327 protein-coding genes, 1 tRNA gene and 9 pseudogenes (2 of these 337 only partly in view) are annotated in these 461,373 nt (G+C 72.5%); 188 read left to right on the top strand and 149 right to left on the bottom strand.

What is annotated here, in order from left to right; all coding sequences use genetic code 11:
• Positions 1-1,529, bottom strand: partial view of an aminotransferase class I/II-fold pyridoxal phosphate-dependent enzyme gene (locus WMF31_RS23945; protein ID WP_436604157.1) — the 5' portion only. The gene continues 112 nt to the left of window position 1, outside the view; the window shows 1,529 of its 1,641 coding nt (coding positions 1-1,529); the start codon lies at positions 1,527-1,529; its stop codon lies beyond the left edge, outside the window.
• A gap of 399 nt (positions 1,530-1,928) precedes the next feature.
• On the opposite strand from WMF31_RS23945, the gene WMF31_RS23940 reads away from it, so the two are divergent.
• A complete protein-coding gene (locus WMF31_RS23940) occupies positions 1,929-3,290 on the top strand; it encodes a sigma-54-dependent transcriptional regulator (RefSeq protein WP_436604156.1) in 1,362 nt (453 codons plus the stop codon).
• 107 nt (positions 3,291-3,397) lie between these two features.
• Here WMF31_RS23940 and WMF31_RS23935 read toward each other — a convergent pair whose 3' ends face one another.
• Together WMF31_RS23935 and WMF31_RS23930 are read right to left on the bottom strand one after the other, a co-directional pair.
• Positions 3,398-4,918, bottom strand: a complete 1,521-nt coding sequence (locus WMF31_RS23935) for a serine/threonine-protein kinase (protein ID WP_436604155.1) — start codon at positions 4,916-4,918, stop codon at positions 3,398-3,400.
• 24 nt (positions 4,919-4,942) lie between these two features.
• Positions 4,943-5,542, bottom strand: a complete 600-nt coding sequence (locus tag WMF31_RS23930; RefSeq protein ID WP_436604154.1) for an RNA polymerase sigma factor — start codon at positions 5,540-5,542, stop codon at positions 4,943-4,945.
• A gap of 358 nt (positions 5,543-5,900) precedes the next feature.
• Here WMF31_RS23930 and WMF31_RS23925 point away from each other — a divergent pair, with 358 nt between their 5' ends.
• From WMF31_RS23925 to WMF31_RS23905, 5 genes are all read left to right on the top strand, one after another.
• Complete coding sequence (locus WMF31_RS23925; RefSeq protein ID WP_129347297.1) at positions 5,901-6,500, top strand: hypothetical protein; 600 nt, start codon at positions 5,901-5,903, stop codon at positions 6,498-6,500.
• Between the two features lie 48 nt (positions 6,501-6,548).
• Complete coding sequence (locus WMF31_RS23920; protein WP_436604153.1) at positions 6,549-6,971, top strand: hypothetical protein; 423 nt, start codon at positions 6,549-6,551, stop codon at positions 6,969-6,971.
• A 289-nt stretch (positions 6,972-7,260) separates the two neighbouring features.
• A complete protein-coding gene (locus tag WMF31_RS23915) occupies positions 7,261-8,580 on the top strand; it encodes a PhoH family protein (RefSeq protein ID WP_129347299.1) in 1,320 nt (439 codons plus the stop codon).
• A gap of 57 nt (positions 8,581-8,637) precedes the next feature.
• Positions 8,638-9,747 (top strand): tyrosine/phenylalanine carboxypeptidase domain-containing protein, encoded by a 1,110-nt coding sequence (locus WMF31_RS23910; RefSeq protein ID WP_436604152.1) that lies wholly within the window; start codon positions 8,638-8,640, stop codon positions 9,745-9,747.
• 204 nt (positions 9,748-9,951) lie between these two features.
• Complete coding sequence (locus WMF31_RS23905) at positions 9,952-10,164, top strand: hypothetical protein (protein ID WP_436604151.1); 213 nt, start codon at positions 9,952-9,954, stop codon at positions 10,162-10,164.
• An 88-nt stretch (positions 10,165-10,252) separates the two neighbouring features.
• Here WMF31_RS23905 and WMF31_RS23900 read toward each other — a convergent pair whose 3' ends face one another.
• The 4 genes from WMF31_RS23900 to WMF31_RS23885 all read right to left on the bottom strand — a co-directional run bounded on the left by WMF31_RS23900 (position 10,253) and on the right by WMF31_RS23885 (position 15,343).
• On the bottom strand, positions 10,253-12,409 hold the full coding sequence (locus tag WMF31_RS23900) for a RecQ family ATP-dependent DNA helicase (protein WP_436606590.1): 2,157 nt from the start codon (positions 12,407-12,409) through the stop codon (positions 10,253-10,255).
• Positions 12,410-12,667: 258 nt separating this feature from the next.
• Positions 12,668-13,351 carry an oxidoreductase gene (locus tag WMF31_RS23895; RefSeq protein WP_436604150.1) on the bottom strand — a complete coding sequence of 228 codons (684 nt, stop codon included), beginning with the start codon at positions 13,349-13,351 and terminating at the stop codon, positions 12,668-12,670.
• Positions 13,352-13,713: 362 nt separating this feature from the next.
• A complete protein-coding gene (locus WMF31_RS23890) occupies positions 13,714-14,229 on the bottom strand; it encodes an NUDIX domain-containing protein (RefSeq protein WP_436604149.1) in 516 nt (171 codons plus the stop codon).
• 520 nt (positions 14,230-14,749) lie between these two features.
• On the bottom strand, positions 14,750-15,343 hold the full coding sequence (locus WMF31_RS23885) for an FxsA family protein (RefSeq protein WP_436604148.1): 594 nt from the start codon (positions 15,341-15,343) through the stop codon (positions 14,750-14,752).
• 229 nt (positions 15,344-15,572) lie between these two features.
• On the opposite strand from WMF31_RS23885, the gene WMF31_RS23880 reads away from it, so the two are divergent.
• Positions 15,573-17,117 (top strand): lysine 5,6-aminomutase subunit alpha, encoded by a 1,545-nt coding sequence (locus tag WMF31_RS23880; protein WP_436604147.1) that lies wholly within the window; start codon positions 15,573-15,575, stop codon positions 17,115-17,117.
• Positions 17,118-17,432: 315 nt separating this feature from the next.
• Here the strand turns inward: WMF31_RS23880 and WMF31_RS23875 are convergent.
• Both WMF31_RS23875 and WMF31_RS23870 read right to left on the bottom strand, forming a co-directional pair.
• A pseudogene (locus tag WMF31_RS23875) lies at positions 17,433-17,693 on the bottom strand (DUF6968 family protein); the annotation flags it as partial.
• Between the two features lie 233 nt (positions 17,694-17,926).
• On the bottom strand, positions 17,927-18,217 hold the full coding sequence (locus WMF31_RS23870) for a hypothetical protein (RefSeq protein WP_436601510.1): 291 nt from the start codon (positions 18,215-18,217) through the stop codon (positions 17,927-17,929).
• A 225-nt stretch (positions 18,218-18,442) separates the two neighbouring features.
• Here WMF31_RS23870 and istA point away from each other — a divergent pair, with 225 nt between their 5' ends.
• From istA to WMF31_RS23855, 3 genes are all read left to right on the top strand, one after another.
• Entirely contained in the window at positions 18,443-19,930 is a 1,488-nt protein-coding gene (istA, locus tag WMF31_RS23865) for an IS21 family transposase (protein WP_436602187.1), read from the top strand.
• Entirely contained in the window at positions 19,927-20,688 is a 762-nt protein-coding gene (locus WMF31_RS23860) for an ATP-binding protein (RefSeq protein WP_436602188.1), read from the top strand. The genes istA and WMF31_RS23860 overlap by 4 nt, the downstream gene beginning before the upstream one ends.
• A gap of 918 nt (positions 20,689-21,606) precedes the next feature.
• The gene (locus WMF31_RS23855) at positions 21,607-21,915 is read left to right on the top strand and encodes a DUF6968 family protein (RefSeq protein ID WP_129347312.1); all 309 of its coding nucleotides are present in this window, start codon (positions 21,607-21,609) and stop codon (positions 21,913-21,915) included.
• 378 nt (positions 21,916-22,293) lie between these two features.
• On the opposite strand, the gene WMF31_RS23850 is transcribed toward WMF31_RS23855, so the two are convergent.
• The 5 genes from WMF31_RS23850 to WMF31_RS23830 form a co-directional block, all read right to left on the bottom strand.
• Positions 22,294-23,010 carry a M48 family metallopeptidase gene (locus tag WMF31_RS23850; protein ID WP_129347313.1) on the bottom strand — a complete coding sequence of 239 codons (717 nt, stop codon included), beginning with the start codon at positions 23,008-23,010 and terminating at the stop codon, positions 22,294-22,296.
• Positions 23,007-26,258 (bottom strand): type I restriction endonuclease subunit R, encoded by a 3,252-nt coding sequence (locus WMF31_RS23845; protein WP_129347314.1) that lies wholly within the window; start codon positions 26,256-26,258, stop codon positions 23,007-23,009. The genes WMF31_RS23850 and WMF31_RS23845 overlap by 4 nt, the downstream gene beginning before the upstream one ends.
• Before the next feature lie 8 nt (positions 26,259-26,266).
• A complete protein-coding gene (locus WMF31_RS23840; RefSeq protein WP_436604146.1) occupies positions 26,267-27,391 on the bottom strand; it encodes a virulence RhuM family protein in 1,125 nt (374 codons plus the stop codon).
• Positions 27,388-28,596, bottom strand: a complete 1,209-nt coding sequence (locus WMF31_RS23835; RefSeq protein ID WP_436604145.1) for a restriction endonuclease subunit S — start codon at positions 28,594-28,596, stop codon at positions 27,388-27,390. Before WMF31_RS23835 ends, WMF31_RS23840 begins: the two co-directional genes overlap by 4 nt.
• 94 nt (positions 28,597-28,690) lie before the next feature.
• Positions 28,691-31,090, bottom strand: a complete 2,400-nt coding sequence (locus WMF31_RS23830; protein ID WP_436604144.1) for an N-6 DNA methylase — start codon at positions 31,088-31,090, stop codon at positions 28,691-28,693.
• A 357-nt stretch (positions 31,091-31,447) separates the two neighbouring features.
• Between WMF31_RS23830 and WMF31_RS23825 the strand changes: the two genes are divergently transcribed.
• Complete coding sequence (locus WMF31_RS23825) at positions 31,448-32,404, top strand: hypothetical protein (protein WP_436604143.1); 957 nt, start codon at positions 31,448-31,450, stop codon at positions 32,402-32,404.
• A 424-nt stretch (positions 32,405-32,828) separates the two neighbouring features.
• On the opposite strand, the gene WMF31_RS23820 is transcribed toward WMF31_RS23825, so the two are convergent.
• A complete protein-coding gene (locus tag WMF31_RS23820) occupies positions 32,829-33,992 on the bottom strand; it encodes an IS481 family transposase (RefSeq protein WP_129346352.1) in 1,164 nt (387 codons plus the stop codon).
• Between the two features lie 860 nt (positions 33,993-34,852).
• On the opposite strand from WMF31_RS23820, the gene WMF31_RS23815 reads away from it, so the two are divergent.
• Positions 34,853-35,587 (top strand): OAM dimerization domain-containing protein, encoded by a 735-nt coding sequence (locus WMF31_RS23815; RefSeq protein ID WP_436604142.1) that lies wholly within the window; start codon positions 34,853-34,855, stop codon positions 35,585-35,587.
• A gap of 3 nt (positions 35,588-35,590) precedes the next feature.
• Here WMF31_RS23815 and WMF31_RS23810 read toward each other — a convergent pair whose 3' ends face one another.
• Entirely contained in the window at positions 35,591-36,412 is an 822-nt protein-coding gene (locus tag WMF31_RS23810) for a J domain-containing protein (protein ID WP_436604141.1), read from the bottom strand.
• A 286-nt stretch (positions 36,413-36,698) separates the two neighbouring features.
• On the opposite strand from WMF31_RS23810, the gene WMF31_RS23805 reads away from it, so the two are divergent.
• The 6 genes from WMF31_RS23805 to WMF31_RS23780 all read left to right on the top strand — a co-directional run bounded on the left by WMF31_RS23805 (position 36,699) and on the right by WMF31_RS23780 (position 43,815).
• A complete protein-coding gene (locus WMF31_RS23805; RefSeq protein WP_436604140.1) occupies positions 36,699-37,544 on the top strand; it encodes an SDR family NAD(P)-dependent oxidoreductase in 846 nt (281 codons plus the stop codon).
• Between the two features lie 352 nt (positions 37,545-37,896).
• Positions 37,897-39,609 (top strand): hypothetical protein, encoded by a 1,713-nt coding sequence (locus tag WMF31_RS23800; protein ID WP_436604139.1) that lies wholly within the window; start codon positions 37,897-37,899, stop codon positions 39,607-39,609.
• A 44-nt stretch (positions 39,610-39,653) separates the two neighbouring features.
• Positions 39,654-40,157, top strand: a complete 504-nt coding sequence (locus tag WMF31_RS23795) for a T3SS (YopN, CesT) and YbjN peptide-binding chaperone 1 (protein ID WP_436604138.1) — start codon at positions 39,654-39,656, stop codon at positions 40,155-40,157.
• A gap of 17 nt (positions 40,158-40,174) precedes the next feature.
• Positions 40,175-41,416, top strand: coding sequence for a hypothetical protein (locus WMF31_RS23790; RefSeq protein WP_436604137.1), 1,242 nt, complete (start codon positions 40,175-40,177; stop codon positions 41,414-41,416).
• Between the two features lie 636 nt (positions 41,417-42,052).
• Positions 42,053-43,051: a heme o synthase gene (cyoE, locus tag WMF31_RS23785; RefSeq protein WP_436606589.1), complete on the top strand. Its 999-nt coding sequence runs from the start codon at positions 42,053-42,055 to the stop codon at positions 43,049-43,051.
• Between the two features lie 110 nt (positions 43,052-43,161).
• Positions 43,162-43,815 carry an SCO family protein gene (locus tag WMF31_RS23780; protein WP_436604136.1) on the top strand — a complete coding sequence of 218 codons (654 nt, stop codon included), beginning with the start codon at positions 43,162-43,164 and terminating at the stop codon, positions 43,813-43,815.
• 105 nt (positions 43,816-43,920) lie between these two features.
• Here WMF31_RS23780 and WMF31_RS23775 read toward each other — a convergent pair whose 3' ends face one another.
• Positions 43,921-48,390: a sigma 54-interacting transcriptional regulator gene (locus tag WMF31_RS23775; RefSeq protein WP_436604135.1), complete on the bottom strand. Its 4,470-nt coding sequence runs from the start codon at positions 48,388-48,390 to the stop codon at positions 43,921-43,923.
• A gap of 41 nt (positions 48,391-48,431) precedes the next feature.
• Complete coding sequence (locus tag WMF31_RS23770) at positions 48,432-49,190, bottom strand: DUF3105 domain-containing protein (protein WP_436604134.1); 759 nt, start codon at positions 49,188-49,190, stop codon at positions 48,432-48,434.
• Between the two features lie 77 nt (positions 49,191-49,267).
• Between WMF31_RS23770 and WMF31_RS23765 the strand changes: the two genes are divergently transcribed.
• A complete protein-coding gene (locus WMF31_RS23765) occupies positions 49,268-50,164 on the top strand; it encodes a diguanylate cyclase (protein WP_436604133.1) in 897 nt (298 codons plus the stop codon).
• A gap of 27 nt (positions 50,165-50,191) precedes the next feature.
• On the opposite strand, the gene WMF31_RS23760 is transcribed toward WMF31_RS23765, so the two are convergent.
• The 9 genes from WMF31_RS23760 to WMF31_RS23720 all read right to left on the bottom strand — a co-directional run bounded on the left by WMF31_RS23760 (position 50,192) and on the right by WMF31_RS23720 (position 61,714).
• Positions 50,192-51,304, bottom strand: coding sequence for a hypothetical protein (locus WMF31_RS23760; protein ID WP_436604132.1), 1,113 nt, complete (start codon positions 51,302-51,304; stop codon positions 50,192-50,194).
• Positions 51,305-51,381: 77 nt separating this feature from the next.
• A complete protein-coding gene (locus WMF31_RS23755) occupies positions 51,382-51,636 on the bottom strand; it encodes a hypothetical protein (protein ID WP_129347329.1) in 255 nt (84 codons plus the stop codon).
• 108 nt (positions 51,637-51,744) lie between these two features.
• Positions 51,745-53,226 carry a cytochrome c3 family protein gene (locus WMF31_RS23750; protein WP_436604131.1) on the bottom strand — a complete coding sequence of 494 codons (1,482 nt, stop codon included), beginning with the start codon at positions 53,224-53,226 and terminating at the stop codon, positions 51,745-51,747.
• Between the two features lie 11 nt (positions 53,227-53,237).
• Positions 53,238-54,839: a hypothetical protein gene (locus WMF31_RS23745; RefSeq protein WP_436604130.1), complete on the bottom strand. Its 1,602-nt coding sequence runs from the start codon at positions 54,837-54,839 to the stop codon at positions 53,238-53,240.
• Between the two features lie 318 nt (positions 54,840-55,157).
• Positions 55,158-55,919, bottom strand: a complete 762-nt coding sequence (locus tag WMF31_RS23740; RefSeq protein ID WP_436604129.1) for a HEAT repeat domain-containing protein — start codon at positions 55,917-55,919, stop codon at positions 55,158-55,160.
• Between the two features lie 162 nt (positions 55,920-56,081).
• Positions 56,082-56,882 (bottom strand): hypothetical protein, encoded by an 801-nt coding sequence (locus tag WMF31_RS23735; protein ID WP_436604128.1) that lies wholly within the window; start codon positions 56,880-56,882, stop codon positions 56,082-56,084.
• A gap of 139 nt (positions 56,883-57,021) precedes the next feature.
• Positions 57,022-57,930 carry an outer membrane beta-barrel domain-containing protein gene (locus WMF31_RS23730; protein WP_436604127.1) on the bottom strand — a complete coding sequence of 303 codons (909 nt, stop codon included), beginning with the start codon at positions 57,928-57,930 and terminating at the stop codon, positions 57,022-57,024.
• A 482-nt stretch (positions 57,931-58,412) separates the two neighbouring features.
• Positions 58,413-59,771, bottom strand: a complete 1,359-nt coding sequence (gene ftsY / locus WMF31_RS23725) for a signal recognition particle-docking protein FtsY (RefSeq protein WP_436604126.1) — start codon at positions 59,769-59,771, stop codon at positions 58,413-58,415.
• Between the two features lie 161 nt (positions 59,772-59,932).
• Positions 59,933-61,714, bottom strand: coding sequence for a carboxypeptidase regulatory-like domain-containing protein (locus WMF31_RS23720; RefSeq protein ID WP_436604125.1), 1,782 nt, complete (start codon positions 61,712-61,714; stop codon positions 59,933-59,935).
• Between the two features lie 338 nt (positions 61,715-62,052).
• Here WMF31_RS23720 and WMF31_RS23715 point away from each other — a divergent pair, with 338 nt between their 5' ends.
• From WMF31_RS23715 to WMF31_RS23705, 3 genes are all read left to right on the top strand, one after another.
• Positions 62,053-62,865: a HEAT repeat domain-containing protein gene (locus WMF31_RS23715; RefSeq protein WP_436604124.1), complete on the top strand. Its 813-nt coding sequence runs from the start codon at positions 62,053-62,055 to the stop codon at positions 62,863-62,865.
• Positions 62,866-62,941: 76 nt separating this feature from the next.
• The gene (locus tag WMF31_RS23710; protein ID WP_436604123.1) at positions 62,942-63,223 is read left to right on the top strand and encodes a hypothetical protein; all 282 of its coding nucleotides are present in this window, start codon (positions 62,942-62,944) and stop codon (positions 63,221-63,223) included.
• Positions 63,224-63,250: 27 nt separating this feature from the next.
• Entirely contained in the window at positions 63,251-63,805 is a 555-nt protein-coding gene (locus WMF31_RS23705; protein ID WP_436604122.1) for a hypothetical protein, read from the top strand.
• Between the two features lie 78 nt (positions 63,806-63,883).
• Here WMF31_RS23705 and WMF31_RS23700 read toward each other — a convergent pair whose 3' ends face one another.
• The gene (locus tag WMF31_RS23700) at positions 63,884-64,300 is read right to left on the bottom strand and encodes a YraN family protein (protein ID WP_436604121.1); all 417 of its coding nucleotides are present in this window, start codon (positions 64,298-64,300) and stop codon (positions 63,884-63,886) included.
• Between the two features lie 223 nt (positions 64,301-64,523).
• On the bottom strand, positions 64,524-65,381 hold the full coding sequence (locus tag WMF31_RS23695) for a hypothetical protein (protein ID WP_436604120.1): 858 nt from the start codon (positions 65,379-65,381) through the stop codon (positions 64,524-64,526).
• Between the two features lie 643 nt (positions 65,382-66,024).
• Here WMF31_RS23695 and WMF31_RS23690 point away from each other — a divergent pair.
• From WMF31_RS23690 to WMF31_RS23655, 8 genes are all read left to right on the top strand, one after another.
• Positions 66,025-67,686 (top strand): tetratricopeptide repeat protein, encoded by a 1,662-nt coding sequence (locus WMF31_RS23690; protein WP_436604119.1) that lies wholly within the window; start codon positions 66,025-66,027, stop codon positions 67,684-67,686.
• 91 nt (positions 67,687-67,777) lie between these two features.
• Positions 67,778-71,614, top strand: coding sequence for a hypothetical protein (locus tag WMF31_RS23685; RefSeq protein ID WP_436604118.1), 3,837 nt, complete (start codon positions 67,778-67,780; stop codon positions 71,612-71,614).
• Positions 71,615-71,643: 29 nt separating this feature from the next.
• Entirely contained in the window at positions 71,644-73,077 is a 1,434-nt protein-coding gene (locus WMF31_RS23680) for a tetratricopeptide repeat protein (RefSeq protein ID WP_436604117.1), read from the top strand.
• A gap of 243 nt (positions 73,078-73,320) precedes the next feature.
• Positions 73,321-73,593, top strand: coding sequence for a hypothetical protein (locus tag WMF31_RS23675; protein ID WP_129347341.1), 273 nt, complete (start codon positions 73,321-73,323; stop codon positions 73,591-73,593).
• Between the two features lie 89 nt (positions 73,594-73,682).
• Positions 73,683-75,719 (top strand): AgmX/PglI C-terminal domain-containing protein, encoded by a 2,037-nt coding sequence (locus WMF31_RS23670; RefSeq protein ID WP_436604116.1) that lies wholly within the window; start codon positions 73,683-73,685, stop codon positions 75,717-75,719.
• A gap of 554 nt (positions 75,720-76,273) precedes the next feature.
• Positions 76,274-77,188, top strand: coding sequence for a tetratricopeptide repeat protein (locus tag WMF31_RS23665; protein WP_436604115.1), 915 nt, complete (start codon positions 76,274-76,276; stop codon positions 77,186-77,188).
• A 71-nt stretch (positions 77,189-77,259) separates the two neighbouring features.
• Positions 77,260-88,818, top strand: a complete 11,559-nt coding sequence (locus WMF31_RS23660) for a tetratricopeptide repeat protein (RefSeq protein WP_436604114.1) — start codon at positions 77,260-77,262, stop codon at positions 88,816-88,818.
• A 264-nt stretch (positions 88,819-89,082) separates the two neighbouring features.
• Positions 89,083-90,636: a serine/threonine protein kinase gene (locus tag WMF31_RS23655; RefSeq protein WP_436604113.1), complete on the top strand. Its 1,554-nt coding sequence runs from the start codon at positions 89,083-89,085 to the stop codon at positions 90,634-90,636.
• A gap of 57 nt (positions 90,637-90,693) precedes the next feature.
• On the opposite strand, the gene WMF31_RS23650 is transcribed toward WMF31_RS23655, so the two are convergent.
• Positions 90,694-94,578, bottom strand: coding sequence for a serine/threonine-protein kinase (locus WMF31_RS23650; RefSeq protein ID WP_436604112.1), 3,885 nt, complete (start codon positions 94,576-94,578; stop codon positions 90,694-90,696).
• 375 nt (positions 94,579-94,953) lie between these two features.
• Between WMF31_RS23650 and WMF31_RS23645 the strand changes: the two genes are divergently transcribed.
• The 4 genes from WMF31_RS23645 (at position 94,954) to WMF31_RS23630 (ending at position 99,297) form a co-directional block, all read left to right on the top strand.
• A complete protein-coding gene (locus tag WMF31_RS23645; RefSeq protein ID WP_436604111.1) occupies positions 94,954-95,082 on the top strand; it encodes a hypothetical protein in 129 nt (42 codons plus the stop codon).
• 64 nt (positions 95,083-95,146) lie between these two features.
• Positions 95,147-96,709: a hypothetical protein gene (locus WMF31_RS23640; RefSeq protein ID WP_436604110.1), complete on the top strand. Its 1,563-nt coding sequence runs from the start codon at positions 95,147-95,149 to the stop codon at positions 96,707-96,709.
• The gene (locus tag WMF31_RS23635; RefSeq protein ID WP_436604109.1) at positions 96,706-97,614 is read left to right on the top strand and encodes a hypothetical protein; all 909 of its coding nucleotides are present in this window, start codon (positions 96,706-96,708) and stop codon (positions 97,612-97,614) included. Before WMF31_RS23640 ends, WMF31_RS23635 begins: the two co-directional genes overlap by 4 nt.
• A gap of 153 nt (positions 97,615-97,767) precedes the next feature.
• The gene (locus WMF31_RS23630; protein ID WP_436604108.1) at positions 97,768-99,297 is read left to right on the top strand and encodes a hypothetical protein; all 1,530 of its coding nucleotides are present in this window, start codon (positions 97,768-97,770) and stop codon (positions 99,295-99,297) included.
• 59 nt (positions 99,298-99,356) lie between these two features.
• Here the strand turns inward: WMF31_RS23630 and WMF31_RS23625 are convergent, their stop codons facing one another.
• A complete protein-coding gene (locus WMF31_RS23625; protein ID WP_436604107.1) occupies positions 99,357-100,352 on the bottom strand; it encodes a hypothetical protein in 996 nt (331 codons plus the stop codon).
• A gap of 12 nt (positions 100,353-100,364) precedes the next feature.
• Between WMF31_RS23625 and WMF31_RS23620 the strand changes: the two genes are divergently transcribed.
• Complete coding sequence (locus tag WMF31_RS23620) at positions 100,365-100,649, top strand: hypothetical protein (protein WP_436604106.1); 285 nt, start codon at positions 100,365-100,367, stop codon at positions 100,647-100,649.
• On the opposite strand, the gene WMF31_RS23615 is transcribed toward WMF31_RS23620, so the two are convergent.
• Both WMF31_RS23615 and WMF31_RS23610 read right to left on the bottom strand, forming a co-directional pair.
• Complete coding sequence (locus WMF31_RS23615; protein ID WP_436606588.1) at positions 100,633-100,974, bottom strand: hypothetical protein; 342 nt, start codon at positions 100,972-100,974, stop codon at positions 100,633-100,635. The genes WMF31_RS23620 and WMF31_RS23615 overlap by 17 nt on opposite strands.
• 4 nt (positions 100,975-100,978) lie before the next feature.
• On the bottom strand, positions 100,979-101,197 hold the full coding sequence (locus WMF31_RS23610; protein WP_436604105.1) for a hypothetical protein: 219 nt from the start codon (positions 101,195-101,197) through the stop codon (positions 100,979-100,981).
• Between the two features lie 131 nt (positions 101,198-101,328).
• On the opposite strand from WMF31_RS23610, the gene WMF31_RS23605 reads away from it, so the two are divergent.
• Positions 101,329-102,891 (top strand): tetratricopeptide repeat protein, encoded by a 1,563-nt coding sequence (locus WMF31_RS23605; protein WP_436604104.1) that lies wholly within the window; start codon positions 101,329-101,331, stop codon positions 102,889-102,891.
• 5 nt (positions 102,892-102,896) lie between these two features.
• Here WMF31_RS23605 and WMF31_RS23600 read toward each other — a convergent pair whose 3' ends face one another.
• The 3 genes from WMF31_RS23600 to WMF31_RS23590 all read right to left on the bottom strand — a co-directional run bounded on the left by WMF31_RS23600 (position 102,897) and on the right by WMF31_RS23590 (position 107,572).
• Positions 102,897-105,398: a hypothetical protein gene (locus WMF31_RS23600; RefSeq protein WP_436604103.1), complete on the bottom strand. Its 2,502-nt coding sequence runs from the start codon at positions 105,396-105,398 to the stop codon at positions 102,897-102,899.
• Positions 105,399-105,492: 94 nt separating this feature from the next.
• A complete protein-coding gene (locus tag WMF31_RS23595) occupies positions 105,493-106,113 on the bottom strand; it encodes a hypothetical protein (protein WP_436604102.1) in 621 nt (206 codons plus the stop codon).
• Between the two features lie 16 nt (positions 106,114-106,129).
• Complete coding sequence (locus WMF31_RS23590; protein WP_436604101.1) at positions 106,130-107,572, bottom strand: hypothetical protein; 1,443 nt, start codon at positions 107,570-107,572, stop codon at positions 106,130-106,132.
• A 504-nt stretch (positions 107,573-108,076) separates the two neighbouring features.
• Here WMF31_RS23590 and WMF31_RS23585 point away from each other — a divergent pair.
• Positions 108,077-109,963, top strand: coding sequence for a L,D-transpeptidase (locus tag WMF31_RS23585; RefSeq protein ID WP_436604100.1), 1,887 nt, complete (start codon positions 108,077-108,079; stop codon positions 109,961-109,963).
• Positions 109,964-109,972: 9 nt separating this feature from the next.
• Here the strand turns inward: WMF31_RS23585 and WMF31_RS23580 are convergent, their stop codons facing one another.
• Positions 109,973-110,713 (bottom strand): hypothetical protein, encoded by a 741-nt coding sequence (locus WMF31_RS23580; protein WP_436604099.1) that lies wholly within the window; start codon positions 110,711-110,713, stop codon positions 109,973-109,975.
• On the opposite strand from WMF31_RS23580, the gene WMF31_RS23575 reads away from it, so the two are divergent.
• From WMF31_RS23575 to WMF31_RS23535, 9 genes are all read left to right on the top strand, one after another.
• On the top strand, positions 110,696-111,568 hold the full coding sequence (locus tag WMF31_RS23575) for a class I SAM-dependent methyltransferase (RefSeq protein WP_436604098.1): 873 nt from the start codon (positions 110,696-110,698) through the stop codon (positions 111,566-111,568). The two genes, WMF31_RS23580 and WMF31_RS23575, sit on opposite strands and share 18 nt — an antisense overlap.
• 702 nt (positions 111,569-112,270) lie before the next feature.
• Positions 112,271-113,866, top strand: coding sequence for a pyridoxal-dependent decarboxylase (locus WMF31_RS23570; protein WP_436604097.1), 1,596 nt, complete (start codon positions 112,271-112,273; stop codon positions 113,864-113,866).
• A 158-nt stretch (positions 113,867-114,024) separates the two neighbouring features.
• On the top strand, positions 114,025-114,849 hold the full coding sequence (locus WMF31_RS23565) for a hypothetical protein (RefSeq protein ID WP_436604096.1): 825 nt from the start codon (positions 114,025-114,027) through the stop codon (positions 114,847-114,849).
• A gap of 533 nt (positions 114,850-115,382) precedes the next feature.
• Complete coding sequence (locus WMF31_RS23560) at positions 115,383-116,801, top strand: hypothetical protein (protein ID WP_436604095.1); 1,419 nt, start codon at positions 115,383-115,385, stop codon at positions 116,799-116,801.
• On the top strand, positions 116,798-118,921 hold the full coding sequence (locus WMF31_RS23555) for a hypothetical protein (RefSeq protein WP_436604094.1): 2,124 nt from the start codon (positions 116,798-116,800) through the stop codon (positions 118,919-118,921). Before WMF31_RS23560 ends, WMF31_RS23555 begins: the two co-directional genes overlap by 4 nt.
• A 573-nt stretch (positions 118,922-119,494) precedes the next feature.
• Positions 119,495-120,007, top strand: a complete 513-nt coding sequence (locus tag WMF31_RS23550; protein ID WP_436604093.1) for a hypothetical protein — start codon at positions 119,495-119,497, stop codon at positions 120,005-120,007.
• A 246-nt stretch (positions 120,008-120,253) separates the two neighbouring features.
• On the top strand, positions 120,254-121,327 hold the full coding sequence (locus tag WMF31_RS23545) for a hypothetical protein (protein WP_436604092.1): 1,074 nt from the start codon (positions 120,254-120,256) through the stop codon (positions 121,325-121,327).
• Between the two features lie 265 nt (positions 121,328-121,592).
• Positions 121,593-125,198 (top strand): protein kinase domain-containing protein, encoded by a 3,606-nt coding sequence (locus WMF31_RS23540; RefSeq protein ID WP_436604091.1) that lies wholly within the window; start codon positions 121,593-121,595, stop codon positions 125,196-125,198.
• Between the two features lie 163 nt (positions 125,199-125,361).
• Positions 125,362-126,054 carry a hypothetical protein gene (locus WMF31_RS23535; RefSeq protein ID WP_436604090.1) on the top strand — a complete coding sequence of 231 codons (693 nt, stop codon included), beginning with the start codon at positions 125,362-125,364 and terminating at the stop codon, positions 126,052-126,054.
• 27 nt (positions 126,055-126,081) lie between these two features.
• Here WMF31_RS23535 and WMF31_RS23530 read toward each other — a convergent pair whose 3' ends face one another.
• Positions 126,082-129,627 carry a protein kinase domain-containing protein gene (locus WMF31_RS23530; RefSeq protein ID WP_436604089.1) on the bottom strand — a complete coding sequence of 1,182 codons (3,546 nt, stop codon included), beginning with the start codon at positions 129,625-129,627 and terminating at the stop codon, positions 126,082-126,084.
• 126 nt (positions 129,628-129,753) lie between these two features.
• Between WMF31_RS23530 and WMF31_RS23525 the strand changes: the two genes are divergently transcribed.
• The 4 genes from WMF31_RS23525 to WMF31_RS23510 all read left to right on the top strand — a co-directional run bounded on the left by WMF31_RS23525 (position 129,754) and on the right by WMF31_RS23510 (position 132,248).
• Positions 129,754-130,005 (top strand): MoaD/ThiS family protein, encoded by a 252-nt coding sequence (locus WMF31_RS23525; RefSeq protein WP_129347360.1) that lies wholly within the window; start codon positions 129,754-129,756, stop codon positions 130,003-130,005.
• A gap of 20 nt (positions 130,006-130,025) precedes the next feature.
• Positions 130,026-131,138: a GTP 3',8-cyclase MoaA gene (moaA, locus tag WMF31_RS23520; protein WP_436604088.1), complete on the top strand. Its 1,113-nt coding sequence runs from the start codon at positions 130,026-130,028 to the stop codon at positions 131,136-131,138.
• Positions 131,139-131,214: 76 nt separating this feature from the next.
• Entirely contained in the window at positions 131,215-131,730 is a 516-nt protein-coding gene (moaC, locus tag WMF31_RS23515) for a cyclic pyranopterin monophosphate synthase MoaC (RefSeq protein ID WP_436604087.1), read from the top strand.
• Positions 131,727-132,248: a molybdenum cofactor biosynthesis protein MoaE gene (locus tag WMF31_RS23510; RefSeq protein ID WP_436604086.1), complete on the top strand. Its 522-nt coding sequence runs from the start codon at positions 131,727-131,729 to the stop codon at positions 132,246-132,248. Before moaC ends, WMF31_RS23510 begins: the two co-directional genes overlap by 4 nt.
• On the opposite strand, the gene phoU is transcribed toward WMF31_RS23510, so the two are convergent.
• From phoU to WMF31_RS23475, 7 genes are all read right to left on the bottom strand, one after another.
• Positions 132,245-132,982, bottom strand: coding sequence for a phosphate signaling complex protein PhoU (gene phoU / locus WMF31_RS23505; protein ID WP_436604085.1), 738 nt, complete (start codon positions 132,980-132,982; stop codon positions 132,245-132,247). The two genes, WMF31_RS23510 and phoU, sit on opposite strands and share 4 nt — an antisense overlap.
• Before the next feature lie 20 nt (positions 132,983-133,002).
• Positions 133,003-133,878: a phosphate ABC transporter ATP-binding protein PstB gene (pstB, locus tag WMF31_RS23500; RefSeq protein ID WP_436604084.1), complete on the bottom strand. Its 876-nt coding sequence runs from the start codon at positions 133,876-133,878 to the stop codon at positions 133,003-133,005.
• 10 nt (positions 133,879-133,888) lie between these two features.
• On the bottom strand, positions 133,889-134,800 hold the full coding sequence (pstA, locus tag WMF31_RS23495; RefSeq protein ID WP_436604083.1) for a phosphate ABC transporter permease PstA: 912 nt from the start codon (positions 134,798-134,800) through the stop codon (positions 133,889-133,891).
• Positions 134,797-135,780 (bottom strand): phosphate ABC transporter permease subunit PstC, encoded by a 984-nt coding sequence (gene pstC, locus WMF31_RS23490; protein WP_436604082.1) that lies wholly within the window; start codon positions 135,778-135,780, stop codon positions 134,797-134,799. Before pstC ends, pstA begins: the two co-directional genes overlap by 4 nt.
• A 78-nt stretch (positions 135,781-135,858) precedes the next feature.
• Complete coding sequence (pstS, locus tag WMF31_RS23485; protein WP_436604081.1) at positions 135,859-136,965, bottom strand: phosphate ABC transporter substrate-binding protein PstS; 1,107 nt, start codon at positions 136,963-136,965, stop codon at positions 135,859-135,861.
• A gap of 89 nt (positions 136,966-137,054) precedes the next feature.
• Positions 137,055-138,518 carry an ATP-binding protein gene (locus tag WMF31_RS23480; RefSeq protein WP_436604080.1) on the bottom strand — a complete coding sequence of 488 codons (1,464 nt, stop codon included), beginning with the start codon at positions 138,516-138,518 and terminating at the stop codon, positions 137,055-137,057.
• A 33-nt stretch (positions 138,519-138,551) separates the two neighbouring features.
• On the bottom strand, positions 138,552-139,247 hold the full coding sequence (locus tag WMF31_RS23475; RefSeq protein WP_129347369.1) for a response regulator: 696 nt from the start codon (positions 139,245-139,247) through the stop codon (positions 138,552-138,554).
• A gap of 368 nt (positions 139,248-139,615) precedes the next feature.
• Here WMF31_RS23475 and ndk point away from each other — a divergent pair, with 368 nt between their 5' ends.
• Genes ndk through dapE form a run of 4 tightly spaced genes read left to right on the top strand, consistent with a single transcriptional unit; the run spans position 139,616 to position 142,938 of the window.
• A complete protein-coding gene (gene ndk / locus WMF31_RS23470) occupies positions 139,616-140,050 on the top strand; it encodes a nucleoside-diphosphate kinase (RefSeq protein WP_436604079.1) in 435 nt (144 codons plus the stop codon).
• Entirely contained in the window at positions 140,050-140,925 is an 876-nt protein-coding gene (locus WMF31_RS23465) for a hypothetical protein (protein WP_436604078.1), read from the top strand. The genes ndk and WMF31_RS23465 overlap by 1 nt, the downstream gene beginning before the upstream one ends.
• Before the next feature lie 37 nt (positions 140,926-140,962).
• Positions 140,963-141,838 (top strand): 2,3,4,5-tetrahydropyridine-2,6-dicarboxylate N-succinyltransferase, encoded by an 876-nt coding sequence (locus WMF31_RS23460; RefSeq protein WP_436604077.1) that lies wholly within the window; start codon positions 140,963-140,965, stop codon positions 141,836-141,838.
• Complete coding sequence (gene dapE, locus WMF31_RS23455; RefSeq protein WP_436604076.1) at positions 141,835-142,938, top strand: succinyl-diaminopimelate desuccinylase; 1,104 nt, start codon at positions 141,835-141,837, stop codon at positions 142,936-142,938. The genes WMF31_RS23460 and dapE overlap by 4 nt, the downstream gene beginning before the upstream one ends.
• A 25-nt stretch (positions 142,939-142,963) precedes the next feature.
• Here dapE and WMF31_RS23450 read toward each other — a convergent pair whose 3' ends face one another.
• The 3 genes from WMF31_RS23450 to WMF31_RS23440 all read right to left on the bottom strand — a co-directional run bounded on the left by WMF31_RS23450 (position 142,964) and on the right by WMF31_RS23440 (position 145,280).
• A complete protein-coding gene (locus WMF31_RS23450) occupies positions 142,964-143,773 on the bottom strand; it encodes a sensor histidine kinase (protein ID WP_436604075.1) in 810 nt (269 codons plus the stop codon).
• Between the two features lie 386 nt (positions 143,774-144,159).
• Positions 144,160-144,603 (bottom strand): response regulator, encoded by a 444-nt coding sequence (locus tag WMF31_RS23445; protein WP_129347373.1) that lies wholly within the window; start codon positions 144,601-144,603, stop codon positions 144,160-144,162.
• Positions 144,604-144,818: 215 nt separating this feature from the next.
• Entirely contained in the window at positions 144,819-145,280 is a 462-nt protein-coding gene (locus tag WMF31_RS23440) for a response regulator (protein WP_436604074.1), read from the bottom strand.
• A gap of 322 nt (positions 145,281-145,602) precedes the next feature.
• Between WMF31_RS23440 and WMF31_RS23435 the strand changes: the two genes are divergently transcribed.
• Entirely contained in the window at positions 145,603-146,373 is a 771-nt protein-coding gene (locus WMF31_RS23435; protein WP_436604073.1) for a sensor histidine kinase, read from the top strand.
• Between the two features lie 153 nt (positions 146,374-146,526).
• Positions 146,527-150,252: a hypothetical protein gene (locus WMF31_RS23430; protein ID WP_436604072.1), complete on the top strand. Its 3,726-nt coding sequence runs from the start codon at positions 146,527-146,529 to the stop codon at positions 150,250-150,252.
• Positions 150,253-150,387: 135 nt separating this feature from the next.
• Here the strand turns inward: WMF31_RS23430 and WMF31_RS23425 are convergent, their stop codons facing one another.
• Both WMF31_RS23425 and WMF31_RS23420 read right to left on the bottom strand, forming a co-directional pair.
• On the bottom strand, positions 150,388-152,433 hold the full coding sequence (locus WMF31_RS23425; RefSeq protein WP_436604071.1) for a DsbA family protein: 2,046 nt from the start codon (positions 152,431-152,433) through the stop codon (positions 150,388-150,390).
• Between the two features lie 417 nt (positions 152,434-152,850).
• Positions 152,851-153,345 (bottom strand): hypothetical protein, encoded by a 495-nt coding sequence (locus tag WMF31_RS23420; RefSeq protein WP_436604070.1) that lies wholly within the window; start codon positions 153,343-153,345, stop codon positions 152,851-152,853.
• A 292-nt stretch (positions 153,346-153,637) separates the two neighbouring features.
• On the opposite strand from WMF31_RS23420, the gene WMF31_RS23415 reads away from it, so the two are divergent.
• Positions 153,638-156,505 (top strand): serine/threonine-protein kinase, encoded by a 2,868-nt coding sequence (locus WMF31_RS23415; RefSeq protein ID WP_436604069.1) that lies wholly within the window; start codon positions 153,638-153,640, stop codon positions 156,503-156,505.
• Between the two features lie 66 nt (positions 156,506-156,571).
• On the top strand, positions 156,572-158,086 hold the full coding sequence (locus WMF31_RS23410; protein WP_436604068.1) for an MATE family efflux transporter: 1,515 nt from the start codon (positions 156,572-156,574) through the stop codon (positions 158,084-158,086).
• Positions 158,087-158,128: 42 nt separating this feature from the next.
• On the opposite strand, the gene WMF31_RS23405 is transcribed toward WMF31_RS23410, so the two are convergent.
• From WMF31_RS23405 to WMF31_RS23385, 5 genes are all read right to left on the bottom strand, one after another.
• Positions 158,129-160,201, bottom strand: a complete 2,073-nt coding sequence (locus tag WMF31_RS23405) for a bifunctional aldolase/short-chain dehydrogenase (protein WP_436604067.1) — start codon at positions 160,199-160,201, stop codon at positions 158,129-158,131.
• A 58-nt stretch (positions 160,202-160,259) separates the two neighbouring features.
• A complete protein-coding gene (gene ahcY / locus WMF31_RS23400) occupies positions 160,260-161,573 on the bottom strand; it encodes an adenosylhomocysteinase (RefSeq protein WP_436604066.1) in 1,314 nt (437 codons plus the stop codon).
• The gene (locus tag WMF31_RS23395; protein ID WP_436604065.1) at positions 161,570-162,688 is read right to left on the bottom strand and encodes an ArsR/SmtB family transcription factor; all 1,119 of its coding nucleotides are present in this window, start codon (positions 162,686-162,688) and stop codon (positions 161,570-161,572) included. The genes ahcY and WMF31_RS23395 overlap by 4 nt, the downstream gene beginning before the upstream one ends.
• Positions 162,689-162,959: 271 nt before the next feature.
• Complete coding sequence (locus WMF31_RS23390; protein WP_129347383.1) at positions 162,960-164,255, bottom strand: M16 family metallopeptidase; 1,296 nt, start codon at positions 164,253-164,255, stop codon at positions 162,960-162,962.
• Positions 164,252-166,021 (bottom strand): peptidylprolyl isomerase, encoded by a 1,770-nt coding sequence (locus WMF31_RS23385; RefSeq protein WP_436604064.1) that lies wholly within the window; start codon positions 166,019-166,021, stop codon positions 164,252-164,254. Before WMF31_RS23385 ends, WMF31_RS23390 begins: the two co-directional genes overlap by 4 nt.
• A gap of 129 nt (positions 166,022-166,150) precedes the next feature.
• Between WMF31_RS23385 and WMF31_RS23380 the strand changes: the two genes are divergently transcribed.
• The 9 genes from WMF31_RS23380 (at position 166,151) to WMF31_RS23340 (ending at position 179,246) form a co-directional block, all read left to right on the top strand.
• A complete protein-coding gene (locus WMF31_RS23380; protein ID WP_129347385.1) occupies positions 166,151-166,660 on the top strand; it encodes a hypothetical protein in 510 nt (169 codons plus the stop codon).
• 89 nt (positions 166,661-166,749) lie between these two features.
• Complete coding sequence (locus WMF31_RS23375; RefSeq protein WP_129347386.1) at positions 166,750-167,088, top strand: PilZ domain-containing protein; 339 nt, start codon at positions 166,750-166,752, stop codon at positions 167,086-167,088.
• Positions 167,089-167,200: 112 nt separating this feature from the next.
• Positions 167,201-167,626: a hypothetical protein gene (locus WMF31_RS23370; protein WP_436604063.1), complete on the top strand. Its 426-nt coding sequence runs from the start codon at positions 167,201-167,203 to the stop codon at positions 167,624-167,626.
• A gap of 10 nt (positions 167,627-167,636) precedes the next feature.
• Positions 167,637-169,754, top strand: coding sequence for an ATP-dependent DNA helicase (locus tag WMF31_RS23365; RefSeq protein ID WP_436604062.1), 2,118 nt, complete (start codon positions 167,637-167,639; stop codon positions 169,752-169,754).
• A gap of 341 nt (positions 169,755-170,095) precedes the next feature.
• Positions 170,096-170,683 (top strand): gluconate 2-dehydrogenase subunit 3 family protein, encoded by a 588-nt coding sequence (locus WMF31_RS23360; RefSeq protein ID WP_436604061.1) that lies wholly within the window; start codon positions 170,096-170,098, stop codon positions 170,681-170,683.
• A complete protein-coding gene (locus WMF31_RS23355) occupies positions 170,680-172,335 on the top strand; it encodes a GMC family oxidoreductase N-terminal domain-containing protein (protein WP_436604060.1) in 1,656 nt (551 codons plus the stop codon). Before WMF31_RS23360 ends, WMF31_RS23355 begins: the two co-directional genes overlap by 4 nt.
• A 288-nt stretch (positions 172,336-172,623) precedes the next feature.
• Complete coding sequence (locus WMF31_RS23350; RefSeq protein ID WP_436604059.1) at positions 172,624-174,399, top strand: sigma 54-interacting transcriptional regulator; 1,776 nt, start codon at positions 172,624-172,626, stop codon at positions 174,397-174,399.
• Positions 174,400-174,688: 289 nt separating this feature from the next.
• On the top strand, positions 174,689-176,017 hold the full coding sequence (locus WMF31_RS23345; RefSeq protein ID WP_436604058.1) for a zinc-ribbon domain-containing protein: 1,329 nt from the start codon (positions 174,689-174,691) through the stop codon (positions 176,015-176,017).
• Positions 176,018-176,162: 145 nt separating this feature from the next.
• On the top strand, positions 176,163-179,246 hold the full coding sequence (locus tag WMF31_RS23340) for a hypothetical protein (RefSeq protein WP_436604057.1): 3,084 nt from the start codon (positions 176,163-176,165) through the stop codon (positions 179,244-179,246).
• 62 nt (positions 179,247-179,308) lie between these two features.
• Here WMF31_RS23340 and WMF31_RS23335 read toward each other — a convergent pair whose 3' ends face one another.
• Together WMF31_RS23335 and WMF31_RS23330 are read right to left on the bottom strand one after the other, a co-directional pair.
• On the bottom strand, positions 179,309-180,757 hold the full coding sequence (locus tag WMF31_RS23335) for a hypothetical protein (RefSeq protein WP_436604056.1): 1,449 nt from the start codon (positions 180,755-180,757) through the stop codon (positions 179,309-179,311).
• A gap of 229 nt (positions 180,758-180,986) precedes the next feature.
• The gene (locus WMF31_RS23330; RefSeq protein WP_129347393.1) at positions 180,987-181,670 is read right to left on the bottom strand and encodes a hypothetical protein; all 684 of its coding nucleotides are present in this window, start codon (positions 181,668-181,670) and stop codon (positions 180,987-180,989) included.
• Positions 181,671-182,407: 737 nt separating this feature from the next.
• Here WMF31_RS23330 and grxD point away from each other — a divergent pair.
• The gene (grxD, locus tag WMF31_RS23325; protein ID WP_436604055.1) at positions 182,408-182,722 is read left to right on the top strand and encodes a Grx4 family monothiol glutaredoxin; all 315 of its coding nucleotides are present in this window, start codon (positions 182,408-182,410) and stop codon (positions 182,720-182,722) included.
• Between the two features lie 30 nt (positions 182,723-182,752).
• On the opposite strand, the gene WMF31_RS23320 is transcribed toward grxD, so the two are convergent.
• A complete protein-coding gene (locus tag WMF31_RS23320) occupies positions 182,753-183,532 on the bottom strand; it encodes a uracil-DNA glycosylase (protein WP_436604054.1) in 780 nt (259 codons plus the stop codon).
• Positions 183,532-184,779 carry an esterase/lipase family protein gene (locus WMF31_RS23315; RefSeq protein ID WP_436604053.1) on the bottom strand — a complete coding sequence of 416 codons (1,248 nt, stop codon included), beginning with the start codon at positions 184,777-184,779 and terminating at the stop codon, positions 183,532-183,534. Before WMF31_RS23315 ends, WMF31_RS23320 begins: the two co-directional genes overlap by 1 nt.
• 139 nt (positions 184,780-184,918) lie before the next feature.
• Between WMF31_RS23315 and WMF31_RS23310 the strand changes: the two genes are divergently transcribed.
• Entirely contained in the window at positions 184,919-186,133 is a 1,215-nt protein-coding gene (locus WMF31_RS23310) for a hypothetical protein (RefSeq protein ID WP_436604052.1), read from the top strand.
• Positions 186,134-186,137: 4 nt separating this feature from the next.
• Here WMF31_RS23310 and WMF31_RS23305 read toward each other — a convergent pair whose 3' ends face one another.
• From WMF31_RS23305 to WMF31_RS23285, 5 genes are all read right to left on the bottom strand, one after another.
• Positions 186,138-186,716 carry an adenine phosphoribosyltransferase gene (locus WMF31_RS23305; protein WP_436604051.1) on the bottom strand — a complete coding sequence of 193 codons (579 nt, stop codon included), beginning with the start codon at positions 186,714-186,716 and terminating at the stop codon, positions 186,138-186,140.
• A 54-nt stretch (positions 186,717-186,770) separates the two neighbouring features.
• Complete coding sequence (surE, locus tag WMF31_RS23300) at positions 186,771-187,547, bottom strand: 5'/3'-nucleotidase SurE (RefSeq protein ID WP_436604050.1); 777 nt, start codon at positions 187,545-187,547, stop codon at positions 186,771-186,773.
• 24 nt (positions 187,548-187,571) lie between these two features.
• A complete protein-coding gene (locus WMF31_RS23295; RefSeq protein WP_436604049.1) occupies positions 187,572-189,188 on the bottom strand; it encodes an aldehyde dehydrogenase family protein in 1,617 nt (538 codons plus the stop codon).
• Between the two features lie 99 nt (positions 189,189-189,287).
• Positions 189,288-191,507 carry a hypothetical protein gene (locus WMF31_RS23290; protein ID WP_436604048.1) on the bottom strand — a complete coding sequence of 740 codons (2,220 nt, stop codon included), beginning with the start codon at positions 191,505-191,507 and terminating at the stop codon, positions 189,288-189,290.
• A gap of 111 nt (positions 191,508-191,618) precedes the next feature.
• Entirely contained in the window at positions 191,619-193,424 is a 1,806-nt protein-coding gene (locus tag WMF31_RS23285) for a c-type cytochrome (RefSeq protein WP_436604047.1), read from the bottom strand.
• A 424-nt stretch (positions 193,425-193,848) separates the two neighbouring features.
• Here WMF31_RS23285 and WMF31_RS23280 point away from each other — a divergent pair, with 424 nt between their 5' ends.
• The 3 genes from WMF31_RS23280 to WMF31_RS23270 all read left to right on the top strand — a co-directional run bounded on the left by WMF31_RS23280 (position 193,849) and on the right by WMF31_RS23270 (position 201,312).
• The gene (locus WMF31_RS23280; protein ID WP_436604046.1) at positions 193,849-195,492 is read left to right on the top strand and encodes a TolC family protein; all 1,644 of its coding nucleotides are present in this window, start codon (positions 193,849-193,851) and stop codon (positions 195,490-195,492) included.
• A 178-nt stretch (positions 195,493-195,670) separates the two neighbouring features.
• Positions 195,671-197,887, top strand: a complete 2,217-nt coding sequence (locus WMF31_RS23275; protein WP_436604045.1) for a sodium-translocating pyrophosphatase — start codon at positions 195,671-195,673, stop codon at positions 197,885-197,887.
• Between the two features lie 95 nt (positions 197,888-197,982).
• Complete coding sequence (locus WMF31_RS23270; protein WP_436604044.1) at positions 197,983-201,312, top strand: SNF2-related protein; 3,330 nt, start codon at positions 197,983-197,985, stop codon at positions 201,310-201,312.
• A gap of 182 nt (positions 201,313-201,494) precedes the next feature.
• On the opposite strand, the gene WMF31_RS23265 is transcribed toward WMF31_RS23270, so the two are convergent.
• From WMF31_RS23265 to WMF31_RS23255, 3 genes are read right to left on the bottom strand one after another with little or no spacing between them, the layout of a single operon-like run.
• The gene (locus tag WMF31_RS23265) at positions 201,495-202,103 is read right to left on the bottom strand and encodes an ExbD/TolR family protein (RefSeq protein ID WP_129347403.1); all 609 of its coding nucleotides are present in this window, start codon (positions 202,101-202,103) and stop codon (positions 201,495-201,497) included.
• Positions 202,100-202,663, bottom strand: a complete 564-nt coding sequence (locus tag WMF31_RS23260) for an ExbD/TolR family protein (RefSeq protein WP_129347404.1) — start codon at positions 202,661-202,663, stop codon at positions 202,100-202,102. Before WMF31_RS23260 ends, WMF31_RS23265 begins: the two co-directional genes overlap by 4 nt.
• A 3-nt stretch (positions 202,664-202,666) precedes the next feature.
• Complete coding sequence (locus tag WMF31_RS23255; RefSeq protein ID WP_129347405.1) at positions 202,667-203,344, bottom strand: MotA/TolQ/ExbB proton channel family protein; 678 nt, start codon at positions 203,342-203,344, stop codon at positions 202,667-202,669.
• 1,010 nt (positions 203,345-204,354) lie between these two features.
• Between WMF31_RS23255 and WMF31_RS23250 the strand changes: the two genes are divergently transcribed.
• The 4 genes from WMF31_RS23250 to WMF31_RS23235 all read left to right on the top strand — a co-directional run bounded on the left by WMF31_RS23250 (position 204,355) and on the right by WMF31_RS23235 (position 207,557).
• Entirely contained in the window at positions 204,355-204,972 is a 618-nt protein-coding gene (locus tag WMF31_RS23250; RefSeq protein ID WP_242516182.1) for a MotA/TolQ/ExbB proton channel family protein, read from the top strand.
• A gap of 222 nt (positions 204,973-205,194) precedes the next feature.
• The gene (locus tag WMF31_RS23245) at positions 205,195-205,761 is read left to right on the top strand and encodes a biopolymer transporter ExbD (RefSeq protein WP_436604043.1); all 567 of its coding nucleotides are present in this window, start codon (positions 205,195-205,197) and stop codon (positions 205,759-205,761) included.
• Positions 205,762-205,776: 15 nt separating this feature from the next.
• Positions 205,777-206,361, top strand: coding sequence for an ExbD/TolR family protein (locus WMF31_RS23240; RefSeq protein ID WP_242516183.1), 585 nt, complete (start codon positions 205,777-205,779; stop codon positions 206,359-206,361).
• Positions 206,362-206,624: 263 nt separating this feature from the next.
• Complete coding sequence (locus WMF31_RS23235; RefSeq protein WP_436604042.1) at positions 206,625-207,557, top strand: hypothetical protein; 933 nt, start codon at positions 206,625-206,627, stop codon at positions 207,555-207,557.
• A gap of 77 nt (positions 207,558-207,634) precedes the next feature.
• On the opposite strand, the gene WMF31_RS23230 is transcribed toward WMF31_RS23235, so the two are convergent.
• From WMF31_RS23230 to WMF31_RS23220, 3 genes are read right to left on the bottom strand one after another with little or no spacing between them, the layout of a single operon-like run.
• Complete coding sequence (locus WMF31_RS23230; RefSeq protein ID WP_436604041.1) at positions 207,635-208,933, bottom strand: DUF4147 domain-containing protein; 1,299 nt, start codon at positions 208,931-208,933, stop codon at positions 207,635-207,637.
• On the bottom strand, positions 208,930-209,679 hold the full coding sequence (locus tag WMF31_RS23225) for a hypothetical protein (RefSeq protein WP_436604040.1): 750 nt from the start codon (positions 209,677-209,679) through the stop codon (positions 208,930-208,932). The genes WMF31_RS23230 and WMF31_RS23225 overlap by 4 nt, the downstream gene beginning before the upstream one ends.
• Positions 209,679-211,010, bottom strand: a complete 1,332-nt coding sequence (locus tag WMF31_RS23220) for an HD domain-containing protein (protein WP_436604039.1) — start codon at positions 211,008-211,010, stop codon at positions 209,679-209,681. Before WMF31_RS23220 ends, WMF31_RS23225 begins: the two co-directional genes overlap by 1 nt.
• Positions 211,011-211,796: 786 nt before the next feature.
• On the opposite strand from WMF31_RS23220, the gene WMF31_RS23215 reads away from it, so the two are divergent.
• The gene (locus tag WMF31_RS23215) at positions 211,797-213,914 is read left to right on the top strand and encodes a hypothetical protein (protein WP_436604038.1); all 2,118 of its coding nucleotides are present in this window, start codon (positions 211,797-211,799) and stop codon (positions 213,912-213,914) included.
• Positions 213,915-214,181: 267 nt separating this feature from the next.
• On the top strand, positions 214,182-215,951 hold the full coding sequence (locus WMF31_RS23210; protein ID WP_436604037.1) for a serine/threonine-protein kinase: 1,770 nt from the start codon (positions 214,182-214,184) through the stop codon (positions 215,949-215,951).
• A 27-nt stretch (positions 215,952-215,978) separates the two neighbouring features.
• On the opposite strand, the gene mutH is transcribed toward WMF31_RS23210, so the two are convergent.
• The gene (mutH, locus tag WMF31_RS23205) at positions 215,979-216,662 is read right to left on the bottom strand and encodes a DNA mismatch repair endonuclease MutH (protein WP_436604036.1); all 684 of its coding nucleotides are present in this window, start codon (positions 216,660-216,662) and stop codon (positions 215,979-215,981) included.
• A 490-nt stretch (positions 216,663-217,152) separates the two neighbouring features.
• A complete protein-coding gene (locus tag WMF31_RS23200) occupies positions 217,153-220,716 on the bottom strand; it encodes a protein kinase domain-containing protein (protein ID WP_436604035.1) in 3,564 nt (1,187 codons plus the stop codon).
• Between the two features lie 532 nt (positions 220,717-221,248).
• Here WMF31_RS23200 and WMF31_RS23195 point away from each other — a divergent pair.
• A complete protein-coding gene (locus tag WMF31_RS23195) occupies positions 221,249-222,448 on the top strand; it encodes an aminotransferase class V-fold PLP-dependent enzyme (RefSeq protein WP_436604034.1) in 1,200 nt (399 codons plus the stop codon).
• Positions 222,449-222,469: 21 nt separating this feature from the next.
• Here WMF31_RS23195 and WMF31_RS23190 read toward each other — a convergent pair whose 3' ends face one another.
• On the bottom strand, positions 222,470-223,327 hold the full coding sequence (locus WMF31_RS23190) for a metallophosphoesterase (RefSeq protein WP_436604033.1): 858 nt from the start codon (positions 223,325-223,327) through the stop codon (positions 222,470-222,472).
• A gap of 177 nt (positions 223,328-223,504) precedes the next feature.
• On the opposite strand from WMF31_RS23190, the gene WMF31_RS23185 reads away from it, so the two are divergent.
• From WMF31_RS23185 to WMF31_RS23145, 9 genes are all read left to right on the top strand, one after another.
• Positions 223,505-225,253: a phosphoenolpyruvate carboxykinase (GTP) gene (locus WMF31_RS23185; RefSeq protein ID WP_436604032.1), complete on the top strand. Its 1,749-nt coding sequence runs from the start codon at positions 223,505-223,507 to the stop codon at positions 225,251-225,253.
• Positions 225,254-225,671: 418 nt separating this feature from the next.
• A complete protein-coding gene (locus tag WMF31_RS23180; protein ID WP_129347418.1) occupies positions 225,672-226,229 on the top strand; it encodes a GbsR/MarR family transcriptional regulator in 558 nt (185 codons plus the stop codon).
• Between the two features lie 92 nt (positions 226,230-226,321).
• Complete coding sequence (locus WMF31_RS23175) at positions 226,322-227,398, top strand: polyprenyl synthetase family protein (RefSeq protein ID WP_436604031.1); 1,077 nt, start codon at positions 226,322-226,324, stop codon at positions 227,396-227,398.
• A 101-nt stretch (positions 227,399-227,499) separates the two neighbouring features.
• Positions 227,500-228,768 (top strand): hydroxymethylglutaryl-CoA reductase, degradative, encoded by a 1,269-nt coding sequence (locus WMF31_RS23170; protein WP_436604030.1) that lies wholly within the window; start codon positions 227,500-227,502, stop codon positions 228,766-228,768.
• Positions 228,765-229,496, top strand: a complete 732-nt coding sequence (gene ubiE, locus WMF31_RS23165; protein ID WP_436604029.1) for a bifunctional demethylmenaquinone methyltransferase/2-methoxy-6-polyprenyl-1,4-benzoquinol methylase UbiE — start codon at positions 228,765-228,767, stop codon at positions 229,494-229,496. Before WMF31_RS23170 ends, ubiE begins: the two co-directional genes overlap by 4 nt.
• Before the next feature lie 33 nt (positions 229,497-229,529).
• A complete protein-coding gene (gene menD / locus WMF31_RS23160; RefSeq protein WP_436604028.1) occupies positions 229,530-231,371 on the top strand; it encodes a 2-succinyl-5-enolpyruvyl-6-hydroxy-3-cyclohexene-1-carboxylic-acid synthase in 1,842 nt (613 codons plus the stop codon).
• Between the two features lie 186 nt (positions 231,372-231,557).
• Complete coding sequence (locus WMF31_RS23155; protein WP_436604027.1) at positions 231,558-232,499, top strand: 1,4-dihydroxy-2-naphthoate polyprenyltransferase; 942 nt, start codon at positions 231,558-231,560, stop codon at positions 232,497-232,499.
• A gap of 5 nt (positions 232,500-232,504) precedes the next feature.
• Entirely contained in the window at positions 232,505-233,590 is a 1,086-nt protein-coding gene (locus tag WMF31_RS23150; protein WP_436604026.1) for a mandelate racemase/muconate lactonizing enzyme family protein, read from the top strand.
• Positions 233,578-235,122: a class I adenylate-forming enzyme family protein gene (locus WMF31_RS23145; RefSeq protein ID WP_436604025.1), complete on the top strand. Its 1,545-nt coding sequence runs from the start codon at positions 233,578-233,580 to the stop codon at positions 235,120-235,122. The genes WMF31_RS23150 and WMF31_RS23145 overlap by 13 nt, the downstream gene beginning before the upstream one ends.
• Positions 235,123-235,165: 43 nt before the next feature.
• On the opposite strand, the gene WMF31_RS23140 is transcribed toward WMF31_RS23145, so the two are convergent.
• The gene (locus WMF31_RS23140; RefSeq protein ID WP_129347426.1) at positions 235,166-235,603 is read right to left on the bottom strand and encodes an acyl-CoA thioesterase; all 438 of its coding nucleotides are present in this window, start codon (positions 235,601-235,603) and stop codon (positions 235,166-235,168) included.
• A 320-nt stretch (positions 235,604-235,923) separates the two neighbouring features.
• Here WMF31_RS23140 and WMF31_RS23135 point away from each other — a divergent pair, with 320 nt between their 5' ends.
• Together WMF31_RS23135 and WMF31_RS23130 are read left to right on the top strand one after the other, a co-directional pair.
• Positions 235,924-236,850, top strand: a complete 927-nt coding sequence (locus tag WMF31_RS23135; protein WP_436604024.1) for a hypothetical protein — start codon at positions 235,924-235,926, stop codon at positions 236,848-236,850.
• A gap of 100 nt (positions 236,851-236,950) precedes the next feature.
• Entirely contained in the window at positions 236,951-237,748 is a 798-nt protein-coding gene (locus WMF31_RS23130) for a lysophospholipid acyltransferase family protein (protein ID WP_436604023.1), read from the top strand.
• A gap of 87 nt (positions 237,749-237,835) precedes the next feature.
• On the opposite strand, the gene WMF31_RS23125 is transcribed toward WMF31_RS23130, so the two are convergent.
• On the bottom strand, positions 237,836-239,041 hold the full coding sequence (locus tag WMF31_RS23125; RefSeq protein WP_436604022.1) for a lipin/Ned1/Smp2 family protein: 1,206 nt from the start codon (positions 239,039-239,041) through the stop codon (positions 237,836-237,838).
• A 127-nt stretch (positions 239,042-239,168) separates the two neighbouring features.
• Between WMF31_RS23125 and WMF31_RS23120 the strand changes: the two genes are divergently transcribed.
• The 3 genes from WMF31_RS23120 to WMF31_RS23110 all read left to right on the top strand — a co-directional run bounded on the left by WMF31_RS23120 (position 239,169) and on the right by WMF31_RS23110 (position 243,563).
• Positions 239,169-239,825: a hypothetical protein gene (locus WMF31_RS23120; protein ID WP_436604021.1), complete on the top strand. Its 657-nt coding sequence runs from the start codon at positions 239,169-239,171 to the stop codon at positions 239,823-239,825.
• A 44-nt stretch (positions 239,826-239,869) separates the two neighbouring features.
• Positions 239,870-241,951: a protein kinase domain-containing protein gene (locus WMF31_RS23115; RefSeq protein ID WP_436604020.1), complete on the top strand. Its 2,082-nt coding sequence runs from the start codon at positions 239,870-239,872 to the stop codon at positions 241,949-241,951.
• A gap of 130 nt (positions 241,952-242,081) precedes the next feature.
• The gene (locus WMF31_RS23110) at positions 242,082-243,563 is read left to right on the top strand and encodes a tetratricopeptide repeat protein (RefSeq protein WP_436604019.1); all 1,482 of its coding nucleotides are present in this window, start codon (positions 242,082-242,084) and stop codon (positions 243,561-243,563) included.
• Between the two features lie 28 nt (positions 243,564-243,591).
• On the opposite strand, the gene WMF31_RS23105 is transcribed toward WMF31_RS23110, so the two are convergent.
• From WMF31_RS23105 to WMF31_RS23095, 3 genes are all read right to left on the bottom strand, one after another.
• The gene (locus tag WMF31_RS23105) at positions 243,592-244,323 is read right to left on the bottom strand and encodes a hypothetical protein (protein WP_436604018.1); all 732 of its coding nucleotides are present in this window, start codon (positions 244,321-244,323) and stop codon (positions 243,592-243,594) included.
• A gap of 78 nt (positions 244,324-244,401) precedes the next feature.
• The gene (locus WMF31_RS23100) at positions 244,402-245,739 is read right to left on the bottom strand and encodes an NAD(P)/FAD-dependent oxidoreductase (RefSeq protein ID WP_436604017.1); all 1,338 of its coding nucleotides are present in this window, start codon (positions 245,737-245,739) and stop codon (positions 244,402-244,404) included.
• Between the two features lie 288 nt (positions 245,740-246,027).
• A complete protein-coding gene (locus tag WMF31_RS23095; protein WP_436604016.1) occupies positions 246,028-246,534 on the bottom strand; it encodes a DUF2505 domain-containing protein in 507 nt (168 codons plus the stop codon).
• 292 nt (positions 246,535-246,826) lie between these two features.
• On the opposite strand from WMF31_RS23095, the gene WMF31_RS23090 reads away from it, so the two are divergent.
• Positions 246,827-247,279 (top strand): response regulator, encoded by a 453-nt coding sequence (locus tag WMF31_RS23090; RefSeq protein WP_436604015.1) that lies wholly within the window; start codon positions 246,827-246,829, stop codon positions 247,277-247,279.
• Positions 247,280-247,370: 91 nt separating this feature from the next.
• Here WMF31_RS23090 and WMF31_RS23085 read toward each other — a convergent pair whose 3' ends face one another.
• From WMF31_RS23085 to WMF31_RS23075, 3 genes are all read right to left on the bottom strand, one after another.
• Positions 247,371-249,512: a protein kinase domain-containing protein gene (locus WMF31_RS23085; protein WP_436604014.1), complete on the bottom strand. Its 2,142-nt coding sequence runs from the start codon at positions 249,510-249,512 to the stop codon at positions 247,371-247,373.
• A gap of 90 nt (positions 249,513-249,602) precedes the next feature.
• Positions 249,603-250,991, bottom strand: a complete 1,389-nt coding sequence (locus WMF31_RS23080) for a pyridoxal phosphate-dependent aminotransferase (RefSeq protein ID WP_436604013.1) — start codon at positions 250,989-250,991, stop codon at positions 249,603-249,605.
• 66 nt (positions 250,992-251,057) lie between these two features.
• A complete protein-coding gene (locus WMF31_RS23075; RefSeq protein ID WP_436604012.1) occupies positions 251,058-252,878 on the bottom strand; it encodes a hypothetical protein in 1,821 nt (606 codons plus the stop codon).
• Positions 252,879-253,268: 390 nt separating this feature from the next.
• Between WMF31_RS23075 and WMF31_RS23070 the strand changes: the two genes are divergently transcribed.
• The 4 genes from WMF31_RS23070 to WMF31_RS23055 all read left to right on the top strand — a co-directional run bounded on the left by WMF31_RS23070 (position 253,269) and on the right by WMF31_RS23055 (position 257,768).
• Positions 253,269-253,769 carry a hypothetical protein gene (locus WMF31_RS23070; protein WP_129347439.1) on the top strand — a complete coding sequence of 167 codons (501 nt, stop codon included), beginning with the start codon at positions 253,269-253,271 and terminating at the stop codon, positions 253,767-253,769.
• 761 nt (positions 253,770-254,530) lie between these two features.
• Positions 254,531-255,106, top strand: coding sequence for a hypothetical protein (locus WMF31_RS23065; RefSeq protein WP_436604011.1), 576 nt, complete (start codon positions 254,531-254,533; stop codon positions 255,104-255,106).
• 74 nt (positions 255,107-255,180) lie between these two features.
• Positions 255,181-256,095, top strand: a complete 915-nt coding sequence (locus WMF31_RS23060; protein ID WP_436604010.1) for an isoaspartyl peptidase/L-asparaginase — start codon at positions 255,181-255,183, stop codon at positions 256,093-256,095.
• Between the two features lie 239 nt (positions 256,096-256,334).
• Positions 256,335-257,768, top strand: a complete 1,434-nt coding sequence (locus tag WMF31_RS23055) for a glycosyl hydrolase family 8 (RefSeq protein WP_436604009.1) — start codon at positions 256,335-256,337, stop codon at positions 257,766-257,768.
• A gap of 107 nt (positions 257,769-257,875) precedes the next feature.
• Here the strand turns inward: WMF31_RS23055 and WMF31_RS23050 are convergent, their stop codons facing one another.
• Both WMF31_RS23050 and WMF31_RS23045 read right to left on the bottom strand, forming a co-directional pair.
• The gene (locus WMF31_RS23050) at positions 257,876-261,076 is read right to left on the bottom strand and encodes a kelch repeat-containing protein (RefSeq protein ID WP_436604008.1); all 3,201 of its coding nucleotides are present in this window, start codon (positions 261,074-261,076) and stop codon (positions 257,876-257,878) included.
• 67 nt (positions 261,077-261,143) lie between these two features.
• Complete coding sequence (locus tag WMF31_RS23045) at positions 261,144-262,904, bottom strand: PEGA domain-containing protein (RefSeq protein WP_436604007.1); 1,761 nt, start codon at positions 262,902-262,904, stop codon at positions 261,144-261,146.
• 345 nt (positions 262,905-263,249) lie between these two features.
• On the opposite strand from WMF31_RS23045, the gene aroA reads away from it, so the two are divergent.
• Entirely contained in the window at positions 263,250-264,548 is a 1,299-nt protein-coding gene (gene aroA / locus WMF31_RS23040) for a 3-phosphoshikimate 1-carboxyvinyltransferase (protein ID WP_436604006.1), read from the top strand.
• Between the two features lie 80 nt (positions 264,549-264,628).
• Here the strand turns inward: aroA and WMF31_RS23035 are convergent, their stop codons facing one another.
• A complete protein-coding gene (locus WMF31_RS23035; RefSeq protein WP_436604005.1) occupies positions 264,629-266,047 on the bottom strand; it encodes a hypothetical protein in 1,419 nt (472 codons plus the stop codon).
• Positions 266,041-266,772, bottom strand: coding sequence for a hypothetical protein (locus tag WMF31_RS23030; RefSeq protein ID WP_436604004.1), 732 nt, complete (start codon positions 266,770-266,772; stop codon positions 266,041-266,043). The genes WMF31_RS23035 and WMF31_RS23030 overlap by 7 nt, the downstream gene beginning before the upstream one ends.
• Before the next feature lie 507 nt (positions 266,773-267,279).
• On the opposite strand from WMF31_RS23030, the gene WMF31_RS23025 reads away from it, so the two are divergent.
• Complete coding sequence (locus tag WMF31_RS23025; protein ID WP_436604003.1) at positions 267,280-268,926, top strand: mechanosensitive ion channel family protein; 1,647 nt, start codon at positions 267,280-267,282, stop codon at positions 268,924-268,926.
• Between the two features lie 982 nt (positions 268,927-269,908).
• Positions 269,909-271,042 carry an RCC1 domain-containing protein gene (locus WMF31_RS23020; protein ID WP_165373185.1) on the top strand — a complete coding sequence of 378 codons (1,134 nt, stop codon included), beginning with the start codon at positions 269,909-269,911 and terminating at the stop codon, positions 271,040-271,042.
• Positions 271,043-271,478: 436 nt separating this feature from the next.
• Here the strand turns inward: WMF31_RS23020 and WMF31_RS23015 are convergent, their stop codons facing one another.
• The 3 genes from WMF31_RS23015 to WMF31_RS23005 form a co-directional block, all read right to left on the bottom strand.
• Complete coding sequence (locus tag WMF31_RS23015; RefSeq protein WP_436604002.1) at positions 271,479-272,435, bottom strand: hypothetical protein; 957 nt, start codon at positions 272,433-272,435, stop codon at positions 271,479-271,481.
• Positions 272,436-272,577: 142 nt separating this feature from the next.
• Positions 272,578-273,159, bottom strand: a complete 582-nt coding sequence (locus WMF31_RS23010; protein ID WP_129347449.1) for a DoxX family protein — start codon at positions 273,157-273,159, stop codon at positions 272,578-272,580.
• A gap of 127 nt (positions 273,160-273,286) precedes the next feature.
• The gene (locus tag WMF31_RS23005) at positions 273,287-274,846 is read right to left on the bottom strand and encodes a dipeptidase (protein WP_436604001.1); all 1,560 of its coding nucleotides are present in this window, start codon (positions 274,844-274,846) and stop codon (positions 273,287-273,289) included.
• Between the two features lie 280 nt (positions 274,847-275,126).
• Here WMF31_RS23005 and WMF31_RS23000 point away from each other — a divergent pair, with 280 nt between their 5' ends.
• The 3 genes from WMF31_RS23000 (at position 275,127) to WMF31_RS22990 (ending at position 279,252) form a co-directional block, all read left to right on the top strand.
• Entirely contained in the window at positions 275,127-277,187 is a 2,061-nt protein-coding gene (locus WMF31_RS23000) for a rhamnogalacturonan lyase (protein ID WP_436604000.1), read from the top strand.
• Positions 277,188-277,441: 254 nt separating this feature from the next.
• Entirely contained in the window at positions 277,442-278,014 is a 573-nt protein-coding gene (locus WMF31_RS22995; RefSeq protein ID WP_436603999.1) for a c-type cytochrome, read from the top strand.
• A gap of 395 nt (positions 278,015-278,409) precedes the next feature.
• On the top strand, positions 278,410-279,252 hold the full coding sequence (locus WMF31_RS22990; protein WP_436603998.1) for a hypothetical protein: 843 nt from the start codon (positions 278,410-278,412) through the stop codon (positions 279,250-279,252).
• A 61-nt stretch (positions 279,253-279,313) separates the two neighbouring features.
• Here the strand turns inward: WMF31_RS22990 and WMF31_RS22985 are convergent, their stop codons facing one another.
• The 5 genes from WMF31_RS22985 to WMF31_RS22965 all read right to left on the bottom strand — a co-directional run bounded on the left by WMF31_RS22985 (position 279,314) and on the right by WMF31_RS22965 (position 284,637).
• Positions 279,314-280,642: a sigma-70 family RNA polymerase sigma factor gene (locus tag WMF31_RS22985; RefSeq protein ID WP_436603997.1), complete on the bottom strand. Its 1,329-nt coding sequence runs from the start codon at positions 280,640-280,642 to the stop codon at positions 279,314-279,316.
• 645 nt (positions 280,643-281,287) lie between these two features.
• Positions 281,288-281,866 (bottom strand): hypothetical protein, encoded by a 579-nt coding sequence (locus WMF31_RS22980; protein WP_436603996.1) that lies wholly within the window; start codon positions 281,864-281,866, stop codon positions 281,288-281,290.
• 97 nt (positions 281,867-281,963) lie between these two features.
• Positions 281,964-282,509: a hypothetical protein gene (locus WMF31_RS22975; RefSeq protein WP_436603995.1), complete on the bottom strand. Its 546-nt coding sequence runs from the start codon at positions 282,507-282,509 to the stop codon at positions 281,964-281,966.
• Positions 282,506-284,014 carry a FecR domain-containing protein gene (locus tag WMF31_RS22970; RefSeq protein ID WP_436603994.1) on the bottom strand — a complete coding sequence of 503 codons (1,509 nt, stop codon included), beginning with the start codon at positions 284,012-284,014 and terminating at the stop codon, positions 282,506-282,508. The genes WMF31_RS22975 and WMF31_RS22970 overlap by 4 nt, the downstream gene beginning before the upstream one ends.
• Positions 283,990-284,637, bottom strand: coding sequence for an RNA polymerase sigma factor (locus tag WMF31_RS22965; RefSeq protein ID WP_436603993.1), 648 nt, complete (start codon positions 284,635-284,637; stop codon positions 283,990-283,992). The genes WMF31_RS22970 and WMF31_RS22965 overlap by 25 nt, the downstream gene beginning before the upstream one ends.
• Before the next feature lie 393 nt (positions 284,638-285,030).
• Here WMF31_RS22965 and WMF31_RS22960 point away from each other — a divergent pair, with 393 nt between their 5' ends.
• The 4 genes from WMF31_RS22960 to WMF31_RS22945 all read left to right on the top strand — a co-directional run bounded on the left by WMF31_RS22960 (position 285,031) and on the right by WMF31_RS22945 (position 289,361).
• The gene (locus WMF31_RS22960) at positions 285,031-285,963 is read left to right on the top strand and encodes a fibro-slime domain-containing protein (protein WP_436603992.1); all 933 of its coding nucleotides are present in this window, start codon (positions 285,031-285,033) and stop codon (positions 285,961-285,963) included.
• A gap of 223 nt (positions 285,964-286,186) precedes the next feature.
• Positions 286,187-286,726, top strand: a complete 540-nt coding sequence (locus WMF31_RS22955) for a VOC family protein (protein WP_436603991.1) — start codon at positions 286,187-286,189, stop codon at positions 286,724-286,726.
• A complete protein-coding gene (locus WMF31_RS22950; protein ID WP_436603990.1) occupies positions 286,723-287,937 on the top strand; it encodes an alpha/beta hydrolase in 1,215 nt (404 codons plus the stop codon). Before WMF31_RS22955 ends, WMF31_RS22950 begins: the two co-directional genes overlap by 4 nt.
• 428 nt (positions 287,938-288,365) lie before the next feature.
• The gene (locus WMF31_RS22945) at positions 288,366-289,361 is read left to right on the top strand and encodes a metal-dependent hydrolase (RefSeq protein ID WP_436603989.1); all 996 of its coding nucleotides are present in this window, start codon (positions 288,366-288,368) and stop codon (positions 289,359-289,361) included.
• A gap of 21 nt (positions 289,362-289,382) precedes the next feature.
• Here the strand turns inward: WMF31_RS22945 and WMF31_RS22940 are convergent, their stop codons facing one another.
• Positions 289,383-289,988, bottom strand: coding sequence for a polysaccharide biosynthesis/export family protein (locus tag WMF31_RS22940; protein ID WP_436603988.1), 606 nt, complete (start codon positions 289,986-289,988; stop codon positions 289,383-289,385).
• Between the two features lie 378 nt (positions 289,989-290,366).
• On the opposite strand from WMF31_RS22940, the gene WMF31_RS22935 reads away from it, so the two are divergent.
• Positions 290,367-291,836 carry an O-antigen ligase family protein gene (locus WMF31_RS22935; RefSeq protein ID WP_436603987.1) on the top strand — a complete coding sequence of 490 codons (1,470 nt, stop codon included), beginning with the start codon at positions 290,367-290,369 and terminating at the stop codon, positions 291,834-291,836.
• 141 nt (positions 291,837-291,977) lie between these two features.
• Here WMF31_RS22935 and WMF31_RS22930 read toward each other — a convergent pair whose 3' ends face one another.
• Genes WMF31_RS22930 through WMF31_RS22910 form a run of 5 tightly spaced genes read right to left on the bottom strand, consistent with a single transcriptional unit; the run spans position 291,978 to position 307,333 of the window.
• Positions 291,978-293,966: a hypothetical protein gene (locus tag WMF31_RS22930; RefSeq protein WP_436603986.1), complete on the bottom strand. Its 1,989-nt coding sequence runs from the start codon at positions 293,964-293,966 to the stop codon at positions 291,978-291,980.
• Between the two features lie 2 nt (positions 293,967-293,968).
• Positions 293,969-298,522: a hypothetical protein gene (locus tag WMF31_RS22925; RefSeq protein ID WP_436603985.1), complete on the bottom strand. Its 4,554-nt coding sequence runs from the start codon at positions 298,520-298,522 to the stop codon at positions 293,969-293,971.
• A gap of 17 nt (positions 298,523-298,539) precedes the next feature.
• Positions 298,540-301,389 carry a hypothetical protein gene (locus tag WMF31_RS22920; protein ID WP_436603984.1) on the bottom strand — a complete coding sequence of 950 codons (2,850 nt, stop codon included), beginning with the start codon at positions 301,387-301,389 and terminating at the stop codon, positions 298,540-298,542.
• Positions 301,389-304,826 (bottom strand): DUF6603 domain-containing protein, encoded by a 3,438-nt coding sequence (locus WMF31_RS22915; RefSeq protein WP_436603983.1) that lies wholly within the window; start codon positions 304,824-304,826, stop codon positions 301,389-301,391. The genes WMF31_RS22920 and WMF31_RS22915 overlap by 1 nt, the downstream gene beginning before the upstream one ends.
• Positions 304,823-307,333, bottom strand: coding sequence for a hypothetical protein (locus tag WMF31_RS22910; protein WP_436603982.1), 2,511 nt, complete (start codon positions 307,331-307,333; stop codon positions 304,823-304,825). The genes WMF31_RS22915 and WMF31_RS22910 overlap by 4 nt, the downstream gene beginning before the upstream one ends.
• A gap of 625 nt (positions 307,334-307,958) precedes the next feature.
• Between WMF31_RS22910 and WMF31_RS22905 the strand changes: the two genes are divergently transcribed.
• Positions 307,959-308,105 (top strand): hypothetical protein, encoded by a 147-nt coding sequence (locus WMF31_RS22905; RefSeq protein WP_436603981.1) that lies wholly within the window; start codon positions 307,959-307,961, stop codon positions 308,103-308,105.
• 28 nt (positions 308,106-308,133) lie between these two features.
• On the opposite strand, the pseudogene WMF31_RS22900 reads toward WMF31_RS22905, so the two are convergent.
• A pseudogene (locus WMF31_RS22900) lies at positions 308,134-308,684 on the bottom strand (LysR family transcriptional regulator).
• A gap of 474 nt (positions 308,685-309,158) precedes the next feature.
• Entirely contained in the window at positions 309,159-309,686 is a 528-nt protein-coding gene (locus tag WMF31_RS22895; protein ID WP_436603980.1) for a nuclear transport factor 2 family protein, read from the bottom strand.
• Positions 309,687-309,776: 90 nt separating this feature from the next.
• On the opposite strand from WMF31_RS22895, the pseudogene WMF31_RS22890 reads away from it, so the two are divergent.
• From WMF31_RS22890 to WMF31_RS22875, 4 genes and pseudogenes are all read left to right on the top strand, one after another.
• A pseudogene (locus WMF31_RS22890) lies at positions 309,777-310,010 on the top strand (DUF2403 domain-containing lipoprotein); the annotation flags it as partial.
• 625 nt (positions 310,011-310,635) lie between these two features.
• Positions 310,636-311,487 (top strand): SDR family NAD(P)-dependent oxidoreductase, encoded by an 852-nt coding sequence (locus WMF31_RS22885; RefSeq protein WP_436603979.1) that lies wholly within the window; start codon positions 310,636-310,638, stop codon positions 311,485-311,487.
• Positions 311,484-312,119, top strand: coding sequence for an NAD-dependent epimerase/dehydratase family protein (locus tag WMF31_RS22880; protein WP_436603978.1), 636 nt, complete (start codon positions 311,484-311,486; stop codon positions 312,117-312,119). Before WMF31_RS22885 ends, WMF31_RS22880 begins: the two co-directional genes overlap by 4 nt.
• Positions 312,119-312,688: a peroxiredoxin-like family protein gene (locus WMF31_RS22875; RefSeq protein WP_436603977.1), complete on the top strand. Its 570-nt coding sequence runs from the start codon at positions 312,119-312,121 to the stop codon at positions 312,686-312,688. The genes WMF31_RS22880 and WMF31_RS22875 overlap by 1 nt, the downstream gene beginning before the upstream one ends.
• Here WMF31_RS22875 and WMF31_RS22870 read toward each other — a convergent pair.
• From WMF31_RS22870 to WMF31_RS22860, 3 genes and pseudogenes are all read right to left on the bottom strand, one after another.
• Entirely contained in the window at positions 312,654-313,226 is a 573-nt protein-coding gene (locus WMF31_RS22870; RefSeq protein WP_436603976.1) for a TetR/AcrR family transcriptional regulator, read from the bottom strand. The two genes, WMF31_RS22875 and WMF31_RS22870, sit on opposite strands and share 35 nt — an antisense overlap.
• A gap of 275 nt (positions 313,227-313,501) precedes the next feature.
• A complete protein-coding gene (locus tag WMF31_RS22865; RefSeq protein ID WP_436606650.1) occupies positions 313,502-313,657 on the bottom strand; it encodes a hypothetical protein in 156 nt (51 codons plus the stop codon).
• Between the two features lie 186 nt (positions 313,658-313,843).
• Positions 313,844-314,056, bottom strand: a pseudogene (locus tag WMF31_RS22860) (transposase); the annotation flags it as partial.
• A gap of 6 nt (positions 314,057-314,062) precedes the next feature.
• On the opposite strand from WMF31_RS22860, the gene WMF31_RS22855 reads away from it, so the two are divergent.
• The gene (locus WMF31_RS22855) at positions 314,063-314,506 is read left to right on the top strand and encodes a hypothetical protein (RefSeq protein ID WP_436603975.1); all 444 of its coding nucleotides are present in this window, start codon (positions 314,063-314,065) and stop codon (positions 314,504-314,506) included.
• A 305-nt stretch (positions 314,507-314,811) separates the two neighbouring features.
• Entirely contained in the window at positions 314,812-315,702 is an 891-nt protein-coding gene (locus WMF31_RS22850; protein ID WP_436603974.1) for an eCIS core domain-containing protein, read from the top strand.
• 83 nt (positions 315,703-315,785) lie between these two features.
• Here WMF31_RS22850 and WMF31_RS22845 read toward each other — a convergent pair whose 3' ends face one another.
• Both WMF31_RS22845 and WMF31_RS22840 read right to left on the bottom strand, forming a co-directional pair.
• Positions 315,786-316,037 carry a hypothetical protein gene (locus tag WMF31_RS22845; protein ID WP_436603973.1) on the bottom strand — a complete coding sequence of 84 codons (252 nt, stop codon included), beginning with the start codon at positions 316,035-316,037 and terminating at the stop codon, positions 315,786-315,788.
• A 279-nt stretch (positions 316,038-316,316) separates the two neighbouring features.
• Positions 316,317-316,515 (bottom strand): annotated as a pseudogene (locus WMF31_RS22840) (transposase zinc-binding domain-containing protein); the annotation flags it as partial.
• Between the two features lie 224 nt (positions 316,516-316,739).
• Here WMF31_RS22840 and WMF31_RS22835 point away from each other — a divergent pair.
• The 3 genes from WMF31_RS22835 to WMF31_RS22825 all read left to right on the top strand — a co-directional run bounded on the left by WMF31_RS22835 (position 316,740) and on the right by WMF31_RS22825 (position 318,750).
• A complete protein-coding gene (locus WMF31_RS22835) occupies positions 316,740-317,351 on the top strand; it encodes a Crp/Fnr family transcriptional regulator (protein WP_436603972.1) in 612 nt (203 codons plus the stop codon).
• 46 nt (positions 317,352-317,397) lie between these two features.
• On the top strand, positions 317,398-318,360 hold the full coding sequence (locus WMF31_RS22830) for a type 1 glutamine amidotransferase domain-containing protein (protein WP_436603971.1): 963 nt from the start codon (positions 317,398-317,400) through the stop codon (positions 318,358-318,360).
• A gap of 90 nt (positions 318,361-318,450) precedes the next feature.
• Positions 318,451-318,750 (top strand): hypothetical protein, encoded by a 300-nt coding sequence (locus WMF31_RS22825; RefSeq protein ID WP_436603970.1) that lies wholly within the window; start codon positions 318,451-318,453, stop codon positions 318,748-318,750.
• 44 nt (positions 318,751-318,794) lie between these two features.
• Here the strand turns inward: WMF31_RS22825 and WMF31_RS22820 are convergent, their stop codons facing one another.
• Positions 318,795-320,780, bottom strand: a complete 1,986-nt coding sequence (locus WMF31_RS22820) for a RecQ family ATP-dependent DNA helicase (RefSeq protein WP_436603969.1) — start codon at positions 320,778-320,780, stop codon at positions 318,795-318,797.
• 195 nt (positions 320,781-320,975) lie between these two features.
• Positions 320,976-321,086 (bottom strand): annotated as a pseudogene (locus WMF31_RS22815) (LysR family transcriptional regulator); the annotation flags it as partial.
• 257 nt (positions 321,087-321,343) lie between these two features.
• On the opposite strand from WMF31_RS22815, the pseudogene WMF31_RS22810 reads away from it, so the two are divergent.
• Positions 321,344-321,553 (top strand): annotated as a pseudogene (locus tag WMF31_RS22810) (helix-turn-helix domain-containing protein); the annotation flags it as partial.
• 80 nt (positions 321,554-321,633) lie between these two features.
• On the opposite strand, the pseudogene WMF31_RS22805 reads toward WMF31_RS22810, so the two are convergent.
• Positions 321,634-321,807 (bottom strand): annotated as a pseudogene (locus WMF31_RS22805) (helix-turn-helix domain-containing protein); the annotation flags it as partial.
• A gap of 92 nt (positions 321,808-321,899) precedes the next feature.
• On the opposite strand from WMF31_RS22805, the gene WMF31_RS22800 reads away from it, so the two are divergent.
• Both WMF31_RS22800 and WMF31_RS22795 read left to right on the top strand, forming a co-directional pair.
• The gene (locus WMF31_RS22800; RefSeq protein ID WP_436603968.1) at positions 321,900-322,523 is read left to right on the top strand and encodes a glutathione S-transferase family protein; all 624 of its coding nucleotides are present in this window, start codon (positions 321,900-321,902) and stop codon (positions 322,521-322,523) included.
• 380 nt (positions 322,524-322,903) lie between these two features.
• Positions 322,904-323,266: a glycosyltransferase gene (locus WMF31_RS22795; RefSeq protein WP_436603967.1), complete on the top strand. Its 363-nt coding sequence runs from the start codon at positions 322,904-322,906 to the stop codon at positions 323,264-323,266.
• Here the strand turns inward: WMF31_RS22795 and WMF31_RS22790 are convergent.
• Together WMF31_RS22790 and WMF31_RS22785 are read right to left on the bottom strand one after the other, a co-directional pair.
• The gene (locus tag WMF31_RS22790; protein WP_436603966.1) at positions 323,251-323,736 is read right to left on the bottom strand and encodes a DUF4405 domain-containing protein; all 486 of its coding nucleotides are present in this window, start codon (positions 323,734-323,736) and stop codon (positions 323,251-323,253) included. The genes WMF31_RS22795 and WMF31_RS22790 overlap by 16 nt on opposite strands.
• Positions 323,737-323,764: 28 nt before the next feature.
• A complete protein-coding gene (locus WMF31_RS22785; protein WP_436603965.1) occupies positions 323,765-324,802 on the bottom strand; it encodes a lipocalin family protein in 1,038 nt (345 codons plus the stop codon).
• 1,034 nt (positions 324,803-325,836) lie between these two features.
• Between WMF31_RS22785 and WMF31_RS22780 the strand changes: the two genes are divergently transcribed.
• The 3 genes from WMF31_RS22780 (at position 325,837) to WMF31_RS22770 (ending at position 329,639) form a co-directional block, all read left to right on the top strand.
• The gene (locus WMF31_RS22780; RefSeq protein WP_436603964.1) at positions 325,837-327,663 is read left to right on the top strand and encodes a discoidin domain-containing protein; all 1,827 of its coding nucleotides are present in this window, start codon (positions 325,837-325,839) and stop codon (positions 327,661-327,663) included.
• Positions 327,664-328,037: 374 nt separating this feature from the next.
• Positions 328,038-328,622 (top strand): Uma2 family endonuclease, encoded by a 585-nt coding sequence (locus WMF31_RS22775; protein ID WP_436603963.1) that lies wholly within the window; start codon positions 328,038-328,040, stop codon positions 328,620-328,622.
• A gap of 456 nt (positions 328,623-329,078) precedes the next feature.
• On the top strand, positions 329,079-329,639 hold the full coding sequence (locus WMF31_RS22770; RefSeq protein WP_436603962.1) for a hypothetical protein: 561 nt from the start codon (positions 329,079-329,081) through the stop codon (positions 329,637-329,639).
• A 124-nt stretch (positions 329,640-329,763) separates the two neighbouring features.
• On the opposite strand, the gene WMF31_RS22765 is transcribed toward WMF31_RS22770, so the two are convergent.
• Complete coding sequence (locus tag WMF31_RS22765) at positions 329,764-330,585, bottom strand: CAP domain-containing protein (RefSeq protein WP_436603961.1); 822 nt, start codon at positions 330,583-330,585, stop codon at positions 329,764-329,766.
• Between the two features lie 816 nt (positions 330,586-331,401).
• Between WMF31_RS22765 and WMF31_RS22760 the strand changes: the two genes are divergently transcribed.
• Positions 331,402-332,694 carry a hypothetical protein gene (locus tag WMF31_RS22760; RefSeq protein ID WP_436603960.1) on the top strand — a complete coding sequence of 431 codons (1,293 nt, stop codon included), beginning with the start codon at positions 331,402-331,404 and terminating at the stop codon, positions 332,692-332,694.
• Here the strand turns inward: WMF31_RS22760 and WMF31_RS22755 are convergent.
• Complete coding sequence (locus tag WMF31_RS22755) at positions 332,625-333,125, bottom strand: hypothetical protein (RefSeq protein WP_436603959.1); 501 nt, start codon at positions 333,123-333,125, stop codon at positions 332,625-332,627. The two genes, WMF31_RS22760 and WMF31_RS22755, sit on opposite strands and share 70 nt — an antisense overlap.
• Before the next feature lie 243 nt (positions 333,126-333,368).
• Positions 333,369-333,869 carry a VOC family protein gene (locus tag WMF31_RS22750; protein ID WP_436603958.1) on the bottom strand — a complete coding sequence of 167 codons (501 nt, stop codon included), beginning with the start codon at positions 333,867-333,869 and terminating at the stop codon, positions 333,369-333,371.
• A gap of 332 nt (positions 333,870-334,201) precedes the next feature.
• Here WMF31_RS22750 and WMF31_RS22745 point away from each other — a divergent pair, with 332 nt between their 5' ends.
• Positions 334,202-335,131: a Uma2 family endonuclease gene (locus tag WMF31_RS22745; protein WP_436603957.1), complete on the top strand. Its 930-nt coding sequence runs from the start codon at positions 334,202-334,204 to the stop codon at positions 335,129-335,131.
• Positions 335,132-335,168: 37 nt separating this feature from the next.
• On the opposite strand, the gene WMF31_RS22740 is transcribed toward WMF31_RS22745, so the two are convergent.
• Positions 335,169-337,139: a WD40 repeat domain-containing serine/threonine protein kinase gene (locus WMF31_RS22740; protein WP_436603956.1), complete on the bottom strand. Its 1,971-nt coding sequence runs from the start codon at positions 337,137-337,139 to the stop codon at positions 335,169-335,171.
• A gap of 274 nt (positions 337,140-337,413) precedes the next feature.
• Here WMF31_RS22740 and WMF31_RS22735 point away from each other — a divergent pair, with 274 nt between their 5' ends.
• Positions 337,414-340,215, top strand: coding sequence for an AAA family ATPase (locus WMF31_RS22735; RefSeq protein ID WP_436603955.1), 2,802 nt, complete (start codon positions 337,414-337,416; stop codon positions 340,213-340,215).
• Between the two features lie 114 nt (positions 340,216-340,329).
• On the opposite strand, the gene WMF31_RS22730 is transcribed toward WMF31_RS22735, so the two are convergent.
• The 3 genes from WMF31_RS22730 to WMF31_RS22720 form a co-directional block, all read right to left on the bottom strand.
• Positions 340,330-340,902: a hypothetical protein gene (locus WMF31_RS22730; protein ID WP_436603954.1), complete on the bottom strand. Its 573-nt coding sequence runs from the start codon at positions 340,900-340,902 to the stop codon at positions 340,330-340,332.
• Positions 340,903-341,175: 273 nt separating this feature from the next.
• Positions 341,176-341,604 carry a VOC family protein gene (locus tag WMF31_RS22725; protein ID WP_436603953.1) on the bottom strand — a complete coding sequence of 143 codons (429 nt, stop codon included), beginning with the start codon at positions 341,602-341,604 and terminating at the stop codon, positions 341,176-341,178.
• Between the two features lie 72 nt (positions 341,605-341,676).
• Positions 341,677-343,062 carry an aldehyde dehydrogenase family protein gene (locus WMF31_RS22720; protein WP_129347488.1) on the bottom strand — a complete coding sequence of 462 codons (1,386 nt, stop codon included), beginning with the start codon at positions 343,060-343,062 and terminating at the stop codon, positions 341,677-341,679.
• A gap of 58 nt (positions 343,063-343,120) precedes the next feature.
• On the opposite strand from WMF31_RS22720, the gene WMF31_RS22715 reads away from it, so the two are divergent.
• Together WMF31_RS22715 and WMF31_RS22710 are read left to right on the top strand one after the other, a co-directional pair.
• Positions 343,121-343,912 carry a Stp1/IreP family PP2C-type Ser/Thr phosphatase gene (locus WMF31_RS22715; protein ID WP_436603952.1) on the top strand — a complete coding sequence of 264 codons (792 nt, stop codon included), beginning with the start codon at positions 343,121-343,123 and terminating at the stop codon, positions 343,910-343,912.
• Between the two features lie 16 nt (positions 343,913-343,928).
• Positions 343,929-344,189, top strand: coding sequence for a hypothetical protein (locus WMF31_RS22710; RefSeq protein WP_436603951.1), 261 nt, complete (start codon positions 343,929-343,931; stop codon positions 344,187-344,189).
• 73 nt (positions 344,190-344,262) lie between these two features.
• Here the strand turns inward: WMF31_RS22710 and WMF31_RS22705 are convergent, their stop codons facing one another.
• Positions 344,263-345,339, bottom strand: coding sequence for an MJ1255/VC2487 family glycosyltransferase (locus WMF31_RS22705; protein ID WP_436603950.1), 1,077 nt, complete (start codon positions 345,337-345,339; stop codon positions 344,263-344,265).
• 72 nt (positions 345,340-345,411) lie between these two features.
• On the opposite strand from WMF31_RS22705, the gene WMF31_RS22700 reads away from it, so the two are divergent.
• The 11 genes from WMF31_RS22700 (at position 345,412) to WMF31_RS22650 (ending at position 363,263) form a co-directional block, all read left to right on the top strand.
• Positions 345,412-346,443: a hypothetical protein gene (locus tag WMF31_RS22700; protein ID WP_436603949.1), complete on the top strand. Its 1,032-nt coding sequence runs from the start codon at positions 345,412-345,414 to the stop codon at positions 346,441-346,443.
• A 9-nt stretch (positions 346,444-346,452) separates the two neighbouring features.
• Entirely contained in the window at positions 346,453-347,892 is a 1,440-nt protein-coding gene (locus tag WMF31_RS22695) for a YkgJ family cysteine cluster protein (RefSeq protein WP_436603948.1), read from the top strand.
• Positions 347,893-347,945: 53 nt separating this feature from the next.
• Positions 347,946-348,977 (top strand): DUF2169 family type VI secretion system accessory protein, encoded by a 1,032-nt coding sequence (locus tag WMF31_RS22690; protein WP_436603947.1) that lies wholly within the window; start codon positions 347,946-347,948, stop codon positions 348,975-348,977.
• A complete protein-coding gene (locus WMF31_RS22685) occupies positions 348,974-350,029 on the top strand; it encodes a beta-ketoacyl synthase N-terminal-like domain-containing protein (protein WP_436603946.1) in 1,056 nt (351 codons plus the stop codon). Before WMF31_RS22690 ends, WMF31_RS22685 begins: the two co-directional genes overlap by 4 nt.
• Before the next feature lie 299 nt (positions 350,030-350,328).
• Complete coding sequence (locus WMF31_RS22680; protein ID WP_436603945.1) at positions 350,329-352,092, top strand: DUF6531 domain-containing protein; 1,764 nt, start codon at positions 350,329-350,331, stop codon at positions 352,090-352,092.
• The gene (locus WMF31_RS22675; protein WP_436606587.1) at positions 352,040-354,232 is read left to right on the top strand and encodes an RHS repeat-associated core domain-containing protein; all 2,193 of its coding nucleotides are present in this window, start codon (positions 352,040-352,042) and stop codon (positions 354,230-354,232) included. The genes WMF31_RS22680 and WMF31_RS22675 overlap by 53 nt, the downstream gene beginning before the upstream one ends.
• A 14-nt stretch (positions 354,233-354,246) precedes the next feature.
• Positions 354,247-355,140 (top strand): hypothetical protein, encoded by an 894-nt coding sequence (locus WMF31_RS22670; protein ID WP_436603944.1) that lies wholly within the window; start codon positions 354,247-354,249, stop codon positions 355,138-355,140.
• Positions 355,141-355,360: 220 nt separating this feature from the next.
• On the top strand, positions 355,361-357,586 hold the full coding sequence (locus WMF31_RS22665) for a type VI secretion system Vgr family protein (protein ID WP_436603943.1): 2,226 nt from the start codon (positions 355,361-355,363) through the stop codon (positions 357,584-357,586).
• Positions 357,587-357,614: 28 nt separating this feature from the next.
• On the top strand, positions 357,615-359,885 hold the full coding sequence (locus WMF31_RS22660; RefSeq protein WP_436603942.1) for a type VI secretion system Vgr family protein: 2,271 nt from the start codon (positions 357,615-357,617) through the stop codon (positions 359,883-359,885).
• A 16-nt stretch (positions 359,886-359,901) separates the two neighbouring features.
• Entirely contained in the window at positions 359,902-362,682 is a 2,781-nt protein-coding gene (locus WMF31_RS22655) for a type VI secretion system Vgr family protein (protein WP_436603941.1), read from the top strand.
• Entirely contained in the window at positions 362,682-363,263 is a 582-nt protein-coding gene (locus tag WMF31_RS22650; protein ID WP_436603940.1) for a hypothetical protein, read from the top strand. The genes WMF31_RS22655 and WMF31_RS22650 overlap by 1 nt, the downstream gene beginning before the upstream one ends.
• Positions 363,264-363,328: 65 nt before the next feature.
• On the opposite strand, the gene WMF31_RS22645 is transcribed toward WMF31_RS22650, so the two are convergent.
• Both WMF31_RS22645 and WMF31_RS22640 read right to left on the bottom strand, forming a co-directional pair.
• Positions 363,329-364,600 carry a hypothetical protein gene (locus tag WMF31_RS22645; RefSeq protein ID WP_436603939.1) on the bottom strand — a complete coding sequence of 424 codons (1,272 nt, stop codon included), beginning with the start codon at positions 364,598-364,600 and terminating at the stop codon, positions 363,329-363,331.
• Between the two features lie 81 nt (positions 364,601-364,681).
• Positions 364,682-365,116: a hypothetical protein gene (locus WMF31_RS22640; RefSeq protein ID WP_436603938.1), complete on the bottom strand. Its 435-nt coding sequence runs from the start codon at positions 365,114-365,116 to the stop codon at positions 364,682-364,684.
• Between the two features lie 62 nt (positions 365,117-365,178).
• Here WMF31_RS22640 and WMF31_RS22635 point away from each other — a divergent pair, with 62 nt between their 5' ends.
• On the top strand, positions 365,179-367,278 hold the full coding sequence (locus WMF31_RS22635) for a hypothetical protein (protein ID WP_436603937.1): 2,100 nt from the start codon (positions 365,179-365,181) through the stop codon (positions 367,276-367,278).
• A gap of 55 nt (positions 367,279-367,333) precedes the next feature.
• Positions 367,334-368,425, top strand: a complete 1,092-nt coding sequence (locus tag WMF31_RS22630; RefSeq protein WP_436603936.1) for a hypothetical protein — start codon at positions 367,334-367,336, stop codon at positions 368,423-368,425.
• Positions 368,426-368,509: 84 nt separating this feature from the next.
• Here WMF31_RS22630 and WMF31_RS22625 read toward each other — a convergent pair whose 3' ends face one another.
• The 5 genes from WMF31_RS22625 to WMF31_RS22605 all read right to left on the bottom strand — a co-directional run bounded on the left by WMF31_RS22625 (position 368,510) and on the right by WMF31_RS22605 (position 378,174).
• Positions 368,510-369,766: a hypothetical protein gene (locus tag WMF31_RS22625; protein WP_436603935.1), complete on the bottom strand. Its 1,257-nt coding sequence runs from the start codon at positions 369,764-369,766 to the stop codon at positions 368,510-368,512.
• 492 nt (positions 369,767-370,258) lie between these two features.
• Positions 370,259-370,993 (bottom strand): OmpH family outer membrane protein, encoded by a 735-nt coding sequence (locus WMF31_RS22620; RefSeq protein WP_436603934.1) that lies wholly within the window; start codon positions 370,991-370,993, stop codon positions 370,259-370,261.
• Between the two features lie 33 nt (positions 370,994-371,026).
• Positions 371,027-375,034 (bottom strand): serine/threonine-protein kinase, encoded by a 4,008-nt coding sequence (locus tag WMF31_RS22615; protein WP_436603933.1) that lies wholly within the window; start codon positions 375,032-375,034, stop codon positions 371,027-371,029.
• Positions 375,035-375,222: 188 nt separating this feature from the next.
• Positions 375,223-376,377: a hypothetical protein gene (locus WMF31_RS22610; RefSeq protein ID WP_436603932.1), complete on the bottom strand. Its 1,155-nt coding sequence runs from the start codon at positions 376,375-376,377 to the stop codon at positions 375,223-375,225.
• A 486-nt stretch (positions 376,378-376,863) separates the two neighbouring features.
• Complete coding sequence (locus WMF31_RS22605; protein WP_436603931.1) at positions 376,864-378,174, bottom strand: PP2C family protein-serine/threonine phosphatase; 1,311 nt, start codon at positions 378,172-378,174, stop codon at positions 376,864-376,866.
• A 598-nt stretch (positions 378,175-378,772) separates the two neighbouring features.
• On the opposite strand from WMF31_RS22605, the gene WMF31_RS22600 reads away from it, so the two are divergent.
• From WMF31_RS22600 to WMF31_RS22555, 10 genes are all read left to right on the top strand, one after another.
• Entirely contained in the window at positions 378,773-380,494 is a 1,722-nt protein-coding gene (locus tag WMF31_RS22600) for a hypothetical protein (RefSeq protein WP_436603930.1), read from the top strand.
• Positions 380,491-383,526 carry a hypothetical protein gene (locus tag WMF31_RS22595; protein WP_436603929.1) on the top strand — a complete coding sequence of 1,012 codons (3,036 nt, stop codon included), beginning with the start codon at positions 380,491-380,493 and terminating at the stop codon, positions 383,524-383,526. Before WMF31_RS22600 ends, WMF31_RS22595 begins: the two co-directional genes overlap by 4 nt.
• A gap of 117 nt (positions 383,527-383,643) precedes the next feature.
• The gene (gene mutS, locus WMF31_RS22590) at positions 383,644-386,370 is read left to right on the top strand and encodes a DNA mismatch repair protein MutS (protein WP_436603928.1); all 2,727 of its coding nucleotides are present in this window, start codon (positions 383,644-383,646) and stop codon (positions 386,368-386,370) included.
• Between the two features lie 293 nt (positions 386,371-386,663).
• Positions 386,664-387,494: a 30S ribosomal protein S2 gene (gene rpsB, locus WMF31_RS22585; protein WP_436606586.1), complete on the top strand. Its 831-nt coding sequence runs from the start codon at positions 386,664-386,666 to the stop codon at positions 387,492-387,494.
• Positions 387,495-387,766: 272 nt separating this feature from the next.
• Positions 387,767-388,714: a translation elongation factor Ts gene (gene tsf, locus WMF31_RS22580; RefSeq protein WP_436603927.1), complete on the top strand. Its 948-nt coding sequence runs from the start codon at positions 387,767-387,769 to the stop codon at positions 388,712-388,714.
• A 9-nt stretch (positions 388,715-388,723) separates the two neighbouring features.
• Positions 388,724-389,668, top strand: coding sequence for a polysaccharide deacetylase family protein (locus WMF31_RS22575; protein ID WP_436603926.1), 945 nt, complete (start codon positions 388,724-388,726; stop codon positions 389,666-389,668).
• 66 nt (positions 389,669-389,734) lie between these two features.
• Positions 389,735-390,613: a hypothetical protein gene (locus WMF31_RS22570; protein WP_436603925.1), complete on the top strand. Its 879-nt coding sequence runs from the start codon at positions 389,735-389,737 to the stop codon at positions 390,611-390,613.
• Positions 390,610-391,071, top strand: a complete 462-nt coding sequence (locus WMF31_RS22565) for a hypothetical protein (RefSeq protein ID WP_436603924.1) — start codon at positions 390,610-390,612, stop codon at positions 391,069-391,071. Before WMF31_RS22570 ends, WMF31_RS22565 begins: the two co-directional genes overlap by 4 nt.
• The gene (locus WMF31_RS22560; RefSeq protein WP_436603923.1) at positions 391,068-393,089 is read left to right on the top strand and encodes a hypothetical protein; all 2,022 of its coding nucleotides are present in this window, start codon (positions 391,068-391,070) and stop codon (positions 393,087-393,089) included. Before WMF31_RS22565 ends, WMF31_RS22560 begins: the two co-directional genes overlap by 4 nt.
• Before the next feature lie 672 nt (positions 393,090-393,761).
• Entirely contained in the window at positions 393,762-394,892 is a 1,131-nt protein-coding gene (locus tag WMF31_RS22555) for a hypothetical protein (RefSeq protein ID WP_436603922.1), read from the top strand.
• A gap of 189 nt (positions 394,893-395,081) precedes the next feature.
• On the opposite strand, the gene crcB is transcribed toward WMF31_RS22555, so the two are convergent.
• Positions 395,082-395,465, bottom strand: a complete 384-nt coding sequence (gene crcB, locus WMF31_RS22550; protein ID WP_436603921.1) for a fluoride efflux transporter CrcB — start codon at positions 395,463-395,465, stop codon at positions 395,082-395,084.
• Between the two features lie 86 nt (positions 395,466-395,551).
• Between crcB and WMF31_RS22545 the strand changes: the two are divergent.
• Positions 395,552-397,175, top strand: a pseudogene (locus WMF31_RS22545) (ATP-binding protein).
• Here WMF31_RS22545 and WMF31_RS22540 read toward each other — a convergent pair.
• A complete protein-coding gene (locus tag WMF31_RS22540) occupies positions 397,156-398,076 on the bottom strand; it encodes an ABC transporter ATP-binding protein (protein ID WP_436603920.1) in 921 nt (306 codons plus the stop codon). The pseudogene WMF31_RS22545 and the gene WMF31_RS22540 sit on opposite strands and share 20 nt — an antisense overlap.
• Before the next feature lie 110 nt (positions 398,077-398,186).
• On the opposite strand from WMF31_RS22540, the gene WMF31_RS22535 reads away from it, so the two are divergent.
• Genes WMF31_RS22535 through WMF31_RS22520 form a run of 4 tightly spaced genes read left to right on the top strand, consistent with a single transcriptional unit; the run spans position 398,187 to position 403,248 of the window.
• Positions 398,187-398,474, top strand: a complete 288-nt coding sequence (locus tag WMF31_RS22535) for a hypothetical protein (protein ID WP_129347518.1) — start codon at positions 398,187-398,189, stop codon at positions 398,472-398,474.
• Positions 398,475-398,489: 15 nt separating this feature from the next.
• Positions 398,490-399,341 (top strand): CheR family methyltransferase, encoded by an 852-nt coding sequence (locus WMF31_RS22530; RefSeq protein ID WP_436603919.1) that lies wholly within the window; start codon positions 398,490-398,492, stop codon positions 399,339-399,341.
• Entirely contained in the window at positions 399,338-402,211 is a 2,874-nt protein-coding gene (gene glnD / locus WMF31_RS22525; protein ID WP_436603918.1) for a [protein-PII] uridylyltransferase, read from the top strand. The genes WMF31_RS22530 and glnD overlap by 4 nt, the downstream gene beginning before the upstream one ends.
• A complete protein-coding gene (locus WMF31_RS22520; protein WP_436603917.1) occupies positions 402,208-403,248 on the top strand; it encodes a tetratricopeptide repeat protein in 1,041 nt (346 codons plus the stop codon). Before glnD ends, WMF31_RS22520 begins: the two co-directional genes overlap by 4 nt.
• A gap of 24 nt (positions 403,249-403,272) precedes the next feature.
• On the opposite strand, the gene WMF31_RS22515 is transcribed toward WMF31_RS22520, so the two are convergent.
• Both WMF31_RS22515 and WMF31_RS22510 read right to left on the bottom strand, forming a co-directional pair.
• A complete protein-coding gene (locus tag WMF31_RS22515; RefSeq protein ID WP_436603916.1) occupies positions 403,273-404,178 on the bottom strand; it encodes a ParB/RepB/Spo0J family partition protein in 906 nt (301 codons plus the stop codon).
• The gene (locus WMF31_RS22510) at positions 404,175-405,110 is read right to left on the bottom strand and encodes a ParA family protein (protein ID WP_436603915.1); all 936 of its coding nucleotides are present in this window, start codon (positions 405,108-405,110) and stop codon (positions 404,175-404,177) included. Before WMF31_RS22510 ends, WMF31_RS22515 begins: the two co-directional genes overlap by 4 nt.
• Positions 405,111-405,692: 582 nt before the next feature.
• On the opposite strand from WMF31_RS22510, the gene WMF31_RS22505 reads away from it, so the two are divergent.
• The 9 genes from WMF31_RS22505 (at position 405,693) to WMF31_RS22465 (ending at position 417,442) form a co-directional block, all read left to right on the top strand.
• On the top strand, positions 405,693-405,857 hold the full coding sequence (locus WMF31_RS22505; RefSeq protein WP_129347524.1) for a transcriptional regulator: 165 nt from the start codon (positions 405,693-405,695) through the stop codon (positions 405,855-405,857).
• A gap of 232 nt (positions 405,858-406,089) precedes the next feature.
• Positions 406,090-407,358: a trigger factor gene (tig, locus tag WMF31_RS22500; protein WP_436603914.1), complete on the top strand. Its 1,269-nt coding sequence runs from the start codon at positions 406,090-406,092 to the stop codon at positions 407,356-407,358.
• A gap of 279 nt (positions 407,359-407,637) precedes the next feature.
• The gene (locus WMF31_RS22495; RefSeq protein ID WP_129347526.1) at positions 407,638-408,282 is read left to right on the top strand and encodes an ATP-dependent Clp protease proteolytic subunit; all 645 of its coding nucleotides are present in this window, start codon (positions 407,638-407,640) and stop codon (positions 408,280-408,282) included.
• A 394-nt stretch (positions 408,283-408,676) separates the two neighbouring features.
• Entirely contained in the window at positions 408,677-409,933 is a 1,257-nt protein-coding gene (gene clpX, locus WMF31_RS22490) for an ATP-dependent Clp protease ATP-binding subunit ClpX (RefSeq protein WP_129347527.1), read from the top strand.
• A 233-nt stretch (positions 409,934-410,166) separates the two neighbouring features.
• The gene (lon, locus tag WMF31_RS22485; RefSeq protein ID WP_436603913.1) at positions 410,167-412,668 is read left to right on the top strand and encodes an endopeptidase La; all 2,502 of its coding nucleotides are present in this window, start codon (positions 410,167-410,169) and stop codon (positions 412,666-412,668) included.
• Positions 412,669-412,783: 115 nt separating this feature from the next.
• A complete protein-coding gene (purH, locus tag WMF31_RS22480) occupies positions 412,784-414,352 on the top strand; it encodes a bifunctional phosphoribosylaminoimidazolecarboxamide formyltransferase/IMP cyclohydrolase (protein WP_436603912.1) in 1,569 nt (522 codons plus the stop codon).
• A gap of 164 nt (positions 414,353-414,516) precedes the next feature.
• The gene (locus WMF31_RS22475; protein WP_436603911.1) at positions 414,517-415,977 is read left to right on the top strand and encodes a ParA family protein; all 1,461 of its coding nucleotides are present in this window, start codon (positions 414,517-414,519) and stop codon (positions 415,975-415,977) included.
• Between the two features lie 193 nt (positions 415,978-416,170).
• Entirely contained in the window at positions 416,171-416,515 is a 345-nt protein-coding gene (locus tag WMF31_RS22470; RefSeq protein ID WP_436603910.1) for a hypothetical protein, read from the top strand.
• Positions 416,516-416,737: 222 nt separating this feature from the next.
• Positions 416,738-417,442 (top strand): Bax inhibitor-1/YccA family protein, encoded by a 705-nt coding sequence (locus tag WMF31_RS22465; protein WP_436603909.1) that lies wholly within the window; start codon positions 416,738-416,740, stop codon positions 417,440-417,442.
• 229 nt (positions 417,443-417,671) lie between these two features.
• On the opposite strand, the gene WMF31_RS22460 is transcribed toward WMF31_RS22465, so the two are convergent.
• The 6 genes from WMF31_RS22460 to WMF31_RS22435 form a co-directional block, all read right to left on the bottom strand.
• Complete coding sequence (locus WMF31_RS22460; RefSeq protein WP_436603908.1) at positions 417,672-418,178, bottom strand: DUF4112 domain-containing protein; 507 nt, start codon at positions 418,176-418,178, stop codon at positions 417,672-417,674.
• A 159-nt stretch (positions 418,179-418,337) separates the two neighbouring features.
• Positions 418,338-419,063: an ATP-binding cassette domain-containing protein gene (locus WMF31_RS22455; protein WP_436603907.1), complete on the bottom strand. Its 726-nt coding sequence runs from the start codon at positions 419,061-419,063 to the stop codon at positions 418,338-418,340.
• 36 nt (positions 419,064-419,099) lie between these two features.
• Positions 419,100-419,963: an ABC transporter permease gene (locus WMF31_RS22450; RefSeq protein ID WP_436603906.1), complete on the bottom strand. Its 864-nt coding sequence runs from the start codon at positions 419,961-419,963 to the stop codon at positions 419,100-419,102.
• Positions 419,964-419,971: 8 nt separating this feature from the next.
• Entirely contained in the window at positions 419,972-420,883 is a 912-nt protein-coding gene (gene modA, locus WMF31_RS22445) for a molybdate ABC transporter substrate-binding protein (RefSeq protein WP_436603905.1), read from the bottom strand.
• Between the two features lie 194 nt (positions 420,884-421,077).
• Entirely contained in the window at positions 421,078-421,863 is a 786-nt protein-coding gene (locus tag WMF31_RS22440) for a Uma2 family endonuclease (protein WP_436603904.1), read from the bottom strand.
• 122 nt (positions 421,864-421,985) lie between these two features.
• Entirely contained in the window at positions 421,986-423,950 is a 1,965-nt protein-coding gene (locus WMF31_RS22435) for a molybdopterin-dependent oxidoreductase (RefSeq protein WP_436603903.1), read from the bottom strand.
• Positions 423,951-424,187: 237 nt separating this feature from the next.
• On the opposite strand from WMF31_RS22435, the gene WMF31_RS22430 reads away from it, so the two are divergent.
• Entirely contained in the window at positions 424,188-425,357 is a 1,170-nt protein-coding gene (locus WMF31_RS22430) for an SMP-30/gluconolactonase/LRE family protein (RefSeq protein WP_436603902.1), read from the top strand.
• Between the two features lie 94 nt (positions 425,358-425,451).
• Here WMF31_RS22430 and WMF31_RS22425 read toward each other — a convergent pair whose 3' ends face one another.
• The 4 genes from WMF31_RS22425 to WMF31_RS22410 all read right to left on the bottom strand — a co-directional run bounded on the left by WMF31_RS22425 (position 425,452) and on the right by WMF31_RS22410 (position 430,194).
• Positions 425,452-426,375: a hypothetical protein gene (locus WMF31_RS22425; protein WP_436603901.1), complete on the bottom strand. Its 924-nt coding sequence runs from the start codon at positions 426,373-426,375 to the stop codon at positions 425,452-425,454.
• 123 nt (positions 426,376-426,498) lie between these two features.
• Positions 426,499-427,551 (bottom strand): RluA family pseudouridine synthase, encoded by a 1,053-nt coding sequence (locus tag WMF31_RS22420; protein WP_436603900.1) that lies wholly within the window; start codon positions 427,549-427,551, stop codon positions 426,499-426,501.
• Positions 427,552-427,737: 186 nt separating this feature from the next.
• Positions 427,738-428,937, bottom strand: a complete 1,200-nt coding sequence (locus WMF31_RS22415; protein WP_436603899.1) for a vWA domain-containing protein — start codon at positions 428,935-428,937, stop codon at positions 427,738-427,740.
• A 153-nt stretch (positions 428,938-429,090) separates the two neighbouring features.
• Positions 429,091-430,194 carry a Gfo/Idh/MocA family protein gene (locus WMF31_RS22410; protein ID WP_436603898.1) on the bottom strand — a complete coding sequence of 368 codons (1,104 nt, stop codon included), beginning with the start codon at positions 430,192-430,194 and terminating at the stop codon, positions 429,091-429,093.
• 217 nt (positions 430,195-430,411) lie between these two features.
• Between WMF31_RS22410 and WMF31_RS22405 the strand changes: the two genes are divergently transcribed.
• Complete coding sequence (locus WMF31_RS22405) at positions 430,412-431,440, top strand: AraC family transcriptional regulator (RefSeq protein ID WP_436603897.1); 1,029 nt, start codon at positions 430,412-430,414, stop codon at positions 431,438-431,440.
• Positions 431,441-431,485: 45 nt separating this feature from the next.
• Here WMF31_RS22405 and WMF31_RS22400 read toward each other — a convergent pair whose 3' ends face one another.
• On the bottom strand, positions 431,486-432,253 hold the full coding sequence (locus WMF31_RS22400; RefSeq protein ID WP_436603896.1) for an AAA family ATPase: 768 nt from the start codon (positions 432,251-432,253) through the stop codon (positions 431,486-431,488).
• Between the two features lie 350 nt (positions 432,254-432,603).
• On the opposite strand from WMF31_RS22400, the gene WMF31_RS22395 reads away from it, so the two are divergent.
• From WMF31_RS22395 to WMF31_RS22380, 4 genes are all read left to right on the top strand, one after another.
• Positions 432,604-433,569, top strand: coding sequence for a hypothetical protein (locus WMF31_RS22395; RefSeq protein ID WP_436603895.1), 966 nt, complete (start codon positions 432,604-432,606; stop codon positions 433,567-433,569).
• A 174-nt stretch (positions 433,570-433,743) separates the two neighbouring features.
• The gene (locus WMF31_RS22390) at positions 433,744-434,829 is read left to right on the top strand and encodes an ATP-binding protein (RefSeq protein ID WP_436603894.1); all 1,086 of its coding nucleotides are present in this window, start codon (positions 433,744-433,746) and stop codon (positions 434,827-434,829) included.
• Between the two features lie 117 nt (positions 434,830-434,946).
• Positions 434,947-435,165, top strand: coding sequence for a type I restriction endonuclease (locus tag WMF31_RS22385; protein ID WP_436606585.1), 219 nt, complete (start codon positions 434,947-434,949; stop codon positions 435,163-435,165).
• A gap of 960 nt (positions 435,166-436,125) precedes the next feature.
• Complete coding sequence (locus tag WMF31_RS22380; protein ID WP_436603893.1) at positions 436,126-436,497, top strand: hypothetical protein; 372 nt, start codon at positions 436,126-436,128, stop codon at positions 436,495-436,497.
• Positions 436,498-436,656: 159 nt separating this feature from the next.
• Here WMF31_RS22380 and WMF31_RS22375 read toward each other — a convergent pair whose 3' ends face one another.
• Positions 436,657-436,956, bottom strand: coding sequence for a hypothetical protein (locus tag WMF31_RS22375; protein ID WP_436603892.1), 300 nt, complete (start codon positions 436,954-436,956; stop codon positions 436,657-436,659).
• 209 nt (positions 436,957-437,165) lie between these two features.
• Here WMF31_RS22375 and glgA point away from each other — a divergent pair, with 209 nt between their 5' ends.
• The 8 genes from glgA (at position 437,166) to WMF31_RS22335 (ending at position 446,438) form a co-directional block, all read left to right on the top strand.
• Complete coding sequence (gene glgA, locus WMF31_RS22370; RefSeq protein ID WP_436603891.1) at positions 437,166-438,620, top strand: glycogen synthase GlgA; 1,455 nt, start codon at positions 437,166-437,168, stop codon at positions 438,618-438,620.
• A gap of 182 nt (positions 438,621-438,802) precedes the next feature.
• Positions 438,803-439,732, top strand: coding sequence for a hypothetical protein (locus WMF31_RS22365; RefSeq protein WP_436603890.1), 930 nt, complete (start codon positions 438,803-438,805; stop codon positions 439,730-439,732).
• Positions 439,725-440,219, top strand: a complete 495-nt coding sequence (locus WMF31_RS22360) for a FixH family protein (RefSeq protein WP_436603889.1) — start codon at positions 439,725-439,727, stop codon at positions 440,217-440,219. The genes WMF31_RS22365 and WMF31_RS22360 overlap by 8 nt, the downstream gene beginning before the upstream one ends.
• Positions 440,220-440,231: 12 nt before the next feature.
• On the top strand, positions 440,232-441,683 hold the full coding sequence (locus WMF31_RS22355; protein ID WP_436603888.1) for a WD40/YVTN/BNR-like repeat-containing protein: 1,452 nt from the start codon (positions 440,232-440,234) through the stop codon (positions 441,681-441,683).
• Positions 441,684-441,712: 29 nt separating this feature from the next.
• A complete protein-coding gene (locus tag WMF31_RS22350) occupies positions 441,713-443,653 on the top strand; it encodes a GAF domain-containing protein (protein WP_129347549.1) in 1,941 nt (646 codons plus the stop codon).
• Positions 443,654-443,705: 52 nt separating this feature from the next.
• On the top strand, positions 443,706-445,127 hold the full coding sequence (gene hflX / locus WMF31_RS22345; RefSeq protein WP_129347550.1) for a GTPase HflX: 1,422 nt from the start codon (positions 443,706-443,708) through the stop codon (positions 445,125-445,127).
• Positions 445,128-445,416: 289 nt separating this feature from the next.
• Positions 445,417-445,845 (top strand): DUF309 domain-containing protein, encoded by a 429-nt coding sequence (locus WMF31_RS22340; protein ID WP_436603887.1) that lies wholly within the window; start codon positions 445,417-445,419, stop codon positions 445,843-445,845.
• A gap of 206 nt (positions 445,846-446,051) precedes the next feature.
• A complete protein-coding gene (locus WMF31_RS22335) occupies positions 446,052-446,438 on the top strand; it encodes a response regulator (RefSeq protein WP_436603886.1) in 387 nt (128 codons plus the stop codon).
• Between the two features lie 117 nt (positions 446,439-446,555).
• Here the strand turns inward: WMF31_RS22335 and WMF31_RS22330 are convergent, their stop codons facing one another.
• Complete coding sequence (locus WMF31_RS22330; RefSeq protein ID WP_436603885.1) at positions 446,556-447,512, bottom strand: hypothetical protein; 957 nt, start codon at positions 447,510-447,512, stop codon at positions 446,556-446,558.
• Between the two features lie 476 nt (positions 447,513-447,988).
• Between WMF31_RS22330 and WMF31_RS22325 the strand changes: the two genes are divergently transcribed.
• Positions 447,989-448,426: an acyltransferase gene (locus WMF31_RS22325; protein ID WP_242516202.1), complete on the top strand. Its 438-nt coding sequence runs from the start codon at positions 447,989-447,991 to the stop codon at positions 448,424-448,426.
• Positions 448,427-448,604: 178 nt separating this feature from the next.
• Here the strand turns inward: WMF31_RS22325 and WMF31_RS22320 are convergent, their stop codons facing one another.
• Both WMF31_RS22320 and WMF31_RS22315 read right to left on the bottom strand, forming a co-directional pair.
• Positions 448,605-450,527: a L,D-transpeptidase gene (locus WMF31_RS22320; protein ID WP_436603884.1), complete on the bottom strand. Its 1,923-nt coding sequence runs from the start codon at positions 450,525-450,527 to the stop codon at positions 448,605-448,607.
• A gap of 257 nt (positions 450,528-450,784) precedes the next feature.
• On the bottom strand, positions 450,785-451,537 hold the full coding sequence (locus WMF31_RS22315; RefSeq protein WP_436603883.1) for a S1 RNA-binding domain-containing protein: 753 nt from the start codon (positions 451,535-451,537) through the stop codon (positions 450,785-450,787).
• A 678-nt stretch (positions 451,538-452,215) separates the two neighbouring features.
• Here WMF31_RS22315 and WMF31_RS22310 point away from each other — a divergent pair.
• Complete coding sequence (locus WMF31_RS22310; protein ID WP_436603882.1) at positions 452,216-453,175, top strand: hypothetical protein; 960 nt, start codon at positions 452,216-452,218, stop codon at positions 453,173-453,175.
• A 123-nt stretch (positions 453,176-453,298) separates the two neighbouring features.
• On the opposite strand, the gene WMF31_RS22305 is transcribed toward WMF31_RS22310, so the two are convergent.
• A complete protein-coding gene (locus WMF31_RS22305; protein ID WP_436603881.1) occupies positions 453,299-453,499 on the bottom strand; it encodes a hypothetical protein in 201 nt (66 codons plus the stop codon).
• 236 nt (positions 453,500-453,735) lie between these two features.
• Between WMF31_RS22305 and WMF31_RS22300 the strand changes: the two genes are divergently transcribed.
• On the top strand, positions 453,736-454,671 hold the full coding sequence (locus tag WMF31_RS22300; RefSeq protein ID WP_436603880.1) for a hypothetical protein: 936 nt from the start codon (positions 453,736-453,738) through the stop codon (positions 454,669-454,671).
• Positions 454,672-454,704: 33 nt separating this feature from the next.
• On the opposite strand, the gene WMF31_RS22295 is transcribed toward WMF31_RS22300, so the two are convergent.
• Positions 454,705-456,192, bottom strand: coding sequence for a PLP-dependent aminotransferase family protein (locus tag WMF31_RS22295; RefSeq protein WP_436603879.1), 1,488 nt, complete (start codon positions 456,190-456,192; stop codon positions 454,705-454,707).
• A 64-nt stretch (positions 456,193-456,256) separates the two neighbouring features.
• Between WMF31_RS22295 and WMF31_RS22290 the strand changes: the two genes are divergently transcribed.
• A complete protein-coding gene (locus WMF31_RS22290; protein ID WP_436603878.1) occupies positions 456,257-456,754 on the top strand; it encodes a cupin domain-containing protein in 498 nt (165 codons plus the stop codon).
• Entirely contained in the window at positions 456,751-457,644 is an 894-nt protein-coding gene (locus WMF31_RS22285; RefSeq protein ID WP_436603877.1) for a dihydrodipicolinate synthase family protein, read from the top strand. Before WMF31_RS22290 ends, WMF31_RS22285 begins: the two co-directional genes overlap by 4 nt.
• A gap of 476 nt (positions 457,645-458,120) precedes the next feature.
• Here WMF31_RS22285 and WMF31_RS22280 read toward each other — a convergent pair whose 3' ends face one another.
• Together WMF31_RS22280 and WMF31_RS22275 are read right to left on the bottom strand one after the other, a co-directional pair.
• The gene (locus WMF31_RS22280) at positions 458,121-459,086 is read right to left on the bottom strand and encodes a hypothetical protein (RefSeq protein WP_436603876.1); all 966 of its coding nucleotides are present in this window, start codon (positions 459,084-459,086) and stop codon (positions 458,121-458,123) included.
• Between the two features lie 605 nt (positions 459,087-459,691).
• Positions 459,692-459,767 (bottom strand) — tRNA-Lys (locus WMF31_RS22275).
• Between the two features lie 333 nt (positions 459,768-460,100).
• On the opposite strand from WMF31_RS22275, the gene WMF31_RS22270 reads away from it, so the two are divergent.
• Both WMF31_RS22270 and WMF31_RS22265 read left to right on the top strand, forming a co-directional pair.
• Positions 460,101-460,457 carry an antibiotic biosynthesis monooxygenase family protein gene (locus WMF31_RS22270; protein ID WP_436603875.1) on the top strand — a complete coding sequence of 119 codons (357 nt, stop codon included), beginning with the start codon at positions 460,101-460,103 and terminating at the stop codon, positions 460,455-460,457.
• A gap of 476 nt (positions 460,458-460,933) precedes the next feature.
• On the top strand, positions 460,934-461,373 hold the start of the coding sequence (locus WMF31_RS22265; RefSeq protein WP_436603874.1) for a DUF3427 domain-containing protein. It continues 2,653 nt past the right edge of the window; 440 of the gene's 3,093 nt are visible here — the first part of the coding sequence; its start codon is at positions 460,934-460,936; its stop codon lies off the right edge, out of view.

Genomic DNA, 461,373 nt, shown 5'->3' with positions numbered 1-461,373 from the left:
GGCACGCCCGGGGTGATGAACGGGTTCACGTACACGGCGTAGTCGTCGAGGAGCGACTTCCACATCATGACGGTCTTGAGATCGTCGCGGATGTAGATGGGGATCACCGCCGTCTCGGTCTTGCCGAGCTCGAAGCCGAGCCGCTGCAGCTCGGTGCGCATGTAGGTGAAGTTCTCGCGGAGCTTCTCCTGGCGCCAGGGCTCCTCCTGCATGACCTCGAGCGCGGCCATGGCCGCGGCCACGCAGGGCGGCGCCGCGCTCGCCGCGAAGAGGAAGCTGTAGGCGAAATGCTGAATGTAATCGAGCACCTTGCGCTCGCCGACGAGCCAGCCGCCGATCGAGGCGAGCGACTTCGAGAAGGTGCCGCCGATGAGGTCGACGTCCTTCGAGAGGCCGAAGTGCGCCGCGGTGCCGCGCCCGCCCGGGCCGATGACGCCGAGGGCGTGCGCGTCGTCGACCAGGAGCCGCGCCTTGTGCTTCTTCACGACCTCGACGATGCCGGGCAGGCTCGCGATCTCGCCCTGGGCGCTGAACACGCCGTCCGTGATCACCAGCGCGCCCTCGGTGTCGGCGAGCTCGGAGAGCGCGCCGTCGAGCGCCGCCGGGTCGCTGTGCTTGTAGCGGACCATCCGCGCGCCGGCGGCCTGCGCGAGCCGCACGCCGTCGTAGATCGACGCGTGATCGTCCTTGTCGATGATCGCGACGCTCCGCTTGTTGCTGAGCAGCGCCGAGATGGTCGCGATGTTGACCTGGTAGCCCGTCGTGAACACGAGCCCCGCCTCCTTGCCGTGGTAGGCGGCGAGCTTCTCCTCGAGCTCGTTGTGGAGGCGCATCGACCCGTTCACGAGCCGCGAGCCCGTCATGCTCGTGCCGTACTTGTCGATCGCGCTCCGCGCGGCTTCCCGCACCTTCGGGTGGGTCGTCAGCCCGAGGTAGTTGTTCGAGCCGAGCATGATCACGCTCCGCCCCTCGAGCTGCGCCTCGGGCCCGTTGTTGAAGTCGAGCGGGCGGAAGAACGGGTAGACCCCCATGGCGCGGGCGTTGTCCGCGGTCATGAACTTGAACGCCTTCTCGAACACGTCGCGCCCGCCGATGCGCGACAGCGACGTCCGCGCGGCCATCTGGGTCGCGAGCTGCTGCTCGGCCGCCGCCGCGACGTAGGTGCCGGCCCCGTTCGCGGCCGCGCCGTTCGTGCGCGGGCGGGCGGCGGCCCGGTCGGTCGTCGCCTCCTCCACCGTGGAGAGCGCCCCGCCGTTCGCGGCGGCCCGGGGCGCCGCCGCGCGGGCGGGCGCTGCCCCGTGGACGCCGGCCTCGTCGTCCAGCGCCGGATCGATGTTCGGGAGCGCGTGCCCGTTGAGCAGGATGTCCCACGCCTCGGCGGCCCGCTCCCGGGCGGCGCGCAGGCGGTTCTTCGCGTCCATCACCCCGGTGGCGAGCCGCATCACGCGATCGTTGCTGACGACCCGGACGACCGTGCTCGACGAGGCGAGCTTCTTGGCTTGGTCGACCAGACGATCCTTCATGCTCATGCCCTGGCTCCTCACGCAATCTTGCTGGTTAAGGGACGCGGTCCTGCCCGCGAAAGCCGCTCCGGAGCGGCGCGCGGGGCCGCGCGGCCCTGCTCGAGTCCGGTGCGCGTCGCCGCTAAAGCAGCCTGCGCGACCTGCGTCAACTGGCACGGCGCTGCGCGGAGCCCACGAGGAGCGCTCGACGCAAAGCACGATCGCGGCGCCCCCGGCGTCGCGCCGGGTAGCGCAGCGCCGTCGCGCTCGCCCGCCAGCGCGGCGAGGCCGCCCGCGCTCGACCCTCCGCGCGCAGCGGGGCGCGGGGCGCCGACCCACGCGCCCGATGGGCGCGCCGCGGCATCGGCGCCGGGCGCAACTCGTTGCGGAGTGGTGCGCGCCGGTGTAGAAAAGTTTTCAGGGTCTATGCGCCGTGTCCTGGTCGTCGACGATGAAGAAAACCTGCGCCTCGTGGTGCGTACCATCCTCAAGCGGGACGGGTACGAGGTCGAGGCGGTCTCGAGCGGCGAGGAGGCGCTCGCCATGGTCGAGACGTTCGGGCCCGACGTGATCCTCACGGACGTCCGGATGCCCCGGATGGGCGGGCTCGACCTGCTCGCGACGCTCAAGGCCAAGGGGAACGAGGCCACGGTCATCGTGATGAGCGCCTACGGCAACATCGACCTGGCGATCGAGGCGATGAAGGCCGGCGCCTACGACTACATCCAGAAGCCGTTCAAGGCCGAGGAGGTGCTGCTCACGCTCCGCAAGGCCGAGGAGCGGGAGGCGCTCCGCCGCGAGAACCGCGCCCTCCGGCAGGAGATCCGGCGGGAGAACCTGTTCGAGGACATCCTCGCGAAGAGCCCGCCGATGCAGGTGATCTTCAAGACCATCGCGAAGATCGCCGACTACAAGACCACGGCGCTCATCACGGGCGAGAGCGGCGTCGGCAAGGAGCTCGTGGCCCGCGCGATCCACCGCAGGTCGAGCCGGCGCGGCGGGCCGTTCGTGGCGGTCAACTGCGGCGCCATCCCGGAGAACCTCCTGGAGAGCGAGCTGTTCGGGTACCGGCGGGGCGCGTTCACCGACGCGGTGAACGACCGAGCAGGGCTGTTCGAGCAGGCGAACCACGGCACGCTGCTGCTCGACGAGATCGGCGAGCTGCCGCTCCCTCTCCAGGTGAAGCTCCTGCGCGTGCTCCAGGAGGAGACGATCCGCCGCCTGGGGGACAGCAAGGACGTCAAGGTCGACGTCCGCATCCTCGCGGCGACCCACAGGGACCTCGCGGCCGAGACGCAGGCCGGCAGGTTCCGCGAGGACCTGTTCTACCGGATCAACGTGCTCCCGATCGCCATCCCGCCGCTCCGGGAGCGGCGCGAGGACATCCCGATCCTCATGGACCACTTCCTCGCGCGGAACAACGCGCGGTTCGGGATGAACATCCGCGGCTTCGAGCCCGAGGCGCGCCGGCTGCTCCTGGAGTACCGGTGGCCCGGGAACGTGCGGGAGCTGGAGAACACCATCGAGCGCGCCATGGTGCTCTGCGAGGGCGAGCGGATCGGCGAGGCCGACCTGCCCGAGCGGATCCGCGAGGCGCGCGACCCGATCCAGATGCAGCTCACGAGCGGCGAGCTGTCGATCAAGAAGACGTCGCGCGTCATCGAGGAGATCCTCATCCGGCGCGCGCTCCAGAAGACCAAGGGCAACCGGACCAAGGCGGCCGAGGTGCTGGAGATCAGCCACCGCGCGCTGCTGTACAAGATCAAGGACTACCGGATCGATCTCTGAGGCGGCGCTCGCCCGGGAGGCCCCGCGGCGCGGGCGAGCGCCTGCCCATGGTGAGCGCGCGAGGCGCGCGGGCGCTGGACGAGCACGGACCGGGGCGCGTCGTCCCTTCAGTCCGGCGCGACACGCTGTACGACCACAGGGCCGCTCGTCCTGAAGGCGAGCCACGCGCCCTCGCTCGAGCCGATCCAGAACCGCTTCTCCTCGCCCACCGTCCATTCGCCATCATAAGGCTTGACGCTCATGTTGATGGTCTGCACGGTGTTACCTGGGACGATGTCCGCCGTGGCCTTCACGATGTTGTGCGGCTTGCGCGCGCACGTGGGTCCGTCGCCCACGAAGAGCGTGAGCTTGCCTGGCGCGAGCCATGGCCGCTCGTCATCTCTCGTGACGAAGAAGCGCAGCGACGGGGAAGACGGCGTCGGCATGTACGCCGCCGCCCTCAGCGTGACCGCCTCGTCGGCGGCGCATCCGGGGCCGCTCTTCCCAGGGACGTGCACGTAGGCGGCGGTGGTGTCGTCCCCGGAGGCCGAGACGCGCGCGGCGAAGGCGACGACGACCCCGGCGACCAGGGCAGCGGCGCCTCCGAGCGCCATGGCGCGGCGTGCGCTGTTGCGGTCACGCGTGATCGGCCGGAGCGCCGCCGCGAGGGCCGAGCCATCGGCGAACCTATTCCTCGGATCCCGCCGCGTGCAGCGCTCGATCACCCTCTCGAGCGCCGCGCGCCGACGTTGATCCCTGTGTCGACGGGGGCACCTCGCCGTCATCTCCCGGAGGAGAATGCCGAACGAGTAGACGTCGGATCTGGCATCGACGGGCTCGTTGGCCTCCTGCTCCGGCGACATGTATCCCGGGGTGCCGCCGCGCCCGACGGTCGCCGCGCCGGCGGCGACGCTCGCCGGCGCGCTCGCGAGCGCCGCGGCGTCCGCCACGGTCCTGGCGCCAGGCAGGAGCGTCGATAGACCGAAGTCGAGGATCTTTGCGCTTCGGTCCGTCGTGATCATGACGTTGTTCGGGCTCAGATCTCGGTGAATGACGCCTGCGGCGTGCGCGGCGGCCAGCCCCTCGGCGATCTGCAGGGCATACCGGGCCACCTCGTGGAGATCGACGCGGCTGCTCTGCAGGAAGTGGCCCAGGGGCTTCCCCTCGACGTACTCCATGACCACGAATGTCACGCCGTCCCACTCGGCGATATCGAAGATGCGGGCGACGTTCGGATGGGAGACGGCATCGGCGTTCTGCGCCTCGCGTTCGAGCAGCTGGCCGCGGTGGGCGCTGCAACCGGGTCTCTCCTTCATGACCTTCAACGCCACGGTCTGGCGGCGTAGCTTGCAGTGCTGCGCCTTGTAGATGATCCCCATGCCGCCCGCGCCGATTCGCTCCAGGACCTCGAACTGCGCGAGCCGCCGGCCGACCAACGGATCCGCGCCGCCCTGCTGCTCGCCCGAGAGCGGCAGGGAGCCGCCGGCGCTGACGCGCGCGATCCGGCCGAGGACGAGCGCCGCCGGCCCGTCCTCCGCGGACTGGAGCGAGCCCTCCTCGGCGCCGAGCGCTGCGCCCCCGCGCTCGCCCGCGTCGTCCCTCGACTCGCCCGAGGAACATCGTCCTGTGTCGAGAAAAGGATCGTACATCGGCATCCTCACCGCCCTGTCGTCTCAATCAGCGCCCAGCAAGCCGGCCTGGCGCGCCTGCTGGAGGATCTCCTCTTTGATCCTGCGATACCGCTGGCGGAGCCTCGCCGCTGCTTGCCTGTCGGGCCTGGGAGAGTCGAGCATGATGCTCGCCACCTCGTGCCACGGGAGGCCCCGGTCGACGCGAAGTGCGAGCAGCATCCTGGCTTCGGGGTCCAGACCATCACGAATGCGGGCCACCTCGTCTCGCACCTTGGATCGCAGGTAGGGGAGCGTCTCTGTTCGCACCCGGGCCTCCAGCGCTTGCAGCTCGGGTGACTGCGACAGCGGCTGCTGACGTCGCTGGCGGCGGCGAGCTTCGAAGAAGCGATTGCACGTCCTTCGCGCGATGGCGTAGATCCACGTCCGGAAGCTGGAAGACCACCGAAAACGCGCGACGCCGGCCAGGACCGCTTCCCAGAGCTCCGAGCTCGCGTCGGCCGCGTCCTGCTCGCCCAGGATGCCGTGGAAAAAGGCGAACATCTCGCGCCCGAAGGCGAGGATCGCGACGCCTACGGCTTCCTTGAAATCTCCCAGCTCGTGGTGGAGACGTATCGCCCGTTCGGGATCGCTCCCAGCAGCCACGACATCGGCCCGTGCACGCGATGTGCCCGCTGTCCTCGAAGACGACTGCGCCTGTCTCACGGTGCGAATATACACGTTCCATCAGACATCGTCACTGCTGCGAGAGAGCGCGCGGCGGGCTGCGCGCGAGGTGTGAAGGGGTAAATTACGTCCTGTCTGAATGGCACGCGACGCTGCAGATTTTTCTGTCACATGGGGCGCGTCGTCCCACCATCCCCTCAGAGCCTCGATCGAGATCGCGCGCCTCTGAGGCTGCGCCGCATCGACGCCCACGGACGTCCTGCGGCCGCTACTGGGGAGCGCCCCCGTAAGGGCTCGAAAGGACAATGTCATGCATCCATGGATATTTGGATTCTTGATGAGCGCCATCGTCGCGCTCGGGTGCTCTGCCGCGCCGGCCAGCTCGGCGCTCGACCCGACCGACGGCTTCACGCACGCGGAGCTTCGCTCGGTGATCGAGCTGGCCGAGGTGGGGGACGCCGAGAGCGTCGCGGAGCTTTATGAGCTGGAGCAGGCCATGAGCGTGGAAGAGAAGCGGCGGCTCGTCGCGATGGTCGACGAGCTCGATCTCGATCTCGATCCGCCGATGACTGCGCAAGCGTACTGGCAGGGCCTGAAGCTGCCGGTCAGCTGGTCCGACTGGCCGACAGGAAAATATCCATACGTTGCTACCAGCGCGATCGGCGCCTGCGGCTCGGACGAGGACCTCATCGCGAAGTACCGGGACATCTCGTTCCATCACTGGTCCGAGCTCTACCTGACGACGAACAACGCCGCCACGTTCCTGTTGGCCAAGCTCAACGGTGGTGGGTTGACCGAGTATTATGCCGACACCACGACCAGGCGTGTCGAGATCTGCGCCGGAGCTTGGATATTCGCCGGGCTGCCCATCGTCCGTGACCAGCTCAGCTCGATGACGCTGAACGTGTCGTCGTCCGGCGGCGTCAGCAGCTGGTGAACGGTTGGACGCCCATCGGGTACGTGACCATGAATGGAGGTTTGTGTGATGAGACGGAAATTGGGATCGTTGCTGTTTCTGGCAGCTCACCTGTCGGGCTGCGCGCTCGCCGCAGACGACAGCGGAGATCCATCGGAGGAGGTCGCCGGAGTCGAGCAGCTGCTCACGAGGGTGTATTATGTCTCCAACCCAACGAGCAGATGCTCCAGCGCCCTCCGGCTGACGGCCACTGGAGCCAATCTCACGAGCATCCAGCCGTCCAGTCCCAACGAGCCCATGGATTCGCTGTTCTCTCCAGGGACCGGCTACCTCGTCGACACCTGGTACGTCGGAGGGTGGGGTGCCAGCAAAGACTACAGCTATGCGACCGCCTGCGCTGACCTCGGGACGGTCACGGTCCACGTGACCGGGGGCGCGGTGGATCGGCTGAGGTACTGGTTCACCGACTGCCCCTGTGAAGGGTACGATTGACGCCCAGCGACGATGCCGGTCGCGCGCTCGTTGCCCGTCGACGACGACCTCCGAGGCGTTGAGGAGAGGCGAGGGGCCGCGTCCGCGCGGGGCAAGACCGGTCTCTGTCGCTGCCGCGCGCTGCGCTGCCCCAGATCGGTCCTCGAGTGGGGGCGATGACGTGGGCGCGCGGAGCGTCGCGGCGGCCGACCTGGACGATGCACCTGAGGGACGCCGCCGCCAGTTCGTCGCCCTCGTCGGTGCTCTCTTGCGCCCGTCGCCGCAGGGCGGTACGTCGTCGCGCCCCCCCATGAGAAAGAATTACGTTCTCGACGCGAACGTCCTGCTCCACGATCCCCACGCGATCTTCAAGTTCGAGGACAACGACGTCATCATCCCGATCTACGCGATCGAGGAGATCGACCAGTTCAAGCGGGAGGGCTCCGAGCGCGGGCGCAACGCGAGGACCATCGCCCGGCTGCTCGACGAGGTGCGCGGCGCCGGGACGCTCGCGACCGGCGTGCCCCTCGAGAACGGCGGCAGCCTGCGGATCGCGATCCCGGAGCGGCGGCCGGAGCTGCTCGTGGGGCTGGAGTCGGGGTCGCAGGACAGCGCCATCCTGCAGACGGCGATCGACATCCGCGACCGGCACAAGGACCGGCCGACCATCTTCGTGACGATGGACACGAACCTGCGGATCCGCGCCGACGCGCTCCGGGTACCGGCGGAGACGTACGAGCACACGCGCGTGCACGACCCGGAGATCGAGCAGTCGGTGGTGGAGCTCGAGGTGCCCGGCGCCGAGATCGACGCGTTCTTCCAGAGCGGCACCCTGGCCAGCGACAACCTCGCGGATTTATTGCCGAACGCGGCAGTGCTCCTCCGCGATGCGGCGGCGCCGACCCACACGGCGCTCGGCCGCTACGACGCCGCGCGCGGGCAGATCGTCGCGCTCCGCGTCGGGCGGGAGGGGGTCATGGGCGTCCGGCCGCGCAACAAGGAGCAGGCCTTCGCGCTCGACCTCCTGCTCGACGACTCGGTGCGGCTGATCACGCTGGTGGGCAAGGCGGGGACGGGCAAGACGCTCCTGGCGCTCGCCGCGGGGCTCAAGCGCATCACGGAGGACAACGCCTACAGCCGCCTGCTCGTGAGCCGCCCGATCATGCCGCTCGGGCGCGATCTGGGCTTCCTCCCGGGCGACGTCGACGAGAAGCTGAACCCGTGGATGCAGCCGATCTTCGACAACCTCGAGTTCCTGTTCTCGAACGGCGGCACGAAGCCGGGGCGCGACGCGCGCGGCTTCGTGGAGCTCCTGGAGAGCGGCCAGATCCAGGTCGAGCCGCTGACGTACATCCGCGGGCGCAGCCTGCCCCACCAGTACCTCATCGTGGACGAGGCCCAGAACCTCACCCCGCACGAGGTGAAGACGATCATCACGCGGTGCGGCGAGGGGACGAAGATCGTGCTGACCGGCGACCCGCAGCAGATCGACCACCCGTACGTGGACCACGCCTCGAACGGCCTGCTCGTGGTGGCGGAGCGGTTCAAGCGGGAGCGCATCGCCGGGCACGTGGTGCTCGCCAAGGGCGAGCGCAGCGAGCTCGCGGAGCTCGCGGCGAACCTGCTCTGAGGCGGGCGGGGGCGCCGCGCTGCGTTCGTGGTAAGGCGGGGGAGGGAGGCGAGCGGCGTGGCGCGGCGATCTCGGGGTAGTGCGGCGGCGCCCGCGGCGCCGGCGTGGGTGCCGGACGCGGATCGGCTGCTCGGCGCCGCCGCGCGGCGGGTCCGCGTCGTCGGCGCGAACACGCCCGTGAACCTCGGCGAGGAGCTCGCGCGGCTCGCCGACGCGTGGGGGCGGCGCTCCGCGGAGCCCCCGCGGTTCACCTACGCGCCCGCGCAGGACCACGGCGAGCTCAGGCGGGCCATGGAGACGGCCGCCGAGCGGCTCGAGCGGCAGGGGGAGCTCGGCGCGGTCTACGCCGGCCGCGCCCGCGAGATCGCCGCGGAGGCCGCGATCTGCGAGGCCGCGGGCGGGCCGGGGTGCTGGGCCGCGGCGCGCCGCCGCTACGTCGCGCGCGACGCGTTCGACGCGCAGGCGGACGCGCTGGCCGCGGCCTGGGTCGACGCGCCGGCGGACGAGCCCGCCGGCGACGGCGAGCGCGTGCGGAGCGACGACGAGCGCTCGCCCTCCTCGCTCGTGTCGCGGATGCGGCGCGAGATCGGGGCGCAGCGCCTGCCGCTCCGGGTGGTGGTCACCGAGATCGCGCCGCTCGCCGCGACGGGCGACGGCGTGATCCAGGTCGCGAAGGGGCGGATGATCACGCGCGAGGACGTGGAGCGCACCGTGCTCCACGAGATCGAGGGGCACGCGGCGCCCAGCGTGCGCGCCGCGGCGCTGCCGCTCGGGATCTTCGCGATCGGGACGGCGCACGGGGGCGACGACCAGGAGGGCTGGGCGCTCGCGCGCGAGCGCGCGGCGGGGTACCTGGTCGGCGCCCGCCGGCGGGAGCTCGGGCTGCGCCACCTGGCCGCGCGGAGCGTCGAGCGGGGCGCCGGCTTCGTCGAGACGGCGCGGCTGCTCGAGGCGCGCGGCGCGCGGGCTCCGGGGGACGCCCTGCGGATCGCGGCGCGCGTGCACCGGGGGGGCGGCCTGGCGCGGGAGGTCGTCTACCTGCCGGCGCTGCTGCGGGTCGAGGCGCTGCTCGCGGCCCAGCCGGCGCTCGGCAAGGTGCTCTCGTCGGGGCGCATCGCCGTGAACGCCGCGATGTCGCTTTCGTCCTGGGCTTGTGCGATCACCTGATCGGGCGGGCTGCGTGACAGGGAGGGCTGCGTGAAAGGAAGGATCACTTCAGCCGTGCGAGCGCGGCACGGAATGCGCTTGTCGTGTCGGCGGGAAACAAGGGCGCCCTGGGCTCGGCCCGGCCGGCCGTGCGTCGCGTGGAGGCGGCTGTGGGAGAGCACGGCGCGGAGGGGCGGCGCGGAGGGGGCCGAGGGTGGAGGGGCCATGCGATCGAAGAAGGCGATGGAGAGGGGTCCCGGGCCGAGGCGGAGGGCGGGCGCAGCCCCCGCGGCGGCCCTCAAGGAGGATCTTCATGTCGTCGAGCTCGGCGCCGGCGTGATGCTCGACGTGTTCATCAACGTCGAGGGCCGGCTCACGACGTTCGTGAGCCTGGACGGGCAGCTCATCGCGGAGCTCCGCGTCGCGGGCCACGCCTGAGCGCGCGCCGCGGAGGCGCCCGCGGGCGCCGGGAGACGCCGGACGGTCCTTGCCGCCCAGGCGCTCCTGGCGGCTCGATCGATCCCGGCTAGCGGCCGGAGAACTCGCGGACGACGCGGAGGATGCCCTCCCCGTAGCTCGAGATCTTCGCCTGCCCCATGCCGCGCGCGAGCGCGAGGTCCTCGAGCGATACGGGCCGGATCAGGGCGATCTCGCGGAGCGTCCGGTCGTGCGCGATGACGTAGGCGGGGAGCGACTTCTCCTTGGCGAGCGCCGCGCGATGGGCGCGGAGCGCCTCGAACAGCGGGATGTCCCGCTCCTCGAGCGGGGCGTCGGGCGCGGCGCCGGGCGCGGCCTGCGCGCGCGCGCGGGCGACGGGAGCGGCGTCCGGCCCGGAGCGCGCCGCGTCCTCGCGGCCCCGGGGGGCGGGGGACGGCTCCGCGGCGGATCGCGGCCGCGCATCGTGCGCGCGCGCGGCGGGCGAGGCGCCCGGCGCCGCGCGCCGCGGCGGCTTCCGGCGCGTGATGGGGGGCGGCAGCCGCACCCGGGACGGCACCTCGCCGCGCATCACACGCCAGCCCGCCGGCGTGATGAGGGGGACGGGGAACTCGCCGGTCGTCAGGTCGATCCAGGCGTTGGCGAGCAGCACGCGCAGGATCGACATCGCCTCCGCGTGGCTCTTCCGCTCGAGGACGCCGAAGGTGGAGAGCCGGTCGAGGCCCATGCGGCGGACGCGCTCGTTCGACTCGCCGATGAGCATCGACGCCACGGCCTGCATCCCGGCGCCGCCCTTCACCCGGGCGACGCCGGCGAGCGCGCGGCGCACGAGGTCGTTGTCGCGGGCGAGCGCGGCCGGGTCGCTCGCCTCGAGGGCGTCGACCTCGAGGCAGACGTCGCAGTGGCCGCAGCCGCCGAGCGACTCGGCCTCGTCGCCGAAGTAGCGGAGGATGAAGTCGTGCCGGCACGTCGCGGCGTCGATGTAGCGGAGCAGCTCGCGGAAGAGCCGCCACGCGCGCGCCGCGTCCTCGGCGCTCGCCTCGGCGCCGCCCTCGCCGAGCTGGCACAGCCGGCGGCGCAGCGCGATGTCCGCGGGCGCGAAGAGCAGGAGGCCGCGGGCCGGGGCGCCGTCGCGGCCCGCGCGGCCGACCTCCTGGTAATAGGCCTCGATCGACGACGGCGGCTGGGCGTGCACGACGAGGCGGACGTCGGGCCGATCGATGCCCATGCCGAAGGCGTTCGTCGCCACGACCACGGAGAGGCTGCGGTCGGCGAAGCCGGCCGAGAGGCGGGCGCGCGACTCGGGGGCGAGGCCGGCGTGGTACGCCTCCGCGTTCCAGCCCTCGTCCCGGAGCGCCTCGGCGAGGCGCTCCGCCCCCTTGCGGGTCGCGGCGTAGACGATGCCCGCGCCGCGGGGCCGCCCGGGATCGCCGAGCGCCTCCGCGAGCGCCCGCGCCGTGCGGCGCCCGGCCTCGCGCGGTCCATCCACGGCGCTGACCTGCAGGTGGAGGTTGGGCCGCGCGAAGCCGCGCAGGATCACCGTGGGCGGGGGCCCCTCGGGCCCGCCGTCGCCCGCGCGGTCGCCGTCGCCGTCGTGCGACGGCAGCGGCCAGCCGAGGCGGCGGATGATCTCGTCGCGGGCGTCGGGGGTCGCCGTCGCGGTGCAGGCGAGGACCCTGGGCGGCCGGAGCCGCGCGAGCGCGTCGCCGATGCGCAGGTAGTCGGGCCGGAAGTCGTGCCCCCACTGGACGATGCAGTGCGCCTCGTCGACGGCGGCGAGGGCGAGCTGGCTCGCGGCGAGCGCGTCGAGGAAGCCGTCGAACGCGAGGCGCTCGGGCGCGGCGTAGACGAGCTTGTACGCGCCGCGGCGGAGCGCGGCGAGGCGGCGGGCGTTCTCCTCGCGCGGGAGGCTGGAGGCGACGAAGGTGGCGGGGATGCCCCGCGCCTCGAGCGCCCGCACCTGGTCTTCCATCAGCGAGATGAGCGGGCTCAGGACCAGGGTCGTTCCGGGCAGGGCGACGGCCGGGAGCTGGTAGCAGAGCGACTTGCCGCCGCCGGTCGGCGCGACGACGAGGACGCGGCCCGCGCCCCCGAGCAGGGCGTCGATCGCCTCGCGCTGCCACGGCCGGAACGCGGCGATCCCGAAGCGCTCGGCGAGCACGGCGTCGATCGACGGGGGGAGGCGCTCCGGCGACGGGGGGAGGCTCTCCGGGGGGCGCGGCAGGGAGGGGGCGAGGCGCTCGGTCACGATGGACAAGGGGGGCTCCGCGAAGACCATGGCCGCGGCGTCGAGCGAGCGGCGTGCCCGCGGCGAGCCCTAGCATTTCCGCGCGCTTGCGTCGCGGCGTCGCTGGCGGCGCCATGGCGGCGCGCTCGGGGGGTGCGGCCCTTCGGGGGCTCACCGGAGGGGCTGAAGTGCAGGCGAGCCACAAACGGGGCTCGCCGGAACGCAAGCCCCGGAGGTGAGCCCCCGAAGGGCCGCATCCCCCGAGCGCGCGGGGCCGGCTCAGGCCTGGAGGACGCCGATGCCCTTGGCGAGCGCTTCCATGTCGTCGAAGTGGTACACGTGGCGGCCGGGGGTGCCCTTGAGCGCGGCCGCGACCATCGCGCCGGCGACGGTCCTCGCGTCGATCGGGCGGTACCTGCGCAGGCCGCCCTTCATCGTGAACCGGAGCGTCTGCGCCGCGGCGACGCCGATGGCCTCGCCCTTCCTGACCTCGCCCCGCTCCCCGAGCAGGAGGCTCGGGCGCAGGACATGGACCGACGCGAAGCTCGCGGCGGAGAGCTCCTGCTCGAGCTCGCCCTTCACGCGGAGATAGAAGCTGGTCGAGCGCGGATCGGCGCCCACGGAGGAGACGAGGACGAACTGCTTCACCCCCGCCTTCTCCGCGAGCCTGGCGATGGTGATCGGATACCCATAGTCGATGTGGTGAAAGGCCTCCTCGGAGCCGGCCTTGGCGATCGTGGTCCCGAGCGCACAGAACACGTCGGTCGCGCCGGCGAACTCCGCGCCGTCCAGGTTGTCGAAGTCGACGATGCGCTGGGAGAGCCGCTGATCCTCGATCGGCGCGGGGCGACGCAGCAGGGCGACCACCCGCGTGTACGCGGGCTGCTGCACGAGGAGGCGCAAGCAGTGGCCGCCGACGAGGCCTGTTCCGCCCACGATGAGAGCTGTCTTGTCGACCGTCATGGATTCCATGTCCCTGCGGAATCACCCGCGGAGAGCGCCGCCGCGGTGCTCCACAGCCGTGCCGGGCAGCGTAGCCCAACCCGCGGGCGATCGATAGCGGCCGGCTGCACGCGGCAGGGGCGGGCGGCTGCGCGGAGGGGCGGCGGCTGCACGGCGGGCGCGACGGCTGCACGGCGGGCGCGACGGTTGCCAGGGGGCCCACGCCTTCGCCCTTCATGCGCGCGGGATCCACATGCTGGTAGGTCGGTGAGCGCTGGTGAGCGTCGCGCGCCGTGCTCGCCGGGGGCGCGACGGCCGGGGGCGGCGCGGCGGCCGGGGCGCGGGGCCCGCACGCGCCGCGGCGGGGCCCCGCGGCGCGCCGATCAGAGGGCCGGCGCGCTCGCCTGGCGCGAGCGCTTCGCGCGCTGGGCGTGGAACGCCTTGACCGCCGTCGGGATGACCTGCTCCCGGTGCTTGGGGACCGTGTTGCTCGGCAGCTCTTCGACCGGCCACCAGGCGCCTGTGGCCGGGACCTCGGCGAGCTTCGCCTGATGGACCCGGGAGAGCATCCAGCCTCGCGCGGCGGCCGAGAAATGGTCGCCGAGGAACGTGAAGTCGGACATCGTCACCCCGAGCCGATCGAGGACGCGCTCGGGCTGCTCGCCCGGCGAGAGGACGCCGCCGGGGCAGCACCACTCCCCCGCGTCCGACTCCGACCCTCCGCGCTGGGTCAGGAGCACCTCGAGGGCGCCGGAGTCCGTGTTCCTCCGGAGGCACACGGCGTCTGCCGCGAGGTGGATCGGGAGCCGCGAAATCGCGTTGATGAGCGAGCTGCCGAGCGGCTCCCCGGGATCGGCGATCCCGCGCAGCCAGCCGGCGAGGGCCTTGACCAGCGTCATCGGGGTGCCCTCCAGCGAGGCGTGAGGTGGGGCGGCTGCGTCCTCGCCGCCCGCCGCGCGCAAAGGCCAGCGCGCCGGCGCTGCTCAGGGCCTGACGCCGCGCCAGGGCCGTTCCGTTGTATCGATGGGATCGGGTATCGAGCTGGTTCTAGCATAGGGTGTTGCGTCTGCGTGTTGTGCGTTGTCGCGTCGTGATGCTCAGAGATTCAGATCTTCATCTCGCTTCTCCGGTTCTGTCGGATCGCTCCGACGACGCGAGAGAGCGTACAATGGGCATTGTTTCTTTGTCGTTTCATTCGTGCTGCTCGAGCGTGAAAGTGCAAATCGCACTGTTGCTCTCGCGTTTCGGACAGGCGCCTGACGGCGATCTCAGGCGTCGTGTGCGAGCGTGCGAGCGTGCGAGCGTGCGAGTGGGTGAGCGTCGTTGATGCCCGGGCGGCTGCCCTCGACCGCGGATGGTGCGGCCCTCTGGGGGCTCACCACCCGACCGCGCCCTTCGGGCGATCGACGTCGTCGCCCGTCAGCCGGGCAGTCGTCGCTGCACCGGCACGTCGCGCTCGTCGCCCTCGGTCACCTCCGCCTCGACGTCGATGACCTCCACCCGCCCGGGCTGCGTCGCGCCGGCGCGGGGGCGCCACGAGGCGCGCTCGCCGAACGGCCCGCCGCCCAACGGCCCGCCGCCGAAGTGGACGACGTTCACGCTGAAGAACGAGCCGCCCGGGCCCTCGCCGCCGAGGCCGGAGGCGCTCGCCGCGGCGATGCGCCGCTCGAACCGCTCGCGCACGGCGGCGGCGATCTTGCGGCGCGCGGGCGGGATCAGCAGCACGAGCCCCGCCACGTCGGTCAGCACCCCCGGCGTGACGAGCAGCGCCGCGCCGAGGAGCACGAGCAGCCCTCCGGTGAGCCCCTCGTCCGGGACACGGCCTTCGGCCATCGCGCCCTGCCAGGAGGCGAGCACCCGGAGCCCCTCGCGCTTCGCGAGCGCCGCGCCGAGGATCGCCGTCCCGAGCGCCATCGCCACGGTCGGCCAGAAGCCGATCTGCTTGCCGATCGCGAGGAGCAGCCAGAGCTCGACGATCGGGACCGTCAGGAACAGCAGGATCAGCTTGCCCATGCTCCCCCTCTAGCGCCGCGCGCCGCGCCGCGCATCCCCCCCGGGCGGTCCACCCCGGGCACGCCTGGCAGCCCCTTCGGTGAGCCCCCGAAGGGCCGCACCACCCGGCGCCGAGCCCCGGGCGGCCGGCCGCTACGCCCCGGGGCGGCCGGCCGCTACGCCCCGGAGCCCGCGGCGGAGTACCGGCCGCGGGGAGAGTGCGCTAAGACCGCCTGCCCCGGAGAAATTCATGACCACCGTCCCCGTGGAGCAGGAAAAGGTGGACGCGTGCCGCGCGTTCGCCGCCGACATCGCCGACGAGGTGCAGCGCTTCATCGACCGCCACACCACGGTCGGCGTCGAGCGCACCGTGGCCCGCGCCTACGGCGTGGTCGGCGCCGACGCCGAGGGGACGCCGCTCGCGAACGCGCTGGTCGACCGCATCCACCGGGCGGGGCAGATCGGCCGCGGCGTCGCGTACCACCTCGGTCGGGCGCTCTGCGAGGGCGCCGGCTCGGTGCAGGAGGCCGCGGAGATGCTGGCGTTCAGCGAGGCTGCCGACCTCGGCGCCGGCCCGTCGACGGGCGAGGCGCGCGGGGCGCTGGAGGCCGCCACCCGCGAGGCGATCGACCGGATCGACCGGGCCCGCGACCAGCGCGACGCCTTCAAGGCGGCGCACCGGGTCGGCGCCGCGCCGCTCAAGTACGTGATCGTCGCGACCGGCAACATCTACGACGACGCCGTCCAGGCCAAGGCCGCCGGCTTCGCCGGCGCCGACATCGTCGCCGTGATCCGCGCGACCGCCCAGTCGCTGCTCGACTACGTCCCCGAGGGGCCGACCACCGAGGGCTACGGCGGCACGTACGCGACGCAGGAGAACTTCAGGATCATCCGCCGCGCCGCCGACGAGGCGACCCGCGACACCGGCACCTACCTCGCGCAGACGAACTACTCGTCCGGCCTGTGCATGAGCGAGATCGCCTGGATGGGGGCCGTGGAGCGGCTCGACATGCTGCTCAACGACGCGATGTACGGGATCCTGTTCCGCGACATCAACATGCAGCGGACGTTCATCGACCAGTATTTCTCCCGCCGGATCATCGCGAGGAGCGGGATCGTCATCAACACGGGAGAGGACAACTACCTCACGACCGCGGACGCGGTGGAGAAGGCCCACACGGTCCTCGCGTCGCAGTTCATCAACGAGGCGTTCGCCCTGCGCGCGGGCCTCCGCGAGGAGCAGATGGGCCTCGGCCACGCCTTCGAGATCGACCCCTGGCTCGAGGACAGCCTCCTCTTCGAGCTCGCCCAGGCGCAGCTCGTCCGGCAGATCTTCGATCGGCACCCCATCAAGTGGATGCCGCCCACGAAGTTCAAGACGGGGGACATCTTCCACAGCCACGTCCACGACGCGATGTTCAACCTGGTCGGGATCACGACCGGCCAGTCGATCGAGCTGCTCGGGATGTTCAGCGAGGCGATCCACACACCGCTCCTCATGGATCGGTACCTGTCGTTGAAGAGCGCCCGCTACATCTTCACGGCCGCGCGGCACCTCGGCGACGAGATCCAGTGGAAGCCGGGCGGCATCGTCGAGACGCGCGCGCGCGACGTCCTCGACAAGGCGCACGCGCTCCTGCGCGAGGTCGCGCGGGACACCCTCTGGGACGCGATCGGGCGCGGCGCGTTCGGCGACGTCAAGCGCACGCGCACGGGCGGGAAGGGGTACTCGGGCGTCGTGGCGCGGCACCCGGAGTACCTGAATCCGATCCTGGACGCGCTGGAGCGGCCGTAGCGCGCTGGGGGGGCGGTGGCTCGCCCGTGAGCGCCCGCTCCGCGAGGAGAGCTTCAGCGCCTTCGTCAGCCGCTCCAGAGTCCAGACCTGCTCGAACGGGACCTCGTGCTCATCGGGACGGCTGCAGGCCAGCTTGACGACGGACGCGCCATCGAAGGATTTACTCCCTCCCTCCCTCCAGATGGCTCAGCCTCGCTGAGTACGTGCTCGTTCAATGGTCTCCCGCACTCTTGGATCTCTGCGTTGGAGTTGAACAGCGACGTGCCCCACCGCTTCAATCGCAAGGTCGTATCCATATTCTATAAGGCGCTGGAATCACAGGCCGTAATCGGCGAGGATTGGGCGATACAGGCCGAGATGGCCCGGCTCGCCATCTCCCCAGGTGATCGGCCGTTTAGAAGCTTCTAGCTCACTCCGGGCGAAGGTCTGAGCGAGCTGGAGCGTTTGCAGTGCATCCACTCCTTCCACAAAGTTGAAAATCTCCTCGCCGAGTCCAGCGATGAGCACGGGGCAGCACCAGTCCCCCTCGGGAGTCCCTGGAGGTATCGGCTTGCCGATGATGAGCACGATCTCGCGATCGCTCTCACCTTGTACCCCTGTCGGTGATCATCGCGTCCCGCGTCCGATCGGTGAAGACCGCGGCCGCGTGATCGCCAGCGTTCACCGTTCACCGCCCGCACCACCTGCGCCGATCTGGGCCCCGCTCGCCTCCGCAGCGTAGACGTTGGGCCCGCCGAAAAGTCGAAGGCCCGAGGGCTGCCACCCTCGGGCCTTCTGGAGCTCCGCCTTGTCGGAGTCCCCCACCCTCATCACAAGCCGGGCTCCAGGTCCAGAAATCGGCGGCATGGAGCTCGTTGCCTTCGTCCACCTACCGCCTCGCCCTCTGCGCCTGCTGCCGCGTCCAGCTTCGCCTCTGCCGTCGCTGCGATCGCGGCCAGCGCCTCTGCCTCGACTGCCGCCCGCTCCGGCGTCGTGAGTCGCTCCGCCGCGCCGGCGCCGCCTATCGGACCCGGCTTCGCGCTCGCCGCCTCCATGCCGCTCGCCAGGCCCGGTACCGCGAGCGGCAGCGGGACAAGTTCTCGGCGCAGAAAGTGACGCATCACAGGGTGACGGAAGCCGCGGCCGCGTCGATGTCCCAGGTCGCGCCGGAGATCACCCCCGGCCGAAAGGACAACGATGACGATCGGATCCGAGATGTCGGCCGCTGCTCGCTCTGCGGAGCGCGGCTTCCACACTGGGCCATGCGCGAGCGGCGCGCTCGGCCAGCTCTCCACCGACGCGCTCCCCGCGTCCCACGAGGGCCACCGCGGTGACGGGAGGTGGCGGTGATCGCCAAGGAGAAGGAGGCCGAGATCCTGCGCCTCTACCACGGCGAGAAGTGGCCCGTTGGCACCATCGCCGGCCAGCTCGGGCTGCACCACACCACCGTGCAGCGCGTGCTCGGGCAAGCGGGCGTCGACCCGAAGGTCGTCGCGCCGCGCCCGTCCATGGTCGACCCGTTCGTGCCGTTCATCGTCGAGCAGCTCGGCAAGTATCCCTCGCTGCGCTCGAGTCGCCTCTTCGTCATGCTCAAGGAGCGCGGTTATCCGGGCGGTCCGGATCATCTGCGCCGGGTGATCTGCCGCCTCCGCCCCAAGAAGCCGGCCGAGGCATTCCAGCGGCTCCGCACGCTGCCCGGCGAGCAAGCGCAGGTCGACTGGGCGCACTTCGGCAAGCTGGCTATCGGCCGGGCTCGGCGACCGCTCTGGGCCTTCGTCATGGTGCTCAGTTACTCGCGGCGGATCTTCCTGCGCTTCTTCCCGGGCGCGGCGATGCCCTTCTTCGTGCGCGGGCACGTCGAGGCGTTCGCCGAGTTCGACGGTGTTCCACGCGTGCTGCTCTACGACAACCTCAAGAGTGCCGTCGTGGAGCGCCACGGCGACGCGATCCGGTTCCACCCCATGCTGCTGGATCTCTCGGCGCATTACCGCTTCGAGCCGCGCCCCGTCGCCGTCGCCCGCGGTAACGAGAAGGGCCGCGTCGAGCGCGCCATCCGCTATGTCCGTGAGGCGTTCTTCGAGGCCCGGGCCTACGCCGACCTCGACGATCTCAACCGGCAAGCGGCCGAGTGGACAAGCTCCGCGGCGCTCGATCGCTCCTGGGTCGAGGACCGCAGCCGCACCGTACGCCAGGCCTTCGACGACGAGCGCAGCGTGCTCTTGCAACACCCCGACACGCCGTTCCCGGCCCACGAGCGCGTCGAGGTCGAGATCGGAAAGACCCCCTACGCGCGCTTCGATCTCAACGACTACTCCGTCCCCCACGACCGCACGCGCCGCACGCTGGTCGTCTTCGCCGACCTCGATCAGGTGCGCATCGTCGACGGCAACGAGATCGTCGCGACCCACGCCCGCTCGTGGGACCGTGGCCAGCAGATCGAGCAGCCCGAGCACATCCAGCGCCTCGTCGACGAAAAGCGCCGCGCCCGCGAGCACCGCGGCCTCGATCGCCTCGCCCGTGCCGCCCGCAGCAGCCAGGCCTTCCTGCGCATCGTCGCCGAGCGCGGCGGCAACGTCGGCAGCGCGATCGCTCGGCTTCTGCAGATGCTCGACGCCGTCGGCGCCGCCGAGCTCGAAGAGGCCCTCGTCGAGGTGCTCGAGCGCGACACGATCCACGTCGGAGCCGTCCGCCAGGTGATCGACCGCCGCCGCTCCGAGCGCCGTCTGCCGCCTCCGGTCTCGATCCCCGTCACGCGCGGCCAGCACGCCAACGTCGTCGTCACGCCGCATTCACTCGCCACCTACGACGCCCTGAAGAAGGACTCGACGCCATGACCGACTTGACGCCCACCGAGACCAAGTCCCGTCTCAAGAGACTCGGTCTCTTCGGCCTGCTCGCCTGCTTGGATGAGCTCGCCGACAAGCCCTGGCTTCACGAGGTGCTCGCCATCGAGGAGCGCGAGCGCCACAAGCGCAGCCTCGAACGCCGCCTCAAGAACTCCCGCGTCGCCACCTTCAAGCCCATGAGCGACTTCGACTGGTCCTGGCCCAAGAAGATCGACCGCGAGGCCGTCGACGACCTGTTCACCCCCGGTTTCGTCGCCACCGGCCACAACGCCGTGCTCGTCGGCCCCAACGGCGTCGGCAAGACCATGATCCTCAAGAACGTCGCTCACCAGGCTGTCGTCCGGGGCCACACGGTCCGCTTCTCGACCGCGAGCGACATGCTCGCCGACCTCGCCGCGCAGGAATCCTCCGCCGCGCTCGCGCGAAGGCTGCGCCGCTACACGGTCCCCGCGCTCCTCTGCATCGATGAGGTTGGCTACCTCTCCTACGATAGCCGCTACGCCGACCTGCTCTTCGAGGTCGTCACCCGTCGCTACGAGGCGCGGAGGCCGATCCTGCTCAGCACGAACAAGGCCTTCGCCGACTGGGGCCAGGTCTTCCCGCACGCCGCGTGCGTCGTCACGCTCGTCGACCGGCTCGTGCACCGCGCCGAGGTGATCGAGATCGAGGCCGAGAGCTACCGGCTCAAGGAAGCCAAGGAGCTGAGCGCCCTCCGCACCAAGCAGCGCCGCGCCAAGAAGCGCTGAGCCGCCTCTTTCCCGGGATACCTCACCGGCATCGGACGTGGATTTCACCGGTGAACTTCACCGGCAGCCGACACGATCTTCACCGGCATCGACTGCGGATTTCACCGGTGAACTTCACCGAATTCCCGCGGGTTGCCGGGATCATCAACAACCCCGTAGCGGCGGACGGCGATCGGTTCTCCGATGCGCTTCTTCATGGGGTTAGAATCTACCCCGGAAACACCGTGGCCAAGCAGTAAATCTCCCACTTTTGTGCGGAGCCGCTGTTTGCGGTTGCCCAGCACGCTTCCTTGTGGAATCTGTCCAGTCTCCACGGAGATCGACAGAAGGCTTCCTTCGCCCGCTGGCTTGCGTTCTTCAAGAGCAGGCAGATCAGCTTGGCATCGGTGCGTGGTTCCCCAGGTAATTCATAATTATCCGTGTGCGTGGCCGTCTCCGACGGGGACGCGACCGTCTCGAAATCTATGGTCGTGTCTGTCTCGCTGCTATCCTCCTCTACGGTGCACGAGAAACCAGCAAACGCGAAAAACATCCCGGCGAACAGCTTGTGTGTGAGTGCTTCCATGGGCCTACAACTGTTGCCGTTTGTAGGCCAACGTTGAGCGCGCACGGCCGGCGCACTTGATCGATCGAGCGGCGTCGCCGGCGGACCGACGTTGCTCGCACGGTGGAAGTCGTTGCTTCCAGCCGAGGCCGCAGAGCCCGCGGAGGAGGTCGAATGGCACGCCTGGGTGGCGGTTGGGTTCGTCGCAGCGTTCGGACGCGTGTCGCGCCGTGGGGCTCTTCGGCGGCCATTTCCTTTGAGTAGTGAAGTGGCGAGTCACGTGAACGACCTGCCGCCACCCATCCAACCGTGGTTGCTGGCGGCGAGGAGCTAGGACGCTTGACATCGCTGAAGAGCGCGCTAGCTGGTGGGGCATGCCGGACGTGATCGCGGAACGTACCCTTGAGCTGACACTTGCGAGTGGGACGCAAGAGGGCATCCGAGTTCGAGTGTGGGCACCCGAGTACAGTCCAGCATTGCGGAGCTGGGTCGCTGACGTGGAGGTCGCTGGAGCGGGGCACAACCATAAAACCCACGGAACCGGCATCGATGCGTTCCAGGCGCTGTACAGCGCGCTCTTCTTGATTCCGGTCATGCTCGCCCACTATGCGGAAGATGGCCGGCTCTCGTGGTTCAATGAGGAGTGGCTCGGGTTCCCAGAGATCAAACTCACTGAGCCGTGACTCCGGCGCGCTGATGCGCGAACGCGCGGCCGGCCGCGGAGGCGGAAGGGGCGACTCGCGCCTGCATTGGCCCCAAGTCTGCCGCAAGGCGGGCATCCCGCTGCTTCTGGCGCCCAGCATCAAGGCTGGGCTCGACCTCGACTGGAGCAACCCGAAACAGAAGGCGGCAGCGATTCAGATCCTGGAGCGGCAGGTCTCGTCGCTGCAGCAGTGGGTGGACCGCCACCTGGACGATGTCATCGAGCAGCCAATTCGCCCCTATCTCGATGCGGTCACGCAGGTTCGAGACCAGGACCTGGAATTAGAGATTGTTTTCAATAGGTTCGGCACTCTAGACGTCGAGCCTGCGGGCAGCGTCGGAGGCGTGAGCGCCTGGGCTCACCAGATCATCCGCCCCGCGTCGCGCAGCGCTCCCCGGCGCTCCGCCCAGTCCGGGAGGACCCGCTCGACACGCTGCCAGAACATCGCGCCGTGGTGCGGCTCGCGCAGGTGCACCAGCTCGTGAACGACCACGTACTCGATCAGCCGTGGCGGCAGCAGGATCGTCTTCCAGTGGAAATACAGCCGCCCGCCCTTCCCGCACGACCCCCACCGATACCCGAGATCCCGCACGGTGAGCCCGCCCGGCGTCACCCTGATCCTGCCGGCGTACCGCTCCACCCGCGCCGCCAACCACGGCCGCGCGTGCGCGCTGTACCACCGGATCATGTGCGCCTCCGCCGTCTCCGCCGCTCCTCCCACCCCCCTGCGCTCCGCGTCGGCGCGGCGCATCCGAAAGCGGCCGTCGAGGAGCTTGACGGGCACGTCCTGGTCCGGCACGAGCAGCAGCCGGTACGACCGTCCCAGGTAGGGGAACCCCGCCCCATCCACGAATTGCCGCGGCGGCGGCGCCGGGGGCAGCGCTTCGCGGGCGGCGAGCTGCTGGTAGATCCGGAATCGCCTGGCTTGCACGAAGCGGGTCAGCGCCTCCGGCGACGCGGCCGCGGGGGCCGCGAGCGTCAGACGCCCGTCGCGCTCCACGGTGACTTCCGGCGACCGGCGCCGCTCGCTGCGCCGCAGCTCCAGCTCGAGGTCGCCCACCACGAGCGCCGTCACGCCTTGACCAGCCTCGCGTGATTCGCCTTGGCCAGCTCCAGGATCCGGTCGGCGACCGCGTCCGCGTGCTCGAACGGCACGATCTCGTGATCGTCGAGGAAGGTGAACACCGCCCCGCGGAGCACCTCCCGCGCGTGCGTGTTCTTCCAGAAGTCGACCACGCGGATCTCCGCGCGGATGTGGGCCACGAGCTGCGCCGCGAGCCCCGCCAGCCAGCGCGCGTCGGCCGGGGGCACGGGGCGGTCCTTGGCCCGCTCCTCCTTCAGCACCGCGAAGAACGGCGCCTCGGTCTGCGGGTCGAGGCCGGTGTCGTCCTTCTGCCGCCCCCTCTCGGCTTCCTCGGCGAGGCTCCTGAGCGCCAGCGCGAGCTGCTCCCAGTCCTCCCCGTGCGCCTTCAGGATCTCCTCCAGCCGCTCCGACAGCCGCTGGTAGTGGACCGGATCGGCGTCCCGGTTCTGCCGGATGTGGTGCCGCAGCGCGTGCTCCATCTCCGACGCCTTGGCCCGCGGCGACACGTGCTTCCCCACGTGGGCGGCGAAGCCCGCGTCGGTGATGGCGATCGGCGCGATCTTCGGATCCACGCCGAGCGAGATCACGTGGTCGTCGATCAGCCGCCGCACCTTCGCGCCGGTCGACTTCGCGAGCTCGGGCAGCTCGCCGCGGAGCAGCTTGCGCGCCTCCGTGTAGATCAGGCCGAGCTGCTTCGCGTCCTTCAGGTAGGGCAGCCCCTCGGGGCGCGGCAGCACCAGGTCGAGCGTGTCGAGGAACTGCTTCAGCTTCACCGTGAACTCGGCCCGCAGCCGCTCGTTCGTCAGGAGCTGCACGCAGGCCTCGGTGTCGGAGATGTCGGCGACGCCGTGGCCCTTGAAGAAATCGAGCAGCCGCTGGTGGCGGTCGCGCAGCTTCGGGATCTCGTCGCGGAGGTTGCGGAGCGCGCCCTCCACGTCCTCGGCGCTGTAGGTCGCGAGCGCGTCGGCCAGGTGCTGGGCCACCCCGTAGTAGTCGACGATGATCCCGGCCTGCTTCCCGTGCCCGGTGCGGTTCACCCGCGCGATGGCCTGGAGCAGCTCGGCCTCGCGGATGGGGCGGTCGAGGTACATCACGCCCTCGATGGGCGCGTCGAAGCCCGTGAGGAGCATCGACTTCACGACCAGGAACGCCAGCGGATCGGCCTTCTCCGGGTCCTCGTGGACGAGCGGCTTCACGAAGCGGGCGATGCGCGCCTCGATCTTCCCCTCGTCGGTCCACTCCCGGAACATCGGGTCCTCGTTGTGGACGCCGGAGATCACCGCCGCGAACTCCAGCCGCTCGAGGTCGGCCAGGTTCTGGTAGGCCCGCACGGCGGCGCGGAGCTTCCGCGGCCTGGTCGCGAGCGCCTCCGCGTCGAGGTCGCGGAGCGCGGGGTCGAGCGCCCTGGCCTCCTTCACCAGCTCGTCGCGGGCCGCGGGGAGCGCCTTCGCGTAGCGCACGGCCGCGAGCCGGCTGTAGGCCGCGATCTGCGCCTTCAGCCCGCTGGGCAGGATGTGCTCCACGTAATGCCGCAGCATGTCCCGCGCCTTGGCCTCGATCATCTTCTCGGCCTCGAGCACGTTCCCCTTGGTCGCGTACTTTCGCCTGATCGCCTCCAGCTCCTCGGGCGTCCGCTCGACGAACATGTCCTCGAAGAGCTGGTCGAGGTCGCGCCCGTCGCTGACCGCGCCCGACGCCGTGCGGCCCTCGTAGAGGATCGGCACGGTCGCGCCGTCGGCCTCGGACTCCCGCAGCCGGTAGCGGTCGATGAACGGCCCGAAGATCTCGTGGGTGCGCTTCTTCGCGCCCATCAGGATGGGCGTCCCGGTGAAGCCGATGCGCGCGGCATTCGGCAGCGCCTTCTGCAGGTTCGCGTGCATCGTGCTCGTGTGCGAGCGGTGCGCCTCGTCCACGAGCACCAGGATCGACTCGTCCGCGTTCAGCTCCTCGAACTCCTCCGCGGCCGCGGCCTGGGCGGCGGGGTTGTCGTCGTCGCGGCCCGCGTACTTCTGGATCATCGCGAACACGATCCCCGGCCCCTTCTTGCCGAGGAGCTTCTTCAGGTCGGCGACCTTGCGGGCTACCTTCACCGTCTCGCCGGTGAGCGCGGCCGTCCCGGCGAGCTGGCGCTGCAGGTCCTTCCGGTCGGTGATGACCACGACCTTGAAGCGGCGGAGCGCCGGGAGCGAGCGCAGCTTCCGCACGAGGAAGACCATGGTCAGGCTCTTCCCCGAGCCCTGGGTGTGCCAGATGATCCCGCCGCGCTGGTCGTGTTCGCCGTCCTGCTTGCGGGTCTTGCCGTGGAGCAACCGGTGGATGGCGCCGTGCACCGCGCGGAACTGCTGGTAACGGCAGACGACCTTCACGGTCCGGCCCGACACCTCCTGGTACAGCGTGAAGTGCCGGAGGATGTCGAGCAGGTGGTCCGGGCGGAGCATGCCGGCGATGAGCTTCTGCTGGAGCGAGAGCTTCGCGGGGTCGGCCGTGTGGAGGGCCCTGGCCACGTCGGCGAGCGGGATGGGCGCGGTGTCCTTCCAGGCGAGGTAGTGCTCCAGGTCGGCGCAGAGGGTGCCGGCGCGGGCGTCGTCGAAGCAGGTCGCGACGAGGATCTGGTTGGTGAAGAAGAGCCGCTCGTTGCCCTCGTTCTCCTGCACCTGACCGGCGGCCCTGCGCTCGTTCTGGTAGCGCCGGAGATGGTCGACGGCCGCGGGGATGGCCTCCGGGGCGGTGGGGCTCTTGCACTCGACGACGACGACGGGGATGCCGTTGATGAAGAGGACGAGGTCGGGGATGATGTACGGGACGGCCTGGCCGCGGGGGCAATCGACGCGGAATTGGTTGATGACGGTGAAGGTGTTGTTCTTCGGCTCGTGCCAGTCGATGTAGTGGATCGTCTGCTGGCGGCCGCCGTCCCAGTCGGGCAAGCCGTCGACGGGGAGGCCTTCGAGGAGGAGGGCGGTGGCTGCCTGGTTGGCCTCGATCAGGCGGGGGGCGGCGATGCGGGTGAGGGCGCCGATGGCCTGGGCGATGCGGGCGTCGTCGAGCCAGGGCTTGTTGTTCCTGAGGTTGATGCGGCGGAGGGCGTTGCGGAGGTCGTGCTCGAGGAGGATGTCGCGGAAGGAGGGGCGGCCCGTGACGGTGGGGTGATCGACGCTGCCGCTGATGTACTGCCAGCCGAGGGAGATGAGCTGGTCGATGAAGGGGAGCTCGACCTGGTTGTACTCGGGACCACCGCTCATGGGCGTGCTCAGCTCCTCTTTTTCGATGTGGGGCGGGACGCAGCGTTCGCCCTGCTCTTCGACGTGGGTCCGGCAGCCGCGTCCGCGGTTCCCTTCGGCAACCGTCGGGCGACCTCCTCGAGCTGCTTCAGCGCCTCGGTCTCGGCCTCTTGCTCGAGGACCGCACGCCTCCGGGCGGCGAAGCGCTCGTACTCGCGCTCGGCGTGAGCGTCCGCGTCCTCGCGCTTCCACTTGCCCGGGCCGGGCAAGACGCTCCGCTCATTGAAGGCCAGGAAGGCGTCGAGCTTCTTCGGCCACTCGTGCATGTAGATCTGCTTCCGCCGCCTGGTCTGGTCCTCGGCGTAGTCCAGGAACATGACCACGATGCGGTTCAGCTCGGTGATCTCGTCCTCGTTCAGGTAGTTCTTGGCAACGGTCACGTCGCCCTTGCGCACGCCCTGCCCCTTCCACGTGCGGAGGCCCATGTTCGGCTGGGTAGAGTCGGCCCGCGCCTGGATGAGCTCGGGCGCGGTCTTGCCGGTGGCGGCGAAGTGCAGCTTGTTCTGCATGGTCTGGAAGAACGCGACGGTCTCCGGCGTGCCCGGCCGGTAGTCGGCCGCCAAGGCAAAGATCTCCCGCACGCGCAGGTACACGCGCCGCTCGCTCGCCCGGATGTCTCGGATGCGCTCGAGCAGCTCGTCGAAGTGATCGGGCACGCCGGGGCCGGGCGGGTTCTTGAGCCGCTCGTCGTCCATGGTGAACCCCTTCACCAGGTACTCGCGGAGGCGCTCGGTCGCCCACTGGCGAAACTGGGTGCCGCGGGCCGAGCGGACGCGGTAGCCGACGGCGATCACGGCGTCGAGGTGGTAGTGACCGACCTGGTAAGTCTTGCCGTCGAGACCAGTTGTTGCGAAATACGCAACAACTGCTTTCTCATCCAGCTCTCCCTCCGCGAAGATCGCGCGGAGGTGACGCGACACGTTGGATTTGTCGATCTGGTAGAGGGCGATCATCGCGCCCTGGGAGAGCCACAGGGTGCCCCCCTCGAAGCGACACTCGACCCGGCTCCGGCCGTCCTCGGTGGGGTACAGGATGATCTCGCCTCGGGCGGAGACGATGTCATCGGCGGGATCGTCGGGCTCGCGGTCGCTCATGGGGTGGACTCCGCGAGGAGGGGGGTGACGCGGACGCGGCCGGTGAGGAGGTCGTCCATGAGGCCTTGCTTGAGGAGGCGGAGTTTGGTCAATTCGCGCACTTCGGCAGCAACTGTTGCCTCGTGCGCTACCAACGCTTCCACTATGGCAACCTGCTCAGAAATCGACGATGGTAGCGCGATCATCGTTTTCCGCAGGTTGGTCGGGTTGATGTTGACTTGGTGCACCCCGGGGGTGGCATATCGGCGGATGCGCATCTGTGTGCATGGCCAATTGAGCCAGCGATTGAGGAATTCATTGTTCAATCGCGCCGGTTCCGGATCCAATCGAACGAGGTAAGAAGCGAACGACGCCAGCTCGAGCTGTCCTCGCCAGATGCCCGTACGCCCAACGTGCTCAATGCTGTTGGTGCGATTGAATAACACATCTCCGGGCCGCAGAAGCAGCCTGCGCGTCGTGGCACTCGCAGAATACTTGAGGTCCGACACGTCAGTCTCGCCGTCCTTTAAGTTGTTCATTCGGAGAACAGGAATGCCGGTCGAGTGAAAGCCCAATGGAACAGAGACGCCGTATGCGACGTGCGGCACGACGTCGCCCAATGGGAGCACGCTCCACATCTTGGGAATCATGCCTAGCGGCGAGTCCTTGAAATGCTCTGGATATTGCTCGGGATCACGCAAGCCACCGTTCTCGTCGATCCCGCGAGTCAGCAGGTCGTGCAGGAGCCCTTGCTTCATCCGATTCAACTTGGCGACGAGCCGCTCGGTAGTCAGAATGGATTTGTCGAGCGCATCGAGAATCTCGGCGATCAGTCGCTGCTGCGGGAGCGACGGCATGCAGATGTCGATGCTAAGGTAGTCCTGGAATTTGAGGTTAATAATTCCAGTCGTCTGCTGCTGTAGGCCCCAGATCGTTGGGCTTCGATACAGGTGGTGGAGCCGCCATGATAGAAACGATGGATCTACAACGGAACGATTGGGGCGGAGTGTTCTAAAAAAATTCGAGCAGACATGCCGCGTGGAAGAACGCTCGTTGAATATGGCTGTACGGCCGACGGGCTTTTCCGGGCTGCCGCCCGAGGCTTCAAGCAGGATGTCACCCGGCTCAAGCCTCTTCACTGACAGCTTCGCGGTCGCGATCGTTCGTTGTGCTCCCCTAGAGACATCAACGTGCCCCTCGTCATCGAGATCCGTTGATCGGATCACCGTTGCATTGCCACCTCGATGGCCCGGATCGCTTCCCCACTCACCACTGAACTGCCCAGCCAGGCACTCCCGAATGGTCCTGTGGCTCCAGCCATCAGGTCTCATATCCGAGTCCTCCGAGAAATTGTCGCAGCCTGCTGCTCAATGCGTCTCGCTCCTGTTCGACTGCGATGAGTGTCACCGAATATTTCTCCCACCACCCCTCGAATGCCGCGACAACCGTCCGCTGGTGCTCTCCCACGTACCGCTCGAAGATGTCATCGAGGCTCTCCCTCAAGACGCCCGCCACCAGCGTCTCGGCCCCCTCGTCGTCCAGCTTCGCGACCCCCTCCTCCAGCCGCTGCACAAGCTCCCCTTCCAGCGCCTTCCGCTGCTTCTTCACCGCGCCGAGCTCCTTCTTCAGCGCCTTCACCTCCTCCTCCGACCGCCGCTCCTCGGCCTCGCCTTCCTCCTCGTCCTCCCCCGGCTGCGCCGCCTTGATCTCCGCGTCCAGCTCCGCCCGCTTCGCCTCCAGCTCGCCGAGCTCGGCCATGTATTCAGGCAGCAGCTTCTTGAGCAGCGGATGCTCCAGCGGGTTCTCCGTCGCCTCGTCGTCCTCCAGCGCCGCCCGGATGCTCGACGCCCATGCCTCCACCAGCCCCGTGTACTCGTGCGCCGCCAGCGTCTTCAGGTCGTTCTGCGCCGCCCCCCACCACGTCGCGATCACCCCCGTCACCTTGAACGCATCCAGGAGCCCCACCGGCCGCACCGCTTTCTCGAAGCTCGCCAGCAAGCGCGCCCGGAGCGGCATGATTGCCCCCGACACCGGGAGCTGCCGCAGCTCCCGCCGCGCCTTCTTCCACCACCCCTCCACGGCCTCCGCGAGCTGCCGCTCCCGCGCCGCCATCCCGGGATCCTCGTCCAGCCGCTTCTTCAGCGCCGCCTTGTCCCCGATCCCGTCCACGAAATCGAGATACCGCTCGTCCCGCTCCCGGAGCAGCCGCCGCGGGTCGAGCCCGTGCGCCTCGAACAGCGCCGCCTTCGCCTTCACCTCGGCCTTCGGGATGCCCCCGTGCAGGTGCGCGCGCACGTCGTGCGGCTCCGGCGGCGGCGCGTTGTCAGCGTAGCGCCGGATGTTGAGGTTGTCGTCGTTCTCGCGCAGCACCTCGCGCCCGACCACGCTCGCGAAGCCGGGCACGTCGCGGAACGCCTGCCACGTGCTCACGATCTTCTCGATGTGCTCGGGGAGGAGCTGGTTCTGCGCCCGCCCCTCGGCATACTCGCGGTCGGCGTTGATGAAGAGCACCTTCCCGCGCCGCTCCTTCGGCTTCGCCCCCTTCGCGCGCAGCACGAGCAGGCAGGCGGGGATGCCCGTTCCGTAAAAGAGGTTCGGGGCCAGGCCGATCACGGCGTCGAGCAAGTCGTCGTCCAGGATGCTGGTGCGGATCTGCTTCTCGGCCCCGCCGCGGAACAGCACCCCGTGCGGCATCACCGTGACCACCATCCCGCCCGGTCGCAGCACCGCGAGCATGTGCTGCACGAACATCAGGTCGGCCTTCTTCCCGCTCTCCGGGCAGAAGCCGTGGCGGAAGCGCTCCTTGAAAGGCAGATCCTTCAGCACGTAGTTCTGCGAGAACGGCGGATTGGAGATCACGCGGTTGAAGCGCATCAGCTCGCCGTCCTCCCTATGGCGCGGGTTGGCGAGGGTGTCATCGTTGCGGATATCGGCGTCGGCGATGCCGTGGAGGAGCATGTTCATCTTGGAGATCGCCCACACGCCGCCGTTCGACTCCTGGCCGTAGAGGCGCAGGTTCCTCACGTTCTTCTGGCGCTCGTCGAGGTACTCGTGCGAGAGCACCAGCATGCCGCCCGAGCCCGAGCAGGGGTCGTAGACGTGCATGCCCTCGTCCGGCGCGGCGATGCGGACCATCATCCGGACCACGGCGCGCGGGGTGTAGAACTCGCCGCCCTTCTTCCCGGCCGAGTCGGCGAAGTCGCGGATCAGGTACTCGTACGCGGCGCCGAGGAGGTCGGGGTACTCGAAGTCTTCATTCCGCAGGCGATGCTGGGAGAAGTGGTCGATGAGGTCGCGGAGGTTCTTGTCCGGGATCTTCGACTGGCCGACCTTGCGCGTGAAGTCGATGTGCGCGAGCACGCCATCGAGGCTCGTGTTCTGCCCCTCGATCGCGGCGAGCGCCTTGTTGAGCGTGTCGCCGATGTTCCTGTGGGCCTCATCGCGCAGGTAGCCCCAGCGCGCCTCCTCGGGGACGTAGAAGGTGTCGGTGTAGAAGCTCGGGTGCCCGGCGCGCTTCCGCGCCTCGGCCTCGCGCTTGCCGCGGGCGAGGTCCTTCGCGACGAGCTCCTCGAAGCGGGCGTCGAAGACGTCGGAGCACCGCTTCAGGAACAGCATGCCGAAGATGTATTCCTTGAACTCCGACGCATCCATCTTGCCGCGGAGGATGTCGGCGGCCTTGAACAGGTGCCGTTCGAGCTGAGGGAGGGTGAGCCTTGCCATGGAGCGCTCCCCTTCTACCACCGGCGCGCGCGGGCGCGGCGCGGCATGTGGCCGCGAGGGCGCGGCGTGCCTCCCGATCGGGATCGAGACGTGGCTCGGCCGCCGAGGCGCGGGCACGCGCGCGATCGGAGGGGCATCTCGGCCGGCGAGGCCGGTCCCCGATCGCGATCCCCGCGGCCCCGGCTGCGTTCCCGGCGGGGTCGAGACAGGCCGTCCCGATACGGCGGGCCAGCGTCGGCGGGCGCCTGCTCGCCCTTCCGGCGCCACCGGCAGCCCGCGCAGATGACCGGCGCCCGCCCGCGCCGGGGGATGACATGAGCCCGCTCGCCCGTGTAGCCTCCCACACTGGAGGATCTCATGAGCAAACCCAGGACATCGAAATCCCCAAAATCCCCGAAGTCCCCGAAGTCCGAGCGCGCCGAGGCCGCGGCGCTCGCGCCGATCGACGAAGCGCCGGTGGAAGCCACGCCGACGGAGCTCGACGCCGAGACGACGGCCTTCCTCGCCCGCGTCCACACCGTGCTCTTCAACATCCCGCGCTACCTCGGGCGGGCGAGGCGCCACGGGTACACGCAGAAGGAGCACGATCTGGGCTGGGAGCTGTACGCCACGGCTTCCGGCAAGAACCGCCGCTTCGAGCACTGGCTGGCGGAGGGCGATCACCGCGAGGTCGCGGCCGGGCTCTCCGTGGAGCGGATGCGCCTGCTCCAGGAGATCGATGACTTCGAGAACCTCTGGTTCCCGCGGATGCGGGTGATCATCCCCCGGGTGATCCCGCGCGAGAGCGCCGCCCGGTTCAGCGCCGCGTTCTTCAAGAACCTCTCGCAGCAGCCGCTCGGCCCCGCCGTGGTGGACTCGGTGAAGACGTTCCTGAACCGGGTCGACGAGCTGGCGACGAGCGCCGAGCCCGGCGCGCGGGAGCTCTACCGGACGCTCGGCGAGCGCGGGCTCACGCCGAAGAAGATCGAGTCGATGCGCCGGCTGATCGCCGCCGCGGAGGAGCACCGGAGCTCGGACAGGACCGCGCCCGCGGTGAGCGCGGCGGAGATCGCGAAGGCCAAGGAGGCGCAGCTCGCCGCGCTCCAGTCGCTCCGCCTCTGGTTCAACGACTGGGCCACGACGTTCCGCGGCATCTTCAACACGCGCGAGCAGATCACGCTCGGCCTGACCACCCTCAAGCGACGGAAGAAGGACGCCGAGGCCGAGGCCGCGGAGCCCGAGGACGAGGAAGACGACGAGGCCGAGGACGACGACGAAGACGACGAAGACGACGAAGACGACGAAGACGACGACGACGGAGCCGCCGACCCGTAGGTCTCCGCGACGGTCCGGAGGGGTCTCGAGCACAGTCCGGAGGGGTCCCGAGCACGGTCCGGAGGGGTCTCGACTACAGTCCGGAGGGGTCTCGAGCACAGTCCGGAGGGGTCTCGACTACAGTCCGGAGGGGTCTCGAGCACAGTCCGGAGGGGTCTCGAGCACAGTCCGGAGGGGTCTCGAGCACAGTCCGGAGGCGTCTGTACGAGCGGAGCCCTGGTAACAGTTCTGACCGGGAGCAGCGGTGACACTTCCTTGAGCTACGCGCCCCTGCTCCGGGAGGACTGGGAACAGGGGCCGGATCCTCGTCGACGCGACACGCTCACCGCGCTCTCTCGGACCGCCAGGATCTATACACGAACCGCTTCCCGCGGTCTCGGTACACGCGAGCCTCTCCTCACGTTCCGGCGTGAGTGCGCGCAGGTCACCGTGCCTTGGCGAGCTGCAGCTCCTTGTTCTTCAAGGTGACCTGCGCGAGCAGAACCGGCCCGTAGTACAGCTCCCAGACGTCGTCGGCGATCGGAAGCAGCCCCACGGGTTCGTTGGCGATCAGCTTGGAGACGAAGGTGTTCGCGCCACCGAACTGAAGCCGACCCATGTCCCCCACGCGTCGCACGGCCATCGTGTCCGGATACTCCGGCGAGGAGGGCTTGCTCGGCATCGTCCGCCGCGACGGCGTGTAGCGCGAAGCCGGCGTCCTCTGGCCGAGCGCCTCGTGAGGCCGCTGGTCATTGTACTCGTGCCGGAAGCGGTCGAAGACGCGCTGCTGCGCCGCGAGCGTGGCTTCGGGCGGCGATGTCGCCTCCGCCTTCAGCGTCTTGTGCATGCGCTCGTGCCGGCCGTTCTGCTGCGGTTTGCCGGGCTCAATGCGCTCGGGAACCACGCCGAGCTTGATCCAGCTCACCGACAGCGCCGAGAGCCCTCCAATGCCCTGCGTGGCGAACGGCGGGCCGTTATCGGAGCGGATACGATTCGGCAGCCCAAACTCGCGGAACGCGCGCTCGAAGTGCGGCCGCACCGAGGCCTCGTCCGGCTTCGCTACGCCCTCGCATTTGAGCAAGTACCGCGACGCCTGGTCCGTCAACGTCAGCGGGTGGCACCGGGTCTTGTCGCCAAGCGCGAAATGCCCCTTGAAATCGGCGCACCATGTGTCATTAGGCTGCTCCGCTGGAGCCAGCGTCGACGGCATCGCTGACGTCGGCATCACCACGCGGCGCCGCCGGGGCCGGATCAGCCCGTGTTTCTTGAGCAGCTCGCCGATGGTGCTCGTCGCCGGCAGCCCCTCAAGGCCCATGCTCTCCAGCCGGGCGCGCAGCTTCTTCGGACCCCAGGTGGGTCGCTCCTTCCGCAGCTCGACCAGCGCGTTGACGATCGCCGCTGGCGTCGCATGCGGGAACGTGTGCGCCACGGGCCGCCGCTCCTCCAGACCACGAGGTCCGGCTTGCTCGTAACGCTCCACCCACTTGTACCCCGTCTTCCGGCTGATGCCGAACCGTCGGCACAGCTCCGCGAACGTCTCGTCCGACTCGTTGACCTGCGCGATGAACTGAAGCCTCTCGTCCACTGAACATGTCTCTTTCCAGGGCACCAGCGATCCTCCGTCGCCGACCCTCTACGACATGTGTCACCCAGGCTCCCGGTCCGTCCGGGTGCTACCCAGGCTCCCGGTCTGAACCGTTACCCAGGCCACCGGTCCGTACCGTCTCGACCACGGTCCGGCTGGGGCTTTGCCACGGTCCGAGCGCCCGTGACGGCAGGTCGGACCGTTCCACAAGCACAGCAGACCCCCGTGGCCTCCACGCGGGACCGCCCACACCACGGTCGGGCCCACCGCGGTCGTGCCGTGCCCGCGTCCCGTTCGATGTTCCCGACGCTGGACCACCTCGTTGAACGTCTCGAACCGCGCTGCGCGACATCGTTGGACGGTTCCGCCCTACACGTTTCGCGAGATCACACAGGGGAGCGCCGAGGCCACCGCCAGGGTGCACCAAACGAAGCTGCTAGCCAGTACAGCGTTCCCGGATCTCCCCCCAGGATCGGCCGTGACGATCCTGCCTTCGGTCCGGGCTGGCCGGGCTCATGGACTGCGCGAGCTCGTCGCGGGACGCGGACGCCTATCGCTCCTGCGGGAAGTCGGGCCGAGAGGCGAACCGCCATGACGCCAAGGGCGCCAAGAAACCAGGGAAGTAGAAGGGGAACATGGAGGGACAACCCTTCCCCCTCTCTTCTTGGCGTCGTTGGCGCCATGGCGGTTCTTCTGCTGATCCGGGGCAACTTCCCGCAGTAGTGCTATTCCAGGGACTCCAGGCTGCGGCGGGTGCTGGGAGACCTCATGTCCACGACTTTCGCCCTCTCGCCTGAAGACCGCTCCATTTCTGCCGGCGCCCCGGCGCGCGGCGCTGTCCGCGGATCGACGACCAGCGTCCTCGTGGTGTACATCAAGGAGGTATGACACCGCGAACCATCCTGCGTGCATATGGCGATCGCGAGGGCGACGGCATGGTCCAGATGTCGTTCACGCTCCGCGTCCTGCCGGGCGACCGCGCGCGCGAGGCGGCCAAGCGGTTCGCCGAGGCCCACGGCCTGCGCGAGCCGCTCGTCACGGCCATGGAGCAGGCGAGCCGGGAGCACACCTACTTCGTCGTTTACGGGCACTCCCAGCACGGCGTCGACCTCTCGGACATCGAGGTCGAGGAGCTCGCCGCGCAGCCGCTCACGCGCGCCGACATCGAGGCGCAGGCGAAGAGGCTCGGCCGCAAGATCGTGGTCGTGGGCGCCTGCACCGGCAGCGACGCGCACACCGTCGGCATCGACGCGATCCTGAACTACAAGGGGTTCGCCGGAGAGAAGGGGCTCGAGAGCTTCAAGTGCTTCGACGCCCACAACCTCGGCGCGCAGGTCGAGAACGCCGAGCTCTGCGAGAAGGCCAAGGCGCTCGGCGCCGACGCGATCCTCGTCTCGCAGGTGATCACGCAGCGGAACTGCCACAAGGAGAACGCGGCCGCGCTCATCGAGATGGTGAAGGCCCAGGGCTTCCGGGACAGGGTGATCCTGCTGCTCGGCGGCCCGCGCATCGATCACAACCTGGCGGTCGAGCTCGGCTTCGACGCCGGCTTCGGGCCGGGCACCAAGCCGACCACCGTGGCGTCGTTCCTGGTCGAGCGCCTCGTGGGCAGGGCGTAGCGGTCAGGCCACGAGCAGGTGGTAGGCGGCCGAGAGCTCGGCGAACCGCGCCGTGCGCAGGGCGCCCTCGCCGGGCAGCGCGGCCCCGCGGTCGGGGTGCAGGCCCGCGGCCAGGCGGCGGAAGGCGCGGCGGATCTCGGCCTCGGTCGCCCCCTCGCCGAGGCCGAGCAGATCGAGCGCCCGGCGGCGCCGCTCGTCGGCGCGGACGCCCCGGGGCGGCGCGCTGCGCGGGGCGCCGGCGCTGCCCCAGGACGGCGCGCTGCGCGGGGCGCCGGCGCTGCCCCAGGACGGCGCGCTGCGCGGGGCGCCCGCGTGCCGGTAGCGGTCGCGCGCGCGGGGGCGGCCGTGGAGGAAATCGCCCGGCGAGAGCGGGCCGACCTCCCGCAGCGACCCGGCCAGCGGCCTCGCGGTGTGGAAGCAGATGGTCGCCTCCTCGATGGCGAAGAGCGCCTCCAGGCGCGCGCGGAGCTGGAGCCGCAGGGCGCGCTCGACCGCGCTCGCCGGGACGAGCCCCGCGGCCACGAGCACCTCGCCCGTCCGGCGCCCCCGGTGGGTCGCGACGAGCGCGGCGAGCCGCTGGATCGACGGCTCGGACGCGTGGCCCTCCCGCGCGAGGATCTCGCCGAGGCGGGGCACCCGGAGCGGCGTCTCGACGGCCGTCACCAGGCCGGAGAGGAGCTGGATCCTGTGCTGGCGGCCGGGGACGGTGGAGCCGCTCGGCGTCCGGAGCTCGCAGAGCTCCAGGAGCCCGGTCGTCCTCTGGCGGTGCAGGGCGCCGAGCAGGTCTCCCAGGGTCGACGTGGAAAGACGGCTGGGCAGTTGCATCGAAGGCGGCGTTATCACCGCCGCGCGCGATCGGGCAAGCAAGCGGCGCCGGCGCGTCCAACGCCGTGCGCGCCCGCCCGCCCGCCCGCCCGCGTGGGCGGGCGGGCCGAGAGACGCCGTGCGCGCCCGCCCGCGCGGGCAGGCCGAGCGCGCGCACGGGTGGAGCGCCCGGAGGGCCGCTCCAGCCGCGCACGAATCTGTGCCCGGGCCGAGGCCCGCTGTGCGAAGCTCCGCGCGAAGTCGGCCCGGCGCGCCGCGCCGGCGCGCGGAGCAGGAGGAAGCTGCGATGGGTTTGCTCGACGGGAAGGTCGCGATCATCACGGGAGCCGGCGGCGGCATCGGCCGCGAGGAGGCGCTGCTCTTCGCCCGCGAGGGCGCGAAGATCGTCGTCAACGACCTCGGTGGCGCGCGCGACGGGTCGGGATCGAGCGACGCCATGGCGGCGCAGGTCGCGGAGGAGATCCGGGCAGCGGGCGGGCAGGCCGTGCCGAGCTTCGACAGCGTGGCGACCCCCGAGGGGGCGGCGAGCCTCGTGAAGACCGCCGTCGACGCGTTCGGCAGGGTCGACATCCTGGTGAACAACGCGGGGATCGTCCGCGACAAGACGCTCCTCAAGATGGATGAGGGGATGTGGGACGCCGTCATCGCCGTTCACCTGAAGGGCACGTTCCTGTGCACGCAGGCCGCCGCGAAGCAGATGGTCGGGCAGGGCGGGGGAGGGCGGATCGTCAACACCACGAGCGTCTCGGGGATGATCGGCAACTTCGGACAGGCCAACTACTCGGCTGCCAAGGCCGGCATTTACGGGCTCACCCGCACGGCCGCGATCGAGCTGCAGAAGCAGCGGATCACGGTCAACGCGATCGCGCCCATCGCCAGGACGCGGATGACCGAGGATCTGCCCATGTTCCAGTCGGCGGGCGACACGCTCACGCCGGCGCACGTGGCGCCCGCGGCGCTGTTCCTCGCGTCCGATCTGTGCGCCGACCGGACAGGCAACGTCCTCGCCGTCGCCGGCGCGCAGATGTACATTTACAAGGTCGTGCAGAGCCCCGGGAAGTTCAAGGACGAGGGGGAGATCTGGACGGCGCAGGAGATCGCCGAGCACTGGGACGCCATCAACAAGCTTTGATCGAGGCGCCGGCGCGCCGGCAGGGGCGGCGCTCGCAGGGCGCCCCCGCCGGCGCCCGTCGCGAGCGCACCCCGCTCCGGGCTCCGTTGTCCGCGGATCGCGGGGCGAGCGCGGACGCGGCAGGCGCGGCGGAGGGCGTGGCGGCCTCGGCGCGCGCCGACCGTTGCTGCGCTGATCCCTGGATGCTAGGTTCGACTCGCTTTCCGGGTGCGACGTTCGCATCGGCGTACTGTTCGAGCAGGCCGTTCACGCGGAGTCTGGAGGTACCACCGGTGACCGTCTTTTGCTGCTGTCACGGCCGCGCCACCCGGTCACGCGGAGCGGACCCTGTCGTACGGGGGCGCTGATCTCCATGTCGCGTGACGCCCACATCCCGCTCGCCCTGTGGATCTGCGCGGCGATCGTGGCCCACATGGCGGGCGGCGGCGGCGCGGTCGAGGTCGCGCAGGTCATCGAGGATCGGGCGCAGCTCCGCCGGATGGTCGACGCGGTGCGCGAGGGCCTGCGGCCGGGCGACACGACGTTCGAGGTGCTGACCGACGACATGGCGCCCACGCCGCCTCCCGTCCCGGTCGAGCCCCCGGAGCGGTCTCCCGACGACCCGGCGGCCAGCGAGCCGGACGAGGACGCGCCGCCCGAGGCCCAGGCGAAGCCCGAGCCGGACAAGGTGGCGAAGGCCCCTCCGCCGCCGAAGCCCGCGCCGCCGAAGCCGCCGAAGGAAAAGGTCGCCAAGGTCGTGCCGGTGAAGCCGGTGCCGCTCTCGGCCGAGCGACGGATCGCCGTCCGTCAGCACGTCGAGAAGGACCAGGAGGACAACCCCGAAGCCAGCCGGATCGCCGACGACGCCAACACGGTCGCCGAGGAGACCATGGCGCAGATCCGGTCGAAGGATCAGGACGACCCCACGCCGACGCCCGGGACGCCGAAGGGCCCGATGGGGCCGAAGGACAGGGTCGGCGACAGCGACCACGATCTCAGCGCGCACAGCGAGGAGCGGGCCGGCAACGACCAGCACGCGCCCGGCGAGCGGGCCCCCGACAGCGAGAGCGCGGAGCACCACAGCCCGGCCTCTCCGGTGCAGGCCGCGCGGCCCCCCACGGCCGGGCCGCCGCCGAGCGTGCCGGGCGCGCGGGGCGGCGGTCACGTCGCGCAGGCGCCGCCCGCCTTGCCGCCGCCCGAGAGGGGCGCCGCGGGCGGCGCGGGGCCCGCGTCGCCCGAGGTCGTGGACGGCGCGCGCGGCGGCTACACCCTCGACCCGGCGAACCCCGGCGGCGACGGCAAGAGCCGCGTCGCCGGCAAGAAGGCGCGGCCGCAGCCGTACCAGAGCCCGGTGCGCGTCGGCTCGCTCGGGCTCGGCGCTCCGGGGCTCCCTGGCGGGCCCAACCTCAACCTGAACATGGCCGGCGTGCAGGCGGCCGTGGGCGACGAGAAGCTCAGGGCCGAGCGGGCCGCGGATGGCGCCTCGCGCAGGAGCGCGCACCGGGGCTCGTGGGAGACCGACAAATGGAAGAAATGGCGCGCGGCGATCGAGAACTACGACCCCTCGGTCAAGCCCGGCAACCAGACCTCCCTCAACGCCGCGCGGGTGCCGTTCGCGACGTACATCAACATGATCCACAACCGGCTCCACCCGATCTTCGCGGACGAGTTCCTGACGTCGCTCGACAGCTTGCCCAAGAGCCACGCGTTCAACCAGAACCGGGTGACGCACCTGGAGATCGTGCTGAACAAGGACAGCGGTCACGTCGTGCGCCTCGGCGTCACGAAGCCGAGCGGGATGACGGCGTTCGACATCGTCGCGCTGAACTCCGTCAGCCGCGCGTCGCCGTTCGGCAAGGCGCCGGACGCGATCGTCTCGCCCGACGGCAACGTGTACTTGCACTGGGAGTTCCACCGGGATCCGTACGACGCGTGCTCCACCCGCAACGCCCGGCCCTTCCTGCTGAAGGCGGCGTCCGGCGCCGCCCCGGTCGAGCCGGCCCCGGTGCGGAGGGCGCCGCGCCCGGTCCCGGGCGACGAGAAGGGCCGGACGGCGCCTGGGCCGCTGCGCCCGCTCCGGCGGTAGGTCCCGGCTCTCCACGAGGACCGCGGCGAGGTATCCTGCGCGCCATGCCGAAGGATTCGACCGCGGCCGTTCAGGTGACCAACACACGCATCGAGGCGACGCTCGCGAATTCTCCGGCGTTCGCCCGGATCGAGCCGCAGTTCTACGTCGTCCGGCAGGGGACCGCGTACGTTTACCTCCACGTCCTGCCCTGGGAGCCGGATCGCGCCCTGGTGCGGCTCGTCGCGCAACTCGCCCACGGCGTCGAGATGACGCCGGATCTCGCGATGAAGCTGCTCCGCCTGAACGCGCGGATCCGCTTCGGCGCGTTCGGTTACGTCGCGCAGGGCTCGTGCGTCGTCATCGCCCACACGCTGCTCGGGGGCGAGACGCTCGACGCCGAGGAGATCCTCGTCGCCCTGCGGGACCTGTCGGTGCTCGCGGACGAGTACGACGACCGCATCGTGGACGAGGCCGGCGGCAAGCGGATGCAGGACCTGATCAACGCCTCGGCGGCCGCCGCGATCTTCACCGATCTCGACGCTCCCCGCGCCTGGGACAAGGGCTGAGCGACCGGCGTCCTTTCATGCTCCTCAACATCGATCTTCCCTCCGAGAGCGCCCCTCCCCCCGCCGCGCCGGCCCCCTCTGCGTCACCTCCTCGCGAGGACGGCGGCGCCGCGCCGCCCGCCGAGCGGCGGCCTCCCGGGGCGGAGCGGCCGCCGCTCGCCGGCCTGCCCGTGCTCCGGCTGATCCGGCCGCTCGCCGTCCTCGCCTTGCTCGCGATGATCCTGGGCCGCATGGTCGCGCCCGCCACCGTGGGCCTGGCGGTGGGCATCGAGCGCGCCGCCCGGGCGGTCGAGCTCGCCGGCGCGGGCGCGTCGCAGCTCTTCGCCATCGGCGCCGTCGTCGTCGCCATGGCGCTGATCGGCGCCGTCCTGCGGAGCCGCATCTCCCACGCGCTGCGCATCTCCGCGATCGTCGCGGGCAGCTTCGTGATCCTCGTCGTCCTGCAGGCGACGGTGCAGCGCGTGCCCGATCTCTCCGCCGCGCTCATCGGCGTGAGCGCGGCGGTCCTCGCGCTCGGCAGCGCCTGGGAGGCGCTCCGCGTCCCGTTCATGCGCCCGGTCGCGGGCGCGCTCGGGCTCGTCGGCGCCTCCGCGATGGTGCGGCTCGTGGGCGTCTTCCTGGCCCTCTGGGCGAACGAGCGCGGCTCGAAGGCGCTCGCCGGCGCGACGAGCTCCGTCGCGACCGCGGCGTTCGCGCTCGACGTGCTGGCCGTCCTCGTCGGGACGGTGGCGCTCGGCGCGTCCTCCGAGCCGCGGCCGCGCGGCGCCGAGGCGCCGCGGCCGGCGCCGCGCCTCGCCAGCCCGCTCTCGATCGCCGCGCTCGCCGCGGCGCTCCTGGCCACCCGGGCGGCGCTCGCGGGCGCCGGCGACGACGCCTCCATGATCGAGTCGCTCTTCCGCCGCGCGCTCGATCGCCTGCTCACCCGCCCGGTCCCGGCCGTGCCGCTCTCGATGCAGCTCTTCGCCGCCGCGCTCTCGGTGGCGGTCGCCGCGCTCGCGCTCGCCGCGCCGCCCCGGCTCCCCGCCCTGGGCGGCGCGCTCGCGTTGCTGCTCATCGCGCGCAGCGCCCCCGAGGTGCCGCTCGGCGCCCTCTCGCTGGTGATCGCCGCCCTGTGCGTCGCGCTCGCCGCGCGCGACGAGCGAGGCTTCTGGGCTGCCGTCCTCGCGACCGAGCGCGAGCGCGCCTCGGGCGCGCCGCCCGCCGGAAAGCCGGATACCGCGGGGCCTCGTCAGGTGGACGCGGGCGACGACGCGCGTTGAGCGCCCTTCACGTGCGACGTTCACCGGTGGATGCGCGGCCTTGTCGTGGTGACGGATCATCCGCTGTTCGCCGTGAAGCGGTGATGACGGCGCCTTCACGCTCGATAAGGTCCCTCATGACGAGTCCACGCTCGAGGCGCGGCACCCCCGTTACGACCTGAAGAATGTCGAGGTGGCGGCCGACAGGCCTGCCCAGGTCTCGCTCACGCATGCTGGCACCGAGCCCCATCCCGCGGAGGACAAGGACGAAGTTCCAGGGCATGGGGTGAGGTCCCCGGCCGCGTCGGCGGCGGTGGGCGGCACAACACCCGAGGCCGCTCGGTCGGCGGCGTGCAGCGCAGAGGATCGACCGTTCCAGGTTCGAGCGAGGCCCAGCGCGGGGAGGGGCGCGCCGCGACGGTTGCCGCAGGGCGACTCGTGCCCTAAAGGGAGGCGGGCGACGACCGACGAACTCGACTCCCCGAGCCGCGTTGTGCGCGCTAGTGTCCCGGCCCAGATGCTGTTCATCCCCGCCTCTCGCGCTCCGGCAGTGATGTTGAAATCCGCCCTGACTGTCTCGCACACAGAGGCCCTCCAGGAGATCGGGCCGGCGCAGGGCGCGCGCGCCGGGCACGGCAGCAAGGTGAGCGCGTGACGATGAGCGCCGAGCAGGCCACGGAGCAGCCCCCGGTCCCCTACGTCCGTCAGGCCGAGCCGTCCGCGAGCGACGACGGCGCGCTCCCCACGAGCGCGCGTCCGCTCGTCAAGGTCGCGGCCGATCTGGTGAGCCTCACCAAGCCGCGCATCACGCGGATGGTGGTCGCCACGATGCTCGGCGGCATGTGGGTCGCGAGCCGTTATCTCCGCGACGGCCTCGCCGGAGAGGCCGCGATCGACCGCGCCGCGGTGCCTGCGACGCAGCTCGCGCTGGCGCTGCTCGGGACGGTCCTCGTCGTGTCGGGCGCGAACGCGCTCAACATGTACATCGAGCGGGACACCGATCGGCTGATGGAGCGGACGAAGAACCGCCCCCTGGCCGCGCGGAGGCTCGCGCCCGAGGTGGGGCTCTGGTTCGGGATCGCGCTCTCGGCCACCTCGATACCGCTGCTGTTCATCGCGGTGAACGCGACCACGGGCGCCCTCGCGGCGCTGGCGCTCCTCAGCTACGTGCTCGTGTACACCCCGCTCAAGCGCCGCACGACGCTCGCGTTGCCGATCGGCGCGATCCCCGGCGCCATCCCGCCGCTGCTCGGCTGGACGAGCGTCACCGGGCGGATCGACGCGCCTGGATTCATGCTCTTCGCGGTCATGTTCCTCTGGCAGATCCCGCATTTCCTGGCGATCTCGCTGTTCCGTCGCGGCGAGTACCAGCGCGCGGGGCTCAAGGTGCTGCCCGCCGAGAAGGGAGATCGCACAACGTGGCTCCACATCGTCGGCTATCTCGCGCTGCTGGTGCTGGCCTCGGTGCTCTTCGTCCCGCTGGGCGTCGCGGGCCCTGTCTATCTCGGCGCCGCGCTCGTCCTCGGGGGCGCGTTCTTCGCGCTCGGCGCCTGTGGCCTCCGCGCGGGTGTCGGCGATCGCTGGGCGCGCAAGGTCTTCTTCGCCTCCATGCTTTACCTGGTGCTCCTCTTCGCAGCGTTGATGGTCGGCGCCTGAGCGAGCCTCGTCGCCTTGACTCGCCGGGGACCGGCTCTTAGCGTCCGCGGATGGTGTCCATCGAGCCGACGCGCCAGGCAAACGGCGCTCCTCTGGCCGCGGAGACCGCCGTGGCGTCGCTTCCGTCCCGGCGCGGCGGCAGGCCCCGGTCGCGGATCGAGGCGCTCGCCAAGCGGCCGCTGTTCTGGATCGCGATCGTCGCCGTCGTGGCCCTCTTCTCGATCGGGCGCGCGGTTCTCAGCCGCCCTCCCGAGCCGGCGCTCCGCATCCCTCTGCCAGCCTTCGAGCTCACCGATCATCGGGGACAGCGGTTCGGGCTGGAGCAGCTCCGGGGCCGCGTGTGGATCGCAGATTTCATCTTCACGACCTGTCCCACGGTATGTCCCAAGCTCACGCAGCGCATGAAGGAGATCGAGCAGCGGGGGCGTGATCTCGGCGACGCGTTGCACCTCGTGACGATCACGGTGGACCCGGAGACCGACACGCCGGAGGTGCTCGCCTCGTACGCCGCGTCGCAAGGGCTGCCGCTCGATCGCTGGACGCTCCTGACCGGGCCGCTCGATCAGATCGAGTCGACGGTCATCAAGGGGTTCAAGATCGCGATGGGCAAGGAGGAGTCGAGCCCTGGCCTCTTCAGCATCTTCCACGGCGAGCGCCTGGTGCTGGTGGATCGCGAGGGGGTGATCCGCGGCTACTACGAGGCGAACGACGAGGGGATCTCCGCGATCCTGCGCGACGCCACCGTCCTCGCGGAGCGAGACTGAGCGCGCCCTGGGCGGCGCGCGGGCGCCCGCCCACGCGTCGCCCGCTCACGCGTCGCCCGCTCACGCGTCGCCCGCTCACGCGTCGCCCGCTCACGCGTCGCCCGCTCACGCGTCGATCGCGAGCCGCTTGATCATCTTCTGAAGCCCGAACCTCGACAGGCCGAGCAGCTTGGCCGCCTGCGTCTGGTTCCCGCGCGTGCGCTCGAGCGCGTCGCGCACGAGCTCCGTCTCCAGCGCGTCGATGCGCGCGCGGACGTTCAGGCCGGGCTCGCGCGGCGCGGCGCCGCCGCCCTGCGCGATCTCCGGCGACAGGTGGTCCCGCTCGATGGTCCCGTCGCAGAGCACGATCGCCCGCCGGATCTCGTTCTCGAGCTGGCGCACGTTGCCAGGCCACCCGTAGGTCATCAGGCGCTCCATCGCCCCCCGCGTGACCCGGATCGGGGCGCGACCGTGCTTTTCGATGAAGTGCTGGACGATGAGCGGCACGTCGGTCGCGCGCTCGCGCAGCGGCGGCACCCGGATGGTGATGATGTTCAGCCGGTACAGCAGATCCTCGCGGAAGGCGCGGGCGCGGACCAGGGCCTCCAGGTCCCGGTGGGTGGCGGCGATGATGCGCACGTCCACCCTGCGCGCCCGCTCCGAGCCGACGGGCCGCACCAGCCCGTCCTCGAGGACGCGGAGCAGCTTCGCCTGCATGGCGAGGCTCATCTCGCCGATCTCGTCGAGGAACAGCGTGCCCTGATCCGCCACCTCGAAGAGCCCCGCGCGGGGCCGCTCGGCGCCCGTGAACGCGCCGCGGACATGGCCGAACAGCGCCGACTCGAGGAGCCCCTCCGGGATGGCGCCGCAGTTCTCGCTCACGAACGGGCGCGCCGCGCGCGGGCCGTTCTGGTGGATCGCCCGCGCGACGAGCTCCTTGCCGCTGCCGGACTCGCCGCAGAGGAGCACCGGCACGTCGGCGGCGGTCACGCGATCGACGAGCCGCAGCATCGCGCGGACCGGCTCGCTCTCGCCGATGATGGCGTCGTAGCGGTAGCGCGTGTCGCGCCCGCCGCGCGCCCTGGCGAGCTCGGTCGCCGCCGCGTCGAGCTCCGCCTCCCGCCGCGCCAGCGCCTCGGCGAGCCGCGCCGAGGCGCGCTCCGCGCGGCGCGCGGCGCGGCGGAGCTTCACCTGCGCGTGCGCGTCCGAGATCGCCAGCGCCGCCACCGACGCGATGGCGCGCGCCCACCGGAGCTCCTGGGCGCCGAACGCGCCGCGGCGCACGCGGTCGTCGAGGTACACGACGCCGAGCGCCTCGCCGCGCGCGATGAGCGGCACCGCGAGCACGCTCCGGAGCTTCAGCGCGTGCACGCTGCGGTGCACGCTCGGCAGCTCCCCCGCCGCGTCGACGGCCACCACCGGCTCGCGCGCCAGGAGGGCGCGCCGCGCGAGCGTCTCCGAGAGCTCGCGCTGCTCCGCGCCGAGGTGGGAGCGCGCCAGGTTGCGCGCGGCCCGCGGGACGAGGCGCCCGTTCGGGGCGCGCAGGAGCAGCAGCCCCCGCTCGACCCCGGTCCAGAGCACGAGCGCGTCGACGACCCGGTCGAGCAGCGTCGAGAGCCGCTCGCGCTCGCCGAGCGCGGCGACGAGCAGCTCCAGATCGCGCGCCTGCTCGGGCCGGAGCCCGCTCTCCGGCAGCGCGCGCGCGCGGGCGACCCACGGCAGCGAGCGGACCGCGCCGGCCAGCTCCGGCGCGCGGGGTGACGCGGCCGAGGCCCCGGCCGAGCCCGCCTCCGGGTTGCGCAGGCAGAGCTCGCGCGCCGCCTCGGCGAGCGCCGCGAGCAGCCGGTGCGCGACGTCCGTCTGCCCCGTCCCGACCGCGAGCGCGTGCGCCGCCGCGAGCGCGGGGCCGCGCGCCGCGATCGGCGCGCGGGCGCCCGCGAGCGCGGCGAGCGCGGCGAGGACCCGCTCGGCGCGGCCGCGCTGCGGCGTCGGCCGCGGCGCGCCGGTCGGCGCGTCGAGCGCCGCGGCCTCGTCGTGCGCGTCGAGCGCCCGGGCCGCGCGGGCGCCCCACCAGTCGAGCCGCGCGGCCGCCGGGAGGTCCGGGCCGCTCGCGAGCTGGTCGAGCTCCTCGACGCGCGCGTCCGTGAGCTCGCCCGCGCCGTGGCGCAGGAGGCGCGCCGCCGCCCGGAGCTCGTCTTCGGCGGGGCCGCCGGCGAGGAGCGCGGCGGCCCGCGAGACCGCCTCGCGCGCGCCGGGGTGCGCGCCGGCGTGGACGCTCGAGGCGCCGTCTCCGCGCGCGGCCGCGACGTCCGCGATCGCCCAGAGCGCGTAGGCCTCCGCCCTCGTGTCGCCGGCCTCGCGGGCCCTCGCGATCGCGTCCTCGGCGATCCGGCAGGTCTCGTGCGCGAGGCCCGCGGTGGCGTACGCGGCGGCGCACGCGAGCAGCGCGCGCGCCCCCTGGGCCGGCCGGCCGAGGTGCTCCCAGAGCAGCGCGGCGCGCGTCGACGTCGCGATCGCGCCGTCGAGGTCGCCGAGATCCACCGCCGCGGCCGCCTCGCCCGTCCGGTAGGTCGCCTCCTCGACCACGGCCCCGGCGCGGACGGCGTAGTCCACCGCGGCGCTGAACGACGCGTGCGCGCGCGCCGGGTCGCTCGCGTGCCACGCGTAGCCGCGCACGGCCAGGATCCGCGCGAGCTCCTCGGCGGAGCTCGCGAGCGCCTCGCCTCGCGCCACCTCCGCGAGCGCCCGCGCGGCGTCGCCGCGCAGCACCGCGAGCAGCGCGCGCACCTCGCAGAGCGGCGCGGTCACCGCCTCGCCGGCGAACGCCTCGGCCGCGTCGAGCGCCCCCGCGTCGATCGCGACGCGCGCGAGCACCGCGCGCGCCCGCCCCTCCGGGTCCGCGCCGGCCTCGATGACGGCGCGCGCCCGCTCCTCGGCGAGCGCGCGATCGCCAGCGCGCCGCAGCACCTCGGCGGCGAGCGCCCCGGCCTCGCCCGCGCCCTGCGCGCACGGCCGCAGCATGAGGCTCCGCGCGCGCCCGAGATCGCCGTGCAGCCGGAGCGCGTTGGCCGCGGCGACGACCAGGCTGGCGGGCGCGTCATCGCGCCGCTCGATCGCCTCGATCGCGAGCGGATCCGGCGGCACCCGCGCGATCGCGATCGCGAGCTCCGCCGCCTCCGCCGCGCCGAGGCCGCCCGGGCTGGTCGCGCGGGGCTCGCGCCGCGCCGCCGCCGCGCTCCCTCGCCGCGCGCCGCTCCCCAGCACGGCCGCCTCCACGTCGGCGAACGTCCACACCCGCGGCGGGATCTGCCGCGCCAGGGCCACGAGCGCGTCCGCGATCGCGCGCTCCGGCGCCGCCGCGATGGCGGCCATCGGCCACGCCGCGGCGCTCGTCCCCACCAGGGCGGTCAGCCACCGCGCGACGCGATCCGGGCCGAGCCGCCCCAGCCACGGCGCGTCGCCGCGGGGCGCGCCCGCGCGCGCGGCGTCGCCGCCCTCGCGGGGCACCGCGCCGGCGATCGCGCGCGCCCGCTGGGCCATCGCGAGCGCGTCCGCGAGCCAGGTGGCCACGTCGTCGCGCACCCCGAGGGCCCCCTCGAGCTCGTGCCGTCGCAGGCGCAGGTACGCGGCCCGCACGCGGCGCGCGTCGCGGTCCTGCCGATCGCGCTCCGCGCCGGCCGCGTCGGGGTCGAGGACGGCGCGCCCCGCGGGGCTGTCCGCGAGCGCGGCCCGCGCTTGCCGCGCGCCGGCCAGCGCGGCCCGCGCCGACTCGGTCACCCACGCCGACGGCGGGCGCGCCGTGGGACAGGGCGACAGCAGGGCCCTGCAGAGGGTGGCGACCGGGTGCCCCGCCGCGCGCGCTGACGCCAGCGCGGCGCGCGCCGCCTCGATGGGATCCTCCGCCGCGGCCACGTCGGGGAAGGCGATCTCGGCGAGCAGCGCCCCGAGCGCGAGGAGATCCCTCGCCCGAGCGTCTCCGAGCTCCGCGTCCTTCCGCGCGATGTACCGGAGCGTCGCTCCCTGGACGGCGGTCTGATGGATCGAGCCGGCGAGGCCGAGATCGATCACGCCGATGCGCCCCTCCGGAGTGAGGATCAGGTTCTCCGGCTTGAGGTCGCCGTGCGACAGGCCGATGCCGTGCAGGTCGCCGAGCGCCTCGCCCGCGTCTCTCGCGACCGCGAGCGCGAACGCCGCGCGCTCGCCAGCGGGCAGCCCGCGCACGACCTCGGCGAGGGCTTGCCCCTCGACCCAGCGCATCGCCACGAACGCGCGCGCCTCCTCGCCGGGGGGGGCCTCGACGACGCGCGCGCGGCCGGCCCGCGCGGCGAGCCAGCCGACGTCGACGAGCTCTGGCAGGCGCGGCGAGAGCGCGAGCGCGGCGTGCAGCGCTTCGCGCGCGAGCGCCCGCCTCGCCGCGACGCGCTGCTCCTCGGTCGCGCCCGACGTCGGCCCGCGCCGCTCGATCTTCAGCGCCACGACGCCGCCACGCTCCTGATCGGCGGCCCTCCAGACCTCCGCCGACCCACCGGAGCCGGCGAGCTCCAAGAGCCGGAAGCGCTCTGCCAACCTGGGTGTCAGGTTCGACGGCTCGAGCATCCCTGGATGCTCCCGGGGCGGAGGGGCCTCTGTCAACTCAGTTACGGCCCGGCAGGGCCGCCGCCGGTCGCGCCGGTCGCGCCATCGCCGTCCGCCGCGCCGCCGCAGCTCGGCGCGCCGCCCGCCGGATCGTCGACGTCGACAGCGCCCAGCAGGCTGCACGTGTCCTCCGGGCCGGCGGCGTAGTGATCCGCCACGAAGCGCACGAGCGACGGCTCGTCGAGGCACGTCGCGGTGTACGTGGCGCCCCAGGCGGCGGCGGCGACGGGGGTGTCGAGCGCCTCGTCGCGCGTCACCACGAGGCGCGCCTCCGGTCCGCCGGGCGAGACGAGGCACCTCGGATCGGAGGCGGCCCCGGCCCGCACCGCTTCGAGCAGCGCCTTCACCTCCGCGCACCCGGACGGCGGGCACCGGTAGGCGAGGACGATCGCGCCGTGCTCCAGGCTGTGCACGTAGATCTCCCGCGGGACCGGCGTTTCATAGCTCTTGTATGCCGCCCACATGGCCCAGTGGTCGCCGCCGCTGGGAGGATTGGTCGCGTACTGGACGGGCGTGCACGGGGACACGTGCTGCGCCGAGCTCACGGTGAGCCCGGTCCGGATGACGACCTTGCATTCGGTCTGGCCCGGGAGCGGCGCGGCGTCCGGGAAGAGGGTGACGATCTCCGCCTCTCCGGGCGCGCCGGCGTGCTCACCGCCGTCGCCCGGCGGCGCGCTCTGACCACACCCGCTCAGCGGGGCGGCGAGCCCCGCCGCCGTCATGACAACGAGGTGCATCCGCCCGAAACCGCAGCGTTTCATGGCACGAGCCTACCATGCGCGGCGCGTGGCGCGCGTTGAACTGGAGAGCTGGCTCTGGTGTACTTGGCTCCTCCAGCGTGGCGAAGCACGACAACGATCCTCGGCAGACGCTCGTCACTTGCGCCTCCATCGCGCCGCCGGCGCTCCCGGTCGAGCCGGGCACCGCGTGTCTGGTCGTCATCTACGGCACGGAGCTCGGGCGCCGCATCCCGCTGGGGACCGGGGCGATCGAGTGCGGGCGCTCGATCCAGACGGACATCCCGCTCGACGACGAGGCCGTGAGCCGCCGCCACGCGCGCATCTCGTGGAACGGCGGGAGCTACGTGGTTCGCGACCTCGGCTCGACCAACGGCACGTACGTGAACGACGCCTGCGTGGACGAGCGCTCCCTCAGGGACGGGGACCAGGTCAAGATCGGGCGGACGATCTTCAAGTTCATCCAGGGGGGGAACGTCGAGCTCTCGTACCACGAAGAGATCTACCGCCTGATGACCTTCGACGGGCTGACCCAGGTCCACAACAAGCGCTCGTTCGAGGTCGCGCTCGAGCGGGAGGTGTCGCGCGCCTGCCGCTATCACCGCCACCTCTCGCTCATCCTGTTCGACATCGATCATTTCAAGAGCATCAACGACACCCGGGGGCACCTCGCGGGCGACGCCGTGCTCCGCCAGCTCGCCGCGCTCTCCGCCGCGAACGTGCGGCGCGACGACGTGCTCGCCCGCGTCGGCGGGGAGGAGTTCGCGCTGCTCCTCCCGGAGATCTCCATCGACAGCGCGCGCCTGGTGGCCGAGAAGCTGCGCGCCCTCGTCGAGCGCACGCCGTTCCGCTTCGAGGAGGACGAGATCGCCGCGACCGCGAGCTTCGGCGTCGCCGGCGTCACGCCGGACGCGCCGGTCTCGCCGATGGAGCTCTACCGCCGCGCGGACGAGCGGCTTTATCACGCGAAGCGTGGCGGCCGGAACCGGGTGGTCTGAGGGCGAGGGGGCGGCGCGCGGGCGCGCTCAGGGCGCGGGCGGTGCGGCGGAGCAGTCGCGCGGCTCCGCCCCGTCGAGGATCCACGCGGTCAGGATGTCCATCCCGTCCACGTGCGGCACCAGGGACGGGTCCGCCGGGTCGCTGGCAAAGAGCTTGAACGAGGCGCCCGTCGGCGGCATCGGCATCCCCATGACGAACCCGGCGCGCAGCCGATCGACCTCGTCGCGAAGCTGCTCGGCCTGGTCGGGGCTCAAGGTGGGATCGACCGCGTTCTGCCCGATGAGGATCTTGTAGAGGAGATAGCTGTTCCCCGGATCTCCCGGATCGATGAGCGGCATGGCCGTGCCGAAGCGATCCGGGCTCTCCTCGCCCACGTGGGCGCGCTCGCCCGTCTGGGTCTGGTGGGCCGCGTGCCCGATCGCGGTCGCCAGGAGGTTCTCGACCTCGTTGAACTGCGGCGCCCCGAGGTTCAGGTCCAGGCCCGCGGCGGCGTCCGTGCCGTTGTGGCACCCCGAGCAGCCCGTGAGGAAAATCGCCACGCCGCCGACGCTGCACTGGGCGCACACCGGATCGGTCGCGCACATGGCCGCGACACACTCGGGGTCCCGGTAGCAGTAGAAGTCGCCCGTCGGCTGGCGTTCCGGCATGGCCTGAGGCGGGTCGGCCGCCGCCACCGTGAACTCGATCCGCACGTTCTCGCGCAGGGGCGCGCCGTCGAAGGCGCGGATACCCGAAGGAGCGGACTCGTCCACGGGCCCGAGGACGGTGAGCGCGTAGCGGGTCCCCGGGGCGAGGCGCGGCGCCCCGTCGGTCTGGCGGAAGGTGACCTCCCGCCGGACGGGGTTGTACGTGGGCGCGAGCGGGACCGGGTTGACGCAGTCGGCGTACTTCCGGACCTGGGTCGCGAGATCCCCCGAGACGCACAGCGACTCGGGGCCGAGCTTCGGCCCCACCGCGCCGGGCAGCAGGAAGCGGTCGAATTTCAGCACGAAGCTGGCGGTCGACAGCACCTGGGTGGAGCCGCCCGGATCGAGCGCGGTGCGGACGGGACGGTAGTCGTCGTCGAGGCCGGTCGTCGCGCGCACCTCGATCAGCTGGACCGGAGGTGCGTCGACCGGCTGGATCGAAGGTTCTCCCACATCGCAGCCCGCCGTCGCGAGCGCCGCGTGCAGGCAGAAGGAGAGGGGAGCGAGGCGCGCCGCCTGGGCCGGGCCGCTCAGCTTTCGGCGTAGAGCGAGAGCTGCTCGCGGACCACCTTCTCGTTGACCCCGGTCTGAATGTGCTCCTTGAGACAGTCGGCCAGCGTGATCAGCATGTCGTCGACCCCTTTCTCCTCGATGAGCTTCGACAAAAGTTGCCGCGCCTCCCGTCCGTCGTCCTCGCGGAGGAAGCCCCGCACTGTCTCCAGCGTGATTTCCCCCTGGAAATCGAGATAGAGGTTGTCGATCAGGTACTTGATCAGCTCCTTCACGCCCGTTCTCCTTGGCGTTCGCGGCGTTCGTTAGGGAAGCCGCGCGCACTTCGCTATACCCGTCGCCGGAAGGCCAGGGCAAGGAATATACTGTCCGATTTTGACTTTTCATCGGCAACGCTTCAGGGACGAGTCGTTCGACTGATGGCACACCAGGCACGGGCGCGGGTTCCTGGAGAGCGCCGTCCTGCACTTGCTCTCGAAACCGAGCGGATGCGGGTTCAGCCCTTGCCCGCCTGACAGCCCCCGGGTCGCGTGGCAGGTCGCGCAGTCCCGCTCGGTGTGGCAGGACACGCACGCGTTCAGGTTTCGCTCGGCCTCCCAGGCGTGGTGCTTCGCGCCGCGCGGCGCGGACGTCCACTCGGCCGGCGGGGGGTGGAAGCGGCGGCCGGCGGGCCGAGCGGCGCTCGGGGCGTCGCGCGCCACGCCCGTCCGGCGGTGGCAGTCCGCGCAGAACGTCTGCTCCTGATGGCAGGTCACGCAGCGCGGATTGTCCTGCCGGGCCGCCTGCGGGTGCATCGAGAGGAAGTCGTTCGGGTGGACCGTGCGCGGACGGATCTTCCCGTCGTGGCAGTCTGTGCAGTAGCTCTCGGTGTGGCACGTCCCGCAGAAGGCGCTGTCGTTCGCGGCGATCTGCTTGTGCCGCTCGAGCCAGTCGGGCGTGTGCGCCGCGTTGTGCAGCCACCGGGGCGGCAGCAGGTCGCCCGTGGAGAACGCCGTCATGAGCCGGCCGTCGGGCTGGGTCAGGTGGCACACGTCGCAGTCGCTCTTCGCGTCGCCCTGCGCCGCGCCGCTCATGTTGTGGCACGTGAAGCAGCCGGCCATGCGGGGCAGCTGCTCCCGGGTGGCGAGCTCGAGCCGGTCGACCTTGCCGTGGCACTGGCTGCACTTGATGTTGCGGTCCGTGTGCTTCTTGTGCGGGAAGCGCAGGTTCGCGTGCGGCAGGATGAGCGGCGCGACCTTCCCGCCGCTGCCCGCGTCCTCGCCGATGTGGCAGTAGGCGCACTGGCCGTTCTCGTTCGTGCCCGCCTTCACCTGGGTGAGGTCCGAGTGATCGACGTCGTGGCAGTTGTCGCAGGTCTGCGCCGGCCTGGGCAGCAGCCGATCCGTTACCGCGCCGCTCGTGTACGCCCCCTCGTGGCACGACCGGCACGTCTGCCGGAGACCCTTCACGTGCTTCTTGTGGTTGAAGCGGATCGTGATCGTCTGCGGGGGGTAGATCTCGTCGCTCGGGATCGGCGTCGCGCTCGTCCCGGGCGGCATCCAGGCGAGCGGCACCTCGGCGTCGTCGGGCATCGGGTACAGGCCCGACGTGTACCCTCCGGGCGGCGGCTGCTGCGCCGCCTCCTCGCCCTCGGCCTCGGCGTCGTCCTCGCCGGCGTCGTCCTCGCCGGCGTCGTCTTGCTCCGCGTCCTCCGCGGCCGTCGCCTCGCCGCCGCGCTCCGCCGGCCGCTTCGGCTGGGCGGCCGCCTCCGGGCCCACGATCGCGAGCGCCAGCGCGCCGAGGCACGCGAGGATCGCGACCCATCCGGGGACGAACCTCGTCTGGTCCCGCCGGGCGCTGCGCCGGCCGTCCTGTCTTGCGTCCATGTGATGCTCGCTCACGGCGCCACCCGCAGGTTCACGAGGCCGACGACCCGGAAGCGCTGGCCTACCAGCCGGTTCATGTCGTGCTCCCACTCGAGCTTGAAATCGGCGACCTCGCCCGGCCGGTACCCGGCCCCGAGCACGTACCCGAACGAGGTCGCGCCGCGGTCCGGCCTGAGCGGATCCTCCCAGTTGTACAGCGACACCCGCGCGCCGAGCGCGTAGCGCTGCCCGCTCAGCCGCTTCTCCCCCGAGAGATCGGCCCCCGTCCGCCGGCCGCGCTCGCCCGTTTGCAACATGCCGCGGAGCTCGACCGCCGCGGTGCGCGTGCGATAGCGGCCCGCGAGGTTGGCGAGCACGTCGGTCGTGACGCTCACGGCGCGGTTCTCCTCGTCGCGCGAGAACGCCCGGAGATCCCTGTCGTCCGCCGGATCGAGGGAGACCTGCCCGACGCAGTCCGCCGGCTGGTTCGCGGCCTCGCACTGGCCGGCGCCGAACTCCTCCGGGTTCCCCTCGGCGCTCCACATCCGCACGCCGCCCCAGGCGGCGAGATCCAGCTCGCGGGTGATGTCGACCGCCGCCCGTCCGGTGATCGTCGTGATGGGATCGTGGGTGAACCAGTTCCAGATCGAGTCGGCGTCGAACGTCGGCACGAAGTAGTCGACGTCCGCGCCCAGCGTGACGCGGCTGCCGGCGTACACCTCCAGGCCGCCGTAGAACGAGCCGACGAGCTGGCTGTAGAGGTCGTAGGTGAATCCGCCCTTGATCCCGCCGAGATTCGGCAGGTTGACGTCCGCGGCGTACCCGAGCCGGTCCTGCGAGAGCCGCATCCCCTTGACCGTCCGGTAGCCTCCGCCGCGATGCGGGAACTGCTGGGTGATCGTCGTCCCCAGGTTGTAGACGCGCCGGTAGCTCAGCCGGCTGTGGAGGAAGCTCGGCCCGGCGCTCTCCAGCGCGGCGCCGAACGCCGGGGCCAGCTGGGCCTCGTGGTACGACGGGAAGTCGGTCGCGCTCCCCGGCCGGCTCGCGTCCTCGCCGTAGCCGCTGTGGCTGCCGCGCCAGACCCCCTGCCGCTCGAAGCGCGACGTCGAGAGCGGCAGGCCGCCGCGCTGCTCGAGCCCGCCGTAGGCCTCGATCTGCACGTAATACGGGGTGGTCACCCGGACGAGCGCGCCGTCGAACGACCACCATCCGAGCACGTCGCTCACGTACTGCCGGCCGACCCGGAAACCGAGCCACCCGCCGGCGAGGTTCCGGCCTTCGGCGTAGGCGTACATCAGGTCGAGCGGCGCCTCGTAGAGGCCCGGGATGTAACGCGAGCCGCCCGCGACCCCGTAATCGGTCTCGCCGCCTCGCTGCGCCCCCTCGAGGTGGCCGTTCACCCCGAAGTCCGCGTCGAGCCGGAGCCGCATGGTCACCGAGTAATCGGCCTCGCCCGGGGTGAAATCGCCCTGGATGTTGTAGACCGAGAACCCGAGCGTCTGCATGAGACGCCTCCGCTCGATGTTCGTGTCCCCCCAGGGGCTCGCGACCTCGTACGCCTGGGCGGCCGTGGTCGACTCGATCTCGAAGTCCGCCGCGCCGGCCTCGCGCGCGGCGAGCGCGCAGGGCAACATGCAGGCGGCGGTCAGCGCGGACGCCAGCGGCGAGCGCCGCCCCTTCCGGCGCCGCCTGTGCAACTCGCCCGACCCGCTGCTCCGCGTCTCGCCGGAGCAGGGGCATGTCCCATGGAGTCGTGACGGAAGCTCCGCCATCGACGAGCGGTGCTCACTCACGAACTCTGCGCTCGCTTTCGTCCTGTGCCGGACACCCGGCGCGATCTTGCGCTTTCAGCAGCCGCCCTGGGCTGAACAAGCATGGGGCGGAGTGTCGTTCACGCGCGCCGATGCTGTCAACCCGATCGCGGGAAGGGTGGGCTCGTCGTCGCGTGTCGGTCAGCCGTATCCAGCGCCCTTCCGGACCCTGCCGTCCGGAGCCACGCTGAAGCCGCTCGAGTCCTGGAGCGCTTGATTCGCGCTGTCGCGCAGCTCGGCTGGAACCGTCCAGCCCCGGTTCATCAGGCCTTCGGCGACCTTGTTCTTCACCCGGACCGACTCCTCGGCGGCGAGCATCTTCACCAGCGCCGGCACGCTCGCCTGGGTCTCCTGAGCGAAGAGGGTCTGCACGGCGTGGAACCGGACCGTCTCGTTGACGTCCTCGAGGAACGGCTCCACCGCGCTCCGCACGTCATCGCCCTTGAGATCGCCCAGCGCGACGATGATCTGCTGCTTCGGCTCGACGTTGCGCGCGTACTCCGTGTCGAAGCGCCCGAGCAGACGGATGAGCTCGCTGCGGTAGTCGGCCTCGTCGAGCAGCTCCCGCAGGATCTTGAGCGGCCAGGTGAGCGCCTCTGCCTTGACGCAGAATTCGACCACGGCGGCCACCGCGTCCTTGCCGGTGTCGACGATCCCCCGGAACGCCAGCTCCTTCTCTTCCTGATCCGTGATGGACGGGTCGATCGAGAAGGTGAAGCGCCGGAGGAGCGCCGCCGCCGCATCGGCGCTCTTCATCGCGGCGAGCGTCTGGATGGCCTCGTGGCGGTCGTACGTCTGAGCGCGCTTGTCCGCGACGACCCTGGCCGGCCCGGCCACCTTCTTGTCGGAGGGAGCGCCTCCGGGAGGGGGATTGCTCTTGCGGAGAAAATCGAAAATACCCAACGCTGACCTCTGGTGGCTGTCCCGCCGCCGTGGTCGGAGCTGCCCGGCGATCGCTGCCGATTGCCACCGCCGGAAGCCGAGCGAACAGCGCCCGACAGATGGGTTTGCCTGCCCGGGCCGTCCCGGGCGAGCCGGCGCGGTCAACCCGGCCGGCGCGGCCGCCTACTCCGTCGACTTGATGGTGGCGGGGAGTTGAACACTGACGTTCACGGTGACCATGCTGGTGAAGTGGAACTCGCGGTCCTTGTCGTCCACCTTGCGGTCCGGGAACGCCTCATCCGTACCGAGCCCGCGGTTGTCGAAGCCCGAAGTATTCCACGAGAACGGCAGGGCGCGCCACTCCACACCGAAGCCGATGAAGTCGCCCGGATAGAAATTCCAGCCGAGGCCGAACGTCGGCGCGAGGGCCATCCGGCTCTCGAGCCCGAAGGTCTCCGCGCAGTTGGTGGTGCACTGCTTGCGCTCCTGCACCCCGATGAACGCCGGGCCCGCGAAGAAGCTCACGTCGGTGTCCACGAAGAGCTCCGCGAACAGCGCCAGCTTGCCGCGGAAGGGCACGACCGTGACCTGCGGGGCCGCTACCCACTGGATCCTGCCGAGCTGGTCCTCCGTGAGGTCGCCCCGCGTCAGGTTGACCCGGGTCAGCTGGCACGCCTTCGTGAACGACCGCTCGGCGCAGTTTCGCTGATCGATGGCCACCCGCTGGAGCTCATCCGTGAGCCCGGTCGAGTACTGGAACCCGTAGCCGCCCCAGGCGCCGATGCCGAGCCAGTCCGTGAGGTGGTAGGTGAGCCGCAGGCCCGGCATGATCGTGCGCTGGTACTCGTCGAGCAGCGTGAACGATGCGCCGGGCGCGATCTCGAACCGCCCGTCACGGTGCAGCCTGAGGCGCCGCACGGCGGGCGCGCCGGCCAGCGGGCCCGTAAGCTGAATCTCCTGCGCCTCCGCAGGCGCGGCCGTCATCAGAAGTGCACAGCCGGTAAGCCCTGCCACCACGGTGCAGAGGCTTTGGACGAATCGACGCATCATGCCTGTCCCCGTCTTTGGCTGAATCATCCTATGTCTCGCGCTCGGCGTCCGCGCGTCCCCACGTCCAAAGGCCCTACTTCGGCAGCCGATACTCCCACGAGAACGGCAGGAAGACCGAGAATCCGACCTGCGCCTGCACGTTGTTGGTGAAGCTCGTCCCCTCGGCGAGCCACGTACTCTCATCCTGGGGGTTGTTCCTATCGACCGCGGGGTTCTCCAGCTCGTCGAAGAAGATGTAGTCGCTGACCTCGAACATCGCCGCGAACCAGCGGTTGAAGAAGATGCGGAGGCCGCCGCCGACGTGGAACGCGAGCTTCGGCTTCCAGTCGAACGTGCGGTTGTCCGGATCGACGACCGCCATGGGACGCGTCGAGATCGCGCCGACACCCCCCAGCACGAAGAAGTCGTAGTGGAAGATGAAGTCGCTGAATCCCGCGAACTTGCCGTACGCGGGGACGTAGGTGAAGTTCGCGTTCGCGTTCCACTGATACTCGGTGATCGGCTCACCGACACGCGCCGCCCTGCTCGTCTGGAAGTTGAAGTCCGACGGCGTGTTGAGGCCGGCGTACCAGTTGCCGTTGACGCCGATCGCGAGGACGTTGGTGAGATACCAGTTGACCGCGAGCCCCGGACCGTTGTGCCCGACGAACTGGTCGTTCATCGTGAGCCCGAAGTAGGGGTTCACCTCGAAGCGGTGATAGCGCAGCGCGTAGATCTGCTGCACCGCGTAGGTCTCGAGGTTCAGCTCGCGCGCCGCTTCCTTGTTCAGGTCGATCGTAGGGCAAGCCGACGGGTCGATCTTACAGATGTCCCCAAGCCCCGCATCCTCGTCAACCTCGCCCTCGGCTCCGACCTCGCCCTCGGCGCCGGCCTCGGGCGCCTCGCCCGGCTCCGTGCCCTCGGCAGGAGTCTCTGGCTCGTCGAGGTTGATTTCCTTGGGTTGCTCATTTGCATTTGGTTGAGCCGACGCCGTAAGCGGCACCGCAACCAGCGCAGCCGCAACGAGAAGCCCCACGCGAGCCTGGTTCATCGCCATCCCTTCCGAAGTCCGTGCGATGCGAGCATCGATCGCCCAGGTAGTACAGCTCCCTAACTACTCGAATTTATTGAACAAATCGGCCAACCGCCAAGCCCGAGGGACTATATCACGTCGAAAATAAAAGGATCAACAACCAAATCCTGAAGCCATCGGCGGCCGGGCGAGCTCCCGCGAGGCGCGCCCGGTGCACCCGAGCCGACATCCGCGAGTCGACGATCGGATTCGTTGCAGATTGACCGCATGATCGGATCTTCCTGTGCGCTCACCGAGGGGGCGCATGTCGATTGCGCCTCCTGGTCGTTCCGTGGCAGGGGGGCGGCGGGCGAGCCGGAGGAGCGCCCGGATCATCGCCCGTTTCTTGGACCGATGTCGATAGGAGTGTTTGGGCGGTGAGCGCGCGATCGGTCGGAGGCGCCGCGCCCTCGTCAGGCGGCGGCGTCCTCGGCGCCGTTGGCGCGCCCGAGCATGGCCTCGACGAACTCGTCGGGCTCGAACTCGCGGAGGTCCTCGGCGCGCTCGCCGATGCCGACGTAGCGCACGGGCAACCCGTGCTCGGCGCAGATGCCGAGGATGACGCCGCCCTTGGCGGTGCCGTCGAGCTTCGTGAGCACGATGCCGGTGAGGGGGAGCGCCTCCTTGAAGAGCGCGGCCTGCTGCATGGCGTTCTGCCCGTTCGTGGCGTCGAGCACGAGCAGCGTCTCGTGGGGCGCGCCCTCCATCGCCTTGTTCATCGTGCGGGCGACCCGCGCGAGCTCCTCCATGAGGTTCGTCTTGGTGTGCAGCCTGCCGGCCGTGTCGGCGAGCACCACGTCGGCGCCCGTCTCCTTCGCCTTCTGGATCGCGTCGAAGATCACCGCGCCCGGGTTCGCGCCGTCCTTGCCGCGCACGACCTCGCAGCCGACGCGCTTGCCCCAGACGTTGAGCTGCTGCACCGCCGCGGCGCGGAACGTGTCCCCCGCGGCGAGCACCACCTTCTTGCCCTCGGCCTTGAGCTGCGTCGCGAGCTTGCCGATCGTGGTCGTCTTGCCGACGCCGTTCACGCCGACCACCATCACCACGGTGGGCTCGGCCTTGAGCGAGAGCCCGCCGCCGGCGCCGACGCGGAGGATCCTCGCCGCGTGCTCGCGCAGCGCGTCCCAGACCTTGTCCGTGTCGGCGAGCTCGTTCCTGCTGAGCGCCGCGCGGATCTCGTCGAGCAGGAGCTCTGTCGTCTTCACGCCGACGTCCGAGGTGAGCAGCACCTCTTCGATCTGCTCGACGACGTTCGGATCGATCTCCTTCTTGCCGGCGAAGAGGGCCTTGAGCCGGCCGAAGAACCCCTCGCTCTCCCGGACCTTGGTGAGGCCCTTGCGGAGCCCCTCGACGTCGCGCTTGCGCGCGGCCGGGGGCGCGGTCTCCCGCGCTGGCCGCTGGACCGGCTTCTCGGCCGGCGCCTCGACCACCGCGGGCGGCGGCTCCTCGACGGCGGGCACGGGAGCGGCCGCCTCGGCGGCGGGCGGCGGCGCGGCGGGCTCCTCGACAGGGGCCGGCGCCGCCGCGGGCGGCTCCTCCTTCGCTTCCGCGGGAGGCGCCTCCTCGACCGGGGGCTTCTCCTCCGCCGGAGGTTTCTTCTCCGCCGGAGGCTTCTTCTCGGCGCGCGGTCTGTCCGCGGGCGGCTTCGCCTTCTCGGGAAGCTTCTTCGGTTCGGGGGACGCCTCGATCTCGGGTGGCGCCGCCTTCTTCGTGACGAAGTAGACGATCGCGGCCACCACGATGAGGCCGACGATAATTAGGGCGATTTCCACGTTGGCGTTCTCCGGCGGGGGAGCCGACTATATGGGACGCGTCCCGTACGTCAACGTGCGCTCGTCGGGCAGCGTCGATCTGGCCATCGGAGCGCCAGGTCAGCACGCCCGGCGCGGCGGCTGCGGCGGCGCCGCAGCCGCCGCGGGCCCGAGCGCTCGGCTCACGGGGTGAGCTGCGAGACGCCGGGCTTCGGCTCCTCCGCGCCGAGGTCCTCCTCGAGCCGCTCGTCGACGGGAGCGGGCCCGAACGCGGCGTGCTCGATCCGGGTCGCCCAGCGCTCCACGTCGTGCTGCTGGACCCGGCTCGCCACGCGGCGCACGTGCCCGGGCGTCGGCTCCGGCGGCCCCTCGAACGGCGCGCCCTGCCGCCGCGCCCAGCGGACGAGGCGATCGAGCACGGCGCGCCGCCGCGTGACCAGCGCGATGGCCAGCGTGCTGGGGGGCGGGAGCGCCTGCTCGTAGCTGCTGTGCGTCGGCGCGCGGACCACGAGCCTCGCGTCGCTCCGGTGCTCCGCCTCGATCTCGAACTCGCCGGCGTCGTCGGTCGACGCGCGCGCGACGACGCCGCTGCCGTCGAACGCGGGCACGACGATCGTGAGCTCCGCCCTCGCGATGGGCGTGCCGTCGTGCGCGTCGGCGACGGCGCCGCGCCAGCCGGTCGCGCGCTCGCTCGGCCCCATGATCCGCACGCCCGCGCGGCCGGGCGGAGCCGCGGCCTTCGGCTCCTTCGCGCGCTCCGCCGCCGCGCGCTTCGGAGCGCGGCGCCAGCCGCCGAGCACCCAGCCCGCGACGGCGAGGACGATCGCGCCGAGCGCGATCTGCCGCCACACGCCCGGGCCCGCGACGGGCACGTCGATCGCGAGCTCCGGGCCGGGGAGCCAGTAGGGCGCCGCGGGCACGTACCGCAGAGAGAGCGGGACGGTCCCTTCGCGCTCGGCGGTGAACGCGGCGATGACCCGCGCCTTGCCCGACGTGACGGCCGCTGCGCCGACGGGCTCGCCCGCGCGCAGCGCCTCGACGACGCCGCCGTCGACCGGGCCGCGCGACGAGCTCACCTCGACGTCGATCGGCACGCCTTCCTGCGCGCGCGCCGGCTCGAGCGGGTGCGAGAGCGCGAGCGTCACCTGAGCGTGCCGGACGATCGCCTGCGTGACGCTCGCCTTCGCGAGCGTGGCGCCGCCGTCGAAGCGCGCGCGCAGCGCGCCTCGCCCGGGGCGGTCGAGGCGCCCTGTGTCGAGCTCGAACCGCGCCCGGCCGTCGCCGCCGGTCGCGGCCTCCGCGAGCTTCACGCCCCGCTCGTCCTCGAGCGCGATGGTGAGGCGCTCGCGCTCGAGCAGCGCTCCGCGCGCGGGCCCCCGCGCGCCGCTGCGGTCGATCCGGAGCGCCACGGTGACGGTCTCGGACTGGCGATCCAGATCGATCGCGTCGAGCGGCGGATCGAACCTGAGGATCACGGACGAGAGCGGGGCCGCGAGCGCCTCGACGGGGATCCTGGCCTCGGCCGCGCCGTGGAGCTTGCCCCCCGCGAAGCGGACGCGCAGCGTCGCGTTCGCGAGCGGCGCGCGCCCTCTGAGGCAGAACGCGCCCCGCTCGTCCGTCACGATCACGTACCCGTCCCGAGACGCGCGGTGCTCGCGGGCGCGGGCCGCGCCGTCGGCCGCGCACCCCTCCGCGATCGGGAGCGCCACGGGCGCGCCGCCGGCCGTGATCGCCTGGATGGAGATCGGCGCCCCCGCGAGCGCGCTCCGCGCGTCGTCGACGACGCTGCCGCGCACCACGAACCCGTCGGGCTCGGTCCACGCCACCGCGTCGATCTGCGCGCTCCCCCGCACATGGATGCGGAGCGGCGCACCTTGAGGCTGCGCGTGCGCCGACGGCGTCGCGACGAGCAGGGACACCGCGACGAGCGCCCCCGGCCAGCACCGCCTCGATCCCTGCGTCACCCGCGAGCCTCCCGCGCTCCCCTCGTCATGTTGGTCCCGCATCATTCGTCATGCGGGCGGAGCCCGGAAAGGAAAAGCGGCGCGGCGCCCGCCCGCTCGCCGCGTACGCGCCGCGTGCGGTGGAGACGGTATCGTGGAGGTCATGGTCGTCCCGAGCCCCACATGCATCAGGCGTTGAACTCCCGCGAACCGCCGGCGTCAAACCGTTCAGTCCGGCGGCAGCGAGGGGTGACCGAATGCAAGAGAAGAGTACGAGCGTGTGCGCACCAGAATTTGCATCTGGATCCATTTTTCCGGTCGCCACGGCGGTGATGCGCTCGTGTATCGTCGCAAGTGGAATGCGTCGGCCCTCTCCTGCGCTCGTGTTGCTGCTCGTGACGCTCGTACTCTCGCTGTGGCCCACGAGGCTGCACGCCAATCAGCGGACGAGCTACCTGGCTGCGCAGCTCAAGTCCAACGAGGACTACCGCGTCCGCACGCAGGCGGCCCTCGCGCTCGGGGCGTCGGGGGACGACGCCGCGGCGAAGCCGCTCTGCGATGCCCTGGCGGACAGCAACGCGTCCGTCAAGGTCGCGGCGGCGGCGGCGCTCGGCAAGCTCGGCAAGCCGTCCGGCCTCGCGTGCCTCCAGCGGGCCGAGCCCCGGGAGCAGACGCCCTCGGTCAAGGCGCAGATCAAGAAATCGATCGCGGCGCTCTCGTCGGGCGGCGCCGCGGCCCCGCCTCCGCCGGGCGCGGACACCAAGTACTACGTGGCCATCGAGATCTCGAACAAGAGCGGCCGCCCCGAGTCGGAGATCGAGCCGCTCGTCCGCGCCGCGATGCAGGCGAAGATCCTCTCGAGGGCCGGCTACGCGGTCGCCCCCAAGGGCGAAACGGTGGCCCAGGGCAAGAAGATTCTGAAAGGCAAGAAGATGCAGGGCTTCTACCTCCTCGCCACGGTCGAGCCCGCCATCTACCAGAACGGCAACCTCACCCAGGTGGTCCGCGTCAGCATGTGGACCTATCCCGCGAAGGCGCTCCAGGGTGAGTTCGCGCCCAAGCTCACGCAGAGCGGCACCCCGAAGAAGGACGTCCAGAGCGAGAACGTCCTGATGAAGATGTGCGTCGAGAACGCGGTCGAGACCTTCCACAAGATCGTCGCCTCCCTGTGACGCCCCCGCGCTGCTTGAACTTGGCCCATTCAGTCCGTCACGATCACTGTCATCTCCAGCCAGCCTCGAGGATCCCATGAGCGACGCTTCCAGCACGGCCCCGCAGACCTCCGCGCCGGAGGTCAGAGCGCGCTACCAGCGGAGCGCGCGGAACTACCTGCTCGATCAGAGATTTCAGCTGAAATACACGGGGCTGCTCGTGGGGATCAGCCTCGCGCTGTCCGCGGCGCTCGGGACCCTCCTCTGGAACGCGAGCTCGAAGATCATCGAGCAGAGCCGGCGCGCGGTGGAGCAGGGGCAGGAGACCGTGCGTCAGGGGCAGGAGACCGTCAAGCGCGGCCAGGAGGTGATCGTCTAGAGCCGGCGGGTCAGCGAGGTCGTCGCGATGAACATCGCGAAGGAGTACAAGGACGACCCCGAGCTCGCGAGGACGTTCGGCGAGGCGGCGCAGCGCGACGAGGCCAAGCTGAAGGAAGAGCAGGCGCGGCTCGAGCGCGACGCGGCGACGCTGAAGCAGCGGGCCGGGGAGCTCGAGCGGCAGGCCTCCGAGGTCGCGCACAACCAGCAGATGCTGCTCCGCGTGATCGTCGCGCTCCTGTCGCTGCTCGTCATCGGCGTGGGGATCGCGGGCATCATCTTCACGCACAAGATCGCCGGGCCCATCTTCAAGATGAAGCGGCTCCTCCGCCAGGTGGGCGAGGGCAAGCTGGTCGTGCGCGAGAAGCTGCGGAAGGGCGACGAGCTCCAGCACTTCTTCGAGGCGTTCGAGAAGATGGTCGACGATCTCAGGGCCCGCCAGCAGGCCAAGATCGCGAGGGTGGACGCGATCGTCGAGAAGCTCGAGGCGGACGCGCAGAAGGGATCGAAGGAGGCCGAGCCCGAGGGCCTCGCCCAGCTGAAGCGGCTCCGCAGCGAGATGCAGGAGCAGCTCGACATGTGAGCCGGCCGCGCGCCCCGCGGCGGCCCGGGCGCGCTCGACCGACGGATCGGGCCGCGCAGCACCTCGTCAGACACACGCCTAGAAGGCCGCCTTCACGATCTCGACGGCGGCCTCGCCGCCCGGGAGGAAGGTCACCGACGCGGCGTCGAAGCGCATCCGCTCCACGCCGGGAACGCGCGAGAAGCGAGCGCGCCAGAGGCGCTCCCCCGCGCGCCGCACGCGGGCGCGCTTGCTCGCGTCGATGCTGTCGAGGGCGCGGACGTACGAGCCTGGACCGCGCGTCCGCACCTCGATGATCGCGATGACCGGGCCGTCGCGGGCGATCACGTCGATCTCCAGCCGGCCGACCCGCGCGTTGCGCGCGACGATCTCCATCCCTTGCGCCACGAGGCGCGCGACCACGGCCTCCTCGGCCCGCGCCCCGAGCGCACGCCGCGCGTCCGGCGGCGCCGCGGAGGACGGCGCGGCCGCGACGCGCGCCCGCGCAGCGGCCACCGGCCCGCCGCGCGGCGCGGCGTCCCCGGCGCAAGCACCTCCGGCGCGCTCGATCGCGGCCGGGGGGCTCTCCGGAGGAGCGCCTGCGCCGCGCGTGGTGCGCTCGGCGCCGTGGCGAGGAGGAGATGGGCTGGGTGTGTCGCTTTTGGGGAGGGCGCCGTCCGCCTGAGCGGGCGGCGCTCGTCGAGGGCTGCGCGGCGCGCGGTGGCCCGTCACCCGCAGCCTACGGGGTGCCTTCGCACTGCTCCGAGTTGTAGCGGCCCTGCACCTTGCCGCAGGACTGCTCGTTCTCGAACATGGATCCCTGCTTGATGCAGTACTTGCCGGTGATCTTCGCGTCCCCGAACCCGATGTTCGGCCGGATCTCCCTGCACTCGAAGCCCTGCGGGCACTCGCAGAAGTTGAAGTTCGGGTCCTCGTCGCCCTCGGCGGGGCCGCAGCGGCACGAGCAGTACACGGCCTGCTCGGCGTTCCGGTCCGAGTTGGCGGCGCACTGGCCGCAGACGGGCGCCGCGACGGGGTTCTCGGTCCCGGGCACGCAGCACGATTTGCCCTCGTTCTCTGCAGCCGACTTGGTCGGGTCCTGGCAGCCGTTGAAGCCCGCGCGGCAGAGGAACAACTTGCACACGCCCTCTCTGCAGTGCCAGCCGTCCTCGGCGCCGCCGGGGCAGTCCTCCGGGCCCTGGCAGCCGCAGAACGATCCCTCCGCGTTGCAGGTGCCGCGGACGCAGCTGTTCGGGTCCGCCGGATCGCAGTCAGGGGCGTACGTTCCCGACTCCTGGCAGTCCTGCTGGCTGCAATTCGCGTCGCCGTCCGGGTTGCAGCCCTTGGGCGCCTCCTGACCGAGCGGGCAGCTCACGCGCCCCTGGAAGTGGTTCACCAGGCAGATCCGCGTCTGGCACTGGAAGGACCGCGATTCGATGTTCTCTTCCGTCACCTTGAAGCCAGCGAACTGCGGATCGTACTCCTCTTCGGGCAGGCACGGGTCGCCCACGCCGCCGCTCTCACATGCGGAGGGCAGGCTGGCCATGGCGACGACGCTGAGCAGGCCGAGCAGGCCGGACAGAATGGAACGGGTCATCAGAACGTGCTCCTTCGGCGGCGGTGCGCGCCTTCGCCGGGGCAGAGGCGCGTGGACGGGAGGCAAGAAAACGCTCAAGTCGAGGTGCTCAGAGGCACAACGTCAGCGGTTGGACCCTAGACGAAGGGCGGCTGGAGCGTCAACAGCCGGATGGTGCGCGCTCCGCCGGGGGGTGGGGTCCGTCGCGGGCCCTGGCGTTCGACCCGGTCCGCGTCACGCGCTTGGCAGCAAACGACAACGCCGGCGGTACGCGCGGGGGCGACCGAGGGCGGCCGGCGGCGCACACCGGGAAGCGGCCGCGCATCGATTCTCCAATTCCACCATCGACTCCTACGCAGTGCGCCACCCCAAGCTCGACGCGGGGGCCGGTGTCTGAGCGCGGGAATGTCGAGCAGGCCGACGGTTGGCATCGCTTGACAAGCCGTGCGCCGCAATCCTACCATCCCCCGCCACGCGTAAGTATCCGTTGATTCTCATTGAAGTTTTTGGTTCTCGACCGAGTCGCCTCGGGGGTCTACGTCGCGCGCTTCCGGTGGGTGGAGCCGCGAACGGGGCGAAGGGGCCACGATCATTACGTCGCCGAAAGCGAGGAACGACGATGCGGAACCGGCTGGCGAGTATCTGCCTTGTAGCTTCTGCCCTGTTGCTGTCCCCCGTCGTGGGACACGCGCAGGCGGGGAAGGGTAAGCCCGTCGCGGCTCAAGGGGCGGACGCCACGGGCGGCAAGACGCCCAGGAACAACTCCGACGACGAGGCGGACTCGGGCCCCGTGACCGCGGGGCAGATGACCGAGGAAGCGGCGCAGGCCAAGCGGCTCTTCGACGGCGAGAAGTGGAGCGAGGCGGCGCTGCGGCTGAAGCGCGTCGTCGACGGCGACACGGGCGACGACGAGGGCAACAAGCAGATCGCGCAGTACCACCTCGCGATCGCCCTGTACCGGCTGCAGTTCTACCAGGCGAGCTACGCGATCTTCTCGCAGATCGCCGACAAGCCGAACCACCTCAAGTTCAACGAGACGCTGCTCTGGCTGTCCAAGCTCGCGACGCAGCTCCCCGAGCCGGCGGACATCATCGAGCGCGTCGGCAAGTACAAGACCGAGCAGATCGCGCGGTTCAACAACCCCCAGCAGCGCGACCTCTACTGGCAGCTCAACTACCTGCTCGGCCGCTACAAGTACCGGAACCGGAGCTACGAGGAGGCCATCAGCCTCTTCGCGAAGGTCGACCAGAAGAGCAAGTACTACGTCCAGGCCCAGTTCTTCAGCGGCATCTCGTACGTGCAGCTGCGCAAGTCGGTGCCGGCGGTCAAGTCGTTCCAGCGGATCGTCCAGGCGATCGACGACGGCATCGAGGGCGTCGAGGACGAGGCGCGCATGCGCGACCTCGCGTTCCTCTCGATGGCGCGCACCTACTACTCGGCCTCCGTCCGGCTCGACGACAACAACGTCCCGACGATCGACGCCGCGCGGCTCTCCGCGGCCGTCAAGTACTGGAACCGCGTCGACGTCGCGAGCGAGTACTGGCTCGACAGCCTCTTCGAGCAGTCCTGGGCGTACTTCATGGCCGGGCTGTACCCGCAGGCGCTCGGCAACATCCACACGATCGAGTCGCCCTACTTCCCGAACTCGTTCTATCCCGAGGCCGACATCCTCAAGGCCGTCGTCGCCTTCACGATCTGCCAGTACCAGGACGCGACCGTGATCGTCGCGAAGATGCAGAAGAAGTACGAGCCGATCAAGAAGGAGCTCGAGGCGATCCTGAACCGCTTCAAGGGCGAGGGGAGCGAGGAGCAGTTCTTCAAGTTCCTGAGGGACGTGCGCGCCGGCAAGGCCAACCTCTCGCCGACGGTCCGCCCGATCGTCGAGAACGCGCTCTCCGATCGGCAGCTCCTCCGCAACCTGGAGTACGTGCGCATCCTCGACGAGGAGGACGCGCGGTTCAAGAAGGCGCCCGCCAACTTCCGCAACTCTCCCGTGGGCGCCGACGTGACCGACGCCCTCGATTTCGCGCGTGGCCTCGCGATCCGGAACGCCGGCACGCTCGGCCGCGAGCGCTACCAGCGCAACCTCGACGAGCTCAACGAGCACCTCCGCGACTCGGCGAAGATCCTCATCGACATCACCGCGGCGGAGCGGAACAAGCTCAATCAGCAGGTCGTCAGCGGCCAGCTGTCGAAGGAGGAGGCGCTCACCTACGGCGTCGTCAAGCCCGACGACGAGCACGTGCTCTGGCCGTTCGATGGCGAGTACTGGCGCGATGAGCTGGGCTTCTACCGGCAGGTCGTGACGTCGAAGTGCAGCAAGTGAGCGGTTTCATCATGGTTCGCCCCGCGGCGCGCGTCCGCGGGGCAGGCAGCGCTTCCCCACGAGGGTCCGTGGCGGAGGGACGGAGATGGACATGAAGCAGTCGAAGTTCGATGTACTGCATGCGCTCCGCGCGGCGGCAGGCACGTTGGCCGTGGCAGCGTGCGCGGTCGCGACGAGCCCCGCGTCGGCGGCCGACGCGTGCATCACGCAGCCGGCGAGGGACGCGATCGCGGCCTGCCCCGGCGGCAAGCTTCAGGTGTCGGCGGGAAAGAAGCCGCAGGTCAGCTTCAAGTCCGCCCCGCAGGGGATCAAGCTGAAGAAGCGGGACGATCTGACGAAGCCCGCCAACCCGACGGCCTCGCAGGCCACGGCCCAGCGCGACGAGCGGCGGAACCGGCTCGCCCCGAAGGTGCGGAGCCTGCTGGTCACGGAGATCCAGGGGCTCGAGAGGCTGTACCGCTCGACGCCCAAGAACGCCCCGGACCGGCCGAAGCTGATGCGGCGGCTCGCCGAGGGCTATGTCGAGCTCGAGTCGGCGGCGTTCCGTGACAAGACCGAGGGGCAGATCAAGGCGGACGAGGCCAAGCGGAAGAGGAACACGAAGGCGGCCGCCGCGATCCGGGCCGAGGTGACCAAGGCCGACAAGATCCTCGTCGCCGCCCGGCAGGCGGCCATCAGGTACTACACGCAGCTCAAGACGCAGTACCCGAAGTACTGCCAGAGCACCAACGCGGCGGATCCCGCGAAGAGCACGGGCTGCACGGACGAGGTCCTCTATTACCTCGCCTACGAGTACGAGCAGGCCCAGCAGCTGGATCAGGCCCGCAAGGTGTACTTCGAGCTGATCCAGAACTGGCCCAAGTCGAAGTACATCCCGAACGCGTACCTCGCGTTCGGCGAGCTCTTCTTCAACGAGGCGCAGGGCGATCCGACCAAGTGGCAGCTGGCCGAGCAGTCGTACCTCGAGGTCACCAAGTACCCGCCGCCCGACAACAAGGTCTGGGGCTACGCCCACTACAAGCTCGGGTACGTCTACTGGAACAAGGGCGACTTCGCCCGGGCGATCAGCGAGTTCAAGAAGACGATCGAGTACGGCCAGCAGTTCGCGCAGATGCCGAACGCGGCCCAGCTCGCGATCGCGGCGCGGCGCGACATCATCCCGGTCTACGCGCTCGCCGGCGATCCGCGGAAGTCCCACGACTTCCTCCGGCCGCTCAGCGGGGACAAGAAGGGCAGCTCCGAGAAGACGTTCAAGATGATGGACGACCTCGGACAGAACTACCTTGACACCGGCCACTACCGCGAGGGCATCGAGCTCTACACCGACCTGATGACCCGGGACCGGGGCCCGAAGTACTGCGTGTACCAGGGGCACATCACCGAGGCGACGCTCGCCATGAAGTCTGGCAACAAGGACCAGATCATGGGCGAGCTCGGGCGACAGCTCGAGGTCCACAACAAGTTCCAGACCGAGGGGCACCCGGCGGACGCCAAGCTGAAGTGCTCGAACATCACGGCCGGTCTGATGACCGAGACGGCGATGGCCTGGCACCTCGAAGCGGTCGGCTCGGGCGGCGTGCGCGGCACCGGCGACAAGAAGACGATGCAGCTCGCCGCGCAGCTCTACGACAAGGTCGTCAACAACTTCAAGCAGGAGCAGTTCGCGAAGTTCGAGTTCCCCCGCATCCTGAAGGAGGACTGGCCGAACATCTTCAAGATCAAGTACGCGATGGCCGACCTCCTGTACTTCCAGAAGGACTGGGCCAAGTGCGGCCCCGCCTTCGACGCGGTCGTCGCGGAGGATCCGAACGGGCCGCAGGCGGCGGAGGCCGCGTACGCCTCGGTGCTCTGCTACCAGAACATCTACACCGAGACCCACAAGGACGGCTCCGACAGGAAGGGCTCGGGCAACCTCCCCGATGGGGGGACGGGCAAGAAGGGCGAGAAGGCGAACAAGGCGAAGTTCCTGCCCAAGGACTTCACCGACAGCCAGAAGGGGATGATCACCGCCTTCAACCGCTACGTCTGCTACATCAAGCCCGGCCCGAACGACAAGGAGGCGCAGGAGCAGTACGTCGAGGTGAAGTACGCGCGCGGCCGCACGTACTTCGAGGCGCAGCACTGGGAGGAGGCCGCGCTCGCGTTCCGCGACGTGGCGCTGAACCACGCCGACAAGGAGGTCGGCATCTACGCCTCGCAGCTCTACCTCGAGTCGCTCAATGTCCTCGGCGCGAACATGGATCCGCCGCGTCCGTCCTGTTACGACGACATGGCCGCGGATGTGCCCAAGTTCATCGACCTGTACTGCAAGGGCGGCAAGGAGAAGGAGAACGAGGAGCAGTGCGGGATCCTGATCCGGATCCAGCGCGACATCGAGCGTCTGCGCGCCCAGAAGCTCGTCGAGGCGGCGGATGCGTCCGGCGGCGTCGAGGCCCTCAAGAACTATGAGAAGGCCGCCGTCGCGTACATGGACATGTGGAAGAAGTACGGCGAGGCCGCCTGCGAGGCGAAGCAGCCCGCGTGCGAGAAGAGCGAGGAGATCCTCTACAACGCCGCGAAGGCGTTCCAGGCCGCTCGCCTCATCGCCAAGTCGATCGCGGCGCGGAGGATCCTGCTCAACCCGAGGTACAACCTCCACAACACCGAGCTCGCGAAGATGGCGATCTACGAGATCGGCGCCAACTACCAGGCCATCGCGGTCTACGAGGAGGCGGCCAACTGGTACACGCGCTTCGCCCGCGAGAACCCGAAGATGGAGAAGGCGCCGGAGGCGCTCCAGGACGCCATCGTGCTGCGGCTCGGCCTCGGCCAGGAGGAGCAGGCGATCAAGGACGCCGACCTCTTCAACAAGAACTACGGCAGGGCGAAGCCGGCGCAGACCGCGCAGATCGCGTTCGCCATCGGCGCGCACTACATCGATCGCGAGGACTGGGAGCAGGCCCGCCGGCGGCTGTCGACGGCGATGAGGCAGATCGATCGCAACGCGACGTTCGACATCCAGGTGCAGGCGCACGCGATGCTCGCGCGCGTCATGCTGCAGACGAAGAGCGTGACGCCGGCGAACGCCGAGTACAACAAGGTCCGGAACTACTGGAAGGACCCGGCGGCGGCGATGAAGAAGATCGACGCGATCGGCGGCGACGAGCAGGAGAAGCTGCGCCGGCTGGGCAAGGTGCTGACCGCGGTGGGCGAGGCCTACTTCCACTTCGCAGAGCAGAAGCGGAAGGAGGTCGATAAGATCAGGTTCCCCGAGTACAAGGGCCCCGGGACGCGCGAGCACGTCCTCAAGCACATCAACACGAAGGTCGCCGACTGGGTGAAGAAGAAGCGCCCGGCGATCGAGGCGGCCGATCGGGAGTACCAGAAGATCCTCAAGCTGGAGCCCACGCCGCCGCCGAGGTGGGTCATCGCCGCCGGTGCGCGCGTCGGTCAGATGTGGGGCAAGTTCGTCGCCGAGTTCCGGGCCGCGCCCATCCCGAAGGAGTGGAAGGGCCACGGGTTTGTGCCGGGCACCGACGTCTCGTACGACGAGATCCGGGGCGAGTACTACTCGCGCCTGGACGAGGCGAGCGAGCCGCAGAAGCAGATCGCCAAGGGCGCGTTCAAGACCTGCCTCGATCTGTCGGTGAAGTACCAGTACTTCGACGAGTACTCGCGCACCTGCGAGGTGTGGCTCTCGAAGAACTACGGCGCCGAGTACCACCTCATCGATGAGTTCCGCGGCTCTCCGTCGCGGGTCAACTCTGGCCTGAGCGACCGTCCCGCGCCGCTGAACCTCGACGGTACCCCCTACCGCGAGGCGCCGGCTGCCACGGACGGGCCCGCTGCCAAGGGGGATGACGAGGAGAAGAAGGAAGCGCGCGGCGCGTCTGCCGCTTCCAAGGAAGGCTCGGCGCTCGATCGGGCCACGACCCGACCCAGGAAGTGATGGAGCGAAACATGAGAAGCATCACCTCATTGGCAGCGGTTGCGGTGCTCCTGCTGGCCGCGGCGGGTTGTGGCGGCGGCAGCGCCGGCGGCTCGGCGAAGGCGGCGAAGGACCCCACGACCGGCAAGGCCCTCACCGACAGCAAGGGCAACGCCGTTTCGGTCGCGGCGGCCAACAAGTTCAAGACGGCTATGGATTCCATGGTCCAGCACGACAAGGCCGGGGACTGGAGCGCGGCCACCTGTAGCTCGACGGCCCAGCTGTTCATGGACGCGGCGGACGAGCAGGGGGACAAGACCTTCGCCGAGGCCATCTACAACGCGGGGCTCGCGTACCAGCGTTGCAAGAACCACGCGGAGGCGAAGAAGTACTTCCAGCAAGCGCTCCAGACGAACCCGAAGTTCCATCCCGCGCGGGTCCAGGTGGCGCTCTACAACTTCGCCGAGTCGGGCGAGAAGAACATCGACGCGGCGATCAGCGAGATGCGCCAGGCCGCCGTCGTCGACGCGCAGTACAAGAACGTCGAGGCGCTCGTGCACCTCGCGCTCCTGTACATGAAGCGCGGCAACAACGTCGCCGACAGCGATGGCCCCAACGACTTCCAGCGCGCGAAGCGGTACATCCAGAGCGCGTTGGCGGTCGACGACTCGTTCATGCCCGCGTTCAATCAGCTCGCCATCTACTACCTGGAGACGGCGAAGCAGAAGGCCGGCAGGAGGTCGGGCAAGGCGGTCGCGACGAGCGGCAGCAGGCAGAAGAAGGTCGACACGCAGGCGCTGGAGCTCGCCGCCCTGGTCTGCTCCCAGGCCATCCGGAAGAACCCGAACTACGCGCCCATCCACAACACCGCGGGCATGATCCAGGTCGAGCTCTCGAACCTGAACGGCGCCGTGCAGGAGTTCAACACGGCGAGGCGGCTCGACCCGACGTTCTACGAAGCGCAGATGAACTACGCGGCGGTGAACCTCCAGTTCCGCGGGTTCAAGCAGGCGGAGGAGGCGTACCGCGCGGCGCTCAAGATGCGGCCGAACGACTACGACGCTCACCTGGGGCTCGCGCTCGCGCTGCGCGGTCAGATCGACGACGCGAACTTCGACAGCATGGTGGCGGCCGCCAGCGCGGAGCTCGAGGCCGCGAAGCGGGTCGCGCCCGATCGCCCCGAGACCTACTACAACGAGGCGATCCTGACGCAGGAGTACAAGGCGAAGTCGGGGGGCAAGTCCGCCGAGGGCGCGCTCATGGCGGCCAAGGGCCTGTTCGGTCAGTTCATCCAGAAGGCGGGCGGCAACGCGGAGTTCGCTGATGCGGTGAAGCGGTCGAAGGAGCGCATGGAGGAGATCGACCAGATCATCGCCTTCAACAAGCAGACCGAGGCCGAGCGCAAGGCGGCCGAGGCCGACATGAAGACGAAGGAGGCCGAGGCGGAGGCCGCCGCCGGCAGCGAGGAGGGGGACGCTCCGTAGCCGGCCCGCAGCGCTTCGTTCAAGAGCCCCCTTCTCTCTCGCACCACGACGGAGAGGGGGGCTCGTCACTTTCTTCGTGTCTCGCTGGGTCGCTGGGAACCTTGGGTCCCGTCGGTTGTCGAGGCGCTCGTGGGTCGCATCTCCCCGGTGCCTCGACGGTGCGTGCGAAGCTGGTTGACCGACCGTCGCGCGCGGCGGTACAATGGCACTGTAACTGCGTCGAAACATTTTGAGGAGGCTGAAATGACAGGGTTGACCCGTTTGGGTGCGGGAGTCGTGGCTGCCGTTCTTGTGAGCGCGGTTGCCTCTTCGGCGTTCGCGCAGGACGTCAAGACGAGCGCGGGGGGCAAGGAGGAGGGCTACGGGTACGAGTTCTCCGATGATCCGCTGAACGCGGGTGGTTTCGGCCCCAACGATGCCACCATCCGCGTGCGTCCCGGCCCCGTCCGGACGACGCTGATTCGTCCCCGCACCTCGTTCGTCCCCGAGATGCTCAAGTCGGTCGAGAACCTCTGATGTATCGGGCAGGTTGGCTCCTGCCCTATCGATTTATCCCCCGGTGCTGGGGGTGTGCGCCGCGGGGCGCATAGGGAAGGCTGGCGGAGATGGAAGGCAAGCAAAGGGTCGCTCTCACATTTGCGCTCTACCAGAACGAAGCGCTCGTCCGTCGCGAGACGATCTCGCAGGATATCGTCAAGGTAGGCAAGGACGCGAAGAGCCATCTGCGTGTCGACGACGAGCTTGCCTCGCGCATGCACGCGGTCATCGAGGTCGCCTCCCCGCAGGACATCACGCTGATCGATCTCGGCAACGAGCCGGGGACGATGGTGAACGGGGCGCGCGTCAACAAGTGCAAGATCAGCCCAGGCGATCAGCTCCAGATCGGCGGCACGAAGATCATGCTGGAGCGCGCCGAGCCGGTGGCGGTCGCCGCGGCGGCGAGCCCTGCCGCGATGCCGGTGCCCGCGAATCCGTTCGCCGCGGCGCCCGCGAACCCGTTCGCCGCGGCGCCCGCGAACCCGTTCGCCGCGGCGCCCGCGAACCCGTTCGCCGCGACCGCCGGCGGGCCAGACCCGTTCGCCTACAACAACCCGTTCGCGCAGTCCGCGGCAGCGGTCGACGAGGTGCCCCCGGACGCGCCGGAAGGATCCTACACGTACACGCTCGTGAAGAACGGGCCGGACGTGCCCAACGAGGAGGTCGAGGTCCCGGCTGCCTCCGTCGAGGTGATGATCCTGTGGGACGCCTCGGTGCTTCACGTCGCGCACCTCACCCCGCCCCGCTCCTTCTACGTCGGCGAGGAAGAGGGCAAGAACTTCAAGTGCGACTTCTTCATCCCGTCGGAGAAGCTGGGTACGACGCGGGCGCCCATCGTGCTCGCGGATCGCAGCGGTTCCGTCTCGGTGGTGCTCCTGCCGCGCGCGACCGGGACGATCGAGATCCCCGGCCAGGCGAAGATGACGCTGCAGCAGGCGATCGACACGGGTCGCGCGCAGCCGAGCGCCGAGCTCTCGGGCGCCTACCAGATGGCGCTCCCGAGCGGCGGCAAGGCGAAGATCGAGCTTGACGGGATCGCCTTCCAGGTGGCCGCGGTGAACGCGGGCAAGGTCGTCGCCGGGCACTTCCAGATGGACACGCAGAGCCTGCTCTACACCGGCCTCTCGATGGCGGTGCACCTCGGGCTCCTCGCGGCCATGGCCTTCTTCATGCCGCCGCTCGGCGCGACCGATGAGGACGGCATCTCCGCGGATCAGCAGTTCCTGATCCAGCAGTACCTCGCGGCGGCCGCCGAGAAGGAGATGGAGGAGAAGGAGACCGAGCAGATCGCCGAGAACGCCGCGGACAACAAGGAGGGCGGCACCGGCACGCGCGCCAAGGGTGAAGAGGGCTCGATGGGCAACCCGAACACCAAGGCGACCGGCAACCGCTACGGCGTCCAGGGCCCCGCGGACAACCCGGATCCGCACATCGCCCGCCAGGCCGCGCTGCGCGATGCGGCCGAGTTCGGCATGATCGGCCTGCTGAACGCCGGCGCAGGCGGCGATCCGAACGCGCCGACCGCGCCGTGGGGGCGCGACGATTCGCTCGGCAACGACCCGCTGAGCGCCCGCGGCAACATGTGGGGTGACCAGATCGGTGACTCGTTCGGCGCCGGTGGCCTCGGCCTCTCCGGTATCGGCGAGGGCGGCGGCGGGCGCGGCGAAGGCATCGGCCTCGGCTCGATCGGGACCATCGGCCACGGCGCCGGGACCGGCACGGGCCAGGGCTTCGGCTCGGGGCACGGCCGGCTCGGTGGGTCACATCGTACGAAGCCGCCTCGGGTGCGCATGGGGGCGACCAGCGTGAGCGGCCGTCTGCCCCCCGAGGTCATCCAGCGTATCGTCCGCCAGAACTTCGGTCGATTCCGTCTCTGCTACGAGAACGGCCTCCGGAATAACCCGAACCTTCAGGGCCGCGTGGCGGTGCGCTTCGTCATCGGCCGCGACGGGGCGGTGTCGAACGTGGGCAACGGCGGTTCGGATCTCCCGGACAGCGGCGTGGTCTCCTGCGTGGTTCGGGCGTTCTACGGCCTGTCGTTCCCGCAGCCTGAGGGCGGTATCGTCACCGTGGTTTACCCGATCATGCTGAGCCCGGGCGGCTGAACTCGTCAGGGCCACCTGGCCTTCGAACGCCCTGCGCGTCTCGCGCGGGGCGTTCGTCATTTCAACGCCGGACGCAGCAGAGCCACGCGAGCGTGCTCAACAGTTCAGCCCGACACGCCCCGGAGCGATGGGGCACGAGGTGTCATCGTGCCTTGCCACAGGGCTCTGGTCGCTCGCGCCCCCGCGACGCCGCGCGGCGCGACGCCGCGCGGCGCGACGCCGCGCGGCGCGAGGCGCGGGGGGCGGAGCCCGGCGGCGAACCCGGCGCGGACCGCGCGAGGGTGAGAGCTGAAGCCCTGGACTTCCGCGGTTGGCTCCGCCTATTCTCGCGACGCCGCGCGTGGTTGCACGCGCGCCACCTCAGGACGCTGTTGACGGTGCCACACGGAGCGGCGCAGCCCGGCTCCGGGATTGCTGACGGAGCGGCGCAGCCGCCTTCGGGATTGCTGACGGAGCGGCGCAGCCGTCTCCGGGATTGCTGGAGAGGGGCGACGCGACGCCCACGGTCAACGTTAGGAGCCGGCGGAGCCGATTCCATTCGAAAGGTGAGGTCGATGAAGCTTGGGGCATTCTTGATGGTCGGACTGGTCGCGACGAGCGCGGCCGGGTTGGGCTGCAGCCGGCACCGCCAGGAGGCCGTCATCCTGGCGAATCGGGCCGACAAAGAGGTCGCCGTCAACCCCGACGGTGCGGCCAACAAGTACGAGCAGGCGACCAAGCTCGACCCCACGAACCACCGCATCTTCTTCAAGCTGGCGATGGCTTACAAGAAGAAGGAAGAGTGGGACAAGGTCGCATCCACGCTGGCGCGCGCCACACAGATCGCTCCGAAGTTCGCCAACTACTGGTTCGAGCGGGGCTGGGCTCTCGAGCAGCAGGCGAAGAAGAAGACGATCTCCTACGAAGAGGCCAAAGAGCCCTACCAGAAGTGCATCGAGAACGATCCCAACTTCGCCGACTGCTACTCCCAGCTCGGGAACGTTTACCTCTGGACGGACGACGAGCAGAAGGCGCTGGAGAACCTCACGAAGGCGATCGAGCACAACCCGAGCGAGATCCGCTACTACGCGGCGCTCGCCGACCTGTACATCCGCCTCGGGTACACGAAGGAGGCCGAGCAGGTGCTCAAGGAGGCGAAGTCGTTCGCGAAGCAGGGGGACCGGTACCTCTTCGGGATCCACAGCCTGCTCGCGTCGGTCTACCAGGAGCGAGGGTCCACGGCCGAGATGGTGGCCGAGCTCGAGGCCGCCCGGGCGGTCGCGCCGTCGGATGGGCCCGAATCTGTACAGATCCTCTGGAGTCTTGGGAGCACGTACGCGACCCTGGAGCCACCGCGTAAGCAGGAGGCCATCCAGATGCTCAAGGGGTTCACGTCGCGCGCATGCAAGGGGTCGAGGGCGGCGAGCTTCAAGACCGAGTGCGAGACGGCGCAGACGCTCGTCGCGAAGCTCGGGGGCACGGGGCCGTGATGCCGCGCGCGGCGCGGGGTACGTAAGGCGATTCAATCCGTTCGAAGGTCGGGGCCGAGGGTCGATAATCAATGGATCTTGCGCAGCGTCTCATTCATCTCGAGTCGGTTCATGACTGGCAAGGGCTCGTCGAGGAGCTCGAGAAGGGGATCGCGGCCGAAGGGGACGCGACCCGGAAGGCGGCATATCACCTGAAGCTCGGGCGGCTGCTCGACGAGAAGTTCCTTCAGGCTGTCAAGGCGCTGAAGCACTTCCAGGACGCGTACAAGCTGAATCCAGCGCTGCTCGAGGCGCTGGAGTCGGCTCGTGCGATCTACTGGGACCTCGGCAAGACCAACATGGTGCAGAAGCTCCTGGAGCTCGAGCTGAGGAACTCCCCCGAGGGGACCACGGCCGCCGAGCTCCTCGTGGAGCTCGGCGACGTGCTCTGCGACGCGGGCGACTTCGAGCGCGCGACCGCGACGTACGCGCGTGCGCTCGGCGCCTCCGGCGGGACGAGCGAGGAGGCGCGGGCATGCCTCGGCGACATGCAGGTGGATGAGTCGTCGTGGGAGGCGCACCTCGCGGGGCTGGTCGAGGCGGCCGAGGCGGCGACGAGCCCGCACGAGCGCAAGCGGCTGCTGCTCCGCGCGGCGCGGCTCGCGAAGCGCTTCGATCGCGGTCGGCTCGAGGAGCTGCTCAGGCAGGCGTACGAGGCGGCGCCCACCGACAAGCAAACGGCGGCGATGTTCGAGGGCCTCCTCGCCGAGGAGGAGCGGCAGCAGGCGCTCGTGGAGACGCAGCGCCGCATCCTCGACGCGCGCGCCGGCGCGTCGCGCGGTCAGGCGGCGTTCAAGTTCGGCGTCCGCTGGGCCACGCGGCATCAGAACGTCGAGATCGGGTCGAAGTTCCTGGAGGAGGCGCTCCGGTACGACCCCTCGCACGAGGGGGCTTTCGCCTACCTGCGCGAGCTCTGGGGGACCCGAGAGGGCAACTGGGAGCGCGTCGCGTCGCTGGCCGAGAGCGCGGCGAACCAGAACGGCAGCTCCCCGTACATGATCGCCCAGGCCGGCGGCATCGCGTGGCGGCAGCTCGGCAATCTCATCCGGGCCAGGAGCTGGTTCGAGCGGCTCTCCGCGGTGGCCCCCACGCACCCGAGCGTGAGCGCGTTCGAGGCGCAGATCGGCGAGCGCCTCGCGGCCGCCGCGCCCGCGGCCACGGGGTCCGTTCGGCCGGCGGCCGCTGCATCCGTTCCCCCGGTGGCCGTCGCGATCGCTGCGCCCGCGGCCGCCGCGCCGGTCGAGCGCGCGGCGGACGTGACGCCCCTCCCCACGAGCGCGCCGGCTCCGGTCAGCGCGGCAGCGCCCGTCAGCGTGCGGGCGCCGGTCAGCACGCCGGCGCCGGTCAGCACGCCGGCGCCGGTCAGCACGCCGGCGCCGGTCAGCACGCCGGCGCCCGTCAGCGCGCAGGCGCCCGTCAGCGCACAGGCTCCGGTGAGCGGGAGCGCGAGCGCGCCTGGCGACGCTCCGGCCGAGGTGGCGCCGCCGCCGCGTGCGCCCGCCGAGAGCAGGCCGGCCGATTCGGAGATCGGCCGGCGGCCTACCGCGCCGCCGCCCCCGGCGGCGGAGCTCGCGGGGCGGGTCGAGGAGCTCAAGGCCAAGGCCCAGAAGCAGGAGCAGGCCAAGCGCTACAACGAGTACGTCAAGACGCTGATCGAGATCGCCGATGCGGTCTCGGATCCGGCCGAGAAGATCGAGCACTTCACGAAGGCCGCCGAGCTCTATTCGGGCAAGTTCTCGAACGCGGCCGAGGCGGTGAAGTGCTACGAGGCGGTCCTCTCGATCGACGGCGAGCACGCGCAGGCGATCGAGTTCCTCCGCCAGAGCTACGAGAAGCGGCGCGACTGGGAGAAGCTGATCGGGCTGCTCCGGCGCGAGGCCGCGGCGCTCCCGGAGGGCGCGGAGCGCGCCGCGAAGTACCTCGAGATCGCGAAGCTCGCGTCGGAGCGGGTGAAGAAGGTCGACTTCTGCATCGAGCTCTGGGACGCGGTCCTCGCGAACGATCCGGAGAACCCCGAGGCGCTCGGCGCGCTCGCAGGGCTGTACGAGAAGAACAAGGACTACCCGGCGCTGGCGGGCGTGCTGCAGAAGCAGGTCGACACGACGTTCGACAGCGCCCAGAAGCTCGCGCTGCTCAGCAAGCTCGCGCAGCTCTACGGCGATCGCCTCAAGGACGACGAGGCGGCGGTCAAGGCCTGGCAGGAGGTCATCGCGCTGAACCCCCAGGACCGCAAGGCCCAGGAGGCGCTCAAGAAGGCCTACCTCCAGCTCCAGCGCTGGGACGACCTCGAGATCTTCTACGCCGAGAGCGGCAAATGGGACGAGTTCATCCGGGTGCTCGAGTCGCAGGAGGCGAAGGAGAGCGATGACTCGGCCAAGATCAGCCTGCTCCTCAAGATCGCCGAGCTCTGGATGGTCCAGAAGCAGAAGGCGGATCGCGCGGCGCGCGCCTACGAGAAGGTGCTCTCGCTCGACGGCTCGCACCTGCAGGCCGCCGAGGCGCTGATCCCGATCTACACGCAGGCGAACAACTCGAAGGGGCTCGCGGGCGCCATCGAGGTGAAGCTCTCGCACGACCAGGACGACGTCTCCCGGCTCGACCTCTACCGGCAGGTCGCGGCGCTCTACGAGACGCGGCTCAAGGAGCCGCAGAAGGCGTTCGAGCGTTACCTGTCGGCGTTCCAGATCGCCCCGCAGGACGAGCAGTGCATCGAGGACGTCGAGCGGTCCGCGCGCGTCACCGAGGGGTGGGACGCGCTCATCGACGCCTACTCGGCGGCGATCTCGCGCAGCGAGGGCGAGGGGGACATCACGCTGGGCGTCGATCTCCGGCTCCGGCTCGGGCGCGTGCTGCTCGACGAGGTGAAGCGCGTCGACGAGGCGCTCGCGCAGTTCCGCGCGGTGTACGAGGCGGACGGCGAGAACGAGGCCGCGATCAGCGCGCTGGAGCGGCTCTACCGCGAGACGGGCCGCTTCGGCGAGCTGCTCGGCATCTACGAGAAGAAGCGGGACATCGTCTCCGAGCCCGTCGAGCGCAAGCAGATCCTGTACGCGATCGCGGCGCTCTACGAAGGGGAGCTGCGCGATCCCGCGCAGGCGATCGCGACGTACCGCCAGGTGCTCGACGACGAGCCGATGGATCCGCAGGCGCTCGCCGCGCTCGACAAGCTGTACCGCGAGCAGGAGGACTGGGAATCCTACGTCGACGTGCTCCGCAAGCGGATCGACTCCGACGTCGGGGAGCAAGCGCTCATCGATCTCAAGTTCCGCCTCGGCAGCACGCTCGAGAAGCACCTGGACGACGCGGCCGGAGCGCTCGAGAACTACAAGGAAATCCTGTTCCTCGATCCGGGCAACGAGGCGGCTCGCCTGGCGCTCGAGGCGCTCCTGTCGAACGAGGCCCTGCGCGCGGAGGCCGCGGCCATCCTGCAGGAGATCTACGAGGGGCGCGGCGACTGGGAGAAGCTGATCCAGGCGCTCGAGATCCTCGCGGACGCCGAGGGCGACACGGCGACGCGCGTCGCGCTGCTCCGGAAGGTGGCGCGGACGGCGGCCGAGAACCTGAACGATCTCGACCGCGCCTTCGACGCGCAGTCGCGGGCGCTCAAGGACGACCCGTCGCACGCCGAGACGCGGGCGGAGCTCGAGGCGCTCGCCGAGCAGGCCGGCGCCTGGGGCCGGCTCGACGTCATCTTCAGCGAGGTCGCCGACGCGCTGAGCGACGCCCGGCTGAGCCGCGAGTACTGGATGCGGCTCGCGAGCATCCACGAGCGGCTCGGCAAGGTCGAGGAGGCGGCGAACGGCTACCTCCGCGTGCTCTCAATCGACCCCTCCGACGCGGAGGCGCTGGAGGCGATGGACGCGCTGTACCGGCGCACCGAGCGCTGGGGCGATCTCATCGGCGTCTACCGGCGCCGCATCGAGCTCGTGCACGAGCCCACCGAGCGCGAGGGCCTCTACGCGCAGATGGCCGAGGTGTACGAGCAGCGCCTCGGGCAACCCGAGGAGGCGATCGCCGCCTACCGGGAGGTGCTCTCCATCGACGACGCGAGCCTGGTCGCGCTGACCGCGCTCGACGGGCTCTTCAGCCGCCAGGGCATGTGGGAGGAGCTGGCGGACAACCTCGAGGCGCAGCTCAGCCTCGCGGCCGAGGAGGAGGCGCAGATCCGGCTCATGCTGCGGCTCGCCGCGCTGCGCGAGTCGAGGATGCGGCTCGTCGAGTCGGCGATCGACATCTACCGGCAGGTGCTCGAGCGCGAGCCGACGAACGTCGAGGCGCTCGGCGCCCTCGAGCGCCTCGGGCAGCTCCCGGAGCACGAGGTCGCGATCGCCGAGATCCTCGAGCCGCTGTACCGGCAGTCGGGCGACTTCCAGAAGCTCATCGGCGTCCACGAGGTGCAGGTGCGCCGCAGCGACGACGTGACCCGTCGCGTCGAGCTGCTCCACCAGATCGCCGTGCTCTACGAGGACGCGGGCGGCGACCTCAGCTCGGCCTTCGACACCTACGCGCGCGCGCTGAGCCAGGATCCGGCCTCGGAGTCGACGCAGGAGGGGCTCGATCGGCTCGCGCGCGCGACCGGTCGCTTCGCCGACCTGGCGCGCGTGTTCGAGACGCTCGCGGCGGAGCAGAGCGACGCGGAGCTCGCGAGCACGCTCTACACGATGAGCGCGCGGATCTACGAGAACGATCTCGGCGACATGGACAGCGCCGTCGGCCACTACCGGCGCGTGCTCGAGACCGACGCGCGCAACCTGCACGCGGCCGAGTCGCTCGAGCGGCTGTTCAGGGGCTCGGAGCGCTACCACGAGCTGTCGCAGATCCTCCAGCAGAAGGCGGAGATCCTCGACGATCTGAGCGAGAAGAAGCTCGCCCTGTTCCAGGCCGCGAGCATCGAGGAGGAGGTCCTCGAGCGGCACGATCAGGCCATCGCCGTCTACGGCAAGGTGCTCGAGCTCGACGCCGAGGATCTCAGGGCGATCGACGCGCTCACCAAGCTCTACCTCGGCCTCTCGCGCTGGCAGGAGTTGCTCTCCGTCTACGCGAAGAAGGCGGACCTGGTCCTCGACTACAACGAGAAGAAGAGCATCTACTACCAGATCGGCGCGGTCTACGAGCGCGAGCTCGGCGACGTGGCGAGCGCCATCGACACCTACCAGCGGGTGCTCGAGATCGATCCCGACGACATCCAGGCGCTCGGGCGGCTCGACGTCCTGTACCAGACCGCGGAGAACTGGCTCGAGCTGCTCAGCGTGCTGCAGCGCGAGGCGGAGATCGCCGCCGATCCGGCGGAGCGCATCAGCTACCAGTACCGGATCGCGGAGCTGTACGAGCGGCACCTCGACGACGTCACCCGGGCGATCGAGCTCTACCGCGACCTCCTGCAGCAGATGCCCGATCACGAGCCGACGCTCCGCGCGCTCGAGCAGATCAAGGACGGCACCCGCGACCCGCTCAACGCGGCGCTGGTGCTCGAGCCGATCTACGACGCGTCCGGGGAGTGGCAGAAGCTGATCAGCGTCCTCGAGGTGCAGGTCAAGGTGGCCGACGACCCGTACCAGAAGGTCGATCTGCTCCACCGCATCGCGCGCCTCTCGGAGGAGATGCTGAGCGACCACGTCTCGGCCTTCGAGACGTACGCGCGGGCCGTGACGTGCAACATCGGTGACGAGGAGTCGCTCGCGAACCTCGAGCGGCTCGCGATGGTGGTGAACCGCTGGCCGCAGGTCGCCGCGCTCTACGACGCGGAGCTCGACCGGCTCGGCGATGACCCGTCGCGCTTCGTCGAGCTCGGGCTCAGGCTCGCGCAGATCTTCGAGACGCAGCTCGAGGACGTCGACAGCGCCGTCGCGCGCTACCGGCGCGTGATCGAGGTCGATCCCGAGAACCAGACGGCGATCTCGTCGCTCGACCGCCTGTTCACCGCGACCGAGCGGTGGAGCGACCTCGTCGACATCCTCGCGCGCGAGGCGGAGATCGGGCAGTCGCCCGACGACATCCTCGAGTTCAAGTACCGGCTCGGCGTGGTGTACCAGACGCGGCTCAACGACCTGCCCGCGGCCATCGCGGCGTACCGCGAGGTGCTCACCGCGGCCCCCGAGCACACGGCCACGCTCGAGGCCCTTGAGGGCCTCTTCGCCGCCGGGATCAAGCAGATCGAGATCGGCGCGATCCTGGAGCCGCTCTACCAGGCCGCCGCGGAGTGGGAGAAGCTCGGCGGGGTGCTCGAGGCGGAGCTGGCCCACCTCACGGAGGAGGCGGAGCGGCTCGCGATGTACTACCGCCTGGCGGAGCTGCAGGAGGAGCGGCTCATCTCGCCCGACGGAGCGCTCGGCGTCTTCATCCGGGCGCTCAAGGAGTACCCGCGCGACGAGCGGACGCTCGAGGAGGTCGAGCGGCTCGCCGGCTCGGTCGACGGCGGCTGGGAGCTGCTCGCCAACGCGTACGCCGATGTGCTGGGCATCCACGCTGACAAGGAGGTGCAGACCAGCATCGGCAAGCGGCTCGCGCGGGTCTTCGAGACCGATCTGAGCGACGTCGCCAAGGCCGAGGAGACATACCGCTACGTGCTCGGGATCGAGCCGCTCGAGGCCGAGGCGCTCTCGAACCTCGACCGGATCTACACCCTGCTGGAGCAGTACCCGGAGCTCGCGAGCGTGCTCGAGCAGCGGGTGCGCGCGACCGAGGATCGCCCGGAGCTCGTCGACCTGTACCTCCGGCTCGGCCAGACGTACGAGGAGCGGCTCGGCCAGCTCGACGACGCCATCCGCGCCTACCGGCAGATCTTCGACGAGCTCGAGACGACCAACGAGGAGGCGATCAGCGCGCTCGAGCGGATCTACACGACCAAGGGGGCCTGGACGCAGCTCAAGGTCGTGCTGGAGCGAGAGCTCGAGAACGCGATGGGCGACAGCCAGGAGGCGGACATCCGCGCGAAGATGGCGCACCTCCTCGCCGACCGGCTCAACGACGTCCAGGGCGCGGTCGAGACGTGGAAGCGCGTCCTCGACCTGCGCGGCGAGGACCCGGAGGCGCTCGGGGCGCTGTCCAACCTCTACGAGCGGGTGGGGCAGTGGGCCGAGCTCTGCGACGTCCTCGAGCGGCACTACGACATCGCGCTCGACGACGAGTCGCGCGTCGCGGTGCTCCTCCGCCGCGCGAAGCTGTTCCACGAGCAGCTCGGCCGCGACGACTCCGCGCTCGACGACTACCAGCGCGTCCTCGACATCGACTACGCGAACCTCGAGGCGCTCTACGCCATCGCGGCGATCTGGCGGCTGCGCAACGAGCCGCAGGAGATCGTGTCCGCGCTCCACCAGACGGTGGACCGGGCGCGCGAGGTGCTGCCGGCCGAGAACCTGATCGCGCTCTACCGCGAGCTCGGGACGACCTACCAGCACGTCATCGGGCAGTCGTACGACGCCATCGACGCGTGGCGGAAGCTGCTCGAGGTCGACCCGAAGGACTTCGAGGCGATGGCCGCGCTCGAGAACCTGCTCCGCGCCGAGGAGCGCTGGGTCGAGGTCATCGACGTGAAGATGGGCCGGGCGGCGGCGTACGAGTCGCCGGCCGACAAGGTCCGCGAGTACCTCGAGGTGGCGCAGATCTGGGAGCACCAGGTCGGCGAGCGGGACCGCGGCACGCTCGCGTACGAGCAGGTCCTGGAGCTCGAGCCGACGCACGATCAAGCGTTCACGGCGCTCGAGCAGCTCCACGACGCCGCGCGGCGGAGCGAGCCGCTCATCGAGCTCTACCTCGCGCGGCTCGAGTCACGCGAGGAGGTCCACGAGAAGACCGACATCCTCCGCAAGGTCGCCCGGGTCTTCGAGGAGCAGCTCGAGGACAAGCCCCAGGCCTTCGACGCGCTGCTCACCGCGTTCGAGATGGATTTCTCGGACATGGACACGGTCCGCTACCTCGAGCGCATGGCGCAGGCGACGAACCGCTGGCCCGAGCTCGTGCAGACGGTGAACGGCTGGCTGCAGCAGCAGACGGCGCCGCTCCAGAAGATCACCCTCTGCCTGCGGCTCGCCAAGTGGTACGCGGAGGACCTCGGCCACCCCGAGTACGCCCAGCCGTACTACCAGCAGATCCTCGCGCACGACCCGAACAACGTCGCGGTGCTGCGCCAGATGGCGAACTTCTTCAAGAAGACCGGCCAGTGGCAGCAGCAGGGGCACATGCTGACGAGCGCCCTCAACGTCGCCGTGACCGACGTCGATCGGAAGGAGATCCTGACCGAGCTCGGCGAGGTCCTCGAGAAGCACATGGGCGAGGTCGAGCAGGGGCTCGGCTTCTACAGGCGCGCCCTCGACGTCGATCCGCTGCACCTGCCGGCCCTCGAGGCCCTGGAGCGGATCTACACCGACCGCGACCAGTCGAACGACCTCGTCGACGTCCTGCTCCGCAAGGCGCGGGCCGTCAGCGATCCGGAGCTCATCGCGTCGGTGAAGCTGCGCACCGGCGGCCTCTACGAGACCAAGCTCGGCCTGATCGAGAAGGCCGGCGCGGTCTACCGTGAGGTGCTGGACATCGACGCGTCGAACCTCCTCGCGATGCGCGGGCTCGAGCGCGTGTACACGGCCACGCACCAGTGGCCGGATCTCGTGCGCGTCCTCGAGATGCAGCTCGACGTGGTCACCACCGAGCGCGAGCGCATCGACGTGTTGATGAAGATCGCGACGCTCCAGGAGGAGCAGTTCCTGAAGCCGGATCTCTCGGCCGCGCGGCTCGAGCAGGTGGTCGAGATCGACCCGACGCACGAGCCGGCGTTCGAGGCCCTGGAGCGGTGCTATCGCCGCCTGCGCCAGTGGCACGATCTCATCAACACGTACGATCGCCACATCAACGCGGCGGAGGACCGCCAGAAGAAGATCGAGCTCTGGTCCCACACGGCGAAGGTCTACGCGGAGGAGATCGAGGACCTCGATCGCGCGATCGACGCCTACCTGAACATCGTCGACATCCAGGACACCCACGTCCCGGCGCTGGAGGCCCTGGCGAAGCTCTACGAGAAGCAGGACAACCCGGCGCAGGCCATCGAGTACATGACGCGGGTCGCCGACCTGACGGTCGACGGCAAGCAGCGCGTCGAGATGTACTACCGCATCGGCAAGCAGCTCGACGAGAAGCTCGGCGATCGGGCGCTGGCCCAGGATCGCTTCGAGATGGCGCTCGATCTCGACCCGTCCCACACGCCGACGCTGGCGGCGCTGCGGGTGATCGCGATCGACGCGGCCGACTGGGATCGGGCGGCGCGGTACCTCGATCAGGAGCAGATGAACACCGAGGCGCCCCGCGCCAAGGCGCGTCTGCTCGTCGAGCTCGGCAAGCTGCGCGACGACATGCTCGGCGAGCACGACCTCGCGGTGCAGGCGTACGAGATGGCGCTGCAGAGCGATCCCGACAACGAGGACGCCGCGATGCCGCTGCTCGGCGAGTACGTCTCCACCGAGCGGTGGGCCCAGGCCGAGCCGCTCGCGGAGATGCTCGTCAGGAAGAGCAGCAAGCGCGACAGGGCCGAGCAGCACCGGCTGCAGCGGACCTTCGGCAAGGTCCTCGAGCAGCTCGGCAAGGACGAGGCGGCGCTCAAGGCGTACACGGCCGCGCACAACCTCGATCTGACCGACCACGAGACGATCCGGGGCCTCGCGGACGTCAGCTTCAAGCTCAGCGACTGGGCGAGCGCGCTGACGAACTACCAGAAGGTGCTCACCAGCCTCGACGAGGCCGAGGCCGAGGAGCGCGCGACCGTCTACCACAAGCTCGGCTGCATCAAGCAGGCGCAGGGGCAGTCGAAGCAGGCGATCAACAACTTCGAGAAGGCGCTCGGGGCCGATCCCGCGCACCGGCCGACGCTCGAGGCGATGGTCTCCGTTTACGACGGGCTCAAGGACTGGAAGCTGGTCTGCCAGTACAAGCGGCAGATCCTCGACAACGTCATGGACGGCGCCGAGCGGTTCAAGATGTTGAACGAGATCGGCGACATCTGGGTCGACAAGGAGAGCAACATCCCGAAGGGCATCGAGGCCCTGGAGGAGGCGCTCGACCTGGAGCCGCAGAACCACGTGCTGCTCCACAAGCTGCTCCAGCTCTACCAGCGGACCGGCCAGTGGGAGAGCATGGTGGAGTGCCTCCAGCGCATCGCGGAGCTCGAGTCGCAGCCGGATCGCAAGAGCCGCTACCTCTACACGATGGCGCAGATCTACCGCGACAAGCTGGAGGATCTGGGCCGCGCGGTGGAGCTGTTCAACGACGCGCTGGATCTGAACCCCGGCTTCCTCGAGGCGTTCGAGCGCATCAACAAGATCCTCACCGCCCAGAAGGAGTGGAAGCAGCTCGAGCGGGCGTACCGCAAGATGCTGCACCGGGTCGCGGGCAAGGGGAACACGGAGCTCGAGTACAACCTCTGGCACGCGCTGGGGCTCATCTACCGCGATCGGCTCGGCGACCGGACCGCCTCCATCGAGACGTTCCGCATGGCGTCGCGGCTCAAGCCCGATGACGCGATGGAGCACCTGATCCTGGCGGAGCTCTACGAGCAGTCGGAGCAGTTCGATCAGGCGATCGGCGAGTTCCAGTCCATGATCAAGCTCGATCCGATGAAGATCGATCCGTACAAGCGGGTCTACCGCCTGTACGTCGACAGCAAGCAGTACGATCAGGCGTGGTGCGTGGCGGCGGCGCTCGCGTTCCTCCGCAAGGCCGATCCCGACGAGCAGCAGTACTTCGAGGACTATCGCCCGCAGGGGCTGATCCAGGCGAAGAGCCGGCTCGACAACGAGCAGTGGATCAGGAACCTGTTCCACGAGGAGGAGAACCTCTACGTCGGCAAGATCTTCGAGATGATCGCCGGGGCGGCGCTCCGGGCGAAGATCGAGACGCTGAAGCAGCGGAGGGAGCTCCCGGTCCTCGATCCGCGGTTCCTGCAGGATCCCGCGACCTCGACGGTGACGTTCGCCCGGACGTTCGGGTGGGCGGCCAACGTCCTCGGGCTCCCGGCGCCGCGGCTCTACGTGCGGAGCGACGTGCCCGGCGCGCTCGTGGCGGTGGCCAACGAGCAGCCGGCGTCCGTCGCGGGGCAGACGGTCCTGACCGGGTTCTCGCCGCAGGAGCTCACCTTCATCGTGGGCAAGCACCTCGCGATGTACCGCGGCGAGCACTACATCAAGACGCTGTTCCCGACGGTCACCGAGCTCACGGTGCTGCTCTTCGCGGGCATCAAGATCGTCGCGCCCGACACGCCGGTGCCGCAGGACATCGAGAAGCAGATCACGGCCACGGCCCAGACGCTCCGCGGGTTCATGCAGCCGATGCAGCTCGAGGGGCTCCGCATGGTGGTCAAGAAGTTCCTCGCGGAGGGCGCGAAGGCGAACATCAAGCGGTGGGTCCAGTGCGTCGACATCACCGCCGCGCGCGCCGGCCTGCTCCTCTCGGGCGACCTCGAGATCGCCAAGAAGATCATCGCCGCGGAGCCGCAGCAGCCCGGGGATCTCCCGCCCCAGGACAAGCTCAAGGAGCTCATCGTCTTCTCGACGAGCGACCATTATTTCGCGCTGCGTCAGGCGCTCGGGATCGCCATCGGCGAGGGGTGAGCCTCCGCGGAGGCCGCGCTCGAACCCGCAGAGATCACCTCACCCACCAGAGCTCCGGGGCCGGGAGCGAAGCGCTCCTGGCCCCCGGACGCCCCCCTCAGCGTCGTCAGGATGCATATCTCCCATGAGTCTGCTTGACGAGCAGGCGATCCTTACGAACGATCGGGGTCTGTGACTTCATCCTCGATGATCGTCCGGCTCCCCGTGCAGTCTACGCAAGGCTTCGGGAGGTACAGGCTCATCGCAAAGCTAGGGCAGGGAGGGATGGCCGAGGTCTTCCTCGCTGCCCATCGCGGCCCGCTCGGCTTCGAGAAGCTGGTCGTGATCAAGCGGCTCAAGCCGGGCATCGCGACCGAGCCCGAGGTCAACGCGATGTTCCTCGACGAGGCGAGGCTCGCCGCGCGCCTGAACCACCCGAACGTCGTGCAGACGTACGAGTGCGGCCAGATCGACGACCAGTACTACATCGTGATGGAGTACCTGGAGGGGCACTCGCTCGATCGGATCTGCCGGAAGCTCGACCCGTCGCGGCACCGCGCGATCTACCTGGCGATCCTCTCCGACGCGCTCGCGGGGCTGCACTACGCGCACGACCTGATGGACTTCAACGGGCAGCCGCTCCACGTGGTCCACCGCGACATCAGCCCGCACAACATCTTCGTCACCTACGACGGGCAGGCGAAGGTCGTCGACTTCGGCATCGCGAAGTGGGCGACGCGCGACGCGGACACCAGCACCGGCGTCGTGAAGGGCAAGATCCGGTACATGGCGCCCGAGCAGGCCCTCGCGACGACGGTGGACCGCCGCGCCGACATCTTCTCGATGGGCCTCATCTTCTGGGAGCTCGTCGTGGGCGAGCGCTTCTGGGGCGAGCTCTCGGACGTGCAGATCCTCCAGCGGCTCACGTTCGGCGAGATCCCGCAGCTGCGCGAGCGGTGGCCCGCGGCGCCGGAGGCGCTCGATCGGATCTGCTCACGCGCGCTCGCGATGGCGCCCGAGGACCGGTACGCGACGGCGGCCCAGATGCGCGAGGACGTCGAGGCGTACCTCGCCACCATGGGGCGGCGCCCGGGCGCGGCGGAGATCGGCCGCCTCATCGGCGAGACGTTCGCGCACCGGCGCGCCGAGGTGCGGTCCGCCATCAGCGAGCAGCTCGGGCGGCTCCACGCCGCCACGACCGAGGGGCCGGAGGAGTTCGAGGTCCTGCCGGTGCTCGAGGAGCGCGGCGCCCTGCCGTGGTCTCAGCGGATGCCGGTGTCCCACCATTTCGCCACCCCGCTGCCGGAGGCCGTGCTGCCCGACGAGGAGTCGCGGGAAGACAGCATCTCGGACCGCAAGACGATCCCCACGATCATGGTCGCCAACAGCGCCCAGGCGAAGCGGCGCAAGGCGCTGTGGACCGCGGCGGCTGCGGCGGGCTTCGTGGCGCTCGCCGGCGTCGTGTGGGTGGTCGCCATGTTCATCGGCAGGGGGGGCGTCGAGCCCGACGACGGCGACGCTGTGGCCGTGCCGCCGGATTCGATCGTGCAGCAGCCCATCGATCTTCGCCGGTCCGATACGAGCCGCCTCATCGAGCTGCGGATCATCGCCACCCCGCTGGACGCGAAGATCTACCTCGACGATGTCGAGCTCCCCTCGAACCCGTTCTTCGCGAGGTTCGAGCGAGACGGCACGGGGCACCGCGTCCGGGTCACGGCCGACGGATACACGCCCGAGGCGCGCTTCGTGGTCTTCACGCGCGACGAGGTGCTGACCATCAACCTGCGCCCCATCCAGTCGTCCCCAACCGACAAGCGGCCCAAGCCGGGCACGAAGTGAGGGGGCCGGCCGGGCCTCCTCCCGGCGGCGACGGCGGCCCCGCCACCCCCGGGCGGGTCAGGCCTTGCTGTTGAGCATCGCCTCGATCTGCGGCGGCACGCAGCCGTAGGCCTCGGCGGCGGCGAGCATCGCCGAGTTCTGCGGCAGGTTGAGCAGGAACGAGCTCGCGTAGGGCGTCCCCTCCAGGCCCTTCAGCCGGCGCAGGAGCGGCGGCATCGCGCGCTCCATCGCGCCCCGCGCGCCCTGCAGATCGCCCATGTCCACGCAGGCGTCGTGGAGCGCGAGGTAGATCGGCGCCTCGTTGAGCAGGCTCGGCGCGCCGGCCTCGACCAGGGCCGCCGCCTCCCGCGCGATCTCCTTCGCCAGCTCGGCGTTGCCGAAGCGGCGCTCCGCCTCGGCGCAGAACCCGAGCGCCACGGGCAGGACGTCGCGGTTCTCCGTCACCCGGTAGGCGTCGGTCGCCTTCTTGAGCAGCGAGCGGGCCCGCGCGAGGCCCGACGACTCGGCGCGCAGGAGCTCGCAGCCCCGGTAGAACAGGATGCCGAGCGTCACCCGGTCGCGCACGACCCACAGGCTCCCCGCGGCCTCGTCGGCGCTCGCGCGCGGCTCCGCCAGCACGGCGTCGAGCCGCGGCTCGGGGCCGAACGTCGCCGCCCAGCAGAGCAGGATCATCTGCCCGTGCCGCACCGCCCCGGAGCTGCCGATCGCCTCCGCCGTGGCGATGCCCCCCTCGATCTCCTGGAGGGCCTCCTCCCGGGCGCCGATCGTCGTGAGCGCGAAGCCGACGTTCATCGTCAGCATCGCCTCGCGCTCCTGGAGCCCCGCGCGCCGCGCGGCCCGCGCCGCGTTTCGGCGCGCCTCCAGCGCCGCGGCGGGCTCGCCCCGCGTCTGGTGCGCCACCGCGCGCGTCTGCCAGGCGTCCACCGCCGCCCAGACGAGGCCCCGCCGCGCCGCGAGGTCGAGCAGGTGCGCGGCCTCCTGCTCGGCCATCGCGAGCTGCCCGGCGAACGCATGGACCTGCGCCAGCGTGGCCGAGCACTGGGCCTCCTCCTCGACGAGATCGATCGCCCGCGCGCGGTCGCGCAGCGCCGTCAGGCGCCCCTCCAGGTCGATCCCCGAGCCGCACGCGTGATCGTAGCGGGCGCGGGCGGTCAGGGTGCGGAGCTCGCTCGCCTCGTCGAAGACGCTCTCGCCCATCGCTCGGATCGCCGAGTCCCGCTCGGGCGAGCGCGCGTCGAGCCGCGAGTACGCCTCCTCGAGCAGGACCGCGCGGGCGAAGGCCGTCGGCTTGTCCGTGGCGAACACGAGCGCGCGGTCGGCCATCGTGACCGCGTCGCGGAGCGAGTTCGTCGCGAGGGCGCGCCGCGCCGCGGCCTCCCAGCGGACCGCGGCCTCCTCGTGCTCGCCGCCGAGATCGAAGTGCTGCGCCACCGTCGCGCTGTCCTCGCCGAGCCGGTCGAGCCAGCGCGCGGCCGCGGCGTGCAGCTTCTTCCGGAGCTCCTCGCTGGCGGAGGCGTACGCGACGTCGCGGACGAGCGCGTGCTTGAACAGGAACTCGCGCGCGCCCGCGAAGCGCGACGCGGGCTGCTCGACCAGGAGCTCCGCGGCGATGAGCTTCTTCAGCGCCGCCTCCGGATCGGCCACCCCGACCTCGGCGAGCCCCACGTCCCAGACCGACAGGCCGAACACGCTCATCCGGACGACCGCCTCGCGCGTGCCCTCGTCGAGCGCGTCGAGGCTCACCTGGATCGCCGCCTCGATGGTCGGCGCCGTGGCCGCGTCCTTCCCGGAGGCGATGACCCGCGCGAGCTCCTCGGCGAAGAGCGGCGAGCCGGCCGCCTGCTGCGCGACCCGGTCGAGCGTCGCCTCGTCGAACGGCCGCGCGGCCGCGCCGAACACGGCCCGCGCGATCTCGCGCGTGGCGCGGCGCGCGATCGGCCTGAGCTCCACGCGCACGTGGTCGCGGCCGGTGAAGCGCTGGCCCTGGTCGCGCCAGAACGCCGGGCGCACCAGGAGCAGGATGAAGAGCGCCCTGCCCGTCGCCCGCCCGAGGAGGTGATCGAGCCACGCGACGCTCTCCGGGTCGGCCCACTGCGCGTCCTCGACGAGCAGCGCGCACGGCTCGATCGAGGCGGCGCCGACGGCGATCTCGGTCATCGAGAGGTACAGCGCGTCGCGCGCGCCGCGCAGGTCGATGCCGTCGGGGAACGGCTGGTTCGCGAGCAGGCGCGCGAGCAGCCCGCCGTCGCCGTGGAGCAGCCGCCGCGCGCGCACCGCCTCGTCGGCCTGCTCCAGCGACGCGCCCTTCGGCAGGCCCATGAGCACGCGCAGCGCGTCGGTCGCGACGCCGAGCGCCTGCGCCCGGCCGAACGACTCGCAGCGCAGCTGGACGCGCCGCGGGGGATCCGGGCGGTCCGCGATGCGGGCGATGAACTCGCGCGCGAGCCGGCTCTTGCCGATCCCCGGCGGCCCCGAGATGGTCGCGACGACCGGCGTCCGGTCCTCCACGCAGCGGTCGAACGCCGCGACGGTGGTGATGAGCTCCGCGTCCCGCCCCACGAACGGCGTCTGCGCGTCGGGTCGCTTCGCCGCGCGCGCCACCACGAGCCGGGCGCCGCTCGAGAGCGGCTCGCACGTGAAGCGCCCGCGGGACAGCTCCACCGTGGTCGCGTCCGCGAGCGCCCGGCCGGGGCGCGCCTCGCGCGCGAGCGCGACGGCGCGGTCGACGACCTCGCCGGCCGAGCGCGTCCTGTCGACGCGCATGCGGCCGGAGGCGACGCCGACGCGGCCGCCGCGGCCGCCGAGCGCGAGGGCGAGCTCGAGGGCGCGGGACGCCTCGTCCCCGTGGGCCTGGCGCACGCCGAGGTGGGCGACGACCGAGTCGGTGCCGAGCGGCAGCGCGTCGGCCCCGCGGCGCCGGAGCGCCTCGAGCTCCCGCTGCCGCTCCTCGCCGGCGGCCACGTGCAGCGCCACGATCGTGGTCACGAGCCGCGTGCCCATCACGCCCGGCGGGTTGTCGCTCACGCGCAGCGGCGACGGGGTGGGCAGGTACGGCTCGCGCAGGAGCGCCTCGAGCGTCCGCGCCACCTCGCGCGCCGAGCTCGGCCTCTGGTCCCGGTCGGCCAGCAAGAGGGCGTGGATGAGGTCGTCGAGGGCCGGCGGCACGTCGAGCAGGAACTCCGAGAGGCGCGGCGCGGGCGTCGTCGCCAGGCGGACGAGGGTCGCCATCGACGTCGGCCCCATGTGCGGCGGCCGGCCCGCGACCAGCTCGAACAGCGTCGCCCCGAGCGAGTAGAGATCGCTCCGCGCGTCCACCGTCGCGTCGCCGCGCGCCTGCTCCGGCGCCATGTACGCCGGCGTGCCGACCAGGCCCCCCGCGTCGCTCATGAGCACGACCTCCTTCGACGCGGCCACCCCGAAGTCGACGAGCTTGATCTGGAGCGCGCCGCCCGGCGGGGCGTGCAGGAGGAGGATGTTGGACGGCTTGATGTCGCGGTGGACGACGCCGGCGTCGTGCGCGGCCGCGAGCGCGTTCGCCACCTGCCGCCCGACCTCGAGCGCCTCGCGCAGCGAGAGCGGGGCTCGCCGCTGGCGCGCGGCCAGGTCCTCGCCGTCGAGCCACTCCATCGCGACGTAGGTCGCCCCCTCCTCGATCCGCCGCCCCTCCGCGTCCGACGCGCCCGACTCCAGCGTGCCGAACGCCGCGACCCGCACGATCCCCGGATGATCGAGCTCCGACAGGAGCTGCCCCTCGCGGGACAGCCGGGCCTGGCCCACGGCGTCGACGCCGCTCGCCGTGATGATCTTCAGCGCCACGTACCGCTCGGTCTGCGTATCGAACGCGCGGTGCACGGTGCCGATCCCCCCGCGGCCGACCTCGCGCTCGATGCGGAACCGGCCTGCCATGAGCGGTGCTGCGGGCTGGATGCGCGCGGAGTTCATGCGCTAGCCGAGGTGATCCACGATGAGACGATGAGCGCCGAGGGCGCCCGGGTGCGGCGCGCGCGGTGGACAGGCGGCCTCGAGGCGCCGGGCCGGGCGGGCCTGCGGTGTTCCGACAGGGCGCATTCGCCACGAGATTACGCTGTCGTCCCTGGCAGTTCCAGTGTCGCGGTCACGCTGCGGTGCGCCGAACCACCTCGCTCGGGGCTGCCTCGCCGTCTCTTGCCCTGCCCTGGCGGCGGGGCACCCGGGGCGCTCCCCGCCGGGGCTTGCGTGCGGGCGAGCCCCTTGCGTCGCTGGCCAACCACGTCAGCCCTTTCCGGTGCGCGCCGCAGGTGCGCCACCACCGGTCCTGTCACCGCCTTGACGGATCCGATGCGTCCTCTTACGGTCTGCGTCCCGTTGTCATCATGGCGCGACATCTCGCTCAACGACGCCTTCCACCGCGATCGCCTCATCGAGAAGGGATCCGGGGCAGAGGTCCTGGACGAGATGGGCGGGTGACCGGGCCGACCCGGAGGGCTCGGCTGGACGCGTCGAGCCGGGCTGCTGCGAGGCGGGCACCCGCGTGCTCGGCCCCGCGCTGATGTCGGGGAGCCACGGCATGCTCGATCGCGTCGCCGTCCACCAGACCCGGCTGCGCACGCCGGGCCTCGGCCTCGACGCCAAGGGCGTCGCGCTCGGGGCCAAGGGCCTCGTCCTGCTGCCGTCGATCGATCGGCTCGTCGCGTTCCTCGCGCTCTACACGCGGCAGGGGTCGCTCGCGGACATCCTCCGGTCGCTCGTCGTCGAGGTCGTGCGATCGAAGCTGGGCGCCCGCGAGGTCACGCTCGTCTTCGCGGCGGAGAGCAGCGACCGGCTCGATCGCGTGGCCGAGGTGGCCCGGCTCGCGGGCGGATACTGCTTCACCGGGACGAGCCGCCACTTCGTCCAGTACCGCGACGCGGCCGCGCCGTTCGGGTACGACATCCCGCAGATCCTGCCGAGCGACGCGGCGCTCTCGCTCTACCACAACGCCTTCTCGCAGACGTACGACGTCGAGCGGCGCCTCGACGTGCGCGGGCTGCTCCTCCGGCTGGAGCCGCACCTCGATCCTGCGGCCGGGCGCGAGCCTGGCCCGCGCTGGATCGTGGCGGAGTCGGGGCTCGGCCCCGCGCTGATCCGCTACTTCTCCCGGAGCAACGTCGAGGCCGAGGTGGGCCTCGCCGAGTGGCCGCCCGAGTCGAGCTTCGATGACGCCCCGGTCCTGCGGTACCTCTTCCGCGTGCCGGCGGTCCCCGAGCGGATGGTCCCGCTGCTCACGAGCACGCCGGGCCTCGGGTACTTCATCCCGGTCGCGCCGGGCGTCGCGGTGGAGGTCGGGCACCGGCACCCGGTCAACCTCCGCGCTTGCCCGGTGTTCAGCGAGGCGGGCCTCGTGCTCTTCCGCGGCGGGGGGCGCGAGGTCCTGGAGGTCCCGAAGCTGCCGGCGATGGGGGACGTGTCCGCCTTCGCGCGGATCGAGCTCGGTCGAGAGCCCGCCGTCGCCCGGGTGACGCCGGAGGCCCTGCGCCCCGAGTCCGTCGTGCTGTCGCTCCGCCTCGTCCCGAGCTCCGAGCCGTGGCGGACGGTCACGGCGTCGTGGATCCGGCCGGAGGAGATGCGGCTCCTGCGTCACGTCGCCTATGCGCTCGGCCCGGACACCCTGCGCCGCGCCCGCATCGCCTTCACGGCGGCGGGCGCCTTCCTCCGCCATCCGACCGGCGTCGAGGGCATCCCGGTCGGCGAGTTCTTCCGGGAGGTCCACGCGGGCCTGTACATCCCCGCGGGCTACGACGCCGTGCCCGCGGTCGCGCCCAGCGTGCTGTTCCGCGCGCTGGGCGCGCCGGCTGGGCAGGCGCTGTTCATCGGGCGCGACGGGCGGGCCATCGGCGTGCCCGAGGAGGCGTTCGTCTCGCTGGAGACGGCGCTCCTCGAGGCGCAGCGATGGTCGCCGGTCGACGTGGTGTCCATCGACCTCACGGCCTCGCTGGCCACCGAGCTCCCCGAGGTCGTCCTCGGCGGCGTCGGCATCCGGCCGCTGCGCGACCTCGCCCCCTCCGACGCGGCCGCCGAGCCGAAGGCGCTCCCGCCGGGCCCTGGCCGTCCATGACCCGGCCCGAGGCCATCGCCGAGCGCCTCTCGGAGCTCCAGGTGAACGTGCTCGCGCCGCTGGTCCTCGGCGGCCCGCTCTGCCCGGTGCGCCCGTTCGGGGTCCGGCTCGCGCTCCTGCTCGGCGAGGGCGCGCCGGCGCTCGATCCCGACCTCGGCGCCCACATCGACGTGGTGCGCGTCCGGGTCGCCCGCCTCGTCGCCCCGGTCGACGCGCTCCCGGAGCTCACCTCGGCCGACTGGGCGCTCGCGGCCGCGCTGAACGACCTGCTCCAGCTCACCAACCACGAGCTCGCCGGGCCGCTGACGCGGAGCCGCTATCCGCGCCTGCTCGCGAGCGTCCGCGATCTCTGCGAGCTCGTGCCGGCGCCGCCGGACGTCGCCACCGCCCTCGCCCGGCACGCGACGTTCGCGCGCGTGCTCGAGTGCTTTCGCACGGACGCGCACGTCTCGTGGTGGACGGGGAGCGCGAGCTTTCGCGGCCAGCGCCCGCCCGCGCGGCTGCTCCTGTGGCGGCGGCTGCGCAACGTCGAGGTGGAGACCCGGCGCGTCGGCCTCGCCGAGATGGGCCAGGGCATCCCGGGGCTCTCGCCCGAGGACTACGCCGACGCGCTCGCGCTCTTTCTGACGCGCACGCCGCTCACGGATCTCGCGACCGCCACGCGCAGGAGCCCGCCGTTCGCGTGGTCGGCCTCGACGCTCTCGGTCGTCGCGGCCCCCCCCGGCCGGAGGCTCGCCTACCGCGTGATGCTGCGCCAGCCCCACGACCTCGTCGTCGCGACGCTCGCCCGCGCCGCGAGGGAGGTCCCGCTCCGGCTCGGCCAGGCCAGGGCGCTCTCCGAGTCGTTCGCCAGCGAGGTCGCCGCGGGGATCAAGCTGCTCGGCGAGCGCTCCGGGGCCGCGTGATCCGGGCGGCGGCCTCGATCCCGGGCGCGGCGCGGCTTTGATCGGTGGAAATGAAGCGTGATACGATCGAGCTTTCCAGAGACGGACCCCCTGTCCTCGCCCACGGTGCCTTTGACTTCCCATGACGAGCGTCGCCCCGGAGCGACAGACCGCTTGAACCGCAAGGACGCGAAGCGCGCCGGCGACGCGTCCGCCATCCCCCGGCGCATCCGGCGTCCCTCCGTCGGCTCGTGGTCGACGGGCGGGGGGCGCGGGCGCCCGTGGGCGTGCGCGCTCGCGATCGCGCTGTCGCTCGGGCTCCTCGGGGGCCCGCGGCCCGCCTTCGCCCAGGCGGACGCGGAGGCGCTGCTCGACGAGGGCAAGAAGCTCATGACGAAGGGCAAGCTCGCGGAGGCCTGCCCCAGGCTCGAGGAGAGCTACGCGCTGAGCCCGCGCTCGTCCACGCTGCTCGCGCTCGCGAGCTGCCACGAGAAGCAGGGGAAGCTCGCGACGGCGTGGTCCGAGTACATCGACCTCGGGGCCGCGGCGCGCAAGGAGGGCAACAAGCGGCTCGAGGCCGACGCGAAGGCGAGGGGAGCGCGGCTCGAGCGGCGGCTTCCGCGGCTCACGCTGAGCGTGCCGCGCGCCGCGGCGGTCGATGGGCTCGAGGTGACGCTCGACGGGGCGCCGGTCGATCGGTCGGCCTGGGGGCAGGCGAGGCCCGTGGATCCCGGCGCGCACAAGGTGAGCGCGAGCGCTCCTGGCAGGAAGCGGTGGGAGGCCTCGGTCTCGATCAAGCGTGGCGAGCGGAAGGCCGTGAGGGTCCCCGTGCTCGCCAAGGACGCCGCGGCCGCGCCGGCGAAGCCTGCGCCGGCGGCGGAGGTGCCCGCGCCGGGCGCGGCGGGGCCGGGGAAGGGGACGGCGGAGCCGGAGAAGAAGGCCGCGGCCCCGGGAAAGGGCGCGGCGGCGGGGCCAGAGAAGGGCGCGGCGGCGGGGCCAGAGAAGGGCGCGGCGGTGGCCACGGCCGCGACGCCGGACGCCTCGCCGAGGCATACGGGCAGCCTCGTGGTCGACGTCGGCGTGGCGGGCGGTGGGCTGATCGGGCTGATCGACGCCGGCAGCTTCGGGAACCTGAGCTCCTACTCGTACAGCTACGTCATCCCGGAGGGCGAGCTCATCGCGCCCTGCGACGACGACGTCTGCCACGCCAGCTTCGATCCGGCGATCGGGCCGTTCGTCGGGAGTCACGCCTTCGTCGGGCTCGCGCTGTCCGAGGAGCTCCACCTCGGCGCCCGTGTGCTCGGCGGCTACCGGTTCGGCGGCGGCTACCTGCTGGTCGGCGGCCCGTCCGTGTCGATGCGCTTCGGGCGCCTGTGGCTGGGGCTCTCGGGGTTCGGGGGCTGGGTGGCGCAGGAGGCGAAGGTCACGGGCGTGATGGGGGACATCCCCTCGCAGTGGGTCGATCTCAACCACGGCCGGACCCAGGTCGACGTGACCACGCGCGAGGGCAGCCTCCCCGAGAGCGCGCTGGTCGAGACGCTCGCGTTCGGCGGGAGCGTCGAGCTGTCGGTCGTGCTCGCCGACCTGCCGAGCTCGAGCTGGACGTCGGGCGCGCTCCTCCTGAGCGTCTGGCCGACGTTCATGAAAGGGCTGGAGGGCTTCGCGATCGCCGCGCCCGTGAGCCTGGGCTACCGGTTCTACTGAGCGGCGGCGGGCGTCGCGCTCGCCGCCCGTGTCCTCTTCCTGGAGAACCCAGCATGGGATCAACGGAGCGCCCGTGCCCAGCCGAGCGCGGCGACGTCGAGCGCGATGACCTCGCGGCGATCATGGCTCACGAACTCCACGGCGGGCCACTCGGCGAATCGCGCCTGGATTCCGGAGGGCACGAGGTGCCCTCCGAGGCGAATCCGCGCGAGGTGCGAGAGTGACGGGCGCAGGGCGAGGAGATCCTCGAACGGAAACGCTCTTGCGTCATCGATCGACCAGATTTCCAGCGATTGAAGTCGTTGAATGAGAGGGTGCGCCGCAAGGGCACGGAGTCCTTCAGGGCGCGTCGAACGATACCAGAGCCCGAGGTGCTCGAGAGAGGGAAGCCTCTCTGGCCCGAGCGGTGCGAGGGCTCCTCGCACGTCACTGTCACCGCGAAATACCGTCAGGTGCCGTAGCGCCGGCGCGGGCTGAACGAGGAGCGCTGCGAGGGCACGCTCCGGCGCGCCCAATCCGCGGAGGCCGGGAAGCGCCGCGCCGATGGCTGGACTGGACCCGCGGGCGACGAGGGATGCGACCAGCGATGCGCACCCCCACGCGTCGAGCAGGTCGAGGAATGGAGTGAGCGCGCCGAAGGTCATGATGCGAAGAGATCGGAGTGAGCGCCCGACAGCGCTCGCCAGAAATCGACGCAACCGATGCAGTCCGATGACGCCGAGCGAGACGCCGGGCTCATCTGGCGAGAAGCCGAGCGCATCACGACCGAAGCGCTCGAGCTCTGGCCGGAGTGCGTCGTCGATGGTGGCCGCATCCTCATCGTAAACCCACCCGAGGAGGCCATCCTGGCCGCCGTCGATGCACGCGAATGGCTCATCGAAATCAGGGATCGAGCCGAACGTCATCTCCTTCAGTGAATCGAGGAGCTCGCGCTCCAGGGCGCGCGCATCATCCCTATCATGACGCAGCCGTTCAACCTGGAACGCGAGCAAGGTTCCAGTCGGGTCGCCCCGCCGTTCGAGCTGTGCGGCGACCGAACGAGGTGCGGCGAGCATGTCCTCTTCCGCGTGCACCTCGGCAAGAGGTTGACTGCCAGCGGTAAACCCTTCGGCACGGAGCCGAGCGAGGCGGTGCTCAAAGACGATTTCGGCGAGAGGCGTCCTGGGGAAGCTCCGATCGAACGACGCGCGGCGGCTTCGCCCGACCGGGCGCTCCACAACGCGGACGCCGTCGATGCGCAACTCGATATGCTCGTCGCGGCGGTCAAGCCGCAGCGCGAGGCTGGCCGGCAGTCTGATGGTGTCGAGGCCGCGGCGAAACGTTTTTTTTTGGAATTCATCGCCGCCTCATGAAGCTGCCATTGTCGACGTTCCATGTGCCAAGGTTCATGGCCCCGTGTGCGTTCGGTCGGCTGAGATGGCTGGTCGGATGCGACAGGTAATCGCGACTCGCATTCGTTCCTCCTCCGATCACGCGCCCGTTTGGCGGCGATTGCCCGGCCAGGGTCCAGAGTCGCGGGATGAGCTGAGAGCAGTTGGGGCACGCCGGGATAGCGTCGCTCGATCCGGTCTCCGAGCGGATTCTGTCGACTTCGCGGAGCGCGCTCTTGAGATTCCTTTGCCAGTTGCGCTCTCCAGGCGCGCACGACCGGCCGGTTCTGCGTTCCCAGTCCCTTATATGCTCAGAGAGGGCTTGCGGCTCGGCGCAGCCTTCCGGCGGTCTTCACCCCGTGCACGAAGTACCGGAGCGCCCCCGCCGCGCCGTCCCGCTGCGCGAGCGGCAGCGCGCTCTCCGGCAGCGTCACGTAGCTCCGCTCCTCCACCCATGGATCCCCAACGTCTCGCGCCCGCTCGCAGCGCTCGTGCACCATCACGTCCCCGCGCCAGGCGTAGCACGTCACGCCGCAAGCCGGAGCGCCGGAGCGGATCGCCTCCGGAGTGTCGAGCGCCGCCCTCTCCCCGACCGGGCGACTTCGTCGCCACGCCACGTCGCCCCTTCAGCGGCGCGCCGAGGCACGCTACGGTCCCCGCCATGACAAGGACCGGGCGGCGCAAGCAGAAGCCCACGCCGCGACAGGGCGCTCCCGAGCTCACCCCGAAGACCGTCGCGCGCATGGATGTCGACACCGCGGTCTACCGCCTGGTGAAGCTCCTCAGCCGCCACCCCGACGAGCGCCTCGACGCGAAGGCCAGCGCCGCCCTCGAGAAGGCGCTGCCGGCCCTCGACGCGCTCCGCGCGAGCCACCCGGACCACCCCCGGGTCGCGTGGGTCGCCGGGATGCTCCTCCGCAAGCTCGGCCGGCTCGACGAGGCCGCGCAGCTCGCCCGCCGCGCGTTCGAGCTCGATCCGACGTTCGCCACGGCCGTGAGCCTCGCGTACGCCCTCCGGGAGCGCGGCGAGATCGACGCGGCCCGCGACGCCTTCGAGGCCGCCGCCCGCCTCGACCCCGAGGACGTCTCCGCCCGCTGCGACCTCGGCGCCATGCTCTGCGAGGCCGGCCGCGTCGACGAGGGCCTGCGCCACCTCGAGGCCGTCCTCGCGGAGCAGCCGGAGCACCCCGCGGCCTTCCCGACGTACGTCTACCACCGCGCCGCGCGCGACGGCGACCGCTCCCGGTACGACGAGCTCGCCGCGTTCGCCGAAGCGCACCCGGAGAGCGCGTGCGCCGCCCGGTCGCTCGCGCGCCTCCGCGCCGAGGGGCTCCACCACCCCGCGCCCGTCGCCGTCGTCGAGGGGTTCATCTCCGGCGCCGCCGAGGCGGTCTCCCACCTCCACCGCGATCACGACCCGTGGCTGAACCGCTTCGGCGCCCGCGAGCACCGATACCGCCTCCTCCCGCCGCTCACCCCGCGGGAGCTGGAGCGCATCGAGGCGTCGTGCGGCGCCCGCATCCCCGCCGATTACGCGGCGTTCCTCACGCGGGTCGGCAGCGCCGGCGCGGGACCGTACTTCGGGCTCCTGCCGCTCGACGGCCCGGGGCAGCTCGAGAGCCTCACGGGCGACTTCCCCCACGAGCGGGCCTACCGCCCCGACGTCCGGGCGATGAGCGCCCGCGAGCGCGCCGCGCTCCACGCGGACGACGCGGTCCGCGGCACGATCGCGCTCGCGCACATGGGCTGCGGCTACTTCGCCGTGCTCGTGGTGCGCGGCCCGCGCGCCGGCAGCGTCTGGGCCGACCTGCGCGCAGCGGATCTGGGCATCGTCCCGACCCACGACAGCTTCACCGCGTGGTACCGCGGCTGGATCGAGGCGCTCTCGCAGGGGGAGCCGGCGCCGATCCCCGTGGACCCGCAGCGGTGCTCCGCGCCCGCCGCGCTCAGCGGCTATCTCACGTCGTGGGAGCGGGCGCGCGGGCTCTCGCCCGGGACCGCGGACGAGGCGAGGGTGCGAAGGGCGCTGAGCGAGATCCCCGAGGGCGGGATCGCGATCCAGGCCGAGGCGTCCAGGTACTTCGACGCCGGTGACTCCGTGAGCCCCTGTCCCGGCTGCCAGCACATGTTCGAGCACTTCTTCCACAAGGCCATGCTGCGCCCCGCGCAGATCCGGCCGGGCGTGCCGCCCAGGGCCGCGAGGCGGAGCCGGCCGGAGGCGTAGCGCCGCTAGCCCGCCTTGCTCGCGCGGCGCCGCCGCATGGCCCCCGCGGGCCGCGCGGCCCGCGCCCGGCCCGACGGCTCGGGCTCGGCGGTGAAGCCGATCGCGGCGAGCTCCTTCTCGCCGATCACGTCGCCCTCGGCGACGAGCGCCGCGCGCAGCAGGACCGCGCCCATCTCGGCGTCGTTGCCGGGCCACGGGTGATCGAGCACGGTCTGCAGCGCGCGCAGATCCAGGCCGAACGGCCGGCCGCGCAGGCGGACGCCGATGCGCGCGAGGTGATCCAGGGCGAGCGCCCGGAGATCCTCGCCGCGCGACGCGAGCGAGGGCAGCGCGACCGCGCGATCGCCGAGCCGATCGGCGAGCCGCTCGTCCATCTGGCCGGTGGCCACCAGCGTGTCCACGGTCTGAGGCACCGCCACGACGAGCCCCACGTCGCCCGGCAGCGCCGCGCCGAGGTAGCGCTGCACCTCGGTCGGCAACGCCTGGGCGTCGAGGACGAGCAGCGTGCCCCCCTTCGCCGCCTCGATCGGCGAGCTGTCCGGATCGCGCCACAGGGCGAGCGCGCGCGCATCGGGCGGCAGCGACGCCAGCGCGTCGCGCTCCGGCGAGGCGCCGCCGCGCTCCGGCGAGGCGCCGCCGCGCTCCGGCGAGGCGCCCCACCGCGGTGCCGGCGCGTCGCGCTCCGGCGAGGCGCCCCGCGGCGGCGCGGGCGGATCGAGCGCGGGCGCCGCGCCGTCGACGATCGCCAGCGGGCCTCCTGCCCGCGCGGAGCTCAGGTGGACGACCGCGCCCCACGCCACCGCGTCGATCCCCGGCGCCGTCAGCAGCGTCACCGGGCCGCCGCCCGCGGCGAGCCGCTCGAGCTGCTCGACCGCCGCGCGCGCGGCCGGGCTGTAGGCCGCGGCCCGCGCCGGCCTCGCGAGCAGCGCGGCGATCGCGCGCGACCGCCCCGCGTCCCGCTCCAGCGCGCGCGCGAGGCGCTCGACCTCGCGCGTGAGCCGCTCGCCCTCGCGGCGCGCGGCCATCTCACGGCCGCGCGAGCCCGACAGCATCGCCGACACCGCGATGACCGCCCCGAGCCGGTCCGCCAGGGCGCGCAGGCCGTTCACCTCCTCGAGCGTCATCGGCGACGTGCGCCGGCCCCGCGGGACGGCGAGGGCCCCGATCGGCCCCTCCGCGTCGTTCACCAGGGCCACCACGCCGACGTCGCGCTCGGTGAGCCACTCGAGCAGCGGGCGCACCTCCGGCCGGCGGACCTGGACCGCCTCGGCCGCCTCGATGCGCAGCACGCGCTCCGGCTCGAGCTGGCAGAGCTCGATGAGGCGCGCCGGCACCTCCGCCCGCTCGGTGTGCGTGTAGCCGGCGCGATCGACGGTCACCCGCTCGGCCGGCGCGAGCAGGTACAGCGCCGGAGGGGCCTGCCCGGAGTAGCCGGCGTCCGACGCCTCGCGCAGCGCCGAGAGCGCCGTCTCCAGCGCGGCCTCGGGCTCCGGGTTCATGGCCGCGCGCGTCGCGGCGTCGAAGGCGCCGAGCCAGCGCGCCCCCTCCGGCGCGAACCGCCGCGCGAGCGCCGGCGCAGCGAGCCCCGCGAGCGCGCAGAGCGCGCACGCGCCGAACACGGCGACGCCGATCGAGGACTGGGGCGCGCCGCGGAGCCCGAGATCGCCCCGCGGCGCCTCGTGCACCGCGTAGACCGCGAGCAGCGCCGGCGGCGTCGCGAGCGCCGCGATCGCGAGCGTCAGGCGGAGCGCGCGCGAGACCTGCGCGGCGTCGGCCGCCACGACGCAGGAGGCGACGCAGACCGCCGCCACGGCGCTCGTGACGGGCAGGATCGCCTCCGGGCGCGCGACGCCGACGAAGGCCGACGAGAGGCCGACCGCGAGCGCGGTCGCCGTGAACAGGAGCGCCGCCTCGACGCGATCGGCGACGCCGAGCTCCAGCCGCCGCGCGATGCGGACGTGCGCGAGCGCCACGAGCGTCACCGTGAGCGAGCCGAGCGACGCCGCGGAGGTCGCGTAGTCGATGAGGACCGGATCGAGCTCCGCCGCCCGCTCGGGCGCCACCGCGGAGACCGCGGGCAAGGCGACCGCCACGGTCCAGAACAGCGACGCGAACGCGGCCGCGTCGAGGCGCCGCGTGCTGGGCGGCGCCTCGAGCAGCCCGCCGAGGCCCGCGACGCGCGCGAGCGCGACCAGCGCGGCCATCGCCGCCGCCGCCGCGCCGAGGTTGCCGAGCGCGATCAGCGCGAGCCCGCCGGGGCCGCTCCGCGACGCCGCGAGCATCGCGGCGCCCGTGAGGCAGACCGCGGCCGCGCTGCGGGCGGCCGGGTCGATGCGGTCCTCCCCGCGCGGCGGCCGCTCGATCCACCGGAGGCCGAGCGCGAGCAGCGGCGGCAGCCCGAGCAGGGCGAGCCACGCGGTCCCGTGGCCGCCGGACGCCCGGAGCGCGGCGAAGGCCGTGTAGGCGACGGCTGCCGCGGCGATCCAGAACGAGCGCCGGCTCCGCATCGCGGCGAGCGTAGCGTCTGGCCGCGGGGGCGCCAGCGGGGTGGGCTAGGTCCCACCCGCGCCGCCGCCCGCGGCGTGCCGCTCCTTCATCCTCTCAGGGGAGCGCCGCGATCCAGTCGCGCACGCACGCGACCTGCTCCGGGGTCCACGGCTGGCCGATCGGCATCTGGCTGCCGCACGGCTTCTCCGGCAAGAGCTTCAAGTAAAGGAGGCTGGCGTCCGGATCCCCCGGCACGACCAGCGTGCCTCCGCTGCACGACGCCGATCCCGGCTGGTTGATGATCCGGGTCTCCCACCCTGCCGACAGGTCGAGGTTGGCCTGAGGGGCGCTGTTCCCGTGGCAGCCGTTGAAGCCGCACGATTGCACGATCGACGACGGCGCGCCGTCGCAGCCGGCCGGGGCGCCGGTCCCGGTGGAGGTGGTCGCGGGGTCGCCGCCCCCCACGCCGGTGGTGGCCGCGTCGCCTCCGCCCGTGCCGCCGGGGCCCGTGCCGGTGGTGGCCGGGTCGCCCGTGCCCCCGCCGACCCCGGTGGTCGCGCCCGTCGTGGCGCCCGTGGTCGCGCCCGTCGTGGCGCCCGTGCCGCCGGTCTGCGCCTCGATGTGATCTTCGAGATCGTCGAGCGTCCCCGCGCAGCTCATGAGCAGCGCGGCGCCGCTCGCGAGGACGAGCGTGGCTGCCGCAGAGTGCCTGGAAAAGAAAGCGATCAGGGCCATAAGGAACAACCTCTCTTCAGTGAATATAGGCTCCGGCGAGCCGCACTCCAAGGTACTGGTCGGTCGCACCCCCGGCGACGTAGGCGGCGCCGAGCGGGGGATCGAACGACGAGAAGAACCTGGCGTACTCGACGAGCAACCGCGCCTCGAAGGCGCTCGCGACGGGGATCGCGATCCCGGCCATCGCGCCGATGCCCTGCACGCTCGCCCCCTCGAACCGCTCGTACACCTCGCCCGACGACAGCGGCATGAGGTAGTCGGCGCCCAGCGCCAGCCCGACCGGGCCGACGGGCACGCGGGTGTCCAGCCCGAGGCGCAGCAGCGTGTAGGAGACGTTCGGCACGGTCCGGGCGAGATCGCCCTCCGCGTCCATGTCGAAGGTCAGGAACCGGAGCCCGGCGTTGATCCCGAGCACGGACGACTCGCCGAGCGCGAGCCGCTCCCGGAGCCCCAGGTTGATGCGCTGGTAGGTGGTGCTGATCGGATCGCCGCCGTCCACCGCCGAGTTGAGGCCGAGCGCCCGCGCGTAGCCGGCGGTGATCCCGAGCCCCTTGAGCACCGGGATGTCCGTGGACGCGAGCGGGTACACCTCGCCGGAGATCGACAGCGCCGGTTGACCGAAGACGTCGTAGGGCCGGAGGTTCGTGGTGACCGGGTCGGAGTAGCTGAACCAGCGGCCGACGAACTCGACGCCCAGCTCGACCGAGAACAGGGACGAGCCGATCGCGTGCGGCTCGCGCTCCTTGCCCTCGTCGCCGTCGTCGGACTCCTTGTCTCCGTCGTCCGACTCCTCCTCTCCCTCGCCGTCCTCGCCGTCGCCCTCGCCGCCCTCCTTGGACATCTCCTCGTCCGGCTCGGGGGGAGGCGGCGCGACCTGCGCCAGCGTCGGGCCGAGCAGCGCGTCGAGCGCCTGCTTGCGCTCGTCGCGCGAGCCGGTCAGCGGCACCGCCTCGTTGACCGCGAGGTCGTCGCTGTTCGTGTCGACATAGACGATGTGGACCTCTTTCTTCTTCCTCTTGTTCGTCCGCGAGACGCCGAAGATCACCCCCTCCACGTTCGCCGCCTTGGCCGCCTTGCGGATGCGCTCGACGACCTTCTTCCGCTGGTTCTTCATCACCAGCGCGTTCCCGACCGGCTTCTTCTGGCCGGCGCCGCGCAGCGCCTTCCTGAACTCCTCCGGGCTCACGACCTCCAGCGTCTCGGGCATGAACGAGAGGATGTCCTCGCGGATCGCGCCCGCGTTGGGCCCCTCGATGTGGACCGCGATCGACTTCGACGCCTCGGGGGCGGCGTGCGCGACGGGCGTCATCGCCAGCGTCGCGGCCGCCGCGGCCGTCGCGGCCGAGAGCCCGAGCAGGAGCCTTCCGCACAGGCTCAGGGAAACCGACAGTGCTGTGAACCGGGTGGGCTTGCGAGCGGGCCTCTGGGCGGCCGCTGCGACGTCAGACGGGGCTTGCACGCGCGCGAGCCTACAGGCGACAGCGCAGCAGAATCCAGCGTAATTTCAGGGGCCCGTCCGATATTTCTCGAGACACGCAGTGACGCTAAGAGTCTACGTCAACGCCGGATTCCCGCCGCCGTCCGACGCGCGACGCCGCCTCGCCCGCCGTCCCGCGATGCGCCTCAGCGCGACGAGAAATGCCATGGCACGATGTGCGGTCTCGACGCGACGCATCGCGGGGCCGCACGTCCCGGCACAGGGCACATGGCCGCGCGTCCCGGCACAGGGCCCATGGCCGGTTCGACAGCGCGGCGCCGTGGCGTGAGGGCGCGGCACCTGCGGCGGCGTGGGGCGCGCGGATCCCGCGGGGGCAGCGGTGTGCTCCAGCGGGCTCCGTGGCGCCGGGGATCCGTGACGCCGATGACACGAGGGGGAGGGGCGCCGCGCAGGGAGGGCGCGCGCGGGCGCCGCGCGCCGATTTTGGCTTCTCGTCGCGCGCCGATTTTGGCAAGTACGCCCCCCATGGGCGGCCTGCTGTCTTCCGGGGAGCCTCTCCGGGGTGCGCTGCGCTCGGCGCGCGTCCCCTGCCTGATCCTGTGCCTCGGCGCGCTCTCGACCGCGGCGTGCCGCAAGCCCGCGGACACCGCTCCGGACGCCGGGGCCGTGGCCGGCGAGGGCGACGCGGGCGCCTCCGCGGCGGAGGCCCCGCCGGCCGCCGGGGAGCCGCCGGCGGCCGCGCCGCCCGCGTGGCCGCCGAGCGACAAGCCGCTGCTCGGCATCACCGGGTTCGTGGCGACCGTTTACAAGGAGCCGCGCGACACGTCGAAGAAGCTCGGCTACCTGCGCGTCGGGTCCAGGGTGCCCCGCGCCGCGGAGCCCGCGGGCACCGCGGGTTGCCCGGGCGGCTGGTACGCGATCGAGCCCCGCGGGTACCTGTGCGTCGGCGAGGACGCGACGCTCGATCTCGACGACCCCATCCTCAAGGCGGCCGGCCCGGGGCCGAACCTGCGGACCGCGCTCCCTTACCGGTACGGCTTCGTCCGCTCCGTGCTGCCGCTCTACCTGCGCGTCCCCACGGAGGCGGAGCAGCTCAAGTCGGAGTTCAAGCTCGCAGAGCACCTGAAGTGGTTCGAGGAGAACAGGGCGACCGTGCAGCGGGTCATCCTCGGCGCGAACGACGTCCCGATCGACGAGCGCGGCGTGCCGCTGCCGGGCAAGCGGATCGGCGAGCTCGGCCTCGGGAAGAACTCGCTGGAGCTCGGCGAGGGCGCGCTGTTCGGCGCGGAGGGGGAGGACGATCCGATCCCGTTCTGGCTTGAGGGCGGCAAGCGCCACATCCGCAACATCAGCGACTTCAAGGTGCCGGACTACGCGGTCTTCGCCGATCGCGCGCGGCGCTTCACCGGCCTCTCGTTCATCGGATCGTTCCCGACCGGGCCGGAGTCGTTGAACCGGCGGTTCGCGATCACGACCGATCTCCGGCTCGCGCCGACCACCAAGGTCAAGCCCGACACCGGCTCTCCGTGGCACGGCGTCGATCTCACGAGGGATCTCACGCTGCCGCTCGCCTTCGTCCGGTCGCGGAGCGCGCGCGACGTCCAGCTCCAGGGGGACAAGGTCGTGCCGGGCAAGGAGCTCGCGCACCGCGAGGTCCTCCCGCTGACGGGCCGGATGCGCCGGGTCGAGGGGGTAAAGTACTATCGCACCCGGGACCAGCGGTATGTCAGCCAGACGGACGTGGGGCTCGTCGTCGCCCCGTCCGCGTGGCCCGAGGTCGCCGAGAAGGGCGAGAAGTGGATCGAGGTGTCGATCTCGCACCAGACGCTCGTCATGTGGGAGGGCAAGCGCCCCGTCTATGCGACGCTGGTCTCGACCGGCCAGGCGGGGGTCGCGGACCCCAGGACCACGACGGCGACGGTGCGGGGCGTCTTTCGCATCCGCAACAAGCACATCACGGCGACGATGGACTCGAACGAGTCGTCGAGCGTCGGCGGCCGCGCGAACACGACGGCCGATAAGCCCTCGCGCGGCGCGAAGCCGGACAAGGGCGGCTCCGCGAAGCAGCGCTCCGCGAAGAGGTCGGGCGGCGACGCGGGGAAGGGCGCGCAGGATCCGAAGAAGCCCCGCAAGGGCGACGGGGAGTACGGCGTCACCCGGCGTCGCGGCGAGGGGACCTACGCCCTCAAGGACGTGCCGTACATCCAGTACTTCGAGGCGGGTTACGCGATCCACGCCGCGTACTGGCACGACGTCTTCGGCATGCCGCGCAGCCACGGCTGCATCAACCTGTCGCCGATCGACGCCCACCGGCTGTTCCTGTGGACCGAGCCCAGCGTGCCGCCCGGGTGGCACGCCATCAACACGGGCGAGGAGATGGGCGAGGGGACGACGGTGATCGTGCACGAGTGAGCGCGGCGCTCACTCGCTTCGGCTGCTCGAGGGGGCGCGGCGCGGCGCGGCGCGGAGGAGGTCGTCGAGCGCCTGGTCCGTGGGGGCGGCGAGGCGGTCGAGCAGCGCGGCGAGCCGCTCGTGCTGCTCGGGCGTGAACGGGGGGAGGCCGAACCGCGCGCGCACGCCCGCGAGGCGCAGCGTGAGCCCGGCGCCGTCCTGGTAGCCGGCGATCCACGGCCCGCGGGCCAGCTCGTCGCAGATGCGCCGGAGGCGCGCCTCGAAGGCGGCGCGCTCCGGGGGCGCGCCCGCGGGGGAGGAGGCTCGTCGCTGGAAGTGGTGGAGGGAGGCCGCGGCGTCGCCCGGCGCGCCGTCGATGGCCGCGAGCCCGGCGCGGACGTCGTCGAGCACGGGCGCGAGCCCGGTCCTGCGCAGGAGCGCGCCGTCGAGGCACATCTCCCAGAGCACGTGGGCGAAGAGCCCGAGGCGCGGCGCGCCGGGGGCGGCGGTGCGCAGCGCCTCGGCGAGGCGGCGCTCTCCGTCGAGGAAGACGGGCGCGGCGTGGAACCAGCGATCGAGGGCGACGTGGTGATCGATGCCCGCGAGCACCTCGGCGAGGCCGCGCTCCGGGGAGGAGGGGGGCTCGACGGCCCGCGAGGGCCTCACGCGGCGATCGGCCATGCGCCAGAGGTCGGGGAGCATCGCCCCCGCGCCGGCTTCGGCGGAGCCGAGATCGCGCGCGGCGAGGTGGCGATGAAGCAGGAAGTTCATGCGTTCAGGATGGCGTCGTCGGAGGGGTCGGTCGACGGTAAACCGATGCGCCGCGCTCTCCCGAGGATGGAGCTCTTCGAGTGGAACGATTCGCCGTGGTCTCCCGGTCCACTGCGCGAGCTGATCATCGAGTCGCTGAGCCGGACCCTCCGGTGGGGGGGGATGTTGCGCGGCCTGATCGCGCCGTTCCGGGCCTTCCTGGGCGCCTCGGGGGCGAAGGAGGTCCTCGAGCTCGGGGCGGGCGCGGCGGGGCCGTCGGAGGTGCTCATCGACGAGCTCCTGCGCGCGGGCGCGACGCCGCCGCGGTTCGTGCTGACGGATCTGATGCCGCAGCCGGAGGTGTGGGAGGAGCTCGCCGCGCGGAGCCCGTCGTTCGTCGCCTTCGAGCGGTCCCCGGTGGACGCGACGCGGATCCCACCGGCGCTCGCCGAGGGGCGCGCGCGCGTGATGATCAACGCGTTCCATCATTTTTCCCCGGAGCACGCGCGCGCCATCCTGGCGGACGCGGCGCGCGGCTCGGCGGGCATCTTCGTGTCGGAGGGGTTCGAGCGGGACCCGATGGGGTTCTTGCCGATGGTGCCGGTCGGCGTCGCGGCGCTGCTCGCGAACCCTCTCCTCACGCGGAGATCGCGCCTCGCGAAGGCGTGGCTCACGTGGGGGACCCCGCTCGCGATCGCGGCGAGCGCGTGGGACGGGCTGGTGAGCACGTTGCGCGTCTATTCCGAGGAGGAGCTGAGGGAGATGGTCTCTCCGCTCGGGGGGCGATTCCGGTGGGAGTACGGGACGTATCGGGCTCCGCTGGGGGGAGAGGGGTACTATTTCTACGGCGTTCCCGCGCGGCCAGCCGGGGAGTGATTCGCTCCTCCGCCGTCTCCCGTCTCCCGTCTCCCGTCTTCCGTCTCCCGTCTCCCGTCTCCCGTCTCCCGTCTCCCGTCTCCCGTCTTCCGTCTCCCGTCTCCCGTCTCCCGTCTTCCGTCTGGCCTCCGCGTCCTCGTGCGCGTGCGCGTGCGCGTGCGCGTTCACGACGTCTCGTCATCGTCTTCATCCCCCCGTCCACGTCTTGACGCGCGCCGGGCCTCGGCGCCCCTCTCAAAACCTCACGTCGCCATGCGGCCAAGGCCACCGCATCCCATCGTTGCTCCTCATCACGGCCAACCCGGTGTACATGTCCCCGCACACCGTGGCGAAGCTCACCTCATCATCGCTCGCATCCACCCGCGGGCGAAGGTCGTCCCTCCCCGGGGCCCCTGTCGGACCGGCCCGAGGCGGCCACGGAGCTTGCCCGCACGACCGCCGCGGTGAGCACGCAGGCGCTGCCCGGAACGCTGCTCGACGGGCTCGCGCGCGGGGGGCTCCCCTTCGGCCTGACGCCCACGGCGCGGGCCCCCACGCGCGCGCCGCGCACCTGCGCAGGGCCCTCGCGTGCGCGGGGGGAACCACCGTCCTCCTCGGCCTGCCACCGGGGCAAGAGGTGGTGGCGCACGTCCGGCAGGCCGTCGCCCGATCGGGCATCCACCTCGTGCGCGCGGCGTGAGGAGAGCTATGTCCTTGGCCATCATGAGCCCCCCCGAGACCGGGCGCGCCGCCGCGCCGCTCGCGCAGATGTTCGCCCCGACGCTCGCGAGCGACGAGGAGCGCTTGCTCGACGCGCGCGTCACCCTGCTCCTCCAGCGCTTTCTGGGCTCGGAGCGGGTGACGAGCGACGTCCCGTTCGAGGCGCTCGGCGACCTCCTCCCGGGCGCCGGGGCGCCCGCGGCGCCGGCGCTGCCCGCGGACTACCTCGCGCGCGTGATCGAGCCGATCGTCGAGCACTCCATCAACACGGCCTCGCCCCGGTTCATCGGCCACATGACGACCGCGCTGCCGTACTTCGTGCGGCCGCTCAGCCGGCTCATCGCCGGGCTCAACCAGAACCCGGTGAAGGTGGAGACGGCGAAGTCCGTGACGCCGCTGGAGCGCGAGGCGCTGGCGACGCTGCACCGCCTGGTCTACGGCCGGGCGGATGCGTTCTACCGGGAGCACGCGCAGGCGCGCGAGCGCACGCTGGGCATCCTCACGGGCGGCGGGACGGCGGCGAACATCACGGCGCTGTGGATCGCGCGCAACGCGGCGCTCGGGCCGCGGGGCGAGCTCGGCGGCGTGGAGCGCGAGGGGCTCGCGGCGGCGCTCGCGGATCGCGGCCATCGCCGCGCCGTGATCCTCGGCTCGGCGCTGATGCACTACTCGATGGAGAAGGCGGCGGACGTGCTCGGCCTGGGGACCGCGGGCCTCGGCCGCGTCGAGGTCGACCGCGGCGGCCGGGTGCGGGTCGAGCGGCTCCGGCGGGCGCTCGAGGAGCACCGGGCGCGTGGCGATCTGGTGCTCGCGGTGGTGGGCGTGGCCGGCGCGACGGACACGGGGTCGATCGATCCCCTGGACGAGCTCGCCGCGCTCGCGGGCGAGGCCGGGGTGCATTTCCACGTGGACGCGGCGTGGGGTGGGCCGCTCCTGTTCTCGCGGCGGCACCGGGGCAAGCTCGCCGGGATCGAGCGGGCCGACACGGTGACGATCGACGGGCACAAGCAGCTCTACCTGCCGATGGGCATCGGCGCGGTGGTGATGCGGGCGCCCGACGCGGCGCGCGCGATCGAGAAGCAGGCGCCGTACATCATCCGGCGGGGCTCGCCGGATCTCGGGCGGCGCTCGCTCGAGGGGTCCCGGCCCGCGATGGCGCTGCTCCTGCACGCGGGGCTGCACCTCATCGGCGGCGACGCGTACGAGGCGCTCATCGACGCGGGCGTGGCGCGGGCGGGGGCGCTGGCCGCGGCGATCCGGCGGCGCCCCGCGTTCGAGCTGCTCTGCGAGCCGGACGCCAACATCGTCAACTACCGTTACCTGCCGCCCGCGCTCCGCGGCGCACGGGAGCGGTGGTCCCCGGCGGACATCGAGGCCGTCGACGCGGCGAACCTGCGACTGCAGGAGGCGCAGTCGCGCGCGGGCAGGAGCTTCGTGTCGCGCACGACGCTCGCGCACACCGGGCACGGCGGGGGCGCGCCCGTCGTCTCGCTGCGCGCCGTGCTGGCCAACCCGCTGACGACCGAGGCGCAGCTCGAGGAGGTCCTCGACGAGCAGGAGGCGATCGCCCGCGCGCTGGAGGGGGACGGCGGCCCGTGATGGCGCGCGCCGAGGCGCTCCGGGGGCCGCTCTACCGCGGGCTGAAGGAGCTCGGGCGCGCGGCGTCCGCGTGAGGGCGGGCGACCCTCTTGCGCCCGCCGGCCGAGCTCAACGTAGAATGGCGCTTGCGGGGGAGGGGGAAAGGAGAGCGCAGAGACATGGCGGCTTATGGATACAGCCACGTCCCCGACCGGGGGTTCCATGCGTTCCTCGGGGATCTCGAGGAGGGGGCGTGGAAGGAGATCTCGATCGACAAGTACGACGCGCCGGATCAGGTGGCGCCGCTGGTCCTGGAGGCGCCGCGGCCGGTGGTGTGGAAGCTGCGCGCGCGGTGGAGCATCGCGCGGCTCGCCGAGGTGATGGCGGTCGCGTCGGACGACGTGCTCCGCTCGCTCGACGCGGCGTGGGATTCGGCGCAGCGGGCGTTCGATTACACGGTGGCCGCGGCCGAGGAGCACGAGGACGCGCCGGTGCGCGCGGCCGCGACGCGGGTCCGGCGCGCCATGCTGAAGGGCGGCGGCACCGCGCAGACCACCCTGACGTACGGCGCCGAGGTCGATTTTGGGCGCTCGCAGCTTGAAGCGGCCAAGAACAAGCGGATGGAGGCCGATCTCAAGAAGATCGGCGCGCTCCCTCACATCAAGCGGATCGAGGCGGCGACCGAGGCGCTGGCGAAGGGGATGGGTCGCGGCGCGGCGGAGGGCCGGCCGGGCGCGCGGTCGATACGCCTGCGCCAGGCCATGGGGGCCTGTGTGACGGCCTTCAACAGCATCCACGACGAGATGGTCTGGCTCCTCGAGCACCTGCCCGCGGGGAAGAAGCGCGAGCAGGTCGAGGCGCTGCACCGGCCGTTCCTTGAGCTGCTCAAGCGGTATCCCCCGCCGGCGTCGACGGCCAGCGCCGCGACCGAGCCGGAAGAGGAGGAAGCCGAGGCCGAGGAGGCCGACTCGGCCTCCTCGGGCTCGGGCGACAAGCCGGCGTGAAGCGCCGCGATTCCTCGCAGCAGCGGCGAGCAGGTCGCCGGTAGGCTCGCAGGTGCTGCGAGCAGGCCGCGACCGGGGTTGCAGCACCTGAAAGCGGGTGGCGACCGGGGTTGCACCACCTGAAAGCGGGGCGTGACCGGGGTTGCAGCACCTGAAAGCAGGTCGCGACCGGGATTGCAGCACCTGAAAGCAGGTCGCGACCGGGGTTGCACCACCTGAAAGCAGGGCGCGACCGGGGTTGCACCACCTGAAAGCAGGTCGCGAGGGCGCTTGCGGTCCGAACCACCCGACGTCGTCATCGACATCGACGAATCGCACCGCCGTGAGGAAAGCCCGGGGCGATGCCCTGTGCACCGAGGGCGGACGAGATGGCGCTCGGGGGGCGCGATGCTCGGCCGAGCAATGTCCTATCGCTTTCGTGGGGACGCTTGCATCTGGGAAACGAGCGGACGAGCGTGCGCGGGCGAGAAAACTCGCAGGGTGGAGGGAATGCGAATGACAACGGGGGTACAGGCGAGGCTCCTCATGGGGCCGTGGCCGCCTTGGCGCTCGGCGCCGCGGCGTCCGGGTGCTGGAAGCGCAGCGACGACGCGCTCGGGCGCTTCTGCGCCGTGCCGGCGAACGGCGACGAGGACGGGAAGGAATATTGCGTGGGCGCGAACTGGAGCCCGGGCGACGCGTGGAGCCAGGCCGAGAGGCATGGCGATCTGCCGATCGAGATGTGGGCGCATCCGCCGCGCGGCGTGGCCATGCGCGAGCTCGCCGGGAGCGAGGACATGCTGGAGCTCTGGCTCGGCAACGTGGACAAGGTCGTCTCGTACGTGCGCGACCAGGAGCGGAATGCCGAGTCGTACAGCGCGACGCTCGCGGGCAAGCTCCGCTTTCTGCTGGATCATGCCGCGGGTCAGCAGAGATCGCTGCTGGAGCAGGAGCCGGTCCGCGCGGCCGATCGGTTCAAGGAGGCGATGACCGAGAAGGCGAACGCCGAGAAGGAGCCGCTCCTCGCGGCGCTCGCGGAGGACAAGCAATCGATGGCGGCCGTGCAGGCGATCTTCGACCGGGCGCGGGAGGACGCTGCGCCGCTCCAGGCCGAGTACGCGAGCCTCGTCACGCGATTCGCGGAGTACCGGGCGACCGAGGCGGCGGAGACCGCGGCGGTTGCGGCGCTTGCGGCGCAGGCGTCGCGGTCGGCGATCGAGGAGCTCGACGCCGTGGAGGAGGCGATCCTCGCGGCGGCGCGTGAGGCGAGCCGCGCGCCGGGCGAGCTCTCCGTCGCGATCATGGCGCTCTCGGCGCGGATCCAGGCGTCCGCGGTCGCGCTCGACGAGGCGCTCGCGCCGCACGAGGAGCTCCTCGCGACGCACGGCGCGGCGATGCCGGACATGAGCTCGGGGGCGCTGCGCTCGCTCAACGCGATGCTGGGGTATGCGCAGCAGCGGGTCGCCCGCAGCGACAGGACGGCGACGGCGCTGCTGGGCGGGGTCCGCCTCCGGCGGCAGGCGCTCCTCGCGCTGCAAGGGGACGAGGGCGCGCGCGAGGCGAGCGCGCGGTCGCGGATGGAGACGGCGTCGGCGACGTTCCTCGCCGGCGCGCAGGCGCGGGCCGCGGCGATCGCGAGGCCGCTGCCGGCGGCCATTCGCCTGGGGCTGCCGTACGTCGCCGATCAGTGCGGAGAGCTCGCGGCGCTGTTGCAAACGCGGCCGCTGTGCGAGGCGCCGTCGTCCTCGTGGCGCGAGGCCGGGTGCGCCGCGCTCCGCGGTCGGTACGAGGCCGCGGAGACCGAGCTCAAGACGACCCTGCCCCGGATGATTGAGGCAGGCCTCGCGGCGATGCGCGCGAAGGGGGTGGACGCGGCGCTGCTCGATGCCGCGCAGGCGAGGCTCGACGCGGGCGACGTGATGGGGGCGGCGATCGCGCATGACGCGGCCGTGAGCCGCGCGGAGGGGACATGAGCCGGTCGGTCTGCGCTGCGCGGTGTGGCTGGAGCGCCGCGGTGCTCCACAAGCTGGTCGCGCTGGTCACGACGCTGGCGGTGCTGGCGCCGTCGTTCACCTGGGCGGGCACGGCGTACAGCCTGAGCTGGAGCCGCACCCAGTCTTACTTGTCATGTGAAGGTGCCTTCCTCGTCGAGAGCGGAGACCCATTCTTCAGCGTGAACGACACGCCACTGCCGACCTACGAGGTTCCCGGCACGCTGGTGACGCACGCTGACGGCTCGCAGAGCAACCTGGCGGAAGCGGAGTTCGACTCGGTGCTGCTCCGCATGGGGGCCAACGAGTTTCATTTCCGTGTGAGGAACTCCAGCGGCAACGACTCGTGCACGCATTCGCACGAAGTGGTGAACCTCGTGTCGATCCCGCTCGGGCTGAACAAGCCGGTCTTCGACGTGTGGCGCGACGGGACGGCGTTCTCCGGCAGCGCCGAGGTCGACCTGAGCCTCGCGGAGATCAACCCGCCGCTCGCGCGCGACATCGTGAACCTCGAGGCCGCGCTCGCCGAGCTGCGCGAGAAGCTCGTCCGGAACGCCGCGAGGATCGCGGACCTGCGGGCGAGGATGGATCGGCTCCAGCAGCTCGACACCGAGCTGCACGATCTGGTCGCCCGGCCGCTCGACGAGATCGCGCGGGTCGACCTCGACGAGATCCTGGACCGCTACGAGGACGTGGTCGACCCGGAGACGCGGGCGGCGATGGAGCAGCTCGTCGACGACCTGAAGCAGAGCGTCGGCGACCTGGAGGACGAGCTCGGGCGGCTGATCGACGAGTTCGGCGCGCAGGCGGACGAGGTCGCGGATCTCGCGACGCAGGACGCGCGCGCCGAGGGGTGGGATCCGGACGACCCGTCGAGCTACGCGCTCGGCGAGCACGACGTGCCGTGGGTCGAGGTGCCGGACATCTCGGGGGAGCCGGGGGCGTTCGACGAGGGGAGGGATCCGTATGCGGCCTATGCGGACGCGGTGATCGCGGCGCTGGAGAAGGACGTGAGCGGCGACGTGGTGGTCGCGCGGGCGGACTTCGTGACGAACGTGCGGGCGTGGCGGGAGAACAGCGCGGCGCTGGAGATCGCGCTGCGCGACCGGATGGGCGTGTCGCTCGCGGAGACGAACGCGTTCCTGAACGCGCAGAACCGGGTCACGGCGTTCGTGCGGCGGTACATGGATGCGTCGGACTGGTTCCTCGATACGCCGGTGCCGCCGGACCTGCGGGCGCAGGTGGACCTGGTGCTGAGGCCGCGGTTCGAGGCGCTCGCCGACCCGATGAAGGACAGCCTCAACCTGTTGACGGGGGAGGCGCTCGATCTGGAGCAGACGCAGCTCTACCAGACGATCAGCGCCTTCGCGGGGGCCATGTCGACGGTCGGCGAGGGCTTCCAGGCGTACGCGGGGATGATGCAGACGCTCGTGCACGCCACGACGCGCATCGGGGTGGGGTTCGTGCCGGTGGTCGGGCTGGTGCTCGACCTGTGCGAGGCCGTGACCGGGAAGGCGTTCTGCCTGCCAGCGGGGCAGGAACTCAGCGACGAGGAGCGGATCTTCTCGGGGGTGGGGTTCGGGCTCGGGGCGGTCGGGCCCATGTGGCGGGTGATCAAGACCAGCAGCGGGCTCAGGCCGGCCGGCATCCGGGTGGCCGGGGAGATCGCGGAGATCGAGGAGGCGTTCGCCCAGATCGTGAAGACGAACCGCGTCAGGGGTTACAAGAACCTCCGCGGGGCGATCACGACGAAGGCGGTGAATATCTTCGAGAAGAAGGCGGCCACGTTCCTGGTGGACGACGGAAGAGCGCTCATCGGGGTCGGCGACGACGGCGTGCGCGATGTGCTCAAGATCCCGAAGGATTCACCCCCTTATACCATCGCATTCGCTCTCCCGCGAGACCGTCCTCAAGGCGCTGGCAGCACCGCCTTCCGCGTTGCTCGACGCGCTCGAAGCATCGGCGGTGGCCGACGACGCGTGGCGCGCCGTCGCGCCGCGCGCGAGAGAGATTTTGGAGCTGACAAGTCAGACCGAGGAGATCGAAGGTCTCCCCACCTGGCGGGTGGACACGACCACGCGCAGGCACGTCCGCTTCCTTGAAGAGCACGCCCCGTTCCATGTGCGGCGCCTCCCAAGCGGCGGCGTGGTGCTGGTGACCCACCCGTACCGCTCGCTGTGGCCGCTCTGGTCCGACGCGCTGTTCGTGCTCGGGCTCATGTCCTGATGCAGGTCGTGCACGCTCTGCCTCCTCTGGACTTCGCATCCCGACCCCAGATACCCGACGGGGCACCCCTCCCTGAGCGCGCGGAGCGCGCGATTTGGGAGGGGCGGACCGCGCGCAGGCGCGAAGCGCCGAGCACGGGCCGGGGGTGGGCATCGTCTCGTTCATCCCCGTCCGCATCGCTCCATGCCGGGAGCGACGTAGCCGGTGCATGACGTAAGGGGGGATCCGGACCCGAGCGGCGGCATGGCGCTGGCCACCCACCCGTACCGCACGCTATGGGCGGATGCGCTCTTCGCATTCGGCGTTATGCCGTGCGTGAAAGCGATGGATCCTTGCCCCGGATCAGAGACCGTGTCTTCCGCCGTCTTGCGTCCGGCCTCCTCTTGATGGGCATCACGCCATGATGTAATAGGGGTGGCCCTCTCGCCCGTGGGTTCATCGGGCCTCGCGTGAAGGTGGACCGGTGTTGGAGACAGGAGACGCGAACGATGAGCAAAGACCCTCACGCGAAGCGATTCGAGATCCAGCGGCTCGTCGAGCGGTCGCTCGATCTGGCAAGGCATGCGCTCTTGCAACAGGGCTCGTTTCTCCCCGGGTTCATCGCCGTCCAGCCCTCCGGCAAGTATGACATCGGGGTGGCTGCGCAGGGCGGCAACGAGGGATGGAACCTGCTCATCACCGCGCTGAGGCAGAAAGCATCGGCAAAGCAGATCAGAGCGGCTGCCGTTTATCGGGATGTGAAGGTCCGCGCCCGAGGCGCAACGGAGGATACCGACGCCGTTCAGGTCGTGGCCGAGCTCGCGTCCGGGGAGGCGTGTAACGTGTTCCAGGTCTACCGCCTGGGCGACGAAAAGCTGGTCTTCGAGGAGGGGCGGGAGGTCGAGCTCGTCCCCTCTGTCATCTTCGCGGAGTCCGATCGAAGCACGCCAGGCACCAGGCGGTGGTGGGAATTCTGGAAGTGAGCTCCCCTCCGCTTGCCAAGGTCGTCGCACCGTGAACGAGTCGGGCCCCTCCTTCTCCCCGCATCTGCCCGGGTAGGCCCCACGGCATCGAGCGGTGGACGATCGGAACGTCCCTCCCGGCGCCGTCGCCCTCCCGCGCGCGCAGGCGCCCACCGGTGCTATAGGGCGATCTCGCCTGGCCATCGGGCACGCCGGCGCCGTCGTTGCCCCGGAGGCCTTCAGCCCTCGTGCCGGAGGACTGCACCCATGACGGGTTCAAGATCGCATTACGTTGTCGCGTTGTCTTTTCTCATGGGCTCGACGCTTTTTTACGCCTGCGGGGAGGAGATCTACACGGGAGGGCTCTGCGCCGAGACGGACGATTGCCACTCGGAGTACCAGAACGTTCCGGGAACCATCTGCGTCGGCGGCCAGTGCGTCTGCTGGGAGCCGGGCACGGGCATCTGCTGCGCGCGTGGCCAGGAGGAGCCCAACTGCATCCTCGAGTGCCGGCCGTGCCACGAGTGCGGCGTGAGGCCGGCGGAGTGCGAGGGGATCCCCGAGCCGCCGGGGTGGTGCGACACCGACGCGGACTGCCCCGGGCCGCCGGACGCGGTGTGCGGCATGGGGCGATGTGTGGAGAACCGGTGCGAGCTCGTCATCCACCAGGGGCCGATCGCGTCCCAGATCCAGGGCGACTGCAAGGAGGTGCACTGCACGGCCGGAGGGAAGCTCGTGGAGCTGCCCACCATCCTCGACCCGTACGATGACGGCAACCAGTGCACCCTGGACACCTGCGACAACGGTACGCCGCGCAATCCGTCGTTCTACCGCGTGGCCTGTCCGCTCATCGGCGACGGCTTCTGCCACAAGGGGCAGTGCGTCGAGTGCTACAGCGGCGATCCCACCATGAACGAATGCCCCGCGGGGTACGGCTGTGACCACGTGCTCTGCGTGCCGGTCCACTGCGTCGACAACCAGATCAGCCCCGGGGAGACCGATCGGGACTGCGGCGGCCCATGCCGCCCGTGCGCCACCGGGCTGCGCTGCGCGAGGAGCTCGGACTGCGAGGACGGCGTGTGCCGCGCGGGCGTCTGCCGGCTCCCGGCCTGCGACGACGGCGCGAAGAACGGCCCCGAGACCGGAAAGGACTGCGGCGGCGGATGCCCCCGCCGCTGCCCCGCGGGCGAGGGCTGCCTGACCGGCGCCGACTGCGAGAGCGGCGTCTGCTGGGCCGGCGCCTGCCAGGCGCCCACCTGCACCGACGGCATCGAGAACGGGGACGAGCTCGGGATCGACTGCGGCGGCGAGCTCTGCAACAGCGCGTGCCCCGAAGACTGACCCGGCAAGCCCTCCGCGAACGGCCCACAGCACCTCCGCTTGGACTACCTACCATCCGTACGGCCCACAGCGCCTCCGCACGATCTACCCCCATCCGCACGGCCTAACCCCAACAGCCCAGAGGCCCACCCCCAACGCCAACACACCTGACGCGCCGCGCGACGCGCTCCCTCTCGCCGCGCGACCATCCCCCCTCGCCGCCGGCCGTCTCCGCTGTTTGCCTCTCTTGCTCGTCGTTCCGCGCAGCAGGTAGCCTAGGCAACTGATGCAGGCCAGCGACCCATTCGGCTGGGTAGGGTCGATCATCGATGGCCAGTTCGCCGTCGAGGGCCTCGCCGGCGAGGGCGCGTTCGGCGTCGTCTACAAGGCCAGACACCTCGGCTTCGACGCGCCCGTCGCGGTCAAATGCCTCAAGATCCCCACCGGCCTGAGCGCCGACCAGCAGGAGGCGTTCCTCGCCAAGTTCCGCGAGGAGGCGCGCCTGCTCCACCAGCTCTCGCGCCGCACCACGGGCATCGTCCAGGCGCTCGACATCGGCGCCGCCGCCGCCCCCAAGGGGCCCTGGACGCCGTACATCGTGATGGAGTGGCTCGACGGCGAGACGCTGGAGCAGGACCTCCGGCGCCGCCGCGCCGATGACCTTCCCCCGCGGAGCCTCGACGAGGCCATCCGGCTCCTCGCGCCGGTCGCCTCCGCCCTCGCCGTCGCCCACGACGCCCACGTCTCCCACCGCGACGTCAAACCCGCCAACCTGTTCCTCCTCGGCGACCGCACCAAGGTCCTCGACTTCGGCCTCGCCAAGGTCTTCGCCGAGACGCCCACGTTCGCTGACGCGCTCGTCCAGACCGGACGGACGTTCCGCGCCTTCACGCCGCAGTACGGCGCGCCGGAGCAGTTCAGCGCGCGGTTCGGCGCGACCGGCCCGTGGACCGACGTCTACGCGATGGCCCTCATCCTCGTCGAGGTCGCCAGCGGTCAGCCCGCCCTCTCCGGCAGCGACGTCATCCAGCTCTTCGTCGCGTCGAGCGACGAGGCGATCCGGCCGAGCCTCCGCGCCCGCGGCGTGAGCGCGAGCGCCGAGATCGAGGCGGTCGTCGGCCGCGCGCTCGCGATCAACCCGTCGCAGCGGTTCCACCACCTCGGCGAGATGTGGGCCGCCCTCGAGGCCGCCCAGCGCACCAGCGTCGTCGTGCTGGCGCGCGACACCCTGCGCGCGCCCGCTCCCTCCCCGGACGGCACGGACAGCGCGAACGGCGTGCATGACGCGCCGCTCGACCTCGACGCCCTGCGCGTGCCGCCGCTGCCGCCGCCGCCGTCGCTCCCGCCGGTGCCGCCGCCGTCGCTGCCGCCGCCGTCGCTGCCGCCGCCGACCCCGCTGTCCTCGCGCTGGGCGCCGGAGAGCAGCGGGGTGCGAGGGAGCGTGAGCCCCGACCGCAGCTCGCTCAGGAGCCGGGCCATGCCCCCGTCCGAGGGCGGAGAGCACCGGGTCTGCACCGTCCTCTTCGCCGATCTCTCCGAGGCGACCGGGCTCTCGTCGCGGCTCGATCCCGAGGACGTCAAGGACGTCGTCGACCGCTGTTACGAGGCGCTCGCGGAGCACGTCGAGCAGATGCACGGGATCGTCGAGCGGCCCATCGGCGGGCGCGTCATGGCCGTCTTCGGCGTCCCGCGCGCGACCGACTGCGACGCCGAGCGCGCGATCCTCGCGGCGCTCGGGGCGCAGGCCGCGATCCCGCGCCTCGCCCTGCCGCGCGCGGCGCGCGCCGCCCGCCTCGCGGTGCGCTTCGGGATCACGACAGGGAGGGTCTTCGTCGGCGCCGGGGGCTCGGCGCGCCAGGATCTCGCCGTCATCGGCGACGCCGTGGACGGCGCCGCGCGCCTCCAGCAGCTCGCGCCGCGCGGCGCGATCCTGATCGGCCGCGACACGCACCGCCTCGTCCGCGGGCGCTTCCAGGTCGAGCCGGTCGAGGCGAGCGCGCCCGCGAGCCGCGCCGCGCCGTCCGGGCCGGAGCCGCCCGCGCGCGGCGCGGCGTCGCCGATCTACCGCGTGCTCGGCGAGGCGCCGCTCCACCGCGCGTTCCCGCCGTCCGACTTCCACGGGCTCGCGACGCGCCTCGTCGGGCGGGGCGCGGAGATGCAGCGCCTCTGCGATCTCGTGGAGACCGCGTTCCACGAGCGGCGGCCGCGGCTCGTCACGCTGGTCGGCGCGCCCGGCATGGGCCGGACGCGGATGCTCGCCGAGCTGTCCGCGGACCTCGGCGGCGGCGGGCAGGGGACCCGCGCGCCGCCCTCCGCGCGCGGCCTCGCGGGCGAGGAGGACGGCGCGCCGATCGTCCTCGCGGCGCCGTGCTCGGCGCTCGCGCGGGAGGCGAGCTACAGCCTCGCCGGCGCGCTGCTGCGCCGGTGGTTCGGGATCCTCGAGGCCGATCCGGCCCAGATCATCCTGCACAAGCTGCGGCGCGGCCTGCGCTGGCTCCGGCTCCGCACCCCGCACGCCCGCGCGGCGCAGGACGGAGGCGACGACGTCGCCGCGGCCGCCGCGCTCGCCGGCGCCCCGTCGCGCCCGACCGGGACGCCGGCGATCCCGCCGCGGGGGCCGCGCAGCGCCCCCGGGTGCGGGCGCGGCGCGCCGTCGTCGGCGCGGGGCGTGGACGAGGACATGCTCGACTCCGGCGGGCCGCTGTCGAGGCCGCTCGACGCGCGCGGCCCCGAGGACCTCGTCGCCCGGCTCTCGGCCCTGCTGGGCGCGCGGCCTGCGCCCGCCGGGCTCCTCGACGCCGCGGCGCGCGGCGGCGCCATCGCGCGGCAGCGGATCGCCTTCGCGCTCGCGCAGCTCCTCGCCTTCGCGCTCGATCGCGCGCCGCTCTTGATCCTGCTCGACGACGTGCAGTGGGCCGACGACGCCACGCTCGATCTGCTCGAGGAGCTCGTGGCGCAGGCCGACGGGCGGCCGCTCTGCGTGGTGTGCGCCGCGCGCCCCGAGCTCTACGAGCGCCGCCCCGACTGGGGCCTGGGCAAGGAGGCGCACGCGCGCGTCGACGCGCTCCCGCTCGCCCGGCGGCACACCGAGGAGATGATCCGCGACCGGCTCCGCCTCGCGCGCGACGTCAGGCCCGAGCTCGTGCGCGCCCTCGCCGAGCGCGCCGAGGGCAACCCGCGCTCCCTGGACGAGACGCTCGCGCTCCTCGTGGACTCCGGCGTCATCGAGGCCTGCGGGGGCGCGTGGCGCGTCCGCGCGGAGGCGCCGGGGGACCTGGGCCTTCCGCCCGCGGTGCAGGTCGCCGTCCAGGCCCGCCTCGACCGCCTCGACGCCGACGCGCGCGCCCTCCTCGCCCAGGCCGCGGTCGTCGGCCGGACCTTCTGGGAGGGCGCGGTCGAGCGGCTCCGGAACGACGCCCCCCCGGCGCGCTCGCCGATGTCGAGCGAGCGCATCCTCGCGGAGCTCCAGGATCTCGATCCGCCGTTCTCGGTGCGCCACCCGGGCGTCGCGTCCACGGCCGAGCTGCTCGCGCGCCTGTGCGAGCGCGGGCTGATCCGGCTCCGCGCCCCGGCGACGGTCCCGGGGGAGCGCGAGTACGTGTTCGCGGAGCAGGCGACGCGCGAGGTCGCCTACGAGACGCTGAGCCTGAAGGTCCGGCGGCGGATCCACCTGCTCGTCGCCGGCTGGCTGGAGCAGCGCGCGCCGGGCGACGAGGGCGCCGCGCTCGTCGCCTACCACTACGATCGCGGCGGCGATCTGCGCGCGGCGTCGGCGGCGTACGCCCGCGCCGCGTCGTACGCCGCCGCGGCCGGCGAGAGCGCCGAGGCGATGCGCCACGTCGCGCGCGCCCGCGCGCTCGACGACGAGCGCGAGGCCGACGAGGCGCTCTAGGCCGAGGTCGGCCGCCAGCTCGCGGCGCGGCGATGCGCGCGCGGCCCGCGCGTCGACCTCGCGCGCGTCGCGTGGGTCGTGGTAGCGTTTTGTCCGTGTCGGGGAGGATTTCTTCTGCACGCGCCGCCGGTGCTCAGCCCCCGCGCGGCGCGGGGGGCGCGCGATGATCTCCGAGGCGTGCGGGATCGCCGCGTGGCCTTCGAGCCTCGTGGTCGAGGAGGTGCAGCGGCACAAGAGCGCGCTCATCGACGAGGCGCTGCGCAGGCGCGCCGAGGGCGGCGAGCCGCTCGCGCGCGTGGCGTTCCGCGGCGCGCTGTACTGGCAGCGGTGGCTCCTGACGAAGGAGCCGGGGCTCCACGAGGAGGCGCGCGTCGTCTCCGGGCTCGAGTTCGCCCGCGAGGCCGGCGACTGGAAGGAGGCCGATCTGCTGGTCGCGCACGCCGACGCGTCGCGCGCGCTCGCGGAGCTGCCGTTCGTCGAGCACTGGAAGCGGCTCGTCGCGGAGCACCTGCCGGAGCAGGTCAGCGACGAGCAGGAGCTCGAGGAGGCGTTCCAGGGCTTCCGGCGGCACCCGAGCGAGGAGGCGGCGGAGAACGTGAAGCGCTGCGCGGGCCGCATCGCGCCGCTCGGCTCCCCGGTGCCGGTGCACACGATCCTCGCGCGCGTGGCGATCGGCCTCGGCCGCACCGACGAGGCGGAGTTCCACCTCGCGGCGCTCGTCGTCTGCCGCCCGCTCTGGATCCCGTACGTGGTGCAGCTCGCCGAGCACCAGGCGAAGCTCGATCTCCCGCGCGCCCTCCGCTCCATCGAGACGGCGCGCTCGCTGTTCGGCCCCGACTTCTGGCTGCCTTTGTAGCCGCCCCGGCCGCGTCCTCCCGGGGCGTCAGGCGCTCGCCAGCGTCCGCATCCAGCCGCTGATCCGCGTCCCCGCCGGCTTCGGCCACCCCATCCTGGCGAACCGCTCGAGGAGCTGCGGCGTGTGGTCCCCCGTGCGGCTGTCCTTGAACGCCGCCCGCGCCGCGTCGAGCTCGCGCGCCGCCTCGTGGAAGCGCCCCTCGTGGTACGCGAGCCACGCGAGCGTCAGGTGCCGGTGCTGCCGCGGCTCCGCCTCGGACAGCGCCACCGCCTCGCACGCCAGGAGGTGCTCGCGCGCGAGCTCCGCGTCCCCGCGGTGCAGCGCGATCTGCGCGAAGAGCAGCCGCGCCTCCACCAGGCCCCACGGGTCCGCGAGCCGCTCGAAGATCCGGCCGGCCGCGAGCGCGTGCTCCTCGGCGAGCTCCGGCGCGCCCGCGTCGAGCGCGACCATCGAGAGCAGCCGCTCGCTCCCCGCCTCGCCGCGCGGGTTCGCCAGGTCGCGGAAGCTCTGCCGCGCCGCGAGCGCGCCCACGCGCGCCGCCTCGAAGCGGCCGGCGCGGTGGTCCGCGTGCGCGAGCGCGAGGTCGCACTGCGCGAGCCCGAGCCGGTAGCCGATGGCGTCGAAGTCGGCGCGCGCGGTCGTGAGCAGCGAGCGCGACGCCTCGGAGAGCGCCCCGGCCTGCTCGACCATGCTCTGCAGGAGCAAGCACTGCGCCCGGCCGAGCCGGTCGCCGACCTCCGTGAACCGCGAGGCCCCCGACACGAGCACCGCCCGCGCCCGCGCGTGCTCGCCGAGCAGGTAGTCGATCTCCCCGAGCAGCACCTCGCACTGCGCCTGCCCGTGGGTGCGGCCGATCTCGTCGAAGATCGCGTGCGCCCGCGCCACCAGCCGCCGGCCCTGCGCCTCCGCGCCGAGATCCGACGCGATGTGCCCGAGCAGGCGCAGGCAGTGCGCCTGGTTCTCCCGGTCGCCCGCCTGCTCGAAGATGCGCCGCGCGTCGTCCGCGTCGCGCCGCGCCTCGTCGAGCCGGCCCGCCAGCCGGAGCGCCTCGGCCCGGAAGCGCAGCTGCGTCCCGAGCCGCGTCCCGGTCAGGACCGGCCGCGCCTCCGCGGCGCCCCGGAGCCCCGGGCGCGAGTCGCTGCCCCCGGGCAGCTTGCCGTCGAGCACCGCGAGGTCGCGCAGCGTCGCGGAGATGTCGCGCGTGCTCTGCCAGTGCGCCGCCACGTGCGCGTGCATGAGCGCCGCCGCCTCGTCCGTGTCGCCCGCGCGCAGGAGGCTGACCACCCGGTGGCGGAGGATGCGGCGGCTCGACGCGAACGGGTGCGCGCCGAGCGCGTCGGCGGCGGCGCGGAAGACGCGCCTCGCGTCCGGCTCGATGAAGAGCTGCGAGAGCAGGTGCTCCTGGAGCAGCGCGTGCGGCCAGCGGAGGCGGTCGCCCACGGCGAGGAGGATCTGCGCGCGCTGCATCGCCGCGATCGCGCGGTCCGCGGGCAGATCGAGCGACGTGAGCTGCGCGCGCAGGAGCTCGCGCCGGATGTCGCCGCCGAGCGCGGCGGCGGCGCGCGCGCCGGCCCGCAGATCCTCGGGCAGCGCCGCGAGCCGCTCCTCCCAGAGGTCGGCCGTGGTCGCGGCCTGCACGGCCATCGACGCCCTCGGCACGAAGTACTTGCCCGCGCGGAGCTGGAGGTGGCCGCCGCTCGCCCACGCGTGCAGGAGCTGCAGCGCGAAGAGCGGGTTGCCCTTGCTCCGGGCCGTCGCCGCCTCGGCCGCCGCGTCGTCGAGCGGCAACGTCTCCCGCAGGAGCGCGTGCGTCTGCGCCGGGTTCAGCGGGGCGACGTCGAGCCGCTCCCCGCCGTAGGCCGCGAGCGCGCCCTCGATCCGCCGCGCCGCCGCCGGGTCGCACTCGACCGCCTCGCTCCGGACCGTCGCCACGACGAGCAGGCCGAGGCCCGGCGCGTCGCGGTGGATCGTGAGCAGGCCCTCGAACGTCGTGGGCGAGGCGTAGTGGAGATCGTCGAGCCAGAGCAGCACGGGCCGGTCGCGGCCGATCCGCTCCAGGGTCTTGCGGATGATCAGCCAGCGGAGCTCGGGCCGGTCGAGGCGGAAGCGCTTGCCCGTCGGCCCGACCGCCTCGCTGCCCGGCGGCGACGGCTTGATCCACTCGGCCGTCGCCGCGACCCACGTCTTGCCGACCTCGTCCTCGGGCGCGACCTCCCAGAGGTTCATCAGGACCTTCTCGACGATCTCGCGCTCGGCCCGGTCCAGCCGGTAGTGCTGGGTCACGGCGCCGAGGACGCCGTCGAGCGGCGCCGCGATCCGCCGGTAGCGCGCGCGCAGCGGCACCATGAGCGCGCGCTCGTGGACCTCCTCGCAGAGCCACTCGGCGAGCCGGCTCTTGCCGACGCCGGCCTCGCCCGCGAGCAGGACGAACCGGTGCAGCGGCTTCGGCGCGTCGACCACCTCGGCCACGACCTCCATGAGGCGCGCCCGCTCGCCGGCCCGCGCGACGAACGGGCTCGGCCGGAGCGCGAGCAGCCCGGTGGTCGTCACGGACGGCGGCGGGTCCTCGCTCGGCGGCTCGACGAGGTCGGGCGTGAGCAGCTCCTTGCGGCTCGGGGGCAAGCGGCCGCTCGTCAGCAGGGCGAGCGGCAGGGGCGTGGCGGCCGCGCTCACGTTCTTGCGCGGCTCGAACCGCTTCCAGACGCGCCGCGCGTCGCCCGCGAAATCGAACCGGTGCCAGGGGCGCTTCGCGAGCAGGCGCTTGGCGAACTTGGCGACGTCGCCCGGCACCCCGGGCGGCAGCGGCAGATCCGGGATCGGCGCGCTCCGGTGCTGCTGGAGCAGCTCCTCGTTCGTGCCGTCGTAGACCTCGCCGCCGGCGAGCAGGGCGTAGAGGATGCAGCCGAGCGCGTAGAGATCCGTCGGGGGCCCGACGTGCGGCGCCGCGAAGCGGATCTGCTCCGGCGCCATCCAGCCCGGGGTGCCGGCGCCCCAGCGCACGGTCGGCTCGCTCTCGCGGGAGCCGTCGAGGCGGTGATCGATCCGGTCCTGGATGAGCCACGCGAGCCCGAGATCGAGCACGTGCACGAGCGGCGGCTCGCCGCCGTGCTGCAGGTCGACGAGGACGTTCGACGGCTTGAGATCGCCGTGGATCACGCCGCGCGCGTGCGCGTGGGCGAGCGCGCCGAGGACCTGGTCGATGACGCTCCAGATGATCGGCCAGGGCAGCGGGTCCTCGAGCCGGGCGAGGTAGAGCCACTCGTGGAGCGAGCGCCCGGGGACGGCGTCCATCACGAGGTAGGGCGTGCCGTTGCTGAGCGCGCCGAAGTCGCGGGCCTTCACGAGCGCGGGGTGCGAGAGACCGGCGAGCGCGCGGGCCTCCTCCTGGAACCACCAGGCGTCCTCGGGGCGCGTGGCCGCGCCCGGCCGGTCCAGGAGCTTCACGGCGACGCGCTCATCGAGGACGAGATCGCGGCACAGGTACACGACGCCCATGCCGCCGCGGCCGAGCTCGCGACGGACCTGATAACGACCGGCCAGGATCGTGCCCGGTAGATAGCCTTCTTCGGACATGGCGGAGAGCGGTCCGATGATAACCGTGACCGGGAGGCCCGGTAGGCTCGATCTCGCCCGGGCGTCCGGGGTCGCTCGGCCTCGGTTCGCCGTGTCGCGGCGCCGGGGCGATGCTAGGTTGCTCCCATGGAGGCCGCGGTTCGCGTGCTCGCATTCGCAGGCGCGAGGGATGTCCTCGGCGCGGGAGAGGTGGCGTTGCCGCTGTCGGGGCCGTGCACCGCGGCGGAGCTCCTGGAGCACGTCTGTGCGCGCTACCCTGGGCTCGCTCCCTACAAGGGATCCATCCGGGTGGCGGTGAACGGCGTCTATGCGACGCCGAGCGATCCTGTAGGTTTCGGCGACGAGGTGGCGCTCATCCCCCCGGTCGCGGGCGGCTAGGGGGCGCGAGGATCGACGTCATGCCTCCTTCCTTCGGCCTCGATGCAGCGCGCCCCGCGGGGGAGGCGTCGATCCAGAGGCGGCGCTCGCTGCCGCTGCTCGGCGGCGGCGAGCCCGGGCGCCGCGTCGCCGTGATCCCGCACCGGGGCGCTGCGCCCGGCGCGCCGCACGCGGGGCCGGCGCCGCGGAGCGTGCGCATCTCGGTCACGGATCGCTGCGACTTCGCGTGCACCTACTGCCGGCCGTCGCGCCACGACGGCTACGCCGACGGCCGGCTCATGACGTCGGCGTGGCGCGCGATGTTCGAGGCGCTGCGCGACGCGGGCATCCGGCGCGTCCGCCTGACGGGCGGCGAGCCGCTGCTCCACCCCGAGATCGTCGACATCGTCGCGCGCCTCGCGTCGCTCGGCTTCGAGGATCTGGCGCTCACGACGAACGCGTCGCAGCTCGCGCGGCTCGCCGCGCCGCTGCGCGACGCCGGGCTGCACCGGCTGAACATCTCGATCGACACGCTCGATCCCGCCCGCTTCCGCGAGGTGACCCGCGGCGGCGAGCTCGCGCGGGTGACGGCGGGCATCGACGCGGCGGTCGCCGCGGGCTTCTCCCCGATCAAGCTGAACACCGTCGTGCTCCGCGGCGTGAACGACGACGAGCTCGAGCGGATCACGCTGTGGGCGTGGGAGCGGCGGATGGTGCCGCGCTTCCTCGAGGTGATGCCGATCGCCGAGGGCGCGCGGCTGGTCCGCGATCACCTCGTCACGGCGGCCGAGATGCGCGAGCGGCTCGCGGAGCACCTCCTGCCGGAGGAGGCGGTGGGCGAGCCCGGCCTCGGCCCGGCGCGGTACGTCGGCGCCCGCCGCGATCCGTCGCTCCGCGTGGGGTTCATCACGGGCACGAGCGACACGTTCTGCGAGAGCTGCGATCGCCTGCGGGTCTCGTCGACCGGCGTGCTCCGCCCGTGCCTCGCCACCGACGAGGGGGTGGACGCCTCGCGCGAGGCGGCGAGCGGCGATCTCGCCGCGATCCGGGAGCGGCTCGACGAGGCGTGGCGCCTGAAGCCGGACGGCACGGTGTGGAAGGGCTGCACCGAGGAGACGGCCTCCGGGGTGTCGATCCGGGCGATCGGCGGCTAGCGTCGCGCGCCGGCGAGCACGCCGGCTCACGGTTCGGCTTCCGCTCCCTCGGGCTGCCGTGGCAGATTCCGGCGCGATGCCGCGAACCCCTGATCGCCCCGGCGAGGGCGAAGCGCTCTCGACCCACCTCTCCCCGGGCGGGGAGGCCCGCATGGTGCCGGTCGAGGGCAAGCCCGTCACCCACCGCCGCGCGGTCGCGTCGGGCGCGGTGCGCATGCGCCCCGAGACGATCGCCCGGGTCGCGCGCGCCGACGCGCCGAAGGGCGACGTGCTCGCCGCCGCCCGGATCGCCGGGATCATGGCGGCGAAGCGCACGCCGGAGCTCATCCCGCTCTGCCACGGGATCGCGCTCACGCACGTCGCGGTCGAGCTCGACGTGGACGAGCCGGGCGCGGCGATCCGGGTGACCGCCGCCGCGGAGGCGCTCGACCGCACCGGGGTCGAGATGGAGGCCATGGTCGCGGTGAGCGCCGCCTGCCTGACGATCTACGACATGCTGAAGGGGATCGATCGCGAGATGGTCATCTCGGACATCCAGCTCCTGGAGAAGAGCGGGGGGCGCTCGGGGCACTTCCAGAGGAGCGCGCCGTGAGCCGGATCCGCACCGAGCCGCTCGGCCTCGACGAGCTCCTCGCGGCCGTGTGCCACCCCGGCGCGGGCGGCGTCGCCACGTTCCTCGGCGTGGTCCGCGACGTCAACGACGGCCGGGCGGTCACGCTGCTGGAGTACGAGGCCTACGGGACCATGGCCGAGGCCGAGCTCGAGCGGATCCTCGCGGAGATCGCCGCGGAGATCCCCGGCGTGCGCGTGGCCGCGACCCACCGCGTGGGCGCGCTCCACATCGGCGACGTCGCCGTGGCCTGCGCCGCGAGCGCGCCGCACCGGGGCGAGGCGTTCGAGGCGTGCCGCCTGCTCATCGATCGGATCAAGGCGCGCCTGCCGATCTGGAAGCGCGAGCACGGGCCGGACGGCCCGTACTGGGTCGGATGGGAGGACGCCCGGTGCGGCGGCGAGCACGGGCCCGGGGCGCGCCACGGGCACGGACCCGGGGCGCGCCACGGCCACGCGCACGGGGGGCACCCGCACGGCCACGGCGGCAGCGGCGCCTAGCGCGACCGCACGCGCCCCAGGACGGGCGCCGGCGGCGCGGTCGAGATCGGATCGTTCTCCCGCATGCGGTTGTGGTGCCGGATGTCCGTCCCCTTGACGAGGAAGACGACCGACTCCGCGATGTTCATCGCGTGATCGGCGATCCGCTCGAGGTACTTCGCGATCGACTGGATCCGCGTGGCCCTGTACACGGTGCTCGGGTCGCGGCTCATGATGAGCAGCACGTCCTGGAAGATGCGGGCGTACTGCTCGTCGATCACGTCGTCGCGCGTGAGCAGCTCCTTGGCCCGCTCGCAGTCGCGGGCGACCAGCGCGTCGAGCGCCTCGTGCACCACGTCGATCGCCCCGTCGAACAGGCCCTGCAGGTCGGCCACCGGGGCGATCGGCGGCTCCTCGTTGAGCTCCACCACCCGCTCGCAGACGTTCACCACGAGGTCGCCGATGCGCTCCAGATCGGTGACGATCTTGAGCCCCGTCGTCACGAACCGCAGGTCCGACGCGACGGGCTGCCGCGTCGCGAGGATCCGCATGCAGAGCTCGTCCACCTCGCACTCGAGGCGGTTGATCCGGCGGTCGAGGCGGATCGTCGCCTTGGCGAGGCCGGTGTCGCGCGTCGCGAGCGCGGTCGAGCCCTTCTGGATCATCTCCTCCACCAGGCTGCCCATCAGCAGCAGCTTCTCGCGCAGCGTCCGCAGCTCGTGCTCGTAGACCTTGCTCGTGTGCGATACCGGCATGACTCTCTCCCCCGCTCCCCTCAGCCGAACTTCCCGGTGACGTAATCCTCGGTCTTGCTTTCCTTGGGGTTGGTGAAGATCGTATCCGTCCTGTCGAACTCCACCAGATCTCCCATGTAAAAGAAGGCCGTGTAATCAGAGCACCGCGCGGCCTGTTGCATGTTGTGCGTGACGAGCACGCAGGTATAGCGCTGTTTGAGCTCCTCGATGAGCTCCTCGATGCGCGCGGTCGCGATGGGATCGAGCGCCGAGCACGGCTCGTCGAGCAGGATCACCTCGGGCTCCACCGCGAGCACGCGCGCGATGCAGAGCCGCTGCTGCTGGCCGCCGGAGAGCGAGAGCCCGGACTGGTCGAGCTTGTCCTTCACCTCATCCCAGAGCGCCACCTGGCGCAGGCACTTCTCGACGAGCCCGGTGGGATCCTTGACGGAGACGCCGTTCAGCTTGTGTCCAGCGAGGACGTTCTCGCGGATGGACATGGTGGGGAAGGGGTTCGGCTTCTGGAACACCATGCCGACGCGCCGGCGCAGCCGCACGGGGTCCACCGCCCTGTCGTAGATGTTCACGCCGTCGATCATGACCGAGCCCTTCGCCGTGGCCCCCGGCACCTGCTCGTGCATCCGGTTGAGGCAGCGCAGGAACGTCGATTTGCCGCACCCCGACGGGCCGATGACCGCGGTCACATGACCGTCCGGGATGTCCAGCGTGATGTCGTGGATCGCGTGAAATCCGTGAAAATAGGCGTTGAGCCGGGTGACGCTGATCTTGGCGGGCGGCGTCGCCACGTCGGGCGGCGGCGCCTCCGAGTCGGGCGCCGCGCGGCGGTGCTCGGCGCCGCCCTCGGCGATCCGATCGCGGCGGTCGCGTGTCTTGGTGGAACGATCGAGCGAGCTCATCGGAGGTGCCTCATCGCGCTTTGACGCTCCGGGACGTTGCTATGCGGGCGACAAGATTCAGGACAAAGACGAGGACGATCAACACGAGCGCGGCGGTCCACGCCTCCTGTTGCCACTTCGGGTACGGCGACGTCGCGTACCGCCAGATCTGCACGGGCAGCGACGCGATGGGGCGATCGATGGCGACGCTCCAGTACGAGAAGCCGAGCGCGGTGAGGAGCACGGGCGCGGTCTCGCCGGCGATGCGGGCGACGGCGAGCATCACGCCGGTCCCGATGCCGGGAGAGGCCGTGCGGAGCACGACGAAGAGGCTGGTGCGCCACTCCGGGACGCCGAGGGCGAGCGACGCCTCCCGCAGGTGCGCGGGCACGAGCTTGAGCAGCTCCTCGGTCGTGCGCGTCACCGTGGGGAGCATCACGATCGCGAGCGCGATGCCCCCGGCGAGCGCGGAGAAGCGCTTCATCGGGACCACGACGAGGGCGTAGACGAACACGCCGATGGTGATCGACGGGACGCCACCGAGCACGTCGGCGATGAACCGGACGGCGCCCGCGAGCCTGCCCCGGCCGATCTCGGCCAGGTAGATGCCGGCGAGGATGCCCGTGGGCAGGCCGATGCAGCAGGCGATGGCGATCAGCAGGAGCGTGCCGACCACCGCGTTGCCCATGCCGCTGTGCTCCTCTCCGACGGGCTTCGGCAGCTGGGTGAAGAAGTCGAGCGACAGCCCCGCGAGGCCCCGGCTGACGACGTAGATGAAGATCAGGAACAGCGGAACGAGCACGACGGCGGCGCTCGCGATGCACAGCGCCTCGAACACGTGGCCGCGGACGCGGCGCAGGCGCTCGCCGGGCGTGGGCTCGAGCAGCGTGCGCCGGGGGGCGCGGGCGGGGCTCGCCGCGGGGGGAACGGTCTCGCGGCTCACGCGCGCCCCTCCAGCTTGCTCTTGGTCGAGCTCACGAGCCACCGGGCGAACAGGTTGAGGAGGAGGGCGACGCCGAAGAGGAGCAGCGCGATCTCCGAGAGCGCCGACACGTACACGTCGCTGGGCGCCTCGACGAACTCGTTGGCGATGACGCTCGCCATCGAGTACCCGGGCTGGAAGATCGACGCGCTCACCTGCGGGCGGTTGCCGATCACCATGGTGACCGCCATGGTCTCGCCGAGCGCCCGGTTCAGCCCGAGGATGATCGCCCCGATGATGCCCGAGCGCGCGGACGGGAGGACGGCGTAGCGGATGGTGTCCCACGCGGAGGCGCCGAGGCCGATCGCCGCCTCGCGGTGCAGCTGGGGGACCGCCTGCATCACCTCGCGCGAGACCGACGTGATCGTGGGGACGATCATGATCGCGAGGATCACGCCCGCCGCGAACATGCCGAAGCCGAGCGGCGGGCCCTCGAAGAGGGGCAGGTAGCCGAAATACTGGATGATGAACGGCTGGATGGTGTCCCTGAGCCACGGGACCAGGACCGCCACGCCCCAGAACCCGTAGACGACGCTCGGGATCGCCGCGAGGAGCTCGACCAGGAAGCCGAGCGGCTTGCGGATCCAGTGGGGGGCGAGATCCGACAGGAAGATCGCGAGGCCCAGGGAGACGGGGACCGCGAGCAGGATCGCGATCAGCGAGGAGACGACCGTGCCGTAGATGAACGGGAGGGCGCCGAACTCCTCGCGCGCGGGGTCCCACACGGTGCTGGTGAGGAAGCCCAGGCCGAACCTCTCCATCGAGAGCTGCGACGACCGGACGAGCTCCAGCACCATCAGCAGGGGCACCGCGAGGACCGTCAGGCCGAACATCGTGAGGATGGCGCGGAACGCTCGGTCCGCGCCGCGGCCGCCGCGCGCCGGGGCGCTCGCGACCTCGGACGAGGCGGCCTGTTCCATCGGGACTTCTATGGTGCTCATGGGCCTTGTCCTGCGCGCGCCCGGGCGGCGCGCGGCGGGGGCTGCCGCGCGCCGCCCGGGCGCGTTCCTCGAGGGTTGCTACTGGGCGATCAGGGGCTTGCCGTCAGGGCCCACCAGCGCGGCGAGCTTCTTGTTGACCTTCTCCACGACGGCCGCGGGCAGCGGCGCGTAGTGCAGATCGCCCGTGAACTTCTGGCCGTCGTGCACGGCCCACTTCAGGAAGCTGGCGAGCACCTTCCCCTTGGCGAGGTCCTTCTGCTCCTGGTAGGCGAGGATGTACGTGAAGCCGGCGATGGGATACGCGTCCTCGCCCTCGGCGTCCACGAGCGAGACCCGGAGATCGTCGGGCATCTTGGCGGCGGCGCCGGCGCCCGCCGCGGTCGTGCTCTCGAGCGACGGGGCCACGAACTTCCCGCTCCGGTTCTTGAGCGAGGCGAAGGCGAGCTTGTTCTGCGTCGCGTACGCGAGCTCGATGTAGCCGATCGACCCGGGCGTGCTGGAGATGAGGGCCGAGACCCCATCGTTGCCCTTGGCGCCGAGGCCGCCGGGCCAGCTGACGCTGGTCCCGGTCCCCGGGCCGTTCTTCCACTCCGGGCTGACCGCGCTGAGGTAATCGACGAAGATCTTGGTGGTCCCGCTGCCGTCGGAGCGGTGGACGGTCGCGATGGCCTTGTCGGGGAGCTTCACGTCCGGGTTCTCGCCCTGGATGGCCGGATCGTTCCACTTCTTGATCTTGCCGAGGAAGATGTTCGCGGCGGCCTCCGGGGTGAGCTTCAGCCCGGACTGGACGCCCTCGAGGTTGTAGGTCAGCACCACCGCCCCGATGCAGGTCGGCAGGTGCTGGATCCCGGGCGCCTTCGCCATCTGCTCGTCCGTCATCGGCGCGTCGCTGGCGCCGAAATCGACGGTTCGCTCGGTGATCTGCCGGATCCCGCCCCCGGACCCGATGGACTGGTAGTTGATCTTGATCTTGGGGTTCGCCTTCTGGAACTCGGCGATCCACTTGGTGTAGAGGGGGAACGGGAACGTCGCGCCAGCGCCCGTCAGCAAGGTCTCCCCTGCGGCCGCCGGCTGCGACGCGTTCTTCGCGGAGCCAGGGAGCGAGCCGGTGTCTTGGGGGCCGTCGGAGCGACCGCACGCGGCCGCCAGCAGGAACATCGCCAGGGTGAGCAGAATTCGAGCCATGCGCCGTCAGGCGTAACCGAGTTCTGTGACAGCGACGTGACAGCCGGGTGGAAGGGCGAGCACCGCACCTTCTCGATCTCGCGCGCGGATCACGCCGCGCGCGCGAGGCGGACCGTGAACTGTGTGCCGCGGCCCATTGCGCTCTCGACCTCGATCGAGCCGTTCATGAGCTCGACCAGGTGCTTGACGATCGCGAGGCCGAGCCCGGTGCCGCCGAGATCGCGCGAGCGGCCGGCGTCCACGCGATAGAACCGCTCGAAGATGCGGCCCAGGTGGTGCGGCGGGATGCCGGGGCCGTCGTCCGCGACGGCGATCGTCACCTGCTTCTCGAGCGAGCGCGCCTTCACCGTGACGTGCGCCCCCTCCCCGGCGTACTTGATGGCGTTGTCGAGCAGGTTCATGAGCACCTGCTCGAGCGCGCGGCGATCGCACCGCGCGGGCGGGAGGGCGCCGGCGTCGACGGTGAGCGTGACCCTGCGCCGGCGCGCCGACTCGGCGAGCAGGTGCGTGACGTGCTCGATGGCGGGGGCGACCTCGAGATCCGACAGCGCGAGGCGGAAGGTCTTCGCCTCGATCTTCGAGAGGTCGAGCAGGTCGTCGAGGAGCTGGCGGAGGCGCTTCGCGTGCCGATCGATCACGTCGACGAACTCGGCGGCCTCGTGGGGGTCCTGGAGCGCGCCGAGCTGCAGCGTCTCGGCGGCGGTGCTGATCGCGGTGACCGGCGTCCGCAGCTCGTGGGACACGTTGGCCACGAAGTCGGTCCGGATCGTCTCCAGCCGGCGCAGGTCGGTGACGTCGTGGAACACCGCGATGAGCCCCGGCCCGTCGGCCGCGCCGTCGACCGCCGCGCCGGGCCCGCCGCCCGCCGGGCTCTTCCGGCGCGACACGCGCACGAGCAGCCGCCGCGGCATCGTCCGCCCGAGCTCGACCTCGACGTCGACCGGCTCGTCCCGCCGGCCTGCCAGCTCGATCGCCTCGGTGAGCCGCGCGTTGCGGAGCGCCTCGATCACCGAGCGGCCGAGCGCGTCGTCGCCGAGCGGGGCCATCGCGCGCAGCGCCCGGTTCGCGAGGAGGATGTGCCCCTCGCCGTCGAGCACCAGCACACCCTCGCTCATGCCGTCGAGGATGCTCGCGAGCAGGTAGCGCTCCGTCCGGGCCTCGGCGATGGAGCGGGAGAGCTCGCTCGTGAGGTGGTTCAGCGCGTGCGCGAGCTCCCGGAGCTCGCCCGGGCCGCGCAGGGGCGCGCGCGCGGACAGGTCGCCCTCGGACATCGCCAGCGCGGAGCGGGTCAGCCTGCGGATCGGGCGCGTGATGAAGAAGGTGGCGGCGGCGCCGGCCGCGACGGCGATGAGGACGACCGCCCCCATGCCGACGAGCAGGATCCGCCGCGAGCGGAGGAGGGCCGCGTCGACGGCGGCGCGCGGGCTCTGCTCGGCGAGCAGCGCCGACTCCAGGTCCCGCGCGGCCAGGCGCTCGAGCGAGACGCCGGCGACGACGAGGACGAGCGCCGCCGCGACGACGAGCTTCGCGCCGATGCCGCGCCGCCTCAGCATGAGCGTGCCCCCCCCAGCGCGAGCATGCGCCCCCTAGGTCATTTCCGGCTCGGCGCGGAACCGGTAGCCGACGCCGCGCACGGTCTCGATGTAGTCGCCCGCCGCGCCGAGCTTCTCGCGCACCCGCTTCACGTGCGTGTCGACGTTGCGCGCGGTCACGTCGACGTGCGACCCCCACACCTCGTCGAGCAGGAGATCCCGCGAGAGCACGCGGCCGCGGCGATCGTAGAGCATCATGAGCAGGCGGAACTCGAGCGCCGTCAGCGCGATCTCGTGCTCCTCCACCCAGGCCCTGTGCGCCGCCCGGTCGACCCGCAGGATCCCGAAGTCGAACTTCTCCGGGGCCGACGCGGGGCTCTCCGCGCGCTTCAGGATCGCGCGGGCGCGCAGGATGAGCTCCCGAACGCTGAACGGCTTGACCACGTAGTCGTCGGCCCCGAGCTCGAAGCCCACGATGCGATCGATCTCCTCCCCCTTGGCGGTGACCATGATGACGGGGATGGCCGAGGTCTGGGGGTTCTGCTTGAGGCGACGGCAGATCTCCGTGCCGGACATGTCCGGGAGCATCAGATCGAGGAGGACGAGATCGAACCGCTCCTCCTTGACCGCGCGAAGCGCCGTCTCTCCGCTCCCGGCGGAGACCACATCGAAACCGGCTTGGCGAAAGTTGTACGTGAGGACGCGCTGGAGGTCGCGTTCGTCCTCGACGATGAGCACGTGGCTCGGCATGGACGAGGGGTGTAGCAGCGTATTGTGACAGCTTGATGGCGATCGCGCGTGGCGCGCGTCGTCCTCGTGGGCGGGGCGCAGCCAGGAGGAGGCGAAGCGGCGAGAAGGGGCGGGGAGAGCGAAGAAGCGCGCGCTGACAGGCAGGCAGAGCGGAAGCGATCGGGGGCGAGCCGGGCGTCACCGCGAGAGGAGAGGAGCGGGGGGGCGCGCGGCGACGGCAGGACACCGGAGCGACACCGGACGATGCGCGGCGGCAGACGGACGGGAACGACCGAGTCGCGGGCGCGCGGGCGGACGGGGCGCGCCCGCCCGCGGGCGCGACGCGTGGCGCTTGCATATCTCAGCCTTTTCGCCTAATTGGCCCGCCCATGGCCCTCGAGCGAACCCTCTCAATCATCAAGCCCGATGCGATGGAAAAGAACAAGGCCGGCGCGATCATCGCCCGCCTGCAGGAGGAGGGCTTCACGATCAAAGCGATGAAGCACATCCACCTCACCCGCGCGGAGGCCGAAGGCTTCTACGCCGAGCACCGCGAGCGCGGCTTCTTCGACGAGCTGGTGACGTTCATGTCGCGCAGCCCCATCCTGGTGATGGCGCTCGAGCGCGAGGACGCGGTCGCGAAGTACCGCGAGGTCATCGGCGCCACCGATCCGGCCAAGGCCGCGGAGGGGACGATCCGGAAGCTGTTCGGGGCGAGCGTCGGCGAGAACGCGGTCCACGGGTCGGACAAGACGTCGACCGCGGCGCGGGAGATCGCCTACTTCTTCGCGGGGTACGAGGTCGCGCCGAGCGCGACGCCCTGATGCTCGGCGAGCGGCTCGCGGCTGCGCTCGGCGCGGCGCGGGACGGCGCTGCAGGCATCGAGAGCTTCGCGCACCTGCTCGGCTCGCGCCGCGTCGGGCCGCGCGGGGTCGCCCTCGCGCTACCGGAGGTGTGCGAGGGGAGCGCGACGCTCGTCGCGGCCCTCGAGAGCCTCTCCGCGGCGGTCCGTGACGGCTTCGCCGAGCCGGCCGACCCCGCCGCGGCCGACGCCGCGTGCGCGGTGCTCGGCCACGCGGGCGTCGAGGTCGCGCGCCTGACGGAGGAGCTGTCGCGCGCCGCGGCGGGCGGCGGCGCGCCCGGCCGCGGGCGCGGCCGCGGAGAGCGCGGCGCCGCCGAGCGCGGCGTCGACGCGCGGCAGCGGCTCGCGCTCGAGGCGTCGGTGCGCAGGACCGCGCGGGAGCTGAGCGGCGCGCTCCGCCTTTCCGAGCTCGTGATCGCGACCCTCGATCTGCGGCCGACGCCGCTCGATCTCATCGACGTGCTCCGCAACTGGAGCGCCGCCCCCGCCGAGGGGCGGCCCGTCGTCCGGCTCATGATCGTCTCCCAGGACAGCCGCGCCAACGAGGTGGAGGGCGACGTGCGCGCCGTGAGCGGGCTCCTGGAGCTCGCCGTCGGGATGGTGAGCGCCGCCGGCGTCGCGGGCCCCCACCTCTCCGTGTCCCGCCGGCCGGACGGGCGCTCGACCGTGCGGATCGCGGAGCGCGACCCGCGCGGCGGGGCGCCGGCGGTCGCGCTCGACGTCGTGCTGCGCGACGGCGGCGAGCGCGCCGCCGCCGTGGCCCGCGTCGTCGCGCGCCGCGCGCGCATCGAGCTCGCCGAGGCGGCCGATGGCCGCGCCGTCACGATGACGTTCTGACGCCGGCGGCGCGCGGCCGTGCTAAAGGCGGCGTCCTATGGCCACCGAAGAACCCCTGAAGTCCCTTGTCGAGGCGGCGTTTCGTGACCGCGAGCTGCTCCGCTCGCCCGCGCACGAGGCCGCGGTCCTCCGCACGATCGAGCACCTCGATCAAGGTCTGCTCCGCGTCGCCGAGCCTGACAGGACCCCGGAGGCGGGCGGCGGCGAGGCCGCGTCCTCCGGCGAGGGCGCGCCGCACAAGTGGGTGACGCACGCGTGGATCAAGGAGGCGATCCTCCTCTACTTCGCGCTCCGCGGGATGAGCGTGATGGAGGCCGGCCCCTTCGAGTTCCACGACAAGATCCCGCTCAAGCGGGGGCTCGACAAGGCGGGCGTGCGCGTCGTGCCACCGGGGACGGTGCGCTACGGCGCGTTCCTCGAGCAGGGCGCGATCGTGATGCCCGGCTACGTGAACATCGGCGCCTGGGTCGGCTCGGGTTCGATGGTCGACACCTGGGCGACGGTCGGGAGCTGCGCGCAGATCGGGCGGGGGGTCCACCTCGCCGGGGGCGTGGGCATCGGCGGGGTGCTCGAGCCGCCGGGGGCGCGGCCGGTGATCATCGAGGACGGCGTGTTCGTGGGCTCGCGCGTGATCGTGGTGGAGGGCGTCGTGGTCGAGGAGGAGGCGGTGCTCGGCGCCGGCGTGGTGCTCACCGCGTCGACGGCGATCCTCGACGTCACGGGGCCCGAGGTCGTCGAGCACCGCGGCCGGGTGCCGGCGCGGAGCGTGGTGATCCCGGGCACGCGGCCGAAGCGCTTCCCGGCGGGGGAGTTCCAGGTCCCCTGCGCGCTCATCATCGGCAAGCGGAGCGAGGCGACCGATCGCAAGGTCTCGCTGAACGCGGCGCTGCGCGACTTCGCGGTGCCGGTGTGATCACGCGGCTCGACCAGGCCGCGGCGGCCGCGACGGGCCTCGCCGAGACGCTGCTCTGGCTGTGCTCGGTCCCGTCGCCCACGGGCGAGGAGGCCGAGCTCTGCGCCGCCGTGGCGGAGCGGCTCGGGCGGGCCGGGCTCGCCGCGCCGGTGCGCCGTCACGGCGACTCGCTGGTCGTGCCGGTGACGCAGGGCACGGGGGGGCCGAAGATCGCGCTCGCCGGGCACCTCGACGTGGTGCGCACCTCGCACGACGGGCCGCCGCGGATCGAGGGGGACCGCCTCTACGGCCCCGGCGCGAGCGACATGAAATCGGGCCTCGCGCTGATGCTCGACCTCGCCGAGGGGGACCGGCGCGACCTCGCGGGGGTCGATCTGACGCTCGTGTTCTACGCGCGGGAGGAGGGCCCGTACCTGGAGAACGAGCTGGCGCTGGTCATCGAGCGCGAGCCGGACCTCCGCGCGCTCGACCTCGCGGTGTGCCTCGAGCCGAGCGACAACAAGCTGAGCCTCGGGGCGAGCGGCTCGCTCCACGCGGGGCTGACGTTCCGGGGGCGCACGGCGCACAGCGCGCGGCCGTGGCAAGGGGAGAACGCCATCTACAAGGCGGGCCCGCTCCTGGTCGAGCTCGCGGCCCTCGCGCCGCGCGAGGTCGAGATCGACGGGCTCGTCTACCGGGCCGTGACGACGGCGACGCTGGCGCAGGGAGGGCGCGGCCGGAACGTCGTGCCCGACGAGTTCACGATGAACCTGAACCATCGCTTCCCGCCTGGGACGTCGATCCGCGACGCGCAGCGGGACATCGAGGCGCTGGTGGACGGGCGCGCCGAGATCGCCTGGCGCGATCTGAGCCCGTCGGCGCCGCCGCACGCGTCGCACCCGCTCGTCGTGGCGCTCCGCGACGCCGGCGTCGCCGCGGTCGAGCCGAAGCAGGCGTGGACCGACGTGGCCCGCTTCGCGGAGCTCGGCGTGCCCGCGGTGAACTTCGGGCCCGGCGAGAACGCGCAGGCGCACCAGCGCAACGAGTGGGCATCGCTGGAGAAGCTGTCGGAGGGCCGCGCGATCCTCCGCCGCTGGCTCTCACGCCTCGGGCCGTCCTGACGGCGCGCGTGCTCGCCGCTCGCCGTCAGGGGGCGCGCGCGGCGAGCCCGGTGGCGGCCGGGATGGTGAAGAAGAACGTGGCGCCCTGGCCGGGCGTGCTCTCCACCCAGATCGTGCCGCCGTGGGCCTCCACGATGCCCTTGGTGACGAAGGCGGAGAGCCCGACGCCCTGGCCCATGGGCCGGCGGGAGGGCACGTGGCGCGCGAAGAGCAGCGCCTGCTGATCCGACGGGATGCCGGGGCCGGTGTCTGAAATCGAGAACCGCGCGTCGGAGCCCGAGGGCTCCGCGCGCACCGTGATGCGCCCGCCCTTGGGCGTGTAGCGCAGCGCGCTGCCGAGCAGGTTGGCGACGACCTGGACGATGCGCTCCCGGTCGCACGCGATGGGGGGCAGGTCGTCCGGCACCTCCTTCGCGATGTCGAGCGGCTTCAGCGCGACCGTCGGCGCCACGATCTCGATCGCCCGGTCGACGATGGGCGCGACGTCGTGCGCGCCCATGCCGACCTTCAGCGAGCCGTTCTCGATGTTCATGGCATCGACGAGGTCCTGGGCGAGCTGGTTGATCTCGTCCGCGGCGCGGGTGATCGCGTCGAGCTGCCGCCGCCCCGGGCCGTCCGGCGGGGCGGAGCGCATCAGCATGCGGGCGCTGACGACGATCACGCTCAGCGAGTTCCGGAGGTCATGGGAGATGGTCGACACCGTCTCGCGGAGCATGCGCTCGGCCGACGCTGCGCGTCGCTCCAGCTGCCGAATCTGCTCCTCGAGCCGCTCGCGCTCCGCCGCGTCGCTCCGCGGAGCGCGGCGCTCCACGTCGGTCTTCGATCGTCTGGGCACCCTGGTCCGCAGGGTAGCGGGTCCTGCAGAGCGAGGCCCGCCCGCCGACGCGGGCGTCGGGCCTCTGCTGGCCGTGCGCAGGGGCGTTGCGGCGGAGCGTCCACGGAGCGTGCGGCCGTGCGCGGCCTCCGCGCCATCGGCCGCGGCTTTCTCGGCTTTCTTTCTCGTCACCCCCGCCATCCTGGCTCCCTCTTGGCTTTCGGACGCCCAGTTAGCCAGAAAGATGGTGCTGGGAATAGTCAGGTGGTGCCCCAGTCAAGTCCTGGCAACGCGGGAGCACACCTGCGTTGTCCGCGGTCCCGCGCGCCTCCTCTCGGCGCATGTCGTGCGCGCGCGCTCCGCCTCGCCGATCTCGCCGATCTCCCGGCGCGGGGAGCCGTGGCGCGTCAGGTCGTCCTCTCGGGCTGCGACGACGCGCTGCGTGCCTCGTCGTCCCCTCGCGAGAGGAGGCGGCGAATCTCGAGCACGAGCGTGTCCGGCAGACACGGCTTCGTCAGGAAGGCGTCGCAGCCCGCGTCCTTCGCCTCGCGCGAGTGGCCCGCGAGCGTGTGACCGGTCAGCGCGACGATGGGGATGCGCTTCGTGCGTGGGTCGCTCTTCAGGTGGCGGGTCGCTTCCCAGCCATCGATCTCCGGGAGCGACAGGTCCATCAGGATGAGATCCGGGATCAGCTCGAAGGCGCGGTCGAGCGCTTCCCGTCCGGTCGCCGCCTCGGCCACGCGGAAGCCCGAAAATGCCAGGTACTCCGCGAACATCTCCCGGTTGTCCTGAAAATCGTCCACGACCAGGACGAGCGGCGAGAATGTATTGTCGTCACACTTCACTTCCATCCCAGTGAGCCTTTCCGTTCCTCAGCAACGCGCCGGCCGGAGCGGCATCGAACGATTCCGGTGTCGTTCGGCCGGCCTCTGACGCTGCCGATGTAGGGGGCAATCCGCTCGGGTCACGCCACGTTTCTATACCTTATTGCCGGCCCAGCGCCGGGGGTTTCCCCTCCCGCGCAAGGGCCGCCCTGCAATCGCTCCGAGGCTTATCGGGCCGAGCCCTACGCACCCTGGGGAGATCCGTAGGGCGTCCGGCCGCCGACGATCTCGTTGAGCAAGCGGGCGGCGCTGTCCCAGTCGACGGGCTTCACGAGCACGCCGTCGAAGGCCGAGGCGTTGAGGGCGGCCCGGGCCTCGAGATCGCGCCGGCCGGTGCACGCGAAGATGGCGACGTGCTGGGTCGCCGGATCGGCGCGGAGCGCCTCGGCGACCACGAAGCCGTCGATGCCAGGCATTCGCAGATCGCAGAGGATCACGTCCGGTACGTCCTGCGTCGCGAGGAACACGCCGCGCAGCCCGCCTGTCGCCCGCTCGACCTGGAAGCCGTGGGCGGCGAGCTCCGCCTCGGCCATGACGAGGAAATCGGGATCATCGTCCACGATGAGGACCCGGCGCCGCCTCTCGACCACCAGGGTGTCGTCCTCGTCCTGCTCGGTAGACTCACTGCGCTCTGCCTCGGACATGCTCCTCCGCTCGCGGATCGGCTGACAGCGCTCTCCAGGGGCTCGGGCCGTGACGCGCAGGCGGGGAGGGCAGCGGCCTCCCAACCGGCGCCTCTGGAAAGGCTCCCCCGTGTTGGCGGAGTTGGAACCTGAGCCCCAGGTACACCTTGTGCCCAGGTCGCTTATCCGCAACCATCAACCGTCCAGCGCAGAGGGGGTCTGTGCGCGGTGCGTCCCCAGCGTCGAGCGACCGCCGTTTCGGGGCGATCCCGACGACGGTTGGCTCGCCCGTCTGATGCTCAAGGTCCGCGCTGCTGCATATTCGGAGCAGGCGTCTATGTGGATGAATGACGAATTCTTCGCACGTGTGGGCCACGATCTGCGCGGCGAGCTGGCGACCATGCTCGCGGGGGTCCACTATCTTCTGCGCTACGAGAAGGGGCTCGGGGCCGGGTCGCGCGACATGCTGGAGCGCGTGCGGGGCGCCGGCGAGCGGCTGAAGCGGCTGCTCGACGAGTTCGACAACGCCGTCTGGCTCCGCGCGGACCCGAACCGCCCGATGACGATCGCCCCGTGCGACGCCGCCGAACTCGCCCGGCAGGCCGCCTCGCACCTCGAGGCGACGGCCGCTTCTCGGGGGGTGCGCATCTCCGTCGAGGACGCCGTGCAGGACGGGGAGGCCACCCTGAAGGGGGATCCAGAGCTGCTCCGGATCGCGCTCGAGTACGTGCTCGGCCTCGCCGTCCTGAGATCGCGCGATCGGCCGGTCCAGATCCGCGTCTCGCGCGCGGCCGACGGGCCCGTGGTGACGTTCGTCGACGAGGCTGGCCCTGTCCCTCCGGAGTCGCTCGCCGGGCTGCTCGATCCGTTCGGCGAGCGGGCGGCCATCCCGGCCGACCCGGTCGCGCCGCGCCGCCGGGAGCGGCTCGGGCTGGGGCTCGCGATCGCGCGCGGCATCCTCGACGCCCACGGGGGCGGGCTCACGATCGAGCCCTCGTCCGAGCGCGACGACGGCGGCGCGCCGGAGTCGGGCGCGGGCCGCCCCGCCGCCGGGCTGCGCTTCACGTGCGCCCTCGGCGGCGTCGACCGAGACCTCCACCAGAGGCCTGCCTGAGGCGCCAGCCGGCGGCTTCGCAGCGACGACGGTCGAGGCGCCTCCGGGGCCCCCACGCGCGGATCGTGTCGGGTGCCGACTTCGTCTAGGATGGAGCGGGCCGCACGTCGCGAGCGTGCTCCGTCTTCCACCGCCACCGATGAACGCGCCTCGATGCCGACGCTGAGCTCTCTCCTCGTGCAGCATGGGGTTACCTCGATGCGTGTGGTCGAGGAGGCGATCGCCCGCCAGGTGCTCCACGGCGGCGATCTCGCCACGAACGTGCTGGAGCTGGGCGCGGTGCGCGAGCGCGAGCTCACGGCGCTGCTCGCGGAGAGCCTCGGGCTGCCGCCCGCCGTGGGTCGGCTGCGGCCCGCGTCGCTCGAGGTGCTCCGGGTCATCCCGGCCGAGCTCGCGGTCCGACACAGCGTGTTCCCGCTCGACCTGCGGACCGCCGTCGAGGCCCGGGCGATGGGGACCTCCGAGGCCGAAGGGGTGTTGGTCATCGCCACGGCCGAGCCGCTCACGAGCGCCGTCGCCGAGGAGCTCAGCTTCGCGCTGGGGGTCAGCCTGCGGCAGCTCGCGGCGCCGCTCGTACGCATCCGCCAGGCGCTCGCGGAGCACTACGGCGTCGCGCTCGACCGGCGCATGACGCGGCTCGTGAAGCAGCTCGAGGCGCGCGCCGAGCCGGGTCCGGCCGAGCAGGTCGGGCCCGGCCCCGCGGCGACCGCAGAGGTCCCGGCCGAGGCGCCCGCGCCTCCGCCGCCGGCCTCGCCCGGCCCGGTCGGGGCGGTGGCGCCCGCTGTCGACGACGGCGACGAGGCGGCGCTCGCGCGGCCGGGGCCGGCGCCCGGGCGGTCCAGCATCGAGGACGCTCCGACGGTGGAGGCGCAGCGGTCGATCTTCGACGAGGACACGGTGCTCGCGGACGACCCGCTGAACGAGGCCGTGGCCATCGAGGCGGTGCCCACCCCGAGGAAGCCGCCGCTGCACGAGCTGGACGACGAGCCGACCGTCGTCGCCGAGTACCCGATCGAGCTGCCGCCGCTGACCCCGAAGCCGCGGAGGTCGCCGTCCTCGCCCGAGGTGCGCGCGCCCCAGGTCGACGCGCTCGCGCCTCGGCGCGATCAGGAGCCCGGCGCTCCGGGCGGGGAGGAGAGCGCTCCGGCGGGCCCGAACGACGAGATCACGCTCCCCGGCAACGTGGCCGCGCGAATCGAGACGTCTGCGGCCGAGCTGGCGGAGCAGGCGCCGTCCGGCGCGCGTCCGCCGACGGGCCATCACCTGCTGACAGGCTGGCTCAGGCGCGCCTCGGACGTGTACCGCGCTCCGCGAGCAACGTGGCCGCAGGCCGGCGCTTCCTCCCTGCGCCTGACCGATGCACCCGCACAGACCGATGCGCCGCGCCTGATCGATGCACCCGGACTGGCCGATGGGCCGCGCCCGGCCGATGCGCCGCACCTGACCGATGCACCCGGGCCGGCCGAGCCCGCGCCGGAGCGGCGCGGGGGAGCGTCGAGCCCGCCGGTGGCGCGGGCCACGGTGCGCCCGGCGGGCCGGTCCGCGCCGCCCGCGCAGCGCCGCAAGGGCCCGTTCACGCTGGCCATGGCCGAGCAGGAGCTCGCCGCGGTCGATTCGAGCGAGGCCGTGCTCGCGGTCCTCTTCGCCTTCGCGCAGCAGTACTTCGAGTACACGGTCCTGTTCACCGTGCACGGCGAGCGCGCCGAAGGCCGCAACGCCGCGGGGCCAGGCGCCGAGCGCGAGCGCGTCATGACGCTCGTGGTGCCGTTCGATCGTCCGAACGCGCTCGCCCGGGCGCGAACGCTCCGAGCGCCGCTCGTCACCGCCCTCACCGGCAGCGCTCCCGACGCCGACCTCCAGCGCGAGCTCGGCAGGGCGCTTCACTCCGCCGTGGCGGTCGTCCCGGTCGTCGTGCGCGGCCGCGTCGTCGCGCTCCTCTATGGCGACGACGGCGCCACCTCGGTCGAGCTCTCCAGCCTCGGCGACCTCGTCGCCCTCGCCGGGGTCGCGGCGGCGGCGCTGGAGCGGCTCATCCTGCGGAAGAAGCTGAACCGGGGCGGCGGCGCGCGGCAAAGCGACCGCCCGGCACAGCACGAGGCCGCGGGGCCAGCGCACGAGGCCGTGGGGTCGGCGCACGACGCCGTCGGGGCGCTGGAGGGGCACGCGAACGAGGGCCCGCTCTCCCTGCGGACCCGCGCTGCTCTCCTGGAGCTGAGCCAGAGCGTCCGCGCGGAGGCGCACGGCGCACCGGTCGACGCGGGCTCTGCGCCGCCCGCGCCGCCCGCGATGCGCGCAGAGCCCGGCGCGAGGGGGCCACGGCGCGTCGACGGCGCGGCCGCTGAGCCGCAGGCGGCGCGACCGCAGGGCGGGTGGTCGACGGAGGATGGCGGCTCGGGGATCGACGCCGTCGCCCGGGCCTTCGGGCTCCGCGGCACCGGCGTGGAGGCCGACGCGACGCAGCCGGACCAGGACGCCTCGCCGGCGGTGGCGTTCGACTCGACCGTACCACCGGCGCCCATGCCGCAGCTCGCCGTCGATCCGCCGTCCCCGCCGGGCCTAGCGGACGGCGTGGACGGCGTGCTGGGCACGGCGGTCACGGCGCCGATGATGGCCGCGGTCACGGCGCCGATCCTGCCGGCGATCACGGCGCCGTCCCCGTCGGCGGTCATCGACGAGATCCCTGATCTCGAGATCCCCGCAGCGCCGGCCCCCTCTCCCCCGGAGGACCATGATCTCGGCGAGCCCGAAGACGCGCGGACGAAGCGGTACTCGCGACCCCCGTGGATGCTCGACAGCAGCATCATGCCGGGCGCCGACGAGCCTCGGGAGCTCGAGGCGGCGCCCGTCGTGGGGCGCCCTCCGTGGCGCCGCCGCACACCCGTTGCTGTCGAGACCGCGACCGCGTATGCGCGGCCGCCCTCCGAGCGACGCGCCGCGGTCTCGCCGTCCCCGGCCGGCGCCGGGGATCTGCGCGCCGAGTACACCGCGCTCCTGCAGCATGTCCTCGCCGGCGGCGAGCAGGGCGAGAGGGCGTTCGCCGAGCTCGTGCGCAGCGGCGAGACGGCAATCTCGCTCATCGCGGCGCGCTTCCCCGGTCCGCTCCGGGTCGATCGCCAGCGCCTCCGCGATCAGCTCGCTGGCCCGGACGGAGCCGCCGGCGCGGTCGCTGCGCCTCCCGCCTCGCAGTGCGGGCCGCTGCTCGAGCTCATCGTGGCGATCCGGCGCCCAGCGCTCCCCTTCATGACCGTGCGGAGCGCCTCACCCGACCCCGAGGTGCGCTTCTGGGCGACGCACGTGCTGGGCGAGCTCCCGTACCCGGAAGCCGCCAACGCGCTGCTCCCGCGGCTCTTCGATGACAGCATCCCCGTGCGGCGGATCGCGGTCCGGTCGGCCGCCCTGCTGATCGCGGCGCCGCCGGCGGGCGGCCCGATCTTGCAGGGGCTCGATCACATCGCGCGCGACCGGGAGGAGTCGTCGGCGCGGCGGCTGATGGCCATCGAGACCATGACCGACATCCGCTCGGGCGCGGCGGTGCCGGCGCTCATCAGCGCGCTCACCGACCCGCACGAGGCGATCGTCGAGGCGGCAGCCCGGGCGCTCGTCGTGATCACGCGGGACGATCACGGCCGCGACGCGCGCCGGTGGGCGTCGTGGTGGGCGAGGAACGGCGAGCGCCACCGCATCGAGTGGATCATCGACGCGCTCACGCACGAGAGGCCCGCCCTCCGCCGCGCGGCCATCGACGAGCTGAAGGGCATCACCCGGGAGTACTTCGGTTACTACGAGGACCTCCCGCGGCAGGAGCGGGAGGCCGCCCAGGAGCGCTACCGCGCGTGGTGGATCTCCGAAGGCCGCTCGCGGTTCCGCACTACGAGCTAGCTCCGCGCCGCCCAGGCTCGTCACCGCGCACATCGCGGCCGCGTCGGGCAGGGGAGGGGGGCGGCTCCTCCGGCGAACGGGAGCCGCCCTGGGCTGGACGGTGGCAGGCGGGAGATCAGACCGCGTCGCGGCTGATCACTGGGGAGCGGGGGCGGGGGCGGGGGCGGGAGCCTTCGGCGCGGCGGGCGCCGGCCTCCTGACGGGCACGGCCCTCACGGCAGCCGGCGCGGTCTCACCGGCCTCCTTCATGGCCTTGTCGATGATCTTCTTGAACTTCGAGAACGGCTGCGCGCCGCTGATGAAGTAGCCGTTGACGACGAAGGCCGGCGTGCCGCTGATGCCCGCCTTCTCCGCGACGGCGTTGTCGGAGTCCACGAACGCCTTGTGGGTGTTCGCGTCGAGCGCCTTCTTGAACCTCGCCATGTCGAGGCCCTGCTCCTCGGCGTACTTCTCGAGCGAGGCGCGCGAGAACGCGTCCGGCTGCCCCTGGCTCTTGAAGAGCTTCTCGTGGTACGCCCAGAACCCGGCGTTGCCCTTCTGCGCGAACGCCTCCTGCGCGGCCTCGGACGCGAGCGGCGCGTTCTTGTGCATCGGCAGCGGCCGGTGGCGCCACACGATCTTCAGCTTGTCGCCGTAGGTCTTCGAGATCTGATCGACGGTGTCCTCGACGCGCTTGCAGAACGGGCACTCGAAGTCCGAGAAGACCTGCATGACGACCTTGGCCCTCTCGCCGCCCTTCCACGGGCTGTTCGGCGCCGGGGCGGGGACCTCCTTGCGCTCGGGCGGCGGCGGCTCCTTGCCGTCCTTGATGATCTCCGCGTAGAGGTTCTTCGCGGCGACGCCCTTGGCGAGCATCCCCTCGGCCTTCTTGATCTCCTCGTCGATGATCGTCTTGAACTTGTCGATCGGCTGCGCGCCGACGAGCCGGCGGCCGTTGATGAAGAAGTGCGGGGTCCCGGACGCCTGCAGGTCGTCGGCGAGCTCCTGATCGGCGGCGATGGAGGCGCCGAACTTCTTGGTGGCGATCGCGGCCTTCACCTTCTCGACGTTGAGCCCGAGCTCCTTGGCGTAGCCGAGCAGATCGTCGTCGCTGAGCTTCGTGTGGTTCTTCCAGAGCAGATCGTACGCGTCCCAGAAGCCCTTCTCGCCCTTCTGCGCGCGGGCCTCCAGGGCGAGCTCGGCCGCGGGCTCGGCGCGCGGGTGGAACGGGAGCGGGTTGTTCTTCCAGACGAACCGGACCTTGTCCCCGTAGGTCTTGAGGAGCTCGTCGATGGTCGGGACGACCTTGCTGCAGAAGGGGCACTGGAAGTCGGACCACTCGACGATGGTGACCAGCGCGGTCTCCGGGCCCTTCACGGGCGAGTCGCCGACGGGCACCTTCCAGACCGTCTTGTCGTCCTCCTGCGGGCGCTGGCGGTCCCTCGAGGGCGGCGCCTTCGCCTTGTTCTCCGCGGCGAGCTTCGCGTACACCTTGTCGGGCTTGGTCCCCGCGGCGATCGCGGCCTGCGCGGCCTTGAGCTGCTCGTCGATGATGGCGGTGAACTTGTTGATCGGCTGGGCGCCGCTCAGGAACACGCCGTTGATGAACGAGGCGGGCGTGCCGGTGACGCCCGACGACTTGCCGACCGCCATGTCGGCGTCGATCTTGGCCATGTACTCCTGCCGGTCGAACGCCGCCTTGAACTTCGCCTTGTCGACGCCGGCCTCGACGGCCCACTTCTCGAAGTTGTCGGGCGTGAGGGCCTTCTGGTTCTGGAAGGCGCGCTCATGGAACTTCCAGAACGCCTGCGAGCCGCCGAGGCGGAACACGGTCTCGGCCGCGAGCGCCGCCGGGCGCGCGTTCTTGTGGAACGGAAGCGGGTTGTTCTTCCAGATGATCCGCAGCTTCTCGGGGCCGTACTTCTCCTTGAGCTGGCTGATCGTGGTCTCGACCCGGGTGCAGAACGGACACTCGAAGTCGCTGAAGACGACCATCGTCACCGGCGCCGTGCGCGAGCCCCACATCGGGTCCTTCGACGACACCGGGACGGCCGCGTCCTCGTCGCTCCACGGCTGCCCGTCCTCGTAGGCCGCGGAGATCTCGTGCCCGCGCGAGCCGGCGCTCCGATCGATGCTCCACATCAGCCCCATCCCTGCGATGAAGCAGAGAAGGAAGCCGACGATGGCTGTTCCCTTGTTCATGATGGTTTCCTCTCTCAACGGTGGGGGAGCTCCGCCAGGCGAGGCTCCTCCTTACAACGCGGGCGCTCCACGACAGGCAGCCCCCGCGACAAGACGGTCAATCTCGAGCTCCCGGGGCGGCGAGCCACCCCGGGCCGACGGGGCCGCGGCGCGCTGCGCGCGCGGAGCAGCCCCCGATGGCGCACCTGGCCCGATCTGGACCTGCCCGGCGAGCGTCCACACCCGACCTCCGTCGCGGCGCCCGCGCCGCCCTCGAGCGGGCGCGGCTCCGTTGCGTGGTCAGGGACGAACGCTCAGCCGGCTCCGGTCAGCTCGCCAGGGCGCCGGACCTCGCGGCGAGCCGGTCGCGCGCACCCCCCCGCAGTCCCCCCGGGGACCCCACGGGCGCGTTCGACGCAGGCCGCCGGCGAGCTCACCTCATCGAGGCGGATGGTAGACGCCCTGCTCGACGCCGGAACGCGGCCCTCCGGTGGGCGGCACGGACGTGAAGGTGGCGACGGGTTGACCCGGAGCGGGGAGGACGAAATCGGGCACGAGCACCGCGTGCGGCGGGGCGCTGGCGAGCTCGCTCGCGGGCGCAGGATGCCGCGAGCTCGGCCCGACCTTCGGCCATGGATCGCCGCCGTCACACCCGGGGGCCGCGTCGATCCGCGCGTCGGTGATCGGGAGGATGCGGGGCGGCGCGACCGCGGAAGCGCCGCGGGGATCGCAGATGGGCGCGTCCCTCGTCTCGCCCGTCGCGTCGTCGACGCTGGTCAGCACGGTGCACGACGGCTCGTCCGGCGGCGCCACGATCGTCATTCGATCGTCCTCACAGACCGGCACGATCGCGGCGCGCGCACGCAGCGGAACGACCAGCGCCAACGCGAGCGTCAGCAAGGTCAAGATGCGCTGGACAGCGTGCCGCGACATTCCTGCGAAGGGTCTAGCCGAGGCCCGCTGCGAGAGCAACGGTCCCGGTCGGCCGGGGATCGATGCGGCCCAGGCTTTCCTGGACGGATGAAAGCGCCGTTCCGGGCGCTGCGCCCACGGCGCTCGACTTGTCGACAGGGTGGGGATAACCCTGTGGATAACCTGGAGAGCCCCTGTGCCGAACCGGCAACCCTGGTCGGTCCCGCCGCGTGAGATCCGCGGTTTCCGCGGGGCGGCGGGGCGAGCCACCCGAAGTTGGCCCACCTTGTCCTACATCCGGTAGGTTCGCTGCATGGCGAACTCCTCCGCGACCGTGCCTCGTCCGGTCCTTCCGCCCACGCACGGGCCCACCAAGAGCGGCTTCGCCGCGGACGATGTTCCCCGGCCGCTCGGCCGGTACGTGCTCCTGCGGCGCATCGCCCGGGGCGGGATGGGCGAGGTGTTCCTCGCCTCCACCACCGGCCTGGAAGGGGCGGAGCGCCCCGTGGTCGTGAAGATCATCCGTCGCGAGCACGCGTCCGATCCGAGCTATATCGCGCGCTTCCTGGACGAGGCGCGCGTGCAGGCGCAGCTCCAGCACTCCGGCGTCGCGCAGGTCATCGAGGCGGACGTCGACCCGGCGACCGGCGAGCCGTACGCGGTGGTCGAGCACGTCGAGGGCCGGAGCCTCGGTGAGGTCCGCGCGCGCGCGGTCCAGCTCGGGCACCGCTTCGACTGGGCGGAGTCGGTCGCGATCGCGACGATGATCGCCGAGGCGCTCGCGCACGTGCACGAGCGCAAGGACCCGTCGGGGGTCGCGCTCGGCATCGTGCACCGCGATCTCTCGCCCCAGAACGTGATGCTCGGGTTCTCCGGCGACGTGAAGATCATCGACTTCGGCACCGCCCGCGGGCAGAACCGCCGCTGCCACACGGTCGCGGGCGTCGTCTTCGCGAAGCCGGGCTATGTCGCGCCGGAGGTCGCCAACGGCGACCCCGGGGACGCGCGCGTCGACCTCTACGCGCTCGGGATCATCCTCTGGGAGCTGTGCGCGGGGCGGCGCTTCCTCCAGGGCGACGCGCAGGCGCACATGGCCGCGGTCGCGCGCGACCAGAACAACCCGCCGCCCATCGCCCTCGGCCTCGGGGCTCCGCCGGAGCTCGACGCGGCGATCGCGCGGCTCACCGCGTTCGACAGGGAGGCGCGGTACCCGTCGAGCCGCGCCGCGGCGCGCGATCTCGCCGCGCTGCTCGGGGCGTCGACCGCCCTGCCGGGCGGCGAGCGCGGCGTGCGCGCGCGGGCCGCGCACCTGATGCAGCGGCTCTTCCCGGGCGAGCCGGGGCGCACGCGCCGCGAGTTCGCGGCGCTCGTCGCCGGCGCCAAGGCGCACCGCGCCGCGGCCGTGACGCCCGTGAGCCCCCGCGCCGAGGCCATGGCCTCGGCCGAGCGCGGCGATCAGGGCATGCTGCCGGGCACGCGGTACCTCCTGCTGCGCGAGATCGGGACCGGCGCGAGCAGCACCGTCTACGAGGCGGAGCACGTCGATCTGGGGCGCCGCGTGGCGCTCAAGGTCGTCTCCGCGGAGCACTCCGCGTCCGACGTGGTCGCGAGCCGCTTTCGCCGCGAGGCGCGCGTCCTCTCGCGGCTCTCGCACGAGCACCTCGTGAAGGTCCACGATTTCGGCATCGCCGCGGACGGCCGCCTGTTCTGCGGCATGGACTTGCTCGAGGGCGAGACGCTCGACGCCGTGCTCGCCCGCGGGCCCGCCGTCGACTGGCGGGACGCGCTGGCGATGGCCCTCAAGGTGCTCAGCGCGCTCGAGCTCGCGCACGCGGAGGGGCTCGTGCACCGGGACGTCAAGCCCGAGAACCTGTTCCTGACGCGCCCGAGCGGCGCCGAGGGCCCGCCGTCGCTCGCGGGCTCGGGCCTGAAGCTGCTCGATTTCGGGCTCGCGAAGTGCCTCGCCGACGACCGCGGCGAGGCCTCGCTCTCCGCGGACGCCACCGGCGCGGGGGGAGGGCCGGCACGCGCGGCGATCGCGATCGTGGGGACGCCGGAGTACATGGCCCCCGAGCAGGCCGCGTCCGGGCGCATCGACGGCCGCGCGGACCTCTACGCGCTCGGCTGCGTCCTCTACGAGATGCTCACGGGGCGCCTCCCGTTCGTGGAGCCGAGCCTCGTCGCGCTGCTCGACGCGAAGATCAAGGGCAGCCCCGAGCGCCTGCGCGAGCGCGCGCCGGCCCGGCAGATCCCGCCGTTCGTCGACGAGCTCGTGATGCGCGCGCTGGCCCGGCACCCGAGCGTCCGCTTCCAGAGCGCGGCCGAGATGCGCGACGCCATCGTGCGCGCGCTGGGCACGCCCGCCCGCGCCCGCGCCCGCCGCCGGGCGCTCGGGTTCGCGGCGGTGGCCACGGCGATGACGCTGGCGGGCGTGCTGCTCGTGGGCAAGGGGCGCGAGCTCGCGGCCGGCGTCCCCGTGGCCGCTCGGCTGCTCGACGCCGCGGGCGAGGCGGCGGACGGCTCCGCCGAGGCGACGCAGTCCGCTGCCCCCGGCGCCGGGGCGGCGAGCGAGGCGCCGGCGATCGCAGAATCACCGGCGGCCGCGGAGGCGAAGGCAGCCGCGGAGACGCCGGCGGCCGCGGAGACGCCGGCGGCCGCGGAGACGCCGGCGACCGCTGCCGAGCAGGCGAGTGCGCTCGCCGCAGCCGCCGAGCCGGCGCGAGCGGCCGGTCCGGCGGGGCAGGGGACCGTGGCGCCGCTTGCCCTGGCCGCCACGCCCGCCGCCGAGCCAGGGGCGGCCGCGCCGACCGGCGCCGCGCCGCCCAGAGCGGTCGCTCCGGCGGCGCGGACCGCGCAGGCGAGCGCGACGCGGAGCGACGGGGCGAAGCCGCCCGCGCGCGGCAACGCGGCCCGGCGCGCGAACGCGGTGGTCTCGGCGTCGCGCGGGGCCACCCCGAAGGCCCGCAAGGCCGCGGTGTCTGGCACGGACCGCTCCTCGCGCGAGGTGGCGAAGCGCGACGCGAAGGCCCGCGAGCGATCGTCCTCGGCCGCGACGCGCAAGCCGACCGAACCCGCGTCGACACCGGCCCGTGTCGCGCCTGACACCAGCGAGGAGGAGCGGAACGAAGACGCGCGGCGGCGCCGTCACAAGCGGCGCTCCCGGCTCGCCAAGGCCGAGTGAGCCGACGCCCCCGCGGCGCATTTCTCTCGCACGCCCGCTGCGGCGTTGTATACCGCGCAGCCTGCGATGGCTCAGATCGCCCTGCCCGCGCCAGGCTCGAACACCGTCACATCGGGCCCCCCGCATCGCGCCATCTTGCGGCTCGCGCTGCCGACCGTCGCGGCGATGCTCACCCAGAGCATCGTCAACGAGATCGACATCGTCTTCTTCGCGCACCTGCCGTGCCCGGAGTCCTCGAACGCGCACGCGGCGCTCCTGCCGTCGCTGATCGTCCTCTGGCTGTTCGGCGGCTCGCTCAGCGCGATCTCGGTCGGCACGCAGGCGTTCACCGCACGCCGCTTCGCCGAGCAGCGGTCGGAGGACGCGGGCGCGGTCCTCGCGAACGCCCTGTTCTTCGCCCTCGTCGCCGGCGTCGTGTTCTCCGCGTTCGGGTACCTGACGATGCCGTACCTCCTGTCGGTCATCATCAAGGTGCCGGACGCGAGGCAGGCGGCGCTCGACTACCTCGGCTGGCGCCTGCTCGGCGTGACGTCGATGGCGGCGACGTTCGCGCTGAAGGCGTTCTTCGACGGGATCGGCAAGACGCACATCCACCTCGTCTCGGCGCTCGCGATGAACGCGCTGAACATCGTGCTCTGCGTCCTGCTCATCTTCGGCAACGCCACGCTCGGCATCCCGAAGTACGGCATCGCGGGCGCGGGCATGGCGGGCTTCATCTCGACCTACGTCGGCCTCGCGATCATGCTGGCGTACGCGCTGCTGCCGGAGTACCGGCGCCGCTACCGCCCGTTCGCCCTGAGCAAGCTCTCGGCGCCGCTCACCTGGTCGATCCTCAAGCTCTCGATCCCGAGCGCCGTCGCGACCGTGGCGATCATGACGGGCTTCGGCCTGTTCTATGCGATCGCCAGCAAGCTCGATCAGGTCGCGCCGGCGGGCGTCGTCTCGCCGCTCTGCCCGGGCGGCCGTGCGGAGCCGGTGTACGGCGCGGCGACGACGGTGATCGTCGGGATCCTGAAGCTCACGTTCACCGCCTGCCTGGCGTTCGGCACGTCGACGGCGACCCTGGTGGCGCAGTCGCTCGGCGAGAAGGACGGCGACAAGGCCGCGCGGTTCGGCTGGACGAGCGTCCGGCTCGGCCTCGTGATCTTCGGCGTCATCGGCGTGCTCGAGGCGATCTTCGCCCCGCAGATCCTCGCGTTCGCCAGCAGCAGCGAGCTCGTCCAGGCCGCGGCGCTGCGGCCGCTCCAGGTGATGGGCATCTGCACGCCGCTCGTGGCGGTCGGCATGATCCTGACGCAGGCGCTCTTCGGCGCGGGCAACACGCTGTTCGTGATGGTGGTGGAGCTCATCCTGCACTTCACCTGCCTCGTCCCGCTGGCGTGGCTGCTCGGCATCACGCTCGGCTTCGGCCTGATGGGCATCTGGAGCGCGGGCGTCGTGTACGTGGTCCTCCTCGCCGCGACCATGGCGTGGAAGTTCTACTCGGGGGACTGGAAGAAGATCCGGCTCGACGCCCCGGGCAAGTCCGCCGACGCTGTCCACGGCGAAGGCCGCGAGGACCGGCCCGCGGAGGGGCTCTGACGGCCCGGAGGTGAGCACCCGAGGTGCCCCACCACCGGCGGCTCAGCGGGGGAACGCGGCGGCGTTCCCGCCGTCGACGGTCAGGACGCAGCCCGTCGTGGCCTCGGCGGTCGCGAGATAGAGGAAGGCCTGCGCCACGTCGGCCGCGGTGGTCTCGCGCCGGAGCAGGTTGTCCCGGAAGTAGTCGTCGATCGAGACGTTGCGGGCGCGGGCGCGCGCCTCGAGCAGGCCGGCGCCGAACAGCGCGGTGCGGATCCGGTCGGCGTTGACGGCGTTCGCGCGGATCCCGTGCGGGCCGAGGTCGACGGCGTACTGGCGCGTGAGCGCGACGAGCGCCGCCTTCGCGACGGCGTACGGGCCGAAGTCGGGCCCCTGGTTGAACGCGCTCTTCGACGCGTTGAACAGGATGGCGCCCCCCGAGTCCTGGGCGAGCAGCACCCGCGCGGCGGCGCGGGCGACGTTCTGGTGGCCGAGCAGGTTCAGCTCGAGCGACGCGCACAGCGCCTCGTGCCCCTCCGGCGTGTGGATGGCCCCGGAGAACGCGCGGCCGGCGTTCGAGACGACCACGTCGACGCCGCCGAAATGCGCCGCGGCCTGCGAGAACGCCCGGCTCACGCTCGCCTCGCTCCGCACGTCGCAGGCGATCTTGAGCCAGCGGCCGCGGTGGCGCCCGTCGAGCGCGGCGGCGGCCTTCTCGAGCGGCTCCTCGTCGCGATCGACCAGCACCACGTGCGCCCCCGCGGCGAGGAACGCCGCCGCGGTCGCGAGGCCGATGCCGGACGCGGCGCCCGTGACGAGCGCGATCCGGCGATCGAGCGGGCCCCTCTGGCCCGCCCCGAGCTTGAGCTTCGCCTGCTCCAGGCTCCAGTACTCCATGTCGAAGAGGTCGAGCTCGGAGACCGGCTGGTAGCCCCCGAGCGCCTCGGCCGCCTCGATCACGGAGGCGGTGTGATGGTAGATGTCGGCGACGATCTCGGCCTCGGCGCGCGAGCCGCCGACGCACAGCGCGCCCACCCCCGGGAACAGCAGCACGCGCGGGAACGGATCGAGCTCGTCGCGGACCACGCCGCGCGCCGCGCACGAGCGGCGGAAGTACTCGTGGTACTCGGCCACGTACCGGGCGATGGCCTGCTCCACGGTCGCGCGGAACCGCGCCGTGTCCGAGGCGTCGTAGGCGTCGACGACGAGCGGCCGCGCCTTGGTGCGGATGACGTGATCGGGCGTGGCGCAGCCGATCTGCGAGATCCGGGCGAGATCGTCGCGATCGCAGAAGGCGACCAGCTGGAGGCTCGTGCGCAGCGTCGCGACCCACGGGCGGCCCGAGGCGCGGGCGAGCGCGCCCCGGACGACCGGGCCGATGGCGGCCCGGATCTCCGGGTCCGGCGCCGCGACCGTGGGGTGCGGGGCGATCTCGCTCCGCTCCGCGATGTACTGCTCGGCGCGCGTCACGGCGTCGATCATCCGCGTGTAGCTCTCCTCGGCGGTGTCCCCCCACGTGAAGACGCCGTGCTTGTCGAGGATCATCAAGGACGGGAGCGCGCCGCGCTCGAGGCGCGCGCGGACGAACTCGGCGACGCGGCGCGCGAGGGTGAAGCCCGGCATCACGTACGGCACGAACAGCGCCTCGTCCCCGTAGATCGCCTGGACCGCCTCCGCCGAGCCGCGCTGATCGACGACGGAGAGCACGGCGTCGGCGTGCGTGTGATCCACGAACTTCGCGGGGATGATCGCGTGCAGGAGCGCCTCGACCGACGGCGTGGGGCTCGCCGGATCCAGCATCTGGCCGCGCAGGAGCGCGACCATCTGCTCGTCGGTCATCTCCGCGAGCTCGCACGCCCGCTGGAGCGGCGCGAGGCGGCACGCCGGGAAGCCGCGCGGCTCGATCGTCGCCAGATCCCAGCCGCTGCCCTTGATGAAGAGCACGTCGACCCGCTCGCCGAGCAGGTCGACGGCCGCGCTCTTGACGCTCGTGTTGCCCCCGCCGTGGAGGACGAGCGACGGATCGGCGCCGAGCAAGCGGGAGGTGTAGACGCGGAGGGCGAGATCCTCGCCGTGGGTTGCGGCGTAGGTCTCCAGGTAACGCTGCGCTTCGTCCTTGCGGTGGCGAGAATCCATCGACTCGCCGCCTACCCCAGCGGCGGAGGCGCCGGAAGCCCCGCGCTCGCCGCTCGTCTCAGTAGCGGTAGTTCTCCGCCTTGAAGGGGCCGTCGACCGGGACGCCCAGGTACTTCGCCTGGTCCTGCGTGAGCTGCGTCAGCTCGACCCCGAGCTTCGGCAGGTGCAGCGCGGCGACCTTCTCGTCGAGCTTCTTCGGCAGCAGATGGACGCCCACCGGGTACTTCTCGGTCCACAGGGCGATCTGCGCGAGGACCTGGTTGGAGAACGAGGTCGACATCACGAACGACGGGTGGCCGGTCGCGCAGCCCAGGTTCACGAGGCGCCCGCGCGCGAGGACGATCAGCCGCTTGCCGTCGGGGAAGATGAAGTGATCGACCTGCGGCTTGATGTTCTCCTCCTTGATCTCGGGGTTCTTCTCGAGCCACGAGATCTGGATCTCGGAGTCGAAGTGCCCGATGTTGCAGAGGATGGCCTCGTCCTTCATCGCGATCATGTGCTCGGCGCGGACGACGTCGCTGCAGCCGGTCGCCGTGACGAAGATGTCGCCGATCGGGGCGACGGTCTCGAGGCGCTTGACCTCGTAGCCCTCCATCGCCGCCTGCAGGGCGCAGATCGGGTCGATCTCGGTGATGATCACGCGCGCCCCGAGGCCGCGCAGCGACTGCGCGCACCCCTTGCCGACGTCGCCGTAGCCGCACACCACGGCGACCTTGCCGGCGAACATGACGTCCGTGGCGCGCTTGATCCCGTCGCCCAGCGACTCGCGGCAACCGTAGAGGTTGTCGAACTTGCTCTTCGTCACCGAGTCGTTGACGTTGATCGCGGGCACCTTCAGCTTGCCGGCGCGGTGCATCTCGTAGAGCCGGTGCACGCCCGTCGTCGTCTCCTCCGAGAGCCCGCGGATCGGGTCGCTGCCGGTGAAGAGCTCCGGGTGCTTCTCGTGCGCGACGACCGTGAGATCCCCGCCGTCGTCGAGGATCATGTTGGGCCCCTTGCCCCCCTTGAAGGCGTAGAGCTGCTGCTCGATGCACCAGTCGTACTCCTCGAGGGTCTCGCCCTTCCAGGCGAACACGGGGACGCCGGCCGCCGCGATCGCCGCCGCGGCGTGGTCCTGCGTCGAGTAGATGTTGCAGCTCGTCCAGGTGACCTCCGCGCCGAGGGCCACGAGCGTCTCGATCAGCACCGCGGTCTGGATCGTCATGTGGAGGCAGCCGGCGATGCGCGCGCCCTTGAGCGGCTGCGCGGAGCCGTACTCGGCCCGGAGCGCCATGAGCCCGGGCATCTCCTTCTCGGCGATGCGGATCTCCTTGCGTCCCCAGTCCGCGAGCGTGATGTCGGCGACCTTGTAAGAGAGCTTGTTCGCGTTCATGGTGTCCCTCTGCCTTCTCCGTTGAATGCGCCTGTGCGCGCGCTGCGCCAGCCGACGAGCAGCTGCCAGACCAGGTGTCGATCCGGACCTTCGCCCTGCCAGGCGGACGGCAGCCGCCGGATCTCGACGCCGGACAGCCTCGCCTCCTCGGCGAGCCGCCGGAGCTCGGCCGGCGTGAAGCCGAGCCAGACGTCCGCCTCCTGCTCCCGCAGGGTCTGATCGTGGTGCGCCTCGTAGTCGAGCACGCACACGGCGCCGCCGCGGGCACGCTGGGCGTCGTCGCCCGGGCCGGGCGAGGCCGGGCGCGCGAGCTCGACCAGCGCGCGCATCGCCCTCGCCGGCTGCGGCGCGTGGTGCAGCACGCGGGCCGCGAAGACCACGTCCGCGCCGCCCGAGGGCGCCTGGTCCGCATCGGGCCGAGCGTCGCCGAGCGCGCGGGCCACGGCCACGCGCACCTCGGGCCCGTCGAGCTCGCCGCACACGAGCTCGACGTTCTCCAGGCTGCGCCGCCGCATCCGCTCCGCCGCGAGCTGCAGCTGGGCCCCCGCGCGATCGAGCGCGACGACGCGGTCGAAGACGGGCGACAGCACCTCGAGCAGCGCCCCGTCGCCCGTGCCCGCGTCGATCGCGAGGCGCCGGTGGGGCAAGAGCGGCGCGAGCGCGGCGAGGTAGGCCGCGAGCTCCGACGGCGGCCCTGGGCGCAGCGGGCGCCCGCCGCGCGCGAAGAACTCCCGGGTCTCGGCGTCGCGCGCAGCGAGCACCTCCTCGATGCGCGCGAGCGTCCCGTCCGCCGCGCAAGCGCGCTGGCCCGCGCGCACCGCGTCGTCGATCACCGGATCGGTCGTGGCGCGCGGATCGAGGCGGAGCAGCGTCCACGTGCCCTGCCGCCGGGCGAGCAGGATGCCCGCCTCGCGGAGGGCGGCCGCGTGGCGCGAGATCTTCGGCTGGCCCTCGCGGAGGAGCTCGGCCAGCTCGCCGACGGCGAGCTCCTCCGCCGCCGCCAGCCCGAGGAGCCGCACCCGCACGGGATCGGCGAGGAGCCGGTACAGCTCGCACCGCGCGATCGCCTCCGCAGGCTGGGCCGAGCTGTCCGCCATCGCGACCACGGACCCCATTTATGCGTCCATGCGAATGAATGCAAATAATAAGTTGTGGCTCCTGGCACGCTTCTGCTCCCCGAAGCAGCGCCAGCCACGCCGCAGGCCGCGCCCTTCGCCGTGCGCAGGCAGGGGCGGCCGCCTCGCCGGCGGGCGCCACCTGGCCTGCCGCGCGCTCAGATCGCGTGGGTCGCGCCCTGTCCGCCGGGCGCACCTCGGGCGCATCGCCCCCACCCCCGCGACAACGGTTTGCGTCCCGGGCGGCCAGCCGTCTGCGGCTCGCGGCGGATCAGCCGAAGGAGCGGACGACCTTCTCGAGCTTCGCTTCCTCGGAGGAGCGGAGCAGGCCGACGGCGACGACGGTGAGGCGCTCCGGCCGGAACAGGGCGCGCGCGGCATCGCGCACGTCGTCGACGGTGACGCGGGCGAGCTCCGCGTGCCGCGCCTCCGGGGTCCGCGTGATGTCGGCGAGGGCGGCGAGCCCGTAGAAGCCCGCGGTCGCCTCGGCGTCGTCGAGCATCGCCTCGACGGACCAGAGGTGGCGGTCCCGCGCCTTGGCGAGCTCGTCCTCGCGCGGGCCGGTCTCGGCGAGCTCGCGGAGCAGGGTGAAGATCTCCCGGACCACGACGGTCGCGCGGTCGTGCTGCACGCCCGCGGCGATGTCGACGACGCCGTCGTCCTCGTAGGCCTCGAACATGCCCGACACGTCGTAGCAGAGGCCGAGCCGGTCGCAGATCCGCTCGTACAGCCGCGTCGACATGCCGTCGTCGAGGACGCGCAGGAGCATCTCCACCGCGGGCTCGCGCGCGTCGCGCTCGCTCACGCCCCGGAACGCGACCCGCAGCTCGGTCTGGCTCGACTGGTTCTCGATGAAGCGGAACCTCGGCCTCTTCTGCCCGTTCGGCGGCGGCGCGACGGGCACCTGCTCGCCGCGCGGCATGGCGCCGAAGTGCCGCTCGACGACCCGCGCGCACACGCCGGGATCGATCTGCCCCGCCACGCAGAGCACCGCGTTCGCCGTCGTGTAGTGCCGGGCGTGGTGCGCGCGCAGCGTCGGCTCGTCGAAGCGATCGAGCGCGTCGATGCCCCCGGTGATGGTGAAGCCGAGCGGGTGTCGCTCGTACATCAGGGCGCGGGCGTTGTTGTCCGCGTCGATGTCGCGCCCCTCGTCGTCCAGGTCCTCGAGGATCTCCTCGCGCACGATCCCGCGCTCTACCTCGATCGCGGTGAAGCGGGGCGACGTGGCGACCTCGCCGAGCAGGGCGAGCACCGGATCGAGGTTCGCCGGCGGCACCGAGATGCTCATCACGCCGTGGTCCACGTGGGTCGCGGCGTAGAGCGTCCCGCCGAGGCGCTCGAAGGCGAGCGCCTGCGCGTGCGCCGACGGCAGCGAGGGCGTCCCCCGGAACAGCATGTGCTCGAGGAAGTGCGAGATCCCGTTGTTCTGCTGGGTCTCGAACCGCGAGCCGACCCGCAGGTAGAGCGAGGCGACCGCCCGGTGCACGTGCGGTTGCGGGACGAGGACGAGCTTGAGCCCGTTGGAGAGGACGACGTCCTCCACGTCACGCATCGGAAGCGACGTCATTCCCCCTCGTCGAGCGGCGCACCCGTCTGCCCGTCCTCGCTCTTCCGGATCTCCTTGAGGAGGTTCTGGTCGTACCTCACCTCGCTGCCGATGGTCGACTTGAGCCGGCGGATGTATCCGACGAGCGCGTCGTTCTGCTTCGCCGCCCTCATCGCCGAAGTGTAGAACTCCCGGTCCTTCTCCCATTGCTCCTGGCTCGGGGAGGTCTTCTCCTTGAGCTGGATCACCGCGTAGCCGTTCTCCAGCGCCACGACGTCCTTGGGCAGATCGCCCGGCTTGTCGAGCTGGAAGGCGAGGCGCGCGGGCTCGGTGCTGTCCTTCGCGTCCGCGATGGGGGAGCCCGAGACGTTGAACGGCAGGCTCGTCTCGACGGCGGGGCGGTTCGGGTGGTTCGCGAGCGTGTAGGGCGGTCCGGCCTCGCCGGGCTCCGCCTGGCCCGCGCCCTTCGCGCCGTCGCCCTTGCCCCCGTCCTGCCTCGCGCCCGGCGCGGCGGTCGCCTTTCCCTTCGCGGGCGCGAGCTGGTCCAGGTACGCGCCGAGCGCGTCCTCCAGCGACTTGCCGCCCGCCGCGGCCGCGAGCACCTGCTTCGCCGCCTCCGCCGCGAGCCGCTCCGACTCGTGGGCGACGTAGAGCTCGCGCGCCGTCTCGTGCCGGCCGATCTTCTCGGCCTCGGCGTCCTTGGCGATCTGCTCGAGCTTGACCACATGGAAGCCGCTCTCGGTCTCGATGATGTCCGACACCTCGCCCGGCTTCATCGCGAGCAGCTTGTCCTCGACGGGCTTGGTGAGCCGGCCCTTGGTCACGCACCCGAGGTCGCCGCCGCGCGCCGCGCTCGGATCGTCGCTCGCGCTGCGCGCGACGTCCGCGAAGCGCTCGCCCTTCTTGAGCCGCTCGGCGGCCTTCTCGATGCGCTCCTTCGCGGCGGCCTTGGCCGCATCCGGCCCGTCCTCGGATGCGGGGTCCACCTCGACCAGGATGTCGCGCACCACGCGGCACTCGGGCTGATACTGCGCCTTGCGCCCCTCCCAGGCCTTGTCGAGCTCTTCCTTGTTGGCGTCCGCCCACGCCTGGATCGCCTTGTCCGAGGTGTCGACGACGAGATCGGTATAGAAGCGCCGGTCGAAGCGCACGTACGAGAGCGCCCGGGTGGATTTCTCGCGCGAGAACTGCTCGAACGCCTCGCTCTCGCCGACCCGGACCCGCGCGCGGATGAGGTCGCGCATCCGCGCGGCGAGGAGCTCCTTCTTCTGGTACTCGCGGAAGTCCGTCGGGCTCATCTTCGTGATGTTCCGGACTTGCCGCTCGTACTGCTTGGTGTCGAACTTCTTCGTCTGCCGGTTGCGGACATCGAGGTAGCGGATGAGGTTCTCCGGGAGGTTGAGCGCGTAACCGATCTGGCGGATCTTGTCCGCCGGGAGCGAGACACGCATCCTGCCCGCGACGAGCTCGGCCGTCAGCTCGTCGTCCGAGACGCTGATCCCGAGGCGCTCCGCGTCCTCGTTCAGCAGCCAGCGCTCGTACAGCCCCTCCGCCGTGAGCCGCCGGAGCCCCATCGCCCGCAGGCGATTCTCGTCGACGCTGCGCATGCTGAGCAGGTTCCTCGAGGCGTTGAACTCGATCGAGGAGATGCAGCTGCCGCTGACCTCGACGGCGCACGTGCTCCCGCTCGACTGCACGGGGCCCGTGGCCGGGCGGAACTGGATGATGAAGACGACTGCGATCGCGATGACCACAGCGGCGCCGAAGATTTGGCTCAGTCTGTTCACGAAGGGCTCGCTCCCGGGGCGTGCGCCGCTCGCTCCTCGAGCGGCCTCCCGCCTTGGCCTGGCGCGGCATAGCACGGCCTCGACGGCGTGTCTTTACGGCGGTCGAGAGCGAGGCTAGGGGCTCATGCCATGGCTAGCTCGAAGTCACACCTCCCTGATTGCGGCCTGTACCTGACGACAAAGCCGCTCCCCGGACACGAGGACAAGGTGCCTGCCGGCATCATCGTCTCCTTCCACAACCACTCGGAGAACGGCCTGCCGACGGTCACGACGCCCGATCACAACGTGCACAACCGCTGGCACTTCCACGGCCCTGCCGTGGCGTTCCGTGGCACCACGTGGGCGGACTCGTTGCAGCGGCTCCCCGCCGAGGGGTTCTACACGCTCCGCAAGGAGCTCTCGTTCGACGGCGGCAGCTGGCCCAAGGGGACGCTGGTGCAGCTCGGCTATACGCAGGCGGGCATGCCTATCCTGTTCATCGCGCGGGTGCGGTCGCGGCTGCAGGAGAACGACCTCTTCTTCTCCGACAAGGGCGTTGGCATCAAGCGCGACCAGCTCTCGCTGCTCGAGCCGGTCTCCGTCTTCGAGGAGCCGAGCGACGGCTCCGGTCACAAGCCCGACCACGCCGAGGCGCACTGAGCGATCCGAGCGCTCACGTCCACACTAAAATGTAGTCAAAAGCGAGCGAACGGCTTGGCGGGTACGGCGTGTGCTTGTAATTTTCCTTCGTGATTCGACGAAGAAGCCTCACTCCTCCGTCCCTCCAGGTCCCGGCCGACCTCTTCGCCAACCGTCGCAGGAGCGCCCGCCGTGAGCTCAGCGAGCGTGTCCGCCTGGAGACCGGCGAGCACGCGGTCCCGGGCTGGACGCTCAACGTGAGCGTGGGCGGGCTCCGGGCGGTGGTAGAAAATTCACTCGATCCCGGCACGGAGTTAACGGTGTGGATCGACGGTGGGGCGCCGCGATCAGGCCGGATCGTGTGGGTGCAGGACGAGCCCGACGGCTCGATCGTGGGCGTCTGCTTCCTGGACGACGGGGCCTCGACGCCGTCGTTTCGGAGCGCGTGAGCGCTCACCGGCGTGCCAGCGCGCCGCACCGTCTGTCGGCTTGACGAGACGCCCGCAATTTTGCGATGGATGGTCCTGCTGGCAGCTGGGGGTATCCGGAAACCAGCGGAAGATGCCGACACCCGCGGAGATAAAGAAAGCCCTGCTCCAGGCCGGATTCGAGATTTACCGCACCCGGGTCGACGCCGTGCAGGTCGCCGAGCGGGTGCGGGAGAACCTTCTCATGGATTCGGGGATCGTCGTGAGCGCCGAGCCGCTTCGGGTCGGCTTCGTCGTGCGGGCCCAGCGCAACGACTTTCCAGGCGCAGCGGAGTCGCAGCTCTTCGAGCGGGCGCGCGGGCTGGCCGAGGCCGCGATCGCGCGCGGGTACGCTGAGGGCGGAACCAACATCCGCCACGTCCGCGACCCCGGGGACGAGGAGCGGACGCTCGACACCTGGTGCGAGGTCCAGCTCGAGAAGCCGGTGGCGTCGCTCGAGCTCGCCGTCAGCGAGGTGGGCTTCGCCCTCTCGCTGGAGAAGACCGTCCTGCCGCGGTGAGCGGTCGCCGATGTCGTCTGACCGAGCCGCGAGCCTGCTCGGGCCTTCCGGCCCGCTCGCGCGCGGTCTCGCGGGCTACGAGGACCGCGAGGGCCAGCTCGCGATGGCGCGCGCCGTCGAGCGGGCGCTCACCGAGGACCGCATCCTCCTCTGCGAGGCGGGCACCGGGACGGGCAAGACGCTCGCCTACCTGGTCCCCGCGATCCTGAGCGGGCGCAAGGTCGTCGTCTCGACCGCGACGAAGGCGCTCGAGGACCAGATCTTCACCAAGGATCTGCCGCTCGTGGCCGAGCACCTCCGGCTCGATCCGCGCGCGGCGCTGGTGAAGGGGCTCGGCAACTACCTCTGCCTGCGCCGCTTCAACGAGCTCCGCCACAGCCCCGGCGCGGGCGCCGGGCTCGCGGGGCGCTCGCTGCCGCTCCTCGAGGCGTGGGCGCAGGAGACCGAGATGGGCGACGTCGCGGAGCTCGCCCACCTCGCCGAGGGGGATCCGCTCTGGCGGGAGGTGGCGTCGTCCAGCGAGACGCGGCTCGGCGCCTCGTGCGAGTACTTCGACGGCTGCTTCGTCACGCGGATGAAGCGCGAGAGCGAGTCGGCGCGCCTGCTCATCGTCAACCATCACCTGTTCTTCGCGGACCTCGCGCTGAAGATCGCCGGGGCGCGCCGCGGCTTCGCCGGCGTCGGCGCGCTCCCGCCGTACGACGCGGTCGTCTTCGACGAGGCGCACCAGCTCGAGGACATCGCGACCAGCTTCTTCGGCGTCCGCGTCTCGCGGGCGCGGGTCGACTCGATGCTCCGCGACGCGGACAGGGCGTTCATCACGTCCGGCCTGGCCGATCGCATCCTCGGGCGGGGCGAGGGGACGGCGCTCACGGCCGTGGTGCGCGAGGCCGCGGACGCCCTCTTCGATCGGCTCGCGCTGCTCGGGGGCGCGACGGGCGCCGGGGATCGCGGCGACACCCGGGTCCCCCTCCCGAGGGACGCGTGGTCCGGCGATCTGCTCGGCGCCTACCACCGGCTCGACGACGTGCTCGAGGCGCTCGCGGGGTACGCGAGCGCGAACGCGGTCAGCGAGGCGGTGCAGCTCGTCGGCAACCGCGCCGCGCAGCTCCGGGACGACGCCGCGCGGATCGTCGACCCCGCGACGAACCAGGTCACGTGGGTCGAGGTGCGCGGCCGCGCCGTCTCGTTCGGCGCGTCGCCGGTCGACCTCGGGCACATGCTCCGCGAGCAGGTCTTCGAGCGGATCGGCGCCGTGGTGCTGACGAGCGCCACGCTGACCACGGGCGGCTCCGCCGGATCCGGGTTCCGCTTCCTCCGATCGCGGATGGGCCTCGACGAGGACGTGTCGGTGCCGGTCGACGAGCTCGAGGTCCCTTCGCCGTTCGATTATCCGAGCGCCGCGATGCTCTACACGCCGCGCGATCTCCCCGAGGCGACCGACGCGTCGTTCGTCGAGCGCGCGGCCGATCGGATGGCCGAGCTCATCGCGATCACGGGCGGCGGCGCGTTCGTCCTCTGCACCTCGAACCGCGCCATGAACGCGCTCGCCGCCGCGCTCCGCGTCCGGCTCGACCGCGCGGCCGCCCAGGCGAGGGCCGAGGGCGCCGGCGCGCCGCGGCCCAGGGCCCCGCTGCTCGTGCAGGGGGACGCGCCGAAGGGGACGCTGCTCCGCCGCTTCCGCGCCGAGCGGCACGCCGTCCTCGTCGCCACGATGAGCTTCTGGGAGGGGGTCGACGTGCCCGGCGAGGCGCTGCGCCTCGTGATCATCGAGAAGCTCCCGTTCGCGGTGCCCACCGATCCCGTCGTCGCCGCCCGGTGCGCGGCGATCGAGCAGGGCGGCGGCAACCCGTTCATCGCCTACAGCGTCCCGCAGGCCGCGATCACCCTGAAGCAGGGGTTCGGCCGGCTCATCCGCACGCGCACCGATCGCGGCATCGTCGCGATCCTGGACCGGAGGATCCGCACGCGCGGCTACGGCCGCGTGCTGCTCGACAGCCTGCCCGGCGCGCGCCGGACGGAGCGCATCGAGGACGTGCGCTCGTTCTGGGCTGCCGCCGCGCAGCCGCAGGCCGCGCAGCCGCAGGCCGAGGAGAGCGCGAGGGCGCCGGGCGACGCGCCGCCGTGATGCGCGCGACGGACGTCGCGCGTGCGACGTCCCGCCCTGGATCCACCCGGCGGAGGTCGCGCGTGCGACGTCCTGCCCTGGATCCACCCGGACGCCCCGCCACCCGGCCCCGCTGTGACAGCGCTGACCTCGAGCCGTGTAAATCGGGAAAGGATGGTGTGCGAACACCCTGACGCAGTGCGAACAAAATTGCGCACTCAGGCGGTCGGACTACTCTATGGGGCGGTCGTGCCGAACGACCCCTGGTTTCCAGCGCAAACCGCGAGAGCGACACCGCGAGTCAGGGCGACGCGGAGCGAAGCGTCGCCCGAGCTCGCGCTGAAAAAGAAAGGAGTCGAGTGATGAGCGAGCTCGTTGCGCACCTCCCCCTGATCTCCCTCGTCGTTGCCCTCGCAGCGCTCGCCCTCGCCGGGGTCGCCCTCGCGCGCAGGTCGGCGTCGTCCCGGCGGTCGGCCCGCGCGCTGTCCGCGAAGGAGCGGGCGATCGCGGCGGCCTGCGCGGACGCGCTGTTTCCCCCGGGCGGCCCGATCCCGCTCTCTGGTACCGAGGCCGGCCTGGTCGAGTACATGGAACACCACGTCGCGCGCGCGCCGCGGCCGCTCCGGCCGTACTTGCGGCTGCTGCTCCACGCCGTCGAGCTCTCGCCCTGGGTCTTCGGCCCGCGCCGCGCCCGCTTCACGCGCCTCTCGCAGCGGGATCGCATCGCGGTGCTCGCGTCGATGGCGCAGAGCCGCATCTACCTCCGGCGGGTGACGTTCCTCTCGCTCCGGACGCTCCTGTCGATGGGATACCTCGCGAACGAGAAGGTCGCCTGCGCGATCGGCGTCGCCTGCTGCCCCGCTCCGTTCGAGCGCCGCGCCGAGCGAGCGGCGGCGCGCGCGGCCGTCGCCGTCGAGCCCTCGTCGCTCGCGCCGGGGGTGACCGCGTGAAGCTACCCACCGTGGGAGGGGCGCTCCAGCCGGCGGGCCCCGGGCGGAGCGAGCGGCGATCGCTCGCCGCGGCCACGGCCCGCGCTGGCCACGGGAGGGGAGCGGTGGAGCCGCTCGCGCCCGGCGATCCGCGCGCCGGGGTGAAGGTGTTCGCCGACTACGACGGCGAGGTCCGGGCGTCGTGCGAGGTGCTCGTCGTCGGCTCGGGTCCCGGCGGGTCGGTCGTCGCGAAGGAGCTCGCCGAGGCAGGGCGCGACGTGATCCTTCTGGAGGAGGGCCCGCCGTTCGGGGTGGAGGATTTCCGGCAGGAGGCGGGTGAGTCGCTCGCGCGCACGCTGCGCGAGGGGGGGATGCGGGCCGCCCGCGGGCGCATGCTCATCCCGACCATGCAGGCGATCGCGCTCGGGGGCGGATCGGTGGTCAACTCCGCGATCTGCGCGCGCTCGCCCGCGTGGGTGTTCGACAAGTGGGCGGAGCGAACCGGGACCGCGTCGATCACCCTGGACGCGCTCCTGCCCCACTACCAGCGCGTCGAGCGCCTGCTCGGCGTCTCGCCCACGCCGATGGAGGTGCAGGGCGAGCGCAACCTGCGCTTCAAGCGCGGCTGCGACGCCCTCGGCCTGTCGAGCGAGCCGACCCACCGCAACGTGCGCGACTGCCGCGGCTCCGGCGAGTGCTTCACCGGGTGCCGCAACCGCGCGAAGATGTCGACCGACATCTCGTACGTTCCAGCCGCGATCCGGGCAGGCGCGCGCGTGTTCACCAGCGTGCGCGCCGAGCACCTGCTCCTCTCCGGCAGGCGAGCCACCGGCATGCGCGGTCGCACCATCGAGCCATTCACCTGGCGCGAGGGGGCGCCGGTCGAGATCCGGGCCGAGCTGATCGTGCTCGCGGCGGGCTGCATGGCGACCCCGCTGATCCTGCTCCGCAGCGGCGCCGCGAACTCCAGCGGCTACGTCGGCAACGAGCTCCAGCTCCACCCAGGGCTCGCGATCATGGCGGTCTTCCCGGATCCCATCGACCCGTGGGAGGGCGCCACGCAGGGCTACCATTCGCTCCATTTCCTCGAGCAGGGCATCAAGCTCGAGGTCCTCTGGTCGCCTCCCGCCGTGCTCGCCGCGCGGTTCCCCGGCTTCGGGCACGACTACCAGCGTCACCTCCGGACGTACCACCGCATGGCCCCGTTCGATGTGATCATCGCGGCCGAGCAGTCGCGGGGGACGGTCCGTCCGAAGCGCGGCAGCTGGGATCCCGACGTGCGGTTCGACTACGCGCCGCGCGACGTCGAGAAGATCCAGCGCGGCCTGGGCATCCTGTCGGACATCTGCTGGGCGGCCGGCGCAGGCTCGATCCTGCCCGGGCTGCACGGCGTTCCCGACGAGCTGAGGTCGCCGGAAGAGGCAGAGATCCTGAAGAGCAAGCGGCTCGACGGCCGCGACACGATCACCGCGGCGAACCACGCGTTCGGCACGGCGCGCATGTCGAGGCGATCGCGCGACGGTGTGGTCAACGAGGAGGGGCGCTGCCACGATCTGGACAACGTGTACGTCGCAGACACGAGCGTCTTCCCTGGAAGTCCGGCCGTGAATCCGATGCTCACGTGCATGGCGCTGGCCGATCGCATCGCGTGCGGCATCATCGATCGCTGGTGATGCGCGCGCCGGCGTGTCACCACAGAGCTCAGCGACGCGGGGGGCATCACGACCGTTGCGCAGGGACGGCGTGTGAGGGGGGCCTTGCACCGAGAAGGAGGCAACTCCCGAGTTGATGTGGGGCCCCCACGGGGTACAAGTTCATCGGCACCTTTCGTATCGCACGGGGCCGAGCCGTCCGTCCGCCGAGCTGGGAGGGAAGCTTTGGGACCGAACGCAGTGACAGCCGCAATTCCGCGTGGGCAGGCGCGTTCGCCGCACCGGGGCCACGGCCACCACGGTCGGGTATTGCTCGTCGAGGACGAGCCCGATCAGGCCGCGATCCTCGAGGCGGTCCTGCGGCACGAGGGCCTCGATGTCCTCGTGGCGTCGAGCGGCGAGCAGGCGCTCGAGATCCACCAGCGGACGCCGGCAGACGTGCTCGTCACGGATCTCAACCTGCCAGGGATGACCGGCGTCGATCTGATGCGCCGGCTCTCGCCGGGCGAGCTCGAGGGGCCCGAGCCGAAGTCGCCTCCGCCCGCGGTCGTCATGGTCACCGGCGCCGCGTCGATCACGAGCGCCGTCGACGCCCTCAAGCTGGGAGCGGCCGACTACCTCCAGAAGCCGCTCGACCCGGCGCGCCTCGTGCTGCTCGTGCGCGAGCTGCTCCTGCGGGGCCCGACCCGCGGCGAGTTCGAGGGCGAGGACGACGACCCCCTCCACGGGCAGCTCGTGTTCGAGGGGATGATCGGCGGCTCACCCAAGATGCGCGAGGTCTTCACCCGCATCGATCGCGTCGCCGCGACGATGGCGCCCGTGCTGATCGTGGGCGAGAGCGGCACCGGCAAGGAGCTCGTCGCGCGCGCCATCCACAACCGGAGCCGCCGCCGCGCGGGCCCGTTCGTGCCGGTTCACACCGGCGCGATCCCGCGCGAGCTCATCGGCAGCGAGCTCTTCGGCCACGAGAAGGGATCGTTCACCGGCGCGTTCGCGGCCGCGGAGGGCAAGTTCGAGGCGGCGGCCGGCGGCACCGTCTTCCTCGACGAGGTGGGCACGATGGACGCCGCCGTGCAGGTCAGCCTCCTGCGCGTGCTCGAGACGTACCGGTTCACCCGCGTCGGCGGCCGCAAGGAGATCGAGGCCGACGTCCGCGTGGTCGCCGCCACGAACAAGGATCTGCTCGACCTCGTCGACGACTGCGTGTTCCGCGAGGACCTCTACTACCGCCTCAACGTCTTCACGGTGACGTTGCCCCCGCTGCGCGAGCGGCGAGAGGACATCCTCCCCATCGCCGAGCGCTTCCTGCTCAAGTTCGCGAAGCGCTACGGCACCCCGGCCCGGCGCCTCGCCGACGCCGCCGTCGAGCGGCTGACGGAGCACGACTGGCCGGGGAACGTCCGCGAGCTACGCAACGTCATCGAGCAGACCGCGCTCTTCGCCTCGACCGAGCTGGTCTCGGCGAACGACGTCCAGCTCGGCCAGGGCCGGATCGAGCGGCGGTCTTCCCGGCGCTCGTACGACAGCATCCCGCCGCCGGCGAAGTCCGCGGCGCAGGTCGTCCCGCCCGAGCCGGCCGAGCCGCTCTCGGTGCCGGTCGTCCACCCTTCGGAGCTGGCCGTCCCCTCCGAGCCAGCGCCGTCGCACGCCGTCGCGCAGCCGGCCCCGGCCTCCGTGGGCCCGGCCTCGCTGCCGCGCAGGCCTCCGGGGGAAGGGGTCGCGCACGAGGCCGAGGCGCCGCGGGACGCCGGCGAGGCCGCCGAGCACCCGCTCGTGCTGCGCCTCCCGGTCGGCACGCGCCTGGCGGACGCGGAGCGCAAGCTCATCCTCCTGACCCTCGAGGCCGTGCGCGGCAACAAGCAGCGCGCCGCCCGCGTGCTCGGGATCAGCCGCCGCGGCCTGTACTCGAAGCTGCAGGCGTACGGCGAGCACGTGGGAAGCCACGAGGCCCCTGGGCCGAGCGAGAGCGCCGAGAGCGTCGAGACCGCCGAGAGCGCCGAGCCGCAGGACCCGGTCGACGAGGTGCCCGTCGTGAGCGAGGAGCCCAACCTGGACGACCTCGGCTCCGCGCGCGGCGAGGCCTGAGCGGGCCGTCTTCCTGCCCTCTTTCCGCGAAATTTGCCGCCAGGGCCGCCGATTTTGGGTCGCACTCCCGGCGCTGGCCTGCGCGGTCCTGCGACGCGCCCCGACAGCGGTCCGGCGTCGCCGTTCCGTTTGTGCTTTACGCAGGGGCGAAGACCTCGGCTATCGTAAAGCGGCGAGCTACGAGATCAGACGCGCGACTGGCACGTCAGAGAGCGAGCCACCGGCGCGGTATCAAGGTAAACTCCACGCGACGCCTCGCCGGCACTACACCCCTGCGGGCCAGCCCCCAATGAAGATCACCTGTCAGTCCTGTCAGTCGAAGTACACGGTCTCGGACGAGAAGGTCCAAGGCAGAACCGTCAAGATCAAGTGCCGCAAGTGCGGCGCGACGATCCTCGTGAACAGCTCGGGTGTGACGACCAACGGCGGCCCCGCCGACCCGGTCTCCGGGACGAGCGTGCCGAGCGATGGGACCACCTACCTGGTCAACGTGGCGGACGGCGATCAGCGCTCGATGACGGTGGCCGAGATCGTCGCCAGCTATCAAGCGGGGGCGATCAACGCCGAGACGTACATCTGGGCGGACGGGATGGCCGACTGGCAGCCGCTCGGCCAGGTCGACACGATCGTCGCCGCGCTGCACGCGGGCAGCGCGCCGGTGTCGGCGGCCGCCCACGAGGCGCCCCCGGTGCAGTCCGTGCCCAGCGGCGGCGCGGCCGTGAGCCAGCCTTCGGCCGGTGTCGAGGCGGTTGCGGCGGCCGCTCCTCGCGCGGCGGCGGTGCGTCGCGATCCGGCCCGTCCGACGCAGGACCTGTTCGGCGGAAGCTCGGGGCCGGAGGCGCAACGCCCCAGCTCCGACGACGTGGCGACGAGCGCTCCGCTCTTCAAGAGCGGGGCCGCTCCGGGCCAGCGAGACGAGAACTCGATGCTCTTCTCGCTGAGCGCCCTCACGGCGAAGGCCGGCCCCGCCCCGGCGAGGGCGAGCGCTGCCGTCTCCGAGGACTCCGGCCTCATCGATCTGAAGGCGCTCGCCGCAGGATCCGGCGTGACCGCGCCGTCGCCGGTCGCGAGCATCGTCGCCAACGACGGCGGCCTCTTCCAGCTCAGCGCGCCCATCGTGACCGCGGCGCCGGCACCGTCCGTCGCGCCGACGACCTACGAGGCGCCTCCCAAGAACCGGGCCCCGCTCATCATCGGCGCCGGCATCGCGATCGCGGGCCTTGCGATCGCGGGCGTCTTCTTGCTGGTGAAGGGCGGCGGTGAGGCGCCGGCGCCCGCCGTCGTCGAGAACGCGGCGCCGACGGCGGCGGCCCCGGCGACGACGACGCCGCCCGAGCCCGAGCCGGCACCCGCGGCGACGGCAACGGCAACGGCCGAGCCGGTCGCGAGCGCGAGCGCGAGCGCGAGTGCAAGCGCGGCGCCGAGCGCGGCTCCCGCCGCTGCGGCACCGCGCGCGCGGCCCTCGCGGCCCTCGCGGCCAGCCGGCGGAACCGCGAGCAAGGCGCAGCAGCCTGCGGCCGCTCCGGCGCAGGCCGCGCCGGCTCCCAAGCGCGGTAGCTGCGGGTGCGCGCCCGGCGACCTGATGTGCGCGATGAAGTGCTCTGCAAAGGGCAAGTGAACACGCGGGGGCTGTTACCCACGCCCCCGTGATGAACGGATGCTCGGCCTTGTCCGCGCCGTTGCGTGATGCTCCCCCGGAAGGGCGCGTAGCGCAGCGGCAAGGGCAGTGCGGCGCCCAGGGGGCCGCGCTAGCATCGCTCGTCATGAGCGAGCCGGACGGGCGGCTGCACGCGCCGAGGCCTCGATGGACGCCGGGCGCTGCCCCCCCCTTCGCGATGGCGCTGCTCCTCGGAGCGAGCGCCGCAGGATGCGGCGGACGGGCGGCGGCGGCGCTGGCCGGAGACAAGGCGTCGAGCGATCGCGACGGCGTCGCGCGGGCGTTGCCGGCGGCCCCCGGGGCGCGCTCCGCGCAGGGGGCGCTCGTGACGATGGTCACGCCGTCGCTCCTGCTCCCGGATCTGGTCGGGGAGCGCGGCGTGGTGGCGAGCGAGGCCGGGTCCAGGCGCGTGCTCATCGATCGCATGCGCGTCGTCGCGCGCGACGACGGGTCGCTCGAGCGCGCTGCCGAGCTGCTGCCGCCGGGCCAGGTCACCGCGCTCAAGCTGCCCACGCGGCTCGGCGGCGGTTACGTGTTCCATGCGTCGAACCGCGGGAGCGCGCAGCTCTGGCGGGCCCAGGGCTGGCTCGCCCCGCTCGAGCCGCTCGCCCAGCTTTCGTCGGAGGCGAACGAGGTCATCGCGGGGTTCGACCGACTCTACGCCCGCCTCTCTCATAACCACCGGCTCCTGGCGATCGACGCGCAAACGGGCGCGGCGATGCCGCTCGGTCCGCTCCCGCCGGCGAGCGCTTACGGTCAGCTCGCGTTCGCCGACGGCTGGCGCGCGGTGGTCGAGGCCGACCTGCGCGGGCTGCTCGTCACCTTCGATGCCGGCACCACGTGGCGCGCGCTCGACGTCGACGCGCGGCCGTCCTCCCTCGGCGTCATCGGCGGCGATCCCGCGGTGATCACGGCGAACGGCTTCTACTCGGTCGATGCCCGCGGCGGCGTCACGTACCGCACGCTGGATGCGCCCGAGGACGTGCAGGAGCCGCCGGCGCGCGCCCAGGGGCCCTTCGGGAGACGCCCGCTCCGCGCCGCGGTCGAGGACGGGTGGCCCGACTCCAGCACGACCGCGGTCGTGGCTCGCGGCGGCGCCCTGGCGCGCATCTCGCTGCGCGACGGTGCTGTCCTCGACGTCGTCACCGACGCCTACCCCGAGCGGCAGGCCGCCTGTCACGCGGTCCGGGCGGGCGCGTCGTTCGGCTTCGTCTGCGGCGAGCGCGATGGCCCGACGATCCTTTACGCCTTCCAACCGCCGCTCGGCATGCGCCGGATCCTGCGCTTCGACCGGCCGCGCTTCGTGACCGCGAGCGGCAACGGCGCGCTGGTGATCCGCGGCTCCTGCGGCGAAGATCGCGCGGAGCAGGACGGCCGCGCTTACTGCGTCGTCGCTGCGGGAGGGGGCGCGCGCGAGGTCCGCGTCCACGCGCCCTGGAAGGACGTCGGCCTCGAGCGCGTCGTCGCGCTCTCCGACGGCCGCGTCGCCGTCCTCTCGCCGCCTCGCCCCGGCGTGTCGGGGCAGCTCACGCTGCTCAACGGGAGCGACGTGACCACCGTGCCCTTGCGCCTCCCGAGCAAGCCCCGCAGCACCGTCCGCGGTCTCCAGCAGGGGATGTGGCTCGAGGGCTTCGAGGAGCGCGAGCCCGGCGTCCTCGGCGGCTGGGTCGAGGCAGGCGGTCCGATCACCGGTGTCCGGATCGACGTGAAGAGCGGCAGGGTGACGGCCGGCGAGGTGCGCCAGGACGGCACGGGCGCGCTGCTGTCAGGGCGGTTCGCGCTCTCCCTGGGGGAGGGGGAGCGCGCCGCCGAGTCGACGGACGGCGGCATGACCTGGCGCCCCTTCGAGCTGCCGGAGCGGGACGACGACGCGAGGGCCTCGCCGACGCGCGCGTGCGGCCCCGTCGGCTGTGCCTTCGGGGGCTGGATCCGGATCGGCTGGGGCAAGACGGCGTCGCCGGGCGACCTCGCCGAGGCGAAGCCGCCGCCGGTGCTCCAGGCGCCGCTGCGCGCCGGCAGCCCGATCTCGATGCGCTGTGAGGTGCTCGGCTCCTCGACCCCGCCGCTGCTCGACCGGGCGTCGGCTGCGCCCCCGCCGCGCTCGCGCCCGGGGGGGCGCGGGGCGTCGAAGGAGACCGCGCGCTCCGCATGGGCCCCGTTCCGCAACACCGCGCCGCCCGCGCTCGGAGCGGACGAGAGCGGGCTCGACAACGGGGCGCCGTACGACATCGTGGCGATGCGCGCCTACGTATGGGGCAAGCGAGGCGCTGACTGGGCGCGCGCTGGGCGCTGGCTGGTCCGCTTCGATGACCGCTTCGATCCAGACGGCGGCGTCCGCTCCAGCGCGGTCAGCGCGTCGCCGTGGCCTGACGAGGCGTCGGCCGCCGAGGCGATCGGGATGGTCACGCACGGCGCGGCGTCGTGGGGTGCGTACCTCGATCCCGGCGGACGCGCGGCGCTCACCCATGTCTGCCGGGGCGCGGGTTGCAGCCTGTTCGCCGTCTCCGAGGGGCTCCCGATCCTCCCGCTCCGCGACGACGCCGGCCGTACCGGCCACTTCCTCCGGCCGTATCCGAGCGGCGCCGTGCAGCTCGGGGAGACCTGGTTCTTCGTGGCGCCCGGCGGCTCCTACGAGACCGTGAACCTGTGGCGCGCCGATCTCGGGATCGCGCGGCTGCTCACGACCTATTCTCGTCCCGCCCGCACGAGCTACGGGGTCGATCCGCCGCGCCTGGTCCGGCGCGCGCTGGGCGGCGGGGTCGGCTTGCTCATCTCGACGGCCCCGGATCCTGGGGTGCGTACCGGCTCCTGGCATGTGCTGCCGATCGATCGCGACACCGGCGCGCTCGGCGAGGCGATCCCGCTGGGGCGCAAGGATCTCGCGGGCACACCGCTCACCCGGTGCCACCCGGGCCAGGACGGCTGGCTCCTCGACACAGGCCTGGAGGGCTCGCCCAGCTTCGAGCTCGGCGGCAATGGCGCGCCGCTCGACGGGGCCGAGCTCCGGCTTCGCCTGGAGCCCGGCAGCGCGTGCGTCGAGACGATGGCGATACGGCTCCAGGGCGTCCTCACGAGGGCCTCGGACAGGCCGATCGATGTCGCCGACGGCGGGATCCCGCTCGCCGCGACCGAGCGGTCGACGGGCCGGAGGTGGCGCCTGCGCTGCGCGCCGAAGGCCGCTGCCAGATGACGCACCGGGGGAGGATCGAGGCCTGAGCCCGACCTCGCGTCCGCCTCGGGGCCGCGCGGTAGCTAGTCGGCCGGGACCTCTGTGGAGACCGCGCTCGCTTCGCCATGGACGCTCGCCTCCGCGTCAGTCCCGTCACGCACGGTTCCCAGCCAGTCGGCGGTCCACTTCATCGGCGCCCCGGTGCTGTCGATCTGCGCGTGTCCCGAGGCGTTCACGACGAGCTTGCCGGTGGGGCCGGCCCTGTCCGGGGCCTCCATGCTGGCGAGCCTGCGGAGCTCGAGGCCGCGCGCGCACAGCGTTGCCATGCAGGTGCTGTTGCAGCCGGGGTAGCCACCGAGCGCTGCTCCGAGCGCGGGGCACTCCGCCGCGGCGGCGAGCGCCGCGGCGATCGACCGCGTCGCGGGCATCTCCGCGGCGGCCCCGAGCCCTGCTGCGCCGCCCACGTACCGGCTCGGCGACCAGGAGAGCGTCCCGGCGAGCCGCAGCACGTCGCCTGGATCCGCGGTCCACGACATCGTCTGATCCGACGGCACACCCGCGCTCGCGGCGGGCAGGCTGCCGAACCGGCTCACGTTGAAGAGCGCACGTCCGGGCATATCGACCGCGCCGCTCAGCGATCCAACGATCGAGAGCGGCGCCTCGGCCAGCCCGGCGCGGGCCCATCCGCGGCACCTGTCCTGCAAGCGGGGCGAGAGCGCGGCGAGGTGCTCCCGGGCGGTCGTGTCCCAGCCGAGGGCGGCCCGGCGCGCCATGAACGCGTCCGCCTCCTCCGGCGGCGCGGCGAGCTCCATGGCGTCGAGCAGGGACGCGGCTTCCTCGCCGTCGGGCAAGAAGCCGTGGATCATCCGCTCGGTCGACGCTTCAAGCAGCGCGTCCAGCCCTTCGGCCGACGCGATGGTCAGCGTCATGTCGAGGCGGGTCGCCGCGAGATCGACGGGCAGGTCCTTGATCGGAACCCGCACGTCGCGCGTGATGCCGGCCTGGAGCTCGCGTTCTCTGGCGCAGCCCCATAGCGTCCGACCGCTGTGGAGCGCGACGGCGAGGCTCGGCCCCACGGGGGCGCCCGTCACGACCACCGGCCCGCCTGGCCCGCCGTGCGCCACGAGCGCGCCCATCGGCGCCTCGGGCGCCGTCGCCGCGAGCTCCTCGCAGGTGGCCCCGGCGACGACGCTCGCCGTCCAGCCGTTCGCGAAGCGCGTGCCCTGGTAGACCGGGGTGACGCGCAGCGTACCGAAGCCCTCCGCGCTCACGGCCACGCCGAGCTCCGCGGCGAGCCCCTCCTTCGTGGCGGCGCGCAGCCGGAACGTGCTCAGGTTGGAGGCGTGGAGCTCCACCCAGGCCCGGCCCTCATCGTCCGCGGTGGCGGTGGTGCGATCGAGCCATGCGCCCCCGGCATCGCCGAGCAGGCTGAAGCTCACCTTGTAGGGGGCCGGTGGATGGCCAATGACCCAGACCCTGTGCACCTCCCCCGGTTCGAGCTGAAGCGTCCCCTCCTCCTCGAACGTCAGCATCCTCATCTCGGGATGAGCTGGGCCTGACGTCGGGTCGGGCGCCATGTCGGCGCCGTCCAGGTGGATCGAGCAGGATCCAAGCCCGACCATGGCGACCCGGGGCAACCAGGCTTTCCAGGGCAAGTTCACGATGAAATTGTAGCTTGCGCCCTATCCGGCGAGAAGCCGACGGGCCGCGCACCAGGCGGGCCCTGGTGATCCGCGGCCCGGCGATGTCGTGGGGATGCGACTACTTCACGTAGATCTGGGCGACGGCCACGCCGCTGCCCCGGACACGCATGATGGCCTTCGCGGGGCCGCCCACGGGGAGCGGGTTCTTGAAGCATTGCCCCTTGCCGCCGAGCGTGGCGTTGGGCCCGGTGGTGCTGTCCTGGGCGAGCACCACGGGCGGCAGCATCGGGGCAGGCTGGGCGACGATCTGCAGGTCGAGCTCCTGGACGCCGAGGCCCACACCGATGACCGAGTAGCACTTGCCCGCCTGGATGTTGAACGGCTGCTCGAGCGTCTGGCCGTCCTGGAACTGCCCGGCGAAGGCGCTGCCTTCCGGTTGCATGCCCTGGACCTCGGAGGCCGCCATCGCGGTGAGGACAGGGGTCGCGGCGGCCGCTGCAGCGGGCGCGATCGCGGTGGCCTGACCGGTGCTCGTGCCGGCCTGCCCCGCCGGCTGCGTCGGGGCGGGCGCCGGCGTGGCGGTGGGCTGCTGGTACTGGCCGGGCTGGGTGGGCTGCTGGTACTGGCCGGGCTGGGTGGGCTGGCCGTACTGCCCGGGGGGATACTGGCCGGGCGGGTACTGGTTTGACGCCCCGTACTGGTTCTGCATCTGCGACGGGTCGTTCGGCTCCGGGTCGCTGCCTCCGCAGGCGAGGGGCGCGAGCCCGAGCAGGGCCGCAGGAATCAGGACGTAAAAGCGCATACGAGGCTCCTTCAGGGTTATGCGGGGTGAGGTCACGATTCTGGGACGCTCGCCACACCCGCGGCGGCTCACGGCCGCTGGTCACGGTCGGTAAGACGGCTGAGGCGGGGGCGTGTTCTACAACGACTTGGCGGCGCGAGGCCAGACGCTGAGGTCCCGGCGGGGCGAGGGCGCCGAGCGTGAGCGGAAAAGCGGGCGGCGCGTCCCTCTCGCCACAGGTCAGGAGCACACTGTCGGCCAGCGTTCGGTCCATGGCCGCGGGGCCGAGCGCTTCGCCCATGGCCGCGGGGCCGAGCCACGGCGTCGCGGCCCCGTCGAGCCCCGCGCGATCGATGGACGTGGCCGTTCGGCACCTTCGCGCAGGCGCTGCGCGTCGCGCGTGCGCTGCGCGTCGAGCGAACGCCTCGCGCGCATACGCCTGCGCGTCGGACGCACGAAGGGGCGGCACCGCTTCCGGAGGGGGCGAGGACGCGCGTTGTCCGGATCGGACACCCCCCGGCGGGGGGCCGCCCGCCGCCTTCGCCCAGTTGACGCGGGCGAAGGTCGACACCAGAAAGCCTGTTCGGGGCTGTGCGTCTGGTTCGCGGCGACCGAGTGGTCCTGCCGGCGAGCCGGACGTGGGCCTGTTGCCAGCCTCGCCGCCAGCCAGGACCGCCTGCGGTCCGAACGGATGACCGGCCTCTGTGTACATCGAGAATTGGGCGATCCCGCTCGCGGCGGGAGATCAGGAACGAGCCATGAGCGACATCCACCAGGCGATCAAGGATACCGTCGAGAGCAACCGCGTCGTTCTCTTCATGAAGGGCACCAAGACGTTCCCGCAATGCGGCTTTTCCGCGCGGGCGGTCGACATCCTGAAGAAGTGCGGCGTGGACTTCAAAGACGTCAACGTCCTGACCGACCCCGCGCTGCGGCAAGGAATCAAGGATTTCTCGCAGTGGCCGACGATCCCCCAGGTCTATGTGGACGGGAAGTTCATCGGCGGCTCGGACATCCTGACGGAAATGTTTCAGTCCGGCGACCTGCAGAAGCTCCTGTCGAAGCAGGGCTAGGCGCCGGCTGACGGACATCGCACGCCACGCTCACGTGGGCGATCGCGCCTGGGCAAGCAGGTCCGCTGCGCGCAGGGCGCGGCGCAGGACCTCGTCGAACATCGCCTCCGTGAGCCGCCCGGTCTGCGTGTTCTGCTGGCTGACGTGATAGCTGCCGAAGAGCCGCGCTTCGCCGGGGCCGCCGCGCGGATCGGGGATGAGCGCCTCCACGCCGTGCGCGAACGGCGGGAGCCGCGGAGGCCCCTCCGCGCGGCGCCGCGTGGGCTCGCCGGCGGCGGCAGGGGCGCTCCGCGCGCGGGCGAGCGCGCCGACGGCCTCGTAGCCTATCCGGCCGAGCGCCAGGTAGACGTGCGCGCCGCGCAGCGCCCCGAGCTCTCGCTCCAGCCAGCCGCGGCACGACGCGAGCTCGGCGCTCGTGGGCTTGTTGTCCGGCGGGGCGCAATGGCAGGGGGCGGTGATGAACGCGCCCCGGAGCGCGAGCCCGTCGCCGCGCCAGGTGCTCGTCGGCTGCGAGGCGATCCCCGCGCGGAAGAGCGCCGCGTAGAGGAAGTCGCCCGAGCGATCGCCCGTGAACATGCGGCCGGTGCGGTTCGCGCCGTGCGCCGCCGGAGCCAGGCCGACGATCACGAGCGGCGCCTCGGGATCGCCGAAGCCCGGAACGGGGCGGCCCCAGTAGGTCTGGTCCCGGTACGCGCGCCGCTTCTCTCGCGCGACGTCCTCGCGCCACGTCACCAGCCGCGGACAGCGGCGGCACTCGACGAGCTCCGCCTCGATCCGAGCGAGTGCGCGCGCTGCGCCGCCGCGGCTCATCAGGACGGCTCTCCGTGCGGGCTCGCCGACGGGGCGCGCGGCTCGGCGTCCTGGCCCCCGTCCGGCGCGCGCTCCCCCGCGGCCGGGCGCGGAGGCGCCGCGGTCGGCTGTTCCCCGTAGCCTTGCTCGCCGGCCACCATCCCGGTGACGATGCGATCGAGCACCGCGTCGAAGCGCAGCCGGTTGAAGCGCGCGCCGCTCGCCAGCCAGTCGATGTGCCCGCCCTTGCCCGGGAAGTGCCCCACGATGTCCAGGTGATCGGCCTTGCCCGCCCAGATGAGGTCTCCCCAGACCTGTGACGCGAGCGGGACCACGCCGTCGTTGGCGTCCGGCGGCGGCAGCTCGCCGAGCACCTGCGCGAGCTTCTGCTCGATCGATCCGTCGTGGGAGCGGCACGGGTAGTGCTCGTCCAGGCGCGCCGTGATGTTCGAGAGCGCGGTGAAGATGGCGGCCGACATGGCCCCCCACGGCGACCGGAGCGCCGACACCCAGTCGCGGACGGCGTTGCGCGGCGCGTAGGTCGCGACGCTCTGGTAGCGCAGCCCCGGGCGGTCCTCCAGGCCGGCGTGGAGCAGATCCATCGCCTCCGGCATGAGCTGGACGATCGCGCCCTGATCGTCGCGCAAGAACTTGAGCCAGGCGCGCAGCTCGCGGCTCGACGCGTCGTCGAGCACGCGGATGAAGCTCTCGATCGCCCGATCGACGAGCTCGATCTCGAAGAAGCCGAGCTGCACCCGGCCGAACGCGGCGGTGAGCGCCGACGCGGCGGCGAGCGGCGGCGCGCCGAGCTTCAGCCCCGCCACCGTGAGCGCCGTGACGGCATAGAGCAGGCGCTGGCCGCTCACCGTGGCGAAGAACGCCGCGAGCGGCGTGCCGAAATGCGGCGTGTTGATCGTGGTGACGGACCGCAGCCGGCTCGTCCACCCGAGCCGACGGTGAGCGTTCCCGGGGAGGCGCACCGCGGGCGAGGCCACGAGGCGAGCGTCGAGGCCTCCGGTCGAGTGGCCGACGATGTGGATCGGCCCGCCGTCGTTCCCGGCGCTCTCGTCCACGAGGCGGGCCAGGGTCGCGGCCCGGCGGAGGATGGAGGCCGTCGGGTGCACCTCGCAGACGTGGATCTCGACGACGCGACCGCGGTCGCGAAAGCGCTGCTCGACCGCGCGGATGAAGTGCTCGAAGTACTCCAGCGACGCGAGGCGGGCGAAGCCGAACATGCCGGGCGATAGATAGACGCGCGTCCTCTGCACGCACCGGACTGTGCCATGTTCATCGCCCGCCGGCGGCATTTCCCGCGCCGCCTGGAGGCCCCCGGGCCTGCGCGCGCCCTGGGGGGGCGGCGCGCAGAAGCGGAGGCGGGTCGACCGCAAATCCGGCTACGCTGAAGGCGTGGACGAACTGAGCGCGCGGGAGATCGAGGCGGCTGTGCAGGAGGCCCTGGGCCTGTTCGGGATCCCGGGCTCGGTGCGCGTGCAAGGTCGGCAGATCGCGCTGCAAGGGCGCGGCGCGCCGGTGGTCATCGATCTGGAGCAGCTGGGCGAGCAGTGGTCGCTCTTGCCGCAAGACCTGCGGACGCGCAAGGCGTCCGACATCGCCCGGCGGCTCGCGCAGGCCCAGCGCACGGTGAGCTCGCTCGCTCCGCCGGCGGCGAGCGCGCCGCTTCGGCCCCTGCGGCGCCTCGCGATCCCCATCGGCGTGGTCGTGCTCGTCGTCGCTGGCGCGCTCTTCGGCGCGCGCGCGCTGCGGATGCGGGATGCGCCGGCCGCGCTGCCGCCTTCGCCGGGCGAGACCGCGGACGAAGAGGCGGCGCGGCACGCGCGCACCTGCGAGGCGGCGCGGAAGCGGATCTACTCCGGTGCATCCATGGGGCCCTTCGAGCTCGCCGGGTGGGTCGCCGAGCTCTGGCTGGCGACGCCGCGCCCCGGCGGCGCAGCGCAGGCTGTCGCGGGCGCCGCAGGCCAGGAGACCGTGACCGCCGACGCCGCAGGCCTGGGGGCGTTCGTCGCGCACGGTCGATTGACCGAAGGCGCCGACGCAGAGCTCGCGGCGGTGACCGACGGCGTCGTCGAGATCGTCCCCGGGTTCGGGGACGAGGAGGCAAAGCGCTCGCCGTCGTGGCGCGCGATCATCGCGCGCTTCTCCGGCGGATACGCGCGCGCTTACTTCGATTCCACGCAGCGAGCGCGCTTCGTCGCGCTCGCGGACCGCATGGCCGACGCCGCGGGCGCCGAGATCGGCGCCCTGTACGCGCGCTGCGCGCACCTGCCCTACCACGACGCGGGCGCCTGGTTCCGCGGCCCGGATCCGGCCGCGGCGGCGGCCGCGCTCGTCTATGCGTCCGGCCTCTTCGCCGAGCTGCCGGCGGTGAACCGCGCGGCGCTGGCCGCGCTCGGCGGCGCGGGGCAGCTCGACGCCTTGCGCGGCGCCGGCGCCGCGCTCGACGCGGCGGGCCTCGGCACGCTCGTGGGGGCGCACGGCGGCGGCATCACCAGGGGCGGGGCGGGCGCCGTCGTCATCACGTTCCCCGTCGGCGGGCCGACCCGGGCGACGAGCGCGAGCCGCGTGGTCGCGCGCAAGCTGCAGGTCGGCGTGGGCAAAGACTGAGCGCTCACTCGCCCGCGGCGAAGTGCACGATCGAGTAGACCCGGGCCGCGTCGCCGATCCGCTGCGCGAGGAGCGCCCGGCCGCCCAGGAAGTCGAGCTCGATGACGAAGGCGAGGCCGGCGATCACGCCGCCCTGCCGTCGCGCGAGCTCCGCCGCGGCGGCGGCCGTGCCGCCGGTGGCCAGCAGGTCGTCGACGATCAGGACCTTGGCGCCCGGCCGGATGGAGCCCTTGTGCATCTCGAGCTCCGCCCTGCCGTACTCGAGCTCGTACGCGACGCGATCGCTCGCGGCCGGGAGCTTGCCAGGCTTGCGTACGGGCACGAAGCTCGCGTTGAGCCGGGCCGACAGCGCGCCGCCGAAGATGAAGCCCCGCGACTCGACGCCGACCACGACGTCGATGTGCTCGCCGATGTAACGCTGGGCCAGAAGATCGAGCGTGATGTGGAACGCCCGCGGATCGGCGAGGAGCGGCGTGATGTCCTTGAAGAGGATGCCTGGCCGCGGGAAATCGGGGACGCTGCGGAGGTGAGACTTGAGGTAGCGGAGCGCGTGCTCCGAGGGCAGATCGTCGTGGTTCACCATGGCGCCGAGCGTAGGCGAGCGCCCTTGGACCGGGAAGCGCCGACGTGAGCGCCGTCAGATCGTCCGGCCGTCGTTGAGCTCCGCGGCGACCCCGCGCGCGACGGCCTCGTGCTGCGCCGCGAACAGGTCGAGGGTCAGCGGGGTGACGCTGACGGCCCCCTCGTCGTAGGCCTCGGTGTCCGAGCCGGGGACGAGGTCGTGACGCACCCCTGCGCCGCCGATCCAGAGATACTCGTGCCCGCGCGGATCCTGGCGGAAGATCACCTCCTCGGTGTAGAGGCGCGCGCCGATGCGCGTGGCGCGCACGGGCCAGCCGCTGCCCGCGGGGATGTTGACGTTGAGCAGCGGCGCGGGACGGCGATCCGCCTTCTCCGCGGCGCGGAGCAGGGCGAGGGCGAGCTTCGCGCCCAGCGCCGCGGCGGCCGCGCGCGACGCGCCGGCGTCCGCGGAGAGCGCGATCGAGGGGATGCCGCGGAGCGCTCCTTCGCGCGCGGCGGCCACGGTCCCCGAGTAGAAGATGTCGGAGCCCAGGTTCAGCCCGTGGTTCATGCCCGACACGACGAGATCAGGGTGGCGCGGCAGCACGCGCGTGCCGGCGTGGAGCGCCACGTAGATGCAGTCGGCGGGCGTCCCGTCCACCGCGAAGATGGAGGGCGCGGCCTCCAGCAACCGGAGGACGCGGTGCAGGCTCAGCGAGTGGCTCGTCGCGCTCTGGTTGACGGCGGGGGCGCACACCACGACCTCGGCATGCTGGGCGAGCTCGTCTCGCACCGCGATCAGGCCGGGCGCGGAGTAGCCGTCGTCGTTGGACAGGAGGATCAGGGGGCGCATGCGTTCGTTCTTCGGGGCGGCGGATCAGCGGCCGAGCAGGCGCTTCGAGAGCGCGGCGACGAGCTCGACGAGCGCGCCGATGCGGCCGAGCAAGCCGGCCCCGCCTCGCGCCCGCGCCATCGCGAAGGCGATCGTCCGGAGCGCTGGCGTATAAGGATACCACCACAGCTCGCTCCTCGCCCTGCTGCGATCCTCGAGGAGGAAGCGCGGCCGTGTCAGCTCGGCCAGGGCGTGCGGGCTGCTCGTGACGCCGAAGCCGCTGTCGCCCGCCCCCGTCCACGGCGCGGCCGGGAGCGCGCCCGTGAAGCCGTGGTTGTTGATCGTCACCACGCCCGACCGCAGCCGCCGCGCGAGCGCGTGGGCTCGCTCGTAGCCGCGGGTCCACAGGCTCGTCGTGAGCGCGAAGCGGGACGCGTTGGTGCGTGCGACCGCCTCCTCGGCGTCGTTCACCACGAGCACGGGGAGGATGGGGCCGAACGTCTCCTCCTGGAGCAGCGGCGTGTCCTCGCGCTCCACCCTGAGGACGGTCGGCGGAAAGGCGAGCGAGCCCTCGCTCGGCGCGCCGCCGGCAAGGATCTCGGCCCCGCTCGCGACGGCCGCCTCGAGGTGACGCCGCACGATCTCGGCCTGCCGCGCGGTCGTCATCACCCCGACGTCGACGCCGGGCCGGAGCTGCCCGGTCAGCGCGACGACACGCTCGATGAAGCGATCGGCGATCGCCCGCTCGACGTAGACGCGCTCGATGGAGGCGCAGTTCTGGCCGGCGTTCGTGAAGGCACCCCAGAGGACGCCGCGCGCGGCGCGCTCCAGATCACAGTCGTCGAGGACGATGGCGCTGTCCTTCCCGCCGAGCTCCAGGGACGTCGGGATGAGCCGCGCGGCGCAGGCGACGGCGATCTCCCTTCCGGTCGCGACGCTGCCGGTGAAGACGACGAGGTCGACGCCGGCCTCCACGAGCGCGGCGCCGACGTCGCTGCCGCCCTGCGCGATGGAGAGGACGCCGTCCGGAAGCAGCCCATCGAACAGCGACACCACGAGCGCGCCGGAGCGCGGCGTGATCTCGCTCGGCTTGAAGACCACGGCGTTGCCCGCGAGCAGCGCCGGCACGATCGTGCGCAGCGGGATCGCGACCGGATAGTTCCAGGGCGTGATGAGCGCGACCACGCCGCGCGGGTCCCGCTGGATACGCCCGACCTTGCCAGGGTAGGCGAGCGGGTCGAGATCGACGGGGGACGCGTCGAGCAGCTCCTCGATCGACGCGGTCCAGTAATCGATGAGGTCGGCGTTCGGCAGCACCTCGGCCAGCGCGGCCTCCTCGATCGGCTTGCCGCACTCGCGGTGAAGGAGCGTCGCGATCTCCTCGGCCCGCGCGAGCAGGCGCCGCTTGACCTTGGCGATGCGCTCGGCCCGGTCCTGGAGCGGCGTGTCGGCCCACGCGACCTGCGCCGCGCGCGCCCGGGCGACGAGCTCCGCGACCGCGGCGGGCTCGGTCTTCGCGACCTCGGCGAGCGGTTCTCCCCGGGCCGGGGTGCGCACCGGGAAGGGGCCTACGCTCGTGGCACGGCCCCGCGCCGACGGGGCCGCCGGATCATTCGCCGCCGCGCCTTCCTCGCTGGGAAGGGCGGCCGTCTTGGAGTCCATGGGGCGCCCAGCGTAGCACCGCCCTTCTGCCGACTGGCAGGAGCGCGATGCCACGGGAAGCGTTGATGATCCCGCGAGACGGGGCGGGGAGGACGCGTGCTAGGGAGCGGAGTCGGTCGGCGGCTCGGACGCCTCGGGCGCGGCCTCCTCGGCAGGCGGCGGCGCCGCGCCCTCGTCCGCGGTGGCAGCGGCGTCGGCGCCGGCGGCGCTCTGCTTCTTGGCGGGCCGCGCGGGCGCCGGCCTCGCCGCGCCCGGCGTCATCGACACGACCGTCTTCTTGCGGCAGCCGATGATGACCGCCCGGCCCGCGGCGAGCCACTTGGGCGTGGACGTCTTGTCGGTCGTCTGCTCGCCGAGCCGGAGATTCCGCGTTCCGCAGGGCACGTCGAGCGTCTCTCCCGTGTTTCCGGAGAGCGCCCCGTTCACGTACACCGAAGCCGGCACCGGCGAGTTGACCACGAGGTGGCCGCGGTTCGCCGGCAGATCTTCGGGGTTGCCCGCGGTCGGGGCCGCGCTCGCAGCAGGCTCGGCGCTCTCGGCAGGAGCAGCGCTCCCGGCCGGCGCCGCGGTCTCGCTCGCCGACGGCGCGGCGGGCGCGGTCTCGACCGGGGCGCTGCTCGGCTCGGCGGCGGGCGCGGTCGGCTGCGGCGCGGCCTCCTGCGCTGCTCCCGCGGTGTCCGGGACGGCGTTGGGCAGCGGAGCAGGCTCGGCGCCGAACCACCCGAGCCGGTAGCCGACCGCGGCGGCCGCCGCGGCGAGCAGCAGCGCCGCGACGGCGATGCGCGCGCCGGAGCGAGGGCGCTGCGGCGCGGGCTCGCTGGCGCTGACGGCGGCCTGCGCGGGTGGCCGCGTCGTGACGCGCTCGGACGGCTTCAGCTCCTTTTCCGCCGGGAGGGCCGGGTCCTTGGTGATGACCTTCGGGAGACCGTCGCGGTCCACCGCCTTCGGCTTCGGCGCGCCCTCGGCCTCCTTCGCGGCCTCTTTGGGCAGCACGCCCGGCGCTGCCTCGACGGTCTCCTGGTCCTGGACCAGGCGCGCGACCGCCTGGGCCTCGGAACGCGCCGAGCGGACGGCTGTCTCCTCGTCCTCGAGGCCCTCGGGGCGAGAGCGGATGACGGTGGGCTCGTCCTCGAGCATGCCGCGGATGACGGTGGGCTCGTCGTCGACCAGCTCTCGATCGACGGCGGGCTCCAGGCCCGCGCGCCGCGCAGCCGTGGGGGTCTGCTCCGCCGCCGGCTTGGAGGCGACCGCCTCGCCGCCGGACAGCGCGCGGGGGGTGATCGCCTCCGGTGCGACGGCGGCCTCCTTCGCGGCCGGCGTCGGCGTGGCGCGCGCCGCAGAGATGTCGACGCGATCGCTCGAGGGCCTGCGCTCGGCGGAGATCTTCGCCGCTGCCGGCTGCGGCGCGGGCTCCGGCTCGTCCGGGAGGAGCCCGGCGAACGAGAGCTCGCTGTCGCTCTCGGTCACCGTCGGCGTGGCCGCGAGATCCTCGTGGGGGAAGAACGGCTTGGTCTCCGCGCGCGGGCTCGCCCCCCGGGGAGAGGGCGCCGTCACGCCCGCAGGGGGCGCATCCTTGCCGTGGACGGCCGACCGGGTGGCCGGCGTTGCGGCCCTGGCGGCAGGCCTGGCCGCCTCGTGCGGCCTCGGCTCGGCGGCCTCGGCGGGCGGACGGAAGGTCTCCTGCGAGGTGCCGGAAGCGCCCCCATCCCGGGCCTCGACCCGCGGCAGATCGAGCGACGGCGCGGGTTTCGCGGCCGCAGATCGCCCCGGGGAGCTCGGAGGCGGCGCCGGCGCGCGCGCCGGCGCCGCGGCAGCGGACCGCGTGGCCGGCGCCCTGGGGGCGCCGATGGCCGGAACCGGCGTCTTCGCCGGGGCCTGCTGCTGCGCCCTCGCGGCCGCGGGCTGCTGCGCCCTCGCGGCCGCGGGCTGCTTCGCGGCGCTGCCCGTCGCGCCCTGCGACGGCTGCTGCGCGGCCGCGGCCGCGACCTGACGCGCCCTGCCGGCCGGGCCAGCGCCGTCGGCACCGCCGGCGACGTCGTCCAGGACCGGCTCGGGAGCGCGCCGCGCCGACGGTCCGGGGGCGATCGCGCTGGCCGCCGCCGGCGAGACCGCTGCCGGCCGGGCCTCGCTGGCCGGCGACGTTTCCGTCGACGAGGCCAGGCCCGCGCTGTCGTGGGTGAGGGCGCCGGGCGCCTCACCGCGGTGCGGGACGAGCTCGGCGGAGACCGGGATCTGCGCCCGGGTTCGAGGCGCAGCGGCGTTCCGCTGCACCCGCTGGAGGAGCGCTTCGAGGGTGGCGACTTTTTCTGCGACGTTCACGCCGCGCCAGCATATCGCGGCTCGGCGCGCGATACATCATTCGCGGTGAGGGGGGGCCATCCGGGGCAGGATCTCCCGCGAAATGCCGCGGGGATTGGTGGGGAAGGGGCGTCAGAGGGTCTCGAGGTAGGCGACCAGATCGTCGATCTGCGCCTCCGACAGGTGAGACGTCTTGCCGTGCCGGTCGCCGCCGCCGCACGCGGGGTCGACGAGCCGATCCTTCAGCGTCGCCGCGCAGCCGTCGTGCATGAACGGCGCGCGGGCGCCGATGCGGACCAGCGACGGCACCTGGAACGCCTTGCCCGTGCCCACGTCGAAGGACTCGTTGCTCGTGAGCTGCGCGCCCGCGTGGCACCTCGCGCAATCCACGGCCTGATCATGGAAGAGGGCCTCCCCGCGCGCCACGGCGTCCGCGTCGGGCGCCTGCGACGCCGGTGGGGCGGGGAGGCTGTCGATCCAGCGGGCGACGAGCCCCACGCGACGCCGACTCTGCTGCATGCCGCCCATGCGCCGCTCGAAGACCTCGTCCATGAGCGCCTCGATATCGGACATGTCACCGTCCCAGTGGAACGGCGCGGTCTGGAGGATCCCGCCGCTCACGAGCTGGGTGCGCCGCGGGCCGATGGGGTCGAAGACCCAGGTGTGGCTGTCCTCGCCGCCCTCCGGGTGGCACGAGGCGCAGGCCATCGGGCCGCCCGGGTTCTTGTGGAACATCTCGTGGCCGGTGTCCCTCCGGCTCTCCCCGGGGAGCGTGATGACGTCGCCCGCCGAGGTGCCGTCGAGCGGGAGCACGTGGATCGCCGCCGGCTCGCGGGTCTGCACCACGAGGGAGCTGCCGGCGAACGCGACCGCGGTGGGCTCGCCTCCCAGTCCCCTTCGCAGCTGCAGCGCGGCGCAGGTCCTGTCGCCCCCGGAGTCCACGTTCGTGTCCAGGGCCGAAGGGCTCGTCACGACGACTTCGTCCGTGCCGGCCGCGACCACGGCGTACGACCGGCCGTCGGCAGCGACCGCGAGGTCGACCGGAAGGATCAGGTCCGGCAGGGTGGCGCCCGTCCTCGCCAGAGGGGTCCCGAGCTCCGACACCGTGCTGTGCACGATGCTCCCGTTGCAGCCGCCGGAGCCGTAACCGCCCGGCTCGATCACCACGGGATCGACCAGGGCGCGCTGGTGCACCATGGCGACGCCGCCTGCCGGCAGCTTGACCGTCCGCCAGGCGACGACCGGCTCGAAGCGCTGCTCGAACAGGTGGAACTGCGGGAGCCGCTCCCGGGCGCTGACCGTGCCGCCCGCGGCCACCGTGAGCAGCTCGGTCGAGCGGAACTTGCTGACGAGGAGCCGGTCGCCATCCACGACGACGTCGCGCAGGTCGCGCTCGAGCCGCACGCTGCGCGTCACCGCGCCGGGACCGGCCGGGAGCGTCACGAGCTCGCCGCCGAGGCAAGCGACGTGGAGCGCGTCGGCGCTCGCGTCGTAGGCGATCCCCCTCGGGGCCGGGCACACCGCGCGCCGGTCGACGATCTTCCCGCCGCCCGCGTCGAGCGTGACGACCGCGCCGCCGCGGCGGAGCGCGACGTGGAACCGACCGGCGCCGTCCTCCACGACCCTGCCGGGCTCGTCGCCCTTCTCCAGGACGATCTCCGCGGTCAGCCTCTGCGCCTCGAGGTCGACGACCCACACCCGGTCGCGATCCGGATCCGAGGCCACCGCCCGGACAGCGCTCTTGCTCACGGCGAGCGTACCGCCGCTGATCGCGGGCGGCGGCTCCGCCGCGACGGCGATGCTCCGATGCGCATCGAGGCCCGCCGGGGGGATGTCCTCTCCGGGATCCCACGGCGTGCAGGCGGCAAAGCAAGGTGCGGTCGCCAGGACGGCGAGGAGCGGGGACAAGGTGCGGCGCGATGCAAGCGGTCGATGCATGAGGGCCTCCGGTCCGCCGCCAAGCAAGACGGCGGCCACATGATGGGATGTTCTTCCATCCAACCCATCGCCGCAATCCACGCGACGACGGTTGAAGCGCGGGATTTCTGCCGTCCCCAGCACGCGTGATGGGGGGACGAGGCGCGCGTGGTGCGATGGACTCTCATGCGCACCGGGCATCACGTCCCCACTGCCGTGGCTCATTGCGGCACGACATGGCGATCACGCCACGGCGCGGAGTCCGGTGCTGCCATGGCATGGCGCGAGGTGCGCCGGCGCCGCGAGCGCGCCCCCTCTGGCCCGGGCGTGTCGACCGTCGGGTCACGGGTCGCGTGATGGCGGAGAGCGATCGCTGGATGTTCGGTGTGCGCAACCACCTGTGACTTGACGGGTGCATTCGCCGCCCATAAGTGACCGACCGGTCATGAAAAGCACCGCCCCCTCGTCTCCACGTAGCCTCTCGCTGGCCTCGACGCTCGCCGCGCTGCTCGCCCTCGGCCTGATCGCACCGCCCGCCGCCGCGCAGCCGATCGCCCCGCAGCCGGCCGCGCCGGCGCCGGCGCCACCCGCCGCCGGTCAACCGCCGCCCGCGCCGGCCCCCTCCGCCGCGCCCCAGCCGGCGGCGCCGAAGGCCGACCCGCTCGCCACCGCGCTCGCCCCGCAACCGGGTGGGTTGACGCCGGAGGAGGTCGCGAGAGCCACGCTGCGGACGCGCGCGTCGCTTCGCGCCAAGCAGGCCGAGCTCCGCGCCGCCTCGGCGAGGGTCGACCAGGCGATGGTCAACTACTTTCCGCGGCTCACGGTGACGGCGACGTACACCCGGCTGTCGCCGATCGAGGCGCCGAGCCTGGGGCCGCCGACATCGTCCGTGGTGACGACGACTGATCCTGACACCCTGGATCTCGAGAATCTCCAACCAGTCCGGGTGGGGCCATGCCCGGGCGATCCCACCCAACAGTGCGTCGCCAACTCGCTCGAGGTACCCAACCCCCTGAGCGGCCTGGATTTCGCGGCGCCGCCGAACAGCTACTCGCTCACGGCGAGCCTCGCGGTCCCCATCTCGGACTATGTGCTTCGCATCTCGCAAGGGTACGCGGCGGCTTCGCACGCCGAGAGCGCGAAGAAGCTCGAGCTGCAGGCCGAGACGCTGCAGGCCGCGGCCGACGCGAAGATCGCTTTCTTCAACTGGGTGCGGGTGAAGGGGCAGGTCATCGTCGCGGGCGAGGCGGTCGCCCAGGCCAGGGCCCACGTCGAGGACGCGCGCCGCACCTTCGAGGTCGGGCTGCTCTCGCGGGCCGACGTGCTCCGGCTCGAGGCCCAGGTGGCCGGCGCGGAGCAGGTGCTCCACGAGGCCCAGGCCGCGCTCCTGGTCGCCGACGACCAGATCCGGATCGCCCTGGGCGCGCCGCACGACAGGCCGCTCGCCCTCGGGATCGACGTGATGGGCGCCGCGCCCGCGCCGCCGCCCGCCGAGGCGCTCCCGGCGCTGGTCCAGGAGGCGCTCCAGAAGCGCCTCGAGATCCGCGCCCTCGACGAGACGCAGTACTCGCTCGAAAAGGCCGAGGCGGTGACGAGGGCCGGCTACTTCCCGCGCGTGGACGCGTTCGCCGATCTCACCTACGCGAACCCCAACCAGCGCATCTTCCCGACGCGGGAGCAGTTCGACCTGACCTGGGCCGCCGGCGTCCGCGCCTCGTGGGTGATCAACGACATCTTCTCCACCGCCGCCTCGTCCGCCGAGGCGAACGCCCGCACGACCCAGGTCGCCGAGCAGAAGGCCGCGCTGCGCGACGCCCTCCGGCTCGAGGTGGCGTCGGCCTACGCCGAGCTGAGCAAGGCCGCGAGCAGCATCGAGTCCGCCGAGCGCCAGCTCGCGGCGGCCGTGGAGTCGATGCGCGTCAGGACCGAGCTGTTCCGGGCCGGGCGGGCCACGAGCGTCGACGTGGTCGACGCGGAGGCCGAGGTCACGCGCGCGCGGCTCCAGCAGCTCAACGCGCGCGTCGGCGCGCTCGTCGCGAAGACCCGGCTGGAACACGCGGTCGGGCGCGATGCGAAGGACGTAAAATGACCGCCCGGCGCCGGTCGTCTTCGCTTGCGCGGCCCGTGCGGCCGGAGTAGGGAAGTCGAGCGTCGCTGCGGCGCGGGTTCCTGCGGCGTCGCCGCGGAAACTGCGGCACCGTCCGCGTCGTCCCTGCACTACACCGGCCGAGGCAGCGCTTTCACGGTGCGCGCCTGGCCCGCCCGTCATGACGGAGCTTGCGCTCATCCTCAGCGGCGGCCTGCTCGGGCTCGCCTTTGCGGCTTACCTCGCTCGCTGGGTCGTCGCGCGCCCCTCGGTGGAGCCCGAGATGCAGCGCGTGGCCGCGATCATCCAGGGGGTCGCCGAGGTGTACTTCCGTCGCCAGAGCAGCGTGATCGGCGCGGTCTCCGCGATGCTCGGCGGCGCCATCTTCCTGGCCTATGGCCTCCTCCGGAGCACCGGGGAGACCAACCCGGTGCCCGCGCTCGAGCTCGGGGTCTGGCTCACGCTCTCGTTCGCGGTCGGGGCGGCCAGCGCGGTCGCGGCGGGCCGGGTCGCCACCTGGATCGCGCCCCGCACCAGCGTGCGCGCCGCGAGCGGCGCGCGTCGCTCGCTCGATCTCGCCCTGCAGATCGCCCTCCGCGGCGGCGCCGTCTCGGGGCTCTTCGTCACGGGGCTGAGCTTGCTCGGGCTCGGCGGGCTGTTCGCCGCGGTCTTCGCGTTCCGCGGCGGCTTCGGGGCCGAGCCGGCGGAGGCGCTCGCGCTCGCGCCGACCATCCCCTGGGTCATCGCCGGCTATCCCCTCGGCGCCTCCTTCGCCGCGCTGATGGCGCAGCTCGGCGGCGGCACCTTCTCCAAGGCGGCCGATCTCGGCGCCGATCTCGCGGGCGCGGAGGTCGGGCTCGACGAGGACGACCCGCAGAACCCGGCCACGATGGTCGACCTGGCCGGCGATGCGGTCGGCGACTGCGCCGGGCGCGCGGCCGGCGTCTTCGCCTCGACCGTCGCCGAGAGCGCGGGCGCCATGGTGGTCGGCGCGATGCTCTTCCGCAACAACACCGGGCTGCCGAGCGCCCTCGCCGTCGTGCTCTTCCCGCTCGTCAGCCGGGCGTTCGGGCTCATCGCGACGCTCTTCGGCGTGATGGTCGTCAAGACCGACGACCGCGAGGACGCCTTCAACGCGCTCGTGCGGGGGCTCTACGTCACCGCCCTCCTGCACGCCGTCGGGATCGCCGGCGCCGCGAAGTGGCTGCTCGGCCCCCACTGGGTCGTCTTCTTCGCGTGCGGCGTCATCGGCATCGTCGCCGGCGTCGGCGTGCTGCACGTGACCCAGTACTACACCGAGCAGCGGCACCGCCCGGTGCGCGAGATCGCCGAGGCCGCCCGTAGCGGCTCGGCCATGGCGGTGCTGCGCGGGCTGGCGATCGGCCTCGAGAGCTCGGTGCTCCCGCTCCTCGTCGTGGTCGGCGCCACCTTCGGCTCCTACCTGCTCGGCGCCCGCTCCGGGCTCGTCGGGGGGGGCCTGTTCGGGACCGCGGTCGCCACGATGGGGATGCTGGGCATCGCGGGGTACGTCCTCGCGATGGATGCGTTCGGTCCGATCGTCGACAACGCGGGCGGCATCGTCGCCCTGACGGTCGCCCGCGAGCGGCCGGACGTGCGGGGGCGCACCCTCGTGCTGGACGCGGCCGGCAACACGACCAAGGCGCTCACGAAGGCGTACGCGGCGGGGGTGGCGGCGCTCGCCTCGTTGCTGCTCGTCGCCGGCTACCTGGACGAGTCCCGGCGGCGCGCGCTGGCGTCGAGCGTGAAGGCCAGCGGCGAGACCGCGGCCATGGTGGTGCGCCTCGACCGGCCCGAGGTCTACCTGGGCGCGCTGGTCGGGATCCTCCTTGTTTTCTGGCTCGCTGGCCGCTGCATCCGCAACGTGCTCCAGACCGGGCGCCGCGTCCTGGACGAGGTGAGGCGCCAGGCCCGAGACCGCCCGTCGGGCTTTGTCGGCGATCACGAGCCCTGCGTCGAGATGGTCTCCCGGGCAGCGCTGCGCCACATGATCGCGCCTGCCCTGATTTCGGCGGTGGTGCCCGTGGCCGTGGGACTTGCCTTGCGCTTTGCAAGGACGGAGGATAATCCTCTGGTCGCGGCGGATTCAGTCGCGGCCCTCATCATGGCCGGGACGGTCGCAGGCGTCCTCGGGTCGCTCTTCCTAGGGAATACCGGGGCGATCTGGGACAATGCGAGGCAGTACATCGCGACCGGCGCACACGGCGGGCGCTACCTCGTCGACGAGACGGGGGCGCGAGCGGACAACCCCACCTATGGCGCGGCCGTCGTCGGCGACACGATCGGCGATCCGCTCAAGGATGTGGCCGGTCCGGCGATCCATGTACTCATCAAGATGCTTCCCGCCGTGATCATCGTGTTCTTGCCGTTCTTCATCTGATGACGGTTCTTCATCCCAGCGGGATCGGCCAGCGGTCCCGCTCATCCGATCCATCCCGGCAGATTGCCGCCGTACCCGTATCCCGAGCCCACGACGTGCCGCCTCCGATCTCCGACGCACTCTCCACCCTCAGTGATCGTGGCCTGCGAAGGCTGCTTGGCGCCCGCACCTTCCTCCGCGGGCTGGAGTACTTCCGCCGCCGCGTCGTCGAAGACATCTCCATCAACGAGACGACGGCGAGCGGCACGGTCCGCGCCGCCGACTCCGAGCCGTATCCGGTCAAGGTGGAGCTCTCGCCCGACGGCATCCAGTCGCAGTGCTCGTGCCCTGCTTTCCAGAAGGCTGGACAGCACTGCAAGCACGTCGCGGCGCTGCTCATCAGCATCCGCGACCAGGCGCGCGGCGCCCAGCCCCGGCGCGAGCCGCCGATCCCGGCCCTGCTCCCGCAGACGGCGCACGCAGGCGGCGACGTTTTGAAGCGCGTGCGCCGCCGTGACCGCCGCGGGCGGCTCTCGATCACCCCCCCGGTGGCCGTCCCGACCGTGGTCGGCACCCACGGGCCGCCGGGCTCCGCCGTGACCCTCACGACGCCGGTCCAGGACGCCACGGCCAAGCAGACCGGCATCGGCGCATGGCTCCCGCCCGAGGGGGTCACCGGCGCCCGCCGCGTGGAGTTCCGCCTCCATGTCCGGCAGGGGGCGCTCACCGTCACCGTCCTGGACGCCGAGGCGCGCGTCCCGGTGCTGCCCTCCGCGGCGCTCGCCTGGCAGGCGCTCTATCCGACGCCCGATCGTGACGCGCTCCGGCTGCTCGCCCGGTTCGAGAGCGGCAACCCGCGCCACCCGGCGGTCGACATCCGCGGCGAGGACGTGGCGGAGCTGCTCCCGTTGCTGGAGGGCCAGCGCGTGCTCCTGGAGCCGGCGCTCATGCAGCTGCGCTTCGGCGAGGACAGCCTGCGGCCGCGCTTCGATCTCGAGACGGTCGGCGGCGACACCATCATCGTGAAGGCGAGCTTCGAGCGCGGGAACGACAAGCGCCGCTTCTCGCTGCTGCAAGGCGGGTGGTTCGAGGGCTGGCCGGGCTGGCACGTCGACACGCAGGAGGGGATCGCGCGCCGCATCGACAAGCGCGTCTCCCCCGCGGCGATGCGCCGCCTGCTCCGCTCGCCGACCATCGGCGAGCCGATGAGCGAGCTGCCCCGCATCATCATGCAGGGGCTGCCCAAGATCGCGCTCGAGGTCGGCGCGGAGCTGCCCGATCTGAACCAGATCGCCGAGGTCGTCGACCTGGTGCCCACGTTCCGCATGCGCGCGGGGGGCTCCCTGATCGAGGCGCGCGTCACGCTGTTCGCCGCGTACGGCGACGCGGAGGTCGCGGTGCGCGCCGACGGCATCTCGCCCCCGGTGCTCGTGCAGCCGCCCGAGGAGGGGATGAAGCGCGCCCGCTGCATCCGCGTGGACATCGCCGCCCAGCAGGAGGCGGCGAGCAAGCTGCTCGCCCTCGGGCTCAAGCCGGACGAGACCGGCCAGGGCTTCGTCGCGACCGGCGATCAGGCGCTCACCTTCTGGACCGAGGGCCTCGCCGAGCTCCCCGACGACTGGGATCTCTTCGTGCCCGAGGATCTCGTCGACACGCAGGTGCGCAGCAAGCCGATCGGCGTGTTCGCGAAGGTCACGTCGGGGATGGACTGGCTGAACGTCAAGCTCAGCTTCGAGAGCGAGGGCGTCGGCGTCGATCGCGACGAGCTGCGCCGCTGCCTCGCCGAGGGCAAGCGCTACGTGCGCCTCGAGGACGGCTCGTTCGCCGCGTTCGACCCCGACGCCGTGCGGGCGATGCTCGATCGCGAGGTCGAGCTGATGATGTCGGCGGGCAAGAACGGCCGGCTGCCGCTGGCGCAGGCCGGGCGCGTGCACGAGCTGCTCCAGCACACGAGCGGATCGAGCGTGACCGCCTCCGCGCGCGAGCTCTTCCACAAGCTCAGCAACATCGACGAGATCGGCAGCACCAAGCGGCCCAGGAACCTGAAGGCGACGCTCCGCCCCTACCAGGAGGCCGGCCTGTCGTGGCTCAAGTTCATCCACGACATCGGCTCGGGCGGCGTGCTCGCCGATGACATGGGCCTCGGCAAGACGGTCCAGACCATCGCGCTCCTGCTCGCGGTCAAGCAGGAGGAGAAGCACCTGCGCACGCTGATCGTCGCCCCGACGAGCGTCGTGACGAACTGGGAGCGCGAGCTCGCCAGGTTCGCGCCGTCGCTCTCCGTCGCCCTCTGGCACGGCGCCGACCGCAAGGACCAGATCGACGAGGTGAAGGCGGCCGAGGTGGTCATCACGAGCTACGCGCTCCTCCGCCGCGACGAGGACTTCCTCGCGCAGCTCGACCTGAGCTACGCCATCCTGGACGAGGCGCAGCACATCAAGAACCCGATGAGCGCCACCGCGGCCGCGGCGAAGCGGCTCCGCGCGAGGCGCCGGCTCGCGCTCACGGGCACGCCCATCGAGAACCGGCTCTCGGAGATCTGGTCGATCTTCGACTTCGTCTCGCCGGGCCTGCTCGGCTCGCTGGACAAGTTCGAGGCCCGCTTCTCCCGGCCGATCGAGGCGGGCGACTACAAGACCGCGCAGCGGCTCCGCGCCGCGATCCACCCGTTCATCCTGCGCCGCACGAAGCAGGAGGTCGCGAAGGATCTGCCCGAGAAGATCGAGATGGATCAGATCTGCGATCTCACCGGCGAGCAGCGTGCGCTCTACCTGCAGGTCGCGCGGGAGGTCCGGGCGCAGGTCCTCGGTGAGGTCGAGCGCGTCGGCCTGGCGAAGAGCCAGCTGCAGATCCTCGCCGGCCTCACGCGCCTCCGGCAAGCGGCCTGCGATCCGCGGCTGCTCGGCCTGCCGCGCGAGTTCGGCGACGACGACTCGGGCAAGCTGGTCGCGGTCCGCGAGCTCATCGCGAACGCCGTCGAGGGCGGGCACAAGGTCCTCGTCTTCAGCCAGTTCGTGATGATGCTGCGGCTCATCGAGAAGGCGATGAAGGAGGACGGCGTCGCCTACGAGTACCTCGACGGCTCGACGAAGGACCGAGCCGAGCGCGTCGAGCGCTTCCAGAACGACCCGAGCGTCCCGGTCTTCCTCATCAGCCTCAAGGCGGGCGGCACCGGCCTGAACCTCACCGCGGCCGACACGGTGATCCACTTCGATCCGTGGTGGAACCCGGCCGTCGAGCAGCAGGCCACGGATCGCGCCCACCGCATCGGGCAGACGAAGGTGGTCACCGCGTATCGCCTCATCGCCGCGGGCACGATCGAGGAGAAGATCCTCCAGCTCAAGGCGAAGAAGCGCGAGCTGGTCGCCTCGGTGCTCAGCGAGGACGCCGGCGGCGCCAAGAAGCTCACCAAGGCCGACCTGGAAGAGCTGTTCGCCGTGGACTGACCGGACCGCGGCGCGCTCTGGGGGGAGCGCGCCGGCTGTCGGTCACGAGCCGGCAGGGGCCCCGTCATGGTCACGAGCAGGCTGAGGGGCCCATCATGGTCAGGTCACGAGCCGGCGGGGAGCCCCGTCGAGGGTCGCGACGGCCACGGGCGGCCCGCGCGGTCGCAGGGCAGGGGAGGCGGCTACGGCTTGCTGCCGCCGCTGAGGACCATCAGGTGGTACTTGCCGAACTCGCTCTGCCCCAGGGTGAACAGGACCTCGATGAGCAGGCGGTACGGCGTGGTCGCGTCGGCCACGATGATCGCCTCGGACGATGAAGGATCGAGCCCCTTCGCGGCGCGGATGGCCTTGTCCGTCTCGCGCGCGTGAGACAGGGCGTTCGCGAGCGGCACGATGTAGAGATCGTTGGGCCCGCTGCGCTTGTACTTCGCGTCGACGCCGGACTGGGCGAGCTGCTCGCGGCCGGGCAGCATGACGATCGGGGTCGGGTCCTCGCCGACCAGGATCTGCGACTTCGAGACGATGACGACCACGCCTTCCTGGGAGGGCTCGGCCTGCATCACCGACTTCGGCAGGGTGAGGTCCCTCGACTGCGGGATGGACGCCGCCGACGATCCCACGCTCTTCAGCAGGAAGACGAGGATGATCGTCATCAGGTCGAGCATCGCCGTGATGTTCAGGAAGTCGATCTCGGGCTCCCGCCTGTTCCTGCGGATCGCCTTTCGCAGCGCCGCCTTGTAGCGGACGATGCTCGCCTTCGGTTGCGGCGCAGGGGGCGGCCCGGCGCTCATCGGGCCACTCCGAAATGGACCTCGGGGAACAGCTCCTCCCCGTTGTCGCTCCTCAGCGCGTCCATCACGTCGATGATCGTCTTGTAATCGATGCCCGGGTTCGCCGTGATCGTCACCTGCGTCTCCTCTTTGAACTCGGGGCGGGCGTTCTTGAGGCGCTTCGCGCACGCCGTGAGGGCGGGAAAGTCGTGGCTGCCGTTCGTCGTCGGCACGGTCACCCCGCTGCCCACGTCCTGGCAGCCGGTCGCGATGTTGCCGCTCGACGTCTTCAGCGAGATCCCCTGGCCGGTGATGAACGCGGAGAGGTTCAGCGCCTTGCTGGAGAGCTCGCTGCGCACCTTGCCCCCGCCGATCGAGGGCGGCGTCGTGTCGATCGACGACACGAAGGTCACCGAGACGCTCGCGAGCACGAAGATCAGGATGTTCGTGATGATGTCCAGGTACGGAACGACGTTGAGCTCGCCGGCCTCCTCTCCGGGCTCGGGCTCCTTGGGCTGCGACAGGCGCCGGATCTTCGACCGCTGCGCCGAGCTGAGCGGGACGTCTTGCGGGTCCCCCATGGGCTAGTACCCAGGCTTGCTGCTGATGGTGAGGAGGTTGAATACGCGCTCCGTCGTCGTCTCCAGGTCGTGCTGGATGTTCTTGGAGCGGGTGTGGAGCAGGACGTGCGCGATCATGCACACCACGGCGATCGCGAGGCCGAACGCGGTATTGTACATCGCCTCCGCGATGCCGTTCGAGAGCATCCGCTGCTTGTCGGCCTGGGAGAGGCCCTGGGCGGCGATGGAGGCGAACGTGTTGATCAGGCCGGAGACCGTCCCGATGAGGCCGATCAGCGTCGCGATGTTCGCGAGCGACCAGAGGGCGCCGATGCGCTTCTCCACGGCGGGCTTGAGCTCCGACAGCTTCTCGCTCAGGGCGGCGTCGATCTCGTCGGCCCCCTTGTTGGCGTGGGTGAGGCCGGCCTTCACGAGCTGGAGGATGGGGTAGTCGCTCGCGTCGCACAGCTTGATGGCGCGGTCGATGTTGCCGGCCGCCACCAGCTTCTTCACCTGGGCGAAAAACTCTTTGGAATTCACACGATAGCGCCCCAGCTGGAACGCGGTTCGCTCGATGATGATCGTCACCACGACCGCCGAGACGACCAGGTTCGCCATCAGGAAGGTCGGATTGTGCTTGATGGCCTCCCACATCCCACCTTCACCACCACCCTCGGCCGCCAGCATCAGCAGATGACGCATCCTCGAAGTCCCTTTCTCAGCGTCGTCAGAAGCCCGACAATCTCTAGGCGCCGCGACTATAGCTGCCGCCCGATCCCGGGCGCAAGCTCGGCGATGCGGCCGCGTCCGGCGGCGAGAGGCCGGGATCTGCGGAGATCTTCGGCCGAAACGGCGGGGCACGTCTCCCGGGACGCGCGCTCCCGGAGCGCGCGCCGGCCTGGGCGAAATCGCGGGGCGGCGCGCGCCGCCGGTGGGTACGGAGACCCCTGAAGCGCGCCGGTTGCCGAGCCGGCCAGGCCGTCGTGCTCTGCCACGCTCGAGTCCGCTCGCTCCAGGATTCACCGCGCGCCGCGTCGGGTGATGCGGCTCGCATCGCCGCGGTGCGGTGTCGCTCGGTGGCCGCCGTGTCGGCCCAGCGTCACCCGGACCACGCGAGATCCGCCGCCCGAGAACGTGACGCGCTCCAGGCGGATTGTTGCATAACCCCGCGATTGTTGTAAAGTTTTGCCCGCACCAGAGCGCGCGGGTGTGGGCAAATCTCTCTTGACGGCCGCGGGTCTCAATCGCGAAGATGCGCGAGTCCCCCGGGCGAATCGGCGTGGCCTGGTCAAGTGCAGGCGGCACGCTCTGCGAGGAGCGGGGGCCGCTCCCGGGGCCACGAAGAGTCGCTGGAGTGACGGCGCGAGGTCAGTCTCGGACGACAGGTGACAGAGCTGGGGCGGCGCCGGAGGCCTGCACCTGGCAGGAGAGACGATCAGGACTCTTGCAGAGATGAACGCCGCTCGGCTAGCGTCCCGTGGGCACCCCGCCAGAGAGCGACAGGAGCACGCCGTCCACGGCCAGCACCGCCAAGCGAACAGGCCCCCTCATTCGTTATCACGTGTGAGCGAAAGACTGCCGCCCCTCGGCAACACGAGTCTAACAAGGTAACCGATCGAGTTGCGCGAAACCTCATCCGGGGACGCGAGGCGAACTGGAGGACAGAAGCAATGCACGGCTTGTATGAAGCTTTTCAAGAGGGTGGATGGGCCATGTGGGCCATCCTGTTCTGGTCGATCATCGAGATCGGCATCATTGTCGAGCGCTCGCTCTACCTGTTCGGCTCGTCGATCAACAAGGAGGTCTTCCTCGCCACCATGCAGAAGTGCATCCTGGCGGGCGATGTCGCGAAGGCCGTGAAGATGTGCTCCGCGGCGAACGCGCCGCTCGCGCGCATCGTCCAGGCGGGGCTCGTCAAGGTGAACCGCCCCGACGAGGAGGTCCAGGCGGCGATGGACGAGGCGGCGCTCCGCGAACTGCCGAAGATCGCCGCGCGCACCTCGTACCTCGCGCTGTGCGCGAACCTCGCGATGCTCTCCGGCCTGCTCGGGACCGTGCTGGGCCTCATCAAGTCGTTCGGCTCCGTCGGTGGCGAGTCGGTCGACCCGAGCCAGAAGGCGCGCGTGCTCGCGGCCGGTATCTCCGAGGCCATGAACTGCACCGCCTTCGGCCTCGGCGTGGCCATCCTCGGCCTCGTCGGCTTCGCCGTGCTGAACGGCAAGACGCAGCAGATCGAGGACGACATCAACGAGGCGTCGGTGCAGATCCTCAACCTGGTCGTCACGAACCGGCAAAAGGTGAATGTCGCCGCCGTCGGTCAAGCTGCCTGATGGTCCTCGGCGGGTCCAGGTCGCCGGGCGCTCGTCGTCCCACCTGGGCCCGCTCTCGCGTCGCAGCGCCCCGGACGGCGGCTTGCGCCGTCGGGGCCCCGGGAACTTCGGAAGGGCAACGGAGTCAGACCCCAGCAAGGTGTCCCTCCGCCCGAGCAGCGGGTAGGGCGTCCCCCGGAACAACTTGAATATGTGGGCTGAGGCTCACGTTGGGAAGGCATTATGGGCGGCGTAGACGTCGGCGAGAGTGGCAAGAAGCGGTCGACGAACTCCGAAATCAACATGGTCCCGTTCATCGACCTGCTGATGGTCACGATCTCATTCCTGTTGATCACGGCGGTCTGGGTCACCAACTCGCGCATGAACGCGGACGCTCAGGTCCCCGGCCCGCCGGACCCGAACAAGGAGCTCACCCCGCAGACGCCGGAGAAGGTGCTGAACCTGCACATCGGCGAGAGCGAGTTCGGGCTCGTGTGGAAGCAGGGCTCGACGGTGGTCAACGAGGTCAAGGTGCCGAAGACCCCGGTCGAGGTCGGCGGTGGGAGCTCGAAGACCGTCCGCTACCCGGAGCTCGCGAAGCGGATCGAGGAGGAGTGGAAGCAGCACGGCGGCCACCGGGATCCGAGCGACAAGAAGCTCGACCAGGCCATCCTCCACACCGACAACCGGACCCCGTTCAAGGAGATCATCGCGGTGCTCGACGCGCTCTACGCGCCGAAGCGCGAGATGCGGCTGCCCGAGGGGACCAAGCAGGTCCCCGCGTTCAACATGACGTTCTCGGTCCGGTGAGGCAGGAGCGCGGACATGGATAAGTTTACTCGGAATCACCACAAGGACCCGCACGCCCACGTGATTCATAAGCCGGGCCGCCGGCTGATGATGAAGGTGCCGCTCCGGTTCGTGTGGAACAAGGTGTCGGGGCACGGCTCTCGCAGCCCGAGCGCGGGGCTCAACCTCGTGAGCTTCATCGACTTCCTCGTCGTGACCGTGATCTTCCTCCTGATGTCCTTCTCGGCGTCGGGCGAGATCGCCGTCGACAAGAACGTCACGCTGCCAAAGGCGGAGAACGTCGAGGACGTCATCGATGCGCCGATGGTCGCCGTGAACGGCAACCAGATCCTCGTCGACGGCAACCTCGCCGGGTCGACCCGCGCGATCGAGGAGCTCGGGCGCCTTCAGAAGATCGACGAGCTCTTCAACCTGCTGAAGAACAAGCGCGAGCTGTGGAAGCAGGTGGAGCCGAACAAGCCGTTCCCGGGCGTGTGCATCCTCCAGGTCGATCAGAACGTGCCCGCGCTGGTCGTGAAGAGCGTGTTCCAGACCGCGGCGTTCGCCGGTTATCCGAACGTCAGCTTCATGGTCAGCAAGCTCCCGAAGTCTTCGCCCTGATCCCCGCTTCTTGACCTTTCTAGCTGTGAACGAACGGGGTGCGCCGGGCGAGTCCCGGCGGCCCTGGTCACCATCGAACGCGGTGGTCCCAGCGGCGCGCTCGGCGCAGCGTCATCTCCTTCGCGGCGCTCGCGGAGGGGGCTGTGTCGCGGGCGCGATCGGGCGCTGGCCTGCCGCGTGGAGCCTCTCCTATGGCGTCTGAACAGCCGCCTCGCGAACGCGGCCTGCCAGCGGTCCACCGGGCGCGGGAAGCGCGCGCAAAGATGCGCTGGCCGTCGGCGAAGTTCTGGGGTTACGCGGCCATCATCCTCGCGGTCTCGGCGATCCTCCACTGGAAATGGTCCCAGGGGCAGATCGAGAGCGCGCGGCAGAAGCTGATGGCGCGCCAGCGCGCCGTCGCCGTCGAGCTCGGCCCGCGCTGGTTCCCGCTGCGCGAGCGCGTGGAGGGCTGGGCCCTCGATCTCGCGCGGAGCGCCGGGGACGAGCTCGTCGATCGCGAGGCGCTCAAGGCGTGGGATTTTCGCGAGCTCGCGGGCATCTACTTGCGGCTTCGGGTGGACGAGGCGACGAGCGTCGAAGCGATCCGGAAGAACGCGCAGCGGTCGCTCCGCGACGCGTTCACCGCATGCCTGCTACGCGTGCCGAACCCGAACCCGCTCGTGGGCGCGGAGTGCAAGCGCACGCGGGACTGCCAGACAGGCGAATACTGCAACGAGGCGGATCGCTGCTCCCGGCCCGCGCAGCCGTTCAACCTGCGCGTCGCCTACCGGACGATGCACGTGCTCTCGGACGAGTGGGTGCGCGACGCGCAGGACGCCTCGAGCGATCTCCGCCTGCGGCTCCTGGAGTCCAGCTTCGACGACACGGTGCGGGACGACGTGCCGCTCGCGGCCGAGCTCCTGACGCGGGCGCAGTACTACCTCGTCGTGCTCGACGAGCCGGCCGAGGGCGCGACGACCACCGAGGCGCTGCTCGCGGTGCCGCACATGGCGCGCGTCGGCGTGTGGCGGCTGTCCGACGGCAAGCCGATCCTGCGGCTGCGCCGCGAGGCGAGCGGCAACCTCATCGGCGGGACGCCATCGGTCGAGGCGAGCGTGCTCGAGGCCCGGCAGCGCCAGGCGAACAGCTGCGCGCTGGCGCTCGCGGTGCGTGAGGCGATCGGCGACACGACCGCGGCCGCCGTCGACCCGCGGTGAGGGGGAGCGGGCTCAGCGCGCGCCCTGAACGACGCGTGGCCTGATCAGGGCGCGGCTTTGATGAGCGCGCGCCCTGATCAGCGCACGCCACCGCGGGCGAAGTCGCGCGCGATGACGTGCACATCCGTGAGGTTGTGACCCGTCGCTCCGGTCTCCACGCGCGTGCCGAGGGCGCGGTGAACGGGCGCATCGTCGAAGCGCGCGAGCGCCGCCTCGATCGCGTCCGCGTCGATCGCGTCGGCGTTCGCGCTGGCGACGACGGCGCCTGCGGCCCCGGAGCTGCCGTCGGCGCCGTCCGAGGCCGCGCAGAGCAGCGCGACGTCCGGGGGCAGGTCGCGGAGGGCGGCGAGCGCGATCCACCCGGCGCGGCCGCCGGCGCCGCGCCGGGGCGGCAGCGCGAGCGTCGGCTCGCACGGGATCACCACCGCTTCGCCCGGGGCGAGGGCTCGCGCGCGCGCGAGGCGACGCTCGACGATGGCGCGGGCCTCGCCCTCCTCGGCGGGGGCCGCCACGGCGCGGAGCCCCGTCCGGGCGGCGAGCGCGGCCGCCACGCGCTCGGCGAGCAGGCCCGGATCCGCGAGCACACGCGCTTCCTGGGGCGGCGCCTCGGCGGGCTTCAACGACTCGCTGAACGCCGGCGCGAGCCGGGCGAGCCGAGGGGCCCAGCGATCGAGCGCGGCGAGCGCCTCCTCGACGCACGTCGGATCCGGGACGGTCGGGCCTGAGCTGATGTCGTGCGGGAGCCCCCCGACGACGTCGCTCACGAGCAGCGTCAGGACGCGCGCCGGGGCCGCGGCCGCGGCCAGGCGCCCGCCCTTGATGCGCGAGAAGTGGCGGCGAACGAGGTTGACCTCCTGGATCGGCGCGCCGCCTTCCAGGAGGGCGGCGACGAGGGCCTGCTTGTCGGCGAGGGCGACGCCTGGAGGGGGGGCCGCGAGCAGCGCGGACGCGCCGCCGGAGATGAGGGCGAGCAGGAGATCGTCAGGCCCGAGCGCGGCGGCGGCGGTCAGCGCCGCCGTGGCCGCGTCGACGCTGCGCGCGTCGGGGATCGGGTGCGCCGCCCGCATCACGCGGAGCGGGCGCAGCGCGTCTTCCGCGGCTTCCGCGGGATCGGGCGGCGACGCTCGACCCGGCCGTGTGGGCGGAGCGACCGTGACGGCGAGCCCTCCGGTGATCCGATCCCCCCAGCAGCGGAGCGCGCCGCTCGCCATCCCCAGCGACGCCTTGCCCGCCGCGATCACGCACACGCGGCCGCGGCGCGCTCCGGCCTCGGCGGCGAGCGCGCGCTCGACGAGCCCTGCGGGATCGAGGTCGTCGAGCCCGGCGCAGAACGCGGCCACGAGCGCCGCGCGCAGCGCGTCGAGCGACGCGCTCAACGGCCCCCCGCGCCGGCCGCGCCGCCGCTCGCCGCCACCTGGGCGCGGGCGCGTCCTCGGGCGGACGAGCGGTCGCCCGCGTCGACGAGGTGCGCCCAGACCACGTGGTGCCAGCTCAGCGTGACGGACACGAGCGCCCGTTGCTCTTCCTGGGCGCTCTCGATGCCGGCGAGCTCCGGCCCGCGCCAGCGGAGCGCGCCCCGCAGGCCGAGGAACGGGCCGGTCGCGTCTCCCAGGAGCGGCAGATCGAGCGACGCCGAGAGCTCCAGCCCCGGCTCGGGGGCGAGCCCGCCGCCCGGCGACGCCTCCCAGAACGAGCCCACGCCGAGCGCGAAGGAGTCGACGAGGAGGTTGAGCCACGGCGCGCCGCGCTCGAGATCGCTCGCGTACCGGGCGAGGAAGAGCGGCTGGATGAAGACGCCGCCCGCGATGGATCGCGCGATCGGCGCCGCGTCCGCGCCGAGCGCGTCGGTGTAGTGCGCGTACACCCCGGCGGTCGCGAGGTAGACCGCCGCGCCGCGCGCGCAGAGCGCGGGGCCGCCGCTCGCGAACGTGGCGCCCGCGCCCGCGCGCAGCTCGAGATCGCCGTCGAGCCGGCCGTAGGCTCCGTCGTCCTCCGCGCGTGCCGAGCGCGCGCTCGCGAGCGCCGCGGCGACGGCCGCGACGCCGGCGAGCGCCCTCACGCCAGCGCGGGGGCCGCGCGCGCGCGCGACCGGCCCAGGAGCGTCGTTCTTGTGGGTGGTCATCAGCGTATCAGCGCCTCCCGCACCGCATCCCGCAGCTCGGGCGCGAAGAGGATCCGGGTGCGCGTCAGGGTCTCGTTGCGCAGTCGGTCCAGCAAGAAGGACACCTCGGCCGGGTGCCTGGGACGTCCTCTCGGGTAGACGACCAGGAGCGACTCGTCCTCTGCGTAGGGCGTGTCCTCTGCGATGTCGACGCCGACGTACACATCCGGATCGAGCCCCGCGCCGCGCGCGATGTCCCGCACCGTCTCCAGCGCTGTCTCGCGCCGCGCGTCGCGCTCGGCCGGCCCCTCGCCGGGCTCGGGGAACAGCTCGACCGTCTTGAAGAGCGCCCGCGCGCGCAGGCGGCGGGCGAGATCGGACAGCACGGGATCGGGCGCCGCCCCCCACGCGTGAATGGCCCCGAGCAGGACCTGGTCGTCGAGCTCGATGTGCTGCCCCAGCGTGGGCATCTCGCCGGAGGCGATCGCCGCGATCGCGGCGGGGACCTCGGGGATCCGGTCTCCGGCGGCGAGCCGGGCGACGACGCGCCGCAGGATGGCGCCGATCATCCACTCCGCGCTCCGCGTGGTCTTGTGGAAATAGACCTGCTGGAACATGAAGAAGCGCGCGAGCAGGAACGACTCGATCGCGCTCATCCCTTTCGTCCCGTCGATGGCGAGCGCGGGCGCGGGCGGGGCAGACGCGGCGCCGCCGCCGGGCGCCTTCACCTGGACGTCGCTGAACCTGAGGCTGCGCAGGAGCCACGGCAGGTCGTACTCGCCGTACCGGACGCCCGTCGCGTGCGCGTCGCGCAGGAGGTAGTCGCATCGATCGACGTCGAATGTCCCGCTCACCGCCTTGGCGAGGTAGGGCAGCTCGTGCCGCCCGCCGATGAGCTCGGCGACCCGCTGGGGCAGATAGGGGTCCTGGCGCACGAGCACCTGGTGCACGTCCGAGGAGGGGTCGAGCAGGATGCGCTCGGTCCAGCGCTCATGATGGAGCGCGCCCGGCATGGCATCCTCGAACAGGTGTGACAGCGGGCCGTGGCCGAGATCGTGCAAGAACGCTGCGGCGATTGCGTCGCGCGCGCGGTCGCTGGTCACTCTCTGCCAGAACGGAAGGTCGCGATCGATCTGGCGGAGCCTCGCGATCAGGAGGCGCATCACATGGGCGGCCCCGAGCGCGTGCGAGAAGCGGGTGTGCTCGGCGCCGGGGAAGGCGAGCGACGTCAGCCCGAGCTGGCGGATGGACCGCAGCCGTTGCACCTCGCGGGCGCCGAGCAGGCGCGGAACGATGGCGGCCTCGCCGCCCTCGAAGTCGATGAGGCCGTGGACAGGGTCGCGCAGGATCAAGATGGCTCTCCCCGTGAACCCATGGGTGCGCCGGGCGCAGGGTCACTCAGGAGCCGCCTGATGGCGTGGAGCCGGAGGTGTCTGAACCGGGGATGGCTGGAGGAGGGCTCGTCACGTCGGGCGTGCGGTGTGGAGCGCGGCATGGTGCGCCTCGATCAGGGGCGGGAAATCCGGGAGGAAGGCGACGTTCCCACGTGAGCATGCGGAAAGGCAAGCGCGGCTCGTCGGCGCACGCCTCGGGCTGCCAGCGAGCGGCCTGCTTCAGCGAGCGGGCAGCGTACGCCCGCGATGCGACCGACCCACCGACGGACGCGACGGAAACCACACGGCGAGCTGCCTGCACATTCAGACGGAATCATGAAAGGAACGCTGATGGCCAGGCGTTGAACGCCGAGCGGAAGCGAGACGCGACGAGCCGCGGCGTTGCGCCCCGAAGCGCCGCGAACACGACACCGCACGCGAACGCACGCGAACGCACGCGAACGCACGCGAACGCCCTGCGCTCGCAACACGCCCTGCGCATGCAACGCCAGCGCGCAGCGAGGCGGCGACGACCGAAGGCCCGCGCGAACGAAAATGTGAACGGAGGAGGGAAAGTGCTCGATTTCTTGAGGCTGGACGAGCATCCTGGTGTACGTTAGGAGGCTGGCGAATCCGCGGGTCAACTTGGGTCATCGGGTATCCAGGAGATAGGTCGAGCGCATGGCCGTGACCAGCGGACGACGGTCGGGGCGGGGACATCCTGCAGATGAGGAGCTGGGTCGGGTGACACGCGAATCGGGAGGCATGGCGAGCAGTGACGAGGTGGAAGTCGACGAGTCGCCGAGGCGGCTCGACGCCATCCTCCGCGCCCTCCCCGAGTCGGAGCTCCGGGGCCTCATCGCGCGGATGGGGATCCGCATCGACGCCGCGAAGCGCATCGACGCGCCCTCGCAGGCCGCGCGCGCGCTGGTCGGCCTGCCCGACGTGCGCGATCCCTCGCGGCTCCCGACGGCCAGCCGCGAGCTGCTCCATCGCATCGCGGAGGCGGGCGGCGTGCTCGTCGTTCCCTCGCTCCCGGCGGGGCTCGAGCCGCTCATCGCCCGCGGCGTCGTCTACGCGCGCAAGACCGACGAGGGCATCGAGCTCGTCCTGCCGGCGGCGTTCCTCGTCCAGCTGAAGAGCTGGGAGAGCGAGGACCCCCGGGCGATCCGGGCGTTGCTCGCGCAGGCGCCGTTCGAGACGATGAGCGCCATCGCCACGCACTACCTCGGCCGACCGGCGACGCCGCCGATCGCGCTGTCCCTCGAGATCGCGTGGGAGACGCTGAGCGACCCGGACCGGCTCCGCGCGGAGATCGACCGCCTCGCGCCGGTCGAGCGCCGCCTGCTCGAGGCCATCGAGTCGGTCGGCGGCGAGGTCGACACGCAGGAGCTGCTCGATCTGGAGCGGGAGCCGATGCGCCTGCGCAGCGCGAGCGGGGTGACGGCGAGCCGGAGGGGCGCCGGGTTCGCGCTCGAGCGCCGCGCCTTCCTCATCCCGATCCACCCGAACCGCCACGTCGTCCCGACCGAGGTGGCCGCCATCGTCGGCGCGGATCGCCGGCGGATGCGCGAGAAGCGGCGGGAGCAGATCCGCTCGTTCGTCATCGAGGAGGATCACGCCCCGCGCCGCGCTCGGTTCGCCTCGGATCCCGGGATGCTCGCGCTGGCGCTCGCGTACTGCGTGCGCGAGCCGGGCAGCGACGTGCGCCCCGGCGTCGGGACGCCGCGCTCGTTGCTCGTGCGGCTCGCGCAGCGCTTCGGTCGGGACGTCGAGAGCGTGGCGCTCGTCGCCGCGCTCTCGCGCGCGGTCGGGCTCTGGGACGCGTCGGCCGCCTCTCCGGCCACGCCGCCCGGCTCGCTCCAGGTGCAGGAGCTGACGCCGCTCCTGTTCACGACGTGGCGCCGCGGCGGCGCGTGGGACGAGGCGCGGGCCGAGCGGGAGGTGCTCCGGGTCGCGTCCGACAGCCGCGACGCGAGCCCCATCGGCGCCCTCCGCGAGATGGTGCTCGACGCGCTGCACGACCTCGGCGAGGGGCGCTGGGTCCCCTGGCAGTCGCTGCAGGGCTACCTCGCGGCCGACGAGCGGATCGCCGGCGTCGAGCGGCTGGTCCGCCGCTGGGCCGAGCGCGCCTCGGTCGAGGCGCCCGAGGTCCCCGACATCACGCGGCGGATCGCGCTCGAGTCGTTGCCGGCGCTCGGGATCATCGATCTCGGCGGGTCCGAGGACGTGGCGAGCGCCGATCTGGCGCTCCGGCTGACGCCGCGCGGGCGGGCGTTGCTCGCGGGCGCCGCGCCGAGCTCGGACAACAGCAAGAGCAAGTTCGTGGAGGCCCACGCGCTGCGCATCGGCGCGAGCGCCAAGGTCTCGTCCGTGCTCGGGCTCTCGGCGTTCGCCGAGATCGGGCGCGTCGGCGACCAGGTCGATCTGCTGCTCACGCCGCCGTCGATCGCGCGCGCCCTCTCGGTGGGCCTCGACAGCGATGCCCTGCGCGCGCGCATCGAGGCGGTCGCGCCGCTGCCGGACACCATCTCGCGCATGCTCATCCAGGCGAGCGTCGTCCTCGGCAAGGCGAGCTTCGTCGGCGCCTCCGGCTTCCTCTGGATCGAGGACCCGGAGATCCGCGAGCTGCTCCGCACGCGGCGGCCGGCCGCCGAGATGTTCGTCGATCCCTCGCCGCCCGCAGGCCTGCTGATCGAGGCCGGGGTCGACCTGGAGCGGCTGATCCGTCGCTGCCGGGCGCTCGGCGTCGAGATCGAGGCCGATCTCGGCAACCTCAAGGCGACGCGGCAGACGCCGGTGCACGGCACCGAGGGGCCGCATCGGACCTCCTCGACGGCGAACCTGCGACGGTCCAGGACTCCGCCGGCACGTACCCGCTGAGCCCGCTGTCCACCGGCGTCGCGGGGCGCCGCGCGCGGGAGGGCCGTCGGGTACGCACGCGGGTTCGGCGCGCGCAGGATCCAGGGGAGGGCAGCGTACGCAGGCCGTGCTGGCGCTGCGCCAGGAGCGCAGGTCGGCCTCTAGCGGCGCCTTCTTCCTTACGCCCTCGCGCGCTCGTCCCGCGTGACGTGGGGTTCGCGACGCTTTGTATTCCTGCGGCGTGAGGGGAATCGCCTCGAAGAAGCGCGACGTGTATACCTTAACTCGATGGCGCACTCCTCTGGTGAGCCGGACTCGCCCCAAGGAGAGGACTCGGTCGGCCCGGAGACGGCTGCGTTTCCGCTCGGCGGTGGGGAATCCAGGGCTGACAACGTCTACACGATCGCGCCTGGCACCGTCATTGCGCGCAAGTACCGCGTCGAGCGCACGATCGGCCGCGGGGGCATGGGCCTCGTGGTCGAGGCGCTGCACCTCGACCTCGATACACGCGTCGCGATCAAGTTCCTGCTGCCGGAGTTCATGTCGTACACGGAGGCGGCGGAGCGGTTCATGCGCGAGGCGCGCACCGTCGCCAAGCTGCAGACGCCGCACGTCGTGCGGGTGCTCGACGTGGCCGCCCTGGAGAGCGGCGAGCCGTACATGGTGATGGAGCTGCTCGACGGCGAGGACCTCGCGTGCCACGCCGCCGAGGCGGGCACGCTCGCGATCGGCGAGTGCATCGATCACATCGTCCAGGCGTGCGAGGCGCTCGCGGAGGCGCACTCGCTCGGGATCGTCCACCGCGACTTGAAGCCGGCCAACCTGTTCCTGACGAGGCGCCCCGACGGCGCGTCGTTCGTCAAGGTGCTCGACTTCGGCGTCTCGAAGATCCTCACCGGCGACACCGGCAACGTCTCGCTCACGCAGACGACCACGATCCTCGGGTCGGCGCTGTACATGTCGCCCGAGCAGATGCGCTCGTCGAAGAGCGTCGATCCCCGCACCGACATCTACGCGCTCGGCGTGTGTCTCTTCGAGATCATCGGCGGCCGGCCGCCGTATATCGCCGACAGCTTCCCGGAGCTGTGCGCGAAGATCTACACCTCGCCGCCCGAGCCGCTCCAGGATCTCCGCCCGGAGGTGCCGGAGGGGCTCGTCGAGGTGATCGAGAGGTCGATCGCGCGCGAGCCGGAGGATCGCTTCCAGTCGATCGCGGAGTTCGTGCAGGCGCTCGCGCCGTACGCCGCGCCGAGCACGCGCGCGACCATCGCCGGGATCCTCCGCCAGCACGCCGCGGAGCTCGACCTGCCTCCGCCGGCGTCTCGCGGGGCGCTGTCGAGATCCTTGGCCCGCACGTCGCGCAGGAGCAGCGGCGGCCTCTCGGTGAGCGAGAGGGGCGCGCGCACCACCGGCGCTGCGCCGCTGGGCGAGGACGAGGCCCCGCGCCGCGGGCGCCCGCTGCTCTACGTGGCCGTGGGGGCCGTCGCCGTCGCGGTGGGCGCGTGGGGCGCGCTCCAGTTCCAGCGCAGCCGGCTCGCCGTGGGAGAGATCGACGCGACCAGCCCGGCGCCGGCCGCTTCGGCGCCGAGCGAGGCCGCGGCGCCGGCCGAGCAGGCGGGGCCGGCATCCCAGGCGCCGGGCGCGGCGGTCGCGAGCCCGGGCGTCGCCCCCGCGAGCGAGGCAGCGAACACCGACGCGGGCGCGGCGGACGCGGGCGCGGCGGACGCGGGCGCGGTGGACGCGGGCGCGGTGGACGCGGGCGCGGTGGACGCGGAGGCCGACGTGAGCGCCAGCCCGGCCGGGCCCTTGGCGGGTGGTGAGACCGGCGCGAAGGCCGCGAGCACGAGCGCGCCGAGCGCCGGACGTGGCAAGCCGCCGCGCTCGAGCGCAGGCGGACGAGGGCGCACGCAAGGCGCGGGGAGGAGCTCGCCGGCTCCCTCCGAGGAGGTCGAGCCGCCGCGCACGGTCGTCGCGCCGACCGTGAACAGCGATCTCTCGCTGGAGACGTGCACTGCGACGATGCCGGACGGCACCAAGAAGGTGGTCCCCTGCAAATGATGCACGGCGCGGCCGCGCGCGATCCGATCACGGCGGCAGCGCGGCCGGATCGTTCAGGATCGCGCCGGTGAAGCTCGGGCGCAGGTAGAAGCCGCGCGGCAGCGCGGAGATGAGCTCGCCGTCGCGCCCGAACGCGAGCGTCCGCGAGCGCCCGCTCGCGGCCTTCGGCCGCACCTGGAGCCAGCGCCCGGCGTGCGCGGTGAGGGCCTCGACGGCGCCGATGCCGATGAGCCCCATGAGGTCCTCGAAATCCGCGCGGAGGACGCGCTCCTGGGGCGCGGTGGGACGCCATAACCGTGGGGCGCCCAGCCGCCGTTCCTCGCTCGGCCGGCCCGGGGCAGCGACGATCGGGACCCAGAGCACATGGGCGAGCTTGGCGCGCGCCCGCGACGTCTCCCACTCGGCGCGATCGGCGTCCGAGAGCGATATCGAGCAGACGAACGTCGACTCCTGCGGCGCGCCGGCCGGATCGACGGGGATCGTCTTGAGCTCGATTCCAAGGTGAGGGAAGTCGGGAGTGGACGCCGAGCCTGCCGTGGCGCCGAGCGCCCGCTCGACGAGCGTGCCGGCCAACCCTTTGGTGCGCGCGCCGCCGCGGGGCACGGCGCACCCGAGCGCGCGGGCGAGGTCCGCCAGGGTCTGGCCGGCGAGCGCGGCCGCGCGCCGCCGGAGCTCGGCCTCATCGCGAGGCGGTTCCAGGAGAGGAGTCAATCCGGTCGGCCTTAGAGCATCGGGCGACGAGACTCCAGCGCTCGAGGCTCCGCTGGACGCACGGACGCGCTCCGACGAGCTGCCGCGAGCTCCGCCGGACGCGCTCCGACGAGCTGCCGCGAGCTCCGCCGGACGCGCTCCGACGAGCTGCCGCGAGCTCCGCCGGACGCGCTCCGACGAGCTGCCGCAGGCTCCGTCGGACGAACCGCCGCGTGGTCCGAGTCGTCGATCGAGCTCGCCCGAAATACTGGGTGCTCCTCCCTCTCCCTGGACTCGGAAAGCTCGGGCCGCTCGTGATGTCCGTCAGGCCGCGCCTCGCACCGTCAAGGGATAGGTTGGCCGCCGGGATGCGCCGAGACGTCGATCCAATCGAGCAGCGCTGACCCGGGGGCCATGGCGGCCTGATACGCGGCCCCCCGAACGCGCCGCCGAGAAACAGCGTACCGCCGAAATCCCTCGTCGCGTCGACAGGATTTCAAGGAAAGGGGCGTCAGGGATTTCCTGGTTGGCTGTTTCCTGGTCCCGGGAGAGCGCGCCTCGGGGCGTGCTCGCTGTCGAGGTCGAGCGGCCACCGCAGGTCGGCGAGCTGACCGGTGAGGCGGAGGAGCATCTCGCGGAGGGACGATGCTGTCGCGCGGTCCTGTGGGTTGTGTCGCAAGCAGGCAAACAGGAACGCCGCGATGTCCGCTGTCCTCGGGTGGTCAGCGAGCCGCTTGACCGGCGCGGGGAGGCCGTCGTGCGTGACGTGCGCCGTGATGAGCGCAACCTCGGTGGGCGCGTCGAACAGCGTCCTCCCCGTGAGGACCTCGTAGGCGAGGCAGCCGAAGCTGTAGATGTCGGCCGTGAGCGGGGTCGGGGTGGCGCCCGGCGGAACGACGCCCCAGATCTCCGGGGCGCCGTAGCAGCCCGTGGCGCAGCCAGGGCGGATGTGGCGCCCTGCCAGGCCGAAGTCGACGAGCACGGGCTCGCGCCCCCCGCGCAGGATCACGTTGGTCGGCTTGATGTCGAGGTGGCCCACGCCCGCGGCGTGCATGGCCTCCAGGCCGGCAAGGATGCCGTCCAGGAGCGCCACCGCGCTGCGCGAGGTGAGGCCGCGCGCGTCGAGCAGCTGGTCGCAGCGGACGCCCTCGATGAGCTCCATCACGAGGATCGGCTTGGGGCGGGCGCCCGCGTCGAACGTGACGAAGCGGGCGAGGTTCGGGTGGTCGGGCAACGAGAGGAGCGCGCCCGCCTCCTCCCGGAACAGGCGGAGGAAGTCGGCCTCCGAGACGCTCCGGGCCGCGGTGTGATCGTACTCCGGCACCTTGAGGGCGAAGCGCTCCGCGGAGGGATCGTGCCGCTCCTCCGTGCGGGTGACGACGAACACCGTCCCCAGCGAGCCGCCGCCGAGCTGGCGGTGCACGTAGAAGCCGCCGAGCGTGCGCCGGCTCGGCAGCCACGCGGGCAGCGGTTGCTCGGGCAGGGTGACGCGGCCCGGCGCGCTCGGGCGCCGCGCCGGGAGCCCTGCGACGCGCGGCGCGACGAGCGCGATCACGTCGGCGAGCGCGCCCGGGATGCCCGCGCGCGCCGCCGAGACGAGCGCCTCGACGGCCGCGGCGAGGCGCGGCTCCGCGCCGTCGTCGTCCTGCTGGAGCGCCACCTCGATGGCGAGGCGCAGCGGCTCGGTCGCGCCGGAGGCCACGAAGGCGGGGTGCTCTCCGCATCGCCGGCGGGCGCCGGCGGTCAGCTGCGCGAGGCGCGCGAGGGCGTCCTCCAGGGCGGCGAGCGGCGAGGCGTCCGCGTCGCCGTCGCCCGCCGCGGTCAGCGCGCTGAGCGAGCGCGCCCCGTTCACCGCCGCGAGCGCGCGGGCGAGGCGGGCGAGCGCGCTGCGCACGATCTCGGTGCGCTGCGACGCGCCCGCCGGCAGCGCGGTGACGAGCTCGTCGAGGGCGGCGATGCGCGCGAGCGCCACGCGCGCGCGCTCGGCCTCGGCGAGCTCCGCGTCGAGCGCGGGCTGCCTCGACGTCCGGCGCGACGCGACCGCGTCGCCATCTCTGCCGTCCCTCGCGCCCGCGCGGTCCTCGCGCCCGCCGCGCGCGAACCGCGCGTAGGCGCGCAGCAGCTGCGCGACGTCCGGGTGCATGCTGGCCTCGCCGAGCACCTCGAGATCGTCGGGGGCGCCGCCGCGCATCGCGGCGTGCAGGAAGATGTCGGCCGCGTCGGCGGCCCCCTCGCGTACGAGCGCGTCGAGGCCGCGGGCCACGGACGCGGCGATGGCGCGCCGGAGCGACGAGCCGCGGTCGGCGCGCAGCCGCTCGAGCAGCGAGCCGATGGCGCCCGTCCAGCGGGCGAGGACGCGCGCCTTGCGCTCGGGCTCGCCGCTGAAGTCGGTGCTCTCGCCGTCGATCAGGCGGAGCAGCGCGCGGAGGTTGCGCTGGTGCACGGTCACGTGCAGCGGCGTCGCCGCGCTCGCCCGCGCGGCGGAGCCCTCGGCGCGGAGCAGCCAGCGGGCGAGCCGCTCGTCGAGCTCGTCCAGGGACGCGACGCCGGTCGAGTCCTCGCTCGGCCGGCGGTTCAGGAGGAGCAGGCTCTTCAGCACGCCGGAGCCGAGCAGATCGGCGTCGAGCTCGCGCACGAGCCCCACCGCGGCGCTCCGCGCGGCGACGCTCTGCGCGTCGTCGAGATCGCCGAGCTCGATCTCCTCGAGCGCGCCCACGGCCTCGGCCGCGAGGGCGTACGCCTCGAGGGCCCGGCCGTGCGCCTCGCGCGGGCCGCTCTCGACGAACGCGGCGACGGCGCCGTCGAGCGCGCCGCGCAGCAGCGCGACCCCGGCGCCATCCATCGAGAGATCGCGGTGGATGGCGCGCGCGAGCGCGGCGAGGCCGTCGTCGCGGACGTGCGCGCTGGGCGGCGCGTCGAGCGCCTCCTCGAGCGCGCGGGCGCACTGCGCCGCGGCGCGCGCGCCGAACGGCTCGCCGCGGACCGCGAGGGCGCGCAGGTCGCGCCGGAGCTCGACGATCGCCTCGGCCGCGGCCATCGGGGACGTGCGCGCGATCTCGTCGAGCAGCTCCTCGGCCGCCTCGGGCTCGGCGTCCGCCGCGACGGGGAGGGCCCACGCCATCGCCGTGGCGATGCCCGGATCCCGCGCGAGCAGCGGGCCGCCGAGGAGCTCCACGGCGCGGCGGAGCGCGCCGTCCGGGTCGACCGCGACGCTCGCGGCGAGCGACGCGGCGCCGCGCCGCCACTCGGTGGGGGACAGATCCTCCGCGAGCAGCGAGCGCACCTCCTCGGCGAAGTCGGGCAGCGCCCCCGCGAGCAGGCCGCGCGCCGCGGCGATGTGGCGCCAGACGAGCGGCTCGCGATCGGCGAGGAGCGTCTGCCAGGCGAGGGCGATCCCGTCGGCGCTGCGGTCGAGCTCGCGCCTCCGCCCGTCGCTGACGTTGCGGAAGAGCCGCAGCGGGAGATCGTCGCCCTGCATGGCTCGGCGCGTCGCCTCGCGGGCGGCGCGCTCGAGGAGGCGCGCGGCGAGGCGGCGCTCCGGGAGCGAGCCGGTCGAGGGCGCCGCGATCCAGTCGCGCGACAGCTCGCGGCGTGAGGCGAGGAGGAGGGCGAGCGGATCGACCGGGATGTCGGTGCCGGTGGGGAGCCAGAGCGACAGCGTGACGCGGGCGCGGATCCCCGCCCCGGAGAGGCCGCGCGCCGAGCCGGCGGCCATGCGCGTGGCGATGGCGACGAACGTCGCGGCGTTGCCGGCGTAGAGCTGCCCGAGCACGCGCCGCCCGAGCTCTCGCCGCTCGGGGCCGAGCGGGAGCGCTCCGGCGATCTCGTAGAGCGCCACGCCCGCCGCGGCCGGCGCGAGCCAGCTCAGGTCGTCGAGCAGCCCGTCGGCCATGGCGGTCTGGACGCTCCGCAGGAGCCCCTCGGGGCTGAGGGTGTCGAGCGGTGCCGGTCCGTCGAGCGCGTCGACGAGGGCGATCGAGGCGACCGTCTGCCGGAAGAGCGCGCGCCGGACGTTCGGGTCGTCGTGAGACGTGAGATCGACGAGCCCTTCGAGGTGGTCCGCGCGCGGTCGCATCGGGAGGTTGCGCAGTCTAGCGCGACGGCGCGCTGGCCCCCCTCCCGCGCCGCAGCAATCCTCGCGCATCATGGAAACTCCGACCGATCCGGCTCCGACACGACGCGCGCGCCGCTCCACCTGGCTCCGCGTGCGCCACCTTCTCCTACGATGATCCGATCTGCCGGGGGGCGCGCCTCGGGCGAGGCGATTCCCGGTGGTCCGGGGTGACCACGGCGTGCGCGCGCCAGGGCAGCCCGCGCCGGGGTCGCTCGATTCGCGCGGGCGCGCTCGGTCCCGGCCGTCCGTCCGGCCGTCCGGCGAAGGCCCGCTGCGCGCACCGGATCGCCGAGGTGGCGGGTCGCCGAGGTGGCGCCGCTCGCTCGCCGAGGACGCAATCCGCTCGACCCGCGCGCCGCGCGGCACGCATGGGTCCGGTGGAAGCGGCCCGCGAGGTGAGTTAATCGGGAGCACGCGCGGCGCGCCGCGCTCGGCGCGCCGCGCTCGCCGCGCGGCGCTGTCCGTCGTGCGCTGCCGCCACCGGAGAGATGGAATGCGACCCGATGCGGAGAAGGGCTCCTCGTTCGACCTCGACGCGCTGCGCGCGGCGTACTCGCGCTCCCTCGCGCCCGCGCCCGACGGCGCGCCGCGCATCCTGCTCACGGGCCATTCCCACCAGGCCTGGCCCGACGTCGCGCGCGACGCGCTCGCCGCGTGCTTCGACGACGCCGCGCGGCTCGTCGACGGGAAGTGGGACGCGGTGGTGCTCCCGAAGCTCTCGGCGGTCGGCGAGGCGATCCTGGAGCGGATGGGCTTCGATCGCGGCGACGCCATCGCGTTCGGCCAGAACACGCACGAGCTCGTCTTCCGGCTGATCACGGCGTTGCCGCGGCGCGAGCGGCAGCGGATCGTCACCACCCAGGGCGAGTTCCACTCGCTGCGGCGCCAGCTCGCGCGCCTCGCCGAGGAGGGCGTCGAGGTCGTGTGGGTGAGCGTCGAGCCGCGCGCCACGCTCGCCGATCGGCTGCTCGCCGCGCTCACGCCGGGCACCTCGATGCTCGCGGTGTCGGCCGTGCTCTTCGAGAGCGCGACCGTGGTGCCGCGGCTCGACGAGATCGTGGCGCGCGCGGTCGAGGTCGGCGCCGTCCCGCTCGTCGACGCCTATCACGCCTTCAACGTCGTCCCGATCGCGTGGGGGCGCGCGGCGCCTCACGTGTTCGCGACGGCGGGCGGCTACAAGTACGCGGCCATGGGCGAGGGGATCTGCTGGCTGCGCGTCCCGCGCGACTGCGCGCTGCGCCCGGTGTTCACCGGGTGGTTCGCCGACTTCGGGTCGCTCTCGAGCGGCGACGGGACGGTCGCGTACGCGCCGGGGGGCGCGCGCTTCGCAGGCGCCACGTTCGACCCCTCGGCGCTCTACCGCGCCGCCGCGGCGCTCGAGCACTGGGAGCGCTTCGGCCTCACGGTCCCGCGGCTGCGCGCGATCTCGCTCCGGCAGACCGGGCGCATCCTCGATCACCTCGACGCCGCCGGCCTCGGCGACGACGTCGTCTCGCCGCGCGAGCCGGAGCGGCGCGCCGGCTTCGTCGCCGTCCGCTCCTCGACCGCCGGCGACGTCGTCGAGCGCCTCCGGGCCCGGCGCGTGCTCGTCGACGCGCGGCGCGACGTGCTCCGCGTCGGCCCTGCGCCGTACCTCACGGACGCCGAGATCGACCAGGGCGTCGCGGCCATCGTCGACGAGCTGCGCCGCTAGCGCGGGCCGCGGCCCGCGCGCTCAGGGGTCGCCGTGCACGCGCGGCGCCTCGGGGTACAGCGGCCGGAGCCCGCGCCACGCGACGTCGATCGCGCTCTCCGCGGGCTCGGCGAGGTCCCACTCCAGGTACAGCTTGTCGCCGTCGTGGCAACCGAAGCTCGTGGAGATGCAGAGCAGCGGCTCGCGCTCGACGGCGTAGCCCGCGCGCGCGACGTCGTGGCCATAGACCGCCACGCGAGCGTCCGGATCGAGCGCGCGCAGGAAGGCGTAGGCGCGCTCGCTGGAGGTGGTCCTCGCCCAGAGCAGCGCGCCGAGCGTCCCGTGCAGGGTCATCTCCGCGAGCGGCACGTCGAGGAAGCCGTCGAGCGGGAGCCGATCGAGGTCGTGCCGGCTCTGGATCTGCGCGTGCGGCGCCGCGTGGAGCATCACCAGCCGGGCCGCGCGCGCGACCGCGACGAACGGCCACCCGCGGAACCAGCTCCGCATGGCCAGGGTCTCCTCCGGACCGAGGAGATCCTCGAGCCGCTGCGCCTCGTCCGGGAAGAACTTCGCCACCACGGGCCCACCCACATGCGCGTGCTCGTGGTTGCCGAGCAGGTAATGGACCCTCCCGGGGTGGCGATCGGCGAGATCTTTCGCCTTTTTCAGCAATGTCACGGAGTCGCCCCGGTAAAACGAGCCCAGGTAGTCGGGCCATTCACTCTCGTCGAGCTCCGGGCCGTGGACGAGGTCGCCTGTTATCACGAGCACCGCGCCGTCACGACCGGCCGCCGCCTGCTCGAAGACGTCGGCGATTCGCTCGAAGTCCGCGACATTGCCCTGAAAGTCGGTGGCGACGATCAATCTGCCCCGCTCAGGGAGGTCGACGACACGCTGCACGTCTCCAGCATAGCCGAACGCCCCTGGTTCGCCTCGCGCGAACGCCGGCGCAGCGGTCGTCGTCGGCCGGCTGCTGCGTCGTGCTTGCACTCCGCCAGATCGTCCATGATTGTTGTAATCGTGCAGCGGTGCTGTCCCTTGGCGCCGCTTCTCGCCCGGGCTAGGCTCCATCGCAGCATGAAAAACAGGAATCTTTCAGCGTGGGTCGACGAGGTCGCGCAGCAGACGCGGCCCGACCGGGTCGTCTTCTGCGACGGCTCGGAGGAGGAGAACCGGACGCTGATCCAGGGGATGCTGGGCGATGGGACGCTCATCGCGCTCAACGGAGAGAGGTACCCGAACTGCTATCTTCACCGGAGCGATCCGACCGACGTCGCCCGGACTGAGCACCTCACGTTCATCTGCAGTCGCGATAAAGAGGACGCCGGCCCGACGAACAACTGGATGTCGCCGGACGAGGCCACGCGGAAGGTGGGGCGGCTGTTCGACGGGGCGATGAAGGGGCGGACGATGTACGTCGTGCCTTACCTCATGGGTCCGGTGGGCTCTCCGTCGGCGAAGGTCGGAGTCGAGATCACCGACAGCCCCTATGTCGTGGCGAATATGCGGATCATGACGCGGATGGGGAAGGTCGCGCTCGACGCGCTGGGCGGCTCCGACGACTACTGCCGCGGGCTGCACTCGCTCGGGGATCTCAGCCCCGAGCGCCGCTTCGTCTGCCATTTCCCCGCGGAGCGGCTCATCTGGAGCATCGGCTCGGGCTACGGGGGCAACGCGCTGCTCGGGAAGAAGTGCTTCGCGCTGCGCATCGCGAGCACCATGGCCCGCGACGAGGGGTGGTTCGCGGAGCACATGCTCATCCTCGGCCTGGAGGACCCCGAGGGCCGGGTGACGTACGTCTGCGCGGCGTTCCCCAGCGCGTGCGGGAAGACGAACCTCGCGATGCTCGTGCCGCCCGCCTCGCAGAAGGGCTGGAAGGTGTGGACGGTCGGCGACGACATCGCCTGGCTGCGAATCGGCCCGGATGGCCGGCTCTGGGCGATCAACCCCGAGGCCGGCTTCTTCGGCGTGGCGCCGGGGACGAGCTCGAGGACGAACCCGAACGCCCTGGCGACGCTGTCCAGGAACTCGATCTTCACGAACGTCGCGCTCACGCCCGAGGGCACGCCGTGGTGGGAGGGCTTCGACGGTCCGGTGCCGCCGGTGCTCACCGACTGGCGCGGCAACCGTTGGACGCCGGACAGCAAGGAGCCCGCGGCGCACCCGAACAGCCGCTTCACGTCGCCCGCGAGGCAGTGCCCCTCCATCTCGCCGGAGTTCGACGCGCCCGGGGGCGTGCCGATCTCGGCGATCATCTTCGGCGGCCGTCGCGCGCGGCTCGCGCCGCTCGTCTACGAGGCGCGCGACTGGACGCACGGGGTCTACCTGGGCGCGACCATGGCCTCGGAGACGACCGCGGCCGCGACCGGCAAGGTGGGCGTCGTCCGCCGTGACCCGATGGCGATGCGCCCCTTCTGCGGATACAACATGGGCGACTACTTCCGGCACTGGATCGAGCTCGGCGCGAACCGCCCTGCGTTCCCCAAGATCTTTCACGTGAACTGGTTCCGGCAGGGCGAGTCGGGCAAGTTCCTCTGGCCCGGCTTCGGCGAGAACCTGCGCGTGCTCCGCTGGATCGCCGCGCGCGTGCGCGGGGCGGCGGCGGGGCGCGAGACGCCGCTCGGGACCATGCCCGCGGACGGCGAGCTGGACACGAGCGGCCTCGACGTGAACGACGAAGCGCTGCGCGAGCTCTTCGCCATCGACCGCGAGCCGTGGCTGGAGGAAGCGCGCGACCGCGCGGCGTTCCTGGAGTCGTTCGGGGCGCGCATGCCCGAGGCGCTGCTCCGGCTGAACCAGGATCTCGCGGCCCGGATGCGGGCGTGAGCTAGCGACGTTGTCGCCCAAGTCCGTCCGTGGTTCGTTGCTCGCGGGGCCCGCGCCCCGGCGGGCCACGGCAGGAGGGGCCCGCCGGAGCGCAGGCCCTTCCGCGACGAACCACGGACGAACCTGGGCGAGGCGCTGCTAGCGGCCGTCGCGCGGCTCCACGGCCGCCGCACGGCCCCACGGCCCCCCACCGCCGCCCCACGGCCACACGGCCGCCGGGGTTCCCTGGAAAATCCTCCGACGCGACCGGCGCCCGCCGAGCGCTCGAGAAAATCCCGAGACAACGATCCCCGCCCGAGCCCGGCCAGCCCGAGCTCGGTCAGCCGTGCCCGCCTGCTTTTTGCCAGGACGGTCGGGATTCTCTTGACGCCAGTCTCGGATGGCCCAAACAGTTCATTCAAAGAATTTTGAAAGTTCTATGAGCCCTTCAAGCGACACCGAGCGCCAGGCCGAGTTGCTCGCGGCCGACGCGATCGGGGACGTCATCGAGCACTGGGGCTTCCGCCGGATCCTCGGGCGCATCTGGACGATCCTCTTCATCGCGGGCGACGCCCTGTCGGCCGCGGAGATCGGCGAGCGGCTGCAGGTTTCGTCCGGCGCGATGAGTATGTCGCTGACAGAACTACAAAGGTGGGGTGTAGTACGAAGGGTATGGAAACCGGGCGAGCGGAAGGAGTTCTTCGAGGCCGAGACGGACTTCTGGAAGATGATTTCCAAAGTGTTCGCCGAGCGCGAGCGGCTCATCGCCGACTCCGTGAGGGAGCGGCTCGAGCGGGCCTCCGCGATGCTCGAGGGCCTGCCTCAGACCGACGCCACCCGGTTCCGCCTCGATCGGGTCGAGCGGCTCCTCTCGTTCGTGATCGTCGCGCAGACGGCGCTCGACGGGTTCATCAAGAGCAGGACCGTGGATTTCACGCGGTTCGGAGATCTGGTCCGGTTCCCGATCCGGGCCGTACGGTCCCGGCGAGGCGCCTAGCGGGGCCGTGATTTCGGAGTGCTCGACCGGTCCTTGAACCCCGCGCGGTGCGGGGAGCAGCGATGCGCTCGTGCTTCCAGGGTGGAGATGGGATGACTGCGACTACAACGTTTACTGGGACGGTCCAGCGGAGCGATGTCGTCTCGAGCCTCGGGGGCATGTGCGCTGGGCGCGGGCTCGACGCGCTCGCGGCGCGGCTCACGGAGCTCCGGCGCCTGCTCGACGGGGACCTCGGCGACGTCGAGCGCGAGCTCACGAAGGTCGGGCTGGACGGCGACACGCCGGCGCACCAGAGCGCGCGGCACCTGCTCGGCTTGGGCGGCAAGCGGCTCAGGCCCATCTGCGTCGCGCTGGCCTCCCACATCGGCGGCGGCTTCAACGACGCCGCGCGGACCTTCGCGGTCGCCGTCGAGCTCGTCCACAACGCGACGCTGCTCCACGACGACGTGGTCGACCTCGGCGATCGCCGGCGCGGCGCGGACGCGGCGCGCGTCATCTACGGCAACGCGGCCTCGATCTTCGGCGGCGACTACCTCCTGCTCGACGCGCTCTGCCGCATCCAGGCGGTGGGCATGCCCGACGTGCTCGAGCGGGTGCTCCAGGTGATCAAGGAGATGGTGGTCGCGGAGGCGCTCCAGCTCGCGTCGCGCGGGCGCGTCCGCACGAGCACCAGCGAGTACTTCCAGATCGTCGACGGCAAGACGGCCTCGCTGTTCCGCTGGGCGATGTTCGCGGGCGCGCGCGCGGGCGGCGTGAGCGAGCCGCTCTGCAAGGCGCTCGAGAGCTTCGGCACGAGCCTCGGGGTCGCCTTCCAGCTCGTCGACGACGTCCTCGATTTCGCGGGCGATCCGGAGGCGACCGGCAAGGCGCTCCTCACGGACCTGCGCGAGGGCAAGATGACGTACCCGCTCCTGCTCGCCATGGAGCGCGACCGCGAGCTCACGCCCGCCCTCGAGGCGCACTGCGCGGCGGAGGACACCGCCGTCGAGCCCGAGCTCGGCCGGCGGGTCGCGCAGGTCATGGTCGAGAAGCGGGTCGTGGACGACTGCCTGGAGCTCGCGTCCCGGCTCTGCGGGGACGCGGTGCAGAGCCTCGAGGCGCTCCCGGAGAGCCCGGCCAGGGCGGCGCTGGAGGGGGTCGCGATGTCGACGCCCCGGCGGAGGCGGTGAGCGGCGATGATCATCTCTCGGAATCACCTCGCGGAGGCGGCGGGGGACAAGGCCGGGCTCGCGGGGCGCCCGCGGGCGTCGGCGACGCGCGGAGGCCCTCGATGAGCCAGAAGGTGTCCAGCCGCATCAGCGGCTTCTACAAGCGGTGCCTCGAGGAGCGGCTCCGCACGATCGAGGCGCTCGGCCTGCTCGACGAGGAGGCGATCGCGCACCTCGCGCGCGGCGGCGGGCTGCCGACGGCCGTGGCCGATCGGATGTGCGAGAACGTCATCGCGACGCACGCGCTCCCGCTCGGCGTGGCGCTGAACTTCCGCGTGAACCAGCGCGACGTGCTGGTGCCCATGGCCGTGGAGGAGCCGAGCGTCATCGCCGCCGCGTCGAACGCGGCGCGCATGGTCCGGCTTTCCGGCGGCTTCACGGGGGAGGCGGATCCGCCGATCATGACCGCGCAGGTGCAGCTCGACGACGTGCCGGACGTCGAGGAGGCCGCTGCGCGGCTCGCCGCGTCGCGCGCGAGCCTCCTCGCGGCGGGCGACGCGGCCATCCCGCGGATGGTGGCGCGCGGCGGCGGGTGCCGCGACCTCGAGGTGCGCGTGCTCTCGGCGGAGCTCGGCGTGCTCGTCGTGCACCTCTACGTCGAGGTCGGCGACGCCATGGGCGCGAACCTGGTCGACACCGTGGCCGAGGCGGTCGCGCCGCTCGTGCAGCGCATCGCCGGCGGGACGCTCGGCCTGCGGATCCTCTCGAACCTGACCGTCCGCCGGCTCGTCCGGGTGACGGCCTCCGTCTCCGACGACGCGCTGGGCGGCGCCGAGGTCGCGGTCGGCATCGCGCGGGCGAGCCGCTTCGCGGAGCTCGATCCCTACCGCGCGGCCACGCACAACAAGGGCTTCATGAACGGGCTCGACGCGGCCGCGGTCGCGCTCGGGCAGGACTTCCGCGCGATCGAGGCGGGCGCGCACGCGTACGCGGCGATGAGCGGGCGCTACCGGCCGATCAGCGCGTGGGAGCGCGTCCCCGGCGGGCTCGCGGGTCGCGCGGAGCTGCCGCTCGCGGTCGGCACCGTGGGCGGCTCGACCGAGGTGCACGCCGGCGTGCGCGCGGCGCTGCAGCTCGTCGGGGCGAAGAGCGCGCGCGAGCTCGCCGTGGTGCTGGCCTCCGTCGGGCTCGCGTCGAACCTCGCGGCGCTGCGCGCGCTCGCGAGCGAGGGCATCCAGCGGGGTCACATGCGGCTGCACGAGCGCAAGCGCGCGCTCTCGGCCGCGGCGAGCGACGAGGCGGCGGCGCCCTCGTCGGGCGAGGGCAAGCGGTTCGCGCCGGAGCGGGGCGAGCTGCCCCGCGCGGTGCAGCAGGCGGAGGGCGGGACATGAGCCAGACCGGGCACGAAGGCGCGCCGCGCGAGGGGCGCCGCGCCGGCAGCGGCGAGATGTTCGACGGCATCGCCGAGCGCTACGACCTCTTGAACCGGATCCTCTCGCTGGGGCTCGATCAGGGCTGGCGCCGGCGCGCCGTGCGCGCGCTCGAGCTCTCGCCCGGCGCGACGGTGCTCGACCTGGCGACCGGCACGGGCGACCTGGCGATCGCGATCGCGCGGGCGCACGACGTGAGGGTCATCGGCGTCGACCCGTCGCAGGGGATGCTCGCCGTCGGCCGACGCAAGGTCGAGGCCGCGGGGCTCGCGGGGCGGATCGCGCTCGAGATCGGCGACGCGGAGCAGCTCGGGCTCGGCGACGCGAGCGTCGACGCGATCTCGATGGCCTTCGGGATCCGCAACGTGCCGGATCGCGATCGGGCGCTCCGGGAGATGGCGCGCGTCGCGCGGCCCGGCGGGCGCATCGCCATCCTCGAGCTCAGCGAGCCGCGCGGGGGCCTCATGAGCAAGCTCGCGGGCTTCCACGTCCACACGCTCGTGCCCTTCGTGGGCGGCGCGATCTCCGGGAGAGACGAGTACCGGTACCTGCAGGAGTCGATCGCGAGGTTCCCGCCGCCGGACGAGTTCGCCGAGCGGATGCGCGGGGCGGGGCTCCGCGTGCTCCGCGTGGAGCCGCTGACGCTGGGCGCCGTGTGCCTGTTCGTCGCGACGCCCGAGGGGGCCTGACGTGCCGGCGCGCCGTGGGCTCGGGAGGCCGCGGTGAGCGGATCGAACCTCCACTCCGCCTGGGCTCGGCTGTTCGTGCGCGCGCTCGCGCAGGCCGGGGTGGAGGACGTGGTCCTCTGCCCGGGATCGCGCTCCACGCCGCTCGCGATCGCGGCGGTGGAGAGCGGCGAGGTGCGCTGCCACGCCGTCGTCGACGAGCGCGCCGCGGCGTTCTTCGCGCTCGGGCAGGCGCGCGTCACGGGGCGGCCGAGCGTCTTCCTCTGCACCTCCGGCACGGCGTGCGCGCACGCGCTGCCGGCGATCATCGAGGCGCACCAGAGCTTCACCCCCTTCATCGCGATCACGGCCGATCGCCCCTGGGAGCTCGCCGACGCCGCGGCCTCGCAGACCATCGATCAGACCAAGCTCTTCGGCGCGCACGTCCGCCACTTCGCCGAGCTCGGCCTGCCGGACCCGTCGCCGCTCGCGATGCGCGCCGCGGCGCGCATCGCGGCCCAGGCGGTCGCGGTGGCGCTCGCGCCGACGCCGGGGCCGGTCCACGTCAACGCGCGCTTCCGCAAGCCGCTCGAGCCGGTCGACGTGCCCGCGCGCGAGCCGTGGCACGCCGAGTGGGAGGCGCTGATGCGGCGGGGCGGCCCGCGGGTCGTGGCGGCCCGCGCCGGGGTCGACGCGCGCGCGATCGACGAGATCGCCGCGCGCTGCGCGCGCGCCGAGCGAGGCCTCATCGTCTGCGGCCCCGCCCCGAGCCGCGAGGACGACGCCCGCGCGCGGCGGGCGGTGATCGCGCTGGCGCAGGCGACCGGCTTCCCGGTGCTCGCCGAGGGCACGAGCCAGATCTATTTCGGCGCCCTCGCGGAGCGCGTCGTGATGCCGGCCTCGTTCGACGCCTTCCTGCGGGCGCCGGAGTTCCGCGCGGCGAGCGCGCCCGATCTCCTCCTCGAGCTCGGCGCCCCGCCGACCTCGGCCGGGTACGCGACCTACATCGCCGAGCACGCGAGCTGCCGCCGGATCGTCGTGTCCCCGCACGGCTGGAACGATCCGACCAGCGCCGCGGCCGCCCTCGTCATGGCCGAGCCCGCGGACGTGTGCGAGGCGCTCGCGGCCCGGCTCGCCGGGGCGGCGCTCGACCTCGGGCGCGCCCGGGCGGACTGGGCCGCGGCGTTCGCGCGCGCCGGGGAGATCGCGGGCTCGCTCGCGGCGCGCGCGTGCGCCGGCGAAGCGCTCACGGAGGGCGCCGTCGCCAGGGCGGTCGCCGGCGCGTGCCCGGAGGGCTCGCTGCTCGCGATCGGCAACAGCATGCCCGTGCGCGATCTCGACACGTACTGCCCGCCGTCGACGCGCGCGCTGCGCGTCCTGCACCAGCGCGGGGCGAGCGGGATCGACGGCCTCGTGTCGGCGGCGGCCGGCGCCAGCGCCGCCGCGGCCGCGCCGCTCACGCTGCTGCTCGGCGATCTCAGCCTGCTGCACGACCTGACCGGCCTGCTCCTCGCCGCGAGGGCCGGGGCCAGCGGGGCGCCGCTCGTCGTCGTGGTGGTCCAGAACGACGGCGGCCGCATCTTCGAGCACCTCCCCATCGCCAGGCGCGGCGCCGAGCTGCTCGATCGGTGCTTCACCATGCCGCAGCACCTCGACTTCGCGCCAGCCGCGGCGATGTTCGGGCTCGCCTACGAGCGCGCCGACACGAGGGGAGGGCTCGACCGCGCCCTCGCCGCGGCGCACAGGCGGCCCGGCGCGACGCTGATCGAGGCGGTCGTGCCGCCCCACGACGGCGCCGCCCGCGCGGCGCGGCTCTGGTCCGATGTCCGCCGCGAGATCGCCGCCCTGAGCGGCGCGCCGCCAGGGGAGGGGGCGGCGGCCGAGCTCCCGTCCCCATGAGCCGCGCGCGCGCCGAGGACTCCGAGCTTCGGGAGAGGGATCCACGATGATGAGCCAGAGCAACGCGAGCAGAAGTTCCGGGACCGACGGCGTCGCGCGCGGGGCGTCCCACGGGCGCGCCGCGCGCTCCGGGCGCGATCGCGCCGCCGCGGGCGCGCGCCGCGCCCGGGAGCAGGGGCGGGGATCATGAGCGCGACCGCGACCTCGGGGACGCCGGCCGCCGCGACGACGGCCGCGGAGGGCGTGCGACCCGGCTCGTTCCGCGCGTGGGTCCTCGCCTGTCGCCCGGCGACGCTCACCGCGGCGCTGGCGCCGGTGATGGTCGGGACGGCGGTCGCGTACGCCCTCGGCGCGATGCGGATCGGCCCGGCGCTCTCGGCGCTCGCGGGCGCGATGCTCATCCAGATCGCCACGAACCTTGCGAACGACGTCTTCGATCACGAGAAGGGCGCCGACACGCACGAGCGGCTCGGTCCCACGCGCGTCGTGCAGTCAGGGCTGCTCACGCCGCGGCAGGTGCGCCTCGGGCTCCTCGTCACGATCGCCCTCGCGCTGCCGTTCGGGGTTCACCTCGCGCTCGTCGGAGGCTGGCCGATCGTCGTGATCGGCGTCGTCTCGATCCTCGCCGGCGTCGCGTACACCGGCGGCCCGTACCCGCTCGGCTATCACGGCCTCGGCGACGTCTTCGTGTTCGTGTTCTTCGGCCTCGTGGCCGTCTGCGGGACGGCGTTCGTCCAGCTCGGCTCGGTCCCGGCCCTCGCGTGGGCGGCGGCCGTGCCCGTCGGCGCGCTCGCCACCGCGGTGCTCGTCGTGAACAACGTCCGCGATCGCGACACGGACGTGGTCGCCGGCAAGCGCACGCTCGCCGTCCGCTTCGGCCGCCGGGCGGGCGTCATCGAGTACGCGATGCTGCTCGCGGTCGCCTACGCCGTGCCGATCGCGCTCGCCGTCGGCGACGGCCGGCGGTGGGCGCTCCTCGTGCTCGCGACGTTCCCGCGCGCCCTGCGCCTGCTCCGGGTGCTCGCGACGACCGACGGCCGGCCGCTCAACGACTGCCTCGCCGGGACGGCGAAGCTCCTGCTCGCCCACGCGCTGCTGTTCTCGCTGGGCCTCGCCGCAGAGCCGTAGGGATCATGCGCGTCGTCGCCGCCCGCCTCGAGCGATTCGATCTGGAGGACGCGCGCCGCGGCCTCGTGCTGTCGCTCACGGACGAGGAGGGGCTCGTCGGCCTCGGCGAGGCCACGCCGCTCCCCGGCTTCTCCCCCGATACCGCCGACGCCGACGAGCGCGCGCTCGCCGCGCTGCCCGGTGCGCTCGGCCCGATCGCGCTCCCCTTCGCCGCGCCGCCCGCCGGCGCGGCGAAGGGGGCGGCGGCGTTCGCGATCCTGCGCGCGCTCGCGCCGATGTCCCCGCGGCTGCGCGGCGTCCCGGCGGCGCGCTTCGCCCTCGAGACGGCGCTGCTCGATCTGATCGGCCAGCGCCTCGGCCTCCCGCTGTCCGCGAGCCTCGGCGGAGACCGGCGGTACGCCGAGGTCCAGGTCAACGGGCTGCTCACCACCTCGACCGCGCTCCCGGAGATGCTCGCCCGCGCCGGCGCCCTCGCCGCGCGCGGCGTCTGCGCCATCAAGGTGAAGCTGCGCTCGCGCGGCGAGGAGGGCTTCGCGCGCGATCTCGAGGCGCTGCGCGCGCTGCGGCGGGAGCACCCGGACGTCGAGCTCCGGCTCGACGCGAACGCGGCCTGGTCGCTCGGGGACGTGCCCCGCCGGCTCGGTGACCTCGCGCCGCTCCGCCCCCGCTTCGTCGAGCAGCCGGTCGCGCCGGAGCTCCTTCACCACCTCGGCGCGTGCGAGGTCCCGTGGGCGGCCGACGAGTCGCTCGCGCTCGAGGGGATGCCGGAGCGCCTGCTCGAGGCGGAAGGGTGCGCCGCGTTCATCCTGAAGCCCGCGATGCTCGGCCTGCTGCGCGCGCACGAGCTCGGACGCAGGGCGCAGGCGCGCGGCATCGACGCCGTGGTGACGCACCTCTTCGACGGCCCCATCGCGCTCGCCGCCGCGTGCGAGCTCGCCCTCGCGCTGCCGCGCCCGCCGATCGCGTGCGGCCTCGACGCGCACGCCGGCCTCGCGGCGTGGCCCGAGGTCTCGATCCCGCAGCTCCTCCGGGGCGGCCGCGTCGCGGCGAGCGGCCAGCCCGGCCTCGGCATCCGGTCATGGACGGGCTGAGCCTCCTCGACGCCGCGCGCGATCCGGCGACCGCCGCGCGGACGGCGCTGGTCCACGGCGGCGCCGAGGCGGACGCGCCGCGCGCGATCGACATCCCCGGCCTCGCCGTCCGCCCGGGCGAGGCGCTCCGCTTCGGCGACCTCGCGCCCGCGGTCGCCGCCGTGCGCGCGCGCCTCGCCGGCGCGGGGGTGGGGCAGGGCGCTCGCGTGGCGCTCGTCGCCCCGAACGCGCTCGGGACCGTCCTTGTCATCCACGCCTTGCTCGCGCTCGGCGCCGTCCTCGTCCCGATCCACCCGCGGCTCACGGCCGGCGAGGCGCGCGCCCTGCTCGACGACGCCCGGCCCGACCTCGTGCTGCGCGAGCCCGACCTCGCCGCCCTGCTCGACGAGGTCGCGCGTGGCCTCGCCGCGCCGCGCGTCGGGGGCGCGGCCGGCGGCCGGTCGCCGGACCCGTCCGGCGATCTCGCGATCGTGTACACGTCGGGGACCACGGGGCGGCCCAAGGGCGCGGTGCTCCCGCGCCGGGCGTTCGTCGCCGCCGCCGAGGGGAGCGCGGCGAACCTGGGCGTGCGCGACGACGACCGCTGGCTGCTCTGCATGCCGCTCTGCCACGTCGGGGGCCTCTCGATCGTGACGCGGTGCCTGCTCGCGCGGCGCGCGGTCATCCTAGCGCCCCGCTTCGAGCCCGCGTCGGTGCTCGCGTCGATCGTCCGAGACCGCGCGACGCTGCTCTCGGTCGTGCCGACGATGCTGCTCGCGCTGCTCGAGGCCGATCGCGACAACGTCCTCGCCCGGCTCCGCGCGGTCCTCGTCGGCGGCGCGGGCGCCCCGGCGCGGGCGCTCGACGAGTGCGCGCGCCGCGGCGTCGCCGCGCTCACCACGTACGGCCTCACCGAGGCGTGCTCGCAGGTCACCGTCCAGCGCCCGCGCGACCCGCGCACCCGCGAGCCGGGCTCCGGCGCGCCGGTCGCCGGCGTCGGGCTGCGCATCGCGGGCGCCGGCGCGGACGGCGTGGGCCGCATCGAGATCCGCGGCCCCGTGCTGTTCCGCGGCTATCACCGCGGCCCCGGGCGCGACCCGGAGCTCCCGATCGACGGCGATGGCTGGTTCAGCACCGGGGATCTCGGCGCGCTCGACGCCGCCGGGCGGCTGCACGTCGCGTCGCGCCGGACCGATCTCATCGTGACCGGCGGCGAGAACGTCTACCCCGCCGAGGTGGAGCAGGTGCTGGAGTCCTGCGCGGGCGTCGCGGGCGCGGTGGTGTTCGGCGTGCCGGACGAGCGCTGGGGTCACGTGGTCGCGGCCGCGATCGTCCCCGACCAGGCCGCGCCGCCCGATCCCGGCGGCGCCTCGCTCTCGCCCGCGCTGGCCTCGGAGCTCGCGGCCGCCGTCGCGGCGCGGCTCGCCCCCCACAAGCGTCCCCGGCGCCTCTGCGCCGTCGCCGCGCTCCCGCTCACGGCCGCGGGCAAGCTCGATCGGGCCGGCGCGGCGGCGCGGTTCGCGGCCGCGCTCGCGCCGCTCCCGGCGCCCTAGGCGCGCCCCCGGTCCCGGGAGGCGTGGGCGGGCCGCCGCCTGGCTACGAGAGCGCGCCCCGCAGATCGTCGGGGATCGGGCGCGGGGTGAAGCGCGCGCCGTCGATGCACACGTGCACCGTCTGCCCGATGGCCGCGATGCCGCCCGCGGCGGTCACCCGATAGCCGACCGTGAACGACGTGTCGCCGAGCTTCGGCGCGAGCACCTCGACCTCGACGGCGTCCCCAAACCGGAGCGGCAGCAGGTAGTCCGCCTCGGCGTGAACGAGCGGCAGCTTGACGCCGCCGCCCGCGATCAGGCCGGGCAGGTCGACGCCTCGCTCCTTCAGCGCCGTCATGTAGGCGTCGCTGAAATACTCGAGGACGCGCGGATAGAAGACGATCCCGGCGGCGTCCACGTCCTGGAAGCGCACGGATCGGCGCTCCACGGCGAGGCGAGCCGCGGTCCGCTTGAGCTCATCGACGCTGAACGCGCGCTTCATCGCGCGGGAGGCTAGCCCAGGCCGGCGCCGCGCGGATCGCGAAGCGAGCGCCGCGACGCCGCGCGGCGGCTCCCGCGCGGCCAGCCTCCGCCGCGGGCGGTCGACGCTGGAAGCGCTCCTGTCGCGTGGTCGCCCTGTCCCCCGTGTCCCTTTCCGCTCGCCGCCGGCCGCTTCGCGCGCCATGCTCGCCCCCGATGGCTGACCGATGTCCCGGCGGCCGCGGGGTCGGGTCCAGCAGGCCGGGCCGCGTCCCTGCGAGAGGCCGCGACAAGAGCGCGACGCGACGTCCCGGCGCCCTGACGCCGCGCGTTCGCGGCGGCGTGGCGTGCGCGTGCGTCGTGGCCGCGGGCCTCGTGGCCGCGTGCGAGCCCGCGCCGACCCCGGCGCCGCCCCCCACCCAGAGCCCGCCCCTCTCGTCGCTCACGGCGCTGCCGAGGCCCGCCGTCGCGGAGAGCGCGCCGCCGACCGGCGCGGCGCACGCGTCGAACCCGCTCGGCCTCCCGCCGCGCACGCTCAAGCTCGATCCTGGCCGCCGCGTGTTCACCGTCTCGGACCGGATGCTCGCCGGCGCGAAGCTCGGGTCGACGCTGGTGCTGTACGCCGCCACCGTGGTCGCCTTCGAGGGCGATGATCTCATCATCGAGGGGAAGAGCGGCTCGTCGTACAAGGTCCACCCGGGCTACGTCATCCCCGTGCCCGACGCGCCCCGGCTCCGCCCTCACGATCCGGTGATCACGGAGTGGAACGGCGTGATGAAGCACGCCGTGATCACCCGCTTCGTGAAGGACAAGATCGAGGTCCGCTACACCGACATGGACCCGCGCACCCCGCTCGCGCAGCTCAAGGGCGTCCGCTTCGTCCGGCAGACCGAGGGGCTCGCCCCGGGCAACTTCGCCGCGTGGAAGGACGGCGACACGTGGCGCCACGTGCTCCTCGTGGCGCGGCTCGGCGGCGCGCCGGGGGAGCCGGACACCGTCCAGACCTCGCTGCCCGGCAGCCCCGCGCGGTGGTTCGCCCTCGGCTACGGCGGCGCCGCGCTGCTCGCCGACGAGTCGGCGCTGCGCCCCATCCCCATCCGGCCGAAGCTCAAGGTCGGGGCGAGCGTCTGGGCCGAGTGGGTGGGGACGCTGCGCCCCGGCGTCGTGCAGGACAACGAGGAGACAGGCCTGTACACCGTGAAGTTCGAGCGCGCCGGGCGACCCGTGACGCTCGGCTGGGGGCTGCTCACGCCGCCGCTGGAGCCGTAGCCGCGCGCGCCTTGCGCGCGCCGAGCGCGCAAGACGCTACGCGTTTTCTCCGGACATGGAGAGTGGTAAGCGCCGTGGGATGGATCTCAGAAGCGCTTGGTTGGCGACGCGCCAGTGGGTTCCGTTCACCGCCAGGACCATGGCGTATGGCACCATCTCGCTGACGCTCGGCCCGCTCACGCGGGACCGCTCGGCGAGCCTCTGGGCGATGCGCCGCTGGTGCCAGGCGAGCGCGCGCGGGCTCGACATCGACATCGAGGCGAGCGGCCTCGAGAACGTCCCCGCCGGGGTGTTCGTCTACTGCTCGAACCACCAGAGCCTGCTCGACATCCTGGTCCTCGGCGCGGCGCTGCCGGGCGACTTCAAGTGGGCGGCCAAGAGCTCGCTCATGAAGATCCCGTTCCTCGGCTGGCACCTCAGGCTCGCGGGCCACGTCCCCGTGGATCGCACGGTGGGCTCCCGCGCGGCGGCCGAGGCGATCGCGCGGTTCGAGCAGGTGCTCCGGAGCGGCAAGCCGCTGCTCGTGTTCCCGGAGGGCACGCGGAGCGAGGACGGCGTCCTCCGGCAGTTCAAGAACGGCGGTTTCTACGCGGCGGTCCGGGCCGACGTGCCCGTGGTGCCGGTCGCGGTCGAGGGCACGCACCTGCTCATGAAGAAGGGGGCCATCGACACGGGCGACGGCACCATGCGGCGCGTCCGCGTCCGGGTCGGCGCGCCGCTCCGCGCGCGCCCGGATGGCCGCGAGGGCGCCCGGGTGAACGACCTGCGCGTGCGCGCCCATGCCGCGGTGAGCGAGCTCTATCGATCGCTCGGCGGCCAGGTCGAGACGCTCGCGGGCGGCGCGGACGCCTCGGGGCCGCCGGCAGGGGGCGCCCCCGCCGAGCAAGCGACCGGCTGAGGCGCCGCCGCGTCACCGCTGCCGCCGCGTTGCCGCTCGCGCCGGGCCGCCGCGCCCTCGCCGCGCGCAGCGCCGCGGCTCCCTGGATCAATCGCAGAGGCTCGGGAGCGCGTCGATCTCGGCGAGCAGCTCGGCGTAGGTGTCGATCCGGCGGCCCCCGTGGGCCCGGTCGTCGAACCGGTAGAACACGCGCCGCGCGAGGGGCGTGACGCCGGCGTTGTCGTACGCCTCGGCGTCCGTCGCCGTGTTGCCGAACGCCCAGGCGGGCAGCAACCCCTTCTCGTCGAGCAGGTGCGCGAGCTCCGCGGTCTTGTACTCCACGGCGCCGTCGCCCGTCGCGCCGGTCAGCCCGAGCGTGGTGTGCACGATGCCCGGCGGGAAGCCGTAGGCATCGAGGAAGTCGCGCGTGCGCTGCACGAGCCATTCCGGTCGCGCGGTCAGGTACATCGGGCGGTAGCCCTTTACCACGAGCCGGTGGAACGCCGCCGCAGCGTGCGGGTGCACGTCGGGCAGCCGGCCGATGAGGAGCGAGGTGAACTCCTCGGTCTCCGTGCCGGTCAGCGTCCCGTCGACGTCGCTCACGAAGATCGGGGCACCCCGGGGGACGATCTCGATGAAGAGATCGGTGCTCGAGCGATCGCCGCGGACGACCAGGTGGACCCGGTGCCTGCCCGGCCCGAGCCGCCGGTCTGCCGGGATCTCGAAGTAGACGCGGCCGCCGCTGTCGCTGACGCCCTCGATCTCGGGGTGCGCCGAGTCCTCGGCCGTGGTGCTCGTCGCGCCGAGGTGCTCCCACGCGCCGCTGCAATCGCGGAGCAGGTAGATGTCGACCTGCTCGTCCTTCAGATCCTTGTCGCTGAGCCCGTAGGAGAACTTGCCGATGATCCACTGGGGATCGTCCGGGGTCAGGTACAGATCGCGCCCCCGGTGGTTGGGCGCTCCCGCGCCGGCGATGAGGTACGAGGACACGTGATTCCACGGGAGCTGGTCGCCCGGGTCCGGCGGCGCCGTGTCGCACGCCGGCAGCGGATCGCAGAGCGCGCCCGGAACCCCGTCGCCGGAGCCGTCGCCGCTCGACGCATCGCCGTCGCCGGAGTCGCCGGAGCCGTCGCCGCTCGACATCTCTCCGCCGTCCGGGCCCTCGCCATCGCCGCTCGACGCATCGCCGTCGCTCGATACCTCGGCGCCGCCCGCCGGATCGCCGTCCTGCACCCACAGCGACGCCGCGTCGGCCGATCCACAGCCGATCGCGAGCGCTGTCATGACCGTGACAAGAAGGATCTTGGTCTGCATCGCGCCGAGTGTGGTCGAGCCGCTCCCGCGCGAACAGCGAGCCCCCCCACCGTTCCTGCGCGCGCGGCAGATCGCGCTCGCCCCTTGCGCGCGGGGCGGACTCCGGGCAATCGTAGCGCCCCCAACGATGCCCAAGCCCGACCCGAAGGTGCTGCTGCGCCACGCCGGTAACTACCTCAAGGCTCATCCCGAGGAGATCGCGCGGGCGCTGCGCGGCGCGCTCGGCCTGCGCGTCGGCGTCCCGATCGATGCGCTGCGCTACCTCGCGCGGGAGCTCGGCGGAGGCCGACGTGCGCCGAAGGACGTCGTGATCGAGGCCGCTCCGCCCGGCCTGCGCCTCGCGCTCACGGTCGACGCCATGGGCACTCCGCTCAGGGCGTCGTTCGCCGTCTACGCCGAGGAGCTCGACGTCCGGGCGGACGCCATCCAGGTCGGCCTGCGGGTCGCCGATCTCAAGATCGACGTCCTCGGCGACCAGAGCTCGCCGATCGCCGGGCTCCTCGGCTCCGGCGCGATCGATCTGAGCAAGCCCGGCAACCTCGTGTCGTTCTTGCCGAGGCGGCCCGCCGCGCTGATCGACGCCAAAGACGACAGGTTTACCCTGGATCTCCTCAAGATCCCCGCGCTCGGCAGGAATCGGACGGTCGCGCGCGCGCTGCGCATCTGCGCGCCCGTGCTCGGTGTCCGTGCGCTGAAGACCAAGGACGACCACCTGGACGTGCACCTCAAGGCGATCCCCTCGGGCATCACCGCGGCGATCGCCGCCGCGCGCTCGGGCGTCTGAGGCCCTTTCCGGTGGGGGCTCTCGCCCGCTAGACTTCAGCGTGCATGTCCCGGCTCCCAGAGCCCGCGCCGGTTGCGCTCTCGTTCCAGTTCCTTGCCGAGATCGCGTCCGGAGCCACCACCCGCGTTGATCTCTGCAGGTCGGTCGGTCCGCACCGGCCCGGGGAGCTCCTCGCCGTCAAGCGGCTGCTCCCGCACCTCGCCGGCGATCCGATGGTGGCCACGCGGTTCTTCGACGAGGTGCGCACCACCGCGGCGCTCAAGCACCCGAACGTGGTCGAGGTCGCGGGCTGGGGGACGGACGAGCAGGGGACGTACTTCGCCGTCGAGCTGGTCCAGGGCGTGAGCCTCGCGCGGCTGATGAAGACCGTCTTCGATACGGGCGAGGTCTTCCCCGAGCGGCTCGTCGTCCACATCGGCGCGACGATCTGCCGCGGGCTCGCCGCCGCGCACGAGCTCAGGTCGCCGCAGGGCGAGCTGCTCAACCTGGTGCACCGCGATCTCACTCCGGGCAACGTGCTCGTCGGGTTCCAGGGCGAGGTGAAGATCGCCGACTTCGGGCTGGCCAAGTCGTCGCTCCGCGTGGCGAACACGCTCGTCGGGTCGCGCAAGGGCACGACGACCTACATGGCGCCGGAGCAGGCGCGCGGGGGGCCCGCCGACCGGCGCTCCGATCTGTTCTCGCTCGGCATCCTGCTGTTCGAGCTCTTCGCGGGCAGGCACCCGTGGCCCGCGGCGGGTGACCACGAGCTGCTCAGGAGCATGGCGACGCTGCCGGCGGCCGACCTGCGGGAGCTCCGGCCGAAGATCGACAAGGAGCTCGTGGCGATCGTGATGCGCTGCCTCGAGCGGGACCCGTCGGCGCGCTTCCAGGGCGCGGACGAGATCCTCGCGCGGCTCGACGGCTGGCTGCACAGCCACGGGTACCTCGAGGGGAACGAGGAGTCGCTCGGCCGGTTCGTGCGGCGCAACGCCATGCGGCAGATGCGCTGGTTCGAGCGCGCGGTCTCCGGAAACCTCGCGGGGGTCGCCGCGCCGCGCCCCTCCCTCTCGGAGGCCACGGGGACGCCGCGCCGGCCCACCTTCGACGCCATGCGCGAGCGGGCGTCGAGCACCCCCGATCGGTTCCGCGGGGGTGTCGCGTCGCGCGCGCAGGAGGACGACGCGACCGACTTCGAGCCACGCGTCAGCGCGCTCCCCGGCCCGCTGTCGAGCCCCTCGCTCCGCGAGGCGGACACGGTCGACGACGGCCCACGGCGGCGCGGGCCGCTGCCCTCCGCCGAGGTGTCCGAGGAGAAGACGGTCGTCGTCGGGAGCAGCGGCCGCGGGCGCGCGGAGCCGGCGGCGCTCGCGGGCGGCGGGCGGCCGCGTGGCAGCCAGCCCTCGTACGGCTCGATCCCCCTGGAGGGCAACGCCGCCCCCCCGACGTCCGCGGACGCGGCCCCTGCAGAGGGCGCGTCCGAGGGCGAGCGGCGCCTCCACGCGGAGGCGGATCGCCTCACGACCGAGGCGATCCGGCTGCGCGAGGAGGCGCGCTTCGCGGTCGCGCACGCGGATCGCAAGCTGGCGATGGCCAAGGCGGCGGCCCACCTGTCGTCGATGGCCGCCGAGGCGCTGCGCGCCTCCGCGAGCTCCGGCGCGCAGCAGGCGCTGCGCCGCCTCGACGAGGCGCTCGCGCTCGAGCGGGCGATGCACAAGGCGATGTCGGCGCCGCTCACCCTCGCGCCCGAGGCGAGCGCTGGGCCCGTCTCCTGGGGGCGCGAGCAGCGCGCCATCCTCGCCCAGCTCGGCCTCGAGCACCTGGCCCCGCCCGCGGCGTCGCAGCTCCCGGATCTCGGCGCGCCGGCGCAGGTGCGCCCGCCCGCGCTCCCGGACGACGGCGCGCTCTCGCAGCGCACGGACGCCGCCCACGCGACGCGCGGCGCCGCCGGCGGCGCGTCCGCCGCGGCCGGCGCAGCGGACGCCGTCTCGGGCGCGGACACGCCGCTCGGCGCGCCGAGCTCCACGGAGGCGATCCAGTTCCAGGCCAGCCTCCGGCCGATGGTCCTCGGGATGCCGCGCGCGCTCGCGCTCGCCGTCGCGGCGGCGGCCTTCGCCGCGTTCGTGCTGGCCTGGATCTATTCCTGAGGCGCCGCGCCGCCGCGACGTTCGCCTCGAAGCCCGCGCGTCGGACGCGTCGTCCGGGCCGCGGAGGGCCGCGCCGCGCGCCGAGACGTCGCTTGATCCCGGCGGGGCACGGCGGGTACCGTCCTTGACCATGAGCGAGCAAGGCGACTGGGTGCTGATCGGCCTGGACGAGAACATGGCGCGTCGGCAGGGGCTCCCCGCGCGCATGCCGGTCCCTCGGGGCGAGTTCGAGGGGCTGGCCGACAAGGGGCTCAGCATCGACGCTGCCCGCAGGTGGATCAAGGACTTCCTCACGAGCTCGGAGCCCGGCAAGAGCGGCGTCTGGCGCAAGCAGAACAGCGCGCTCGTCTCGCAGCTCGAGGCCTTCCTCGACAAGGCTCCGGTCTGGGAGCGCGCCCAGAAGGCGTTCGGCGAGCGTGACTACGACAAGGCCATCTCGGCGCTCAAGCGCATCATCGCCATGGACCCGGAGGACCACGCCGCGCGGCTCAACCTCGCCTCGGCGCAGGCGAACCTGGGCGATCACGCCGCCGCGCTCAAGGCCTTCCAGTCGATCCGGAAGACGTTCGCGGGCGACCCCGATTACCACGTGGCGGTCGGGCAGGTGCACCTCGCGATGCAGAAGAAGGACGCCGCCCTCGACGAGATGGTGCTCGCGCTGGAGGCCAAGCCCGACTGCCAGCCGGCGCTCGACGCGATGGTGCAGCTCGGGGTGCTCGTGCCGATCTACGAGAACCCGCGCGACGCCGCCTCGCTCGTCTACGTGCGCTCCGACGCGGTGCTCACCTACCTGACCGGCCAGTGGGACGCGGCCCCGCGCGACGGCGCCTTCTATCTCGAGCAGCTCGCCTACCACGAGCGCGAGCTCCGCCACGACGTCGCGCTGGCCGCCGCCGAGCGCGCCATCGCCGCCGGCGCCGCGGGCGAGCGCGCGCACCTCGCGCGGATCGCCGCGCTCCGGTCGCTCGGGCGCGGCGACGAGGCGCTCGTCGCCGCCGAGGCTCACGTGAAGCAGTCGCCGTCGTCGTCCGGCGCGTGGGTCGAGCTGGCGAGGTGCCTGTCCCAGGTCGGCCGCGGCGAGGAGGCGCCCGCCGCGATCGAGCGCGCGCTGGAGAGCGACCCCGGCGATCTCACCGCGCTCTCGCTCCGGTTCTGGCCGAGCGACCCGGCGGACATCCAGAAGGTCAACGACGCGATCCCCGCGCTCGCCGCGTTCGTCGCGGCGCACCCCGACAGCGCCGGCGCGCGCCGCTCGCTGGCCCGCGCCGAGCTCGTCGTGGGCCGGATCGACGACGCCCTGGCCGGCTTCGCCGCGGCCGTCGCGCTCGCGCCCGAGGACGACGATCTCCGGGCCGAGTACTGGAGCGAGCTCGGAAAGCAGCAGCGGTACCAGGCGATCCTCGACGACGCCGCGAAGCTCCCGGACATGGCGAAGCGCGACTGGAAGCTGCGCTGGAACGAGGCCGAGGCCTACACCGCCGTCGGCAAGAACATCGAGGCGAGGGCGGCGTTCTCGGCCATCAACTTCGACGAGTCGCTGCACGTCGACGTGCGCCGCAGGGCCAAGCGCGCGGTCAAGGCGATGGACGAGACGCCGCCTGTCGTGACGTGAGGCCGCACCACCCGCCGGCGAGGGGCGCTCAGAGCGCGCCGGAGACGCCGAGCCCGACGGTGTCTCCCGTGACGATCGGCTTCACCGACAGGGCGACGTCGTTCCGGACGAGCTTCTTGACCGGCGACGCGAGGCCGCCGATGAGCATGGCGGCGCCGCCGACCTGCGCCAGCCCGTCGACCATGAGCACGAAGATGCCGCCTCCCCGGGCGTCCGCGGTGGCGATGGTGATGAAGGGGCCCGCGAGCGGGACATAGAGCGGGATGTAGCTGTCCCCGTCGCCGCCGCTCGCGCGGTCCGCGGACTCCGCGACGAGCCCGACCATCGCCGAGAGCACGTAGGTGACGCCGAAGGTCACGGCGCCGCCGATGATGAGCCCGCGGCGCGCCCTGGGCTCGACGCGATAGCCCTCCGGGATCTGCATTCCTTCCTCGTAGTTCATCACCCGCGGGCCGAGGGGAGGTGTGCCGTAGCCGGGCTGCGCGCCGTAGCCGGGCTGCGCGCCGTAGCCGGGCTGCGCGCCGTAGCCGGGGGGCGGGTAATAGCCGGGCTGATGTCCATAAGGGGCCGGCGCGCCGTAGGGCGCCGGGGCGCCGTACTGGGCGGGCGGCGGCTGGGCGCCCGCGTCCGGGGGCGCGGGCGGAGGATCTTGCGCGAAGGCGGAGGACGCGCAGAGCAGGAACGCGGCCGCCGGGGCTGTGCTGGCGAGGAGGGATCGCGGGCGGCGCGCCGAGGCGCCCTGTCCAGGATGGATATGCATGATCCACGACGCTAACGCAGCTCGCGTGCGAAGATCCAGACGAGCACGGATTTCCACGATGCAGCGCGCGGCGGGGCGCTAGAGGCGTGTGCGCGCGTGCGCGATGACCGGCGGGGTCCTCCCCGCGCCGTCGTCCCTGCGCGGCTCGAGCTCCCGCACGCGGCGATCCGTGGCGAGCTCCGGCGTCTCTCCCGTGATCAGCCGGGCGCCGCGCTCGTAGGTCACGTACGACCAGGCCCACGAGAACAGCACCAGGAAGCGGTTACGGAAGCCGATCAGGAAGGCGACGTGGACCACGAGCCACGCGAGCCACGCCAGGAGCCCGGAGAGCTTCAACCTGCCGAAATCGGCGACCGCCGCGGCGCGCCCGATCGTCGCCATGGATCCCCGGTCGCGGTACCGGAACGGCAGCCGCGGCAGCCCCTCCAGGGTGCGCGCGATGTTGCGCGCCGCGTGGCGCCCCTCCTGGATCGCCGCGGGCGCCACCCCCGGCACGGGGGAGCCGTCCTCTTGCTTCAGCGACGCGAGGTCGCCGATGACATAGATGTCCTCGTGGCCGGGCACGGTCAGATCCGGCGCCACCAGCACGCGTCCTGCCCGATCGAGCGGCACCCCGAGGCTGCGGGCGAGGGCCGACGCGGCGACTCCGGCCCCCCAGAGCACGGTCCTGGCCTCGATGCGCTTGTCCCCGATCGACACCCCCTCCGCGTCGATGTGGGTGACGAGGCAGTTCGTCCGCACATCCACGTTGAGCGCCGTCAGCTGCTGCCGCGCCTTCTCGCCGAGCTCCGGGACATACGTCGGCAGCACCTGCCCTGTCCCCTCGAGCAGGATGATGCGCGCCTTGCACGGGTTGATGTGACGGAACTCGCGCACGAGCGTGTGCCTCGCGAGCTCCGAGAGGGCCCCGGCGAGCTCGACGCCCGTCGGGCCCGCGCCGACCACCACGAACGTCAGCCAGGCGGCCCGCCGCGCCGGATCGGGCTCGCGCTCGGCCGCCTCGAAGGCGAGGAGGACGCGCCGGCGGATCTCCAGCGCATCCTCGATGGTCTTGAGCCCCGGCGCGACGGGCGCCCATTCGTCGTGCCCGAAATAGGAGTGCGACGCCCCGGCCGCCACGATCAGCTTGTCGTAGCCGATCTCGCCGCCGTCGTGGATCACCCTCTTCCTCGCGGGGTCGATCGCCTTCACCTCGGCGAGGAGCACGCCCGTGTTCTTGTGCTTGCGGAGCACGCGCCGGATGGGCGCGGCGATGTCGCTCGGGTTCAGACCCGCCGTCGCGACCTGATACAGGAGGGGCTGGAACGTATGATGATTCTGCCGATCGAGCACGGTGATCCGCACCGGCTCACGTCCGAGCGCCCGCGCAGCGTAGAGGCCGCCGAAGCCGGCGCCGATGATGACCACGTGCTCCATGCCATGGCCCTGCTCCCCGACCCCCTGCTCAGCAAGAGTCCGAGCAACCGATCCCTCGTTTCAGCGCTCGACACACGGGTCTGGCCCCTCGCTCGGGAGCGAATGGACGGCGAGCGGCCGCCTGGATGGCGAGGGGCTCGCCTTGCCGTCCAGACGTCCTGGTTCGCCCGCTCGCGGCCTGCCCCCCCGCGCGCCCGGTGGCGTCTCGCGGACAGGCCGCCTGGCGGCCGCAGCGCATGGCTGTCGGCCGGGCGGCCCGCGCCCCTCGCGACGTCCGTCTGACCGCGTCTAGATCGCGCGGCCGTCGGCGATCCACTTGTTCATGTAGACCGCGCTCTCCTCCCACCCCTGCCGAAACTGCTTCTCGGCGGTGCTCTCCACCAGGCCACCGATGCCGAAGATCTTCGCCTCGATGATGATTTCCGTGGTCCGGCGGACCTTGTTGTCGCCGATCGCCTCGGCGCGCACCGTGCCCTCGTTGCGCAACTTGTCCGCCAGCGTGCTTGGCGTCAGCTTGAAGGTCCACACCCGGGTGGCCTTGTTGAGCCTGCCCTCCTCCGTATAGCGGAAGCCGGAGCCGAGCACCTTCGCCACGGGGCCCGGCAAATCCATCTTCGGCTGTCCGGTCGCCCGCCGGATGATCTCGGTCTCCGTCTCGACCTGCTCCACGATGGTGTACTCGGGGAAACCGAGCTGTTCCTTGTAGAGCTTCTCGTTGAAGGCCTTGTCCAGGAACAGCTTCCAAAAGGTGTCGAGGTTGCAGTTGATCTCGTTCGTGATCGTGAACTTGCCCATGGATCGTTCCTCTGCGGTGCGGGTGCGGTCCTGTCCGGCGTGTACCGCACCCCGTCCGTGGCGTCCACGTTTCACCTCGCGCCTCGCGTCGCGGCGCCCGACATGCCCGACATGCCCGACATGCCCGACATGATAGATGCGCTGATGTCGCGTCCGTCTCCGTTGTGTGTACTCGGCGCGTCCGCCCCGATTGACCACGCCCGATTGGCCGCGGGAAACGCCCGCGCCGCGATATCCCGACATCCGGGCCGGGCTTCCAACGCGTCCGTATCCGTGCGAACATCGGTTTGCTGTGGCGTGCATCCTCGTCATCGACGACGACGCGGCGATCCGAGGCATGTTTGCGCGTGCGCTCCGCCCGCTCGGCGATATCGAGGAGGCGAACGGCGGGGCGCCGGCGCTGCGCCGCCTGTCCGCGCGCAAGTTCGATCTGGTGGTGCTCGACCTGCATATGCCGCTGGTCGACGGCTTCTGCGTGCTCGAGTCGCTCTCGACCAAAGGGGGGCTGAACCGGGACACGCCCGTCTTCGTCGTGACCGCCGATGAGTCGCACGAGGCCCGCATCCGCGCGCTGCGGAGCCACGCGATCTTCCTGCTCACGAAGCCGGTGCACCTCGCAACGCTGATGTCGCTCGCGGAGTCCGCGCTGAAGAAGGCCGCGGCGCGCGCCACCCCGACGCCGCCCGCCCCCGTCGACAGGCTTCCGTTCGACCGGTCTCCGCCCGACAGAGCGAAGAAGGACTGAGCTCGCCCCGCGCGGGAGGTGGCCCGGAGCAGCGCCGGCATCCCGGGGGGCGGGAGGCCAGCGAAGAACGCCGCGCTGGCCCTGTGAGGCGCTACCGGGGTGCGAGATCGCCCACCGGCGGCGGCGGGGGCTGGCTGGTGGCCCGCGGGCGCGGGAGCGGGGCAGGGGCCGGCGGGCGCGGGGGGGCCTGGGTGGGGGCGGCCGTGCCCGGCCGAGACCTCGGCTGGACCGGGAGCGCGCGCGGGGCCGTCGCGGTCAGGGCCGGCGCGGTGCCGGGCGGGGACGTGGGCGGGAAGCGCGGCACAGGGGCGACGGCGCCGGTCGGGGTCGCTGCGTCAACGGGCGCGCTGGACGCGCCGGGCGCAGCGCCCGCATCGGCCGCGGCGGCGCCTGCCGGGCCCGCATCGGTCGCGGCGCTTGCAGGGGCAGCATCGGCCGCGGCGGCCTCGGCCGGGACCCCGGCGTCGGCGGCTGCAGCGGACGCGCCCTGCGCCGCTGCCGGGTCGACGGGCACGGCGGGCGGGTTCAGGGCCGGCGCGGGCGCCACGGCCGGCCCGGGTGCGCTGGCGCTCGCCGGAGGCCACGAGGGGATCCCGAGCTTCAGGCCGCCGGAGCGCCGGACGATCAGGAGCGAGACGACCGTCGCCAGGCCAAGGACGAGCAGCGCGAGCAGCGCGTGGCGGACGAACGAGCCCTTCGCCGGCTCCGGGCGCGTGCGCCGCTCGGGGAGCGACGCGGCCGGATCCGTGGCGTCCTTCGGGAGCGCCGGCCGGCCCCCGAGCGCTGCCGGGTGGACCCCGTGCAGCGGCGGAGACCCTGCCGCGAGATCGAGCGGCGAGCCGGCCTGATCCGGGTACGACCTGCGCGTCGCGTCCGGGTTCGACCTGCGCATCGCGTCCGGGCTCGATCGGCGCGAGCTCGCCGGCCCGCTCATGCGCGAGCTCGCCGGCCCGCTCATGCGCGAGCTCGCCGGCCCGCTCATGCGCGAGCTCGCCGGTCCGCTCATGCGCGAGCTCGCCGGTCCGCTCATGCGCGAGCTCGCCGGGCCCGCCCCGGAGGACGTCGCGTCGGCCGCCGCGCCGTCGTCCGTCGGCGCCTCGGGCCCGTCCTGCAGGATGGGCAGCATGGAGATGCGGCGCAGCATCACCTCGGTCGCGTCCTCGGGGCGCGCGGCCTGGGGTTTGTTCGGCTGCTGCCGCTCGGCGAGGATCTTGTCGAGCTCGTCGATCGCCTGGTCGATCCGCTCCTTGCGCGCCTCGGCGACACCGGGGAGCAGATCCCGGACGAGCTGGCCCACCTGCTTGTCGGTGTAGCTCTCGCGGATCGCGGCGCTCACCTGCTCGAGATCGCGGCGCAGCTCCGCGGCCGTCTGGTAGCGCTCGTTCGGGTTCTTGGCGAGCGCGCGCATGATGAGGCGATCGAGATCCGGGTGGACCTCGGGCATGATCTCGCGCGGCGGCTGCGGGTTGCGGTTGGCGATCTGCTGCATCGCCTCGAGCGGGCCCTTGCCGCGGAACGGCGTGTGCCCCGTGACGAGGAGGTAGAGCAGCACGCCCACGGAGAAGAGATCGCTGCGGCGATCGAGCTCGCCGCCCATGACCTGCTCGGGCGAGAAGTACCCGGTCTTGCCCTTGATCGCGCCGACGCGGCTGATCTGCGCGCGCGCCCGCGTCTTCGCGACGCCGAAGTCGACGACCTTCACCATGCCGTCGAAGGTCACCATCACGTTCTCGGGCGTGACGTCGCGGTGGATCAGGTTGAGCAGCTCGCCCGAGTCGTCGCGGACCTCGTGCGCCGCGTGCAGGCCGGCGCACGCGGCGGCCATCACGTGCAGCACCCAGCCGAGCGGCAGGAGCGCGCGCTTGGCCTTCTGGTTCGAGAAGATCTTCGCGATCGGCGCGCCGTCGATCCACTCCATCGCGAGGTACGGCCGATCGCGGACCTCGCCGTACGCGAGGATGTGCACCACGTTCGGGTGGAGGATGCGCGACGCGGTGCACGCCTCGTCGAGGAACATCGCCCGCGCGTCGTCGTCGCCCCGCATCGCGTCCGACAGCACCTTGACGGCGACGATCTGGTACGAGCCGTTGGGTCGCCTGAGCCGCGCCGCCCACACGGCGGCCATGCCGCCGACGGCCGCCGGGAAGAGCAGCTCGTAAGGGCCGATCGTATCGCCCGGCTGGAAGTTACCGGGGTCGTCGTCGTTCCAATCACTCCACGGATCTTTGGCCACGCGCTCCCCCACCATGTCGGAAGACGTGCAGCGCGACAAGACCCGGCGCTCGTCCCGGCCCTCTCGCTGCGCTGCGCGGCGCCGCCGGTGTCAGGCCCGACGACGCTCGCCCACCATGCGCTCGAGCCGCCGGAGCGCCCGGACGAGGACCTCCTCGCCCGGGCCGAACGAGAAGCGGACGTGATGGCGGAACCGGGACGGCCGCCCCGCCCGGCGCTTGCCCGGGTTGACGTCGAAGAACTCGCCTGGCACGACGATGACCCGCTCCCCGAGCGCCGCCCTGAAGAAGCCGTGGCCGTCGTCGAGCCCCGGGGGCAGGTCGGCGACCGACCCCCAGACGTAGAAGGTGCCCTCGGGCTCCGCGTCGACGGTCACGCCGATCTTGCGCAGCCCGTCGAGCAAGAGGTCGCGCTTCCGCGAGAACGCGCGGTGGATGGCGGTCGTCTCGGCGCGGGTGTGCTCGATGGTGAGCAGCTCTGCGGCGGCGCGCTGCATCGGCTTCGACCCCCCGCCGTCGAGGAAGCTGCCGGCGCTCGCCACCGCGTCGATGACCTCGCGGGGCCCGAGCGTCCAGGTCACGCGCCATCCGGGGTAACGCCAGTTCTTCGTCAGCCCGTCGAAGATCACCACCGGGTCGCGGTCGACCTGCTCGACGTACCGCGCGGCGCTCTCCATCGGGGCGACGTCGCCCATGCCGTAGACGTAGTGCGAGTAGAACTCGTCGAGCAGGAGCGCGCAATCGAGCTCCTTCGCGGTGCGGACCCACGCCGCGAGCTCCTCGCCGCGCACGTGCTTCCCCGTGGGGTTGCACGGGTTCGAGGCGAGGATCGCGCTCAGGCCGCGGCCGAGGATCTCGCGGCGGAGATCGCCGACCGAGAACGCGTAGCCCCGCTCGCCCTCCAGCAGGATCGGGATCGGCGAGAACAGGCGGAAGACGTCGAGCAGCTCCTCGTACGCGGTGTAATCGGGCAGGAAGTGGCCGAGGTTGATCTGCCCGAGCGCCGCCGCGGCGCGGGTGAGGGCGATGCGGCCCCCGCCGGACACCGCGACGTTCTCGGCCGTGTAGCGCGACGGCATGCCCCGGCGGTACGCGCGGTTGTAGAGCGAGGCGATCGCCTCGCGCAGCTCCCACAGGCCGGCGACCGGCGCGTACTCCTGGTCGTCGCCGGCGATCGGCACGGCCGCGCACCGCGCGGGCGCGCCGGGCAGCGGCCCCGTCTCCGGCTGCCCCTGCCCGAGGTTGCACCAGCCGTCCTCTCCCTCGTCGGCGCTCGCGTTGAACCCGAGGCGCGCGGCCTCGGTCGTCACGTAGATGACGCCCGTCCGCGGGACCTTCCGGAAGGCGTGCACCGCCCGCTCCTCGCCGCGCAGGGGCGCCCTGTTCTCCCGGTCGGCCGCCGGCCCTGGGTCGCTCGGTCGGAGCCCGTCCTCCGGCGGCTCGGCGGGCTCTTCGGGATGCTCTCGCAGTACTTCCGTCATCGTTTGCTTCCAGGCATCGCGGGGTGATCTCGGATCGTGGTCTCCTGGCGCGGAGGGGCGAGCGGCTCAGGCCTTCTCGGCGGCCGGCTGGTCGCCCTCGACGACCTCGGGCTCGTGGCGGCGCGCCCACGGCATCCGCAGCCCCGAGAACACGAAGAGCAGGTAATAGCAGAAGGCGAGTGAGACCGCGGTGAGCGCGGTGTACTTGTCGTCGTTCCAGTAAGACGCCATCCAGATGAACTGGGTGAGCGCGGCCAGGCCGAACAGGGGCACCTCGATCTGCCGTTTCACCCGGGTGAGCGGCGCGCTCAGGATCATGAACGAATAGTAATAACAGGTGAGCTGCGAGAGCAGGATGATGAAGATCTGGCCGAGGCACTGGGCCACCCACAGCGAGCGGACGCGCCGGCACACGTACACGAAGGCCGCCAGGCTCGCGGCGATGATGCCGTAGGCCACCCAGCGGTACTTCGCGTAACGCTCGTTGCGCATCCGCTTCCAGACCTCGAACGGATCGGTGAGCTTCGTGTCCTTCGTGTACCTCATCCGGCCCGACTCGACGCCGGTCCCGGGCTTGTGGGCGACGAGCACCCGGAGGCCCATGTGGTTCGTCAGCGGCGTCTGGTCGTGCACCTTGAGCGTGTGCTCGTAGAACTGCCGGTACGAGTCCACGCCGGCGACCTTCATGCTCACCGGGATGAGCACCGCGGCGGCGAGCACGCCGCCGATCAGCACCTGCACGTGCGTCCTCGCCATGCGCTTGTGCCGGAAGATGTAGATCCCCGCGACCGTGAGCCAGCCGATCACGGCGAGGCCGGGGAAGACGCGCAGGAGGCCGGCGTAGACCATGCTCGCGCCGGCGAGCTTGAAGTACCGCTTGCGGATGAGGCAGGCCGAGAGGACGAGGAAGAAGAGCCAGTCCTGCCGGAGGAACGCGCCGCCGGTCCAGTAGAACGGCGCCGACGCCTGGCAACCCCAGAAGATCGCCGCGACGGAGAAGACCCGCCACCCGAACGCCCAGTAGAGGGCGGCGAACATCCCGAGCAGATAGACGATGTCGAAGCTCGCGAGGAACTGGAGGTAGCGCGTGCTGGCCGGGTGGAGATCCCCCCAGAACTTGCCCATGATCGTCCAGACCGGCGGCGGGTTGTAGCCGTGGTCCTTCTGCATGTCCTCCCAGTAGCCCTTGTCGGAGGCGGTCCGGAAGAACTGCACGTCGGCCTTGTACGCTTCCCAGCGCTCCGGGGAGAAGTGCGCCTTGCAGACCTCGGGGTCGCGCAGCACCTCGCTCGCGGGGATCAGGAGGTTGTCGCCGCCGAGGTTCCGGATCTTCTTGTCCGGGTGGCGGACCTCCTTGGACATGTCGAGCCGGACCGTCCGCCCCGTGTCCTCGTTCTTGTACGTGACCACGCCGAGCTCGTTCTGCGCGATCAACGTGCACTTGTAGAGGCCGTCGTACCCCATCTCCGGGAAGTACTTGGCGCCCATGTAATAATGGAACTGATCCCAGCGGTGGTAATACTTGGGATATCCGAAGCGGAAGCCGTTGAAGTAGCAGATGATGGCGGCGATCCCGAGCGTCACGCCGATGAACCGCTTCCAGCGCTCCGCGATCGGCCGGCGCATCCCCTCGCGCTGCTTCTCGTAAAAGACGCAGAGCGCGGCGCCCATCGCGATGAGCACCTTCGCCAGATCCACGGCGCGGGCGTGCTCGTCGATGTACCGGTGCAGCCCATAGAAGAACAGCGCGACGCCCGCGAGGACCGTGACGTACCGGGCCGCCACGCGGAGGCGCGCCGGCGCGAACGCGCCGACCGCGTACGCGACGCCGAAGTAGGCGCAGAACGCGATGACGATCTCGATGATTTCTTGTGAACTGAGCTTCATTGCCTGCGTGTCGGATCGGGATCGAGGGTGACGCGGAGGACGCGCCGGCTCGGCCCGGTCGCGGGGCCTTCCGCCGAGGCGCGCCCGGCGCGGGCGCTGCTGCCGCGCCCCGACCCGCCGCGGCGGGCTGGAGCCCGTCCGTTGGGGGCGGCGTCGTACGAGCTGGACGCACCCCGTCCGGGACGGGTCTCCACGGGGGAGGCGCGGCCACCTTAACCGAAATCCAGCGAGCGTGGCGTTTCGTTGTGGCGCGCGGCGCGCGATGTACGTACATCGGTGCCGCGTGTGGCCCGGGCGCTGCACTTTCGGCTGGACGGCCTGCACGTTCGACGTGCTGCACAATCGAGTGGGCTTCCTCCGCCGAGCGAAGCTCGTGTATCGTCTCCCTTCGTGTCGAACGACAGTTTCTCTTCCGCTCCTCCGGGGGGCTCCGAGCGAGAGGGGGGCCAGGGGCCGTACGGCTTTCTCGTCAAAGTCGACGGCGCGCCGCCGCTCTGGTGCCGCGAGGTGCGGGGCTTCCATCGCGCCGCGGTGGCCGCGGCCGACCCTGACGCGATGCCGCCCGCGCAGCTCGTGCTCGTGGGCCTCGACGAGGCCACGCGCGCGTGGCTCGCGGCCTGGGCCGAGGACAGCGAGCAGGTGCGGCGCACGCTGACGATCCGCAGGCTGCTCGACGACCGAGAGGCCACCGCGGTCGTGACGCTGGCGTCGTACGGCTACGGGGTCGAGACGGCGCTCGCGGTCGAGTCGATCGCGGTGCGCGCGGGCGAGGGGCCGGCGGCCATCCTGCGCAGCGGCGTGCACACGAAGGAAGAGATCGACGCGATGCTCGCGGTCCTCGCCACGGCGCTGCCCGAGGGCGAGGAGACGAGCTGGTTCGTGCACGTGTAGCGCGCCCGGCCGGCTCCCGCCCGGGCGCCCGGCCTCCGTCGAGGTCGCCGGAGCGCCGGCTTATCCGACGAACGTCCTCGACATCACCCTGGTCACGAGACGCCTTGACGTCGGAGGTGAAGCACTCTGGATGTTTCGGTGCGTGAGCCCCTTGCTCGTCTGAACAGCGGTGATAGGCTGGTCTCGGCCTCGGACGGAGCACCAGCTCCAGGATTGGTCCTGTCGCGGAGCACCGCGGCGCTGGGGTCGACACCAGATCGGCGGGCTCTCCGCCGATCCGCAATCGAACACCCCTGCCATGCCGGACGGTCTCTTCGATCCGGCGCGGGGTGCCGGCACGCCGGAGGAGGGATGGACACCATGCAAAGTACCAGTGGCTCTTCTACACCGGAGGCTGGGAACAGCTGACCCTCGTGGAGCGTGACGCAGGGTCATCATGGCCTTGCGAGGCGCTACCGCGCTCGGCCAGATCCGGCGTCCAGCAACCGTCGACCGCCACCGCGAGCTTCGCGGGCTGGTGGAGGGAATCGAGGGTGACTCGGGTCATCCAGGAATGATTCCCGCTGCGCTGCGAGGCAATCGCGCGTCGCGATGGGGACGGGGAGACGCCGCACAGGCGGGATCAAGCGGGTCCAGACGGCCTCCGGTAGAGGCCCACGGGACGGGTCGGGTGCAAGCGAAGCACCCGACCCGTTTTTCTTTTCCGCTGTCTGTGGGCGGTTTTTTTGCACCGCGCCGCGCCGGTCTGGTAGCCGGCGCCGATGCGGACGCTGCTGCTCGCGCTGCTGCCGGCGCTGCCTGTGCTCTCGGCGTGCGGCGACTTCTTCGGGGACCGGGACGCGCACGCGCCGGGCACGGCGCTCGGCACGTTTCACGTGGTGGGGACGCAGACGGCGAACACGTGCGGCGAGGGGGCGCTCGGGGCGACGCGCTCGTGGGAGTTCAACGTCGAGCTCGCGCGCGACGCGGGCGTCCTGTTCTGGGACAACGGCGCCTCGCTCGTCCCGGGCGTGCTCGACGAGGATCTCCTGAGCTTCTCGGTCGAGGCGCGCGTGGTGGTGGACATGCGCACGGGCGACATGCCGCCGGGGCCGCCCTGCTCGGTCGAGCGGCGCGATCGGGTGCGCGGCGAGCTCGGCGGCGCCGGCCGCGGCCTCGACGACGACGATGTCACGCGGTTCGAGGGGAGGCTGTCCTTCGACTACGCGCCCACGGCGGGATCGCGCTGTGAGGACCTCGTGGTCTCCGAGCTCAGCGTCGCGCCCGTGTTCGCCGCGCTGCCGTGCACGATGGTCTACGCCCTGACGGCCACGCGGACCGCGCTGCCGCCCGAGTGATCGGGGCGCGCCCACCGCCGCGCGCCGGGTGAGCATGGATCTCCGGGCGCGCGCCGCGCTACGGTGCTGTGACCGTGAAGCACGTCATCCATCATCTGGGCGGGCGCGGCGGCGAGCGCACCCTCGTGGTCCACGGCGGCGCTGGCGACGTCGCCCCCGAGCGCAGGCCGCTGCACGCGGCGGGGTGTCTCCGCGCGGCGCGCGAGGGGGCGCGCGTGCTCGCCGAGGGAGGGAGCGCGCTCGACGCCGTGGAGCGGGCGGTGCGCGTCCTCGAGGACGATCCGCTGTTCAACGCGGGCACGGGCGCGTGCCTCAACGAGGAGGGCCGCGTGGAGCTCGACGCGTCGATCATGGAGGGCCGCGGCCTGCGCGCGGGCGCGGTCTGCGCGCTCGCGGGCTTCGCGGCGCCGATCGCGATCGCGCGCGCGGCGCTGGAGGACGGCCGGCACGTGCTCTACGCCGCGCACGGCGCCGCGCGGTTCGCGCGGGAGAAGGGGTTCTCGCCGGTGGCCGAGGCCGCGCTCGTCACGGAGGCCGCGCGCGCGGCGCTCGCCGCGGCGCAGCAGGGCCAGCCCGCGGCCTCGTGGGCGGGCGGCACGGTCGGCGCGGTGGCGCGCGACGCGAGCGGGCTCACCGCGGCGGCGACGAGCACGGGCGGCATGGTGAACAAGCGCGTCGGCCGGGTCGGGGACTCGCCGATCGTCGGGGCGGGGACGTACGCCGACGACGAGGCCGGGGCCGTCTCCACGACCGGCCACGGCGAGGGGATGATCCGGCTCGCGGTGGCGCGCTCGGCCGTGGAGCGGATGCGCGCCGGGAGCGGCGCGGCCGAGGCCGCGAGGGCGATCATCGCCCACCTCTCGGAGCGGCTCGGCATGACCGGGGGGGTGATCGCGATCGACCGGGAGGGGCGGTTCGGGCTCTCGCGGTCGACGGCGACCATGTCGTGGGCGGCGGCCGGGGACTGGGGTGAGGAGAGCGGCGTGTAAAGGCTATTTACAAAGTCCTTTCCGCCATCTCCAGAACCTGTTAGCTCGATGATGTGATACGTGCTCTCGCGCGCGCATCACCGATGCTGGTGTTTCGACTCACCATCTCGCGTCGTGGTCCTTGTTACATGCCGCGTGGCGCCACAGCGCGCTTCGGGCGACCGTGTGCGGGGCGGGGGGCTGACCGGCGCTGAACCCTCGGGCGTCGCTCCGGGAATCGTCTTCAGGAGGCCTGTCTCATGAATCGGTATTCGCTCAGGTTTCTCTCGATCGGGCTGCTCTCGGCGCTCGTCGCGTGCGGCGACGGCTCCGGCCCCACCCCGGGCTCGGGGGGTGCTGGCGGGGAGGGCGGACAGAGCGCCCAGTCCGGAACGGGCGGCGCGGGGAGCGGCGGATCTCCCGATGGCGGCGGCGGCGGGGGCGACGGCGGCTCGGACGGCGACGGCGGGTCGACGCCGGGCGGGACCGGGGCCGTGGACACGGGCGAGTACCGCAACCTCTTCGCCGAGGTCGGCTACGCGCAGGAGGAGATCTCGGCGAAGCTCTCGGCCGCGTGGGACCATTTCTTCAAGGGCGATCCGGACACGGAGGCCGTCTACTTCGAGAGCGGGAGCAACGACAACGGCCCGCTCGCGCAGATCCGCGACATCGCGAGCGAGGACGTGCGCTCCGAGGGCATGAGCTACGGCATGATGATCGCCGTCCAGCTGGACCACAAGGCGGAGTTCGACGCGCTGTGGAACTGGGCGAAGACGTACATGTACCACGCGGACGACGAGCACCCGGCGTACGGGTACTTCTCCTGGTCGATGAATTTCGACGGCACCCCGAAGGACGAGATGCCGGCGCCGGACGGCGAGGAGTACTTCGCGACGGCCCTGTACTTCGCGTCCGGGCGCTGGGGCAACGGCGAGGGCATCTACGACTACCGGAAGGAAGCGGACAACCTGCTCGACCTGATGAAGAACCGGCCGGACGTGACGGGGACCATCGTGTCGAACGGCGAGACCCGCACGACGACGGGAACGACCCTCTTCAACACGCAGAACCACCAGATCCGCTTCACGCCGGACGCGGGGAACTTCGAGACGAACGGGGACCACACCGATCCTTCGTACCATCTGCCGGCGTTCTACGAGATCTGGGCCGAGCACGGGCCGGAGGCGGATCGGGCCTTCTGGGCCGAGGCGGCGGAGGTGAGCCGCGATTATTTCCAGCTCACGGTCCACCCGGAGACGGGGCTCTCGCCCGATTACGCGAACTTCGACGGCACGCCCAAGGCGGCGTCGTGGAAGCCCGAGTCCGTGGACTTCCGCTTCGACGCGTGGCGAACGGCGATGAACTGGTCCGTCGACTGGGCGTGGTGGGCGAAGGACCCGCGCGCGCAGGAGCTCAGCGACCGGATCCAGGCGTTCTTCGAGGGGCAGGGGGCCGGGTACGCGAACCAGTTCACGCTCGACGGCGAGCCGCTGAGCGAGGATCACTCGTCGGGGCTCGTCGCCATGAACGCGGTCGCCAGCCTGTCGGCCACCCACGAGCGGAAGGACGACTTCGTGCGGGCGCTCTGGGAGATCGATATCCCGAGCGGGCAGTATCGCTACTACGACGGCATGCTGTACTGCATGGCGCTGCTGCACGTGAGCGGCGAGTTCCGGGCGTACGCGCCGCGGTGAGCGGCGCGGCGTCCGGGGTGACGCGCGCGGGGGCGCTCCAGGGCGCCCCGCAGGGATCGCGGCGCGCCCCTCGCGGGGGGAGCGCCGCGGTTGCTTTCAGGGGACGATCAGGGGAGATCGCGCCCGCCGTGCCGGCGCCTGCGCAGCGCGGTGGAGAGGGCGGCGAGCGTCAGAAGGCCGAGCTCCAGCGGGCCGCTCGCCGACGGCCGTGACGCCGCCGGGGTGGCGAGGCGGCAGCCGCCGTGGTCGACGTAGCCGCCACCCGGCGGCGGCGGGACGCAGTCGCCCGAGGCGTCGCAGACGAAGCCGGCGACGCAGTCGTGGACCGAGCGGCAAGGCTTCAGTTGCTCGCCGGTCTGGGGCGAGCAGGCGAAGGGCGGGTAGTCGGGGTGCAGCGAGGTGCAGACGCCGTTGGCGGAGGCACCGCGGAGCTCCGAGCAGGCCTGGCAGAGATAGGCGTCGCAGCGCTGGTCGCAGCAGACGCCGTCGGTGCAGAGGCCGCTCTGGCATTCGACCTCCGCCGAGCACGCGCTGCCGTTCGGCATGGGGCGGAAGATCTGGACGCCGGCGACCCCGTTGTAGCGCCCGAGCCCGCCCGTGACGAGCACTCCTCCATCCGGCAGCAGCGTCGCGGCGTGCATGGCTCGGCCCTCGAGCAGGGGCTCGAGGAGCACCCACGTGCCAGAGGCCGGGTCGAACGCCTCCGCGCTGTAGGGCTGGAGCGGCCCGCTGGCGATGTCGAGGCCGCCGCTGACGAGCACCCATCCGTCCTGCAGGAGCGTCGCGGTGTGATAGATGCGGGCGGAGTGCATGGACCCGAGGGGCAGCCATCTGCCGGAGGCGGGGTCGAACACCTCGGCGCGGGCAAGCGCTCCTTCCGCATCATAGCCGCCGGCGACGATCACCCGTCCGTCTCGCAGCGGTGTCGCGGCGTGCTCCGCGCGCGCCGTGATCATGGGCGCGACCGGCAGCCATTGCTCGGAGGCGGGATCGAACACCTCGGCGCTGTCGAGCGGCGCTCCTGCAGCGGAGAAGCCGCCGGTGACGAGGACTCGTCCGTCCGAGAGCGGTGTCGCGGTGTGGTCGCTGCGAGCTGTGATCATGGGTGCGACCGGCAGCCACTGCTCGGAGGCGGGCTCGAACACCTCGGTGCTATCGAGCGTTCCATCAGCCCCAAGACCGCCGGCGACGAGGACCCGTCCGTCGGAGAGGAGCGTCGCGGTGTGGTCCCAGCGCGCTGTGATCATGGGCGCGATCCGCAGCCATTGCTCGGAGGCGGGCTCGAACACCTCGACGCCATCCGCCGATTCTTCCTCGATGTGAGCGCCGCCGGCGACGAGGACGCGTCCGTCCTGCAGCCGCGTCGCGGTGTGGCTCCGGCGCGCGGCGAGCATGGGCTCCACGGCCAGCCACTGGCCGGAGGTGGGATCGAACACCTCGGCGCTGTCGAGCAGTGTCTGTCGCCCTGATTGACTGTCGATGCCGCCGGCGACGAGCACCCGCCCGTCCCGCAGCACCGTCGCGGTGTGAGCGTACCGGGCGGTGCGCATGGGGCCGAGGGATCGCCACGCGCCGGAGGCCGGATCGAGCACCTCGGCGCTGTCGAGCCCGCCATGGGCCGCGCCACCGGCGACGAGCACGCTTCCGTCCGGCAGCGGCGTCGCGGTGTGTGAACCCCGCGCGGTGAACAGGGGTTTGATGGATAGCCATGAACCGGAGACCGGATCGAACAGCTCGATGATATCAAGCGCCTCTCTCACGGTGCCGCCGAGCGACGGCTTGACGCCATAGCCGCCCGCGATGAGGACGCGCCCGTCCGACAGCGGCGTCGCGGAGTGCAGGTAACGGGCGGTCAGCATGCGTCGGGCGGGTAGCCATGAGGCGGAGACCGGGGCGAATATCTCGGCGCTGTCGAGGATGGTTTCACGGGCAAAGCCGCCCGCGATGAGCACGCGTCCATCCGGCAGCGGCGTCGCGGTGTGCTTCGCCCGCGCGGTGCTCAGGGAGCTCACGGTGGACCATGTGCCGGATACGGGATCGAGCACCTCGACGCTGGCGAGCGCTTCGGCTTCCTCCATGAGGCCCGTGTCCCCGCCGGCGACGAGCAGCCGCCCGTCCCGAAGCAGCGTCGCGGTGTGGAAAGCGCGTGCCGTGGGCATGGGCGCCTGGGTGGACCATGAACCGGAGGCGGGGTCGAACACCTCGACGCTGGCGAGCGCTCGATCGCCCGGTCCATAGCCGCCTGCGATGAGCACACGGCCATCCGAGAGGAGCGTTGCCGTGTGCCCCTGCCGGGGGGTGGTCATGGGGCTCTCGGTGGACCACGAGCCGGAGGCGGGGTCGAACACCTCGACGCTGGCGAGCGCTCCCTCAGGGCTGTCGCCACCGACGACGAGCACCCGTCCGTCCCGCAGCAGCGTGGCGGTGTGCACGGCGCGGGCGCTGCTCATGGGAGCCTGGGTTGACCAGGCGCCGGAGGCGGGGTCGAACACCTCGGCGGTGTCGTGCAGGTCCCCGGTGCGAGCAACGCGATAGCCGCCGGTGACGAGCACCCGCCCGTCCGGGAGCGGGGTGGCGGTGTGACTGTAGCGGATTTCGGCCATATCCCGCGCGCGCTGCCACCGCGGATCCACGAGCACCGTCTCGCCCTCGGCCTCCACCCACAGCTCGAGCCGCTCCCCCCGCGCCACGAGCCGCGTCGCGACCGGCCTCCCGCCGGCCGCGTACGCCTCCGGCGCGGTCACGCGCATCTGCGGCGCGCCGCGCGCGTCCGCGAGCTCCACCGCCTCGCCCCGCTGGCGCAGCGCCGCGCCGTCGACCTGCCAGGCGGCCACGGGCGCGTCGCGCCGCACCGCGCCCGGCTCGAGCAGCAGCCACTCCTCGTAGCCGTCCTCCAGCGCGGTCCAGAACGACGTCCCGCCCCGGCGCGCGTAGGCCAATGCGTTCTCCGCGACCTCGCCAGCCCCCGCTGCGCCGAGCTCCCGCACCCGCACCTCCGAGCCGTCGGGCAGGGGGAAGCGGACGGCGCCATGCCCGTCCCGCGGGAAGCGGGGGGGCAGCCCGGACTCGCCCGACAGGTCCGCGGGCGTATCGACGGTCCGCGAGGACTCGAACGAACCTCCTTGCAGGGTGAAGGCGAGCGGTCCTTGAAGGATGGCGTCGGCCTGCTCGGGGAACTGGCGCCTCAGGGCGCGCGCATCCAGCGGATCGGCCGCCTCGCTGCAGCCGAGCAGCAGGGCCAGCGTGACACTCCAGAGGTTCGCCAGAATCCACCAGCCAGGTTGGCGCGTCGAACCAGCAACGGGCATATCGAATCCTTCGGTCGTGTGGTGAACGCTCACGCGAGCGTCGGTTCCTCGTTCAGTCGAGCTCGACTCAGTAGAACTCGTACCGAGCGCCGATCCCGGGCGCGATCGTGAGCAGCACCGGGCCAGCGAGGCGCTCGGCCGGGAACGAGCCGCGGCCGTCCTCCCCCGCGGGCACGGCCTGCGTCACGTCCCATGCCGGCCGCGGATGCCCGACATCGACGAGCACGGGGAAGGCGATGCCCGCGCTCAGCTGGATATGTCGAGCGAGCGGCAGGCTGATCCGCACCTCGGGGGTCGCGTGGAGGAAGAGCGCCGGGTGCTTCTGGACGTAGGGACCGAGCGTGTACGGCGCGCCGCCGCCCGAGAGGAACGCGCCGCGCGTGCGCTCGTCGAGGAGGGAGCCGGTGAGGACCCCGGCGCCGAGGCGGAAGTGCAGCGGGACGCGCTCGTCCAGCGGGAGCGTGAAGCCGAGCCACCCGCCGAGCAGCGCGGCGCGCAGCGCGAGGCGATCGTCGACCGTGCCCTGGTTCGGCGGCAGGCCGATCGGGATCACCGTGATGGCGCGGCCGCCGAGGCGCTGCGCCGCCGCGAGGTAGCCGGCCGTGGCGCCGAACCCGAGGCCCATGCCGAGCTCGTAGCCCGCGTGGAGCACGGTGGAGGCGCCCGCGCCGAGCGAGGCCTCGCAGCCGCGGATGCACGTGCCCGCGACGTCGCCGCCGAAGCTGGGCACGAGCACGGCGCTCGTGACGGCCTCCACGACGAACCGCGACGGGCGCGCGGGCCTGCGCCAGAACGGCGAGCTCGGGTCGCGCTCCAGCGTCACCCGCGCGACCTCGGTGTGATCGCGCCCGAGGACGACCCGGCGCGACTCCGGCAAGAACCCGGGCGCGGCGATCTCCACCCGGTGCGCGCCCGCGCGCAGCCGTCCCTCCCAGACGCCGCGCCCCACGGTCACGCCGTCGACCGCCACGGTGGCGCTGACCGGGACCGGCTCGACGCGCAGCGACGCGGCGAGCTCCTCGGCCGAGAGCGTCAGCGGCACGGTCCGGTCGACCGTGACCTCGACCCGCACGGGGGGCGTGCCGAGGTTGCCCTCGCCGCGCAGCGCGACCGTGTGCTCGCCGGGCGCGAGCAGCCCCTCCCAGGGCACCTTGGCCATGACGTTGCCGTCCACCACGACCTCGAGCGGCCGGCCCTCCTTCTCCATGACCCGCAGGCGCCCGAGGCGCGCGAGCGGCCGGAGCCGCGCCCTGACGCGCGAGAGCCGGTCGCCGGCGATCTCCACGCGCTGCTCGAACGGCGCGAAGCCCTCCTTGAACACGCGCACCCAGTGGCTGCCGGAGGTGAGCCGGAGCGGCGCGCGGAGCGGCGCCTCGCCGCGGTGTCGCCCGTCGATCACGATCTGCGCGCCCGGCTCGGCGGCGTCGACCTCGAGGATGCCGACGAGCTGGCGCAGCTCGTCGAGCTTGCGCTGCGCGGCGTCCTTGGCCGCCGCGGGCAGCCGGTCGCCGAAGTCGCGCTGCAGCGCCTCGAACATCTCGAGCGCCTCGTCGTGGCGCCCGAGGTTCGAGAGGCACAGCGCGGCGCCGGAGGTCGCGGCCCAGCTCGCATAGATCTGTCGCGCGGCGAGGTACTCGGCGAGCGCCATGGACCAGTCACGCCGGTCGTAGAACGCCAGGCCCCTCCTGTAATGCTCGGCGGCGCGCTCACGCGCCGTGGGGCCGGCGGGCGGGGGCGCTGCATCGGCCGGCGGCCGCGCCTCCTCGGGCGCGGCGAGCGCCGACGGGGCCCGCGCGAGCAGCAGCCCCAGGGCCACGGCGGCGAGCATGGGGCGACCTCGGAGGCCGTGATGGCGCGCGATCTGGATCAAGCAAGGCGGCAAGACATTCCTCGGTCAACGGGTCGTTCGCGCGGGGCTCGAGGGGGCGAGCCTCACCAGGCGCGTGCGTGGCGAGAGCGCGCGCGTTTTATTAAGAAATCGACGGGAGGCGCAGGCGGCCGGCGAGGGCGGCGGGGTGAGGACAGGCGCTGCGCCCCGGCGCCGCGCCGGCCTCTGCCCGACGGGGCCCCTGCGGGCAAGGCCGGGATCGACGCGGAGGGCGCGCGCGGCGGGCGCGCGCGTCGCGCGGGCGAAGTGGCCGGCGCGGCCGCGAGGATCTAGTCTGCCGCCCCCATGATCCCCGAAGGTCCCCTCTCCATCGCCCCGCTGTCGTCTCCGCCCGAGCTGACCTGGCGCGTCCCCGGCTCGAAGAGCATCACCAACCGCGCGCTCGCGCTGGCGGCGCTCGCCGACGGCCAGAGCACGCTCGAGGGGGTGCTGCACAGCGACGACACGCGGCACATGCGCGGCGCCCTGGAGGCGATGGGGATCCGGATCACGGACGCCGGGCCGCACACGCTGATCGTGGAGGGGGGGCGAGCGCGGCTGCGCGCGCCCGGGCGTGAGCTGTTCATCGGGAACAGCGGCACCACCGTGCGCTTCCTGGCGGCGCTCGCGTGCCTGGTGCCCGGCGAGGTGGTGCTGGTCGGCGACGAGCACATGGCAAGACGCCCGATCGCCGATCTGGTCGACGGCCTCCGGCAGCTCGGCGTCACCGTGGAGTGCCCGACCGGGTGCCCCCCGCTCCGCATCCGGGGCGGCCGGCTGCCCGGCGGCGCGATCACGATGCGCGGCGATCGCTCCAGCCAGTACTTCTCCGCGGTGATGATGGCCGGCCCCCTCGCCGAGTCCGCCATCGAGCTGCGGGTGTCCGGCGCGCTGGTGAGCCGCCCCTACGTCGAGATCACGCGCCGCATGGTCGCCGATTTCGGCGGCCGCATCGACGAGGTGGCCGGCGGCTTCGTGGTCCATCCCGCCGCCGGGTACCGCCCGCGGCCCTACGCGATCGAGCCCGACGCGTCGTCCGCGAGCTACCCGTTCGCGCTCGCGGCCGCCGCGGGCGGCGCCATCACCGTCCCCGGGCTCGGCCAGGGGGCGTTGCAGGGGGATTACCGGTTCCTCGAGATCCTGGAGCAGGCCGGCGCGCAGGTGATCCGGCAGGCCGACGCGACCACGGTGCGCGGCGGCGGGCGGCTGCGCGGCGTCGACGTCGACATGCACCACATCTCCGACACCGTGATGACGCTCGCGGCGATCGCCCCGCTCCTCGACGGGCCGACGACGATCCGGAACGTGGCGAACATCCGGATCAAGGAGACCGATCGCCTCGCCGCCACGGTCGCGGAGCTGCGCCGCCTCGGGCAGGAGGTGACCCACGGCGACGACTGGCTCCGCGTCGAGCCGCGGCCGCTGACGCCCGCGCTGGTGCGGAGCTACAGCGACCACCGCATGGCGATGAGCTTCGCGATCCTGGGCCTCTGCCGGCCCGGGATCACCATCGAGGACCCGGCCTGCGTCGCCAAGACGTACCCGACCTTCTGGGACGACGTCGCGCGGTGCCGCGGCGCGATCCACGCGGCGCCGAAGGGGTGACCGCGGGCGGCCGCAGGGGCGCGCGTCCCCTGCGCCGGATGCCGCCGCGCCCGAGCGCCCGCGCGTGACGCGGGCTCCCGCTACTGACATTCGTTCATGTGGCAGCGGCCGCTGCAGCACTGGATGTCGAGCGTGCACGGCGTCAGGCGGACGTTCTGGCAGCAGCGTCCGTCGACGCAGCTCATCGGGGAGGGGCAGGCGATGGTGCCGTCGCAGGCGCCGCCCGGCTCGATCACGCACCTGCCCGACTTGCACTCGAAGCCGTCGCAGCAGTCCGCGTCCTCGCCGCAGGAGCCGCCGCGCGAGCAGCAGCGCCCGTTCGCCCCGCACTCGAGGCCGCGGCAGCACGGGCGCGCGGCGTCGCAGGCGGCCTGCGCCCCGGCGCAGCACTGGCCGAGGCTGGTGTGGCAGTTCCCGTCGCAGCACTGCTCGGCGCGCGAGCAGCTCGCCCCGACCGCCCCGCAGGGGCCGCAGCCGTTCTCGCCGTGGCACACGAGCCCCGCGCAGCAGTCGCGCTCGCTGCTGCAGCGCGCGCCGTCGACGGAGCAGCACGCCCCGTCCGCGCAGGCGCCGCCGCAGCAGTCGCTGGCCACGGAGCAGACGTGCCCCGTGTTGAAGCACGCGTCCGGCTCGCACGTCCCGTTGCGGCACGCCCAGCCGTAACAGCAGTCGTCGGCGCGCTGGCACGCGCCGCCCGTCTGGTGGCAAGCGCACACCCCGTCGAAGCACCCTCCGTCGCAGCAGTCGTCGGGGCGCTCGCAGCGCTCTCCGGGCGCCTTGCAGGCGCAGCGCTCGTCGACGCAGTCGAGCGCGCCGCAGCAGTCGCCGGCCTCTCTGCAGGTATAGCTGACGTCCGCGCAGGCGCGGCAGGTCCCCTCGGCGCACTCGAGCCCGGCGCAGCACGGCTGCTCCGCCGAGCACCCCTGCTCGGCCTTGCGGCAGGCGAGGACGCAGGTGACGCCGTTGCAGACGAGGCCGTTGCAGCACGTCGCCCCGTCGCCGCAGGGCGCCCCCTGCGCCGCGCAGCGCGAGGTGCAGGTGCCGGACGACGAGATCCCGTCGCTCGACCGCTCGCAGGTCAGCCCCTCGCAGCACGCGGCGCTGTCGGTGCACGCCTCGGCCTCGCGGTTGCAGCGCGGCGCGCCGCAGCGGCCCGCCTCGCACGCGAGCCCGTCGCAGCAGTCGGCGTCGTTCGCGCACTCGGCGTCCGCCGCGCGGCAGCCCCGGAGGCAAGCCCCGGCCTCGCAGCGCATCCCCGAGCAACACACGCCGTCCGACGAGCAGGCCATGCCGTGCGGCACGCACGCGCAGGTGCCCCCGAGGCAGCCGAACGAGCAGCAGTCGCCGTGCTCGTCGCACGCCTCCCCCTGCCGTCCGCAGTCCGGCCCCGGCTCCCATTGCGGGTTGCACCCGAGGGGCCAGGAGGCCGCCGCGACGCCCACCCAGAGCGCCGCGCCGAGCCACCCGAGCGCCGCGCCGCCCGCGCCTCGCCTCACCATTGATACCCTCCCATCGCGGCCATCTCGTAGACCGTGTCCGTGTTGTCGTGTCCCGAGAAGAGGAGCCCGAACGGCTGGCCGCGGAGCACCCAGCCCGACGCAAAGCGGTACTCGAGGTGCCCCGACAGGCGCCCGATCACCGCGCGCTCGTGCATCCACTCGCCGGGCCGGAACGGCATGTCGGGCATCTTCACCCAGGCAAAGGACGGCCCGATGCCGAGCGCGCCGCCGGCCCCGAGGCGGCCGTGCTCGTTGGAGACGAGCGCGGCGTCGATCTCCGCGGTGGCGAGGAGCGCGAGCTCGTGAATCTCCATCTCGCCGCTCGGCCCGAGGTCGTTCGCGAGCCCGCCGGGGAGCAGGTCCGACACCGATACCGAGTCGTGGGAGTACAGCGTCGAGAGATAGCCGCGCAGCGCGATGCCGTGCACCCAGGGCACCTGCCAGCCGAGATCGAGGCGATAGCCGAGCACCTCGGCGCGGACCCAGGAGAAGCCGAGGATCGCGCGCGGGCCGCTGGTCGCCGGGAGCTTCGGCGCGGCGAAGACGTCCGGCGCATTGCTCGCATGGCTCGGGTCCGTGGGCATCGACAGGGCGCCGGACATGGGCGCCGGCGGCGGCTGCGCCAGGGCGAGGCCCGGCCATAGCGAGAGGGCCGCGAGCGCGAGCGCGAGCGCGCCCCGTGGAGAGGGATAACGTGAAGAGGACGCGGGCGTGGTGAGGGCCATTCCGAACCGGGCGCAACCTAATCGGAAGGCAGCTCAAAAGAAAATACCCAAGCAAGAAGATTGAAGCCGCCATCGCGCCGCGGGCGCGGGGGACGGCGCGCCTTTTCATAGGAGTTTCGCGGCCATGGCGCGCGGGGAGGGGGACGGCCATCCCACGGGCTCTCGCGGCGGCTCATGCCGAGCGGCGCTGTGGACGAAGGGGGCGAGTTTCGGCCGGGTTGCGGTCCGTTGTCGAGCGGGTGACGTGCGGCTTTGGGGATGACCGAGGATCGATGTGCGGCCTCCGGGATGACCGAGGATCGATCGTCGCAGGGGGCGGCCGACGAGCGCGCGCCCGGTGCGTCGCCGCGGCGCGAGCGTGTCGCCGCGGCGCGCGTGTGGCGGCGCACGGCCTTCGAGTTCGTTTGACATCAAACCAGTCCGTGCGAAACATCGCGGCCCGTTCGGCGCGGGGCGCGCCCCTGTCCCGCGGCCGTGAACCCCGTGCCAGACCCAGGAGATGACGAAGTGAAGCGATCCCGATCGGGGATGACGATGGCGGCGCTCCTCGCGCTGCTCGTCGCGTTGCTCATGGTCTCGACGCGCGCGATCGCCGGGCCGCAGGACGGCCTGCCGCCGCCGCCCTCGGACGTGGACCGCTCGACGCCGCGGCGCGCGATGCGGCTGCTCATCGACGCGTCGCGCGACGGGCGCGACGACCTCGCGGCGTACGCGCTCGACCTGTCCGCGATCCCGCGCGGCGCCCAGGCGGAGCGCGGGCCCGAGCTCGCCGCGCAGCTCAAGTTCGTGCTCGATCAGAAGCTCTGGATCGTCTGGGAGGAGCTCTCGGACGAGCCCGAGGGCAACCCGGCCGACGGGCCCGGGCGCGACGAGATCGGGCGCATCCCGCTCGCGGACACCGCGGTCCCGGTCCTGCTGAACCGCGCGGCGGGCCCGGGCGGCGCGCCGATCTGGGTCGTCTCGCGCTCGACGCTCGCGGCCGTGCCCGAGCTCCACGAGGCGTACGGCCCCGGGCCGATCGCCGAGTGGCTGCCGCCGGTGCTCTCCCGGGTGCGCTTCCTGGAGCTCGCCGCGTGGCAGTGGCTCGGCCTCGTGGTCGCGCTCGTCGCCTCGGCGCTCGGCGGCCTGCTGCTCGGCGGCCTCGCCTCCGTCGTCGCCGGCAAGCTCGTGCGGCGGACCGACGTGCAGTGGGACGACCGGCTCTTCGACACCATCCGGGCGCCGGTGCGCGCGCTGCTCATGCTGGCCCTCGCGGGCGGCCTCGTCCGGCCGCTCCGCCTCGCCGCCCCCGCGCAGGAGGCGATCGACACGCTCCTGCAGACGCTGCTCATCGCCGCCGCGGCGTGGCTGGCGACGCGCCTCGTGCGCTTCGTCGGCGACACGGTGACCGAGCGCGCGGCGGCGCGCGTCGCGGACGCGGCGCTCGTTCGAGGCAGCCAGACCCGCGTGGCCATGCTCCAGCGCATCGCGAGCGTCGTCGTGGGCGTGGTGGCCGTCGCGCTGGTGCTGCTCCAGTTCGACGTGGTCCGGAAGGTCGGGGTCTCGCTGCTCGCCTCGGCCGGGATCGCCGGCGTGGTCGTCGGCTTCGCGGCGCAGAAGTCGATCTCCACGCTCCTCGCCGGCCTGCAGCTCTCCTTCTCCCAGCCGGTCCGCATCGGCGACACGGTGATCGTCGAGGGGGAATGGGGGTGGATCGAGGAGATCACGCTGACCTTCGTGGTCGTGAAGGTCTGGGATCTGCGCCGGCTCGTCGTGCCCATCACGTACTTCCTCGAGAAGCCGTTCCAGAACTGGACGAAGGTGTCGCCGGAGCTGCTCGGCACGGTCGTGGTCTACGCCGACTACACGGTCCCGGTCGACGTGATGCGCGAGGAGGTCACGCGGCTGTGCGAGGCCAACAAGGACTGGGACGGGAAGGTCGCGGGCCTCGTCGTGGTCGACGCGACCGAGCACACGATCGCGCTCCGGGCGCTCGTCTCGTCCAGCGACGCCGGCAAGCTCTGGGACCTGCGCTGCGCGGTGCGCGAGGGGCTCGTCCAGCGGCTCCAGTCGCTGGACGGTGGGCGTTACCTCCCGAAGGCGCGCGTTGCGCTCTCGGAGCAGGGGGAGGCGCGGCGCGCCCCGGGCTCGTCGGACGTGCTCGCGTCGCCGTGAGCTCCGGGCCGCCTGCTGGCCCGTCGTGGGCGTGCGGCCCGCGGCGGGCGTGCGGCCCGTCGTGGGATCGAGGCGAGCGATCTGGCCGGCCATCACGGCGGGCGCTGCGCGAGCAACTCGGCGAGCGGGACCGGCGGCGCTGAGGCGGCGGGGGATCGCGTCCGGAGCCTCGAGGAGCCGTGCCAGCAGGTCGGGGGAGTCGTACCAGCGGGTGCCGGTATGCGAGCCGAGGCTGCCGGCACGTGCCCGGGGCGTGCTGGCAGGCCATCGAGGTCTGCGGGCGCGCGCCCTGGGTCTGCTGGTGAGCGTCCCGGGATTGCGGCGAGTGCCCCGGGGTTGCTGGCGAGCGCCCCAAGGCTGAAAAGAAGTGAAACGATGTAGATGCGGCCGAATGCGAGCGGGATCCGGGCGAGAGTTGCCTCAATAGGCCCGACGCCGTTCTGCGTGTCCCAGGGGGTCGAGGTGGAGATCGGCAGGCGCAGCGGCCTTCCCGCGTTGAGGTCCAGCCAAGACGCAGGGCGGAAGGAAAAGAGAATAGTTTAATAATATCAATGGCGAATCGCCATGCCCGTCCGGTGTGACAGAAAAACGTATCTGCCCATCCTCCTGGGAAAACGACGCTAGTTCAACAACTCATCCACGCATCGAAAGAGCCGCCTTCACAGCCTGCAAGCCTCGTCGAGCGAAGTCGGCCGATCACGCGTGGATAAGCTCTTGACATGGGAATGCTTTTCAGGAAAATGTGCTGATTGTGCGAGCGATCTCACAGGCTCTGGACTCGGGGCGACGACCAGCCGCCGTCGCGGCTCAACCATTTTATTCACGTGCGCCGCAGGGAAGCGACTGACCTCACCCGGGAGCCGGATCGAGCGAACGGTTTACAAGAATCAGCGGTATGGTTGCTGCGTTTGTTGGATCTTTTCCGTGGGAGCGTTGAATGAAAAGACCTGAGTGGGTCCTGTTGATGCTGTGCGGAGCTGTCGTGAGCACAGGTCTGGGGTGTGTCGTTGAAGAAGACGCAGAGGTCCCCGAGCCCGTGGGCTCGGTCCAGGAGCTACTGAGCGTTGCCGTTGCGCTGGACATGGGTCCTTACAACGGCTGCGTGGCCCTCACCGACGGCACCGCGTATTGCTGGGGAAACAACGCCGGCGAGCTGGGCGACGGGACGACGAGCCCGGTCCAGGTGGCGGGGCTGACGAACATCGTCGATGTGGCGGGTGCCTACGCGCACTCCTGCGCGCTCGACAGCGCGGGAACCGTCTATTGCTGGGGGAGCAACGGATACGGCAAGCTTGGTGATGGAACGCGCACGGCCCACTACACGGCTGCGGCTGTCACGGGTGTGTCGAACGCTGTCGATGTCGTCACGGGATCCGAGCACAGCTGCGCTCTTCTCTCCTCGGGCTCCGTCACGTGCTGGGGGCAAGACCTGCACCTCCAACTCGGAGATCTGAACAACGCGACCGATAGCCCGAGCCCTGTGACCGTCAGTGGCCTCACGGACGCTGTGGCCATCTCCGCTGGAAACCAATACACCTGCGCCCTCCGCAGCACGGGCGGGGTCTCGTGTTGGGGCGAGAACTTCATCGGTCAGCTCGGCGACGGGACGACCACGAAGAGGTCCACGCCCGTGAGCGTAACGGGCATCACTGATGCTGTCGCCCTGGCCGCCGGCGGCCAGCATGCCTGCGCCATCCTTTCGGACAGCACCGTCAAATGCTGGGGCAGCAACTCCCAGGGCAAGCTCGGGACAGGCTCGACGACGCCTACCCACAGCACCACGCCGGTCTCGGTCTCCGGCATCAGCGATGCCGTTCAGATCAGCGCCGGCATCAGCCACACCTGCGTTGTCCGTACCGGTGGAGCTGTCTCCTGCTGGGGGGTGAACGGGAATCGCCAGCTCGGCGACGGCAGCGTCACGAACAGGTCGTCACCCGCCGCAGTCTCCGCCCTCAGCGACAGCGCGACCGTGGTCCAGGCAGGCGCGGTCTCCACCTGCGCGCTCGTATCGGGCGGGAGCGTCAAGTGCTGGGGCAGCGACCTCGACGGCCAGCTCGGCGACGGGCCCACGGTCAGTAGCGGGAGCCTCACGGCGGTCACCGTCGCGCTGCCCTGATGCGCTGACGCCGCCCGGAAGCGTCAGGGTCCGTCCTCCACGCCGGGGCTCGGCTTTGCCGGGCGCACCGGCGCGGGGGGCGCGGCACCGTGAGATGCCCACCGGGAGCTCGAAATCCAGACACGATCCGGAAGTCAAGGTCCTCGTGATGGCCGTCCCATCGTACAGCCGCGCTGCACGCGCTGGTTGACACGGGAAGCCGGGCTTGTCGGACCAGGCCATCCCTTCCGTGGGATCGCGCGCTCGGCTTTGCGGAGCCACCAGCGGCAGCCCTGGCCGCGCGAGGATCTCCCTCGCCGCCGCGGGCTCGGTCACGACACCTGAAAGGCGCGTCTCCCCGCCACGACCAGCACAGGAGAGAACGGCGACCTGATGGGTCCGCCGTAAGCGCCGCGCCCATGGGACCTGTGAAAGGCCCTCCATGCGACAAATCTGGTCAACCCGACACGTCGCGCCGCGCCACGGGCTGCGCCGGCGGCTCCGGCTCCCTGTGGAACATCCCGGCGAGGAGGCGCTCCGCCGCGTCGGCCAGGATGTCGCGCGAGAGCCGGGTCTCCTCGCTGAAGAAGCGCGTGGCCACGCCGGCGTCGAGCGCGTGCGCGGCCACGAGCGCGAACGCCGCCGCCTCGTCGAACGTCGCCTCGGCGGTCAGCACGCGCTTGCCCGGCAGGAGATCTTCCTGATCGAAGCGGCCCTCCCAGCGCTCGCCCAGCGTGACCGAGAAGTACTGCGCGGCCACGTTCCCCGGGCGGGCCATGTGCGAGGCGGCGACCACGGCCCGCAGGCGCGCGCGCTCCTCCGGGGTCATCTGCTGCTTCCAGGCCTCGACCGTGGCGTGCATCGTCTCGATCTGGTCGCGCGCGGCGTCCTCGGCGTTCTGCAGGACGTCCGGCGTCTGCGCGCGGGTGAAGGCGGCCAGCGCCTCGGGCGCCGCGCTGCCCGTGGCCATCGCCTCGTCGAGGAGCGCGGCCGAGCCGTCGAGGATCCGGCGCTGCCGGGCGAGCTGCTCCGGGGTGAAGCCGCGGCGGTCGAGGTCGCCCAGCGCCGCGGCGATGTGCTGCCGGAGCGCGGCGAGCCGGCCCCGCGCGGCGTCGTCGACCGCGCCCCGGCGGCCGAGGAGGAGCGCGTGGACCGCGAGGGGGACGTGCGCGACCGCCTTGAGCTCGTGGTAGCGCCGCGTGCGCGCCGGGCCCTCGAAGCGCCGGCCGCCGCGCCGCAGGACGAGGCGGTCGTCGATCTGGGCGATGACCGGCTCGATGTCCGCGAGGACGGCGTCGCGGCGCGCGGCGTAGGCGTCGAGGGAAACCTGGTTGAGGGCGGCGAGCGGGTCGGAGGGAGCCAGCATGGGCGAAGCCTGGTTGAGGGCGGCGAGCGGGTCGGAGGGAGCCAGCATGAGCGAAGCTTGGTGTGCACGCCCGCCTCGCGCCCTGCGCTCGAGGGCGGGGCCGCGCGCTCGCGCCCCCGCCTGTCACGATCCCGCGATCACGGGGCCCCGCGCTCGACCGTGAGGCGCGGGCGAGCCCGAGGCGCGGGCTTCAGATCGGGTGCGCTGCGCGGTCGCCCGCCTGCAGCCCGGCGCCCGCGACCTCGGGGCTCGTGGTCTGCGCCTCCGGCTGGCTGGTCGCGAGGCCGAGCCCGAGGCCCACGCCCACGGCGGCGAGGCCGGGCAGCGCGAGCCAGCGGGGCACGTCGAGATCCAGCGCCTCGTCGAGCGAGAGGCGCCCCGGACCCGTGAGGATCAGCGCGGTCGCGATGGCCATGTTCGTCACGGGCAGCTCCGCGCCGCCGCTCGTGACCCAGATCGGCTTGTGCCAGTGCACCTTCGCCGTGGCCATCCCCATGGAGGCGAGGATGCCGAGCGGCCCCGCCGGGCCGAGGAAGCCGAGCGACGTGAGCAGCCCGCCGCCGAGCTCGGCGAGCCCCCCGAGCGCGGCCCAGACGCGGGCGGGGCGCATGCCCATCGACTCCAGCCACATCGCCGTGCCGTCGAAGCCGTGGCCGCCGAACCAGCCGAGCAGCTTCTGCGCGCCGTGCCCGGCCAGGAGCCCGCCCGCGGTCGCGCGGAGCACGAGGAGCCCCACGTCGGCCAGGCTCGACCGCTTCCTTCCGAACCTCATTCCACCCAGCATCGATTGACCTCCCTGCGACGGCGCCACGCGCGCCGCGCGACGGGATGCAACGCGGGCGCCAGGCGGCGCGCTGCGGGGCGATCACAGCGAGCGTGACGCCGAGCGCTCTCCGCCGCTACCGCGACAGCATGAGCTCCATGGGCTGGGGCTCCGGCGCGCCGGGCTTCCGGGGCGGCGGGGCCGGCCTCGGCGGCGGGAGCACCGGCCGCTCGGACGGCATCCCCACCTCCGGCGGCGGCGCGTGCCGCGGCGGGAGGGGCGGCGGCAGCGTGGCCGGCGGGCTCGGCGGCTCGGGCAGATCGGCCGCGGTGAGCTGCCGCGTGCTGCCGTCCCCGGACAGCGTGGTCTCCGTCGCGTCCGCATGGGCCTCGGCGCGCTCGAGGACCCGCAGGAGATTCCCGCCCAGCATCTTGAGGATATCCCTGTCCGAGTAACCGCGGCGGACGAGCTCCAGCGTGATGTCCGTGGACCCGTCGACGCCGGCGAGCCCGCCCTGGCGCACGTCGACCCCGTCGAAGCTGGAGCCGACGCAGACATGATCGACCCCTGCGATCTTCACCACGTGATCGATGTGGTCCACGATCCGCGAGAGCGGCGGCGGCGTCAGCGGCCCCTCGTGGGCCTCGAGCTTCTCGAGCTCCTCGCGGAGCGCGCCCGCGTCGCCCGGGGACCTCTCGCCGAGCGCCGCGAGGTGCGCCCCGTGCTTCTGCAGGAAGCGCGCGGACTGCTCCGCGTACGCCTCGTCCAGGAAGAGCGCCCAGGCGTTCACCATGACGAGGCCGCCGTTCTCCGCGATCGCGCGCAGCATGTAGTCGTCGAGCGGGCGGCGGTGGTGGCCGGCGGCGGGCATCGACGACGAGGTGATGACCGGCGCCTTCGCCACCTTCATGACGGCCTGGAACGTGCTGCCCGACGCGTGCGAGAGGTCGACCAGCATGCCGAGCCGTTGCATCTCGCGGACCACGGCCTCGCCGAAGGGGGAGAGGCCGCGGTGGCGGACGGCCCCGGGCTCGAGGGCGCCTCCCGCGGAGTCGGCCCAGTCGTTCGTGGTCGTGTGCGTGAGCGCCATGGCGCGGACGCCGAGGCGGTAGAACGAGCGCAGCGCAGGGAGGGAGTTCTCGACGGCGTGCCCGCCGTCGATGCCCAGGAGCACGGCGACCCTGCCCTCGCGCTGGGCGCGGCGCACGTCCCTGGCCTTGCGCGCGAGCACCAGGGTCGCGCGGTGGCGCTCGATCTGCCGGTGGGTCGCGTCGATGAGGTCGAGCGCGCGGCGCGCGGCGCTGCCGTCGAGCGGCGAGGGCGCCTGCCCCGACGGCGGGTCGACGCGGATCGGGAAGAACACGCCGGTGACGCCCGTCGCCTTGAGCCCGGCGAGCTCCGCGGCCGTCGCGTCGTGGCCCGGGCCCACCCGATCGAGCGAGCCGCGGAGGAGCAGCGAGGGCGCGCCGCTGTGGCCGTCCACGAGGATCGCCCTGCGTCGCAGCCGCGCGGCCCGCTGCTCCGGCGTGTCGGGGGCCACGGGACTCCCCGTCTCGTCGAACGCGGCCCCGGTCCACGGCGCGATCTCGTCGGCGCCCGGCGCGAAGAAACCCGGCGCGTCGGCGGGCGCAGCGGGAGGAACGCAGGCCGCGAGCGCCGCGGCGGCGAGGAGCGCGACGGACAGGGAAGTGCGCATGATCGGACCCTATCACGCGCGCTCGGCGCGCGGGCGGTCCGAGTAAAACTCCGTCGGCACGAGAAGCCGGCCGTGGATGCGCCGCGATCCTTCGACGGAGACGACGACGTGTTGCCGTGTGCCGCCAAATCTCCGACGCACCGAGAATGTCAGCGGCCTGCGGGGTCCAGGTGATTGATTCCGGGCTGATCTCGCAACCGGGGCGTGAGAGAAGCCCTTCGTGTCACGGCCGGGAGGCAAACCGCCGGCGCCGGGGACAAGGGTCCAAGCGAGGTATTCCATGAAGCGACCGAATCTCTTGATCTGCTTCTCGCTCACCGCCGGGCTCCTGGCATGCGGGTCGAGCGGCTCCAGCTCCAGCGGCGAGGACGGCGGCGCGGGCGGCGCAGGCGGGCAGGGCGCCGGGACGGGCGGCGCGGGCGCGGCCGGCACGGCCTCCGGCGGCGGCAGCGGCGCGGGCACCGGCGGCGTGTCCGGCGCGACGGGCGGCCCCGGAACGGGCGGCGGCGCCACCGGCGCCGGCGGCGCCACCGGCGCCGGCGGCGCAGGGACGGGCGGCGGCGAGGAGGCGCCGACGGGGTTCGCGCAGATGGAGGACCTCGACCGCGGGGTCGTGGCCGTCCCCGCGGACGGCGGCATCTACGTCGGCTGGCGCCTGTTCGGCTACGATCGCGACGACATCGCCTTCAACGTCTACCGGGACGGCGAGAAGGTCAATGACGCGCCGATCACCGACTCGACGAACTTCGTGGATCGCGGCGGCGCGCCGGGCTCGGTCTACTCGGTGCGCCCCGTCGCCGGCGGCGGCGAGCGCGGCGAGTCGGAGACCGCGGCCGTGTGGAAGGATGGATACCTGTCCATCCCGACGCCGCCGCCGCCCGCAGGGGACGGCTACTCGTACACGAGCGGCGACGGCAGCGTGGGCGATCTGGACGGCGACGGGCGGTACGAGATCGTCCTCAAGTGGGACCCGTCGAACCTCCAGGACAACTCGAAGGCCGGCCGCACCGGCAAGACCTATCTGGACGCCTACTCGCTCGACGGCGAGCGGCTCTGGCGCATCGATCTCGGCGTGAACATCCGGGCCGGAGCGCACTACTCGCCGTTCCTCGTCTACGACCTCGACGGCGACGGGAAAGCGGAGGTGGCCGTCAAGACCGCGCCGGGGACGCGCGACGGGACGGGCGAATTCCTGCGCAAGGGGCCCGCGGCCGGCGACGACGACGCCAGGGATTACCGCAACGGCGACGGCTACATCCTGACCGGCCCGGAGTACCTCACCGTGTTCTCCGGAGAGACCGGCGAGGAGCTCGCCACGGTCGAGTTCCAGGTGGGGCGCGGCGACGTGTGCTCGTGGGGCAACAACGAGTGTTACGGCAACCGCGTCGACCGCTTCGTCGGCACGATCGCGTTCCTCGACGACACCGGGCGCCCGAGCGCGGTGTTCGGGCGCGGCTACTACGCGCGCACCACGCTGTCGGCCTGGAACTACCGCGACGGGGCGCTCACGAACCTCTGGACGTTCGACTCGAGCTCGAGCCGCGAGGACGGGGCGTTCGCCGGCAAGGGCGTCCACGGCATCAGCGTCGCGAACGTGGACGACGATCCGCAGCAGGAGATCATCAACGGCGGCGCCACGTTCGACCACGACGGCAAGGGCCTCTGCGCGGTGGACTACTACGCTCACGGCGACGCGCTGCACGTGACGGATCACGTCCCGTCGCGCCCCGGCCTCGAGGTGTTCCAGCCGTACGAGGCCGAGGGCGTGCCCGCCTATGCGATGCGGGACGCCCGCACCTGCGAGGTCCTGTGGCGGGGGCCGACCAGCACCAGCGAGGGACCTGGCCGGGGTGTGGCGGCGGACATCGATCCGAACAACCCCGGGAGCGAGGCCTGGGTCAACAACAGCAGCCTGCTGAGCGCCACGACCGGCAAGGAGGTCGGGAGCCGTCCCTCGTCGACCAACTTCCTCGTCTGGTGGGACGCGGACCTGAGCCGGGAGCTGCTCGACAGCAACGGCATTCGCCAGTACGACCGCGAGGGGCAGGGCCTCACCGCCCAGGGCTGCGCCTCGATCAACGGCACGAAGAGCACGCCGACCCTCAGCGCCGATCTCCTCGGCGACTGGCGCGAAGAGGTGATCTTCCGCTGCGGCGACGCCCTCCGCATCTTCACCACGAACCAGGTCGCGAAGGACCGGATTCACACCCTCATGCACGATCCGCAGTACCGCGTGGCCATCTCGTGGCAAAACAGCGCCTACAACCAGCCGCCTCACCCGAGCTTCCACATCGGGGAGGGGATGGCGCCGGTGCCGAAGCCGGACATTCACGTGCGCTGACGCGCCCTGCACGAGCGACGGCGCGCGCCCCTCACCGCCGGGCGCGCGTGCGCCGCGGCGCGCTCCTCCGGGGAGACCCGGCTTTCCAGCCTGCCGCCGGGGCGTTGGCGATGCCGGTTGCACCGTGGCCTGCGCCCACGCGCACATGGGCCTCGCCACCCGGCGCGAGGGGGCCTCGACGACGCCGGTTGCATCCTTCGCCTGCGCCCGCTATCGCGTTGGCCTGCTGCGAAGCGAAAGGGAGGCGTGCCCCCGTGGATCAAACCAAGCGCGAACCCGCTCGAGACGGCGAGCAGAACCCGGCCCAGGTCGTGGTGGTGATGCTGATCGTGGCCTTCGGCGCGCTCGCGCTCCCGTGGATGGTCCTGCGCAAGCTGGACGCACGGTCGCAGGTGAGCCCGCCGACTGTCCCAGGCGTCACGGCCGAGGAGCTCGCTCAGGGGGGCAAGATCTATCACCGCGCGTGCTCCAGCTGCCACGAGGCGAGGGGAGAGGGGCGCCCCGGGCGCTATCCGCCGCTGGTCGGCGCCTCGTGGCTGCTCGAGGACAAGGAGACGCCGATCCGGCTCACGCTGCTCGGCGTCAACGGGCCGATGGAGGTGAACGGCGTGACGTACAACGACGTGATGCCCAACCACGGCGTGACGCTGTCGGACGAGGACGTCGCGCTGGTGCTGACCTACGCCCGGTCGAGCTGGGGCAACAGCGCGCCCGCCATCACGAAGGACGAGGTCGCGAAGGTGCGCGCCTCGCTGGGAGACCGGCTGACGCCGTGGGCCGGCGGCGCGGAGCTCGCCGCGGTCCGGGCGACCCGCATCCTCCCCTAGAGCGGCGGTCGCCCGCTTCGGATACGGGCCCACCTCGGTGTTTTCGGTGCTCGGCGTACTCCAGTACGCCTGCGCGCCGAAAACGCCGATCTGGGCCCGTCTCCTGTGCGGGCGACCGCCGCTCTGCGACGCCAGGGGACGGGGAGGGGGGGAGAGCCAGAGCGGAGCGCTCATGGCGCATGCGCATGGCAGCTTTCCGTCGTGTGTGTGCGGTTGACACGTGTGAGCCTCCTTGCTCCTCTCCGCTCGAGATGGCTTTGGAGGCTCGAATGGCGCTGTGTCGAGGAGGTCTTTCGCGTGGCTCGTCGCTCTCCGTGGTGGCCCTGGGCCTCGGGCTCGCGGCCGGATGCGGGGTGAGCGCGTCGTACGTCCCGACCGCGGGGAGCCCGCGCGCCATGCAACCGAGGCCGGTGGAGGACGTCGAGGTGTTCCTCAGCCGGCCCGACCTGCCTCTCCGGGAGGTCGGGATGATCGAGGTCCAGCAGGACGTCTTCAACCACGCCAGCGCCAGCGCGCTCGTGGGCGAGCTCCGTCGCGTCGCCGCGCAGACCGGATGCGATGGGGTGCTCATCTCCGGCGCGAACGACGGCGTCTTCGGCCATGGATCGGTGAGTGACGGCTACGGGAGCATGCACACGCGGACCCTGAAGGGGTACCGCGGGACGTGCCTGGTGTTCACGGACACCCGGCAGCACGAGGCGCCGCGCGGGGGCGGCGGGTTCGTGTTCGGCACCGACGTCGCGACGAACGAGGCGGCGTGCGCGCGCGCCTCCCGGACGTGGAGCGCCGGCGAGCCCGGGAAGTTCACGTGCAGCGGCGCGCTCGCGGACGTCGGGATGAACGCGAAGGTGGTCCTCGGCTTCTGCGCGGATCACCTCTGCAGCGTCGAGCTGAAGGCGGTGCCGAAGGGGCGCGACGCCGCCGCGTGGCGGAGCGAGCTGCGGGAGCTCCGCGCGGCGCTCCAGCGCAAGTACGGCCGGCCCGCAGGCCAGGAGGGGGTCGAGCCGCCCGACTGCACGTCGGGTGACTCGGTGGCCGAGCTCTGCTTCATGTCCGGTACCTTCGCGCGCGCCATCCGGTGGGGGTGGCCGACCGGGGAGCGGATCGAGCTCGTCCTGTCGTTCTCCCAGCAGCGCGACGGCGAGGTGGTCTATCGCACCTCGGAGATCCTCGTTTCGTACAAGAAGGGAGCCCCGCTCCCGCAGACCGCGCGCGCGTCTACCCACGAAGGTCTGTGAGCGCAGCGCGCGCCGTCGCCGCGAGCGCAGCGCGCGCCGTCGCCGCGAGCGCGGCGCGAGGTCACCCTTCGAGGTAGGAGCCGAGCTCGCGCTGCCGCGAGCGCATGCGGAGCTTCTCGAGCAGCTTCGCCTCGATCTGGCGGATGCGCTCCCGCGTCAGCGAGAACGAGCGCCCGATCTCCTCGAGCGTCTCGTCCTCGTTGCCGTCGAGGCCGAAGCGGCGCCGCAAGAGCTCGCGCTCGCGCGGCTGCAGCGAGTCGAGCAGCTCGCGCGTCTGCTCGATCAGGCGGCGCCGCGCCACCATGTCGGCGGGCGTCGGCTCCTGGTTGGCCAGCAGATCGCCGAACCGGGTGTCGCCCTCCTCGCCGACGGGGGCGTCGAGGCTGAGCGGCTCCATCGCGAGCTCGTCGATCACGCGCACCTTCTCCACCGGGAGGCCGCTGCGCTCCGCGACCTCCTCGACGGTCGGCTCGCGCCCGCGCTCCTGCACCAGGTCGCGCCGGGCGCGCACCACCTGGGTCCGGATCGCGGTGAGGTGGACCGGCATGCGGATCGGCTTGCCCTGGCTGAGGATCGCCCGCTTGATGGCCTGCTTGATCCACCACGCGGCGTAGGTGCCGAAGCGGTGGCCGCGGCGGTACTCGAACCGGTCGGCGGCGCGGATCAGGCCGAGGTTCCCCTCCTGCACGAGGTCGAGCAGCGGGACGCCGAAGCGCTGGTGCTCCCGCGCGATGGCGACCGCGAGGCGGAGGTTCGCCTGCACGAGCTCGGACTTCGCCTGGGCGACGGCGCGGCGCGCCCGGGCGATCGCGGCGAGCGTCCCCTCGATCGACGCGCGCTCCGCGCCGCTGGCCTCGGCCGCCGCCGCGCGCAGGCTCCGCTCGATGCGCTCCTCGAAGGCAGGATCGAGGCGCAGCTCGGCGAGGTCGGCGAGCGCGATCGCCGCGTCCTCGACGGGCGCCTGCCGCGCGACGAGCGCGCGGGCGAGATCGAGCAGCGCCGCGAGCCGCTTCGCGCTCGCGTCCGCGTCGGCGTCGCCCTCGTCGGTCTCGCACAGCAGATCGCGCAGGCTGAGCGCCCCGACCTGGACGTCCTCCGCCGTCCAGGCGAGCTCGCGCAGCGCGATCGGCGAGCGGACCCACGCCTCGACGCGCGCGCGCTCGCCCGCCTCGATGCGACGGCCGATCGCGACCTCGCCCTCGCGCGTGAGCGGCTGGCTGCCGGCGAGCGATCGGAAGTACAGCTCGGTGGCCCCGAGCGCGGCCTGCGGGCCCGCGGCGCTCCCGCGGCGCGCCGGAGCGCGCTCGCTCCCCTGGCCGCCCAGGGAGTCGATGAGGACGGGATGACTCGATTCGGGCTCGCTCGCCGAGGGCGAGGAACGGGACATCATTCAGTGCGCTCCAGTGTTGCCGCCGCGTCGTGCGTGACCCCGAAGGGTACAGGGGGGCACGATCGAGAGGCGCCTCGATATCCTATCCACTGAGAACGTAAAGAGGAAATCGGAACCGTCACGGCTCCGGGCGAGCTCGAGATGTGTTCCACCCTGCGCGATGCGCCCCCGCTCCGGGGGCCGGTGGCAGGGGCGCGGCGGTCCGCCGCCGGGATGGACGCCCACGGTCGGGAGGAGCAGGCCGCCCTGGAAAGCGCGCGGAGAGCGCGCGCCGGGCGCTGCCGCGCCATCAGGTTTGCAAGGCGCGATCGCAAGAGCGAAAGGGGTCGGGCCTTCGCCTAGGGGTAACCCAGCAGAACGAGTACGGGCAACACCTGGCCCACGTCCTGCAATGCATGCAGGACGGAGCGCCCGTGACGGTTCCCCCCCCACCGTCGAATGGGCGCTCCGTTTTTTTGTGCTCCTTGAGGGCTTTGGTGGCCGGACCGCCGAGCGCGCCGGGGCCGGAGCTCCGCCCCGAGCCGGGCTGCCCCGGGGCTGGACACGCCTCCGGCGGCGGCGCGGGCGCGAGGTGGGGGAGCCGTGAGCGTCCCATCCGACGGGGCGCGTCGCGCCAGGAGCCTCCCGCTCGTACCGGGGGGGGCTCTACGTGCCGCAGAGCGGGACTGTGTGCTCGCCGTCGATCGGCCAGTGCTGGTCTCCGACGCCGCTCAGCCTCACGAGCAGCGACGTCTCGTCGTTGCTGACGATCTCGAGCGTGCCCCCGTGGCCGAAGCCCATTCCTCCCCCGCCGCCGCAGTCGGGAAACATGATCTCCTTGCGAAAGGAGATCCTTGCATCCGACAGATCGATGAGGCCGGGCTCGTTGAGCTCCGGCGGGATCTTCAGGATGAAGTACCAGTCATGGGCTCTGTCGCAGGTGACGCCGACCTGCATGGGGATCACGGGCTCATCGCACGCGTGGGCCTCGTTGGTGAAGATCAGGACGAGCGTGTCGGGAGTCTGCCAGGACGGATCCAGTGAGATGGGCATGGATCCGGGCTCCACATCGCTGCCTCGCTTCGCGATCACGTGCACGGTCGGGTCGCCCACGTACATGTCGTCCTCGGGCTCATCCACGTCGTCCTCGGTCTCGTCAGGCGCCGTGGGGTTCGGGGCGTCACCCCAGGTCCCGCCCTGAATGGGGTCGAGCCATATCTCGTGACACCCGCTGCTCATCATCATGGCCATTGCTCCAAGAGCCATCATCCATCGTTTCATTCGATCGACCTCCAGATCGGATTCCTGGGGTGAAGTCCTCCTGGAGGCCGACGACGGCTCATCAGCGCCAGCCAAAATCGACGCCGGCCGACGAGAGCACGAACGGTTTGCCCCACGTGGCCGCCTCGCGCTGCGCGAACCGGATCGAGACGCCGTGCGCGATGATGCCGGTGAGGACATCGGCGCGGACGCGGAACATGGGTGTCACGGCAAAGGCCAGCCCGAGGCGCACGAAGGGGCTCGCGGTCACGGCGGACGAGGCGCGCCCGAGGTAGCCCGCGCCGGCCACCCCCGTGCTCCGGAGCGAGACGGCCAGTGCGCCGAGATCCACCGAGCTGGTCCACCGGCTCGCGCGCGTGGACACGGCGAAGCGCACCCCGCCGCCGGCGAGCAGGACCGCGAGATCGGCGCTGCCCTCGGGCCGCTCGAGCCGGGCGCTGAGGATCGGGATCGCCGCGAGCCCGACCACGCCGACCTGCTCGCGCGGCATCCAGGCGAGGCCGAGATCGACGCTGGCCATCGCGCCGAGGCCGCCCGGGCTGAGCAGCACGCCGGGCGCGAGCGAGGCGCCGGCGAGGAGGAGGAGCGTGGTGAGGCGGCGTGTCACGGCGCCTGCGGCTCGGGGGCAGGGCCCGGCATGCCGGGCGAGCTCCCGTGCGCGGCGGGCTTCGACCCGCGCGCGAGCAGGTGCTTCGCGTACGCCGCGTGCGCGCCGTTCGGGTGCGCGGCGAGGTAACGCTCCGCCGCGCGGCGAGCGGCCGCCTCGTCGCCACGCCTGTCCTCGGCCTCGACGAGGCGTCCTGCGGCATCGGCCGCGAACGCGCCCGCCGGCTGCTCGCTCAGGTACCGGGTGAACCAGGCCGCGGCGGCCGCGTGATCCTTGCGATGGTCCTGGGCGATCCTCCCCAGCATGAACGCGGCGGACGCGGCCTCGGGCGAGCCAGGGAACCGCGCGCGGAGGGCGGCGAAGGCCTGGGCCGCGCGCGCCGGGCTCCCGCCGAGCCGGGCCGCGTCGCCGAGCGCGTGCAGCTCGCTCGCGCCTGCGGCGCCGCAGATCGCGTCGAACCCTTCGCGCTCCGCGGCGGCGAGGGCGTCCCTGTACCTTCCTTCGAGGGCGAGGGTCTGCCACTGGCGCGTGTCCCGGGGCACGAGCCCGAGCGCGGCCAGATCCGCGGCGTCCGCCGGCTCTCCCACCGAGGCCGCTCCCGCATCCGGGGCGCGTGCGGTGGCCGAGGGCGCGGCGGCCGAGGGCGCGGTCATCGAGGGCACGGTGGCCGAGGGCGCGGTCATCGAGGGCGCGGTGGCCGAGGGCGCGGTCATCGAGGGCGCGGTGGCCGAGGGCGCGATCCTTGTCGATGTCGACGCCTCATCGAGCGCGTCCACCACGACGGTGTTCGTCGCGGGCGAGACGGTGAGCCGCTCCCCGGCGCGGACGGCGCGCGCGTCGCCGACCACCGGCCCGGAGACCGTGATGGCCCCCTCGCGCAGCGCGAGCACGAGCTGCTCGGTCGCAGGATCCCATCGGGTCTCGAAGCGTGTCCCGATCACGTCGATCTGGAACGGCCCGACCAGCACCCTCCAGCGCGCGCGCTCGCGGTGGACGACCGAGAGATCGAGCGCGCCCCGCTCGAGGGAGATCTCCGCGCCGTGCGCGGTCACGGAGGTGATGCGGGCGCGCCCCCCCGGCGCGAGGCGGAGCTGCGTGCCGTCGGAGAACCGGATCGGGAGCGCTGCCGCGGCCGGCGCCGCGATCCACGCGCCGACGACCCCCGGCCCGCTCGCCCCGAGCTCGAACCGCATGGGCGCGCGGGGCCGCGCCACGAACACCGCCGCGACGACGGCGAGCAGCACCGCCGCCGCGGCCAGCGACGCGGCGAGCCGCGCTGCGCGCCGCTTTCCTGGCGCCCGGAGCCTGGCGCCGCTCTCCGTCCCCTCGCGGCGCGGCCTCCCCGGCGGCGCCGCCCCGGGCCCCCGCGCCCCATCGCGCAGCCGCGCCGCCTCGAGCAGCCGCGCTCGCCCGCGCTCCCGATCGAGCCGCGCCGCCGGCATCCGGTCCTGCAGATCGGCCACGCGCCGGCCCAGGGCGGTCAGCGAGCGCTCGGATTGCCCCACCGGGTACCTCCATCGAGCCATGCCTCGAGCACGGGATGCTTGCGCGCCTCGGCCTCGAAGTGGGCGCTGGCGCGGGCGAGCCGCCGCTTGACGGTCGCGAGCGAGGTCTCGCACGCCGCGGCGACCTCGGTGAGCTCCATGCCGTCGATGAACCGGAGGGCAAAGGCGATGCGCTCGTCCACCGGGAGCGTGTCGAGGACCGCGTAAGTCGCCCGCAGGGCGTCCAGCACCTCGCCCGACGCCGCGCCGGACTCCACCTCCGGCAGCTCCTCGCTCGGCAAGAACCAGAGCCAGCTCCGCCGCTTCCTGCGGGTGATCGACGACCGCGCCACGTGCACCGCGATCATCGTGAGCCAGCCCTTGAGCGCGCTCGGATCCTCGAGGCTGGGCAGCGAGCCGAGCGCGCGCACGAAGACGTCGTGGTGCAGGTCGGCGAGATCGGGGCTGAAGCCGAGCAGCCGATAGAGCACCCGGTGCACGTGGTCCGCGAACCGGTCGTAGAGCGCGGCGCGCGCCGACGGGTCGCCCCGCCGGAACCCGACCACGAGCGCCGCGTCGTCCCCCGCAAAGGCGGCCTTCGGGGCGGGCGGCGGTGGTCGGACGAGCTTCAAGGGACGGATCAAGCGAGGCTCCTCCGCTGAAGTCCTCCGAGGGGCGCCCCACGGCTCATGCGGCCGCACGATCGTTCAGCGACCCTGATCGGACGCGCCGGCCGGCGGCGTCGCCCCGAGTCGCGTCATGACGGCCGAGCGCCGGAGACGCGCTGCGTCGAATCGAGCCCTGGCGCGCAGATGCGGAGCCGGCGCTCGTCGCGCCGGACGGTGCCCGGCGTCCCCGACGATTCACGATCTCCGGGCGTCGTCAATGCCCTTCCATGCCGGTGAGGCGCGCTGGCGCGCCAGCGCCGGGTTCCGGTCGCGCGGTTGCGCGGGCCCATGGAACGCGCACCATGGAGGGCGGCAGGTTGACAAACCAGACGCCGTATGATTGTCCTCCACTCTCCAGGAGCGTGCGCTATGTTCCCTCGATCTTTCTTCCTTGTCGCCTCCGTGCTCGCCGCCCTGGCGTGCTCGGCCGAGCCCGCCAGCAACGGCAACTCGCCCTCTGGTTCGGGCGGCAGCGGCGGGACGCCCGCGAGCGGCAGCGGCGCGAGCAGCAGCGAGAGCAGCAGCAGCGGGGATGTGCCCGACTTCCTCGTCACGGTGGGCGGCGGTGAGGCCGGGGGCGGCGGGGCCGGCGGCAGCGAGTGCAGCAGCGTCCTCCAGGTCGTCTATCGCGACTTCAAGGAATCGCACCCGGATTTCGAGATGGACTTCAGGGGCGATGTGGTCCGTCGAAAGCTCCTGAAGCCGGAGCTCGACGCCGAGGGGAAGCCGCAGTTCCTCGACAGGGTGGGCTGCGCCGCGGAGCTCACGACCCCGCTCGACTGCAGGGACGCGGGCCTCAACCAGCCCGTCATCATGAGCGCGGAGAGCTTCGACCAGTGGTACCGGGACGTGGAGGGGGTGAACATGACCTTCACCAAGGAGCTCGAGCTCGAGGAGTCGCCGCCCGGCTCGGGTCAGTATGTCTTCGATAGCACGGACTTCTTCCCCCTGGCGCCGGAGGAGGGGTTCGGGATCACGCCGCCCAACCACAAGAACCAGAACTTCCTCTTCACCACCGAGATTCACCTGAAGTTCGGCTACGTGGCGGGGCAGAAGTTCAGCTTCCGCGGCGACGACGACATGTGGATCTTCATCAACGGCAGGCTCGCGCTCGACCTCGGCAGCATGCATGGCCCCGAGTCGGGGGTCATCGACTTCGACGCGCAGGCCTCCGAGCTCGGCATCGTCCCGGGCAACAGCTACACGATGGATATCTTCCACGCCGAGCGCCACACCGACGGCTCGAACTTCCACATCGAGACCAACATCTCCTGCTTCACGCCCGTCATCGTGCCGCGGTGAGGCGTCGGGAGGCCGGGCGCGCCTCCCGATCTCCCCGTCACGCACGGCGTCATCCTCTCATGTCCGTTCGGAACAAAGCCGCTTTGACGAGGTGACGAGCGGCTCCGCCGCGAAGCGCGTTCGCTCCTCGCGGACAGCCCTCTTTCGAGGCGCGAGGCGGCGCGCGCCTTGAACGAGCGCGACCCGCCGTGGCATGATCTCCGCTCGTTTCAAGGGGGGGAGCATGAGCGTGCATCACGTCGCGCTGGCGACGGCGGATCTGGCGGCCACACACCGCTTTTATACACAGGTCATGGGGTTTCGCCTCGTGAAGGTGTTGACGATGCCTTACGAGGGGAGCCGCGACGGGGGGTGGGCGAGGCACGTCTTCTACGAGACGAGCGAGCCTGGCGGCTCGCTCCTCGCCTTCTGGGATCTCCACGAGGAGGCGCTGCGGGGGCGCTTCAGGACGGACCTCTCCACGGGGCTCGGGCTGCCGGTGTGGGTCAATCACGTCGCGTTCACCGCGCCGACAGAGGCGTTCTACAAGGAGATGCTCGCGCGGTGGCTCGCGCACGGCCTGACGGTGACCGAGGTGGATCACGACTTCTGCCGCTCGATCTACACGATGGATCCCAACGGCATCATGATCGAGCTCTGCCAGACGCTCCGGCCGTTCACGGCGGAGGAGCTGGCCGACGCGGAGCGCTTGCTCCTGGATCCCACGCCGGCGATCGAGGCTCCGCCTGCCGTCATCGTTCACAGGCCGGAGGCACGGAGGTGAGCGCGCCCCTGTTCGATGCGATGCTCGGGCACGGACGCCGGCCCGCGCTCCTCGGATACTGGCCCTCTCCCGAGGACGGACCGGCCGTGTCCGTCGGACGGGAGCCGGTCGTGGCCGTGGGGAGCGACGGCGCCGTGGTGCGGGGCCTGCTCTGGACGCCGCCGGGCGGCCGGTTCAAGGTCGCGGTGGTCCTGTCGCACCCGCGGGCGGATTTCTCGGTGCATTACCTCTGTCCGCTGCTCGCGGCGCGCGGCTACGGGGCGCTGGGGTTCGCGACGCGCTACGCGAACAACGACACCGATTGCCTGCACGAGAAGGCGGCGCTCGACGTCATGACCGCGGTGGAGGCGGCGCGGGCGCGGGGCGCGGAGGCCGTGGTGCTGCTCGGCAACTCGGGGGGCGGCGCGCTGCTCGCGATGGCGGAGTCGACCGCGGCGGCCGAGGGGCGGAGGCTGGGCGACGCGTTCGTCGGGGTGGCCGCGCACCCGGGACAAGGGGTGTTCCTGGAGCAGGCGATCGATCCCTCGGTGGTGGACGAGGGAGATCCGCTGTCGGTCGATCCGTCGCTCGACATGTACGATCCGGACAACGGGTGGCGGCCGTGGCCGGAGCCGTGCCGGTACGAGCGCGCGTGGCTGCTGCGCTACCGGTCGGCGCAGCGGGCGCGGGTCGCCCGCATCGACGCGCTGGCGCGGGCGGCGCTCGAGGAGCAGGCGGAGGCGGGGGCGGCGCTGCAGGGGATGGAGCGCGGGCACCCCGGCTGGGGCGCGCTGCGGCGGCGGAGCGCGCACGGGCGGTATCTGCTGGTGTACCGGACCGTGGCCGATCCGGCGTACCTGGACCTGACGATCGAGCCCGACGACCGGGCGCTCGGGTCGATCTTCGCGTTTCCAGACCCGTTTCAGGCGAACTACGGTTACGGGGGCGTGGCGCGGACGCTGACGGCGCGCGCGTGGCTGTCGACCTGGTCGAGCCTGTCCTCGCGGGCGCGGCTCGCGGACCACCTGCGCGCGGTGACGATCCCGACGCTGATCGTGCACGCGACCGCGGACACGGAGATCCGGCTGCGGCAGGCGCGGGAGATCTTCGACGCGAGCGCGGCGTCGGACCGGAGCTACGTGGAGCTCCAGGGGGCGACGCACTACCTGCACGGGCGCCGGCAGGAGGTGGCGGAGCTGATCGCGGGCTGGATCCGGGAGCGCCTGGGGTAGCGCTGCTGCGGGAAGTTGCCCCGGATCAGCAGAAAAACCGCCATGGCGCCAACGACGCCAAGAAGAGAGGGGAAGGGGTGTCCCTCCATTCTCCCCTTCTACTTCCCTGATTTCTTGGCGCCCTTGGCGTCATGGCGGTTCGCCTCTCGGCCCGACTTCCCGCAGTAGCGGTAGGCGAAGGCGATCGCGGGCGCTGGCGTCCGACCGAGGGCCCCGCGGACGAGCGCTGACGCGAATGGAAGCCCGTGGGCATCGCGACCTGCGCCAGCGGATCGTGGAGAAGAGAAATCGCAAGGACGCAAGGGAGAGAGGGCTCTTTCGTGACCCCTGTGTTCCTTGCGCCCTCGCGGGTTCCTGCCCCGCTGGCTCAGCGGATGAGGGGCACGGCCTTGCCCTCGCTCGGGGCCATGAGGTAGCAGACGGCGGACATGGACACGCTCACGCACGGGCTCCTCGGACTGGCGGTCGGCGCGACGCGTCGCCCCGACGTGAGGCCGGGCGAGGGGCGCGCGTCGCCGACCGACCGCGCCGTGCTCCTCGCGTGCGTGATCGCCGCCGAGCTGCCGGATCTCGATTACTTCTGGCCGGCGGGGGACGCGGTGCTGCGCACGCTGCGCGCGCACCGGGGGCCGTCCCACGCGCTCCTCTTCGCGCCGGTGGTGGCGGCGGTGGCGGCCGGGCTCGCCTGGCTCGTCCTGCGGCGGCGGGCGCGGTTCGGCCCCGTCTACGCCTTCAGCGTCCTCTCGGTCGTCGTCGCGCACCTCTTGCCGGATCTCTGGACCGGGTGGGGAACACGCCTGCTCCTCCCGTTCTCGGACGCGCGCCTGACGCTCGACTGGACCGGCGTGCTCGATCCGCTGGTCACGCTGCCGCTCGCCCTCGGCGCGCTCGTCGCGTGGCGCCGGCGGGCGCGCTGGCGGCGCGCGATCCTCGCCGGGGCCGCCGTCGCCGCCGTGTACGTCGGCGGCCGGATCGCCGTGCAGCAGGTCCTCGTCGCCCGCGTCGCCGCCGCCCACCCCGAGGCGCAACGCGTCGCCGTCTTCCCCGCGATGCTCGGCGTGACGACATGGCGCTTCATCGCGACGCACGAGGACACCTACGCCGCCGGCTCGGTCGCCCTGCTCGGCGGCGCGCCGACCGAGGAGCGTCGGGTCGCGCGCGCGCCCGGCGGCCCTGTCCCCGCTGACGTCGCGGCGGTCCCCACCGTGCGGGAGGCGCTCGCGTGGGCTCGCTTCCCCGTGGTCCGCCACGCCCCCGTCGCGCGAGGCGGGACCACGGTGCGCGTCGCCGATCTCCGCTACCACCTCCGCGGCGACCCGACGCTCGAGTTCGTCGTCGACGTCGCCCCCGACGGCGCGGTGACGCGCGCCCGCCTCGAGCGCGGCGGCTCCGCGCGTGAGCTGCTCGACCGCTGGCGGGAGTAGCGGTGTCTGACGGGGAGGCGCTCACGGCACCACCACGGTGTCGTTCGTCTGCAGCGGCAGATTGGCGCGCAGATTCCCCTTCTCGACGACCTCCTCGAACGCGAACGGAATCCGCCGCTCGCCGTGCGCGTCACGCCGGACGATCACCACGGCGTCGGGATCGGCGAAGCGCGTGAACCCGCCCGCCAGGGCGAGCGCCTGGAGCACCGTGATCTGCGCCCGCGGCGTGAACTCGCCCGGACGCGAGACTTCGCCCATCACGTAGACCCGGTAGCTGTGGAGCTCGGCCACCTCCACGCTGACGACCGGCTTCTCGTGATAAAACTTCGCCGCCTGATTCGCGATCTCCTCGGCGATGGCCGTGCCGGTGCGCCCACCCGCCATCACGTCGCCGACGAGCGGGACCGTGATGAACCCGTCAGGCCGCACCGTGACGCGCTGGCTCAGCGCCTCGTTCTTCCAGGCGCGCACCTCCAGCACGTCGCCGGGGCCGACCGCGTAGGCGCTGGTCGCGCGGCGCTCCGCCTCGAAGTCGTACCGGGGCGCGCGCGCGCGGCAACCCGAGTGCGCGACGAGGACCCCGAGGGCGGAGCAGAGCAGTGCAATCCGGGCACAGCGAGAGCGCATGGGTTTCCCAGCCTCCTTGATGTCGCCGCGGACCAGCAAACACCGATCCCGCGGCCGCGCTCCGCGCCTGGTCCCTCCGCGCGCGCGGCGGCGCTCTCCGCGCGCGCGGCGGCGCTCTCCGCGCGCGCGGCGGCGCTCTCCGCGCGCGCGGCGGCGCTCTCCGCGCGCGCTGCGGTGCTCTCCGCGCCCGCCGCGGCGCTTTCGGTGCCCGCCGCGGCGCTTCCCGCGTGCCGGCCAGGGCCCGGGTGCTAGATCGGTCGCGCGGAAGGGGGGGAATGCGCGCCGCGCCTCATCGCGCCTGCGCCGGGCGCCTCCCCGCGGCCGCCCCGCGGAGGCGGCGCGGGCGACCCGCGCGCGGCGCTCGCGGCGCACCACATCATGGCAGCATGGGTCGTGTGCGCGCTGTGCGCGCTCGTCATTATCAAGCCGCAGGAGTTCATCCCGGAGCTCGCGGGCATTCCGCTCGTGCACGCCGCGTTCGGGCTCACCCTTCTCTGTGTCGCCCTCGACGTCGTGTGGCGGCGGCTCAGGCCCGCGCTCGCCCCCCAGATCGTCTACGCGCTCGCGTTCCTCGCCTGGGCAGCCCTCACCACCGCGCTCAAGCGCCCGGCCGCGCTCGAGGAGCGCGGGATGCAGCTCGCGACCGTCGCGGGCATCTTCGTCGCGATCGCCCTCGCGGCCGCCTCGCCGCGCGGGCTGCGCCTGTTCGCGGTGCTGTTCGTGGGCTGCGCCGTCCTCACCGCCGCGGTCGCGTTCGTGCAGGCGTTCGAGCCCTACGGCTGCATGCTCGCCGCGCCCGACGACTGGTTCGGGAGGGGCGAGCTCGAGCCGGATGGCCGGCTCTGCGAGACCAGCCTCGACTGCCGCAAGGATCCGCCGATCCCCGACGGCAATTACCGGTGCGAGCGCCCCGGGCCGCTCCGCACGTCGACCATCGACGGCCGCGTCCGGTACCGCGGCTCGCTCGCCGATCCCAACGAGCTCTCGCTGATGGCGGGCATGGCGATCCCGTTCGCGATCGCGCTCGGCGAGCGGCCCCCGCGCCCGCGCGCGCCCCCGCGCCGGCGCCCGCCCCGCCGCGCGCGCCCCGCGCCGGCGCTGCCCCTCCTGCTCACCGATCGGCTGCTCTCGCGCGTGGCCGGGGCGCTGCGCGCGCTCCCCGTGGCGGCGATCATCGCCCTGATCGGCGCGGCGGTCGTCCTGTCGCGATCGCGCTCGGGGCTCATCGTGTACCTGGCGGTCCTCGGCCTCGACTTCATCCGGCGCAGCGGCGTCGTGGGCGTCGTCGCCGCCTGCTTCGTGGGGCCGCCCATGCTGCTCCTCGGCGGCCGGAGCGGCGAGGAGGCGAGCGAGAGCTCGGAGGAGCGCGTCGCGCTGCTCCGGGAGGCCTTCGCGATGATCCGGCGCACCAAGGGGATCGGCGTCGGCGCAGGGCAGTTCGGCGACGAGTCGTCGTTCGGCCTGACCGCCCACAACGCCTACCTGCTCTCCGCGGCCGAGACGGGCTTGCTCGGGATGTGCCTGTTCGCGCTCGTCCTCTACGCCTCGCTCAAGGTGCCGCTCGCGATCTGGCTGGGCGACTTCGAGGTCGATCCGGCGGTCAAGCAGCTCGCGCCGGCGATCCTCGTGAGCCTGTGCGGCGCCCTGATAGGCATCTTCTTTCTCTCGTGGGCCTACAAGGACATTCTCTACATGGCGCTCGGCGCCTCCGCGGCCCTCTACGGCGCCGCGCGGGCCGGGGACCGCCGCGTCTCGGTGCGCGTGTCCGCGAAGGAGGTCTTGCTCGTGTGCGGCGGCATGTTCGCCCTGCTCGTGGCGCTCAATATCCTCCTCCGGTTCGTCGGATGAGCGCGCCGCCCCGCGGGAGGCGCGAGGTCGGGGCGTGGTGTGCTGGGCGGCATGTCGGCTCCCATCCGCAAGCCCGGCGAGCCCATCGAGGCGCCGATTCCGCAAGAGGCGCCCCGGGCCCCCACCGAGGCCAAATGACGCTCAGCCGGAACCGTCCTCCACGCTGTCGAAGCGGAGCCCGCTCGACCCTTCGCCGCGCCCGACCGCCTTGCGGTAGGACAGCCAGGTCCAGGTGGAGCCGTCGAGCCAGCGTGCCATCTGGTAGTGGCGCGTGACGCGGAGGCCTTCGCGCGGGACCTCCTCGTCGTACATCAGCAGGTCGCCGCCCGCATTGAGCACGCGTCCCTGCGCGCGGTGCACGAGGTGCGTGCCGTCCGGCTGCAGCACGGCGCCGCGCTTGAGCCGCGACACGACGCGCGGCGGGTCGGTCGCTGGCTGCGCGGCCAGCTGCACCGGCAGCAGCGGAATCCAGTTCGCCGGCACGGTCGTCGACAGGCGATAATGCGGCACCGTGCCCGGTGCGGCGGGTGCGGCGGGTGCGGCCGCGGGCGGCGCGGCGTCGACCGGCTGTCCGATGCCGTTCTCCGTCTTGCGCTCGATGGCCCAGGCGACGTTGGCCATTTCGTCGCGCAGGAACAGCACCTCCTCGATAGCCGGGCTCTCCAGGCTGCGGCCGAGCGAGGGCGGCAGGAAGAACAGGTTGCGGACGGGGTCGGCCGACGGCTCGGTGCCCGCGCGGCGCGTGGAGGCCATCTGCCAGGCCGACCAGTACGGCCGCGGCAGCGCTGGGTCGCCGAGCGGGCGGAGCAGCGTGCGCACGCCGAAGGTGTCGGTCACGACCAGCGAGTCGACGCGGGTGATCGAGCCCACCGGTAGGTCCAGCGGCACGACGAACCAATCATTGCCGTAGCTGCCCGCGTACTCGATCATCAGCAGCTGCGCCAGGTCGGTCGGACCCACCGGCAGCAGCCCGTACTCGATGCGCGCGTCCTCGAACTCCCAGAAGCGCGCCGCCGGCGCGCCGCGGAAGCTCACCGGCGCCGGCACGGTGGTCTCGACGAGCGGCGCGAAGCGTCGGTCGTTCAGCGTGCCCATGTTGACCTCGGCGTTGCGGTCGAAGCTCGCCCAGTCGAGCTGGCCGCCGTAGAACTCGCTCGCGGTGAGCGTGAACTCGTCGATCGGATCGGCCGACAAGCGCCCCGACACCGATAGCGCGTACTCCATACGCGGTGCCTGCCAGGCGTCGCCGCTGCCGGCGGTCGGCTCGCTGAACAGCGCGTCGACCCAGGCGAGCCACTGCTGCGCGACGATCTCCACCTCGGCGCGGTCGGCCGCCGCGATCCTCAGCGCGCTGTCCTGCGCCAGCGCCGCGGAGCCGGTACTGCGCGCGCCGTCGTACAGCAGGCGCCCGTCCAGCGCGCGGCCGGCCATCGACTGCAGGTAACGCTGCGTCGCGGCGTCGAGCGCGCCGAGCGCCGCCGCGTCAGGCAGCTGTAGCGCGAAGCGCGCGATGAACGCATCGCGGTAGTCCTTCGACAGCGGCCGCGCCTCCAGCAGCCGCAGGAAGTGCAGCCCGGCCTCCACGCCCAGCTTGAAGTGGGTGTGCGGATTGCCGGCCGCGAGGCGCACGCGCTGCCGTTCGGCCAGCACCTCCAGCGGCACCGTCTGCGGATCGTACGGCGCGCCTTGCGTTGCGGTGTTGGGCGGCAGCGCGCCCAGGTAGCTGCGTGACAGCTGCGCGGTGGTGGCGCGCGTGCGCGCGGTGACCGGACTACCAGCGTCCTCGCCCTGGAACTCGCCGACCTGCCACTGGCGCGCCATCAGCCACAGTGGGTCGAAAACGCGCGCGGCCACGCTGGTCTGCATGTCGGCTTGGCGGCAATGCGGCTCCAGCCGCGTCCAGCTGGTGATCGACGGCGTGGCCAGCGCAGGCGGCTCGGGCGGCGTCGGCGGAGGGTCGAGCGGATCGGGCCGATCGGGCCTATCGGGTGGGTCGAGCGGATCGAGCGGATCGGGCGGGTCCAGTGGACCGTCGTCGCCTGGCCGGCGGCGTATCGCAGCCGCTGGCATCGACGCCAGATCGCCGGCGTCCGCGGAGGGGAGCGTGCGCGAAGGAGTCGGTTTGCTCATGGTCAGGTCAGGGCCGCGAAGTCCGTCGACGCGACGTCGTTCTCGGTGTTGAACGCGAAGAACAGCGCCGGTAGGTAGTGCGCCATCTCGCCCAGCGCCTCGACGTCGATGGCGCGCAGCTTGGCCAGGTCCAGCGTCTCGACCAGCACGCGGTGCAGTTGGGCCGCGGTCCAGGCCTGGCCGGGCACCGGCGGCACGGCCAGCAGCACGCTCTGCGGTGCGCAGGCGTCGGGCGGGTTGAACTGGAACGCGAGCGCGGTGGTCTCGTGGCGGCTCGGCACCACCTCGACCCATTCGTCGATCAGCAGGCCTGCGAGCGCGGCGGTCGGGTCGAGCGCGGTCGACGGCAGCTGCACCACGAGCGAGAGCTTGCCGGCCGGCATCGGCCTGGCATCGGCCGGCGCCAGGCCGACCCAGCGCTCCTGTGCCTGGAACGGCAGCTGCGCGACGCACAGGCGCAGCCGTTCGGCGGTGGCGCTGAGCACTTCGGCGCCGTTGAGCGCATCGGCGAAGCGCGCGATGCCGTCGCGCACCCGCGCGCTGCGCGCAAGCCAGGTGTGGCAGGCCAGCGCATCGCCGCCTTGCGCGGCGGTGCTGCCGGCCAGCGCGCTGCCCAGCTCGGCGGCGTGCGCGCAGCTGAAGCGCGGCAGCACGACGAAGTCGCCGCCGAACACCGTGCGCGCGCGTTCGAACAGGCGGTCGCGCCGCGCGCGCACGTCCGTCACCGCGGGCATGGCGGCGAGCGCCGCGTCGGCGTCGACGCGCGCGCGGCCGGCGCGCAGCAGCGCGGTGGCCTGCGCGAGCACGGCCGCCTGCAGCTCGGCGGCGTCCGTCGCGCCGACCGAGGCCGGGATCGCCCCCGGCACGCCGAAGCGCGCCAGCTCGAACATCGCCGCGCGCAGCTCGTCGATCCTCGCCGCCGCGCCTCTCGTCACCAGCGTGTCCAGCGCCTCGTGCGCGGACACGAGCGCGCTGGCCGCCCCGGTCACGCGCGCGTCGAGCTCGGCGATGTCCAGCGTGCCGGCGTCGCCGCGTTCAGGCGGCGCGAGGTCGTCGGCATCGGCCGCGCGCGCCGACGACAGCAGGCGGCGCAGCGCGCGCGCCTGCTCGATCACGTCCCGGGCGCAGCGCTCGCCGGACGCGAGATCCGCAGGACGCCCGTGCTGCAGGCGCAGGCGCGCGCCTGCCGCGAAACCGCCCGCCCGGTGGCGCGCGTGGTCCAGCAGCCACTGCTCGAGGTCGCTCGCGCCGCTGCCGGCGAGGTCGGCGTCGCGGCCCTGGCCGTCCTGCGCCGGCACGCCGTACACCACGTCCAGCGGCGTCAGCCCCAGCTCGCTGAGCGCGAAGCGCTGCGTCTCCAGCACGGTCTGCCCGGTGTCGTCGAGGCGTTCCACCGTGCAGCGCGTCTCGCTCGGATTGCCGAGCTGGCGCGCGGCCCAGGCGTTGAGCATCGGCTCGGCGGTGGCGCGCGGCGACCTCGACACCGCGGCCCAGCCGGTGGTCGCCGCGGCCTCGCCGCTCCACAGCGCGACCACGCGATGCGTCAGCGCGAGGCCGCTGCGCGGCGTGCGCGTCACTTCGAGCTCGGGCGGCGGCGCGTCGCCGCTGGACAGCGACTGCAGCGCGGCCGCGGTGCGCGCGGGGTTGCCGCGCACCATCTGGTAAACCGCTTCGGCTGTGAGCGCATCGCTCATCGCGTCGACGCTGTCGTTCAGCGCATCGAGCTCCAGCGTCAGCGCCTGGCGCTCGGCGGCCGTCGCGCTCGCGAGCGCGGGCAGCGCGAGGATGGCCGCGCGGCGCGCCGGCTGCTGCCACTGCTGCTGTAGCGACAGGCCGTCGACGACGTTGTTGGCCGCGATCGCCTCCACCGGTTGCGTCGCCGGTTGCAGCTTACCGGCCGACAGCGGCGCGAGGTTGCGGAACACGCTGATGAAGCGGTCGTAGCCGAGCTCGTGCAGGCGGCGCTCGAAGCGATAGCCCAGCAACGCGCCTAGCGGCTGGCCCTGGCGCACGCCGTCGAGCAGCCACTCCGCGTCGCGCACGCGGCGCGACGACAGGTCGATCGCGAACGGGCCATCGGCCTGCGGCACGCCACCGGCGCCGAGCTGCGCGTTGCGCAGCAGCGCGGCGGTAGCAGCGTGCGCCATCGACGGCGCGTGGATGAAGCCGCTGTCGTTGGGCGCGGCGAAGAGCGGCCCGGGCTCGCCGGCCGGTGGTGTGGCCAGCGGCGCTGTCGTGGCCGCGGGACGCAGGTTCTCGACCCAGCCGTAGCCGCCGACGTAGCTGCCCTGCGGCGCGCTGCGGCTGCGCATCTGCGAGAGCCGCTGCGTCGCCAGCGACGTGGCCCAGGCGTCGAGCCGGTGCGAAGCCAGGTCCAGCGTGCCTTGCATCAACAGCTGCAGGTTCTCGCTGTCCAGCGCGCGCAGGTGCGTGAAGCTCGCGCGCAGCTCGCCGAGCGTGCGCACCGCGGGCGTGTCGAAGCGGTCCTTCGCGATCAGGCTTTCGAGGTACTGGCGCAGCGTCTGGTCGCCGGTGACCCCCGCGACCTTCGCGTCGAGCTGGCGCCGCAGGTGCAGCGTCGGCGCGGCGCCGGTCACCAGGTCGATCAGCTCGACGTCGGTGAGCAGCGCCACGAGGTCGCCGCCGGCGCTCGCGTTGATCTGCGCCGACGCCATCGCGACCTCGAGCAGCAGCGCGTGACGCAGCAGCGCCTGCAGGAGGCTGGTGCCGGCCGCCGGCTGCAGCGCCGCCAGCTGGTCGATCGACAGCTGCAGCAACGTGCCGATGTAGTCGGGCTCGAGCTTGCGCCACGGCGAGACCTCGCCGGGCTGCACCAGCGGCGCCTTCACGCGCCAGGCGCGGTCGTCGTAGGTGCCGCGCGCCAGGCGTGGTCGCCACGGGAACCCCAGGCGCTGCACGACGCCGATGGTCAGCGCGTCCTGCACGCCGATGAAGCCGCTGGCCTGCAGGTCTTCGGCGAAGAACGCGCGCAGGTGCTGCAGGTAATGGCGGCCCAGCAGCGCGCGCGTGCTGTAGCCGCTGGACAGCGCCTCGGTGCGCATCACGTCGGCGAGATCGGCGTCGGGGTCCAGGGGCGAGCGCCGGCCGACGCGCGGCACCTCGCTCAGGCGCGGGCGCCAGACGTTATCGCGCAGCTTGATCACGAAGTTGCGCAGCCAGGTCTCGCGGGCGGCCAGCTCCGGCGCCGTGGTGGCGTCGGCCTGCCACAGGTCCAGCGACGTGACAGGCAGCACGCCGTACGGCTGGCGTCCGCAGCGCAACGCGGCGTAGGGGCCGCCGGCGCGCACGTGCTGCACGAAATGCTCGCGCGCCCACGCCAGGTGCTCCGGCGTCAGCCCCGTGCCCGCGAAGCCGACCATGTTGGTGAGGAAGTAGCCCCAGGTCGCCGGCCACAGCGCGGTGTTCATCTGTCGCGCGTCGAGGTCGTGCTGCAGGCCGGCGTTGTCCAGGCCGGCGAGCACCACGGCGCGCTGCGCTTCGGGCACGCCGAGCGCGCGGCCGAGCCGCATCGCGTTGCTGTCCGCATCGGCGGCGGGAGCGGTGCGCGCGACCTCGTTGGCGTAGCTGTCCTGCGCGCCCGGATCGTCCGAGCGGTAGCCGGCGCGCCGCTCGGCGGTGTTGTTCGACGGCGTGCCCTGGCGCACGAAGCCGAGGCCGTCGGTGTAGTGGTGCGCGTCGAGCAGACGGCCGATCTGCTCTGCGCCGGCGGCGGCGTCGGTGGCGGTCGCGACGCCGAGCACGAACAGGCTCTCGATGCCGGCGCTCATCACGCTGGCCGGCACCGCGATGCGCAGGGCCATGCCGGCGGCTTCGGCCGCGTCGAAGTCGATCATCCAGCGCATGCCGTCGTCGACCGCCGGCTGTTCGCCCTGCGCTCGCGGCGAGGCCGGGTCGAGCGGGGCGGCCTGCGGATCAGGGCCGACCGCGAGCGGCTTGGTTATCGGCTTGCCCTCGACCGCCAGCACCGGCTTGCCGTCGGACTGCACCACGGCGATCCAGCGGTCCGGCAGGAGGCGCGCTTGCGGCGCGTGGCGCCAGGCCGAATCCTGTCCGCTGGCCGCGACCGCCACGGTCGGGAACTGCGGCGGCGTCGACAGCGGCTGGTCGGCGGCGGTCGGCTGCATCGGCCGCGCGTTGGCCGGCTGCAGTAGGCGGCGTATCCACGCGGCGCGCGCGCTGCCGAAGCGTTCGGCCAGCTGGCGCCACGCGGCGGCGCGGCGCGCGTCGTCGCTGCCGGCGCGCCAGTCCTGTTCCCAGTGGTGCTGGCCCCACTGCAGCTCGGCGGGGGTGAGCTCGGGATCGTGCGCGTCGATGTGGATCTTGTCCGGGTAGATGCGCACGCGCAGCTCGCTCGCACCGCCGGCCTGCGCGAAGAAGCGCGTCTCCAGGCGCACCGGCAGCAGCACCAGCGGCTGGTCGCCGGCGCACAAGGTGTTCTGCAGCACCGGCGGGAGCTGCGGCTGCGTCGCCGCGGGGAGCGCGAAGGTGGTGGCGAAGCTCGCTCGATTGGAAGCGATGGGGAAGGAGGTGGCCATGTATTGCGTGGAGGGTGTCAGGCGGTGGGCGGCAGGAACTGCGAAGCGTGGATGGCCACGCGCATCGGCTGCTGGCGCACGATGCCGGCCATGTGCGCGGCGTTGAAGCCCCATTGCAGGCCGTTCAGCGGCAGCCCGGCCGGCGCCCCCGCGGCGACGCGCAGGTGGGTTGCCGCTCCGCGCGGTGTACCATCGTCGAGGCCGAAGCGCGGCTCGCCGGGCTGCTCCTGGATGATCACGAAGTAGCCATCGCCGGTGCCGCCGCCCGCCGCGCCGACCATCTGCTTCACCGGCACGTCGAAGCCGAAGAACGATACGTCCGGCGGCAGCGATCCGCGGAAGATCGGCGACGCCTCGTCGCTGGCCGCGATGCTGGGCATGCGCACGCCGTTGGCGTCGACCACGGCCTTGGCGGCGTAGATGAGGGCCGACGGATAGCGGCGCAAAAGCTCGCTGCGCAACAGCATCACGAAGCGCTCCGACTGCGCCGGCGCGGTGGTGTCGCCGAGCCGGCGCGCGCCCCATTGATGCAGCGGCGCGATGTCGCTCGGCACAGCGGGCGAGGTCGCGGCCCAGAAGCGGTCGAAGCAGGTGCCGCGCTGGTCGGTGGGAAAGCCGCGCCACAGCAGCTCGCGCGCCATCTCGACATTGAGCCCGACCATGTAGGCCTCGATGAAGCGGCGGTTGGTCTGCAGGCCGAGCACGGTATTGGGCAGCACGTCCTGCAGGCCCGGCAGCAGCAGGTCCTGCGACAGGTCGCGCAGCGGCTCGTACATCGGCTGCGGGAAGCGCGGCGCGGCCATCACGGTGTCGATCGGCAGCGGCGCGGTGGCCGACGGATTGACGGCCGGCGTCGCGTTGGCGCTGCTCTTCACCAGCGCCTGCGTCAGCGCGACCAGCGTGCGGCGCGGCTCCAGCTGCGCCTGCAGTCCGCTGCGCACCGCGGCCAGCTGCAGCGACGGCGCCGGCGCGGTGAGGATGCCGAGGCGCGCCGGGTTCACGCGCTCCAGGTGCTTGGCCGCGGCCTGGCGGAAGCTGTGCGCGGTGGGGCTGTCGTCCGACGGCGGCACGTTGGTCACGCCTTGCACCGCGACGGCCTGGCCCTCGGCTGCGATCCGGAACACCGGGCGACCGCGCATGCCGTTGACGGCATCGGCGGTGATGCTGCCGAACGCGGCCAGCGAGGACGGCTGAGCGATGCGCTCGCGCACGATGTTAAAGCTCGCGACGTCCCACCACGGCGCCGATACGAAGCTGCCCATCGCCGGCAGGTTGAGCTGCACGATCCAGCTCGCCTGCATGCTGCGCGTGCCGCCCTGCGCGGCCACGCGGCGCGTCAGCGGACCGCGCGCGCGGCCGATGCGGCGCATCGCAGCGCTGGCGGCTCTGGGCGGCAGCATGCTGGCCTGCACGTCGGCCACCAGCGTGCGCGAGGAGCCGCCGCCCGACGGCAGCGTTACCGCGCGCAGCCGCGCATGCACGGGCGCCGAGACGCGCAGGGCGGCTTCGTCGCTCAGGCGCGCGAAATGCCGTGCGTGCAGGCTGGCGCCGGCGGCGAGGCTGAGCTGGAGCTGGCGCAGGCGCTGGTTGGCGGCCTGCAGCTCGGCCGCCTGGTCCCAGGCCGCGGCCATCAGCGCCTCCTGATGTTCCTGGACCACGCGCGTGCCGAGCGCCGCGACCGCGCGGTGGCATGGGTCGAGGTTGAGCTCGTCGAGCCATGGCGTCGCGCCGGGCGTGACCGTGGGGCGCGCGGCGTGCCATTGCCCGTACAGCGGCGGCGCCAGCAGCGGCTCGGCGTCGGGCTGCAGCGTCTGCGCGAGGCCGGGCGCGTTGACGATGCCGGCCAGCGCGGTCTGGAAGGCCTGTCCTTCGGCGGCGGTCCAGCCGGGCGGCGGGGCGCCCTGGTTCAAGGGCTCGAGCGCGCCTTCCAGCGCGAGTGTGCGACCGGGCTGCAGCGCGCCCTGCGGTTGCGTGCGGAAGCCGGGCTCACTGACGTCCATCGGCCGCGTGCCGAAGCCCGCGGGCGCGGGCCGCGCTCGCAGAAGCCGCACCATCGACTCGAAGTCGCCGCGCGCACCGGTGCGGAAGCGCCAGTGGTGATAGACCGGCAGGCGCACGGCGGCCGGCGGCGTCGGCGCGAGCGACCACGCCGGCTTCAGCCCGCTGGCCGCGGTGAGGTCGGCCTCCTCGATCTCGAGCCCGAGCCCGAGCCCGACCTTCATGCCGAGCTCGAAGGTCGGCACCACGCAGGCCAGATAATCCGTGTGTGCCGTCAGGAGCCGCGGGCACAGCAGGCGCGACAGCGACTGCTCGGGCCGTCCGGTCAGCGCGCCGCGCACGTCGGCCGGCGTCGAGGTGCCGCTGGCGACCTGCGCATGCGCCCACGCCCAGCACTCGGCGAGGTCGGGCAACTCGTCGGCCGGCACGGCCGGCGCGTTGATCTCGAGCACCGGCAAGGCCGGGTCGACGCTGGCGGCGCGCAGGTCCACGCCGGCCTGCACGCGCACGACCACCAGGCACAGCCACGGCCTCAGGCGCCCTTGCTTGTCGGCGCTCGCGGGCGTGAACAGCCACGGGAAGTCGGCGCGGTCGAACTCGATCGCGGGGAAGTAGTTCGGCTCGAAGTCCGCCGTGCCGGGCGGCGGGTCCATGCGCACGATCTGGCGCACGTCGAGGCCGATCACGTCGGCCGGTCCGCGCAGGCGCAGCGCCATCGCCTGCGGCGATGCGCCGTTGACCGCGAGCTGCGCGTTCAGCGTGGCGGCGCCGCGCATGTTGGCGCCGAGCGTGTCGGGAATCGCGAGCGCGGCGGCCGCGCCTTCGCGCACCCACGGCAGGAAGCTCAAGAGCGCCGGTGTCGTGGCCATCAGGTCACCTCATGGGCTGCGACGAGCTGCCACTCCACCGTCGCGCGGTTCAAGGCGCCGAGCGCGGCGCGCTGTTCGCTGTACGTCGCCGCCGTGCCGGCGCCGGGGTTCTGCGTGCTCGCGTCGTCGACCGAGGCCACCAGCCAGCGCAGCGGCTTGACCTGCACCGCCTGCGGCGCCTGCGGGTCGGTGAAGCGCGCGCGGCCGGTGCGGCGCACCGGCGCGTGTGCCACCGCGCTGTGCCTGACCTGCTCGCTCAGGCGCTGCGGCGGTAGCGGGTACGCCGCCCGCGGCGGGCGCGTCGACTGGCCGGCGGCGTCGATGATCAGCGTCTCGTAGGTCAGCGGCGAGCCGACCACCATCGCGTCGTCGATCGCCACCGCGCCGCTGCCGAAGGTGACGCCGGCCGGCAGCGTCTCGAACGACGGGCCAGCGAGCTTCTCGTCGTCGCTCATCCGGAAGAACTGCGCCGGCGCGAACTGGTCGGTGACCGGATTGCCGGGCTGCGCCGCTCTGCCCGAGCCGAGCGACGCCGTCAGCGTGAAGCGGCGCGGGCCGCTCACCGGCGCGCCGCCGAAGAGGTCGATGTCGCGCGTCGTGTTGAGCGGCACGACCTGCTGCTTGACCGTGATCAGACCCAGCGGGTCCAGCACCGGCAGCGCGCCGCCGGCCGGCAGCGCGCGCAGCGTCACGCCGTGCTGCGCGAACGCATCGCGCTGCGTGGTCCAGCTCTGCGGATCGGCGAACGCGCGCTGCAGCTGATCGAGCACGTTGACCGCCGGCGGCAGCGGCGGCTTCTCGCCGCGGACCAGCGTCTTGTCGAAGCGCACCGAGAAATCGCACCACAGGATCTCGAACGAGGCCTTGCCGCTGATGCGCAGCGGCCGCGGCCCTTCGAGCTCGCCTGAGACGCTGACCTTGAACAGGTTCCGCGAGCCGCGCTTGAGCTGCACCGACGCGCGGAACTCGGCGAGGAAGTGGAACGGCACCAGCTGCACCAGCACGTCGAATCCGACGTCGCCCTCGACGCTGAAGCCGATCGCCGCCGCGTACAGGTGTGCGCGCGCGCCGAACTGGATGGTGTTGGACGTGATCGCGAAATAGGCTTCGCAAGTGAGGCGCGGGTTGTCGCCCGCCGACAGCGCGATCGCGATGCGCGGGAGCTTGGGCACGTTGGCCGGCGCGGCGAAGCGCGGGTTGAAGCCGCCCACCGCCATCACGAAGCCGGCGCGCGGGCCGCCGGTCCAGCGCGCGCGCAGCGCCATCGCGCCGGTCATCGGGAAGCGCTGCGCCAGGCGCGAGTCGACCAGCACCGCGTCGATCTCGGCGCTGCCCTCGTCGAGGTCGAGCAGGCCCATCGCGTCGAGGTTGAGCTGGATCAGCGCGTTGTCGCGCGACGGCAGCAGCGATTGCACGCGCCCGAGCGCGATCAGGCGGTGCCGCGCGCCGAACTCGTAGATCAGCGCCAGATCCAGCGTCACCAGGGTCGGCGAGGACCAGCCGATCTTGGCGAGCAGGCCCAGCAGGTAGGCGCCGCGCCGCGCGGGGAACACGGTGGCGAGGTCGCGCACCAGGTCGGTCGATTGCGCGACCGGATCGCGCGGGAACAAGAGCGTCGACAGCGTGTTGTTCTGAAGGCCCTCGCGCAGCGCGGTCTCGTTGAAGGTGCGGTGCACCGCGACCATGCCGCCGATGCCTTGCAGCGTGAAGCCCATGCCCAGCGGCACCGGACGGAAGTTCTCGGCCGTGATGAACACGATCATCGAGTAGCCGCGGCTGCCGTCGGGCATGCGCGTGGCGACGAGGCCGAAGGCCTTCAGCGTGATGCGGTCCTGCAGGCTCAGCTGCAGCGCGCCGGCGTAGAGCGCGCGCTCGCGGTCGTGGAACAGGTAGCCGCCGCCGGTCAGCACGCCGTGCGCCTCGACCGTCAGGCCGATGCCGGCGGGCGGCCTGAAGCCGAGCGCCAGCGCGGCGACGCCGAGGTTGCCGCCGCGCGCCGGGAACGTGAGCGTCGCATCGACGCCGACGCGGTCGACCACCGCGCGCACCGGGCCGATCGAGAGGCCCAGGCTCGCGCTGAGCTCGGTGCTCACCTGGCTGTCCTGCGCATGCAGCGCGATGTGCAGGTGCGACAGCGTGAGCCCACCGACCGAGATCCGCACCGGCAGCGTCGCTTCGAGCCCGCCGCTCCCGCGCAGCGTCAGGCCCGCGTCGCTGGACCATGCGAGGCCGAGGTCGACGTCGGCGCGCAGGCCTTGCGCCGGCAGCACGCTCGCGAGGAAGCCGTCGGCGTCGCCGGGCATGATGACGAGCGCCGCGCGCGACACGTCGGCCGCGAGCGACAGCGACTGCTCCTGCGGCGACAGCGCGGTCCTGGCCGCGAGCTGCACGCTGCCGAGCTCCACGCGCGTGCCGTCGGCGGCGCCGAACACGTAGGCCGGCGTCGTGTCGCCGGTCGGCGTGCTGGCGCTGATCTCGGCGCCGATCTGCGCGTCTTGCGCGAGCAGCGTCAGACCATGACGGCCCCAGGCCACCGTGTCGACCTGGCCCGTGAGGCGCGTCTGCAGCTGCCAGCGGCCGACCTGCTTCGTGAAGGTCAGCGCGCCGAACGGGCTGACGACCAGCCCGAGATCGCCGAGGCTGGCCGGCGACAGGGCGACGACGACGCCAGCCTCGGGCTCGTCGCTGCGCAGCCCGCTCACCGCGTAGATGACCATCGCGCGCCGCATCAGCGGCGCGCTGGCGCCGAGCCACGCCTCGCCTTCCGGCTCGATGCCGTAGTGGCACACCACGCCCAGCGCGCGCAGCACCTGCACGAGCTGCGGGAAGAGGCGGTCCGCCATCGCGTCGGCGTCGGCGTCGGTGGCCAGCGCGTTGACGTAGCGCGCCTTCAGCACGGCCACGGGGTCGCGCAGCAGCGCGGGCAGGCGGTCGAGACGCACGCGGTCGATCTTGACCGGCGCGCGCGCGGCCTCGTCGCCGCTGCGCAGCACCGCCGGGCGCTCGGGGCGGTCGGGCTCGGCCTCCAGCAGCGTCAGCAGCGCCATCACTTCGCGCGCCAGCGGATGCCGCATCAGCAGCCAGGTCTCGAACAAATAGTCGAGCAGGTCGCGGCCCAGGCCCTCGATGGTGCCGACGCCGCCGCCGAGGTCGGACACCGCATCGGCGATGTCGAACGCGCTGCCGGCGATCTGCAACGCGGCGCGCGCGGCTTCGAAGTCGAGGTCGTCCTGCGCCGCCAGCGCCTCCAGCTGGGTGCGCAGGTCCTGCACCGCGCTGAACGCGGCGACCGGGCCCGTGACCTCGGAATCGTGAACGCCGAGGCGCTCCAGCAGCTGCTGCATCCGCTCGGGGCTTTGGAGCGCGCTGGTCAGAGGGTCCACGATGCTGGCCAGCTGTCCGGCCATCGCGCGCAGCAGTGAGCGCGAGCGGCTCATGGCAACGGCCTCAGCTCAGGATACAGCGGGTCGTCGGGATTGAGGCTGCAGACGTAGGTGGTGAACCGGTCCAGCATGATCTTCCAGTCGCGCCAGCGCAGCGTGTGCAGCGCGTGGCGCGCGGCGACGTTCGTGGGGCTCCAGTCGAACGTGATCTCGCCGATGTTGTTGACGCCGACCACCTCGCGCCGTGTCACATTCGCGCGGACGAACTTGCGGTAGTTGCTGGTGGCCTTGTGGAAGGCCTCGGCGGCGCGCTGGCGGTCGGCGGCGCTGTTGCCGGTGGGCATCGGCGGAATCGGCGGCGGCGAGGGCGGCAGCGTCGACTGCTGCACGGCGAGCAGGTAGTCGAGCCGATAGCTCCAGTCCGGCGTGACCTCGGCCCTGAACCCTAAAGGCAGATTCCAGATCGAATAGGTGCGCGGGCCTCTGATCACGACCGGCTCGTACATCTCGATTTGGCCCACTTTGTGCTTGATCGAGCCCACGCGCGTAGTCACGCCGTCCGGCAGGTTCCAGCCGAGGTAGCCCTCGGGCTTGTTGCTCGGCACCAGCCAGCCGCCGCCGGTGGGCGCGTAGTCGTAGCCGTCGTCGTGCATGCCCTCGGTCTTGTCGTTCTGCTTGCGCAGCGAGCTGCAGACCATCTGCGCGAACACCACGTTCACCGGCTGCGGGCTGGCCTTCGGATCCTGGAAGCGCGTCCTGCCGCGAAACAGCAGGCGCGACGTGAAGCTCGTGTGCACGTCGCCCGACAGCAGGATCACGCTGCCGTAGCGCTTGCCGTCCACCAGCGGAAGCCGGTCGCTGATCGCCCGGAAGAGCCGGTCCGTCGCGTTGCGCGGCATCTCCCACGATTCGTAGAGGTCGGGGGAGGGGTCATGCTCGACGAAACTCGACGAGCGCTTCGTCAAGCGCGGATGGCGCGACGCCGTGCGGATCGGCTGCGCGGCGGGCGCATTGGTGGTCAGCACGATCAGCAGCATGCGGTCGCGGGTGTCCGGCGCCATCGCGATCTGGTCGCGTAGCTGCGAGGACGGCAGCAGGTCGCCGCCGTCGGACGGCCCGCGCGGGTACTCGCGCCAGGTGCGCGTGTCGGTCACGATGATCTGATGGCCATCGCCCTCGATCGTGTAGTTGTAGGTCAGCGAGATCGGGTCGTGGAACAGCCCCTTGTTGGGACGACCGCGCAGCACGCTGTCGTCGTGGATGCCCAGCAGCGAGCGGATTGCGGGGCTGACGCTGTCGTAGGCGGCGGCGCTGCTCAGGTTGTCCAGAAGCATCAGCAGCTTCTCGCCGGGCGGGACGCCGGTAGGGGTGCGGAACTGCTCGGGCGCGTTGCCCCAGTGCTGGCACAGCGCGTACGCCGTCAGGCCGTTCTGCACGATGCGCAGACCCAGCGGGCTGCCGTAGACCTTCGCGCAGAAGTCGCGCGTCATGTTCCAGTCGTCGGTGACCTCGTGATCATCGAAGATCATGTAGGTGGGGATGTTGGCCAGCGCGCGCCGCACGTTGTCCTTGATGGTGCGGCCGAAGCCCGCGATGCGCGCCGTCTCGGCGTCGACGCCGGCGGCGCTGGCCGTGTAGAGCTGGAACGTCCCGCTGAGCAGCACTTGGTTGTCGTTGCTGTCGAAGCGCGACGAGAAGAACGACTTGATCTCGCTGAACGAGGGCAGGGTGACCGGCGACGCCGGCCACAGCACGTCGGACCAGACGAACAGGTACATCGCCAGGTATTCGCCGAGGCCGATCAGCTGGCCGCGGAAGTCCACCGACGTGAAGCCGGCGTCGTTCTGCGTGATGTGTCCGCGCAGTCCAGGGTGCATCTCGGTCACCTTGCGCCGCGCGTTGGAGCTCGGCACGTTGCAGACGATCTCCTCGGTCCAGCCGAGCAGGGCGTCCGACGCGTCCATCAGCATCATCGACATCGCGAAGCCAACGTCGTCGGCGTAGATCTGGTCGCCGGTCAGCAGCAGTTGGTGAGGCCGCGCGTACGGGTTGTCGGCGCCCTGAGCGATCAGCCCGTCGAGCATCGGCAGCGCGTCGGCGCCGTTGCCGTGCGGGATGCGGCACGAGCCGTGCATGATGCGCAGCCGGTTGATGTCGGCCGGCGGCAGGCAGAAGCTGGGTTTGTCGAACGGTGCGTACGCGAGGTTCGCGCTGTGGGTCGCGAGCGCCAGCGACTGGCTCTGTCCGTCGTCGAACTCGAAAGACAGGTCATAGCGGTAGACCTTGCCTTCCACCAGGTGGTCGGGCGCCGGCGGCTTGGGCGTCGCGGTGACCGCGACGATGTGCAGGTTGGTGCCGATCGCGACAGTGTGCCCCTCGCCTTCCATCAGGCGGTTGTCGAGGTTCGTGTCGAGCACCTTCAGGATGACCTTGCCGGGCTTGCGCAGCGCCACCCACACCGTCACGGTCCTGGGCGTGACCTTGCGCAGCATCGGCCCGGCCAGCACGCGCGGCCGCGCATTCAGTCCTGTCGTCGGGTCCTTGAGGGACTTCCATGCCATCGGGAACCACCTGCGTTCGACATCATGGCCAACGGCCGCGGGCGCGAGCCTCTACGACTGCCGCCTGGACGAAGGGCGAAATAGCAACTTCTCAAGCTCCGGCCAGCGTGGCGCCCAAACAAACCTGAAATCGGTATGTACCATCCGATGTCGGTGACAGCGACGAAGCCCTTCATGCCTCCTCGATCAGGGCAATCGATGCGCGACGCGGCGTCGCGCGTGAGCGTACATCGACGAAGTCGTCGGCTACAAGCTTCTTGAATCGTCGCTCAGGGAGGCCAGGCGGTGACCGTTGGCCGACCGCCTTCCCCGAGCGCCTCGCGGCGCAGGACGGTGCTCTTCCAGTACGGTGGCCGCCGCGTGGACGCTGGGAGAGCGCGCTGGAATATCGGTCGGCTCGCCGAGCGCGGGGAGGAAGCGGGCGATGTTTCTTGGCTCGGTGCGGCTCGACGCGCTCCCTTGCGATCGGGGGTCGCAGCACGTAACGCAGCAGCGCCTCCCTCGCCGCGGCATGGTGCGCACCGGCGCGCGTCGCTGCGTGCAAGGTGAAGCCATCGAGCGCAGCGCATAGCGGCTTGTCGTACGCGAGCGCGCTCGGAGAAGACGGCGCGAGCCCGCGGAGCCATTGCGGGCCGGCGGCCGGCTCTCGTCCCGAGACGGCGGAGGCACAGCGCGCTGCCTCGGGCTCGTCGTCTTCCTCGACGTCGTGCTCGATCTCGAGGTGCCCGTGCCGCCGGAGGTAACGGAGCATCCGCCCGACGGCGTGCTCTAAAGGCCGCGCTCGCGCGCCGGCTCCGCCGCTACACCGTCCCCGCTCTTCTCTCCATCTCCGACGCGCAGACAGCGCGAACGCATGCGCGTAACCAGCGGTGTGCCGGTTCGGCGTCCATTCGAGGGTGCCACAGCATGGACACCAGATCGACCCGACCGTCGCGGAGGGGCGCGCTGTCCTTGTCAGGCTTCTGGAGGACACGGAGGCGCACCCCCGGGCCTCCTCGCCGATCCGTGCCAGCAGGTCAGGGCCGAAGCTCTCCACGAAGCCATCGCTGGTCCGCAGGGTGAAGGTCCGAGCGAGCCTGGTCAGGTCAATCGCTTGATCTGGCCGCAAGACGGCCCCAGCGTCCTCGACGAGCTGGTGAACCCGCTCGCGCAAGGCCAGCGCTCGAGGCGTCAGAATCAGGCGGCGGCCCGCTCCGACGAGGAGCGGATCACCGGTCGTCTCTCGCAGGCGAGCCAGCGCGCGGCTCATCGCCGAGGGGCTGAGCCGCAACCGCTGCGCTGCGCGCGCCACGCTATCTTCCGCCAGGAGCACGTCGAGCGTGATGAGCAGGTTGAGATCGGGGGACGACACGCCCCGAACATAGCATGAACCTTGGTGTCCTTCCGGGAAGGCGCATCCTGACGCCGCGCAGGCAAGCTCGCGGGCCCCCGCTCCAGCGCCCCGGACACCTCTTCGCCGATGCGGACCATCCCATGGCGTCCGACGCACGGACACCATGCAAACGCTGCGCATTCCGCCATGCCGTGCGCCCCTCTACGCTTCCGAGACGCTTCAACGAAGGGAACGACGATGGCCAACAGCGCTCTGCAGACATTCGCCGACACGGCCGCTCGCGGCCGGCCTGCTGGCGCGTGTCCACCGAGGAGGCCGCGCGCGTGTGCCGGGGAACGTCCGCGGTGAGGGGCCTCCCGGTCTCCTCCTCGTCAGCGATCCGGGCGAGTGCGTCCCGGAGTGACGCGGCCGCGAGCACACCGATTGCCGTGGGGGGGACGAACGCCGCCGTCACGACCACGCAGCGATGTGGCGCAGGGGGGCGGCCGCGGCCTATTTCTTGACCGTCGAGTGGATGAAGTCCAGCTTCCACTCGCCTCCGACCTTCTTGAACGTCGCGCTCTCCAGCCAGTCGCGCGTCATGAGACCTGCGTCACCTGTCATGAATTTGCCATGGTTGAGGTAGATCACGCTCCCCGAGCTGCTGTCGACGTTGATCCTGAAATCACCAAATGAGTAGTCGGCTCTGGTTATCGGCGATCCGTTGATGATCGCGATCAGATCCTCATTGTTTATCACCTTTCCATTCTCGTAGATGATGAATTCGTCGGTTATCAACGATCTCATCCCTGCAAAGTCCTTTCGGCTGATGCAGTCAAAATACGCCACGATCACTGCTTTCAGCTTGTCGGGGCTATCAGGTCTGCTGGGCTGGCAGGCGGACGCCGCTCCGGCAAGAACCAGGGCAACGAGAGGTATTTTCATCGATGGTGTCGACATCTTGCCAGCGCCGGCAGATGGTTTCAACGCCGGGGCCAATCGACGCCCCTTGGGGCCCCGCGGCGCCCCTGTGAGCCTCACGATGACCTATCGGCGCTGATCCCGTCGCTTCCCATCACGGAACGGGCGCGCTCCGGGAACACTCACGGATAGGAAGCGCTCTCGTTCTCTGTGCGGGCTGCTCTCGTCCTCCGCGCATGCGCCTGCGGTGGCGGAGGCGACCTCGGAGGAGGCGGCGCGGGAGGCGCGGCGAGCGGGGGCCCGTCCACGAGCGCGACGGGCGCCGGCGGAGGTCTCGGCCCGCACGCCGCCGAGCCGAGCACGCCGACGCGCGGCGGGACGATGACGTTCACGAACATCGGCGCGCCCGGCCAGTGGCCCCGTCGCATCGACCGCGAGCCCGGGCGCGTAGGCAAAGCCAGCCGGATCGCAGCGCGAGGAAGTGTCGCGCAGCAACCCGAACGGGTGGGACCGCGAGCGTCGTGATGGCTCGGTCCTGGGTCGAGAGAGCGTGGTCCGGGCGGCGCCGAGCGCGCTACGGGGCCATCGGCGTGCCGTGGGCCCACGTGTCGGTCCGGGCGTTGGTCTGGCCCGGGAGGCGCGTCGCGAGACGCTATGCGGCGTCACCGGGCGCCTTGCGGCGCAGAACGGTGCTCTTCCGGTACGGCGGCCGCCGCGTGGACGTTGGGAGAGCGTGCTGGAACATCGGTCGGCTCGCCGAGCGCGGAGAGAAGCGGGCGATGTTCCCTGGCTCGGTCACCACGGCGACGAGCTTCATCCGCCCCTTGCAAGCTGGGCACTCGGCATCCAAGCCGCCGCCTTCACTCCACAGCCACAGCCTGCGGGCAGGACGAGTGCGTGCTCGGAGCCGCGGCGCTGATCGATCTCGCGCTGACGGCGCGCCGTGCGATCGGCCCGATCCCCTGACCAACTGATCACCGCGATGCCTTGACGTTCTCCCCCTGCTGTCGTAGGTTCACCTCGAATATAGTCAGCCAACTAGCTTAGTTGGCCACGGAGGACCATCGAGATGGCCATCACACGCATCGACGCGCGGCGGTTCGGGCCGTGGGCGCTCGTCACGGGCGCGTCTTCAGGGATCGGCGCCGAGCTCGCGCGCCAGCTCGCGGAGAGCGGGATCCACGTCGTCCTCGCTGCGCGCAGTCGGGACGCGCTGGCGGTAGTGGGAGGTGAGCTCTCGGAGCGTTACGGCGTTCAGCAACGCGTCGTGGCGATCGATCTGGCGACCGAGGGCGCGGGCCGCAGGCTCGCCGAGGCGTGCGCCGATCTCGACGTGGGCCTGGTGGCCTGCAACGCCGGCGTAGCCTCGCCGGGCGAGCTGCTCTTGCAGGCCGAGGACGAGCTGCTCCGCTGCGTGCGCCTCAAGGTCGCGACCAACCTCGAGCTGGTGCGCGCCTTCGGACCGCGCCTGGTGCAGCGCGGGCGCGGCGGGCTGCTGCTCGTGTCGTCGATGGGCGGGCTGCAGGGGGTTCCCTTCGTCGCCAACAACGCCGCGACCGAGGCCTACGTGCTGAGCCTCGGTGAGGGGCTGCACCACGAGCTCGCGCCTCAGGGCGTCTTCGTCACCGTGCTGATGCCGGGGCCCACCGACACGCCGGCGCTCGCGCGGATGGGCGGCGCCGCGGACATGCCGATCGCGCCGATGGCGGTGGATCGCTGCGTGGCCGAAGGCCTCGCCGCCCTGGCCGCGAACCGCGCGACGCACGTGGCAGGTCGAGCCAACCGATGGATGTCGGCGCTGCTCCCGAGGCGCGCCGCCACCGCGCTCATGGGCCGGACGGTCGGCCGCCGCTTCGCCGCCGGGGCCCTCGCCGCGGAGCGCGCGCGCGCCGTGCTCGGTGCGGGAGGCGGCAGCCCATGAAGCCCTCGACTCGACGCACCGTCGTGGTGACGGGGGCCACGGGCTTCCTCGGCCGCCACATCCTCGCGGCGCTCGCCGCTCGTCCCGAGGGGGAAGTCCGCGTGATCGCCGCGTGCCGCGATCCCTCGCGGCTGCCCCGCGCGCTCCGCGGAGAAGCGCTGCGCGGAGATCTCCGGCTGGTGCCCTGGCTCGCCGGCGGTGGCGCGCGCATGCCGCTCGTGAGCGACGCCGATCTCGGCGAGGCCTTCGCGCTCGCCGCGACCGCACCGGCGCTCGCACCCTACGAGTCGCTCAACATCGTCGGCGACGAGCAGCCCACCTTCCGCGAGGTCGTCGCCCTGATCGCGGAGGCGAGCGGCTCACCCGCGCCGATGTTCAGCGTGCCCTACTCTCTCGGCTACGCGTTCGCCGCGCTCATGGAGGCGTTGCATCCGGTGCTCCCGGGCTCCTCGCCGTTCCTCTCCCGCTCGCTGGTGCACGTGGCCGAGAGCCGCCTCTGCGCCACCGACCGCGCGCGTCGCGCCATCGGCTTCGCGGGCCACAAGAGCTGGCGCACCGCGGTGCACGAGGCCGTCGCCGAGCTCGGCCGCGCGGGGTTCCCCTGGCCGCGCCTCGCGCGAGGAGCCGAGTGATGAAGAGCTCCCGACTGTCCCCCGGCGATCGCGTCTCGCCCTGCACCCTCCGCACCCTGCGGGGCGATGCGATCGCGCTGCCCGATCCCACCGCGCTCGTGCACCTCCAGTTCCGTCGCTTCGCCGGCTGTCCGATCTGCGAGCTCCACCTCCGCGCGTTCGCCAAGCGATACGCCGAACTGCGTGCGCTCGGGGTGCGCGAGGTCGTGCTCTTCCACTCGTCGGAGGACGCGCTGCGGCCCTATCAGGGCGAGATGCCCTTCGACGTCGTGGCCGATCCCCGGCGCGTCCACTACGACGCATATGGCGTGGGGACGTCGCTGCGGATGATGGCCGACCCCCGGACCTGGCGCGCGATGCTGAGCGCCATCCGAGCTGCCGAGCAGCCGATCCCCACCCGTCCCGACGGCGGCCCGCTGGGCCTCCCCGCGGACTTCTTCCTCGGTCCCTCGGGCACGGTGCTCGACGCGAAGTACGGCGAGCATCCCGACGACCAGTGGAGCTTCGACGAGGTGCTCGAGCGCGCACGGAGATTCACTTCGGAGCGAGCTCGCGGAGCCACTCCTTGAGCCTCTCTGCCTCGCGATCGAGGTAAGACGCATCACCGAACGCGTGAGCGAGCAGCGTCGCGCCCTCGAGCGCGGCGAGCACTCGCTCCGCGTGCCCGCGCGCGCGTCGCCCCTGCCCGAGCTGACGGAACTGCTGCTCGAGCCAGACCAGCACGTCTTCGAAGATCGCCGCCGCGCTCGAGGCGAGCGGCGCGTCGTTCTTTCGGAGCTCGCTGACCAGCGTGCCCACCGGACAGCCGCGCTGCGCGAGGCCGTCGCGGTTCTCGATGATCATCCCGATGAAGCGCTCGATGCGCCTGCGAGGATCGGCGAGCTCGTCCCACTCGACGAGGCGCGCTCGGTAGCCCGCGGCGCGCGCGCTGACGACCGCCTCGCCGATCGCCTCCTTGGTCTTGAAGTAGTAGTAGACGCTGCCGAGCGGGACCCCGGTCTCGCGCGCGAGATCGGCGAGCGTGGTCCGCTCGAAGCCTTGCCGGTGCACCAGCTCGACGGCGGCGTCGCGCAGGCGCTCTCGCTTGGTATCACCTCGGGTCGCCATGCTGCTTCGGAGTCAGTCGACTGACCAACGACTTTGCGTCGCCGCACCGGGAGCGTCAAGAGTGTCGCCCGGATGAACGACGGTGACTGGCGAAGATAGCGCAGCCAACCGAAAGGTTGGGGCCGCGAGCCTCGTGATGGCTCGGTCCTGGGTCGAGAGAGCGTGGTCCGGGCGGCTCCGAGCGTGCTACGGGGCGCATCGGCGTGCCGTGGGCACACGTGTCGGTCCGGGCGTTGGTCTGGCCCGGGAGGCGCGTCGCGAGACGCTATGCGGGGTCACCGAGCGCCTTGCGGCGCAGAGCGGTGCTTTTCCAGTACGGTGGCCGCCGCGTGGACGCTGGGAGAGCGTGCTGGAACATCGGTCGGCTCGCCGAGCGCGGAGAGGAAGCGGGCGATGTTCCCTGGCTCGGTCACCACGGCGACGAGCTTCATCCGCCCCTTGCAAGCTGGGCGCTCGAGGACATCGATCGCAAATGTGCGGCGCAAGAGCTCGGCCCACGGTCGATGGCCCCCACGCTTGCGTTTCGGAGCGGCGTCATCGTCCGCCTTCGTCGGCTCTTCTGGCTTCGCAGGGCGCGGTCCGATGCGCTTGCGCCATGGACTCGTCGAGGCGAGCACGCCAGCGTACTTGACGGTGGGAAAGCGCGGCGGCGGGACGCTGGCCGCGAGGCGGCACAGGAGCGAGAGCGGATCCATGTTTACCGCGACAGCCCCGCCAGCGGAGACGCGCTTGAGCGAGAGCCGCACCATGCCGTCCTGCTGCGGCTCGACGCGCTCCTTTGCGATCGGGGGGTCGCAGCACGTAACGCATTTCCGCGGTCGCCGATGCACGTCGACATGCGCGGCGCCCGTCAGCCCCTGACCCAGGCCGAGGCCGCGAAGATCGACGAGCTGGGCCAGGAGCTCTGCGTTCGGCTCGGCAATTCGACGACGGACCTGAACGGCGCAGGTTATGGCCTCTCCGATTTCGGCAACGTGAACGACCGAGCCCTCCAGAAGTGGCTCATGGGCCTGGGCACCGCGCCGCCGGGCGTGCAGGCCACCTGGGACAAAAAGCTCCTCGCCACGACCGGGTTCATGCTGAGCATGCCGGGCGCGATCGGCATGGTGCTCCTGCTCCTGGCCGGGCGCAGGCCGACCGAGAGGGCGGACACCTACAACAACAACCAGACGTTCAAGAAGATCAACAGCGCCTCGGGCCTCTTCATCGTCGCGACAAACACCGACACGGCCAACACGCTCGCCGCCTGGGTCGTCCAGGAGATCAACAACAAAGCCTGAGCCCGCGACCCAACCCCGCCAGGCCAGCCCTCCCGAACGTGACGCGGGCTCTGTACCTACGGCGGCCGTCCGCGTCAGATCCTTCGCACGATTGGACCGGCGGCGCCGCGAATCCGCTAGACGTGCGCCGCATTCGGGCCCACGGTTCCGGCGGCCTCTCTATCTGGAGCACCACGAGCCAGGTGGAAGGCGACAGAGCGGGAGACGCCATGGGAAACTCCATCAAGGTCCAATCGTCCGAAACGCCTTGCCTCGCCGCGGGCGGGGCGCGCTCGCGAGGAGGTCGCGAGATTGATTCAACCGCCGTGCCGGACGACGTGGTCGCCCGGTGGCCGCGGAGCGAGGGCGAGCCGCTCCCGGCCGCCATCCGGTCGCGCATGGAAGCCCTCTTCGGCGAGGACTTTGCCGAGGTCCGCGTGCACGTCGGCCCGGAGGCGGCCTCGCTCGGCGCCGCCGCCTTCGCCTGCTGCGAGGACATCTTCTTCGCGCCGGGCGAGTATGCGCCGATGACGGTGCGCGGGCACCGGATCTTGGCCCACGAGCTCGCGCACGTGGTCCAGCAGCGCGCCGGCCGGGTGCGCGGCGTCCGCGGCGCCGGCCTCGTGATGGTCAACGACGAGACGCTCGAAATCGAGGCGGACCGCATGGCCCGCCTGGCGGGCCTGCCGACGGCGGCCTTCGACCGGGCGCCGCGCGCCCGACCCGCCGGCTCCACGGCGCCCCGCCGTCGCCCGTGGCCCCCGCAGGGCGCCTGCCAGCCCTTGACCCAGGCCCAGGCCGCGAAGATCGACGCGCTGGGCCAGGAGCTGTGCATTCGACTCGGCAATTCGGCGACTGACCTCAGCGGAGCGGGCTATGGCCTCGCCGATTTTGGCAACGCGGACGACAATGCCCTCCAGACGTGGCTCCTGGGCGCGGGCAACGCGCCGCCGGGCGTGGAGAAAGACTGGGACGCCAAGCTCCTCGCCACGGTCGAGTTCATGCTGAGCATGCCGGGCGCGGTGGGCAAGGTGCTCCTGCTCCTCGCCGGGCGCAGGCCGACGGAAAACGCGGACACCTACAACAACAAGAGGACATTCAAAAAGGTCAACAGCGTCTCGAACCTCGACATCATAGCGACACACACCATAGCAAGCGCCGACACGGCCATGTCGCTCGCCGAGTGGGTCGTCCAGGAGATCGACAACAAAGCCTGAGCTCACGACCCAACCCCCGCGCCCGATCACCCCTCCCGAATCTGGAGGCGGGCCCGCGGTGCGAGCGCGCCCGCCCGAGGGTGTCAGCGCGGGTGCCGCCGCTCCTGGCTCTCGGCGAGCTCCAGCACGGCCGTGGCCAGCGCCCCGGGATCCACCGGCTTGCAGAGGTGCATCTGGAACCCCGCCGCCAGCACCTTGCTCCGGTCGATCTGGCTCGCGTACGCCGTCAGCGCCGCCGCGGGCACCTGCCCGCCCTGATCCGGCGCGTAGATAAAAGAAGCCGGATCGCAGCGCGAGGAAGTATCGCAAAGGTGCGGCGCAAGAGCTCGGCCCACGGTCGATAGCCGCCACGCTTGCGTTTCGGAGCGGCGTCGTCGTCCGCCTTCGTCGGCTCTTCTGGCTTCGCAGGGCGCGGTCCGATGCGCTTGCGCCATGGACTCGCCGAGGCGAGCACGCCAGCGTACTTGGCGGTGTGAAAGCGCGGCGGCTGGACGCTGGCCGCGAGGCGGCACAGGAGCGAGGGCGGATCCATGTCCACCGCGACAGTCCCGTCAGCGAAGGCGCGCTTGCGCGAGAGCAGATGCGGGTCAGCACGCCGAACGACGCCCCGTCCTGGGCGAGCCTGCGCCGCCACGGAAACGGAAACGTCAACACCCACTGCCGGAGCGCCACCTCGGGCAGGACGTCCTCGATCAGGTTCGCCGCCGTGGCACACATGCGTCGGCCCAGACACGACGGGCAGAAACCGCGTCCTTTACAGCTGAAGGCCACCAGCCGACCCTCTTCGCAGCGCTCGCACCGGAGCCGCGCGAAGCGCATCGAGTCGCTGGTCGCAGCGCAGCGGAAGACGCACCAGCAGCTCGTCGAGGCGCTCCAGGCGCTCGCGCTGCAGGGCGGCTGAGGCGCGCCGGACGAGGGCGGCCTCTCCCGCCCCGCTGCACCGCGATCGTGACGTCCTCCGGCGAAGGCGGAACCCTGGAGCGCTCCGCGGGTCGGTCACGTCGAGCCGCGGGAGCGCCGTGCTAGGCTCCCCGCGCATGGCACAGCTCTCGCGCGCGGAGCAGGTGGCGGCGCTCGGGCGCATCATCGCGGCGCTCGACCCTCGGCCGGCGCCGCACTTCGAGGACTTCGCGGCCCTGTTTCACGGGAAGAGCCTGCGGAAGGGCGAGGCGTTCGTGCGGGCGGGCGCGGCGAGCGACTCGGTGGCGCTCGTCAACTCCGGCATCGCCAGGATGTTTTACACGCGCAGGGACGGCAAGGAGTTCAACAAGGCGTTCGTCTCCGCGCCCGACTTCATGTCGGTGCTGGAGGCGCTGATCACCGGCGAGCCCGCCCGGCTGACGATCCAGGCGCTGACCCCGATGCAGCTCTTCGTCGCGCCCTACGCGCGGCTGAGCGCGTTCTGCGAGCGCGACGTCTACTGGGAGCGGGTGAGCCGGCGGATCGTCGAGCGGGTGTACCTGAAGAAGGTGCGCCGCGAGGCCTCGCTGCTGATGGACACGGCCGCCGAGCGGTATCGCGCCTTCCTCGCAGAGCACGGCGCCGTGGCGAGCCGCGTGCCCGACTATCACATCGCCGCGTACCTCGGCATCACGCCCGAAGCCCTGAGCCGCCTGAAGCGCGCCGCGACGAGGCACATCGCTTCTTGACCCAGGTCAAGGCGCGACAGCGCCCCCGGTGGTCATGATCGCCGGCATGACGACGAAACGAACGACGCGAGGCGGCGAGCAGCGAGCGACGGAACCCACGCGCGACCTTCCGGGCCGCGACCGGCCGCGGGGCGCGGCCCGGAAGGCGGCGGCGCTGGCGGGGCTCGCCGCCCTGCTCGCCGGCGCGGCGCTGGCCGCATGCGGCGCGGCGCCGCCGAGGCTCCACCCCGTGTTTCCCGCGGGCCCGGCGGCGGAGAAGCCCAGGGGGAAGATCCTGCTCGTGCTCAGCGCGGCGCGAGAGCAGACGCTCGGCGACGGCTCGAAGCGCGCGACCGGCACCTTCCTCGGCGAGCTCTACGAGCCGTACCTGGCCCTCACCGGCGCGGGGCACGAGGTCGTGTTCGCGACCGAAGGGGGGGCCGCCCCGGCGATCGACCCGGAGAGCCTCGACGAGAAGTACTGGGAAGACGAGGCGCAGCGCGCGGAGGCTCGGGGGTTCGTGGAGCGCGCCCCGCAGCTCCGCGCCCCGCTCAGCCTGAAGCAGGCGCGCGCCGCGGCCGACGCGTTCGACGGCATCGTCGTTCCGGGCGGACAGGGCGTGATGGTCGACCTGCTCGACAACGCGGACCTGCACGCGCTGCTCGCTCACTTCGCCGTCAAGGACCAGCCCGTGGGCCTGATCTGTCACGCGCCGGCGGTGTTGACCCGCATGCGGCAACCGAACCCGCTCAGCCGCCGGACGGTGACGTCGGTCTCGTCGTTCGAGGAGCGCTACATCGAGACCTTCGTGATGGGGGCCGAGGCCCAGGTCCGGGACATCGGCGAGCAGCTCGAGGACCACGGTTACGAGCACGAGGCCGCTTTCCCCGGGAACGCCCACGCGCTGCGCGATTGCAACCTCGTGACCAGCCAGAACCCCTTCTCCACGGGCCGGTTCAGCGCGCTGTACCTCGAGGCGCTCGCCGACTACCGGCGCGGCGCTCGCTGCGCGACCGGCGGGCGACCGTGACGGGCAAGACGGCCGCGAGGTGTACACTCGCTTCACCGTGCCCGGCAACCACGACCTGAGGCGCCCCAGCGATCTCGATCCTTCCGCCACATGCACGAGGGCACCGCCACCTCGACCGCCCACGGCGGCGGCCACGCGCGTCACGCCCTGCAGGGCGCCTCCCTCTTCGGCCTCGAGGAGCACGACGGCCGCGGCGTGACCCGCCTCCATGGCTTCAGCGCCGGCCGCTTCGAGCTGCTCCCCGGCGCCGCGCAGGCCTGCGTACGCGTCTTTCCCCGGCGCATGTTCACGAGCGCCGGCGGGCGGCGGATCGACCGTGACGTCTCCGCCTACCACCTCGATGCGCGCGGCTCGTTCGCCTACGAGGTCCCGACCGCCCGCCGCACATGACGCCTCGCCCGCGCCCTGCTCACCCCCTCCGGCAACCAATCGGATCAAGCAGGCGTGACGCCGCGGGCAGCGCCGGCGAGGAGGGGGAGCCCGGCGCACCAGTCGAGCACCTCGGAGAACCGGCGAGCGACGAGGGCGCCGAAGAGCGGATCGCGCGCGAGCTTGGCCTGGGTGGTCGCCGGGCTCGAGAGGCCGCAGAGGAAGCGCGCCGCCTGGCGAGGGTGACCCAGGGCGCCCCCGTGCGCCGCGCGCAGCGCCGTGAACGCGGCGACGTCGAGCCCCGCCGGCATCGGCGGCGCGCGCGGCGGCTCCGGCAGCCTCAGTGCGCGCCGGGTGCGGCAGAAGGTGCAACGCCCGCACGCGGCGTCGAGGCGCTCGCCGAAGTACTCGGCGAGCGCGGCGGCGTGACAGCGCTCCGCGGTGAGCAGCTCGATCACCTGCCGCACGCGCGCGATCTCCGCGTCCTCGCGCCTCGCGAACCGCGCGAGGAGCTCGCCGACGAGGGCGGGCGCGTCGTCCGGCGGCGCGACGCGCACGAAGCGGTGCCGCAGGTCCGACGCCTTGAGCTCCGCGAGCCCCTGCCGCTCGAGGTACTCGAGCGCGCGCACCACCCGCTCGCGCGGCTGGTCCAGCGCCGCGGCGGCGGCGGCCGGATCGATCGCGTACAGGACTCGCCCCCTCTTCGCATGGCCGAAGAGCGCTTCGAGGAACCGCGCCGGCTCGCCCTTCACCGTCGCGACGACCTCCTCGAGCTTGCGGTGGAGCCGCACCTCGTAGCCGGCGTAGAACGGCGTGAGCTGCCGGACCGCGCCCATCAGCTCGAGGTAGGTCAGCGCGGTGCGGAGCACGAGCGGCCGGACGTCGTGGCGCGCCGACAGCGCGTGCAGGCCGAGCTCCACCCGGGGCGCGTCGAGCACGGCGCCGACCACCCCGTGGAGCGCCTCCGCGGTCGGCGTGTCGCCATAGGCGAAGTTCTCGAGGACCGGCAGATCGTCGCCGCACACGAAGACCTCGACCGCCGAGGGCGCCTGATCCCTGCCCGCGCGGCCGATCTCCTGGCTATAACTCTCGAGGCTCTTCGGGAGATTGTAATGGTCGACATAACGCACATCGGCCTTGTCGATCCCCATACCGAACGCAATGGTGGCGACCACGACGCCGCGGTCGCTCTGCATCCATTCGTCCTGCACACGCGCGCGCTCTGCCGCCTCCATCCCGGCGTGGTACGCGCGCGCCGGCAGCCCCGCCGAAGCGAGCTTCTCGGCCACGTGCTCGGCGGTCTTCTGGAGCGTGACGTAGACGATGGTGGAGCCGGGCGGCCGGGATCTCAGGCGCTCGATCAGGATCCGGTCGCGCGCGGGCGCGCTCACCGCGGTCGCGCGGATCTCGAGGTTCGGCCGGTAGAAGCCGGTGACGACCGCGTGCTCCTCGCGGATGCCGAACGTGGCGCAGACGTCGCGCACGACCCCGGGCGTCGCGGTGGCCGTCAGCGCGAGCACGCGCGGCACGCCGAGCGCCCGGGCGGTGTCCGCGAGCCTCAGGTAGTCGGGGCGGAAGTTGTGTCCCCATTCCGAGATGCAGTGGGCCTCGTCCACCGCGAACAGGGCGATCTTGAGCTCTTTCAGCAGCGCCATGAAGCGCTCGCTCACGAACCGCTCGGGGGCGACATAGAGCAGCTTCGTCTTGCCCGAACGCAGGTCCCTGTGCGCCTCCGCCGCGTCGTCGGGTGACAGCGACGAGTCGAGCCGGACCGCGGCGATGCCGCGCGCCGTGAGGAAATCGATCTGATCCTTCATCAGCGCGATCAGCGGAGAGATGACGATCGTCACCCCGTCGAGGAGCAGCGCGGGGAGCTGGTAACAGAGCGATTTGCCGCCGCCTGTCGGGAAGACCGCGAGCGCGCTGTGGCCCGAGAGCAGGGCGTCCATGACCGCGCGCTGGCCTGGGCGGAGATCGCGGAACCCGAACCGCGCCTCGAGCACGTCGAGCAGATCCGGGCGGGGGAGCGTGGGCTGGTCCAAGGGGCGCATCTTACACCTCCTTCACGCCGAGGGGGCCTGCCCCGCTTCCGTGGACACCCCCGGAGGCACCGGGGGGGCAGGGATGGGACGGAGAAAGAGGCGGGCGCTCGATCCGTAGCGTAGAAGTCGGCGGTGATAGCCGCCTCATGTCCCGATACAGGCCGCCAGCTCGTCAGGCTTTCCCATGGGAAAGGCTTCCTTCAGATTGTCCGCCGATCGAGCGAGGCATGGGCTCGCGACGACCACCCGCCGATCGCGCAGCAAGATGCGTCCGACGAGGCCTTCATCCGGGTCAGGATTGACCCGAATCACCAGGTGCGCGTGGGCGAGCAGCGCTGCTCCGAGCACGAGCGCGCCCTCGAGGCGCAGGAGCGCGCGCGGCATGCCCTTGGCCCCGCCCGCCGGGACCTCGCAGGCGGGCTGCGGCGCGGGGCGACGGGGAGGGGGAGCAAGGTCGAGCGCAGGGAGCGTCGCGGCGGTGGTCACGGTCGCTCTCCTCGTCGTGCGTACCGGCGCGGGGGCCGGCGACGTGGAGAGCATGGTCGCTGCGGGTGCTCGTGAACATTGTACAAATGCGTCCATCCGCACATCATCTTTTGATGAGCCCAGCCGAGCCCTCGTGGGACCTCTACGGTGCCTTCCTCGCCGTCATGCGCACCGGTAGCCTCTCCGCCGCCGCCCGCGCCCTCGACGTCGCGCAGCCCACCGTGCGCCGCCAGATCGAGCAGCGCGAGTCGCAGCTCGGCGTCGTGCTCTTCACCCGCGCGCCGAACGGCCTGGTGCCGACCGAGCTCGCGCTCGCCACGCTGCCCTACGCCGAGTCCATCGCCGCGAGCGCGCGCGGCCCCCCGTGCCCGCGCGTTTGCCATCCCCCACTGCGCTCGATGGGGTATTCGAGGGTGCGCAGCTTCTCCACGTCGCGACGCGCCGTGCGCTCGGTCACATCCATGCGCTCCCCGAGCTCCCTCCCGGACCAGAAGCGGCGCGTCTGGAGCAGCGTGAGCAGGCGGAGCCGTCGCGCGGACGTCTGAAGCATTTGCGGCGCCCATCTTGGTCGAGGACCGAACCTGTCCGCGACCGGCGCTAGAGGTCTCCGTAAGAGAAATGTCTTCAGAGAAGGACGGAGCCATGAAGAAGATCGTGTTCTACGAAGCGCCCCTCTCCAGCGCCACGCCGGTGGCCTGGGCCCTGGCCGAGCTCGAAGTGCCCCACGAGCGGGTACGGTTCGACCTCGCCAGCGGCCGGCAACGCAGCCCCGAGCTCCTCGCCCTCAATCCCAACGGGAAGGTGCCGACCCTGGTGGTGGACGGCGCGCCGATGTTCGAGGCCTTGGCGATCCTGCAGTGGCTCGGGGACCAATTCGGCTCGGAGCAGGGTTCGTGGCCTACGCAAGACGCCCCAGAGCGTTTGACGGCGCTGTCCTGGACGACGTGGGCCTACGTCAGCTACGGGGCCCTCTTCTCCGTCTGGAATCACGCCACGATGGACCGGCTACCCGCAGACTGTCGCAATCCGAACCTCGCCGAGTACGCGCAGCGCGAGCTGCAAACATTGCTCGGGGTCCTCGATGGGTGGCTTCGGAGGCGAGGGGACTACCTCCTCGGCGGAGCTTTTTCCCTGGCCGACCTCACCGTGGCGTCCGTCGTGACCTACGCCGAGTATTGCGGCGTCACCACCAAGGCTCACCCGTCGGTGACCGCCTGGCTCGAACGCTGCCGCGCTCGCCCAACGTTCGAGGCGTCCTGGTCCTGAAGTCACAGCGCCGAGGGGAAGGTCTCCGGGGCCTCCCCTCCGTGCCAGGCTGCGGGGCGATCGAGCGGCTCGATGGCGTGGATCTCGTCGATGTGAATCATCGCGTCGAACTGTCCGGGGAGGATCGCCTCGAAATGATGGCTGACCCGCTCCGACTCGGGACGGTAGGCGCGTAGGTAAAAGAAGCCGGATCGCAGCGCGAGGAAGTGTAGCGCGGCAGAGCGAAAGGGTGGGGCCGCGAGCGTCGAGGTGGCTCGGTCCTGGGTCGAGAGAGCGTGGTCCGGGCGGCGCCGAGCGCGCTACGGGGCGCATCGGCGTGCCGTGGGCACACGTGTCGGTCCGGGCGTTGGTCTGGCCCGGGAGGCGCGTCGCGAGACGCTATGCGGCGTCACCGGGCGCCTTGCGGCGCCGAAGGGCCAGGGGCTCGCCGTCGCCGCCTTCGCGCGCGGCGCTCCCCCGGCCACCGGCTCGCCCTGGCCGGCGCGGAGACGGATCCCGGCTACCGCGCCGCGGTCGAGCGCGCGGCGCGCGCGCTCGGCGTGGCCGATCGCGTCCATTTCTTCGGCAACGTGCGCCCCGGCGACGTGCCCGACCTGCTCGCGCGCTCCTCGCCGGTCCTCGTCCCCTCGACGCACGAGACCTTCAGCAGGCAGCGTAACCTGTCGGAATTGAAGAATTTTCAACCTGTTCGGCGGTCCAGGGGCGCCAGGGACCACCAGCCACCCCTTCATCGAGCTTCGTAAACAAGCGTCTCCACAACCTCCTCCGGAGAAGAGTTGTTTTTCACCCAGATATCTTCAATCGTCTCGGCGCCGTCGAGCTCGATTCCCTTTTCGCTCAACACCGCAGCCGCTCTCCCGCGATCAATCTCAAGGACCCTGAACGCGTCGGAGATCGGGGCCCTTGCCACCCTCTCCAGGACAATCAAATCCACCGGAAGCTGAGCTCTTTCGATGACAATGAGCCCAGCGGACGATACGGCCACAGCGACAGCCGCAATGGCGAAATTCGTCTTTCCGAAATAGTTCCTCATGCTTCTCCAGTTGATCGCCACATGGAGAAATGCAAATAGCACGAAGGTTAACCCCAGCACTTCATGCAACACCTCCGTAAAGCCGTCTGCCAGGTGAAAGAACATCAACACGCCCGAGGACCCGACAGCGACGAAGATCAGCGCGAGAAAAGGGGTTACCCAATTCCTGTTCATTTTCATATTGAACCTTGCCTTGCGATGAGCCGCGTCAGCCAAGACGCGCGAGCCGCGACATAACGAGACTCACTCGCTCGGCGCGTTTCGATTTCCAGTCTCCAACCATCTCCACATAGCAGCGTCCGCTCACGGACTCCCTGCCTACCATGCCGCGAATGTGACAGGCTCCTTCGTAGCGCGCGTGAAGCACCCCTACGATTTCTTGCCATTTCGGCTTTGCGGTCACTTCTAGCTCAAGGCCGAGCGCTGGAACCCTGACAAGCCACCTCGTGGGGAATCTGCATCCGCTCGTCGGGCTCTGCCAAAAGTCGAACGAGCTCTCGGCGAGAGGGACCAAATCGGTCACGATGTGCCGGCCACGGCCATCTACGACAGTAACCCATGAGTCGGTTCGTCCATCTTCGTCGACCACATCCCAAAGGCTCACGAACCAGCCATTGCTGAGGTTGAGATCCATCCACGTCCACCTCCCGCGCGGCGGACCCAGCGGCTGATCTTGCCACTGACGATCGAACCAGCTTACGCCTGATACAGGATGGTCCGTTCCGTCAATCCTGATACTCCCCGTCGTACCAAGAGCGGGGATCGAGTACTGAAATACATCCATCCCCAACATGTCGAACCGACCCGTCCCTCTATTGAAGAGGGGATGCCCATGAGCCTTCATGCTCAAGTCGATTCGAGCATCTTCTACATCTGCTTTGATGGTGAGGTTGTCAAGCGTGCCGCCCATGAAGGCGCTTGGCGCCCTTACCTCGAAGCGGCTCCGGGCGACCTTTGAGCGAATCATCGTGTATAGATTGGATTGGACGCGGTAGACGCCCGTGTCCTCGCAGGTCACGCTGGCCGCGCTGTCCAGGGCAACGGTGAATCCCTTGATGCCAATCGCCAACAGGTGAACGAGATAGCTGAACCTCGCTCCACGAGACTCCAGGTGCCCGACCGCAAACCATGAATTCATCGTATGAGCTGGCTTATGAGCCAGATCCATGTCGACATCGACCGCCGGCCTGGCCCCCTCCGGCGCACCTGCAAATGGAAGTGTATTGCTGATTTCATTTGTCTTCATGGCACCTCCCAAGAACAGAGACAGACGACCTCGCTCACAAAAACACCGAGATGGCGGCCGCGATCATCCCGGCGGCTCGGTACCAGCAGCGCTGTTCATGGAGATCCTCCGCAGATGATGTGCGGCTGCTGAACGCTGCCCGCGCACACGCGGCCATTAAGTGTATTATACACATAATCCCGAGCATGGCGCGTGTCAAGAGAAATGTGTATGATGCACCCGATGCGCGCCTCTGCTCGTTGCATGACGACCTGCGCGCGCGCGGCGCCAGCCCGACAAAGCTGCACGGGTTTGCTGTGAGGACGAGCCCGAGGCGGCGCGGCGGCGAGGGCTGGGCAACGGGGCGCCCGAGGGCTCGTCCCACGCGTCCCGTGAAGCGCTCGATCCTGGCGAAGGCTCTACGATTCCCTAGCCCCCGGCGACCGGAGCCGGAGGCTCGCGCTCCAGTGACAGCGGAAATTGCGCGGGCTCCAGCCTGCTCCCACTTGACACGGCAGCCAGGGCGATGGCGATCGCGATGCAGGTACGCGGATCACTTGCCCCTTCACCGGCTGGAGAAGATGTTCGAGCGCTGGGGCCTTCACCTCTCGCGCTCGACGAAGCCAAGCTCGCCGACCGGATCATCGAAGTTGCCGACAAAGTTTCGAGGAAATCAGCGGAAGGAAGGAGAAACCGCGAGGGCGCGAGGGGCGCAAGGGGAAGACGAGAGACGATCTTGCCTCTGGTCCCTTGCGCCCCCTGCGCCCCTTGCGGCTTCTCGCTTCCCGCATTCCTTGCCCCTGGAGCCCATCCAGTGGGCGGATATGACACTGACACACATCCTTTTTCAGGAGGGAGGCAAATTGAAACACAAGCAAAGCAACGAGTTCTCGACCTGAAACAGGCTCCCCGGCAGAGGCTTGACAACGGCGGGGAATACCGTATTTCATCTCCTTGAGAACTTCGATCTTGCTTGGTGGCATCATCGCACACGCGCCCTCCCTGATGCGGGTGAAACAATCTGGCGAAAAATGATCCACCGAAAGGAGAGCACCTTGAGCTTACGCACTGCCGTTCCCACACTGTGTGTCGCCCTGACGGCCGTCCTCGCGGGCTGCGTCGTGGGCGCCGATACGGGCGCCGACGAGGGCGCCGCGACGGACAGCGATCACGTCGGCGACCAGCAGCAATCGCCGCTCGCGGCGCCTGGCTGCACGGTTCGTCTCACGCCGACGAGCCTCGTCGCCAGCGTCGCGCAAGCCGAGAACCCGGCGACGAACGTCGCCGATGGCAGCCTGGCCACCCGCTGGTCGGGCCGCGGCAAGGGCGCCCACGTGACGGCAGACCTGGGCGCGACGCAGCGCATCTGCGGCATCTCTCTGGGCTGGTACAACGGCGGGGTCGATGGGCGCATCTACGACTACGCGCTCTCGACGTCCACGGACGGCCAAAATTTCTCGCCGCTCTTCGCCGGGAAGAGCCTGCCCAACACCTCGCTCCAGCCGGTCGAGCTCCAGGCCGTCGACGCGCGGTACGTCCGCCTCACGGTCAACGGGAACACCGTGAACGACTACGCCAGCGTGACGGAGCTCCAGATCACCGCCAGCGCGGCCCCCGCCGGCGCCTTCGTCCATCCGGGAATCCTGGTCAGCAAGGAGCAGCTCGATTTCGTCAAGGCGAAGATCGGCAGCGGTCAGCAGCCCTGGAGCAAGGAGTACCAGCTCGCCAGGGGCTCGAGGCACGCAAAGCGGGCCTACGCCGCGAGCCCGGTGCCGGTCGTGAAGTGCTCCACGCCTGGCTCGAAGCAAAAAGCCCTCGATCTGGGCTACGAGCAAGCGGGCTGCAGCGAGATCGTCAACGACGCGAACGCCGCCTATACGCAGGCGCTGCTCTGGTACTACAGCGGCGACGCACAGTATGCCGAGAACGCGAGGCGCATCCTCAACGCCTGGGCGCGCACGATGACCGCCATCCTGTTCGATCAGCCCCGCTTCCCGGACAACAACGGTCAGGTCTACGCCAACGGCCACTTCGCCGCTGGCTGGGCAGGCACCAACTTCCTGCGGGCCGCGGAGATCTTGCGTTACACGTACAGCGGCTGGACGGCCGAGGACACGGCGCTGCAGGAGAACCACTTCAGGACCGTCTACTGGGACCTGGTGAAAGACGGCTGGACGGGCGGCGCGAACCGGACCTCCGTGATGAACGAGACGGCGCTCGGCATCGCGATCTTCACGAACGATCGCGAGAAGTACGAGTACGTCGTGAGCCAGGTAGAGCACTCGACCAAGGCCATGATCTACATGCCGAGCGACGGCCGCCAGCCGCTCTATCCCATCTATCAGGGCCGGCCGCGCTACACCGACGACGCGAAGGGCGCGCTCGCGGGGATCTGGAGCAAGCCGACGCGCTACATCGCCGGCCTGGAGCAGGAGACCTGCCGCGACCTCGGGCACATGCAGATGGGCGTGAGCTCGCTGGCGAACATGGCGGAGACCCTCCGCATCCAGGGCGATGCTCGCAGCGCCTACAGCGACGACCCGGTGCATCACGAGAACCGCCTGCGGGCGGCGCTCGAGCTGAACGCCGATTACGTGCTGCAATACCTCGACAACACGGGCAATCGGGTCGGCGTGGAGGTGACGCCCACGGGCTGGATGCCGGCGCGGAACTGGCCATGCAGCAGCTTCGCCAAGACCGCCGGCGGCGGCTCGGCGGTCATGGGCTGGGAGATCGGGTACAACGAATTCCGCAACCGGCGCGGGATCAGCATGCCGAAGACCCAGGAGCTCATCACGCGCATCAGGGCGATGGGCAGCGCTTCCACCCGGGTCGGCAACCACATCGGCTGGGAGACGCTGACGCACGCGGGCGCGCCCTAGCCGCCCCGCAACCCCGGTCTCCTCGTGATGGCTCGGCCCTGGGTCGAAAGAGCGTGGCCCGGGCGGCGCCGAGCGCGCTACGGGGCGCATCGGCGTGCGGTGGGCACACGTGTCCGTCCGGGCGTTGGTCTGGCCCGGGAGGCGCGTCACGAGACGCCATGCGGGGTCACCGAGCGCCTTGCGGCGCAGAACGGTGCTTTTCCAGTACGGTGGCCCCGGGCTGGGGCGCGAAACCGGCGAGCACGAGGCCCGGCGGCGCGCGCGGTGGCCGGGGCGCCCGGCGCGCCGGGCGCCCGCGCGCCGCCCCCGTGCCTCGGGCGGGCGCCGGCGGCGGTCGGCCTGCAGGCCCGCGGCGCGCGCGGTATGCTCGCCGGATGTCGGTCGCCGTCATCGGGGCCCGCGCCAAGCTCGCGGATCTGCTGGCCATTCCGGAGGAGCAGCGCTTTCACGAGATCGTCGACGGCGAGCTCGTTCGCAAGGCCATGCCCAGCGGCCCGCACGGAAGGGTGCAGCGCGTCCTCGGCGGCCGCATCGGCGAGCCGTACGACCGGCGGCCGGGCGGGCGGCTCCCGGGCGGGTGGTGGATCGTGACCGAGACCGAGGTGTTGCTCGAGGAGGCGCAGGTCTATCGCTCCGACGTGCTCGGATGGCGGCGCGAGCGGCTGCCCGAGCTGCCGGAGACGACCCCGATCACGGTGCGGCCTGACTGGGTGTGCGAGGTGCTATCGCCCACCACCGCGCGGAGCGATCGGGTGAAGAAGATGCGCGTCTATCAGCGATGTGGTGTGTCGCACTATTGGATCGTCGATCCCGAGGACCAGACGCTGATGGTCTACCGGTGGACGCCCGAAGGCTATCTGCTCATCCTCACCGCCGAGCGTGGCGAGCGGGTCAGGGCAGGGCCGTTCGTGGAGGTCGAGCTGGACATGGACGCGCTCTTCGGTGACGAGGCCGCGTAGCGCCGCGCCAGTGTCCAGCACCTCGGGTCAAAAATCCTGCCCGGGCGCTGCCTCGCGAGCGGGGAGAGATTTCAACGCTCGGGTAGCCCTTCGGGATTACCCCATCAGGGCCCCCACAGATCCGGACGTGCGAGACGACCGCATCCGGCTCTTCGGAGCATGGATTCGCTACGCGGGTGAGCACGGCCTCGCGACCCGGGCAGGCCGCCGAGCCGCCCAGACTCGCAACGGGACGCCCATCGGCCCCGTGCCCCTCAACGCTCACAGTCACGAGGCTCAAGCACTCAAGAGGATGTGACCGAATCGACGGACAACCATCTTGACACCCACCGCTCGCCGTGGGACGAGAGGAGGCGCACGCTGCGGGTTCCTCTCGCTCGTCGCGGCGCGCGCCCTGCCGCTCGCCGCGGGTGTGATGGGCTGTCTCGGCGGATGGGCGCGGAGGTGCAAGGTCCGATGCTGAAATGGCTGCTCGTCGGGCTCGCGGTGTTCCTGGTCTACCGGTTCGCGATGAAGCGGCCGCGTTACGATCGGCTGTTCTCGCCGGACCACCTGATCGAGCTCTCGCGCGGGCTCGGCCGCGCCAAGAGCACCGCGCTCGGGCGCGTCGCGGGGGGCCCGCCCGCGGACCCGTTCGCCGAGGGCAATGCGTTCATCACGTCCGCCGACATCGCCGTGGTGTATACCGTTGCCCAGGCCGGCGAGGACGGACACGAGCACCACGTCTCGCTCTCGTTCCGCGGCGGCGCGCTCGCTCGTGCTGCCGCGGGATTCCTTGCCGCGGCGATCTGTCGTTTGCTCGGCCTCGGGGAGACGCAGCGCGTGCTCGCGGTCTCGAACAGCGGCGTCTACCACCTGATCTTCCAGGTGCTCGCCGCGGACGAGGCACGATTCGCAGCGCGAGCCGTCCCGAAGCTCGACGACGCCGCTGCGCGGAGGCTCGCCGGCGTGGCGATGGAGGATCGGGGCCCGCTGCTCGCGCGCCTCGGCAAGCTCGACGTCAAGGTCCCGAAATGACGTTCTTGCTGCTCGACCTCCCCGCCGCGCGCTGACCAGCCTGGGCGCGGGTGTAGCGACCCTCGCCGCCGGGGCGCCGCGCCAAGACGCTCGCGGTCCCGGGCTGAAGGGGAACGAGAATCCTCTACCCGCAGTCGACGAACACGACGTCGTAGGCGATGGCCGCCGAGATTCCCGAGACGCTCACGGAGTAGGTCTGGCCGGCCTGTGGGTCCCAACCGTTCGGCACGATGCGGATGGCGTTCGTGGAGCCGTAGCCCCCCTGGAGCGGCTCCACGTCGACGGCCAGAGGGGCTCCGCCGCTCGTGATCGTGACCTCCGCGTCCTCGAGCTCGACGTCCTCGCTCTGAATCGACCAGCCGGTGGCGCTGAGTGAGCTCCAGCGATCGCCATACGCCTGCATCGGGAACACCCCGGGCGGAGGCCACGCCGTCCACTCCTTCCCGGCGCGCCCCGTCCCTCCGATGTTCTGCATGCAGGAGGCGCCGTTCTTCCCGGTAGAGCCGAGGCCGATCGGACCGAGATCGTTCGAAAGGATGATGCGCCGGTGGCCGAGGGTCGACTCGTTCCCGGGGTCGATCAAATAGCCCAGGACGCTCGCGACGCCGGGGCCACTCGAGATGTTGCTTGTTCGCGCGCCGTCCGCGCCTGTCTTCGAGTAGCACTTCCAGCTCTCCGGCGGCTCGTGCGAGAGCGAATCGTTCGCGTCCATCATGAGCGCGCAGGCCTGGGCCTGAGCGTCGCGGGTGGGCTCGGTCACGACCGGGGGCAAGTCCGCTAGCCAGCGGTACAGGTTGAACAGCCGGAGCGCATTCGCTCGGCCGTCGGCAGAGATGTCTCCCGGGTCGCACTCGGGATCCAACGAGCCGCTCCACGTGCCTTCGCTCATGTCGGCGGTGTCGGCGTTGAAGCGCGCGCAGGTGCCTTCCGGCGAGCGATCGCCCATCTCGGGCTCCGCCCCTCCCGAACCCCCCGATGCCGTGCTCGCCGATCCGCCGCCCCCTGCTCCTGTGCTGACGGCTGACGAACCTCCCGTAGAAACGCCGCCAGCTCCTCCGGCGCTCGAGGCGCCCGAGCCTGAACCCGCACCGCCGCTGCTCGCGGCCGCTCCCCCCGTCCCTCCTGATCCGCCGGCTGGCGGCGAGCCGCCCGACGAACCTGGCGCGCCAGGATCGGCATCTTCGCTGCTGCAGGCCGCGGCGACCGCGACGAGGAGCGCCGTCGATGCGGCGAGTCGAAGGCGAGGGAAAGCGGTCTTCATGGTGGAGAAAGGACATCCAATCGCCTCGGAGACGTCAAGCCCGAACCGGCGCGGGGGACCTGGTGGTGGCGATGCGGCGCAGCAGCAGGATGTCCACGCTCACCTCATGGCGTGTTGGCGTCTCGTGAAGGCAACCCCCGCTCACGCGGTAGTTTTTGTGATCTGTGTATTTTGCACAAATTTTCTTGACGCTCCGGAGGGGGCGACTATATGCATAGTACACATATTCGAAGCGCAGTCGAACAAGACTGTGGCTCCTTGCCAAGCGCCCGGCCCCTCCGTTCGTGAAGGATCCGGCTGCCCGGAGGTCTCATGCCTGCTTCAAGACGTTCGCGTCCCGTCGCCCGAGTCTCGCCGTCCGCCCTCACCCTCGCCCTCGCCCTGCCAGCCGCCGCCTCGCTCACCGGCTGCTCCGGGGGCGACGAGCCCACGGAGCCCCAGGCTACCGGGAGCAGCCCGACGTTCCACAAAGACGTCGAGCCCATCCTGCAGAGGAGCTGCATGGGCTGCCACTCCGCCGGCAATATCGCGCCCTTCAGCTTGACCTCGTACGAGAACGCCAAGGCTGTCGCGGCGCTCATGGTCCAGTCGGTCAAGGCGGGCACGATGCCGCCCTTCGCCGTGCGTGACACGGACGAGTGCTCGACCCGTCACGCGTGGAAGGGCGACATCCGCCTCTCCGACGAGGAGATCAGCACGCTGGAGGCCTGGCGCGAGGCCGGCACCCCCAGGGGGGATCCGAAGGACGCGCCCGCCTCGTTCGTGCCGGAGAGCCTCGACCTGCCGGGCATGACCCTCGAGGTTCACCCGAGCGAGCCCTACGTCACCTCCGGTGAGCAGGACGAGTTCCGCTGCTTCGTCATCGATCCCGGGCTCACCGAGGACCAGTACCTGAATGGTCTACAGATGGTGCCCGGCAACCACAAGGTCGTTCACCATGGGATCCTCGCTATCGATCCGGAGCGGAGGTTCGCGAGCCTGGCCGGCCCCGACGGGAGCTTTTCGTGTGGCGCCGGCGAGGTCCCGAATGGCGTGGAGATTGATGAGCTCCAGATGCTCACGGCCTGGGCTCCCGGCGCCGACCCGGTCGATCTGCCCGAGGGCGTGGGTCAGCTGATCCCGAAGGGGTCGCTCCTCATGATGCAGATCCACTACCACCCCGCCGGCACGACGGCCGATCCGGACCTGACGCGCATCCAGCTCAGGCTCACCAAAGAGAAGCCGAAGTACGGCTTCCTGTACCACCTGATCGGCAACTTCGATGATCCGGTCGGCGAGCTTGGCTTCGGGCTGCTACCGGGTCCGGGCGACAAGAGCGGCGTCGAGTTCCTGATCCCCGCGGACAGCAAGAACCACGTGGAGACGCAGCAGCTCACGATCCCGCCCCCGGACTCGCCCGCATCGCAACGGATGCCGTTCCCGCCGGGCACGCGCGTCTATGGCGAATTTCTGCACATGCACTACCTGGGCGTCGACGAGAAGGTGACGGTCACGCGGGCGAGCGGCTCACCCGATCAACCCAAGGAGGAGTGCCTGGCGCACGCGCCGAAGTGGGAGTTCGGCTGGCAGCGCTCGTACTCGTACGACGCGCCCATCGAGACGCTCCCGACGCTCGAGCCGGGTGATGTGCTCCAGATCCGGTGCACGTACAATAACTCGACGGAGAACCCGTACGTGGTCAAGGCGCTCAAGGAGGCGAAGATGATCTCGACGATCGACGTGGCCTACGGCGAGGGGAGCACGTTCGACGAGATGTGCGTCGCCGGGCTCTCGCTCGTGTACCCGATGCCCTGACGGGAGCGGCGGCGGGAGGAGTACAAGGCATCAGGGGTACGTGGCGTCCGCAACGTCGTCCCTGCTGGTCTTCGCGCCCACCGACCGTGGCCGTGCGACCGGACACCGGCGCGCGCGAGCAGCTCCATCACGATGTACGGCGAGCCGCCGTCGAGCTCCCTCACGTCGAGGCCGCGGGTGACGTGCTCGCTGGTTGCCGCCATGGCCGACCGCGCCTCGCGCAGGAAGCGCGCGCCCGCGTCCGGGAACACCTGCTGCGCCGTCGGCGACAGGAGCGTCACGGCCACGCGCTGGCCGAGCGCGATGTGGAGCGCGGAGACGACGATGCCCATCCCGCCGGCGCCGAGCACGCCCTCGACACGATACTTCCCGGCGATGACGTCACCTTGCTTCGGGACGCCTTCCGGGATCGCAGGCAGTGGTGCAGACATGACAGGACCGCTGGAGCTCACACTCCCTCCGGGGCGCGTTCGGGACGGTCTCCCCCGGCGCCCGCGCCGGCCGGCCGGCCGCGCGAAGCGCCGCATACCGATGATCGAGGTCAAGCACGCCTCCAGCACGGAGCGAGTCGAGCAGGTCCGGGCGCTCTTCCTGGAGTACCAGGCGTCGCTCGATGTGGACCTCTTCTTCCAGCGGTTCGCCGGCGAGCTCGCCGGCCTGCCGGGCCGGCCGCCTCACGCTTGCTCGGGCACACCCCCCGGGACGCGCGCGGGCAACGGGAGCGTGACGCCCTCGGCCAGGTTGCCCTTGCCGGGGACGTGGTTGATCTCGATCCGGATGCCGTCCGGATCCTCGAACACGATCGCGTAGTAGCCGGCCGCCCACGCGCCCTCCTGCGGCGCCTGCACGAGCTTGCCGCCGAGCGCGGCGAGCGTGCTCTCGAAGAACGCGTGGAATGCGTCGATGTCCTCGCGGCTGCGGGCGCGGAAGCACAGGTGGTGCAGGCCGGGCCTGTACTGGTGAAATCGGTCGCCGGCGTACTCCGGGTTCACCGGGCGAATCAACACGCCGGTCTTGCCGCCGATGTAATACAGCATGGGCCGCTCACCCTCGCCGCCAGGATCGTCGTACTGGCACTGCATCTCGAAATGCTCGCACAGCGCGCGATAGAACGCGCGGCTGCGTGGGAAGTCCGTGACCGAGAGCTGGATGTGGGCAATTCCGGCGAGGTTCATGGCGATCACGGTAGCCCAGATCCGGCCGGTGGAGGGGCCCCTCGCCGTCAGGCGCCGGCGCTGGATCCGGAGCCGGCCGGCGGCTCGATCCGCATGCGCCGGGCCGCGATCGCGGCGCCGCGGCGGGCTACCCGCACGACCCGGTCTCGATGGCTTGCTGCACTCGCGCCACAGCTGCCACCACCGCCGGTTGCCACTGGCCTCCGCTGGCGCGCCCTTTCGCGCGAGAGCGGCGCGCTCCGGTTCGGCCGACTCCGCACAGGACGGGGCCCGGCGCCGGCCCGCGCCGCCCCGCGGGAGGCGCGAGGTCGAGGCGTGGTATGCTGGGCGGCATGTCGGCTCCCATCCGCAAGCCCGGCGAGCCCATCGAGGCGCCGATCCCGCAAGAGGCGCCCCGGGCCCCCACCGAGGCCGCGTGGGCCGCGATGACGCCCGCGCAGCGCGAGCAGGCGATCGCGGCGCTCGTCGGCTCCGTGTCCCAGGAGGAGATCGACGAGCGCGAGGCCATGGCCGAGGGGGACCCGCACCTCGACGCCAAGATGGAGGCCAGGGACACGCTCCGCGCCTGGTTCGGCCGGCGCGGGCGGCGCATCTACGTGGGGGCCGAGATCAAGGTCTACTCCCCGGGCGAGAAGGGCTTCACGCCCGACGTGATCGCGGTGGCCGACGTCGATCCCGGGCCGCGCCAGTGCTGGATGGTCAGCGCCGAGGGCAAGGGCGTCGACCTGGCGCTCGAGGTGCACCATGCCGGCGACTGGCGAAAGGACTTCGTCCGCAACGTCGCGAAATATGCGGCCCTCGGGATCCGCGAGTACTTCGTCTACGATATCCCGCGCGGGCACATCAAGGGCCACCGGCTGCCGTCCACCGGCGTGCGCCGTTACGAGAGCATCCCTTCGCGCGCGGGGCGTTACCGGTCGGAGGTCCTCGATCTGGAGCTCACGGTCGAGTCCGGTCGGCTGCGCTTCTACGCAGGCACGGCCGAGCTGGTCACCTCGGGCGAGCTGGTGGGCAAGCTGGAGAGGATGGTCGAAGCCGCCGAGGCCCGTATCGAGCAGGAGCAGGCGCGAGCGCAGGAGGCCGTGGGGCGGCTGTCCGCGGCGATCCTGATGATCCTGGGCGTGCGCGGCGTGCCGATCGGCGAGGAGGCCAGAGGCCGGATCCTCGGAGAGACGGACCTCGACATCCTGGATCAGTGGCTCCAGCGGGCGGCGACCGCGGCGGCCGCGGAGGAGCTCTTCCGGGGACAGGACGGCCCCTGAGCGGGGCATGCGGCCCCGCGGCGACCCCGATGGATCGTCACCCCTCGGCGATACTCCGCCGGGAGTAGACGCGCACCATCCCGTCCGCGCACGCCGCGGCCGCGTGCCGCCCGTCCGGGCTCGCGGCCACGCACTCGATGGCGCCGGCGTACCCGCCGAAGACGCGCAGCGACTTGCCCGAGTCGACGGTCCAGACCCGCACGGTGCCGTCGGACGAGCCCGAGACCATCAGGTCGCCGCGCGGGCCGAAGGCCACGGACACGACGCGCTTCGTGTGCCCCGTGAGCGTCTGCTTCAGCTCCCAGCGCCGCGTGTCCCAGAGCCGGATCGCGCCGTCGTCGCAGGCCGCCGCGAGCGCGCTCCTCTCCGGCGAGAACGAGAGGCTGCGCACGGCGCCGCCGTCGGGCCGCAGGACCCGCATCGGACGCAGCGCCGCGTCCCAGAGGCGCACCGTCGCGTCGCGCGCGCCCGAGGCGAGGACCGCGCTGCTCGCGACGAACGCCACGCTCCGGGCGCGGTCGGAGTGCTCCTTGCCGACGTGCAGGCACTCCCCCGAGGTCACGCTCCACAGGGTGACGAGCCGGTCATCGCCGCACGCGGCGAGCGTGTGTCCTTTCCGGTGCATGTCGACGCATCGCACGGCCGCGTGGCCCCGCAGGGTCTTCTCGACGGTCCCGCGCGCGGCGTCGAGCAGGCGGATGTCGCCGTCGCCGCAGCCCACGGCGATCCGCCCCGCACCCGCGGTGACGCAGAGCGCGCGCGAGAGGAGGCGACACCACCAGCGCGGGCGCCGCGTCGCGAGATCCAGGCACAGCACCGAGCCCCTGCTGAAGGCGACGATGAGCGCCGTGCCGCGCTCGTCGAAGGCGATGGCCCGGGACATCTCGCCGGGCACGGACAGCGACAGCGTGTTCTCGGCAGGGTCGTGGACGATCCGGGGCTCCGGCCTGTCCGCGGCGCGCGCGGGGCGCTCCTTCCTGGGCGCGGGCCTCCGGGTGGGGCGTTGCAGCAGCCTGCGGAGCGCGTCCTCGAGATCGGGCCCGGGCACGCCGTCCTCCGCCTTGGCTTCGGCCGCGGCGGTCGCCCTGTGCGCCGGGGCCTGCTCGGGGGGCATGGGCAAGGTGTCGGCGAGGACCTCGACCTCCCGCGCGCGCGGCGGCGCCGTCGGCCGCCGCTCCCCCTCGTGCGCGCCCTGTGCGGCCACGCAGAGCGCCTCCGCCATGTCCATGGCCGCGCCGAACCTCGCCTCCATGTCGATGGCGAGCGCCCGCGCCATCCACGCGTCCAGCGCGGCAGGCAGCTCGGGTCGGAGGGCGGTCGGGCGCTGGAACGCGCCCCGCTGCACGGCGAGCGCCAGCGCCAGCAGCGTGATGCCCGTGAACGGCGGCGTCCCCGTGAGCGCCTCGTACGCGACGACCCCGAGCGCCCACAGATCCGTGCGGTGATCGACCCGCTTGATGTCGCCGAGCTGCTCCGGGCTCATGTAAAGCGGCGTGCCCAGCGTCTCCCCGGTCGACGTCATCTGGATGGCCGCGCCGACCTGCTTCGCGATCCCGAAATCGAGCACCTTGGTGAAGGGCTCCCCCTCGACGTCGATCACGAACAGGTTGTCCGGCTTGATGTCGCGGTGCACGATGCCGAGCCGGTGCGCCGCCCCGAGCGCCCTGGCCGTCTGCCCGATCAGCCGCACCACGTCGTCGACGGGCATCGGCCCGGACCGCTGCATGCGCTGCCGCAGCGTCTCGCCCTCGAGGAGCTCCATCACGATGAACGGTTGCCCCTCGGCCGTGATCCCGTGGTCGAGCACCTGCGTCACGTGCGGGCTCTTGAGCCGCGCGGCCGCCTGCGCTTCCTGCCGGAAGCGCGCCTGTGACCTCGCGTCGCCCGCCTGGCTCGGCGAGATGAGCTTCACCGCGACCTGCGTGCCCAGCGCGAGGTGATCCGCGGCCCAGACGCATCCCATCGCGCCCTGGCCCAGCGGCCGCACCAGCCTGATCGTCGGGGTCACATGCTGTCCGGCCTGCATATTCGTCGTCGGAGCAGCATCCTAACGCGCCCCCGCGCCCGGCGCGCCGTTCGTTTTGGAAGCCGCGCGCACGCAGGCGGAACGTCCGCGGTGGTCGCCTCCCTCGAGATCCTCCTCTCACCGGCGGCTCGGGCGAGTGGGTCCCGGGGTGACGCGGCCGCGAGCACGCCGATTGCCGTGGGAGGGCGAACGCCGCCGCGCGCGGCCCGCGCGCCGCGCACCGCCGCGCGAGCTGCCCCACGGGGCGAGGAACACGATGTCCAGCCTGAGCACGGAGAGCACACCCCGCGAGCGCCTTTCGCGCGCGATCAGCGTCCTCGGCCGGATCCGGATGTACTGGCGCGGGACGGCCGCGATGATCGTGGTCGGGCTGTCGATCGCCCTCGCCGCGGCGCTCACCACCAAGCGGGCGTGGCGGAGCGAGTCCAGCATCGTCTACCGCGAGACGATCCAGACCAGCCGGGACCCCCAGAGCAGCTCCGCGCGCGCCGCGCGCCTCGGCGCGAAGCTCAAGGACACGCTGCACGCGCGCGGGACGCTCGCCGGCGTCATCGAGGCGTTCGGGCTCTATCCGGAGAAGACCGCGCGCTCGATGGTCGAGGCCGTCGAGGAGATGAAGGATCACGTGAGCTTTCGCGCGCAAAGCAGCGATACGTACGTCATCTCCTTCACCCACGACGATCCGCACGTGGCGCAGCAGGTCGCCGCGCGTCTCACGGAGATCCTCATCGAGGAGTACCGCCGCGACAGCCTCGGGACGGCGACCATGACCCGGGATTTTTTGCGGCGGGAGCTCGCCGAGGCGAGCGCCAGGGTCGACGCGGCGAGCCGCGCGCTGGCGACGTTCCTCGCGAAGAACCCGCAGTTCCAGTGGGGGCTCAACGACTCGCCGTACGCGCCCGCGCCGCAGCCGCTGGGCCCGCCCGGCACCCCGGCGCCGTCGCCGGCGCGGGTTCCGCCGGCGCGGCCGGCCCGTCCGGTCGATCCGCAGCTCGCGTCGCTCGAGCGGCAGCTCGCCCGGGTCGAGGCGCTGCTCGCGTCCGGGCGCCTGCCGGCCCCGGCGCCGGGGCAGCCGTTGCCGCAAAGCGCGGTCGACGCGCAGCGGGCGCGCGACGCGGCCGCGGGGGCGGTCAGGGCGGCCGAGGCGGCGCTCGTGGAGAAGCTCGCGACCGTGACGCCGATCCACCCGGATGCCGTCGCCGCGAAGCGCCGCGTCGAGGCGGCGAAGAGCCAGCTCGCCGCCGCCGAGGCCGCGCTCCGGCTCGTGCGCGCCGGCATCACCCAGGTGCCGCGGGACGGGGAGGCGGCCGCGCTCACGCCGGAGCGGCGCGCGTCGCTGGAGGCGGAGCGGAGCGCGCTGCTCCGGCGGATCGCGGGCCTGCGCGGGCGGACCGGCGGCGCGCGCAGGGCGGCGGCGGGCGGCGAGGCCCGGCGCCCGCGCACGCCGGCGGAGGGCGCGGCGCCCGCGGGGAGCGCGCCGCAGGAGCCGGGGGAGGGCGGGGAGGAGCGCGTCATCGAGCTCGAGACCGAGTGGCACCGGCTCCGCCTCGATCTCGAGCGGGCGCGCGAGTACCTGAAGGCGGTGCAGGCGAACGAGCGGGCCGCGGACCTGTCGGCGGACGCCGCGGTGAACAAGAGCGAGATGGAGCTCGACGTCCTGGATCGCGCCTACCTGCCGAGCCGCCCCGACCGGGGGCGGGGGCGCGTCTTCTTCGCGGGGGCGGCGGTGACGTTCTTCTTTGCGCTCGGCGTCGCGGGGGCGCGGGTGCTGCTCAACGACACGCTCTATGACGGCGGCGACATCCATGCGCTCGGCGGCCCCGCGCTGCTGGCTGCGATGCCGGAGCTCCCGGCGCAGCCGCCGCTCCGCGAGCGCACCATCGTGCCGGCCTACGGTGTCGGGCCGCCCGGGGCGACCCCGGCGACCGGGGTTGGACCGACCGGGGTTGGGCCGACCGGGGTTGGGGCTGGACCGACCGGGGTTGGGGCTGGACCGACCGGGGTTGAGGCTGGACCGACCGGGGTTGAGGCTGGACCGTCCCAGGTTGGGGGTGAACCGACCGGGGTTGAGGCTGGACCGACCGGGGTTGAGGCTGGACCGTCCCAGGTTGGGGGTGAACCGACCGGGGTTGGGGTCGGGCCGACCGGGGTTGGGGTCGGGCCGACCGGGGTTGGGGTCGGACCGTCCCAGGTTGGGGTCGGGCCGCCCCCGGACGGCCTCGATGCCGACGGCTTCGACGTCCTCCCCGAGCCGCCCTGGAGCGCGGTCGAGGCGTCGCTCGCCTGCGTCGGCGTGCGCTCCGTCGTGGACACCGGTCGCCCCGCGTACGACGAGCCCGAGGTGGAGCTCCTCGGCGCCGACATCGACCCCGACGGATTCGGCGTCTTCGAGCTGCTCCGGGGCGCGCCCGCGCCCGCGCTCGCCGCGCTCCGCGTCCTCCGGCATCGGCTCGATCAGCGGCGCGGGGGCGACTCGCTCGCGGTCGCGGTGGTGAGCCCCGGCCCGGCCGAGGGCAAGACCACGCTCGCGGTCCGCCTCGCGATGACCCTCGCCGAGGCCGAGCGCGCCCGCGTCCTGCTCGTCGAGGGCAACCTCATGCGCCCCCGCGTCGCCGCCACCCTCGGCCTCCGGCTGCCCGCGCACGCGAGCTTCTCCGAGCAGCTCCGGCGCCGGATGGCGGGCGAGGCCCGCCCGCTCGGCGTCGTCGCCGTCGGCGCGTCCCTGTCGGTGCTCGCGGAGCCGTCGCTCGAGGCGAGCTACCCCGCGGCGCTCCACTCGATCCACTTCGAGGCCGCGCTGCGCGCGCTCCGCCGCTACTACGATTACGTGGTGATCGACGGCCCGCCCGTCCTCGGCTCGGGCGACGCCAACGTCATCGAGGACGCCTCCGACGGCGTCCTCCTGGTCGCGCGCGCCTCGCTGACCCGCGCGTCCTCGCTCACGCGGGCCACCGAGCAGCTCGGCGAGCGCAGGATCCTCGGCGTGGTCCTCAACGACGTCACGCCGAGGCCGGTCGCGAGGAAGCGGATCCCGGCGGAGGAGGCGCCGGCCGCGTGAGGGCCCGCGGCGCTCGGCGTCCGCGGCTCCGGTCGAGAGCCTCGCGCGAGGCCCGACGCGCGCGGAGAGCGAGGCAGCGGCGTGCCGGTACGGGCGCAGGGGATGGGCCGGCGATCAGACCGTCTGCGACGACCAGAGGAGGACGTTCCCACTCTCATCCTCGGTGCAGCCTGCCCCGCCTGGCGGTTGCTCGTCCATCGGGTGCCCCGTGATGCACTCGCAGCTCGCGATGCCTCCTTCACAGCGCGAGCTGGCCGGGAGTGGAAGGCACTCGAATATCCCGCCGCCGTCTCTCAAGGACAGCTGGTGACAGACCTCGATATGCTCCTTGCAGGACCTGTCCCCGCACGCGAAGGTCCCGTCGCTGCAGTGCGCTGCCTCCGTGACGTGGGTGCCCGCGAGGTGGGCGGCGCAGGAGCTCGGGTACACGGTGCCGTCGCAGCCGCAGTACCGGACCCCGTCCTCGCACGAGGCCGAGACGCAGACGCCGGTCGCGCTCGCGGGCTGCTCGCAGAGCTCCTCCTCGTACTCGCACCAGGACCCTGCGGGACACGCGTCGCTCGGCGAGCACGTCACGGTTCCCCCCGAGCTGCTGCTCGGACCCGAGCTCGAGTGGCCAGGGTCGAAGGGATTGCCATCGACGTCGATCTCGCAACCGACGAGAAACGGGATGATAAAGGATGCCATGAGCTGGTAACGCATGCGGCAAGGCCAAGCAATGCGTGTGCCGGGGATGCCCTCGCGAGAGCTCTCGCGATTTCTCGACGAGCAGGCCGCTCGCACGATGGACATGGCGCGTGCGCCTCGCGTTGTGCCAGACCGAGGTGTGCCGGCCGGGTCGAGGTGTGCCGGCCGGGGCGAGATCCACGAAGCCGGCCACGAGGCCGGGCTCGGACAGCCCCCCGTCGCGTGAGGCTCGGCCGCGGTACGTTCTCTGGCCCCGCGGCGTCCTCGCGCAGATCAGAACGTGATCTCGATCGCGCTCGCCGACCTGCTCGCCGGGCCGTGATGGACGACCTCGATGTTGTTCCCGTCGGGATCGAGCACGAACGCAGCGTAGTAGCCGGGATGATACGGGCGCTCGCCGGGGGCGCCGTTGTCCTTGCCGCCCGCCGCGATCGCGGCCGCGTGGAAGCGCTCGACCGCCGCGCGGTCGTTCGCCTGGAAGGCGAGGTGCGTCCGCCCGGTGAGCACGCCCGCCGAGGCCGGCGAGCCCACGCTCGATACGAAGAGCTCGTCGGCCCAGAAGTAATCGTCCGCCTCGCCGCCCATCGGGATCCCGATGACCTCGAAGACCGCCCGATAAAACTTCTTGCTCGCGGCGAGGTCCGCCACGACGAGCTGAACATGATCGATGAGACGCCCGCGGTAGATCTTGCTCGTTTCCATGCCCTCTGGTTAGCCCACGTCCCTCGCGTCGACCAGCGGGCTCGTTCGGGCTGGACCGGCGGAGCCGGGCGCTCAGCCGAGCTTGAAGTTGATCGACTTCGGCCGCGTCAGGTGGAGGAACCCGAGCGTCGAGAGCGTCGCGCCCTTGCCGGTGTTCTTCACGCCCGTCCACGGGAGCGCCGGATCCAGCGTGTCGCACTGGTTCATGTACACGGTGCCGACCTCGAGCTCGGCCGCGAGCCGCGCCGCGCGCTCCCGGTCGCGCGTCCAGACCGACGCCGTGAGCCCGAGATCGCTGTCGTTCATGAGCGCGAGCGCCTCCTCATCCGACGACACAGGCACGATCGGCAGCACCGGCCCGAACGACTCGATGCGCATCACGTCGAGATCGGGCGCCACGTCGACGAGCAACGTCGGCTCGAAGAACCGCCCGCGGCCGTCCACCTGGACCGCGCGGCCGCCGCACAGGGCGCGCGCCCCGCGCGAGAGCGCCTGCTTCACCTGCGCCTCCAGGAACGCCGGCGCGTTCGGCTGCGCCATCGGCCCCATCGTGGTGCGCTCCTTGGTCGGATCGCCGAGGACATACTGCTTCATCAGCGCCAGCGCGGCGTCCACGAACTTCGGATACAGATCGCGATGAACATACGCGCGCTCGACCGCGCAGCAGCTCTGTCCCGCGTTGTAACAGGCGCCATCGACGATCCCGTCCACTGCTTTCTCGAGATCCGCGTCGGGCGCCACGTACGCGCCGTCCTTGCCGCCGAGCTCCAGGCCCGCATCGACGCTGACGTTCTTCGCCGTGGCCGCATAGATCCTTTGTCCGCCGTAGACGGAACCGGTGAACGCGACGAAGCCCACGCGCGGATCCGAGGCGATGCGCTCGGACGTGGGGTGATCGCAGTGGAAGGCCTGGACGAGGCCGGGCGGCGCGCCGGCCTCGGCGAACGCCCGGGCGAAGTGCTCGCCGCAGAGCGGCGAGCGGGGGGAGTGCTTGAGCAGCACGACATTGCCCGAGAGCACCGCGGGGATGACCACGTTGACGGCGGTGAGGAGCGGATAGTTCCAGGCGGGGAGGTCGAAGACCACACCGTGGGGGACGCGCACGATCCGCCGCTCCTGGCCCGGGAGCGCCGGGAGGACCACGTCGGCGAGCGCGCCCTCCGCGATCGCGATCATGTGCCGTGCCCGCTTCGCCATGCCCGCGATCTCGTTGCGAGATTGGCGCAGCGGCTTGCCCATCATGCGGGTGATGTCGGCGGCGATGTCGGCGGCGCTCGCCTCCATGCGCTCGACGGCGCGCAGGCACAGGGCGGCGCGCTCGGCGATCGACGTGCGCGCGGCGCCCCGCGCGGCGGCGGTCGCGGCGTCGAGGAGGCGGTCGACCTCGGCGGCGTCGGCCAGGGGCCGCCGGACGGCCTCGTCGAGGGTATACGGGTTGTCGACTATCAGGTCGGGCATGGCCGCGGAGATTAACCCAGTTCCCTGACGGGCCAAGCGTCGTCTAGACTCGGGGCGAATGCGAGCCGTCGCGGCAGGGCTCTCGGACGTCGGCAGGGAGCGGATCCACAACGAGGACCGCTACATCCTTTTGCCCGAGTTCAACGTCTTCGTCGTCGCGGACGGGATGGGCGGGCACGAGGCCGGCGAGGTCGCGAGCCGGATCGCGGCGAGCGCCATCGCGGGCTACTTCCGCGAGGCGAACGGCAAGCGCCGCAAGGCGCCGACCGGCGACCGGCTGCGCGCCGCCGTGACGCACGCGAACGCGCGGATCTTCGCCTACGCCGACGACTCGCGGTTCTACCGGGGGATGGGGACCACGGTCGTCGCCGCGGCGTTCTCGCCGCGGGAGCGGAAGCTCTACGTCGCGCACGCGGGCGACAGCCGCTGCTACCTCCTGCGCCGGGGCGGGTTCGCGCAGCTCACCCGCGACCACTCGCTCATCGCGGAGGCGCTCCTCGAGCGGCCCGACCTCACCGAGCGCGACCTCGCGTACCTGCCCCGCAACGTGATCACGCGCGCGCTCGGGATCGGCCCGAGCGTCGACGTCGACCTGCGCGCCGAGCGCGTGGAGGCCGGCGACGTGTTCCTCCTGTGCTCCGACGGCCTGCACGGGCTCGTCGACGATCGCGAGATCGCGCGCATCATCGAGGACAACGCCGTGCTCGCCGAGGCGTGCGGCAAGCTCATCGACTGCGCCAACGAGAACGGCGGCCGCGACAACATCACCGCCGTCCTCATCCGCATCGAGGAGACGGCGGCGGCGTCATGGAGCCAGCGCCAGGGCGCCCGGGGGCGCAGCGCGCGATAACCAGCGAGGTCATGTCATGCGAACGAGGTGGATCGGGGTTGGGCTCGTCGTCAGCGGGCTCGTGGTCTGGGGCTGCGGCGGCGGGGCCGCGCTCGGAGAGGCGTGCGACGAGGAGGGGGCCGAGGGCGAGTGCGAGGACGGGGCGGTCTGCGGCAAGCCCGACGACTCCTCGGCGCTCGAGTGCCTGAAGACGTGCATCGAGCAGACGGACTGCCCCGCGGACCAGGAGTGCAACGGCATCTCCGGCTCGGACATCAAGGCCTGCAGACCGAAGTGACGCATCGCGCGCCGCGCCTCCCGCGCGGCGAGGCGCCTCCCGCGCGGCGAGGCGCCTCCGCGGCGCCCCGCGCTCAGAGCACGCCGGCCATGGCCCGGTCGAGCAGGCCATCCATCGTCTCGAACAGGACCCGATTGCCGTCCTGCGTATAACGCGCAAGCTTCTCCTCGCAGGCGGGGATGGCCTCCACGAACCGCGCGATCACCGCCGGATCGTCCAGCGACGCGGCGGCGCGGCCGAACCCCTCGCGCTCGAGGTAGCGGGCGTTCAGCACCTGCTCGAACTGGCGGCCCAGGGGGACGGCGAGCATCGGCTTCCGCAGGTAGACCGCCTCGCCCATGAGCGTGAACCCCCCGCCGGCGATCACGGCGCGGCAGGAGGCGAGATCGTCGATGAAGCCCCCCTCGCTGAAGGGGCGGTAGCGCAGGTTCCCCTCGACCTGCTCCTCGGTGATGCTCCGGCGCATCCCGTAGATGCGGCACTCGAGCCCGGTCCGGGCGAGCGCCTCCGAGAGCGCCTCGTTCCCCTCGGCGGTCTGGTAGACGAGCAGGTGCCCGCCGGGGCGGCGGTTCGCGGCGACGATCTCGGGGCGGAGGATCGGCGGCACCAGCGTCGTGTCCTGCTTGCGGACCTCCGGGCGGAAGAACGTGGCGATGACGTAGTGATTGCAGAACGGCAGCTTGCTCTTCACGAACGCGCGCGTGATCTGGAAGTCCGCCTCGTGTCCCGCGACGATGGCCGCGTCGTGGGTGCACCGGTTGATGATCTGCATGTTGTCGACCGAGAGGATCGGCAGCCGGTGGAGCTTGGCGTAGAGGTAGGTCCACGACTCGAAATCGCTGATGGTGAGCTCGGGGCGAAAGTCCTTGATGAGCTCGAAATACGCGGCGATGTTCCGCGGCATGCCCGCCGCGCCCGAGAGCACGTTCGACCAGAGCGTCTTGCCGCGCCGGACCCGGTTCTCCTCGTAGATCATGTGGAGCCCGTGGATGCGGTTCACCCCCTCGAAGCGCTTCGAGAGAAAATCGGTCGCCCGGCCCGACGCCATGATCTCGAGCTCGTGTCCCTGCGCGAGCAGGTGTTCGATCACGACGCGCGAGCGCATGGCGTGCCCCATCCCTTCACCGACGACGCCATAGAGGATCTTCATGACGCGCGAGTGTAGCGGCCCGAGCGCGGGCGCCGGGAGGAAACGGCCGAAGGCCGCGCCGGGGCGGCGGTCGTGACGCCGCGCCGACGGATCTGGAGCGAGCTCCTGCCGCTCGAGGTGGTCCGGGCGCCCCGGACGCTCACACTCCTGCGGAGGCACGCGCTGGAGCTCGCGATCGCGGTGCGGCCCGACACGGCCGCGGGCCTCCCGGATCTCGCGGCGGCGTGCGCGGGCGAGGGGGTGCCGCTCGCGGTGTGGCCGATGATCGCGGACGAGGACGGGCGCTGGGCGAGCGCGGGCAACGCGGCGGCCTTCGGCGCGTTCGTGGCGAGGCTGCTCGACGCGCTCGACGGCCGCGGCCTCGCCGCGGCCGAGGTCGTGTTCGATCTGGAGCCGCCGATCGCGCGGGTGCGCCGGGCGCTCGCGGGGCCGCGCGGCGCGCTCGGGCTGCTCGGGGGCGAGGCGCCGGGGCGGCCGCGGTGGGAGGACGCGGAGCGCGCCTTCTCCGGGGCGGTCGCCGCGCTGCACGCGCGCGGGGTCGCGACCTCGGCCGCGATCGTGCCGCTCGTGCTGCTCGACGGGCCCGGGCGCGGCTGGGAGCGGATCCTCGGGACGCCCGTGTCGGCGCCGCCGTGGGGGCGCGTCAGCGCGATGCTGTACACGTCGCTGATCGCGGGCTACTCGCGGGGCCGGCTCGGCCGAAAGGACGCGGTCGCGCTGCTCGCGTGGGCGTGCCGCGCCGCCGCGCGGCGCTTCGGTCCGAGGGCGGGCGCCTCGCTCGGGGCGGTCGGGCAGGGCGCGCTCGGCGACGAGCCGGTGTACGGGTCGCCCGCCGAGCTCCGCGAGGACGTGGCCGTGGCGGCGGCGGCCGGCGTCTCGGATCTCGCGCTGTTCGACCTCGGCGGGGTGCTCGCGCGGCCCCCGGTCGAGGCGTGGCTGGAGGCGTTCGTGGCGCCGCCCGTCGCGCTGGAGGCGCCGCGGCCGACGCTGCGCGCGCGCGGCGTGATCGCGGCGGGCGCGCTGCTCGGGTGGGGCGCGGGGGGCGCCTCGCGTCGCTTCCTTCGCCATGGTTTCGGGTGGCGCGCGGCGCCGGAGGTCCGCTAGCGTGGGCGGGTGAGCCCGAACGCACCGCCGGCGCGCCCCCGGCTGGCCGAGCACGTGCTCGCGCGGCGGCACCTGATCGGCGAGGAGGAGATCATCGTCCTCCACGACATCCGCACCGGGCAGCTGCTCCAGCTCGGGGGGCGGGAGTGGGGCCTGCTCGCCGTGGCCGACGGGACGCGCGACGTCGAGGGCATCGTGCTCGCCGCCGCCCGCGAGGGCGCGCACGCGCGCGTGCGCGCCGCCGAGGACTTCTTCGCGGAGCTCCACGCCGCGGGGCTGCTCGCGGCGGAGGACGCCGTCGAGACCGCGGCGCCGCCCGGGGCCGGCGAGGCCGCGATGGACGAGCGCGCGCGCCGTGATCGCCCCATCGAGGTGCTGCCCGACTTCAGCCTGCACTGCGACGGCCGCGGGAGCTGCTGCCGGCTCTACGCCTCGGTGATCTTCGATCCCGAGGAGGCCGCGCGGGCGCGGGCGCTCAGGCCCGACGTGCTGAGCGGCGGCGCCCGGCACGAGCGGGCCTTCACCCCCGAGCGCGGCGCGTGGCCGTGCGCGGCCTCCGCGGTGGCGCTGCGGGACGGCCGGTGCGCCTACCTCGAGGGCGGGGGGCGCTGCTCGCTCCACGCGATCGGCGGGCCCGAGGCCAAGCCGCTCGGATGCCGCATCTTCCCGGTCAGCTTCCTCGACGACGGCGAGTCGGTGCGCGTCTCGGTCGCCGTGGAGTGCGCCTGCGTGCTGACCAGCGTGGGCCGGCCCGCCGGGGCGCCGCTCCTCGATCCGCGCCTGCGGGTGCTGGGCGATCTGGACGAGCGCGTGCACGTCGCCGAGCTCCCCGAGCGCGTCGAGGTCGCGCCCGGGGTGACCGCCGCCCGCGCCGAGCTCGTCGCGTGGTCGCGGCGCCTCGCGGCGGCGCCGCCGCCGGCCGACCTCGCCGCGGGCCTCTTCTCGCTCGCCGCCGCCGTCGAGGCCCGGGGGCTCGCGGCCGACACCCTCGCGCGCTACGAGCGCCCCGGGCCGCTGGATCCGGCGGCGCTCGCGCCCTGGCTCGCGGCGCTCCACGCGCGCGCGGCGCGGCGGGAGCGCGAGGACGCCGCCTGGAGGAGCGAGCGGGATCTCGCCCGGATGGCAGCGCGGTGGATCGCGGCCGCCGCCGCGGCGCTCGGCGACCCCGAGCTGCTCGGGGCGCTGCTCTCGGCGCCCGTGGAGCGGCCCGAGCGCGAGCGCCTCTACCTCCGCGCGGCGCTGCACGGCCACCGCCTGCTCGGCGCGCTGCCGCTCTCGCTGGCGCTGCGCGACCGCGCGGTGCGGCTCGTCGTTTCGCGGGCGCTCCCCGCGATCTTCGCCGCCGTGGGCGCGAGCGACCCGGCCTGCGCCGAGCCGCTCGCGCTCGTCGAGGCGATGCTGCGCGCCCACGGCCTCGACGCCTATGTCGTCGAGGCCGTGGGGGCATGACGCGCGCGGCCCGGAGAGACATCCGCGCCGATCTTGTCGATAATGCCCGCGCGATGGACCAGCCCCCGCTCGACAACCGGACGGACTTCGCCGTGCATCCGCAGCTCCTGCTCGATCGCGACGGCGAGAAGCTGGTCGCCATCGTCAAGGCGAGCTTCGAGCTCACGGAGGACGGCGCGCTCGAGCTCGCGCCGCCCGAGCGCACGCGCGGGGTCCGCCTCGCCGATCTGCCGTGGCAGGAGGACAGGCCCGAGAGCATCGCCTATCCGGCGGACGTGTGCCTGTTCAAGCCGGCCACCGACGTGATCTTTGTGGCGACGGCCCACGCGCCGGACGGCCAGGCCGTGCCCTCGTTCGACGTGCGCGTCGAGGTCGGCCCGCTCCGGAAATCGCTGGTCGTGTTCGGCAAGCGGCTCTGGGTGGACAAGGGCGCAGGCCTCACCGCGCCGCTGCCGATCGCGCAGATCGACATGCGTTACGACCACGCCTGGGGGGGCCGCGACGACGAGGACCCTGCGGCGGTGCTCGAGGAGCCGCGCAACCCCGTCGGCACGGGGATCACGCGTGAGCCGGCCTCGCTCACCCACCAGCCGGCGCCGAACATCGAGGATCCTGCGTACCCGATCAGGACCGCGAGGACCTCGCCGCCGCCCGCGGGGATCGGGCCCATCGGCCGGCACTGGGAGCCGCGCCGCAGGCATGCGGGGACGTACGATCAGACCTGGCAGGAGCTCCGCGCGCCGCTCTTGCCCGAGGACTTCGACGATCGCCACAACCTCGCCGCCTCGCCTGGCCTGATCGCGGATCCGCCGCTCGCGGGCGGCGAGCCGGTGCGGGTGCTCAACCTCACGCGCGACGGGGCGCTCGCGTTCGAGCTGCCGAAGGTGAAGGTGGAGATCGAGTTCCAGGTGAAGGGCCGTGAGCCGGCCGCCTTCGCGCCTCACCTCGACACGGTGCTCGTCGACCTCTACGCGGTGGGCCCCGAGAAGCCGGTGGCGGTCGAGCTGGTCTGGCGCGCGCACGTCAAGGCGCCCCGGAGGATGAAGGACGCGCGCATCGTCGTGCGCGAGGCGGTGCAGGCGTGAGGCCCCTCGCCGTCCTCGTCGCCGCGGGCGCGGTCACGCCCATCGGGCTGCGCTCGATCGACAGCGCCTTCTCGCACCGCGCCGCGGCCGCGGCGATGCGCGAGGCGCCGCTCGTGGACGCCGAGGGCGAGCCGATCACGATGTGCTTCCTGCCGACGCTCGATCCGCGGCTCACGGGCGCGCCGCGCGCCGCGCAGCTCGCGGCCCGGGCGCTCGACGAGGTGCTCGGGAAGCTCGGCGCCGCGGCGCAGGGGATGCGGGTGCAGGTGGCGCTGTGCCTGGACGAGCACCTCGGGCAGAGATCGCCGGACGGCGACGTCCCGGCGCAGCGGCTCGCCGACGAGCTCGGCGCCCGCGTCCGGGCCCGCGGGCCGGACGTCGCGGTGAAGGTCGTGACGCGCGGCGCCGCGGGGCCGGGGTTCCTGCTGCCGGAGCTCTGCGAGGCGCTCGGCCGCGGCGCGATCGACGCGGCGCTGCTCGGCGGCGTGCACACCGACTACGACCCTGCGCGGATCGCCGCGCTCGACGCCGCGGGCCGGCTCTTCCGGCCGGACAGCCTCGACGCCCTCATCCCCGGCGAGGGCGCGGCCTTCGTGGCGCTCATGCGCCCCGACGTCGCGCGCCGCTGTCTCCTCGCGGAGCTCGGGGAGATCGTCGGCGTCGCGACGGCGCACGAGCGGGCCCGCCCGGACAACGACGAGCCCGCGTTCCAGGCCGCGGGGCTCACGGCCGCGCTCCGCGCCGCGCTCGGCCCGCTGTCCGAGCGGGGGCTGCGCGCGGGCTGGGTGCTCACGGATCTCACGTTCGAGAGCTTCCGCCACTTCGAGCTCCAGGCCGCCTCCGCGCGCACGCAGCGCTTCTTCTGCGAGCCGCAGCAGGTGGAGAGCCCCGCCCAGCGCATGGGCCACCTCGGCGCCGCGGCCATGCCGCTGCACCTCGCGATCGCGTCGGAGGCGTTCACGCGCGGCTTCGCGCCGCACTCCATCGCGGTCTCCGTCGCCGGGAGCGACGGCGGGGAGAGGGCGGCGCTGGTCGTCACGGCGCCGGGGTGAGCCGGCGCGAGCGACCTACGCCGGGAGGCGGGAGAGGGTACCTGTCGAGTCGGGCGCCAGGGGGCGTCGCGGCGCAACGCCCCCATGCCCGCGCGGTGCTGTTCTATAACATTTCCTTGGCGCTGGATCACGGCCTGTGAGCTCCAGTCCCGATGCGCGCTGCGGCTGCGCGCGTCGAGCTCGGAGGTCTCGAATGGGGTCGATGGCACGAAGGTGCGTCGCGGTCACCGCGGCGTGCGTGATATCGTTCGAGTATGGCACGCACCGCCCCTGTACCGAACATCCCTGCAATCCCAGGCATGAACCCTGGCGTATTCGTGATGGGAGGCGGCGTCGTTGCGGGAGGGAGCGGGGCGCGAAGCGGACAGAGCGGGGCCGGCCAGCAGCGCGCCGGCGGCCAGAACGGCGGGGCGAACGCGGACGGCGGCGGCAAGGGCGCGGGCGCGTGCGGTCCGGGCAGCGGCGGCGGGTGCATGAACCCTGTGCACGGCGGAAATGGCGGGACGCACGCGGGCGATCCCATCGATCCCGTGAGCGGTCGTGTGTACACGGTGCGCGAGACCGATCTCCCCCTCCTCGGGCCGCTGGTCTACTCGTTACAACGCGCATACACATCGTCCGCTCACGAGCGCGACCTCGGCCTCGGCTACGGCTGGTCTCATTCTCTGGCGTGGTCTCTGGTGCGCCATCGCGGGTCGCTCGTGATTCATGCCCCGTTTGGCGAGCCTGTCCGAGAGCGGCTCGCGCGGGACCAGGAGATGTTGACCGTGCGCGGTCTCGGCACGTTCCGTCTCCGGCCAGACGTCATCATCCTTGCAGACGAGGAGGGGCTCCTCTACCGATTCGAAGCCACCACACGGCAGGAGGTGAGGACCTACCGGCTCACCGAGGTGTTCGACCGGGCCCGCAATGTCATCCGGCTCGACTACGATCCTCGCGGCGCGCTCGCGCGGATCGTCGACAGCGCAGGCCGCAACGTCACCGTGCGCCGCGGCGCGGGGGGGCGCATCTCCCGGTTCGAGCTCCTGACGGCGCGCGGGCGCACGCTCTCGTTCCGCTCCTACGAATACAACGATCGAGGTGATCTCATCGCGATCGTCGATGCCGGAGGGAGGCGCGTCGGGTACGCCTACGACGAGGCTCACCGGCTCACGGAGCAGCGCTTCCCTTCGGGCCGGCGCATCCACTACCGGTATGACGGCCGCGGCCGGTGTGTGGAATCGTGGGTGGACTACGGCGGCGCGCCGGATCCCGCGCTCGCCGGCGCCGTCCCGCCGGTGCTGGCCGATGGCACCGCCGCCCGGGGGATGCTCCACGTGCGCCTCGAGTACGGCGAGGGCATGACCACCGTCATCGATTCGCGCCAGACGCGTCGCTTCGATCTCAACGCGTTCGGCACCATCGAGCGCGCCTCGGGCGTCTGGGTCGAGACGGTGCGCTATGACGAACAGGGGCGCATGACCGCATACGCGGACCCGAACGGCAACGTCACGCGCTACGATCGCGACGACGAGGGACGCGTCACCGCGATTGTCGACCCGACCGGCGCGGTCAACGAGTTTCGGTACGACGCGTCCGGATACCTCGTCGAGGCGATCGACTCACTCGGCCATGCGATCTCCTACGCGCGCGACGAGGCAGGGAACGTGCTCGAGACGACCGACGCGATCTCCCTGCTCCTCAGGTGCACCTACGACGCGCGCGGTCTGCGCGTCTCCGCCGAGATGCCGAACGGCGCGGTGACGCGCTTCGAGCACGACGGGGAGGGCAACCTCGTGCGCCTCATCGAGCCGAACGGCCGTGCGAGGTCGATCGAGGTCGATCGAGGTCGACGACGTCGGCCGGATCGTTGGCTTTGTCGACGAGGAGGGGCACCGGACGACGTACTATTACGACCCGATGGGCGTGCTCCAGGCGATCGCGCTCCCGAACGGCGGGGTGACGTACGTCTCGTACGACGCGGATGGCCATATCGCCGCGTACCAGACGGCGGACGGCGCGACGTGGCGAATGCATTGGGCTGGCCACCATATGGTTCATCGCGTCGACAAACCGAACGGTGAGTCCATTCATTACCGCTATGACCGCGAGGGGAACCTCGTCGAGGTGGTGAACGAGCGCGGCGAGGTCCACACGTTGAAGCGCGATCTCGCGGGCCGGGTGATCGCGGAGACGTTCTTCGATGGGCGGACGTACGACTACAAACTCGATGCCGCCGGGCGGCTCGCCGCGCACAGGAACGGCGCCGGCGAGCGGACCGAGATCGCACGCGACACCGCGGGGCGCGTGATCGAGCGGACGTACGACGACGGCAGCAAGGAGTCGTTCGAGTACGATCCGGAGGGCCGCCTCGTCGCGTCGTCGGCCGGTGATGTGCTCACCACGTACGCGTACAACGCGCGCGGCGTGCTCGTGAAGGAGACGTCGAGCGTGGCGGGGGCGGCGCTCTCGGTCGAGTGCGCCGTCAATGCGATCGGCCAGACCATCGAGCGGCGGTCGAGGGCGGGAAGTGTCGTGCGGTTCGACCGCGACCTCATGGGCCGGACGGTCCGGATCCATCTGCCTGATGGCGGCGTCATCGAGCGCACCCTCGACGGCCTCGGCCGCGAGGTGCTGCGGAGCCTGCCGGAGGGCGGGGCCATCCTGTGTCGCTATGATGGCATGGGCGCCATGATCGAGCGCCGCGTCGTCGGCGGGCGCGCGAGCCGCCGCGGGACACCCGACTGGGTCGGGCGGCTCCCCGAAGGCACCACATTCGCAGAGGGGTTCGTCGTGTCGCGCGGCGGAGAGCTGATCGAGCGCGTCACGAGCGACGGGGAGCGAGAGGCGTACGCCTATGACACGGTCGGCCGCATCGTCCAGCGCTCGACGCGGACGGGGGTCGAGCGGTTCTCCTACGACGGCGCCGGCCATACGCACGAGGTGGACGGCCCGGCCCGCGCCTACGGCGCAGGCGGGGTCCCGCTGCGACGCGGGGAGGAGACGTACCAGTACGACGCGGAGGCGCGGCGTGTCCGCAAGACCGACCAGGCCGGCAGAGAGACGCGCTACGAATGGAACGGTCGCGGCCTCCTCGCTGGCGTCCGCCTGTCAGACGGCACGCGCGTCGAGTACGTCTACGACACGGAGGGGCGCCGTGTGCTTCGGCGGCGGAGTCACCCGACGGGGGCTGTGACCGAGACGCGCTTCGCCTGGTGCCAAGGGCTCATGTTCCACGAGACCACGCTCGAGATCTCCGGCGGAGAGCGGCGCCTCGTCAGCGAGCGTCTGTATGTGCACGACGATGTCGGCGCTCCGCTTGCGCACCGTGACACGGTTTATCACGACGGCCAGGCCGTCCATCAGCCGTGGGTCCACTACGTCGCGGGGCCCGCTGATCTGCCGGCGCTGCTCATCGCCGGCGACGGTGCGATCCTCTCGCGCGTGCGCAGCTCGGCCTGGGGTGTGGTCAGCTTCGAGGGCGCGGCCACGACGCCGCTGCGCTTCCTCGGGCAATATTTCGACGAGGACACCGGGCTCTCGTATAACCGCTACCGTTACTACGACCCTGCGCTCGGCCTGTTCATCAACGCCGATCCGTCGGGGCTCAGCGGCGGTACGAGCGCGTTCGAGTATGCGCGGAGCCAGCCGTATCGATACGTCGACCCGCTCGGCCTGCAGCCCGTGACGACCACCGTGACGTCGAGCGACGGCACCATCACGCAGACCGGGTATAGCACGCGCCACCCGAACCATACATCGCCGCAGGGGATTCATCCGGTCGTCTGGCAGGCGCTGCCGCAGCGGGGCGCGTTCTACAACGAGCCCGGGCCGGATGGGCGCGGGGGCATAGGGCAATCCTACCCGGCCGGCCGCCCGCCGCATACGTGCGGTGAGCCCCATGCCCTCACCAACTACATTCGAGCGTGGGAGCAGCAGCACAACGGCGGCCAGCCGCTCAACCCCAACAACCCGCGCGATCGCGAGAAGATCCAGAGATGCCTGGGCTCGATCGGCTCGATCGCCTCGCAGCACGACGACGGCACGCCTCGCGCGCCCTGCCCGAACTGCTCGCAGCTCATCGCCAACCTCCAGGCGCGCTGGGGCGCGCCCGCCACGTCAGCCGTGCAGCCCGGCTACACGAACCCGCAAGGCACGGGGCCCTTGACCAACTACTCCCCCCCGCTGGAAAACTACCTCGGGCCGCGCAGGCGATACCGATGAGGCTACGCTGACCCATGGTCAGGCAGACACGAGATCTGAGCGCGCTCAGCGCGCTGGCACAGGAGCAGCTCGAGCGGCTGGGGCTGCGCCGCCTCGCGGAGTGGACCGCGTCGCCGGACGAGCTCTCGCGAGAGCTCTCCGCCATGGGCTGGCCATGCTCGGAGGCGGTGCGCTCTGCGGAGAAGGCAGTGGGCGGCCTCGGCCATCCGCCGAACGGCGTCTTCGGCATCCATGCGTCGCTGCGCTACCTGCGCGGCGAGGTGCGGTGGGACCGCGACGATTTGCAAGAGTATGGCCTGTGCGCCGATCCGCGCGACCCATCGCGGAAGGTCCTGCCCGTCTGGATGATCGAGGACCCTCGGGTCTGGCTCGCACTGGATGGCTGCGTGCTCTACGGGAGTCACATCGACGGCCCCGAGTATTTTACGCTCGCCTTCGAGGATGTGTGCCATTACTGGGAGACGCTGGCGCTCCTCGACTGTCATGTCGTGGCGTTCAATCGCCCCCACATCGTGCCTCGCCCGCGCCTCGAGTCGTCGTGCTTCGTCGGCGAAGCGATCGCGCGCGAGCTCGCCCTCACCCCCTTTGCGCCTGGCACGCGTGGGCGGACGCGCGCGTGGGCAGGGCCTTCCGCGCACGTGGTGGAGCTCGACATTCCGGGCTTCAAGCAGGGCACCGACGTGGTCTCCGACAGCGCCGACGGCATCGTGCTCGCGGCCGTGCAGGCGCTCGACGCGGGCGGCGCAGCGCGCATCACGAGCCCTGAGGCGCTCGAAGCGGACCTCTTGAGTGAGCTACCGGTCCCCACGAGGCAGGAGCGCCCATTGGCGGCGAGCCACATGTACACCTGGGGAAAGTTCTTGTCATATGAGGATGACCGTTACCGGCGGCGCCATCGCGCGTCTTGATATACAGTCGCCCAAGTCCGTCCGCCTCTGCGTGGGAATCCGGTAGACAAGGGCAGGCGCGCGGCGAGACCGCCGCGCGCCCGGCACCCCCGCGCCCCGCTCCCCACCGCGCGCCGGGCACCCGGCGTGGAGCCCCGCGCGCCCGCCCCTCGCCGCGCCTCCGGCGTCGCCGGCCCGCGCCGGGGCTTGGCGCCGCGCCGCGATCGCCTACCATGCCGTCATGCCCCCCACCTTCGCCACCTTCTCGCTCGAGGGCGAGGCGCTCCCCCCGGACGTCTCCGTGGCTCGGTTCGACGCCGTCGAGGGCATCTCCCTGCCGTACACGGTCGAGGTCCGGTTCTCGACGATGGACCCCTCGTTCCGGGTCGAGGACTGCCTGCGCAGCCGCCTCTGCCTGCGCGTCCTCGACAACGCCGGCGCGCAGCGCCTCTTCGACGGCGTCGTCGACCGCGCGTCCTTCGCGGGCCTCACGGGCGAGATCCGCCACTTCGAGGTCCGGCTCCGGCCCGCGCTCGCCGCGCTCGCGTACCGCGAGGGGTGCCGCATCTTCCAGGAGAAGACCGTCGTCCAGGTGGCGCAGACCGTCTTCGAGGAGGCGGGCTTCGGCGACAAGGTCGAGTGGCGCAACACGAAGGAGTACGAGCCGCGCGAGTTCATCGTGCAGTACCGCGAGTCGCACCTCGACTTCGTCTCACGCCTGCTCGAGGACAACGGGCTCTTCTATTACTTCCGGCACGACGCGTCCGGACACACGATGATCATCACGGACGACTCCGCCGCATTCGAGGTGGAGGAGGGGGCGCCGGTGCTCTTCCGCATGGCGCAAGGGGGCATCCCCGGCAGCGTGCCGCTCGGCAAATTCTCGCGGACGCGCGCGCTGCGCGCGAGCAGCGTCCACCTCCGCGACTACGACTTCGAGAACCCCGTCGTGAAGCCCGAGTCCGCCCTGCCGCGCGAGGAGGCCTGGGCGCTGCCCTACTTCGAGTACCCCGGCGGCTTCACCAAGGGGAGCGTGGGCGAGCGCCGCGCGAACGCGCGCATGCGCGAGCTCGCCGCCGACGCGGACGTGTGCGAGGGGGAGAGCCACGCGGCGGGCCTCAAGGTCGGCGAGCCGTTCGTCGTCGAGGGCGCCGCGGAGCCGTGCCTGAGCGGCGAGTTCGTGGTCACCCACCTCGTCTCGCGCGGCAACCAGACGCTCACGGGCGGCGAGCAGAACGTCGACGTCGAGAACCACTTCCGCGGCATCCCCAAGGGCGCGCCGTTCGCGGCCGAGCGCCGCGCGCGGCGGCCGCGCATCCGCGGCGTCCAGACGGCGGTCGTCACGGGATCGAGCACGCAGGAGCAGGCGATTCACGTCGACAAGTACGGCCGGATCAAGGTCCGCTTCTTCTGGGATCGGCAAGGGCAGCAGGACCACACCTCGAGCTGCTGGCTGCGCGTCTCGCAGGTCGCGATGGGCGGCTCGATGATCCTGCCGCGCGTCGGCTGGGAGGTCTCCGTCGCCTTCCTCGACGGCGACCCGGATCGGCCGCTCGTCCTCGGGCGCACCTACAACGCCGAGAAGACGCCGCCGCTCTCGCTCCCCGGCGCCAAGGCGTCCGGCACGCTCAAGAGCATGTCGTCGCCGGGCGCGGGCGGCCACAACGAGATCGGCATGTCCGACAGCTCCGGGAGCCAGGGCTTCGGCATCCACGCCCAGAAGGACCTCAACGTCACGATCGGGCACGACAAGGTCGAGAAGGTCGCCGTCAACGAGGAGCAGCACATCAGCGTGAACGGCTCGCGCTCGGTCAAGGTCGATGAGTCGATCTCCGTGGCTGGCGATCAGTCGCTCGACGTCGGCGCGGTGCTCTCGCACAAGATCTCGGGCAACCAGAGCGTCTCGATCGGCGGGAACGACACGAGCAACGCGACCAGCAATCACGTCGAGAAGATCTCCGGCGACCGCTCCTACACGGTGAGCGGGAACCAGATCACGATATCGAACGGCGTCACGCAGTCGATCACCGGCGACATGAGCCGCAAGGTCGGCGCGGTGCACCTCGCCGGCAGCCTCGGCTCGATCAACGATAACGTGCTCGGCGGGATGGCCGAGACGGTCGGCGCCGTGAAGGCCCAGATCATCAATGGCAGCCACGGAGAGCAGATCTCCGCGAACAAGGACCAGACCTCGGCCGCGGCCGAGCTCCACCTGACCAAGGGCTCCCTCTCGCACGTGGCGGCCGGCGTCACCAACCTGGTCGGCGGCCTGCATTACCAGAAGCTGGACGGCGATCTCGTGGTGCAGGCGCCGCTGATCACGCTCCTCGGCGCGGTCGGCGCGTTCAAGGGCGGGGGCAGCGAGCTCAAGCTCGGCGGCGGCCCCGTCGTGATCAAGGGGCCCAAGATCGCGATCAAGAGCGCCATGGTCGTCAAGATGGGCGCCTCGATGAAGCTCGGATCGTGACGCCCTCGGGCGCCCGTGAGGTACGACAATGGCCGATCATCATCTCGCCGCGATCCCCTCCGTCAGCGTGGAGGGCAAGACGTACCAGGTGCTGCGGTTCGAGCTCGACGAGCAGCTCTCGGAGCTCACCCACCTCGAGTGCGACCTCCTCGACGACGCGGCCGCCCTGCCCAGGCCGAAGGACGTCCTCGACCGGCGCGCCGTGTTCACGCTCGCGCGCAGCGACGGCGGGCAGACCCGCGCCTTCGCCGGGACCATCGTCCTCGCCGAGCTCCTGCCCGACGGCGACGACGTGCCCGCGCTGCGCGTCGTCGTCGCCCCCGCGCTGTGGAGCCTCGGGCAGCGCGCCGACTGCCGCATCTTCCAGGAGATGAGCGCCGTCGACATCGTGAAGCAGGTGCTCGAGGGCGCGGGCGTGCCGGCGGACCAGCAGGACTGGCGCGTGACCGAGCCGCACCCGCCGCGGGTCTACACGGTCCAGTACCGCGAGACGGATCTCGATTTCGTGCGCCGCCTCCTCGCCGAGGAGGGGATCTACTTCGCGATCCACACGAAGGACGACGTGGACGTGGTCGTCTTCGGCGACGCGCCGACCGGCCTCGAGGACATCGAGGGCCGGGCCACGCTCCCGTTCTTCCAGGACTTCGGCGTGGAGGGCGCGGGCGATCGCGTCGTCCGCGTCTCCCGCGCGGTCTCCGTGAAGAGCGACAAGGTGTTCGTCCGCGATTACGACCCGGAGAAGCCCTCGCTCAAGCTGGAGGCGTCGGCCGAGGGGAGCGATCCCGGGCCGCACGCGCTCGAGATCTACGAGCACCCGGCGCGCGCCGCCGACGTGAGCGCGGCGGAGCGGCTCGCCAGGGTCCTGCTCGACGCCGTGCAGGCCGAGCGCGACGTCGTGCGCGGCGAGACGGGCTCGCTCGCGCTGCTCCCGGGCCGGCGGTTCTCGCTGGAGAGCCACCCCTACGACCCGCTCAACCAGGAGTACCTCGTGATCCGCTCGCGCATCGCCGGCAGCCGGCCGCGATCGTTCGAGGTCTCCCGCGGCGACGTGGAGGACGGCGCCCGTGGCCATGAATTCCAGTGCGAGTTCTGGGGCGTGCCGACCGGCACCACGCGTTACCGGCCGCCGCGGCGCGCGCGCGCGCAGGTCATCCCGGGCGCGCAGACGGCGATGACCACCGGCCCCGCGGGGCAGGAGATCCACACGGACGCGAGCGGGCAGGTGAAGGTCTCGTTCCACTGGGATCGCTCCGGCAAGAAGGACGACACCTCGAGCCGCTGGATCCGCACGAGCCAGGTGCCGACCGGCGGCTCGATGCTGCTGCCGCGCGTCGGCTGGGAGGTCACGGTGCGCCACGTCGAGGGCGACGCGGACCGCCCCTTCGTCATGGGCCGCTTGTACAACGCGCTCACGCCGCCGCCCTACGCGCTCCCCAAGGAGGCCGGCAAGAGCTCCCTCCAGACGGCGACGACGCCGGGCGGGGGCAGCAGCAACGAGCTCCGGATGTCCGACACGAAGGGCAGCGAGGAGATGTTCATCAATGCCTCGAAGGACATGACCACCGAGGTGAAGAACAACGCGACCGAGTCGATCGGCAACGACCACAAGAAGACGATCGGCTCCGACCAGACGACGAACGTCACGAACAGCATGACGAGCAGCGTCGGCGCGAACCAGACCCTCTCGGTCTCCGGCAACCAGGCGATGAAGGTGGAGACCTTCCACGTCGACGACATCAGCGGCGATCACACGCTGTCGATCGGCGGCAACCGCGACCTGAAGGTCGGCGGGGATCACAAGCGCGACGTCGCCGGCGACAGCGCGCTCGACGTCTCCGGCAACCAGATCGACCTCGTGGTCGGCGCGGTCACGGACGAGACCCTGGCCGCCTTCCAGCACGAGGTCGGCGCGGCGCTGATCGAGCTCGCGCTCGGCCACCGCACCGTGACGGTGCAGGGCGACCGGAGCGAGACCGCCGCCGGCGCGAAGGTGATCGCGGTCAAGGCGGGGCGCGGCGTCCAGGTCGGCGGGGCGATGAACGTGAAGGTGGGCGGCGCGATCGTCAACGTCGCGAACGGCGATCGCGTCGAGAGCTCGCTCGGCACCTACACGGAGCTCGCCGGGGGCGCGCAGATCGTGAAGGCGAACAACGTCGTCTTCCAGGCCGACGGCGCGCTCACGCTGGTGATGGGCGCGTCGATCCTCTCGCTCACGCCCGCGAGCGTCGCGATCCTCGGCGTGTCTGCGAAGCTCGACGGCGACGTCTCCGACGCCGCCGCGCTGGTGATCGACAACTGAGGGGCAGGAGGCGAACGTGGCACGCGAGACCGTGGCGCACTTCATGATCGACGAGGTCCCCGCCGCCCGGGTGCTCCGCTTCGGCTGCACCCACGAGGCGGGCAGGCCGCTCGCGCTCGACGTCGAGGTGATCCTCGGCATGTACGCCGAGCTCGACGCGATGATCGGCAAGCGCGCGACGCTCGCGTTCGGCGCGCCGGGCGAGGCGCCGCGCGTCGTCGCCGGCGTGGTGGAGGCGGCGACCGCGATCGGCTCCACCGAGCTCGGCATGGACGCGGCGGGCACGCGGTACGCCCTGCGCGTGGTCTCGCCGCTCGCGCTCCTCGCGCGCAGCGTCGACTCGCGCATCTTCCAGGACAAGAGCGTGAAGGAGATCGTCGCCGAGGTGCTCTCCGAGCACGGGATCGACCGGGTCTCGTGGCGGCTCAGCGGCGACCTCCCGAGGCGCGAGTACTGCGTGCAGTACCAGGAGAGCGCGCTCGCCTTCATCTCGCGGCTCCTCGAGCACGAGGGCATCTACAGCTTCGTCGAGGTCGACGCCGACGGGGAGCTGCTCGTCTTCGACGACGACAGCACCGCCGCCGGGCCCATCGCGGGCGACCCCGCGCTGCCGCTCCGGCGGCGCACCGGGCTCGCCGCGGCCGACGAGCGCGACGCGATCTACGCCATCCGCGAGCGGGAGCGGGTGCGCTCCGGCAAGTTCGTCCTCCGCGACTACGACTTCAAGCGGCCGAAGCTCGACCTGACCGCGAGCGCGGAGGCCGGCGAGCGCGCGGAGCTCGAGCGGTACGACTACCCGGGCGGCTACGTCGAACCCGAGGAGGGCCAGAGGCTCGCGCAGATCCGGCTGGAGGAGGAGCAGGTCGAGCGGCGCACGCTCGAGATCGACGCGGTCTGCCCGCGCCTCGCGGTCGGCCAGAAGCTCACGATCATGGACGCCGGCGAGCTCGACGGCGAGTACTTCCTCTTCGCGGTGTCGCACACCTACGTCCAGGAGGGCGGCGGGGATCAGGGCGCGGCGGCGCGCTCCAGGGCGCGGGCGCGCCTCGTGCCGGCCGACGTGAAGTTCAGGCCGCGGCGCGCCACGCCGATCCCGGTCATCGAGGGGCCCCAGACCGCGACCGTGGTGGCGCCGGCCGGGTCGCAGCCCGAGGCGATTCACACCGACGAGCACGGGCGGTGCAAGGTCAAGTTCCACTGGGACCGGAGCGACGTGACCGACGACAAGGCGTCGTGCTGGATGCGGGTCGCGCAGCTCCAGACCTCGGGCTCGATGATGCTCCCGCGCATCGGCTGGGAGGTGCTCATCGAGTTCCTCGAGGGGGATCCCGATCGTCCGATCGTCACGGGCCGGCTCTACAACGGCGTCTTCATGCCGCCTTACGCGCTGCCGGAGGGCAAGACCCGCACGGCGATCCGCACCGCGAGCACGCCGGGCGGCGGCGGCGCCAACGAGGTCCGCTTCGAGGACAAGGCGGGCGCCGAGGAGATCATGGTGCACGCCCAGCACGACATGAAGATGGTCGCCGCGAACAACGCCAAGCGGACCATCGGCAACAACGAGACGACGGTGGTCGGCAACAACGCCTCGCTCGAGGTCGGCGGGAACCAGACGACGAAGATCACGAAGGGGTCCTCGAACACGGTGGGCGCGGATCAGTCGATCACGGTCGGCGGCGACCGCACGGTCGAGGTGAACGCCGTCTCCGCGCTCACCGTGGGCGGCAACGCGACGACCACGGTCGGCGGAAACCAGCTCGAGATGGATGGCAACCCGCTCGAGGCCATGCTCGCGCTGGCCGCGCAGACGGCGGTGCAGTTCGCGAGCGTGATGGCCAACAACGCGATCTCGGCGCTCCAGGGTCAGGTCGACGGCGCGATCAACCAGGTGATGGGCCCGATCAACGCGCTGACGCAGCAGGTGCAGGGGGTCTCGGGCGCGATGCGGGCCGTCGCCGGCGGCGACCTGAGCGGCATGCCCGCGATGATCGCGGGGGCGTCCGGCATCCCCGGCGCGGGCCAGCTCGCCGCCTCGATGGGCGGCGGCGCGGGTGGGGGCGGGGGCGGCGCGGGTGGGGGCGGCGGCGCGGGGGGCGGCGCGCCGGGCGGCTCCGGCCCTCCCAACATGCTCGCGGCGATCGCGTCGAACGCGGTGCACAGCAGCCTCGCCGGCCGCGTCTTCGTCGAGCCGAGCGCGCTCGCCGGGGCGCTCGGCCTGGACTCGGGCGGCGGCGGGGGCGAGTCGATGGCGAACGCCGCCGGGCCCGAGGGCAACGTCGACGGCGTCGACGCGACCGATCGCGAGAAGGGGCCGGGGCACTCGACCGCGAAGGTCGGGGGGACCCACAAGGAGACGGTGGGCTCGATGAAGGTCGTCGGCGCGATCCAGGACATCGACAACAACGTGACCGGCAAGAAGACGATCGACGTCGGCGCCGCGACGGTGCAGCTCGCCTTCGGCAGCTACGCGGAGAGCGTCACCGGCTCGAAGAGCGAGAAGGCGACGGGCCTCGTCGTGCTCAGCAACGCGGGCGAGAGCGAGACGATCACGGGCTCGCGCACCGCGATGGTGGGCGGCGCGGTCGTGGACAAGCTCAAGGGGTCGCACGTCGTGCAGGCCGTGGGGCCCGCGACCTTCATCGGGGCGTTCCACAAGGTCGAGGCGAGGGGCGCGATCGTCTTCAAGTGCGGCGCCAGCGAGGTGGTGATCGACGGCGGCGGCGTCACCATCACCTCGCCGATGGTCGCGTTCCTGGCCCCGAAGATCCAGCTGCCGAAGAAGGTCTCGGAGGTGTGATGGCGTCCCCTCTCGACGGCGGCAGGAGCGCGGCCCCCGCGTCGCTCGCGCTGGAGGAGGCCGAGGCGGACGCCCAGGCGGCGGAGGCGCCCGGGGCCTCGCGCGTGACCCTCGACGACGTGCTCGACGAGCGCACCGCGCCGAGCGCGGCGCCGCTCCCGGCGCGGAAGCCGCAGCCGCTCGGGGCCGCGATGCGGACGGCGCGCGTCGCCTCGATCACGGGGCGGGCGGCGCGGATCCTGGTTCGGGGCGCGGAGGGGCCCATCGAGGCCGAGGTCGCGCCGGAGGTCGACCCCGAGGTGATCGCCGACGCGCACGCCCGCGGCGACGCGGTGCTCGTCGAGCTCTGCGAGGGGGCGGCGCCGCTCATCGTCGGGGCCCTGACGACGCAGCGGCCGAAGGCGCTCCACCTCAAGGCGGCGACGATCACCCTCGAGGGGGAGCAGGAGCTGGTCCTTCGCTCCGGCCGCGGCGCGGTGCGCATCCGCGAGGACGGCGACATCGAGGTGGTCGGCAGCCGCATCAGCGCCGCGTCGCGGGGGCTGTTCCGGATCATGGGGCGGTTGCTGCGGCTGAACTGACGGCGCGTCGGCGCCGCGCCGGGGGCGTTGATCGGACGCCGCGCGGCGCGTTCGCGCCCTCCGGATCAGCGCCGCGCGCTCCGCTCGACGAGCGCCTGCCATCGCGCCTTGAGCGCAGGATCACGCTGGAATCGCTCGTGCCATGTCGCGTGGAGCGCCTCCCAGGCTTGCGGGGTCAGCCCGTAGTGGCGCTGAATCTGCTGGAGCTGCTCCGGATAATCTCGCGTGCTGGCGCAGATGCGCGCGTATTGCGCGAGCGTGATCCGCTGGACGTTGCGCATCGTCGCTGCGTCGGCGCGGGCCGGTATGGCGGGCTCGGAGACGGCAGCGTCCTCTGACGGCGCGCCGTCGGCGTTCGGCTGCTGGAAGGGCAGCGCCCAGCTCCTCTCCGGGCGCTGACGCGGAATCGTCACGCCCTCATCGAGGGGCGGTCGTGACGCCGCGGGTGGAGCGCTCGGGCGAGCGAACGGCAGGGCGCTGTCGACGGGGGGCGGAGCGCTCGGGCGAGCGAAGGGCAGGGCGCTGTCGGCCGGAGGTGGCGGGCTCGGGCGAGCGAAGGGCAGGGCGCCGTCGGCCGGCGGCGAGGAGCCGGGGCGAGCGAAGGGCAGGGCGCCGTCGGCCGGCGGCGAGGAGCCGGGGCGAGCGAAGGGCAGCGCCTTGCGGCTGGCGAACGGGCTGATCACGCCCGCGACCGTGACAGCCTGGCCTGGAGCAATCTGCGTCGCGGGATCCCCGGCCGGCGATGCGCCCGGCGTGTCCTGCTTGAAGGGCAGCGCGGCCTGCATGGGCACCGCCTCCATGACGACGAGCGTCTTGTTGCGTCGCGGCGCCGTCACCGGCGGCCCTGGCACCAGCGCGGGCTGTTGCGGCGGTGTGGCCTCGGTCGGCGGAAGCGGCGGCCGGGCGGAGGTGTCCGCCAGCGCCGCGGCCGAGCTCCCCCTGGCCCACGGCGAGCGCGTCGCCGCGTCCCCGCTCGCGCTGGCAGCAGGCTGCGGCGCCGCCCGATCCCAGCCCGCCCCCTGCAGCGGGGACAGGTGCGCAGAGGGCGCCACCGGCATCGGGCCCTCGGGCTTCTTCCGCGGCTCCCTCGCCTCCGCCTGGACGCGCCGCTTCTGCTCGGCGACGAGCGCCAGGTAGCGCCGCGTCGCGCCGAGCTGCCCCCGCGCGGCCCGCGCGGCGAGCCGCGACAGCCAGCGCTCCCGCGCCGCCTCCCACGCCGCCACCGAGAGCCCCGCCCCGGCGAGCGCCTCGTCCCGCGGCACGCCCGCCTCGAGCGCCCCGCTGATCGCGGCGAGCTCCTCGAGCGTGATCGATCGGATGTTCCCCTCGCTCTCCATCCTGCCTCCGCGAGCCTGCGCCGGACGCCTCGCCACGGCGCGGCGGCAGCTCGGTCCGACCCCGCGGCGCCTTCGCCCCTGCTACGTCATCGCCCTCTGAAATCGCGCCATGAGCTCCTCGTCCTCGAGCATCGCCGCGGTCCACCGCTGCTGCGCGCTGAGGTAGTCCTCCAGCGTCAGGTCGAGCCGGCCGAGCACCGTGGCCATGTCCGTGCCCCGCTTCATCGCGCGGGCCGCCTCGAGGAAGCGCTCGAACGACAGCGCGCTCCTCGCGCGGGCCCGCTGCACCCGGGCGAACGTCTCGGCGAACGCCGCGACGAGCGGCGGCACGCCCACGTCGTCGCCGTCGTCCCCGTCCGCCTCGGAGAAGCGCGCCTGCCAGGCGTCGTCGAGCGCCTCCCAGCGCTCCTCGTCGAGCCCGTGCTCGGCGAGGAGCGCCGCGCGATCGGCGCTCGGGTCCGCGAGCTGGGCGGCGAGCGTCGCGAACGCCTCGACGTCGCGGGCGGGATCCTTCATCGCGCCAAGGCTACCTCAGCGCGCGGCTTGGGGCCCCTTCCGCGCGGGTGTATCCATGACCCGTGTCCTCCTCGTACCTGCCCTTCGTCGCGCCCGGCGGCCCCGCACCGCAGCCGGCCGCGCCCGCCGGCGTCGACCTGCCCGCCCTGGAGCGGCTCGAGAGCGGGCACGCCGCGCTCCGCCGCGCCGCCCTCTCGCTCGAGCAGGACGTCGAGCCCGCGCTCGACCTGACCGGCTGCGCGCGCGCCCTGGAGCGGGCCTTCGGCGCGCTCTACGACGCCTTCGACGGCCGCGCCGATCGCCTCCGCGCCGTGCGCGCGGCCATGGCGGAAGTTGACGATGCCGCTGTCACGATCGGCGAGGCGCGGGCGCTCGACGCGAGCTTCGCGGCGGTGGGCGAGCAGCTCCAGCACGCGCGCGGCTGGCTCGCGCACGCCGAGGCGCGGCTCGCCTCCGCGCCGCCGTCGCCGCCGCCCGAGCCGCCGTCGCTCCTGGCGAGCCGCGATCGGCCCCGGCTGCACGCGGTCCCGCGGCGCTCGCTCGTGCCCACGCTCAAGGTCCCGGAGCCGGCCCCGGCCGAGCTGGTCGCGAAGCCGCCGCCGCCGATCGCGCCGCCGAAGACGTTCGAGGAGCTCAGGGCCGCCGTCGCGGCGCTGAAGGCGCAGGCGCCCGCGCCCGGGGCGCTCCCCGTCGCGGGCGGGGCGCGGCCGCTCGAGGCGCGCCGGGACGAGCCCGCCGCGCCCCCATCGCCGCCGGGCTTCGCGCGGGAGATCGGCGCCGCCATCGACGACATCGCCTTCCTCCGCGCCCGTTGCCGCGAGTGCTTCGAGGAGGTGGCGATGGTCGGCATGCAGCGGGCGCCGCTGCTCGGCGATCCCTTCCGGGGCGCGCTGGTCCTCGAGCGGCGCATGCTCGCGGCCATCGACGTGATCGCGGCGATCGGGGAGCCCGCGATCGAGCACGTGCCGCGGCTCGTCGCCGAGGCGCCCGTGAAGGATCCCAGCCTCGGGTTCGCGAGCGCGATGGTGCTCGGCTGCTTCGCGGGCCGCGACGCGCTCGCCGCGGCCGAGCACGCCCTGCTCCGGAGCGATCGCGACAGGGCGTTCCTCGACGAGGTCGGCGCGGCCTTCAAGCTCGTCCCGCACGATCACCTGCCGCTCGCGCTGCGCGGCCTGCTCCGCGAGCCCGAGCCGCTCCTCCGCGCGATGGCGATCGACGTCCTCGCCTACCGGGGCCTCGCGACCGAGGACGAGCTCGTCGCGGCGGCCTCGGACGCGGCCCCGGTCGCGGCGCGCGCGCTCCGCCACCTCGGGTGCGCGCCGAGCCCGCGCCTGCCCGAGCTGATCCAGCGGGCCCTCGCGGCGCCCGAGCCGGAGCTCCGCGAGGCGGCCTGGACCGCCATGGCGCTCTCGGACCACCCGCACGCCGCGATCACGCTGCGCGCGGCGATGGAGGAGCAAGAGGGCGGGGACGCGGCGGCGCTCCTGCTCGCGCTCGCGGGCGACGAGGGGGACGCGCGGCACCTCGCCGCGCGCGCCTTCGAGGCGCCGCGCCGCGGCCTGATCGTCGCCGTGGGCTGGGCCGGCGCGGCCTCCGCCGTGCCGCAGCTCATCGACCTGCTCGAGCGCGACGTGGACGGCGCGGTGAAGCTCGCCGCGGCGTACGCGCTGGAGCGGATCACCGGCGCGGGGCTGTGGGAGGAGGTCGCGGTGGAGGACGAGGAGATCTTCGTCCCCGATCCGCCGGAGCCCGACGTGGGCGAGCCCCGCGCGCTCAAGCTCGCCCAGATCGTGAGCGACCCGCGCGACCTGCCGCCTCCGCCGGCGAAGGAGACGGTGGAGCAGCCCACGGTGGACGCCGAGCGCTGGCGGGCCTTCTATCGCGAGCGCTGCCAGGGGTGGGACCAGGGCGCGCGCTACCGCCGCGGGCGCCCGTACACGCCCGAGGTCGTGCTCGACGAGCTCGACACGGGGCCGGTCACCCCGGGCGAACGCGGGCAGATCCAGCGCGAGCTGATCGTCCGTACCGGGCGCTTCGTGCGCTTCGATCCGCACGACTTCGTGGTGGTGCAGGAGGAGGCGATCACGGCCTGGCGGCCGATCGCGGCGCGCGCCTCCGGCGCGCCGGGCCGCTGGGCGCGCCCGCGCCGCCGCGCGGGGTGAGGGCCGCACCACCCGCGAGCGACGCCTCTCCTGGTACACTCCGGCGAGGAGAGCCATGGATCGACGCAGACTTCGGAGCAGCGGCCGTCGGATCGTCGCGGCCGCGGCGCTCGGGGCCGCGCTGCTCGCGCCGCGCCCGGCGGGCGCCCAGACCGAGGCGGAGCTCGAGGCGGCGCGGGCGCTCTTCCGGGAGGGGATCGCGCTCAGCGCGGCGAACAATTGCGCCGCGGCGCTCGCGAAGTTCCAGGCGGTCGCGCGGGTGCGGCGCACGCCGCAGGTGCTGTTCAACATCGCCGAGTGCGAGGCGCGCCTCGGCAGGCTCGTCTCGGCGCTCGGCCACTTCCGGCTCGCCGCGGCGGCTGCCGCGGGCGACCCCGGGGCGCAGGACGTCACGGCGAACGTCGGCGCGCGGATCGAGGATCTCGAGCTGCGCATCCCGAGGCTCGCGATCCGCCGCGGCCAGGGGGCGCTCACGGCGACGATCCTGCTCGACGGAGCCGAGCTCGGCGCCGCGGAGATGAGCGCCGACATCCCCGTCGATCCCGGGGCGCACGTGATCACGGCCAGGATCGGCGATCGCGAGGCGGTGCGCGAGACCGTCACGCTCGGGGAGCGGGACGCGAGGACCGTGGAGGTCGTGATCGCCGAGCCGCCGCCCGATCCCCGGACGGCCGCATCGCCGGGCGATCCACGGACGGCCGCGCCGCCGCCCGCGCTCTCGGCGGACGCCCCGACGCCGGCCGCGGGGCCGTCGAGGGTGCCGGGCCTCGTGGCGCTCGGCGCCGGGCTCGCGAGCGGCGTGGTGGGCGGCGTCTTCCTCGGTCTGCGCGGCGGCACGCTGAGCGAGCTCGACGCGCTGTGCGGAGGCGACACGAGCTGCCCTCCCTCCGCCAGGCCGATCGCGGATCGGGGCCGGCTCTACACGGGCATCGCCGAGGCCACGATCGGGCTCGGCGTCGCCGGCGTGGCCGTGGGCGTCGCGCTGCTCGTCACGAACGGCGGGGCCGCCGCCGCGCCGTCGGCGGACACCGGCGCCGCCCGCGCCGCGCCCCGGCGGAGCGCCCGCGGGGTCGCACGCGGGGCGGAGCTCCTGCTGCGGGCGCCTGGCGCCGACGTGGCGGGCCTCAGCGTCGCCGGCAGGTTCTGACGCCGGTCCTCCGCGGCAGCAGCGTATGGCAGGCCCTGACGCCGCTCCTCCGCGGCAGCAGCGTGTGGCAGGCCCTGACGCCGGTCATCCGCGGCAGCAGAACGTCCTCGGGTGGGTGCCTCGGACCTCGCCGCTGGGCGTGCCGCCGCTCGGCGCGCACGCGCCGCCGGAGGGCGGACCGGGGGCCGTCGCCTTGCGACCGACCACGGCGGGGTTGCCCGCCACGTCCCTGCAACCCCCTGCGGGCACGGTCGCCACCGGCGTCGCGCACGTGTGCATGGGCGAGTCGGAGTAGAGGGTGATCATCGTCGGGCACGTCCCCCCCGAGGGGGCGCTGCACGTGCAGTCGTCCCGGCAGCCGCGGCTGTCCTCGTGATCGGTGAAGAAGACGTGCTTCTCCGTGTACGCGCCCGGCGGGCAGGCGCTGTCGCCGTCCTTCGCGATGCAGAGGCCGCTCTCGAACGGCGCGGGCGGCCTGGGCGCGCACACCTGGCCGAGGTTGCAGCCCCGGCCGAGCGGCTCCGCCGCGGCGCACGCCCGGCCGAGCCGTGTCCACCGGAAGCTCGGCCGCTGGACGTCCACCGCGTTCGGCGCGCACGCGCCGCCGGTCGCCTCGAGCGGGCTCGCCATGACCGACACGGTGCAGGGGACGCCGGTGTCCTCCGTGCAGTCGCCGCCGGGCCCGCAGGTCCGGTTGCCGCCGTAAATGCCGTCTGGCCCCGTGCAGGCGTCGAGCTTCCAGCCGGGGGTCTCGAGCGTCCCGACGCAGTACGATTCCGAGCCGCAGGGCGCGTCGCCGGTCGTGATCACGACGGTCTCGAGCTCCTTGCAGGTCTGTCCCTCCGCCGGTCCGCACGAGCACGTGCAGCTCGCGGGCGGCGCGGAGGGGTCGCGATTGCCGAGGAACGGCTGCTCCGAGGGGAAATCGGCAGGGCAGCCGGGGTCCTCGGCGGGATCGCCGTCGAAGAGCGCGAAATACCCGATCCATCCGTCCGGCACGGCGCTCGCGCATACGAACGCGCCGCACGCTGGATCCGCGCAGTCGACCAGGTTGTCGCCGTTATCGTCGACCCCGTTCGAGCAATCCTCGGGTTCCGTCGCGCCGGCGCTGCTGCCGTCGTCAGCGCTGCTGCCGTTGCCGGCGCTGCTGCCGTCGCCGGAGCCGATCTCGCCGCCGGTGCTGGCGCTGCCGGCGCCGCTGCCGGAGCTCGCCGACGGCTCGCGCTCATCGAAGGTGTAATCGGGGTACAGGCACGCTGCGGGCGCCGCGAGGGCGCCTGTGGCGCCGAGCCCTGCCCAGATCGCGAGGTGCGCTCCCCGGCCGACAAGAAAAGCGCTCACCGAATCACCTCCGTGCCAGGCTGCCCCGTCGTGCGGATCTGCCCCGAGAGGATCCCCCGCCGCGGAGGAGCTCGATCTGCGAGGCGGGCCGGCAGGCCAGCTCGCGTGATGAACTCTACGTCTCTCCGGCGTGGGAGGGCAATGCAGGGGAGCTCTCCCGCTCCGGGAGATCCGTCGAGAGCTGGCGGACGAACACGGCAGGATGCGATGTGCGCTGGCGTGCGATTGCGTCGAATCGGAGTGCCCGCAGCGGGCGCGCAGCGCGGACGGGAGATGATGCGTCGTGGGAGCGGTGGAGTCGCGTCGCAGTCGCGTCGCTCTCGATCACCCGAGGGGTTGCGACCTGGACGCCTGCGAAGTGCCCTGAGCCACGAAGCGAGCCTCGATGAGCGCGTCATCGAGGCTCGTGATGACCAGGACGTCAGCTATTTGTCGGGAGTCAGGGGGCGATCCTCGGAGAGCGCGTCATCGAGGCTCGTGAGGACCTGTCGGCTACTTCCTGGGAGCCGGCGCGGGCGCCTTGGGCGGCGTGGCGGGGGCGCCCTTCGGGGGCGCGCCCTTCGCGGGAGGCGCATCGCCGGTCTGCCCGCTGTTGTACATCTGGATCGCGCGATCGGTGAGCTCGAGGTCGGCGCGGTAATAGGGCGCGGCCGCCTTGTCGAGGATGAGGTCGTACCCCTCCTGCGCGGCGATGCGGCGGAGCAGGCCGAGCACCTTTTGCAGGATCGGCGTGGTCAGCTCGCTCTCCTTGCGCTGCATCTCGCGCTGGTAGTCGACCATCGTCGCCTGGAGCTCGGCGGCCTGCCGCTGCCAGGTCTCGAACCTCCGCTGGAGCGCGTCCTTCGGCGTCTTGCCCGCCTGGGCCTCCTTGTCGAGCTTCTCGCGCTCGGTGGCGAGCGCGCGCTGCTTCGTGTCGAGCTCGACCTGGCGGCTGTCGAACAGCTTCTTGAGCGTCGCCTGGACGCGGAGCCCTTCCTCGGTCTCCAGCATGGCGCGGCGCACATCGACCACGGCGATCTTCGACTGCGCCGCGGCGGGCGCGGACGACAGCAGCGCCGCGCTGCCCAGCATCCCCGCGGCGAGCAGCGGGAGGATGCGGGTCACGAGCCGCCGGCCCGTGGTCGCGCCGGTCGCCAGCGCAGCTCCCCGGCCTGCGTCGGCCGATCGCGCGGAGTTGGAGAACGTGGAGCGGGGCGCGAAGGGCCGCTCAGGCAGGTTGTTTCGCATCGCGGATGGCCTTAGCTACCTGGCCACCCAACGTCAAGAACGTGGCGCGCCCTTCTCGTGCGCCGGGGCCGCCGCCCCTTCGGCGTGGGCGTCCCTGCCGTGCGTGGGGCCCGCGCCGCGCGGCGCCGCGGCGGGCGAGATCGCGGGCAGCGAACGGCCGAGGCGCTCGCGGGCGAGGGACAGGAGCCGCCCGATCTCGTCGCTCCCGCGCACGAACGCGTCGCGGTGGCGGCGATCCCGGATCGCGTCGACCCGCGCGGCGACGGCGGTGAGCGCGGCGTCGAGCGCCGAGAGCGCCTCCGCGTCGTGCCCGGTCGCGAGGAGCGCCTCGACGAGCGCGAGGCGGATGGATGCGTCCCACGCGTCCACGGGCCCGCTCTCGAGGCGGCGGCCGGCCTCGCGCGCCGCGTCGAGCGCGGCCCTGAGCTCGCGGCGGGCCAGCTGGACGCGGGCGAGCGCGAAGCTCGCCAGGGGCTGCAGCGCGGCGGCGTGGCGCGAGGTCTCCTCGCACAGCCAGCGCGCGAGCGCGTAGGCGGTCCCGTAATCGCCGGGCGCGCCGCGCCAGACGAGGAAGAGCGCCTCGTGGAGCCGGCTGACGATCCTGAGGCGCGCGAGCTGGCACTCGTCGGCGATCCGGCTCGCCGCCCGCTCGTGCGCGATGCCCTCCTCGAGGTCGCCCAGCCGCGCGCACGACATGCCGAGGTGGTGCAGCGCGAGCCCCTCGAGCGCCCGGAGCTTCCGGCCCCGCGCCCCCTGCAGCGCGCGCTCGAGCGTCGCCTGGGCCTGCTCGAACAGGCCGAGGTGGTTCAGCGCCGCGCCGGTGCTCAGGCGGGCCTTGGTGGCGACGACGACGTCACGGGCCCGCTCGGCCTCCTCCTCCAGCGACGCGCCCGCGGCGAGCGCGGCGGACAGGTCGCCCGCGTGCAGCAGCGCGGCCACGTGGGCCTCGCGGGCGTGGAGGACGGCGTCGCTCGATCCGCTCGCGCGCGCGGCCACGGTCGCGGCCTCGGCGGCGCGGCGCGCGTCGGCGGGCCGGCCCAGATCCAGGAGGCCGCGCGCGCGCGAGGCGAGCAGCATCGCGCGGATCGACGGGGAGAGCGCGGCCGCGAACTGGGGCGAGAGCGCGGAGGCGGCGCGCGCGTCGCCCTCTTCGCTCTCGCCCGCCGCGATCCTGGAGGTCACGGCGAGCACCTGCGCCTCGCCCCACAGATCCGAGCCGGGCAGCGCGAGCCGCGCGGCCTCCTCCGCCGCGTCGACGGCCTCGGGGATGCGGCCCAGGAGCTCGCAGATCTGCCCCCTGTGCACGAGGAGCGCCGCGCGCGTGGCCCCCTCGGCGCCGCACGCGAGCCCGGAGGTCGCGAGATCGAGCGCGGCGTCGAGCTCCGCGCCGCTCGAGAGCGCCGCGCGCGCCGCCCGGGCGTAGAGCAGCGCGGCGCGCGGCCGCTCGCCGCCGGCCTCGGCGTGGCGCGCGATGAGCCCCGGGTCGACGTCGCCCGCGGACTCGAGCCAGGCGGCCGCGGCGAGGTGGAGCGCGGCGCGGTCCTCCTCGAGCACCGAGGCGTACGCCGCGTCGCGCACCAGCGCCTGCCGGAACGCCCACTGCGCCTGCCCCGCGATGCGCGACGCCCCCTGGCGCGCGATGATCTCGCCGGCCTCGAGCTCGGCGAGCTCGGGGCCCACGGCGCGCTCGAGCAGCGCCTCGACGCCCGCGGTCCAGAAGACCGGCCCGAAGATCGACGCCGCGCGCAGCACCTCGCGCCCGCCCTTCGACATGCGATCGACGCGGTGCTGCACCAGCGCCTGCACGCTGAGCGGCACGTCGTCGCGCCCCTCGGCGGCGTGCCGGATGAGCTCCTCCAGGAACAGCGCGTAGCCCCCGGCGCGCTGCACGATGGCGCCGCGCGCCGCCGGGTCGGCCTGGGGGAGCGCGGTCGAGACGAGCCGGTCCGCGGCCTCGGCGGAGAGCGGGGAGAGGGGCACGCGGGTGACGTTGCGCGCCTCCCACAGCGACGGGAACCGGCTCGCGATCTCGGGCCGCGCGAAGGCGAAGACGCCGAAGCGGAGGTCGGCGCACCCGAGCAGCCAGTCGACGAGCTCGAGCGTGGTGCTGTCGGCCCAGTGCAGGTCCTCGATGAAGAGGATCTGCGGCGTGCTCTCGGACTTCGAGCGGAAGAACGCCTCGATCGCCATCCGCATGCGCGACTGCATGAGCTGCGCGCTCTCGCGGGCGGCCCGCAGCGGCTCGTTGCCGCTGTCGGGGAAGGGCACGCCGACGAGCTCGCCGATGAAGGCGGCGAGGAAGCGGAGCGGGCGGGAGAGCCGCGCCGCCACGTGGGCGTTGACCTTCTGGATCTGGTCCTCGAGGCGCTCGCCGTCGTGGATGCTCATGAGGGCGCGCAGGGCGCGGCCGAGCCCCGACAGGCTCGACGCGTGGCTCATCGGATCGCCGCGGCAGAGCAGGATGACGGGCGCGTGCGGGGCCGTGTCGAGGCGCTGGAGCAGCTCGGCGCGGACGCGGCTCTTGCCGATGCCGGCGGGGCCGGTCACGAGCGCGGCGCGCGGGACGCCGTCCTCGGCGATCTCGTGGAAGAGGCCCTGGAGCAGGGCGAGCTCGCGCTCGCGGCCGACGGTCGGGATGGGCTGGCCGAGCAGCTTCCTGGCGTCGAAGCCGGCGACGTCCTCGTGGAGGAGGACGCCGCCGCGCGCGTCCTCCTGGACCACGAACCGCCCCTCGAGCGCCGAGGTCGCGTGCGCGTCGATCCGGACCGCGCCGGGCACGGCGGACTCGAGCTGCTGCGCCGCGCGCTCGATCGCCTCGCCGGCGAGGTTCTCGCGGCCGCGGACGGCGTGCCCGACCGCGACCGAGACCCGCGCGCCCGGCGTCGACCGGGCGACCGTCAGCGCCGCCCGCGCCGCGCGCATCGCCTCGTCGCCCCGCGAGCGCTCGACGCCGAGCACCGCGACCATCGTGCCGCTGAGGAGCGGCTCGAGCCGCGCGTCGTCGCCGAGGACCTCGCGGAGCGCGGCGTCCACCTCGGGGCGGAGCGGGCCGCCGCCCAGCTCGAACAGCACGCAGGCGACCACGCGCCGCTCGCTCGTGGCGAGGCGCGCCTGCGGCCGCTCGGGGCTCTGGCTGCTCGGAGGGGCCGCCCTGATCTCCAGCACCGCGCGCCGGACCGCCGAGGCCGAGCGCTCCGTCGCCGGGGGATCGTTGCCGAGCTCGCCGACGCGGGCGAGCGCGCGCGCCAGCTCGCCGCCGTTCTCGTACCGCGCCTCGCGATCGCGGGCGATGGCGCGCGTGATCACCTCGTCCAGCGCCTCCGGCACGTCGAAGCGGATCTGCTGCGCGCGCGGCGGATCCTCGAGCACGAGGCGGCCGAGCAGCGCGATGGCGTGCTCGGTCTCGAACACGTTCCTGCCCGTGACCAGGCGGAAGAGGACGGAGCCCAGCGAGTAGACGTCGGCCCGCGCGTCCACCGGCTCGCCGCGCGCCTGCTCGGGCGACATGAAGTGCGGCGTGCCGATGATGGTCCCGCGCTCGGTGGGGTAGTCGTCCGGGACCGCGAGCTTCACGACGCCGAAGTCGATGAGCTTGATCGCCGTGCCCTTGCCGCGGACGAGGAAGATGTTCGAGAGCTTGAGGTCGCGGTGGATGACGCCGCGGGCGTGGATGGCGGCCATGGCGGCCGCGCTGCGCCGCACCACCTCCACGGAGTCGCGCATGCCGAGCGGCGCGCGGCGCTGGCGCTGCCCGAGATCCTCGCCGTCGAGCCACTCCATCGCGAAGAACGGGCGCCCGTCGAGCCACGTGCCGTGGGCGATGTACTGCACGATGTTGGGGTGCCGCAGGTCGGCGAGGATCGCGATCTCACGCGCGAAGCGGGCGCGCTCCTGCGGCGACGCCGAGGCGCGCAGCATCTTGATCGCGACCGGCGCGCCGGTGGTCTGATCGGTGCCCTTGAAAATATCACCCATGCCGCCGCTTCGGCTGCGGGCCTCGATCATGAAGCGGTCGGTCGGATCGGTGAACTCCGGGAGCACCCTCGGGAAAGGCTACGCGAACTTCGCAGCTCGATGCCAGAGAGAAGGCGCCCCGCGCGCCGCGCCGCCAGCCGACCGGGGCCGAGGCGGCGCTCGCGCGCTGCGCCGCGCCGACGCGACGGATCGAGGCCGGCCCAGTGCGCAAAAATTCAGCGACGACCCGCTGCGCGGCGCGCGGGTCGTCGTGCTCAGAACGCCGCGAGCAGCCCGGCGCCGAGCGACACGGTCACGGTCGATGTCTCCACGGGCGCGCGGTACGTGGACGCCGCGGGCGCGAACGCGGCGAGGCCCTCGGCGTGGGCGTACAACGAGAGCGCGTCCGTGGGCGCGAGCTCGATCCCGGCGCGGATCCCGATCGTCGCGAGCAGCAGGCTGGCGTGGGGGGCGCTGTCGGCCGGCCTGGAGAGCTGGAGCGCGCCGAGCCCCAGGACGCCGCAACCGAAGACCAGGGTGCGCGCGTGAATGCACGGGACGAGGGCGCCGGAGAAGAGCCTCTCCGTGGATCGCGCTTGCGTCCCCGCGCCGCCGTCGGGGCTCGCTTCGCCCTCCTCCGTGCCCTGGCCGGCGGGCTCCGCGCTCGCCGCGGCGAAGAGGAGGCTCCGACCCTCGAGCGAGAGGGACATGCCGCTCGGCCAGCGAATCCTGAAGAGCCAGCTCGGGCCGCCGAACCACTCCTCGGCGTCGCCGAACCCTGCGAGCCCACCGACGCCGACCTGCGCGGGTTTCCAGGGCTCGGCGGGCGCGCTCGCGGGCTTCGGGCGCGGCGGAGGCGGAGGCGGAGGCGGAGGCGGAGGCGGAGGCGGCGGCGGCGGCGGCGGCGGAGGCGGCGGAGGCGGCGGCGGCGGCGGCGGCGGCGGAGGCGGAGGCGGCGGCGGCGGCGGAGGCGGCGGCGGCGGCGGCGGCGGCGGGGTGATCGCGGGGGTCGAGGGCGCCGCTCCGGGAGATGGCATGTCCATCCCGAACGGCGTGAGCGTGAAGGCGATCGCGAGCGCGGCGTAGCTGGTCAGCGCCGCGCAGGCAGCTTTGCTGTTCGGAATGTTGAACTCGCGCCGGGTGAAGACATTCCCGTCATCGTCGCTGTACGCGAGGGAGATGACGAGCTCGCTGCCGCGTGGCGCGACGCGGACGGCGATCTCCTCGGGCGCGTCCTCCCGGAACGGGTCGTAGCCCGTCCGCGCCTGGATCTGCTCGCGAAGGACCGCCTCTCCAGGGCAGGACGCCGCTCGCGGGTCCTCGCTGTAACGCATCCGCAGCATACGGCGTGGCGGCTCTTCCGCGAGCGCGGGGGCGCTGAAGAGCGGGAGACACGCAACAAGGAGCTTGAAGTGGTGATGTCGTCGCATTCCGGGTCAATGGCTCCGCGTCCCGAAGCCGTTCGCGGCAGCCATTCAGAGCGCTCAGGGCGGAGTGCGTCAAGGACTCATGAGCTGTTGTTGGGTGCAGTTTTTTGTTTGGCCCGGTGAGTGCATTATGCGTGGTAATTGGAGGTGCCGTGTCGTAATGCTCTGCGCGCTCGAGAGTTTGCGCGTCGCATGCCGTATTTGTGACGATTGCTGCCTCGTGTTCGTAAATGACCGCCTCGCGACCGCTTGGTGAGCCGGCATGTCGTTATTCGTGGTAATCGAGGATCGTTGATCGGAAACGACTCTGCGCGGCTGGCGGGCGAGCGCCACCGCGCGTGCGGCCGGTCGAGCGCCACCGCGCGTGCGGCCGGTCGAGCGCCACCGCGCGTGCGGCCGGGCGGGCCGCGCCGGAGGAGGTTCGGGCTGTGCGTCGGGGGAGAGGGGGGGCGGGGAGGGGGGGGCGGGGAGCGGCGGGCGGGGGGGTGCTCAGCCCGCGCGCGAGGCGAGCCGCGCGAGATCCTTGGGATCGCTGACCCGGACGAGGATGACCGTGATGTTGTCGCGCCCGCCGCTCGCGTTGGCCTTCTCGATCAGCGCCTGGGACGCCTTCTCGGGATCGGGCTCCGAGAGGAGGATGTCGCGGATGGCCTCGTGCGTCGCCATCTTCGAGAGGCCGTCGGAGCAGAGGAGGTAGACGTCGCCGGGGTGAGGGCGAGCGATGATCAGATCGACCTTGACGGCGGGGGAGATCCCGATCGCCCGGCTCAGGTGGTTCGCCATGGGGCCGGTGATCCCCGCGGCGCCCATCGTGTGATCGGTGGTGAGCTGCGTGAGCTCGTTGTCGCGGAGGCGATAACACCGGCTGTCGCCGACGTGGCCGATATACAGCCGCTGCTTGTTGGGGGAGAACCGGGCGCTGACGAGGGTCGTCCCCATGCCGGAGAGGCTGCGATCGGCGTGGGCGCGCTCATAGATGGCCTGGTTCGCCCGCTGGATCGCGACCGCCAGCTCGCTGCCGCGCCGGGGGACATCCGGGTAGGGGCTCGCCGCGTCGCCGTCCACGAACGACTGGTCCTTGAACGCCCTCGCGATCGTGTCGACCGCGAGGCGGCTGGCGATGTCGCCGCCGGCGTGGCCGCCCATGCCGTCCGCCACGGCGAACAGGTAGTGCTCGTCCAGGCAGAGGTAGCAGTCCTCGTTCTTCTTGCGTTTCTGGCCCGGGTCGGTCTGCCCCACCGCGCTGATGAGCAGGAGCGGCGACGAGCTGGTCGGCTCGTCGATGGCGGCCTCGTCGTCGTAGATGATGGGAACGGCGGAGGGCTCCTCGCGCTCGTGATCCTCGTCGTCCTCGTCTTCCTCCTCGCCGCCGTACGACGGCGCGCTCGGGCGCTTGATCGGCGTCTGCAGCACCTCCGGAGGCGCCAGCGTGATCAGCGTGAGGTCGTCGTCGTCGTCGTCGAAGCCGTCGTCGTCCTCGCGGCGGGACGCCCCGTTCGGCCGCCTCCAGTCGGCGCCCGAGATCCGCTCGGAGCGCCCGGCTCCTCCCGCGATCTTCGCGTGAGCGCTGTCGCCCGCGGGCGCGCGCAGCCCGTCGTGCGGGCTGATGGATCCCGACCCGCTCGTGGAGCTCTCGAAATCTGCCTCCGCCTCGGCGAGCGCATGGGCTCCGGAGCCCCCCTGCGACGGCGCGTGCGCCGCGCGCGGCCGGGCCCGGTCGCCGTTGTTCGAACGAAAATACCAATAGATCAGCCCGAGGAGGGCGATTCCCATGACGAGGGCGGCTGCGAGATCGGCCATGTCCCGGCGACCAACGTAGCAAAGGCGCGCCGCGTCTCCGAGATCAACATGAAGGGGGGCGGCCGGTAGCGACCCTGGCTCGGTCGGTGGAAGTGCGGCAGCAGGGGCGCGCCGCGGGCGCCGGCGGCGCGGGAGAGCCCCATGGCCGTCGTGCCGCCGGGCCCGCCACCCCGCGGCGATCCGCGCTGTAGCGACGCGGACGACCGCGCACCGGCGCCGCGCCTCGCGCGCGCGACAGGGCCGGCCGTGCCGCGTGCTGCGCTGCGGCAGGCGCCGTCGCAGCGGCCCGGCCCCCTCGTTTCCCCTGGCCAGCGCCGCCGCGAGCGAGCTCGCGAGCGCATCGCGGTCGTGGCGCCCACGGCCCGCCTCTCGCGCGGCTCTCCTCTACTACTACTTCTGCGTTCCACGCATCACACCTTTGCCCTCGGCGTCGCCGGCGCGCACGGCGGGGCCTCCTGGCTCCGCTCGGCTCTGCGCTCGGCGCGGCGCGCGCTGCGCGGCTCACGCCGCCGCCCGCGGAACTCGCGCGTGTCCGCCGCAAACGAACTCGTGGAGCGGGTTGCCAGTACTCGTGGTGCTGACTAGTCTCCGCGCCCGCATGAAAGTCGCCCGCGCACTTCTCCGGACACCTCGCGTTCTTGGCGCGGGCCTCGCGGCCTTGATCGTGGGCGGGCTCGGCGCCGCCGGGTGCTTCGTCGGGAGCGAAGGCCTCTCGCCGCCGACCGAGGGCTTCTATTTCCCGACCGGCCTCGCGGCGTCTCCCGGCGGGCGGGTGCTCTACGTCGCGAACTCGGATTTCGATCTCCAGTACAACGGCGGCACGGTCCAGGCGCTGGATCTCCAGCGGCTGCGGAAGAGGGCGCTCGCTCTCCAGGCGTCGCTCAACCCGCGGGAGGGGGGCGAGGCGGGCGCGGACCTCCGCGCCGCGTGCGGGAGCCTGGGGATCAACGCCGCGGGGGTGCTCTACCCGGGGCCCTGCGGGCCGCTGGACGTCGCCGCCCTCGGCGGGGACGAGGCGATCATCCGCAGCTCGGCCGTCATCGGCGCGTTCGCCTCCAACGTCGTCCTGGTGCACAGGCCGCTCGCCGAGCCCGCGCCGGACGCCGCGACTGCGCCGCAGGCCAGGCTGTTCGTGCCGGTCCGCGGCGACCCCTCGATCACCTTCTTCGAGGTCGCCGACGACCGGCCCGAGGCCCCCGCGGGGGCGCGGTGCGGTGAGGGGGACTCCTGCTTCCGGCTGGACTGCGGCGCGACTACGAGCGGCGGGCGCTGCAGCGTCGACCACCGCGTCGGCGAGATCCCGAGCCGGGAGATCGAGCGGCGCAAGCTGCCGCTCGAGCCGCTCGGGATCAGCGCCGGCCCGGACGGCGAGCGCCTCGTCGTCTCGCACCACACGGAGAACAAGGCGAGCCTGATCGTCAACCCGTGGACCTCCGCCGGGAGGCCGCAGCTCGCCGACGTCCTCGACGATCTGCCCGCAGGGCCGATGGAGCTCGCGGCCGTGCCGCCCCCGCGCCTGGTCCGCGCGCTGGGGGAGGAGGCGATCGACTACCAGCCCGCGTTCCTGCTCACCTACGTCGCGGCGCCGCAGGTCGACCTGCTCCGCGCCCAGGCCAGCACCGACAGCGAGCCGGCGCTCCTGTTCCAGTCGTCCTCGACCCCGATCACCGCCGCCGCGCGCGGCGTCGACTCCCGGGGGGTCGCCGTGGACGCGAGCGAGCGGCAGGCGTGCGAGGCGGGGTGCGCGGACGCCGACCGCGATTGCCTCGCGCGGTGCGCGGAGATCCCGGTCCAGGCGTTCGTCGCGCACCGCAACCCGAACTCGCTGCTCATCGGCGAGCTGACGACGACGCTCGTCGAGGACGACTCGGGCCGGCCGGACGACCGGTGGGCAGCGGCGTACGAGACGCTCGCGATCCGCGACACGGCGCCGCTCGCGGCCTACCCGACCCGGGTCGCGGTGGGCGACGTCATCGGCGTCGACGGCGCGCGCCGCCGCAGGGTCTTCGCGCTCGCGTTCGACTCGGGGAACGCGTTCGTCTACGACCCGGCGGCGCGCCGCATCGACGCGGTCATCCGCACCGGCCGCGGGCCGCAGGCGCTCGCGTTCGACACCGGCGTCACGTGCGGCCCCGAGAAGGAGCGCTGCGACTGCACGCCGGGGGAGGACGACGGTTGCGAACCCTACTCGCTCATGTACATCGCTCATTTCACCGACTCGTACCTCGGCGTGGTCGATCTCGACATGCGCAAGGCGAACACGTTCGGATCGATGATCCTCACGGTGGGCAAGCCGGTCCCGCCCCGGGAGTCCCAATGAAGCTCCGCGCCGCGCTCCTCGCCCCCGCCTCCGTCCTCTCGCTCGTCGGGTGCGCCGGGGAGGCCACGCCGGTCGAGGTCGAAGCCCTCGCGCAGTCCGGCCGGAGCGCCTTCCTCTGCCTCGCGATCGACCGGCCCGACCCCGAGGGGCCGGGCGTGCTGCGCCCGCTGCCCATCACGGACTGCGCCCGCCGCTACGCGGAGTCGCCCGACGACTTCGAGGTGGACCCCGAAGACGAGGGCAGGGCCAGGCTGCCGCACCTGTACGCCCTCGTGACGCAGACCTCGCGCGGCGAGGTCGCGGTCGTCGATCTGACCACCGAGCGCTCGTCGATCCTCGACCTGGACCCGGGGACGCCGGGCGCCAGCTTCCTGCCCGTGGGCGCGCAGCCGGTCGACATCGTCGCGACGCCGGGGAGCACCGCGGCGTTCGTCGCGGTCGCCGAGCCGGGGCGCGAGGGCGTCTTCGCGCTCCCGTCGGCCCGGGTGCTGCCGCGCGACGGCTGCCCGGTCCCGTCGCTCAGCACGTGGCCGTCCTGCTCGCTCGGCTCCCCGCCGGGCGAGATGGTGCTCGTCTCCGACCCGCCCGGGCCGGACGGCAAGCTGCGGAGCTCGTGCTCGAGCGACTACGACCTCGATCCGGAGGGCGCGGGCGAGGCCGGCGACGGCGGCGCGTGCGGCGAGGCGAGCGGCGACCTCGGCCGGGAGGGCCTCGGCCGTCAGAAGCTCATCGTCACGCTCCCCGAGCTCGGCGGGCTCGCGGTGCTCGACGCGCAGACGCTCCTCGAGGACGAGCGGTTCAGGGACGGCGGGTTCGCGCCGTGCGAGGTGGAGCGGTGGGTCCCGCTCGACGTCGCGCTGCCGCCGGCCGCGCCGCCCGCCGTGGCGCCCCACGGTCCCGAGTGCGTCGAGCCGGCGACGACGGCCGGGGCCGCGCAGGCGATCGCGCCGCCGCGGCCCGCAGGGCTCGCGCTGGCCGGCGATCGGCTGTTCGTCGCCGATCTCGACGCGCCCGTGATCCACGTCGTGGACCTCCCCACGCCGTGCGAGCCGGTGGAGCTGCCCCCGCTCTTGCCCTCGTCGACGCTCGACCCCGCGCGGCTCGTCACGACCAGCCGCATCGCGGTGAGCCAGGCGTCGCCGCCCGACTTCCGCCGCTTCCTCTACGCGGTCGACGCGGGCGACGGCAGCCTGATGGTCTTCGACGTCAGCGACGGCGCGACCAGCCGGACGCCGCTCGCGCGCCCGCACCCGGAGTGGAACCCGTTCCAGCCGCCCGATCGGATCCGCTTCCGGGCGCCGGTGCGCGACCTCGAGATCGTGGCGCGCGACTCCCCCGCCAGGCTCCCCGCGACGGGCGTGGCGCCGGAGGGGATCCGGTGCGATCCCGATCCGGGCCTCCGGGCCTGCGACAGCACCATCGCCTCGTGCGACCTCGAGACGCTGTACCGCACCTCGGCCGACCACGACGCCGGCGCCGGCCCGCTGAGGCTCCGCGGCTCGTTCGCCTACGTGGTGCTCACGAGCGGCCAGGTCGCGGTCGTCGACGTGGACGACCTCGACGCGGCGTGCCGGGGCCCCGAGGTGAAGAGCCAGCTCGCCGGGTGCGAGGTCGCCCCGCTGCCCGGCGCCCCCCCGGACGACCACGACGCCGATGGGATCCCGAACGCGCCGGTCCTGGATCCGGAGACCGGCCAGGTGCGCGTCGACGGGGACGACTGCCCCTACTACCCGAACCGGCGCGAGGGCAACCGGCGCGTCGACAGGAACGGCGACGGCATCGAGGACACCTGCGAGCTCAGGACCTCCGGCGAGGCGTCCTGCAGCGTCGTCCTCCCGCACACGCCGCGCTCCGCGGACTACATCCTGCCGAGCGGCGGCGCCGGCCAGCGCGAGCCGGGCGTGCAGACCCTCCCGCTCCTCTACGACCGGAGCGGCGCGATCGTGCAGCTCTCCGAGGAGCGGAGCCCGAAGATGCGCGCCACGTTCCCGCCCGAGGGGGTCGCCGCGCCGGATCTCACGCTCGGCGTGGGCGCGGAGCGCCAGCCGATCCTGCGCGGCCAGCAGGGGCTCGTGGAGCGGTCCGGCGAGCTGCAGCACGCGCTGGTGATGAACCTCGAGGATCCGCGGGTGCACATCGTCAACACGGGGTGGACCGTCACCTACGAGGGCGCGCTCCCCGGCTTCACCCGGACGTTCGTCGGCTTCGACGACGACGAGAGCGCCCTCGGGAGCTCCGACGCCCGCTTCTGCCGCCGCGGCGTGCAGAGCCGGGCGAGCATCGAGGAGCAGCTGCTCGCCGCCGGCCTGGGGGAGCGGGAGGCGTCGGCCCGGGCCGCGCAGCTCGCCGACTTCGTGCAGATCACGTCCGAGCTCCCGGACGAGGACGCCGCGTACTGGCAGGAGTCGCGCGAGCCCGTCTGCTCGTACGAGCGGTGCAACGCCAAGTACGGCAGCATCATCACGTCGCGCCCCGGGCTCCGCGTCGCCGAGGCCTACGAGGACCACCTCGTGCTGGAGTCGCGCGATCCCGACGTCGACGAGGTCGCGTTCGCGCGCTGCTGCTTCCCCGGCGAGGTGCAGCTCAACGTCCGGGCCGGGGGCCAGTGGGTCGTGCAGGACGCCGGAGGGGGCTTCCTGCACCACGTCATCGCCGATCCGGCGACGGGCAGGTGCCGCAACTCGTGCGACGGGCGCCTCGCGCGGCTCAACGGCCGCGTGGTGCACACGCCGACCGACGGGCCGGTCACCGACGGCGAGCCCGGCGCGTTCATCAACCCCATGTTCCGCTTCGCGATCACGGGCGGGGCGCCCGAGCAGGACATGCAGTTCCGCTTCACCACCCAGGGCGCGTTCACGCCGCTCCACATCGAGCTCTCCGAGGCGATCCGCCGGGACGACCGGTACGACGTCCAGCCGCAAGCGATCCGGTTCATCCCGGCGACCGGAGAGCTCGCGATCACCGACGGCTCGCTCCAGGGGCTGATCCTGCTCAGCTCGAGCAGCATGTCCCTCACGCACCAGTTCCGCTGAGCGGCCCGTCCCGCCGGTGTCATTCCGGCGGGAGCACCGAAATTTCCACGAAAAACGCGGACGAAACGCGCAAGTCACGCATAGACCGCATCGCGCGTCGAGGCTAAGACGCCGCCGATGCATCCGTCCGAGCAGCCTGTGGCCAGGAAGAAGCTCACGCCGGTGATGCGCCAGTACGAGGAAGCGAAGGCGCTCCACCCCGACGCGATCCTGTTCTTCCGGCTCGGTGACTTCTACGAGATGTTCAACGACGACGCGGTCCTGGTGTCGCGCGCGCTGAACCTGACGCTCACGAGCCGGAACAAGGGAGAGCCCGGCGAGCACCCGATGGCCGGCGTCCCGCACCACGCGGCGCACGGGTACATCGCGCGGCTGCTCGCGCTCGGCCACAAGGTGGCGATCTGCGAGCAGCTCGGGGATCCGTCGAAGATCAAGGGGCTCGTGCCGCGGCAGGTGGTGCGCGTCGTCACGCCGGGGCTCGTGACCGAGACCGACCAGCTCGACGCGCGCGCCAACCACTACCTGGCGGCCGTCGACGGGGGCGGCGTGCCCCGCGGGGACGCGGGCGCGACCGGCGGACCGTACGGCCTGTCGCTGCTCGATCTGTCCACCGGCGAGCTCTCGGCCACCTCGATCCCCGACGCCGCGACGCTGCTCGCCGAGCTCGCCCGGGCCGATCCGCGCGAGGCGCTGATCGCCCGCGATCTGCCCGACGTCCGCGCCGCCGCGGCCTCGCTCGCCTGCCGCGCGGCGCTGCGCGACGACGAGGACCTCGACAGCGCGGCGGTCGCGTCGATCCTCGACGACGCCGCGATCGAGCCCATCTCGGCGGCGGCGCTCGCCGAGCACCCGCTGCCGGCGGTGCGCGCCGCGGCGCGGGCGCTGCGCTTCGCCCGCCGCTGCAGCCCGGGCGCGCGCATCCCCGTGCGCCGCATCGCCCCGCACGACACCTCGGGCACGCTGCGCATCGACGAGACGGCCCAGTCGCACCTCGAGCTCGTGCGGGCCGCCGACGGGGGCCGGCGCGGCACGCTGCTCGACGTCATCGACTGCACGGTCACCCCGGGCGGCGCCCGGCTCCTCCGCCGCCGCCTGCTCACGCCGCTCGCGGACGTCGCGGCCATCCGCCGGCGCCTCGACGAGGTCGAGCTCTTCGTCGCGCACCCGCGCGCCCGCGGCGAGCTGCGGGACGCGCTCGGCGGCGTCGGCGACCTCGAGCGCCTCAGCGTCCGCGCGCTCCTCGGCGAGGCCACGCCCCGCGACCTCGGCGGCCTCCGCGACGGCCTCACGGCGGCGCCGGCGGCGATCGCCGCGATCCGGTCCATCCCCGACCTCGGCGGCGCGCCCGGGCGGGGCGAGGCCGCCGCCGCGGCGGAGGCCAGCGCGGAGCCGCTGCTCGCCGACGCGGCGGCGACGGACGTCGTGGCCGACGTGTGCGCCGAGCTCACCGCCGCGCTGGTCGAGCGGCCGCCGCCGAACGCGCGCGAGGGCGGCGTCTTCCGCGAGGGGTACGACAAGGAGCTCGACGAGGCGCGCGCCACGGAGAAGAACGGCACGGAGCTCATCCTCGCGCTCGAGGCGAGGCTGCGCGCGCAGACGGGCGCGCCGTCGCTCCGGGTCAAGTACACGCGCGTCTTCGGCTGGTACATCGAGGTGACGCGCGCCCACGTCGGCAAGGTCCCGGACACCTTCCGCCGCAAGCAGACGGTGGCGACCGGCGAGCGCTACACGAGCGACGAGCTCGACGAGCTCGCCGACAAGATCGAGCACGCCGGCGCGCGCGCGCTGGAGCGGGAGGCGGCGCTGTTCGAGCGCCTGCGGACGCTCGTGGCGAGGAACGAGGCCCGCCTCCGCGCGCTCGCGCGCCGGCTCGCCGCGTGGGACGTCGCCGCCGCGCTCGCCGACGTCGCGCACCGCAACGACTACGTGCGGCCGCACGTCACCTCGGGCGACGCGATCGCGATCCGCGACGGCCGCCACCCGGTCGTCGAGCGCTACGCGGCCGCGGGGAACTTCGTGCCGAACGACACCCGCCTCGACCTCGCGGGCGAGCGGCTCTGGCTGATCACCGGCCCCAACATGGCGGGCAAGTCGACCTTGATGCGCCAGGTCGCGCTCATCGTGGTCCTCGCGCAGATGGGCAGCTACGTGCCCGCGCGCGAGGCGGAGATCGGCCTCGTCGACCGGATCCTCTCCCGGGTGGGCGCGAGCGACAACGTGGCCCGCGGCGAGAGCACGTTCATGGTGGAGATGCGGGAGACCGCGGAGATCCTGCGCGGCGCGACGCGGCGCTCGCTCGTGATCCTGGACGAGATCGGCCGGGGCACGAGCACCTACGACGGCCTCGCGATCGCCTGGGCCGTGGCCGAGCACCTCTTCGAGGCGGTCGGCTGCCGCGCGCTGTTCGCGACGCACTACCACGAGCTCACGGAGCTCTCGGCGCGCGCGCCGGGCATCGCGAACTACTCGGTGGCCGCGCGCGAGCACGGCGACGACGTGATCTTCCTGCACAAGCTCGAGCCGGGCCCCGCCAGCCGCAGCTACGGCGTCGCGGTCGCGCGGCTCGCGGGCGTCCCGGAGGGCGTGCTCGCCCGGGCCCGCGCGATCCTCGCGACGCTGGAGTCGGGCGCCGCGCTGCCGGGCGGCAAGCACGCCTCGCTCCGCGGCCGCACGCGCGCCGGCGCCGCCCAGCTCGACCTGTTCGTCCCGGCGCAGGCGGCGTCGCCGCCGGAGCACGCGGCGGTCCTCGAGACGCTGCGCTCCGTGGACGTCGATCGCCTCGCGCCGCTCGACGCGCTGAAGCTCGTGGTCAAGCTGAAGGGCCTGCTCGGCGCCCCGAAGTGACCGATGGCGTCGCTTGACAGACGAGACCCATCGGGGTAGCAAACCGCCCCCTTCGCGCGGTCTCGTGACGAGGGGGACAGCGGAGGCTGAATCCCCGTCCTCGCTGTCGACTGCGACGAATCCACACGCTCCCCTGGCACCACGGCAATCCGCGGCCCGGTGCCCCATCGACGAGGACGCTTTTTCCTGTCCGCGCGAGGGGTTGGTCGCGGGAGGGGGAGCGGCGGACCAACCGAAAGGACACTGCCGTGACCGATACCAGCGTTTCCGCATCCGTCCCCGCGGCCGAGACCATGCAGGCCGTCGCCCCTCTGCCCGGGGAGTTCCCGCTCCCGCTCCGCTCGCTGCTCGACGCGGGCGTGCACTTCGGCCACCAGACCAAGCGCTGGAACCCGAAGATGCGGCCGTTCATCTACGGCGCGCGCAACGGCATCCACATCATCGATCTCGATCAGACGACGCGCCTCTTCAAGCGCGCGTACGACTTCCTGACCGACGCCGTGTCCCGCGGCGGCCACGTGCTGTTCGTCGGCACGAAGCGCCAGGCGCAGGACATCGTGCAGGAGGAGGCCCGGCGCGCGGGCATGTACTTCGTCACGAACCGCTGGCTCGGCGGCACGCTGACGAACTTCCGCACCATCAAGCAGGGCCTCGATCGCCTGCGCACCCTCGAGCGCATGCGCGAGGACGGGACCTACGAGCAGCTCCTCAAGAAGGAGGTCGTCCGCCTCGAGAAGGAGCGCGAGCGGCTCGAGAAGTACCTGGGCGGCCTGAAGGGCATGGGCGGCCTGCCGGCGGCGATCTTCGTGATCGACCCGCACCAGGAGTCGATCGCGATCAGCGAGGCGCGCAAGCTGAACGTCCCCGTCGTGGCCATCACGGACACGAACTGCGACCCGGATCTCGTCGACTTCGTGATTCCCGGCAACGACGACGCCATCCGCTCGATCCGGCTGATCACGGCCCGGGTCGCGGACGCGTGCATCGAGGGCGCGCAGCGGCGCCGGGATCACGGCGAGGGCGCGCACGGCTCGCAGCCCCCGCCCCGCGGCCAGCGCGACGAGATCAACGTGTACCAGGGCGGCCGCGGCCGCGGTGGTCCGCGTCAGCAGCAGGCGTCGTAGCGTAGCGCGGCGCGAGCCGCATCGGGGCGGGCCCGGCGCCCGGGCGGTGAGAGGCCGGGGCACCGGCCTCCTGCCCGGGAGCGGGGGAGGCCGCGGCGGCGCAGGGGGCGCGGGGCAGAGATGGACAATTCGTCGCCCCGCGCCCACCTCGCCGCTGCGCCTCGGCCCGCTCGCCGCTGTCCGGGCCGCTCGTGCATTCACCAGTCTGAAGTGCGTTGAAAAGAGGCGCGCTCGGCGCGGCCTCTTCAATCCAGGTTGAAGGAGAAAGAGCCATGGCCGGCATCAATGCGCAGGCGATCAAGGAGCTTCGGGAGCGGACCCAGGCGGGCATGAGCGACTGCAAGAGCGCCCTCACGGAGGCCGAGGGCGACATGGAGAAGGCGGTCGAGATCATCCTCAAGAAGGGTCTCGCGAAGAGCGCCAAGCGGGCCGGCGCGTCCGCCACCGAGGGCGAGGTGCGCGCGGCGGTCGCGGCCGATCGGCGGAGCGCGACGATGGTCGAGGTCAACATCCAGACCGACTTCGCCGCGCGGAACGACGCGTTCCGGCAGTTCGTGGGCGACGTGCTCGCCGCGGCCGAGAAGGCGCCCGAGGGCGCGGACGTGAGCCAGCTCTCGATCGGCGGCAAGCCGGTGGCCGACGTCGCGACGGAGCTGACGGCGCGCATCGGCGAGAAGGTCGCGGTGCGCCGGTGGGACCGCGTGTCGATCCCCGCGGGCAAGCACGGCGTCGCGCACGCCTACGTGCACCTGGGCGGCAAGATCGGCGTGCTCGTGGCGGTCGAGACCTCGAGCCAGGCCGTGGCGGAGCACCCCGAGGTGCAGAAGCTCGTCGAGGACACGGCGATGCAGGCCGCCGCGATGAGCCCGCTGGTCCTCCGCCGCGACGAGGTCACGGAGGAGCTGAAGGCGAAGCAGAAGGAGATCTTCGAGGCGCAGCTCCGCGAGGATCCGAAGCCGAAGCCCGAGGCGGCGTGGCCGAAGATCATCGAGGGCAAGTTCAACAAGTGGTACTCGGAGGTCGCGCTGCTCGAGCAGGAGTCGGTGGAGGCGGCGTCGCGCGGCGTGAGCCTGACGATCGACAAGCTGCGCGAGGCGGCGGCGAAGGCGGCCGGCGGCGAGGTGACGCTGACCCGCTTCGTCCGCTACGAGCGCGGCGAGGGCATCGCGAAGAAAGAGGACGACTTCGCCGCCGAGGTGGCGAAGATGGCCGCGAGCTGAAGCGGCGCGATGCGGGGCCGCCTGGCCGCCGTCTCGATCGATCTCGACGAGATCCCGAGCTACCTTGCCATCCACGGGCTCGCCGCCCCGGAGCGCTCCGGGGCGGCGGCCGCGCTGCACGCCGTCTATGACGCGGCGCTGCCGCGCATCGCGGCCTTCGCCGCGTCCCACGGCATCCCCGTCACGCTGTTCGCGATCGGCCGCGATCTCGCGCGCCCGGAGAGCGCGGCGGCGCTGCGCGCGCTGAGCGCGGAGGGCCACGCGGTCGAGAACCACTCGTACTGGCACCGTTACGACCTGTCGCGGCTCCCGCGCGCCGCGATCGCCGAGGACGTCCTGATGGGGGCCGAGGCGATCGCGGAGGCGGTCGGCCGGCGTCCGACGGGCTTTCGCGCGCCGGGCTACACCGTGAGCGACGCGCTGTTCGACGCGCTCGACGCGGTCGGGGTCGCGTTCGACTCCTCGGTGTTCCCGTGCCCGCCGTACTACGCGGCGAAGGCGCTCGTGATGGGGGTGCAGCGCGCGCAGGGGAGGGGATCGGCCGCGATCCTGGACACGCCGCGCGTGCTCGCGGCGCCGCGCCGCCCGTACCGGCCGGGGCGGCCGTGGCACCGGCGCGGCGGGCGGCGCTTCGTGGAGCTGCCGATCCAGGTGACGCCGCGGCTGCGCCTGCCGGTCATCGGGACGAGCGTCGCGCTCGCGGGCGCGGCGGGGGCGCGGTGGCTCGCGCGCGCCTGCGCCGGCGAGGCGTTCGTCAACCTGGAGCTGCACGGGATGGACTTCCTCGATCGACGCGACGGGCTGGAGGCGCTCGCGCCGTACCAGCCGGAGCTCCGGGTGCCGCTGGACCGGCGGCTCGAGGCGCTCGGGGCGTTCGTGGAGGAGACGGCGCGGCGAGGCACACGGTTCGTGCGGCTGGAGGAGGCGAGCCGGGAGCGCGGGCTCGTGGCGTGACCGAGGGGTCGGCCCGGGCCTGCGAAATTCCTGACGGGCATGGGGCCGTCGGCTACCTTCCCGGCGATGGAGTTCGAGCGCCTCCAGGAGCTCTACAACCGCTGCAACCCCGACGAACCGCTGTCACCGGGGGACGCGCGCAACGTGGACATCGACCTCCACGGTGTGCGCGGGGCGCACTGGACGAGCAAGCTCGCGCGCCAGATCGAGCTCTCCAGGACGCCGGTCTGCCAGCTCTTCACCGGGCTCCGCGGCACGGGGAAGAGCACCGAGATCCAGCGCCTCGCCGCCAGGCTCTCCGATCCGGCGCGGCGCAACCTCCTCACGGTCCTCATCGACGCCGATGAAGTCCTCGACCTCACCGTGGAGATCGACATCTCGGACGTGCTCGCGCTCGTGCTGCTCCAGACCGAGCGCGCCGTCCTGGCCGCGGAGGGAGGCGATGCGGCGGACGCCCTGACCGACGGCCCTCACCGGCGGCTCTGGGCGTGGCTCTCGCGGACGGACGTGGAGATCGGCAAGCTCACCGCGGGCGTCGGCGCGGGCGCGAAGGCCGGCGTCGAGCTCAACCTGAAGACGAACCCGACGGTGCGCCAGCGGGTCCGCGAGATCGTGGCCAGGCACCTGGCCACGTTCGTCCGCTTCGTGCATGACGAGCTCCGGGAGCTCGACGGGCGCGCGCGCAAGCTCGGGCGCTCCGGCGTCGTGATCCTCTTCGACTCCCTGGAGAAGCTGCGCGGCACGAGCCTCACCTGGAAGCCGGTGCTCGAGAGCGCGGAGCGCATCTTCTCCACCGGCGCGCCCTACCTCCAGCTCCCGGTGCACGTGCTCTACACGATCCCGCCGGCGCTCGCGCGCCGCATGGTCGAGCCGCCCGTGTCGTTCCTGCCGATGATCAAGGTCCGGGACAAAGAGGGCACGCTTCACCCCGAGGGGTCGAGGTGATCGCGGAGCTCGTGAAGAGGCGCATCGACGAGGACGCGCTCCGGGAGATCTTCGGCGAGTCCGCGCTCCGGGATCGGATCCGCGCCGTCGCGCTGTGGTCTGGCGGCTACCCGCGCGAGATCGTGCGGCTGCTGCAGACGCTGCTCGAGCTCGAGGCGTTCCCCGTCGACGGGAAGACGCTCGAGCGGGAGCTCCACCGCGCGGGGAACGCCTACCGGAGCATCGTCTACTACAGCGGCGCGATCCCGTGGCTCGCCACGGTGAACCGCACGAAGCGGCTCATCACGAGCAACGAGCAGGAGCGCGAGGCCGCCGATCACCTGCTCCAGAACAACGTGATCCTGCGTTACCTCAACGACGACGAGTGGGTCGACGTCCACCCGGCGGTGGCCGGCATGCAGGAGCTCGCTGGGCCCTTCCCGGACGCGACGGACGTCGCGGCGGAGAAGGGCGCATGACCGGCGCCGCGGGCGGGGAGCGCTCGCGGCTCGTCCGGGCGCTCGCGCTCTCGCGGCGCTTCCACCTCTACCTCGCGCGGTGCGCGAGCCCCCGCGCGGCGGACGGGCTGGTCGCGGCGCTCTCCGACGAGCTCCCGCGGCTCGGGCGCGACGGGGGCCGCCTCGTGCGGCTTTCGCCATACAGCGGCCGGCCGGGGGACGCGCCGCTCACCGATGGCGAGCTCGCCGATCGTGTCCTGCTCCCGCTCCTCGACCCGCCGGAGGAGCTCCGCGGTGCGATCCACCTCGTGGACGCGTCGCGCGCGACCTACGCGGACACCGAGGCGTGGGCGCGCTGCTTCTCGCTCTGGAACGAGAAGCGCAACGTCATCGGCGCATCCCGCGGCGAGGTCGTGGTGATGCTGCCGGCCGCGCTCGCGCACGTGTTCGCGGCCGCGGCGCCGGATGTCTGGTCGATCCGGAGCGGGGAGTACGTCATCGACGAGGGCGCGAGCGCGACCCGAGGCGGCCTGGAAGCCCACGCGCAGGGATCCATCTCCTTCGTGGGTGTCGCGCGCGGGACCTCACCGTCACTGCCCGCGACGGTGCCGGGCAGCGTGAGAGGGCGCGTTGACGACGCGCTGCTGCTCCTGCGTGCCGCCTCGCCGCTTTCGCTCTTCGGCGGCGATATCGTGGTCAGGCCCTGGATCGACGACGTCCTCGACGCGCGCTGGGCCGCCGATCCGATGAACAGCGATGCGAGCCAGCTGCCCGGGCCATGGGGCGCTGGGCCGTCCGCCCTGGCGCAGCGAGATTTGCGCCGGGCCGACGAGTTGCTCGCCGCGCGGTGCTTCGATGATGCAGAGGAGCTCCTCGCCCATCTCCTGGAGTGCGCCGCGGATGACCAGACGGAGCTGACAGCCGTCGCGCTCTCGGAGCTTGCCGTCGCGGTCGCCGCGCAGGATCGCGCGGACGCCGCCGCGGTCCATGCGAGCCGGGCGCTCTCGCTCGTAGGCGTCGTCCCCGGCGGAGGGGGTGCCTGGACGGCTGTATCGCCGTACGTGACCGCGTGGGTGCCGCGGGCCAACGCGCTCGTGCGCTGGTGCCTCGGTCATCTTGAGGTCGCGGAGCAACTCGACCAGACGTTGGCCGCCGGGATCGAGGCGCCTGCCGAGGCCGTCCGGCGGTTTTATCGGCCCCTCGTCGGTCGATCGCGGCTTCTCCGGCTCGCCGAGCGCGGCCAGATCGCCACGGCGCGAGAGCAGGTCCGCGCGCTGCTCCATTCCGGGCAGCGCACGGGATCGCCCCGGAACGAGCCTGCGGCTGAGGAGGCGATCGCGCGCATCATCCTCGCGGATCTCGAGCTTCTCTCCGGCGACCTCGACGCGTCGATTCGCGAGCTCGATCGAGCTCGCGTCGAGGGCACGGCCTGGCCGGAAGAGCACCCGAGCCTCCCTCACCGCTGCGAGGTCGCCACGGCGCTCGTCGAGATCGCTCGCGGAAACGAAGAGCGGGCCACGAAGCTGCTCGGGCGTCCGAGGGACCCGCTGGATCTCTCGCCCTGGGGGCAGCCCGAACCGGAAGGCGGTTTCCGGGCAGAGGCCTTTCACGCGATGACATCCGGGCTCCTCGCGATGGTCACGGGGGATCCTGCGCGCGCCGGCGCGTGGTTCGAGAGCGCACGCGGCTTCATCGACGCCTGGGGTCGCCTCGGCCTGGACCGGCGATCGCGCCTGCGCGCGCAGCTCGTCGTGGAGCTGCTTCGGACCGCGCTCTGGCCTGACGGCGATCGGACCGAGGCAGCAGCGCGCGATCTCGCCGGCCAGGCCGAGGCGCTCCTGGGCGACACGGCCGAGGATCACATGAGCCGCGTGCTCGCCGTGGCGGCGCACCGCGAGCTCGCGCGGCGCCTCGCGAGCGCCGGCGCCGGTGACGCCCGCTCCGCCGCGCAGCGCGCCGCAGCGCTCGCCCAACCCCTCGGCGGCCTCGGCGTGCCCGCGTGGGACGAGCTGCTCCGCGCTGCGGCGCGCCCGTCCTGAGTTTCCCTGGTTCTACGCACCAGGAGTCCGGTCGGGGATCGGGAGAGAGAGTTCAACGCAAAGGCGCAAAAATGCATGAAATTGATGGCGCCTTTGCCCTTTGCGTTGAACTCTCTTTTCTCCCGCGAAGCAGATCCCCGGCAGGAGATCTCACCCGCCGTACTGGACGCGGCGACCCTGCGGCGCGGCGGTCGCCGGCCGTGGAGGGCAGGGGAGAGGTATGACGCGGCGCGTTGTGCGCGCGTTCCTTGCGCGTCGTGCGCGCGTTCCCGGTCACCGTGCGCGTGTCCGGGATCTCTGGCGCGCGGGGGCGACGGGCTTGCCGCATGCCGCCTCCGCGTCGTGCGCGCGTCCGAGCCGCCTGTGCGCGCGTCGCCCCGCCCCGTGCGTGCGCGCCCCGCGCCGTGCGCGCGCGCCCCGCGCCGTGGTGCGCTGGCGCCACCGGGGTTGCGCGCGTTCCCCCGCCGGTCTCGCGCGTGCCGCCCGCCGTCGTGGCGCCGTCGACCTCGCCTGGTGCGCACGTCGTGCCCGCCGAGCGCGCCCCAGCGGCCGACCCTGCGCCGCTTGCCCGGGCCCCATGCATTCGTTCGGACTGGATCGTCGCGACGTGATCTTGCTCATCCGATGTGCCCACTTTCCGTTCCTTGACGCTCCCTCGTAGCCTCTCCTCTCATGGCCACTTCCAAGACCAGGAAGCCCGCGCCGGCGACCTCGCCGGCCGAGGCACCGATCGTTTCATCCACCACCGTCACCCTCGACGCGCTCGCCAGGGAGCTCGGCCCCGCGGACGGCGCGTTCGCCGCGCGGACGTACGCGGGGATCCCTGAGGAGGACCTCGTCGCGGAGGGGACGCGCATCGACTCGCAGAGCCTCATCGATGACGTCCCTCAGTTCGTCGCCTCGGCGCGGCGGATCCTGGGCTCGCTGTCGGAGGCGCAGCGCGGCAAGGTGCGCATGCCCGAGGCGCTCTTGCCGCTGCTCGTCGCCGAGGCGGGCAGGCTCCAGGCGATGAAGCGGTCGCACGACGCGGCGGCGACCGAGGTCGCCGGCGCGAGGGCCGCGCTCGAGGCGCAGGGGCGGAGCGCGATGCGCGACGGCATCGCCGAGCGCGATCTCTGCTACGACGGCCTGCGCAACGCGCTCGGCGCGCGCCGCATGGCGCGGGTCGACGCCGTCGTGGGGCGCGCGGATTCCCCCGAGAACCTCGCCAGGGGCCTCGAGGCGCTCGCGGCCTTCATCGACGAGACCCGGCGGGCCGACCCGCTGCAGGACGCGAAGCTCCTCGAGGACTACGGGGTCGGCGCCGAGTGCGCGGCCACGCTCCGGGCCACGGCGCAGCGGGTGCGCGGGACCGGCAGCGTCCAGATCGACGCAGGGCGTCGGGTCACCCAGCGGGCGCTCGATCTCCAGGACGGGAGGGTCACGGTCGTGATCGAGAAGATCCTCCGCGCCTTCCGATCCGCGCGCCGGGTCGACGGCACCATCCTGGTTCCCGAGCTGAACAAGGCCGCCTGGATGTTCGAGGTCCGCTCCGGGAGCTCCGCCAAGAAAGCCTCGGCGGGCGGCGACAAGCCCCCGGCTGGCGGCGACAAGCCCCCGGCTGGCGGCGACAGGCCCTCGGCCGGCGGCGACAGGCCCTCGGCCGGCGGCGACAGGCCCCCGGCCGGCGGTGACAAGCCCATGGCCGGCGGCGACAAGCCCATGGCCGGCGGCGACAAGCCCCCGTCGGGCGCAGGCGAGGCGCAGGGCAACGCGCCCCCGGCGCAGCCGGCCACCCCACCGATCCCCGGCGCTGGCGGCTGATCTCTGCCCCCGGACCAGGGGCGCCGCCTGCCGCGCCCACCCGCCCGCGTCGGCCCGCCTTCCCGCCTTGTCCGCGTCAGCGCGCGACGAGCCGCCTCGCTGACGAGGTGCGCGTCAGCGCGCGATGAGCCGCCTCGCTGACGAGGTGCGCGTCAGCGCGCGACGAGTCGCCTCACGACGAGGTGCGCGTCAGCTCGCGACGAGCCGTCTCGCGACCACCATCCCGAGCGCGCCGGCGAGCAGGCAGCCGACCAGCGTGATCACGATGTTCGCCAGGCCGGCCGCCCACGTCTTGTACTGGATCAGCCGGAGCGTCTCGTTGTTGAAGCTCGAGTACGTCGTGAACCCGCCCATCACCCCGGTGCTCAGGCCGAGGCGGAGCGTCGGCGACAGCAGCTCCGTCGCCGCGGCGACCTCCCCGATGGCGCCGAGCAGGAACGACCCGAGCACGTTGACGGCGAGCGTTCCGTACGGAAAGTCGGCGCCGAAGCGCTGCTGACACCACGTCGACAGCCCGTACCGGGCGAGGGTGCCCGCCGCCCCGCCGACGCCGATCCAGAACCACCGCTCCATTCGTTTCACTTTCTCGCGCAGATCGCGTTCGTCGCGCGGCGACCTCTCCTTGCTTCCTCTCCGTCGCTGGCTCAAGGCTCATCCGGGTGAAGCGCCGCTTCAACACGACCGGCCCCTGCCGCCCTGATCTGCACTACATGATCCCGGCCGAGAGCCGGCTGCCCGAGGCCCCGGGCCTCGTCGAGCAGATGGGCTACTTCGTCGTGCACGCCCCGCGGCAGACCGGCAAGACCACCGCCCTGCGCGCGGTCGCCGAGCGGCTCACCGCGTCGGGCCGCCACGCCGCCGTCCTCTTCTCCTGCGAGGAGGGCAGCGCCGCCGGCGGCGACTACGGCTCCGCCCAGCGCGCCGTGCTGCGCGAGCTCGCGCGCGGCCGAGATCGCGCTGCCGCCCGAGCTCCAGCCGCCCCCGTTCTCGCTCGAGGGCGACGAGGGGCTCCGCTCCGCGGCCCTCACCGCCTGGGCGCGCGCGTGCCCGCGCCCGCTCGCCCTCATCTTCGACGAGATCGACTCCCTGCGCGGCCAGAGCCTGCTCAGCATCCTGCGCCAGCTCCGCGCCGGGTTCCCCAGCCGCCCCGAGCATTTCCCCGCGTCGGTCATCCTCTGCGGTCTGCGCGACGTGCGCGATGACAAGGCCGCGAGCGGCGGCGATCCCGAGCGCCTCGGCACCGCGAGCCCGTTCAACATCAAGCTCAAGTCTCTTCGGCTCGGCGACTTCTCCGAGGACGAGGTGCGCGCCCTTTATGCCCAGCACACCGAGGACACCGGCCAGGTCTTCCTCGATGAGGCGCTCACCCGGGCCTTCGAGGTCACCGCCGGCCAGCCCTGGCTCGTCAACGCCCTCGGTCAGGAGATCGTCGAGGAGATGGCCGTCCCGCCCGACGAGCCCATCACCCGGGCCCATGTCGAGCAGGCCAAGGAGCGCCTCATCCTGGCCCGCGCCACGCACCTCGACTCGCTCGTCAGCAAGCTCGCCGAGCCCCGTGTCCGGCGCGTGCTCGAGCCCATGCTGGCCGGAACGTACGAGGGCGGCGGCGACACCTACGACGACGACGCGTCCTACGTCCGCGATCTCGGGCTCGTGGCCCAGGGCAAGCCGCTGCGCATCGCGAACCCCATCTACCGGGAGGTGATCGCCCGCGTCCTCTCCCCGTCGGCCGAGGAGCGGATCGACGCCCCGCCCGAGCGCTTTCGCCTGCCCGACGGCCGCCTCGCCTTCCGGCGCCTGCTCCGCGCGTTCGCCGCCTTCTGGCACGAGCACGGCGAGGTGCTCACCTCCGGCATGCCGTACCCCGAGGTCGCCCCGCAGCTCGTCCTGATGGCCTTCCTCCAGCGCGCGGTGAACGGCGGCGGCTTCATCGATCGCGAGTACGGCGTCGGCCGCGGGCGCATCGATCTGCTCGTCCGCTTCCCCTACCAGAGGCCCGACGGCTCCCGCGCCGTCCAGCGCCGCGCCCTCGAGCTCAAGGTGTGGCGCAAGGGCCAGAAGGACCCGCTCCGCGAGGGCCTCGCCCAGCTCGACGACTACCTCACGCGCCTGCGGCTGCGCCGCGGGACGCTCGTGATCTTCGACGCCCGCGGCCAGCTCGCCCGGACCCCGCCCCGGTTCGACGAGGCGACGACCCCACGCGGCCGCCGCGCCGCCGTGCTCCGCCTGGAGCGCCGCACCACCCGGCGCGCCGCGCCCCGGCCTACTCCGCCGCCTTCTTGAACTCGATGACCGTGCCGCCCTCGCCCTCGCCGGCCGGCAGCGCCGGCCGGTTCACGCGGGAGATGCGGTCCGGCGCCACGCCCGCCGCCGCGATGAACCCGCGCGCCTGCTCGTTGTCGCCGTACGCAAGCTCGTCCGGCGTCCCCGACGCCACGACCCGCCCCTGGATCACGAGGAACGCCTGGTGCGCGATGCGGAACGTGCTCGCCATGTCGTGCGAGATCACCACGCTCGTCACCTTGTAGCGCTCCCGCGTCTCCTCGATCAGATCGTCGACCATCCGGCTCGTCAGCGGATCGAGGCCGCTGGTCGGCTCGTCGTAGATGAGGATCTCGGGCTCGAGCATCAGCGCGCGCGCCAGGCCCACGCGCTTGCGCTGCCCGCCGGAGAGCTCCGACGGCATCCGGTCCTCCTTGTTCTCGAGGCCGAGCGAGTTCAGCATGCTCACGACCTTGTCGCGGACGTCCCGCTTCGACATGTGCTTGCGGTGCTCCCGCAGCGGGAACGCCACGTTGTCGAAGATCGTGAGCGAGTCGAGCAGCGCCGCGTACTGGAACACCATCCCGAACTTCTGGCGCACGCGGTTCATCTCGTAGTCGTCCAGCGCGCCGATGTCCTCGCCGTCGACCCAGATGTGCCCGCTGGTCGGCTTCTCGAGGCCGATGAGCAGCCGGAGCAGCGTGGTCTTGCCGGCGCCCGACCCGCCGATGATCACCGCCGTCTCGGTCCGCCGGAGGTGCATCGTGATGCCGTGCAGCACCTTCGTCGCCCCGAACGATTTCTTGACGTCATCGACGAAGAGGTGATCCCCCGGTTGCCAGCCCGGCGGTCGCCCGCCGTCCTGCTTCGCCCCAGGGGCGGCCCCTTCCTGGGGGAGCTGGCGGGACGGCCTCCTCCACATCCGCAGCGTACGGTACCACGGAGGGGGCCCGCAGGGCGCCGATCGCCGTGCATCGCCGTAAGGGACAGCACGCGCTTGACGCGGCCGGGCATGGGACGGAAACGTTGCGCATGACGGACGACCTACTGAAGGCAGCCCTCGACGCGGCGGAGGCCACGACCGACAAGGACGGCTGGGCCGAGCTCCCCGAAGGGCAAGCGCTGACGCTCTACGTCGCCCACGACGGCGTGGCGCTCCAGGTCGCCAAGATCGAGGCGATCCTCTCGGTGGACGGGCTCGTCCATGCCCGCAGCAGCAAGGGCGAGCTGTTCTTGCTGGCCCAGAAGGATGTGTTCGCCGTCGCCCTCGACGGCGGCGGCAAGGGAGCCTCGGCCAGGAAGGCCGGCTTCCTGGGCTGAGCGCGGCAGCCTCGCATGACCCGACCGCCGAGAGGGGGAGGAGATCCCGCGGCGCGCTCCGCCGAGCGCGCCGTCGACCTGGCGCTCGCCGAGGTCGAGCGACGGTACGGGCTCGGCCGCAGCCTCGCCGCGCCCGGGTGGGTGCGCGAGCGGGTCCTCACCATCCTGAACGGCGCGGCCGTGCGCGACGGCGTCTCCCCGCTCGTGGCCGCCGAGCGGCTCCAGGAGGACCGGCAGGCCATCGAGGAGATCGTCGGCGCGCTGCGCGTGGGCGAGACGCGCTTCTACCGCGATCCGATCACCTGGGAGGCCATCGCCTCCTCGATCCTGCCCAGGCTCCCGCCCGACCTGCCCATCGCCGGCCTCTCGGCGGGCTGCAGCACCGGCGAGGAGGCCTACACCCTCGGCATGGTCCTCGCGAGCGCAGGCCGCCGCTTCAGCGTGCTCGGGGTCGACCGCTCCGTCCCCGCGATCGAGGCGGCGCGCGAGGCCGTCTACTCGGCCGAGGCCGCCGAGCAGCTCCCCCCGGCGCTGGCGCAGCGGTACTGTGAGCTCAAGGGCGGCGCGCTGCACATCTGCCAGGAGCTCCGCGACGTCGTGTCGTTCGAGGTCTGCGATCTCGTCCATGCCGTGCCGAGCGGCGGCTTCCAGATCATCTTCTTCAAGAACGTGCTCCTTTATCTCGCGGAGCCCGCCGGCGACGCGGTGGCCCGCCGCCTCGCGGCCGAGCTCGACCCGGGGGGGCTGCTCTTCCCGGCCGCGAGCGAGGCGCCGCGGCTGTGCGGCGCCGGCCTCACCCCGGTCAGGGTGAACGCGCAGGTCATCGCCTTCCGCGGCCCGGGCAATGAGAGGACCGGCTTTCCATGAGCGTCGACATCCCGTCTCCGACCTCCAGGCCCAGCGGCCTCCACGAGATCCGCGCCGCGTACGCGCGCGAGCGCGCGGAGCTCGATCGAACCGTCCCGAGCGGCCCCTCGCCGGCCGCGGATCCCGCCGCGCTCGGGGTCGCGCTCGGGCGGCGCCACGCGCGCCTGCTCGACGATCTCCTGACCCGCCTCTTCCACCTGCTGCGCGACGCCGGCGCGCCGAGCCGCGCCGCGTGGGACTCGGTCGCGATCGCCGGGGTCGGCGGCTACGGCCGCGGCGCCGTCGCGCTGCGCAGCGATCTCGACGTGCGCATCCTCGCCCGCGACGCCCAGCGCGCCGGCGCCATCGCGGACGCGCTGCTCTACCCGCTCTGGGACATGGGCGTCGCCGTGGGGCACCAGGTCGTCACCATCGACGACCTCGTCGAGGGCGCGCGCGACGACCTGCCGACCGCGACGAGCCTGCTCGACTGGCGGCACGTGGTCGGCGACGCGTCGCTGTCGGAGTCGCTCTGGCAGCGCGCCATCACGGGCATCTTCGCGCACTCGGAGCTGCCCCGCTTCATCGAGCGGCTCGCGAAGGAGATCGCGCAGCGGCACGAGCGCTTCGGCGGCTCGGTCTACCTCCTCGAGCCGGACGTGAAGAACGGCGCGGGCGGGCTGCGCGACGTCGACGTCGCCCGCTGGGCGGCGAAGGCGCGCTACGGCGTCGGCGAGTTCGGGGCGCTGGTCCGCTTCGGCGCGCTCGTCGCGCGCGAGGCCGAGGAGATCCGCGGCGCCGCGGAGATGCTCTGGCGCATCCGCAACCTCCTGCACGCCCACTCCGGGCGGCGGACCGACCGGCTGACGTTCGACGCGCAGGAGCTCTGCGCGGGCGCGCTCGGGTACAACACCGCCGCCGGCGCGGGGCCGGGCGAGGCCGCCGGGCGCGGCGCGCGGCCCGCGGACGAGCCCGCCGTGTCGCCCGAGGCGATCGAGCGGATGATGAGCGAGTACTACCGGAGCGCCCGGACCATCTCGCGCGGCCTCGACATGATCATCGCGCGCGCCACGCCGACGCTCACGCGGCGGCGCCGCCGCGACGAGGATCTCGGCGGCGGCGTCCGCCTCTTCGACGGCTGCGTCACGATGAGCGATCCGGATCTCTTGAGGACCGATCCGGCGCTCGCGCTGCGGCTCGTCTCCGAGGCCGTCGACCGCGGCGTGCCGCTCCTGCCCTACGCGCGCGGGGCGATCGCCCGCGCGGCCGGCGATCCGGCGTTCTCTGCGGCGCTGCGCGAGAGCCCGGAGGCCGCCGAGCGCTTCCGGGCCCTCGTCGCCACCTGCAAGGAGACCGCGCTCCAGAGCGGATCGGTCGTGCGCGAGCTGCACGACCTCGGCCTCCTGCTCGCGATGATCCCCGAGTTCCTGCCCGTGGTCGGGCGCGTCCACCACGACGTCTACCACGTGTACACCGTCGACGTGCACTCGGTCGCGGCGGTCGACCGGCTCGTCGCGCTCGTGCGCGGCGAGCTCGCGGGCGAGGGCGAGTTCGGGCTCGCGTGCCGGCTCGCCGCCGAGGCGACGCGGCCGACGATGCTGTTCTTCGCCACGCTCCTGCACGACGTGGGCAAGGCGATCGGCGGCACGGATCACAGCCGGCGCGGCGCCGAGATGGCGAGGCACATCCTGGAGCGGCTCGGCTTCCCTCCGGAGGACGTCGACGAGGCGTGCCACCTCATCCTGAAGCACCTCGTGATGTACCTCATCGCGACGCGGCGCGACCTCGACGACCCCGCGACGATCTCGGAGTTCTGCCAGGAGGTGCACGGCCGCGAGGGGCTGCGCGACCTCTACCTGCTCACGGTCGCCGATCTGTCGACCACGAGCCCGACGGCGATGACGTCGTGGAAGGCGCGGATGCTCGACGAGCTCTACCTCGCCGCGGACGGCGCGCTGCGCGGGGCCCGGGACGACGGCGACGCGCTCGGCCTCGACGATCAGCGGATGGCCCGCGCGATCAGCGGCACCGTGAGCGCCCTCGAGGATCTCCCCGCCCGGAGCGAGGCGGAGCGGCGCGCGCAGCGGGATTTTTTGGCCCGTTACCTCGCGTCGATGCCCGAGCGCTACCTGCTCGCGAACGGCCCGGCCGCGATCGCCGCGCACGCCGAGCTCGCGCGGCAGCAGCAGCTCCGCGGGAACGCCGTGTCGGTCGCGCTCGTGCCGTCGAGGCACCCGGAGGCCGCGGAGCTCTGCGTGGTCGCGCCGGATCGCCCCGGCTTGCTCGCGGCGATCACGGCGGCGCTCGCCGCGTCGCGCCTCGAGGTCCACGGCGCGCAGATCCACTCGCGCGCGTGCGACGAGGTCGAGCTGGAGGGCGCGCCGGTCCGCCCGAGGGCGGGCTCGGCCCCGCCGGCGGGCGTGCGCCTGCAGGCGGTCGACCTGTTCTGGGTGCGCGATCGCGGCGACGGGGTGGGCGGGGTGGCCCGCGCGATCCCGAAGCTCGTGGCCGACATCGAGGCGGTGCTCTCGGGCCGGATCTCCGGCGCCGAGCTCGCCAGGAAGCGCCGGGGCGGCGGGCTGCGCGAGCGCCCGACGCCGAAGGTGCGGACGCAGATCTCCATCGACGACCGCGCCTCGCACCACACGGTGATCGAGATCCTCACGCGGGATCGCCCCGGCCTGCTCTTCGCGATCTCGGACGCGCTCTATCAGCTCGGCCTGTCGATCTCGGTCGCCAAGATCAACACGGAGGGGACGCGCGTGGCCGACGTGTTCTACGTGAGCGAGGCGGACGGGTCGAAGGTCGAGCACGGCGAGCGGGTGCAGGAGGTCGAGGCTCGGCTCCGCGCGGTGCTCCAGGGCATGGATGACGAAGGGAGTGTCGGATGAACGAGAGGTGGACAGCGCGCGCGGCGAGGGCCGCCGCGCGGCGGGGCGTTTCGATCGTGGCGCTCGCGGCGTGCGCGGCGGCGTGCGGGGGCGCGCAGGAGCCCCCGCGCGAGGCGCTCTCCGCGGATCCTCCGCTCGGCGGCGACGAGGCGGCCCAGCAGGGCGCGTCGGCCACCGAGCTGGATCGGGGCATCGCCTACATCAAGAACGAGCGGTACGAGGACGCGAAGCGGCACCTCGAGAAGGCGCTCGAGCACGAGCCCGGGAGCGCCGAGGCGGCGTACTACCTCGGCCTCGCGCGCGAGAAGACGGGCGATCGCGCGGGCGCCGAGGTGTCGTACAAGAGGGCGCTCGAGGGCGATCCGAAGCTCGAGGCCGCCGCGCTGAACCTCGCGGCGCTCTACCTCGACGAGCCGCCGCGGCCGGACGACGCGATCGCGGTGCTCACGAAGGCGCTCGATCAGGCGCCGGACCGGCCGGCGCTCCACCAGAACCTGGGGTACGCGTACGCCCTGAAGCGCGACGTCGCGAGCGCGAGCAAGCACTACGAGGCGTCGCTCAAGGCCGAGGACTCGGCCGCCACGCGCTTCGCGTACGGGGCGATGCTGCTCGAGGCCAGGGAGCTCGACCGGGCCGCGGCGGAGCTCAAGAAGGCGCTCGCCGCGACCGGCGACGACGTGGCGATGCTGGCGACGATCGGGCGGATGCTCGGGCCGGCGCGGGCGTACGCCGATTGCGTGGCGGCCTTCGATCGCGCCATCCAGCTGAAGCCGGAGGCGGAGTTCCACGTGCGCCGCGGCACGTGCCGCCACGAGCTCGGCGACGAGCCGGGGGCGCGCGCGGATTACCAGGCGGCGATCAAGGTGGACCCGCGCTTCGCGGCCGCGCACTACTACCTCGGGCTGTCGTACCTGGCCGACCGCAAGCCGCAGAGCGCGCTCGCGGCGCTGACCGAGGCGGGGAAGCTCGGGGGCGACAGCGAGATCGGCAAGCGCGCCCGCGCCAAGGTGAAGGAGCTCAGCGCGCGGCCCCGGTAGCCCGAGCGCGCGGGCCGTCGCCCGTCAGACGCCGAGCAGCGCCAGGATCCGGTCCAGCTCGTCGAGCGAGCCGTAGGGGATGCCGAGCTCGCCCCGGCCGCCCTCGTCGCGCACCTCGACGCGCGTCCCGAGCCGCCGCATGAGGCGCGCCTCGAGGTCCTTGATCGCCGGCGACTTCCCCTCGCGCTCCTCGCCGGGCGCCTCCCCGCCGTCGGCCGCCCGGGCCTCCTTCTCCTTCGCCGCCTTGATGAGCGCCTCGACCTTGCGGACCGGGAGCTTGCCGTGGACGGTCCGCTCGGCGACCTCGGCCATCACCTTGTCGCTCGGCGCGCCGAGCAGCGCCCGCGCGTGGCCCTCGCTGAGCTCGCGCGAGATCACCATCGTGCGGATCCTCGGCGGCAGCCGGAGCAGCCGGAGCGAGTTGACGATCGTCGTGCGATCCTTGCCGACCCGCTCCGCGAGCGTCTGGTGCGTGTAGTTGTGCTCGCGCAGCAGCCGATCGAACGCCTCGGCGATCTCGATCGGGTTGAGATCGGCCCGCTGGACGTTCTCGACGAGGGCCAGCTCGAACGCCTCCCGCGGCGAGACGTCCTTGACGACGACCAGCACCTCCCGGAGCCCCGCGCGCTGCGCCGCGCGCCACCGCCGCTCGCCCGCGATGAGCTCGAAGGTGTCGGCGCCGGCCTGCGTCCTGCGCACGATGAGCGGCTCGATGAGCCCGTGCTCGCGGATGCTCCCGGTGAGCTCCTCCAGCTCGGCCTCGTCGAAGTGCTGCCGCGGCTGCCCCTTCTGCGGGACGATCTTCTCGACCGCGCACACGAACACGCTGCGGCCCTCGGCCGCCGCTGCCTTCGTCGGCGGCGGCGCCGGCAGCAGGGCGTCGAGCCCGCGTCCGAGCGCGCGCCGCGCTCCTTTCTGGTCGCCATTCATGATCTGGGTCGTGCGTCCCTCGCGCGCGCTCCGGTGGTGGGCGGGGGCGGGGGCTCGGCTTGGGGTTCCGGCTCGGCGGTCTCACCGCGCTGGCGCGTCTTCGGGTCCGCCGCGGCGCCGGGAGGGCCCTCCAGGATCTCGCGCGCGAGGCTCAGGTAGCCCTGCGCCCCCTTCGACTGCGCGTCGTAGAGCAGCGCCGGCTTGCCGTGCGACGGCGCCTCGCTGAGCTTCACGTTGCGCGGGATGATGGCGTCGAACACGCGAAAATGCGCCTTCACCTCGTCGGCGACCTGGTGGGTGAGCGAGTTGCGCCCGTCGAACATCGTGAGGACGACGCCCTCGACCGTGAGCTCCGGGTTGAACACGCTCCGCACCCGGTCGATGGTCGCCATGAGGTGCGTCAGCCCCTCGAGCGCGTAGTACTCGCACTGGAGCGGCACGAGCACCCGGTGCGCCGCGGTGAGCGCGTTCAGCGTCAGGAGGCCGAGCGACGGCGGGCAGTCGAGGACGACGAACGCGTACCCGTCGACGTGCGGCCGCAGCGCGTGGCGCAGCCGCACCGCGCGGTCGTCCGCGTCCACCAGCTCGAGCTCGGCGGCGACGAGATCCTGGGTGGCGGGCACCACGTCGAGCAGCGGCACCTCGGTGGGGACGATCGCTTGCTTGAGCTCCGCCTGCCCGATCATGACGTCGTAGAGGGACACCTCGAAGCTCCCGCGCCGCACGCCGACGCCGCTCGACGCGTTCCCCTGCGGATCGCAGTCGACGAGCAGCGTACGGCACTCGGCAGCCGCGAAGCTCGCGGCCAGGTTGACCGAGGTCGTGGTCTTGCCGACGCCTCCCTTCTGGTTGGCGACGGCGAAGACGACAGGCGGAGGCTTGGGGGCGGAGCCGGCCTTGCGGGGCGCGCCCCCCTCTTTGGGCGATGGCATCGTGCTGTGTCGCGTCCGACCCGGCTGCTTACACGACCCCCACCGGCACGTCGAGAGATGCAGGCGCCTCCGCTGCAGGTTGGGCCGGACGCGCGGGGCCGACCCGCCCCGAGGAGGGCGCCCGCGCCCCGCGGCAGCGCCCGCCCGGCGCCCTCCCACGGGCCGGGTGGTCGGAATGTTGGCCCGAGCGCCGGGGTCGTCTACAGTGACCCACATGTCGCTTACTGTGGTCAAGGACGAACGAGCGACGGGGCGATCCACCCGTGGGCGAGCCTCGAGGCGAGGACGCTGCCTCGGGCTCGGGGGGGCGCTGCTGTCTTCCGGCGATCCCGGTCCCGTCGATCGCGTCCTTGCCCGCGCGTTCTGGTGCGACGGGGGCGGGCAGGCGCTGCTCGCCCCTGCGCAAGTCGTCGTGCTTTCGTCTTCGCTTCAACGCAGGTCGGCGATCGGTTCGCGCCGTCGTTTCCCCTCAACGCGACCCGGGGAGCGGCGCTGGCTGCCCCTTGATCCACGGACGTGACGCCCAGCTTCGCCGAGCGGACCGACGCCCCGACGTCGCCTCGGCACATGGTAGGAGGACAGATGACGCTTCCCAAGATGTACCAGAGCTATGCCGAGTTCGAGCGGGAGATCCTCCGGCCGAACCGCGTGAGCTTCTCCCTCGAGGACATCGTCGAGGAGGAGGGTTCCTTCGAGGCAGAGCTCGACTTCGAGAGGGACCCGTTCGACGTCCCGGACGACGACTGAGCGCGACGGCGAGGGGCGGCCCTGGCCTCGATGGCCGCCGCGCGCGCCGTCGGTCGCCCGCGCCGCGCGGTGGTCGCGCGGCGCAGCAGATCAGCTTGCACGATCCCTCCCGGGATCCGAGCCCCGGCGGCCGCCTCTCCGCCGGGGCTCTTTTTTTAAAGCAGCGTCCCGACGGTCGTCTTGACCCCCCCGGCGGCGCGTGGCACGAGTGCCGCCCTTCGAAAAGAACGCCATGCAAGTCAACGTCGAAAAGCTTTCTCCCGTGCTGATGGAGTTTCAGGTGGAGGTCCCCGCGGACCGGGTCCGGAGCGAGGTCGACAAGGCCTATACGACGCTCCAGCGGACGGCCCGGGTCAAGGGTTTCCGGCCTGGAAAGGCGCCGCGCCAGGTGCTCGCGCACCTGTACGGCGGGCGCATCCACGCCGACGTCGCCCAGCGGCTCGTCGACGCCACGCTGAACCAGGCGCTCGCCGACAAGCAGGTGCAGCCGCTGTCTCAGCCCGCAATCGCGCCCGCCGAGCTCCGCCCCGACGACGCGTTCTCCTACAAGGCCCGGTTCGAGGTCCGGCCCGACATCACCGAGGTCAAGTGGGAGGGCTTCGAGGTGAAGCGGCCCTCGACCACGCCGACCGAGGAGATGATCGACGCCGAGATCACCGCGCTGCGCCGCGAGCACTCGACGCTGCAGGCGCCCGAGCCGGAGCGCCCCGCCGCGAAGGGGGACGTGGCCACGCTCGCCTTCACCCTGGAGGTCGGCGGCGCGCTGCGCGACACGAAGGAGCAGGAGATCGAGACCGAGCTCGGCAGCGGCCAGGTCTTCAAGGAGATCGAGGACGCCCTGCTCGGGATGTCGCCCGGCCAGTCGAAGGACGTGCCGGTGACGTTCTCGGAGCAGCACTCGAACGCGGAGCTGCGGGGCAAGGAGGCGATCTTCCACATCACCCTGAAGGACGTGCGCGAGCGCATCTTCCCGGAGGTCGACGACGAGCTCGCGAAGGACTGCGGCGAGGAGAGCCTCGCGGCGCTCCGCGAGTCGCTCCGCAAGAGGCTCGAGAAGGAGCTGACGCAGCGGGCGAGCGACGCGGTGGCCGAGCAGCTCATCGTCGAGCTCTGCAAGGCGAACCCGATCCCGGTGCCGCCGTCGCTCGTCGATCAGCAGGCGCAGCTCGCCGAGCGCGAGCTGCTCGCCACGGCGCGCCGGCGGGGGCAGCGCGTCGATCCGACGCCGGAGTTCCGCGCGCGCGTGCGGCTCGACGCCGAGATGAAGGTCCGCGCGGGGCTGGTGATGGCCGAGATCGCGAAGGCGAAGGAGGTCAAGATCACCGAGGCCGACCTCGAGAAGGGCTACCAGGAGCTCGCCGAGCAGACGGGCAAGAACGTCGCGAAGGTCAAGGCGGAGTACCGCGAGCCGCAGAAGCGCGAGCTGTTCGCGGGGATGATCCTCGAGGACAAGATCCTCGACATCATCGAGGCCGCGGCGAAGGTCACGAACGAGGGCTAGCCGCGGCCTCCGCGGGCCTGCGCGCGGGCGCCGGCGCCCGCCGCTCGTCCGGGCGCGTCCTCCGCGCGCGGACCGGGCGGCTCGGCGCGCGGCGCCCTCTCGATCCCGCGTCCACGCGCCGAGCGCGCCGCGCCCCAGCAAGTCGGCGGGTTCGGTGCGCGGCGCGGCGAGCGTCCGACATTTCCGGTAATCTCGGGCGCGTTCGGTCTTGCGATCGAACACGGTCTGGCCCAGGAGTAGAGCCCCTGCCGCCCGGCAGCAAACCCCCCGGAGCACCGGATGACCCGACGAGTCGAAAACCGCACCCAAGCCATCGAGTTCCTCGAGCGCGAGAAGGCCTACATCCTCCCGACGGTCACGGAGGTGACCCACCGCGGCGAGCGCGAGTGGAACATCTTCAGCCGCCTCCTCAAGGACCGCATCGTCTTCATCGGCACGGAGATCGACGACTTCGTGGCCAACGCCGTGATCGCGCAGTTCCTCTTCCTGGAGAGCGAGGATCCCGAGAAGGAGATCCAGGTCTACATCAACAGCCCGGGCGGCGTGGTGACGTCGGGGCTCGCCATGTACGACACGATGCAGTACGTGCGTTGCCCGGTGTCGACGATGTGCATCGGCCAGGCGGCGTCGATGGGCGCCGTGCTGCTCAGCGCCGGCGGCAAGGGACGGCGCTTCGCGCTGCCGCACGCGAGGGTGATGATCCACCAGCCGCTCGGCGGCGCGCGCGGTCAGGCGACGGACATCGAGATCCAGGCGCGCGAGATCAAGAAGATCAAGGAGACGCTGATCGACATCCTCGTCGACGCGACCGGCAAGAACCGGGACGAGCTGGCGAAGGACATCGAGCGCGACTTCTACCTCAGCGCGACGCAGGCCAAGGAATACGGCCTGATCGACGAGGTCTTCCCGAAGCGAAACAAGTAGGTGCCGGCGCCCCGGGCCGCCGGGCGCGCGGGGGCGGCGGGCGGGCGCGCGGGCGCGTCGCGCCGCGGCGCAACGTCGCGCGACGCCGCAACGTCGCGCCGCGCTGACCTCGCTCGGCGCGTGCTCCCGCCGCGCTGCGCGGCCTCGTCCGAGGCGCGCGCTGTGGCCGCCATCAGGCGATTCCCTGACTTCGACCACAGGCTGGAGACCACCCCCGTTAGCTTGCGACGGTACGAGCACCGGACTAGAATCCGAGCGCGGCGTTTGGCTGCACATCGCTGAAAATCAGGGAACGGTGGGATGCCGTTCCCGTCCCAAAGTTGGAGGGACCGCGAAGGCGGATCCCCACCTCTCGTTGAAGCGGCGGCGTCGGCAGACCGCACTGAGGGTCGAAGTGGAGCGAAGGCGGGACGATCACTCGAACGGAAATTTAAGCTGCTCTTTCTGCGGCAAGTCGCAGAAAGAGGTCAAGAAGCTCATCGCGGGCCCCACGGTGTACATCTGCGATGAGTGCATCGGGCTCTGCAATGACATCATCGCGGAGGAGGTCGAGAAGGACGAGCCGTACGCGGGGTCGACCCCGGTGCCCAAGCCCGCCGACATCAAAGCGACGCTGGACGAGTACGTCGTCGGCCAGAACCGCGCCAAGAAGATCCTCGCTGTCGCGGTGCACAACCATTACAAGCGCATCGACAGCCGGGTCTCCTCGGACGACGTGGAGCTGTCCAAGTCGAACATCCTCCTGCTGGGGCCGACGGGCTCCGGCAAGACGCTGCTCGCGCAGACGCTCGCGAAGATCATCAACGTCCCGTTCGCGATCGCGGACGCGACGACGCTGACCGAGGCCGGGTACGTCGGCGAGGACGTCGAGAACATCATCGTCCAGCTCCTGCAGAACGCGGATCACGACGTCGAGCGCGCGCAGCGCGGCATCGTCTACATCGACGAGATCGACAAGATCAGCAGGAAGAGCGACAACCCGAGCATCACGCGCGACGTGTCGGGCGAGGGGGTGCAGCAGGCGCTGCTCAAGATCATCGAGGGGACGATCGCGAACGTCCCCCCGAAGGGCGGCCGCAAGCACCCGCAGCAGGACTTCCTCCAGGTCGACACGACGAACATCCTGTTCATCTGCGGCGGCGCGTTCGTCGGGCTGGACCAGATCATCCAGCGGCGCATCGGCCAGAACACCCTCGGGTTCGGCGCGGACATCAAGTCGAAGAAGGACTTCAAGCTGGGCGAGCTGCTCAGCGCGGTCCAGCCGGAGGACCTCCTCAAGTTCGGGCTCATCCCGGAGTTCATCGGCCGCCTGCCCATGGTGGCGACGCTCCACGAGCTGAACGAGGACGCGCTGATCGACATCCTCACCAAGCCGAAGAACAGCCTGGTCAAGCAGTACCAGAAGCTCTTCGAGATGGACGGGGTGAAGCTCAAGTTCACCCGGGGCGCGCTCGTCGCGGTGGCCCGTCAGGCCCTCGAGAGGAACAGCGGCGCCCGCGGCCTGCGCGCGATCCTCGAGGCCGCGATGCTCGACATCATGTACGACGTCCCATCCCGCACGGGCATCAAGGAGGTCGTCGTCAGCGAGGACGTGATCACCAAGCACGAGCCGCCGCTCATCGTGTACACGAAGGAGGCGGAGCTCGCATAACGCGGGCCAGGGGGGGGCAGGGCGCGCGGCGCGGGCCGCCGAGGGCGACGCGTCGCGGCGAGCGCGCGGCGCACCGCGCCCCGGTCGCCCCCTCCTCCGAGCAGCCGGAAGCGTCCGCGGTCCCGTGGGGAGCGCGGGCCGGGCCGGTGGATGTTCAGCAGTAGTTCAACCCCTCTCGTAACAACCCAGGCGGGGGCCGCCCCGGCCCCCCGACACTCCCGGAAAGACGGCGGATGTTCTTCAAGAACGACAGTGATCGCGGCAAGAATGCACCCGAACGCGGGATCGTCCCGCTGCTTCCGCTGCGCGACATCATCGTCTTTCCACACATGGTCTCGCAGCTCTTCGTCGGGCGCGAGCGCAGCATCGCGGCGCTCGACGAGGCGATGAACCGCGGCAAGGAGATCTTCCTCGCCGCCCAGCGGAACGCCAAGACGAACGACCCGACGCCGGACGACATCTTCGGCGTCGGCTCGGTCGGCGCGATCATGCAGCTCCTCCGGCTGCCGGACGGGACGGTGAAGGTCCTCATCGAGGGCAAGCGCCGGGCCCGGATTCGCCGTTACGTCCAGAGCGACGCGTACTTCCTCGTCGAGTACGACGAGATCGTCGAGAGCTCGGTGGCGAGCGTCGAGGTCGAGGCGCTGATGCGCTCGGTCCAGTCGACGTTCGAGATGTACGTCAAGCTCAACAAGAAGATCCAGCCCGAGGTGCTGATGGCGGTGCAGGCCATCGACGAGCCCTCGCGGCTGGCCGACACCATCATCGCCAACCTGCCGACGATCAAGCTGACCGACCGGCAGGCGCTGCTCGAGATGGAGGAGCCGCAGAAGCGGCTCGAGCGTCTCATCGAGCTGATGCAGGCCGAGATCGAGATTCTCCAGGTGGAGAAGAAGATCCGGAGTCGCGTCAAGAAGCAGATGGAGAAGACGCAGAAGGAGTACTACCTCAACGAGCAGATGCAGGCCATCCAGAAGGAGCTGGGTGGCGGCGAGCGCGACGAGTTCAAGAACGAGATCCAGGAGATCGAGGAGGCCCTCAAGACCAAGCGGATGAGCAAGGAGGCCGCCGCCAAGGTCAAGAAGGAGCTCAAGAAGCTGAAGATGATGCACCCCACGAGCGCCGAGGCGACCGTGGTGCGCAACTACATCGACTGGATCCTGGAGCTGCCCTGGTACGACAAGAGCGAGGAGCGGTATGACCTGGTCGAGGCCGAGAAGATCCTCGACGAGGATCATTACGGGCTGAAGAAGATCAAGGAGCGCATCCTCGAGTACCTCGCGGTCCAGGCGCTCACGAAGAAGCTCAAGGGCCCGGTGCTCTGCTTCGTCGGCCCGCCCGGCGTCGGCAAGACGAGCCTGGCGAAGTCGATCGCGCGCGCGACGGGGCGCAAGTTCGTGCGGCTCTCGCTCGGCGGCGTGCGCGACGAGGCGGAGATCCGCGGCCACCGGCGGACGTACATCGGCGCGCTGCCTGGCAAGCTGATCCAGTCGCTCAAGAAGGTCGGGACGAACAACCCCGTATTCCTGCTCGACGAGGTCGACAAGATGTCGACGGACTTCCGCGGGGATCCGGCGGCGGCGCTGCTCGAGGTGCTCGATCCCGAGCAGAACCACACGTTCAACGACCATTACCTGGATCTCGACTACGACCTCTCGGACGTGATGTTCATCACGACGGCGAACACGCTGTCGGGCATCCCCGTGCCGCTCCAGGACCGCATGGAGGTCATCCAGCTCTCGGGCTACACGGAGTTCGAGAAGCTGAACATCGCGGTGAAGTACCTCGTCCCCCGGCAGCGGAAGGAGTGCGGCCTGGAGGAGGTGCCGCTCGACTTCACGGAGGGGGCGCTCCGGACGATCATCCACCACTACACGAAGGAGAGCGGCGTGCGCTCGCTGGAGCGCGAGATCGCGAGCGTGTGCCGCAAGGTGGCGCGGCGGGTCGTGGCCGAGGGCAAGGAGCGGCCGATCGAGATCGTCGCGAAGAGCATCCCGAAGTACCTCGGCGTACCGAAGTACCGGCTCGGCAAGCGCGAGGAGCGCGACGAGGTGGGGCTCGTGAACGGCCTCGCCGTGACCAACGTCGGCGGCGACCTGCTCCCGGCCGAGGCGACGGTGGTGCCAGGCAAGGGCAAGCTCGTGATCACGGGGCTGCTCGAGAAGGGGATGGAGGAGAGCGGGCACGCGGCGATGAGCTACGTGCGCTCGCGCCTCGATCGGCTCGGGCTGGAGCCGGACGTCTACCAGAAGGTCGATGTTCACATCCATTTCCCCGACTTCGTCCGCAAGGACGGGCCGAGCGCGGGCGTGACCATGGTGACCGCGCTCGTGAGCGCGCTGATGAAGGTGCCCGCGCGCAGGGATCTCGCGATGACGGGCGAGATCACGCTGCGTGGCCGGGTGCTGCCGATCGGCGGGCTCAAGGAGAAGCTGCTCGCCGCGCACCGCGGCGGCATCGCGACCGTGATCCTGCCGAAGGAGAACCGGAAGGATCTCCGGGACGTGCCGCGGCGGGTGCTGAGGTCGCTGCGCCTCGTGCTCGTGGAGCACGTCGACGACGTGCTCCGGGAGGCGCTCGTCCTGCCGGATCCCGAGGCGATCTTCGGGCCGCCCAAGGGCACGCTGGAGTACCGGGACGGCGAGCTCGTGACCCACGAGGCGCAGGTCAAGGCGCCGCCGGTCCCGACCGGCGAGCCGACCCCGGCCGCCCCGGCCGCGCCTCCCGGCGCGTAGCCGCACGGGCCTGGCCGGGTGCGCGGCCGCCCTGCTGGGGGACCCCCCACCGGGCGGCGCGCCGCTGAACGGATGGGCTGGCGGCGGGCGCCGAGACGCACTAGCTGGCGTCTCGATGATTCGACGCGCACTGATATCGGTATCGGACAAGACGGGACTGCTGCCGCTGGCCCGGCGGCTCGCTTCGATGGGGGTGGAGATCCTCTCGACCGGAGGGACGCAGAAGGCGCTCCTGGAGGCCAATGTGCCTGTCGTCGGCGTGGAGGCGTATACGGGCTCTCCGGAGGTGATGGATGGCCGGGTGAAGACGCTCCACCCCCGGGTGCACGGCGGCATCCTGATGCGCGGCGCCATCGACGAGGCGGATCTCGCGCGGCTCGGGGGCGCGCCGATCGACCTCGTGGTCTGCAATCTCTATCCCTTCGAGGCGACCGTCCGGAAGCCAGGGGTCACGCACCCCGAGATCATCGAGAACATCGATATCGGCGGCCCGTCGATGGTGCGGAGCGCGGCCAAGAACCACGCGCGCGTGGCCGTGGTGGTCGATCCGGCCGATTACGACGCCGTGCTCGCCGAGGTCGAGCGGGACGGCGAGGTGTCGAGCGCCACGCGCCGGCGGCTCGCCACGAAGGCGTTCGCCCACACGGCGGCCTACGACGGGATGGTGGCGGGCTACCTGTCGTCGCTGCCCGAGGACGGCGAGCCGGACGCCGCCGTGCGCGAGGCGTATCCGCGCTTCCTGACGCTCGCGCTCGAGCGGGCCTATCCGCTCCGGTACGGCGAGAACCCGCACCAGCCGGGCGCCTTCTACCGCGAGCGGGGCGCGGCCGCGGGGTCGCTCGCGCTCGCGGAGTCGCTGGGGGCGGGCGGCAAGGAGCTGTCGTTCAACAACCTCGTCGACGCGGACGCGGCGTTCGAGGCCGTGCGGGAGCTCGGCCCGCCTGCCGCGGTCGTCGTGAAGCACACCAACCCGTGCGGCGTCGCCACGGGCGTCGACCTCGCGGCCGCCTACCGGACGGCGCGCGAGGCGGACCCGGTGAGCGCCTTCGGCGGGATCGTCGCGCTGAACCGCGAGGTCGACCGGGCGGCCGCCGCGGTGCTGGTGGAGACGTTCCTGGAGTGCGTCATCGCGCCCGCCTACACCCCGGAGGCGCTGGAGGTGCTCCGGACCAAGAAGAACCTCCGGGTGCTCGCGACCGGGACGCTGCTCCCGGCCGACCACCGGGAGCTGACCTTCAAGCGCGTCGGCGGGGGCCTGGTCGTCCAGGGGCGCGACGCGACCGCCGCCGGCGAGGTGCGCCGGGGCAAGGTCGTGACGAAGCGGGCGCCCACCGCGGAGGAGCTCGAGGCGCTCGAGCTCGGCTGGGGTGTCTGCAAGCACGTGAAATCCAACGCGATCGTGCTCGCGGTGCCGGGGAGCACCGTGGGGATCGGGGCCGGGCAGATGTCCCGGGTCGAGAGCGTGCGTATCGCCTGCAGCAAGGCGGGGGAGCGGGCCCGCGGGAGCGTCCTCGCCTCGGACGCCTTCTTCCCGTTCCCGGACGGCCTGGTGCTCGCCGCGGAGCACGGGATCCGGGCGGTCGCGCAGCCTGGGGGCAGCGTGAAGGACCCCGACGTGATCGCCGCGGCCGACGCGGCGGGGATCGCCATGGTGTTCACCGGGGTGCGGCACTTCCGTCACTGATTCCGCACCACCTCGCGTCGCTCCCGATCCGGGATGGGCCCTTTCTCCTCGGCAGGGAAAGGGCTCGCCGCGCTCGCAGAAAAGTTGACCCGGCGGCGTTGCCTGTGATGATGGTCCACGCTGCGCCTGGGCAGAACGCCGTGCGTGGCACGAAGGAGCGAGCTGTGGGCGGAATCAGCGAAACGTGCAGTGTTTGCGGGAGCGGATTCGAGGTCCAGTTCCGGTATCAGATGGAGGAGCGGGACGGCGGGTTCTCCTTCTTCTGCTCGCAGAAGTGCCTTGAAAAGAGCCAGCGCGGCGGCGAGATCGGCGCCGCGCTCGCGACGTGCGACGCGTGCGCCAAGCGGTTCCCCCCGGAGCTCGTCTCGCAGGTGCTCTACGTCGCCGGGCGGCGGCGCTACGCGTGCTCGCTGGGGTGCCGGACGCAGCTGGTCCGCGAGGCGAACGGGGCGCGGCTCGGGGCCATCGCCGCGGCGGCCGTGACGCCGGCCGCGGCGGAGCCGCCGGCCCGCGAGGCCGGGCTGGTCGGGAGCGACGCCGGCGCCGCCGGGGCCTGTGCCGCCGCGGAGGCGCGCGGGCCGGCGTCCCCGGAGGTGCCTGCCCGGACGAGCGCGGCGGTCGCCGTCGCGGCCGGGCCGGGGGCGGCGGCCGGGCAGGCCGCGCCCGCCGCGCGCCCGGCAGAGAGCAGGGCCCAGGGGGCGACCGCCGTGCCCCTGACGCCGACCGTGGGCACGCGGCGAGCGGCCCCGCCGCCGCAGCGTCCGGCCGGCGTGCCGTGCCGGCTGGCCGTGTTCAACCACAAGGGGGGCACGGGCAAGACGACCACGGCCGTGAGCGTCGCGGCCGGGCTCGCGGCCCGCGGCAAGCGGGTGCTCCTCGTCGACACGGACGCCCAGGGGAACGTCTCTGTCTCGCTCGGCGCGGGCGCGGAGCGGTCGCTCTATCACGTGCTGGTGATGGGTCTCCGGATCGCCGATGCGACCAGGACGGTGCGTCCGAACCTGGATCTCCTGCCGTCCAACGAGACGCTGGCCGCGGCCGAGCTCTACCTGGCGGGGCGCCAGAACCGGGATCGTGTGCTCTCGGACCGGCTCTCCGCCGCGGCGGCCGGGTACGACTACGTGGTGCTCGATTGCTCGCCGAGCCTGTCGCTGATGAACCAGAACGCGCTGGTGTTCGCCGACAGCGTACTCGTCCCGGTCGCGTGCGATTACCTGTCGCTCGTGGGCGTGCGGCAGGTGATCAAGACGGTGAAGAACGTCAACGCGCTGCTGCACCACCCCGTGCAGATCTGGGGCGTGCTGCCGACGTTCTATGATGGTCGCGCGAAGATCGCGCGCGAGGCGGTGAGCACGATGAAGCAGCATTTCGAGGATCGCTGCCTCGCGCCGATTCGCCAGGCCATCAAGGTGAAGGAGGCGCCCGCGCAGGGCCAAACGATCTTCGAGTATGCGCCGGGGACCCCGGCGGCGGACGATTACCTGGCGGTGGTCGATCGCATCATCGAGAGCCGCGAGCGCGGTGCGGCAGGCGTGGAGGCCGGCGTGCTGCGCGAGCCCGCGTCGCGGGGCACCGATCGGCCGGGCGCGGCAACGGAGCGGCCGGGCGCTGCGGCGGGTGCATGAAGGGACCCGCGAAAGCGGGGTCCCGCTGGATGAAGGGACCCGCGAAAGCGGGGTCCCGCTGGATGAAGGGACCCGCGCATGCGGGGTCCCGCTGGATGAAGGGACCCGCGCAAGCGGAGTCCCGCTGGATGACGAGACCCGTGGGCGCGGGGGCCTGAACGGGCACGGGGCGGGCAGGGAGCTGGAGGAAGCCATGACGAGCGAAGGCGATCTCGGGGGTGCCGCGATGGCGCAGCTCGAGCGCGACGAGGTGGAGGGCGTTTTGTCCGGGGCGTTCTATACGCCCGCGAGCGCGCCCCGTTCGCGCGCGAGGTCCCGGGCAGCCGGCGCCGCGTCCGAGCCAGGCGCCGCGCCGCCGCCGGATCGACCGCAGCACTACAAGGTCATCTGCATCTCGATGTACACCGAGGATCTCGAGCGGCTGGACGGGATGGTCGGCGCCCTCAAGGCGCGCGGGGTGACCAAGGCCAACCGCAGCGCGCTGATCCGCCATGCGCTCTCGCAGGTGGACCTCGACAAGATCCCGAAGGGGATTTAGGTAAGCCTCTCTATCCTCAGGCCGTAGCACCACGTCGCGCCGAGCAGGACGACGCCCGGCCGCACCACCGTCGGGGCAGCCCTCCCTCGCCGCTCGCGACCCGGCGAGGGGCGTACGCGTGACGGCGATCACGGCGGCGTGTCGCCGCGCCCGTGCGCTCCGGCGGCTGCGTTTCGGGCATGCGACGTGCTACAGTCGAGGCCACTACCGACGAGAGGGAACATGAACCAGAACTACGTAGGATACGGGACCCGTTCCTCGGTGATCCGTGCCGCCGCCGATACGCGCGAGCGCTTCATCGTCCGGACGTACAACCATCTGTTCGGGGCGATCGTCCTCTTCGCCGCGATCGAGATCGCGCTGTTCCAGACCGGCGCCGCCCTGGTCATCGCCAGGGCGATGATGGGCACGAGCTGGTTGCTGGTGCTCGGGGGGTTCATGCTCGTGAGCTGGCTGGCCAGCCGCGCGGCGCACACCTCCACGTCGAAGCCGGCGCAGTACGCCGCGCTCGGCGGCTTCGTGCTCGCCCAGGCGATCGTCTTCGTGCCGCTGCTCTACCTCGCGAACACGGTGGCTCCCGGCGCGATCCAGAGCGCCGGCCTCGTGACGATGGCCGGCTTCGCGGGGCTCACCGCGATCGCGTTCGTGACCCGCAAGGACTTTTCCTTCCTGGGGGCGCTCCTGCGCTGGGGCGGCATCTGCGCGCTCGTCCTCATCGCGGCCGGCGTGCTGTTCGGCTTCCAGCTCGGCACCTTCTTCAGCGTCGCCATGGTCGCGTTCGCCGGCGCCGCCATCCTCTACGACACGTCGAACGTCCTGCACCACTTCCCCGAGGACCGCTACGTCGGCGCCGCGCTCGAGCTCTTCGCGTCGGTCGCCATGATGTTCTGGTACGTCCTCCGCCTCTTCATCAGCTCCCGCGACTGAGCGGGGCGGACCCGCTGCGGATACGGGCCCACCTCGGCGTTTTCGGTGCTCGGCGTACTGGAGTACGCCTGCGCGCCGAAAACGCCGATCTGGGCCCGTCTCCTGTGCGGGTCCGCCCCGCTCGGCGACGCGCCTCGACGCTCGGCCGGGCGGTCCGGGGGGACTGGCCCTTTGGCGTTGACGTGGCTCGAGAGACAGAGGAGGCGGCTCCCGTCGGGGGCTTCGACCCTCACGCGCCGAGGAGCGCCTGGAGGGCTCGGAGCAGCGCGAAGAGCAGCAGGCCGGCGAGGGCGAGGAGCGCCGCCACGGCGACGAGCAGGCCCGCGTAGAAGCGGAAATCCGAGGGCTGCGGGCTGCCCTGGCTGCGGGACGCGAGGTGCGCATCCAGCAGGCTCAGGTTCCGCACGTTCGCCTTGAAGGCCGCGTCGAACAGATCGCCCAGCAGGGGGACCATGCCGATCAGCGCCTCGAGGCCCACGTTGAGCACCATGCGCAGCAGCGTCGATGCGGGGAGACGGTAACGCATCGCCGCGACCACGATGTACATCGAGAGCCCGAAGCCGACGAGGTCGCCCACGCCGGGGATCAGCCCGATGACCGCGTCGTAGCCGATCCGATAACCGACGACGGGAACGCGAATGGCGTTGTCCAGGAAGTGCCCCAGCCACCTCAGGCGCTTCAGCCCTTCCTCCTCGGGCGCGGCGGTCTTCGGCGGGGTGAGGGGCGTGACGGGCATGGTGGGCCGCTCTGCAACGTGGGTGCGATCGCGATCTCGCTCCGCATCATCGAGGCGGCGTCGCCGAGCGTCAACGTGGGGCTCGGCACCGAGGTGCTCTCAGCCCCTCGGCGAGCCCCCAGCGTGCCCCACCCCCGCGTCCGCGGAGGCGCGCCGCGATCACGGGCAGCCGGAGGCGACGAACTCGGCGACGAAGGGCGAGCCCGGGCGCTCCCGGAGCTCCTCGAAGCTCCCCTGCTGGATGAGGCGGCCGCCTTCGAGCACGGCCACCCGGCCGCCGATCGCGGCGGCGTCGGCGGGGTCGTGCGTGACGACCAGCGCCGGCATGCCGAGCTCCCTCAGGTACTCGGCCACGAACGTCCGCACGTGCCGCCTGGCCCCCGCGTCGAGCGCCGCGAGCGGCTCGTCGAGCAGCAGCGCCTCGGGCCTGGCGGCCAGCGCCCGGGCCAGCGCGACCCGCTGCCGCTCGCCGCCGGAGAGGCTCGCCGGGCGGCTCCGCGCGAGCTCCGCGACGCCGAGGTCCTCGAGCCTGCCGAGCGCCTCGTCGCGCCGCGCCCGCGGCGCCTGCCCGGGATCACGGCAGGCGAGGGCGAACTCGACGTTCTCGAGCGCCGACATGTGCGGGAAGAGGCCGTAGCTCTGGGGGAGGTAGCCGAGGCCGCGCTCCTCGGGCGGCAGGTCGATCCCGCGATCCGCGTCGAAGAGCGGGCGCCCGTTCAGCAGGATGCGACCGCGGCGCGGGGAGACGACGCCGAGGACCATCAGCAGGAGGCTCGTCTTGCCCGCCCCGTTCGGCCCGACGAGGACGAAGGGTCCGTCGCCGGCGGCGAGCTGCACCTCGAGCGAGAGCCTCCCGATCCGGGCCTTTAGGCTCACCTCGAGCATCGCGCCCTCCTCCCGCGAGCCAGGGAGCCGCCGCCGTCACGCGCCATGAAGCCGCTCCTCGCGCCGCGGCGCCGGTCGCCGGTCGCCCCGCTCCCCGTGGCGCGACAGGCGCGCCGCGCCGCCGCGGACGAGGAGCAGGAACACGAACGCCACGAGCACGAGCACGAGCGACAGGGCCTGCGCGATCCGGAGATCCGACTCGAGCGCCGTGTAGATCGCGAGCGGCAGCGTCTGCGTCTCGCCGGTCAGGTTGCCGGCGAACATGAGCGTCGCCCCGAACTCTCCGAGCGCGCGCGCCCAGGTCATGGCGGCGCCGCTCACGAGCCCGGGCGCGGCGAGCGGCAGGGCGATGCGGAGGAACACCCGGGCGGGGGAGGCGCCCAGGCTGCGCGCCACGAGGAAGCACTCCTCCTCGATGCTGCGGAAGGCGCTCGTCGCCGCCTGCAGGAAGAACGGCGCGGAGACGAACGTCTCCGCCATGATCACCGCCGCCGTCGTGAACGCGATCGACCCTCCGTCCGGCGAGACCCACCGGCCCAGGAGCCCCTGCCGCCCGAAGGCGAGCAGCATGGCGACCCCCGCCACGGCCGGGGGGATGACGATCGGGAGCTGGATGAGCGTCTCCACGGCCCGGTGGGCCCGGCCAGCGCCCCGCGCGAGGAGCCACGAGAGCGGCGTCCCGAGCACCACCACCACGGCCAGGCTGACGCTCGTCGTGAACAGGCTCAGCCGGAGGGCCGACAGCGCCAGCGGGTGCTTCAGCCCGGCTACGAGGTCGGACCAGCCCGTGGCCGTGACCAGCCCGACGAGCGGCAGCATCAGGAACGCGAACAGCGCGCTCGCCGCGGCGGCGACGACCAGGCGAAAGAGCCTCGCGCGGAGGGCGCTCCTCCGGGACATCCGCTCGCTCACTCCGGTCTTCCAGGGCGCTCGCCCGCGGCGCTCACGAGCCCGGACCTGGCGAGGATCTCCTGCCCGGCGGGGGACACCACGAGATCCAGCCACGCCCTCGCGAGCTCACGGTGACGGGCTCCGGTGACGACGGCCATGGGGTACTCGGCCATGACGTTCACCTCCGCGGGGAGGGAGACGACCTCCACGCGATCCCGGGCGGCCGCCGCGTCCGTGCGGTAGACGATGCCCGCGTCGGCCTCGCCCAGGACGACCTTCGCGAGGACCTGCCGGACGTTGAGCTCCCGCGAGACCACGCGCGCCTCGACCCTCGCCCGGAAGTCGGCGCCGAGCTTCCGCGAGGTCCTGTCCAGGATCTGGCTCGCGTACGCCCCGATGGGGACCTCCGGCGCTCCGACGACGATCCGCGCGGCGCGGGGCAGGTCGGCCAGCGTCCGGATCGCGGGCGCTCTCCCCCGCGGCACGACGAGGACCGGCTCGTTGCGGGCGAAGATCACCGGATCGCCGACCTTCCCCGCGCGGCGCAGCGCGGCCATGTGCCGGAGATCGGCCGACGCGAAGACGTCGGCGGCCGCGCCGTGCTCGATCTGCGTCCGGAGCTCCTGGCTGCCCGCGAAGTTGAAGGAGATCGCCACGGCGGGCCGGCGCTTCTTGAGCTCCTCCGCCAGGTGGCTGAAGCTCTCGCGGAGCGACGCGGCCGCGAAGACGACGAGCCGCTGCTCGGCGCCCGCGCCCGCGGCGTGAGCGGCCCCGGACCCCTCGCACGCGGCGAGCGAGGACAGGAAAAGCCCCAGGAGGCCGGCCATCAGCGCCCGGCGGCGGGGGGCGAGGCTGCCGAGGTGGCTCTGGCGCACGCGACCCGTGGCGACGCGCAGCGCCCGGACCCGGTTGCGTGCGGCGCTCTCCATGACGCGAGCTCATACCACGCTGGAATGCATCGCTGTCATGGGCCAGCGCTGGAACATCGCGCTCGAGCCCGCTCCAGGTTTCGAGGGGGCCCCGAGAAGGGGGTCGCTCCGGACAGCGCGGGCGCTGGGCACCGGCGCCGGGGGCGCTCCTCGGTGTCAGTGCCCTCGCAGCCCTGCCCGGCGGCGCGCCGGGGTCAAGAGCCGCTCTCGTCGGGCTCGATGCCCAGCGCGCGCAACTGCGCCGCGAGCCGCTCCGCGCGCGCCTGCTCGCGCTCCGCGCGCGCCTGCTCGCGCTCCGCGCGCGCCCGCTCGCGCTCGGCTCGCTCCGCCCCCGTCGGCACCACGCGGCCATCGGCGGTGTGCCAGCGCAGCCACCGATCGTGCCGACCCTCGTGGACGCCTTCCCACGCGGAGAGCCCCAGCCCCACGGCCTCGAACCAGGCGTTCTCCATGGGCACGTAGGTGTGCCCGCGCATCTCGAACGCGCGCAGCGCCGGGCCGCCGAGGTGGCCGGCCGGATCCCAGACGACGTAGTAGGCGACGCGCATCCATGCGTAACGGCGCCGCTTCAGGCCGAGCTCGTCGCCCTCGCGGTTCGAGACGATCTCGATCACCACGTCGGGCGGCTTGCCGAACTCCCAGAGGAAATAGGACCGATGCTCCTTCTGCCACCACGCCTCGTGCAGCGCGACGTCCACGCTGAGGAGCACGTCCGGCACGAGCGGCGGCTCCTTGGGCGTGGCAAAGAGGCCGACGTTGGCCGCTGCCAGGAAGCTCCGTCGCTCGCCCTCCTGCGCCGGAGGCCCGGACCACGAGCTGTAGAGCGCCTCGGTCAACAGCCGCTGCTGCTTCTCGGAAGGAAAGTTGTCCAAGGGCGTGTCGTCCTCGGTCACGATCGCCGACACGTCCGGCCCGACCACCTCGTCGAGCGGGGCGGCGGAGCTCGCCAGCATCGGGGGCATCGCCAGCATCGAGGACATCGAGAGACAACTTCCCGACGGAGAGCGCCCGTGTCAAGCGCCAGCCCAGGGCGAGGCCGCGCTTCCGCCCGCGCTCGACGCCCGCGGCGCCGCCGCGCAGCGCGGGCGCCCCGCCGGCCGCGCTACGGCGCGGGCGGCGCCGCCTCGGCCTCCGCCAGCGGTACGAGGCGCACGCGCTCCTCGTACAGCGCGCCGCCCTCGCCGATGTCCGTGGTGCGGGCGCGGATCAGCGCGTTGGCGCAGCGGCCGTCGTGGAGGTGGCCGCCCTTCGGCATGAGCGCCACGTCGCGGCGCTGGGCGGGGTCGTGGCGGAGCCGCACCACCAGCGCGCCGATGCGCGACTCGAGCCGGCAGACGCCGCCGTCGGGCACGCCGCCGGCCGCGTCGGGGTGGACCGTGACGACGGCAGGGCCCTCCTGCGGCCGCGCCCATTGCGAGCACTGGGACCGCTCGGTGGAGAGCGCCATGAGGCGCAGCGGGAGCTCGCCCGCGTCGGGGTCCGCGCGCTCCTCCGGCGGCGCCTCGGTGATGAGGTTGACCCGGCCGGTCGGGGTCGGGAACTTGCGATCGGCGAAGAGCACCTCGGGCGCCAGCGGATTGCGCACCGGCTCGCGCTCCAGGGTCTCGAGGGTGATGCCGAAGGGGGCGAGCCTCGGCTCGGTGACCCGCCGCTTCCATTCGCGGACGCTGCCGTCGAGCGCGTCACCGAGGCCCACGCGCGGCGCGAGCGCCTGCATGATCTCGAGATCGCTCTTCACCCCGTCCGGGGGCGGGACCACGGGCGTGGAGACGCCGAGGTAATGGTGGCCGTACGCGCCGAGCACGTCGTCGGCCTCGAGCAGCGTCCTCGTGGGCAGGACGAGGTGGGCGAGCCGCGCCGTGTCCGTGAGGAACGAGTCGACGACGACGACGAAGTCGCGCGTCCTGAGCGCCTCCGCGACGGTCCCGGACTCGGGCAGCATGGCGACCGGGTTGCCCGCCGTCACCCACACGGCGCGGATCGGCGGATCGCTCATCCGGAGCACCTCCGGGCCGAACAGCGGCTCGCAGACGGTGCGGGGCGGGGGGCGCTGGCCCTGGAACGGGGAGAGATCGAAGGCGCCGCGGCGCTTGAAGTAGAACGAGACGCCGCCGCCGGGGACGCCGAGGTTGCCGCTCACCGCGGAGAGCGCGTCGAGGGCGCGCACGATCGCGCCGCCCGAGGTGCGCCGGCCCATGCCCCAGCCCACGAGGATCGCGGTCGGCCTCTCGGGGCCGAGGCGGCGCGCGAGGTCCAGGGCGGCGCCCTCGGGCACGTCGGCGTCGGCGCACCACGCGGCGACCGAGCGGCTCCGCGCGAGCGCGCGGAAGGCGTCGAGGTGATCGCACGTCTCCTCCGCGCGCGGGTCGGTCCACCCCTCGTCGAAGAGCACGCGGGCCACGGCCATGGCGAGCGCGAAGTCGCCGCCCGGGCGGGGCTGGTAGTACGCCCCGCACAGGGAGGCGGTCTTGTGGTGCACCGGGTCGATGAGGACGAGCTCCGCGCCGCGCGCCCTGGCCTCGCGCAGCACGGGCAGGGTGTGGGGGCTCGAGGTGAAGACGTTCTTGCCCCAGAGCAGGATGTGCCGGGCGTTCTTCAGGTCGGCGAGATCGTGGCTGTCCTCCTCGCCGAAGTCGGTGAGCTGCGCGGCGTCGCCCGCGCCGGAGCAGATGTCGCCGCGCTTGACCGTGACCGGCCCGAACCGCGCGAAGAAGGCGTCGGTGATCCCCGTGAGGATCCCGAGCGAGCCGCCGCTCCGGTAGTGGAAGATCGCGGCCGGGCCCGACTCGGCGCGGATCCTGAGCAGCCGCTCGGCCGCGGTGTCGAGCGCTTCGTCCCACGACACGGGCGTGAGCGCTCCGCCCTTGCGGAGCAGGGGGGTCGTGAGGCGCGCGGGCGAGTACTGGGTGTCCAGGAAGCGCGATGTCCGGTAGCAGAGAAAGCCCCTCGTGACGGGGTGGCTCGGGTCGCCGGCGAGGCGCACCACGCGGCCATCCTCGACGGTGGCGACGATGCTGCAGGCGTCGGGGCAGTCGCGGTTACAGGTGGTCTTGCGGAGCTGCTGCACCGCGGCAGTCTAGATCAGGAGCGCGCGCGCCGCATGGGCGGTGAGCGCCGCGTCGCCCCGGTTGTCTCCCGGTCGTCCGGGAGGTGCCGAGTCCGCCGGTGTCGTCGGCCCGTCACGCGATGCGGCGACGTTTCTGCCGCAAGGTGGCCGCCGCAACGGGCCGGTGACATAGGGAAAATCCACGCTGTGCACATCCCGGGATGGAGGCTTATGTTCACGAGAGCTCAATTTTCTCTGTTGCTGTGGGGATCTTTGTTCGCGGCCGCGAGCGGCTGCGGTGACGGCGATGGTCCTCCCGGATCGTCATCGGAAGGGGACGGCGATCCGGGCGGCTCCACCGGAGGCCAGGTCGCCACGGGGACCAGCGGCAGCGCGGGCGCGAGCGGCGCGACGACGGCGAGCGGGGCAGGGGGCGCGGGCGCAGGCGCAGACGGCGGTGCCGGAGAGGGGGGGCTCGGAGAAGGGGGGCACGGCGAGGGGGGGCACGGCGGGGGAGGGTTCGGAGGAGCGGGCGGCGGGGGCAGCGACGCGCGGATCTGCCCGGGAGGACCGTACGCGGCCGATCCGCTGCCGGCGAACCGCAGGGCGCAGCAGGTGCGCGGCGGGTTCGACTACGTCGAGGGGCCGGTCTGGGTCGCCGAGCTCGGCGCGCTGCTGTTCTCGGAGATCCACCTCGCGCGGCGCAATGCGCCGCCGCTCAACGGCCCGCCGGCGACGATCCATCGGTTCACGCCGCCGGACTCGTTCGAGGTGTTCATCGAGGACAGCTCGACGAACGGTCTCGGCCTGTTCACGGACGGCGACCTGATCGCGTGCACCCACGACACGCGCAGCATCTCCGTGTTCGACCTCGGCACCAGGGCGCGGCGCCCGGTGGCCGAGGGCTACCAGGGCAAGCGGTTCAACTCGCCGAACGACGTCGCCGTGCGGGCCGACGGCAACGTCTACTTCAGCGATCCCGATTTTCAGCTCACCGGCCGGTCGGAGCTGCCGACCGCGGTGTACCGCGTGTCGCCGTCCGGCGAGGTGAGCGTCGTGGACACCATGGCCCAGCCGAACGGCGTCGCGCTCTCGCCGGACGGGAGCGTGCTCTACGCCGGCGATTTCGGCGGCTGGATCCGGCGATATCCGCTGGACGAAGGCGGCGCGCCCGGCCCCTCCTCCGAGCTCGCCTCGAACCTCGAGAGCGCCGACGGCATGGCCGTCGACTGCGCGGGCAACCTCTACGTCGGGTGGAGCCGCGGCGTCGAGGTCCTCGCGCCGTCGGGCGCGAGGCTCGGCACGATCGAGGGGGTGAACAAGGCGTCGAACGTCGCGTTCGGCGGCGCCGATCGGAAGACGCTCTACATCACGGCGGGCAACTCGCTCTATTCGATCGAGATGAACATCCCCGGCTATCCCTACTGAAGGCGCAGCCCTCGGGGGGGGCCGCCCGTGGATCCGGGCAAGGGGATGAACGCGCCGCCGGCCGCCTGGCGCGGTCCGGTTTTGTTCGGCGCTCTCACTCGGTCGCGAGCCGCTCGGGGGCGTACTCGCGGGACTCGTCGCCCGAGACCTCCTGGGCGATGGCCCGGAGCTGCTCGTAGCGCTCGCGCAGCAGCGACCACAGCCGATCGCGGATGTCCCTCGAGTCGAGCCGCTCCGCGGGGCGGGTGTTGCGGAGCAGCCACTTCGCCGCCTCGTTCATCCGGGCGAGCTCCTCGCGGGGGATCGAGATGCGGTTCTGCACGTGGCTCCACCGGTCCATGATGAGATCCGTGATCGCGGCGGCCGCGTTCGCGGGATCGCCGGCCACGAGCGCGCGCCGGACGATCCCGAACGTCTCGGGGACGATGCCGCGGGGGAAGCACACCTCGGCCGCCGCGAGCGTCGGGCGGAGCGCCTCGTGGATCAGGTCGAGCCGCTCGGCCACTTCGGGCGGCGACGCCTCTTCGGGCTGCATCCGCGTGGCCGCATAGTCGAGCGCCATCGCGAGCTCCGGCAAGGTGCGGATCGCGTCGAAGCGGGACTTCGGCAGCCGGCGCCGGTGGCGCGCCGGATCGCGCGTCACGGACTGCACCGCGCGCCGGACGATCGCGAGCACCCCGCTCGCGTCGCCGCGGAAGGCGTGGACGTGGGCCGCGGGGAGCTCGCTCGCGGGCATCGCGTACCGCTCGTACCGCTCGCGATCCAGGCTCGCGTCGCCCCGGGGGCGCGGGCCGTCCGGCAGCGGCCGGGCGCCGGCGGACGACGCCAGCCCCGCGGCCTCCGGCCGGGCCGCACCCAGGAGGGCCCCCGCAGCGTCCGCCGGCGCCTCCGGGCTGGATGGCTCGCCGTTCGCGGTCGGCCCGGACGCCACGCCGTTCGTGGTGCTCTCGGCCTCGAGCGGTGTGGACCGAAGCGCTGGAGCCCGCAGCGCATCGAGGTCGTCTCGCGCACGCCTCATCCGGTTCATCGTACGTAAGTCGGCGCGACGGTACAAGATCCGGCACCGGCGGCGAACGCGGTCGCGCGCCGCTGGCGGGCGAGCGTGCGCTACCGGCGAGCGGGCCGTGTCGCCGCGCGCGGGTCACGCGTGGAGCGCGTCCCAGAAGCCGCGGAGATCCTCGGTGAGCGGCGCCTCGATGCGCACGCGCTCGCCGGTCGCCGGATGGGTGAGCTCCAGGAGCGCGGCGTGGAGCGCGTGCCGGTCGAGCTCGAGCGCCCGGCGGTCCTCCTCGGTGAGCACGCCGTCGGCGCCGCGCGCGAACAGGTCCTCGTCCGGCCCGTAGAGCTTGTCGCCGACGAGCGGCAGGCCGCTCGCCGCGAGGTGGACCCGGATCTGGTGCTGGCGGCCCGTCTCCAGCGTGCAGCGGATCAGCGCGTAGCGGCGGCCGGTGCGCGGATCGACGCGGCGGCCCAGCACCTCGCACGCGGTGGCGGAGGCGAGCCCGCGGCCCGGCGGCGCGATCCGCATCTTCACCTTGTAGCGGCTCGTCGGGTCGAGCTCGATCGGCAGCTCGACGCGGAACGCGTCCTGCTCGGGCCAGCCCCACGCGATCGCCGCGTAGCGCTTGACCACGCCCGCGCGCTCCTCGAACTGCGCCTTCACCGTCCGGTCCGCCTCGGGCGTGCGGCAGAGCAGGAGCACGCCGCTCGTCTCCCGGTCGAGCCGGTGGGCGAGGAACAGCCGCTCGCCCGGCCGCGCGGCCTCCATCATCTTGATGACGGTGCTCTTGTGGTACCGCGCCGTGGGGTGCACGGGCAGGCACGGCGGCTTGTTGACGGCGAGGAGCGCCTCGTCCTCGTGGAGGACCGGGATCGCGGTGTCGGGGGCCTGCTCGTCCCACGGCTCGCGCCAGAGGAGGATGCACTGCTCGGGCCGGACGCGGTCGCTGCCGCGCAGGCGCCGCGCCTCGGGCGAGTAGGCGCCGCGGGCGACGATCTGGGCGGCGCGCGTGCGGCTCGTGCGCTTGAGCTGGGTCTGGACGAACCGGTCGAGCCGCATGCCGGCCGACTCGGGCGGCACGCGCAGCACGGTGACGACCGAGCCCTCCGGCACCTCCGGCGGGCGCACCACCTGCGTGCCGCGGCCGAAGGGGCCGGTCGTGCCGGCGAGCTCCCGCGCGCTGATCCTGGTCATGGGTCGAGGTTGCCCGGAGCCTTTAGCAAAAGCCCCGGCCGGGCGCGCGGAAAAGCCGGCGGCCCGCGGGCGCGGCGGGGCGAAGGCGACCGCCCGCGGGCGCGGCGGGGTGAAGGCGACCGCCCGCGGGCGCGGCGCCGCGGGCGACAGGGCGAGGAGGCTCGTCGGGGCGCGCCGGCCCGCGGCTCACCGGGGGACGATGATCTCGCAGGGGAAGTCGAACGAGATCTCCGTGGCGTCCTTGAGCTGCTCGCAGGCGTCGCCGACCAGGACGAGCTGGGTGGCGCTCTCCATGGTCCAGCCGTTCTGCGCGTCGTAGGGCACGCTCGCGCCGTCGATGAGCACCTTGCCGAGCGACGCATTGGGGAGGTCGACCTTGATCGAGCCCTGGAGGTCGAACGTGCAGCTCTTCACGCCGGCGATGGCGGCGCTGAGCTCGTTCTCCAGGGCGGTCGCGTCGGTGGGGTCCGGCGTGTAGTACGTCGCCGAGCCGCCGGCCTCGGCGTAGGTGCCCGCGTTCTCGAAGCACGGCGCATCCATGCCGCTCTGGGGCCGCCCGACCGGCTGGCCGGCGCCGGCGTTCGCGATGTCCTGCAGGTGCTGCTCGAGCGCGCCTGTCCCGAGGCCGAAGACGAACGTGCCGATGCCCTGGGCGTGGGCGTCCTGCACCGCGCCGATCACGTCGTCGCGCGCGCACTCGGCGCGCACGTCGTCGCAGCGATCGGGCTCGCCGTCGGTGACGAACAGGATGTACTTGGCGCCGGGCTCGGGGAACGCGAGGAGCTCGGGGACGACGACCTCGTTGAACGTCATGGCGGTGGGCGTCTCGAGCTTGCCCTGCGGCGGGACCGAGGCCTCGTCGTAGGCGGCGGCGATGGCGGCGTGGTGGTTGAGGGCGATGCCCTCGGCGCGCGCGAGCAGCGGGCACTGCTGGCCGGCGAGCCCCGTGAACGTGAGGAACCCGAAGCGCACGCGGTCCTGCAGGTTCTCGACCACGTTGAGCACCGCGGTCTTGAGCGGGTCCCAGTAGCCGCTCGAGTACATGCTGCCCGAGCGGTCGACGACGATCATCACGGTCGGCGTCTGCGGCTCGAACTGGATCTCGAGCTGCTGGCAGCTCCCGCCGCCGCCTTCGGCCCCGGTCGTGATGACGTCGGTGCCGCCGACGTTGGTGCCGAAGGTGTCCGGCGCGCCGCCTGAGCCGTCGCCGGTGGTGGTGGTCGTCGTCGCCGTCGTGGTGCCGCCGCCGGCGCCGCCGGCGCCGCCGGCGCCCTGCGGCGTCTGGCCGTTGTCGTTGCCGCCGCCGCAGCTCGCGGCGAGGCCGGCGGCGACGAGGGCGGAGGTGGTGAGGGCATGGAGCCTGGAAAAGACAAGAGTACTTCGCACGATCCAGACGATACACGGGCCGCGACGGCTTGTCGCCGCCCGGGCGGGGGGGGGCAGGGGCGCCGCACCGCCAAGGGGGCAGGGGCGCCGACGTGGGTCTGGGTGGGGCGGAAAGCGTGCTAGCGCCAGCTCACGTGGATTTCCCGCAGGCGCTTACCCCCTCCAATCCAGACGCTGGCCCGTCGCCGAGGACTCCGAGATCGTGTCGAGGAGGCGGTACAGCCGCAACGCCTCCCGGAACGTCGGCACGACCTCGGTCCCCTCGGCCCAGTCCTTCGCGAGGGCCGCATAGAAATATGCCATCTGGTACGCCTCGTCCGGCATCCCCGACCGAGGGATCGTCAGGTACCGCTCGGGCGTCGGCAGCGGCTCCAGCGGCTGGCCGTTGCCGCGGGCGCCGGAGACGGTGAGATCCTCGGACAGGCGCAGATCGCCCTCCGTGCCCGAGAGGGTGACCGAGCGGCCCCCGCCGTTTCGCTTGCCGCCGTCGAAATGGGCAGACAGGACCGCGCCGCTCGCCAGCGTCCCGGCGATGGCGACCTGGTCCGGCGCGGTGACCGGGACGACCTCGCCCGTCTCGATGATCGTGGTCGCCTCGATCCGGCGCGCGACCACGGCGGAGAGGCTCCGGAGGTCGCCCACCGCGCAGAGCACCGCATCGAGGTAGTGCGCGGCGATGATGGTCAGCGTGGTCGCGCCGTTCCCCGCGTCGGCGCCGTACGCGTAGGCCTTCGGGACCTGCGCGCCGAGCATCGGCATCGCGACGTCGATCGTCACGGAGCGGACCTCGCCCACGTAGCCCTGGTCGAGCAGGTCGCGGAGGTAGCGCACGCCCGGCGCGAAGCGCCGCTGCAGGCCGACGGCCGTGCGCACGCCGGCGGACTCCGCGCCCCGTGCGAGATCGGCGGTCTCGGAGAGGGACGCGCCGAGGGGCCACTCGCAGAGCACGGGCTTCTTCGCGGCGAAGGCGGCGCGCACGAGGCCCGCGTGCAGGGGCGTGCGCACCGAGACGACCACGAGGTCCACCTCGGGGTGCTCGATCAGCGGCCCGGGGCGGTCGAAGGCGTGGCGCACCCCGAAGCGGCGCGCGGCCTCGTCCGCGCTCGCCTGCCGCGTCGTGCTCACCGCGGTGACCTCGTACGCGGGCAGCGCCGCGAGCGCCGGCAGGTGGGCGCGCATGGCCCAGCCATGCTGGCTCGGGCTGGCCCCGATGATCCCCACACGAATCTTCTTCTTCGGATCGTTGGCCTTGCTCATGGATCCTCGTCCTTTTTCCCAGGGTGCAACGCGCCCTTGAGCACGCGCCCGTCAGGGCACCTGCTCGGTAGATCGGGAGCACGCGCCCGTCAGGGCACCTGCTCGGCGGATCGGACGCGCGCTGGGGTTCGCGCAGTCACCATACTCCGTGGGGCCCGGACGATCCTTGGCGGAGCGTCCGGTTTTGTGGTTCGATCGTCCGCCGAGGAGCACGATCATGGATGTCCTTGCGGACGCCCTGGGCTGCGTTCACCTGCGGAGCATGGTGCACGGGCGGTTCGAGCTGCGGGCGCCGTGGGGCATTCACGTCGAGTCCCCGTGCTACGCGCTGTTCTACGTCGTCACGCGCGGGAGCTGCCTGCTCGACATCGACATCGACGGCGCGCGGCACGCGCTCTCGGGCGGCGATCTGGTCTTCATCCTGGGCCGGGTCCCCCACGTCCTCCGGGACAGCGCGGGGACGCGGCACGTCGCGTCGCTCGCCCAGGTCTATGCGTCCCGCGGCGGGCGTTGCGGGGGCATCGTCCATCACGGCGGCGCGGGGGCGCCCACGACGCTCGTCTGCGGCGCGTTCGCCTTCGAAGGGAGGTCGATCAACCCGCTGGTCGTGAGCTTGCCGCCGATGCTCCACGTGAAGGGCGACGGCGGCGTGACCTCCGGGTGGCTCGTGTCCACGATGCAGATGCTGGCCTCGGAGATGGAGGCCGAGCAGCCGGGCTACGAGATGGTGGCGAGCCGGCTCTGCGACGTGCTGTTCGTGCAGGCGCTGCGCGCGCACGTGGCGACCCTCCCCGTCGAGGAGGGCAACTGGCTGAGGGCCCTCACGGACCCGCAGCTCGGCGTGGTGCTGCAGCGCCTGCACGAGAGCCCGGAGAAGCCGTGGACGGTCGAGAGCCTGGCGCGGATCGCGAGCATGTCACGCTCGGTGTTCGCGGCGCGCTTCAAGGCCGTCGTCGGCATGGCGCCGCTGACCTACCTGGCGCGCTGGCGCATGCACAAGGCCGCGGGGCTCATGGCCCAAGGCGCCCAGTCGACGAGCGCCATCGCGGAGGCCGTGGGCTACGAGACCGACAGCGCCTTCGTGAAAGCGTTCAAGCGGCACGTGGGCGAGACCCCTGGCTCCTTCCGGCGCCGGCGGACGGAGCCCCGCGGCGATGCCCCTCCGCCAGGGGCCGCGGGCGGGAGATCGGGAGCGCCTCACGAGGCCGCTCCGCTCGGGATCACGGATCTTCGCCGTCCGTTCTGAAGCGCTCGCGAAAGAAGCGGTCGCGGTGCAGGAGGACGTCGCGCGTCAGTCGTCGTCCGCCCTGAAGAGCTCGCGAAAGAAGCGATCGCGGTGCAGGAGGAAGTCGCGCGTCAGCGAGAAGTGCTCGGTGTCCTCGTAGCGGACGGGCGCGATGCCGTCGTCGGACAGGTGGTAGATGGTCGCGTCCGGATAGGCGAGCACGATGGGGGAGTGGGTGGCGATGACGAGCTGCGAGCCGCCGCGCTCGACGAGCTCGTGCAGGCGCGCGAGCAGCGTGAGCTGCCGGGCGGGGGAGAGCGCCGCCTCGGGCTCGTCGAGGAGGTAGAGGCCCTGGGGCTTGAACCGGTGCTTGACGAGGGCCAGGAACGACTCGCCGTGCGACTGCTCGTGCAGGGAGGTGCCGCCGTACGCCTCGCTCACGCCGAGCTCGTCCACCTGCGTGGCCACGTTGAAGAAGCTCTCCGCGCGGAGGAAGAAGCCGTTTCGCTCCCGGCGCGCGCCCCGGATGAGCTTGAGGGCCGTGTGCAGCTCGGACTCGGAGCGGCGGGTCGCGAAGTTGAACCCCTTGGAGCCGCCCTCCGCGTTGAAGCCGGCGAGGATCGCGATCGCCTCGATGAGCGTCGACTTGCCCGAGCCGTTCTCCCCGACGAGGAACGTCACCTTCGGGTGGAGGTCGAGCTCCTCGAGGGCCTCGAGCGCGCGCACGGCCGGGATGCTGAAGGGGTACCTGGAGCCGTCCGGGACCCGGTCGCGGACGAGCCGGACCGACCGGAGGAAGCCGTGCTGGTGGGCGTGGCGGGAGGCGCGGGTCATGGCCGTGTCGTGCCGCGGCAGGTGCCGCAAGGCGAGCCCCCGGACGCCGGTCTCGCAGAGGCGCGCGCCCCGGGGGGCACCCTGAAGTAGCGCGGCATACATATCTGTCTGCCGGGGCCGATCTGGGAGTAGGAAATCACACAGATCTGTCTGCGAGCGGGCGTCTTTGTGTTAGCCAGCATTCAGAAATGTGTGCGGTTGGACCGCCTGGGTGATGGCCAGCATACAGATCTGTCGGCGAGGGCAGGGATCCGGTCTCCGGCGCACAGGGATCTGTATGTCGTTTAACACAATGTCGTGATTTTGCTGCCCGTCCCGTGTCCTGGTGGGCGCTGGTAGGTTCGGTGACCATGGCGAATCCTACCAACGGATCCGAAATGGCCCCGGCGGCGCAGGCCCCGGGAGAGGAGGGGGCCGGGAGCTACCAGGCCCTGTACACGCGGTATCAGGCCGTCGGCGCGGAGCTCCCGCCCGCGGAGGTGCAGGTGTGCCGGGCGGACCCGCGCATCGTGCTCGTCAACGTGAAGCGCGGCGTCGCGGCGGTGCTCGGCACGGAGGCGCAGGTGGCGGCCGTGCGGGAGCACCTGCCGAAGATCCCCGTGGAGCAGGCGCTGGAGCTGCCGGACATCGCGCGGGCGCTCCTGTTCGCGTCGCGCGAGGCGCTGCCGCGCGCCGCGAGCCCGAAGGAGATCGAGCGGGCGCTGCTGGAGATCAGCGGGCCGCGCGAGGAGCTGCTCACGCAGGCGGAGCTCTTCGCGCGGCGCGGGCTGCTCGACAAGGAGCGGGTCGCGCAGATCCGGGCGGGATCCGGCAAGTACGACACGGCCCGCGACGGGATGGAGCTCGCGGCGCTGTTCCTGCGGCACGAGGACACGCTCAAGGGGCTTCACCCGTTCGCGCGGGAGGAGATCGAGAAGCTCGGGCGGACGAGCGAGTGGCTGCTCGAGAACCTGACGCCGAGCGGCGCCCGGGCCGAGACGACGCGGCGGGAGAGGGCGCCCGCCGAGGACGCGCGCGACCGGCTGTGGACGCTCCTCGTGCAGCGGTACCCGCATGTCCGGAAGATCGGGTACTACTTCCACGGCGAGGAGTTCGAGCGGATCACGCCGCGGCTGCTGTCACGGGTCCAGGTGGCGCAGGCGGGCAGGGAGGCGGCCGGGGCCGAGGCAGAGGCGCCGGAGGCGAGCGGGGGTGATGCTGGCGGCGCGGGGGGCGCGGGAGAACCGGGGGGCGTGGGTGGCGCGGGTGGCGCTGGCGGCTCGGGCAGTGGTGGAGGGCCGGGCGGGGCAGGGGGCGGTGAGGGCGTGACGCCCTGAGCCGAGCGGTGGGGCCGTCACCGCGGCGTCCCGGGAGGCTCTGCAGAGCCTCCCGCGGCGCGCCAACGATCGAGCCGCGGCTCAGGCCCGCGTCTTGGCCGCACCGAGTTCTTCCGGTACAAGCGCCAGCGGCGCGGGAGACCCTCGCGCCTCGTTGGCAATCGCTTCCGCGCGGTGACGGAGTACCCGGAGTTCTCCTGGAAGGAGGCGATCCTCAACGCGGTCGCCCACCGGGACTACACCACGGAGGGCCGCACGACGGAGGTCTGGTTCTTCGATGACCGGCTCGAGGTGACCAACCCGGGGGGGCTCGTTCCCGACATCGCCCTCGAGGATCTACTCAGCCTGCGGCGCGTGCACGTGAGCAGGAACCCGCGCACCGTGCGCGCGCTCGTCGACCTCGGCTTCATGCGCGATCAGGGCGAGGGAATACCGCGCATTTTCGCGGAGATGGAAGGACTGTTCCTGCCAGCACCGGTGCTGGAGCCGTCACCGAGAGAATTCCGGATCACACTCCGCAATACGCCGACGCTGACGGCAGAGGATCGGGCCTTCGTTGCTGCGCTGGGTGACGTGGAGCTCACGGATCTGGATTTCCGCGTGCTGCTCGAAGCGCACCGGCGCGGCCGGATCGACAACGCCCGGATGCGGCAGATCTCGGGGCTCGATACCCTGGGGGCGAGCCAGCTCTTGCGGCGCCTGCGGGACCGGGAGCTCCTGACCCTGCACGCAGCGGGCGCAGCCAGCTTCTACGAGCTCGGCCCGATCGTACGCGGCCGGTCCCCGGGGACTGCTCGCGTGCCCGCTGGGCAGGTCGCGGAGGTGCAGGGGGAGCTGAGCCAGGAGCCCGCCGCGGATAGGGGGGAGCTGGCGCCCGATAGGGGGGAGCTGAGCCAGGAGCCCGCCGCGGACAGGGGGGAGCTGGCGCCCGATAGGGGGGAACTCGTCGAGGGCCTGCCGCCGTCCGTACGTGAATTCCTGACTTCGCTCGGCCCGAGACCTAGAAAAGATCGCCTTCGTCAGGGGATCCTCCGCCTGGCCGAGCTTCGCGCCTGGAGGCCGGGGGAGCTCGCCGCCGTGCTGGGCCTCGCCGATGCGGCGAAGCTCGTCGAGCGACACCTCTCGCCCATGGTCAACGAGGGGCTCCTCGAGCGGACCCATCCTGAGCGCGTGCGGCACCCCGACCAGGCGTACCGCGCCTGTCCTCGGAGCACGCGTGCACCTTCCAGGAGCGACCAGGACGACGACGATGCCCGGTAAACACGACGAAAGAGCCCTCCAAGACGCCATCGAAGCGAGCCTCCTCGGTCCGGGCGGATGGGTGAAGGGCGACCCGAAGACCTTCACCGGCTCGTCGTGACGAGGTAGGTTCGCTTCATTGCTGATGCGGATGCCAAGGATCCCGTCGACCTGCTCCTCTCGCTCAACGGCCTGCCCATCGCGACCGCCGAGCTGAAGAACCACCTCACAGGGCAGAGCGTCGACGACGCCACCCGGCAGTACCGGGCCCGCGACCCGCGGCATCGACTCTTCCAGTTCAAGAAGCGCGCGCTCGTGCACTTGGCTCGCAGTCCGGCGAGGTGGCCCGTCAGATGAAGGAGATCCTGTCGGTCGGCTCGCTCCAGGAGGCCGAGGTATCGTGACCGCGCGAGCGGTGCCGGTTACCTGTTCCCATCGCGAAGAAGTCAGTGATGGCGACGAGAGCGGTGTGTACCGAGCGGGGGGAGCGATGGGAGCGGGGTGGGGGCGCGCCACACGGCACCGGAGCAGACAGCACCACTGCGGCGTCTCGGTCTCCGAGCGCTTCGTAGCCGCCCGCGTCAGGGCGGCCGTGGGCGAACTCGAGGGGACCCTCTACGGCAGCCGTGGGCCGTCCACTTCGGGCGTCTAGCCGGCGAGCTCGGCAAGGCGTGCGGCTGCGCCGTGCTCTCGCCCGTGTCAACTCGACCAATTTGACCGATTTTTTCGGGTTTGCCTCTGTCCGCCTCAAAAGCACATCATACGGATGAGCTAGCTCGCGTGTCGATCTAGCACTCGCTTCGATTAGGCTCGCGAGGCGAGCGGGCACGGCGCGCTCCTGTTCTGGTTCTCCGGTTCTCACGTCCGGAAGGCACGGTTCTGGCTGCTTGAACCTTCACGGGAGGGGGGCGATGCTCTATGAGATGGTCGGCAGTTCTGATCGGTGCCATTTTTGCTGTGGGATGCGTTGTTGGCCAAGGCGATGACGGTACAACCATGGAGCAGGGTGCAGAGGAGCGAACAGAGGAGGTCTCCGAGGCGGTTCTGACAAATCGAATTTTCTGTAAGAAGGCAGAGCATGGCGGCCCATGCTCCGACAAGTGCGTGGCGCATAAAATCTACTGCCACGCCGCCTATGCCGCTCATCCAAAAAGACCAAGCGTTGGTAATGGCAAGCTGTATGCCTGTAACCGGTTTGTGCCGGTTGGGTGGATGTGCTCCTACACGTACCCAAATGGAGACAATTGTCATTTCCCATTCGGTAGAGGTCCTGCGTCACTGTGCATATAGTGACAGTTTTTGTTACAGGAGGCGTCGTTGAGTAGCGGGGATGCGGAGCGTGCGGTCAGCGCTGATACGGCTGCGGCCATTTACAATGGGGAGGGGCTGCTGCAGATGCTCGTATGGCGTTGCGTGTTCGCCAGGTACGAGGCTCATCTGCTCGATGGCCTGGAGGAGCTAAAAACCGGACTGCGCCGGTTCATGACGCGGCGCGAGCAGGGGCTGGCGCAGGGTGGACCGGAGAGGGTCACGGAGGACGATATTCAGCGTCTTGAGCGGCTCTCCTCGCTCGTGCAGCAATGGCTCGCGGGCGGAGAGCTGTCGCCGGAAATTGAGGCGCTCGCGCGGGAGCTGTGGGGCGTCCTCGCAGACCCCGGCGCTGGCGTCGAGATGCTCCCTCCGCCGTAACCGAACACCTGCGCGAGGCGCTGCCGCGCGCGGCGAGCCCGGAGGAGATCGAGCGGGCGCTCCTGGAGATCGATCACCAACGTGGTCGTGGTCGTGAACGTGGTCGTGGTCGTCAACGGCTCGGTCGTGAACGTGAACGTCACCCGGAAGTCATCGCTCTCATTTCCCGCGACTCACCTCGGCCCGAGCTGTCAGCGGGTCGCTGAGAGCGAGCAATGAGATGGCGCAACGATAGACCGTCAAGTCGCTAGAATCCGAACATGGCGGAGGTGTTGACGCGAACCGGAGCTCGGTTGCGCGGGACCTCACGGAGGCAGCGATGATCGTCGACCAACGGGTCGGCAGAACGTTCACGTCGACGATTGGGTCGTCGACGACCACGACCACGTTCACGACCACGACCACGTTCACGACCACGACCACGTTCACGACCACGACCACGTTCACGACCACGTTCACGACCACGTTGGTGACCGCTGGGGGGGCGGGCCCATCTCTCCGCGCGATCCGGCGCGCAGGGGCGCAGCGCGACCGGCCCGCCTGGCTGTCGCACCGCCCGGCGGCACGGGGAGACCCCGCGGAGCCGACTGCGAGCCCAGCCCCGCCCGGGCCCGCGGTGCGGAACGCGCCCCGCCCGGACCCCGGTTCGTGCTACACCCCGCGCCCGCATGGACATCCTCTTCGCTGCTTCCGAGATCGCGCCCATCGTCAAGGTCGGTGGGCTCGCGGACGTCGTGGCGTCGCTCTCGAAGGCGCTCCGGCTGCTCGGCCACAAGGTCACCATCGCGCTGCCGCGCTACCAGGCGCTCGAGGCCAGCGGGCTCATGATGGCCCGCCGCCTCACCCCGATGTCCCTCGACGTCGACCCGAGCGTCTCGCCCGGCGGGCCGATCCAGGTGACCCTCTTCGACGGGCGCCTCAGCACCGGCGTCGAGCTCGTCGTCCTCGACGTGCCCGGCTTCCACGACCGCCCCGGGATCTACGGCGAGGAGGGGCGCGCCTACGACGACAACGCCCGCCGCTTCTCGCTGTTCTCCCGCGCCGTCGTGGAGCTCGTCCGCCAGCGCGCGCGCTCGGGCTCGCCGTTCGACATCGTGCACGTGCACGACTGGCCCACCGCCATGGTCGCCTACCTGCTCCGCCACCAGCAGGCCGCGCCCGGCCGGTCCGTGCTCACCCTCCACAACGTCGCCCACCAGGGCCTCTTCCCGAAGGAGACGCTCGCCTGCCTCGGCCTCTCCGACGACCACTTCGTGCCCGACCGGCTCGAGTTCTACGGCCAGCTCAACTTCCTGAAGGGCGGCATCCTCGCCGCCGACGCGCTCACCACCGTCTCCACCACCTACGCGAGCGAGATCCTCACGCCCAAGCACGGCGAGCGGCTCGACGGCGTGCTCCGCACCCGCGCCGCCCAGCTCACCGGCATCGTCAACGGCATCGACTACGCCGTCTGGAACCCGATGACCGACCCCGCCCTCATCGCGCGCTACGACGCCGAGGACGTGAGCAACAAGGGCCGCTGCAAGAGCGCGCTCCTCCAGGAGATCGGCCTCGAGATCCGGCCGGAGCGGCCGCTCATCGTGTCCGTCGGCAGGGTCGTCGCGCAGAAGGGCAGCGACCTGCTCGCCAACGCCATCCCCAAGATCCTGAAGGCCGATGTCAGCGTGGTCGTGGCCGGCGAGGGCGACCCCGCCCTCATGCAGAAGCTGACCGCCGCGACCGCCAAGGCGCCGGAGCGGGCGAGGTTCCTCGGCGGCGTGAGCGAGGCCGTCGTGCACCGGCTCATGGCCGCCGCCGACCTCGTGGTGGTGCCGTCGCGCTTCGAGCCGTGCGGCCTCGTGCAGCTCTACGCGCAGCGCTACGGCGCCGCCCCGGTGGCGTGCCGGACCGGCGGGCTCGTCGACACCATCGTGGACCTCGACGCCGAGCTGGAGACGGGCACCGGGTTCCTGTTCGACAAGCCGACCGCGACCTCGCTGCTCGGCGGCGTGCAGCGCGCGCTCGCCGCGCTGACCTCGCCCCGCTGGCCCGCGGTCCAGCGCCGCATCATGCGCCTCGAGCTCGGCTGGGATCGGCCCGCGCGCCGCTACGTCCAGGTCTACCGGCACGCCCTCGGCGGCTGAGCGCGACGACCTCCGGCCCGCGCGCCGCTACGTCCAGGTCTACCGGCACGCCCTCGGCGGCTGAGCGCGACGACCTCCGGCCCGCGCGCCGCTACGTCCAGGTCTACCGGCACGCCCTCGGCGGCTGAGCGCGACAACGTGTCGCATGCCCCGGGGCGGCGGCGTCGCCTATAGCTGCCGCCGTGCTCCAAAGGGCCCTCGCCGGCGCCGCGCTCGTCCTGTCGCTCGCCACGTCCTCGAACACCGCCCGCGCCGCCGCCTGCTGCGGGGCCGGCCACGGCATGGGCCAGTGGCTCGCCCCGTCCGAGCGCGCCGCCGTCAGCCTCGCCCTCCGGGGCTCGGAGCGCTTCGGGTCGTGGACCCTGGAGCGGGACTTCGCCCCCTCCGCCGGCGACGGCCACGACCGCGAGCTCCGGGCCGACGTCGGGTGGCTGGTGCGCGTCGAGGAGCGCGTCCAGCTCGGCATCACCGCGCCGCTCCTCGCCACGTGGCGCGGGTCGCGCGGCGCCGCTTCCTCGGGCGGCGGCGTGGGCGACGTCGCCGTGGCGGGGCGCCTCGAGCTGGTCGAGCGCGACAGGCTCCCGTGGCTCTCGGCCGCCGCGCTCACGCTCGGCGTCACGCTGCCGACCGGGCGATCCTACCGCGACTCGAGCGATCCGCTCGCCGCCGACGCCACGGGGCTCGGCGTGGCCGAGCTCCGGCCTGGCCTCGTCCTCGAGAAGGCGTGGGGCGCGTCGTTCCAGGCGCTGCTCGCCGCCTCGGTCGGCGTCCGCTCGCGGTACCACCAGCCGACCGGCGAGGCGATCCACCCGGCGCCGCGCCTGCAGATCGTCGCCGCCGCGGGGCCCGCGTGGCCCGCCTCCGGGCTGTCGCTCACGCTCGGCGGCCTCTACGAGCGCGAGGGCGCGCCGCGAGAGGACGGCCGCGCCCTGACGGACGTGACGCGCGAGCGGACCGCGCTGCTCGCCGTGCTGGCCTACGACATCAGCGCGCGGTGGACCGCGATCGGCAACCTCCAGGCGGACGTGCCGATCTCCGGGGCCGGCCGCGCCGAGACCACCGCCGCCGCGCTGTCGGCCGGCGTTCGCTACGTGTGGGGAAGACATGATTGAGAGAAGTGAATCTCAGGATCGGTCGTCGACCAGCTCGCCCTCGAGGCGCCGCCGCGGGGCGCTGGGTCGCGTCGCGCTGCTCGGGGCGCTCGCGCTCGCGGGGCCCGGGGGCGCGGCCCTCGGGGGCGCGGCGCTCGGGGGCTGCGGGGGGGCGGAGGGGCCCGAGGAGCGCGAGGGCGCGACCGGCGTGATCGCGTTCGAGGTGGAGCCGCTCCGGCCGCTCGCCGAGGGCGAGAACGCCTTCCGCGTGCGCCTCTCCTGGCCCGGCTCGAACGACCCCGTCGAGGGGATCGCGCTCCGCGTCTCCTCGCTCATGCCGACCATGGGCCACGCGTCGCCCGCGGAGCCCCGCGTCGAGGAGGTCGAGCCCGGGGTCTACGAGGTGACCAACGTCGTCTTCTCGATGCCGGGCCTCTGGGAGGTGCGTTACCGCGCCGTGGGCGCGGACGTCTCCGACGAGGCGGCCTTCCAGTACGAGATCCGGTAACGTCCGGACCTCGTGCGAAGCCATGCAAGCAAGACCCCCCGCGCGCGCCGCGGGCAGAGCGCGCCGCGGCCCGGCGCCGTCGCGGCCTCCGCCGCGGCGCTGATCGCGACCGCGGCGCTCGCCGCCCCCGCCTCGGCCAACGGCCGCTTCCCGGCCGCGGGCCTGATCGCGGCCCACCCGGGCGACCCCTCGCGCCTGCTCGTGCGCGCGACCTACGGCGTGCTCACGTCCCGGGACGGCGGCGCGAGCTGGCACTGGATCTGCGAGCCCGTGGTGGGCTTCGGCGGGAACGAGGACCCGATGCTGGCCTTCCTCGCCGACGGGACGATCGTCGCCGGGGTCTTCCAGGGGCTCAGCGCGTCGCGGAACGGCGGCTGCGACTGGGCGTTCGCCGGGGGCGATCTCGCGGACCGCTACGTCGTCGACCTGTCGGCCGATCGCGAGGATCCGTCGCGGGCCGTGCTCGTCGTCAGCTCGGGGCTCGGGGCGGGGCGGTTCCTGACGCAGCTCTGGGAGACGGCCGACAACGCCGGCGCCTGGACGCAGGCCGGCGGCGACCTGCCCGAGGACTTCCTCGCGCTCACGGTCGACGCGGCCCCCTCGGACCGCGACCGCGTCTACGTGAGCGGGCGCTTCGGCGCGCCCATGTACGCCGGCGCGCTCCAGCGCACGAGCGACCGCGGCGCGACGTGGGAGCGGCTCGACATCCCGGGGAGCGACGACAGGCACCTGCCCTACATCGGCGCGATCGATCCCGCGGATCCCGACACGCTCTACGTGCGGCTCGACGGCGATCCGACCGACGCGGTGCTCGTGTCGCGCGACGGCGGCGAGAGCTTCACCACGGTGTTCGAGAGCCAGGGCGACCTGCTCGGCTTCGCGCTCTCGCCGGACGGGGACGCGGTGATCGTGGGCGGCGGCGCGGACGGGATCTGGCGCGCGCCCACGAGCTCGCTCGAGTTCGAGAAGATCTCGGACGTGGGCGCGCGGTGCCTGACGTGGACCCCGGCGGGGATCTTCGCCTGCGGCGAGGAGTTCAAGGACGGCTTCACCGTGGGCAAGTCGAGCGACGGGGGCGCGACGTTCTCCGCGCTGCTGCACCTCGACGGGCTGTGCGGCCCGCTCGAGTGCGCGCCGGAGAGCGGCGTGGCGTCGATCTGCCAGGACCTCTGGGGGGCGACGCGGGCCACCATCGGCTCCCAGCAGTGCGGCGGCGACGGGGGCGCGGGGACCGGCGGCGAGGGCAGCGGCGCGGGCGGCGCAGGGCCAGCGCCCGCGCCGGAGGCGGGCGGGTGCGGGTGCAAGATCGGCGCGGCCGCCGCCGAGGCCGCGGCGCCGCGGGGCGGCGGCGTGGGCTGGCTCGCCCTCTCGGCCGCGGCGGCGCTCGCGTGGGCGCGCCGGCGGGTGGGCGAACGCCACCGGTACATTTCTGGATCTCCGCTGTCGCGGGCTGGCGTAGACTGAGGTCTGCATCGGCCCCGGCCAGCGCGTGAATGTCGCCCAGAGACCTTCCCAGATCACCGCTCGCCGCGCTCCTCCGCACGCACAGCGCCGGGATCCTGGACGCGTGGGAGCGCGCCTCGGGCGCCGCGCGCCGCGCGCCGGGGGAGCGATCGCCGGGGCTCACCGCGCTGCGCGGGGCGCTGCCCGCCGTGTTCGAGCGCATCGCCGAGCGCCTCGACGCGGCCGTCGCCGCGGCGCCGCCGCCGCGCGACGACGAGGAGCGCGACTCGTGGGCCGGCGTCGCGTCGGTCTCGTCCGAGTTCCCCGAGCCGCTGCTCAGCTCCCGCGCGCTCGACGCGCTGGGCGACGGGTTCGAGCTGGGCGACGTGACGGAGCTCTATGCGGTGCTGCGCCGCTGCGTGCTGCGGTTCCTCGAGCGGACCGGGACGCGGCCGTCGTGGCTCGAGATGACCGTCCTCCACGAGGCGCTCGATCAGGTCATCATCGACCCGGCCACGCGCAGCGCCGCGACGCGCGAGCGCGCGCTCGGGGCGCTCGATCGCGTCTCGATCGAGGGCGCGGGCGGCGCGCAGGTCGACCGGGTCCTCCGGCGGCTGCTCGAGGTGCTGCTCGAGGCGGCGCGGTCGGTCGACTGGGGGGTGATGCTGCTGCTCGACGGCGAGGCGCTGCGCATCCGCGCGGCGCTCGGCGTGGACGAGGCGCAGTGGGGCGCGCGCGCCTACCGGCTGGCCGAGGGGTTCGTCGGCCGCGTGGTGCGCGAGCGGCGCCCGGTGGCGCTGCGCTCGGCGGCGGCCGATCCGCTGGCCACCGACGCCGGCGGCGGCGCGGCGGGGGCCGAGGCGAGCGCGCAGGGCGAGCCCCCGAGCGACGCGCTCCACGCCCTGTACGGCGTGCCGATGCTCTCCGAGGGGCGCCTGATCGGCGTCGCGGTGGTGAGCTCGCGCCGGGTCGCGGAGTTCTCCGAGGGCGACCGGCTGCTCATCCGGAAGGCCGCCGACCGCGCGGCCGCGCTCGCGAGCCGGGCGCAGCTCCGCGAGCAGCTCGCCGCGGAGCGCGGCCGGTTCGAGGCGGCGATCCAGCGGCTCGCCGTCGGCGTGGCGGTCGCGGAGGCGCCGTCGGGCGTCGTCGCGCTCAGCAACCGGAGGTTCGCGGAGATCGTCCGCGGCCCCGAGGAGACGCCGAGCAACGCGCCGCTCCGGTCGCTGCTCAGCGAGGCCGACGACGATCAGCGCGCGCGCTGGCTGCTCCTCCGGGCGCTGCACGGCGGCGAGGCGGTCGCGGGCGAGGAGCTCGAGTTCCTCCGCGCCGACGGGGAGCGCCGCCGGGGGCGCTTCGGCGCCACGCCCGTGCGCGACGCGGACGGGCGCATCCACGCGGCCGTGATGGTCGTCGAGGACGTGACCGAGGTCCGGAAGGCGGAGCTCGCGCGCGCGCTCCTCTCCGAGGCGAGCGCGCGGCTCGCGGAGGCGCCCGACCCCGCGGCGGCGATCGAGCAGCTCGTGCGGCTCGGCGGCGAGCGCTTCGCGGATCTCTGCGCGCTCGATCTGCTCGACGACGGCCGGGGGCCTCCGCGGGTCGTCGCCGCCGGGCGCACGAGGGAGGCGCGGGCGCTCGTGCCGCGGCTCGTCCGGCTCCCGCCGCTGCTCGTCGGCGAGGGCGGCCCGCTGGCCGAGGCGGTGGCCCGGGGGGAGGTCAGCTTGCTCCCGGTGGTCACGGATCTGTGGCTGCAGCGGGTCGCGCACGGGCAGGAGCACCTCGCGGCGCTGCGGGAGCTCGGCGCCCGCTCGGCGATCGTGGCGCCGCTCGCGGCGCGCGGGCAGACGCTCGGCCTGCTGAGCTTCTGGACGGCCGAGCGCGAGCTGCGGCAGGACGACGCGGGCGTGGCCAGGGAGCTCGGGCGCGTCGTGTCGCTGGCGATCGAGCTCGCGCGGCTCCACCGCGCGGCGCAGAAGGGCCCGCACGCCGGCTGAGCGACTTGCGCCGTGGGCCAGGATGGGGTGAAGCTCCGACCCTTCACACCGTATGACCACGATCAACCAAGACGAACGTCCTCTCGCCGTGCTGGTCGGGGTGCAGCTCCCCGGCATCGACGATGTCGAGCACGCCGCCGACCTGGCCGAGCTGGGCCGCCTCGTGCACACGCTCGGCTTCGAGGTGATCGGGACCGTGTCGCAGCGGCGCGGCGCGCTCGCGGCGGCCGCGGTGCTCGGGGAGGGGAAGCTGCGGGAGCTCGCGGAGCTCACGGGCGGCAGCGGCGTCGTCCCCTCGGGCGCGCCGGAGCGGAAGAACAAGGCGCGTGCGCGGAGGCTCGCCGAGAGCGAGGAGGAGGGGGCGCTCGGCGGGGACGGCGACGACGCGGACGAGGACGGCGCCGCGGCGGCCGAGTGGGGCGGCGCCGGGCACGCGGGGGCGCGCCGGGCGACGATCGTCGCGGTCGACCACGACATCACGCCGAGCCAGGCGCGCAACCTGGAGCGCGCCACGGGCGCGCAGGTGCTCGACCGCGCGGGTGTGATCATCGAGATCTTCCACCGCCACGCGCGGAGCCGCGAGGCGAAGCTCGAGGTGGAGATCGCGCGGCTCAACTACGTCGCGCCGCGGCTGCGCGAGACGGGCGGCGGCGGGGACCGGCAGCGCGGCGGGATCGGCGGCAAGGGCGCCGGCGAGAGCGCGCTCGAGCTCGACCGGCGCAAGATCCGCGACCGCATCGCGGAGCTCAAGCACGAGCTCGCCGCGATCCAGCGCGAGCAGTCGACGCGCCGCGCGCTCCGGCAGGGCCAGCGCCGCGTGGCGCTCGTGGGCTACACGAACGCCGGCAAGTCGTCCTTGATGCGGGCGCTGACGGGCAGCGAGGTGCTCGTCGCGGACAAGCTGTTCGCGACGCTCGACACGACGGTGCGCGCGATCCACCCCGAGGTGCGGCCGCGGATCCTCGTCTCGGACACGGTGGGCTTCATCAAGAAGCTGCCGCACGACCTCGTGGCGAGCTTCCGCTCGACGCTGGACGAGGCGCTCGAGGCGTCGCTGCTGCTCTACGTGGCCGACGCGTCGGATCCGACGTTCCGCGATCAGCTCGGGGTGACGCGCAGCGTGCTCTCCGAGATCGGGGCGAGCGAGGTGCCGAGCCGGCTGCTGCTCAACAAGGTGGACCGGCTGTCGGAGGACGACCGGGACGCGCTGCGCCTGGAGTTCCCGGAGGCGACGCTGCTCTCGGCGAGGGTCCCGGCCGACGTGGCGGCGCTGCGCGAGGAGATCATCGCGTTCTTCGAGGCGTCGATGGTGGAGGCGGAGATCCTGCTGCCGTACGCGAAGCAGAGCCTCATCGGGGAGATCTACGAGAACGCGCGCGTGCTGTCCGAGGAGTACGACGACGCGGGCGGCCGCCTCGCGGTGCGGGCGCACCCCGCGGCGCTCGATCGGCTGCGCAGCCTGCTCGCGCGCTGAGGCCGCCGCGGCGGGCGAGCGTCAGCGCGGCGGGCGAGCGCCGGCGCGGCGGGCGAGCGTCAGCGCGGCCGCATGCGGCGACGCCGCCTGAAGCGCCGCAGGAGCACGCCGATCGCGAACGCGATGAGGTGGAGCCCCACGATTATCCCGACGAGGATCCACCGCTGCACGCGCGGAGCCTAGCACCGCGACCGGGGATCTCGGAGCGCGTGGGCCCGCGTGCTAGGGTTTCCCGTCCGCCGCGCCGCGCGTCGCCGCGCGCGCCGCGCCTCGCCGTGGGCATCGCGTCATGACCTCCCCCGCCGACGAGCTCGAGACGATCGTCCAGCGTGGGCTCGCCGCCTACCGCGCCGGGCTGTTCTACGAGGCCCACGAGCTGTGGGAGGTCGGGTGGCGCGCCGAGCCGCACCCCGCGAGGAGGGCGTTCCTGCAGGGGCTCATCCTGGTCGCGGCGGCCATGCACAAGCTCACGCGGATGCGCAGCCCGTCCGGCGCGGTGCGCCTGCTCCGCAAGGCGCACGCCCGGCTCGCGGGCGTGCCGGACGGCATGGGCGGCGTGGCCGTCGGGCTCCTCCGCGACGACCTCGATCGCGCCGCGCGCGCGATCGAGCGGCGCGCGCGTGAGGGACGAGCGGAGCTCGACGCCTCCGTTCTGCCCAGGATGGAGGCTGCGGGCGAGCGTGCGTCCGCGCCCGGGGACGAATGTCCGACCGCGTGATCGTCGGACCGGAGCGGGCTCTGCGGTCGAGATCGGGCATCTCACGTGCGACGTGGGACGCGGGCGTGACATCGTTTGGCAGGGGTGGTGATCGCTCCGGGAGCGTCCTCGTGGGGGATAGCGTGGCAGAGGGGTCCTGTGGAACTCGGGTCGAGGGGGCGGCGAGCGCCGAGCCCGGCGCGAAGGAGCAATCCGAAAGGAGCCGCGTGCAACGGCGCAAACAGATCCTGATCGTCGACGACGATCAGGAGATCCGGGAGATGCTCGAGATCACGCTCGCCGAGGAGGGCTACGACGTCATCTCGGCGGGCGACGGCGAGGCCGCGCTGGCGCTGCTGAAGCGCAACAGGCCGCACCTGATCCTGCTCGACATGCGCATGCCGGTGATGGACGGCTGGGGGTTCGCGCGCGCCTACGCGTCGTGCCCCGGCCCGCGGGCGCCGATCCTCGTCATGACCGCGGCCGTGGACGCCGGCACCTGGGCCCGCGAGGTCGGCGCGTGCGCGTCGGTCGCGAAGCCGTTCGACCTGAACCGCCTGCTCGACTCGATCGCGGTGCACGCGGGCGCGGCGCCGGCGGCGAGCCCGGCGTGAGCGGGCTGGAAGCCGGGCGCGGGGGCCGCGTGAGCGGCTCGAGGCGGGGAGCGGGGGCCGCGTGAGCGGCCCAGGCCGGGGCGAGGCGCCCGGCCCGGGCGGCGCGGCGGCGGCGGATCAGCCGCCGGCGGCGCGGCGCATCGCGCACATGAGGTCGCCGCGGCAAGGATCGGCGGGGGCACGGCGCTCGCCGGCGCCCGGGGCGCCCGGCGCCGCGGTCCCGGGCCGGTCGCGCTGCGAAGCAGCGGCGGGCGCGCGCTGCGAGGCGGGGGCGCCGGCAGGCCGCGAGGCGGCGGGCGTGCGCTGCGAGGCGGGCGCGCCGGCGGACCGCGAGGGCGCGTTGGGGGCGCTCCGCGAGGCGACAGCGCCGGGCTCGTCCCCGGGGGCGGTGCGCTCCGCGGACGCCTCGACCCGCGCGCTCGCGGGCGCAGGCGCCGCGAGCGCGAGCTCCGCGGGCACGGGCTCCGCGGGCGCAGCCGCGGCGGGCACGGGCTCCGCGGGCGCAGCCGCGGCGGGCACCCGCTCGCCAGGCGCGCGCTCGGCGGGCACGGACGCGGGCGTCGTGTCGAGGTGCGGCGAGCGCGCCTCGACGGAGCGCGCCGCGGACGCGCGGTCCGCCGTCGCGGGCGGCCCGGAGGTGGCGCGCGGCGCCGAGAAGCCCACGGCGAGGGCTGCGGCCATCGCCGCCGTCGCTGCCGCGAGCAGGGCGGCGCGGGCGCGCCACCCACGCCGCGGCGCCCCGGACGACGGCGCCGCCGGAGCGTCGGCCGGAGCCGGCGTCGCGGGCGGAGCCGGCTCGCCGAGGGCGGACGGTTCGCCGAACGGGTAGATCGGCAGGACATCGAGGACGTGGCCGCGCGGGCTCCGGCCCCCGGCGCCCAGCGCTGCGAGGTCGATCAGCCCCGAGGCCGCGTCGGGATCGTCGCCGGCGGAGGCCGCCGCGGGCGAGGTCGTGGCGGTGGTCTCCGCGTCGCCCGGCGCGTCCAGCGAGAACGCGACCGAGGTGTCCTCTCGTGGGTCGGGGGCCGCGGATCGGTGTTCGTTCCTCCCGTCGTGCTGCTGCGTGATCTTCATGGTGTGCTGTGCTTCAGCCGTATCGGTCGAGCGCTGGAGTCGTGCCCTCCAGCGGGCCGGTCGGCGTGTCCTTTCATGATTTGGACAGGCGCGCGCGCTCGTGCTTGGGGCGCCGGCGCGCGCGCAGCGCGGGATCCGGCGCGCCCCGATGCGGCCACGTTCCGCGTGATCGTGCGCCGTCGCGCGCGGCCTTCGCGCTCTCCGCGCGCGCGGCCTTCGCGCTCTTCACGCGCGGGTGCGCGGCGGCGGACGCGCCCGTAGCGGACGTCGGGGCGCGCCGGAGGCAGCGCCGCCGGCGACGTTCGCGAGCTTGCGAGGGGGCGTGATACGCCCATATTCTGCGTCGCTCGGATCGCCGGGGGCGTGAGGTCGGCGGGGTTCAGGACCGCGTGCGCTCGGGGAAGTTGGCTGCGATCGGGGCGTTCCTCGTCGAACAGAAGTTCCCACGCAAACGCGAATCGGATACTTGAGGTGAGATGAAACCTGCACGGCTCTTCACGGTTCTGGGGGCGCTCGTGTTCCCCCTCGCGGTCGCTCTCGTCAGCAACGGATGCAAGAAGGAGGAGGAGGAGCCGCCGCCTGTGCCCGTGGCGCCGGCCCCGACGCCGACCCCGACGCCGACGCCCACCACGCAGATCGTGCCCGAGGAGGACGCCGGGGCGGATGCGGCGGACGACGCGGACGCGGACGCTGGAAAGAAGGTGGTCAAGGGGGTCGGCGATCCCACCGGGATCCGCAAGTGCTGCGCGGCGCTGCGCCAGAACGCGAAGTCGGCGCCGCCCGAGCAGCAGGGCGCCTACCTCGCGGCGGCCTCGGCGTGCGACGGCCTGGCGAACTCGCCGCAGGGCCGGCAGGCGCTCTCGACGCTGCGCGGCCTCCTGCTCGGCGCGCAGATGCCGGCCTCCTGCCAGTAACGGGCTGGGCAGGACAGCAGCGAGAGCACGGGCGGCGCGGCCCTTCGTCGGAAGCTCTGGCAGAGGGCTCGGGCCGCCCGGCTGCTGGACGGACGGTCGCCCGGCTGCGGGGACGTGGTGGGCCGCCGGGATGGGGAGATCGCTGCGCCGTGCGCGGCTCCGCCGTGCGCGCAGCGGATCAGCCGTGCACGTAGACGAGCGTGCCGCCGCCCTCGATGTTGACGGCGCCGTGCCACTCGGGCGGGACGGCGGGCTCGGTCCACTCGAAGAGCCAGGCCGCGTCGGCGGGCGCCAGGTTGATGCAGCCGTGGCTGCGCGCCTTGCCGAACTCGTCGTGCCAGTACGCGCCGTGCAGCGCGTAGCCGCCGCGGAAGTACTGCGTGTAGGGCACGTCCCGCAGGTCGAACGCCTCGGACGCCTCGTCGTCGCCGTCCATCGTGGTCGAGACGTGCTTCGCGTGGATGTAGAACGAGCCGCGGATCGTGGCGTCGGTCTCCGCGGGATCGGCCATGCCGCTGCGGCCGCTGGAGATGAGCGCCGCGAACACGGGGCGCGTGCCCTCGTAGGCGACGAGCATCTGGCGCTCGATCGAGACGTCGATCCACTTCTTGCCGGCCCGCGCGAACCCCTGGGGATCCTTGCGCAGCTCGGCGATGACGAGGTGGGCGCCGGCGAGCCACGCGCCGTCGGTCGTCTCGACCATCCCCTTCACGCCGCCGCGCGTGCGGCCGGTGAGCACCCATCCCGAGCGAAACGGCGCGAGCCCCGCGCGGACGAGCGCGCGGGTGGACGCCGAGGGGCGGTGCAGGGTCGTGCCGTGGACGCGGACGAAGGCGGGGGCGCCCCGGAGGGCCGGGTCGATCCTGGCGTCGGTGCCCGGCGGCGGGGGCGGGAGCTCGTCGTCGGGGAGATCGGCGATGGAGAAGCCTCCGGCGTCGATCGCGGCAGCGGCCTGGGACGTGGGGGACGAGGCCGGGGGGGCGGAGCCGGGGGGAGAGGCGGCGTCGGCTGGAGAGGCCGTGTCGGTCCCGGGCGCGGCGTCCGAGGGGCTCTCCGGGATCTCGGTGTCGAGATCCTTGATGACGACGCCGCGGAGCGCGCTGATGCGCGCCGGGCGGGTGCGGTCGAGCGGGATGAGGTCGAGCTCGGTCGTGAGGCCGAAGCGGCGGTTCGTCCACGAGAAGGTGGTGATGAGGCCGAACGCGGACTTCTCCTTGGCGCGGCCGGTGTGCACGGAGTAGTGGAGCTTCTTCTCGGCGCCGTACGGCTTGGGGAGGTCCCGGCCGCCGAGCAGGAAGTCCGGCACGGGATCGAGCGGCAGCGACGAGGGGGAGGCCGCGGCGCGGGCGAGGTGGACGGCGAGCTTCGGGCCCTCGACGCGCCGCTGGTCCTCGGCGGTCGGGAGCCGGAAGTAGAGGTGGGGCGGCGGCGTGCGCGACATGACGTAGTGGTACGGCACGGGCGCGCCGCGGCGCGGGCCGCGCACGGCGGCGGCGACCACCGGATGATCGAGCTCGAGCGAGGCGCCCTTGCCGACGCAGACGTAGCCGCGCGGCGCGATGCGGTACCAGCCGCCGGCGCAGCCCTGGGTGCCCGCCGAGACCTCGGCGCGATCGACGACCGCGCCGGCGCGCAGGTAGCCGAGCTTCGTCGAGCGATCGTCGGGGGCGACGTAGATCCAGGTGCGCATCGCGATGCTCGCGATCTTGGCGCCCTGGCCCGGGAGCGTGGCTTCCCTGGAGACGGCCGAGGTGGCGCCGGGAGCGAGGGCCGCGAGGGCGGCCGCGGGCGCGAGCGGCGCGGCGGAAGGCGAGGCGGAGAGGGGAGCGGGCGCGGCGAGGAGATCCGGCGAGGCCGCGGCGAGGGCGGCCGGGGCCGCGGGGGCGACGGGCGGAACGAGCAGCGGGGCGGGGGTGGGGCGGCGATCGTCGGTCGCCCTGCCGGGGGGGTCCTGCGCCGGGGAGCAGGCGGCGGAGGCGGCGGCGAGGAGCGCGACGGTGACGGTGAAGGGGAGCTGCGCGCGGGAGAGCCGCGCGGGGAGAGGCCGCGCGGGGAGCAGCGACGCGGAGGAGGCGGCAAGGGCGCGAGCGGGGGAAAGCATCGAAGCGGGAAGCGGAGCCGGAGGGCGAAGGCGAAGCGCGCACGGCCGCCGGCGCAAGGGCGCGCGGCGGGCCGGGGAGCCGGGCTGCGCGGTCGAGGTGTACGCCCAAGGCAGGTCGAGATGCAATCTCCTGCCAGCGGGGTGGGGCGGCGCTGCGTGGCAGCGGGGCGGGGCGGCGCTGCGTGGCAGCGCGGCCGCGGCGCTGCGGAGGCAGGAGGAGCCGGGCGAGGAGGAGCCGAGAGACGGGAGGAGGCGCGCTAGCGCTTGACCTTCTTCGCGAGGAGATCGCCGAGCGTGCCGAAGTTGCGCGGCGCGGGCGCGGCGCCCTTCTTGTCGTTGCCGCCGGAGCGCTCGGCCTTGGCGTACGACTCGAACTGGCCGCGCTCCTCGTCGGCGCGGAGGGCCGCGATGGACAGGCGGATCTTGCCGGTCTCGTCCACGCTGAGGATCTTCGCCTCGACCTCCTGCCCCACGGTGAAGTGCTTCTTCAGGTCGGCCGCGCGAGGCGCCGCCGTCTCGGCGGTCGGGACCAGCCCGCGACCCGAGCGGCCCGAGGTGCCGGCGATCTGGACGAAGACGCCGTAGCGCTCGATGCCCGTCACCTTGCCCTTCACGCGCGCGCCCTCGACGAGCAGCGGCGCGCCGCCCGCAGCGGTCGCCGAGACCGAGAGCGGGGACGCGTCGCCGTCGTCGCCCGCGCGCACCACCACCGGCGTGAGGCGCACCTGGCCCGTGCCCGCGTCGACGCCCGAGACCACCGCCGAGACGCGCGAGCCGACCGCGACCCGGAGCTTGCCCTCGCCGTCGCTGAGGGCCACGCGCTCGAACATGCCCTCCTGCTTGCCGCCGAGATCCGCGAAGACGGCCTCGCGGGCGATGGCGACCACCGTCACCTCGACGGTCTCTCCCGTGTGGTACTGCCGGCGGCGCTTGTTGCCAGCCCCCTCGGACTGCTCGAACAGCGACGCAAACGATTCCTTGGACGTGGCGGCGGGGCGCGTTGGCGACATGGCGGGACCTCATAGCGCGTGACGAGGGCGTGAGGAAGGAGACGGTGAGGGGGAAGAGAGGGGACGGACGGAAAGGCGGGAAGGGGCGGCGGGGGATGGGGGCGGGGAGGGGTAGGGCGGGCGGGGCAGGGGAGGAGGCAAGGGGGAGGGGGGTCGCATGGAGGGGGCGGGAGGCGCACCTGGTCTTCGAGGCCGGTGTGACCTGCCGGTGTGCCCTGCCGGTGTGACCTGCAGGAGGGGGCTCCGGGCCAGAGCGCGGGGCCAGGATCGCCGCAGCCTCGTCCTATCCCACGGGACCAGCACCGCCCGGCGCAGCGTGCGCGCGGGCGAGCTGGGCATCGGAGGCGCTCTCGCCGGAGCTCCGCGAGGATCCCGGGGAGCTCGCGGACGGCGAGGTGAGCAATCGCCGCCGTCGCATCCATCTGCTCACCGAGGGGATTCACCGAGGGGGAACCTGCAGCGCTCGCTCCCTCCCCTCGAGCGCGAGCGACCGAGCTTGGGGCGGCCGACAACGATTCTCACACCATCGGTTCCAGTCGCCCGTAAGTGCTTGTCGTTCGATGAGGCGTTACGGGCACAGCTCGACGATCGTAGCCCGTTTTGCCGATTCTCAAATTCGCATCTTCGCGTCGATGGATGGTGGCCCATGCTGCGATGATCGATCAACGTCGCTCACCGATGCACAACCGCTCTGACCAGTTCGCGAAGAGCTTGCTGCGCGACGGGCTGAGCCTGGTCTCGGCGGCGGAGACCGAGGTCGAGGTCCTGGCGGCGACCCAGAAGATCGATGTCTACAGCGTGCCTGATCCCGCACGGGAGGCCGAGCGCGCCAGGATGGGCCTGCTCGGCGATCTCTCGACGGAGCCGAGCCTGTTCGAGCCGTTCCATGGCACGCCGAGCCTTCGTCGGGTCCGGCGGTGCCTGCGCAAGCAGCTCACGTGGCACCACGAGCTGGAACGCCGCGCCCGCGCCGCGGCCGGGGCCATCGCGCCGGACGAGGACGCCGACGCGCCGCCGCAGCCGGCGGTGGACTTCCCTGCGCTGGTGGTGATCAGCCCGGGGCGTCCCGAGATGGTGCTCGACGCCTACCGCTGCGAGCCGGCGCAGGCAGGCGTCTACCACGCCGTGCCCGGCCTGGTGATGCGGGTGGTGGTGCTCGCGGAGCTGCCCCGGACGCGTGGGACGCTGCTGCTGCGGCTGCTTGGCACAGGCCGCCTGCTGCGCGAGGCGCTGGCCGATCTGGCGCTGCTGCCGGAGGACGCCTGGGAGAAGAGCATCGCCAAGCCGCTGCTGGTACACTTCCGGCTCGGGAGCCAGGAGCCGAACGACGAGGAGGACGAGGTGAGCGCAGAGATCCGGGCGTGGTTCGAGGAGTACGAGCAGAAGCTTCGGGCCGAGGCGCGGAGGGAAGGCCTCAAGGAAGGCCACCAGGAAGGCCGCAGGGAAGGCCTCAACGAGGGGCGCGCCGTGGAGGCGGCGCGTGCCGTGCTGACCGCGCTCCGGGTCCGCCGCATCGCCGTGCCGGACGCCGCGCGGGAGCGCATCCTGGCCGAGAAGGATCCGGAGAGGCTGGAGCGGTGGCATGAGCGGGCCATCACCGCCGCGTCGCTCGCCGAGGTGCTCGACGAGCCGAGCTGAGCGAGGCCGGCCGAGGACGGGCTGCCCAGCTCGTCCCCGGCCCTTCGCGCCGGCGTCGGACTGCAGGTACGCCTTCAGCGTGTCGCAGATCCTCGCAGCTCCTCGCTCGTATGCCCCGCGAAGCTAGAGCCCGAACGGAACTTCGTCGGCCACCACTTCTGGGCAAGGCGCCGCAGTCTCGTCGTATCCCCACGAGGCCAGCACCGCCCGGCGCAGCGTGCGCGCGCGGGCGAGCTGGGCATCGAGGCGCTCTCGCCGGCGCTCCGCGATGGTCCCGGAGAGCTCGCGGACGGCGAGGTGAGCAATCACCGCCGTCGCATCCATCAGCTCACCGAGGGGGACTGCGCAGCGCTCGCTCCCTCCCGTCGAGCGACCGAGCTTGGGGCGGCCGACAACGATTCTCACACCATCGGTTCCAGTTGCCCGTAAGTGCTTGTCGTTCGATGAGGCATTACGGGCACAGCTCGACGATCGTGGTCCGTTTTGTCGATTCATGATTTGCCTTTTCGCATCGATGAATGGTGGCCCATGCTGCGATGGTGGACTAACGTCTCGCGTCGATGCACAACCGCTCTGACCAGTTCGCGAAGAGCTTGCTGCGCGACGGGCTGAGCCTCGTCTCGGCTGCGGAGACCGAGGTCGAGGTCCTGGCGGCGACCCAGAAGATCGATGTCTACAGCGTGCCTGATCCCGCACGGGAGGCCGAGCGCGCCAGGATGGGCCTGCTCGGCGATCTCTCGACGGAGCCGAGCCTGTTCGAGCCGTTCCATGGCACGCCGAGCCTTCGTCGGGTCCGGCGGTGCCTGCGCAAGCAGCTCACGTGGCACCACGAGCTGGAACGCCGCGCCCGCGCCGCGGCCGGGGCCATCGCGCCGGACGAGGACGCCGACGCGCCGCCGCAGCCGGCGGTGGACTTCCCTGCGCTGGTGGTGATCAGCCCGGGGCGTCCCGAGATGGTGCTCGACGCCTACCGCTGCGAGCCGGCGCAGGCAGGCGTCTACCACGCCGTGCCCGGCCTGGTGATGCGGGTGGTGGTGCTCGCGGAGCTGCCCCGGACGCGTGGGACGCTGCTGCTGCGGCTGCTTGGCACAGGCCGCCTGCTGCGCGAGGCGCTGGCCGATCTGGCGCTGCTGCCGGAGGACGCCTGGGAGAAGAGCATCGCCAAGCCGCTGCTGGTACACTTCCGGCTCGGGAGCCAGGAGCCGAACGACGAGGAGGACGAGGTGAGCGCAGAGATCCGGGCGTGGTTCGAGGAGTACGAGCAGAAGCTTCGGGCCGAGGCGCGGAGGGAAGGCCGCAGGGAAGGCCTCAACGAGGGGCGCGCCGAGGAGGCGGCGCGTGCCGTGCTGACCGCGCTCCGGGTCCGCGGCATCGCCGTGCCGGACGCCGCGCGGGAGCGCATCCTGGCCGAGAAGGATCCGGAGAGGCTGGAGCGGTGGCTTGAGCGGGCCATCACGGCCGCGTCGCTCGCCGAGGTGCTCGACGAGCCGAGCTGAGCGAGGCCGGCCGAGGACGGGCTGCCGAGCTCGTCACCGGCCCTTCGCGCCGACCTCGGACTGCAGGCACGCCTCCAGCGTGTCGCAGATCCTCGACAGCTCCTCGCTCGTGTGCGCCGCGAAGCCGAATCGAAACGCGGGCACGGACCCCGCCGCCACGTGCGCGGACCCCGGCGTGAGGGCCAGGCCCCGCGCGTGCGCGCGCCCCACGAGCTCCTCCGAGCTCAGCCCACGCAACCTCATCCACAGCGCCAGCCCCCCGTCGGGCGGGTCGCACGCGATCGCGGCCCGCAGGCGCGGCCTCGACGCGAGCTGCTCCAGCAGGTGATCTCGGCGCTGCCGGTAGAGCTGCCGGGCGCGCCGCGCGTGGCGCTGGACCTCGCCGTCCTCGATGAGCTCGGCCACGGCGCGCTCGAGGACGACATCGCCCTGACGGTCCAGCAGCTCCCGGGCCGCCCTCAGGCGCGCGACCACGGACCTGCCCGCGATGATGTACCCGAGTCGCACGGCCGGGGCGATGAGCTTCGAGAGCGAGGCGATGTAGATGCAGCGCGACGAGAGGTCCTTGGTCGCGGAGAGGGGCAAGAGCGGCGCGCCCTCGAAATGGTACTCGTAATCGTAATCGTCCTCGACGATGTAGAGCCCGAACGTCTCGCAGATCCGCCGCAGATGCATTCGACGCTCCGCGGACAGGGCGACGGTGGTGGGGTACTGATGGTGCGGCGTCACGTAGACCGCCTTGAGGCGCCCCTTGAGCCGCCTGGCGTGCGCCTCCAGCTCCGCCGTCCGGAGGCCGTCCGCGTCGACCGGCACATGGACGACGTCGGCCCGGGCGAGCTGGAACGCGCGCCAGGCCGGCGCGTAACCCGGGTGCTCGACGGCGACGACCTCCCCGGGCTCCAGCAGCGCCAGCGCGAACAGGCTCAGCGCGCCCTGGCTGCCACGGGTCAGCACGACCTCCTCCGGGGAGCACGACAGCCCGCGAGCGTGGTTGACGAACCCCGCGAGCACCTCCCTGAGCACGGGATCGCCCGCGGCGTCCCCGTAGCCGAGGCCCGTCCGGGCCAGCGCCCGGAGCGCCCGCCGCTGGGCGCGCGCGAGCGCGTCCACGGGCGCGATCCGAGCGTCCGGGATCCCGTCGTTCACCGCGATCCCGCCCGCGCGTCGCCGGGCGCGCGCCGCGTCGACCGAGCGGTGCCCCTCGGCGTCCGCGACCGCGAGCGTCGGGAGGTTGAGCGCGACCCGGGTGCCGCGGGCGGGCAGCGCCTCCAGCCACCCCTGCGCCACCAGCTCGCCGACGGCCGCCACCACGACCTTCCGGTTGACCTGGAGCTGCGCGGCGAGCGTCCGGCTCCCCGGAAGCGTCGCGCCCGGCAGGAGCCGCCCGCGCTGGATCTCCTGGACGATCGCCCGGCTCAACTGGGTCTGCCGCGGCACGGACGCGCCGTCGTCGAGCGCCAGGTCGAAGCGCCAGGGGCGACCGGCTGGACCCGTCGAGATGTTCGTTCTGGAGCCTGTCACGGGTCCAGCTTCGCGCTATCGCTCTTCCTGCGCAAGGCGCTCTTCGCGCCGACAAGGAGCAGTGATGAGCGAACGATTCCATTCAGCAGACTTCGACAAGACGCCGCCGCGGCCTCGCGTGGTGATGCCGGAGAAGCTCGCGCACCCCGCGGTCGAGTCCGCGGGGCACCACGGCGACTACTCGAAGGCGAGGAAGCACCCGGTCTTCTTCGTGGACCTCCCGTCCCACGCGATCAGCGTGACCATCGGCTGGCTCGATCCGGGGCAATCGTCGAATCGGCACCGGCACACGTATGAGACCATCCTCTATGTCCTGGAAGGGGAGGGGTACTCGTATGTCGGCGGGAAGCGCGTCGACTGGAAGCAGGGGGACGCGATCTACGTCCCGGTGTGGGCCTGGCACAACCACGTCAACACCGGAGAGGGGCGGGCGCGCTACCTCGCGTGCGAGAACGCGCCGATGCTGCAGAACATGGGCGGGGTCGCGCTGCGCGAGGAGGTGCCCGACCGGGGGGACCAGCTCTTCGACAGGGACCACGAGGCGGAAGGGGGCGCGCGATGACCTCCTCTCTCCGTGGGATCATCTCTTACCCCATCACGCCGTTCACGGAGGCCGGGCGCGTCGATGAGCCGCTCCTCGGGCGCGTCGTCGACGACATGATCGCCGCGGGGGTCCACGCGATCGCGCCGCTGGGCAGCACCGGGGTGCTGCCGTACCTGTCGGACGAGGAGCGGGAGGCCGTCACCGACCTCGTCGTCAAGCGCGTGGCGGGCCGGGTTCCGACCCTGGTCGGCGTCTCCAGCCTCACCACGGAGCGGACCGTGCACCACGCGAAGTTCGCGGAGCGGGCCGGCGCCACCGCGGTGATGATCCTCCCGATGAGCTACTGGAAGCTCTCGGACAGGGAGATCGTGACGCACTTCGAGACCGTCGCGAAGGCCATCTCCCTCCCCATCGCCGTGTACAACAACCCGGCGACGGGCGGCCTCGACCTGAGCCCCGACACGATCGCCCGGCTCTTGCGCATCCCGAACGTCACGATGGTGAAAGAGAGCACCGGGGACGTGAACCGGATGCACCGGCTCGTGCAGCTCTGCGGCGAGCAGGTCGCCTTCTACAACGGGAGCAACCCGCTCGCGCTCGCCGCCTTCGTGGCCGGGGCGCGCGGCTGGTGCACGGCGGCCCCGCACATCATCCCTCGCCACACCATCGAGCTCTACGACGCGGTGACGCGCGGCGACCTCGACGCCGCGCGGCGGTCCTTCTATCGCCAGCTCCCGTTCCTTCGGTTCATCGTCGCGCACGGCCTGCCGCGCGCCATCTCGGCGGCCCTCGAGCTCCTCGGCACGCGCGTCGGGCCGCTCCGGGCCCCGCTGCAGCCCCTCGAGAAGGATCGGGTGGAGGAGCTGCGGCGGATCCTGATCGATCTCGCCGCGCTCCCCTCCGCGTGAGGCCGAGGGCGAGCAGCCCGGAGCAAGCGCCGCGGCGTCCGGCCCCCGGCCGCCGCCCGACTGATGCGCTGCCCGCCATGCTCGAACCGCGACCGGATCGGGCATGAGGGTGCGGGTGAGCGGCGCGTGAGCACGTCCCATGGACGCTGGCGGCTGGCGGCGGGGCAGGGTGCCACCGGTGGACCAGCGCTCGAGCAGGCCCGACCGCTGAAGCGCGATGATCAGCCCGCCGGTGTCATGGATAGAATGGGTGTTTCCGGATCAATGGTAGATAGACTTCGGGAATGGACCCGAGCTTGCACCGTGCGCCATGGATTGTCCTGGGTACCCAGGGGCGACCGTCGCTCCGCGCGCATGTGGCGGTTTTCCTCGCCCGATACGCCGTGTGGTGTTTCGTCTCGCCTGCCAGAGATCGTTGCTCGCACGCGCTGCGAGCGCGCCAATCGCGGGGCGATTTCATGGCTGGGCGATCTGTCCTAGCCCCAGGGGGCCAGCACCACCTTGCGGAGCATGAGCGCACGGGCGAGCTGGTCATCGAGGCGCTCTCGCCGCAGCTCCGCGATGATCCCGGAGAGCTCACGGACGGCGAGGTCCGCGTGCTCCTCCTGGAGCGCCCCCAGGAAGTCGCCGACGCCGCGGAGCAGGCCGTAGTCCTCCCACACGGCGAGATCGAGGAGGTCGCGCAGGATCCCGTCAAGCCCGGCATGGTCGCGGGTGAGCGCGAGGTACGCTCGCTCGCTCGCCGCGAACACCTCGCTCATGTCGGCGAGGGAGTCGTCGACCCGATTCATCATCTCGATGATCACGGTCATTGCTGCCCGATGCAGCGCCAGGCGCTCCAGATCCGAGGCCGCCATCGCTCCGAGGAGGTCGACCTGCCCCTCGAGGAGGCGCGCGACCAGATCCGTGGCGCGGTAGTCGTAGTACGCGTGGTCTCCGACGACGCGGCGGAGCTCGGGCTCGAAGCGCGCAGGCGACACCGGGAAGCGCGCCCAGTTCCCCCGGAGCGCGTGCGCCCAGAGCCGCCGGCGAGGCGTGTTGTGCATCGCGTCCGTGCGGCGGTTCGGACCGTCATGCCAGACCCGCTTCCAGGCCTTCTTCAGCAGCCACCCGCTCGCTCGCTCCTCCGCATCGAGGACCTCTTCCGGGGTCCGCGCGAGGCGTGTGAGCCGCGCACGAAGGTCCACCACCTGCGCGAGCATCGCCTCGGCGGCCTCGCGGCTCACGCGCCGGCTCGCCGCGCGCGTACGGAGCTCGCGCGCGATCGCATCGAGGCCGCGCGGCTCCGCCAGCGCCAGCCGCAGGAGCCACCGGTCCCAGTGGGAGAAGGCGACGCCGTCGATCTCGCGCCACGTCTCCGGGCCGTAGCGCACGCCATCGTCGAGCGGACGCTCCGCTGGCTGCGGCAGGCGCCTCGCTCCGCCATCGTCTCTTTTCACCATCGCTTCAGCTCGTCCTCCCGCTCGTTCACGCGTCCGCGTCCCGTGTGTCGATCAGCCGGTACTCCCGCTCGACGATCGCAGCCGCGCTCGGTCCGCAAAAGTGGCAATACATGATCCATGTTCGGAATGGAGGAACATGCGGAGGATGGCGCGAGCTCGTCTACAGGTCTCCCCGTCGGGTGATGGGGAACGGCATCATCGCCTCGGTGCGTGATCCCGCTTCCAGCGATCGAAGGAGCCCCGGCGCCGCGACTGCCGCTTCCGCATCGCCTCGAACCTCTCCGCGAACGCTGCGCTCGTGCCGTCGCGGCCGGCGAGGTCACGACGGTCGATCGCCAGCATCGAACGCCGGCCTGGCGAGCGTGCTGGTGAGCGCCACCCGGCGAGGAGCGTCGCCGGCACACAGGTCGAGCCGAGCGCTCTCCGGACGAGCTGAGCTGGAAGATCGGCCGTCCAGGTCAGGACCTCCGTCCAGAGGGACTCGGCGAGGGCGCGCACGGTCGGCCGACGCGCCGCGCCAGGAAGGCCGCGGCCGCCTCGCGAGGACCACGCCCAAGGTCACGACCGGCTACGGCGCGTCGCCGAAATCCTTAGCCATTTCCTTGTGGTGGGTCGACAGGGACTCGAACCCTGGACCTACGGATTAAAAGTCCGCAGCTCTACCGACTGAGCTATCGACCCGTTTCAGCGGCCGGCGAAGCTAGCAGAAGATCCTGGCAGGTTCCACCTTTCCTTGCCCGCTGTCCGCTACCCGGCGCTCCGCCTCCCTGGCCGCTCGCCGCCGCGGGATCCCCGGGGATGCGCGGGCGTCCTCACCCCGACCTGCCCGATCCGCCGCGGCCGGCGGAGCGCTCGATGGCGTCACCCGCCGCGGCCGGCCGAGCGCTCGCCGGCGTCACCCGACGCGCCCCACGGCGCGCTTGACACAGGCGAACGTTCCAGTTTCTGGTGCGCTCCGCCGCGCGGCGCACGGATCCGGCACCCGGCCCGCGCCATCCCATCCCAGGAGGTCCCATGATCCTACGCATCTGGCACGGCTGGACGCTCCCCGAGAACGCAGACACCTACGAGGCCCTGCTGAAGACGGAGATCTTCCCGGCGATCCTGGCGAAGCAGGTGCGAGGCTTCCGCCGCATCGAGCTGCTCCGGCGCCCGGTCGGGGACGAGGTCGAGTTCGTCACCCTCATGTCGTTCGACTCGATCGAGGCCGTGAGGGCGTTCGCCGGCGAGGACCACGAGGCCGCGTACGTGCCCGCGAAGGCGCGCCAGGTGCTCGCGCGCTTCGATGCCCGATCGCAGCACTACGAGCTCCGTGAGACGCGCGCGGCCGACGACGAGAGAGCCAGCTTAGCCAGCGCCGGCGACGCGTGACCTTGCCTGGCAGGCGCCCTCGTGCGAGGGCGCTCGCCGCGCTCCCGCGCCGACGGCCGCCCGGTGATCGTGAAGGTCCTCGACCCGAGGCGCTCTCGGCGCTCGTCCTCAAGCCCCTGGCCAAGATGGCCGACGATCGCTACCAGACCGCTGGCACTCCTGCGGGAAGTCGCCCCGGATCGGCAGGAGAACCGCCATGGCGCCAACGGCGCCAGGAAGAGAGGGGAAGGGTTGTCCCTCCATTTTCCCCTTCTGCCTCCCTGGTTTCTTGGCGCCCTTGGCGTCATGGCGGTTCGCCTCTCGGCCCGACTTCCCGCAGCAGCGTTAGCCTGAATCATGACGATGCGGCGGCACAAGCACCTCAGGTTGGACCAGTCCACGATCGACCGGGCCAAGGAGCTCCTCGGCGCGAAGACGGAGGGCCCTGCGCGGGATGCCGTTCGGATGTGCGCTCGTCTGCCGTAGACTCGCCAATCATGAAGCCGAGCCGGCGCGGTCTCTACGAGGTCCTGATCACGGAGGCGATGGCGCCGGCCCTGCGCGATCTCGACACCAGCCTGGAGGCCCGCACCGGCGCGCTCCGGGCCGCCGAGGCCGCGGATCGCATCGCGCTCCACGTGCGTCGCATCGTGGAGCGCGCCATCGCCGGCGTGCCCGACCGCGAGCGTGTGCGCGTCGGCGTGGGGCTCGCGCGGCGGCTCGTCGAGCAGATCGGCCAGGTGATCGCCGGCGCAGAGGTCCAGCCCGAGGCGCCCGTCGAGCCGGCGGCGGTGCTGCAGGCCATCGTCGGGCGCCAGCCGGACGGCGAGCCGGAGACGATCCCCGGGCCGCTCATCCCGCTCCTCGACACGACCCTGCTCACCAACGCGCCTGGCGAGCCCAGGGTGGGCCACCAGCTCCTCACGGAGGTCCGCTC

The organism is Sorangium sp. So ce1036 (genome assembly GCF_051369805.1).
GTDB lineage: Bacteria > Myxococcota_A > Polyangia > Polyangiales > Polyangiaceae > Sorangium > Sorangium cellulosum_F.
Note: the sequence above shows the minus strand (reverse complement) of the source record. Positions and strands in the feature narration are given on the sequence as shown.

What these genes read in the sequence shown, in the direction of transcription:
- WMF31_RS22570 (WP_436603925.1), top strand. Translation starts at nt 389,735, where the DNA reads ATGGAGTTCGAGCGCCTCCAGGAGCTCTACAACCGCTGCAACCCCGAC.
- WMF31_RS22880 (WP_436603978.1), top strand. Translation starts at nt 311,484, where the DNA reads ATGAAGCCCTCGACTCGACGCACCGTCGTGGTGACGGGGGCCACGGGC.
- WMF31_RS23115 (WP_436604020.1), top strand. Translation starts at nt 239,870, where the DNA reads ATGTCCCGGCTCCCAGAGCCCGCGCCGGTTGCGCTCTCGTTCCAGTTC.
- WMF31_RS23125 (WP_436604022.1), bottom strand. Translation starts at nt 239,041, where the DNA reads ATGCAGACCAAGATCCTTCTTGTCACGGTCATGACAGCGCTCGCGATC.
- WMF31_RS23195 (WP_436604034.1), top strand. Translation starts at nt 221,249, where the DNA reads ATGCGACCCGATGCGGAGAAGGGCTCCTCGTTCGACCTCGACGCGCTG.
- WMF31_RS22505 (WP_129347524.1), top strand. Translation starts at nt 405,693, where the DNA reads ATGACGCTTCCCAAGATGTACCAGAGCTATGCCGAGTTCGAGCGGGAG.
- WMF31_RS23335 (WP_436604056.1), bottom strand. Translation starts at nt 180,757, where the DNA reads ATGCTGACGTTCGAGGAGGAGGGGACGCTTCAGCTCGAACCGGGGGAG.
- WMF31_RS23650 (WP_436604112.1), bottom strand. Translation starts at nt 94,578, where the DNA reads ATGAACTCCGCGCGCATCCAGCCCGCAGCACCGCTCATGGCAGGCCGG.
- WMF31_RS22460 (WP_436603908.1), bottom strand. Translation starts at nt 418,178, where the DNA reads ATGCCCGTCACGCCCCTCACCCCGCCGAAGACCGCCGCGCCCGAGGAG.
- WMF31_RS22670 (WP_436603944.1), top strand. Translation starts at nt 354,247, where the DNA reads ATGGTCAGGCAGACACGAGATCTGAGCGCGCTCAGCGCGCTGGCACAG.
- WMF31_RS22495 (WP_129347526.1), top strand. Translation starts at nt 407,638, where the DNA reads ATGACCCGACGAGTCGAAAACCGCACCCAAGCCATCGAGTTCCTCGAG.
- WMF31_RS23635 (WP_436604109.1), top strand. Translation starts at nt 96,706, where the DNA reads ATGACCCGGCCCGAGGCCATCGCCGAGCGCCTCTCGGAGCTCCAGGTG.
- WMF31_RS23805 (WP_436604140.1), top strand. Translation starts at nt 36,699, where the DNA reads ATGGGTTTGCTCGACGGGAAGGTCGCGATCATCACGGGAGCCGGCGGC.
- WMF31_RS23915 (WP_129347299.1), top strand. Translation starts at nt 7,261, where the DNA reads ATGAGAAAGAATTACGTTCTCGACGCGAACGTCCTGCTCCACGATCCC.
- WMF31_RS23075 (WP_436604012.1), bottom strand. Translation starts at nt 252,878, where the DNA reads ATGAAGCTCAGTTCACAAGAAATCATCGAGATCGTCATCGCGTTCTGC.
- WMF31_RS23440 (WP_436604074.1), bottom strand. Translation starts at nt 145,280, where the DNA reads ATGTCCGAGGCAGAGCGCAGTGAGTCTACCGAGCAGGACGAGGACGAC.
- WMF31_RS22935 (WP_436603987.1), top strand. Translation starts at nt 290,367, where the DNA reads ATGGCAGCATGGGTCGTGTGCGCGCTGTGCGCGCTCGTCATTATCAAG.
- WMF31_RS22315 (WP_436603883.1), bottom strand. Translation starts at nt 451,537, where the DNA reads ATGTCGCCAACGCGCCCCGCCGCCACGTCCAAGGAATCGTTTGCGTCG.
- WMF31_RS22310 (WP_436603882.1), top strand. Translation starts at nt 452,216, where the DNA reads ATGCACAACCGCTCTGACCAGTTCGCGAAGAGCTTGCTGCGCGACGGG.
- WMF31_RS23545 (WP_436604092.1), top strand. Translation starts at nt 120,254, where the DNA reads ATGACGGGTTCAAGATCGCATTACGTTGTCGCGTTGTCTTTTCTCATG.
- WMF31_RS23360 (WP_436604061.1), top strand. Translation starts at nt 170,096, where the DNA reads ATGAGCGAGCTCGTTGCGCACCTCCCCCTGATCTCCCTCGTCGTTGCC.
- tsf (WP_436603927.1), top strand. Translation starts at nt 387,767, where the DNA reads ATGGCCGGCATCAATGCGCAGGCGATCAAGGAGCTTCGGGAGCGGACC.
- WMF31_RS22530 (WP_436603919.1), top strand. Translation starts at nt 398,490, where the DNA reads ATGACCCGACCGCCGAGAGGGGGAGGAGATCCCGCGGCGCGCTCCGCC.
- WMF31_RS22775 (WP_436603963.1), top strand. Translation starts at nt 328,038, where the DNA reads ATGTCGGTCGCCGTCATCGGGGCCCGCGCCAAGCTCGCGGATCTGCTG.
- ndk (WP_436604079.1), top strand. Translation starts at nt 139,616, where the DNA reads ATGGCCCTCGAGCGAACCCTCTCAATCATCAAGCCCGATGCGATGGAA.
- WMF31_RS23200 (WP_436604035.1), bottom strand. Translation starts at nt 220,716, where the DNA reads ATGCGACCGCGCGCGGACCACCTCGAAGGGCTCGTCGATCTCACGTCT.
- WMF31_RS23870 (WP_436601510.1), bottom strand. Translation starts at nt 18,217, where the DNA reads ATGCGTCACTTTCTGCGCCGAGAACTTGTCCCGCTGCCGCTCGCGGTA.
- WMF31_RS23775 (WP_436604135.1), bottom strand. Translation starts at nt 48,390, where the DNA reads ATGCTCGAGCCGTCGAACCTGACACCCAGGTTGGCAGAGCGCTTCCGG.
- WMF31_RS22800 (WP_436603968.1), top strand. Translation starts at nt 321,900, where the DNA reads ATGAAGAAGATCGTGTTCTACGAAGCGCCCCTCTCCAGCGCCACGCCG.
- moaA (WP_436604088.1), top strand. Translation starts at nt 130,026, where the DNA reads ATGCCTCCTTCCTTCGGCCTCGATGCAGCGCGCCCCGCGGGGGAGGCG.
- WMF31_RS23305 (WP_436604051.1), bottom strand. Translation starts at nt 186,716, where the DNA reads ATGGTGAACCACGACGATCTGCCCTCGGAGCACGCGCTCCGCTACCTC.
- WMF31_RS23790 (WP_436604137.1), top strand. Translation starts at nt 40,175, where the DNA reads ATGCTCCTCAACATCGATCTTCCCTCCGAGAGCGCCCCTCCCCCCGCC.
- purH (WP_436603912.1), top strand. Translation starts at nt 412,784, where the DNA reads ATGATTCGACGCGCACTGATATCGGTATCGGACAAGACGGGACTGCTG.
- WMF31_RS23935 (WP_436604155.1), bottom strand. Translation starts at nt 4,918, where the DNA reads ATGTACGATCCTTTTCTCGACACAGGACGATGTTCCTCGGGCGAGTCG.
- WMF31_RS23370 (WP_436604063.1), top strand. Translation starts at nt 167,201, where the DNA reads ATGCCGACACCCGCGGAGATAAAGAAAGCCCTGCTCCAGGCCGGATTC.
- WMF31_RS23685 (WP_436604118.1), top strand. Translation starts at nt 67,778, where the DNA reads ATGAAGCAGTCGAAGTTCGATGTACTGCATGCGCTCCGCGCGGCGGCA.
- WMF31_RS22650 (WP_436603940.1), top strand. Translation starts at nt 362,682, where the DNA reads ATGGCGTCCCCTCTCGACGGCGGCAGGAGCGCGGCCCCCGCGTCGCTC.
- WMF31_RS23815 (WP_436604142.1), top strand. Translation starts at nt 34,853, where the DNA reads ATGACACCGCGAACCATCCTGCGTGCATATGGCGATCGCGAGGGCGAC.
- WMF31_RS23600 (WP_436604103.1), bottom strand. Translation starts at nt 105,398, where the DNA reads ATGCGGAGCCGGCGCTCGTTCTGGATCGCCGCGGCAGCCGTCGCCTAC.
- WMF31_RS23605 (WP_436604104.1), top strand. Translation starts at nt 101,329, where the DNA reads ATGACAAGGACCGGGCGGCGCAAGCAGAAGCCCACGCCGCGACAGGGC.
- WMF31_RS22760 (WP_436603960.1), top strand. Translation starts at nt 331,402, where the DNA reads ATGGGCTGCCACTCCGCCGGCAATATCGCGCCCTTCAGCTTGACCTCG.
- WMF31_RS22450 (WP_436603906.1), bottom strand. Translation starts at nt 419,963, where the DNA reads ATGTCCCGGAGGAGCGCCCTCCGCGCGAGGCTCTTTCGCCTGGTCGTC.
- WMF31_RS22290 (WP_436603878.1), top strand. Translation starts at nt 456,257, where the DNA reads ATGAGCGAACGATTCCATTCAGCAGACTTCGACAAGACGCCGCCGCGG.
- WMF31_RS23670 (WP_436604116.1), top strand. Translation starts at nt 73,683, where the DNA reads ATGGAAGGCAAGCAAAGGGTCGCTCTCACATTTGCGCTCTACCAGAAC.
- WMF31_RS22645 (WP_436603939.1), bottom strand. Translation starts at nt 364,600, where the DNA reads ATGGAGAGCGAGGGGAACATCCGATCGATCACGCTCGAGGAGCTCGCC.
- WMF31_RS22610 (WP_436603932.1), bottom strand. Translation starts at nt 376,377, where the DNA reads ATGCGACGACATCACCACTTCAAGCTCCTTGTTGCGTGTCTCCCGCTC.
- WMF31_RS22875 (WP_436603977.1), top strand. Translation starts at nt 312,119, where the DNA reads ATGAAGAGCTCCCGACTGTCCCCCGGCGATCGCGTCTCGCCCTGCACC.
- WMF31_RS23410 (WP_436604068.1), top strand. Translation starts at nt 156,572, where the DNA reads ATGGCTCAGATCGCCCTGCCCGCGCCAGGCTCGAACACCGTCACATCG.
- ubiE (WP_436604029.1), top strand. Translation starts at nt 228,765, where the DNA reads ATGAGCCAGACCGGGCACGAAGGCGCGCCGCGCGAGGGGCGCCGCGCC.
- WMF31_RS22820 (WP_436603969.1), bottom strand. Translation starts at nt 320,780, where the DNA reads ATGCGCCCCTTGGACCAGCCCACGCTCCCCCGCCCGGATCTGCTCGAC.
- WMF31_RS22930 (WP_436603986.1), bottom strand. Translation starts at nt 293,966, where the DNA reads ATGAGCAAACCGACTCCTTCGCGCACGCTCCCCTCCGCGGACGCCGGC.
- WMF31_RS22915 (WP_436603983.1), bottom strand. Translation starts at nt 304,826, where the DNA reads ATGAGCCGCTCGCGCTCACTGCTGCGCGCGATGGCCGGACAGCTGGCC.
- WMF31_RS22730 (WP_436603954.1), bottom strand. Translation starts at nt 340,902, where the DNA reads ATGGCATCCTTTATCATCCCGTTTCTCGTCGGTTGCGAGATCGACGTC.
- WMF31_RS23390 (WP_129347383.1), bottom strand. Translation starts at nt 164,255, where the DNA reads ATGACGTCGCTTCCGATGCGTGACGTGGAGGACGTCGTCCTCTCCAAC.
- WMF31_RS22705 (WP_436603950.1), bottom strand. Translation starts at nt 345,339, where the DNA reads ATGAAGATCCTCTATGGCGTCGTCGGTGAAGGGATGGGGCACGCCATG.
- WMF31_RS23285 (WP_436604047.1), bottom strand. Translation starts at nt 193,424, where the DNA reads ATGCATCGACCGCTTGCATCGCGCCGCACCTTGTCCCCGCTCCTCGCC.
- WMF31_RS22560 (WP_436603923.1), top strand. Translation starts at nt 391,068, where the DNA reads ATGACCGGCGCCGCGGGCGGGGAGCGCTCGCGGCTCGTCCGGGCGCTC.
- WMF31_RS23665 (WP_436604115.1), top strand. Translation starts at nt 76,274, where the DNA reads ATGAAGCTTGGGGCATTCTTGATGGTCGGACTGGTCGCGACGAGCGCG.
- moaC (WP_436604087.1), top strand. Translation starts at nt 131,215, where the DNA reads ATGCCGCGAACCCCTGATCGCCCCGGCGAGGGCGAAGCGCTCTCGACC.
- WMF31_RS22690 (WP_436603947.1), top strand. Translation starts at nt 347,946, where the DNA reads ATGGACCAGCCCCCGCTCGACAACCGGACGGACTTCGCCGTGCATCCG.
- WMF31_RS23380 (WP_129347385.1), top strand. Translation starts at nt 166,151, where the DNA reads ATGGCTAGCTCGAAGTCACACCTCCCTGATTGCGGCCTGTACCTGACG.
- WMF31_RS22940 (WP_436603988.1), bottom strand. Translation starts at nt 289,988, where the DNA reads ATGCGCTCTCGCTGTGCCCGGATTGCACTGCTCTGCTCCGCCCTCGGG.
- WMF31_RS23795 (WP_436604138.1), top strand. Translation starts at nt 39,654, where the DNA reads ATGCCGAAGGATTCGACCGCGGCCGTTCAGGTGACCAACACACGCATC.
- WMF31_RS23585 (WP_436604100.1), top strand. Translation starts at nt 108,077, where the DNA reads ATGGGCGGCCTGCTGTCTTCCGGGGAGCCTCTCCGGGGTGCGCTGCGC.
- WMF31_RS23340 (WP_436604057.1), top strand. Translation starts at nt 176,163, where the DNA reads ATGAGCGAGCCGGACGGGCGGCTGCACGCGCCGAGGCCTCGATGGACG.
- WMF31_RS23120 (WP_436604021.1), top strand. Translation starts at nt 239,169, where the DNA reads ATGCCCAAGCCCGACCCGAAGGTGCTGCTGCGCCACGCCGGTAACTAC.
- WMF31_RS23110 (WP_436604019.1), top strand. Translation starts at nt 242,082, where the DNA reads ATGAGCGAGCAAGGCGACTGGGTGCTGATCGGCCTGGACGAGAACATG.
- WMF31_RS22660 (WP_436603942.1), top strand. Translation starts at nt 357,615, where the DNA reads ATGGCCGATCATCATCTCGCCGCGATCCCCTCCGTCAGCGTGGAGGGC.
- WMF31_RS23800 (WP_436604139.1), top strand. Translation starts at nt 37,897, where the DNA reads ATGTCGCGTGACGCCCACATCCCGCTCGCCCTGTGGATCTGCGCGGCG.
- WMF31_RS23055 (WP_436604009.1), top strand. Translation starts at nt 256,335, where the DNA reads ATGAATCGGTATTCGCTCAGGTTTCTCTCGATCGGGCTGCTCTCGGCG.
- WMF31_RS22680 (WP_436603945.1), top strand. Translation starts at nt 350,329, where the DNA reads ATGAACCCTGGCGTATTCGTGATGGGAGGCGGCGTCGTTGCGGGAGGG.
- WMF31_RS22470 (WP_436603910.1), top strand. Translation starts at nt 416,171, where the DNA reads ATGACGAGCGAAGGCGATCTCGGGGGTGCCGCGATGGCGCAGCTCGAG.
- WMF31_RS23175 (WP_436604031.1), top strand. Translation starts at nt 226,322, where the DNA reads ATGACTGCGACTACAACGTTTACTGGGACGGTCCAGCGGAGCGATGTC.
- WMF31_RS23045 (WP_436604007.1), bottom strand. Translation starts at nt 262,904, where the DNA reads ATGCTCGCCGCCGTGGCCCTGGGGCTGCTGCTCGCGCGGGCCCCGTCG.
- ahcY (WP_436604066.1), bottom strand. Translation starts at nt 161,573, where the DNA reads ATGAACGCGAACAAGCTCTCTTACAAGGTCGCCGACATCACGCTCGCG.
- pstB (WP_436604084.1), bottom strand. Translation starts at nt 133,878, where the DNA reads ATGAGCTCGCTCGATCGTTCCACCAAGACACGCGACCGCCGCGATCGG.
- WMF31_RS23155 (WP_436604027.1), top strand. Translation starts at nt 231,558, where the DNA reads ATGAGCGCGACCGCGACCTCGGGGACGCCGGCCGCCGCGACGACGGCC.
- WMF31_RS22595 (WP_436603929.1), top strand. Translation starts at nt 380,491, where the DNA reads ATGAAGCTCCGCGCCGCGCTCCTCGCCCCCGCCTCCGTCCTCTCGCTC.
- WMF31_RS23460 (WP_436604077.1), top strand. Translation starts at nt 140,963, where the DNA reads ATGGCCACCGAAGAACCCCTGAAGTCCCTTGTCGAGGCGGCGTTTCGT.
- WMF31_RS22990 (WP_436603998.1), top strand. Translation starts at nt 278,410, where the DNA reads ATGCAACCGAGGCCGGTGGAGGACGTCGAGGTGTTCCTCAGCCGGCCC.
- WMF31_RS23015 (WP_436604002.1), bottom strand. Translation starts at nt 272,435, where the DNA reads ATGCTGGCTCCCTCCGACCCGCTCGCCGCCCTCAACCAGGCTTCGCCC.
- WMF31_RS23330 (WP_129347393.1), bottom strand. Translation starts at nt 181,670, where the DNA reads ATGCGCTTTTACGTCCTGATTCCTGCGGCCCTGCTCGGGCTCGCGCCC.
- WMF31_RS23770 (WP_436604134.1), bottom strand. Translation starts at nt 49,190, where the DNA reads ATGAAACGCTGCGGTTTCGGGCGGATGCACCTCGTTGTCATGACGGCG.
- WMF31_RS22395 (WP_436603895.1), top strand. Translation starts at nt 432,604, where the DNA reads ATGGCGAATCCTACCAACGGATCCGAAATGGCCCCGGCGGCGCAGGCC.
- glnD (WP_436603918.1), top strand. Translation starts at nt 399,338, where the DNA reads ATGAGCGTCGACATCCCGTCTCCGACCTCCAGGCCCAGCGGCCTCCAC.
- mutS (WP_436603928.1), top strand. Translation starts at nt 383,644, where the DNA reads ATGCATCCGTCCGAGCAGCCTGTGGCCAGGAAGAAGCTCACGCCGGTG.
- glgA (WP_436603891.1), top strand. Translation starts at nt 437,166, where the DNA reads ATGGACATCCTCTTCGCTGCTTCCGAGATCGCGCCCATCGTCAAGGTC.
- WMF31_RS23080 (WP_436604013.1), bottom strand. Translation starts at nt 250,991, where the DNA reads ATGACGGAAGTACTGCGAGAGCATCCCGAAGAGCCCGCCGAGCCGCCG.
- WMF31_RS22540 (WP_436603920.1), bottom strand. Translation starts at nt 398,076, where the DNA reads ATGTGGAGGAGGCCGTCCCGCCAGCTCCCCCAGGAAGGGGCCGCCCCT.
- WMF31_RS23570 (WP_436604097.1), top strand. Translation starts at nt 112,271, where the DNA reads ATGAGCCCCCCCGAGACCGGGCGCGCCGCCGCGCCGCTCGCGCAGATG.
- WMF31_RS22665 (WP_436603943.1), top strand. Translation starts at nt 355,361, where the DNA reads ATGCCCCCCACCTTCGCCACCTTCTCGCTCGAGGGCGAGGCGCTCCCC.
- WMF31_RS23260 (WP_129347404.1), bottom strand. Translation starts at nt 202,663, where the DNA reads ATGGGGGACCCGCAAGACGTCCCGCTCAGCTCGGCGCAGCGGTCGAAG.
- WMF31_RS22520 (WP_436603917.1), top strand. Translation starts at nt 402,208, where the DNA reads ATGAACGAGAGGTGGACAGCGCGCGCGGCGAGGGCCGCCGCGCGGCGG.
- WMF31_RS23940 (WP_436604156.1), top strand. Translation starts at nt 1,929, where the DNA reads ATGCGCCGTGTCCTGGTCGTCGACGATGAAGAAAACCTGCGCCTCGTG.
- pstS (WP_436604081.1), bottom strand. Translation starts at nt 136,965, where the DNA reads ATGGCTCGAATTCTGCTCACCCTGGCGATGTTCCTGCTGGCGGCCGCG.
- WMF31_RS23855 (WP_129347312.1), top strand. Translation starts at nt 21,607, where the DNA reads ATGCCGGACGTGATCGCGGAACGTACCCTTGAGCTGACACTTGCGAGT.
- WMF31_RS23105 (WP_436604018.1), bottom strand. Translation starts at nt 244,323, where the DNA reads ATGCATATCCATCCTGGACAGGGCGCCTCGGCGCGCCGCCCGCGATCC.
- WMF31_RS23555 (WP_436604094.1), top strand. Translation starts at nt 116,798, where the DNA reads ATGAGCCGGTCGGTCTGCGCTGCGCGGTGTGGCTGGAGCGCCGCGGTG.
- WMF31_RS22325 (WP_242516202.1), top strand. Translation starts at nt 447,989, where the DNA reads ATGAAACCTGCACGGCTCTTCACGGTTCTGGGGGCGCTCGTGTTCCCC.
- WMF31_RS23435 (WP_436604073.1), top strand. Translation starts at nt 145,603, where the DNA reads ATGAATGACGAATTCTTCGCACGTGTGGGCCACGATCTGCGCGGCGAG.
- WMF31_RS22400 (WP_436603896.1), bottom strand. Translation starts at nt 432,253, where the DNA reads ATGACCCGCGCCTCCCGCCACGCCCACCAGCACGGCTTCCTCCGGTCG.
- WMF31_RS23170 (WP_436604030.1), top strand. Translation starts at nt 227,500, where the DNA reads ATGAGCCAGAAGGTGTCCAGCCGCATCAGCGGCTTCTACAAGCGGTGC.
- WMF31_RS22630 (WP_436603936.1), top strand. Translation starts at nt 367,334, where the DNA reads ATGGATCGACGCAGACTTCGGAGCAGCGGCCGTCGGATCGTCGCGGCC.
- WMF31_RS23825 (WP_436604143.1), top strand. Translation starts at nt 31,448, where the DNA reads ATGAGCAAACCCAGGACATCGAAATCCCCAAAATCCCCGAAGTCCCCG.
- WMF31_RS23145 (WP_436604025.1), top strand. Translation starts at nt 233,578, where the DNA reads ATGGACGGGCTGAGCCTCCTCGACGCCGCGCGCGATCCGGCGACCGCC.
- WMF31_RS22340 (WP_436603887.1), top strand. Translation starts at nt 445,417, where the DNA reads ATGACCTCCCCCGCCGACGAGCTCGAGACGATCGTCCAGCGTGGGCTC.
- WMF31_RS23420 (WP_436604070.1), bottom strand. Translation starts at nt 153,345, where the DNA reads ATGTCGCGGCACGCTGTCCAGCGCATCTTGACCTTGCTGACGCTCGCG.
- WMF31_RS23695 (WP_436604120.1), bottom strand. Translation starts at nt 65,381, where the DNA reads ATGACCCGTTCCATTCTGTCCGGCCTGCTCGGCCTGCTCAGCGTCGTC.
- WMF31_RS22675 (WP_436606587.1), top strand. Translation starts at nt 352,040, where the DNA reads ATGCATTGGGCTGGCCACCATATGGTTCATCGCGTCGACAAACCGAAC.
- WMF31_RS23035 (WP_436604005.1), bottom strand. Translation starts at nt 266,047, where the DNA reads ATGGTGAGGCGAGGCGCGGGCGGCGCGGCGCTCGGGTGGCTCGGCGCG.
- WMF31_RS23580 (WP_436604099.1), bottom strand. Translation starts at nt 110,713, where the DNA reads ATGAACTTCCTGCTTCATCGCCACCTCGCCGCGCGCGATCTCGGCTCC.
- WMF31_RS23150 (WP_436604026.1), top strand. Translation starts at nt 232,505, where the DNA reads ATGCGCGTCGTCGCCGCCCGCCTCGAGCGATTCGATCTGGAGGACGCG.
- WMF31_RS23430 (WP_436604072.1), top strand. Translation starts at nt 146,527, where the DNA reads ATGCCGACGCTGAGCTCTCTCCTCGTGCAGCATGGGGTTACCTCGATG.
- WMF31_RS23415 (WP_436604069.1), top strand. Translation starts at nt 153,638, where the DNA reads ATGGCGAACTCCTCCGCGACCGTGCCTCGTCCGGTCCTTCCGCCCACG.
- WMF31_RS23920 (WP_436604153.1), top strand. Translation starts at nt 6,549, where the DNA reads ATGAGACGGAAATTGGGATCGTTGCTGTTTCTGGCAGCTCACCTGTCG.
- WMF31_RS22620 (WP_436603934.1), bottom strand. Translation starts at nt 370,993, where the DNA reads ATGCGAAACAACCTGCCTGAGCGGCCCTTCGCGCCCCGCTCCACGTTC.
- WMF31_RS22640 (WP_436603938.1), bottom strand. Translation starts at nt 365,116, where the DNA reads ATGAAGGATCCCGCCCGCGACGTCGAGGCGTTCGCGACGCTCGCCGCC.
- WMF31_RS22980 (WP_436603996.1), bottom strand. Translation starts at nt 281,866, where the DNA reads ATGATGATGAGCAGCGGGTGTCACGAGATATGGCTCGACCCCATTCAG.
- WMF31_RS22605 (WP_436603931.1), bottom strand. Translation starts at nt 378,174, where the DNA reads ATGGCCGATCTCGCAGCCGCCCTCGTCATGGGAATCGCCCTCCTCGGG.
- WMF31_RS23750 (WP_436604131.1), bottom strand. Translation starts at nt 53,226, where the DNA reads ATGGACGCAAGACAGGACGGCCGGCGCAGCGCCCGGCGGGACCAGACG.
- WMF31_RS23210 (WP_436604037.1), top strand. Translation starts at nt 214,182, where the DNA reads ATGGCGCACTCCTCTGGTGAGCCGGACTCGCCCCAAGGAGAGGACTCG.
- WMF31_RS22835 (WP_436603972.1), top strand. Translation starts at nt 316,740, where the DNA reads ATGGCACAGCTCTCGCGCGCGGAGCAGGTGGCGGCGCTCGGGCGCATC.
- WMF31_RS23405 (WP_436604067.1), bottom strand. Translation starts at nt 160,201, where the DNA reads ATGGATTCTCGCCACCGCAAGGACGAAGCGCAGCGTTACCTGGAGACC.
- WMF31_RS23465 (WP_436604078.1), top strand. Translation starts at nt 140,050, where the DNA reads ATGCTCGGCGAGCGGCTCGCGGCTGCGCTCGGCGCGGCGCGGGACGGC.
- WMF31_RS23895 (WP_436604150.1), bottom strand. Translation starts at nt 13,351, where the DNA reads ATGACGGTCGACAAGACAGCTCTCATCGTGGGCGGAACAGGCCTCGTC.
- WMF31_RS22750 (WP_436603958.1), bottom strand. Translation starts at nt 333,869, where the DNA reads ATGAACCTCGCCGGAATTGCCCACATCCAGCTCTCGGTCACGGACTTC.
- grxD (WP_436604055.1), top strand. Translation starts at nt 182,408, where the DNA reads ATGAGCGACATCCACCAGGCGATCAAGGATACCGTCGAGAGCAACCGC.
- WMF31_RS22910 (WP_436603982.1), bottom strand. Translation starts at nt 307,333, where the DNA reads ATGGCATGGAAGTCCCTCAAGGACCCGACGACAGGACTGAATGCGCGG.
- WMF31_RS22555 (WP_436603922.1), top strand. Translation starts at nt 393,762, where the DNA reads ATGGCCACTTCCAAGACCAGGAAGCCCGCGCCGGCGACCTCGCCGGCC.
- WMF31_RS22535 (WP_129347518.1), top strand. Translation starts at nt 398,187, where the DNA reads ATGACGGACGACCTACTGAAGGCAGCCCTCGACGCGGCGGAGGCCACG.
- WMF31_RS23425 (WP_436604071.1), bottom strand. Translation starts at nt 152,433, where the DNA reads ATGAACAAGGGAACAGCCATCGTCGGCTTCCTTCTCTGCTTCATCGCA.
- WMF31_RS22825 (WP_436603970.1), top strand. Translation starts at nt 318,451, where the DNA reads ATGCACGAGGGCACCGCCACCTCGACCGCCCACGGCGGCGGCCACGCG.
- WMF31_RS22865 (WP_436606650.1), bottom strand. Translation starts at nt 313,657, where the DNA reads ATGAAGCTCGTCGCCGTGGTGACCGAGCCAGGGAACATCGCCCGCTTC.
- WMF31_RS22330 (WP_436603885.1), bottom strand. Translation starts at nt 447,512, where the DNA reads ATGAAGATCACGCAGCAGCACGACGGGAGGAACGAACACCGATCCGCG.
- WMF31_RS23925 (WP_129347297.1), top strand. Translation starts at nt 5,901, where the DNA reads ATGAGCGCCATCGTCGCGCTCGGGTGCTCTGCCGCGCCGGCCAGCTCG.
- WMF31_RS22320 (WP_436603884.1), bottom strand. Translation starts at nt 450,527, where the DNA reads ATGCTTTCCCCCGCTCGCGCCCTTGCCGCCTCCTCCGCGTCGCTGCTC.
- WMF31_RS22885 (WP_436603979.1), top strand. Translation starts at nt 310,636, where the DNA reads ATGGCCATCACACGCATCGACGCGCGGCGGTTCGGGCCGTGGGCGCTC.
- WMF31_RS23475 (WP_129347369.1), bottom strand. Translation starts at nt 139,247, where the DNA reads ATGCCGAGCCACGTGCTCATCGTCGAGGACGAACGCGACCTCCAGCGC.
- WMF31_RS23575 (WP_436604098.1), top strand. Translation starts at nt 110,696, where the DNA reads ATGAAGCAGGAAGTTCATGCGTTCAGGATGGCGTCGTCGGAGGGGTCG.
- WMF31_RS22870 (WP_436603976.1), bottom strand. Translation starts at nt 313,226, where the DNA reads ATGGCGACCCGAGGTGATACCAAGCGAGAGCGCCTGCGCGACGCCGCC.
- WMF31_RS23010 (WP_129347449.1), bottom strand. Translation starts at nt 273,159, where the DNA reads ATGAGGTTCGGAAGGAAGCGGTCGAGCCTGGCCGACGTGGGGCTCCTC.
- WMF31_RS23660 (WP_436604114.1), top strand. Translation starts at nt 77,260, where the DNA reads ATGGATCTTGCGCAGCGTCTCATTCATCTCGAGTCGGTTCATGACTGG.
- WMF31_RS22425 (WP_436603901.1), bottom strand. Translation starts at nt 426,375, where the DNA reads ATGAGGCGTGCGCGAGACGACCTCGATGCGCTGCGGGCTCCAGCGCTT.
- WMF31_RS23595 (WP_436604102.1), bottom strand. Translation starts at nt 106,113, where the DNA reads ATGGCCCTGATCGCTTTCTTTTCCAGGCACTCTGCGGCAGCCACGCTC.
- WMF31_RS23100 (WP_436604017.1), bottom strand. Translation starts at nt 245,739, where the DNA reads ATGGAGCACGTGGTCATCATCGGCGCCGGCTTCGGCGGCCTCTACGCT.
- WMF31_RS23885 (WP_436604148.1), bottom strand. Translation starts at nt 15,343, where the DNA reads ATGGGCAAGCTGATCCTGCTGTTCCTGACGGTCCCGATCGTCGAGCTC.
- WMF31_RS23215 (WP_436604038.1), top strand. Translation starts at nt 211,797, where the DNA reads ATGGCGAGCAGTGACGAGGTGGAAGTCGACGAGTCGCCGAGGCGGCTC.
- WMF31_RS23540 (WP_436604091.1), top strand. Translation starts at nt 121,593, where the DNA reads ATGCAGGCCAGCGACCCATTCGGCTGGGTAGGGTCGATCATCGATGGC.
- WMF31_RS23295 (WP_436604049.1), bottom strand. Translation starts at nt 189,188, where the DNA reads ATGGACTCCAAGACGGCCGCCCTTCCCAGCGAGGAAGGCGCGGCGGCG.
- crcB (WP_436603921.1), bottom strand. Translation starts at nt 395,465, where the DNA reads ATGGAGCGGTGGTTCTGGATCGGCGTCGGCGGGGCGGCGGGCACCCTC.
- WMF31_RS22575 (WP_436603926.1), top strand. Translation starts at nt 388,724, where the DNA reads ATGCGGGGCCGCCTGGCCGCCGTCTCGATCGATCTCGACGAGATCCCG.
- WMF31_RS23645 (WP_436604111.1), top strand. Translation starts at nt 94,954, where the DNA reads ATGCGTCCTCTTACGGTCTGCGTCCCGTTGTCATCATGGCGCGACATC.
- WMF31_RS23525 (WP_129347360.1), top strand. Translation starts at nt 129,754, where the DNA reads ATGGAGGCCGCGGTTCGCGTGCTCGCATTCGCAGGCGCGAGGGATGTC.
- WMF31_RS22745 (WP_436603957.1), top strand. Translation starts at nt 334,202, where the DNA reads ATGTCGGCTCCCATCCGCAAGCCCGGCGAGCCCATCGAGGCGCCGATC.
- WMF31_RS22350 (WP_129347549.1), top strand. Translation starts at nt 441,713, where the DNA reads ATGTCGCCCAGAGACCTTCCCAGATCACCGCTCGCCGCGCTCCTCCGC.
- WMF31_RS23905 (WP_436604151.1), top strand. Translation starts at nt 9,952, where the DNA reads ATGCGATCGAAGAAGGCGATGGAGAGGGGTCCCGGGCCGAGGCGGAGG.
- WMF31_RS23095 (WP_436604016.1), bottom strand. Translation starts at nt 246,534, where the DNA reads ATGGGCAAGTTCACGATCACGAACGAGATCAACTGCAACCTCGACACC.
- WMF31_RS23445 (WP_129347373.1), bottom strand. Translation starts at nt 144,603, where the DNA reads ATGGAAGTGAAGTGTGACGACAATACATTCTCGCCGCTCGTCCTGGTC.
- WMF31_RS22405 (WP_436603897.1), top strand. Translation starts at nt 430,412, where the DNA reads ATGGATGTCCTTGCGGACGCCCTGGGCTGCGTTCACCTGCGGAGCATG.
- WMF31_RS23050 (WP_436604008.1), bottom strand. Translation starts at nt 261,076, where the DNA reads ATGCCCGTTGCTGGTTCGACGCGCCAACCTGGCTGGTGGATTCTGGCG.
- WMF31_RS22785 (WP_436603965.1), bottom strand. Translation starts at nt 324,802, where the DNA reads ATGAAGACAAATGAAATCAGCAATACACTTCCATTTGCAGGTGCGCCG.
- WMF31_RS22360 (WP_436603889.1), top strand. Translation starts at nt 439,725, where the DNA reads ATGATTGAGAGAAGTGAATCTCAGGATCGGTCGTCGACCAGCTCGCCC.
- WMF31_RS23830 (WP_436604144.1), bottom strand. Translation starts at nt 31,090, where the DNA reads ATGGCAAGGCTCACCCTCCCTCAGCTCGAACGGCACCTGTTCAAGGCC.
- WMF31_RS22510 (WP_436603915.1), bottom strand. Translation starts at nt 405,110, where the DNA reads ATGCCATCGCCCAAAGAGGGGGGCGCGCCCCGCAAGGCCGGCTCCGCC.
- WMF31_RS22305 (WP_436603881.1), bottom strand. Translation starts at nt 453,499, where the DNA reads ATGGATGCGACGGCGGTGATTGCTCACCTCGCCGTCCGCGAGCTCTCC.
- WMF31_RS22855 (WP_436603975.1), top strand. Translation starts at nt 314,063, where the DNA reads ATGCGCGGCGCCCGTCAGCCCCTGACCCAGGCCGAGGCCGCGAAGATC.
- pstC (WP_436604082.1), bottom strand. Translation starts at nt 135,780, where the DNA reads ATGAGCACCATAGAAGTCCCGATGGAACAGGCCGCCTCGTCCGAGGTC.
- WMF31_RS22420 (WP_436603900.1), bottom strand. Translation starts at nt 427,551, where the DNA reads ATGACCAGGATCAGCGCGCGGGAGCTCGCCGGCACGACCGGCCCCTTC.
- WMF31_RS22715 (WP_436603952.1), top strand. Translation starts at nt 343,121, where the DNA reads ATGCGAGCCGTCGCGGCAGGGCTCTCGGACGTCGGCAGGGAGCGGATC.
- WMF31_RS23705 (WP_436604122.1), top strand. Translation starts at nt 63,251, where the DNA reads ATGAACATCGCGAAGGAGTACAAGGACGACCCCGAGCTCGCGAGGACG.
- WMF31_RS23625 (WP_436604107.1), bottom strand. Translation starts at nt 100,352, where the DNA reads ATGCTCGCCGCACCTCGTTCGGTCGCCGCACAGCTCGAACGGCGGGGC.
- WMF31_RS23265 (WP_129347403.1), bottom strand. Translation starts at nt 202,103, where the DNA reads ATGAGCGCCGGGCCGCCCCCTGCGCCGCAACCGAAGGCGAGCATCGTC.
- rpsB (WP_436606586.1), top strand. Translation starts at nt 386,664, where the DNA reads ATGCAGGCCGTCGCCCCTCTGCCCGGGGAGTTCCCGCTCCCGCTCCGC.
- WMF31_RS23880 (WP_436604147.1), top strand. Translation starts at nt 15,573, where the DNA reads ATGACCACCGTCCCCGTGGAGCAGGAAAAGGTGGACGCGTGCCGCGCG.
- WMF31_RS23005 (WP_436604001.1), bottom strand. Translation starts at nt 274,846, where the DNA reads ATGCGCACTTCCCTGTCCGTCGCGCTCCTCGCCGCCGCGGCGCTCGCG.
- WMF31_RS23240 (WP_242516183.1), top strand. Translation starts at nt 205,777, where the DNA reads ATGGATAAGTTTACTCGGAATCACCACAAGGACCCGCACGCCCACGTG.
- WMF31_RS23250 (WP_242516182.1), top strand. Translation starts at nt 204,355, where the DNA reads ATGTGGGCCATCCTGTTCTGGTCGATCATCGAGATCGGCATCATTGTC.
- WMF31_RS22465 (WP_436603909.1), top strand. Translation starts at nt 416,738, where the DNA reads ATGAACCAGAACTACGTAGGATACGGGACCCGTTCCTCGGTGATCCGT.
- WMF31_RS23180 (WP_129347418.1), top strand. Translation starts at nt 225,672, where the DNA reads ATGAGCCCTTCAAGCGACACCGAGCGCCAGGCCGAGTTGCTCGCGGCC.
- WMF31_RS22300 (WP_436603880.1), top strand. Translation starts at nt 453,736, where the DNA reads ATGCACAACCGCTCTGACCAGTTCGCGAAGAGCTTGCTGCGCGACGGG.
- WMF31_RS22410 (WP_436603898.1), bottom strand. Translation starts at nt 430,194, where the DNA reads ATGAGCAAGGCCAACGATCCGAAGAAGAAGATTCGTGTGGGGATCATC.
- WMF31_RS22925 (WP_436603985.1), bottom strand. Translation starts at nt 298,522, where the DNA reads ATGGCCACCTCCTTCCCCATCGCTTCCAATCGAGCGAGCTTCGCCACC.
- WMF31_RS23715 (WP_436604124.1), top strand. Translation starts at nt 62,053, where the DNA reads ATGCGTCGGCCCTCTCCTGCGCTCGTGTTGCTGCTCGTGACGCTCGTA.
- WMF31_RS23535 (WP_436604090.1), top strand. Translation starts at nt 125,362, where the DNA reads ATGATCTCCGAGGCGTGCGGGATCGCCGCGTGGCCTTCGAGCCTCGTG.
- WMF31_RS23345 (WP_436604058.1), top strand. Translation starts at nt 174,689, where the DNA reads ATGAAGATCACCTGTCAGTCCTGTCAGTCGAAGTACACGGTCTCGGAC.
- WMF31_RS23030 (WP_436604004.1), bottom strand. Translation starts at nt 266,772, where the DNA reads ATGGCCCTCACCACGCCCGCGTCCTCTTCACGTTATCCCTCTCCACGG.
- WMF31_RS23710 (WP_436604123.1), top strand. Translation starts at nt 62,942, where the DNA reads ATGAGCGACGCTTCCAGCACGGCCCCGCAGACCTCCGCGCCGGAGGTC.
- WMF31_RS22770 (WP_436603962.1), top strand. Translation starts at nt 329,079, where the DNA reads ATGCTGAAATGGCTGCTCGTCGGGCTCGCGGTGTTCCTGGTCTACCGG.
- WMF31_RS22795 (WP_436603967.1), top strand. Translation starts at nt 322,904, where the DNA reads ATGCGGCGTCACCGGGCGCCTTGCGGCGCCGAAGGGCCAGGGGCTCGC.
- WMF31_RS23745 (WP_436604130.1), bottom strand. Translation starts at nt 54,839, where the DNA reads ATGTTGCCCTGCGCGCTCGCCGCGCGCGAGGCCGGCGCGGCGGACTTC.
- WMF31_RS23255 (WP_129347405.1), bottom strand. Translation starts at nt 203,344, where the DNA reads ATGCGTCATCTGCTGATGCTGGCGGCCGAGGGTGGTGGTGAAGGTGGG.
- WMF31_RS22455 (WP_436603907.1), bottom strand. Translation starts at nt 419,063, where the DNA reads ATGCTCGAGGTGAGCCTAAAGGCCCGGATCGGGAGGCTCTCGCTCGAG.
- WMF31_RS23365 (WP_436604062.1), top strand. Translation starts at nt 167,637, where the DNA reads ATGTCGTCTGACCGAGCCGCGAGCCTGCTCGGGCCTTCCGGCCCGCTC.
- WMF31_RS22725 (WP_436603953.1), bottom strand. Translation starts at nt 341,604, where the DNA reads ATGGAAACGAGCAAGATCTACCGCGGGCGTCTCATCGATCATGTTCAG.
- WMF31_RS23320 (WP_436604054.1), bottom strand. Translation starts at nt 183,532, where the DNA reads ATGAGCCGCGGCGGCGCAGCGCGCGCACTCGCTCGGATCGAGGCGGAG.
- WMF31_RS23675 (WP_129347341.1), top strand. Translation starts at nt 73,321, where the DNA reads ATGACAGGGTTGACCCGTTTGGGTGCGGGAGTCGTGGCTGCCGTTCTT.
- WMF31_RS22920 (WP_436603984.1), bottom strand. Translation starts at nt 301,389, where the DNA reads ATGGCCACGACACCGGCGCTCTTGAGCTTCCTGCCGTGGGTGCGCGAA.
- cyoE (WP_436606589.1), top strand. Translation starts at nt 42,053, where the DNA reads ATGAGCGCCGAGCAGGCCACGGAGCAGCCCCCGGTCCCCTACGTCCGT.
- tig (WP_436603914.1), top strand. Translation starts at nt 406,090, where the DNA reads ATGCAAGTCAACGTCGAAAAGCTTTCTCCCGTGCTGATGGAGTTTCAG.
- phoU (WP_436604085.1), bottom strand. Translation starts at nt 132,982, where the DNA reads ATGCCGGTATCGCACACGAGCAAGGTCTACGAGCACGAGCTGCGGACG.
- WMF31_RS22515 (WP_436603916.1), bottom strand. Translation starts at nt 404,178, where the DNA reads ATGAATGGCGACCAGAAAGGAGCGCGGCGCGCGCTCGGACGCGGGCTC.
- WMF31_RS22830 (WP_436603971.1), top strand. Translation starts at nt 317,398, where the DNA reads ATGACGACGAAACGAACGACGCGAGGCGGCGAGCAGCGAGCGACGGAA.
- WMF31_RS22735 (WP_436603955.1), top strand. Translation starts at nt 337,414, where the DNA reads ATGTCCAGCCTGAGCACGGAGAGCACACCCCGCGAGCGCCTTTCGCGC.
- aroA (WP_436604006.1), top strand. Translation starts at nt 263,250, where the DNA reads ATGATCCCCGAAGGTCCCCTCTCCATCGCCCCGCTGTCGTCTCCGCCC.
- WMF31_RS23235 (WP_436604042.1), top strand. Translation starts at nt 206,625, where the DNA reads ATGCGCTGGCCGTCGGCGAAGTTCTGGGGTTACGCGGCCATCATCCTC.
- WMF31_RS23065 (WP_436604011.1), top strand. Translation starts at nt 254,531, where the DNA reads ATGCGGACGCTGCTGCTCGCGCTGCTGCCGGCGCTGCCTGTGCTCTCG.
- WMF31_RS23890 (WP_436604149.1), bottom strand. Translation starts at nt 14,229, where the DNA reads ATGACGCTGGTCAAGGCCCTCGCCGGCTGGCTGCGCGGGATCGCCGAT.
- WMF31_RS22755 (WP_436603959.1), bottom strand. Translation starts at nt 333,125, where the DNA reads ATGTCTGCACCACTGCCTGCGATCCCGGAAGGCGTCCCGAAGCAAGGT.
- WMF31_RS23225 (WP_436604040.1), bottom strand. Translation starts at nt 209,679, where the DNA reads ATGACCACCCACAAGAACGACGCTCCTGGGCCGGTCGCGCGCGCGCGC.
- WMF31_RS22280 (WP_436603876.1), bottom strand. Translation starts at nt 459,086, where the DNA reads ATGGTGAAAAGAGACGATGGCGGAGCGAGGCGCCTGCCGCAGCCAGCG.
- WMF31_RS23395 (WP_436604065.1), bottom strand. Translation starts at nt 162,688, where the DNA reads ATGGGGTCCGTGGTCGCGATGGCGGACAGCTCGGCCCAGCCTGCGGAG.
- WMF31_RS22945 (WP_436603989.1), top strand. Translation starts at nt 288,366, where the DNA reads ATGGACACGCTCACGCACGGGCTCCTCGGACTGGCGGTCGGCGCGACG.
- WMF31_RS23840 (WP_436604146.1), bottom strand. Translation starts at nt 27,391, where the DNA reads ATGAGCGACCGCGAGCCCGACGATCCCGCCGATGACATCGTCTCCGCC.
- WMF31_RS23655 (WP_436604113.1), top strand. Translation starts at nt 89,083, where the DNA reads ATGGCCGAGGTCTTCCTCGCTGCCCATCGCGGCCCGCTCGGCTTCGAG.
- WMF31_RS23530 (WP_436604089.1), bottom strand. Translation starts at nt 129,627, where the DNA reads ATGTCCGAAGAAGGCTATCTACCGGGCACGATCCTGGCCGGTCGTTAT.
- WMF31_RS23275 (WP_436604045.1), top strand. Translation starts at nt 195,671, where the DNA reads ATGACGGAGCTTGCGCTCATCCTCAGCGGCGGCCTGCTCGGGCTCGCC.
- WMF31_RS23000 (WP_436604000.1), top strand. Translation starts at nt 275,127, where the DNA reads ATGAAGCGACCGAATCTCTTGATCTGCTTCTCGCTCACCGCCGGGCTC.
- WMF31_RS22285 (WP_436603877.1), top strand. Translation starts at nt 456,751, where the DNA reads ATGACCTCCTCTCTCCGTGGGATCATCTCTTACCCCATCACGCCGTTC.
- WMF31_RS22710 (WP_436603951.1), top strand. Translation starts at nt 343,929, where the DNA reads ATGCGAACGAGGTGGATCGGGGTTGGGCTCGTCGTCAGCGGGCTCGTG.
- WMF31_RS22765 (WP_436603961.1), bottom strand. Translation starts at nt 330,585, where the DNA reads ATGGGCGATCGCTCGCCGGAAGGCACCTGCGCGCGCTTCAACGCCGAC.
- WMF31_RS22440 (WP_436603904.1), bottom strand. Translation starts at nt 421,863, where the DNA reads ATGTCCTCGATGCTGGCGATGCCCCCGATGCTGGCGAGCTCCGCCGCC.
- WMF31_RS22955 (WP_436603991.1), top strand. Translation starts at nt 286,187, where the DNA reads ATGAGCGTGCATCACGTCGCGCTGGCGACGGCGGATCTGGCGGCCACA.
- WMF31_RS22270 (WP_436603875.1), top strand. Translation starts at nt 460,101, where the DNA reads ATGATCCTACGCATCTGGCACGGCTGGACGCTCCCCGAGAACGCAGAC.
- surE (WP_436604050.1), bottom strand. Translation starts at nt 187,547, where the DNA reads ATGCGCCCCCTGATCCTCCTGTCCAACGACGACGGCTACTCCGCGCCC.
- hflX (WP_129347550.1), top strand. Translation starts at nt 443,706, where the DNA reads ATGACCACGATCAACCAAGACGAACGTCCTCTCGCCGTGCTGGTCGGG.
- WMF31_RS22790 (WP_436603966.1), bottom strand. Translation starts at nt 323,736, where the DNA reads ATGAAAATGAACAGGAATTGGGTAACCCCTTTTCTCGCGCTGATCTTC.
- WMF31_RS22600 (WP_436603930.1), top strand. Translation starts at nt 378,773, where the DNA reads ATGAAAGTCGCCCGCGCACTTCTCCGGACACCTCGCGTTCTTGGCGCG.
- WMF31_RS22960 (WP_436603992.1), top strand. Translation starts at nt 285,031, where the DNA reads ATGTTCCCTCGATCTTTCTTCCTTGTCGCCTCCGTGCTCGCCGCCCTG.
- WMF31_RS23810 (WP_436604141.1), bottom strand. Translation starts at nt 36,412, where the DNA reads ATGCAACTGCCCAGCCGTCTTTCCACGTCGACCCTGGGAGACCTGCTC.
- WMF31_RS23845 (WP_129347314.1), bottom strand. Translation starts at nt 26,258, where the DNA reads ATGAGCGGTGGTCCCGAGTACAACCAGGTCGAGCTCCCCTTCATCGAC.
- WMF31_RS22720 (WP_129347488.1), bottom strand. Translation starts at nt 343,062, where the DNA reads ATGCCCGACCTGATAGTCGACAACCCGTATACCCTCGACGAGGCCGTC.
- WMF31_RS22985 (WP_436603997.1), bottom strand. Translation starts at nt 280,642, where the DNA reads ATGATGTCCCGTTCCTCGCCCTCGGCGAGCGAGCCCGAATCGAGTCAT.
- WMF31_RS23140 (WP_129347426.1), bottom strand. Translation starts at nt 235,603, where the DNA reads ATGAAGCGCGCGTTCAGCGTCGATGAGCTCAAGCGGACCGCGGCTCGC.
- modA (WP_436603905.1), bottom strand. Translation starts at nt 420,883, where the DNA reads ATGGAGAGCGCCGCACGCAACCGGGTCCGGGCGCTGCGCGTCGCCACG.
- WMF31_RS23860 (WP_436602188.1), top strand. Translation starts at nt 19,927, where the DNA reads ATGACCGACTTGACGCCCACCGAGACCAAGTCCCGTCTCAAGAGACTC.
- WMF31_RS23185 (WP_436604032.1), top strand. Translation starts at nt 223,505, where the DNA reads ATGAAAAACAGGAATCTTTCAGCGTGGGTCGACGAGGTCGCGCAGCAG.
- WMF31_RS23565 (WP_436604096.1), top strand. Translation starts at nt 114,025, where the DNA reads ATGGCGGCTTATGGATACAGCCACGTCCCCGACCGGGGGTTCCATGCG.
- WMF31_RS23280 (WP_436604046.1), top strand. Translation starts at nt 193,849, where the DNA reads ATGAAAAGCACCGCCCCCTCGTCTCCACGTAGCCTCTCGCTGGCCTCG.
- WMF31_RS23735 (WP_436604128.1), bottom strand. Translation starts at nt 56,882, where the DNA reads ATGACGGCCGCGCCTGCGGAGGCGCAGGAGATTCAGCTTACGGGCCCG.
- lon (WP_436603913.1), top strand. Translation starts at nt 410,167, where the DNA reads ATGTTCTTCAAGAACGACAGTGATCGCGGCAAGAATGCACCCGAACGC.
- WMF31_RS23480 (WP_436604080.1), bottom strand. Translation starts at nt 138,518, where the DNA reads ATGCTGAGGCGGCGCGGCATCGGCGCGAAGCTCGTCGTCGCGGCGGCG.
- WMF31_RS23245 (WP_436604043.1), top strand. Translation starts at nt 205,195, where the DNA reads ATGGGCGGCGTAGACGTCGGCGAGAGTGGCAAGAAGCGGTCGACGAAC.